Origin of the sequence: Agrobacterium vitis (assembly GCF_013426735.1) — a bacterium.
Taxonomy (GTDB): Bacteria; Pseudomonadota; Alphaproteobacteria; order Rhizobiales; family Rhizobiaceae; genus Allorhizobium; species Allorhizobium vitis_D.
In genome coordinates, this window is sequence record NZ_AP023272.1 from 1,653,444 (window position 1) to 2,106,327 (window position 452,884).

At 57.4% G+C, this 452,884-nt stretch carries 429 protein-coding genes, 4 tRNA genes, 2 other RNA genes, 5 pseudogenes and 1 riboswitch (2 of these 441 only partly in view); of the genes and pseudogenes, 282 read left to right on the plus strand and 158 right to left on the minus strand.

Annotated features, from left to right (window positions below):
- Both H1Y61_RS07515 and lgt read right to left on the minus strand, forming a co-directional pair.
- Positions 1–152, minus strand: partial view of a class I SAM-dependent methyltransferase gene (locus tag H1Y61_RS07515; protein WP_174111868.1) — the start only. The gene continues 961 nt to the left of window position 1, outside the view; 152 of the gene's 1,113 nt are visible here — the first part of the coding sequence; it begins with the start codon at positions 150–152; its stop codon lies off the left edge, out of view.
- 17 nt (positions 153–169) lie between these two features.
- On the minus strand, positions 170–1,033 hold the full coding sequence (gene lgt, locus H1Y61_RS07520) for a prolipoprotein diacylglyceryl transferase (protein ID WP_174111378.1): 864 nt from the start codon (positions 1,031–1,033) through the stop codon (positions 170–172).
- A 264-nt stretch (positions 1,034–1,297) separates the two neighbouring features.
- Here lgt and H1Y61_RS07525 point away from each other — a divergent pair, with 264 nt between their 5' ends.
- From H1Y61_RS07525 to H1Y61_RS07540, 4 genes are all read left to right on the plus strand, one after another.
- A complete protein-coding gene (locus H1Y61_RS07525; RefSeq protein ID WP_071204546.1) occupies positions 1,298–1,573 on the plus strand; it encodes an accessory factor UbiK family protein in 276 nt (91 codons plus the stop codon).
- Positions 1,574–2,057: 484 nt separating this feature from the next.
- On the plus strand, positions 2,058–2,558 hold the full coding sequence (locus H1Y61_RS07530; protein WP_180574212.1) for a type III secretion system chaperone family protein: 501 nt from the start codon (positions 2,058–2,060) through the stop codon (positions 2,556–2,558).
- A 2-nt stretch (positions 2,559–2,560) separates the two neighbouring features.
- The gene (proC, locus tag H1Y61_RS07535; RefSeq protein ID WP_180574213.1) at positions 2,561–3,367 is read left to right on the plus strand and encodes a pyrroline-5-carboxylate reductase; all 807 of its coding nucleotides are present in this window, start codon (positions 2,561–2,563) and stop codon (positions 3,365–3,367) included.
- Positions 3,364–3,723 (plus strand): tRNA-binding protein, encoded by a 360-nt coding sequence (locus H1Y61_RS07540; protein ID WP_180574214.1) that lies wholly within the window; start codon positions 3,364–3,366, stop codon positions 3,721–3,723. Before proC ends, H1Y61_RS07540 begins: the two co-directional genes overlap by 4 nt.
- A 39-nt stretch (positions 3,724–3,762) precedes the next feature.
- Here the strand turns inward: H1Y61_RS07540 and H1Y61_RS07545 are convergent, their stop codons facing one another.
- From H1Y61_RS07545 to H1Y61_RS07555, 3 genes are all read right to left on the minus strand, one after another.
- On the minus strand, positions 3,763–5,142 hold the full coding sequence (locus H1Y61_RS07545) for a sensor histidine kinase (protein WP_180574215.1): 1,380 nt from the start codon (positions 5,140–5,142) through the stop codon (positions 3,763–3,765).
- A gap of 128 nt (positions 5,143–5,270) precedes the next feature.
- A complete protein-coding gene (locus H1Y61_RS07550; protein ID WP_180574216.1) occupies positions 5,271–5,969 on the minus strand; it encodes a response regulator in 699 nt (232 codons plus the stop codon).
- Positions 5,970–5,974: 5 nt separating this feature from the next.
- On the minus strand, positions 5,975–6,439 hold the full coding sequence (locus tag H1Y61_RS07555) for a MarR family winged helix-turn-helix transcriptional regulator (RefSeq protein WP_015916684.1): 465 nt from the start codon (positions 6,437–6,439) through the stop codon (positions 5,975–5,977).
- Positions 6,440–6,812: 373 nt separating this feature from the next.
- Between H1Y61_RS07555 and H1Y61_RS07560 the strand changes: the two genes are divergently transcribed.
- The gene (locus H1Y61_RS07560; RefSeq protein ID WP_180574217.1) at positions 6,813–7,010 is read left to right on the plus strand and encodes a hypothetical protein; all 198 of its coding nucleotides are present in this window, start codon (positions 6,813–6,815) and stop codon (positions 7,008–7,010) included.
- Between the two features lie 172 nt (positions 7,011–7,182).
- Positions 7,183–7,830: an MBL fold metallo-hydrolase gene (locus H1Y61_RS07565; protein ID WP_180574218.1), complete on the plus strand. Its 648-nt coding sequence runs from the start codon at positions 7,183–7,185 to the stop codon at positions 7,828–7,830.
- A gap of 78 nt (positions 7,831–7,908) precedes the next feature.
- Here the strand turns inward: H1Y61_RS07565 and H1Y61_RS07570 are convergent, their stop codons facing one another.
- The 3 genes from H1Y61_RS07570 to H1Y61_RS07580 all read right to left on the minus strand — a co-directional run bounded on the left by H1Y61_RS07570 (position 7,909) and on the right by H1Y61_RS07580 (position 10,063).
- Positions 7,909–8,124: a cold-shock protein gene (locus tag H1Y61_RS07570; RefSeq protein ID WP_015916682.1), complete on the minus strand. Its 216-nt coding sequence runs from the start codon at positions 8,122–8,124 to the stop codon at positions 7,909–7,911.
- Between the two features lie 459 nt (positions 8,125–8,583).
- On the minus strand, positions 8,584–9,474 hold the full coding sequence (locus tag H1Y61_RS07575) for a DMT family transporter (protein WP_180574219.1): 891 nt from the start codon (positions 9,472–9,474) through the stop codon (positions 8,584–8,586).
- Between the two features lie 166 nt (positions 9,475–9,640).
- The gene (locus tag H1Y61_RS07580; RefSeq protein WP_174111373.1) at positions 9,641–10,063 is read right to left on the minus strand and encodes a hypothetical protein; all 423 of its coding nucleotides are present in this window, start codon (positions 10,061–10,063) and stop codon (positions 9,641–9,643) included.
- 329 nt (positions 10,064–10,392) lie between these two features.
- Here H1Y61_RS07580 and H1Y61_RS07585 point away from each other — a divergent pair, with 329 nt between their 5' ends.
- On the plus strand, positions 10,393–11,595 hold the full coding sequence (locus H1Y61_RS07585; protein WP_070164268.1) for a pyridoxal phosphate-dependent aminotransferase: 1,203 nt from the start codon (positions 10,393–10,395) through the stop codon (positions 11,593–11,595).
- Between the two features lie 89 nt (positions 11,596–11,684).
- On the opposite strand, the gene H1Y61_RS07590 is transcribed toward H1Y61_RS07585, so the two are convergent.
- Both H1Y61_RS07590 and H1Y61_RS07595 read right to left on the minus strand, forming a co-directional pair.
- Positions 11,685–12,911, minus strand: a complete 1,227-nt coding sequence (locus tag H1Y61_RS07590) for an OpgC family protein (protein WP_234903359.1) — start codon at positions 12,909–12,911, stop codon at positions 11,685–11,687.
- A 171-nt stretch (positions 12,912–13,082) separates the two neighbouring features.
- Entirely contained in the window at positions 13,083–14,231 is a 1,149-nt protein-coding gene (locus H1Y61_RS07595) for a calcium:cation antiporter (RefSeq protein ID WP_409363975.1), read from the minus strand.
- Between the two features lie 371 nt (positions 14,232–14,602).
- Here H1Y61_RS07595 and H1Y61_RS07600 point away from each other — a divergent pair, with 371 nt between their 5' ends.
- Positions 14,603–14,866: a DUF2188 domain-containing protein gene (locus H1Y61_RS07600; protein ID WP_180574221.1), complete on the plus strand. Its 264-nt coding sequence runs from the start codon at positions 14,603–14,605 to the stop codon at positions 14,864–14,866.
- 98 nt (positions 14,867–14,964) lie between these two features.
- Here the strand turns inward: H1Y61_RS07600 and H1Y61_RS07605 are convergent, their stop codons facing one another.
- Positions 14,965–15,867 (minus strand): LysR family transcriptional regulator, encoded by a 903-nt coding sequence (locus H1Y61_RS07605; RefSeq protein ID WP_180574222.1) that lies wholly within the window; start codon positions 15,865–15,867, stop codon positions 14,965–14,967.
- A gap of 98 nt (positions 15,868–15,965) precedes the next feature.
- Here H1Y61_RS07605 and H1Y61_RS07610 point away from each other — a divergent pair, with 98 nt between their 5' ends.
- A complete protein-coding gene (locus tag H1Y61_RS07610) occupies positions 15,966–17,039 on the plus strand; it encodes an NAD-dependent epimerase/dehydratase family protein (protein ID WP_180574223.1) in 1,074 nt (357 codons plus the stop codon).
- A 50-nt stretch (positions 17,040–17,089) separates the two neighbouring features.
- Here H1Y61_RS07610 and H1Y61_RS07615 read toward each other — a convergent pair whose 3' ends face one another.
- From H1Y61_RS07615 to trxB, 4 genes are all read right to left on the minus strand, one after another.
- Positions 17,090–18,205 (minus strand): alkene reductase, encoded by a 1,116-nt coding sequence (locus H1Y61_RS07615; protein WP_180574224.1) that lies wholly within the window; start codon positions 18,203–18,205, stop codon positions 17,090–17,092.
- A 45-nt stretch (positions 18,206–18,250) separates the two neighbouring features.
- Positions 18,251–18,586 carry an ArsR/SmtB family transcription factor gene (locus tag H1Y61_RS07620; protein ID WP_156534585.1) on the minus strand — a complete coding sequence of 112 codons (336 nt, stop codon included), beginning with the start codon at positions 18,584–18,586 and terminating at the stop codon, positions 18,251–18,253.
- A 551-nt stretch (positions 18,587–19,137) separates the two neighbouring features.
- Positions 19,138–20,034 (minus strand): LysR family transcriptional regulator VtlR, encoded by an 897-nt coding sequence (locus H1Y61_RS07625; protein ID WP_041698126.1) that lies wholly within the window; start codon positions 20,032–20,034, stop codon positions 19,138–19,140.
- A 25-nt stretch (positions 20,035–20,059) separates the two neighbouring features.
- Complete coding sequence (gene trxB / locus H1Y61_RS07630; protein WP_060719812.1) at positions 20,060–21,034, minus strand: thioredoxin-disulfide reductase; 975 nt, start codon at positions 21,032–21,034, stop codon at positions 20,060–20,062.
- A gap of 232 nt (positions 21,035–21,266) precedes the next feature.
- Between trxB and H1Y61_RS07635 the strand changes: the two genes are divergently transcribed.
- A complete protein-coding gene (locus tag H1Y61_RS07635; protein WP_174111368.1) occupies positions 21,267–21,734 on the plus strand; it encodes an Lrp/AsnC family transcriptional regulator in 468 nt (155 codons plus the stop codon).
- A 58-nt stretch (positions 21,735–21,792) separates the two neighbouring features.
- On the opposite strand, the gene H1Y61_RS07640 is transcribed toward H1Y61_RS07635, so the two are convergent.
- Positions 21,793–22,803 carry a hypothetical protein gene (locus H1Y61_RS07640; protein ID WP_180574225.1) on the minus strand — a complete coding sequence of 337 codons (1,011 nt, stop codon included), beginning with the start codon at positions 22,801–22,803 and terminating at the stop codon, positions 21,793–21,795.
- Between the two features lie 252 nt (positions 22,804–23,055).
- Positions 23,056–23,670, minus strand: coding sequence for a sulfotransferase family 2 domain-containing protein (locus H1Y61_RS07645; protein WP_174111366.1), 615 nt, complete (start codon positions 23,668–23,670; stop codon positions 23,056–23,058).
- Between the two features lie 477 nt (positions 23,671–24,147).
- On the opposite strand from H1Y61_RS07645, the gene H1Y61_RS07650 reads away from it, so the two are divergent.
- Positions 24,148–24,507, plus strand: coding sequence for a hypothetical protein (locus H1Y61_RS07650; protein ID WP_180574226.1), 360 nt, complete (start codon positions 24,148–24,150; stop codon positions 24,505–24,507).
- A gap of 33 nt (positions 24,508–24,540) precedes the next feature.
- Complete coding sequence (locus H1Y61_RS07655) at positions 24,541–25,293, plus strand: hypothetical protein (protein ID WP_197971647.1); 753 nt, start codon at positions 24,541–24,543, stop codon at positions 25,291–25,293.
- Here H1Y61_RS07655 and H1Y61_RS07660 read toward each other — a convergent pair.
- The 5 genes from H1Y61_RS07660 to carB all read right to left on the minus strand — a co-directional run bounded on the left by H1Y61_RS07660 (position 25,247) and on the right by carB (position 33,109).
- On the minus strand, positions 25,247–26,074 hold the full coding sequence (locus H1Y61_RS07660) for a glycosyltransferase family 25 protein (RefSeq protein WP_180574227.1): 828 nt from the start codon (positions 26,072–26,074) through the stop codon (positions 25,247–25,249). The genes H1Y61_RS07655 and H1Y61_RS07660 overlap by 47 nt on opposite strands.
- Before the next feature lie 10 nt (positions 26,075–26,084).
- A complete protein-coding gene (locus H1Y61_RS07665) occupies positions 26,085–27,188 on the minus strand; it encodes a glycosyltransferase family 4 protein (RefSeq protein ID WP_180574228.1) in 1,104 nt (367 codons plus the stop codon).
- Between the two features lie 80 nt (positions 27,189–27,268).
- On the minus strand, positions 27,269–27,745 hold the full coding sequence (gene greA, locus H1Y61_RS07670) for a transcription elongation factor GreA (RefSeq protein WP_174111362.1): 477 nt from the start codon (positions 27,743–27,745) through the stop codon (positions 27,269–27,271).
- A 447-nt stretch (positions 27,746–28,192) separates the two neighbouring features.
- Positions 28,193–29,458 carry a DUF2235 domain-containing protein gene (locus H1Y61_RS07675; RefSeq protein WP_180574229.1) on the minus strand — a complete coding sequence of 422 codons (1,266 nt, stop codon included), beginning with the start codon at positions 29,456–29,458 and terminating at the stop codon, positions 28,193–28,195.
- A 168-nt stretch (positions 29,459–29,626) separates the two neighbouring features.
- Positions 29,627–33,109, minus strand: a complete 3,483-nt coding sequence (carB, locus tag H1Y61_RS07680) for a carbamoyl-phosphate synthase large subunit (protein WP_156555216.1) — start codon at positions 33,107–33,109, stop codon at positions 29,627–29,629.
- A gap of 280 nt (positions 33,110–33,389) precedes the next feature.
- On the opposite strand from carB, the gene H1Y61_RS07685 reads away from it, so the two are divergent.
- Complete coding sequence (locus H1Y61_RS07685) at positions 33,390–34,124, plus strand: DUF1868 domain-containing protein (RefSeq protein ID WP_180574230.1); 735 nt, start codon at positions 33,390–33,392, stop codon at positions 34,122–34,124.
- Between the two features lie 213 nt (positions 34,125–34,337).
- Here the strand turns inward: H1Y61_RS07685 and H1Y61_RS07690 are convergent, their stop codons facing one another.
- Positions 34,338–34,490 (minus strand): ACT domain-containing protein, encoded by a 153-nt coding sequence (locus H1Y61_RS07690; protein WP_180574231.1) that lies wholly within the window; start codon positions 34,488–34,490, stop codon positions 34,338–34,340.
- 185 nt (positions 34,491–34,675) lie between these two features.
- Between H1Y61_RS07690 and H1Y61_RS07695 the strand changes: the two genes are divergently transcribed.
- Positions 34,676–35,359: a glutathione S-transferase family protein gene (locus H1Y61_RS07695; protein ID WP_180574232.1), complete on the plus strand. Its 684-nt coding sequence runs from the start codon at positions 34,676–34,678 to the stop codon at positions 35,357–35,359.
- A gap of 162 nt (positions 35,360–35,521) precedes the next feature.
- Positions 35,522–36,421, plus strand: a complete 900-nt coding sequence (gene ypfJ / locus H1Y61_RS07700; protein WP_180574446.1) for a KPN_02809 family neutral zinc metallopeptidase — start codon at positions 35,522–35,524, stop codon at positions 36,419–36,421.
- 6 nt (positions 36,422–36,427) lie between these two features.
- On the opposite strand, the gene H1Y61_RS07705 is transcribed toward ypfJ, so the two are convergent.
- On the minus strand, positions 36,428–37,417 hold the full coding sequence (locus H1Y61_RS07705; RefSeq protein ID WP_180574233.1) for an aldo/keto reductase: 990 nt from the start codon (positions 37,415–37,417) through the stop codon (positions 36,428–36,430).
- Positions 37,418–37,520: 103 nt separating this feature from the next.
- Here H1Y61_RS07705 and H1Y61_RS07710 point away from each other — a divergent pair, with 103 nt between their 5' ends.
- Together H1Y61_RS07710 and H1Y61_RS07715 are read left to right on the plus strand one after the other, a co-directional pair.
- A complete protein-coding gene (locus tag H1Y61_RS07710; RefSeq protein ID WP_180574234.1) occupies positions 37,521–38,423 on the plus strand; it encodes a LysR family transcriptional regulator in 903 nt (300 codons plus the stop codon).
- Positions 38,424–38,681: 258 nt separating this feature from the next.
- Positions 38,682–40,079: an MATE family efflux transporter gene (locus tag H1Y61_RS07715; protein WP_180574235.1), complete on the plus strand. Its 1,398-nt coding sequence runs from the start codon at positions 38,682–38,684 to the stop codon at positions 40,077–40,079.
- Positions 40,080–40,444: 365 nt separating this feature from the next.
- On the opposite strand, the gene carA is transcribed toward H1Y61_RS07715, so the two are convergent.
- Positions 40,445–41,665, minus strand: a complete 1,221-nt coding sequence (carA, locus tag H1Y61_RS07720; protein WP_180574236.1) for a glutamine-hydrolyzing carbamoyl-phosphate synthase small subunit — start codon at positions 41,663–41,665, stop codon at positions 40,445–40,447.
- Between the two features lie 337 nt (positions 41,666–42,002).
- Here carA and H1Y61_RS07725 point away from each other — a divergent pair, with 337 nt between their 5' ends.
- Positions 42,003–42,458, plus strand: coding sequence for a GatB/YqeY domain-containing protein (locus H1Y61_RS07725; protein ID WP_180574237.1), 456 nt, complete (start codon positions 42,003–42,005; stop codon positions 42,456–42,458).
- A 35-nt stretch (positions 42,459–42,493) separates the two neighbouring features.
- On the opposite strand, the gene H1Y61_RS07730 is transcribed toward H1Y61_RS07725, so the two are convergent.
- Together H1Y61_RS07730 and H1Y61_RS07735 are read right to left on the minus strand one after the other, a co-directional pair.
- On the minus strand, positions 42,494–42,829 hold the full coding sequence (locus H1Y61_RS07730) for a BrnA antitoxin family protein (RefSeq protein WP_180574238.1): 336 nt from the start codon (positions 42,827–42,829) through the stop codon (positions 42,494–42,496).
- Entirely contained in the window at positions 42,795–43,082 is a 288-nt protein-coding gene (locus H1Y61_RS07735) for a BrnT family toxin (protein ID WP_180574239.1), read from the minus strand. Before H1Y61_RS07735 ends, H1Y61_RS07730 begins: the two co-directional genes overlap by 35 nt.
- Positions 43,083–43,272: 190 nt before the next feature.
- Here H1Y61_RS07735 and dnaG point away from each other — a divergent pair, with 190 nt between their 5' ends.
- A complete protein-coding gene (gene dnaG, locus H1Y61_RS07740; RefSeq protein WP_180574240.1) occupies positions 43,273–45,297 on the plus strand; it encodes a DNA primase in 2,025 nt (674 codons plus the stop codon).
- A 686-nt stretch (positions 45,298–45,983) separates the two neighbouring features.
- On the plus strand, positions 45,984–48,029 hold the full coding sequence (rpoD, locus tag H1Y61_RS07745; protein ID WP_015916648.1) for an RNA polymerase sigma factor RpoD: 2,046 nt from the start codon (positions 45,984–45,986) through the stop codon (positions 48,027–48,029).
- 568 nt (positions 48,030–48,597) lie between these two features.
- On the opposite strand, the gene H1Y61_RS07750 is transcribed toward rpoD, so the two are convergent.
- On the minus strand, positions 48,598–48,765 hold the full coding sequence (locus H1Y61_RS07750) for a hypothetical protein (RefSeq protein WP_156534551.1): 168 nt from the start codon (positions 48,763–48,765) through the stop codon (positions 48,598–48,600).
- 642 nt (positions 48,766–49,407) lie between these two features.
- On the opposite strand from H1Y61_RS07750, the gene H1Y61_RS07755 reads away from it, so the two are divergent.
- Entirely contained in the window at positions 49,408–49,725 is a 318-nt protein-coding gene (locus H1Y61_RS07755) for a hypothetical protein (RefSeq protein ID WP_180574241.1), read from the plus strand.
- 285 nt (positions 49,726–50,010) lie between these two features.
- Here H1Y61_RS07755 and H1Y61_RS07760 read toward each other — a convergent pair whose 3' ends face one another.
- Positions 50,011–51,150 carry an amidohydrolase gene (locus tag H1Y61_RS07760; protein ID WP_180574242.1) on the minus strand — a complete coding sequence of 380 codons (1,140 nt, stop codon included), beginning with the start codon at positions 51,148–51,150 and terminating at the stop codon, positions 50,011–50,013.
- Between the two features lie 142 nt (positions 51,151–51,292).
- Between H1Y61_RS07760 and H1Y61_RS07765 the strand changes: the two genes are divergently transcribed.
- Complete coding sequence (locus H1Y61_RS07765; RefSeq protein WP_180574243.1) at positions 51,293–52,396, plus strand: DUF930 domain-containing protein; 1,104 nt, start codon at positions 51,293–51,295, stop codon at positions 52,394–52,396.
- Between the two features lie 3 nt (positions 52,397–52,399).
- On the opposite strand, the gene H1Y61_RS07770 is transcribed toward H1Y61_RS07765, so the two are convergent.
- Positions 52,400–53,005 (minus strand): LysE/ArgO family amino acid transporter, encoded by a 606-nt coding sequence (locus tag H1Y61_RS07770; RefSeq protein ID WP_180574244.1) that lies wholly within the window; start codon positions 53,003–53,005, stop codon positions 52,400–52,402.
- 86 nt (positions 53,006–53,091) lie between these two features.
- Between H1Y61_RS07770 and H1Y61_RS07775 the strand changes: the two genes are divergently transcribed.
- From H1Y61_RS07775 to H1Y61_RS07800, 6 genes are all read left to right on the plus strand, one after another.
- Positions 53,092–53,997, plus strand: coding sequence for a LysR family transcriptional regulator ArgP (locus H1Y61_RS07775; RefSeq protein WP_180574245.1), 906 nt, complete (start codon positions 53,092–53,094; stop codon positions 53,995–53,997).
- A 119-nt stretch (positions 53,998–54,116) separates the two neighbouring features.
- Positions 54,117–54,668 carry a heme NO-binding domain-containing protein gene (locus tag H1Y61_RS07780; protein ID WP_174111345.1) on the plus strand — a complete coding sequence of 184 codons (552 nt, stop codon included), beginning with the start codon at positions 54,117–54,119 and terminating at the stop codon, positions 54,666–54,668.
- On the plus strand, positions 54,668–56,203 hold the full coding sequence (locus H1Y61_RS07785; protein ID WP_180574447.1) for a putative bifunctional diguanylate cyclase/phosphodiesterase: 1,536 nt from the start codon (positions 54,668–54,670) through the stop codon (positions 56,201–56,203). Before H1Y61_RS07780 ends, H1Y61_RS07785 begins: the two co-directional genes overlap by 1 nt.
- A gap of 54 nt (positions 56,204–56,257) precedes the next feature.
- The gene (locus tag H1Y61_RS07790; RefSeq protein WP_180574246.1) at positions 56,258–56,680 is read left to right on the plus strand and encodes a secondary thiamine-phosphate synthase enzyme YjbQ; all 423 of its coding nucleotides are present in this window, start codon (positions 56,258–56,260) and stop codon (positions 56,678–56,680) included.
- Positions 56,681–56,921: 241 nt separating this feature from the next.
- Positions 56,922–57,365 carry a hypothetical protein gene (locus tag H1Y61_RS07795; RefSeq protein ID WP_180574247.1) on the plus strand — a complete coding sequence of 148 codons (444 nt, stop codon included), beginning with the start codon at positions 56,922–56,924 and terminating at the stop codon, positions 57,363–57,365.
- Between the two features lie 540 nt (positions 57,366–57,905).
- Positions 57,906–59,144, plus strand: coding sequence for a membrane dipeptidase (locus tag H1Y61_RS07800; protein ID WP_180574248.1), 1,239 nt, complete (start codon positions 57,906–57,908; stop codon positions 59,142–59,144).
- A 149-nt stretch (positions 59,145–59,293) separates the two neighbouring features.
- On the opposite strand, the gene H1Y61_RS07805 is transcribed toward H1Y61_RS07800, so the two are convergent.
- Both H1Y61_RS07805 and H1Y61_RS07810 read right to left on the minus strand, forming a co-directional pair.
- Entirely contained in the window at positions 59,294–61,336 is a 2,043-nt protein-coding gene (locus tag H1Y61_RS07805; protein WP_180574249.1) for an O-linked N-acetylglucosamine transferase, SPINDLY family protein, read from the minus strand.
- A 304-nt stretch (positions 61,337–61,640) separates the two neighbouring features.
- Entirely contained in the window at positions 61,641–63,200 is a 1,560-nt protein-coding gene (locus H1Y61_RS07810; protein WP_174111339.1) for a hypothetical protein, read from the minus strand.
- A 581-nt stretch (positions 63,201–63,781) separates the two neighbouring features.
- Here H1Y61_RS07810 and glf point away from each other — a divergent pair.
- From glf to H1Y61_RS07830, 4 genes and pseudogenes are all read left to right on the plus strand, one after another.
- The gene (gene glf, locus H1Y61_RS07815; RefSeq protein ID WP_174111338.1) at positions 63,782–64,885 is read left to right on the plus strand and encodes a UDP-galactopyranose mutase; all 1,104 of its coding nucleotides are present in this window, start codon (positions 63,782–63,784) and stop codon (positions 64,883–64,885) included.
- Positions 64,886–65,016: 131 nt separating this feature from the next.
- Positions 65,017–65,166 carry a hypothetical protein gene (locus H1Y61_RS07820; RefSeq protein WP_174111337.1) on the plus strand — a complete coding sequence of 50 codons (150 nt, stop codon included), beginning with the start codon at positions 65,017–65,019 and terminating at the stop codon, positions 65,164–65,166.
- Between the two features lie 70 nt (positions 65,167–65,236).
- Positions 65,237–65,440 carry a cold-shock protein gene (locus tag H1Y61_RS07825; RefSeq protein ID WP_015916634.1) on the plus strand — a complete coding sequence of 68 codons (204 nt, stop codon included), beginning with the start codon at positions 65,237–65,239 and terminating at the stop codon, positions 65,438–65,440.
- A gap of 367 nt (positions 65,441–65,807) precedes the next feature.
- A pseudogene (locus H1Y61_RS07830) lies at positions 65,808–66,380 on the plus strand (DNA adenine methylase); the annotation flags it as partial.
- A 153-nt stretch (positions 66,381–66,533) separates the two neighbouring features.
- On the opposite strand, the gene H1Y61_RS07835 reads toward H1Y61_RS07830, so the two are convergent.
- Complete coding sequence (locus H1Y61_RS07835) at positions 66,534–67,061, minus strand: GrpB family protein (protein ID WP_180574251.1); 528 nt, start codon at positions 67,059–67,061, stop codon at positions 66,534–66,536.
- A 222-nt stretch (positions 67,062–67,283) separates the two neighbouring features.
- On the opposite strand from H1Y61_RS07835, the gene H1Y61_RS07840 reads away from it, so the two are divergent.
- On the plus strand, positions 67,284–68,150 hold the full coding sequence (locus tag H1Y61_RS07840) for a dienelactone hydrolase family protein (protein ID WP_180574252.1): 867 nt from the start codon (positions 67,284–67,286) through the stop codon (positions 68,148–68,150).
- Between the two features lie 1,009 nt (positions 68,151–69,159).
- Here the strand turns inward: H1Y61_RS07840 and H1Y61_RS07845 are convergent.
- A complete protein-coding gene (locus H1Y61_RS07845; protein ID WP_235680857.1) occupies positions 69,160–69,738 on the minus strand; it encodes an Imm26 family immunity protein in 579 nt (192 codons plus the stop codon).
- 9 nt (positions 69,739–69,747) lie between these two features.
- Positions 69,748–69,888 (minus strand): hypothetical protein, encoded by a 141-nt coding sequence (locus H1Y61_RS07850; RefSeq protein WP_180574253.1) that lies wholly within the window; start codon positions 69,886–69,888, stop codon positions 69,748–69,750.
- Between the two features lie 430 nt (positions 69,889–70,318).
- Between H1Y61_RS07850 and H1Y61_RS07855 the strand changes: the two genes are divergently transcribed.
- A complete protein-coding gene (locus tag H1Y61_RS07855) occupies positions 70,319–72,334 on the plus strand; it encodes an ATP-binding protein (RefSeq protein ID WP_235680858.1) in 2,016 nt (671 codons plus the stop codon).
- 590 nt (positions 72,335–72,924) lie between these two features.
- Here H1Y61_RS07855 and H1Y61_RS07865 read toward each other — a convergent pair.
- Positions 72,925–73,992 (minus strand): hypothetical protein, encoded by a 1,068-nt coding sequence (locus H1Y61_RS07865; RefSeq protein WP_180574254.1) that lies wholly within the window; start codon positions 73,990–73,992, stop codon positions 72,925–72,927.
- Between the two features lie 265 nt (positions 73,993–74,257).
- Positions 74,258–74,953, minus strand: a complete 696-nt coding sequence (locus tag H1Y61_RS07870; protein WP_180574255.1) for an XRE family transcriptional regulator — start codon at positions 74,951–74,953, stop codon at positions 74,258–74,260.
- A gap of 127 nt (positions 74,954–75,080) precedes the next feature.
- On the opposite strand from H1Y61_RS07870, the gene H1Y61_RS07875 reads away from it, so the two are divergent.
- The 48 genes and pseudogenes from H1Y61_RS07875 (at position 75,081) to H1Y61_RS08110 (ending at position 112,559) form a co-directional block, all read left to right on the plus strand.
- Positions 75,081–75,419 carry a helix-turn-helix domain-containing protein gene (locus H1Y61_RS07875; RefSeq protein WP_015916627.1) on the plus strand — a complete coding sequence of 113 codons (339 nt, stop codon included), beginning with the start codon at positions 75,081–75,083 and terminating at the stop codon, positions 75,417–75,419.
- Between the two features lie 153 nt (positions 75,420–75,572).
- The gene (locus tag H1Y61_RS07880; protein ID WP_156637253.1) at positions 75,573–75,809 is read left to right on the plus strand and encodes a hypothetical protein; all 237 of its coding nucleotides are present in this window, start codon (positions 75,573–75,575) and stop codon (positions 75,807–75,809) included.
- A 213-nt stretch (positions 75,810–76,022) separates the two neighbouring features.
- On the plus strand, positions 76,023–76,373 hold the full coding sequence (locus tag H1Y61_RS07885) for a hypothetical protein (protein WP_070148838.1): 351 nt from the start codon (positions 76,023–76,025) through the stop codon (positions 76,371–76,373).
- On the plus strand, positions 76,373–77,230 hold the full coding sequence (locus tag H1Y61_RS07890) for a ParB/RepB/Spo0J family partition protein (protein ID WP_180574256.1): 858 nt from the start codon (positions 76,373–76,375) through the stop codon (positions 77,228–77,230). The genes H1Y61_RS07885 and H1Y61_RS07890 overlap by 1 nt, the downstream gene beginning before the upstream one ends.
- Complete coding sequence (locus tag H1Y61_RS07895; RefSeq protein WP_071203634.1) at positions 77,227–77,691, plus strand: hypothetical protein; 465 nt, start codon at positions 77,227–77,229, stop codon at positions 77,689–77,691. Before H1Y61_RS07890 ends, H1Y61_RS07895 begins: the two co-directional genes overlap by 4 nt.
- Positions 77,688–79,754, plus strand: a complete 2,067-nt coding sequence (locus H1Y61_RS07900) for a transposase domain-containing protein (protein ID WP_180574257.1) — start codon at positions 77,688–77,690, stop codon at positions 79,752–79,754. Before H1Y61_RS07895 ends, H1Y61_RS07900 begins: the two co-directional genes overlap by 4 nt.
- 37 nt (positions 79,755–79,791) lie before the next feature.
- Entirely contained in the window at positions 79,792–80,835 is a 1,044-nt protein-coding gene (locus tag H1Y61_RS07905) for an AAA family ATPase (protein WP_180574258.1), read from the plus strand.
- Positions 80,832–81,116, plus strand: a complete 285-nt coding sequence (locus tag H1Y61_RS07910) for a hypothetical protein (RefSeq protein WP_156541096.1) — start codon at positions 80,832–80,834, stop codon at positions 81,114–81,116. The genes H1Y61_RS07905 and H1Y61_RS07910 overlap by 4 nt, the downstream gene beginning before the upstream one ends.
- A complete protein-coding gene (locus H1Y61_RS07915; RefSeq protein ID WP_180574259.1) occupies positions 81,113–81,442 on the plus strand; it encodes a hypothetical protein in 330 nt (109 codons plus the stop codon). Before H1Y61_RS07910 ends, H1Y61_RS07915 begins: the two co-directional genes overlap by 4 nt.
- Entirely contained in the window at positions 81,439–81,720 is a 282-nt protein-coding gene (locus H1Y61_RS07920) for a hypothetical protein (protein ID WP_041696875.1), read from the plus strand. The genes H1Y61_RS07915 and H1Y61_RS07920 overlap by 4 nt, the downstream gene beginning before the upstream one ends.
- Positions 81,721–81,724: 4 nt before the next feature.
- Complete coding sequence (locus H1Y61_RS07925) at positions 81,725–82,378, plus strand: DUF3164 family protein (RefSeq protein WP_071203644.1); 654 nt, start codon at positions 81,725–81,727, stop codon at positions 82,376–82,378.
- Positions 82,379–82,389: 11 nt separating this feature from the next.
- A complete protein-coding gene (locus H1Y61_RS07930) occupies positions 82,390–82,626 on the plus strand; it encodes a hypothetical protein (RefSeq protein ID WP_041696873.1) in 237 nt (78 codons plus the stop codon).
- Positions 82,623–83,276, plus strand: coding sequence for a regulatory protein GemA (locus H1Y61_RS07935; protein ID WP_180574260.1), 654 nt, complete (start codon positions 82,623–82,625; stop codon positions 83,274–83,276). Before H1Y61_RS07930 ends, H1Y61_RS07935 begins: the two co-directional genes overlap by 4 nt.
- Positions 83,269–83,628, plus strand: a complete 360-nt coding sequence (locus H1Y61_RS07940) for a hypothetical protein (RefSeq protein WP_235680859.1) — start codon at positions 83,269–83,271, stop codon at positions 83,626–83,628. Before H1Y61_RS07935 ends, H1Y61_RS07940 begins: the two co-directional genes overlap by 8 nt.
- A gap of 100 nt (positions 83,629–83,728) precedes the next feature.
- Positions 83,729–84,235: a M15 family metallopeptidase gene (locus H1Y61_RS07945; protein WP_180574262.1), complete on the plus strand. Its 507-nt coding sequence runs from the start codon at positions 83,729–83,731 to the stop codon at positions 84,233–84,235.
- Positions 84,232–84,408: a hypothetical protein gene (locus H1Y61_RS07950; protein ID WP_180574263.1), complete on the plus strand. Its 177-nt coding sequence runs from the start codon at positions 84,232–84,234 to the stop codon at positions 84,406–84,408. Before H1Y61_RS07945 ends, H1Y61_RS07950 begins: the two co-directional genes overlap by 4 nt.
- Complete coding sequence (locus H1Y61_RS07955; RefSeq protein ID WP_180574264.1) at positions 84,408–84,680, plus strand: NAD(P)+ transhydrogenase beta chain; 273 nt, start codon at positions 84,408–84,410, stop codon at positions 84,678–84,680. Before H1Y61_RS07950 ends, H1Y61_RS07955 begins: the two co-directional genes overlap by 1 nt.
- On the plus strand, positions 84,677–85,030 hold the full coding sequence (locus H1Y61_RS07960) for a hypothetical protein (protein ID WP_180574265.1): 354 nt from the start codon (positions 84,677–84,679) through the stop codon (positions 85,028–85,030). Before H1Y61_RS07955 ends, H1Y61_RS07960 begins: the two co-directional genes overlap by 4 nt.
- A gap of 194 nt (positions 85,031–85,224) precedes the next feature.
- Complete coding sequence (locus H1Y61_RS07965) at positions 85,225–85,443, plus strand: TraR/DksA C4-type zinc finger protein (protein WP_180574266.1); 219 nt, start codon at positions 85,225–85,227, stop codon at positions 85,441–85,443.
- A complete protein-coding gene (locus tag H1Y61_RS07970) occupies positions 85,440–85,823 on the plus strand; it encodes a DUF2730 family protein (protein WP_015916614.1) in 384 nt (127 codons plus the stop codon). The genes H1Y61_RS07965 and H1Y61_RS07970 overlap by 4 nt, the downstream gene beginning before the upstream one ends.
- Positions 85,804–86,121 carry a hypothetical protein gene (locus tag H1Y61_RS07975; protein WP_180574267.1) on the plus strand — a complete coding sequence of 106 codons (318 nt, stop codon included), beginning with the start codon at positions 85,804–85,806 and terminating at the stop codon, positions 86,119–86,121. Before H1Y61_RS07970 ends, H1Y61_RS07975 begins: the two co-directional genes overlap by 20 nt.
- 2 nt (positions 86,122–86,123) lie before the next feature.
- Positions 86,124–86,714: a DUF3486 family protein gene (locus H1Y61_RS07980; protein ID WP_180574268.1), complete on the plus strand. Its 591-nt coding sequence runs from the start codon at positions 86,124–86,126 to the stop codon at positions 86,712–86,714.
- Positions 86,711–88,345 carry a terminase large subunit domain-containing protein gene (locus H1Y61_RS07985; RefSeq protein WP_180574269.1) on the plus strand — a complete coding sequence of 545 codons (1,635 nt, stop codon included), beginning with the start codon at positions 86,711–86,713 and terminating at the stop codon, positions 88,343–88,345. The genes H1Y61_RS07980 and H1Y61_RS07985 overlap by 4 nt, the downstream gene beginning before the upstream one ends.
- Position 88,346: 1 nt before the next feature.
- Positions 88,347–89,822 (plus strand): DUF935 domain-containing protein, encoded by a 1,476-nt coding sequence (locus H1Y61_RS07990; RefSeq protein WP_180574270.1) that lies wholly within the window; start codon positions 88,347–88,349, stop codon positions 89,820–89,822.
- Complete coding sequence (locus H1Y61_RS07995) at positions 89,815–91,050, plus strand: PBECR2 nuclease fold domain-containing protein (RefSeq protein ID WP_180574271.1); 1,236 nt, start codon at positions 89,815–89,817, stop codon at positions 91,048–91,050. Before H1Y61_RS07990 ends, H1Y61_RS07995 begins: the two co-directional genes overlap by 8 nt.
- A gap of 119 nt (positions 91,051–91,169) precedes the next feature.
- Positions 91,170–91,679, plus strand: a complete 510-nt coding sequence (locus tag H1Y61_RS08000) for a phage virion morphogenesis protein (RefSeq protein ID WP_180574272.1) — start codon at positions 91,170–91,172, stop codon at positions 91,677–91,679.
- A 218-nt stretch (positions 91,680–91,897) separates the two neighbouring features.
- Positions 91,898–93,010 carry a peptidase gene (locus H1Y61_RS08005; RefSeq protein ID WP_180574273.1) on the plus strand — a complete coding sequence of 371 codons (1,113 nt, stop codon included), beginning with the start codon at positions 91,898–91,900 and terminating at the stop codon, positions 93,008–93,010.
- 18 nt (positions 93,011–93,028) lie between these two features.
- Positions 93,029–93,400, plus strand: coding sequence for a hypothetical protein (locus H1Y61_RS08010; protein ID WP_180574274.1), 372 nt, complete (start codon positions 93,029–93,031; stop codon positions 93,398–93,400).
- Between the two features lie 27 nt (positions 93,401–93,427).
- On the plus strand, positions 93,428–94,360 hold the full coding sequence (locus tag H1Y61_RS08015) for a major capsid protein (protein ID WP_180574275.1): 933 nt from the start codon (positions 93,428–93,430) through the stop codon (positions 94,358–94,360).
- A gap of 108 nt (positions 94,361–94,468) precedes the next feature.
- Positions 94,469–94,678: a DUF7210 family protein gene (locus H1Y61_RS08020; RefSeq protein ID WP_180574276.1), complete on the plus strand. Its 210-nt coding sequence runs from the start codon at positions 94,469–94,471 to the stop codon at positions 94,676–94,678.
- A complete protein-coding gene (locus H1Y61_RS08025; RefSeq protein WP_180574277.1) occupies positions 94,675–95,088 on the plus strand; it encodes a gp436 family protein in 414 nt (137 codons plus the stop codon). Before H1Y61_RS08020 ends, H1Y61_RS08025 begins: the two co-directional genes overlap by 4 nt.
- Positions 95,085–95,504 carry a phage tail terminator protein gene (locus tag H1Y61_RS08030; RefSeq protein WP_180574278.1) on the plus strand — a complete coding sequence of 140 codons (420 nt, stop codon included), beginning with the start codon at positions 95,085–95,087 and terminating at the stop codon, positions 95,502–95,504. The genes H1Y61_RS08025 and H1Y61_RS08030 overlap by 4 nt, the downstream gene beginning before the upstream one ends.
- Positions 95,501–95,671: a hypothetical protein gene (locus H1Y61_RS08035; protein ID WP_180574279.1), complete on the plus strand. Its 171-nt coding sequence runs from the start codon at positions 95,501–95,503 to the stop codon at positions 95,669–95,671. The genes H1Y61_RS08030 and H1Y61_RS08035 overlap by 4 nt, the downstream gene beginning before the upstream one ends.
- Before the next feature lie 3 nt (positions 95,672–95,674).
- Complete coding sequence (locus H1Y61_RS08040; protein ID WP_180574280.1) at positions 95,675–96,601, plus strand: phage tail tube protein; 927 nt, start codon at positions 95,675–95,677, stop codon at positions 96,599–96,601.
- A gap of 32 nt (positions 96,602–96,633) precedes the next feature.
- Positions 96,634–97,080: a hypothetical protein gene (locus H1Y61_RS08045; RefSeq protein ID WP_180574281.1), complete on the plus strand. Its 447-nt coding sequence runs from the start codon at positions 96,634–96,636 to the stop codon at positions 97,078–97,080.
- Positions 97,081–97,136: 56 nt separating this feature from the next.
- Positions 97,137–97,439 (plus strand): DUF1799 domain-containing protein, encoded by a 303-nt coding sequence (locus tag H1Y61_RS26650; protein WP_197971648.1) that lies wholly within the window; start codon positions 97,137–97,139, stop codon positions 97,437–97,439.
- Positions 97,436–101,116, plus strand: a complete 3,681-nt coding sequence (locus H1Y61_RS08055) for a phage tail length tape measure family protein (protein WP_180574282.1) — start codon at positions 97,436–97,438, stop codon at positions 101,114–101,116. Before H1Y61_RS26650 ends, H1Y61_RS08055 begins: the two co-directional genes overlap by 4 nt.
- The gene (locus tag H1Y61_RS08060) at positions 101,116–101,754 is read left to right on the plus strand and encodes a hypothetical protein (protein ID WP_180574283.1); all 639 of its coding nucleotides are present in this window, start codon (positions 101,116–101,118) and stop codon (positions 101,752–101,754) included. Before H1Y61_RS08055 ends, H1Y61_RS08060 begins: the two co-directional genes overlap by 1 nt.
- Positions 101,754–102,383, plus strand: a complete 630-nt coding sequence (locus H1Y61_RS08065) for a hypothetical protein (RefSeq protein ID WP_180574284.1) — start codon at positions 101,754–101,756, stop codon at positions 102,381–102,383. Before H1Y61_RS08060 ends, H1Y61_RS08065 begins: the two co-directional genes overlap by 1 nt.
- A 206-nt stretch (positions 102,384–102,589) precedes the next feature.
- Positions 102,590–103,018 carry a DUF6950 family protein gene (locus tag H1Y61_RS08070; RefSeq protein ID WP_235680860.1) on the plus strand — a complete coding sequence of 143 codons (429 nt, stop codon included), beginning with the start codon at positions 102,590–102,592 and terminating at the stop codon, positions 103,016–103,018.
- A complete protein-coding gene (locus H1Y61_RS08075; RefSeq protein WP_180574285.1) occupies positions 103,019–107,572 on the plus strand; it encodes a phage tail protein in 4,554 nt (1,517 codons plus the stop codon).
- Positions 107,573–107,589: 17 nt separating this feature from the next.
- Complete coding sequence (locus H1Y61_RS08080; RefSeq protein ID WP_180574286.1) at positions 107,590–108,069, plus strand: hypothetical protein; 480 nt, start codon at positions 107,590–107,592, stop codon at positions 108,067–108,069.
- Positions 108,066–108,578, plus strand: a complete 513-nt coding sequence (locus H1Y61_RS08085) for a hypothetical protein (protein ID WP_180574287.1) — start codon at positions 108,066–108,068, stop codon at positions 108,576–108,578. The genes H1Y61_RS08080 and H1Y61_RS08085 overlap by 4 nt, the downstream gene beginning before the upstream one ends.
- Positions 108,578–108,940, plus strand: a complete 363-nt coding sequence (locus tag H1Y61_RS08090; RefSeq protein ID WP_180574288.1) for a hypothetical protein — start codon at positions 108,578–108,580, stop codon at positions 108,938–108,940. Before H1Y61_RS08085 ends, H1Y61_RS08090 begins: the two co-directional genes overlap by 1 nt.
- A 16-nt stretch (positions 108,941–108,956) precedes the next feature.
- Positions 108,957–109,562: a hypothetical protein gene (locus H1Y61_RS08095; RefSeq protein WP_180574289.1), complete on the plus strand. Its 606-nt coding sequence runs from the start codon at positions 108,957–108,959 to the stop codon at positions 109,560–109,562.
- Positions 109,563–109,565: 3 nt separating this feature from the next.
- Positions 109,566–109,790 (plus strand): hypothetical protein, encoded by a 225-nt coding sequence (locus H1Y61_RS08100; protein WP_180574290.1) that lies wholly within the window; start codon positions 109,566–109,568, stop codon positions 109,788–109,790.
- A gap of 176 nt (positions 109,791–109,966) precedes the next feature.
- Positions 109,967–110,772 (plus strand): annotated as a pseudogene (locus H1Y61_RS08105) (DNA adenine methylase).
- An 83-nt stretch (positions 110,773–110,855) separates the two neighbouring features.
- On the plus strand, positions 110,856–112,559 hold the full coding sequence (locus tag H1Y61_RS08110) for a site-specific DNA-methyltransferase (RefSeq protein ID WP_180574291.1): 1,704 nt from the start codon (positions 110,856–110,858) through the stop codon (positions 112,557–112,559).
- Positions 112,560–112,719: 160 nt separating this feature from the next.
- Here the strand turns inward: H1Y61_RS08110 and H1Y61_RS08115 are convergent.
- A tRNA-Ile gene (locus H1Y61_RS08115) sits at positions 112,720–112,795 on the minus strand.
- A gap of 161 nt (positions 112,796–112,956) precedes the next feature.
- On the opposite strand from H1Y61_RS08115, the gene H1Y61_RS08120 reads away from it, so the two are divergent.
- Positions 112,957–113,703: an SIMPL domain-containing protein gene (locus H1Y61_RS08120; RefSeq protein ID WP_180574292.1), complete on the plus strand. Its 747-nt coding sequence runs from the start codon at positions 112,957–112,959 to the stop codon at positions 113,701–113,703.
- A gap of 59 nt (positions 113,704–113,762) precedes the next feature.
- On the opposite strand, the gene H1Y61_RS08125 is transcribed toward H1Y61_RS08120, so the two are convergent.
- The gene (locus H1Y61_RS08125; protein ID WP_174111325.1) at positions 113,763–114,401 is read right to left on the minus strand and encodes an outer membrane protein; all 639 of its coding nucleotides are present in this window, start codon (positions 114,399–114,401) and stop codon (positions 113,763–113,765) included.
- Between the two features lie 298 nt (positions 114,402–114,699).
- A complete protein-coding gene (locus tag H1Y61_RS08130) occupies positions 114,700–115,563 on the minus strand; it encodes a DMT family transporter (protein WP_180574293.1) in 864 nt (287 codons plus the stop codon).
- 107 nt (positions 115,564–115,670) lie between these two features.
- Between H1Y61_RS08130 and H1Y61_RS08135 the strand changes: the two genes are divergently transcribed.
- The 5 genes from H1Y61_RS08135 (at position 115,671) to H1Y61_RS08155 (ending at position 119,824) form a co-directional block, all read left to right on the plus strand.
- On the plus strand, positions 115,671–117,074 hold the full coding sequence (locus H1Y61_RS08135; protein ID WP_180574294.1) for an aminotransferase-like domain-containing protein: 1,404 nt from the start codon (positions 115,671–115,673) through the stop codon (positions 117,072–117,074).
- Positions 117,075–117,154: 80 nt separating this feature from the next.
- On the plus strand, positions 117,155–117,586 hold the full coding sequence (locus H1Y61_RS08140) for a plastocyanin/azurin family copper-binding protein (protein ID WP_180574295.1): 432 nt from the start codon (positions 117,155–117,157) through the stop codon (positions 117,584–117,586).
- Between the two features lie 185 nt (positions 117,587–117,771).
- Positions 117,772–118,593: a thermonuclease family protein gene (locus H1Y61_RS08145; protein ID WP_180574296.1), complete on the plus strand. Its 822-nt coding sequence runs from the start codon at positions 117,772–117,774 to the stop codon at positions 118,591–118,593.
- Between the two features lie 381 nt (positions 118,594–118,974).
- The gene (locus H1Y61_RS08150; RefSeq protein WP_141748632.1) at positions 118,975–119,199 is read left to right on the plus strand and encodes a hypothetical protein; all 225 of its coding nucleotides are present in this window, start codon (positions 118,975–118,977) and stop codon (positions 119,197–119,199) included.
- 145 nt (positions 119,200–119,344) lie between these two features.
- A complete protein-coding gene (locus tag H1Y61_RS08155; protein WP_174111321.1) occupies positions 119,345–119,824 on the plus strand; it encodes a hypothetical protein in 480 nt (159 codons plus the stop codon).
- Positions 119,825–119,937: 113 nt separating this feature from the next.
- Here H1Y61_RS08155 and H1Y61_RS08160 read toward each other — a convergent pair whose 3' ends face one another.
- Positions 119,938–121,194 (minus strand): AGE family epimerase/isomerase, encoded by a 1,257-nt coding sequence (locus H1Y61_RS08160; protein WP_180574297.1) that lies wholly within the window; start codon positions 121,192–121,194, stop codon positions 119,938–119,940.
- 257 nt (positions 121,195–121,451) lie between these two features.
- Here H1Y61_RS08160 and metH point away from each other — a divergent pair, with 257 nt between their 5' ends.
- Genes metH through H1Y61_RS27165 form a run of 3 tightly spaced genes read left to right on the plus strand, consistent with a single transcriptional unit; the run spans position 121,452 to position 125,719 of the window.
- Positions 121,452–125,225 carry a methionine synthase gene (gene metH / locus H1Y61_RS08165; protein WP_180574298.1) on the plus strand — a complete coding sequence of 1,258 codons (3,774 nt, stop codon included), beginning with the start codon at positions 121,452–121,454 and terminating at the stop codon, positions 125,223–125,225.
- 60 nt (positions 125,226–125,285) lie between these two features.
- Complete coding sequence (locus tag H1Y61_RS27160; RefSeq protein ID WP_457915825.1) at positions 125,286–125,507, plus strand: hypothetical protein; 222 nt, start codon at positions 125,286–125,288, stop codon at positions 125,505–125,507.
- Complete coding sequence (locus H1Y61_RS27165; protein ID WP_457915827.1) at positions 125,489–125,719, plus strand: N-acetyltransferase family protein; 231 nt, start codon at positions 125,489–125,491, stop codon at positions 125,717–125,719. Before H1Y61_RS27160 ends, H1Y61_RS27165 begins: the two co-directional genes overlap by 19 nt.
- Positions 125,720–125,751: 32 nt before the next feature.
- On the opposite strand, the gene H1Y61_RS08175 is transcribed toward H1Y61_RS27165, so the two are convergent.
- From H1Y61_RS08175 to H1Y61_RS08185, 3 genes are all read right to left on the minus strand, one after another.
- Positions 125,752–126,915: an acyltransferase family protein gene (locus tag H1Y61_RS08175; protein ID WP_180574299.1), complete on the minus strand. Its 1,164-nt coding sequence runs from the start codon at positions 126,913–126,915 to the stop codon at positions 125,752–125,754.
- A gap of 340 nt (positions 126,916–127,255) precedes the next feature.
- Complete coding sequence (locus H1Y61_RS08180; protein ID WP_174111313.1) at positions 127,256–127,660, minus strand: helix-turn-helix domain-containing protein; 405 nt, start codon at positions 127,658–127,660, stop codon at positions 127,256–127,258.
- Positions 127,661–127,971: 311 nt separating this feature from the next.
- A complete protein-coding gene (locus H1Y61_RS08185) occupies positions 127,972–128,715 on the minus strand; it encodes a helix-turn-helix transcriptional regulator (RefSeq protein WP_180574300.1) in 744 nt (247 codons plus the stop codon).
- Between the two features lie 311 nt (positions 128,716–129,026).
- Here H1Y61_RS08185 and hisC point away from each other — a divergent pair, with 311 nt between their 5' ends.
- On the plus strand, positions 129,027–130,085 hold the full coding sequence (gene hisC, locus H1Y61_RS08190; RefSeq protein ID WP_180574301.1) for a histidinol-phosphate transaminase: 1,059 nt from the start codon (positions 129,027–129,029) through the stop codon (positions 130,083–130,085).
- Between the two features lie 2 nt (positions 130,086–130,087).
- Here the strand turns inward: hisC and H1Y61_RS08195 are convergent, their stop codons facing one another.
- The 6 genes from H1Y61_RS08195 to H1Y61_RS08220 all read right to left on the minus strand — a co-directional run bounded on the left by H1Y61_RS08195 (position 130,088) and on the right by H1Y61_RS08220 (position 136,861).
- A complete protein-coding gene (locus tag H1Y61_RS08195) occupies positions 130,088–130,981 on the minus strand; it encodes a protein phosphatase 2C domain-containing protein (protein WP_180574302.1) in 894 nt (297 codons plus the stop codon).
- 156 nt (positions 130,982–131,137) lie between these two features.
- Entirely contained in the window at positions 131,138–132,865 is a 1,728-nt protein-coding gene (locus H1Y61_RS08200; RefSeq protein ID WP_180574303.1) for a methyl-accepting chemotaxis protein, read from the minus strand.
- A gap of 139 nt (positions 132,866–133,004) precedes the next feature.
- Positions 133,005–134,063: an ABC transporter ATP-binding protein gene (locus H1Y61_RS08205; protein ID WP_180574304.1), complete on the minus strand. Its 1,059-nt coding sequence runs from the start codon at positions 134,061–134,063 to the stop codon at positions 133,005–133,007.
- Positions 134,064–134,073: 10 nt separating this feature from the next.
- Positions 134,074–134,862 carry an ABC transporter permease gene (locus H1Y61_RS08210; protein ID WP_180574305.1) on the minus strand — a complete coding sequence of 263 codons (789 nt, stop codon included), beginning with the start codon at positions 134,860–134,862 and terminating at the stop codon, positions 134,074–134,076.
- Positions 134,859–135,728 carry an ABC transporter permease gene (locus H1Y61_RS08215; RefSeq protein WP_180574306.1) on the minus strand — a complete coding sequence of 290 codons (870 nt, stop codon included), beginning with the start codon at positions 135,726–135,728 and terminating at the stop codon, positions 134,859–134,861. The genes H1Y61_RS08210 and H1Y61_RS08215 overlap by 4 nt, the downstream gene beginning before the upstream one ends.
- A gap of 68 nt (positions 135,729–135,796) precedes the next feature.
- Positions 135,797–136,861 (minus strand): ABC transporter substrate-binding protein, encoded by a 1,065-nt coding sequence (locus H1Y61_RS08220; protein ID WP_180574451.1) that lies wholly within the window; start codon positions 136,859–136,861, stop codon positions 135,797–135,799.
- A gap of 913 nt (positions 136,862–137,774) precedes the next feature.
- Between H1Y61_RS08220 and H1Y61_RS08225 the strand changes: the two genes are divergently transcribed.
- From H1Y61_RS08225 to H1Y61_RS08235, 3 genes are all read left to right on the plus strand, one after another.
- Positions 137,775–139,346 (plus strand): amino acid permease, encoded by a 1,572-nt coding sequence (locus H1Y61_RS08225; RefSeq protein ID WP_180574307.1) that lies wholly within the window; start codon positions 137,775–137,777, stop codon positions 139,344–139,346.
- A gap of 316 nt (positions 139,347–139,662) precedes the next feature.
- Entirely contained in the window at positions 139,663–140,808 is a 1,146-nt protein-coding gene (locus tag H1Y61_RS08230; protein ID WP_180574308.1) for an iron-containing alcohol dehydrogenase, read from the plus strand.
- Positions 140,809–140,984: 176 nt separating this feature from the next.
- Positions 140,985–141,701 (plus strand): ParA family protein, encoded by a 717-nt coding sequence (locus H1Y61_RS08235; protein ID WP_180574309.1) that lies wholly within the window; start codon positions 140,985–140,987, stop codon positions 141,699–141,701.
- An 85-nt stretch (positions 141,702–141,786) separates the two neighbouring features.
- Here H1Y61_RS08235 and H1Y61_RS08240 read toward each other — a convergent pair whose 3' ends face one another.
- Positions 141,787–143,124, minus strand: coding sequence for a L,D-transpeptidase family protein (locus H1Y61_RS08240; RefSeq protein ID WP_180574310.1), 1,338 nt, complete (start codon positions 143,122–143,124; stop codon positions 141,787–141,789).
- Between the two features lie 393 nt (positions 143,125–143,517).
- Here H1Y61_RS08240 and H1Y61_RS08245 point away from each other — a divergent pair, with 393 nt between their 5' ends.
- From H1Y61_RS08245 to H1Y61_RS08255, 3 genes are all read left to right on the plus strand, one after another.
- On the plus strand, positions 143,518–144,351 hold the full coding sequence (locus tag H1Y61_RS08245; protein ID WP_180574452.1) for an aldose 1-epimerase family protein: 834 nt from the start codon (positions 143,518–143,520) through the stop codon (positions 144,349–144,351).
- A 103-nt stretch (positions 144,352–144,454) separates the two neighbouring features.
- Positions 144,455–144,790, plus strand: a complete 336-nt coding sequence (locus H1Y61_RS08250) for a protein tyrosine phosphatase family protein (protein WP_180574311.1) — start codon at positions 144,455–144,457, stop codon at positions 144,788–144,790.
- A 75-nt stretch (positions 144,791–144,865) separates the two neighbouring features.
- Positions 144,866–145,207 (plus strand): RidA family protein, encoded by a 342-nt coding sequence (locus H1Y61_RS08255; protein ID WP_071204851.1) that lies wholly within the window; start codon positions 144,866–144,868, stop codon positions 145,205–145,207.
- Positions 145,208–145,281: 74 nt separating this feature from the next.
- Here H1Y61_RS08255 and H1Y61_RS08260 read toward each other — a convergent pair whose 3' ends face one another.
- The 3 genes from H1Y61_RS08260 to H1Y61_RS08270 all read right to left on the minus strand — a co-directional run bounded on the left by H1Y61_RS08260 (position 145,282) and on the right by H1Y61_RS08270 (position 148,982).
- Positions 145,282–146,934, minus strand: a complete 1,653-nt coding sequence (locus H1Y61_RS08260; protein WP_180574312.1) for a thiamine pyrophosphate-binding protein — start codon at positions 146,932–146,934, stop codon at positions 145,282–145,284.
- A gap of 46 nt (positions 146,935–146,980) precedes the next feature.
- The gene (locus tag H1Y61_RS08265; RefSeq protein WP_180574313.1) at positions 146,981–147,952 is read right to left on the minus strand and encodes a DMT family transporter; all 972 of its coding nucleotides are present in this window, start codon (positions 147,950–147,952) and stop codon (positions 146,981–146,983) included.
- Between the two features lie 76 nt (positions 147,953–148,028).
- Entirely contained in the window at positions 148,029–148,982 is a 954-nt protein-coding gene (locus tag H1Y61_RS08270) for an alpha/beta hydrolase (RefSeq protein ID WP_180574314.1), read from the minus strand.
- Between the two features lie 187 nt (positions 148,983–149,169).
- Between H1Y61_RS08270 and H1Y61_RS08275 the strand changes: the two genes are divergently transcribed.
- The 6 genes from H1Y61_RS08275 (at position 149,170) to metF (ending at position 158,823) form a co-directional block, all read left to right on the plus strand.
- Complete coding sequence (locus tag H1Y61_RS08275; protein WP_180574315.1) at positions 149,170–149,892, plus strand: ribonuclease T2 family protein; 723 nt, start codon at positions 149,170–149,172, stop codon at positions 149,890–149,892.
- A 146-nt stretch (positions 149,893–150,038) separates the two neighbouring features.
- Positions 150,039–151,688: an energy-dependent translational throttle protein EttA gene (ettA, locus tag H1Y61_RS08280; RefSeq protein ID WP_180574316.1), complete on the plus strand. Its 1,650-nt coding sequence runs from the start codon at positions 150,039–150,041 to the stop codon at positions 151,686–151,688.
- Between the two features lie 130 nt (positions 151,689–151,818).
- Positions 151,819–154,182 (plus strand): methyl-accepting chemotaxis protein, encoded by a 2,364-nt coding sequence (locus H1Y61_RS08285; RefSeq protein ID WP_235680861.1) that lies wholly within the window; start codon positions 151,819–151,821, stop codon positions 154,180–154,182.
- Between the two features lie 304 nt (positions 154,183–154,486).
- A complete protein-coding gene (locus tag H1Y61_RS08290) occupies positions 154,487–156,679 on the plus strand; it encodes a methyl-accepting chemotaxis protein (RefSeq protein ID WP_180574317.1) in 2,193 nt (730 codons plus the stop codon).
- A 225-nt stretch (positions 156,680–156,904) separates the two neighbouring features.
- Positions 156,905–157,906 (plus strand): metalloregulator ArsR/SmtB family transcription factor, encoded by a 1,002-nt coding sequence (locus H1Y61_RS08295; protein ID WP_156637320.1) that lies wholly within the window; start codon positions 156,905–156,907, stop codon positions 157,904–157,906.
- Positions 157,906–158,823 (plus strand): methylenetetrahydrofolate reductase [NAD(P)H], encoded by a 918-nt coding sequence (gene metF, locus H1Y61_RS08300; protein ID WP_180574318.1) that lies wholly within the window; start codon positions 157,906–157,908, stop codon positions 158,821–158,823. The genes H1Y61_RS08295 and metF overlap by 1 nt, the downstream gene beginning before the upstream one ends.
- Positions 158,824–159,407: 584 nt before the next feature.
- On the opposite strand, the gene H1Y61_RS08305 is transcribed toward metF, so the two are convergent.
- From H1Y61_RS08305 to H1Y61_RS08330, 6 genes are all read right to left on the minus strand, one after another.
- Complete coding sequence (locus H1Y61_RS08305) at positions 159,408–160,409, minus strand: GlxA family transcriptional regulator (RefSeq protein ID WP_180574319.1); 1,002 nt, start codon at positions 160,407–160,409, stop codon at positions 159,408–159,410.
- 5 nt (positions 160,410–160,414) lie between these two features.
- The gene (locus tag H1Y61_RS08310) at positions 160,415–160,981 is read right to left on the minus strand and encodes an isochorismatase family protein (protein WP_180574320.1); all 567 of its coding nucleotides are present in this window, start codon (positions 160,979–160,981) and stop codon (positions 160,415–160,417) included.
- Positions 160,982–161,182: 201 nt separating this feature from the next.
- Positions 161,183–162,373 carry a lytic murein transglycosylase gene (locus tag H1Y61_RS08315; protein ID WP_156590325.1) on the minus strand — a complete coding sequence of 397 codons (1,191 nt, stop codon included), beginning with the start codon at positions 162,371–162,373 and terminating at the stop codon, positions 161,183–161,185.
- 116 nt (positions 162,374–162,489) lie between these two features.
- A complete protein-coding gene (locus tag H1Y61_RS08320; protein ID WP_015916525.1) occupies positions 162,490–163,293 on the minus strand; it encodes a glycoside hydrolase family 25 protein in 804 nt (267 codons plus the stop codon).
- A 216-nt stretch (positions 163,294–163,509) separates the two neighbouring features.
- Entirely contained in the window at positions 163,510–164,196 is a 687-nt protein-coding gene (locus tag H1Y61_RS08325; protein ID WP_180574321.1) for a class I SAM-dependent methyltransferase, read from the minus strand.
- Positions 164,193–165,440: a BtaA family protein gene (locus tag H1Y61_RS08330; protein ID WP_087728699.1), complete on the minus strand. Its 1,248-nt coding sequence runs from the start codon at positions 165,438–165,440 to the stop codon at positions 164,193–164,195. Before H1Y61_RS08330 ends, H1Y61_RS08325 begins: the two co-directional genes overlap by 4 nt.
- A gap of 292 nt (positions 165,441–165,732) precedes the next feature.
- On the opposite strand from H1Y61_RS08330, the gene H1Y61_RS08335 reads away from it, so the two are divergent.
- On the plus strand, positions 165,733–167,106 hold the full coding sequence (locus H1Y61_RS08335; protein ID WP_180574322.1) for a serine hydrolase domain-containing protein: 1,374 nt from the start codon (positions 165,733–165,735) through the stop codon (positions 167,104–167,106).
- A 52-nt stretch (positions 167,107–167,158) separates the two neighbouring features.
- On the opposite strand, the gene H1Y61_RS08340 is transcribed toward H1Y61_RS08335, so the two are convergent.
- From H1Y61_RS08340 to H1Y61_RS08350, 3 genes are all read right to left on the minus strand, one after another.
- Complete coding sequence (locus tag H1Y61_RS08340) at positions 167,159–168,250, minus strand: lytic transglycosylase domain-containing protein (RefSeq protein WP_235680862.1); 1,092 nt, start codon at positions 168,248–168,250, stop codon at positions 167,159–167,161.
- A 218-nt stretch (positions 168,251–168,468) separates the two neighbouring features.
- On the minus strand, positions 168,469–169,104 hold the full coding sequence (locus H1Y61_RS08345) for a LysE family translocator (protein WP_174111289.1): 636 nt from the start codon (positions 169,102–169,104) through the stop codon (positions 168,469–168,471).
- A gap of 239 nt (positions 169,105–169,343) precedes the next feature.
- Positions 169,344–170,558, minus strand: coding sequence for a pyrophosphate--fructose-6-phosphate 1-phosphotransferase (locus H1Y61_RS08350; protein ID WP_015916519.1), 1,215 nt, complete (start codon positions 170,556–170,558; stop codon positions 169,344–169,346).
- A gap of 320 nt (positions 170,559–170,878) precedes the next feature.
- Here H1Y61_RS08350 and H1Y61_RS08355 point away from each other — a divergent pair, with 320 nt between their 5' ends.
- The 17 genes from H1Y61_RS08355 (at position 170,879) to murB (ending at position 189,570) form a co-directional block, all read left to right on the plus strand.
- Positions 170,879–171,616 carry a J domain-containing protein gene (locus tag H1Y61_RS08355; RefSeq protein WP_015916518.1) on the plus strand — a complete coding sequence of 246 codons (738 nt, stop codon included), beginning with the start codon at positions 170,879–170,881 and terminating at the stop codon, positions 171,614–171,616.
- Positions 171,613–172,371: an N-acetylmuramoyl-L-alanine amidase gene (locus H1Y61_RS08360; protein WP_180574323.1), complete on the plus strand. Its 759-nt coding sequence runs from the start codon at positions 171,613–171,615 to the stop codon at positions 172,369–172,371. The genes H1Y61_RS08355 and H1Y61_RS08360 overlap by 4 nt, the downstream gene beginning before the upstream one ends.
- Before the next feature lie 295 nt (positions 172,372–172,666).
- Positions 172,667–173,260 carry a lytic transglycosylase domain-containing protein gene (locus tag H1Y61_RS08365; protein ID WP_180574324.1) on the plus strand — a complete coding sequence of 198 codons (594 nt, stop codon included), beginning with the start codon at positions 172,667–172,669 and terminating at the stop codon, positions 173,258–173,260.
- Between the two features lie 161 nt (positions 173,261–173,421).
- On the plus strand, positions 173,422–174,615 hold the full coding sequence (locus tag H1Y61_RS08370; protein ID WP_180574325.1) for an NAD(P)/FAD-dependent oxidoreductase: 1,194 nt from the start codon (positions 173,422–173,424) through the stop codon (positions 174,613–174,615).
- Positions 174,616–174,665: 50 nt separating this feature from the next.
- An RNA gene (gene rnpB / locus H1Y61_RS08375) (RNase P RNA component class A) lies at positions 174,666–175,065 on the plus strand.
- Positions 175,066–175,495: 430 nt separating this feature from the next.
- A complete protein-coding gene (gene mraZ / locus H1Y61_RS08380; RefSeq protein ID WP_180574326.1) occupies positions 175,496–175,936 on the plus strand; it encodes a division/cell wall cluster transcriptional repressor MraZ in 441 nt (146 codons plus the stop codon).
- Positions 175,937–176,052: 116 nt separating this feature from the next.
- Positions 176,053–177,078, plus strand: a complete 1,026-nt coding sequence (rsmH, locus tag H1Y61_RS08385) for a 16S rRNA (cytosine(1402)-N(4))-methyltransferase RsmH (protein WP_180574327.1) — start codon at positions 176,053–176,055, stop codon at positions 177,076–177,078.
- A gap of 3 nt (positions 177,079–177,081) precedes the next feature.
- Positions 177,082–177,501 carry a cell division protein FtsL gene (gene ftsL / locus H1Y61_RS08390; protein ID WP_015916512.1) on the plus strand — a complete coding sequence of 140 codons (420 nt, stop codon included), beginning with the start codon at positions 177,082–177,084 and terminating at the stop codon, positions 177,499–177,501.
- Complete coding sequence (locus H1Y61_RS08395) at positions 177,501–179,246, plus strand: peptidoglycan D,D-transpeptidase FtsI family protein (protein WP_180574328.1); 1,746 nt, start codon at positions 177,501–177,503, stop codon at positions 179,244–179,246. Before ftsL ends, H1Y61_RS08395 begins: the two co-directional genes overlap by 1 nt.
- A 64-nt stretch (positions 179,247–179,310) precedes the next feature.
- A complete protein-coding gene (locus tag H1Y61_RS08400) occupies positions 179,311–180,771 on the plus strand; it encodes a UDP-N-acetylmuramoyl-L-alanyl-D-glutamate--2,6-diaminopimelate ligase (protein WP_180574329.1) in 1,461 nt (486 codons plus the stop codon).
- Positions 180,768–182,201 (plus strand): UDP-N-acetylmuramoylalanyl-D-glutamyl-2,6-diaminopimelate--D-alanyl-D-alanine ligase, encoded by a 1,434-nt coding sequence (locus H1Y61_RS08405; RefSeq protein WP_180574330.1) that lies wholly within the window; start codon positions 180,768–180,770, stop codon positions 182,199–182,201. The genes H1Y61_RS08400 and H1Y61_RS08405 overlap by 4 nt, the downstream gene beginning before the upstream one ends.
- A 52-nt stretch (positions 182,202–182,253) precedes the next feature.
- Positions 182,254–183,354, plus strand: coding sequence for a phospho-N-acetylmuramoyl-pentapeptide-transferase (mraY, locus tag H1Y61_RS08410; protein WP_060717637.1), 1,101 nt, complete (start codon positions 182,254–182,256; stop codon positions 183,352–183,354).
- A 7-nt stretch (positions 183,355–183,361) separates the two neighbouring features.
- The gene (gene murD, locus H1Y61_RS08415; RefSeq protein WP_180574331.1) at positions 183,362–184,777 is read left to right on the plus strand and encodes a UDP-N-acetylmuramoyl-L-alanine--D-glutamate ligase; all 1,416 of its coding nucleotides are present in this window, start codon (positions 183,362–183,364) and stop codon (positions 184,775–184,777) included.
- 1 nt (position 184,778) lies between these two features.
- Complete coding sequence (gene ftsW / locus H1Y61_RS08420; RefSeq protein ID WP_015916506.1) at positions 184,779–185,933, plus strand: putative lipid II flippase FtsW; 1,155 nt, start codon at positions 184,779–184,781, stop codon at positions 185,931–185,933.
- Between the two features lie 18 nt (positions 185,934–185,951).
- Complete coding sequence (gene murG / locus H1Y61_RS08425; RefSeq protein WP_180574332.1) at positions 185,952–187,073, plus strand: undecaprenyldiphospho-muramoylpentapeptide beta-N-acetylglucosaminyltransferase; 1,122 nt, start codon at positions 185,952–185,954, stop codon at positions 187,071–187,073.
- Positions 187,070–188,515 (plus strand): UDP-N-acetylmuramate--L-alanine ligase, encoded by a 1,446-nt coding sequence (gene murC / locus H1Y61_RS08430; protein WP_180574333.1) that lies wholly within the window; start codon positions 187,070–187,072, stop codon positions 188,513–188,515. The genes murG and murC overlap by 4 nt, the downstream gene beginning before the upstream one ends.
- A gap of 80 nt (positions 188,516–188,595) precedes the next feature.
- Positions 188,596–189,570, plus strand: coding sequence for a UDP-N-acetylmuramate dehydrogenase (murB, locus tag H1Y61_RS08435; RefSeq protein ID WP_180574334.1), 975 nt, complete (start codon positions 188,596–188,598; stop codon positions 189,568–189,570).
- 91 nt (positions 189,571–189,661) lie between these two features.
- On the opposite strand, the gene H1Y61_RS08440 is transcribed toward murB, so the two are convergent.
- Positions 189,662–190,966 carry an MFS transporter gene (locus H1Y61_RS08440; protein ID WP_180574335.1) on the minus strand — a complete coding sequence of 435 codons (1,305 nt, stop codon included), beginning with the start codon at positions 190,964–190,966 and terminating at the stop codon, positions 189,662–189,664.
- Positions 190,967–192,096: 1,130 nt separating this feature from the next.
- Here H1Y61_RS08440 and H1Y61_RS08445 point away from each other — a divergent pair.
- The 11 genes from H1Y61_RS08445 to H1Y61_RS08495 all read left to right on the plus strand — a co-directional run bounded on the left by H1Y61_RS08445 (position 192,097) and on the right by H1Y61_RS08495 (position 206,870).
- On the plus strand, positions 192,097–193,023 hold the full coding sequence (locus H1Y61_RS08445) for a D-alanine--D-alanine ligase (RefSeq protein WP_180574336.1): 927 nt from the start codon (positions 192,097–192,099) through the stop codon (positions 193,021–193,023).
- Complete coding sequence (locus H1Y61_RS08450; protein WP_180574337.1) at positions 193,011–193,949, plus strand: cell division protein FtsQ/DivIB; 939 nt, start codon at positions 193,011–193,013, stop codon at positions 193,947–193,949. The genes H1Y61_RS08445 and H1Y61_RS08450 overlap by 13 nt, the downstream gene beginning before the upstream one ends.
- A complete protein-coding gene (ftsA, locus tag H1Y61_RS08455) occupies positions 193,946–195,271 on the plus strand; it encodes a cell division protein FtsA (protein WP_015916499.1) in 1,326 nt (441 codons plus the stop codon). Before H1Y61_RS08450 ends, ftsA begins: the two co-directional genes overlap by 4 nt.
- Before the next feature lie 102 nt (positions 195,272–195,373).
- Complete coding sequence (gene ftsZ, locus H1Y61_RS08460; RefSeq protein WP_180574338.1) at positions 195,374–197,191, plus strand: cell division protein FtsZ; 1,818 nt, start codon at positions 195,374–195,376, stop codon at positions 197,189–197,191.
- Positions 197,192–197,666: 475 nt separating this feature from the next.
- Positions 197,667–198,623, plus strand: a complete 957-nt coding sequence (gene lpxC, locus H1Y61_RS08465; RefSeq protein WP_174111274.1) for a UDP-3-O-acyl-N-acetylglucosamine deacetylase — start codon at positions 197,667–197,669, stop codon at positions 198,621–198,623.
- 379 nt (positions 198,624–199,002) lie between these two features.
- Positions 199,003–199,872, plus strand: coding sequence for an outer membrane protein assembly factor BamD (locus H1Y61_RS08470; protein ID WP_015916496.1), 870 nt, complete (start codon positions 199,003–199,005; stop codon positions 199,870–199,872).
- 46 nt (positions 199,873–199,918) lie between these two features.
- Entirely contained in the window at positions 199,919–201,592 is a 1,674-nt protein-coding gene (gene recN / locus H1Y61_RS08475) for a DNA repair protein RecN (RefSeq protein WP_180574339.1), read from the plus strand.
- Positions 201,593–201,742: 150 nt separating this feature from the next.
- Complete coding sequence (locus H1Y61_RS08480; protein WP_180574340.1) at positions 201,743–203,191, plus strand: phospholipase D-like domain-containing protein; 1,449 nt, start codon at positions 201,743–201,745, stop codon at positions 203,189–203,191.
- A 44-nt stretch (positions 203,192–203,235) separates the two neighbouring features.
- Positions 203,236–204,063, plus strand: coding sequence for an endonuclease/exonuclease/phosphatase family protein (locus tag H1Y61_RS08485; RefSeq protein WP_180574341.1), 828 nt, complete (start codon positions 203,236–203,238; stop codon positions 204,061–204,063).
- Between the two features lie 61 nt (positions 204,064–204,124).
- A complete protein-coding gene (ligA, locus tag H1Y61_RS08490) occupies positions 204,125–206,284 on the plus strand; it encodes an NAD-dependent DNA ligase LigA (RefSeq protein ID WP_180574342.1) in 2,160 nt (719 codons plus the stop codon).
- A 247-nt stretch (positions 206,285–206,531) separates the two neighbouring features.
- Entirely contained in the window at positions 206,532–206,870 is a 339-nt protein-coding gene (locus H1Y61_RS08495) for a hypothetical protein (protein ID WP_180574343.1), read from the plus strand.
- Positions 206,871–207,041: 171 nt separating this feature from the next.
- Here H1Y61_RS08495 and H1Y61_RS08500 read toward each other — a convergent pair whose 3' ends face one another.
- Positions 207,042–207,983, minus strand: coding sequence for a bifunctional helix-turn-helix transcriptional regulator/GNAT family N-acetyltransferase (locus H1Y61_RS08500; RefSeq protein WP_180574344.1), 942 nt, complete (start codon positions 207,981–207,983; stop codon positions 207,042–207,044).
- A gap of 160 nt (positions 207,984–208,143) precedes the next feature.
- Here H1Y61_RS08500 and H1Y61_RS08505 point away from each other — a divergent pair, with 160 nt between their 5' ends.
- Both H1Y61_RS08505 and H1Y61_RS08510 read left to right on the plus strand, forming a co-directional pair.
- A complete protein-coding gene (locus tag H1Y61_RS08505) occupies positions 208,144–208,644 on the plus strand; it encodes a type VI secretion system amidase effector protein Tae4 (protein ID WP_180574345.1) in 501 nt (166 codons plus the stop codon).
- Positions 208,641–209,096 (plus strand): type VI secretion system amidase immunity protein Tai4, encoded by a 456-nt coding sequence (locus tag H1Y61_RS08510; protein WP_180574346.1) that lies wholly within the window; start codon positions 208,641–208,643, stop codon positions 209,094–209,096. Before H1Y61_RS08505 ends, H1Y61_RS08510 begins: the two co-directional genes overlap by 4 nt.
- Positions 209,097–209,141: 45 nt before the next feature.
- Here the strand turns inward: H1Y61_RS08510 and H1Y61_RS08515 are convergent, their stop codons facing one another.
- From H1Y61_RS08515 to H1Y61_RS08525, 3 genes are all read right to left on the minus strand, one after another.
- Positions 209,142–210,992, minus strand: coding sequence for a flavin monoamine oxidase family protein (locus H1Y61_RS08515; RefSeq protein ID WP_235680863.1), 1,851 nt, complete (start codon positions 210,990–210,992; stop codon positions 209,142–209,144).
- Positions 210,993–211,353: 361 nt separating this feature from the next.
- Positions 211,354–213,408, minus strand: a complete 2,055-nt coding sequence (locus H1Y61_RS08520; RefSeq protein WP_180574348.1) for a DEAD/DEAH box helicase — start codon at positions 213,406–213,408, stop codon at positions 211,354–211,356.
- Between the two features lie 176 nt (positions 213,409–213,584).
- Complete coding sequence (locus tag H1Y61_RS08525) at positions 213,585–214,067, minus strand: GNAT family N-acetyltransferase (protein WP_180574455.1); 483 nt, start codon at positions 214,065–214,067, stop codon at positions 213,585–213,587.
- Between the two features lie 485 nt (positions 214,068–214,552).
- On the opposite strand from H1Y61_RS08525, the gene H1Y61_RS08530 reads away from it, so the two are divergent.
- Entirely contained in the window at positions 214,553–216,382 is a 1,830-nt protein-coding gene (locus tag H1Y61_RS08530; RefSeq protein WP_180574349.1) for a methyl-accepting chemotaxis protein, read from the plus strand.
- Positions 216,383–216,437: 55 nt separating this feature from the next.
- Here H1Y61_RS08530 and H1Y61_RS08535 read toward each other — a convergent pair whose 3' ends face one another.
- Positions 216,438–217,079: an alpha/beta hydrolase gene (locus tag H1Y61_RS08535; RefSeq protein WP_180574350.1), complete on the minus strand. Its 642-nt coding sequence runs from the start codon at positions 217,077–217,079 to the stop codon at positions 216,438–216,440.
- A gap of 52 nt (positions 217,080–217,131) precedes the next feature.
- Here H1Y61_RS08535 and H1Y61_RS08540 point away from each other — a divergent pair, with 52 nt between their 5' ends.
- Both H1Y61_RS08540 and H1Y61_RS08545 read left to right on the plus strand, forming a co-directional pair.
- The gene (locus H1Y61_RS08540; protein WP_180574351.1) at positions 217,132–217,755 is read left to right on the plus strand and encodes a 3'-5' exonuclease; all 624 of its coding nucleotides are present in this window, start codon (positions 217,132–217,134) and stop codon (positions 217,753–217,755) included.
- A gap of 82 nt (positions 217,756–217,837) precedes the next feature.
- Entirely contained in the window at positions 217,838–218,326 is a 489-nt protein-coding gene (locus H1Y61_RS08545) for a CreA family protein (protein WP_087728670.1), read from the plus strand.
- Positions 218,327–218,833: 507 nt separating this feature from the next.
- Here H1Y61_RS08545 and H1Y61_RS08550 read toward each other — a convergent pair.
- The 3 genes from H1Y61_RS08550 to H1Y61_RS08560 form a co-directional block, all read right to left on the minus strand.
- Positions 218,834–219,178, minus strand: coding sequence for a hypothetical protein (locus tag H1Y61_RS08550; protein WP_180574352.1), 345 nt, complete (start codon positions 219,176–219,178; stop codon positions 218,834–218,836).
- Positions 219,179–219,488: 310 nt separating this feature from the next.
- Positions 219,489–219,953 (minus strand): chemotaxis protein CheW, encoded by a 465-nt coding sequence (locus H1Y61_RS08555; protein WP_015916481.1) that lies wholly within the window; start codon positions 219,951–219,953, stop codon positions 219,489–219,491.
- A 3-nt stretch (positions 219,954–219,956) separates the two neighbouring features.
- The gene (locus H1Y61_RS08560) at positions 219,957–221,963 is read right to left on the minus strand and encodes a methyl-accepting chemotaxis protein (protein ID WP_180574353.1); all 2,007 of its coding nucleotides are present in this window, start codon (positions 221,961–221,963) and stop codon (positions 219,957–219,959) included.
- 492 nt (positions 221,964–222,455) lie between these two features.
- On the opposite strand from H1Y61_RS08560, the gene H1Y61_RS08565 reads away from it, so the two are divergent.
- Together H1Y61_RS08565 and H1Y61_RS08570 are read left to right on the plus strand one after the other, a co-directional pair.
- Positions 222,456–223,055, plus strand: a complete 600-nt coding sequence (locus H1Y61_RS08565; protein ID WP_180574354.1) for an SCO family protein — start codon at positions 222,456–222,458, stop codon at positions 223,053–223,055.
- Positions 223,056–223,182: 127 nt separating this feature from the next.
- On the plus strand, positions 223,183–224,055 hold the full coding sequence (locus tag H1Y61_RS08570; protein WP_087728666.1) for a 50S ribosomal protein L11 methyltransferase: 873 nt from the start codon (positions 223,183–223,185) through the stop codon (positions 224,053–224,055).
- 333 nt (positions 224,056–224,388) lie between these two features.
- Here the strand turns inward: H1Y61_RS08570 and H1Y61_RS08575 are convergent, their stop codons facing one another.
- A complete protein-coding gene (locus H1Y61_RS08575) occupies positions 224,389–224,553 on the minus strand; it encodes a hypothetical protein (protein ID WP_156540976.1) in 165 nt (54 codons plus the stop codon).
- A gap of 270 nt (positions 224,554–224,823) precedes the next feature.
- On the opposite strand from H1Y61_RS08575, the gene H1Y61_RS08580 reads away from it, so the two are divergent.
- Positions 224,824–226,671: an aminopeptidase P family protein gene (locus tag H1Y61_RS08580; RefSeq protein ID WP_180574355.1), complete on the plus strand. Its 1,848-nt coding sequence runs from the start codon at positions 224,824–224,826 to the stop codon at positions 226,669–226,671.
- Positions 226,672–226,849: 178 nt separating this feature from the next.
- Here the strand turns inward: H1Y61_RS08580 and H1Y61_RS08585 are convergent, their stop codons facing one another.
- The 3 genes from H1Y61_RS08585 to H1Y61_RS08595 all read right to left on the minus strand — a co-directional run bounded on the left by H1Y61_RS08585 (position 226,850) and on the right by H1Y61_RS08595 (position 228,299).
- Positions 226,850–227,050: a hypothetical protein gene (locus tag H1Y61_RS08585; RefSeq protein WP_041696788.1), complete on the minus strand. Its 201-nt coding sequence runs from the start codon at positions 227,048–227,050 to the stop codon at positions 226,850–226,852.
- Between the two features lie 233 nt (positions 227,051–227,283).
- Entirely contained in the window at positions 227,284–227,589 is a 306-nt protein-coding gene (locus H1Y61_RS08590; RefSeq protein WP_409363976.1) for an AzlD family protein, read from the minus strand.
- Positions 227,589–228,299: an AzlC family ABC transporter permease gene (locus H1Y61_RS08595; RefSeq protein ID WP_180574357.1), complete on the minus strand. Its 711-nt coding sequence runs from the start codon at positions 228,297–228,299 to the stop codon at positions 227,589–227,591. Before H1Y61_RS08595 ends, H1Y61_RS08590 begins: the two co-directional genes overlap by 1 nt.
- Positions 228,300–228,607: 308 nt before the next feature.
- On the opposite strand from H1Y61_RS08595, the gene H1Y61_RS08600 reads away from it, so the two are divergent.
- The 3 genes from H1Y61_RS08600 (at position 228,608) to H1Y61_RS08610 (ending at position 231,430) form a co-directional block, all read left to right on the plus strand.
- Positions 228,608–228,871 carry a DUF2164 domain-containing protein gene (locus tag H1Y61_RS08600; protein ID WP_174111256.1) on the plus strand — a complete coding sequence of 88 codons (264 nt, stop codon included), beginning with the start codon at positions 228,608–228,610 and terminating at the stop codon, positions 228,869–228,871.
- Between the two features lie 205 nt (positions 228,872–229,076).
- Positions 229,077–230,684 carry an L-aspartate oxidase gene (gene nadB / locus H1Y61_RS08605; protein WP_180574358.1) on the plus strand — a complete coding sequence of 536 codons (1,608 nt, stop codon included), beginning with the start codon at positions 229,077–229,079 and terminating at the stop codon, positions 230,682–230,684.
- An 11-nt stretch (positions 230,685–230,695) separates the two neighbouring features.
- Positions 230,696–231,430: a sulfite exporter TauE/SafE family protein gene (locus tag H1Y61_RS08610; protein ID WP_180574359.1), complete on the plus strand. Its 735-nt coding sequence runs from the start codon at positions 230,696–230,698 to the stop codon at positions 231,428–231,430.
- Positions 231,431–231,483: 53 nt separating this feature from the next.
- Here H1Y61_RS08610 and panB read toward each other — a convergent pair whose 3' ends face one another.
- From panB to pncA, 3 genes are read right to left on the minus strand one after another with little or no spacing between them, the layout of a single operon-like run.
- Positions 231,484–232,308 (minus strand): 3-methyl-2-oxobutanoate hydroxymethyltransferase, encoded by an 825-nt coding sequence (gene panB / locus H1Y61_RS08615; protein WP_180572329.1) that lies wholly within the window; start codon positions 232,306–232,308, stop codon positions 231,484–231,486.
- Entirely contained in the window at positions 232,305–233,174 is an 870-nt protein-coding gene (gene panC / locus H1Y61_RS08620; RefSeq protein WP_180572330.1) for a pantoate--beta-alanine ligase, read from the minus strand. Before panC ends, panB begins: the two co-directional genes overlap by 4 nt.
- A gap of 44 nt (positions 233,175–233,218) precedes the next feature.
- Positions 233,219–233,845: a bifunctional nicotinamidase/pyrazinamidase gene (gene pncA / locus H1Y61_RS08625; RefSeq protein ID WP_180572331.1), complete on the minus strand. Its 627-nt coding sequence runs from the start codon at positions 233,843–233,845 to the stop codon at positions 233,219–233,221.
- Positions 233,846–234,047: 202 nt separating this feature from the next.
- On the opposite strand from pncA, the gene H1Y61_RS08630 reads away from it, so the two are divergent.
- Together H1Y61_RS08630 and H1Y61_RS08635 are read left to right on the plus strand one after the other, a co-directional pair.
- Complete coding sequence (locus H1Y61_RS08630; protein ID WP_180572332.1) at positions 234,048–236,381, plus strand: glucose/quinate/shikimate family membrane-bound PQQ-dependent dehydrogenase; 2,334 nt, start codon at positions 234,048–234,050, stop codon at positions 236,379–236,381.
- A gap of 406 nt (positions 236,382–236,787) precedes the next feature.
- Complete coding sequence (locus H1Y61_RS08635) at positions 236,788–237,069, plus strand: DUF6074 family protein (protein ID WP_156597219.1); 282 nt, start codon at positions 236,788–236,790, stop codon at positions 237,067–237,069.
- 175 nt (positions 237,070–237,244) lie between these two features.
- Here the strand turns inward: H1Y61_RS08635 and H1Y61_RS08640 are convergent, their stop codons facing one another.
- Both H1Y61_RS08640 and H1Y61_RS08645 read right to left on the minus strand, forming a co-directional pair.
- Complete coding sequence (locus H1Y61_RS08640; RefSeq protein ID WP_180572333.1) at positions 237,245–237,997, minus strand: alpha/beta fold hydrolase; 753 nt, start codon at positions 237,995–237,997, stop codon at positions 237,245–237,247.
- A 3-nt stretch (positions 237,998–238,000) separates the two neighbouring features.
- Positions 238,001–240,523, minus strand: coding sequence for an ATP-dependent helicase (locus H1Y61_RS08645; RefSeq protein ID WP_180572334.1), 2,523 nt, complete (start codon positions 240,521–240,523; stop codon positions 238,001–238,003).
- Between the two features lie 324 nt (positions 240,524–240,847).
- Between H1Y61_RS08645 and pstS the strand changes: the two genes are divergently transcribed.
- The 6 genes from pstS (at position 240,848) to H1Y61_RS08675 (ending at position 250,142) form a co-directional block, all read left to right on the plus strand.
- The gene (pstS, locus tag H1Y61_RS08650; RefSeq protein WP_180572335.1) at positions 240,848–241,897 is read left to right on the plus strand and encodes a phosphate ABC transporter substrate-binding protein PstS; all 1,050 of its coding nucleotides are present in this window, start codon (positions 240,848–240,850) and stop codon (positions 241,895–241,897) included.
- A 295-nt stretch (positions 241,898–242,192) separates the two neighbouring features.
- Complete coding sequence (gene pstC / locus H1Y61_RS08655; RefSeq protein WP_180572336.1) at positions 242,193–243,167, plus strand: phosphate ABC transporter permease subunit PstC; 975 nt, start codon at positions 242,193–242,195, stop codon at positions 243,165–243,167.
- A 9-nt stretch (positions 243,168–243,176) separates the two neighbouring features.
- A complete protein-coding gene (gene pstA, locus H1Y61_RS08660; protein WP_180572337.1) occupies positions 243,177–244,028 on the plus strand; it encodes a phosphate ABC transporter permease PstA in 852 nt (283 codons plus the stop codon).
- A gap of 36 nt (positions 244,029–244,064) precedes the next feature.
- Complete coding sequence (gene pstB, locus H1Y61_RS08665; RefSeq protein WP_180574456.1) at positions 244,065–244,865, plus strand: phosphate ABC transporter ATP-binding protein PstB; 801 nt, start codon at positions 244,065–244,067, stop codon at positions 244,863–244,865.
- Positions 244,866–244,987: 122 nt separating this feature from the next.
- A complete protein-coding gene (locus H1Y61_RS08670; protein WP_180572338.1) occupies positions 244,988–246,397 on the plus strand; it encodes an FAD-binding oxidoreductase in 1,410 nt (469 codons plus the stop codon).
- Positions 246,398–246,452: 55 nt separating this feature from the next.
- On the plus strand, positions 246,453–250,142 hold the full coding sequence (locus H1Y61_RS08675) for an AsmA family protein (protein ID WP_180572339.1): 3,690 nt from the start codon (positions 246,453–246,455) through the stop codon (positions 250,140–250,142).
- 141 nt (positions 250,143–250,283) lie between these two features.
- On the opposite strand, the gene H1Y61_RS08680 is transcribed toward H1Y61_RS08675, so the two are convergent.
- The 5 genes from H1Y61_RS08680 to ssrA form a co-directional block, all read right to left on the minus strand.
- Positions 250,284–250,562, minus strand: coding sequence for a hypothetical protein (locus H1Y61_RS08680; protein ID WP_015916457.1), 279 nt, complete (start codon positions 250,560–250,562; stop codon positions 250,284–250,286).
- 333 nt (positions 250,563–250,895) lie between these two features.
- Positions 250,896–251,120: a ribbon-helix-helix domain-containing protein gene (locus H1Y61_RS08685; RefSeq protein WP_174111850.1), complete on the minus strand. Its 225-nt coding sequence runs from the start codon at positions 251,118–251,120 to the stop codon at positions 250,896–250,898.
- Positions 251,121–251,245: 125 nt separating this feature from the next.
- Positions 251,246–251,458, minus strand: coding sequence for a DUF4169 family protein (locus H1Y61_RS08690; protein WP_070165091.1), 213 nt, complete (start codon positions 251,456–251,458; stop codon positions 251,246–251,248).
- Between the two features lie 26 nt (positions 251,459–251,484).
- Positions 251,485–251,994 carry an SspB family protein gene (locus H1Y61_RS08695; RefSeq protein ID WP_015916454.1) on the minus strand — a complete coding sequence of 170 codons (510 nt, stop codon included), beginning with the start codon at positions 251,992–251,994 and terminating at the stop codon, positions 251,485–251,487.
- 280 nt (positions 251,995–252,274) lie between these two features.
- Positions 252,275–252,642: a transfer-messenger RNA gene (gene ssrA / locus H1Y61_RS08700) on the minus strand.
- 151 nt (positions 252,643–252,793) lie between these two features.
- On the opposite strand from ssrA, the gene H1Y61_RS08705 reads away from it, so the two are divergent.
- The 6 genes from H1Y61_RS08705 (at position 252,794) to H1Y61_RS08730 (ending at position 258,978) form a co-directional block, all read left to right on the plus strand.
- Positions 252,794–253,588 carry a thymidylate synthase gene (locus H1Y61_RS08705; RefSeq protein WP_180574457.1) on the plus strand — a complete coding sequence of 265 codons (795 nt, stop codon included), beginning with the start codon at positions 252,794–252,796 and terminating at the stop codon, positions 253,586–253,588.
- Between the two features lie 236 nt (positions 253,589–253,824).
- Positions 253,825–254,217, plus strand: coding sequence for a DoxX family protein (locus H1Y61_RS08710; protein ID WP_015916452.1), 393 nt, complete (start codon positions 253,825–253,827; stop codon positions 254,215–254,217).
- A gap of 113 nt (positions 254,218–254,330) precedes the next feature.
- Positions 254,331–254,852 carry a dihydrofolate reductase gene (locus H1Y61_RS08715; RefSeq protein WP_180572340.1) on the plus strand — a complete coding sequence of 174 codons (522 nt, stop codon included), beginning with the start codon at positions 254,331–254,333 and terminating at the stop codon, positions 254,850–254,852.
- A 248-nt stretch (positions 254,853–255,100) separates the two neighbouring features.
- Entirely contained in the window at positions 255,101–256,210 is a 1,110-nt protein-coding gene (hflK, locus tag H1Y61_RS08720; protein ID WP_180572341.1) for an FtsH protease activity modulator HflK, read from the plus strand.
- Position 256,211: 1 nt separating this feature from the next.
- Positions 256,212–257,129: a protease modulator HflC gene (gene hflC / locus H1Y61_RS08725; protein WP_071203574.1), complete on the plus strand. Its 918-nt coding sequence runs from the start codon at positions 256,212–256,214 to the stop codon at positions 257,127–257,129.
- Positions 257,130–257,472: 343 nt separating this feature from the next.
- A complete protein-coding gene (locus tag H1Y61_RS08730) occupies positions 257,473–258,978 on the plus strand; it encodes a Do family serine endopeptidase (protein ID WP_235680887.1) in 1,506 nt (501 codons plus the stop codon).
- Positions 258,979–259,038: 60 nt separating this feature from the next.
- Here H1Y61_RS08730 and H1Y61_RS08735 read toward each other — a convergent pair whose 3' ends face one another.
- Together H1Y61_RS08735 and serB are read right to left on the minus strand one after the other, a co-directional pair.
- The gene (locus tag H1Y61_RS08735) at positions 259,039–259,605 is read right to left on the minus strand and encodes a GNAT family N-acetyltransferase (RefSeq protein ID WP_180572343.1); all 567 of its coding nucleotides are present in this window, start codon (positions 259,603–259,605) and stop codon (positions 259,039–259,041) included.
- Positions 259,606–259,614: 9 nt separating this feature from the next.
- The gene (gene serB, locus H1Y61_RS08740) at positions 259,615–260,505 is read right to left on the minus strand and encodes a phosphoserine phosphatase SerB (protein WP_180572344.1); all 891 of its coding nucleotides are present in this window, start codon (positions 260,503–260,505) and stop codon (positions 259,615–259,617) included.
- Here serB and miaA point away from each other — a divergent pair.
- Positions 260,504–261,418: a tRNA (adenosine(37)-N6)-dimethylallyltransferase MiaA gene (gene miaA / locus H1Y61_RS08745; protein WP_180572345.1), complete on the plus strand. Its 915-nt coding sequence runs from the start codon at positions 260,504–260,506 to the stop codon at positions 261,416–261,418. The two genes, serB and miaA, sit on opposite strands and share 2 nt — an antisense overlap.
- 85 nt (positions 261,419–261,503) lie before the next feature.
- Entirely contained in the window at positions 261,504–261,758 is a 255-nt protein-coding gene (locus H1Y61_RS08750) for a hypothetical protein (RefSeq protein ID WP_156630452.1), read from the plus strand.
- A 66-nt stretch (positions 261,759–261,824) separates the two neighbouring features.
- Here H1Y61_RS08750 and H1Y61_RS08755 read toward each other — a convergent pair whose 3' ends face one another.
- Together H1Y61_RS08755 and H1Y61_RS08760 are read right to left on the minus strand one after the other, a co-directional pair.
- On the minus strand, positions 261,825–263,012 hold the full coding sequence (locus tag H1Y61_RS08755; protein ID WP_180572346.1) for an MFS transporter: 1,188 nt from the start codon (positions 263,010–263,012) through the stop codon (positions 261,825–261,827).
- A 183-nt stretch (positions 263,013–263,195) separates the two neighbouring features.
- The gene (locus H1Y61_RS08760) at positions 263,196–265,202 is read right to left on the minus strand and encodes an ATP-binding protein (RefSeq protein WP_180572347.1); all 2,007 of its coding nucleotides are present in this window, start codon (positions 265,200–265,202) and stop codon (positions 263,196–263,198) included.
- A 431-nt stretch (positions 265,203–265,633) separates the two neighbouring features.
- On the opposite strand from H1Y61_RS08760, the gene H1Y61_RS08765 reads away from it, so the two are divergent.
- The 3 genes from H1Y61_RS08765 to H1Y61_RS08775 all read left to right on the plus strand — a co-directional run bounded on the left by H1Y61_RS08765 (position 265,634) and on the right by H1Y61_RS08775 (position 268,522).
- On the plus strand, positions 265,634–267,412 hold the full coding sequence (locus tag H1Y61_RS08765) for an acetolactate synthase 3 large subunit (protein ID WP_081355388.1): 1,779 nt from the start codon (positions 265,634–265,636) through the stop codon (positions 267,410–267,412).
- 21 nt (positions 267,413–267,433) lie between these two features.
- Positions 267,434–268,006 carry an acetolactate synthase small subunit gene (ilvN, locus tag H1Y61_RS08770; RefSeq protein WP_015916441.1) on the plus strand — a complete coding sequence of 191 codons (573 nt, stop codon included), beginning with the start codon at positions 267,434–267,436 and terminating at the stop codon, positions 268,004–268,006.
- 336 nt (positions 268,007–268,342) lie between these two features.
- Positions 268,343–268,522 carry a hypothetical protein gene (locus tag H1Y61_RS08775; RefSeq protein ID WP_180572348.1) on the plus strand — a complete coding sequence of 60 codons (180 nt, stop codon included), beginning with the start codon at positions 268,343–268,345 and terminating at the stop codon, positions 268,520–268,522.
- A gap of 147 nt (positions 268,523–268,669) precedes the next feature.
- Here H1Y61_RS08775 and H1Y61_RS08780 read toward each other — a convergent pair whose 3' ends face one another.
- Positions 268,670–269,515: an aldo/keto reductase gene (locus H1Y61_RS08780; RefSeq protein WP_180572349.1), complete on the minus strand. Its 846-nt coding sequence runs from the start codon at positions 269,513–269,515 to the stop codon at positions 268,670–268,672.
- Between the two features lie 149 nt (positions 269,516–269,664).
- On the opposite strand from H1Y61_RS08780, the gene H1Y61_RS08785 reads away from it, so the two are divergent.
- Together H1Y61_RS08785 and H1Y61_RS08790 are read left to right on the plus strand one after the other, a co-directional pair.
- Positions 269,665–270,258: a LysE family translocator gene (locus H1Y61_RS08785; RefSeq protein WP_180572350.1), complete on the plus strand. Its 594-nt coding sequence runs from the start codon at positions 269,665–269,667 to the stop codon at positions 270,256–270,258.
- Between the two features lie 48 nt (positions 270,259–270,306).
- On the plus strand, positions 270,307–271,437 hold the full coding sequence (locus H1Y61_RS08790) for an ATP-dependent DNA helicase (protein ID WP_070150986.1): 1,131 nt from the start codon (positions 270,307–270,309) through the stop codon (positions 271,435–271,437).
- Between the two features lie 31 nt (positions 271,438–271,468).
- Here the strand turns inward: H1Y61_RS08790 and H1Y61_RS08795 are convergent, their stop codons facing one another.
- Entirely contained in the window at positions 271,469–272,161 is a 693-nt protein-coding gene (locus H1Y61_RS08795; RefSeq protein ID WP_174111221.1) for a MerR family transcriptional regulator, read from the minus strand.
- Between the two features lie 564 nt (positions 272,162–272,725).
- On the opposite strand from H1Y61_RS08795, the gene H1Y61_RS08800 reads away from it, so the two are divergent.
- Positions 272,726–273,478: a pyridoxine 5'-phosphate synthase gene (locus H1Y61_RS08800; RefSeq protein ID WP_180574458.1), complete on the plus strand. Its 753-nt coding sequence runs from the start codon at positions 272,726–272,728 to the stop codon at positions 273,476–273,478.
- Between the two features lie 132 nt (positions 273,479–273,610).
- On the opposite strand, the gene H1Y61_RS08805 is transcribed toward H1Y61_RS08800, so the two are convergent.
- Positions 273,611–274,486: an SDR family oxidoreductase gene (locus tag H1Y61_RS08805; protein ID WP_180572351.1), complete on the minus strand. Its 876-nt coding sequence runs from the start codon at positions 274,484–274,486 to the stop codon at positions 273,611–273,613.
- A 273-nt stretch (positions 274,487–274,759) separates the two neighbouring features.
- Between H1Y61_RS08805 and H1Y61_RS08810 the strand changes: the two genes are divergently transcribed.
- Both H1Y61_RS08810 and H1Y61_RS08815 read left to right on the plus strand, forming a co-directional pair.
- The gene (locus H1Y61_RS08810) at positions 274,760–275,134 is read left to right on the plus strand and encodes a winged helix-turn-helix transcriptional regulator (protein WP_174082366.1); all 375 of its coding nucleotides are present in this window, start codon (positions 274,760–274,762) and stop codon (positions 275,132–275,134) included.
- A 559-nt stretch (positions 275,135–275,693) separates the two neighbouring features.
- The gene (locus H1Y61_RS08815; RefSeq protein ID WP_180574459.1) at positions 275,694–277,469 is read left to right on the plus strand and encodes a methyl-accepting chemotaxis protein; all 1,776 of its coding nucleotides are present in this window, start codon (positions 275,694–275,696) and stop codon (positions 277,467–277,469) included.
- A 78-nt stretch (positions 277,470–277,547) separates the two neighbouring features.
- Here the strand turns inward: H1Y61_RS08815 and H1Y61_RS08820 are convergent, their stop codons facing one another.
- The 3 genes from H1Y61_RS08820 to H1Y61_RS08830 form a co-directional block, all read right to left on the minus strand.
- Positions 277,548–278,762: an MFS transporter gene (locus H1Y61_RS08820; protein ID WP_180572353.1), complete on the minus strand. Its 1,215-nt coding sequence runs from the start codon at positions 278,760–278,762 to the stop codon at positions 277,548–277,550.
- 174 nt (positions 278,763–278,936) lie between these two features.
- Positions 278,937–279,548, minus strand: coding sequence for a TetR/AcrR family transcriptional regulator (locus H1Y61_RS08825; RefSeq protein ID WP_409363933.1), 612 nt, complete (start codon positions 279,546–279,548; stop codon positions 278,937–278,939).
- 79 nt (positions 279,549–279,627) lie between these two features.
- Entirely contained in the window at positions 279,628–280,341 is a 714-nt protein-coding gene (locus H1Y61_RS08830; protein ID WP_180572355.1) for an aspartate/glutamate racemase family protein, read from the minus strand.
- A 174-nt stretch (positions 280,342–280,515) separates the two neighbouring features.
- On the opposite strand from H1Y61_RS08830, the gene H1Y61_RS08835 reads away from it, so the two are divergent.
- The gene (locus tag H1Y61_RS08835) at positions 280,516–280,980 is read left to right on the plus strand and encodes an Lrp/AsnC family transcriptional regulator (protein ID WP_070150458.1); all 465 of its coding nucleotides are present in this window, start codon (positions 280,516–280,518) and stop codon (positions 280,978–280,980) included.
- A 69-nt stretch (positions 280,981–281,049) separates the two neighbouring features.
- Here the strand turns inward: H1Y61_RS08835 and H1Y61_RS08840 are convergent, their stop codons facing one another.
- Positions 281,050–281,277, minus strand: coding sequence for a hypothetical protein (locus tag H1Y61_RS08840; protein WP_180572356.1), 228 nt, complete (start codon positions 281,275–281,277; stop codon positions 281,050–281,052).
- Positions 281,278–281,721: 444 nt separating this feature from the next.
- On the opposite strand from H1Y61_RS08840, the gene H1Y61_RS08845 reads away from it, so the two are divergent.
- The 4 genes from H1Y61_RS08845 to ilvC all read left to right on the plus strand — a co-directional run bounded on the left by H1Y61_RS08845 (position 281,722) and on the right by ilvC (position 285,357).
- Complete coding sequence (locus tag H1Y61_RS08845; protein ID WP_015916427.1) at positions 281,722–282,018, plus strand: PRC-barrel domain-containing protein; 297 nt, start codon at positions 281,722–281,724, stop codon at positions 282,016–282,018.
- A gap of 814 nt (positions 282,019–282,832) precedes the next feature.
- A complete protein-coding gene (gene msrA / locus H1Y61_RS08850) occupies positions 282,833–283,342 on the plus strand; it encodes a peptide-methionine (S)-S-oxide reductase MsrA (RefSeq protein WP_180572357.1) in 510 nt (169 codons plus the stop codon).
- A 314-nt stretch (positions 283,343–283,656) separates the two neighbouring features.
- The gene (locus tag H1Y61_RS08855) at positions 283,657–284,280 is read left to right on the plus strand and encodes a TetR/AcrR family transcriptional regulator C-terminal domain-containing protein (RefSeq protein ID WP_041698078.1); all 624 of its coding nucleotides are present in this window, start codon (positions 283,657–283,659) and stop codon (positions 284,278–284,280) included.
- Positions 284,281–284,337: 57 nt separating this feature from the next.
- Complete coding sequence (gene ilvC / locus H1Y61_RS08860) at positions 284,338–285,357, plus strand: ketol-acid reductoisomerase (RefSeq protein WP_015916424.1); 1,020 nt, start codon at positions 284,338–284,340, stop codon at positions 285,355–285,357.
- A gap of 37 nt (positions 285,358–285,394) precedes the next feature.
- Here ilvC and H1Y61_RS08865 read toward each other — a convergent pair whose 3' ends face one another.
- Both H1Y61_RS08865 and H1Y61_RS08870 read right to left on the minus strand, forming a co-directional pair.
- A complete protein-coding gene (locus H1Y61_RS08865) occupies positions 285,395–285,955 on the minus strand; it encodes a hypothetical protein (RefSeq protein ID WP_180572358.1) in 561 nt (186 codons plus the stop codon).
- A gap of 30 nt (positions 285,956–285,985) precedes the next feature.
- A complete protein-coding gene (locus H1Y61_RS08870) occupies positions 285,986–287,089 on the minus strand; it encodes a MerR family transcriptional regulator (protein WP_180572359.1) in 1,104 nt (367 codons plus the stop codon).
- Between the two features lie 179 nt (positions 287,090–287,268).
- Between H1Y61_RS08870 and H1Y61_RS08875 the strand changes: the two genes are divergently transcribed.
- The 6 genes from H1Y61_RS08875 to H1Y61_RS08900 all read left to right on the plus strand — a co-directional run bounded on the left by H1Y61_RS08875 (position 287,269) and on the right by H1Y61_RS08900 (position 291,931).
- A complete protein-coding gene (locus tag H1Y61_RS08875; protein WP_180572360.1) occupies positions 287,269–288,945 on the plus strand; it encodes a methyl-accepting chemotaxis protein in 1,677 nt (558 codons plus the stop codon).
- 255 nt (positions 288,946–289,200) lie between these two features.
- On the plus strand, positions 289,201–289,956 hold the full coding sequence (locus H1Y61_RS08880; protein WP_180572361.1) for an NUDIX hydrolase: 756 nt from the start codon (positions 289,201–289,203) through the stop codon (positions 289,954–289,956).
- Between the two features lie 74 nt (positions 289,957–290,030).
- Positions 290,031–290,948 (plus strand): PhzF family phenazine biosynthesis protein, encoded by a 918-nt coding sequence (locus H1Y61_RS08885; RefSeq protein WP_180572362.1) that lies wholly within the window; start codon positions 290,031–290,033, stop codon positions 290,946–290,948.
- A 138-nt stretch (positions 290,949–291,086) separates the two neighbouring features.
- Positions 291,087–291,162: transfer RNA gene (locus tag H1Y61_RS08890), tRNA-Lys, on the plus strand.
- 171 nt (positions 291,163–291,333) lie between these two features.
- Positions 291,334–291,612, plus strand: coding sequence for a hypothetical protein (locus H1Y61_RS08895; RefSeq protein ID WP_156597246.1), 279 nt, complete (start codon positions 291,334–291,336; stop codon positions 291,610–291,612).
- Positions 291,613–291,628: 16 nt separating this feature from the next.
- Positions 291,629–291,931, plus strand: coding sequence for a DUF6804 family protein (locus H1Y61_RS08900; protein ID WP_180572363.1), 303 nt, complete (start codon positions 291,629–291,631; stop codon positions 291,929–291,931).
- A gap of 12 nt (positions 291,932–291,943) precedes the next feature.
- Here H1Y61_RS08900 and H1Y61_RS08905 read toward each other — a convergent pair whose 3' ends face one another.
- The 13 genes from H1Y61_RS08905 to H1Y61_RS08960 form a co-directional block, all read right to left on the minus strand.
- Positions 291,944–292,273 (minus strand): hypothetical protein, encoded by a 330-nt coding sequence (locus H1Y61_RS08905; protein WP_180572364.1) that lies wholly within the window; start codon positions 292,271–292,273, stop codon positions 291,944–291,946.
- The gene (locus H1Y61_RS08910) at positions 292,270–292,494 is read right to left on the minus strand and encodes a hypothetical protein (RefSeq protein WP_180572365.1); all 225 of its coding nucleotides are present in this window, start codon (positions 292,492–292,494) and stop codon (positions 292,270–292,272) included. The genes H1Y61_RS08905 and H1Y61_RS08910 overlap by 4 nt, the downstream gene beginning before the upstream one ends.
- The gene (locus tag H1Y61_RS08915) at positions 292,491–293,678 is read right to left on the minus strand and encodes a tyrosine-type recombinase/integrase (RefSeq protein ID WP_180572366.1); all 1,188 of its coding nucleotides are present in this window, start codon (positions 293,676–293,678) and stop codon (positions 292,491–292,493) included. Before H1Y61_RS08915 ends, H1Y61_RS08910 begins: the two co-directional genes overlap by 4 nt.
- 2 nt (positions 293,679–293,680) lie before the next feature.
- Positions 293,681–294,187, minus strand: a complete 507-nt coding sequence (locus H1Y61_RS08920; RefSeq protein ID WP_180572367.1) for a hypothetical protein — start codon at positions 294,185–294,187, stop codon at positions 293,681–293,683.
- Positions 294,188–294,197: 10 nt separating this feature from the next.
- Positions 294,198–294,365: a hypothetical protein gene (locus H1Y61_RS08925; protein WP_180572368.1), complete on the minus strand. Its 168-nt coding sequence runs from the start codon at positions 294,363–294,365 to the stop codon at positions 294,198–294,200.
- Positions 294,362–294,616, minus strand: coding sequence for a hypothetical protein (locus tag H1Y61_RS08930; protein ID WP_180572369.1), 255 nt, complete (start codon positions 294,614–294,616; stop codon positions 294,362–294,364). Before H1Y61_RS08930 ends, H1Y61_RS08925 begins: the two co-directional genes overlap by 4 nt.
- A complete protein-coding gene (locus tag H1Y61_RS08935) occupies positions 294,613–295,050 on the minus strand; it encodes a hypothetical protein (protein ID WP_180572370.1) in 438 nt (145 codons plus the stop codon). The genes H1Y61_RS08930 and H1Y61_RS08935 overlap by 4 nt, the downstream gene beginning before the upstream one ends.
- A 290-nt stretch (positions 295,051–295,340) precedes the next feature.
- A complete protein-coding gene (locus H1Y61_RS26945) occupies positions 295,341–295,469 on the minus strand; it encodes a hypothetical protein (protein ID WP_267966849.1) in 129 nt (42 codons plus the stop codon).
- The gene (locus H1Y61_RS08940) at positions 295,469–295,750 is read right to left on the minus strand and encodes a hypothetical protein (RefSeq protein WP_180572371.1); all 282 of its coding nucleotides are present in this window, start codon (positions 295,748–295,750) and stop codon (positions 295,469–295,471) included. The genes H1Y61_RS26945 and H1Y61_RS08940 overlap by 1 nt, the downstream gene beginning before the upstream one ends.
- Positions 295,747–296,016, minus strand: a complete 270-nt coding sequence (locus H1Y61_RS08945; protein WP_180572372.1) for a hypothetical protein — start codon at positions 296,014–296,016, stop codon at positions 295,747–295,749. Before H1Y61_RS08945 ends, H1Y61_RS08940 begins: the two co-directional genes overlap by 4 nt.
- On the minus strand, positions 296,013–296,216 hold the full coding sequence (locus tag H1Y61_RS08950) for a hypothetical protein (RefSeq protein ID WP_180572373.1): 204 nt from the start codon (positions 296,214–296,216) through the stop codon (positions 296,013–296,015). The genes H1Y61_RS08945 and H1Y61_RS08950 overlap by 4 nt, the downstream gene beginning before the upstream one ends.
- Complete coding sequence (locus tag H1Y61_RS08955; RefSeq protein WP_180572374.1) at positions 296,213–296,494, minus strand: hypothetical protein; 282 nt, start codon at positions 296,492–296,494, stop codon at positions 296,213–296,215. The genes H1Y61_RS08950 and H1Y61_RS08955 overlap by 4 nt, the downstream gene beginning before the upstream one ends.
- A gap of 393 nt (positions 296,495–296,887) precedes the next feature.
- Positions 296,888–297,610 (minus strand): hypothetical protein, encoded by a 723-nt coding sequence (locus H1Y61_RS08960; RefSeq protein WP_180572375.1) that lies wholly within the window; start codon positions 297,608–297,610, stop codon positions 296,888–296,890.
- Between H1Y61_RS08960 and H1Y61_RS08965 the strand changes: the two genes are divergently transcribed.
- The 11 genes from H1Y61_RS08965 to H1Y61_RS09015 all read left to right on the plus strand — a co-directional run bounded on the left by H1Y61_RS08965 (position 297,609) and on the right by H1Y61_RS09015 (position 303,796).
- On the plus strand, positions 297,609–297,824 hold the full coding sequence (locus H1Y61_RS08965) for a helix-turn-helix domain-containing protein (protein WP_174089227.1): 216 nt from the start codon (positions 297,609–297,611) through the stop codon (positions 297,822–297,824). The genes H1Y61_RS08960 and H1Y61_RS08965 overlap by 2 nt on opposite strands.
- Entirely contained in the window at positions 297,821–298,156 is a 336-nt protein-coding gene (locus H1Y61_RS08970) for a hypothetical protein (protein ID WP_180572376.1), read from the plus strand. Before H1Y61_RS08965 ends, H1Y61_RS08970 begins: the two co-directional genes overlap by 4 nt.
- Positions 298,153–298,422 carry a hypothetical protein gene (locus H1Y61_RS08975; RefSeq protein WP_180572377.1) on the plus strand — a complete coding sequence of 90 codons (270 nt, stop codon included), beginning with the start codon at positions 298,153–298,155 and terminating at the stop codon, positions 298,420–298,422. The genes H1Y61_RS08970 and H1Y61_RS08975 overlap by 4 nt, the downstream gene beginning before the upstream one ends.
- A complete protein-coding gene (locus H1Y61_RS08980; RefSeq protein ID WP_180572378.1) occupies positions 298,422–298,628 on the plus strand; it encodes a hypothetical protein in 207 nt (68 codons plus the stop codon). Before H1Y61_RS08975 ends, H1Y61_RS08980 begins: the two co-directional genes overlap by 1 nt.
- Positions 298,629–298,714: 86 nt before the next feature.
- Positions 298,715–299,257: a hypothetical protein gene (locus tag H1Y61_RS08985; protein WP_156597276.1), complete on the plus strand. Its 543-nt coding sequence runs from the start codon at positions 298,715–298,717 to the stop codon at positions 299,255–299,257.
- Positions 299,257–299,436: a hypothetical protein gene (locus tag H1Y61_RS08990; protein WP_180572379.1), complete on the plus strand. Its 180-nt coding sequence runs from the start codon at positions 299,257–299,259 to the stop codon at positions 299,434–299,436. Before H1Y61_RS08985 ends, H1Y61_RS08990 begins: the two co-directional genes overlap by 1 nt.
- Positions 299,433–300,554 (plus strand): DUF7146 domain-containing protein, encoded by a 1,122-nt coding sequence (locus H1Y61_RS08995; protein ID WP_180572380.1) that lies wholly within the window; start codon positions 299,433–299,435, stop codon positions 300,552–300,554. Before H1Y61_RS08990 ends, H1Y61_RS08995 begins: the two co-directional genes overlap by 4 nt.
- The gene (locus H1Y61_RS09000; protein ID WP_180572381.1) at positions 300,554–300,820 is read left to right on the plus strand and encodes a DUF3850 domain-containing protein; all 267 of its coding nucleotides are present in this window, start codon (positions 300,554–300,556) and stop codon (positions 300,818–300,820) included. Before H1Y61_RS08995 ends, H1Y61_RS09000 begins: the two co-directional genes overlap by 1 nt.
- On the plus strand, positions 300,817–301,110 hold the full coding sequence (locus H1Y61_RS09005) for a DUF2312 domain-containing protein (protein WP_180572382.1): 294 nt from the start codon (positions 300,817–300,819) through the stop codon (positions 301,108–301,110). Before H1Y61_RS09000 ends, H1Y61_RS09005 begins: the two co-directional genes overlap by 4 nt.
- Before the next feature lie 18 nt (positions 301,111–301,128).
- Positions 301,129–301,845: a hypothetical protein gene (locus tag H1Y61_RS09010; RefSeq protein WP_180572383.1), complete on the plus strand. Its 717-nt coding sequence runs from the start codon at positions 301,129–301,131 to the stop codon at positions 301,843–301,845.
- 70 nt (positions 301,846–301,915) lie between these two features.
- Complete coding sequence (locus tag H1Y61_RS09015) at positions 301,916–303,796, plus strand: hypothetical protein (RefSeq protein WP_156597287.1); 1,881 nt, start codon at positions 301,916–301,918, stop codon at positions 303,794–303,796.
- Positions 303,797–303,884: 88 nt separating this feature from the next.
- Here H1Y61_RS09015 and H1Y61_RS09020 read toward each other — a convergent pair whose 3' ends face one another.
- Complete coding sequence (locus tag H1Y61_RS09020; protein WP_180572384.1) at positions 303,885–304,124, minus strand: hypothetical protein; 240 nt, start codon at positions 304,122–304,124, stop codon at positions 303,885–303,887.
- A 364-nt stretch (positions 304,125–304,488) separates the two neighbouring features.
- Entirely contained in the window at positions 304,489–304,800 is a 312-nt protein-coding gene (locus H1Y61_RS09025; protein ID WP_180572385.1) for a helix-turn-helix transcriptional regulator, read from the minus strand.
- A 680-nt stretch (positions 304,801–305,480) separates the two neighbouring features.
- Between H1Y61_RS09025 and H1Y61_RS09030 the strand changes: the two genes are divergently transcribed.
- The 13 genes from H1Y61_RS09030 to H1Y61_RS09090 all read left to right on the plus strand — a co-directional run bounded on the left by H1Y61_RS09030 (position 305,481) and on the right by H1Y61_RS09090 (position 322,680).
- A complete protein-coding gene (locus H1Y61_RS09030; protein ID WP_180572386.1) occupies positions 305,481–306,161 on the plus strand; it encodes a hypothetical protein in 681 nt (226 codons plus the stop codon).
- A 365-nt stretch (positions 306,162–306,526) separates the two neighbouring features.
- Positions 306,527–308,134 carry a hypothetical protein gene (locus H1Y61_RS09035; RefSeq protein WP_180572387.1) on the plus strand — a complete coding sequence of 536 codons (1,608 nt, stop codon included), beginning with the start codon at positions 306,527–306,529 and terminating at the stop codon, positions 308,132–308,134.
- A gap of 375 nt (positions 308,135–308,509) precedes the next feature.
- Positions 308,510–308,716: a hypothetical protein gene (locus tag H1Y61_RS09040; RefSeq protein ID WP_071201793.1), complete on the plus strand. Its 207-nt coding sequence runs from the start codon at positions 308,510–308,512 to the stop codon at positions 308,714–308,716.
- Positions 308,716–310,317, plus strand: coding sequence for a portal protein (locus H1Y61_RS09045; RefSeq protein WP_180572388.1), 1,602 nt, complete (start codon positions 308,716–308,718; stop codon positions 310,315–310,317). The genes H1Y61_RS09040 and H1Y61_RS09045 overlap by 1 nt, the downstream gene beginning before the upstream one ends.
- Positions 310,314–310,697 (plus strand): hypothetical protein, encoded by a 384-nt coding sequence (locus H1Y61_RS09050; RefSeq protein WP_180572389.1) that lies wholly within the window; start codon positions 310,314–310,316, stop codon positions 310,695–310,697. Before H1Y61_RS09045 ends, H1Y61_RS09050 begins: the two co-directional genes overlap by 4 nt.
- Positions 310,694–311,647: a hypothetical protein gene (locus H1Y61_RS09055; protein WP_180572390.1), complete on the plus strand. Its 954-nt coding sequence runs from the start codon at positions 310,694–310,696 to the stop codon at positions 311,645–311,647. Before H1Y61_RS09050 ends, H1Y61_RS09055 begins: the two co-directional genes overlap by 4 nt.
- Positions 311,648–311,803: 156 nt before the next feature.
- The gene (locus tag H1Y61_RS09060; RefSeq protein ID WP_180572391.1) at positions 311,804–312,748 is read left to right on the plus strand and encodes a phage capsid protein; all 945 of its coding nucleotides are present in this window, start codon (positions 311,804–311,806) and stop codon (positions 312,746–312,748) included.
- Between the two features lie 66 nt (positions 312,749–312,814).
- Positions 312,815–313,099, plus strand: a complete 285-nt coding sequence (locus tag H1Y61_RS09065) for a hypothetical protein (RefSeq protein WP_180572392.1) — start codon at positions 312,815–312,817, stop codon at positions 313,097–313,099.
- Positions 313,100–313,185: 86 nt separating this feature from the next.
- Positions 313,186–313,842, plus strand: coding sequence for a hypothetical protein (locus H1Y61_RS09070; protein ID WP_180572393.1), 657 nt, complete (start codon positions 313,186–313,188; stop codon positions 313,840–313,842).
- Positions 313,843–315,960 carry a phage tail protein gene (locus H1Y61_RS09075; protein WP_180572394.1) on the plus strand — a complete coding sequence of 706 codons (2,118 nt, stop codon included), beginning with the start codon at positions 313,843–313,845 and terminating at the stop codon, positions 315,958–315,960.
- Positions 315,960–316,547, plus strand: a complete 588-nt coding sequence (locus H1Y61_RS09080) for a hypothetical protein (protein ID WP_180572395.1) — start codon at positions 315,960–315,962, stop codon at positions 316,545–316,547. The genes H1Y61_RS09075 and H1Y61_RS09080 overlap by 1 nt, the downstream gene beginning before the upstream one ends.
- A 2-nt stretch (positions 316,548–316,549) precedes the next feature.
- Positions 316,550–319,573, plus strand: coding sequence for a transglycosylase SLT domain-containing protein (locus H1Y61_RS27010; RefSeq protein WP_322790766.1), 3,024 nt, complete (start codon positions 316,550–316,552; stop codon positions 319,571–319,573).
- Positions 319,573–322,680, plus strand: coding sequence for a hypothetical protein (locus tag H1Y61_RS09090; RefSeq protein ID WP_180572396.1), 3,108 nt, complete (start codon positions 319,573–319,575; stop codon positions 322,678–322,680). The genes H1Y61_RS27010 and H1Y61_RS09090 overlap by 1 nt, the downstream gene beginning before the upstream one ends.
- A gap of 23 nt (positions 322,681–322,703) precedes the next feature.
- Here H1Y61_RS09090 and H1Y61_RS09095 read toward each other — a convergent pair whose 3' ends face one another.
- Genes H1Y61_RS09095 through H1Y61_RS09105 form a run of 3 tightly spaced genes read right to left on the minus strand, consistent with a single transcriptional unit; the run spans position 322,704 to position 324,075 of the window.
- Entirely contained in the window at positions 322,704–323,558 is an 855-nt protein-coding gene (locus H1Y61_RS09095; RefSeq protein ID WP_180572397.1) for a BRO-N domain-containing protein, read from the minus strand.
- A complete protein-coding gene (locus H1Y61_RS09100) occupies positions 323,555–323,806 on the minus strand; it encodes a hypothetical protein (RefSeq protein ID WP_180572398.1) in 252 nt (83 codons plus the stop codon). The genes H1Y61_RS09095 and H1Y61_RS09100 overlap by 4 nt, the downstream gene beginning before the upstream one ends.
- Positions 323,803–324,075 carry a hypothetical protein gene (locus tag H1Y61_RS09105; protein ID WP_180572399.1) on the minus strand — a complete coding sequence of 91 codons (273 nt, stop codon included), beginning with the start codon at positions 324,073–324,075 and terminating at the stop codon, positions 323,803–323,805. Before H1Y61_RS09105 ends, H1Y61_RS09100 begins: the two co-directional genes overlap by 4 nt.
- Before the next feature lie 361 nt (positions 324,076–324,436).
- Here H1Y61_RS09105 and H1Y61_RS09110 point away from each other — a divergent pair, with 361 nt between their 5' ends.
- From H1Y61_RS09110 to H1Y61_RS09145, 8 genes are all read left to right on the plus strand, one after another.
- A complete protein-coding gene (locus H1Y61_RS09110; RefSeq protein WP_180572400.1) occupies positions 324,437–324,670 on the plus strand; it encodes a hypothetical protein in 234 nt (77 codons plus the stop codon).
- 86 nt (positions 324,671–324,756) lie between these two features.
- Positions 324,757–327,129, plus strand: coding sequence for a C1q-like domain-containing protein (locus H1Y61_RS09115; RefSeq protein ID WP_180572401.1), 2,373 nt, complete (start codon positions 324,757–324,759; stop codon positions 327,127–327,129).
- 72 nt (positions 327,130–327,201) lie between these two features.
- Entirely contained in the window at positions 327,202–327,963 is a 762-nt protein-coding gene (locus tag H1Y61_RS09120; RefSeq protein WP_180572402.1) for a hypothetical protein, read from the plus strand.
- Between the two features lie 96 nt (positions 327,964–328,059).
- Complete coding sequence (locus tag H1Y61_RS09125) at positions 328,060–328,887, plus strand: glycoside hydrolase family 108 protein (protein WP_180572403.1); 828 nt, start codon at positions 328,060–328,062, stop codon at positions 328,885–328,887.
- Positions 328,884–329,159: a hypothetical protein gene (locus tag H1Y61_RS09130; RefSeq protein WP_180572404.1), complete on the plus strand. Its 276-nt coding sequence runs from the start codon at positions 328,884–328,886 to the stop codon at positions 329,157–329,159. Before H1Y61_RS09125 ends, H1Y61_RS09130 begins: the two co-directional genes overlap by 4 nt.
- Positions 329,152–329,298, plus strand: coding sequence for a hypothetical protein (locus H1Y61_RS09135; RefSeq protein WP_235680672.1), 147 nt, complete (start codon positions 329,152–329,154; stop codon positions 329,296–329,298). The genes H1Y61_RS09130 and H1Y61_RS09135 overlap by 8 nt, the downstream gene beginning before the upstream one ends.
- Before the next feature lies 1 nt (position 329,299).
- Positions 329,300–329,614: a hypothetical protein gene (locus H1Y61_RS09140; protein ID WP_156597326.1), complete on the plus strand. Its 315-nt coding sequence runs from the start codon at positions 329,300–329,302 to the stop codon at positions 329,612–329,614.
- Positions 329,615–329,617: 3 nt separating this feature from the next.
- Complete coding sequence (locus H1Y61_RS09145; protein ID WP_180572406.1) at positions 329,618–329,965, plus strand: hypothetical protein; 348 nt, start codon at positions 329,618–329,620, stop codon at positions 329,963–329,965.
- 174 nt (positions 329,966–330,139) lie between these two features.
- On the opposite strand, the gene H1Y61_RS09150 is transcribed toward H1Y61_RS09145, so the two are convergent.
- Positions 330,140–330,889, minus strand: coding sequence for a tyrosine-type recombinase/integrase (locus H1Y61_RS09150; protein ID WP_235680673.1), 750 nt, complete (start codon positions 330,887–330,889; stop codon positions 330,140–330,142).
- Positions 330,890–331,042: 153 nt separating this feature from the next.
- Between H1Y61_RS09150 and H1Y61_RS09155 the strand changes: the two genes are divergently transcribed.
- Together H1Y61_RS09155 and H1Y61_RS09160 are read left to right on the plus strand one after the other, a co-directional pair.
- A protein-coding gene (locus H1Y61_RS09155) for an IS3 family transposase (protein WP_235680674.1) occupies positions 331,043–332,217 on the plus strand; the annotation gives its coding sequence in 2 pieces (ribosomal slippage) (positions 331,043–331,319 and positions 331,319–332,217; 1,176 coding nt in all).
- 53 nt (positions 332,218–332,270) lie between these two features.
- The gene (locus tag H1Y61_RS09160; RefSeq protein WP_180572324.1) at positions 332,271–332,693 is read left to right on the plus strand and encodes a hypothetical protein; all 423 of its coding nucleotides are present in this window, start codon (positions 332,271–332,273) and stop codon (positions 332,691–332,693) included.
- Here the strand turns inward: H1Y61_RS09160 and H1Y61_RS09165 are convergent.
- The 19 genes and pseudogenes from H1Y61_RS09165 to H1Y61_RS09255 form a co-directional block, all read right to left on the minus strand.
- A pseudogene (locus tag H1Y61_RS09165) lies at positions 332,606–333,709 on the minus strand (IS630 family transposase). The gene H1Y61_RS09160 and the pseudogene H1Y61_RS09165 sit on opposite strands and share 88 nt — an antisense overlap.
- Before the next feature lie 675 nt (positions 333,710–334,384).
- Complete coding sequence (locus H1Y61_RS09170; RefSeq protein WP_180572407.1) at positions 334,385–334,933, minus strand: Rossmann-fold NAD(P)-binding domain-containing protein; 549 nt, start codon at positions 334,931–334,933, stop codon at positions 334,385–334,387.
- 17 nt (positions 334,934–334,950) lie between these two features.
- Positions 334,951–335,919 (minus strand): NAD-dependent epimerase/dehydratase family protein, encoded by a 969-nt coding sequence (locus H1Y61_RS09175; RefSeq protein ID WP_180572408.1) that lies wholly within the window; start codon positions 335,917–335,919, stop codon positions 334,951–334,953.
- Positions 335,920–335,922: 3 nt separating this feature from the next.
- On the minus strand, positions 335,923–337,149 hold the full coding sequence (locus H1Y61_RS09180) for an MFS transporter (RefSeq protein ID WP_180572409.1): 1,227 nt from the start codon (positions 337,147–337,149) through the stop codon (positions 335,923–335,925).
- A gap of 10 nt (positions 337,150–337,159) precedes the next feature.
- Entirely contained in the window at positions 337,160–338,488 is a 1,329-nt protein-coding gene (locus H1Y61_RS09185) for a pyridoxal phosphate-dependent decarboxylase family protein (protein ID WP_180572410.1), read from the minus strand.
- Positions 338,489–338,498: 10 nt separating this feature from the next.
- Positions 338,499–339,746: an ATP-grasp domain-containing protein gene (locus H1Y61_RS09190; protein ID WP_180572411.1), complete on the minus strand. Its 1,248-nt coding sequence runs from the start codon at positions 339,744–339,746 to the stop codon at positions 338,499–338,501.
- Between the two features lie 12 nt (positions 339,747–339,758).
- Positions 339,759–341,504 carry a gamma-glutamyltransferase family protein gene (locus H1Y61_RS09195; protein WP_180572412.1) on the minus strand — a complete coding sequence of 582 codons (1,746 nt, stop codon included), beginning with the start codon at positions 341,502–341,504 and terminating at the stop codon, positions 339,759–339,761.
- Positions 341,477–342,595, minus strand: a complete 1,119-nt coding sequence (locus H1Y61_RS09200) for a pyridoxal phosphate-dependent aminotransferase (RefSeq protein ID WP_180572413.1) — start codon at positions 342,593–342,595, stop codon at positions 341,477–341,479. The genes H1Y61_RS09195 and H1Y61_RS09200 overlap by 28 nt, the downstream gene beginning before the upstream one ends.
- Entirely contained in the window at positions 342,592–343,275 is a 684-nt protein-coding gene (locus tag H1Y61_RS09205) for an O-methyltransferase (RefSeq protein WP_180572414.1), read from the minus strand. The genes H1Y61_RS09200 and H1Y61_RS09205 overlap by 4 nt, the downstream gene beginning before the upstream one ends.
- Positions 343,272–343,865 carry an NADPH-dependent FMN reductase gene (locus tag H1Y61_RS09210; RefSeq protein ID WP_180572415.1) on the minus strand — a complete coding sequence of 198 codons (594 nt, stop codon included), beginning with the start codon at positions 343,863–343,865 and terminating at the stop codon, positions 343,272–343,274. Before H1Y61_RS09210 ends, H1Y61_RS09205 begins: the two co-directional genes overlap by 4 nt.
- Positions 343,866–343,877: 12 nt before the next feature.
- Positions 343,878–345,548, minus strand: a complete 1,671-nt coding sequence (locus tag H1Y61_RS09215) for a hypothetical protein (RefSeq protein WP_180572416.1) — start codon at positions 345,546–345,548, stop codon at positions 343,878–343,880.
- Positions 345,549–345,642: 94 nt separating this feature from the next.
- Positions 345,643–345,786 (minus strand): hypothetical protein, encoded by a 144-nt coding sequence (locus H1Y61_RS09220; RefSeq protein ID WP_180572417.1) that lies wholly within the window; start codon positions 345,784–345,786, stop codon positions 345,643–345,645.
- Between the two features lie 217 nt (positions 345,787–346,003).
- The gene (locus tag H1Y61_RS09225; protein ID WP_180572418.1) at positions 346,004–346,567 is read right to left on the minus strand and encodes an NADPH-dependent FMN reductase; all 564 of its coding nucleotides are present in this window, start codon (positions 346,565–346,567) and stop codon (positions 346,004–346,006) included.
- 26 nt (positions 346,568–346,593) lie between these two features.
- On the minus strand, positions 346,594–348,087 hold the full coding sequence (locus H1Y61_RS09230; protein ID WP_180572419.1) for an AMP-binding protein: 1,494 nt from the start codon (positions 348,085–348,087) through the stop codon (positions 346,594–346,596).
- A 787-nt stretch (positions 348,088–348,874) separates the two neighbouring features.
- Complete coding sequence (locus H1Y61_RS09235; RefSeq protein ID WP_180572420.1) at positions 348,875–350,830, minus strand: alkaline phosphatase family protein; 1,956 nt, start codon at positions 350,828–350,830, stop codon at positions 348,875–348,877.
- A 61-nt stretch (positions 350,831–350,891) separates the two neighbouring features.
- Positions 350,892–352,331: a PI-PLC domain-containing protein gene (locus H1Y61_RS09240; protein ID WP_180572421.1), complete on the minus strand. Its 1,440-nt coding sequence runs from the start codon at positions 352,329–352,331 to the stop codon at positions 350,892–350,894.
- 775 nt (positions 352,332–353,106) lie between these two features.
- Positions 353,107–353,895 (minus strand): heme ABC transporter ATP-binding protein, encoded by a 789-nt coding sequence (locus H1Y61_RS09245; protein WP_180572422.1) that lies wholly within the window; start codon positions 353,893–353,895, stop codon positions 353,107–353,109.
- 29 nt (positions 353,896–353,924) lie between these two features.
- On the minus strand, positions 353,925–354,944 hold the full coding sequence (locus H1Y61_RS09250; RefSeq protein ID WP_235680888.1) for an iron ABC transporter permease: 1,020 nt from the start codon (positions 354,942–354,944) through the stop codon (positions 353,925–353,927).
- Between the two features lie 50 nt (positions 354,945–354,994).
- Positions 354,995–355,891: a heme/hemin ABC transporter substrate-binding protein gene (locus H1Y61_RS09255; RefSeq protein ID WP_234894519.1), complete on the minus strand. Its 897-nt coding sequence runs from the start codon at positions 355,889–355,891 to the stop codon at positions 354,995–354,997.
- Positions 355,892–356,221: 330 nt separating this feature from the next.
- Between H1Y61_RS09255 and H1Y61_RS09260 the strand changes: the two genes are divergently transcribed.
- The 3 genes from H1Y61_RS09260 to H1Y61_RS09270 all read left to right on the plus strand — a co-directional run bounded on the left by H1Y61_RS09260 (position 356,222) and on the right by H1Y61_RS09270 (position 360,005).
- Positions 356,222–356,563 (plus strand): antibiotic biosynthesis monooxygenase family protein, encoded by a 342-nt coding sequence (locus H1Y61_RS09260; protein WP_180572424.1) that lies wholly within the window; start codon positions 356,222–356,224, stop codon positions 356,561–356,563.
- A gap of 7 nt (positions 356,564–356,570) precedes the next feature.
- Positions 356,571–357,104 (plus strand): heme utilization cystosolic carrier protein HutX, encoded by a 534-nt coding sequence (gene hutX, locus H1Y61_RS09265; RefSeq protein ID WP_180572425.1) that lies wholly within the window; start codon positions 356,571–356,573, stop codon positions 357,102–357,104.
- Between the two features lie 471 nt (positions 357,105–357,575).
- Positions 357,576–360,005 (plus strand): mechanosensitive ion channel domain-containing protein, encoded by a 2,430-nt coding sequence (locus tag H1Y61_RS09270; RefSeq protein ID WP_235680675.1) that lies wholly within the window; start codon positions 357,576–357,578, stop codon positions 360,003–360,005.
- Positions 360,006–360,053: 48 nt separating this feature from the next.
- On the opposite strand, the gene H1Y61_RS09275 is transcribed toward H1Y61_RS09270, so the two are convergent.
- The gene (locus tag H1Y61_RS09275) at positions 360,054–360,848 is read right to left on the minus strand and encodes a class I SAM-dependent methyltransferase (protein ID WP_180572427.1); all 795 of its coding nucleotides are present in this window, start codon (positions 360,846–360,848) and stop codon (positions 360,054–360,056) included.
- Between the two features lie 334 nt (positions 360,849–361,182).
- Between H1Y61_RS09275 and H1Y61_RS09280 the strand changes: the two genes are divergently transcribed.
- From H1Y61_RS09280 to H1Y61_RS09305, 6 genes are all read left to right on the plus strand, one after another.
- Positions 361,183–361,953 (plus strand): helix-turn-helix transcriptional regulator, encoded by a 771-nt coding sequence (locus tag H1Y61_RS09280; protein ID WP_180572428.1) that lies wholly within the window; start codon positions 361,183–361,185, stop codon positions 361,951–361,953.
- Positions 361,954–362,188: 235 nt separating this feature from the next.
- Positions 362,189–364,702, plus strand: coding sequence for an FAD-dependent oxidoreductase (locus H1Y61_RS09285; protein WP_180574461.1), 2,514 nt, complete (start codon positions 362,189–362,191; stop codon positions 364,700–364,702).
- Positions 364,703–364,958: 256 nt separating this feature from the next.
- Positions 364,959–365,792 (plus strand): response regulator, encoded by an 834-nt coding sequence (locus H1Y61_RS09290; RefSeq protein WP_174111070.1) that lies wholly within the window; start codon positions 364,959–364,961, stop codon positions 365,790–365,792.
- Between the two features lie 200 nt (positions 365,793–365,992).
- Positions 365,993–366,187 (plus strand): hypothetical protein, encoded by a 195-nt coding sequence (locus tag H1Y61_RS09295; RefSeq protein ID WP_180572429.1) that lies wholly within the window; start codon positions 365,993–365,995, stop codon positions 366,185–366,187.
- A gap of 152 nt (positions 366,188–366,339) precedes the next feature.
- Positions 366,340–367,266: an ABC transporter ATP-binding protein gene (locus tag H1Y61_RS09300; RefSeq protein WP_071205751.1), complete on the plus strand. Its 927-nt coding sequence runs from the start codon at positions 366,340–366,342 to the stop codon at positions 367,264–367,266.
- Positions 367,263–368,024 (plus strand): ABC transporter permease, encoded by a 762-nt coding sequence (locus tag H1Y61_RS09305; protein ID WP_174111067.1) that lies wholly within the window; start codon positions 367,263–367,265, stop codon positions 368,022–368,024. The genes H1Y61_RS09300 and H1Y61_RS09305 overlap by 4 nt, the downstream gene beginning before the upstream one ends.
- A gap of 114 nt (positions 368,025–368,138) precedes the next feature.
- Here H1Y61_RS09305 and H1Y61_RS09310 read toward each other — a convergent pair whose 3' ends face one another.
- Positions 368,139–368,399: a hypothetical protein gene (locus H1Y61_RS09310; RefSeq protein ID WP_235680676.1), complete on the minus strand. Its 261-nt coding sequence runs from the start codon at positions 368,397–368,399 to the stop codon at positions 368,139–368,141.
- A gap of 287 nt (positions 368,400–368,686) precedes the next feature.
- Between H1Y61_RS09310 and H1Y61_RS09315 the strand changes: the two genes are divergently transcribed.
- Positions 368,687–368,760 (plus strand) — tRNA-Cys (locus H1Y61_RS09315).
- Between the two features lie 1,238 nt (positions 368,761–369,998).
- Here H1Y61_RS09315 and H1Y61_RS09320 read toward each other — a convergent pair.
- The 4 genes from H1Y61_RS09320 to H1Y61_RS09335 all read right to left on the minus strand — a co-directional run bounded on the left by H1Y61_RS09320 (position 369,999) and on the right by H1Y61_RS09335 (position 371,811).
- Positions 369,999–370,259, minus strand: a complete 261-nt coding sequence (locus H1Y61_RS09320) for an ERF family protein (protein WP_180572430.1) — start codon at positions 370,257–370,259, stop codon at positions 369,999–370,001.
- A gap of 119 nt (positions 370,260–370,378) precedes the next feature.
- The gene (locus H1Y61_RS09325; protein WP_180572431.1) at positions 370,379–370,651 is read right to left on the minus strand and encodes a hypothetical protein; all 273 of its coding nucleotides are present in this window, start codon (positions 370,649–370,651) and stop codon (positions 370,379–370,381) included.
- Positions 370,639–370,824 (minus strand): hypothetical protein, encoded by a 186-nt coding sequence (locus H1Y61_RS09330; RefSeq protein WP_180572432.1) that lies wholly within the window; start codon positions 370,822–370,824, stop codon positions 370,639–370,641. The genes H1Y61_RS09325 and H1Y61_RS09330 overlap by 13 nt, the downstream gene beginning before the upstream one ends.
- 303 nt (positions 370,825–371,127) lie before the next feature.
- Entirely contained in the window at positions 371,128–371,811 is a 684-nt protein-coding gene (locus H1Y61_RS09335; protein WP_180572433.1) for a DJ-1/PfpI family protein, read from the minus strand.
- Positions 371,812–371,898: 87 nt separating this feature from the next.
- Between H1Y61_RS09335 and H1Y61_RS09340 the strand changes: the two genes are divergently transcribed.
- The 10 genes and pseudogenes from H1Y61_RS09340 (at position 371,899) to H1Y61_RS09385 (ending at position 381,168) form a co-directional block, all read left to right on the plus strand.
- Complete coding sequence (locus H1Y61_RS09340) at positions 371,899–372,882, plus strand: GlxA family transcriptional regulator (protein ID WP_180572434.1); 984 nt, start codon at positions 371,899–371,901, stop codon at positions 372,880–372,882.
- A 5-nt stretch (positions 372,883–372,887) separates the two neighbouring features.
- A pseudogene (locus tag H1Y61_RS09345) lies at positions 372,888–373,016 on the plus strand (IS3-like element IS426 family transposase); the annotation flags it as partial.
- Between the two features lie 266 nt (positions 373,017–373,282).
- On the plus strand, positions 373,283–374,095 hold the full coding sequence (locus tag H1Y61_RS09350; RefSeq protein ID WP_162292196.1) for a DeoR/GlpR family DNA-binding transcription regulator: 813 nt from the start codon (positions 373,283–373,285) through the stop codon (positions 374,093–374,095).
- A gap of 48 nt (positions 374,096–374,143) precedes the next feature.
- Positions 374,144–375,709: an ABC transporter substrate-binding protein gene (locus tag H1Y61_RS09355; RefSeq protein WP_180572435.1), complete on the plus strand. Its 1,566-nt coding sequence runs from the start codon at positions 374,144–374,146 to the stop codon at positions 375,707–375,709.
- A gap of 55 nt (positions 375,710–375,764) precedes the next feature.
- The gene (locus H1Y61_RS09360; protein WP_180572436.1) at positions 375,765–376,712 is read left to right on the plus strand and encodes an ABC transporter ATP-binding protein; all 948 of its coding nucleotides are present in this window, start codon (positions 375,765–375,767) and stop codon (positions 376,710–376,712) included.
- Entirely contained in the window at positions 376,709–377,758 is a 1,050-nt protein-coding gene (locus H1Y61_RS09365; RefSeq protein ID WP_180572437.1) for an oligopeptide/dipeptide ABC transporter ATP-binding protein, read from the plus strand. The genes H1Y61_RS09360 and H1Y61_RS09365 overlap by 4 nt, the downstream gene beginning before the upstream one ends.
- The gene (locus H1Y61_RS09370; RefSeq protein WP_071205558.1) at positions 377,755–378,672 is read left to right on the plus strand and encodes an ABC transporter permease; all 918 of its coding nucleotides are present in this window, start codon (positions 377,755–377,757) and stop codon (positions 378,670–378,672) included. Before H1Y61_RS09365 ends, H1Y61_RS09370 begins: the two co-directional genes overlap by 4 nt.
- A gap of 1 nt (position 378,673) precedes the next feature.
- Positions 378,674–379,540, plus strand: a complete 867-nt coding sequence (locus H1Y61_RS09375) for an ABC transporter permease (RefSeq protein WP_180572438.1) — start codon at positions 378,674–378,676, stop codon at positions 379,538–379,540.
- Positions 379,541–379,556: 16 nt separating this feature from the next.
- Positions 379,557–380,357 (plus strand): glycerophosphodiester phosphodiesterase, encoded by an 801-nt coding sequence (locus tag H1Y61_RS09380; RefSeq protein WP_087728549.1) that lies wholly within the window; start codon positions 379,557–379,559, stop codon positions 380,355–380,357.
- 1 nt (position 380,358) lies between these two features.
- Positions 380,359–381,168 (plus strand): inositol monophosphatase family protein, encoded by an 810-nt coding sequence (locus H1Y61_RS09385; protein ID WP_180574462.1) that lies wholly within the window; start codon positions 380,359–380,361, stop codon positions 381,166–381,168.
- A gap of 338 nt (positions 381,169–381,506) precedes the next feature.
- Here H1Y61_RS09385 and H1Y61_RS09390 read toward each other — a convergent pair whose 3' ends face one another.
- Both H1Y61_RS09390 and H1Y61_RS09395 read right to left on the minus strand, forming a co-directional pair.
- Positions 381,507–382,010 (minus strand): hypothetical protein, encoded by a 504-nt coding sequence (locus H1Y61_RS09390; protein WP_180572439.1) that lies wholly within the window; start codon positions 382,008–382,010, stop codon positions 381,507–381,509.
- Between the two features lie 655 nt (positions 382,011–382,665).
- Positions 382,666–383,103: a hypothetical protein gene (locus tag H1Y61_RS09395; RefSeq protein ID WP_180572440.1), complete on the minus strand. Its 438-nt coding sequence runs from the start codon at positions 383,101–383,103 to the stop codon at positions 382,666–382,668.
- Between the two features lie 644 nt (positions 383,104–383,747).
- Here H1Y61_RS09395 and H1Y61_RS09400 point away from each other — a divergent pair.
- The 6 genes from H1Y61_RS09400 to exoR all read left to right on the plus strand — a co-directional run bounded on the left by H1Y61_RS09400 (position 383,748) and on the right by exoR (position 393,957).
- A complete protein-coding gene (locus tag H1Y61_RS09400) occupies positions 383,748–384,401 on the plus strand; it encodes a protein-L-isoaspartate O-methyltransferase family protein (protein ID WP_180572441.1) in 654 nt (217 codons plus the stop codon).
- A gap of 626 nt (positions 384,402–385,027) precedes the next feature.
- Positions 385,028–386,431 carry a TolC family outer membrane protein gene (locus H1Y61_RS09405; RefSeq protein ID WP_409068169.1) on the plus strand — a complete coding sequence of 468 codons (1,404 nt, stop codon included), beginning with the start codon at positions 385,028–385,030 and terminating at the stop codon, positions 386,429–386,431.
- Positions 386,432–386,735: 304 nt separating this feature from the next.
- On the plus strand, positions 386,736–387,659 hold the full coding sequence (locus H1Y61_RS09410; protein ID WP_180572442.1) for a PopZ family protein: 924 nt from the start codon (positions 386,736–386,738) through the stop codon (positions 387,657–387,659).
- A 213-nt stretch (positions 387,660–387,872) separates the two neighbouring features.
- Positions 387,873–390,716, plus strand: a complete 2,844-nt coding sequence (locus H1Y61_RS09415; RefSeq protein WP_180574463.1) for a valine--tRNA ligase — start codon at positions 387,873–387,875, stop codon at positions 390,714–390,716.
- Positions 390,717–391,262: 546 nt separating this feature from the next.
- A complete protein-coding gene (locus H1Y61_RS09420; protein ID WP_156536793.1) occupies positions 391,263–392,420 on the plus strand; it encodes an OmpP1/FadL family transporter in 1,158 nt (385 codons plus the stop codon).
- Between the two features lie 721 nt (positions 392,421–393,141).
- On the plus strand, positions 393,142–393,957 hold the full coding sequence (gene exoR, locus H1Y61_RS09425) for an exopolysaccharide production regulator ExoR (RefSeq protein WP_015916349.1): 816 nt from the start codon (positions 393,142–393,144) through the stop codon (positions 393,955–393,957).
- 23 nt (positions 393,958–393,980) lie between these two features.
- Here the strand turns inward: exoR and xth are convergent, their stop codons facing one another.
- Positions 393,981–394,775, minus strand: a complete 795-nt coding sequence (gene xth / locus H1Y61_RS09430) for an exodeoxyribonuclease III (protein ID WP_180572443.1) — start codon at positions 394,773–394,775, stop codon at positions 393,981–393,983.
- Between the two features lie 86 nt (positions 394,776–394,861).
- Complete coding sequence (erpA, locus tag H1Y61_RS09435; RefSeq protein WP_071205583.1) at positions 394,862–395,194, minus strand: iron-sulfur cluster insertion protein ErpA; 333 nt, start codon at positions 395,192–395,194, stop codon at positions 394,862–394,864.
- 194 nt (positions 395,195–395,388) lie between these two features.
- Between erpA and H1Y61_RS09440 the strand changes: the two genes are divergently transcribed.
- The 13 genes and pseudogenes from H1Y61_RS09440 to H1Y61_RS09500 all read left to right on the plus strand — a co-directional run bounded on the left by H1Y61_RS09440 (position 395,389) and on the right by H1Y61_RS09500 (position 410,875).
- Positions 395,389–396,606: a deoxyguanosinetriphosphate triphosphohydrolase gene (locus tag H1Y61_RS09440; protein ID WP_180572444.1), complete on the plus strand. Its 1,218-nt coding sequence runs from the start codon at positions 395,389–395,391 to the stop codon at positions 396,604–396,606.
- Between the two features lie 62 nt (positions 396,607–396,668).
- Positions 396,669–398,426, plus strand: coding sequence for an arginine--tRNA ligase (gene argS / locus H1Y61_RS09445; protein WP_180572445.1), 1,758 nt, complete (start codon positions 396,669–396,671; stop codon positions 398,424–398,426).
- Positions 398,427–398,494: 68 nt separating this feature from the next.
- The gene (locus tag H1Y61_RS09450) at positions 398,495–401,218 is read left to right on the plus strand and encodes an SPOR domain-containing protein (RefSeq protein WP_180572446.1); all 2,724 of its coding nucleotides are present in this window, start codon (positions 398,495–398,497) and stop codon (positions 401,216–401,218) included.
- A gap of 163 nt (positions 401,219–401,381) precedes the next feature.
- Positions 401,382–402,398, plus strand: a complete 1,017-nt coding sequence (gene nagZ / locus H1Y61_RS09455) for a beta-N-acetylhexosaminidase (protein ID WP_180572447.1) — start codon at positions 401,382–401,384, stop codon at positions 402,396–402,398.
- Entirely contained in the window at positions 402,398–403,279 is an 882-nt protein-coding gene (locus H1Y61_RS09460; RefSeq protein ID WP_180572448.1) for a segregation and condensation protein A, read from the plus strand. The genes nagZ and H1Y61_RS09460 overlap by 1 nt, the downstream gene beginning before the upstream one ends.
- 5 nt (positions 403,280–403,284) lie before the next feature.
- Positions 403,285–404,001 carry an SMC-Scp complex subunit ScpB gene (gene scpB, locus H1Y61_RS09465; protein WP_174111135.1) on the plus strand — a complete coding sequence of 239 codons (717 nt, stop codon included), beginning with the start codon at positions 403,285–403,287 and terminating at the stop codon, positions 403,999–404,001.
- A 178-nt stretch (positions 404,002–404,179) separates the two neighbouring features.
- Positions 404,180–404,395: a twin-arginine translocase TatA/TatE family subunit gene (locus tag H1Y61_RS09470; protein ID WP_015916340.1), complete on the plus strand. Its 216-nt coding sequence runs from the start codon at positions 404,180–404,182 to the stop codon at positions 404,393–404,395.
- Positions 404,396–404,489: 94 nt separating this feature from the next.
- A pseudogene (gene tatB / locus H1Y61_RS26680) lies at positions 404,490–405,146 on the plus strand (Sec-independent protein translocase protein TatB); the annotation flags it as partial.
- A gap of 275 nt (positions 405,147–405,421) precedes the next feature.
- A complete protein-coding gene (gene tatC, locus H1Y61_RS09480; protein WP_180572450.1) occupies positions 405,422–406,234 on the plus strand; it encodes a twin-arginine translocase subunit TatC in 813 nt (270 codons plus the stop codon).
- Positions 406,235–406,275: 41 nt separating this feature from the next.
- Positions 406,276–407,559: a serine--tRNA ligase gene (serS, locus tag H1Y61_RS09485; RefSeq protein WP_180572451.1), complete on the plus strand. Its 1,284-nt coding sequence runs from the start codon at positions 406,276–406,278 to the stop codon at positions 407,557–407,559.
- A gap of 33 nt (positions 407,560–407,592) precedes the next feature.
- Positions 407,593–408,363 carry a 5'/3'-nucleotidase SurE gene (gene surE, locus H1Y61_RS09490; protein ID WP_180572452.1) on the plus strand — a complete coding sequence of 257 codons (771 nt, stop codon included), beginning with the start codon at positions 407,593–407,595 and terminating at the stop codon, positions 408,361–408,363.
- The gene (locus H1Y61_RS09495; RefSeq protein WP_156637072.1) at positions 408,360–409,013 is read left to right on the plus strand and encodes a protein-L-isoaspartate(D-aspartate) O-methyltransferase; all 654 of its coding nucleotides are present in this window, start codon (positions 408,360–408,362) and stop codon (positions 409,011–409,013) included. The genes surE and H1Y61_RS09495 overlap by 4 nt, the downstream gene beginning before the upstream one ends.
- A 224-nt stretch (positions 409,014–409,237) precedes the next feature.
- Complete coding sequence (locus H1Y61_RS09500) at positions 409,238–410,875, plus strand: peptidoglycan DD-metalloendopeptidase family protein (RefSeq protein ID WP_174111018.1); 1,638 nt, start codon at positions 409,238–409,240, stop codon at positions 410,873–410,875.
- 115 nt (positions 410,876–410,990) lie between these two features.
- On the opposite strand, the gene H1Y61_RS09505 is transcribed toward H1Y61_RS09500, so the two are convergent.
- A complete protein-coding gene (locus H1Y61_RS09505; RefSeq protein ID WP_174111015.1) occupies positions 410,991–411,857 on the minus strand; it encodes an ATP-binding protein in 867 nt (288 codons plus the stop codon).
- Positions 411,858–412,066: 209 nt separating this feature from the next.
- Between H1Y61_RS09505 and yajC the strand changes: the two genes are divergently transcribed.
- The 5 genes from yajC to H1Y61_RS09530 all read left to right on the plus strand — a co-directional run bounded on the left by yajC (position 412,067) and on the right by H1Y61_RS09530 (position 417,184).
- Positions 412,067–412,438: a preprotein translocase subunit YajC gene (gene yajC, locus H1Y61_RS09510; protein WP_015916332.1), complete on the plus strand. Its 372-nt coding sequence runs from the start codon at positions 412,067–412,069 to the stop codon at positions 412,436–412,438.
- A gap of 209 nt (positions 412,439–412,647) precedes the next feature.
- Positions 412,648–415,218, plus strand: coding sequence for a protein translocase subunit SecDF (gene secDF / locus H1Y61_RS09515; protein ID WP_174111013.1), 2,571 nt, complete (start codon positions 412,648–412,650; stop codon positions 415,216–415,218).
- A 3-nt stretch (positions 415,219–415,221) separates the two neighbouring features.
- Positions 415,222–415,608: an Mth938-like domain-containing protein gene (locus H1Y61_RS09520; protein WP_174111011.1), complete on the plus strand. Its 387-nt coding sequence runs from the start codon at positions 415,222–415,224 to the stop codon at positions 415,606–415,608.
- Positions 415,609–415,612: 4 nt separating this feature from the next.
- Positions 415,613–416,476 (plus strand): phytoene/squalene synthase family protein, encoded by an 864-nt coding sequence (locus H1Y61_RS09525; RefSeq protein ID WP_174111009.1) that lies wholly within the window; start codon positions 415,613–415,615, stop codon positions 416,474–416,476.
- A 243-nt stretch (positions 416,477–416,719) separates the two neighbouring features.
- Positions 416,720–417,184, plus strand: a complete 465-nt coding sequence (locus tag H1Y61_RS09530; RefSeq protein ID WP_174111007.1) for a hypothetical protein — start codon at positions 416,720–416,722, stop codon at positions 417,182–417,184.
- A gap of 44 nt (positions 417,185–417,228) precedes the next feature.
- Here H1Y61_RS09530 and trmFO read toward each other — a convergent pair whose 3' ends face one another.
- The gene (gene trmFO, locus H1Y61_RS09535; RefSeq protein ID WP_180572453.1) at positions 417,229–418,686 is read right to left on the minus strand and encodes a methylenetetrahydrofolate--tRNA-(uracil(54)-C(5))-methyltransferase (FADH(2)-oxidizing) TrmFO; all 1,458 of its coding nucleotides are present in this window, start codon (positions 418,684–418,686) and stop codon (positions 417,229–417,231) included.
- 153 nt (positions 418,687–418,839) lie between these two features.
- On the minus strand, positions 418,840–418,983 hold the full coding sequence (locus tag H1Y61_RS27080) for a DUF1127 domain-containing protein (protein WP_015916326.1): 144 nt from the start codon (positions 418,981–418,983) through the stop codon (positions 418,840–418,842).
- Positions 418,984–419,433: 450 nt separating this feature from the next.
- On the opposite strand from H1Y61_RS27080, the gene H1Y61_RS09545 reads away from it, so the two are divergent.
- The 6 genes from H1Y61_RS09545 to cobO all read left to right on the plus strand — a co-directional run bounded on the left by H1Y61_RS09545 (position 419,434) and on the right by cobO (position 426,805).
- Entirely contained in the window at positions 419,434–419,898 is a 465-nt protein-coding gene (locus tag H1Y61_RS09545; RefSeq protein ID WP_180572454.1) for a hypothetical protein, read from the plus strand.
- A gap of 46 nt (positions 419,899–419,944) precedes the next feature.
- A riboswitch (cobalamin riboswitch) is annotated at positions 419,945–420,326 on the plus strand.
- A gap of 140 nt (positions 420,327–420,466) precedes the next feature.
- On the plus strand, positions 420,467–420,769 hold the full coding sequence (locus H1Y61_RS09550; RefSeq protein ID WP_180572455.1) for a hypothetical protein: 303 nt from the start codon (positions 420,467–420,469) through the stop codon (positions 420,767–420,769).
- A 4-nt stretch (positions 420,770–420,773) separates the two neighbouring features.
- Positions 420,774–421,301, plus strand: coding sequence for a bifunctional adenosylcobinamide kinase/adenosylcobinamide-phosphate guanylyltransferase (cobU, locus tag H1Y61_RS09555; protein WP_174110999.1), 528 nt, complete (start codon positions 420,774–420,776; stop codon positions 421,299–421,301).
- 3 nt (positions 421,302–421,304) lie between these two features.
- Entirely contained in the window at positions 421,305–422,378 is a 1,074-nt protein-coding gene (cobW, locus tag H1Y61_RS09560; RefSeq protein ID WP_180572456.1) for a cobalamin biosynthesis protein CobW, read from the plus strand.
- 3 nt (positions 422,379–422,381) lie between these two features.
- Positions 422,382–426,164, plus strand: coding sequence for a cobaltochelatase subunit CobN (gene cobN / locus H1Y61_RS09565; RefSeq protein ID WP_180572457.1), 3,783 nt, complete (start codon positions 422,382–422,384; stop codon positions 426,162–426,164).
- Positions 426,161–426,805 carry a cob(I)yrinic acid a,c-diamide adenosyltransferase gene (cobO, locus tag H1Y61_RS09570; protein WP_180572458.1) on the plus strand — a complete coding sequence of 215 codons (645 nt, stop codon included), beginning with the start codon at positions 426,161–426,163 and terminating at the stop codon, positions 426,803–426,805. Before cobN ends, cobO begins: the two co-directional genes overlap by 4 nt.
- A gap of 68 nt (positions 426,806–426,873) precedes the next feature.
- Here cobO and H1Y61_RS09575 read toward each other — a convergent pair whose 3' ends face one another.
- The 3 genes from H1Y61_RS09575 to H1Y61_RS09585 all read right to left on the minus strand — a co-directional run bounded on the left by H1Y61_RS09575 (position 426,874) and on the right by H1Y61_RS09585 (position 428,265).
- Positions 426,874–427,170, minus strand: a complete 297-nt coding sequence (locus H1Y61_RS09575; RefSeq protein ID WP_180572459.1) for a type II toxin-antitoxin system RelE/ParE family toxin — start codon at positions 427,168–427,170, stop codon at positions 426,874–426,876.
- The gene (locus H1Y61_RS09580; protein WP_180572460.1) at positions 427,170–427,415 is read right to left on the minus strand and encodes a type II toxin-antitoxin system ParD family antitoxin; all 246 of its coding nucleotides are present in this window, start codon (positions 427,413–427,415) and stop codon (positions 427,170–427,172) included. The genes H1Y61_RS09575 and H1Y61_RS09580 overlap by 1 nt, the downstream gene beginning before the upstream one ends.
- Positions 427,416–427,479: 64 nt before the next feature.
- Entirely contained in the window at positions 427,480–428,265 is a 786-nt protein-coding gene (locus H1Y61_RS09585; protein WP_180572461.1) for a TSUP family transporter, read from the minus strand.
- 336 nt (positions 428,266–428,601) lie between these two features.
- On the opposite strand from H1Y61_RS09585, the gene H1Y61_RS09590 reads away from it, so the two are divergent.
- The 8 genes from H1Y61_RS09590 to H1Y61_RS09625 all read left to right on the plus strand — a co-directional run bounded on the left by H1Y61_RS09590 (position 428,602) and on the right by H1Y61_RS09625 (position 438,148).
- Entirely contained in the window at positions 428,602–429,933 is a 1,332-nt protein-coding gene (locus H1Y61_RS09590; protein WP_180572462.1) for a sirohydrochlorin chelatase, read from the plus strand.
- A 971-nt stretch (positions 429,934–430,904) separates the two neighbouring features.
- Positions 430,905–431,552: a precorrin-8X methylmutase gene (locus tag H1Y61_RS09595; RefSeq protein ID WP_180574464.1), complete on the plus strand. Its 648-nt coding sequence runs from the start codon at positions 430,905–430,907 to the stop codon at positions 431,550–431,552.
- On the plus strand, positions 431,545–432,771 hold the full coding sequence (cbiE, locus tag H1Y61_RS09600; RefSeq protein WP_180572463.1) for a precorrin-6y C5,15-methyltransferase (decarboxylating) subunit CbiE: 1,227 nt from the start codon (positions 431,545–431,547) through the stop codon (positions 432,769–432,771). Before H1Y61_RS09595 ends, cbiE begins: the two co-directional genes overlap by 8 nt.
- A complete protein-coding gene (cobI, locus tag H1Y61_RS09605; protein ID WP_180572464.1) occupies positions 432,768–433,502 on the plus strand; it encodes a precorrin-2 C(20)-methyltransferase in 735 nt (244 codons plus the stop codon). Before cbiE ends, cobI begins: the two co-directional genes overlap by 4 nt.
- 80 nt (positions 433,503–433,582) lie before the next feature.
- Positions 433,583–435,370 carry a precorrin-3B C(17)-methyltransferase gene (cobJ, locus tag H1Y61_RS09610; RefSeq protein WP_180574465.1) on the plus strand — a complete coding sequence of 596 codons (1,788 nt, stop codon included), beginning with the start codon at positions 433,583–433,585 and terminating at the stop codon, positions 435,368–435,370.
- A gap of 1 nt (position 435,371) precedes the next feature.
- Positions 435,372–436,163 carry a precorrin-4 C(11)-methyltransferase gene (cobM, locus tag H1Y61_RS09615; protein WP_180572465.1) on the plus strand — a complete coding sequence of 264 codons (792 nt, stop codon included), beginning with the start codon at positions 435,372–435,374 and terminating at the stop codon, positions 436,161–436,163.
- Positions 436,164–436,251: 88 nt separating this feature from the next.
- Positions 436,252–437,211 (plus strand): nucleoside hydrolase, encoded by a 960-nt coding sequence (locus H1Y61_RS09620; protein ID WP_180572466.1) that lies wholly within the window; start codon positions 436,252–436,254, stop codon positions 437,209–437,211.
- Between the two features lie 403 nt (positions 437,212–437,614).
- Positions 437,615–438,148 carry a chemotaxis protein CheD gene (locus H1Y61_RS09625; protein ID WP_235680678.1) on the plus strand — a complete coding sequence of 178 codons (534 nt, stop codon included), beginning with the start codon at positions 437,615–437,617 and terminating at the stop codon, positions 438,146–438,148.
- A 57-nt stretch (positions 438,149–438,205) separates the two neighbouring features.
- Here the strand turns inward: H1Y61_RS09625 and H1Y61_RS09630 are convergent, their stop codons facing one another.
- On the minus strand, positions 438,206–438,898 hold the full coding sequence (locus H1Y61_RS09630) for a cobalt-precorrin-6A reductase (protein ID WP_180572468.1): 693 nt from the start codon (positions 438,896–438,898) through the stop codon (positions 438,206–438,208).
- Positions 438,882–440,009, minus strand: a complete 1,128-nt coding sequence (locus H1Y61_RS09635; RefSeq protein WP_180572469.1) for a cobalt-precorrin-5B (C(1))-methyltransferase — start codon at positions 440,007–440,009, stop codon at positions 438,882–438,884. The genes H1Y61_RS09630 and H1Y61_RS09635 overlap by 17 nt, the downstream gene beginning before the upstream one ends.
- A gap of 142 nt (positions 440,010–440,151) precedes the next feature.
- Here H1Y61_RS09635 and cobA point away from each other — a divergent pair, with 142 nt between their 5' ends.
- The 6 genes from cobA to H1Y61_RS09665 all read left to right on the plus strand — a co-directional run bounded on the left by cobA (position 440,152) and on the right by H1Y61_RS09665 (position 446,348).
- Positions 440,152–440,994 (plus strand): uroporphyrinogen-III C-methyltransferase, encoded by an 843-nt coding sequence (cobA, locus tag H1Y61_RS09640; protein WP_180572470.1) that lies wholly within the window; start codon positions 440,152–440,154, stop codon positions 440,992–440,994.
- Positions 440,991–442,301: a cobyrinate a,c-diamide synthase gene (locus tag H1Y61_RS09645; RefSeq protein ID WP_180572471.1), complete on the plus strand. Its 1,311-nt coding sequence runs from the start codon at positions 440,991–440,993 to the stop codon at positions 442,299–442,301. Before cobA ends, H1Y61_RS09645 begins: the two co-directional genes overlap by 4 nt.
- Positions 442,298–443,311 (plus strand): threonine-phosphate decarboxylase CobD, encoded by a 1,014-nt coding sequence (cobD, locus tag H1Y61_RS09650; protein ID WP_180572472.1) that lies wholly within the window; start codon positions 442,298–442,300, stop codon positions 443,309–443,311. The genes H1Y61_RS09645 and cobD overlap by 4 nt, the downstream gene beginning before the upstream one ends.
- Positions 443,308–444,279 (plus strand): adenosylcobinamide-phosphate synthase CbiB, encoded by a 972-nt coding sequence (gene cbiB / locus H1Y61_RS09655; protein WP_180572473.1) that lies wholly within the window; start codon positions 443,308–443,310, stop codon positions 444,277–444,279. The genes cobD and cbiB overlap by 4 nt, the downstream gene beginning before the upstream one ends.
- A 121-nt stretch (positions 444,280–444,400) precedes the next feature.
- The gene (gene mgtE / locus H1Y61_RS09660) at positions 444,401–445,816 is read left to right on the plus strand and encodes a magnesium transporter (protein WP_180572474.1); all 1,416 of its coding nucleotides are present in this window, start codon (positions 444,401–444,403) and stop codon (positions 445,814–445,816) included.
- Positions 445,817–445,961: 145 nt separating this feature from the next.
- On the plus strand, positions 445,962–446,348 hold the full coding sequence (locus H1Y61_RS09665; RefSeq protein ID WP_060716796.1) for a MerR family transcriptional regulator: 387 nt from the start codon (positions 445,962–445,964) through the stop codon (positions 446,346–446,348).
- A 47-nt stretch (positions 446,349–446,395) separates the two neighbouring features.
- Here H1Y61_RS09665 and H1Y61_RS09670 read toward each other — a convergent pair whose 3' ends face one another.
- The 3 genes from H1Y61_RS09670 to H1Y61_RS09680 form a co-directional block, all read right to left on the minus strand.
- Positions 446,396–446,872 (minus strand): methyltransferase family protein, encoded by a 477-nt coding sequence (locus H1Y61_RS09670; protein WP_180572475.1) that lies wholly within the window; start codon positions 446,870–446,872, stop codon positions 446,396–446,398.
- Between the two features lie 11 nt (positions 446,873–446,883).
- Complete coding sequence (locus H1Y61_RS09675; RefSeq protein ID WP_180572476.1) at positions 446,884–447,867, minus strand: DUF1624 domain-containing protein; 984 nt, start codon at positions 447,865–447,867, stop codon at positions 446,884–446,886.
- A 126-nt stretch (positions 447,868–447,993) separates the two neighbouring features.
- Positions 447,994–448,767, minus strand: coding sequence for a DUF599 domain-containing protein (locus H1Y61_RS09680; RefSeq protein ID WP_174110975.1), 774 nt, complete (start codon positions 448,765–448,767; stop codon positions 447,994–447,996).
- A 486-nt stretch (positions 448,768–449,253) separates the two neighbouring features.
- On the opposite strand from H1Y61_RS09680, the gene H1Y61_RS09685 reads away from it, so the two are divergent.
- The 5 genes from H1Y61_RS09685 to H1Y61_RS09705 all read left to right on the plus strand — a co-directional run.
- The gene (locus H1Y61_RS09685) at positions 449,254–450,657 is read left to right on the plus strand and encodes an L-serine ammonia-lyase (RefSeq protein ID WP_180572477.1); all 1,404 of its coding nucleotides are present in this window, start codon (positions 449,254–449,256) and stop codon (positions 450,655–450,657) included.
- Between the two features lie 45 nt (positions 450,658–450,702).
- The gene (locus H1Y61_RS09690) at positions 450,703–451,140 is read left to right on the plus strand and encodes a DUF1489 family protein (protein ID WP_180574466.1); all 438 of its coding nucleotides are present in this window, start codon (positions 450,703–450,705) and stop codon (positions 451,138–451,140) included.
- Between the two features lie 514 nt (positions 451,141–451,654).
- Positions 451,655–452,128 carry a chemotaxis protein CheW gene (locus H1Y61_RS09695; RefSeq protein ID WP_015916294.1) on the plus strand — a complete coding sequence of 158 codons (474 nt, stop codon included), beginning with the start codon at positions 451,655–451,657 and terminating at the stop codon, positions 452,126–452,128.
- Positions 452,129–452,346: 218 nt separating this feature from the next.
- Positions 452,347–452,431: transfer RNA gene (locus H1Y61_RS09700), tRNA-Leu, on the plus strand.
- Positions 452,432–452,716: 285 nt separating this feature from the next.
- Positions 452,717–452,884: the start of a methyl-accepting chemotaxis protein gene (locus H1Y61_RS09705; protein ID WP_180572478.1), read on the plus strand. 1,800 nt of this gene lie beyond the right edge of the window; only the first 168 of its 1,968 coding nucleotides appear in the window; it begins with the start codon at positions 452,717–452,719; its stop codon lies off the right edge, out of view.

Sequence of the window (452,884 nt, forward strand, 5' to 3'; positions counted from 1 at the left end):
GTGATGAAATCGCCCGAGGTGCCGAATGGCTCACGGGTTTTGTAATAGCCGAATTCCGGATCGGCCAGGCAGAGAGCAAAGTAATCCGTGACGCTCAACGGACCGTTCAACCGGATGAGCGCCTTGATCTTATCACCAAGCGTGGTGGTCATGGTCAGCGTTTCCCGATTCATCCCTTTAGTCCTGACGGCTCTTGGCTGCGCCCGGCACGTCTTGCCCGCCAGATAGCCCACAGCCCCAGCGCCAGCATCGGCAGCGAGAGTACCATGCCCATCGTTAACCAACCACCTGCCAGATAGCCAAGCTGCTCATCTGGTTCCCGGAAAAATTCAACAAAGATGCGCGCCAGCGCATAGCCGCAGATAAACACGCCGCTGATGACGCCAGAGGTTTTCAGCGCCTGGAACTGGCGGACGAGCACTTGCAGCAGCACAAACAACACCAGGCCTTCCAGTGCCGCTTCATAAAGCTGGCTCGGATGGCGCGTGAAGGGACCGCCGGTCGGGAACTGCATGGCCCAGGCCACGTCGCTGATCCGGCCCCACAATTCGCCATTGATGAAATTGGCGATCCGACCGAAGAAAAGACCGATGGGGGCGACACAGGCCACGAGGTCGAACAGCATCCACACGGGCAGGCCGTTGCGCCGGGCAAAGACGATCATCGCCAGTGTCGCGCCGGTCAGGCCGCCATGGAAGGACATGCCGCCGCGCCAGATTTCCAGCGCCACGACCGGATTGTCCAGCACCGGTTGCAGGTCATAGAACAGGATATAGCCGATCCGCCCGCCCAGGACGATGCCGATCGCCGCCCAGACCAGAAAGTCATCCAGATGCTTTTCGGTGATCGGTGTGGCGTTACCGGGCCAGAGCGACAGATTGGCGATCATCCGGCGCGCCAGCCACCAGCCGATGAGAATGCCCGTCACATAGGCCAGCCCATACCAGCGAATGGCAACGGGGCCGATGCTGAGGGCAATCGGGTCGATCTGCGGATAGGGCAGAATAGCGAAAAGGCTGGCTACTGTGTTCAAGGATATGCTTTCATTCGATTTGTCCGAAAAATGGCGGGCAGGCTTGCGCTGGTCAAGGTGAATCTACCGGCCCGCCTTGATCCGCTCCGATTAAGGTGAAAATTGCACCGAGAGCTTAAAAAAAGACATGAGATCCGGAATGTTCTGTGCAAAGACCGATCATCCCCAGGGCGTTTTCTCTTGCATAGCCTGCCCCGAATCCCTACCTCCAGAGAATGCCGCGCCCCAGTGGGCGCCTTGTGGTGGAGCGTAAGGAACACGATCATGAGCACCGGAACAAGCCGTATCATGGATGAATTCGCCAAGTTGATGACCGATGCCGCGGGTGCTGCCCAGGGTGTGCGCAAGGAAGCGGAAACCGCCTTGCATGCCCAGGCCGAACGCTGGCTAAACAGCCTGGACGTGGTGCGCCGCGAGGAATTCGACGTGGTGCGCGAAATGGCCTTGAAGGCATTGGAAGAAAACGAAGCCCTCAAGGCCCGTATCGAAGCGCTGGAAGCGCAAGCCAGTGCGACTGCGATCCCTGATTCGACTCACTGATCACATATACGGAACAATCAGGATTCGGCCTGTTTGCCCGTAGATAGGCTTGCAAATCATCAATCACGCTATCCGGCGGTTGCGCTCACGCGCAGCCGTTTTTTATTGCGCGTCTGGGGCCAATCCAGCCTTGGCGGGGCGTTGTGGTTAATGATTGCTTACTATTTTTTTCCACATGTGGATTGTTTCAAAAAAGGCAATTCCATGAGTCAGTTAAGCCCTTGGACCTGGGTGTTGATACACGCGCTGTCCACAGTGACGCTCGTGAAATCGGCGGGGAGGGGCTGGTTTGGGGCAGTGCCCGCTATACACTGATTTTAAATGATGATTCGAAACGAACCCGACCAGTTTCGGGCAGGGTGCCGCAAGCATTCTGGGGCTATCGGGTGTCATTCGAAGCGTATTTCCGGTCAGTGCGTTGTGGTGTGTCGATGGTGTCAGCGTGTCGTCGTCACAAGGGCATTCCCGGTTTAGAAGGTGCGGCATGAGCCTAATGGAATTTCAATTTGAACGTCAGTCCAACCCGGTCGATACGATCGAGTATGTGGCCTCCAATAATGACTGGTCTTTCGAGCGGTCCGGCGAAGATGAAATCGCCATGACCGTGGATGGCCGCTGGGCTGCCTATCACGTCTCCTTCTCCTGGATGGAGGAATGCGAGGCGCTGCATCTGGCCTGCGCCTTCGATATCAGGGTGCCGGAACCCAGGGTCAACGAGATCATCCGGCTTCTGTCGCATATCAATGGTCAGGTGCTGATGGGCCATTTCGATCTGTGGCGACAGGAAGACGTGGTGATCTTCCGCCAGTCGCTCATTCTGGCTGGCGGTGCCGAGCCGACCAACCAGCAGGTTGAAGTGCTTTTGTCCAGCGCGGTCGAGGCCTGCGAGACCTATTTCCAGGCGTTCCAGTTCGTCGTCTGGTCGGGGATCGATGCCAAGTCTGCTATGGATGCGGCGCTGTTCACCACGGTTGGTGAGGCCTGACAATGACAAGCCTTATCGTTCTTGTCGGTGCTGGCAATATGGGCGGTGCGATGTTGTCGGGCTGGCTGAAGAATGGCGTTGATCCGGCCTCGGTGATCGTTATTGATCCCGGCGCAAGTGATGCCGCCAAGGCCCGGTTTGCCCAGGCTGGCGTGCGCCATGTCACGCAGGCGCCGGGCGATATCGTGGCTGGTCTGTTGTTTCTGGCAGTCAAGCCGCAAGTGATGGAAGCGGTGCTTGCGCCGCTCAAGCCTTTGGTCGATGCCGACACGGTTGTGGTGTCGGTTGCGGCTGGTAAGACCTTGGCTTTCATGGAAACCCATTTGGGGGTTGCGGCCATGGTCCGCGCCATGCCCAATACGCCTGCGATGGTTGGGCGCGGTATCACCGGCGCTTATGCCAATAGCGAGGTCAGTGAAGATCAGCGGGCGCGGGTGACGGCGCTTTTGGCTGTTTCCGGTCCAGTGGAGTGGGTGGCGAGCGAAAGCGATATCGACGCCGTGACCGCCGTTTCCGGCAGCGGTCCGGCCTATGTGTTTTATCTCGTCGAGTGCATGGCTGAGGCAGGCCGTAAAGCCGGTCTGCCAGCGGACCTCGCCATGCATCTCGCACGGGAAACTGTCGCCGGGGCTGGTGAAATGTTGCACCAGTCCCCGGACGATGCCGCCACGCTGCGCAAGAATGTTACCTCGCCGGGCGGCACCACCGCCGCAGCCCTTGCAGTGTTGATGGCTGACCAGGGCATGCAGCCGCTGTTCGACACGGCGATAGCCGCCGCGAAACGCCGGGCCGAGGAGCTTGCCTCTTGAGCGGGACGGAAAAAACCTCCGACGAGATCACTTACAGCGATTTCGAAAAAGTCGATATCCGGGTCGGGACGATCATTGAGGCGGAGCCTTTTCCTGAGGCCCGCAAGCCAGCCTACAAGCTGCGGATTGATTTCGGGCCTGAGATCGGCATCAAGCGATCATCGGCGCAGATCACCGTACATTATACGCCGGAAAGCCTTGTTGGCCGCCAAGTGCTCGGCGTAGTGAATTTTCCGCCGCGCCAGATCGGGCCTGTGCGGTCTGAGGTTCTCACTCTCGGTTTTGAGGATGAGGCCGGAGCCATCGTGCTGGCGTCGGTGGAGCGCGGCGTGCCGAATGGGCGCAAAATGATGTAGTTTGCCGCGCTCGGGCGTTCCGTAAACCGGCCTACGGTGTTAAACCGGAATGCGGATCGTGGCGCGCAGGCCTCCGAGCGGGCTGTCGCCAAGTGTGACATTGCCGCCATGGCTGCGGGCGATGTCGCGGGCAATGGCGAGGCCAAGCCCGGTGCCTGACGCATCCTGGTTGCGAGCCTCATCCAGCCGGAAAAACGGCTTGAACACATCGTCGCGGGATTGGGCGGGAATGCCGGGACCATCATCATCGAAGACGATGGTCAGCCATTTGGTTCCGTGGCGGGCTTCGACATGCATGGTATTGGCATAGCGGCGGCCATTGGCGGCAAGATTGCCCACCAGCCGCCAGAAGGCATTGGGGCGCACCCGGATCTGCTCGTCACCCTCGATCACATAGCTGAAGGTCTTGCCGTGCAGCCGGTAATCGGCGCTGATTTTCTCCAGCATGTCCTTCAGGCTGAAGGGTCCGAAATTTTCCTCGGCCTCGCCCTTGGCAAAGGCCATATAACCTTCCAGCATCGTTTGCATGGCCTCGACATCTTCATTCAACGGTTCAAGATCGGGATTGTCGCCTGCTAGCGCCAATTGCAACTTGAACCGGGTGAGGATGGTGCGAAGATCGTGGCTGACGCCGGTCAGCATGGCGGTGCGCTGTTCCATCTGCCGCTCGATGCGCTCGCGCATCAGGATGAAGGCGAGACCTGCCCGGCGGATTTCATCAGCTCCGCGCGGGCTGAAGTCCTTGGCCGGCTTCTGGCCCTTGCCAAAGCTTTCGGCAGCCTCGGCCAGCGACAGGATTGGGCGGATCTGGCCGCGTAGGAACAGTGCGGCGATAACGATCAGCACCAGCGACGTGCCGAACATCCACAACAGGAAGATATGAGTATTTGAGGCATAGGCTTGGTTGCGCCGGGCGAAAATCCGCAGCACCTCGCCATTCAATTGGATACGGATTTCGATCAGCGGCGAATCGCCGACGGTATCGATCCAGAAGGGCCGCTTGATCTGGTTGCGCAATTCATCGCTGAGCAATTGATCGAGAATCGAAAAGAATGGCTTGGGGCGAGGGGCCGGCAATTCGCCGTTCTTTTCCAGCGAGGCGACCAGACCCAGCTTGGAATTGGCAATTTTCAGCGTGTTGGCTGCGTCCTGGGGATAGGTTTCAAGCAAGACGATCACCGTGGCAATGTCACGGGTGACGGCGGCGGACAGGCGTTGCGTCACCATCTGCCAATGGCGCTCCATGAACACGAACAGCAAGACGGTCTGGAGGATCAGCATCGGCAGGATGATGATCAGCAGGGCACGGGCAAACAGGCCGGTCGGAAACTGGCGGCGCAGCCAGCGGCTGAACCAGCGCAGGTCGATCCACGAAATGCGCCGGTATTTCAATCGGCTGAAGGCTTGCCTGAACGTCATGGTCGTTTCCGTTATGGTTGACCGCTGCTGGTCGGATGCAGCCTTTAGAGCATCAGAACGATGCTCTAAATTTTTGTTTGCGCATCGGATTCATCCGAAAACCGGTTCCCACTTTTCGGTCCGATGCTTTAATCCCGGCTGAGGCGATAGCCGATGCCGCGCACGGTTTGCAGCCAGACCGGATTGGCCGGATCGTCCTCGATCTTGCGGCGCAGGCGGTTGATCTGCACGTCGATGGTGCGTTCGCCGACATCGGTATCCTCGCCCACCAGTTCGTGACGCGGAATGGTATCACCCGCCCGGTTGGCAAACAGCAGCATGATATCCTGCTCGCGGTCGGTCAGGTGAATGACCTCTGGTCCCTTTTTCAGCTCCTTGCGCAGGATGGAGAATGTATAGGGGCCGAACATCACTTGTTCGATTTTCGGCGTATCGGCGCTGGTGTTGCGCCGCAGGATATTGTTGATGCGCAGCACCAGTTCGCGCGGGTCAAAGGGTTTTGCCAGATAGTCGTCGGCCCCTGCCTCCAGCCCGGCAATGCGCGAATCGGCTTCCGTGCGGGCCGTCAGAAGAATGATCGGCGCAGTGATCTCGCCGCTCAGCGATTTGGTCAGCGACAAGCCGTTTTCGCCCGGCATCATCACATCGACGATCAGCAGGTCATAGGCCAAGCCCGCCAGCTTGCGGCGGGCTTCCTGCGCTTCAGCAGCGACGGTGACGCGAAAGCCCTGTTCGGTCAGATAGCGATGCAAGAGATCGCGGATTCGTGTATCATCATCGACAACAAGGAGGTGCGGGGCATCGTCGGTCAGGTCAATACGCTTCATACTGCTCAAGGCTCCTGATCTAGCGGGGGTGCCGCGCCATTCTCACTGCGCATGGCAGCCAGAAAAGTACGAACCGCCTGTCTCTGTTCGCCGGAAAACCCTTCGAAGGCACGGGCAATCCGGCGCGATTGCGGATCCGACAGCGCCAGCGCCAGTTCGCGTCCGGCCAGTGTCGGGTAGAGGCGGCGCTGACGCCGGTCGGCTGGGCCGGTCATTTGTCGAATATAGCCCTCGTCGATCAATTCCTTCAGAACCCGGGCGAGGCTCTGCTTGGTGATGCGAAGCAACCCCAGAAGATCGGCCACCGTCATGCCCGGCTGGCGGTTGACGAAATGCACCGCCCGGTGATGGGCGCGGCCATAACCCAGCTTGGCCAAAATCTCGTCCGGATCGGAAATGAAATCACGATAGGCGAAGAAAAAGGCTTCGATCGTTTCGAAATCGATGCTTTTATCGTCGATATGCGGCATGTCCGGCAGCTGTTTTTTCGCCGTTCTTACCGATGACGTTTTCTGCACGTGTTTCAATTCCTTGTTCTACCGGTCATGGCACCGCGGCGGTGCTTCGGTGTGGTCCATGCACTTGAAATTCGGTGCAAAACTATGACGAGTGCGATCAAAACGCTATTAAAAAAGCCGGTTTTCCAAAGATGCCGTCAACAGAAGCCATTCCTGCCTGGGAAATATTTTCAAGGCCATGCAACCAAAGCTCCGCTCAAGGCTTTATGAGGACAATAGATGGGGAACGGGGTGGCGATTGTCGATGGAGACAGTCGCGATCCCTTCAAGGCGATGAGGATGCTTTGGCGTTTTCATGCACTGGTAGAACAAGAGGCTGACTGCAATGTCATCAAATCTCGCGTCGGAGACCGTACCGGAATTCTCGTCCGACACTCCTGTCGCACAGGCTGTCGAAAACACCCTGAAGCCGGTGATGATCCTGGTTTTCACCTTAAAAATCGCTGTGGCAGCGCTTCTGGTCGGCAATGTAATGATGCCGAACCTTCATTCGGCCGAAGCCGAAATGGTCGCCGTACCCTGATCCTCTTCGATGGTGTGAGACGCCTTGTCTCCTTCGCTCGATGCGAGACTTGTAGCCTTTTGTCGCTATAGGATTTTCCGCGAGACCGTTGTCCACTTTTCAGCCCGATGCTGTATATGGTCTGTAAAAGGTCGCCATTGGTTCGTGGCATGCCGATAGTCAGAGGTTTATTATGGGACAGCTTCAGGCGGGGATTATTCCCGTGACGCCATTTCAGCAGAATTGCACAGTGTTCTTCGATAGCGAGACCAAGGAAGGCGTGGTGGTCGATCCGGGTGGCGATGTCGAGGACATCCTGCGCATGGTGCAGGAAAACGGCATTACCCTGAAGGAGATCTGGCTGACCCACGGCCATCTCGATCATGCTGGTGGCGCCGAAGACCTCAAGGACGCGCTCGGCATCCAGATTATTGGCCCGCATCGCGATGACAAGGTGCTGCTGGATGCGCTGGAGGGGCAGAGCGCCCGCTTCAATCTTCCCATCAAGCTACGCAATGTGACGCCCGATCGCTTTCTGGAAGAGGGCGATGTCGTTGGCTTTTCCGGTCATGAATTCGAGGTGCTGCATTGCCCCGGCCATGCACCGGGTCATGTGGTGTTTTTCAATCGCGTCCAGAATTTCGCCCATCTGGGCGATGTGCTGTTCAACGGTTCCATTGGCCGCACAGATCTGCCGGGCGGCAATCATCAGCAATTGCTGGCATCGATCCGCGACAAGGTCTTGCCATTGGGCGACGATGTCGGCTTCATTTGCGGTCATGGCCCCGGCAGCCGGATCGGCGACGAGCGCCGCAGCAATCCGTTTCTGAAAGGCCTTTGAAAAGGTCTTTGAAGGGTAGAAAAAACCCGGCAAAACTTGCCGGGCCGCTGGGCGAAATGAAATGTGTGAACGAGGGTCTCAGCCTGCGATTTGCAGATTGACGGCCTTTGGTCCCTTGCCGCGGCGGTCCGGTTCCGTATCGAAGCTTACTTTTTGATTTTCACTCAATCCGTTCAGACCGGAAGCCTGAACGGCGGAGATGTGGACGAAAATATCCGCACCGCCATTGTCCGGCTTGATAAAGCCGAAGCCTTTGTCGTTGTTGAAGAATTTTACAATGCCAGTTTCGGCCATGCGTCAGGTCCTTTTGTCTCTGTCCGGGATCGGCGGACAGCATTGCTCAATCCTGCCCAGGGTCGAGGCAGGGGTCTAGGCGAGCAAGTTTAAATTGTGAGGAAAGGTCCCTGTTACCGCAGCCACAAGCTGTGAACGACGCCAGTCGTATCCCCTTATGGATGCCCGGAACTTCTGCGTCTCCGGTGCCAGTCGAAATTTAGATCTTTCCGCGCCTTTAAATTGCCCGAACCCTTCAAGAGTGCTTGGTTTGTGGGAAATTGGCAAGCAAAAGTTTTTTTACCAATCTATGATCTGGCATGGTTCAAGCCGGAGCAATTCGTGCCTTTCCGGGCCAAATCTGTGCTGATTTCGCCGAAAATTGCGGAAACTGCATCGTGGACGATGTAATTCATCCTCAATATGCCGGTTGCAGCGGTAAAGTTTTTCAAAGTTGTAAAATAAGGCGTGACTTAAAATTTATTGCCTGACAGCGCGCTGTTTGCCCCATTCAGGCACGATTTCTACCGCCAGCATGGCGAGAAACATCAGGGCACAGCCGAGATAACCGATTGGCGCCAAGGATTCATGCAGGATGACAGCGCCCAGGAGCGCACCGAATAGCGCCTCCGACGACATGAAAATCGCCGCTTGCGAAGAGGATGTGTAGCGCTGGCCAATGATTTGCAGGCTGAAGGCCAGTCCGCTCGACAGCAGGCCGCCATAAAGGATCTGGGTCATCGAATTCTCGATATCGGCAAAGCTGATCGGCTCCAGCGTGAGGGCGGCGAGCGTGCAGAGGAGGGCGGTAACGGCAAACTGGATGGCGGCAAGCGCCAAGGGCCGTGACAGGGTCTGGATAATCCGGCCCGTCAGCAGGATCTGCAACGCGAAAAACCCGGCGCACAGGATGGTCAGGCCGTCGCCTGTACTCAGGGCTGACAGGCTGCCGCCGCTGAGCAGCAGGATGCCGAGCAGGGCGGCAAGTGCGGAGGGCCAGATGATCCAATGAGGACGGTGTCGAAGAAACACGACTGCCATGACCGGCACGATCACTACATAGAGGCCGGTGAGGAAGCTGGCATTGGTGACGGTGGTGGTTTTCAGGCCAAATTGTTGGGCGGTCTGGGCGGCAAACAGCAGGACGCCGATAATGACGAACATCCTCACGTCACCCACCGACAATCTGTCTCGGGCACGCCGGCTTTCGAGCATGGCAAAAGGCAGCAGGACAATTGTTGCAATGCCAAATCGCAGGGCGTTGAACCAGTTGGCGCCCAGATGATCCATGGCGGTGGATTGCGCCACGAACCCACCGCCCCAGATGGCGGCAGCCAGAAGAAGAAGGAGATTGGCCTGAATGCGGGTCACTGAACCATCCTGATCCTGCCCTGCGGCTAGTATTTTGGCTACGCGGGCAATGCGATGGCTCTATCAGGCGTCATCAATGGCCGCAAGAACAGCAATGTCTGTTTTGGACAATCCCAGGGTTGTTTCAAGTGTTTCAGAAAATACCAAACGTCCCTGCGGAAATGCTCTAAAGATCCTGATTGTTTTTTGGCGGTGCCCTGTTGAGCCAGACGACCAGCAAGCCGAACAGGCTGAGCAGGGCAAGAACGCGTCGGTCGGCCAATACCGAGAGATAGCCCGGGACATGAACGGAGGAAACGGTGCCAGCGACGGCTCGGTCGACGCCGTTGTTGCGGGCAAGTGTATTGGTCAGCAGATCTTTCTGGGCGATCGGCAGGGCAATGCTGCCGGTTTCCATCGTATCGACCGGTGTTTGATCGGTCATTGTGCTTGTCGCCACTGAGGGGGCCTGTTGTCCACTTGCGGGGGCCGCCGAAACCCATGCGGTCGGAAGGGTCAAAGCCGCCAGCGCAATCCAGGCCGCGAACATGGTTTTCCGGCTAAAATCCCAGGGTTTCGAGGGGGTATTTTCCGTCCTGTTCCGTCTCATCTTGCCGCGTCCTTCTGCCCAACCACAGGATGATAAAAGCCGGTCGAAATCGTCGGCAAAGGGACCGAATTGCGGCACTGCACTGCAAAAATTGAGGCGATATTGTGGCGCGTTAACATTTGGCCATTCCGACCGGTTAACGGCGCTTTCCGTCGTCCTGGCCAGCATCCTTGGCGGTGGTTTTTGTGCGGTCCTGTCACGGTGACAAGAAAAGCATCGGCACTGGCCGTTTCCGCTTGATCCGGGCAGGCAGAATTGTCATACAGCTGTAACCTGAAGCCTTGGGCAAACCAAGGTTTGCAATCGATCAACAGCTTCAGGATAATTTCATGGCTTTTCTTGCCGACGCCCTTTCCCGTGTTAAGCCTTCCGCCACCATTGCCGTGTCGCAGAAAGCTCGTGAACTGAAAGCGAAAGGCCGTGACGTGATCGGCCTTGGCGCGGGCGAACCTGACTTCGATACGCCCGACAACATCAAGCAGGCCGCCATCGACGCCATCCATCGCGGCGAGACCAAATACACGCCGATCTCAGGCATTCCAGAACTGCGCAAGGCGATTGCCGACAAGTACAAGCGCGAGAACAATCTGGACTACAAGCCGGAGCAGACGATTGTCGGCACCGGCGGCAAGCAGATTCTGTTCAACGCCTTCATGGCGACGCTGAACGCCGGCGATGAAGTGATCATTCCGACGCCTTACTGGGTCTCCTATCCGGAAATGGTGGCGCTGTGCGGCGGCACGCCTGTCTTCGTTGCCACCACACAAGAGAATAACTTCAAGCTGACGGCTGAAGATCTCGAAAAGGCGATCACGCCGAAGACCAAGTGGTTTCTGTTCAACTCACCGTCTAACCCGTCGGGTGCGGCGTATACCGAGGCCGAGCTGAAGGCACTGACCGATGTACTGCTGCGCCACGAGCAGGTCTGGGTGCTGACCGATGACATGTACGAGCACCTGGTCTATGGTGACTTCAAATTCACCACGCCAGCAGAAGTCGAGCCGAAGCTCTATGACCGCACGCTGACCATGAACGGCGTGTCCAAGGCCTATGCGATGACCGGCTGGCGGATCGGCTATGCCGCAGGCCCGCTGCCGCTGATCAAGGCGATGGACATGATCCAGGGCCAGCAGACCTCGGGCGCTTGCTCAATCGCTCAGTGGGCGGCTGTGGAAGCGTTGAACGGCACCCAGGACTTCATTCCGGAAAACAAGAAGATCTTCGAGGGTCGCCGCGATCTGGTGGTCTCGATGCTCAACCAGGCCAAGGGTATCGTATGCCCGTCGCCGGAAGGGGCTTTCTATGTCTATCCGTCCTGCGCAGGCCTGATGGGCAAGACCGCGCCGTCGGGCAAGGTTCTGGAAAGCGATGAGGATTTCGTCACCGAACTGCTGGAAACCGAAGGCGTAGCCGTGGTGCATGGTAGCGCCTTCGGCCTTGGCCCGAACTTCCGCATTTCCTACGCGACCTCGGAAGCCCTGCTGGAAGAAGCCTGCAAGCGCATTCAGCGCTTCTGCGCCGCCTGCAAGTAAGCTATAGCAAGACAGCACATAAAAGGGCGGGATGGTTATGCCATCCCGCCCTTTTTCTATTCTTGCATAACGAGCGCAGATGAATTCGCTCAGGCGTTCTGCATCTGCTTTCCTGCCGGGGCGGGGGCCGGAACCGGTTTTGGTTGCGGGGCCGGGGCAAAATGGATGTCGCGTTCGCGGTAGAGCGCGGGCAGAGCCAGAAGCGACACGCAGAACACGGCAATCGCGGTTTTCGACAGTTCCGAGAACGGTCCGATCCGGCCATCGATATAGCGCACCGCAAACACCACCAGCACATGCCAGAGATAGACATGCAGGGAGTGACGGCCCAGCAATTGCAGGAAGCTGAGGCTGAAGACACTGTTGACCACGCTTGCAGTCTTGCGGACGATAGCGCTGTCAGTTTTCGGACCGGCAATCAGCAACCAAGCAACCAGGCTGGCCATGGCGGCGAAATTCAGCAGATAGACCGGGCCGAAATCGGCGCGCACTTCCATCGTGCCGAACTTTTGCAGCACGACGTCAGGCATCAGCCCATGGGCGGTCATGATCCTGAGCGGTAGGAAGAAGATGAGAATGGCAAGGGCCGTCTTGGGAATCAGCGTCCGCTCCGGGCTGAACACCTTGCTCCACTCGATATTGCGGGTCGCCGTCAGGCTTCCGGCAATCAGGCCACCGAAAAACACGATCTGCCAGCCCAGCAGATTGAAGCTGGCGCGAATGCCTTCCTTCTCGGCAGCACCCAGCCAGGCATCGAGCGGATAGGTGATCAGGCGGTGCAGACCAAGCTGGCCTGCCATCCAGACGACCAATGAGCCGATGGCGACGCTGGCCCAGCGACCGGTAATGCAGAGCCAGATCAACACAGGCGCAAACACCATGTAGATGATATATTGCGGCAGGATATCCATATAGGTCGGCTGGAACAGGAATGTGGCGATTGAGGCGAGGCGAAGTGGATCGCTGAGCGATACCTCGCCCAGCCAGTCGTGCCAGATCCCTACGGCACCCGGCAGCACGAATCGGGCCACGAGGACCAGCAGAATAATGCCCATGGCATAGCGATAAAGCTCCAGCGCTCGCGCCCAGATCCGCTCGCGTCCCGCTTCATAGCCGCTTTTCAGCATCTTGCGGCCATAGACCATGCCGACCAGCAGTCCGGACATGAACACGAAGCCCTGCGCATCCTCGACAAATGTCAGGTTGCGGTGATTGACCTCGACCAGCAGATAGCCGCCCGTGAAGATCAGGTGGTTCAACATCATGAAGACGAGGAAATATCCCCGCATTCCGTCTAGGACATCTAATCTTTTCAAGGTCCCGGCTCCCGGTTCGCGTCCTGCCCAGCAGGTCGGTTTTTGCCCTTCATCGTGGTGACAATGCGGCGGACCGGGTAACGACCCGATCACATAACCGCAACGAGTGTTTGCAAGAAAGGTTCCGGCATCAAAATCTTGTGACTGGATTTTGACCGGCACCCCCTGAGATCAAAGGCCCAGAGCAGACAGCATGATGAAGGTGGCAAACAGGATGAAATGGGTCATGCCCTCGATGGCATTGGTCTCGCCATCGTTGAGGTTGATGGCCGCCGCAACAAGGGTGATCAGCACCATCACCGTCTGCACCGGGGTCATCGCCATGATGAAGGGCTGACCGGTGTAAAGGGCGATGGCCTCCATGACCGGCACTGTCAGGATAACGGTTGACAGCGATGCCCCCATGGCGATGTTGACGGTGGCTTGCATACGGTTGCGCAAAGCAGCCTTCAAGGCGGTCATGATTTCGGGGGCCGCGGAGATGGTGGCAACGACGATGGCCATGATGGTCGGCGGCGCGCCGGTATCGCGCAGACCCTCGGTCATCAGGGCGGACATGAATTCGGCAAGAATGCCGATCAGCACCACGCCAAACAGGATGACGGCGATGGAGGATGCAATGCTGCCTTCTTCCTCGTCATGGGCTTCGCTCTCATGCGGAGCCTGCTGTGGTTCTGCGGCGTTTGTGGTTGTGTCGATGCCAGCGGATGGGACCTTCGTGGTTTTGGGCGCGGCGCGCCCTGTATAGCTGTAGCTGAAGAAATAGCTGTGCTGCCCGACCTGCATGCGCAGGAACAGCCCGTAAAGCGCCAGCATGGCAAAGATGGTGAAGGTTGAATAATAGGTCCATTTATCGACGGGAATGAATTCCGGCACGATCATCGAGATGCCCATGGCCGTCAGGATCATCACGCCATAGGTCTTGCCGCTATCGTCATTATAGGGCTGTTCGCCGTGTTTCAGCCCGCCCAGCAGGGCGGCAAGGCCCAGAATGCCGTTGATATCCAGCATCACCGCCGAATAGATCGTGTCGCGCACCAGGGTGGGCGAGCTTTCGCCCTGCATCATGATGGCAAGGATCAGCACTTCCACGGCCACGGCGGACAGGGTGAGGATCATCGTGCCATAGGGATCGCCAACCCGGCGAGCCAGGATTTCCGCGTGATGCGCGACTCGGATCGAGGCCACCAATATGCCGCCGATCAGCACCGCCGCCGCAATGAGGCTGATGGTTGGTCCGGCCTCAATCAGGGAATGTTCGAGGAAGAACACGGCGATCGCCAAGGCGATGGGGATCAGCAGGGACTTTTCCCGGAGCAAAACTGTCACGTCTCTTCATCCTTTGAAACCGCAGGCGCGGCATTATTTGTCATTCAAACAGGGTAGTCGGGCAAGCAAGAGCCATTCAGGGGGTAAGCATGGGATTTCTGTAAAGCGATTCGCCGTTGCGGTGCGTCCATTCTCTTTCGCACCTGCAACGTGCCGAGGCAATTTGCAGTTCCCTCGTCAAGATGCGATAGTTACACCTACGGCCATTGAAAATGGCCGTAGGTGTTCCTTTTTCGAATATCTCAAGCCTTTGACGCATTTGAGATATTCGAAACACCTTCAAGGTGAGGATGCGGTAGCATCTTCGAGCCTTGATATTACGGGACAGGGAGCTCATTCATTGCACAGGGAGAAGATACATCATGGTCAAGGTTACCTATGAAATCGTTCCGCATGATGAAGGCTGGGCCTATCGGCTGAACGGTGCCTATTCCGAACGTTTCGATACGCATGACCAGGCATTGGAAGCGGCGCGGATCGTCATGCAGGAAATCGCCCAGGCCGATGAGCCGGTGCGGATCGTCTATCAGGATGAGAGCGGCAAGTGGCGTGCGGAAATGAGCAATGGCGATGATCGGCCCGAGGTGGAAATCCTTGACCACCACGACCAATCCCGCACGGCCTGAACGACCGGCATTGCCTGAACGGCCCGCGCTGGCTTAACAGGTTGCGCAATCCAGGTTCGCTTGCGGACCAGGACAGCATTGCGCGTTCGCGGTCAACGTCATTCGCGCAGATAGGCCAATAATCCCTCGACCACGGCGTCGAACACCGTCCTGCAGCGGCGGCTTAGTTTCAGGTCCTCATGCATGACCACGAATGTGTCGAGCGCGATATCGAGGGTTCCGGGCAGGACTTCGATGAGATCCGCATGGCGGCGGGCCAGGCCGGGCTGACACATGCCGATCCCCAATCCGGCGCGGATGGCTGCAAATTGTGCCAGATTGCTGTCGCTGCGGAACTGAAAATGCAGGGCATCCAGATCCGGACGGGTTCTCAGCAGATCCCTGATATAGGCCAATTGCCGGTCGAAACCGATGAGGCGATGATCGGCAAGCTGCGCCAGACTTGATGGCGTGCCGTGACGCTCGAGATAGCGCCGATGGGCATAAAAGCCGATGCCAATCGCCCCGATATGGCGGCTGATCAGAGCAAGCTGGGTCGGCGCCACCATACGCACGGCAATATCCACTTCCCGGTGGAGCAGATCCTCCATCTGGTCGGTAGCCGATAGCTCGATTTCCAACCCGGGAAACTGTTCCTGTAAGCGGGTGAACATTGGGGGAAGCACTTCCACGGCGATCATTTCGCTGGCGCTGATCCGCACCGGTCCGCGCAATTCTCCTGCCTCTCCCTGCTCCCCGGCTGCGATGCGCGCCAGCGATGTGCTGGTGGCGGCCATCAGGGCAGCGTGGCCCCGCATGGCAAGGGCGGTTTCCGTTGGCAGCAAGCCGCGCTGGCTGCGCAGGAACAAGGGCGTGCCAAAAGCTTGTTCCAACATTTCGATATGACGACCGACTGTCGGCTGGGTCAGGCCGAGCTGACGCGCTGCGGCAGACAGCGAACCCTCCGTGATTACGGCGAGAAGACTGCGGTAGAGATCCCAACTCAGTTGATCTGCATTCATGCATTTTTGTATAGCATGGATAAGAAAATATACAATTTCGAATACTTCAATAGTGAGGGATGATCGGCAATCGAAACAGCACAAGCCTGGAGATTGCTATGACAAAGATCGACGATATCACGGGTTCCATTCCGCAGCCCGGCCCGATTGCTCTCGTGCTTGGTGCAACGGGAGGTGTCGGTGGCGCTGTCGCAAGGGCGCTGGCCGGTCGAGGATACCATGTGCGGGCTTTGCACCGCGATGCGGCCCGAATGGCTGCAAAGCAGAAGGAACGGCAGCCAGCACTGGAGCCAGTACTGGAATGGGTGCAGGGTGATGCGATGAACCGCGACGATGTTATCTACGCGGCCAAAGACGCCTCGGTTATCCTGCATGGCGTCAATCCGCCCGGCTATCGCAACTGGGGGACACTGGTGCTGCCGATGATAGACAACACTATTGCCGCCGCCCGTGCCAGCGGTGCCTGTATCCTGATGCCGGGTACGATCTATAACTACGGCCCGGATGCCTTCCCGCTGCTCAATGAGGAGAGCCCGCAACATCCGCGGACGGTCAAGGGCGAGATCCGGGTAGAGTTGGAGCGGCGGCTGGAACAGGCGGCATGCGAGGGGGTGCGGGTCATTCTTGTCCGGGCTGGTGATTTCTTCGGGCCTGAGGCGGGAAACAACTGGTTTGCTCAAGGGCTGATTACCCCCGGCAAGCCCGTGACCCGGGTTAACCTGCCGGGCAGGCCGGGCGTCAGCCATAGCTGGGCCTATCTGCCTGATGTCGCGGAAACCTTTATCCGGCTACTGGAACGCGTGCCTGATATGCCAGCCTTCGCCCGTTTTCACATGCAGGGCCATGTCGATACGGACGGATATGCAATGGCACAGGCGATCCGGCGAGCAAGCGGCAGCGATTCTGTCCGGTTCAAGCGCTTTGCCTGGTGGATGGTGCCGCTGTTGTCACCCATCCTGCCGGTGTTCAGGGAATTGCTGGAAATGCGCTACCTGTGGCGCGAACCCATTGCGCTGGATAACCGACGTCTTGTCGAGTTGCTTGGGGAAGAGCCAAGGACGAGGCTGGACTTGGCGGTTGCCACGACCTTGAAGAGCCTGAAGTGCTTGCAAACCTCTGCGGTTCACCCTGACGGAAGCCGTTCGATGGCATCTGAAACCGCGCCGCAATAATGCAAAAAGACCCCGCCGGATGGCGGCGGGGTCTGTATTGAGGTCTACGATCAGTCGTCGAGCGTCGGATAGTCGATATAGCCCTTTTCGCCGCCGCCGTAGAATGTGCTCTGGTCGGCTTCGTTCAATGGTGCGTCTTCCTTCAGGCGACGCACCAGATCCGGGTTGGCGATGAAGGGCTTGCCGAAGGCAACCATGTCCACCTTGCCTGACGCAATGGCGTCCATGGCCATCTGCCGATCATAGCCGTTATTGGCGACCCAGACAGCCTTGCCGCCCGCATTGCTGTAGGCGCCCTTGAAGGCATCCCAGTCGAAGGGCTTGTCGCCCTGGCTGAAATCACGCGGGCCGCCGGTCGCACCCTCGATCACGTGAATGTAGGCCAGATCGAAAGCCGCCAGCTTTTCGACCAGCGCGGTATAGACCGATTGCGGATCGGGATCTGAAACGTCATTGGCGGGCGTGACTGGCGACAGGCGGATGCCGGTGCGGCCGCTGCCGATTTCTCGAGTCACGGCCTGGACAACCTCAATCGTCAGGCGGATACGGTTTTCAATCGAACCACCATAGGCATCGCTACGCTGATTGCTGCTCAGCCGCATGAACTGCTCCAGCAGATAACCATTGGCGGCATGGATTTCGACGCCGTCAAAACCGGCATCGATGGCGGCGCGCGCCGCCTTGCGGTAATCCTCGATCAGGTCGGGGATTTCCGAGAGTTCCAGGGCGCGGGGCTCGGAAGTATCGACAAACGCGCCGCTGCCATCCGGGTTGATCACATAGGTCTTGCCCTTGGCGGTGATCGCCGAAGGTGCAACCGGCTTGCCGCCATTTGGCTGAAGCGACGTATGGGAAATGCGCCCGACATGCCAGAGCTGGGTGACGATCTTGCCGCCCGCTTCATGCACCGCCTTGGTGACGGCCTTCCAGCCTTCAAGGGCTTCAGGCGTATAGAGACCCGGAACATCGGCATAACCCTGCCCCTGATGAGAAATAGCCGTGGCTTCGGTGATCAGCAGACCGGCGGTAGCGCGCTGCTGGTAATAGGTGGCGGTGATTGGCTTTGGAACGGCATTGGGGGAGCGGTTGCGCGTCAGCGGCGCCATGGCGATGCGGTTTGCAACGGCGATATCGCCAACTTGCAAGGGGTCGAAAAGAGTGGCCATTGAAATGTCCTTCTGAGGGTCATGATGAGAGTGTGATGGGGGAGGTCAGAGTTCCAACGACAGCCGGGATAGAAAAGCAGCAATGGCTGCCTCGTCCCGCTTGTAGAAAATCCATTGTCCGACCTTGTGTGAGGTGATCAGTCCGGCCTTGTGAAGGCTCGCGAGATGGGCCGATACGGTGGATTGCGACAGGCCGCAGCGCTCGAACTGCCCCGCGCAAATGCCCATTTCCAGCGGATGAGCCTGATCGCTGAAATGCTTTTCCGGTTCGCGCAGCCATTGCAAGATCTCACGCCGAACGGGATGCGAGAGCGCTTTCAGCGCGTCATCCATGTCCGGCTTGCCAAGGTCTTCCAGCGTGTCAGAATTCGTATCGTCCATGAACGATATATGGATCGTAAAAATCCGATATCAAGAGAGGTGACCTCTGTTTTTGGAGCGGCCAAAAAAAAGCACCCGCGAACGGATGCTTCAAGTGTGAAGGTCGTCAAACCTCCAGAGGGGAACAGCTACAAAAAACTACCAATGATAGTTTCTCCGCAACTATGCAATTATATAGATCAATCCTTAGAGTTTTCAAGGGTGCGTGCAAAAGTTTGCTCCCCGTAAAAACGAGGACCCAAAAAGAAAAAAGCAAAAAAAAGGGGCCACCGGATTACTCCAGGGCCCTTAAAGTGTGAAGGTTAAAAACCTCCAGAGGGGAACAGCTGGTGCGGTGGGAACTGGGAGGAAGCCACCGTGTGCATCAGCTATGAGCGATATGGTGGTTTTTTGTGCAGTGAACAATGCTTTTTTGTGCATAGGAGGCATGCAAATGTCGCATGTCTGCTATTTGCGTCGCAATTGAAAAACGATTTGACGATGATCAGCGACCTTGTCGCTACTGCATTGCAAGGCCTATGCATAGATGCGCATAAGACGATCTGACGGATTCAGAAGTTCCAGTTGCGCGCCTTGCTGACGATGAAGTCGCGGAAAACTTTTAGCTTGGCCGCATTTTTCATCTCGTCCGGATAGCAGAAATAGGTATCGAAGGACGGAACTTCGGCATTGATCGGCAACTGAATCAGTCCCGGATCGCGTCCGACAATGTAATCGGGCATGCAGGCGACCCCGATTCCAAGCAGGCAGGCGCGCTTGATCGAGGTTTGGCTGTTGATTTGCAGATGAGGGATGCGGCGATTGTCGGAGGAGCGCCCGGCCACTTCCAGCCAGTTAACGTCAAGCAGGTAATTGGGGGCCGGTTCGCCAAAGCTGATGATCCGATGGTTGTCGAGATCCTCGATGGTCTGCGGCTCCCCATAGCGATTGATATAGGAGGGCGCGGCATAGACATGCATATGCACGGTAAACAGCTTGCGCTGGATCAGGTCTGATTGCTGCGGCTGGCGCAACCGGATGGCGCAATCGGCGTGGCGCATGTTGACGTCCAGTTCCTCGTTGTCGAGGATCAGCTGGATCGACATGTCGGGGTAAAGTTGCAGGAATTCCTGCACCTTGTCGGTCAACCAGCCCTGGCCAAGCCCGACCGTTGTGGTCACGCGCAGCTTGCCGCTCGGCTTCTCGGTGGTCTCGGTCAGCTGCATTTTCACTGTTTCCAGCTTCAGCAGCACGTCATGGGCGGTGCGATAGAGCAATTCGCCCTGTTCGGTCAGAATCAGGCCACGGGCGTGGCGGTGAAACAGCTTCACCCCCACATCCTGCTCCAGCGCGCTCACCTGCCGGCTGATTGCCGATTGCGAGAGATGCAGCTTATCTGCCGCATGGGTAAAGGACCCGGCTTCGGCTGCGGCGTGGAAAATCCGCAATTTGTCCCAATCCAGCGGTATATTGCTGCTGCCTCGCATCATGCCCTCACTCCGCGGCCTGCGCCGGGATAATCTCCGCGGCAAGATAACGTTCTGCCTCAAGGGCGGCCATACAGCCCATGCCGGCAGCAGTAATAGCCTGGCGGTAGATATCATCAGTGACGTCGCCGGCGGCAAAAATGCCCGGCACGTCGGTCGCGGTCGAATCCGGTGCGGTCCACAGATAGCCGTTTGGCTTCAGTTTCAGCTTGCCAGTGAACAGTTCCACGGCGGGCGCATGGCCGATGGCGACGAAGACGCCGTCGATTGGGGTATCGGTGACGATGCCGCTGTCGAGGTTCTTCAGCCGCACGCCGGTCACCGAGGGCGGCATCGGCGGCTTGGCCGGGATGCCGGTGACTTCATCAATAACGGTGTTCCAGAGGACCTTGACATTATCCTTGGCAAACAGCCGCTCCTGCAAAATCTTCTCGGAGCGGAAACTGTCGCGGCGATGCACGACGGTCACGGTCTTGGCGATATGCGACAGGTAGAGCGATTCCTCGACCGCCGAATTGCCGCCGCCGACCACGATTACATCCTTGTTGCGATAGAAAAACCCATCGCAGGTGGCGCAGGCCGAAACCCCGAAACCCTGGAAATGCTGCTCGCTTTCGATCCCCAGCCATTTCGCCTTGGCGCCGGTGCAGATGATCAGCGTATCGGCGGTCCAGACGGTGCCGGAATCGGTCTTGACGGTGAAGGGGCGGCGGGTGGTTTCCACCTCGGTCACCAGGTCATTGACGATTTCCGTGCCGACATGGGTGGCCTGTTTCAGCATTTCGCCCATCAGCCAGGGGCCCTGGATCGGATCGGCAAAGCCGGGATAATTTTCCACATCGGTGGTGATCATCAGCTGGCCGCCCTGTTCCATACCGGCGATCAACACCGGTTTCAGCATGGCGCGGGCTGCATAGATGGCGGCGGTATAACCGGCGGGACCAGAGCCGATAATCAGCACTTTGGTATGGCGGGCGGACATGGTCTTTCCTTTCCATGGCGAGGGACGTGTGGTGTGCGGCATATAGGATGCCTGCCTCGCCTTTTCTTCATTTCATTTATGAAGGCTCCATGCATTTATTCAAGGGCAGCTCTGCGTTTATAACAGGGCAATTCCATCCACCGTAATTTTACTGCGGCAAACGGACATTTTCTTGCGTTGGAACCCGGTCAGGGTCATAAGCGCGCATGGAGTTTGATAAAAGGGTGACCGCGTGTTTCGCGCCGAATTGGATGCCATCGACATCAAAATTCTAAGAGAGTTGCAACGCGACGGTCGGATGACCAATGTCGAACTGTCGGAGCGCGTCGGTATTTCCGCACCGCCCTGCTTGCGCCGGGTGCGCAAGCTGGAAGAGACGGGCTTTATTCAAGGCTATCATGCGGCTTTAAGCGGCCCCAAACTGGGCTTCGATCTGGTCGCCTTCTGCATGGTGGGCCTGAAACACCAGTCGGAAGCCAATCTGAAGAGCTTCGCCGCCGCCACCGAACAATGGCCGCTGGTGCGCCAGGCCTGGATGGTCAATGGCGAAAGCGATTTCCTGCTGCACTGCGTTGCCGATAACCTCACCAGTTTCCAGGATTTCGTTATCGAGACTCTGACGGCCAATAGCCATGTCGATACGGTGAAAACCCTGTTGACGATCCGGCAGATCAAGCGGCTGGACTCGATTCCTCTCTAATGCCGACTGCATGATGCCTTAAATCGGCATCGATTTAAGGAGAAATTATGCAGCAGATTTAAAGTGTGGCAGCGTCTTTTGTGCGTTTTATAAAACGCACGGCGCTGGAGGTGTCGAGCAGGCTATTGACCCTGTCGATCAGGGCCTCGACCGAATAAAGCGCCAGCACTTCGGGGGAAGTTGGCTGAAAGGGCGCCCGGAAGAAATCTTCTATTCCGTCGAGATTTACCGTGCTGTCGAGCAGGAAGACGTTGGACGGATGATAAAAGTCCGCCGCGCGCACTGAGCCATTATTGGTCAAAAGCTTGCGACCGTAGAGGGTGGCTTCGAGCGGGCGCAGCGTCAGGCCCTGCTGTCCGTCCTGGACAATGTCGATAATGCAGCGGGCCGCCAGATTTTCGGCGAGATAGACCGGGTAAGGGCTGTTTCCGGTGTGCCTGGCGAAGCGGTCGGCCAGGGTTTTTCGCGGCTTCTTCAATTCCGTAAACCGGATTGAGGTGGTGAAGCCGCGGTGCCGCAAATCGCTGCTTAGCGCTTCGATCATCGATTTGCGGCCCTTGTCCTTGCCGAGAAAGGCAAAGTCCACGACGGCCTGCACAGTTTTGACACTGTCGACGCCGGCGATATATTGCCGGTAATGTTCAAATCCGTAGCGCTGGCAATCGGCCTTGTCGAAGGACAATACTGGATAGCCATCGGCATGTAGGTCTTGCAGCAGAGGCACGATACCGTTCTTGGTGACAATCGGATTGCGCACAACGATGGCGATCTTGGCGCGCGGGCGGGCCCGGTGCAGATATTCAATGATTTCCTCGCGCTCGTTCACAAGGAAAAGTGCATTGGGTTGACTGGCGATCTGCTGGGCGATGATCCGATTATAGAGATATTTACGACCGAAGCGCGGTATGACCTTGAAGATAGGCCGGTGACGGGCCGCATCTTTCACATTCAGGACCCGGACGTCGAATCGGTTTGGATCGGCCGTTGTCCAGAAATAGTCTTCATAATCGGCCCAGAAACCAATGCAGGCAACTTGCTGGCGCTGCTGCGCCAAGGGGGTAGACGTCACGTTGGGCTCCTGCGCAAGCGACGTCTCCTCAACGTGGACGCCATGATTTTCACCAGAAACAGATTTCGCTGTATAGTTCGTTAAATCTGAGCTGATTAAGGTGAAAATTCGGCGGCTGGACCAAGCAGCCCAGCGTTATATTGCATCCCTTCTTGGCCGCAAAACCATGGGTATGCTCAGTGTTTCCGAATGCACGCGGCATCGTCTTTCGACCCGGATGAGTGAAGGCCCACGCCGCATCGGTTATAGCTGTCAATCTGAGAACTTATAATTGAACAACTCGATTTCTTCCTGGAAATGCGTCTGGACGAAGGCTTTTGTCTCCTCATCGAAATAGCGGGTATAATCGCCGCGCTTCGACTGGTTTTTCTTCGGAACAGGATTGCTCAGCCGCAGTCTTTCCAGGAGGGTGGGCTTCATACCGATTTTTTTGCGGATATGACGGAAGTCGGAATCAATATTTTCCATCATGCCGATATAGTCGCAGCCGGACAGCCAGAACATTTGCGAGCGGCGCTGAAGCGGCGGCAAGGCCTCGTCTGGCCAATGTTCATCATGTCTCGAATAATAAGCGTCTTCGAGCAACCAAGCCTTGAAGCCGATGTCGCGGATATGCTCTTGGTAGATCGGGCACTCATAGCTCTGCAGTCGCTTCTGGCAAAGAAACGAATAAAGCGACACCATACGGTCCCAAGGATTGCGCACGAAGCCGAATGAGTAGCGCCCATCAATGCCGAATTGGGAAAGCTTCCTGTGCGGAACATGTGTCGGCACACCATTCGTTTCGCCGCCCAGCACTCTGGTAATAGATCTGCCGGCGGATTTCGGAACATGTACGAAGACAAAATTGGGCGCAACGACCGTCATGGTCCCTCCTGTGAGTGAATGCCGCGTCCAAAGCGTTGGACCTCGGTAGGGCGCAGGTGCCCGTTTCAATGTTTCCCGCAAAGCACATGAGCCCCGATACCGGCTTCCGGGTTCGGAACTCCACAACTATGCGCGGACATTCGGATCAAGTTCATTTTGATCCAGTCGCTGATATCATCTTTATTTGCGCCGGTGGCGGCGCATTTGGGATAAACCCATGTTATTGTAGTAACCAATAAGTTACTGATTCGCGCCAGTGCTTTTTCTAAAATCCCCGTGCTTTTTTAAAAATCATCCGACAGCAGCCTCGTCGGCACTATGGACGAGGGATATGCAGTGCCAAGAGGCTGTCGCCTTGGAAATGTGGCAGTCTATCCAAGAATAGCCGCCGACGAATTGGTGCGGGCGCATTGCACCATCTGCTATTCCTCGTCGTTTTGACTGGATTTGCTACAGGCCGGCGTGTGGGTGATCACCTTGTCACGCTTCAAAATTGCCGCGCCGATCTGTTCCAGACGGATCGAGGATGTGGCCGAACCGCCTTTGCCCGAGCGTGAACAATTGCTTTACAATATTGCCTATGCCCATTGGACGCCGGAGGAGATCCGCGGCGGTGAAATCTGGGTGAGATCGCTCCCATTCTTGCCATGGGTTGTATCGGGGGCAGCCGTCCGTCCGCAATGGCGCTGCCAGTTCTCTGCTGCCGGGGCTCCAGTTGCAGGGGCTGTGACCGTCTTCGTTTTCTGTCGTCGCTGTAAGGGCTGGAATGGGCTGGATCGGTCCCCTTCATATGGGATAGAGGTAGGTGAGTTGAAGCAGGAAGCTGCAATGTCGTGAGGATTTCGCAGCTATTCCGTGACAGGATAACGCATGTTCGGGAAGAAAAACGGGCCACGCAAGAAAAGCCGGATTGAGCGTTTCTTTTCTCTCAATCAGCATCGCAAGCGCTGGGGCGCGGCGCGTCATGCGATGGGGGATCTGGATTATCAGGCGCTCAAACATCAGATCGTCGAGGGTGATGCTGCGCAGCAGACGCGCGGTTCGGAAAAATCGCTTGATCTGCATCTGGAAAACCTGCGCCGCGAATTTGCGGGCCAGCCGGAATTGCTATGGCATCATGCCCGGCTGATCGTGCTGTTGCGCCGCGAATTCCAGGTGGAACAGACATTCGCAAAATTGCAGGCACTGTGGGAGGCGGAGGCTGATTTCCTCTGTGAAAACCTCAATCTGCGCTGGCTGGTTTCGGCTGCTGACAGTTTTGTCGATCATCACCCGGATGCCGGGGAGCGAGCAAGAGCCATGCTGGTGTCGCTGCTGGTCAATACGGTGAAAATCTATGAGACCGAGCGGGTGCTGGCGACGGCTCCGGCACCGGCCGACGCGCAAAAGCTGGAGCGGTTGCAATCCGAGCTGATTCCGCTGTTTTCCGGCCTGTCCTGCTTTACCATCGGCACCGACGATACCCTGCGCAACATGCGCTGGCGGCTGGACGGATTGATGGCGCAAGGCCCTGTTGGACTGATGCTGAAAACCGTTTTCGACCGGTTGCAGGTGGAAGATACCGCCTTTGCCCGCCTCAAGGCCCAGCATCACCGGGGGCGGACGGGCTGGTGGTCTGAGTGACCGCCAAGGTCTTCAGATAGTCGAAATCCTCGCGCCGGACTGGCACCTGACGCCGCTGCGCATCATTGCTGTGGCAAAGCTGACGCAGGCCCATTCGCAGCTGGGCCTTGATCCGCCTGAGCCGAAAGGCGAGGGCAGGGCGCTGCTTTTCTGATTGAGCGGGCGAAATCGAAGACTGGGTCGCAATCGGTTCGGGCAGGCCATAGGGCACGCAGCGGTCCAGTTGCACGGCCAGAGCCGGATCGGCCTGGAAAGAGGCAAGCTCATAGGCCGCGCAGATCACCGCATCGGCAATGGCGCCGTGGCGTGCACTGCGCTGGAGAAGTTTGGCAGCTCCCGTTGGCCAGAGAATATACGCCGCCGCCCCCGAACGATCCTGATAGAGTCGGCGCAGCGGCAGATTGGAGAGGCTGGCGCGCGCGACAAGTTTTTTGCGGCTGCGGGTTTCCAGCGTCACATGGTCGAGATCGCTACGATGGCGCAGCGCTTCTAGAAGGGCAGGCACCTTATCGGACAGAACCGCGTCGTCTTCCAGCACCAGCACGGGGTTTGCGCCTGAGGCAACCGCCTCCCAGATCTGGCGATGGCTGAGTAGGCAGGCTCGTTCGGCTGGCCGAATCGGTCTTTCCCAGCCGTTCCAATAGGCCTCGCCCAGATCGGGAAGATGATCGGCATCCAAGGCTGCTATACGGGTAAACGAGAGGCCAAGAGCGCGCATCTGCGCTTGCTGGAAAGCCAGACGCTCACGGGCGCGGTCGAGATTGATGATCAGCACCTGCATGGCTTTGGCTTTATGGTTGGGGCGCGGGCGGCGCGATGACCGGCCTGCCGAGCAACCGGCTATAGACCGCCTCCAGCCCTGCCGCTTCTCTGGCAAGCGCAAAATTTTCCCGCACATGGGCAACGGCAGCCTTGCCATGCAGGCATGCGCGACCGGGATCGGCCAGATAAGGCTCGATTGCATCACGCAGCGGCGCATAGGCATCGGCGGTAACCACGGCACCGGTTGCCCCTTCGGCAATCAGTTCCGCATAGGCCCCGGCATCCGAGGCGACCACAACGGTTTCAGATGCCATGGCTTCCAGCGGCGTTAGTCCAAAACCTTCATTGCGCGAGGGCGCGACATAGAGCGTCAGCCGCCGATACCATGGCTTGATATCTTCGACCTCGCCCAGAAAAACGATCCGCTCCGTCAGACCGGCAGCGGCAATCTGCGCCTTCAGCCCCTCGGCAAAGCCTTTATGTTCCGGGGTGACGCGGCCGGAGACCACGGCTGTCCAGCCGGTATAGCGGGGCAGCAGCTCGATCATTGCCTTGACGAACAGATCGGTGCCCTTTTGATGGCGCACCCGACCAAAGCAGCCGATCAGATAATCGCCCGGCAGGTTGGTGGCTGCGATCCTGTCCTCGGCACCTTGCGGCGGATGAAACAGCTCGGTGTCGATACCGTGGCGGATAATGCTATGCGGAACCTGCAAAAACGAGCCGGAGCGGGCGCTGGTGGCGACCACGGCATCCATTTTCGAGATCAGCCAACGGGTATAGCGGCTGTGATGACGCTGGGCCGCCGAGGTAAACAGCAGTTTCAGCGGCATGCGCAACACATCGCGCAACACCACGCCTGCCAGCATTTCCAGATTGCGCCGGGCATGCCAGACGCGATGGGAAGCGCCGCGCGGCTTTTTCCACAAGGCTGGCATTTGTGCGAAGGTGAGGGCGGGCATGGTCTCCGGCAGGCCGGGACCAAGTGTGGCAATGGCCAGCCCACGGCGGCGCTGCTGCGGGATCAATTGCACCACGGTGGAGGTTACGCCCGAAAGCCGCCGCTTGAAATGAGGAGCCACCACAAGGATTGAAGCAGGATCAAGCACGCACAGGGTACCTTTCGCCATCATGGCTACATTTGATGTTACGCACTCACAGAAAAAAGACGCACCTGCAAGGCGCGCCTTTTTTCAATAGCAGAGGCTGGAGATCAACCCCAGTTGACCGCGATAATTTCGTAGGCCTTGGAGCCGCCGGGAGCCACGACTTCGATACTGTCGCCGGCTTCCTTGCCAATCATGGCACGGGCAATCGGCGAGGAAATCGAGATACGCCCAGCCTTCACATCGGCTTCCTGATCGCCGACGATCTGGTAGATTTTTTCCTCGTCGGTATCTTCATCGATCAGCTTGACGGTAGCGCCGAACTTGATTTTCGAGCCGGACATTTTCGACAGATCGATGACTTCCGCGCGCGCAGTCAGATCTTCGAGTTCGGAGACCCGGCCTTCATTATGGCTCTGGGCTTCCTTGGCGGCATGATATTCGGCATTTTCCGAAAGGTCGCCATGGGCGCGCGCTTCGGCAATGGCCTCAATGATCCGAGGACGTTCTTCTTGTTGACGCCAGCGCAGTTCCTCCTGAAGCTTGAAGAAGCCGTTCTGCGTCATCGGTACCTTATCAACCATGTCCTCTTCCTTCACCTTTCATGCCCGCATGGCGTGGCCATGAAAATAAAACAGGTTCCGAAGCAAAGCTACGGAACCAGCCACATATCCAACTCGTGACATTATAGCAGACTGTAACAGTCAATTTCCAGAGATTTCGAATGGACGTATTTTCAATCTGTCCATCCGGCACAACTGCCCAGGCGCAACCGTGTCACTGCGCTGATATAAGCTTCCAGATGTCGTTAACAAGGGCAATGGCGACAAGCCACATCGCAATTGAAATCGCAAAGACCAGAAGCAGGTATTTCATCCTTGGGGTCATTATCTCTGCCGTCTATCGCCGGTTCTACGCTCAACTCTATGCGATGATTCGGCCTGCGTGGATGTTAACCTTCGATCAAGGATGATTTTTTGTAAATGCGAAGGCGGGGCTGTCTCGTTTTGGTTCATGGAGCGCTCTGCCGGTCAATCTTCAATCGGCTTGGTAGACCAAGGCTCGATTGAGTAATCGCCGGGCGGCGGCATATTGGGTGGCCTGTAGGGGGTCGTCCTCGATGGGTGGTCCAGCCGGTCGATGACGGATTGATGGATGACGCTGCCTTTTTCGATAGAGCGAGGGTCGCAGAGCGGCAGATACCAGCCCTTGGGAGGCCGGCAGCGCCAGGAGGAAAAGGGTACGCGACGCGGCACGATCTCGAACGGCAGCCAGGACCAGGTCATGGAATCATGGATCGGGGCCAGGGGATCGAGCTTCACATGGTCGTTGTCGTCATCTTCGCCATAGACGATGTCATGGACGGTGTCTTCGTCGTAGTGCAGCCCGAATGGCCTGCTTTCGGCGATCATCCAGGCCAGCGGAATCTTGGCCGTCGCGCTCTGCGCCTCGCTATAGCCGCCGCCGACATCGCCATGCGAACCGGCAAACCAGACCTGTTTGAAATCCTGAGGCTTGATTATATGCGGGTCCTCCGGCTTGAACGGGCTGCCCCAGAATGGCTGGCCGGACTTCCAATAGACCGGTCGAAACATCGTGCGCCGCTCATCAATGGCCAGGGCCTGGCGGACAGCGGCCACGCTTGGATTGCGGGTCGTGAAGGGAAAGGTCTGGAAGGTGAGACCTCTCTGTGTCTGGTTGATCACCGTCGATACGGTGTCGAACAGGCCGAGAAAGGCAATCGCCGGACGGTAGCCGCGCAATGTCCGCTCATAAAGACGCATGGCGGCAAAGGCGGAGGGTGCCGAGTGGCTGACGATGTCAGCCGTTTCGCCATACCGCTCGCTTATGGGAATGGTTTTATAGGTCCGGTAGGCGTAGTCCACAAGATTGAGAAAATTCGGCGCAATAATGCCCAGGCTGTTGATGAAGCCGGCCAGAACCCTGGCGCTATAGGCGCCGCGGCTGAAACCGAGGATGTAGATCCTGTCGTCCTCGCCAATTGTGTTGCCGGCGTCGTCCCTCGGTGCGGCCCGATAGTTCTCAACAAGAAACCGGTAGGCGCGCTTGACATTGCGGTCGAGACCCCAGCCCGTTGCCAGGCCCCAGACTTCGGCGGATTGGCGTGCAAGTCGCAACCAGTTGTCGTCTGCACCGAACGTGCCGACGTCCGGCTCATAATAGACCAATTGCTGGTCGCTGCGGGTCAGGCAGCCAAGCAGTCTGACGATATTGGTTCGGCTGGCTGAAATTTCATTCGACGTGCCGTCAAACAGAATGACGATGTTTTTGCCCACGCTGTCCCCTTGCCAGATCAAGGGGTTTTCATAGCATTATCAGCGTGGTGCAGCATCCCTGGCTTTTGAAGGGTCAGGCGGAAAGCCTCACCCTTCGGTCGCATTCGCTCACAGTCTGTTCAAGAACGGCCATGTGCTGACGGACAGCGTCGATTATTGGGCGGGCTGTCAGAAATAGCTTTGCAGCGGACGAACTTCCAACTGGCCCTTTTTCAGCGCCTCGATGGCTTCGGCAGCGGCAAGCGCACCGGCCATCGTGGTGTAATAAGGCACTTTCTGCATCAGGGCCGCGCGGCGCAGCGATTTGGAGTCCGAGATCGCCTTGTTGCTATCGGTGGTGTTGATCACCAGCTGGACCTGCCGGTTGCGGATGGCGTCCTCGATATGCGGACGGCCTTCCAGAACCTTGTTGATCTTGACCGCCTCGATGCCCTGTTCGGCGAGGAAGCGTTGCGTGCCACCGGTGGCCAGAACCTTGAAGCCGATGGAGGTCAACAGCTTGATGGCGGGCAGAATGCGGACCTTGTCCTCATCACGCACCGACACGAACACCGCGCCGTCGCGGGGAAGCTCGACGCTGGCGCCGAGCTGGCTCTTGGCGAAGGCCAGCGCAAAGCTGGTATCAAGGCCGATCACTTCGCCGGTCGAGCGCATTTCCGGGCCAAGCAGCGTATCGACGCCGGGGAAGCGGGCAAACGGGAACACCGCTTCCTTGACGGCAATGTGCTTCAAATTGCGCGGATCGGGCTTGGCACCGTAAGCGGCAATCGCCGCATCCAGCTTTTCACCGGCCATGATCCGGGCAGCGATCTTGGCAATCGGCGCGCCGATGGTCTTGGCCACGAACGGCACGGTGCGCGAGGCGCGCGGATTGACTTCGAGAACGTAGATAACCCCATCCTTGATGGCATATTGCACATTCATCAACCCGCCAACATGCAGCGCCTTGGCCATGGCGGCTGTCTGGCGCTCCAGCTCGTCAAGGACTTCGGTGCTCAGCGAGCGTGATGGCAGCGAGCAGGCGCTGTCGCCGGAATGGATACCAGCCTCTTCGATATGCTCCATGATACCGGAGACGAAGACGCTTTCGCCATCGCACAGCGCATCGACATCCACCTCAATGGCGTTGGTGAGGTAGCTATCGAACAGCAGCGGGTTCTTGCTGAGAAGGGTGTTGATCTGGCCCGTCTTGTCATTTGGATACCGCTGCTTGATGGCTTCCGGCACCAGGCCCGGCACGGTATCCAGCAGGTAGCTCTGCAACATGCTCTCACTATGGATGATCTGCATGGCCCGGCCACCCAGCACGTAGGACGGGCGCACCACCAGCGGGAAGCCGATTTCAGACGCGACAAGGCGTGCCTGCTCGACCGAATAGGCAATGCCATTGTTGGGCTGGTTGAGGTCCAGCTTCATCAACAGCTTTTGGAACCGGTCGCGGTCTTCGGCCAGATCGATCATGTCAGGCGCGGTGCCGAGGATCGGGATGCCGTTCTTTTCCAGGGCCTCGGCCAGTTTCAGCGGGGTCTGGCCGCCAAACTGCACGATAACGCCAACCACTTCGCCTTTTTCCTGTTCGGCGCGCAGGATTTCGATGACGTCTTCCGCCGTCAGGGGCTCGAAATACAGGCGGTCGGAGGTGTCATAGTCGGTGGAGACGGTTTCCGGGTTGCAGTTGATCATGATCGCTTCAAAACCTGCATCCTTCAGGGCGAAGGCGGCATGGCAGCAGCAATAGTCAAATTCGATACCCTGGCCGATGCGGTTCGGGCCACCGCCGAGGATGACGATTTTCTTGCGATCCGACACGTGCGCTTCCGAGCGCAGTGCGCCGACGAACGGCGTCTCATAGGTCGAATACATGTAAGCCGTCGGTGACGCGAATTCGGCAGCGCAGGTATCGATGCGCTTGAAGACCGGGCGGACATTGAGGCCGTTGCGCAGCTCGGCCACTTCCTTTGGACGCTTGCCCGACAGGCTGGCAAGGCGGGCATCGGAAAAGCCCTTGGCTTTCAGCATCCGCAGATTTTCAGCGTCTTCGGGCAGGCCATGTTCGCGGATGCGGGCTTCCAGATCGGTGATTGCCTTCAACTGAGCGATGAACCACGGATCGATCTTGCAGCCTTCATGCACTTCAGCTTCCGACATGCCGAGCCGCAATGCCTGGGCAACCATGCGCAGGCGGTCCGGGGTCGGCGTGCCGATGGCGGCGCGGATGGCGTTCTTGTCGTCGCCCTGGCCAAGGCCGGGGATCTCAATTTCGTCCAGACCGGTCAGGCCAGTTTCCAGGCCACGCAGCGCCTTTTGCAAGGATTCGGCGAAGGTGCGGCCAATCGCCATGACTTCGCCGACCGATTTCATCGCAGTGGTCAGCGTCGGTTCGGCACCAGGGAATTTCTCGAAGGCAAAGCGCGGGATTTTGGTGACGACGTAATCAATCGATGGTTCGAAGGAGGCAGGCGTCGCGCCGCCGGTGATGTCGTTGTCCAACTCGTCCAGCGTATAGCCAACCGCAAGCTTGGCGGCGATCTTGGCAATCGGGAAGCCGGTCGCCTTGGAGGCCAGCGCCGACGAGCGCGACACACGCGGGTTCATCTCGATGACGACGAGGCGGCCATCCTTGGGGTTGACCGCGAACTGTACGTTGGAGCCGCCGGTCTCAACACCAATTTCGCGCAATACCGCAATCGAGGCGTTGCGCATCATCTGGTATTCCTTGTCCGTCAGCGTCAGGGCCGGGGCAACGGTGATGCTGTCGCCGGTATGGACGCCCATCGGATCGATATTTTCGATGGAGCAGATGATGATGCAATTGTCCGCCTTGTCGCGGACCACTTCCATTTCATATTCTTTCCAGCCCAGCACCGATTCCTCGATCAGCACTTCGGTGGTTGGCGAGGCATCAAGGCCGGAGCCGATGATCTCGAAGAATTCCGAGCGGTTATAGGCAATGCCGCCGCCGGTGCCGCCCATGGTAAAGGACGGGCGGATAATGGTGGGCAGGCCAACAACGTCAAGCGCCTGAGCTGCAACCGCCATGGCATGGTTCATATAGCGCTGCTTGCGGTCGGTTTCGCCGAGGTTCCACTGGTTTTCCAGCTCATCCAGCGCCTTGTCGAGCGCGTCGCCGGAAAGCCGTGACTTTACCTCATTACGAGCAATCTCATGGGTCTTGCGGTCGGCATCCTTGATCTCGGTGGCATTGGCCAGCATGGATTTCGGCGTCTCAAGGCCGATGCGGGCCATGGCTTCCCGAAACAGGGCGCGGTCCTCGGCCATGTCGATGGCGGCAGGCTTGGCGCCGATCATTTCGACATTATAGCGGTCCAGCACGCCCATGCGCTTCAGGGAGAGGGCGGTGTTCAGTGCCGTCTGCCCGCCCATGGTCGGCAGCAGCGCATCCGGGCGTTCCTTGGCGATGATCTTGGCGACCACTTCCGGGGTGATCGGCTCGACATAGGTTGCGTCGGCCAGGCCCGGATCGGTCATGATGGTCGCCGGGTTGGAATTGACCAGGATGACCCGGTAGCCTTCTTCCTTCAGCGCCTTGCAGGCCTGGGTGCCGGAATAATCGAATTCGCATGCCTGGCCGATGACAATCGGTCCAGCGCCGATGATGAGGATGGATTTAATGTCTTGGCGCTTTGGCATGTCTCTATCCGATCTCTTCACCTGCGCGAAAAACCGGCCAGGGTGAGGGGCATCACCGGTCGGGCGCAGATCCATGGTATTTCAGGCTAGAAGCGGCTTATAGGGAATTGTGGCGATCAGCGGAACCCCCGTTTTCGCTTTTTCTACGGATAAGTGAAGGGCAGGCGAGGCGGGGATGTGGTCCGGCAATTTCCCCTGGGACATTACCCTGAGAAATGGACTGGTTTGTCACATGCCATTTGCGCAGGCGCTGTAGAAAACCTGTTCGGTTTCAAAGGAGATGGCCCTCATGCCGCAGACGCAACTGTCGTGCGACCTCATTCATTTCTCTGCGGCTGGCCGCTTCGGGCCATCGAAACGTCTCGGCACCCGTTTCGATGCGGAAGGTAATTTCTTACCCGAACCGGGCAACACCATTGTCTGCCATCTTCGCCCGGGAAGTGAAAGCCAGAAGGCGATTGTCGCCTTGCAGGAGCGCTATAAGCAAATGCCGGAGGCTGATCATCTGGCCGTTACCCCTGCCTCCAGCCTGCATATGACCCTGTTTCAAGGCATTATCGAACATCGCCGCACCGCCGGTTTCTGGCCAAAGGATCTGCCGCTGGATGCGCCAATCGATGACATGACGGAAATCCTCGCGCAGCGGCTGACACATTTTGCGCCCGGGCCAGATTTTCGCATGAAGATTGCCCGGATGCTGCCGACGGGGCTTCGGTTGGAGCCAGTGGGCGAGGCGGATCGCCGGGCATCGGCCCAGTGGCGCGACAGGTTGGCGGATCTGTTCGGCTATCGCCATCCAGACCATGAGACTTACGAATTTCATATCACCTTTGCCTATGTCATCAGGCCATTTTCCGAGGCGGCCCTTTTTCAGTGGCAGGCCATGTTGGAGACGGCGCGAGAAGAATTCCTGGAGCAATTTGAGGATATCGCCCTTAATCCTCCGGCTTTTTGTGCCTTTAACGACATGAAACATTTCGAAGAACTGATCGTATTGCAGGATAATATCGACTAAAAAAACGACTGTTAAGCAATACGATATTGTATCGTTTTCGCGTCGCAGGTATCTAAAACCCGTTGGCTTTCCCAGATCGATGCCATGGGGTTTTTATGCTTTTCGCAAACAGAGTCTGCCGCTGTTTTGCGACATCCAAATGCTTCTTTGTTATCGGATTTTTTTAGAAATTCTCACCGAGACGACGGTTTAACTATTTGATCCCACGGGAATTTATGGGAAACGGACGCCGTCCTCGACCATTTCCCCTAGCTGCCCCTTTTTAGTGGCGCCTTCAAGGCGAATGGCATTTTTAAATGCACTGTCAGGGTTGCAAAATTGGATATCGACTTGCAGCGGCAAGGCGTGCAGCCTGATTTTCGTCATGTCCCGTGCCTGTTCTGGCAAATGCCAGGGGCATGACAGCAGATTTTAAAAATCCAAGGTATTTTCATGAGACATTTTTTTAATCATCACCTTTGCGGACGTAAAACCGTTTCACACTTATCCTGGAAATGCTCTGGCTGCGGCCTATCTGCCCAGGCAACCGATATAAGCCAGGAGACCTGCCGATGATTACCGTCCATTATCTGGAGCATTCCAGGGCGCACCGCATTCTCTGGCTGCTGGAAGAGCTGGGATTGTCTTATGAGGTAAAAACCTACAAGCGCGGTGCTGATATGCATGCACCGGCGGCATTGAAGGCCGTGCATCCGCTGGGAAAATCACCTGTCATCGAAGACGAGGACCGGATCTTCGCCGAAAGCGGTGCCATTATCGAATATCTGATCGACACTTATGGCGCTGATACCAATGGCAAGACGGTTTTGCGTCCGGCACCGGGCAGTGATGCTTTCCTGCGCTACCGTTACTGGCTGCATTATGCCGAAGGCTCGGCCATGCCCCTTCTGATCTTGAAACTGGTATTCTCCCGGTTGTCCAAGCAGATGCCGTTTTTGTTGCGCGGTGTGGCCCAGCGGATCTCGGATGGCGTTTGCGGCAAGATGATCGATCCGCAGATCGGCGAACATCTGGCCTTCTGGCAGACGGAATTGTGCAAGGACGGCTATTTTGCCGGGCCGGACTTTACCGCCGCCGATATCGCCATGAGCTTCCCGGTGGAATCGGTGCTGTCGATTTCCGGCGATACGGGCGATGTTACAGTCCTTCGTTCCTATCTTTCCACAATCCGTGCCAGGCCGGCCTATCAGCGCGCCCTGGAACGCGGCGGTGCCTATATGTTCGCCAAGACCTGACCGCCTTTTTCTTCAAACCCAGTGTTTGGAACACTGTTGAGCTTAAGAGTGTTTGGAACACTGTTGGCCCCAAGCCGTTACCAGCCTGCCGCCGTTGCTGTTGCACGGCGGCAGTTTTTGCTGAACATGGACGTTCTGCATATGCGGCTGGGGAGAGAACCGATGGAACTGGATGGGCGTCGTCAGTCCGAAAATCTCGAGGATGTCAGGGGTGCATCAGGCGGCGGCGGCTTTGGCCGGCGCGGCATCCGGCTTCCGATTGGCAGCAGTGGACGTGGTTTGAGTTTTTCAACCATCATCGTTCTGGTGCTGATTTACTTCGGTCTTCGCCTGATGGGCATAGATATGTTGCAATTGCTGGAGGAGGGCGGTAGCTCCGCCCCGTCTTCCTATCAGCAGCAATCCGAGCAAACGACACCGGCTCAGGAAGAGATGAAAGTCTTCGTCAGCCGCGTGCTGGCCTCCACCGAGGACGTCTGGACCGCGGCGTTTCAGGAGCGCGGCGCGACCTATGAGATGCCCAAGCTGCGGCTTTTTTCCGGTCAATATCCCTCTGCCTGTGGCGCAGCCTCTGCTGCGACTGGGCCGTTCTACTGCCCTGGAGATCGCCGTATCTATCTCGATACCGCGTTTTTCACCGAGCTTTCCAAACGGTTCCAGGCATCCGGCGATTTTGCTCAGGCCTATGTGATTGCCCATGAAGTCGGCCATCATGTGCAGAACCTCACCGGCATCCTGCCGAAATTCAACGAGATGCGCGCCTCGATGAGCGCTGCCGACGCCAACCAGATGTCGGTTCGGGTGGAATTGCAGGCCGATTGTTTCGCCGGGATCTGGGGTCGGAAGGCCGATCAGCAGGGATTGCTCTCGGCAGGCGATCTGCAGGAGGCATTGAACGCCGCCCGGCAGATTGGCGACGATACGATTCAGAAGCGGTCCCAGGGCTATGTCGTGCCTGAGAGCTTCAACCATGGCTCCGCCGCACAGCGGATGGCGTGGTTCAAGAAGGGATACGACCAGGGCCGGATGGATGCCTGCGACACGTTTTCCGGCCCGATTTGAGGGCGGCTACTTCTCGCTGTCCAGATGCGCCATCTGCGCCTCTGCATAGCGGGAACCGGCGGCGCTGCCCTTGGGGACTGCCGCCTCGAGGGCGGCGATATCCTCCTGTGACAGGGTAAAGTCGAGTGCGCCAAGCGATTCCTTCAACCGGTCGCGGCGGCGAGCACCAATCAAAGGGACGATATCCTCGCCTTTGGCCAGCACCCACGCAATGGCGGCTTGCGCTGTGGTCATGCCTTTTGACGACGCAACCTGCGTCAGGGCTTCGACGAGCGCCAGATTGTGGTTGGCATTTTCGCCCTGGAAGCGCGGGGAATGGGCGCGGAAATCCGTTGATGCCGTTGGTGCGGTCCAGTGGCCGCTGATCAGTCCGCGTGACAGAACGCCATAAGCGGTAATGCCGATGCCGAGTTCCTGGCAGGTTGGCAGGATCTGATCTTCGATACCACGGGATATCAGCGAATATTCGATTTGCAGGTCAACAATCGGATGGACGGCTGCTGCCCGACGGATGGTATCTGCGCCGACTTCCGACAGGCCAATATGCCTGACATAGCCGGCCTGGACCATCTCTGCGATGGCGCCGATGGTTTCCTCGATCGGTACATTGGGATCGAGCCGGGCCGGGCGGTAAATGTCGATATGGTCGGTGCCCAGCCGTTGCAGCGTGTAGGCCAGCGCCGTCTTCACCGCTGATGGGCGTGCGTCGTACCCGATCCAGCCGCCCGCCGGGTCGCGCTGAGCGCCGAATTTGACGCTGATCTGCACTTTGTCGCGCAGGCCGCCCTTCAACCCTTCTCCAATCAACATTTCATTGTGGCCCATGCCGTAGAAATCGCCGGTATCGATCAGCGTTACCCCAGCATCAACGGCGGCGTGCAGGGTGGCGAGGCTTTCCGTGCGGTCGGAAGGCCCATACATGCCTGACATGCCCATGCATCCTAATCCAAGGCGCGAGGTTGGAGGGCCGGATTTTCCAAGTTTTACCGTTTGCATATCCAGTTTCCTTTTCTGCTTTTTGTCTGAAAACAGGTTTACGCTGTTTGGCTTTGTGCGATAATCCTGTTTATTCCGTATGCGTTGTTTGGAATTATGCACAATGAACGACCTGCCGCTCGCCGATCTCGATGCCTTCGCCACCATTGCCCGGTTGAGAAACTTCCGGGCAGCCGGAAAGTTGCGCGGTGTTTCGGCCTCGTCGTTGAGCGAGGCGATGCGGCGGCTGGAGGCGCGGGTTGGCGTGCGGCTGCTGAACCGCACCACCCGCAGCGTGACCCTGACCGATGCCGGAGCGCGGCTGTTGGAACGGTTGTCGCCGACGCTGGCCGATATCGAACTGGCACTTGACGATATCAACCAGTTTCGCGAGCGACCCTTCGGACGGTTGCGGCTTAACGTGCCGGGTATCGTCGCCCGCTGTGTGCTGCCACCTGTTGTCACCGGCTTTCTGGCCGCCTATCCAGACATTTTGCTGGAGGTGACGGTCAACGATGCTTTGATCGACGTGTTGGCTGAAGGCTGCGATGCTGGCATCCGCTATGAAGAGGCGCTGCATCAGGACATGATCGCGGTTCCCATCGGCCCGCGCCGCCAGCGCTATGTTTGCGTGGCAGCACCGTCTTATCTTGAGCAGTACGGCAGACCGGAACATCCGCGCGACCTGGTCCATCACCGCTCCATTCTGCATCGTTTCAACAGCGGTCGGGTGAATGAATGGCATTTCGAACGCGATGGCGAGGCGATCAATGTCTCCCCGCCACCCCGGTTAATCGCTGAGACGGTCGATCTGGAACTGGCCGCAGTGCGGGCTGGACTTGGCATGATGGGGACATTCGAGGACTTCGTGATCGAGGATTTGAATGCCGGACGGCTGGAGAGGGTGCTGACCGATTGGGAAGACGAGTTTTCCGGTCCCTTCCTCTATTATCACAGCCGTCGCCACATGCCCGTACCCTTGCGGGTCTTCGTCGATTATATCCGCCAGCATGGCGATCCCGGTTGATCGCCCATCAACAACCTTGATGGAACGACGAGTTTTTCTGAAGCATCTGCTTGTGTCTTGAAAACGTCACGGCTTTGACGTACCGAGGCAATTGCATATTATTTCCTCACGCCGCCGTTGGTTGAGCAGAAAAAAGTCGGTTGAGAAGAACATATGCATTGCAGCTGACCTGTATGCGCCATGTCCGGTATACGATGCTGAAATCCCGCCGCTCGTCCAGCCCGACTGGAAGCGGCTTTTTTCGTTTTGGAAGTTCTCATGACTTATGCCTCGTCCCAGCGCCTTGGCGCGCCCATTGAAAGTTGGCTTAGCCATGTTCGCGCCACGCTGGCGCTGGGCATTCCCCTTGTAGGCGCGCAACTGGCGCAGCTGGCAATTCACACGACCGATGTGGTGATTGTCGGCCGTCTGGGAGCCGAATCTCTGGCGGCTTTGGTGCTGGCCGGGCAATTTTTCTTCACGGTGTTTATTTTCGGTTCGGGCTTTTCCATCGCGGTCATGCCGATGGTGGCCAATGCCTATGGCAAGGGCGATGTGCGGCTGGCACGCCGTTCCATTCGCATGGGCTTGTGGGTGTCGCTGGCCTATAGCGTGGTGACCTGGCCGCTCTTTCATTACTCGCGTGATGTGCTGCTGGCCCTGGGGCAGGTGCCGCAGGTGGTCGAGCTTGCCTCAAGCTATATTCGCATCATGTGGCTGAGCCTGCCTGTGGCACTGATGTTTGCGGTGATGCGGGCCTTGGTCAGCGCCATCGGGCGGGCGCAGATCGTCCTCTATATCACCATCGCCACCTTGCTGCTGAATGCCGCCCTGGCTTACTGCATTGTGCTGGGCCATTTCGGCTTTCCGGCTTTTGGCATTCTGGGCGCTGCCTGGGTGGCGGTTTCGGTCAATGTCTTCGCCATGATCGCCATGGGTCTCTATCTGCATTTCAACAGTGTCACCAGGAAATACGAATTGTTCGTGCGCTTCTGGCGGCCCGATTGGGATGCGTTGCGCGATGTGATCAAGCTCGGCCTGCCGATTGGCGTGACTGTTCTGGCTGAAGTCAGCCTGTTTACGGCGGCTTCCCTGTTGATGGGCAGCATTGGCACGATTGAACTCGCCGCGCATGGCATTGCCCTGCAATTGGCTTCCATCGCCTTCATGATCCCGCTGGGGCTGGCGCAGGCCGCCACCGTGCGGATCGGCGTTGCCCATGGGCGCGGCGATTTTACCGATGTAGTGCGGGCGTCCATCACGGTTGTCTGCATGGCAGCCCTGATCTCGGTGATCGGCGGGTTGCTGTTCTTCTTTTTCTCCAATGAATTGAGCGGAATGTTCCTCGATCGTGGCCGTGGCGACGCGGCGGCGGTGCTGGATTATGCGGCGCCGCTGGTGGTGGTTGCCGGTATTTTCCAGCTTGTGGATGGCATGCAGGCGGTTGCCACTGGACTGCTGCGCGGCCTGAAGGATGCCAGCGTGCCGATGGTTCTGGCGTTGATTTCCTATTGGCCAATTGGTTTGGGGCTGGCCTGGTTCATGGCGTTTCCCCTGGGGATGGGCGGTCTTGGCGTCTGGTTCGGTTTCCTGATCGGGCTTTCCAGCGCCGCCGTCATGATGGGGCTGCGGTTCTGGCTGCGGCTTCGCCACGAGATGCGGATGATGAACCGGTAAAGCCCGTTCTACCCGTATCATAAGGCTCTGCACGAAAATCACAGTACACGAGGCAAACGTCTTGATGTGCTGCTTACCCCCCTCTGCCTTGCCAGGCATCTCCCCCTCAAGGGGGGAGATGCCTGGCAAGGGGTTGGCTTGTCATGTCACTTTTACGCTTCGAAGATATCGGAAATCGCAACTTTATCCGTTGAAACGGGCGGTTACGTCTGTCCTATCTCCCTCCCTGAGGGGGAGATGTCCGGCAGGACAGAGGGGGGTATGCGGCACACGAAAACGCTCGTGTCGTATGTTCTGCATGAGAATCAAATAAGCCGACCAAGTGATTGGTCGGCTTATGTTTTTCGTCGGCTATCGTTTTTGTCTCAGCGCTCGGCCAAAGCCGGTTCGCCCTTCTTCTCGCGCACCATGTTGATGAAGCGGCGGAACAGGTAGTGGCTGTCTTGCGGGCCGGGCGATGCTTCCGGGTGGTGCTGAACGGAAAACACCGGCTTGCCGGTCAGGCGCAGGCCGCAATTTGTGTTGTCGAACAGCGAAATATGAGTCTCTTCAACGCCTTCCGGCAGGGACTTCGAATCCACCGCGAAGCCGTGGTTCATCGAGACGATCTCCACCTTGCCGGTGGTGAAATCCTTAACCGGATGGTTGGCGCCGTGATGGCCCTGATGCATCTTCTCAGTCTTGGCGCCCAGCGCCAGACCCAGCATCTGATGGCCAAGGCAAATACCGAACAACGGGATATCGGTCTCGATCAGTTCCTTGATCACGGGCACGGCATATTCCCCTGTTGCCGCCGGATCACCAGGGCCATTGGAGAGGAAAATGCCATCCGGCGACAAGGCCAGGATATCTTCGGCGCTGGTATTGGCGGGCACAACGGTGACCTTGCATTTCAGGCCGGTGAACAGCCGCAGGATATTGCGCTTCACGCCGAAATCCACGCAGACGACGTGATAATCGGCATCCTTGTCAGCCAGTTCGGAAAAGCCTTCGTTCCAGACCCAGGGCTTTTCACCCCAGGTCGAAGACTGGCCGGAGGAGGCGACCTTTGCAAGATCAAGACCTTCCAGCCCGCTCCAGGCCTTGGCCTTGGCCTTCAGCGCCTCAATATCGAAATTGCCGTTCGGGTCATGGGCGATGACGGCGTTCGGCGCACCGTTTTCGCGAATCCAGGCGGTCAGCGCCCGCGTATCGACGCCGGACAGGCCGATCATGCCGCGTGCCTTTAGCCAGGCATCGAGGTGCTTGGTGGCGCGGTAATTGGATGGCTCGGTGATATCGGCCTTGAAGATCACCCCGACCGCGCCGTGGCGGGCGGCAGGCGTCAGGTCTTCAATGTCTTCCTCATTGGTGCCGACATTGCCGATATGGGGAAAGGTGAAGGTAACGATCTGGCCGAGATAGGAGGGATCTGTGAGGATTTCCTCATAGCCGGTCAGCGCGGTGTTGAAGCACACCTCGGCCTGAACATCGCCGGTGGCGCCGACGCCCTGACCTTCGATGACGGTGCCATCGGCCAGAACCAGAAGTGCTGTCGGCTTGGATGTCGTCCAGGCTGCGGTGGGCAATGGCGATGTTGCGGTCATATCCGTTCCTTTTCCAGCCGCTTGCCCCGGCCGATGCAAACCGGCGGCGCGTGGCTATCTGTGTGTGCCAGTATCTAAGTGTGCCAAGGCTCCTCGCGCAGCAAAAGATGCGCGTGCGGGAACCTGATGTCGATGTCTGTGCAGGCGATGGTACATAGACGAGAAGCGTGGGCCGGGTCAATTGTTCCTCTGGCAAAAGAGGTGTTTTCCCTTGAAGTCTTGAAAGAGCCCCGCATTGCGCGGAGCCGCCGGGAGGGGTATCACCACGCCTGAAGCGAGCCACGGTTCCATTTGAACGGTGGCCAGGGGCTCCACAGTCACCCAAGGAGATGAAGACATGCTACGCGAGGATCTGACGACTGCGCTGAAGGAAGCGATGAAAGCCAAGGATAGCCGCCGGCTTTCCACCATCCGCCTGGTGCAATCGGCCATCAAGGACCGCGATATCGCCAATCGCGGCGAAGGCAAGGCTGAGGCCAGCGACGACGACATCCTCCAGCTGATGGCCAAGCTGGTAAAGCAGCGTGAAGAATCGGCGAAGATCTACGAAGACAATGCCCGCCCCGAGCTTGCCGCCCAGGAGCGCGACGAAGTGGCGATCATCAAAGGCTTCATGCCCGAACAGATGGATGATGCCAAAGTCCGCGAAGCTATTTCCGGCATTATCACCGAAATCAGCGCCGAAGGCGTGCGCGACATGGGCAAGGTAATGGCCGCCTTGAAAGAACGCTACGCTGGTCAGATGGATTTCGCCAAGGCGTCTGGCGTGGTCAAGGAATTGCTGACGAAGTAAGCTTGCCGGTAAAGCGCCGCCCCATGGGTGACGCTTTACCGTTTTGCCTTATGGGCATTTTGCTCGTTGATGAAATGTCGCAGCACGGCATTGATCCGTGTCTGGTAGCCTTTGCCGGAGGCCTGGAAATACTCCACGACATCCTCGTCAAGACGAATGGAAATGGCTTTCTTCTTCTGCGGAATGACCAGCTCTGCCTTTGACCAATCAACGTCAAGGAAATCCTGCCAGTCAGGATCGTCGCGCATATCGCGTTCGATGTCCTCATCGGTCTTGGCATCGACGAGAGCCCAGTTGGTCTTGCTCTCGCCGCGGGCAATTTTCGCGGCAATTTCTTCAGCTGTAAATCTGACGATATGCTCTTTGCTCATTTTTCCGTGCAGCCCTTGCTGATATGATCCGGCAGGTTTTTTCACGCATCGTGTACACCACGGCGATCAGTCTCAACGTATCTGGACAAATCGCCAGTGTCCGGCATTCTCCGTCTCGATCCGAGGCCGTTTTTAGATGTGGCTTTTGAAGCGCCGCAGCGGCGCGGACGAAATCTATGCCGTGTTTCTCGATGTTTATCTTGTTTTTAGTCTCATCCCATTCAAACGAATGGAATTCGCTTTCGAGGCCCATTAGCTTTTTCCCGATGATTGCGTCAGCGGATTATTTTAAAGCCTGAACCTTTCTCCAATCTCATTTCATAGTTACTGTATATACACTTGTATTTTTGTCAACCGCTGTGAATAGCGGGTACATCCCACGAAAGCCGTAGCGCTTCTCTCGCACAGCCCCTATATGAAAAGATCATCCTCAAGGTTGCCCGATGCGCTTTTCAAACGACTTTCTCGACGAGATCCGCGACCGCGTGCCGATTTCGGCCGTGATTGGCGCGCGCGTGCCGTGGGATCGCAAGAAAACCAACGTGTCGCGCGGAGATTACTGGGCCTGCTGCCCGTTTCATGGTGAAAAAAGCCCGAGCTTTCACTGCGAGGATCGCAAGGGCCGTTACCATTGCTTCGGCTGCGGTGTGTCCGGCGATCATTTTCGCTTTCTGACCGATCTGGAAGGCCTGAACTTTCCAGAGGCCGTCGAGCGGATTGCCGACATGGCCGGTATCGCCATGCCCAAGGTGGATGTGCGTGACATAGAGCGTGACCGTGAGCGCACTGGCCTTCAGGACGTCATGGAAATGGCCACACTGTTCTTCCAGGATCAGTTACAGGCAGCCCAGGGTGCCAAGGCCCGGGCTTATCTGCGGGAGCGTGGCCTGTCGGGCCGCACCATCGAGACCTTTCGTCTGGGCTATGCGCCGGAAAGCCGCAATGCGCTGAAGGAACATCTGGCCGGAAAAGGCGTGCCGAAGGAGCAGATCGAGGCCTGCGGGCTGGTGGTGCATGGGCCGGATATTCCGGTTTCCTATGACCGTTTCCGTGACCGGATCATGTTTCCGATTCTGTCGTCCCGCGACAAGGTGATTGCGTTTGGCGGACGGGCGATGTCGCCGGATGCGCCAGCCAAATATCTCAATTCCAACGAGACGGAACTGTTTCACAAGGGCAATGTGCTCTATAATTTCTCCCGCGCCCGGCGGACGCTTCAGGGCGCCGATGGGGCAGAGACGATCATTGCCGTCGAAGGCTATATGGATGTGATCGCGCTCTATCAGGCGGGTGTGGAAAACGCTGTGGCGCCACTTGGCACGGCGCTGACTGAAAACCAGCTGGAACTGATGTGGAAAATGACGCCGCAGCCGGTCCTGTGTTTCGATGGCGACGGTGCCGGGCAGCGGGCGGCGTTTCGCGCCGTTGATCTCGCACTGCCGCATCTGAAGCCGGGAAAAAGCGTCCGCTTCGCCATGCTGCCGGATGGCAAGGACCCTGACGACCTGGTCAAGCAGGATGGCCGCGCCCCCTTTGACCGGGTCTTGGCCGAGGCCCGCTCTCTGGACGAAATGGTCTGGCTGCGCGAAACCGGCCAGGGCCGCTTTGACACGCCGGAGCAGCGCGCCGAGCTTGAGGCGCGGTTAAAGCAGATCGTCAATATCATTGCCGATGAGAATGTGCGCCGCCATTATCAGCAGAATGTCAGGGACCGGCTCTATGGTTTCTTCCAGGGGCAGGGCGCTGGCCGTGCCGGGCGCGGCAATTTCGAGCGCGGTGGTGGTGGCTTTACCGGCAACCGGCCCGGCAATGGCCGTTTTCAAAACAATGCGGGTGGACGCGGCGCGCCCGGTGGCCAGCGTCCCGGCAGCACGGTTGCTTCCGACCGGCTGACGCGGTCGGGCATGGTCAGCCGCAGCCATGACCAGCCCAGCCTGCGCGAAAGCGTGCTGGCGCTGACCATCGTCAACCATCCGCAATTGTTGCAGGAGGATTATGACGAGATTTCCTGCATCGATTTCGACAGCCGTGATCTGCAACGGCTTTGGCCTGCGGTGCTGACCGCTGTCGCGCAAACCGGTGCGCAACTGACCCGCGAGGATCTATATGAGCGGTTGATGGCTGCTGGTTTCGATACGCTGTTGAAGGCGCTGGACCAGCAGATCCGCAATGCCAGGCTGTGGACGGCAACCACGGTGGCGGCGCTGGAAGATGCCCGCGAGGGATATACCCAGGCACTGTCCCTGCATAAGCGCGCCAAGGCGCTGCGCCGCCAGCGCATCGAGTTGGAACGCGAGATTGCCGAGGCGACCGAAGCTGATGATGCCGGGCGGATCGATGGGCTGATGTCGGTTTTGCAGGAAGTGCAGCTGGAAATCGTTCGGATGGAGAACCAGGAAGCGATCATCGATGGCTTCGGCGTAATGTCGGGCCGCGTCAAGGGACCGGCTTATGGTCACAATTCATAACGGTTTTGCAAGCTTTGTTATGGCAGATACCAACCGCGCCCCTTGTATCGGCGGCGTGAGTGCCTAGATTTCAGTTCAAACCGGGTGAAGTTCCTGAGATCGAGGCCGTGCCTGTCCCGAAAGGATGTTCCAAAAGGACAGGTTAATGACGTGACGATTAAATGGCTCCCTGCCACTTGTGGCGCGTGTGGAGGCGTTTGGATAAGGAGCGTAGAGCGAGATGAATGGTTTTTTCGCGATATCAACAGGCACAATCGCTTTAAAAGGCTTGACGTATCGATAAATTGTGGGAATCACGGTCAAACGAAAAAACAAGGTGACGCAGGTTGCGCCGGGTCTATGCTGGCGGGCTTCGTCGCCTGTTTGTGTAGTTATACCGCAATCTACGGGAACCGTGGTGGTCAACCGGGAATTAGACATTGCTTGGTCAACGTGCCATTTCCTTCAGGAAAGCACCAAGGCTGACGGAATGTTTCGCATCTAAGGCATGGTTTTTCTTCAGCCTCATCTGGTTTGAGAAGTTGTGCTGCACATTTAAGGTTTTACAGCGTGTTTCGTGCGTATGGTCCGCGCATGGCGCTGTAGGTCATAACCAGTGATTCGTAGTGGTCGGTGCAAGGCTATGCCCCATCTGGCGCGTGACAGCACTGCGGAAAATTGAAGCGTCAGGGAAAGCGACGAGATACATGGCAACCAAGGTCAAGGAAAACGAAGAAGCCGAGAACGAGCGCGATGGCGCGACCGACGGTCCGCTTCTCGATCTTTCGGATGACGCGGTCAAGAAAATGATCAAGGCCGCCAAGAAGCGCGGCTACGTCACTATGGATGAGTTGAATTCGGTTCTGCCGTCTGAGGAAGTGACCTCGGAGCAGATCGAAGACACCATGGCGATGCTTTCCGACATGGGCATCAACGTCGTCGAGGACGAGGACGCCGAAGATCCGGCAGCCGAAGAAAGCGATAACGACGAAGAAGCCGAAAGCGAAGGCGGCGAACTGGCGCCTGCTGGCAATACCGCTGTTGCCACAGCCAAGAAGAAAGAGCCGACCGACCGCACGGACGACCCGGTGCGCATGTATCTGCGCGAAATGGGCTCGGTGGAGCTGCTGTCGCGCGAAGGCGAAATCGCCATTGCCAAGCGCATCGAGGCTGGCCGCGAAACGATGATCGCCGGTCTCTGTGAGAGCCCGCTGACCTTCCAGGCGCTGATTATCTGGCGCGACGAGCTAAACGAAGGCACGACTCTGCTGCGCGAGATCATCGATCTCGAGACCACCTATTCCGGTCCCGAGGCCAAGGCCGCACCGCAATTCCAGAGCCCGGAAAAAATCGAGGCGGACCGTAAGGCTGCCGAGGAAAAGGAAAAGACCCGCCGGGTCCGCTCCAGCGAAGACGACATCACCAATGTCGGCGGCGACATGCAGATGCCGGAAGAAGAGGAAGAGGACGAAGACGAGTCCAATCTTTCGCTGGCCGCCATGGAAGCCGAGTTGCGGCCCCAGGTCATGGAAACCCTCGACCTGATCGCCGATACCTATAAGAAACTGCGCAAGTTGCAGGACCAGCAGGTGGAAGCGCGCTTGGCCTGTGCCGGCACGCTGTCATCAGGCCAGGAGCGGCGCTACAAGGAGCTGAAGGATCAGCTGATCACGGCAGTCAAATCGCTGTCGCTGAACCAGAACCGTATCGACAGCCTTGTCGAGCAGCTCTACGACATTTCCAAGCGCCTGATGCAGAACGAAGGCCGCCTGTTGCGGCTGGCCGAAAGCTACGGCGTCAAGCGCGACAGCTTCCTGGAGCAATATCAGGGCGCGGAACTTGATCCCAACTGGATGAAGTCGGTCGGCAATCTTGCAGCCCGCGGCTGGAAGGATTTCGCCCGCGAGGAAAACAACACAATCCGGGAAATCCGTCAGGAAATCCAGAATCTGGCGACCGAAACCGGCATTTCGATCGCCGAATTCCGCCGTATCGTCTCCATGGTGCAGAAGGGCGAACGCGAAGCCCGGATCGCCAAGAAGGAAATGGTCGAGGCCAATCTGCGTCTGGTTATTTCGATTGCCAAGAAATACACCAATCGCGGCCTGCAATTCCTTGACCTGATTCAGGAAGGCAATATCGGCCTGATGAAGGCGGTTGATAAGTTCGAATACCGGCGCGGCTACAAGTTCTCCACCTATGCGACGTGGTGGATCCGGCAGGCAATCACCCGTTCGATTGCCGACCAGGCCCGCACGATCCGTATTCCGGTGCATATGATCGAAACGATCAACAAAATCGTTCGCACATCGCGCCAGATGCTGCACGAAATTGGCCGCGAACCGACGCCTGAAGAACTGGCTGAAAAGCTGGCCATGCCGCTCGAAAAAGTCCGCAAAGTGCTGAAAATCGCCAAGGAGCCGATCTCGCTCGAAACCCCCGTGGGCGACGAGGAAGATTCGCATCTCGGCGACTTCATCGAGGACAAGAACGCGCTGCTGCCCATCGATGCCGCCATCCAGGCCAACCTGCGCGAAACCACCACCCGCGTGCTCGCCTCGCTGACGCCACGCGAAGAGCGCGTGCTGCGCATGCGCTTCGGCATCGGCATGAACACTGACCACACGCTGGAAGAAGTCGGCCAACAGTTCTCGGTCACCCGCGAACGTATCCGCCAGATCGAAGCCAAGGCCCTGCGCAAGCTGAAACACCCCAGCCGAAGCCGCAAACTGCGCAGCTTCCTGGACAGCTAAGCTTAGCCAAGAGACAAAAGTTGAAAACCCGGCGGAAACGCCGGGTTTTTGCGTTTAAGGGTGGGGAAGGGAGGTTGGCAGAGCAGAGGGGCGATCTTGCTCTGCCAGAGCCGTGCCTGGGCAAGCCAACACGTCAAACCCGGCTTGATGTCCAGGCTTTACGGCGATGACACTATTACGGGCCACGAGGAGATATGATTCCCTTGCAAGCTATCGCGGGTGCTTAAGAATTTGTCTGGTTCAATATAACGGTACACGACGCAAAGTTTTCGGGGCTTCGCCATCCCCTCATCCGGCTGCCGCCACCTTCTCCCCGCTGGGGAGAAGAGACCACGCTGATAGCTCTGAACCTCAAACGACTGCATAATTGCAGCGGATTTAAAGTGTTACAGCGCTGTGCGTTTTATAAAACGTACGGCGCTGTCATGTTGAAAGAGCAAAACGTTGCCTCATACATCTTCTCCCCAGCGGGGAGAAGGTCCCGGCAGTGGGATGAGGGGGCAAACGGCATATCAAAACGTCTGCGCCGTGTCCTGTGGTTCAACATGAACCTGCAAACTCTCGCTGCTCACGTATCGCGGACGGATAGGGCGGCAATGGTAGAGGGAATGCTGGCGGCAGACGAGGTGGCCACAGTCGGTTTTGCAATGGGCGGCGCGGGGTTTGCGGCAATCAAATATCCCGTCCGCGAGGGTGCTGGTGGGATGCTGGCAGCTATGGCGGATGCAGATGTCATTTTGTTCTCCTGACCGGCCTTTTCCGTATCATTTGGCGTCGTCCGGTTGGCAGCGAGGCCGTCATCGCCCCGCCAGAATAACCGGGCTTGCCCGGCGCGCGCCAATATCCTGTACACCCGTGAGAAAATTCTGATTTGAAAAAGGATAATTTTATCGATTGTGCATAATGCAGTGCAAAAAATGCTGTTGTGGGAAAAAAACTCGCTGTGTGGGTATGTTTTACCAAAAAATATCTGCGGCGGATCCGTGCGGTAAGGGTCTGATCTTGCTGCATCAACACCCTCATCCCTGCCCAATAAAATCCCGTCTGCCCCACTTCCAATTACCACCCTTTATGCGCTAAACATCGGGTGAGATCGGTTGTAACGCGCCGATCTTGGGGCGTGGAAACCCCTTACACAACGGCCTGTGTCGGTCGTTATAAAGACACCCCTCAGCCATAGGTTTGTGGCTGAGGCGGTGGACTGTGTCTATACGGTTTGCTCTCTACCATTCTCTATGGTCGGGGAGGCCTCGGCGTATGTCCAGAGCTTCGGCTTAAAGGTCGGGGCGGTCGTCTTGTGTACGGCTTTCCAACTCCCCGATCACCAGAGGGCAAGACCCTCCGGTGATCGCTCGTGTTGTTCACAGGGAGCGCCGCAATGGAGACTTACGATATCTGGGCTGACCTTCTCGCCACCTTCCGCGCCTCACCGGATGCGATCAAGGCCCTCTGGCTGCTGATACCGCCGGGCATGTTTCTGGCCGTCCTGGCGCTGCTGCTCCGCTACCGCCTGCGACGCAGAGAAACAGATAAAAACACCGAACTGACCTACACCGTCATCCGCCAGGACGACCAGACCGTACAAATCTACAGCCACGGCACCGGCAACCCCCACAGCGACCCAATCTTCCTGCTTGTAACCAGAGCCGACAGTGGCAAATTGCTGGAATATTGGGAACGGTCTGAGCGTTCCTAGAGTTTGTCAGGGAAAATTGGAATCTGACAGACTCTAGTGGTGCAGTGCGTGCTGTTTCGATCATCGTTCCCATGCTTCTCAATCTTGAGACAGGCCAATGGCGTGGCTGAAGGTTTGGCCAAAGAGAATAAAAATGAACCTAATCCCAAATCATCCTGATGAGAAAATGGGTGAACGCCCTACACTCCACCACCTCCAGGGCTTCCTCAAAGGCAAAACCAACGGTCGCGTTCTCTCCATTGAAGAGATCAACGAAGCCATCATCGACGGTTGCCTCGCCGCCAATCACCCCCGCACCACCCGCATAAACACCCTCGCTCCAATCTCAATCAACACATCTGGAAAGTCATAATCCGGGTTGTGCAACGCCGGGTGTGTCTCGCCTGCGCCGAGGAAGAACATGGCGGTGGGGCATATGGTGCGGAAGCGGCCGAAGTCTTCGGAGGCGCGCATCGGCAGGGCGCGGGCGTCGTGGGTTATGCCTTCGGCATCGAGGGCGGTGGTGAGGGCGGTGACGGCTTGCGGGGCGTTTTCGCAGTGTAGGAAGATGTCGTGATAGGTGAGGGTCAGGCCAAGGCCGTGTTGTGCTGCGGTTGTGCGGGCGAGGGCTTCGGCTTGGCTGCAAAGCCCGTCCATGCCCTGATCGGTCAGGGTTCTCAGCGTCACCCAGATCTCGCCGTCGCCGGGCGCGATGCCGAAGGCGGGTTCGCCTGCTTTTGCGTGGGTCACGGTGGCGAGGCGGAAGTCGGGGGCGGGTGGGGCGCTGTGGGAGAGGGCGGTCAGGGCTGGCATCAGGCTGCTGATGGCAAGCATTGGCGACAGGCCGGTTTCGGGCTGCGAGGCATGGGCGGTTTTGCCGGTCAGCGTGATTTTCAGCCCGCGTGAGGCGCAGTTGACCGGGCCTGCCTTCAGCGCCACATGGCCGAACGGAATGCCCGGCAGATTGTGCAGGGAAAAGGCCAGATCCGGCGCAATCTCAGCAAAGCGCGGATCGGCCAGCACAGCGGCGGCACCAGCCCCATTTTCCTCGGCAGGCTGAAACAGCAGCACGACGCGGCCTGTGGCAGGCGGCTGGCGCGACAGGCCAAGTGCCAGCGCCAGTAGAATGGTGGAATGGCCGTCATGGCCGCAGAGATGGCCTTTCCCCGGAATTGTCGATCCATAGGGCAGGCCGGTTTTTTCCGTAATCGGCAGGGCGTCGAGTTCTGAGCGAAACAGCAGGGTCGGGCCTGCTGCCGCACCCGCAAACACCGCCGCCACACCATGTCCGCCAAGCCCGGTCAAGATGCGATCCGGGTTGAGCGGCGTCAGTGCCTCGACGATCCGCCGGGCTGTCTCCTGTTCCTCACCGGATATTTCCGGATAGCGATGAAGCTCCTGCCGGATGGCGGTGAGACTGTGCAAATCGTCGGGGCTGAGGAACATGGTGGGTCCGCAATGGCGTGGCTGACATGTGTCTGTTAGCACGCCATTGTGTCTGCCTGGAAGTGGCGAAGTGGACCTTGCGGGTTTGCGGCGGGCGTCAGCGCCGTGTATGGATCGGGCAATGCAGGAAAAGCCGCAACCGATGCATAAGCGCTTTGTCTGGGGCATCACCGCCTCGGTGCTGCTGCATGGGCTTCTGGTTCTGGCATTCCTGGCCCATTGGCCTTCCCCGGCGCCTGATGCGCCGAAGGAAGAGGTCGTGTCGGTTTCCATTGAGCCGCCGCCAGAGGAAAAGCCTCAACCTGAAAAGCCAAAACCGGAAAAGCAATTACAGCTGGAGTTGAAGCCGGAGGCCAAGCCAAAGGAAGCCCCGGCACCTGCCGCCGCTGCGCCCAAGCCAGAAGAGAAGAAGCCAGAAGAAAAGCAGGAAGCCAAACCGCCTGCACCTGCGCCACAGCAGGAGCCGCCAAAGCCTGCCGAGGAAAAGCCGCAAGCTCTGGAATCAGCCCCGAAGGACGAGGAGGCCCCGAAGGAGGATGCGCCGCCCGTGCCACCGCCTGCCGAGGAACCGGCTGCACAAACCCAGTCACCGCCCCCCGATGCCCCGAAAGCCGGGCCGGACAAGTCCGCCGCAGGTGATCCGCAAAAGACTGAGCCGCCGCAACCGCCCGCCTTGCCTAAGGATGTGACGCCGCCGGATGCCGGGCTGGCCGGGCAATTGCCGACGCCGGACAAGGTGGAAAAGCCGGGCGGCGGGCTGGTGACGGAGCAACGCTTTGCGCTGGATGAGGAGAGCGCCGCGCAGCCGCAGCAAAAGCGCGAGGCCTCGCCTTCGCCTGCATCGGCGGACAAGAAAGCCGCGCCTGTTGCCGCGTTGAAGCCTGCCAAGCGGATCTATTCGAAGGCAACGCTGTCTGATCCGCGTGTGCGCCAAGCCCTCGGCACGCTGCCTCCTGAGCGCCGGATCGTGCAGATTTGCAGCATTGAAATGCTCGAACAGATCCGTCGCGCCGTGCCCGGCGCGGTTCCGGATGTGATTGCGGGATCTCCGACGACGCGACAGACCGTTACCGCTCGGTTGATGGATGTGTCCGGCGCTGCCTTCCGCAGCCGGGGACAATGGTATGATATCGGCTATCATTGCGAAACGGATGCCAAGACCCTTGCAATCACTAGTTTCAGCTATTCGCTCGGTGCCGCTGTGCCGAAAAGCCAGTGGCAGGCGCGGCGCTTTCCGGTGAATTGACGCTTACGAATGCCGAATCAGCCCGATGGCGATCCAGGCCATGACCACGGCGATGATTGCATCCAGAATGCGCCAGGAGATGGGCCGCGCAAATACCGGCACCAATAGCCGTGCGCCATAGCCGAGCAAGAAGAAAAACAGGAAGGAAGCCGAAACAGCGCCAAGGCCGAAGGCTGTCTTGTGATCCGCAAAACGGCTGGAAATCGAGCCGATCAGCAGCACCGTATCTAGATAGACATGCGGGTTGAGAAAGGTGAGGGCAAGGCAGGTGGCAAGGCTGGCGGTGAGCGTGCTGGGCTTGGCTTCGCCGGGTGTCAAGCCGTTCTCGGGTTTCAGTGCGGCGAGCGCGTGCCGGGCGCTGTAGGCCAGAAGAAACGCCGCGCCGCCATAGCGCAGCACCGGCTCAAAAGCGGGCAGAAGTGCGGTTACTGTCGCCAGCGCGGAAATGCCAAGCACGATCAGCAAGGCATCAGAGGCGGCGCAGGTCAGGCAGAGGATAAAGACATGCTCGCGCCGCAAGCCCTGGCGCAGCAGGAAGGCGTTTTGCGCCCCAATGGCGACAATCAGGCTCAGGCCAAGAAACAGGCCGGAAAAATAGGCGGTTTGCATAGGCGGCTCCAGGTTGGGAGCCTTTGACTAATGCAAATGAATTCATTAGAAAAATTAACAAATATAACCAGGCATAAGAATTTCTAATGGCATTTGATGGTGAGCATTTATCAGCGCTGGTGGCTGTGCTGCGCAGCGGCAGTTTTGAAAAAGCCGCCCGTCAGTTGGGGGTAACGCAATCGGCGATCTCGCAGCGGATCAAGCTGCTGGAGGAGCGATCCGGCACGGCGCTGATCATTCGTGGCCAACCTTGCTTGCCGACCTCGGCGGGGGCGCGGCTGTGCCGCCATGCCGAGGAAGTGGCCTTGCTGGAGCGCGAGGTGATCGGTGATCTCGGTCTTGCGCAGGCGGCCCAGGTAACGGTGCGACTGGCAATCAATGCCGATAGTCTCGCGACATGGTTCGTGCCAGCCATGGCTGCGGTGGAGGGCCTGTTGTTCGATCTGGTGCTTGACGATCAGGACCACAGCGCCGATTGGCTGCGGCGCGGTGAGGTGCGGGCGGCGGTGACCTCGCTTGCCGCGCCCGTTCAGGGCTGCGATTGCCGACCGCTTGGTTTGCTGACATACCGCGCCACGGCCAGCCCGGATTTCGCGGCGCTATGGTTTCCCCAGGGCATCACCGCTGAGGCTCTGGCTGTCGCCCCTTGCCTTACTTTCAACGCTAAGGATGGATTGCAAACCGCCTGGATGGAGCAGGTGGCCGGATGTCCATTGTCACCCCCTTGCCATTGGTTGCCCTCCAGCCAGGCTTTTATCGACGCGTCGCGTCTGGGGCTGGGCTGGGGCATGAACCCGGCGGTTTCGGTGGCGCCTTTGATCGCCGAGGGCGTTCTGGTGGATCTGGCGCCGGATCAACCGCTTGCCGTGCCGCTTTATTGGCACTGGAGCAGGGCGCTGGGCCGGGCGCTCGATCCGCTAACGGCCAGCGTCCTTGCCGCAGCCCGACAGTGCTTGCTGCCCATGGCGCATAAACCTCCATCAATGCGGTAAGACTGCATTCACCACAAAGTATATTTGGGGCGTAGAGCTGGGTGGTACAACGCTTTGTTGTTAAGTTTTCCCTCATATTCTTGCCTCGCGTCGATAGCTGGGAGGCATTGGGATAGACTATGAAAGGGATGGTTTTTACGGAAATGCTCGAATTCGTCGCCGCGACCTGGAATGAAGACATGGCCGACGACATTATCGAAGCCTCTTTGCTGACCAATGGGCTTGCCAGTGGCGGAGCCTATACCAGCGTCGGCACCTATGACCATCGTGAAATGATGGCGCTGCTGGCTGCGCTGTCGCAACGCTCCGGCCTTGGTGTCGATGCATTGATGCAGGCGTTCGGACTGCATCTTGCGGGACGTTTCGCCGTGTTGTTTCCAGGCTTTTTCGACCTCAGCGGCGGTCTCTTCGGCTTTCTCGCCAGCATTGATGCCCATATTCATGTCGAGGTGAAAAAGCTTTATCCCGACGCGGAATTGCCTTCCTTCGAAATTCTCAGCCAGGACGGTACGTCCCTGTCCATGCTCTATCGGTCCGGGCGGAAAATGGAGGCGCTGGCGGAAGGCTTGATCCAGGGTGCTGCCCGGCATTTTGGTCGCACTGTTACGGTCGAACGCAGCGCGCGCGACGATGGGGCAACTCTGTTTGTGATCGCCGAGAGCGCATCGTGATGGTAAACCAGCCACTAGAGGTTTCCGAGCCTGACCGGATCGACCGGCTGACTCGCCGTCTGGAGCGCGAGCGCGCGGCCCGCCGCCAAGCCGAGACATTGCTGGAAGCGCGTGCGCGTGAACTTTACATGGCCAATTGCCAATTGGCACGACAGGCGGAAGATCTCGAACAGCGGGTCATGCAGCGCACGGAGGAGCTGGTTCAGGAGCGCGAACGTGCCATTGCGCTGGCCCAGCAGGACCAATTGACCGGGCTTGCCAATCGCCGCAGCTTTACCGCGGTTTTGACCGACGCTTGCCAGAAAAGCCGCCTTCGAGGCGACCGTGTTACGGTTGTTCTTGTTGATATGGATAGGTTCAAGGCGATCAACGACGCTTATGGTCATGAGACGGGGGATGCGGTGCTGCGGGAATTTGCCCGCCGGTTGATGGTTGCGGCTGGACCTGGAACGGTGGCACGGCTGGGTGGTGACGAATTTGCATTGATTCTCGACCATCTGCCGGATGTGACGGCCGATCATGCCTTTGTCTCGAGTTTTCGCGCCAGTTTGCAGGAGCCGGTTCTCTTCAACGGCAAGCGCCTGGAGGTCTCGGCGTCCATCGGATATGCGAGCCTGCCGGATCATGCCGCATCGTCCACCGAATTGCTGCGGCATGCCGATATGGCGCTTTACGTTTCCAAGAAAGCTGGGCTGTCGCTGGCGACCGCTTTTGACGACGACCTTTGGGCCGAGGCCAACGAGCGACGCTTGCTGGAACTGGAACTGGTGCTGGCCATGGACCGCCATGAAATCATGCCCTGGTACCAGCCGATCGTGGATGGAGCCAGCAAGCGGATACTGGGGGTGGAAGTGCTGGCACGCTGGCATCATCCCTATCGCGGTCTGGTGCTGCCGGGTGTATTTCTGCCACTGGCGGAAGAGCGCAACCTTCTGGATCGGTTGTTTGCGCAGGTCGCTCGCGCGGCCTGTGCGCAAACAGCGCCGCTGGTCAAGGCTGGCAAGCTCAACTACGTGTCGGTCAATATTTCTCCAAGCCAGTTCAAGTCCGGTAATCTGGCGATGGTCATCGCGTCCATCCTGGAACAGACCGGTTTTCCAGCCACGGCATTGGTGGTGGAGATTACCGAGGACCTGATCATGTCGGACCTGCTGCGGGCCGGGCGTGAGCTTTCCGAACTTTCGCGGCTCGGCGTTCGGGTTGCGCTCGATGATTTCGGCACCGGCTATTCGAATATTTCCTCTCTCAGCAGCCTGCCGATCCAGTGGTTGAAGCTGGACCGTAGCCTGATCAGCCGGGTTGGGGACGACCGGGTTGGGCAGGTTATCGTTCAGGCCGTGCTGCAAATGGCCCAGGCGCTCGGCATCGATGTTGTCGCGGAAGGTATCGAAACGGAGGTGCAGGCACGCTGGCTTGTGGAAGCCGGATGCCGCAAACATCAGGGTTTTCTCTATGGCCGCCCGGCACCTCTGGAAGACTTGCTGTGTTTCTCCCAGCCGGAACGTCTAAGCTTTGCAGCTGGAAAGAGCCCTTGACGCAGGCGTTCTATGGGCCATTTCCTTGACGGAGCGCAATTCGAGGACCATGCCATGCCGCAAACCAGCCTGTCGATGTCCACACGTGGCCAGGGTCTGTACGAATTTACCGATCAGGCCGATGATTTTGTCAGGCATGCGGGCGCCCAGGAAGGACTATTGACTGTTTTCGTGCGCCATACGTCCTGCTCGCTGATCATCCAGGAAAATGCCGATCCGGATGTGAAGCGCGATCTCAAAGTGTTTTTTCAACGCCTCGTCCCGCCGTGTAACGATCCTTCCATGGCATGGATCACCCATCGCCAGGAAGGGCCCGATGACATGCCGGCCCATATAAAATCAGCCCTGACGCAGGTGTCGATTTGTATTCCGGTGGCCAATGGACGGCTTTTGCTTGGAACCTGGCAGGGTATTTACCTGTTCGAACATCGCGACCAACCCCATACGCGCCAGGTAGTAATGCATCTAAGCTCCTGAACCACAAGCTGAAACTAATGAACCGAGACTGAATGCGCGCTTCTGATGGCGTTCAGTATTGCGGCGTTAATCTCTCAATCAATCGCTTACGGAAACGGGCTGTCCGATGCGAGATCTTGGTTGGTTTTTCTGCGTCTGTGTTCTGCGCAGATCAATCAAACCCATGATTAGATAAGGGTTTTCGGGGCGGTGAGCCGGTTTTTCAAAGAGAAACCCATGCCGTCCTTCGAGGAGAAAAACAATGCGAAGCATTTTTGCGAAAACAACTCTGGCTGGACTGGCCTTGATCGGCGCGGTGGTTGCTACGGTTGGCCCGGCCGCGGCCCAGCCGGATGTGCGCCTGGGCGTCTATATCGGCGGCGACGCGCCGCAACTGGTACAAGCCTGGGGCGATGACGGTTATCGCCGTCCACCGCCACCGCCGCCGTGGGGTGGTCCGCCGCCTCCGCCTCCGCCATGGGGTGGCCCACCGCCACCGCCGCCACGGCGTTGGGATGGTCCCGATCGGCGTTACGGTGGCGTTTGCTCGCCCGGTGATGCGATCCGTCAGGCCCGCCGCGACGGCTTGCGCCGGCCGAATATCGAACGGGTCACGCCGCGCCGCGTGATTGTCGGTGGTATCCGCTACGGCGAATACGATCGGGTCGTTCTCGCAAACCGCCCCGGTTGCCCCTTCGCGGATTGACAGTCTGTTCAAGAATTGCTGCTGGCCTGGCGAAAATGGTGATTTCGAGAACCGGAACGGAGCGTACTTAACGTACGTGAGGACAAGCATTCCAGGAAAAGTGCGAAGCGGTTTTCCGTTTGGAAATGCGAATGAAGCAGTCAAGCGCAGAAATTTTCATTTGCAGACGGCCAGCGGCGATTATTGGATAGACTGTGAAGCCGGTCTTGAATTGAAGAGTGATGTTAAATGATTGGCGGCGCGCGTCCCGACAGGACGCGCGCCGCCTTTACGTTTGTCTGGTGATCGCACATTTGTAAACGCGCTGGACTTATTGTTTTATTCGTCTGACTATGGGTACGGATCAGATCAAAAGGCGCTGTCGTATCGATACGAGAGACAATGGCGACGTCATAGAGTGTGTCGCTTGGTCTGATCGAAGCATTTCAGAGCCTACTGCATCATTTGTGTTTTTATAAACCGGACACAGGATGCGAGTAACATTCACATTAATATTTATATTTAGTCATTTTTAAAATTCGTTGCTGGAGACATGTCTCAATGGACAGGCTTTCTTCTGAAAACACCACAGATTCCATTTCTGAAATAACCGATATGACTGTCAGCGCGCTTCACGCGCTTGCCTATCCAATCGATACCCATCTGGATTCGCTGTTTCTATCGCGACTGGCCGGATATGATTTCTGGAAGGGGGACTGGAAGGCGCATCGGCGCTCCCTTGTGGTCTGGCTGATTCGCAAAACCTCACCCAGAGGGCGCAACAGGCCATTGTCCGAACATGTCAGCGGGCCTGATTTTCTGGAAGGCGGTTATGGTGGGGCCTGTTTCAGCGCCCACGCCTTGTGGGAAAATCTTATTCCGCCCCCCTTCCTCGACCCCTGGAAAAACTGGGTGGATCATCATCGCTATGTGGAAGAGGTTATCAGGCAGAGCCAGGGCCGGATGCGGCTGGCGCGCAACGCCAACGAGGTCCGCGCCGCCAAGGGGGAGGGTGCGCGATGCGCGATCCTGTCCATGGAAGGCGCCCATATGCTGGGGCCGGGCGGGGCGAAAAGCCAGCCACTGCGGCTGGACAGGTTGGGAGAGATTGCCAAGGCCGGTGCCGCTTATCTGACCCTCAACCATTTCAGCCATACCGATATCTCCGAGGCCGGTTATGCGCCGGTCAATCCGTGGCGCAAGATCGAGGGTGGCGGGTTGTCTGCCTTCGGCAGGCAGGTGGTGGAGCGCTGCGTCGATGTCGGTCTGTTGGTGGATGTCACCCACACATCCACGCAGGGCATTCTCGATGCTTGTGAGATTTGTGTTCGCCGCAACGTTCCGGTCTTTGCCTCGCATGGCGCATCGCGCACGGTGACACGGCGCGGGGAGGAGAGACCTTCACGTCATCTCGATCGGGCCTTCAGCGATGAAGCCATCCGCGCCATTGTCCGGACCGGCGGCTGTATCAGCGTTATCCTAGCACCGTATTTCCTTCAGAACCGCTATCTTGCGGATGGCAAGCCGGACATGGATGCCGACATTGCCTTCGTGATCGCCTATTATGAAGCATTCGCGCAGCTTATCGCCAGTATGGACATTGTCGAGGATCCCTGGAAGCACCTGTCCTTTGGCAGCGATTTCGATGGTGGCATTTCCAGCCTGCCGACAGGCATGCAGAGCGGCGCCGATCTTCCAAAATTGACCGAAGCCATGATCGCCGCCGGTTGGCCGGCGCAACGGATCATCGATGTCTATAGCGGCAATTTCCTGCGTGTCTGGGAACAGGTTAGGCCCTGAGGCCGCCAATTTTCTCTTCGGCAGAAAATAGAGCAGCACCGTCCGCCAGATTTGGCGGGCGGCGCTGTAGCGCTTTATATATGCCGCATAATTTTCTTCTTAAATCGATGCCGGTTTAAGAAATTATGCAGTGTCTTCGAGCCGTGGTGTCAGTCTTCGATGCCGGTCCACAGCCGCTTGTCGGGAAGCAAAGGTGTGTGCCTGTTCCACTTGGCAAGCTTTTCCCGGTAGCGCTGCCGATAGGTTTGATCGTCCTCGAAATCGATATTCTCCAGGGCGAATTCGACACCGATCTCGTAATAGGCCTCCATATTGAGCAGCTCAGGCTTGGGTGTTTCCCCCCGCTCGCATTCGCCTTGCATCTGCCAGAACAATTCTTCAAGCCGGCGGGCGAGGCCTGGCATGTCACGCAGGGCGCTGGTTTCGAATTGTCGGTTCAGGCTTTCCTTGACGGCCATAAGGCTCTGGCGATCCTGGGCAAAGGCGATGGCGCGTTGCACATAATCCTCTGGAGATTGGCAGATCAGCTCTGGCGCTCCCGCCGATGCCACGACGCTGGCGCAGAAACGCGATGCGAAGCTTTTGCCGGGAAAGGTCAGGACCGGCAAGCCCATGTTGATGGCGTCGGCGGCAGTGGAATGCGCACCGTAGGGGAAAGTGTCGAGAAAAAGATCGGCAACAGCGATGCGGGCAAGATGCTGCGCATTGCCGGCCTTGGCCGCAAACAGCAGCCGAGCCGGATCAACGCCGCACCGGGTTGCCATATCGCGCAGACGCTGATTGACCTCTTCGTTGCCGGACAGCAACCAGAGCACGCTGCCGGGTGTCGCTTGAAGGATGGTCATCCAGCGGGTAAAGCCGCTTTGCGTAATCTTCTGCATGCCATTGAAGCAGGCAAAGACGAAGGCGTCTTCGGGTAGGCCCACTTCGGCGCGTGTCGGGCGCGGCGCCACCTTCCGCTTGCGATCGACCGGTTGGTTGCAGGCGATCCGCAATACTTTTTCCGAATAATAGATCTCGTGTTCAGGCGGAACAATATGATTGTCCGCAATCATATATTGATGGAAGGGGCTCGCCATCGAGCCGGGATAGCCGCAGAAATTGACGATAACCGGTGCGGGCCGATAGGCAAAAATCCGGGTGCGTGCATGTTTCGTATAGCCGTTAACATCGATCAGCACGTCGATTTCATCGGCTGCGATCAGCCGGGCTGCATCGACATCACTCAGCGCAAAAATATCGCGCCAGCCATCGACCGCCTGTTTGATACGTTGCTGGGTTTCGTCGAGTGCTATCGGTTCGCCACAATAATAGGCGAACACTTCGATACTGGTCTTGTCATGTAACTCCAGAACTTCGCGCAGCGCAAAGCCGACCGCATGGTCGCGAAGGTCGGATGACAGATAACCGACACGTAACCGCTGGCCGGTTCCGGTCTTCTGGCGTGGCGCCTGGCGTGGTACGGCGCTGAGATCCGGACGGCCGATCATTGTTTTGTTGCAGCGATAGGCCTTGGCCAGATGAAACAGCGGGTCGTCTGAGTAGCAAGAGATCGTCAAGGGGGACACTGCATCCAGCAACTGGCGCATTGTGACATGGGGAGATTCTTGAAGGACCGGCCATTTGCACTGACGCAACCGTATGGCGGACCAATGCTGACCGGCCTCAGTCTTGTCGGGCCGCAGCTCGATTGCTTTCCACAGGGAGGCTTCAGCCTCTTCCATCAGACCGGCATTTTCCAGCACGCGACCAATATGCTCCAGCACCATGATGCGATTGGCAAGCCGGTCAGGCGAAATATCCGTGGTCATTTCGGCATAGATGCGCCATTGTTGCAGCGCATCGTTGAGCAGTCCGCTGTCTTCCAGAGACCGGCCCAGATTGATATGGGCGGCGCCGAATTGCGGATCAATCTTCAGGCAGGCGCGCAGGGCATTGATCGCCCCAGCCATATCGCCAAGCTGCCTTAAGGTGACGGAATAGTTGAAATAGACCATGTGCACCAGCGGATGGGCGCTGTTATAGGCAATCCAGGCCTTGTAAAGTTCCATGGCCTGATCGACCCGACCTGCTCTGGCGCATTGCTCGGCGACTTCGAACAACTTTGTCAGGGAGAGCTGTTGAGTGCGTGCCTGCTCCACGAAGTCGGCAGCAGGTGTCGCGATAGTCGATGTTACAATGCCAGTGTCCATATCCACCCCAGGAACAGTCGGCCGCAAGGCCGGGTAACGACAGCAGGCCTATGCCGATGGGCATGAGGCATGACGCATAACACTTTTCCTCGGTAAACTGGATCGCAATGTCATGCCTGGCCTTGGTAGCTGCATTAGCTTGCATCGGGCTTGACGAAGGGTTGCCAGCAAAAAACACGGGCAAAACATTGCATTTGGGCGGAATGGAGCCTGTAAAAGCAAATGCGACGCCTGGATGAGGCGCCGCATCTGGTCTTTGTATCAAAGGTTTTGCAAGCGCGGCCTAAGCCGCGCCCGTCAGCAGTTAGATGCTTTGATATGCGAGGATGATGGCTTCAACCTGCGACGAGTTGAAGGCCTGGACCTGAGAAGTGGTGAGAGACTGCAACTGGTCGCTGCTCAGGGCGCCGATACCATCCGTGGACAGGCCGGTAATTGACTTGGCGCTGATCGCGGCAATATCGTTGGTGGAGAAGGTAGCGAGATCGGCGGTTTCGAGCGCGGAGATCTGCTTGGAGCTGAGGTTGGCCACTTGGGTGGTTGTCAGAGCTTCCGCTTGAGCGGTCGTCAGAGCCGCAACCTGGCTAGTGGACAATCCGCCGATTGACTTGGTGGAAATCGACGCGACCTGGTCCGTTGACAAGCCAGCCACGGCATCGGTGGTCAGAACCCCAACCTGGGCTGAAGACAGGGTTGCCACCTGGGTTGTTGACAAGGCCGAGACCTGGTCGGAAGACAGGGCCTTGACTTGTGTGGTGGACAATGCGGCGATCTGTGCCGTTGTCAGGGCGGCTCCATCCGCGGTTTCCAGCGCAGCCACCTGGCTTGTGGTCAGGCCGCTGATGGATTTGGCGCTGATTGCAGCAACCTGGGTGCTGGAAAGGGCAGCAATAGCGTCGGTGCTGAGGGCAGCGATTTGCTTTGCGCCGAGGGTAGCGACCTGGCCGGACGACAGCGCGCTGATCTGGTCGGTGGACAAGGACGCGATCTGTGTGGTCGTCAGGCCAACAATGGTCTTGGTGCTGATGGCAGCGAGATCGGCGCTGTCGAGTGTTGCCACATCAGCGGTGTCGAGGCTGCCGAGCTGAGCCGAAGAGAAGCCGGAAATCTGCGTGGACGACAAGGCAGAAACCTGGTCGGAAGACAGGGCCTTGACCTGTGCAGTGGACAATGCGGCGATCTGTGTCGATGTCAGGGCGGCTTCATCGGCGGTCTCCAGCGCAGCTATCTGGCTTGTGCTCAGGCCGCTGATGGACTTGGCGCTGATTGCGCCAACCTGGGTGCTGGAAAGGGAGGCAATTCCGTCAGTGGTCAGGCCTGCGAGCTGCTTGGCGCTGAGAGTAGAGACCTGAGCGGTTGACAGCTGAGTGACCTGGTCCGTGGACAGGGCGCCAACCTGAGCAGAGGTCAGTCCGGTGACCGCTTTGGTGCTGATTGCCTGGATCTGGTCGGAGGACATCACGGCAATGTCATCGGTGCCAAGTGCAGCGACTTGTGTCGCGGACAGGACTGAAACTTGCGACGACAATAGATTGGCTGTTTGCGTCGTGCCAAAATTGCCGATCTGGGTGGCCGTCAATGCGGCCACAGCCTTGGTGCTCAAGGCGGCTTCCTGACCCGAGCTCAACGCGGTCAGCTGGCTGAGCGTCAGACCGACAACGCCAGTAGCGGAAATAGCGCCCATCTGGTTGGTGTCCAGCACAGCCAGGTCTACCGTTTCGATCGCGGCGATCTGCTTGGAAGACAATGCCGCAACCTGAGTGGTCGACAGTGCAGCTGCGTCTTCCGTATTCAGTGATGCGATCGCTGTGGTGGACAGTGCCTTGATTTGCGTAATGGATAACGACGAAACAATAGAAGTCATTGAGATGTGCCCCTTGGGTTAACGGAATGCCAACATCACCCTCCCACCATGGATCCTATCGGGTCACGACATGTCGCACCGTCGAATCAAATCGCATCAGAAGAGAAAATGCTACTCAGGACATGGCTCGGATGAGCCGGCACGTTAGGAGCGCATCATGCATAAGAGCTCACAGAAGCTCTGATCCTACGTCAACTGGCGATAACGTGTTGCAAAGGTGCATGTCGTTTCGCCAAAATTTGCCTTTAACATAGTCCACCTCCGTTCTGCACGAGAGATCGACTTATGCGATCATATGTACCCGAGGAATTACTAATTTTCATTTAATGGGCGACGGTAGAGCGATGGTGCAACTTCTGTTGTTAGAAACGTTATTTGATCCCTGATGTCTCTCTTGGCGCAATTCTCAAAAACATTGCATTTGCTGAATGTGTTGCTCTGGAAATAGATTATTGACAATAGCAAATTCCAGAGATCGGCGTTATCTGGTGGAGATGTAGATCTCTTGTTGATCTTGGCCTTCTTATCGCAAACACAATGATTTACCATTCGTGTTGAACAGCAATGGGGAATCGGGGTTGATGAAAGAAATTGCAATTGTCGGCGCAGGACTTTCAGGAGCGGTCATCGCGCGCGAACTCGCCGCAGCGGGGCACAAGGTCTCGGTGTTCGAGGCGCGCGATCATATTGCTGGCAATTGTCACACGGCGCGCGACCCTGAAACGGGCGTTATGGTGCATGTCTACGGGCCGCATATCTTTCACACTGATAACGAGACCGTCTGGAACTACATTACTGGGTTCGACACGTTTCAACCCTATACCAACCGGGTGAAGGCGATAACGGAAGGGCGGGTTTTTTCGCTGCCAATCAACCTTCACACGATCAACCAGTATTTCGGTGAGACCTTCAACCCGACTGAGGCCCGCGCCTTTATCGAATCGAAGGGCTTGAAAATGGATCAGGAGCCGCAATCCTTTGAAGAGCAGGCGCTGAAATTTATCGGCAAGGAGCTCTATGAAGCATTCTTCAAGGGTTACACGATCAAGCAGTGGGGTGTGCAACCGGACCAGTTGCCGGCCAGTATTTTGAAACGGCTTCCAGTCCGGTTCAATTACGACGATAACTACTTCAATCATCGTTTCCAGGGCATGCCCAAGCACGGTTATACTCAGATCGTTGAGCGGATATTGGATATCGACGGCGTTGAGGTTCACCTGAACAGGCCCTTTTCTCCGGCAGAAAAGGATGATTTCGACCACGTTTTCTATAGCGGTCCGCTGGATGCCTGGTTCGACTATCGCGAAGGCAGGCTTCCTTATCGCACGCTGGACTTCGAAATCCTGCGGGGGGAGGGCGATTTTCAGGGAAATGCAGTGGTGAATTATTGCGGCTCTGACGTGCCCTATACCCGGATTACTGAACATAAGCATTTCTCGCCCTGGGAAACGCATGAGAAAACCATCTGCTACAAGGAATATAGCCGCTCCTGCACGGAGAAGGACATTCCCTATTACCCGGTACACCTGACCGGTCTGTCGGATAACCTCACCCGGTACCAGGAACTGGCTGCAGCTGAGAAAAATGTAACCTTCGTCGGCCGGCTCGGCACTTTCCGATATCTCGACATGGATGTCTCCATCGCCGAAGCGCTTGATTGCGCAAAGAAATTTGTGTCTGGTTGAGAAAAGGTAAACTCAGAGGGGAGGTAGAACTCTTGAGTTCATTGGGGTCTTTCAGGTCCCTATAGCTGCGGTGGGAGAAGGACAATGCCAAGCTGACGCAGATCGACCCCGATCTGTGTTTGGATAAGGCGATGTTGCAGGCCAGTTCTGTCGGCTATGACGAGTGCCGCGTTAATTTTTGCAACGTCACTCAGGTCGAAGCGGTGTTGAAGGCCTATTTTAAAACCGGAAGAAGCAATCAATTCTGCCAATTAGCTTTCTATCTCTGTGTTGGTGGTTGATCGACAGGGGATCACGCTATAAAAGTCTGGCGCGGAGTCAAACGGCTACGGGAATTCAAGAGGAAATGTCATGCCTACTGGTACTGTGAAATTTTTTAACGACGACAAGGGTTTTGGTTTTATCACGCCCGAGAATGGTGGAACGGATGTATTCGTTCACGTGTCTTCCCTGCAGCGCGGTGACTCGCTCAGAGAAGGTGACAAGGTCAGCTTCGAAATCGGGCAGGACCGTAAGACCGGGAAGTCGAAGGCTGAAAACGTCAGCGTGCTTTAACGACGGACTCGCGTTCACTGCACAGCGATGCGCACAAACGTATTGCGTGGTTTGAACTCGAAGTTGTCGATATGCTTGAGTAGAAGGCGAAAAGATATTCTGATCGCCTATCCTACCTCGATCTTTTCCTAAAGCATCGAACCGAAAAGTGGTAACCACTTTTCGGTTCGATCGTTTAGTCAGCGCGAGCAGGGATGGCTCGTGTTTTCCCGGTCGTTAAGCGCACGGCCTTTCTTCCCATACATCTGGATCGACGACAAATGCCATCTGTCCGCAGCGAGGCAATTGCTTTGTCGTGTGTTGCGTCTGGTTTTAGAGTCTGTCAGCACCAACAACTGGTCGTGCCGTCTTCGGCCTTGAGTTTCTATATCCGCAGTTTATCGACATCCTGAAGTTCCAGATCACCAGCTGCCGCAAATTCGAGCGTCTGAAGGCCTGCCTCCCGGCAATGCTCACCGATCTGGAGCGGGCGGCGCGTTTCATCTATCTCCAGAAGCTCGCCTTCGGAGGCAAGGTCGCAGGCCAGACCTTCGGCGTTCAGCACGAGGGCAGCGCCAGGTTCAATCTAACCCGGCTTGCTCCGCTCCTGGAAGATGTCCACGAGCGTCTCGCTGGCGTTGTCATCGAGAACCTGGACTGGCTGGCCTTGATCAACCGTTATGATCGGCCGGGTGTGCTGTTCTATCTCGATCCGCCATACTTCGGCTGTGAGGATGATTACGGTAAAGCTCTATTTGGTCCCGAACAGTTTGAGGTTCTTGCCGACCGTTTGAAGGGCCTTCAAGGCGGCTTCATACTGTCGATAAATGATCGTCCGGAGATCCGGGAGATTTTCGCAGCGTTTTCGGTTGAGGGGGTGGAGTTGCCCTACTCGGTGGCGGGCGAGAAGGGGACGGAGGCGCGGGAGTTGATGTTTTGTGGTGGGGATGGGCGATGTTGAGAGCAAATGCTTAGAGCAGCTTTGCGCCAGAAGGGGAAATGCGCCTAGGCGTTGATCAGGGTCGCTTTCGACCCGATTTGAGTCAATGGCGGTAACGTTCTTAAATCCTAGAGGCCGCCGATCGCTCGCGTAGCTTTGGGCGTGCTCCGTCCGCTACGGTTCGTTGGCGAGTGCAGCTTTCGCCTCATCAATGAACCTTCGCTTCAGCTCATTGTATTCGGCCCGACCGGTTGGGGCAGCTGCAATCGCTGCCTCTTTCGCAGCAACGTAGGCCTGACGGAGATGCATATCCCGCCTTAGAGCGTCCCGCAGTTGCAGGTTCGAGGTCCAAGACTCTCCCTCGAATTCAACGATATGAAGCAAGTGCGTGCGTTCGCTTCTGTCTCGTCCTCGTCCAAAAATGAAATGGCCTGGGATACCCGCGTGCTCTGCATAGTCGTATCCCAAGCCTTCTAATCGCTCGACGCACTCTCGCCAACGCTCCAGCGGACGAACACCAACCAGAATGTCGAGTATCGGCTTTGCTTTCATACCCTCAATGGACGTTGATCCGTAATGCTCAACACCTTTTGCAAGAATCCCAAGTGCGGTTTTGATCCGGCCACGTTCGGTCTCAAATTCCAGCTTCCAGGCCGGTTGGTAATCCACCAAGTAATTCACACCGTGCTTCAGTCCCAGCATTTGCACCTGCCTATTTCTCCTGCCGCCTATAACTCCTCGTCAGATTACAGGATTATTGGCTAGAACCAGACAGTTCCCTTTCTACTCCATGACAATTATGACTAGACCGATCCCTTAATAGCCGCATCGGGCCAAAGGCCGCCATGGCCGGTTCGCGCCAATACCGGTCATTGTCGACTTAGATTTCTCTGATAGCATGCGATTGCGTCGGAGGAGAACGTGATGCCCTTTAAGACATTCGCGGCCCAGTTCACCGTCATTGCCGCCTTCACAGCAAGTCTCGTCTCAGCGTCGGCCAACGAAGAAGTGCGATTCACCAGTGAGGCCGTCAAACTCAGCCCGTTCCGAGAGAAGCTTGCTAAGCAAAGGGGCGAAGCCTTCCCGCCGCCGCAGGGTACTCCTTTGATCGGCTTCCTTAGTCGTCCCGAAGGCGACGGGCCATTTCCGGCAATAGTTGTTATGCATGGATGCGGAGGCTTGGGATCGCGGCTGAAAAATGATGTCGCGGGACGGTTTGCGTCTCAGGGTTACGTGGTGCTCGTTGTCGATAGCTTCCAAACGCGGCAAATGAAATCGACCTGCCAGAACACTCAGCGCGACGGGCTTTTTACGATGTCCGACCGCGTCTATGATGCTTACGGCGCACTTGATTTCTTGTCGGCGAAACCATTCGTCGACGTACGCCGAGTTGCGCTGATGGGATTTTCCTCTGGGGGAGTTACCGCCCTAGAGGCAACCAAAGTCGAAGGCGATGAGCAGCTAATGAACCGAAAGTTCAAAGCCGCCGTAGCCTACTATCCGACCTGTTCCCCAAGTGAAGGGGACGCCACCGTTCCAACGCTCATAATGGTGGGCGAACTAGACGACTGGGGACCACCGGCTAAATGTCAGGAGAGGTTGACCCACTTGAGCGGCAAAGGCCCTGAGATACGGCTTGTAGTTTATCCAGGTGCCTTTCATGACTTCGATGTCCCTACAGCAAAGCCTGGCACTGTCTACTTCGGTCATCCGCTACAATATAGCGCCTCTGCGACGGCGCAAGCGGCCAAGGATGTCGATGGCTTCCTGCGGGAGGAGCTTCAAAACTAGCCTGCTTGGCTTCGCTATGGCCGCAATGGGCCAAAAGCCGCCATGGCCGGTTCGCGCCAGAAGAAGACGTGTTCCCTTTCGCAACGCTTGACCTTGAGGCTAAGCAAGCAAATTATTCTCGGCCTGAGTAGTCGGATAAACTACTGATGTTGGAGGGTCACGAGGTGACTATCGTATTCGTTGTTTTTCTTGTCTTGGCTTGCGGTGTCGTCGGTGCGACGATGCCGCATCGTAGATTGGGGTCTGGGTTCAGCAAGCTCGATTACTCCCAAGCGTATGAAAACCTCCAGAAGCCGATTTCTCGTAAAACGGCATTCTGGATGAAAATGCGGCTTCTTCTTTTGCTTGTTGCGTTGGCTGGAATGATCGGAGTCCTCTGTATAATTCTGTAGGGCTTTGTCCCGATTGTTGTCAGTCAGGCAGATGTGGAATTGGCGGGAATTTGCGAAATTTCATGGGAACAGGTGGGAGTGGTTGTTTCAAAAAGATATTTTGCCAATCGAACTGCGTCATTGCCTGGGTAAAATAAGCGGGATGGGCGTGTGATCTGGGCGTAAGCGTAGTTTATGACCAAACTTAACGTGTGCCTTCAAAAACCCTTCAGAGCAGGGGTGACGTTTTTCAACGGATTGATATTGCCGGAACATTGCACCAGCGTAGGCTCGCTACGCCTCGCCACATTTGCCGTTAAACTCAGACAGTAAAAATTTCGCGCCGGAATTATCCTCTGCGAGCCAAAAATGCATGGAAATGAATGACTTGTTCGATGCTGGCCATTGGAAGAAAATTTCACGGCGGGCCTTCGGCGCCAGGCTGTAGTGAAGCGCCGCTTAGGTTCCATATTTGATCCTTATCTGATTTTGGCGCCGATTTAGATCGCGTTCAATATCTGAATATTATCTGATAACCGCCCCCGAGTTTCCTCGGCCGCTTGGTCCAAAAGTCGCGTCATTTCTGGATGAAGTCGTCTGCTCTGCGCAATCGGGGACATTCTCGCTTTATCCCCGTGCTATTTCATGGGTCGCATTGATGCCCACCATTTATTTGGAATGCCGTTGAGATGATCTCGAAGTCGGTCTTCGACATGCTCGGCATCCCAAACCGCCGCGCATTCCAGGTGGCCTGCCTCTTCGAAGCTGATCGGGGTCTCGATATTCGCGATTGGATCATACGCTGTTATCCGGCCTGAAATCTGATCCTGCTTGAAGAATATAGTTCTGTCCAAGGCGGCCACTGTGTTTGGATTTACCTTGCCTATCACGGGCCAGCGCCCGGATCTGACAGCGTTGTCCATCACCGCCAGCTTGAATATGACCGGTTGATCTTCTGTAATTGCAGGCGGTTGATCCGTGTCAATTATGTCATCGAAAAATGCGAATAGTGGATTTGTTAGCGCGACGGCATAGAAATGAATTCCAGCATCTACGTCGATCCGAATCAGATCGCCCCGTTTCTGCTTCCGCCGTCGAACCATATCAGCCCCGCCTAATTCGGTGAATAGCCTAGCAACATCCGCAATGTCCGCATAGGGCCGATATTGTTGATTTAGTCGGAGCGACGGCGGTTTGATCGGCGCTGGCGAGGTCAAGGCCGGGGATCAGTGCCAGAAAATCAGTAAGCCAATGCCGATGACAATAGGCACAATCCATCCGTAATTCTGGATGCGTTTTCCGATCTTGGTTTTTGCAGGCGGCGCGCCGAACAGGCTGCCGATGATCATTTCAATGAGTGTACCCATGCTGAGCAATCTAGCAGCGACGCATGCTTGATCAAGGGAGGGGGATTTTGAGACGTGTTCAAAAGGAAGACTAAATGACCACAAATGACGTTGTGTCGGTATGCCGGTTCAAATTTCAACCTTATCTGATGTTGGAGCCGATTTAGAAAGCGTTCCATATTAGACTATTATCTGTTTTTGACGTCGATTTGGACGGCGTTCTATATTTGAACGGGTATTAGCCGTCACCAGTAAACGGCGGTTATACGTGTATTTTGCGCAGCCGGCCGATCACCTTCATGGTAATTCACGGAACGCTGATTCTTTAATTATTCAGATATAGAGATCGCGCGAATTCTAGACGTAAAAACCAGCAAATCTTTCATTAAATGATTCGACTTTGGGTGGAGTTTTGTCTTAATACACTCGCATTTAATTGGGGGGGGAAGAGATGGAAGTTAAGCACTATCAAGTTGCTGTTGAGCGGGATCATCTTAAAAAGCTATCAGCGTCACGGCCAATTCCAGCCATTGCGGAGATCATTTGGAATGCCCTTGATGCTGATGCCACGCGTGTCGATGTTGAATACGATAAGGATAGCATTGGAAGACGATCCATCACGATAAAAGATAACGGTACCGGAATGACGCCTCAGGACGTTGAGAGAAGCTTCAGCAAGCTCGGAGGCTCGTGGAAAGCGCATGGGCAAAAATCCCGGCAAAGAGGCAGGATCCTCCACGGGAAAGAAGGGAAGGGGCGCTTCAAAGCCTTAGCATTGGGGAGGGTCGCGAAATGGACTAGCATCTACCGAGATGGAGATCAGACGTACCGATTCACTGCTACGATTTCGAGTGACGATATTCGAGATGTTCGCGTTACAGAACCCGATGTCGTATCTAACATGCGAACTGGCGTAGAAGTCTTCATATCTGAACTTGAGAGAGACTTTAGATCGCTAGATCACGAGCAATCTATTCCCGCACTGGCTGAAATTTTTGCTATTTATCTAACTGATTATCGGGACGCGGCCATTTACGTCGAGAACCAAAAGGTTGATCCAAGAGAGTATATTAAATCCCAAGTATCTCTCGATTTGCCGGACATTGAGACGGACGATCTTAGTCATAAATGTAAACTTAATGTGATTGAATGGAAGTCTGCCTCCGAAAGGTGGCTTTTTCTTTGCGGCGAGGAGGGCTTTCCGCTCCATAGGATCACTCCGCGCTTTCATAGCCCTGGGCATCAATTTTCGGCTTATCTGAAATCTTCTTATGTAATTACACTTCAGGAGCAAGGGTTGCTTGAGCTAGCGGAGATGAATCCGCCGCTGATCAAGGCCTTGGAATCTACGGCAGAAGCAATAAAAGCCTACTTTCGCGACCGAGATATCGAGGCAATCAGTTCCGAAATTGATCAGTGGAAAGCTCAAGAAATTTATCCTTATGAGCGTGACCCAGAAACTGCTGTAGAGAAGGCTGAGCGCAAGGTTTTTGATATTGTTGCCTTGAACGTCAAGAAGCATTTAGGTGGCTTCCAGGATCTTAGCAAGAAAACGAAAGCTTTCCAGCTTCGCATGTTGCGCCAAGGCATTGAGCGCGGGCCAGAAGAGCTACAGCATATTTTAACTGAAGTCCTTGAATTACCAGAAAACACACGAAAAGAACTATCAAAGCTCCTTAAAGACGCCGCTCTGCCTAACATAATAGCAGCATCGAGAATGGTCACAGACCGTTTGAAGTTTGTGCACGGATTGGAGCATGTGCTTTTTCACCCGGAAATTAGAGCGGTACTGAAGGAACGCAGTCAGCTTCACCGGATGATCGCTGACAATAATACTTGGATTTTCGGAGAAGAGTTCAATCTGACGGTGAGCGATCAATCTCTTACAGCTGTTCTTAAGAAACACAAAAGCCTTTTGGGTGATGAGATCGTAATAGACGGTCCAGTTAAGAGGATCGATGGTAAGGTTTGTATCGTTGATTTAATGCTTTCTCGTTCAGTTCCTCAAAATCATAAAGATGAGTTAGAGCATCTCGTTGTCGAATTAAAACGACCGTCGGTGAAGATAGGCTCAGACGAAATTACACAGATCAAGAGATATGCTTTTACGGTTGCTGATGATGAACGGTTTCAATCACTTAAGACGCGATGGAGCTTTTGGGTAGTTTCGAGCGACATGGATTCTTATGCCAAAGCTGAGATCAAGCAAAAAAATAAGCCAAGGGGAATGATCTACCAATCAGATGAAGGGCATATCGAAATATGGGTGAAGACCTGGTCAGAAATCATAGCTGACTGCAAAGCTAGAATGAACTTCGTTCAGAAACACTTGGATGCCAACGTAGATACTGAACGCTCCTTCAAGTATCTTCAGACCACCTACGCACGATATCTTGGCGATCTTTCATTTGTTTCCGAAGAGGAATCGGAACTAAATGGTGCTGAGGTCGTGGAGGTAGCAGAGTAACCAAGGTTGCTGTCGCCGCCGATTGAAATATTAGATGTAATGAATGCACGGAAGGCCTGGCGAGTTGGTCGGTTCTATGGGCGCGCTAGTATTAAGTGAGGTTGATGGGGGATAGGGGATGTTTAGTGGATTTCTCGGTGTCTTCCTCGTCGTAGCTGCCGCGATTGCAAGCGCGTTATTTTCGTTTTAAAGTTGAAGCGGGCGGACCACCAAAAGATTGCTGAGGTGCGGATTGATTGGAGTGAGCAGTATAGGGAACTTGCGGTGGAACTGTATGGCTTGCTTGTTGAATTGGAATGGCTCATGGCTCCCGGAAAGCGGCGGTCGATACGGCGCAAAGCGGCTTCAGCTTGAGGCCCGTCGTGTCGCGGCAAAGTTACTAATGATGGTTAATTCTGATAGCAGCAATCCAGCCGCATCCGACGAGCACTCGGTCAAAGTTAATATTGGGTCACGGTTAGCCAAAGTTGAGTCTGGCTCGATATGGACTACGTAAGAAGCCATAGGAACGTTCTAAAACATAAATGGTACCAAATAAAAACCGAGTTCTGAGTGTCTAACTTATAGAAAGTCGTCGTCACTTGTATAGATCATGATCGCTTGCGTGGCGTGAATGCACGCAGGATTTTGGCATCCTTGTAGCTATCCCCGACTTTCCGCGCAGAAATCTTTACCACAACGGCAGCTCTCTTCCATTCAGCCTGCTGGATAGCCTTATGATGCCTCGCGCTCAAAAGGGGGTCGTCTAAAGTGGCAACGATGATCTCTCCTGTGCTGACACGTTGCAAACGAACGACAAAACTGTAATCGTCCTCGGATACCACTCCTACGACTTGGAACTCGTCCTGTATGGTGACATCCTGCGAGCTTGAGCGTTGCGAACGGGTTATCTCACGGATGAGGTTCTGTTGAAGGGTAACCCCTTGGATCGTAATCTCATCAGCCTTAGAACTGTTACGGATGATCTCACCCACGGCCTCCCTGTTCAGTTCTCCTACGTGTTTTGCTGCAGCCGATTCTTTATATGCTTGCTCAAGCAGGTCGGTCTTTCTCTTATTTTCCTGCACCAAGTCCTTGATAACTTGGAGAGTGTCACGGCGCTCCGTACTTGCGATTTCTTGTCTCTTTGTTTCCGCCTCTATGCGTGCGGTCTCTTCTTTGAAAGCAGTTTCGATACGCGTCTTTTCAACGTCGTTATTAAGATAGTTTGCAACTTGCGGACTGCCAAAAAATAGTAGCGCAACGACGAGAGCCGTCGCAAAAACTTGTTTGCTGCCCATTTTATCAACACACTTTCCCAAAACGCCTTTTAGTTGTTCCGCTGCATCAGCGTTGAGTTCGGAACTTCCTTCTTCGACTTTGAAAATAAGTTCAAGATCGTCTTTTTCCTGATCGGTAAGCCTGTTGACGCGAGCATCATCTTTAATAAGCAGCGCGGCGGTTCGATAGAATGCGGCTTGATACTCCACAATTCCACGCATCATTGAGGCCGTGACGGTCTGGTGGAAAATGTCACCCTTGAAATTTAGGTGGACCTTCGCCCAGGCGGCGTCACCGAAATCTAGTTCCACATCTTCGGCATCGATTTTGTCGTTTAGGATGTCGCTCAGCACGCGCCATGCATCATCCTCACTCGAAATAGTTATTATTGTTGTCATTGAACCCCACCCAAAAACCGAGTCGAGGAATATCATGGAACAACAAGAAGTTGAATAGCGTCGACATAGTGTCCTGGGCAGAACACTGCAAAACCCAAATAATGACGGGTTGGTCCGCTGCCTCCGACGCCGAAGTTTTCGGTCGCATGAGAATGGTTGGATCACCGTGCGGCAGAATGTGCAGATATTGAAGCCTAGATCCCGCGTAGGAAGTGCTTCTTTTGAAACGCTTCACTCCTAAACGGCTTTACTCCGTCGGGTGCGATCACGGCGGATGCCCCACGAAGATCACACGACCCACGACCGCCAGATCCTCCACTCGGTTCGCGTCAAACGTCTCCACCGGGTACTTCCCTGCAATGTTGTCTGAGATCAGCTCCAGCCGTCCGTCCATACGCCAGTTTGCCCGTTTGACCAGGACGGCGTTGCCGACGCTGAAGACGTAGATGCGGCCGTGGTCGACGGTGGTTTGGCTGGCGTCGACGATGAGGAGGGCGTTGTCGGGGATTGAGGGCAGCATGCTGTCGCCGGTGGACCACATGAGGAAGCAGTGGTCGGGGGCGCCGCCGAGATCTCGTAGGAATTTTCGCTCGAATGCTGTTTCGCTGGTTGGCATCTGGTTGACGGGGAGGAGGCCGGTTCCGGCTGAAGCACAGACATCGTATTGGGGCATCATGACGAAGTCGGGTTTAACGACCTCGGGCAGTTCGATTTGTGAGGTGTTGGCAAACATCTCGCCATTGCCGGTGATCAGCCAGCTCAGATTGACCCCAAACAGGCCGTTGTAAGCGCTTAAGAGCGTCATATTGGGTTCGCTCACGCCGCGCTCGTAAGTTCCCAATGTATCGGCAGGAATCCCAAGAAGCTCCGCGAAGCTCTTCCTATTGTCATGCCCTATCGCTTTCCGGACATCCGTAAGCCTTTGGCCGAGCGGTGTTTTTATGTTTTCTGGACGCGCCATGCCATTAAACGAAGAAATATCGTTTGCAAAACGATGAAACTTCGTTATCCTCTCTATAAATACAGATCCAATCACCCATGAAAAAGGAGGCCAGTCAGGGCCTCCCCGTTCACAACGAGGAACTATTATGCACCGTGCCCGTATTGCGGACAAGGCAGCGAAACTGCGCCTTGATGAGATAAATCGCATAAAAGCCAGGCTCAATGTGGCCGGTCTCACGCTGCTGGCGATCGACCGGGAATATGGCTTGCCGCGCGGCACGGCCGGCAACACGTTGCAGCAGGCCAATCTGGCCGGCGAACGGGCGATTGCCGCTGCCTTGAAGACCCGCCCGCATCTGTTGTGGCGCAGCCGATACCATCCTGATGGCCAACGGCGTGCACCGCAGCCGCCTGAAAACTATCAGCGCCCGCCCAACATGGAAAAGCGCCGCCTTGAAAGCTCCGGCACCCGCGAGGCTGCCTGAGGTGGTGCGGATCGCTTGCTGTTCTAGCCTTTGGCATCCGGGTTTTCACCGGCAGAACAAAAGCACTCCCACACAGAAGCTCCTTCGTTCCGGCTGTCCAGTCCAGCGATCCGCGCCACACGCAAACATTCCCCCAGAACATCGAGACGAACAATGACAAATCGACACGCTCAAATTGTCACCGAAAACCCCTCCATCGCGGAGGGTGCCGCCGATGCCGTCCTTCGGAAGCTGATTGATGCAGCCGGTGAAGATGAAACCGCCGCCCGGCTTGTTGAGCTTGCCCTTGAAGCATTGCGCTACAAGCAGGATGAGGCCATCGCCGCGCAGCTTCTTTCCTCAATCCTTCTTCACGACAATCTCGCGGAGGCGCTCAATGGCCGCCTCTGAAATTTCCCGTCGCAACAAGGCGGAGGCATTGTTTTCCGTGACCTCCAGATGCGCGATCAGGCTTTCGATCGTCTCCTCGTGTCGTCTCTGCGGGGTGATGACAGGTCTCGGAGCCGAGTTGTGGCGGCTCCGAGACCGCTATGCTCCTCTGATTCGTGCCGACGAAAACGGCCGCAAGGGCTTGTGGATGTGTCGCCGAGTAGGGGGCATCCCATGCTGAACCTCCACTCCCAGGCGTCGCTGCATGACGGGGCGTTTCATGCCTGTGTGATGGCAGTGCATGACGGTTTTCCGCATCTGACTGTCCAGGCGATCATCGATCCGCCGCATGAATGGTTCGATGCGGCATTGGCCCGGCAGGTCGTCATTCACCTGATGGTTCGGGTGTTTCTGATCCCCAAACGGCGGGTGGTGGAGCATCAGGAGCGCTCCCGTGAGGCCGTCAACCGGGCGCTTCGAACGATCGACCGCCGCCTGCAGACCCCACGATTTGAACAGCATTATTGCAGGATGGCGGCTGCGGCCCGCGCCTCGCTGACTGCCCGCATGGAGGACGCTGCCTGATGGCCGAGTTCAAAACCATTCCCATTGACCAGATCGTGGTTCCAGAGCGCCTGCGGGCGGTCGAGGAAGACCACGCCCTGGCAATTGCCCAGAGCATTGTCGAACATGGGCTGCTCAACCCGATCACGGTGCGTAGCACCCGGGCTGCCAAGGGCGGAAACTATGCGCTTGTCGCCGGCGCTCATCGCCTGCGGGCCATGGTGCTGAATGACGAAAGCGAAATCGAGGCCATGGTGGTCGAGGCCGACAAGGCCGAGGCGCAGTTGCTTGAGATTACCGAGAACCTGTTTCGCAACGAGCTTTCGGTGATTGACCGGGCGATTTTTGTGCAGAGCTACCGCGATGTGTGGGAGCAGAAGTATGGGAAGATTGACCCCGCGAACAACCTCAAGCAATCGAAGGGCCAAGTTGGCCCTTCGGTAGGACACCGAGCAAATTTGGTGCAATTGCTTGAGGACGAAGCCGAGCGTGGATTTTCTGCGCACGTTGCCCAACGTATGGGGCTTTCGAAGCGGTCCGTAAAGCGGCTAAACCAAATCGCACAAAGCCTTTCCCCCGCACTTCGTACCGCGCTTCGCGGCACCCCTGCCGCCGACAACCAATCGCTACTGCTCAAGCTCGCCAAAGCTGGTCCGAGCAAGCAGGCCGGGATTGTTGCCGGGCTGGAGAAGGAACCGGATATCAAAAAGGTTCTGGCCTGGGCCAAAGATCCAGCACCACCGATCTCGGATGCCGACAAGCAGGCGATCGTTCTTCATCAGCTGAAGACGGCCTGGAAGGGAGCAGATGAGGCAACACGCCAGCGCTTCCTGCAGTCCATCGGTCTGGTGGATGATGTTCAAGAGGCTGCCCAATGAGCAAGCCGGATCCTTCCCAGCTCGACTTTTTCGCCCAGCCGGTTTTCCCGGTGCGCGATGGGGCAAAGCAGGTCGATATCGATCGCTACCGCGCCAAGATCAAACGGGCGATGGCCCGCGCCATTCGTGAATGCGACTATGACCGGCCGACCATCGCCGCCCGCATGGCGCATTATCTCGGCCTGCCGAATGTCAGCAAAGCCACGCTGGACGCCTATACCGCCGAAAGCCGCAATGGTCACGATGTGACGCTGATCCGCTTCACGGCCTTTGTTCATGCCACGGGCGCGCTCTGGCTTTGGGATGAGGTTGCCTCTGTTCAGGGCGTGACTGTGCTGATCGGTGACGAGGCACGACTGGCCGAGATCTCCAGGCTGCGGCAGGAGCGCAAGCGCATCGAGGCGGAAATCCGCCGCCAAAGTGCGCGCCCGGTGACGCTGGTTTCCAGGGGGCGGTCATGAAGGAGTGGTTTTCGCTGGCCGAGCTTGCGGAGCTGAAGCTGCCGGATCTGCCGCACAATGTTGCGAGCCTGCATAGGCTTGCGACCAGCCAATATTGGAGGGGCCATGACGGCGTGGCGCGGCAGGTCGCAGGCACAACCAAAAAGGTCTGGGAATATCATGTCTCCCTCCTGCCGCATGCTGCGCAGACACGGCTGACGATTGCTGAGGGATCGCAAACGCCCGAGAAATGGCAGGCGATCATGGCTCGTAAAAATCGGATTTGGGCGCGGTTTGAACGGCTTTCAAACGAGCATCGAGAGATCTGCAAAAACCGTCTGGATGTGCTTTGCCGGGTGGAAGCGCTGGCCGCCCAGCCGGGCGTCACCCGCGCCGCTGCGATTGCCATTGCCACGGCTGATGCCGGTGTCCAAAAGTCGGCCTATTATGCCTGGAGGGCTCTGACAAAGGATCTTAGCCGCGAAGACTGGCTGGCGGCTTTGGCTCCGTCTCTTTCGCCCAGCTTCGAGATCATGCCTGAAATGGCTGACATCCATCCTGAAGCCTGGGTGTTCCTGAAATCCGACTATCTGCGGCCGGAAAAGCCTGCTTTTGCGGCCTGCTATCGCCGAATGATGAAGGTCGCCAAGCGCGAACATTGGTCACCGATCCCCTCCGAGCGGTCGCTGCGCCGCCGTTTCGATCGCGAAGTCGGCAAGGCCGTGACGTTGTTGAAGCGCGAGGGCAGGGACAAGGCGAAGGGACTCTATCCGGCCCAGCGTCGCAGCCGCGCGCATCTGCATGCGATGCAGATGGTCAATATGGATGGCCACAAGGTCGACGTATTCGTTTCGGTTCCCTGGTCGAAAAAGCCGGTGCGCTTCTTCATCATCGGTATTCAGGATCTCTTCTCCGGCAAGATCGTCGCATGGCGGCTGTCTGAGTCCGAAACTTGGGAAGCAGTGCGGCTGGTGATCGGCGACATGGTCGAGACCTTCGGTATCCCTGAGGACATCTACATCGATAACGGCAGGGCCTTTGCCAGCAAGTGGATCACCGGCGGCACGGTCAAGCGTTTCCGTTTCAAGGTGAAGCCGGAGGATCCGCGCGGACTGCTGACCACGCTCGGGGTTGAGGTGCATTGGACCCGGCCTTATTCCGGCCAGTCCAAACCAATCGAGCGCGCCTGGCGGGATCTGGCAGAAAACATTTCCAAGCATCCTTTCTGTTCCGGGGCATATAGCGGCAACAAGCCGGACGCGAAGCCGGAAAACTATATGGAGCGGGCCATTCCGCTCGATGATTTCCGCGCGCACGTGGCGGCGCAGATTGTCGAGCATAATGCGCAAGAGGGACGCCGGGCCGAGAACTGCAAGGGGCGCAGTTTTGATGAGACCTTTGCGGCTTCCATGGCGACGCCGACGACGATTGTTCGGGTGCCTTCAAAGGCGCAGTCCTCGCTTTGGCTGCTGGCATCGGAAGCGATCAAGACCCGTAAGGGCAGCGGCGAAGTCCATTTCCAGGGTAACAGATACTGGAACCGGTCGCTGAACGAATGGGCGGGAAAGCAAGTCGTTATTCGGTTTGATCCGGACGCCCTTCACAAGCCGATCAGGGTTTATGACCTGAAGAACCGGCTGATCTGCGAGGCGGAGTGCCTGGATGATACGGGCTTCAGCAATATCGATGATGCTCGTCTGCACTCCCGTCTTGCCAACACCCACAAGAAGGCGGTGCGCCTTAAGGCCGATGCGGAAGCAGCCCTCAGCGCCCAGCAGCTTGGCGAAATCTATTACAAGGGATCCAAGCCCAAGCCGGTGGACACACCAGAGCCGATCCGGCCAGCCGTGACGCGGTTAATCACCCGCAGCCAGCAGGTGGAAGCGCCGGTCGAGGCGATTTCCGATCAGCATTTCGAAGACAGTTTTTCCCGCGCACTGGGCCTGGTTCAGGGCGGTGGGGTCATTGAATTCCCGCGAGGGAATAGCCCGGTGTCGCGTGTTTCGGACGCCGGGAACAACGAGCCGAAGAGTAATGCGTACGGTTCCGGAAAAAAGAAGGGCAGTCCTAGGACTGCCCGATAACAGGCCCGAATGGGCTATTTGACGGAGCTATAGTTAGATGAACAAACATGTTTTCACAAGCCCCCCGACCGGCCAGTTGAATGGCGGATCGTGGGAGCGGCCATTGCAGGCCCCGGAAGTCTCGGCCAACAAGAGCGAGGCCGATATCGAAAAATGGTGGGAGCTGGTCGACCGGGTGATTGCCGTTGCCCGCCAGTTCCGCTGGACAAAGGCCGAGGTCACTCGCCGTTCAGGCATGAAGGACGCAACGTTCAGCCAGTGGTTTTCCGGGCGTTATGAAGGGCGGCTGGATAACCACAATGCCATAATCGAACAATGGCTGGATGCCCTGCAGGCCGCTGCCAGTGTGGCCGCGATGATCCCGCAGGCGCCCTCATTCATGCAATTGCGCGGCTCTGCCGAAGTGCTGGAAACCCTGACCTGGGCGCAGATCTGCCCCGATCTGGTGATGATCACGCTGGGTGCAGGCATGGGCAAGACGGCGGCCTGCGAATATTTCACCAACACGCGCCCGCATGTCTATCACGCCACCGTCTCGGAAAGCACCAAGACGGTGCATGGCATGTTGACCGAGCTGGCCGAGCAATTGGGCGTTCAGGAGAATAACCCCGCCCGGCTGGCCCGTGCCATCGGCGGCAAGCTGAAGCGCACCGGCGACGGCACTTTGCTGATTGTCGATGAGGGCCAGCATCTGAATGATGAAGCGCTCAACCAGCTGCGCCATTTCGTTGACGTCTACAGGTGCGGGGTGGCGGTTGTCGGCAATTCCGAGGTTTACAGCCGCTTTACCCGAGGCAGGCAAGGGCCATCCTATGCCCAGCTGAAAAGCCGGATCGGCAAGCGCCTGCAACGGGTGCAGCCATATCCCGAAGATCTGCAAACCTATATTGCCGCCTGGAGCGTAACCGATCCGGCCTGCATCAAGTTTCTGATGGGCATTGGTATGAAGGGCGGGGCATTCCGCCAGATCGAAAAGACCATGCGCATGGCCCGCATGGTGGCAACGGGCGAGGGGACTGAGGTCAGCCTCAAGTTCATCCAGGCCGCCTGGAAGAACCGTGATGTGGAGGACATGGCATGATCAGCCTCCACAAAGAACTACACGCTGCAGCCGGTCGCATTCGCCGTCTGGCAGACCGGCCGACGATCCAGACCACCGAACTGCTGCTGGAAGCGGATTTTCTCGATGGCCTGACCAGGCTTGCCCGAAACATGGAGCAGGAACTTGCCGTCCACCGGCTGACGGAGGCGGGCAAAGCAGGGCGACAGATCGTCGACGAACTGGCCAGCGAACAGTTTGCCGGTTTGGCAAAGGATGCCGATGCCAAGATCATCCGGCCGGATTTCGGAGGCCGCTCATGAATTGCGCTCCACTCCCTTCGGATATGATCCACTCGATCTGCCAGCGCTTGCGCGAATTCGAGCAGACCGGTCTTCAACTGGCACCTGATCATGTCACCAAACTCCTGACCAATCTCAAGACAGTTCGGGAACTGTCGCGCGATATGGAAGAGGAAATGCGCATTCTCGAGCATCGCCTTCAGACGGCCGGCGAGGGAGGATCGGATCGGCGCAAGCCCGGCCCGATGATCGATATCGCTGCCGGTAACGTGGTGCGCTTTCCAACCCGGGTTCGTGTCATCGATCCCTGCGGCAGCGGGCCATATGACGGTGGAGACGCCGCATGAAAAAGCTCGTCGTTCCCGTGGAGATCCCTGTCGATCAGCTGGCCGATGCCGTCGGTCCGTTGGTGATCAAGGCCCTGCGGGCGGCAGAGCGCGAGGACGAGGCGGCCGTTCTGCGCCGCCCTCCTATCCAGGCATTGATCCAGGCGGGCCGCACACTCTGGCACGCTCTTAACCGGTACGAAGCCAGCGAAGGCACACGCGATGAAAGACGCGCGCTGAACGCCCTCCTGGCGGCCTCAAAGGGCGTTCGAAACGCCGTCAAAACCATCAGGGATTAGCAACATGGAAGCGATTATTCTCGAAGAAACCAGCGATGACGGGATCACCATCATCAACGGCCGGCCGTTCATGGAAGATGCCAAGGGCAATCTTCTGCCGACCGCCAATATCAAGCCGGAAGACAAATTGCAGGACGAGACCGTCCGCAAGATCATGAAATATGCCATCGAGCTTTCAGCCCGGATTGCACGGTTTCGCGGGCATACGGTGGCCGACCTCGGCGCGTTCGATGCGCTGCTGGCCCAGGAATACGGGGCGAAGATTGGTGGGCAGAAGGGCAATCGGACCTACCAGACAGTCGATGGCAAGATGAAAGTCGTGGTGCAGGTATCTGACCAGATCAGCTTCGGCCCGCAGCTTCAGATCGCCAAGGGCTTGATCGACGAATGCCTGACGGAATGGTCGGCCGAAAGCCGGCCGGAAATCCAGGCTATTGTGACGCGCGCCTTCAATACCGACAAGGAAGGCCAAATCAACAAATCGGAGCTGTTCATGCTTCTGCGCCTCGACATTGAAGATCAGCGCTGGAAGCGGGCGATGGAGGCGATCCGCAACTCGATCACGGTGACCGGGTCCAAGGAATATGTGCGGTTCTACACGCGCCAGAGTGCGGCCGATGGCTGGCAGGCGGTGACGATCGATCTGGCGAAGGTGTGAGGAGAATAGCGATGATGGCTCTTTATACAAAGCTGAAGGGTGAAAAGACTTGCCCGGTCTGCGGTCAGCCCGCCATGCCCGTTACCGAACAGCAGGAACGTATGCTGTTGGTGCGCTATGAATGCGGGGCGACCTTCGGGGTGAGCGGCATCCTCAATGTCATCAACGCTAACGAGCCATGCCCGACGCCGTCGCAGGTCGCGGCGGCCCATTTGATGGTGGAAGCGGATTTAGCGGGGGCGGCATGACCTCCTCCATCGCCGCCATTCACGTCGCCAAGAAGCAGCTCGGCCTGGATGAGGACACCTACCGGGCCAAGCTCAAAAACATCACCGGCAAGCCATCCGCCAAAGACATGACCGAGGCCGAGCGCCAGAAGGTGCTGAAGGTGTTCCGGGGTGAAGGGTTTGCTCCGGCTCCGGCCGCAGCAGGCAGGCGCAAGCCGCTCGCCGGCCGGTATGCAAAGAAGCTCCAGGCGTTGTGGATCGCCGCCTGGAACCTCGGTATCGTCGAGAACAGGGACGATAAAGCCCTGATCGCCTTCGTGACCCGGCAGACCGGATTGGATCATGTCCGGTTTCTGCACCATGCCGACGATGCGAAATCCGCCATCGAGGGTCTGAAACGTTGGCTCTCTCGCGAGGCCGGCGTCGGTTTCGGAAATACCAATGGGTATGATTGGCTGGCCAGCGACGGGGCAAAGATCGCCTGGGCGCAGTGGAAGATCCTGCATCCCAGCTGCAGCCTCATGGTTCGCCAGGGCTTTGATGCCGAGGTTATCGCCATTGCCGGTGAACAGGTGAGCTGGATCGGCGATCTCAAGGCAAGCCACTGGCAGATGGTGATGAATGCACTGGGCCAGCGCATCCGGCATCGAGGAGACCAGGTCTGTGGCTGAGATCTGCGTCCCCGCCCATATCCAGCCCTATGTGACGGCGATCGGTATCGAGAAGACCGTCCAGTTCCTGTTGGCCTTTGGCGGCTCCTACGTCTATCTCTCGGAAAACCCGCAGGATCGTTCGCCGGTGGCGCGGGCGATCGGCAAGGTAGCGGCAATTGAACTTGCCCGACATGTCGGCCCCGGTGGGTTCCGCTGCCCGACTGGAAAGCCCTTTATTGCCGCCCATTTAAAGTATAATAAGGGCTTCACCACCAACGACATCGCCCGGGAACTTCACACCACCGATGTCACCATTCGCAACTGGCTTAAAGCCGGCGAAAGCTCTCAACTCGACCTTTTCGGCCTCTGACCCGCAAACCCTTGCGGCTGTTTTGATGCGCCCATAACGATCAGAATCGTCCTCAGCAAAGCCGGTCTTGCCCGGCTGTTTTCTTATGCTGGGAACGATCATGACCAATTGGCCTCAACAGTCTGCCGCTGCCGATTTCTACGGCAAGAACCTCAAAATCTCCAAAGGCGTTGCCGGACCTGATCCGGCTTGGGAAAGGGCAAGCCTGGTCCTTGTTCCAATCCCGTGGAAGGCCGTAGCGGCCTGGGACAAAACCATCCCGCTTAAATCGTTCCGCGTCCACACCAAGGTCGCTGGCAGCCTCGGCCGCGTCCTCGGCAATATCTGGGATGTGTTCGGCAAGTCCCAGAAGACCATTGAAGCCAAGAACCTGCATCTGATCGGTGGTGGCTATAACTGGCGGCTGATGCGAGGCAAGGCCGCTTTGTCCATGCATGCCTATGGCTGCGCGGTTGATGTGGACCCGACACACAATGCGCTTGGCGATCCGACACCGGACATGGACCCGCGTGTTGTCGAAGCCTTTGAAGCAGAGGACTGGATCTGGGGCGGCCGCTGGTCGCCGCAGCGCCGCGACGGCATGCATTTTCAGGCGGCGATCGTATGAAGATCAGCCTCAAACGCAAGATCGGGATGTCAGTGCTGTTTGTCGCCGTCTACCTGCTTGTTTCCGTCGCCTCAGGTTGGATCATTGGTCCCGGCTTTTTGCACGCGGTTGCCTGCGGTTTGCTGGCCATCCCCTTCGCCTGGATGGTCAGCCAGACATGGAGTGACGACTGATGCAAAAGCCGTCCTACACCACGTCCAAGCAATGGCTCTGGTGTTCCGGTGCCTTGGCCTGGACTGTCATCCTGGCACTGACCGTCGCCGCTTGCCTTGGCTCTGACCAGGCCGTGGCGTTCGGCAATGTCACCGTGCCAAGCATGGTCGGCCTGATTGTTGCGCTGCTGGGTGTGCATCGCGCCTTCGGCTCTCTCGACATGCGGGCAATGACGCGGGGACCAAAACAGGATCCGCCTTGTCTTGAGCCTCCCGCCGGAGGTCCGTCATGAGCCGTTACGTTATCGCCGGTCTGGCTGCCCTTGCGGTTCTTGCCGCCATCATCTGGGGCGGGGTGGCCGCGATCGGCAAGATCGACGGGATGATCGACAAGGCCGCCAGCACGGCCCGCAGCGAGCGCGATGCTTACTGGAAAGGCGAGATCGAGACATTGAACGCCCAGGCCCAGGCCAAGATTGCCGAGACCCTCAAGCAAACCATGGCAGCGCAGGACGCCGCCCGTGATCAGATCGAGGCCGCCAATCAGCGCGCCGATGCACTGGAGAAACAGAATGCGTCTCTGCCGGATGATGGCACTGGTGGCATTGGCCGCGACCGCGTCCGGCTGCTCAACCAACGCTGAAACCCCGCCCGTGGTTAAGACCGTTTATGTCGAGCGTGACGTTCCCGCCGCCGCCAAGTTGCCGTGCGATCCTCCGGTTCCACTGCCAGATCGAAGGCTGAGCGAGCCGGAAAGCGCATCCTATTGGGGCACGGACAGGACGGCTCTCAGGGCCTGCGAAGCGCGCCGGGCTGCCGCTGTTTCGGGGGGAACCCATGCTCAGTAACCTTCATTTCGAACTGGCCGAGGAGCGGGTTGAACAGGAGCGTGACGCCAAGGTGGCAGCGGCCCGCGCCGACCTGAAGAAGGCAGGGGCAGCGGAATGCCTGGATTGCGGGCATGCCATTCCGCAGGCGCGCCGATTTGCCTATCCATCCGCCATCCGGTGCTTCGACTGCCAGGTATCGATAGAGCGCGAGGTCTATTGCCGATGATCCTCGATATGACAGCCATCGGCGTTCTGATCTCGTTGGCGCTCAACAGCATCAACCTGCTCACGCAGTTTCGCACCATGATGTCGACCGGTGAGAAGAAGCTCGAAGAACGCATGGTGAAAGCGGAAGCCAAGCTGGTTGAATACGACCGGCGTATCCAGTCGCTTGAGAGCGAGCTGAAGCACCTTCCCGATCGCGGCACGACCCATCGCCTCGAACTGTCGATGGCGGAAATCGCCGGGCGTCTCAACACGATCGAAGTCGCACAAGCGGGCCGATTTTCGGCCATGGAGCAAAAACTAGCCCCCATCCAGGCGATGGGCGAGCGGCTGAACGAAGTCCTTTTGGAGCAAGCAAAGAATGAACAGCATCGCGGTTGACTATGAAAAGCTGACCAGGGAGAAAGCCCGTTTGGTCATTCTCCAGGAGCTGGCAAAGCAGCAAAGCGAAAGCCTTTCGTCTGCTTTGCTGGCTCCGGCATTGCGCCTGAATGCGATCTATCAGGATCGGCCCTGGCTCAACCAGCAGATCGAATATCTGCGGAACCTGGGGGCGCTGACCGTCATCGATATCGATGACGAGATCAAGCTCGCCACCCTGTCCGACCATGGCAAGCGGCACCTGGATCGTGAAATCACCATCGAGGGCGTTGCGCGCCCGCGTCGGCCGGGGATCTGATCATGGGGCGCGGACGCTTAAGTGGCATCGAACTGTTGCCGGAAGAATGCGGACCGATCGTTGCCTGGGCATCCGACGCCCTGCAGGACCGCGACCGAACGCAGACTGACCTTTATAAGGAGTTCGTCTCCAAGCTTCAGGCGCTCGATCGGGAATATCGCGGCGAGCTGGAGATCTGTATCCCGTCCTTCAGCTCTTTCAATCGGTACTCCGTGCGCCTGGCATCGATGACCCGACGGCTGGATGAGACCCGCGAGATCGCCACGGCAATTGCCGGCAAGTTCGACGCGCAGTCCAGCGACGATCTGACCTTGATCGCGGCCGAAGCCATCAAGACGCTGATCTTCGAACTGCTCACCAGCAAGGGCGAAAGCGGTATCGATCCGAAGGGCGCGATGGCTCTGGCCAATGCGCTTCGCGCCTCCACCCAGGCGCAAACCGTGTCTTCGGATCGCCGGCGCAAGGTCGAAGCTGATTTCGCCGAAAAGGCGAAAGCCGCCGTTGCAAATGTCGCCAAGGCAAGGGGGCTGACCTCCGACACGACGGACGCGATCCTGGCGCAGATCCTGGGCGTTGAAAAGGATCGGCCATGAGCGGTCCGATTACCAAGGAGGAGTGGGCGAATGCCCGTCGCCTTTCCACCGACGAAATGCAGAACGTTATTTCATCAGTCGGATTGCCGAAGGCGCTCCTTGGATACCAGCAGCGCGTGGTCTCGCTGCTGGAAAGCGCTGGCGTCGAGGTTCTGTTTGTCGAAAAGTCTCGCCGTATTGGCCTGACATGGGGCTTTGCCGCCTATGCCGTGCTGCGGGCCGCTCGCGAGAAAAAAGCGGGCGGCATGGATGTCATGTACATCTCCTACGCCCAGGATATGACCCGCGAGTTTATCGACGCCTGCGCTATGTGGGCTCGGGCCTTTTCGCATGCGGCCATGGAGGTGGAAGAAACCTTCTTTGAAGACAAATCGCCTGACGGTGACAAGTCAATCCAGGCTTTCCGGATCCGCTTTGCTTCCGGCTTCGAGATCATGGCGCTGTCTTCCGCGCCACGCACCCTTCGCGGCAAGCAGGGCGTGGTGATGATCGACGAGGCCGCCTTTGTCGATAAACTTGCCGAGCTGCTGAAGGCGGCGATGGCCTTCCTGATGTGGGGCGGCCAGGTCGTCGTCTGCTCGACCCACAATGGGTTTGAAAACGAGTTCAACACCCAGATCCAGGATATCCATGCGGGCAAGCTGCCCTATGAGCATATCAAGATCGATCTCGATACGGCGCTGAAGGAAGGGCTTTACGAGCGCATCTGCTTTGTCACTCGCAAGACCTGGTCGCCGGAGACCGAGGCTGAGTGGCGCGAAAAGATCATCAAGTTCTATGCGGCCGGCGCTGACGAGGAATTGTTCTGCATTCCCTCGCAGTCAGCCGGTGCCTATCTGTCGCGTGCGCTGATCGAGGCTCGGATGAACCCGGCAGTGCCGATTATCCGCTGGATGCCTCCGAAGGGCTTTGTCGATTGGCCGGAGCATGTCCGCAAAGCTGAGGCGCTGGCCTTCTGCCAGGAACACCTGAAACCCGTTCTGGATCAGGTCGAACGCTCTTTTCGTTCCTGCCTGGGCCAGGACTTCGCACGAAACGGCGACCTGTCCGTCGTGCATCCGATGCTGGTGACCACCAACCTGCAACGCCTGACACCGTTTATTCTGGAAATGCGGGATGTGCCTTTCGAGACCCAGAAGGAGATCCTGTTCTTCATCATTGACGGATTGCCTCGGTTTTTCCATGCCGCGCTCGATGCGGGCGGCAATGGTGCCTATCTGGCGGAAGCCGCGCGCCAGAAGCTCGGTCCGTCCTTGGTGTCGGAAATTAAGTTCAGTCTGGATTGGTACATGCTGAACATGCCCAAGCTGAAGGACGCTTTCGAGAACGGCTATATCGAGTTGCCACGCGACGATGACACGATGGGCGATTATCGCCTGATCCAGATGACGCGCGGCGTGGCGAAGGTTCCCGACAATGTCCACACGGTCGGCTCGGATGGCCATAAGCGCCACGGCGACAGCGCGATTGCAGGCGCTCTCGCCTATTTCGCATCCAACCAGGACACCGGGCCGATCGGTGGCGAGGCGGTTGGCGGCAACAAAGACAGTACCCACCAATTGGCTGACTTCGTCAAAGCAATGACCGGGGCCTCCCTGGGTGAGAGCCTGACCAATTTTTTGAGGATGTGAGATGGCCAAGCCTGACGTCGCGGAAATCGCAACCATACAGTCGGATCCGTTCGTTCCGATCTATCAGACGACCATGCAGCCGACCGACGAAGTGCTTGTCTCGCGCGGCGGTGCATCGGCCTACAAGGTCTATGATGAAATCCGGCGTGACCCGCATGCCTTCGCCGTTCTGCAGAAGCGGAAGCTGGAAGTCGTCAGCCGGGAGTGGGACGTGTTTCCGGCCTCGGAGCGGCGCATCGACAAGAAGATCGCGGACGAGGTCAAGCAGTGGTCGAAGGCGATCAACTTTGACCGACTGACCAAGGGGCTTATGGGCGCAGTGCTGAAAGGCTTTGCAGTCGGCGAAACGATCTGGACGAACGATGGGGGGCGGTGGACGCCAGCCGCGATCAAGATCAAGAAACAGCGCCGGTTCCGGTTCGACATGGACAGTCAGTTGCGGATGTTGACCCGCTCGGCTCCGGCCGATGGCGTTGAGGTGCCTGACCGCAAGTTCATCGTCCACAGGCATTCTGTCGATGACGACGATGACGATCCCTATGGCATCGGCATCGGGTCCGTGCTGTTCTGGCCTGCCTGGTTCAAGCGGCAGGTGCTCGCCAACTGGCTCCAGGCGACCCGTAAACATGCCGCGCCGACCACACTCGGGCAGTATCAGGGAGCTTTCGACAAGACCAAACAAGACCAGCTTGCGGCCGTCTTTGCTGCCATGCAAGGATCCGACAGCCTGGTCTTTCCCGAGAATGTGAAAGTGGAGCTGCTTGAGGCAAAAAGCACCGGCGACCCGTTCAGCAGCATTGCCCGCTATCTGGACGAGTTGATGAGCGAGGCCGTGCTTGGCGAGACACTCAGCACCAATTCTGGCGAGCGCGGCGCTCGTTCACTCGGGGATATTCACAACGAAGTCCGGGTTGCGATCGCCAAGGCTGACGCTGATCTTGTGTGCCAGACCTACAGGGATAGTGCGGTTTCCTGGTATGTTGCGATCAACTATCCCGGTGAAGCCGTACCGGATATCTGGCGCGATTTTTCAGAAGCTGAGGATCTGAACGACAAGGTCAGCCGGGACAAGTCGATTTATGACATGGGCTATAAGCCGGCGTCCGTCGATTACATCAATGAGACCTATGGCGGCGAGTGGGTTGAGCGGCAAGTGCAGTCGGCCGATCCGAACAAGCCGGAGCCAAAGCCCGGGGCAACGGCAGGGCTGGCATTCATCGATCCGGTACGGCCGCAAACGCAGACAGAACAGACAGTCGGTGCCCTGTCGCAGCAGATGGGCGAGCTTGGCCGACCGGTCATCGAGGCAATGATCGAGGATGTCAGGGCGGCCTTCGCCGAGGCGGTGTCTTACGACGATCTCATGGAGCGGCTGGCGCGACTGTCCGGCGATCTTTCGGTGGACGAGCTGGCGCAACTGATGGCCCAGGGAAACCTGCTTGCCAATCTCGAAGGGCGGGCCAGCGCTGATGGCTGACCAGCTCCCGTTCCAGGAGGCGATCGACTTCCTGAAAGGCAAGGTCAATCTGCCGACCAGGCGCTATGACGATGTGATGCGTCAGGGGCAGGTTCGAGGCTTTACCGTCGCCGGCGTGACGCGCGACGACATGCTGTCGGACTTCATGGCGGCAGTGCTGAAGGCGAGATCGCAAGGCACGGGCTTCAACGAATTTCGCAAGGATTTTGACGCCATCGTCGATCGCACCGGCTGGGCGTTCAACGCCAAGGGCGCAACGGAGGAAGAGCGGCGCGATTGGCGTGCGCGGATCATTTACACGACCAATATGCGCACCTCCTATATGGCCGGGCGCTGGGCGCAGCTCACAGATCCGGACGTTTTGAAATACCGGCCCTATCTGCAATATGTGCATTCCGGCGCCTTGCATCCGCGTCGCCAGCATCTGGCTTGGGATGGGTTGGTGTTGGCCACGGACGACCCGGCCTGGAAGATCATGTATCCCCCGAATGGCTGGGGCTGCGGCTGTGACGTAAAGGCCCTTTCAAAGCGCGATTTAAGCCGCCTTGGAAAGGATGGTCCGGACCCGGCTCCCGATCTCAATCCCTATGAGAGCGTGGATCCGCGCACGGGCGCTCCAGAGGTGCGTTATCCCGGCATCGATCGTGGCTGGGATTACAACGTCGGTGAGGAATGGCAGACCGGCATAGTCCCGACGGCACTGCGCAAACCACTGCCGGCCGTTGGCGCGACGATCCATGAGACCTTGCCTCCCTTGCCAGCACCGGCACGGGCAAAGCCTGAAGACATCCTTCCCGCCGATCTGGAACCGCAGGCTTACGTCGAAGCGTTTCTCACGCGGTTTGGGCTACAGGGGGACGAGGCAGGTTACTACCGCGACGCTTCGGGTGGCCTTATCGTGATCGACAAGGCGATGTTCGAGCAGCGCATGCCTGATGGTTCGGTTGTCGGTCTGAAGAGCGGCAAGCGCGGACGCGGCCAATATGCCGGCCTGCTGGCCGATGCCATCCAGTCGCCGGATGAAATCTGGGTAGATTGGGCCGCTGTCAAATCCGGCATCGTGCTGCGGCGCGCCTATCTGAAGCGCGTCTTGCTGCCAGACGGCAAGAGCCTGTTCGTTCGGTTCGAATGGACCAAGATGGGGTGGACGGCGATCACCGGTTTCGATTCGACCGATGCTTATATCGAGGGCTATCGCCGGGGTGCTTTGCTCTACCGGAAAAAGTAAAGGCGCGCATTCCGGTGCGCGCCTTGGCAGGTCGGCCGATCTACGGAGGGGTCCGGAAACCCTCGATCAGCCGAAGCTGATAATACCACGCAGGAGCGGCCAAAACAACGGAGAGCCAGATGGTTGCCACGACGATCACGATCGATGCCACGCAAGTCGAGGACGCGCTTGAACGCTTTCTGGCCGCTGCGGCCGATCTGGCCCCGGTGTTCAAGAATATCGGCGAATACGAGGTGCAAGCGACCAAGCAGCGGTTCCGGGATGAGAAAGACCCCGATGGCAATGCATGGGCGGCTCTCAATCCGCTTTACAAAGAGACCAAAAAAGGGCCGAGGATCCTGACGGGCCAAACCGGCGACCTGTCGCGGGTCATCTGGCAATTGGCATCCTCGACCTCTGTCGATATCGGATCTGACATGATCTATGCCCGCATCCATAACGAGGGCGGAACCATTGTTCCCAAGAGCGCAGCGGCACTGATGTTTTCGATGGGCGGCAAGAGCTTCGTGGTCAAAAGCGTGAAAATGCCGAAGCGGCAATTTCTTGGGATCAACGATGAGGATCGGGTGCGGATCGAGGAAATCATCGAAGACCATTTTCTCGACGCTATCGAACAAGCAGGCGCTTAAAATTAAAGCTCAGGGAGCGCCTTCAGACCCCAAAGACGATCAGTTGTCGCAGCGGGCGCGCAAAACGCGCCTAAGGCCTTCAAATCGGGTTTGAATTCGATGCCTTGTCCTTGTGGTCGGCTGTGATATGTAATTCAGGTGCCGATCAGACCTATCGGCCATCTCCCACAAACCGTTGCGGCTGTTTTGGGAGCCTGCTTTGAGCGATTCTGCTCGGCATGAAACCGATCAATATTTTCCGTTCTGGCACCCATACCGACAGCCGAGGCAGGCAGTTTGCTTTCTCGGATGCCGATCTGCAGGCTGTTGCCTCCCAATATGATCCGGCGCTGCACCATGCGCCGATCGTCGTCGGTCATCCCAGAGATGATCATCCGGCCTATGGCTGGGTCAAGTCGATCTCGTTCCAGGACGGCCAGCTGGTTGCCGAGCCTGAGGATATCGAGCCTCAGTTTGCCGAACTGGTCAAAGCGCGCCGGTATCGCAAGGTCTCCGCGAGCTTCTATTCGCCTGACCATCCCAACAATCCGGTTCCCGGCAAATATTATCTGCGCCATGTCGGTTTTCTCGGGGCAGCCGCGCCGGCCGTCAAAGGCTTGAAGGCGGTCGAATTTGCCGACGACGAGGATGTGATCGCATTCGATGATGTCGTTGCACCGATGCGGACAACTTCAGGCTTCGACATGGTCTTGAAGGCCATTCGAGGCATGCGGGATTTCATCGTCGCCGAAAAGGGCGCCGATTTTGCCGATGGTCTGATCCAGTCCTTGCAGATCGATTCCATCACCGAGACGGCCGACCCATTGCGCATTGCGGATGATATCGCGCCTGCGCCTGACGCCACCAACTACTCAGCCAAAAAAGAGGACGACATGGACAAGGAACAGGAAGCCGCCCTGAAGGCGCGCGAAGAGGCGCTGGCCAAACAGGAGGCGGACTTTGCCGAAAAGGTAAAGACGGATGTCGAAGAACGGCGCAAAACGCGCGCGGTGGAAGATGCCGCCTTCGTTGAGCAGCTGTCTGCCGCCGGAAGACTGCCGGTTGGCCTCAAGTCGCTGGCCACGGCACTGTTTGCTGACCTGAGCGATGGCACGATTTCGTTTTCCGACGGCGGAACGGAAAAGTCGATTTCTCCGCGCCAGGGCCTGCGGGATCTGTTGAGCAAGCTGCCTTTGCCGGTCGCAACTGGTGAACTGGCCACCGGCGACGGCCCGGACTTCTCCGATCCGCTTCACGTCAAGGACGCCATCAATGTCGAAATCGCGGCGGCAAAGGAGCGTGGCGAACACTTGTCGGCCGCAGAAGCCGCCATGCGTCTCACCAAGCGCTGAGGCCGGAAAGGGTCAACCATGAACAAGCTTATCAAGTCCTTCATCGCCTCAACGGCGATCGGTCATCAAGTGCAGGTCAAGGCTGGAGCCAATGATGGCGAAGTGGCCCTGGCGACGGCATCCACAGACAACATCATCGGCGTGACCGATTACCCGGGTGGAGCCGTCATCGGTGAGCGGATCGACGTGGTCCTGCTTGGTGAAACCGAAATCCAGGTCGGCGGCACAATCACGTTCGGTGCGTTTTTCACAGCCGACGCCAACGGCAAGGCCGTTGCGGCCGCACCCGCTGCCGGCGTCAATGCCCGAACCGGAGGCATTCTCACGGTCAGTGCCGTCCTGGGCGACATCGCCCGCGTCCTCGTTACCCCGAACCGGATCCAGGGCTGATCGCCCTAAAGCCCAAGGAGAGCCCCTATGAGCGGCACGCCGTTCCCTATTGATCCGGTCCTGACCGGCATTATCATCGCCTACAAGAATAACACGCTGATCGCCGATCAGGTCTTGCCGCGCCTGACGCCAAACCTTCCCAAGAAGAAGTTCACCTGGTGGCAGTTCGACTTCGGCCAGTTCATCACCGTGCCTGACACGAAGGTCGGCCGCAAATCCTCGCCGAACGAGGTTGAGTTCCAGGCTGAAGAGGTCGAGGACAAGACCGAAGACTACGGTCTGGATGACGTGATCCCGCTCGATGACATCAACAATGCACCGGCCGGCTATGATCCGCGTGCCTTCTCGGCGCAAAAGCTGATCGACCTCGTGCTGCTCGACCGGGAGGTCCGTGTCGCCAGCAAGGTCTTCAACAGTGCGACCTATGACGCGGCAAACAAGGAAACCCTGACTGGAACGGATAAATGGTCCAATGCCGCCAGCGATCCGATCGCACAGTTTTCCCAGGCCGCCGACAACATGATCATTCGCCCGAACAACTTGGTTATCGGCCGGGTCGAATGGACGGCGCTGCGCACCAACGCGAACGTGCTCAAGGCCCTGAACATCTCCGGATCTGACAAGGGCATGGCGCGAAAGGAAGCGGTCGCGGATCTGTTGGAGCTGGATGACATCATCATCGGCGAAGGCTGGATCAACCGGGCAAAGAAGGGCCAACCCGTGACCCGCCAACGGGCCTGGGGCGATAAGGCGCTGTTGATCCATAAGGCACCGCTCGCCAGCTCCATCGACGCAACGCCGACATTCGGCTGGACCGCCCAGCATGGCGACCGCATCGCCGGTTCGATCGACGAGCCGAAGATCGGTCTGAAGGGTTCGGTGCGCGTCCGCTCCGGCGAAAGCGTCAAGGAAGTCATCTCTTCCAGGCAGCTCGGCTACCTATTCGAAGGCGTTATCTGACGGTCCTCGATGTGATGACGGCGTCCAGCGGTATCCGTGCCGCTGGAGGTTCTTTTCTCAAGCATCGCCAGGCGTCGTCGTTTTGGCAAACACCCTCAGGAGACCATCATGGCTACGAAGAATACTGAAGCGACCGGCTCGGCCGAACCGAAAACCGAAGTCGTGCTGATCAAGCCGGCGCGCATCGACGGCATCAAGTGCATGCCGGGCAAGACGGTCTCCGTCGACGCGACTGTGCTTGAGCAACTCCGCGATAATGGTGCGGTCGGCAACCCGGACGAGGACGCTCATGCAAAGCCGACCGAGAACGCCGAATGACCATCTATGCAACGCTGTCTGATATCGTTGAGCGGGCCGGGGAGGACGAGATCCTTCAGGTTGCCGATCGCGACCGCGACGGTGTTGCAGATCCAGATGTGATCGCGGCGGCGCTCGCAACGGCAGGCAGCGAGATCGACGGCTATGTCAGCGTTCGCTATCGCCTGCCGTTGCCCGCCGTGCCGAATCTCATCAAGACATGGGCGGTGTCGATCGCACGCTACCACCTGCATATCAACGGCGCGCCGGATCATGTCGTGCGCGATTGGAAAGCGGCGATGGATGGCCTCAGGGACGTGGCGCGTTCGGTCATCAATCTCCCGGTCGATGAGGCCGGAAGCCAGCCGGTCGATGGTGCCGGCCGCGTCATCCTTGTGAGGCCGACGAAGGATTTCGGAGGCTTTCTATGATCGGCGAAATCATCGTGCGGCTGAAGGCCAAGACCTCGATCACCGACATTCGACCGGCCGAGGATCTGGAAGCCCTTTCCAATGGCGTCTTGCCGCCCAATCGCACAGTCTTTGTTTTGCCGTTTCGAGAAGCAGGAAACCCGAACCAGTTTGCGACGGGCGGGTTTCGCCAGTCGGTCGATGTCTGGATCATCGTCGCGTTTTTCATCCGGCGATATGACGACGCCAAGGGCGGCGGCCGGATGACGGAATTCGAGCAAATCCGACAGGAGATCGAAACTGCGCTCGCCGGCTGGGCGTGGGATGAGCACGAGGACTTGTTCGAGCTGGTCTCCAGTCAGGCCAGCGCATTTGGCAAAGGCACGACGATCTTTGCCCAGACCTGGAAAACCACCAGAACCCTGGAGGCATCATGACGAACCCGCAGACGGGCGGCAGCTATCGCCGCAATCCGGACGGCAGCCTGACCCTGATCGACGCCGACGCGCCAGCCTCCATCGATCAGGAAATGCCTGCCGCCGAGCCAAGAACCGAAACCCAAGACAACACGGACGAGACCAGCGGCAAGAAGGGAAAGGCCTGAGCCATGACGAAATACGCACGCAACAAGGCCCTGCTGGTCAAGATCGAAGGCGCCTATGGCACCGATTCCGCACCGACCGGGGCCGCCAATGCCATCCAGGCCAGCAATTTCAATTTTGAGCCGCTGTTGGGAACCGATGTCAGCCGCGATCTGATCCTTCCCTATATGGGCCACCAGGGCGTGATCCTGACCGGCAACTATGCGCGGGTCGGCTTCGATGTCGAGGTTGCCGGCTCCGGAGCGGCCGGGACTGCTCCGGCCTGGGGCGTGCCAATGCGTGCCTGCGGCATGGCCGAGGTGATCACGGCGGGAGCGGACGTCAAATATACGCCGATCTCCAACGGGTTCGAATCCGCCTCGATCTATTTCGTGCAAGATGGCACCAAGCATGTCCTGCTTGGCGCGCGCGGCACCTGGAAGCTGACTATGCAGCCGAGCCAGATTGCCCGTTACAGCTACACGCTGACTGGCTTGCTCGGCACGATCACCGATGCTGCCAATCCAGTCATTGACCTGACCAAGTTCATCAAACCGGTCCCGGTCTCCAAAGCCAATACGACATTTTCCCTGCTCGGCTATGCCGGCGCCTGCGAGGCGTTTTCGTTCGATCTGGGCGGTGACATTCAAACACGCCTGCTGATCAACGCTGAGAGCGTCGAATTTACCGATCGGCAGATGACGGGTGAAGCCACGATGTCGGCGACGACGCTTGCGACCATCAACTGGTTTGCCAAAGCCCAGGCGCACGAGACCGGCGTGATGGCCGCCCAGCACGGCACGGTCGCCGGCAACATTGTCCAGTTCGATGCCGCCCGTGTGCAGATCGGCCGCACGACCTACGAGGAAAACCAGAAGATCCTCAACAACAAGATGCCGCTGATGGTCCTGCCGACCATTGGCAACGACGAATTCACCATCACCGTCAAGTAAGCCCCACGGGCGTTTCAAAGAGGCTTTGAAGCATGTTCAAACTCGTTCCAACCCTGACTGCCTGGTGGCCGGTTTCCGTGCTGGAACCGGACAATGACCATCCTGGCACGCTGAAGGAAAGCACGTTCGACGTCGAACTGGTAATCCGGGGCAAGGACGAACTGAAGCCCTATGACGACAAACGGGCCGAGCTGGTCAAGCAGCTGCCGACCGCCGAAGCGTTCGCAGCCGATTACAAGGCCGCATCGGCAAAGGCGGAGGAGATCCGCAAGCAGATCGAGGCACATGACCAGAGCATGTTTCATCTGATGGTCAGCAATTGGCGGGGTGTGATTGATGCCAACGATCAGCCGCTGCCGTTCTCGTCCGACAATCTGGATATGGCACTCGGCTTGGACCGGATCCGCGTCGGTCTTAACCGGGCCTATGAGGAAGCCGTTTCCAACGACAAGGCCCGCCTGGGAAACTCGAAAAGCTAGCCCTGAGCTGGGCGCGGCATCGCACAGGCAAGATTGACCGGACCAAGCCGCAGCCGATGACGCAAGAGGTCCGGAATGAGTTTGCCGAGTTCGGCGTCGTGGTTGGTGTGAATGAGGCGAGCGGCGAGGACATCGACCCGGTCGCGGCCTGCAATTGGGACAGCCTGATGGCGTTCCTGGCGTGCGATACGCAATGGCGTGTCGTGGGTGTCGGCCTCGGCGGGATGATCTGGATCGGCTTCGATTATACCGCCTGCGATGTGGTGTTTCGCAGGGGCAGATATGCCGACCCGGTCTGGGTTGATTTGCGGGTGATGGAGGAAGCGGCACTGCCTGTCCTCAACAGTGGAGACGAATGATGGCCACCCCTTTGAAGCTTGCGGCGACCGTCACACTCGATGCCAGCCAGGTGCCGGCCGGCGCACAGGCCACCAAGCAGGCGATTGCCGGTATCGGCACTGAGGCCTCGGCCAGCACCACCAAACTCCAGCAGATGATTGCCGCACAGACCGGTTTGGGATCTCCTGCCGCCAATCAGAATGTCCGCGAGTGGACCGGCGCCTTGGCAATGCAGGGGCGTTCGCTTGACGAGTTGCGGGCCAAATACAATCCGTTGTTTGCGACCGTTAATCAGTACAAGGCGTCGCTGACCGAGATCCGCACCCTTCATGCTCAAGGCGTACTGTCCACCGACGAAATGACGGCGGCGATCTCGCGCAATCGGCAAGCGACGCTTGCTTCGATCAATGCGATCAAGGGCCGCAATGCGGCGATGAATGGCGACAGGGAGGGCCAGTTCCGCCGCCAGAACCTCATGTATCAAGTATTCGACACTGGACAATCGGCGGCACTTGGCATGCCGCTCGCCATGGTGGCCATGCAACAGGGGCCGCAGGTTATCCAGATGTATGCCGGCCAGGGCGGGGTCAATGCGGCGCTTAAGGATCTCGGCACGATTGCGTCTGGGGCAGGGCGGTTGATCACGCCGCTCACGGTTTCAATCGGTGGGCTTGCTGCCGCTGCAATGGTCGGTGCCAGCGCCTGGAACGGCTATCTCACATCCACCAAAGAGGTTTCGACGGCAGCCAATGGCCTGGGCCGCGCCGTTGCCGGTACGGCCACGCAGATGGAAGCGGCGGCCCAAGCCGGAGCGGCCAGCGCTGGCGTCTCGGTCAAGTCGGCGCGCTCGATGGAAGCGGCCTTCTTGCGTACCGGACGGATCGGCAATGAGAATTTCGAAGGCTTGATTTCGATCAGCAAGGATTTTGCCGCAACGATCGGCACGGATGCCGCCTCGGCCGGCCAGGCGCTGGCTGATCTGTTTGCCGATCCGGCTAAGGCTGCTCAGGTTCTCTACCAGCAATATGGGCTGATCGATGCGGCCACGGCCAAGCAGGCGACCAATCTGGCAGCGCAGAACCGGCAGTCTGAGGCGCAAGCCGTGTTGCTGAAAGCGCTACCCCCGCAGCTGGCATCGGCAGCCGAAGCGACGACCGCCCTGGGTCGGGCTTGGGAAGGGGTGAGCACGGCTTCCAGCAATGCCTTCGATTGGATCGGAAAGGCAATCGATAAGGGAGCAGGTATCAAGACCCTGGCAGAACGGATTGCCGGGCTTCGAAACCAGCTCTCTGTCGGTGGACCGACCGGGCGCGGCGCGCGCGGGGCTGATAAAATCCAGGCTGAACTCGACGCCTTGTTGGCGCAGCAGGCCAGTGAACAGGCGGCCGAGGCTGAACGCCAGCGCAAGGCCGTCGAGATCCGCAAGAGCCAAGCCGCCTTGACTGCGGCCGACGCTGTGCCTGCCAATGCAGATGCCGCCAAGCGCCAAAGCTTGACCAACAGCATTGCGGCCATGCAATCGGGCCTGACCATCCAGTCACTCAGCCCGGAGGATCGTGCCAAGCTGACCGTCGGTATCGAGGCGCAGACGCGGGCGCTCGATGCGCTCAACAATCGCCAGGCCCGCGCAGCGGAAATGGACCGGCTGGATATCCAGATCCAGAACGAGCGCAATCCTTTGGTTCGTGCCGATCTGGAAGCACGCCGGACCCGGCTGCAAATGGCTGACCAGGAATTGAGCGCCGAGCAGGTCTCGGCCGAGGCCGCTCGCGCCCGCAATCGGGTTATTCAGGAGACGATTGCATCCTCGCAGGCGCAGGCGGCGGATATGCAAACGGAAACGGCGATCCGGGAAAAACTCAATGCCCAGGTTGCGGCTGGCACGCTGACCAGCGAGCAGGCACAGACCCATCTCGAAACGGAATTGCAACTGCGCCCGCTGATCGCGGCGGCGGCTCTGGCTGAAGGGGAGGCAAAGACCAAGCTGCTCGACACCATCAATCAGTTACGAGTCGGTTATGAGGGTCTTGCCGCCTCGCAGCGCGATGCCAGTGCGGCATCCTATCTCCAAAGCCAGACCGCCACGGTGGATCGGCTGCGCTACCAGACTTCGATTGCAACGCGGCCTACCTCCGATCAGTCTGCCTTGCTGGGGCAATATGATGCCGAGGTTAAAATCCGCGAGTTAGGCACAGACCCGACATCGAAGCGGGCTGATGATATCCGCCGCGTCGCCCGCGAAACCGCCGCCTGGAATACCCAGCTCGCCAAAACCACGGAAGCCTGGAATTCGGTTCAGCAATCGGCCGGCAACACGATCGACAGCATTGTCGATGGCCTGTCGTCCGGCAATATCAAGGATGCGGCCAAAAGCATCGTCAGTGACATCAATAAGACCTTCCTGGAATTGGCGATCAAGAACCCGTTGAAGAACGCATTGCTCGGTACGAGTTCCGGCACCTTGAGCGATGTCGGCGGGATCAGCGGGATCCTGTCACGGCTGTTTGGCAGTGGATCGGATACGGCGTCGATTGCCAGCAAGGCGTTGGGACAATCGGTCGGCTCGATGCAGGTGACGGCGGGAACCGTCATGCTGAATGGCGGGCTATCTGGCGGATTGAGCAATTTGCTTGGCGGTTCGCAATCGGCCGCCAACAGCAATTCGAACGTTATGGACTTGTCGGCGTATCGCAAAGCCATCAGCTCGATTGAAAGCGGCGGCAATTACTCGGCGCTTGGTCCGGTGACGGCCTCTGGTGATCGTGCTTACGGTGCGTATCAGGTGATGGGGTCTAATATTCCCTCCTGGACCAAGTCAGCGCTTGGCACGTCGATGACGCCGAACGAATATCTGGGCAACTCGCAGGCGCAGGACGCGGTCTTTAACAAGTATTTTGGCGCGTCGGTTTCTAAATACGGCAATGCCCAGGACGCTGCCTCTGTCTGGTTTTCCGGAAAGCCGATGGCCAGCGCCGGCAATGCCACCGATGTTTTGGGGACCACCAGCACCGCCTATGTCGATAAATTCAACTCGGCCCTGGGTAATGTCACAGGTTCCACCAATAGCGCGGCTTCCGGACTTGGCGGCTTGAACAGCGCAACCGGCGTTGCCGCCAAAGGCCTCGACGGCCTCGGCTCCGGCATGGGCAAGTTCGGCCAGGTGCTGGCCCAGGCGCAGGCATCGGGCAATGGCGGACTTGCCTCCTTGCTTGGCGGCCTGACCTCTTACGGCCAGTCGGTCTTTAACTCATCAAGCCAGTTCCAGTCGGCGATCCTGAGCGGCGGTATCGGTCTTTATTCGGGCGGTGGCTATACCGGCGCTGGTGGCGTCTATGAACCGGCCGGCGTGGTCCATAAGGGCGAGATCGTCTGGAGCCAGTCTGATATTGCCCGTGCTGGCGGCCCGCACACGGTTGAAGCCATGCGGTTGGGAAAACGCGGTTATGCCGATGGCGGCATGGTAGACAGCTATCCGACGCCAAAGCGGCTCTGGTCTGCCGCCAACGGCAATGACCAGCCGGGGGCAGGAGCATCGGCGCCCCGCAGTGCCACCATCACCCTCAACATGGCCGGAGCCTATGGGAAGGACGAGATGCGGGCCGAAGCCTATGCCGGAATGCAGCAGGCGCTCGATGAATATGACCGGGCGATGCCGGACCGCATGCAGACGATCAGCGCGCATCCAAGGTGGCGATAATGGCGGCTCTTGCCCTATCCGAGGTCTTTGACCTGTTACCAATCTCGTCGGTGACCTGGAGCATCCAGCGCAATGACGAATTCGACAGCCTCGGTTCTGGCGATGTCTGGCAGGCAGAGCTTGCCGCGCCGCTTTGGACAGCCGAGGTTACACTCGCCACATCCCGAAACGATCAACTGACACAAGTTGCCGCCGTAATCCGCAGCCTGGATGGTGTTCGCACTGCCTTCCTGGTTTGCGACCTGATCCGTCAATATCCGCTGCTCGATCCCAACGGCACAGCGATTGCGGGCCGCAACATTACCGTTCGGGAAATCGGCACTGACCGCGTGACAGCGAGGATGACCGGGTTTCCGGCAGGCTATCAGCTGTCGCCGGGCGATAAGCTGCAAATCACCTACGGCGACCAGATTGCTTTTGCCGAGGTATCGCGTCCAGCAACGGCTGATGCGAATGGCAATCTCGATGCGCCGATTTTCCCGCGCCTGCCTTTGGCCGTTGCGAGCGGCATGGCGGTCATATTGATCCGCCCGGCCTGTCCGGTGGTCATCGTTCCCGAAAGCCATAATCCCGGCGAAGCCAAAAGGACGGTCACGTCGGGAGCGGGTTTCAAAGTCATTCAAAAGCGGAGGGTCTGATGCGAGACATTGATAGCGCCACGTTGGCCGCGCTGGAGCGCGCACCGATCGGCAGCTTTGCCCCGAGAACGCTTGCCTGGTTCACCGCCAAGGAAAGATCAACCGGCCATACCGTAGGACGCGGTTTCTGGTCTGGCGACGAGGATCTCAGCCTCACGGTCTTCAGCGGCCTGGACGGATCGCTGGTTAGCCGTTCCTATATCGCCGCTGGCAATTTGTTGAAGGTCAGCGATATTCCGCAGACCTCCGACTTTACCGTTCAGACGATCACCATCGACATTTCCCAGATTGCCGATGCTGCCCGTCAGCTCGTGCGCGAATATGATCTGCGGCTCGGCAAGGTCGAAATCCACGAGCTGCTGATCGACCCGAAAACCGGAGAGCAGATTGCCCCGGGGTCAATCATCTTCATGGGCGAGATCGACGGCGCACCGATCAAGACGCCGCGCACAGGCGGCACGGGATCCGCTTCGATCAAGGCTGTCTCGGACGTCATGTCGATGCTCACCCGCTCCAACCCCGTAAAAAGCTCTTATGAGGGGCAGAAGGCCCGCAGCAATGATCAATGGGGCAAGGACACGGCCGTCATTGCCACCTGGAAGATCGCCTGGGGCCAGAAATCCACCTGATCGGCGTAACCGGCAATCTTGCTCCCTCGCCATTGTGTGCTATGTCTTCGAAGGGTGTTTGAGGCGGGTTTGAAAGCCCGCCAACGCCGCCCCACAAGCCCTTGCGGCTGTTTTGACGGGCTGCCTTGAGCCACTTTGCTCGGCATGAACCAGAGCCCAAAAGACCGCCTTTTCCTGCCGTTCAGCGATCCCGCGAGGTCGCGCTGATGCAGACGCTCGTGCGCTTGAAAGACTGGCGGTCGCGGTTCGAGATAGCGATCGATGAGATCAAAGCCCGACCTTTCGAATGGTATGTGCATGATTGCGGACCAGGCCTTGCCGGCCGGCTCGTCCAGGCGCTGACCGGCGTCGATCTGGCGGCTGGCATGATCGCCAACCCCTACCTTGACGAGGAGAGCGCTGCCGCCATTATTCGCGCGGCCGGGTTCGAGACGCTTGGTGCGCTGGTCGCATCCCTGTTGCCGGAAATCCATCCCAGCCAGGCGCAAATCGGTGATATCGCCGCGATCGCTTACGACGGCCCGATCGGTCATGCACTCGGCGTGGTGAACGGTGAGCGGATCTTTGTGTTGCGACCGCAGGGCCTGGGGACCGTCAGCCTGCTGCATGCCACCATGGCCTTCAGGGTGGGTTAAATGGCGTTCAAAGCCCTCTCCATCCTGCTTTACCTGTTGCTCTCGGCCGATGCGGCTCATGCCGGACCGGTGGCTGGTGCGGTTGCCGCTATTGGCTCGTTTTTTGCGACCGGCATTGGCAGTGTCGTCGCGCGCGTTGCGGTCGGCTTTGGCTTTTCCCTGCTGCAAAAGGCTCTGACCGGCAAAACCAAGACGGCGGCTTCCGGCCAGGTGCTGGAAATCAAGATGGGCGAAGACCAGCCGATGAGCTTTATCATCGGCTCGCGGGCCGTCGGTGGCCGGCGCAAATATATCGGCACCTGGGGCAGCGACGGCAGCACGCCCAATGCTTATCTGACCGACGTCATCGAGCTTGCCAACCTGCCGTCCTATGCCGGCTCTCAGGGGCTGAACAGCATCTGGATCGATGACAAGAAATGCACGGTCGACTGGTCAAAGCCGCATGCGGATGGGCGTGGTTATCCTGTCACCGAGTTTCGCAAAAGCGGCAAGGATTACCTCTGGATCAAATATTACGACGGCACCCAGACCGCAGCCGACAGCTTCCTGGTGGCGAAGTTTGGCGGCAATGCCGATCGGCCTTATGGATCGGACCGCATCGGGCGTGGCACCCAATATATCATTCTGACGGCCCGCTATAATTCCGATCTGTTTTCCGGGATGCCAACCGGTATCTATGAGCCGAAACCGACGCCGTTCTACGATCCGCGCAAGGACAGCACCAATGGCGGCAGCGGTGCGCATCGCTGGAATGATCCCGCGACCTATGAAGCCACGCTCAATCCGATCACCGCCGCCTATAACATCGCCCGTGGTATCTACTACGGTGGCGACTGGTTTTACGGCGGCCAGAATGTTTCCGCGCACCGCCTGCCGAATGCATCATGGTTTGCCGCCGCCAATGAATGCGACCGGACCATCAATGATGCGCCGCAGTTCCGTTGCGGCCTGGAAGTCACGCTCGATACCGAGCCGCTGGACGTGCTTGAGGATCTGCGAATTGCCTGCGCCGGGCGCTTTGCCGAGGTCGGCGGTTTCATCAAGCCGCTGGTCGGCGCGCCTGGCTCTGCCGTTTATTCCTTTGACGATGACGGCATCGTCATCACCAAGGATCAGGATTTCGAGCCGTTCCCGTCCCTGAAATCGACCCATAACCGCGTGACCGGCACCTATCCGGAGCCAGCGGAAAAATGGGCGACGAAAGATGCCCCGGAGAACCGGAACCTGACGCTGGAAGCCGAAGACGGCAATCGTTCGCTGCCGGTTTCCGTTTCCTTTGCCGCCGTTCCCTATTCGGCGCAGGTGCAATCGCTGATCGAAACCATGGTGAAGGAGCAGCGCCGGTTTCGAACCCATGTCGTCACCTTGCCACCTTTGGCAGCGGCCCTGGAGCCGAATGACGTTGTCGCCTGGACCTCGGTGCGCAATGCCTATTCGAACAAGAAGTTTCTGGTGACGGGAAATACCGGTCAGTCCGGCATGTTGCGGCAGGTGGCGCTGACGGAGATCGATCCGTCCGATTACGATCCTCCGGAGACCATCGTGGCACCGGTGATCGGCTGGACAGGGCCGGTCGCGGCTCCGGTGCAAGCGATGACCGGCTTCCAGGTTTCGGCGGGTTCGGTCACCGATAGCGCCAGCCAGCAGCGCCGTCCCGCCATTGTAATCTCCTGTGCAAGTGACCTGGATGACGTTGCCCGTGTCTGGGTCAAGGTCCGCGTCAAGGCAACCGGTGTGATCGTCCTGGATAGCGATGCCAATCCCTATGGCGCGCCCGCCAGTTGGACGCTTTCGGGGAGTTGGTGCCTGGCGCTGACGGAATATGAGGTGCAGGGCAAATTGGTGCCGGTCAGCGCCCGTCAAACGGAGGCATCCGCGTGGATCGCGGTGACCACGCTGAACCTGTCGGAATCGACTGACGTTCTCGACGGTTCGATTGTGTCGTCGAAGATCGCCGATGCGGCGGTGACGGCGTCCAAGATCATGGACGAGGCTGTCACCAATCTGAAGCTCGCGGATGCGGCGGTCGGCACGTCCAAGCTCCAGGTCGAGGCGGTGACGCAAGAGATCCTGGCGGCTAAGTCTGTCATCGCCGACAAGCTTGCCGATGCGGCGGTGACGGGTGCAAAGCTTGCGGCCCAGGCGGTTGACGCGACCAAGTTTGCCGCCAGCATTGAGCCAGTGCGCGTTGTCACCGCGCTGCCGACCAGTCGTGTGTCTGCCTATGTCACGTTTAATGGCGAGGCTTATCGCTGGAATGGTGCTGCCTATGTCAAGACGGTGGCGACGGCTGAACTGACCGGGCAGTTGATCGGCTCGCAGATCGCGGATCTGGCCATTGTCGCCTCCAAGATCGCTGATGGCATTATCACCGGGACCAAGCTTGCCGCCGACACCATCGGTGCGAATAACCTGGCTGCGAACTCCGTCACCGCCAAACAGCTGGTGCTGACCGATTTTACCAATCTTGTACCTGATAACCAGATGCAGAACCCCGGCAGCTCTTGGGTCGGGTCGGGCTGGTCGTCCTGGACGGACCCGTATCTTGGCGGCATGGCTTCCCGGTCGCAGATGAAGTTCGCCTATGTGGCAGGAATGACCGGCTACGGCAACGAGCTGCTCGGCAAGGCGTTTCCGGTCCAAGCGGGTGCGCAATACCGTGTGACCGGATCAGCCTATTCGAACGGCAATCAATCGCCGCTCTTGCGGATAAAATGGCTGGATCGAACCGGCGCCCTGATTAACTACATCGACTTCCTCGTCGGGGATCGCGGGGCCGGGCCGGTCACGGCAACGGTCAATCTGACGGCTCCGACTGGTGCGACGCAGGCGGTGATGGCTGCCTATGTTTGGCGAACGACCACCAACAGCGATGTCTATGTCGGTGGCTTTATCGTGCAGAAGCGCAATGCCGCCGAGCTGATCATTGACGGCACGATCCTTGCCAACATGCTGTCGGCAGGCTCCGTGACCACGGATAAGCTGGCAGCCAATTCGGTCATTGCCGGCAAGATCGCAACGGGCGCTGTCAATACCGACCAGCTGGTTGCCGGTGCAGTGACGACAGCAAAGGTCGCGGCTGGCGCCATCACCACCACTCTGCTGGCGGTCGGGCAGGGCGCGAACTTCATCAAGAACTCCGACTTCTCGGCCGGCATGACCGGCTGGGGTGTGGAATATGCCAACGCCGATCTCGGCAATTGGACCATGACCCTTCGGACCGACACCTTTGCTCCTGTACCCGGCGCCCTGGAAATCCGGCAGGTCAATGGAACGCAAGGGCTTGAGATCGGCGCCACCTACAAAAAGGACGGCTCCAACTACGACTATATCTCTGTGGAGGGCGGCAAATGGTACGAGCTATCGACCTATTACCTTGGTCATCGCTGCAACGGCATCCAGCCTTACATTGCCTTTGCCAATGCGGCAGGCAATGTCCTGGCCTTTGCCAATGCTGGCGTGTTTCCCGCAAACCAGAACATCGATCCGGGCAAACAGCTGTCCAGTTATCAGCGCGCCTGGTTCAAAGCCCAGGCACCGGCTGGCTCGGTCTATGCCTGGATTTTCTTCCGTCACAAGGGAACGGTCAACGGGCAGAACGATAGCTATCTCTGGATCCACAAGCCGTTCTTCGGGGAGGCGACCGCCAATCAGAGCGAACCGACGCCGTGGTCTGCGGCCGGCGTCACTCTGATCCAGAATGGCAATATTGTTGCGGGATCGGTGACGGCTGATAGCCTGGCGGTCAATTCCGTCGTTGCCTCCAAGATCTCGGCGGGTGCGATCACCACCCCTGCCATTGCAGCCGGTGCTGTCGTTGGCACCAGCATTGCTGCATTGACGATCACCGGGACGAACATTGCAGCCGACACCATCGGTACAGACAAGCTTGCGGCCAACTCCGTGACAGCCAAACAGCTGGTGCTGACCGATTTTTCCAATCTGGTGCCGGACAATCAAATGCAGGACTTCGGAAACTCCTGGTCGGGCGCTGGCTGGTATCCTTGGACGGACCCATATGTTGGCGGAATGGCGTCCCGCTCACAGGCCAGATACCCCTATGTTGCAGGTGCGACCGGCTATAGCGCCGAATTGGCGGGGAAGCTTTTCCCCGTGCAAGGCAGCACGCAATACCGGGTGACGGGAACAGCTCTTGGCATCGCCAATCAGTCTCCGCTGTTGCGGATCATTTGGTACGACGCAGCCGGAAACCTCATCTCCTTTATCGACTACCTCGCCGGGGATGTGGGGCCAGGGTTTCGCACGGCGACCGTCAATGTCACATCGCCCGCAAACGCCCGGCTGGCCCGGATGACGGCTTATGTCATGCGGACTACAACAACCGGGGACGTCTATGTCGGCGGCTTCGTCGTCAACAAACGTAACGCCGCCGAACTGATCGTCGACGGCGCGATCACCGCCAACCAGCTCTCGGTCAACAGCCTCTCCGCCATCACCGCAAACCTTGGCACCGTGACAGCCGGTGAGATCCGCAGCTCGAACGGCAAGATGATCATTTCCCTCAACGCAGGCACGATCCTGATCACCGACTAAACGGACTGGAGATTTCCATGAGCAACAGACTGTCCATCACACCGGGTCGGATGATCGTCACCAAGGAAGGCTATGACGCTGCCGATCTTTCCGTCGCCGATCAAAACAAGGTCTTTGACAGCAATTGGGGCTTTACCGGCCTGATCATCGCGCGGGGGCAGATCACCGATCCCGCGCCAAGGTATAGTAGTGCTGACGGCGATCAGTACGTCACGGCTACAAATACCTCACTAACGATCACATTCCCGACCGTGGGTTATGCCCCTGCCGCGTATGTTTTTCACGAGTACACGCCTCGTTCCAATAGCTTCCAATCGCAAGGCATTGGCGAGATCCGATGCACGGCACCTTTGGGTGGGAACCTTGGTGGCAGGGGCGGCGTACCAGCCACCATAGAAGACGGCATCATCACGATATTTCGCGGCCCTGCTGTCAACGGCGTATACGCACGTTGGCCTGGCATTATCCGATACATCGTATTTGCGATCTCCCAATGACCAACAGAATTCATATTGGCAGCCTGAACGGCGAAGTCGGCATCTTCATCAGCCAGCCGGGCGATGATGTCTATGCACCAACGAAAAGCAGATTGATGGATACGCGATTTGAGACGCTGGACCTGCACGTCAAGGGCAGCGTCAATATGCAGAACATCTATTACAATTCATCGACGCTGACAGCGACGATCTACTATTCCGAGATCAGTTTCCCGGATCTCGGCTACACGCCGATCTTCCATGCGTCCTTCTACAATCGCCTGAGCGGACTTTCCGATCTGCCGGTCGGCAGTTGCTTTTACCCCACCATGTGGGGGCAGAACGACCTTGGCAGCTCGATGGTCAATGCCAAAAGCGCCAGCGACGGTCAAAGCTCAATCCTGCGCTACACCGGTGCTTGGTTGCTCAACAACACCACGCTGCGGGCGAAGGTGGTGATCCTCGACACGTCGAAGGACACCAACAGATTTCAGTTCTGCTATATGATTTTCAAGAACAGGGCTGCGTGATGACCAACAGGATCTTCATCGGCCAGAACGGCAACAGCTATCAGATCCGGGTGTCGAAAGCGGGCTATGATGTCACCACCGTCACCGACCCCACGCAGCTCGCGTTCTATGAGACGCTTTCCGGCCTCGTACCCTTTGAGCAAGGGCTGGTCACTGTCGGATCGGGTGCGACAGTCACCGTCACGCTGACCGGCACCTATACCTATTACCCGTTCATCGTGCTGCGCAACAACCTCAATCAGGTGCCGGGCAATTGGTATTACGCGCGCCTCACGCTCTCCAACAAAACCCTCACCTTCAAGAACAATTACAGCGCCAGCATGGTGATCAAATACTGCGTGTTCCGCGAACTCGACTGGTAACGAAAGGACAACCAACATGTACAATATCAGCAGCATGTATGAGGCCATGGTGGATGGCGTCATCGTGGAAGTAACTGCCAACCGCTCCAGCCGATGGGCAGCCATGGCCGCCTGGTGGCTTGGTCGCCAGCAGATCCTCAATGCCCGCACGTTTTGGTATGGGGTCGCGGCTCACATGACTAATGGCCTGACCTCTGAAGAACAACAGGCCATCCAGGACCAACTGCTGAGCGACGAGCGGGCCTATCTCTCTGCCGTCACCGAACTGCCTGCCATCCCGGACTTCGTTGCCAGCACGGTGGACGGCTGGGTCAATGTGCCGATCTCCGACGAGACGCTGAAGGCTCGCTATCAGCTGGCCATCCAGCAGTTTATGAACGCCAAGGCGCGCGAGCGCGGCTATGACAGCCTGACCACCGCCGTCACCTACGTGGGCGACAAGCACGCGACCTTCGCGGCCGAGGCCGCAGCGCTTAAAGACTGGCGGTCCGATGTCTGGGTCTATTCCTTGGCAGAGCTGGAGAAGGTGATCGCCAAACAGCGGCCGATCCCGACAGTCGCGGATTTCCTGACCGAGCTTCCAGCCTTCTCCTGGCCCGATGCCCAAAGCGGGGAGGCTTGAGCCATGAGCATTCTCGAAACGGCGCTGCGTGAGCGCAACAAGATGCTGGAACAGCAGGCCGATCAATATGCGGGTGCCGTCGATAGCTTGTCGAACCGGTTGGCAGAAGCATTGCGGCGGCTGGCTCCGCAAGATCCTGATTATGTCAGGGGTGAAGCGCCGGACTTGGTGCCAGCCGAGGTTTTCACTCCAATGCCTTCGTCCGAGGACCATTCGGAAGCGTCCTAAAACGCGATCCGGCTGGGGCCTTGGAAGGTAGCAGCCGGGTGGCCGGGGTGTTGCAACGCACCCCAACGACGGGCCTAAGATTGGCGTCCAAACCCGTCCGACAGCAGAAAACGATAACTGTCGCACCCGTACCCTGCAGGGCGGGGACTGTGTGACTGAGTCGTGAGATTTTTGAAATGGTGAATCATGAAGCCTTCCGGCCCGTCCCCAATACTCAGCCGCCGGCCGCCTGGATCGGCGGCAAGTGCAGCCTGGCACCGCGCCTGGTCAAGATGATCGAGGCAATACCACACCAGACCTATGCCGAGCCATTTGTCGGCATGGGTGGTGTGTTCTTTCGGCGCGGAATGCGCCCAGGACCGAGGTAATCAACGACCGCAGTGGCGAGGTCGTGAACCTCTTCCGCATTCTTCAACGGCACTATCCGCAGTTCATGGATACGCTCAAATTCCAGATCACCAGTCGTCGTGAGTTCGAGCGGCTGAAGGCATGCGATCCGGCAACGCTGACCGATCTCGAGCGGGCCGCCCGGTTCATCTATCTCCAGAAGCTCGCCTTTGGTGGCAAGGTCTCGGGCCAGACCTTCGGCGTCCAGCACGAGGGCAGCGCCCGGTTCAATCTAACCCGGCTGGCTCCACTCCTGGAAGATGTCCACGAGCGCCTCTCTGGTGTCGTCATCGAGAACCTGGACTGGTTGGCCTTCATCAACCGTTATGACCGGCCCGGCGTGCTGTTCTATCTCGATCCGCCTTATTACGGCTGCGAGGATGATTACGGCAAAGCGCTGTTTGGCCGGGATCAGTTCGAGGTTCTTGCAGACCGTTTGAAGGGCCTTCAAGGCGGCTTCATACTGTCCATAAATGATCGGCCGGAGATTCGTGAGATCTTCGCGGGGTTTCAGGTTGAGGGTGCGGAGTTGTCTTACTCGGTGGCAGGTGGGAAGGGGACTGAGGCGCGGGAGTTGATTTTCAAATCGGAGTAACGGTGCATAGCTCTCGATCTGCAACTTTAGAATTTCATTAACTGTAATCGTGCACTCTTTGTTGAGGTAAATGGGGCGGACAAATGAATCAACTTTGGTTTGGGGATAATCTGACGATTCTTCGGGAAGAAATCGCCACGGAAAGTGTAGATCTTGTTTATCTTGATCCGCCATTTAACAGCAGTGCCAACTACAATGTCTTGTTCAAGACGCCGACCGATGATGCTGCAAGCGCGCAAGTTGAAGCTTTTCGAGACACCTGGACCTGGGGTAACGAAGCGCAATGGGCGCTCGATGAAATCATGCATTCAGGCGGTTCTATTGCCACGATCATCCACGCCTTGCATACGGCGCTAGTTGAAAGCGATATGATGGCTTACTTGGTTATGATGGCGCAGCGCATTTCCGAGCTGCGGCGCGTACTCAAGCCCACCGGATCAATCTATCTTCATTGTGATCCTACAGCTTCACATTATCTAAAGATAATATTGGATGCGGCATTTGGGCCAAAAAATTTCCGAAACGAAATTAGTTGGCGTCGCCAATCAGCCCATAACGATGCGAAGCAAGGTCGAAAGCAATTTGGTAATGTTCGCGACGTGATCCTATTCTATACAAAAAGCAACGTGTGGAAGTGGAATACCCAGTACACGCCATACGACGAAAAATACGTCAAGGATTTCTACAAATACCGAGAGCCCGAAACGGGGCGGCTATTTAGGCTGAGTGACCTCACGGGTCCTGGTGGTGCTGCAAAGGGCAACCCGTTCTATGAGGTTATGGGAGTGGGCCGCTATTGGCGCTTCAGCAAAGAAAAAATGGAAAAATTAATAGAAGACGGCAGAGTCGTGCAATTGAAGGAAGGGGCCGTTCCTGCCCAAAAGCGCTATCTAGATGAAATGCCGGGTGTCGCTTTGCAAAATGAATGGTCTGATATTAAGCCTGCTTCAGGTCGTGAGTCGTTAGGATATCCAACTCAAAAGCCAATCTCTCTGCTGAAGCGTATTGTTGGAGCATCAACTGATCCGGGAGACGTTGTTCTCGATCCATTTTGCGGCTGTGGAACCACGGTTGCGGCCGCTCAGGTATTGGATCGAGAATGGATTGGAATTGATGTTGCGTTCCATGCGATCAAGGTGATTGAGGAACGGATTTTGGAGCAATCACCAAACGCAAAGTTTAGCGTGGGAGGAATACCTAGGGATTTCGAAAGTGCTCAACGTCTAGCACTAAAAGACAAATTTCAATTTCAATGGTGGGCGAATTATCTGGTTGGTGTGCAGGCGCTCAAGGAAGTCAAGAAGGGGCCAGATCGCGGAATTGATGGTCAAATGTACTTCATGAACGGACCTAGAGGCTGGGGAAGAGTTCTGACCTCAGTAAAGGGCGGGCAGCACGTCGGCGCAAAGGATGTTAGGGAATTCAAAGCAGTTGTTGATCGTGAAAAGGCTGAGATGGGCCTATTCATTTGCCTTAACGAGGCTACACGAGAAATGAATGCCGAGGCTGCTTCGTTTGGCTTCGTTGATACCGCACATGGGCATTTGCCTCGGCTGCAGATTGTTACCATCATCGAATGGTTCAAGGGAAAGCGACCAACTTTGCCGTCTCTTGGTCACGTATCTCGGGAATTTTTTGAGCCGGAGAAGAATCGTAAGCCAGTAAAGATAAAACGCCCGGATCCGAATGCTCCAGAGTTTCGTTTCACGTTCCCCGGTACGAAGACGGACGAAAACGTGGTCGTACATTTCAATCCAAGCGCGGTTACCAAAAAAGAGCCGGCTTAAACTCTCCGTTCGCTGCTGAATCAGTAGTTTCCTAGAGACGCCTTAAAAAGCGCTTTCGATCGAGGTTTTTGAAAATTTCATTTTTCCGGTTCTTGGTGTCAAAATTCCGGAAGTGCGCGGCGAGCTACATCCGCGGCGAGCTACATACAATAAAAAAAAATGGTGGGCCTGGAGAGACTCGAACTCCCAACCAAGCGGTTATGAGCCGCCGGCTCTAACCATTGAGCTACAGGCCCGGCAGGCGCTGGGGCCGGCGGTGGGGTTGGCAATGGTTCCAACGTCCATGGTGACGCTCTAGCGGAAAACGTTGGGTGCGACAAGTGTTTGCCGCAATGGTTTTGCAATAGGGTGTTTAGAGTGAGGTTGAGCTATCAGAAAGCGGAGCTTGGGAGACGAGATGGTGAATTTGGGTGCGGTTTTTGGCCTGGGGCGGTTTGGTTTTATGTTGGCGTCTCTGGTTTTTGTTGCTCCGGCCATGGCGCAGGAGCCGTCGCGTCCGGAGGCGGTCATCAATGTGTCGGGTGAAGGAGAAGTCAGTCTGGCGCCGGATATGGCTTTGATGCAATTGGGTGTCGTGACTGAGGCTGCCGAGGCTGCCCAGGCGTTGAAGGACAATAACGAGGCTTTGGCCAAGGTGTTGAAATCTCTTAAGGACAAGGGATTGGCGGATCGCGATTTGCAAACATCTGGCTTTCAGATTACGCCGCGCTATCGGCAGGAGCCGGAAGACAAGGCCGATAGCCGCCCGCCGGTGATTGAGGGCTATTCCGTCAGCAATGGGCTGACGATCCGGGTGCGTGATCTGTCCAAGCTGGGCGGGGTAATCGATACGTCTGTCGGGCTTGGCGTCAACCAGGGTGGAGAGATCCGCTTCACCAATGACAAGCCGGAAACGGCCATTGATGAGGCGCGCAAATCCGCCATGGCGGATGCCTTGGCCAAGGCGAAAGTGCTGACGCAAGCGGCTGGCGTTAAGCTTGGCCGAATCATTTCCATCAATGAAAATTCAGCGCGGCCCTTCGAGCAGGGCATGATGATGAAAGCCAGCATGGCCCGGGATATGGCGCCCGCCCCAACGCCGATGGCGGCGGGTGAGAATACCTATCGCGTCACTGTGAATGTCAGCTTTGCATTGGAGCAATAGTCAGCAATCACAAAAAAAGCCCCGGTCGTTAAACCGGGGCTGATGTCGGAGGCAGTCTATCAGAATTTGATACCGATGCCGAGATTGACGACATTCTGCTTGCTGTCGAAATCGATGCCGCTGATGTTCTTGGTGCCGTAATCGTTGTAGCGATATTCGAGGCGGGTAAAGATGCGGTTGGTAATCGCATAATCGACACCAGCGCCGATGGTCCAGCCGTTCAGGGTCTTGTCGAAATCGCCAGCCGAAGACTTGATATAGGTTCTGTCTGCCGTCCAGCCGCCAGCCACAAACAGCAGGGCGCGGTCAATGGCGTAACCGGCGCGGGCGCGGGCAGAGCCGGAGACATCCATGCCCACCTTGACGCCGGAATAGTTGTTTTCGTTCCAGTCGTAGTTCACATCGGCTTCTACGCCGAGAATCACGTTGTGGCCGACATCGAAATTCCAGCCGCCAAAGCCGCCAATGCGGCCGCCATCGAAATTATCCGAGAGCGATGCGCCGCCCTGCGACAGTGTGGCATCCAGCCAGCCGTAACCACCGTAAACGCCGATATAGCCGCCTGCCCATGAAAACGCCGCAGGGGTTTCAACAGCAGCAGGAGCTGTCGGAACCTGGTCGACTGCATCGGCGGCCATGGCAATGCCTGCTGATACGAAGAGGGTTGCAGCGGTTGCAAGGAGGGTCAGTTTGTTCATAGTCGTCTCCACTCGTTTAATGAGTGAGTGAGATATAATCTATTCATTTGCGTGTATGTAGCAAAAATATCACGGTTTATGCAATTATGAGCTTTAAATTCCGCAAATTAGGCCAGTACGCAGCTTATTCGTGTGTTTTCCTGTCAAATTTTCCGGGTTTTTGCTGTTTCTTTCCCTTCGATAGGGCGGGGAAAAGCCTGTGCATTTTGCTTTTGTGATGAATTTTTAGTTATTGGGGGCAGGGAATGCCAAGGGCGCTGAGCGCCTTGGTGTTCTTTTGGCGGGTTTTTGGTGAAGGCTACAGTGTAGCCCGTCTGGCACCAGTAACGCAGGCTACGACGGCAAGGGTGGTGACCAGCATGGAGGCGCTGACGGTTTCGTGGAGAAGGGCGGCGGCGAGCGCCAGGCCGAAAAACGGTTGCAGCAATTGCAATTGACCGATGGCGGCTATGCCACCCTGGGCAAGGCCGCGATACCAGAAGATGAAGCCGATCAACATGCTGAACAACGAGACATAGCCGAGGCCGAGCCAGGCACTGGCGGTGACGCCACTGAGCGTTGGTGGCAGGGTGAAAGCGGCCGCCACGACGCTGATAGGCAAGGCCAACGTCAGCGCCCAGCAGATCACCTGCCAACCGCCCAGCCGCCGCGATAGTCTCGCGCCTTCAGCATAGCCAAGGCCGCAGATCAGGATGGCGAGGATCATCAGCATGTCGCCGTAGGATGCTGTGGCGGTCCCTTGAGACAGGGCAAAGCCGACAACCAGCGCACTGCCGAGGCTGGAAAACAGCCAGAAGATCGGCCGCGGACGCTCACCGCCGCGCAGAACGGCAAACAGAGCGGTGGAAAGCGGCAACAACGCGATGAAAACCAGCGAACGGGCCGAGGGTATATGTTGCAAGGCGTAGGCCGTCAGCAAGGGAAAGCCAATCACCACGCAGAGCGAGACCATGGCGAGCGCTGCGATCTCCGCGAGGTTGGGTTTTGCCGGGCGAAACATCAGAAGCAGGCCGCAGCCGAGCAAGCCGGCGATGCTGGCGCGGGCGACAGTTAGAAAAACCGGGTCGAAACTGCCGATCGCAGCCCGGGTTGCCGGGAGCGAGCCGCTAAAAATCAGCATGCCCAGAAAACCATTGATCAGCCCGCTCGTCGTCTTGTTCATGTGATGCTCCTGTTTTTGTTGTTCTTGCGCCGAGGTGATGGTTATGCCAGAGACGGTGCAATACAATTTTGCCAAACTGTTATGGGTGTTTGAGCAATACAGAGGCGATGGTGAGCGATTTGGACGCGCAGGGAACAAGCCGGATCGAGACGGTAATGGCAGCTATTCGGACGCGCATTTCCTCCCGAAGTCTGGCGACGGGGGCGCGACTGCCCTCTGTGCGCGGCTTTGCCAAAACCATGCAGGTTTCGGTATCCACAGTGGTCGAGGCTTACGAACGGTTGGCGGCGGAAGGGCTGATCCGCTCGCGGCCGGGTTCCGGGTTTTTCGTGGCAGCCCCCTTGGCACCGCTGTCCTTGACCAATCTTGGGCCTCGGCTGGAGCGGGAGATCGATCCGTTCTGGGTCTCTCGTCAATCGTTAGAGGCCGGTGGCGATCTGCTGAAACCGGGATGCGGCTGGCTGCCGCCTGATTGGTTGCCGCAGGCAGCCCTTCGCCGCGCAATCCGCATGCTTGGCCGCACCGATGGTGCTGTGCTGACGGATTATGGTTCTCCGTTGGGTCTGCCAGGGCTTCGGCAATTGCTATCGCGGCGGATGGCCGATCATGGGCTGACGGTTGCGGCGGATGCAATCATGCTGACGGAATCGGGGACCCATGCCATTGATCTGGTCTGCCGGTTTTTTCTGGAGCCGGGCGATTGCGTTCTGGTCGATGATCCCTGTTATTTCAACTTTCATGCCCTGCTGCGGGCGCACCGTGCCACTATCGTCAGCGTGCCCTATCTGGCGGATGGCCCGGATCTGGAGGCCTTCGCCGCCATTGTCGAGGCGCATAGGCCGCGGCTTTATATTACCAATTCGGGCGTGCATAATCCCACCGGAGCAAGCCTTTCGGCTGTGAATGCCCATCGGCTGCTGACCCTTGCCGACCGGGCTGACCTGACCATCGTCGAGGATGATATTTTTGCCGATTTTGAAGATGTCGCTTCGGCGCGGCTGTCTGCCTTTGACGGATTGAACCGGGTGGTGCAGATCGGCAGTTTTTCCAAAACGTTATCGGCCTCGGTGCGCTGCGGGTATATCGCCGCCCGGCGCGACTGGATCGAGGGACTGACCGACTTGAAGATCGCCACGAGTTTTGGCGGTGGGCGGCTTTCCGCCGAACTGGTGTTGGCCGTGTTGACGGATGGCGGCTATCGCAAACATCTTGAAGGGTTGAAAACCCGGCTGGCCGGAGCGCGTAGCTCTGTGGCGGCGGAGTTGACGTCGCTTGGCTTCACGCCCTGGCTCCAGCCGAAGGCAGGACTTTTTCTGTGGTGTCGAATGCCGAATGGGATCGAATCAGGCGCTCTGGCCCGCCATTGCCTTGATGATGGTGTCATCCTGGCACCCGGCAATGTCTTCAGCCTGTCGCAGAATGCGGGCCGGTTCATGCGTTTCAACGTGGCGCAAACCATGGATGCGAGGGTTTTTGGCTCATTAAAGGCCGGTTTGCAGCAATTGCGTTGAAGGGTACGGCGCGTTCAGAGCGCTGTCAGCAATGATCATCATAGGTGGTGTCAGAAGAAACCCAATCAGGAGTTTACGTCATGATGTTTAAGACCGGTCTTTACGCAGCCCTTATTGCAACGAGCCTTACGGCATCTGTCGCTTTCGCGGCGGACACTCAGATCAAGGTCACCGAAACGGGTGAGGGCGGGGGTGCCATGGGGCTGAAGATGGAGCCTGCAACGGTTGCCGCTGGTCCGGCGGTGTTCCACGTTCATAACGATGCCATGTCGGAAGACCATGAGATGATCGTGGTAAAGCTGGCGACGCCGGATGCCAAGATCCCGCTCGATACGGCCAAGCACCGCGTTGACGAAAAGAAGTTGAAGAGCCTTGGCGAAGTGTCGGATTTGAAGCCCGGCGCCGATGGCAAGCTTAAGGTGACGCTGAAGCCAGGCAGCTATCTGGTGTTTTGCAATATCAAGGGCCATTATGAGGCCGGTATGCAGGGCACCCTGACCGTTACGCCCTGATCGGCATCCGATAATTTGATTGCCTCTTAATGATAAGCCCGCAGCGCTGCGGGCTTTTTCATGTCTGCGTCCTGGGTCGGTGCAGGGGCATGCTGTTTCATTTTGGAAGAGCTTTTCCCTTGAAGGCGCCAACCTTTTAGAAACTCTTAACGACGATAATGCCGCCATTCGACAAGGAGTAAAACATGGCGGCTAGAAAAGCAGCGGGAGGGGCAAGGCGCGGGGGCGCAAACAAACGCCGGTCATCCGGTGGGACGAGAGCAAAACGGACCGGGTCGGGCGGCAGCCTTTGGCCATGGTTTGGGGCGCTTGTCGTGGTGGTGGCCGGTGTTTCGGCCTATGACCACCGCAAGGAATTGCCGGGACTGATCGACAAGACGTTCGGGACCGGCGGCAAATATATCGCGCAATTGCAGGGCCACGCACCCCACGAGACCAGTAGCCGCAGCGAGACTGGCCCGGTTCCGCCCGCAAGCGTTCCAACGCCGATGGCCCGCAGGCTCGATCCGACGCCACTGCCACCTGCCACGACGATGATACCGACCGCATCGATGATGCCGCGTTCAAGAGATGACAGTCCCTTGCCGCCCGCCACCACGCTGGTACCGGGACAGGTCGTTGCCTCCCTACAGCCGCGTGGGGTCGATAAGCAGCGGGTTTCCGGTAAATTCTATTATTGCGGCACGAGCGGGCTCGACAATTGCGTTGTCGATGGCGACACCTTCTGGGTCAACAAGACCAAGATCCGGGTTGCCGATATCGATGCGCCGGAAACCGAACAGGCAAAATGCAAATCCGAGCGCGACCGGGGCTTTGCCGCCAAGGTCCGGTTACGTGATCTGCTCAGCGCTGGCAGTTTCGATCTTTCTCCCTTTGGCATGCGGGATGAAGACCAATATGGCCGGAAATTGCGCGTGGTGAGCCGCAATGGTCGTTCACTCGGTGCGATGATGGTCGATGAGGGATTGGTCAGGCCCTGGACCGGCCATCGCCAGCCCTGGTGCTGAGAGAGTTTGCCTTAGGAAAAGTGGAACCCGGTTTTCCCGAAAAGACCAACGAAAGAAGCGAGAGTGTGTCTGGTTCAATCTGAACCTGGCACACTCCGGCTGTTTTTTCTGTGCCGTCTTGAGGGGTGCACGCCTATGTTGTGCCGTTTCGTGCCACACGCCTCCAAAACTTGCCAGTCTTGCCACTTTTGCGCCATCTGCACGACATCAGATCGTAACACCTTGGCTTTATGCTTTCCTCCATAAGCAGAGAATAAAAAATTTTTGGAACTCATGGAGCAAAATCCGGTTTGCGGCGTTCCTAATTGTTTGCTGACTTCAAAGAAGCCTAAGGCAAAGATTGCGCGGCACGCACAGCACGGACAAAGGGAGAAAAGACCAGTGACCTACGATATGACTGACCTGACCATGTCCGAAGTTCTCAAGGACCCAATGATCCGTCAGCTCTTGCGGGCCGACGGAGTCTCTCTCAGCGCTTTTGCCGTCCTGCTGGACGATGCAGCCCGCCAGCGTAATCTGGCCTTGCGTTGCCGCAAAGCCGGCGTTCCCGCAGCCCATGTGATCGACAGTCTTTCCCATGTGCAGGGACCAGCCGACTGCCTGTAACGTTTGACGTAATCTGTGCCAGCAGCTCCATTTTCAATGGCCCCTGTTATTCTGCCGCGATGACCACGCAAGGCTCGCGGCAGTTTCGTCTTCTACCACGATTCATGGTCCGAAGTTGAGGCGAGCGTAAGGGTTGGCAATGAAGATGGCTCGGTTATTTTTGGCGCTGTCCGTGGCTGCTATTGGTTCTGCGACAGTTGTCCATGCCGCAGGCGCCAAGGAAGCGGCCCAGCCGCAGTTTGCGTCGGTCAAGGGGCGATGCCTGCGGGTTTCCATTGGCGATCAGGATCTGACCAAGGCCTGCTCTTCTGAAATTGGCCGCAGCCTGCATAGCGATGGCCGTTCCGGCCTCTATTTCTTCATGGGTACCACGCATATCATTACCTTTACCGGCATCCCCTCCAAGGAAAAGCTGCGCGACAAGGGCCAGATTGAGACGCTCAAGCTGGACGAAGTCATCCTCAATGATGGAAGCACCAAGAGCGGGTTGCAGCGGATCGCTGCAAATGGCGCCTGCAATACCAGCCAGATCAATAATGATCGTTTCTTGGTGGCCTGCACCGGCACGCTGCAAAAAGGCACGAAATTCGCGGCCAGTTTTGAAATCGACAAATCGCTGAAATAGAGCATTTCCAGGAAAAGTGTGAAGCGGTTTTCCGTTCGGAAATGCAGTAACGGCCTCGATAACCCGCCTTCGGACAGAAGGCGGGCTTACAATAGGTGATGGTCGCTATAGAATTACACGTCCAGCGGATAGTCCTGGATGACCTTGGTCAGGCTGCCTTCGGCTGGAAACAGCGGAATAAGGCAGGCTTGAAGGGCGTGATAGATGTCGCCCTTGCCGGGGAACAGGCTGTTTGACGGCACAAGGTCTTCCGTCATCTCTTCGTGCCAGCCGCCGAATTGCTTGTCGATCGTGTGGTTGGCAATGAAATTCCAGATCTTGCGGTAGTTTTCCTCGTTCAGGTCGCGGCCCTGGTGCTGGTTGAGGTAATGGGCAGCACCTGCGGCCTCGCAAAGCGGCCACCACAGCTTGAAGGTCTTGGCGGGGACATTGTCCCAATCCAGCGTGTAGTAAAAGCCGCCTTTCTTGCGGTCCCAGCCCAGCAGCATCGATTGGTAGAACAAGCCGCTTGCCGCTTCGGGCATCCAGTCATGCTGCTTGCCTGTCAGCACCCAGAGCTGCAACACCAGGCGCGCCCATTCCAGCCAATGGCCGGGTGTGGTGCCGGCGGGGCGGAACATTTCATTGGGGTGATAGTAATTGCGGTCCACCACCCATTCCTCATCGAAATGTTCGGCAACGCGGAAGGCTTCTTCGCGGGCGCGGCGATTGATGATCAGATCGGCGATCCGGGTGGCTTTATCGAGATAATGCTGCTCGCCGGTCGCCTCGAAGGCGGCCATCAGCGCTTCGGTGAGATGCATGTTGGAATTCTGGCCGCGATAGCCGGCGACCGGCTGCCAATCCTGGGAGAATTCCTCGGCAATGGCGCCGTGGCGCTCCTCCCAGAATTTGGTCTCCAGCACTTCGGTAATGTCTTCCAGCATCCGGTCAGCCAGCGGATGGCCGACGGTTTTGGCCGAAGAGGCGGCCAGCAGCACGAAAGCATGGCCATAGCCCTGCTTGGAACCATCGGCGACGCCATCGTCGTTCAATTGCCAGACATAGCCGCCGTTCTTTTCGTCACGATGCTTGCGCCACAGATAACGCATGCCGTGGTCCACCACATCGGCAGCCCCGGGACGACCCAGCAGGTCGCCGATCGCATAGCAATGCACCATGCGGGCGCTTGCATGGATGCCGCGCACCGGATTGTCTGTCGTCAATGGTGTACCGTCGCGGGCAAGATCATAGAAGCCGCCCTTGGGGTTGATCGCTGCCGTCTGGAAAAAATCAAACAGGCCATCGGCCTGATCCAGCAGCCATTTGCGATGGTAAGGCCGTCCGCTCCATTGGTCAGCCAGCGATTTTCCTTGATTGACGTTCGACATATCATCCTCCACGCGGTACAAAATCGCCCGTGTCTATACTGCATAATCGACGAAATCGAAATCGATTTAAGGAGAAAATTATCAAGCAGCCATAGAGTGTTACCGCTCCGTTCACCCTTTATGATAGACTGTGCCGCAATGCGTTTAGGCGTGTGGTGCCGGTGAAGCGGCGTGATCAAATAACATGGCCGTATATTGACATAAACATATCTTTATGTGATTGGGTACGTAACCCTGGGAACGGAAGGAAGTCGCTCATGCTCGATCAATTGTTTGGACGTGAAGGGGCGAACCGCGACGGCGCAGAGATCCTCAAAGCTCTGCAACAGGCGGCGCGTGAGCGTATTCTGATCCTCGACGGTGCCATGGGCACGGAAATTCAGGGTCTTGGCCTTGATGAGGATGACTTTCGCGGCGAGCGCTTCATTGGCTGCGCCTGCCACCAGAAGGGCAATAATGACCTTCTGATTCTGACCCAGCCGGAAGCCATTGAAGACATCCATTTTCGCTACGCCATGGCGGGGGCGGATATTGTTGAGACCAACACTTTTTCCTCCACCCGCATCGCCCAGGCGGATTACGAGATGGAAGGCGCTGTCTACGACCTCAATAAATACGGCGCACAGGTCGTGCGCCGCGCGCTTCTTCGTGCCGAGCGCGAAGATGGCAAGCGCCGCTTTGTGGCCGGTGCGATTGGCCCGACCAACCGCACGGCGTCCATTTCGCCCGACGTCAACAATCCCGGCTACCGCGCCGTTTCCTTCGATGATCTTCGCCGCGCCTATGGCGAGCAGATCGATGGTTTGATCGATGGCGGTGCCGATCTCATCCTGATCGAAACCATCTTCGACACGTTGAACGCCAAGGCGGCAATTTTTGCCTGCGAGGAGCGTTTTCTTGCCAAGGGCATTCGCCTGCCAGTGATGATTTCCGGCACGATCACCGACCTTTCCGGCCGTACCTTGTCCGGCCAGACGCCGTCGGCGTTCTGGAACTCCGTGCGCCATGCACGTCCCTTTACCGTTGGCCTGAACTGCGCTTTGGGTGCCGATGCCATGCGTCCGCATTTGCAGGAACTGTCGGGCATTGCCGATACGTTCGTCTCGGCTTACCCCAATGCTGGCCTGCCCAATGAATTTGGTCAGTATGACCAAAGCCCGGAATATATGGCGAAATTGGTGGAAGGCTTTGCCGAGGAAGGCATCGTCAACGTGGTTGGCGGCTGCTGTGGCTCCACGCCTGCGCATATTGCGGCCATTGCCGATGCGGTGAAGGGTAAGGCTCCACGCCAGCCCGCAGAGCATCGCCCGTTCATGTCGCTCTCTGGCCTTGAGCCGTTTGAGCTGACCAAGGAAATTCCCTTCGTCAACGTGGGTGAGCGCACCAACGTCACGGGTTCTGCCAAGTTCCGCAAGCTGATCACCGCTGGTGATTACAATGCCGCCCTCGTTGTGGCCCGCGATCAGGTGGAAAACGGCGCGCAGATCATCGACATCAATATGGATGAAGGCCTGATCGATTCGGAAAAGGCCATGGTTGAATTCCTCAACCTGATTGCCGCCGAACCCGATATTGCCCGCGTTCCGGTGATGATTGACTCGTCCAAGTTCCAGATCATCGAATCTGGCCTGAAATGCGTGCAGGGCAAGCCCATCGTCAACTCCATCTCGCTGAAGGAAGGCGAGGAGAGTTTTGTGGCCCATGCTAAATTGATCCGCAATTACGGTGCCGCTGTTGTTGTCATGGCCTTTGACGAGCAGGGGCAGGCGGATACCTATGAGCGCAAGGTGGAAATCTGTTCCCGCGCTTACAAAATCCTCACCGAAGAAGCCGGTTTTGCGCCAGAAGACATTATCTTCGACCCCAATGTGTTTGCCGTCGCCACCGGCATTGAAGAGCACAACAATTACGGTGTTGATTTCATCGAGGCCACCCGCACCATCCGCCAGCGCATGCCGCTGGTGCATATTTCCGGCGGTGTTTCCAACCTGTCCTTCTCGTTCCGTGGCAATGAGCCTGTGCGCGAGGCGATGCATGCCGTGTTTCTCTACCACGCCATTCAGGCGGGAATGGATATGGGCATTGTCAACGCTGGCCAGCTGGCGGTGTATGAAAGCATTGATGCGGAACTGCGCGAAGCCTGCGAAGATGTGGTGCTGAACCGCCGCCCTGATGGCACAGAACGTCTGCTGGAGATTGCCGAGCGCTATCGCGGCACAGGCGAGGCGAAAGCCCGTGTGCAGGATATGTCCTGGCGCGAACTGCCGGTGGAAAAGCGGCTGGAGCATGCGCTGGTCAACGGCATTACCGAATTTATCGATGCTGATACTGAGGAAGCGCGGCAGAATGCGGCGCGGCCTCTGCACGTCATCGAAGGTCCGCTGATGGCGGGCATGAATGTGGTGGGCGATCTGTTTGGCGCGGGCAAAATGTTCCTGCCGCAGGTGGTAAAATCCGCCCGCGTGATGAAGCAGGCCGTGGCTGTGCTTCTGCCTTACATGGAAGAAGAAAAGCGCGCCAATGGCGGCACGGGCGAGCGTGAAGCGGCTGGCAAAATCCTGATGGCCACCGTGAAGGGTGACGTGCACGACATTGGCAAAAACATTGTCGGTGTGGTTTTGGCCTGCAACAATTACGAGATCATCGACCTTGGCGTGATGGTGCCTGCGGCGAAGATTCTGGAAGTGGCGATCAAGGAAAAGGTCGATATTATCGGCCTTTCCGGCCTTATCACCCCATCGCTGGATGAAATGGTGCATGTGGCAGCCGAGATGCAGCGCCAAGGCTTTAACGTGCCGCTGTTGATTGGTGGGGCCACCACCAGCCGTGTGCATACGGCGGTGAAAATCCATCCGCAATATCAGAAGGGCCAAGCGGTCTACGTGCTGGATGCCAGCCGCGCCGTGGGCGTTGTCTCGTCCTTGCTGTCGCCCGATACCCGCGACACCACCATTGAAACCTTGCGCACTGAGTATGCCAAGGTGGCAGATGCCCACGCCCGTGCCGAGCTGGAAAAGCAACGTCTGCCCATTGCCCGTGCCCGCGCCAACGCCGCCAAGGTGGATTGGACCAATTATAAGCCGAAAAAGCCAAGCTTCACCGGCATCAAGGTGTTTGAAGATTACGATCTCAAGGAATTGGCCGAGTACATCGACTGGACACCTTTCTTCCAGACATGGGAGCTGAAAGGTCGCTATCCGGCTATTCTGGAGGACGAAAAGCAGGGCGAAGCCGCCCGCGCGCTCTATGCTGATGCGCAAGCCATGCTGACCAAGATTATTGACGAAACATGGTTCCGCCCCCGCGCCGTCATCGGCTTCTGGCCAGCCAACAGCGTTGGTGATGATATCCGGCTGTTCAAGGACGATAGCCGGAAAGAAGACCTCGCAACCTTCTTCACCTTGCGCCAGCAACTTTCCAAGCGCGATGGCCGCCCGAATGTGGCGCTTAGCGATTTCGTCGCTCCCGTTGATAGCGGCGTGGAAGATTACGTCGGCGGCTTTGTGGTGACGGCAGGTATCGAAGAAGTGGCGATTGCCGAACGGTTCGAGCGCGCCAACGACGATTACTCTTCCATCATGGTCAAGGCATTGGCCGACCGCTTCGCCGAAGCCTTTGCCGAACGCATGCATGAGCGCGTGCGCAAGGAATTCTGGGGCTACGGCGCAGACGAAACCTTTACGCCAGAAGAGCTGATCTCGGAGTCCTACGCCGGTATCCGCCCAGCCCCCGGCTATCCAGCCCAGCCCGACCACACCGAAAAGGTCACGCTGTTCAACCTGCTGGATGCCACGGCCACGACAGGCGTAACGCTGACGGAAAGCTACGCCATGTGGCCCGGCTCCTCCGTGTCGGGCCTCTACATCGGTCATCCGGACAGCTACTATTTCGGCGTGGCCAAGGTTGAGCGCGATCAGGTGGAAGATTATGCCGCCCGCAAAGGCATGGAGGTGCGCGAGATTGAGCGTTGGCTGGGGCCTGTGCTGAACTACGTGCCGAAGGCGGCAGTGGATGAGGATGCTGCGGCGTAATCGTCTGAAGGTCGAGGGAACATGCAGATAAGACCGGCAAACTCCCTTGATGCCCAAGGGATGAGCAATGCTCTCGACGAGATATTTGCTGCTGGCTTACGCAAGAATGCGGGTGATCCTGATTGGGTGCTTGCGCATTATATCGACCACAGGAACCGCATTGAGTGCTCGGTTGCGCAAGACGAGGATGGCCGTATTCTTGGGTTTCAGTCCTTGCGATATGCGACAGCAGATAACCCCTATGGCACCCTGAGGGCTGGGGTATTGCCGGCACTCACGTAAGCCCACTTGCCGCAAGGCGAGGGGTTGGTTCTGCTCTCTTTCGTGAGACTTTGCGGGCCGCGGAAGCATTTCCGGTTCAGAATATCGAAGCGGCCATTGATGCCGATAACGATATGGGGCTTGCCTATTATGAGGCGATGGGATTTCGAACCTATCGCACGTCAGAGGGATTGGTCTGCAAAGTTTACCGCATCGAGACTGGGGAAAAATAGAAATTCTCTGGAATTCTGCTCTCGAAAAGACATCACTTCATGACCGCCTCCGCACGCGGCAAGACCTCTCTGGCACTGCCTTTCTGGGCCGTAAAGCTGAATTTCTTCCTTAGCCGCAGGATTGGCTTTTCGATGAAATGCCAGGAACCCATGGCAATTACGGTTGCGATGGGAAGGGATATGGCAAAGTGCAGCCATGGCGACGTTAATTTCGGAAACAGGCTGACGAGGGCCTGCTGAAAGGGATATCCATAGAGATAGATTCCGTAGGAATAGTCTCCCCGATGGTAAATCGGGATGGGTGGAATGCGCAGCATTCCGACATAGACGGTGAGATAGACCAGCATCGGCGCAAAAATGGTGCAGAGCGTGCTGCCGCTGACGTCAGGAAGCGCGAAAGAGGTGGCAATCGGAACGATGCAGGAGATAACTGCCAGCAGCCAGTGCTTCGGAATGAAGCGTCGGAACAGGAAGAACACCGATCCCAGCATGAAATTGACATAGAGCATCAGGCCGCGCAGGCCGATAAAGTGGTTAAGCAGGGTGTAGCCGGAGCTTTCGGGTGCAAAAAGACCGCCCATGCTCGATGGGCTGATGTTTTCGACCTTCAGCGCGATGATGATCACGGCGACACATGCCGTCGCCACCAGTGCCATCATAGGGCGCTTTAGAAAGCCAAAAATGATCAGCGCTGACATGATGGCATAGCAACCGATCTCATAGGGAACGGTCCACAAAGATCCATTCACGGTCGATGAAAACGGATTGTGCTCGAAGACGCCCGGTAGGACATAATGGATAACGCCGAATATATTGGCGAAATAAGCCCAGAATTCATAGGACTGAAAATAGGTCGGCAGGCTGACTGTGGTAAACAGTGGACCAAGGATCAGCGCCGCAAAGACAATATCAACCGCAAGCGCTGGCACGATCCTGATGCCGCGATTGAGCAGGAAGTCCTTCAGGCGAAGGCGAATGGCGCTGCCAGTAATCAGAAAGCCGCTGAGCGCAAAAAACATTGGCAGAATAGCAGCCTGCAGGACCGTGATTCCGGGCTGCGAAAACTGATATTTTTCACCTTCGGCAATCAGGAACGAATGGTCGAGTAAAACCATGACCGCCAGGAAAATTCGCAGGAAATCAAATCCCGGACCGATGCCTCGATGCTCATCCAAGACAGAACCAATCGACTTCATCTGAAATACCTCGATTACAAAAGACTAGAATTAGTTATATTGTAAAACCGATATGAACTAATTCGTTATTTGATCAATTAGTTTCCATTTTCAGGAAAATACTGTTCAAATTTTGATCGATGTATTTGGTTGAAATTTTTGATACTGCAATTTCGTGGGAAGAGATCTGCTTTGCCCAAGCGATGGACCAGAAAATGGACGGTGCTCAGGCCTCGGCACCGCCATCAAAATTCAGGCCTGTGATCGCAGGTGATGGGGATTATGGAGAGGTCAGGCCTGGTATTTTACCGGCTTAAGGAGCTTGGAGGTGCGCGGACGTTGCCGCCTTGTCGGACTAGCTCTAACGAGCAGATGCAATCTGCTCGATAATGGAAATAATGATTTTGCGTGTATTGGAGTTTTTAATTCTGGCGAAACATGTGTTGAGTTCAAGCGCGTCTGAACGCGATGTCGCTTTCACCAGATCTGTCAGCTCGCTTGAGGTATCCTTGGGCGATGCCACGGCACTATCGGCTGCATAGAAAAAATCGGGGTCCATTCCCAAGAGAGTGGCTGCAGCGGCAAGTCTGCTGGCGCTCATGCCGTTGATGCCTTTTTCGTATTTATGCAGCTGTTGGAAGGTCACACCCAGTTCTCTTGCAACGTCGGCTTGGCTCATCCCTTTATTCTTGCGGGCGCTTTTCAAACGTTCACCCGCCAGAATGTTATAATCGTGCACGTCCGGTGTTTTTTTGAGCAATGTCATCGGCTATCTCAATACACTACAGCGGAAATTATCTCATATTTCGGTCTGTGTTTTACAATATGATCAACGGTCAAAAAATAAGAGAAGATTGTCGGCTGCCCGTCCTATTTTAAGACGTAATACTATAAATTGTGTTTATTTTGGGAATTTTATAATCAATTATCGGGATTTCTTGAAAGACTTAAGTAAACATATTTTTAATCAGCGCTTTAGTCATCTGAGCGGTGGATTCTGGTCTAAGTATTGAAAATTTTAAATGTTACAAAAAACTTTAAATCCGCGTAGTAGAGGAAAAGCCACCTTGACAGATTTCAGCATATCAATTTTTGCCGGAAGGCTTCTGCAATGGCGTGTGATCTGCTGACGGTGCAGAGTTTCATCATGATATTGCCAACATGCTTGGTCACGGCCTTTTCTGAGACTCCGAAAATCACGCTGATTTCCCAATCCGTCTTGCCATTTGCAATCCAGCCGATGACTTCCCTTTCCCTCGGGGTCAGTCGAGTGGTCTGTTTCTGGTTTGCGCCATATAGTTCCAGCGTGCGTGCGAAGATGAGGCTTGCGATCAGCGCCATGCCGGTTCTTGCCTGGGGTGAATCATCGATGTCGCTGCCGGCGAATGTGACGCCAGCGCGGCGTCCGTCCAGGGATACGATGGGCAGGGTGAAGCCATTGCTGACGAAAAACTCCTTGGCCTGATCCAGCAGCCATTTTTCGTCACGGCTTATGGGTAATGTTTTGGAGAAATCCGACCAGACAAAGGAGGGTTCCGATTTGAGGATGTGTCGGATGGCAGGGTCTTGAAATGCCAGGTTGTCGCGGAAATAGAGATGCGACCATTCGTCAGGCCAGTCTGCAAGTAAAATACCCTGCATTTGCTGTTTGGGTAGCATTCCGATTTCTGGTGGAAATCCTAGAACGATATTTTTAACACCGTACCGGCTTGTCGCATGTTTTGTTAAATCTACAAGATTTTCAAATGTGTTCGTTTGCTTTATTTGAGATAGAAAAGACAGGGATTGATCGAAGTTTTGCGATATCACGTCTATTGCCATCGCTATCCCCATTTTTTAAAGGGTTTTATATTACTTATTTGATATGAAAATTATATAAGACATACTATCAAAAAAATCAAACTCAACAAGAGCAGGACCATCTTGCTTTAAGCTTCCCCGATATGGTTCCAGGCACCATTGAAAATGATGAATAGTGTTCCTCTTGCTGCGTTCGAAACGGCGGCAATGCCGAAAGGGTAATGACGGGTGAGTATCTCCTGTGCCTTGGCATCACCCTCTGCGTGCGATATCAAAAATGAAAATTGAGTGCCGACCCTCTCAATGCCGCCTCCAATCCGTGGAGAATTGACATGAGCCGCTTCTGGAGCCCGATCGTTCAATCCCTGATGCCTTATGTGGCGGGCGAACAACCCGCCATCAACGATCTGGTCAAGCTGAACACCAATGAAAGCCCTTACGGTCCTTCGCCGCATGCAATTGCCGCGATACGACAGGCGGTGGATGAGGCCCTTCGCCTTTACCCCGACCCAACCGGCCTACCGCTGCGCCATGCGATTGCCAAAAGCCACAATCTCGACCCGGGCGAGGTGTTTGTCGGCAATGGTTCAGATGAGGTCTTGGCGCACACGTTTCAGGCCCTGTTGAATCACGATAAGCCGCTACTGTTTCCGGATGTGAGCTATAGTTTCTACCCAACCTATTGTCGGCTCTATGGCATTGATTTCCGGGAGGTTGCCTTGGATGATGCCATGCGAGTGCGGATTGAGGATTACCGGCAGCCGTGTGGGGCGATCATCCTGCCCAATCCCAATGCACCGACGGGTATTGCCCTGTCGCTTTCGGAGATTGAAACTCTCGTGCGTGACCATCCCGATCAGGTGGTGGTGATTGATGAGGCCTATGTGGATTTCGGTGCGGACAGCGCCATTCCACTGGTCAAAACCTATCCGAACCTGCTGGTGGTTCAGACTTTTTCGAAATCACGCGGCCTTGCCGGATTGCGGGTTGGCTTTGCTGTTGGACAACGGGCGCTGATCGAGGCCTTGGAGCGGGTCAAGGACAGTTTCAATTCCTACCCGCTCGATCGGCTGGCGCTTGCTGGGGCCGTTGCCTCCTGGGAAGACCGGGAATGGTTCGAGCGTCACCGCGATCTGGTTGTCGCCAGCCGGGAGCGTCTTGCGCTTGGCCTTCTGGATTTGGGCTTCGAGGTCCTGCCATCCTCTGCCAATTTTGTATTTGCGCGACATTCGGAGCGGACCGGTGCGGATCTCACATTGGCGCTGCGGCAAAAATCCGTGCTGGTGCGCAATTTTCAAAAGCCTCGGATCGATGATTTTTTGCGCATCAGCATCGGCACGGATGCCGAATGTGACCGGCTGCTGGCGGCTCTGAGAGAGATATTAGGCTAAGCTTAACGATCGATCCGGCAGAGGATCGCCGTCGTGTCGTCGCTTTGCTTGAAACGTGGAAATTGTAGCCCGTCTGGATCGACCTCGCGTTCCAGATGCCGCAATTCGGTGACCAGGGCTTTCAATCCGGCGGTAGCGGCGCGTTTGACCAGACCGGCAGGATCATAGGCCCGGTAGAGGCTGACGAGATCGGCCAGCCCATCCGAGCAGATCAGGGCGGTGGCGCCGGTCTCGATGGTCAGGGCTGTACGAACCAGATGATCGGCGGTATCTGGTATGAGTCCCAGAGACCAGACACTGCCGCCGGGCGTGTTTTGCTTTTCGCGTTTGCTGCGTAAATTTTCCAATGTTTCGGTGTCGCTTGTGTGGGCCATGCCGCTTGCACCGATGCCGCCCGCCCGCTCCACATGGGCGCGGGCGGCTTGCTGTTCGTGCTCAAATGCTTCAGGCAGGGCCATATGCGTTTCCACCCGGCCATCATCATGCAGAAGATAAAGCACGCTATCGCCAAGGCCAATGAATTCTGCGCCATCTGGCGTTACACGCAAGGCGGCAAGGGCCGCCAGCGGCCAGGCATAGCGGGGCTGGTCACCTGCGGCTGCGGTAAAAAGCTCGTGGGCGTCGAAAGCGATGGCGCGGATCACCTCGGTGACATTGGTGTCGCTGGTCAGTTCCATGGTCAGCCGTTTTGCCGCAAACTGGGCGATCCATGCGGCATCGGAACCGTAACCCTCCATGAACTGGACCTCGCCCAACCCGGTTGCGCCATCGAGAACGAAAGCGGCCTGCTCATTATAGCCCAGTCTGTCCTCGTTGCTGCGGTCGCTTTTTCCCGGATCGCTGATCGTGTCGATGATGGCCAGGGCAGGGGTGGTCAAGGCTGACTTGGCAGACATAGGCACTCTTTCGTTAAGCCGTAGCTTTGAAGATGCTCGAAAATTGGCCTATCGCCTCACGGACCGCAAAATAAAAATGCCAAAAGTGAAACCCACCGCCGATGTTTTCGTCAATGTGTTGCTTAAAGGCGGGGGGCTGTTTGAAATATTTTCCGGTCAGGCTGCGGAGCGGTTGCTGCCGCGCCTGGTGGCGCCGCGTATAGCAGCGGAGCTTCCTGGCTCTCGGATCGCAGATCGCCTGTTGAGCTGGAAGCGGTTGGCCAGTTCTGTCAGCTTGGCAGCGCCGTTGGAAAGTGCTTCGCTGATGGTGTTGATCGTATTGACCATACCCGCATTCTTTTGCGTCATCTGATCCAGCGCATTCACGGCGGAGCTGATTTCGCCAAGGCTGGTGGATTGCTTTATTGCGGCTGTGGCAATGGCTTCGATATTGTCATCGATGGATTGAACGAAGGATTCGATCCGGTTCAGAGCACTGCCTGTTTCCCCGACCAAACGCACACCGTCTTTTACTTCATTGCTGGATTTGCAGATCAGCTCTGAGATTTCCTTGGCGGCCTTGGCGGAACGCTGGGCCAGTTCGCGCACTTCTTGTGCCACAACAGCAAAGCCCTTGCCGCTTTCGCCAGCGCGGGCGGCCTCTACGCCTGCGTTCAAGGCCAGAAGATTGGTCTGGAAGGCGATTTCATCGATGACGCTGATGATGTTGCTGATTTCCTTCGAAGCACCCTCGATGCGGCTCATCGCGTCCACCGTCGAGTTGACGACCTTCACGGATTCGGTTGCTGCCTGGCGCGCATCACGCACCAGATCTCTGGTGTTCTTGGTGCTCGTACTGGACTGATTAACGACGGTGGTAATGTCCTCCAATGCGGCTGAGGTTTGTTCAAGTGCGGCGGCCTGTTGTTCAGAGCGTTGGGCGAGACTGGTGGAGCTTTCCTGGACTTCCCGGCTGTTGGCGGCCACGGATGCCGTTTCCGTCAACACCTGTGCCAGCGTTTCCTGAAACTTGCCGATCGACATGTTGAAGTTTGTGCGCAGGTGTTCGAAGGTCGGAATGAACGGCTCGTCAATCGTCATGCGGATATTGCAGTTTGAAAGGCGCTCCAGACCGGCAGCGATGGCGTCGATGGCTTTGACACGGCCAGTCACATCGGTTGCGAATTTCACAACCTTGACGACTTGTCCCCTTTCGTCGAAAATTGGATTGTAGGTCGCTTGAATATGAACGTGTTTTCCACCTTTGCCGATGCGCAGAAACTCATTGCTCTGATATTCGGCCGCGGCTAGCTTGCGCCAGAATTGCTTGTATTCAGGCGAGGCAGCATAGGCGGGTTCGCAGAACATCGAATGATGCTTGCCGACGATTTCGCTTAAGCTATAGCCCAATGTTTTGCAGAAATTGTCGTTGGCTGTGAGAATCTGGCCGGTTGGCGTGAATTCGATAACGGCTTGAGAGCGCATCAGCGCATCGATCTTGCCGTCACTGTCCATGGTCTTGGTCTTCGCAGCCGTTATGTCGGTGGCGATTTTCACGACCTTATAGGGCTTATTGCCCCGAAAGACGGGATTGTAGCAGGCTTCGATCCAGATCGCTTCACCGGACTTGGTCAATCGTTTGTATTGCCCCTGATCGAACTGACCGGACCCGAGTTTTGCCCAGAAGTTTGCATAAGCTGGGGTCTTGACGTCTTCAGGGTCAACAAAAATCCTATGGTGCTTGCCGACGATTTCCGACTTCTGATAGCCGATCGCTTTGCAAAAATTATCGTTCGCATCAAGGATATTGCCATTAAGGTCGAATTCAATGATGGCCTGAGACCGATTAATGGCTTCCAAAACGCCTTTATTGTCTGCACCGAAGCCAAACGACAACAGTCCCATTTAAGATGCCTCCTACGTGATGAGGCTTTATATTTGATTTCTATTGATAATGCGTAAATACATGAATTAGCATGTTTAAATTCAATTCATGGGTGGATTTTTGCGCTCTGTCAATTCTGGGTATGGTGCGAAAATATCATCAATCCGCCACCACCATCAGGTCGTCACCTGCAAATTTCAGCGTTACAGTTTCGCCAATCACTGCCGGCGTAACGCCCGGATCGTTGAACATGTCGAAGGACAGCGTGGCGCCGCCGACATCCAGCCGGGTACGGATGACCGAGCCGAGAAAATGGCTTGAGGTAACTTTGCCGCTGATCCGAACATTCCCCTTGGCGCCTTCGGCAGGCGATCCGGCTTCCGGGCGCAGCGCCACGGTGACGGTTTCGCCATTGGCTTTGCCCAGCGGCTTTTTCAGGCTGATCTGCTGGTCGCCGATCAGGATCGTATTGCTGGATGTATCCGTCACTTTGGCGTCGATCAGGTTGAGTGTACCGACGAAGGAGGCGACGAAACGGGTCTGGGGATGATTGTAGATCTCCGAGGGTGTGCCGATCTGGTCGGCGCGCCCGCCATTCATCACCACGATCCGGTCCGAAATCGACAGAGCCTCTTCCTGGTCATGGGTCACGAACACGGTTGTGATGCCGAGCTGGCGCTGGATCTGGCGGATCTCCTCGCGCAGCGAGACGCGGATCTTGGCATCCAGCGCCGAAAGCGGCTCATCCAGCAGCAAAACCTGTGGCTTTGGCGCCAGCGCCCGGGCGAGCGCGACGCGCTGCTGCTGGCCGCCGGACATCTGGTAGGGATAGCGCTCGGCCAGATGATCGAGATGGATCAGCTTCAGCATTTCCATCACCCGGCTGTGAATTTCCACCTTGGGCTTTTTAGCGATCTTCAGGCCGAAGGCGACGTTATCGAACACATTCATGTTGGGAAACAGCGCATAGGCCTGGAAGACCATGCCGATATTGCGCCGGTTTGGCTTCAGATCCGTCTGGTTTTTTTCGGCAATCGAGATCACTCCATCGGTGACAGTTTCGAAACCGGCGATCATCCTAAGAATGGTGGTCTTGCCGCAGCCGGACGGTCCGAGAAAGGAGATGAATTCGCCCTTTTCGATCGACATGTTGAAGTCATGCACGACCTGGACGGGGCCGAAGCTCTTCTTGATATGGGTCAGGGTCAGAAAGGACATTGTTCTGTTCTCATGCCTTGGCTGGCAAGGGCTTGGTAAAAAGGGCAATGATATTGAGAAGTGCGATGCTGAGCCATGTCATGGCGAAAGCGATGATCGCCAGCGCCGGTGGCTCATAGGCGCGGTTGGCACCGATCAATTGCAGATAGGGCCCGAAGGCAGGCCTGTTTAATAGCGAGGGAATGGTGAACTCGCCGATGACGATGGCGAAAGTGATAAAGGCACCCGACAGTATGCCGCTCAGCACATTGGGAAAAATACACCGAAACAGGATCAGCCACCAGCCAGCGCCAAGGCTCTGGGCAGCCTCCGTCAAGGTGCGCACATCTATGGCGCGCATGGCGGCGTCCACCGAACGATAGGTATAGGGGAGTGACAGGGTCATCAATCCGAACAGGAAGAGGAGGTCCGTACCCGTGGTGGTGGCTGTCAATGGCAGGAAAGATGAGGAATTATAGAGCCTCAGATAACCGAAAATCACCACAATGGCGGGAATGACCAGCGGCATCATTGTAATGAACTCGATGACAGGCCGCATTTGCGGCAGACGCAACCGCACCCAATAAGCGGTTGGCACGACCAAAAGGGTGATCAGAGCAATGGTGAAAACAGCCATGAACACCGAATAACCGAAGGAGGCCTGAAAATTGCCATCTGAAAATACTGTGCGATATGCATCGAACGAATATTCACCGCGCCGCATGCGCAGGGAAAATTCGAAGGTGGCGATCAGCGGCACGATGAAATAAAAACTGCCTAGCGCGATGGCCAACCAAGCGAAAAACTTCTGCGGTTTCATTTCTGCCACCGTTCCGCGCGTATGCGCAGCGTAATATAGAGGATATTGGAAAGCCCGGTCACCACGATCATCCCGAAGGCCAGCGCATAGCCGAGATTGGCATTGTGCAGCACGTCGCCGCGGATCTGGGCATAAAGCTGGATCGGTACGATATTGAGCGAACTGCCTGTCAGCGAAAAAGCTGTGGCAATAGCGCCGAAGGAATTGGCAAACAGTAGCATGAAGGCACCGGCGATGGATGGAAACAGAATCGGCAGAGCAACCTTTGTCCAATATTGAAAATGGCTGGCGCCCAGGCTTTCCGCCGCCTCGCGCCACTCGCGCTTCATGCCTTCCAGCGCCGGTATGATGATCAATACCATCAGCGGGATCTGGAAATACATGTAGGTTAGCGTCAACCCGGTAAAACTAAGTAGATTGAAGCCGCTGGCATAGAGGTTGAAACCGAACCAGTCGCGCAACAGCATGGTGATCAGGCCGAGCCGGCCAAGTGTCGCCAGAAAGGCGAAGGCAAGAGGCACGCCGGCGAAATTGGACGCGACGCCGCAGAAGGTCATCACTACCGAGCGCACGAAAGGTGGTAACCCTCCCAGAACGAGAGCCCAAGCGATGTAGAAGCCCAGGAGAATACCGCCGATCGCCGATGCGATGCTGATGCGAATGCTGATGGAGAATGAGGAGATGATTTTGTCGGTGAACAGCCCGGCAATATTGCCTAGTGTGAAATGCCCCTCGGCGTCCTGAAAGGCCCCCGTAATGAGGTAGAGCGTCGGTATGATGAGAAACATCAGGGCGAACAGCATGAATGGGGCTATGCCCAGCCAGTCGAATATAATCCGGTTGCGTTCCGCCTTGGTGGCTTGCATGAAATAATCTCCGTCACGGATAGGCAAGTTTCCCCGCCAGCAGGCGGGGAAACCGATGAGGTCGAAGATTACTTGACGGCGGCGCCGACAACCTTGTCCCAGCCTTCGGTAATAGTCTTCTTGTAGCCATCCTGCTGGTCGAGCGTCGGGAAGATAGCCTTTTCATAGGCCTTCGGGTCAGGCAGCTTTGCCAGGACATCCGCCGGAATTTTGACGTTCTTGGCCAGATCGTTGAACCGGATTGGATGGCAGTAGCCCTTCAGCCAACCAATCTGGCCTTCGTCGGAATAGAGATATTCCATCCAGAGCTTGGCGGCGTTCGGATGCGGTGCGTAGGCGGAAATTGCCTGGACATAAACGCCGGCGACCACACCGGAGGCGGGCACGATGACGTCCACCGGCGGGTTTCCCTTCAACGAATCGCGGCCAGCCAGCGCGTTATAGTCCCAGCGCAGCATGATCGGCGTGGTACCTTGGGCGAGGGTGGCCGGCTTGCCGACGACGGGAACGAAATTATTCTTTTCATTCAGTGATTTGAAGAATTTCAGGCCTTCTTCACCAGCCTTGGCGGCGTCGCCGTTAGATGCGGAAAGACCAGCGGCGAAAACGGCGGAAATCGCCTGGTTCGCAGTGCGCGGATCGCCAGCCAGGGCCACCATATTGGCATATTCTGGCTTAAGCAGATCGGCCCAGTCCTTCGGCGGGTTGGAAACGAGATCCTTGTTTACCTCGAAGGCCATGACCCCATAATAGTCGCCATACCAGTAGCCGTCGGCGTCCTTCGCTTCTGCCGGAATGCTGTTCCAGGTTGAGACCTTGTAGGGCTGAATCAGCTTGTCGGCCTTGGCAGTTGGGCCGAATGACAGGCCTACGTCGATCACGTCGGGAGCCTGGTCGCCGGTATTGCCCTTATTGGCCTTGATGGCTTCGATTTCATCACCGGAGCCTGCGTCGGGGTTTAGCTCGTTGACCTTGATTTCAGGGTATTTCTTCTTGAAGCCGGCGATCACGTCGCCATAGCCGCACCAGTCATGGGGCAGGGCGATGGTGGTCAGCATGCCTTCTTTTTTGGCAGCTGCGATCAGCTCGGCGCTTGGCTCGGCGCTCGCATAGGTGGCCGATGCGACGACCATGGCGGTCGAGAGGGAAAGAATGCGGTGCAAACGGATGTTCACGGGTGTCCTCCTTGTGGATCTGCAAATCTTCGATCTGCAAAATTGTCTGCGGTAAGCCGAGCGACTGCATAGGGGGCGCAGATGATAGTTATGTGACGGATAGGGTGGGTGAGCACTGCTATAACGGGCATACCTTCAAGTATTTCTGCGACGGTATTCTTGGAGACAATCTGCGGTATCGCTGATAGCACGGATGACCCGGCCGAGCAGGTAAAAGCCATGACCCTGGATTTTGCGCGCGCTGCTGCTGAGATGACAGGTATCTGCAAGCGTCGATTGTTCCCCTCCGGTCTTTGCCGGTTTATTGCGCAAAGATAAGACGACAGAGGGTCATCGAGTCAATCTGCCCCAACCGGAAAAAATGACTTTTCCCTGTTCAGCCTAAGGGGATGTCGGGGAATTGGCGCTTAGTTCCTTGATTTGAAAAAGAAAATAAGTTCTTTGTCTCGAAGATTCAGTCCTATGGCTTTGTCGTGCAAGCATGCCCGTGGGGTGCACGTCATCATCCGCGCCTCTGTGCCTGTGCAAATAGCGGGGTTTCATGAGGCGCTTTTCCAGCATTCCCTGTTGTTACGACGGTTGCAGGCTGGGGAATGGCGCGAACAGGCATGTGAATTGCATGGGCATTTGAAAAGCTGACGATTGATTTTTTTTTCGACTGAAATTGATTTTAGACAAACACTGAAAACAGGGGCCTGTATCACAGGATCGTGACGGGTCTCCCAAGCCATCCGGCCATGCCGGTCCGGCTTACGATAACAAGATCCAAAGGGAGCAGCGAAGACTGCGTGCGGTTTGTAACGGTAACAACCGGCAAACCGAAAGGCAGAGGCTGCCGAGGTGTTTTGCCTCGGCTTAACTGGGGGTCATCATGACCGGTTATAGCGACGTTGATAAGCAGGAAGACCTGCATATCCTCCATTCCATGGGCTATGCGCAGGAGCTGGAGCGGCGCATGAGTTCGTTTTCGAACTTTGCGATTTCCTTCTCGATCATTTGCATTCTGTCCGGCGGCATCAATTCGCTGGCCCAGGCGACATCCGGGGCCGGTGGGGCGGCCATCGGCATCGGCTGGCCATTGGGCTGCCTGATTTCCGGCGTTTTCGCGCTCGGCATGGCACAGATTGCCTCGGCCTATCCCACGGCGGGCGGGCTTTACCATTGGGGTTCGATTCTTGGTAATCGGTTCACCGGCTGGGTTACGGCCTGGTTTAACCTGATCGGCCTGGTCACTGTGCTCGGTGCCATCAATGTCGGCACCTGGGGCTTTTTCGCCGGATCGATTGCCGGCTGGTTCGGCGTCAATGTCGATACGACGACGGCAGGCGGCTTTGCCAATCAGATCCTGTTCGTGGCCGCAATTACGGCGGCGCAGGCGCTGATCAACCATCTCGGCATCAAGCTGACCGCCAAGCTGACGGATCTCTCGGGTTATCTGATCTTCATCACCGCCATCGCCTTGACAATCGTCTGCCTGATCGGCGTGAAAACCTGGGATTTCTCTCGCATCTGGACCTTTACCAATTATTCCGGCACACCAGCGGGCGATGCGCCAGTCTGGCCGCAAACCGGCAGTGTCTGGTATATTTTTGCTCTCAGCCTGCTTTTGCCGATCTATACGATCACCGGTTACGATGCCTCCGCCCATACCTCGGAGGAAACCATCAAGGCTTCGGAATCGGTGCCGAAGGGGATTATTTCCTCGGTCTTCTGGGCATCGCTGTTCGGCTACATCATGTTGCTGGCCTTTCTCCTGGCTATTCCCGATATGAATGAAGCCGCAGCCCAGGGCTGGAACGTGTTCTTCTGGACGTTGAACAGCGTCACCCACCCGGTTGTCGCCAATATCCTGTATCTGGCAATTTTCGTTGCGCAGTTCATCTGCGGTCTGGCAACCGTCACCTCGGTTTCGCGGATGATCTATGCCTTTTCGCGCGATGGCGGCCTGCCTGCCTCCAAGGCGCTTTCCAGCGTTAGCCCGAGGTTCCGCACTCCGGCCACGGCCATCTGGGTCGGGGCAGTGCTGTCGGTGCTGTTTGTCTGGGGTGCCTCGCTTGTCACCATTGCCGGTGCCTCGGCTTATACGATTGTCGTGTCCTGCACGGTGATTTTCCTGTTCCTGTCCTTCGCCATTCCGATCGTGCTCGGTATGAAGGTGATCGGTACGGCGAAATGGCCGAAAATGGGACCGTGGAATATGGGGATCGGCGCTTACCGGTTTGTCGGTCTGCTGGTCATCCTGGCCATGGTTGCCATCTTCATCATCGGGGTGCAGCCACCCAACCAGTGGGCGCTGTATATCACTGTCGGTTTTCTGGCGCTGACGGCGCTGATCTGGGTTCTGTTCGAGCAGCGTCGCTTCAAGGGCCCGCCGATTGGCGATGAAGTGGCAAAGCGTCAGGCGGAAATTGCCGCTGCGGAAAAAGCTGTCGGCCAAGCCTGAATAGCCTGACTTGATACGAAGAGGGGTCGCCCGGATCGGCGGCCTCTGTTTATCTAAATGAAAGCGTGAGACTGTTTTCTTTTAAAATTTGAAGTTGCTGTGGCGAAGCCACCGATTTTCCCTTTTTGATTAGTAGTTATTTATATTAGATACTCTACCATGGCCATTGTGGGTGAGGAGGAAAGCCCGCATTCGGGAGGTTCAAATTCTCTGAGGTTTGCACTGGTCAGACGCAAGCAGCGGCATGACCCTCGCTAATCCTTTTTGCCTTTTCCGATCCCCTCTTCGATCCTCCGGTGGAAGGAGTGATGCGATCATGAAAATCTTTGCGAATTGGAGTTATCCGACCGACATCAGGGTCGGGCGCGGTCGGATAGAAGAGCTGGGTGAGGCCTGCAAATCCTTGGGCATGCGCAATCCTTTGCTGGTCACTGACCGTGGGCTGGCAGCGCTGGCGATTACCAGGGTGGCGCAGGAAACGTTGAGTGATGCAGGGCTGGACCACGCGCTGTTTGCCGATGTCGATCCCAACCCGACGGAGCTTAATCTGGAAGCCGGGCTTGCGGTCTTCCGAGACGGCGGTCATGACGGTGTCGTTGCCTTTGGCGGTGGTTCCGGCATTGATCTTGGCAAATGCGTGGCCTTCATGGCGGGGCAGACCCGCCCGGTCTGGGATTTCGCTGCGGGCACTGAGGGCTGGCGTGATGCCAACGAGGCGGCAATCCTGCCGGTGGTGACCGTGCCGACCACCGCGGGAACCGGTGCCGAAGTGGGACGCACCTGCGTGATCACCAATACAGTCACCCACGTCAAGACCGCGATCTTTCATCCGAAAATGCTTCCGGCAATCGTCATTTGCGACCCGGAACTCACAGTCGGCATGCCGAAATCCATCACCGCTGGCACAGGCATGGATGCCTTCGCCCATTGCCTGGAAGCCTATTGTTCGCCGGTCTACCATCCGCTCGGCCAGGGTATTGCGATCGAGGGGATGCGGTTGGTCAAGGAATTTCTGCCCAAAGCCTATCGTGATCCGGTGGATCTGGAAGCCCGGCTCAACATGATGTCGGCGGCGGTCATGGGGTCGATTGCCCTGCAAAAGGGGCTGGGGGCCATTCATGCTTTGTCGCACCCGATCGGCGCGGTCTATAATACCCATCATGGCACAACCAATGCGGTGTTGATGCCGATGGTGGTGTCTTTCAACCGCAAGGCCATAGAGCGCAAGATAGAGAAACTGGCGGGCTATCTGGAAATCCAGGGCGGCTTCGATGGTTTCCATGATTTTCTGATGGTGTTTCGTGAGGATCTCGCCATTCCGCATAATCTGAGTGAGCTTGGCGTGCCGGGTGATCGGCTGGACGATCTGGCTGCCATGGCTATCCGCGATGCAAGTGCCGCAAGCAATCCTGTCAAGATGACTTTGGAAAATACCACCGCATTGCTGGCGGAATGTTTTTGAAAATCTGGCTCCAGCTTACGGCAAGCAAGGTAACCTAGAATTTCATTCACAAGAACTGATATATGTCATTTGCTATTTATTAACCATTTTTAGCAAGGATGTATTAACCGGGCGCCATGAATAGCCGGGTGCCTGTTAGAGCGATGAGTGGCTCAATCATAGCATCGAGGACACCAATGCCAGTCATCTCATTTGCCAATGCCAAGGGCGGCGCAGGTAAAACCACAGCGGCGCTGCTGCTTGCCACAGAACTTGCCCATCAGGGCTACCGGATCTGTATTCTCGATGCCGATCCGCAACGCTGGATTACCCAATGGTCGGAAGCCGCCGGGTTGCAGCACAATATCGAAGTCATTTCCGAAGTCAGCGTTGGGTCGTTGCAGGGCCATATCCGGGAAGGCCGCAAAACTGCCGATTACGTTATCATCGATCTGGCCGGTGCGCGTGACGCCATCGTCACCATGGCCATCGGACTTTCCGACCATGTGATGATCCCTGTTCAGGGCTGTGCCATGGACGCCAAGGGAGCCGCCCAGATCCTCGACCTGATCGAACAGATGCGGATCGCCGGAAATCTTGTCATCCCGCATTCGGTGGTTCTGACACGGGTTGCCTCGATGGTGACGACACGGGCGCTTCTCGCCATCAAGGGCCTGTTGGCGGCGCGTGGGGTGAATGTCATCAATACTCCGATTGCCGAGCGCAACGCCTTCCGCGACATTTTCGAGACCGGTGGTACTGTCTATTCGATGGACCCGGCCAAGGTCAGCAATTTGGATAAGGCGCAGGAGAATTCACGCGCCTTTGCTGCTGAGGTCGTGCATCTGCTTCCGGTAAAAGTGGTGCGCAGCCTACGCCCGCGCCTTTTGCGGCTGATCGGCGATGCCGCCTGAGATTTGTACATTGGTATAAGCTAAAAAATGCCCCGCTACGACAACAGTCGGCGGGGCGTTTTTATGTGCTTAAGATTGACCGCACTCAGTCAACGAATTCTACGGTGACGCCCGGCTGTACCATCTTGGCCAGTTCCGTTGCATCCCAATTGGTCAGACGAATACAACCATGGCTTTGGGTGCGACCGATCTTCGAGGGTTCCGGCGTACCGTGGATGCCGTAGGTGGGCTTGGACAAGGCAATCCAAACGGTACCAACAGGACCATTCGGGCCTGGCGGAATATTCAGAACCTTGTCATTGGCGCCCTGCTGGAAATTGACCTTCGGATTATAGGTGTAGCCGGGATCGAAGGCGACGCGCTGCACCTGCACGGTGCCGGATGGCGATGGCGTGTCATTAGAGCCGATGCTGGCTGGGTAGGCAGTGATGAGCTGACCATCCTCGCCGTAAGCCAGAACCTGTTTGCGGCCCTTGTCGGCCACGATGCGTGTAACCCGGCCACTATGGGGCTGGCCGATGCTGACCACTTTGACCGTGCTGCCGGGAACAGTGAAATCGACACCGGGATTGAGCGCCTTCAGATAGCCCTCATCCATGTGGAATTTCTCAGCCAGCATTTCCGTTGTGGATGTATAGCCAAGCGACGGCATCGCAGCCTTCTGGCTGTAATCCTCAGGAATTTCCGCCACATAAGGACCAGCGGCATCGGCGGCGGTCAGCGTATAGCTGGTGAAGGGCAGGCCGCCATTCATCCGCAGCCGCTCCATGATGGCGTCGGTGTCGTTAGGGTTCAGCGTCTCGCCGGTCTTTTGCTGCCAGGCTTCCAGCGCCTTTTGAACATTCATCCCCATATGGCCGTCGATAGCCCCCGGCGAAAATCCTTCGCGGGCGAGAAACACCTGAAGCGCGGTGATTTCCGGCTTGGCCTTGCCGCTGCTGCCAAGCGTCGGCGGCGCTGCGGTCGAAGGAGAGGCAGGCCGCGCCAGGGCATCGTCGCTCACCGAAGGATCATGGTTGACGTTTTGTGGGTAGCCCTGGTCGAGGGATTGGCGCTCAACGGGTTGGTCCCCGGGAATGCCGCCAGTCGCCATATCCTCGTCGTCATAGCCGCCGCCAGAAGGAGCTGGTGGATAATAATCATTGGGATAGCGGTTACGGTCGGCACGGCCATACACCATGTCGGCAGGCATTTCCGTGGCGATCAGATTGCCGGAGCGGTCAATCAAAACCGTGCGGCCCATGCGGTCGCGGCTGATCATCACCGAGCCCTGTGCGGGTACGAAATCCAGAACCTCTCCTGAGGGCGTAATCAGCACTGTATTCGCGTTCTGCCCCGTATAGGGGCTGCGCGCCAGCGCGGGCTGCGACACCGTTGAGAGAAGCGCGACGACGATGAGACCAGTTTTCCAAAGCGGCTGCACGGGTGATCTTTCCGGTTGGTTTCTTGCATAACGCCCCAAACCCTATCCGGTTCAGGGGAAATCGAGGCGCTCGCGCCAAAGCATGGACAATTGCTTATCATGCGCTGAAACACCGTAATTTTGACGCTAATATGGAAAAATGAAAACGAAGTGAAGAAACTGTTAAACCCGTGCGCATCGCTCCAGATAGACGCTCCAGCCAAGCTTGGAAAAATCGGTGCATAAACAACGTGCTAGCGAACGATAAGGTGAACGACGTGAATACATCAGTCCATCAAAATTAACAGAGTTTTACACGGGAAAATCATAGGCTACCGCGTTTTTACACGGTTTAGGACATGGCATACGCCGCTATCAGCGCGGTAATGCTGAGCGGATTGTAGGAGGAGACGAATCATGAAGCTACAGGCAGCCAAGGGTCCAATCGTTGAACTGGACCCGACATCGGTTCTGGATATTCGCACATTGATCATCGATGGGGTCGATCTGTCGCCGCATCGGGCCATTCCTGATGATGGCGATCCGCGCATTGACCATTCCCTGGAAGGCTTTCTTTTCACCTGCGGCCCTGACCATATCCGTCACCCTGAACCGATTGGCGATGGCAGCGGTCGTCGCTATCCGCTGCATGGTTCGTTTTCATCGCATCCGGCAACCATTCTTCATCAAAGCGACAGTGAGTGCCGGGCTGAAATTCCGGTGCGCCATGCCGATGGTGGCCAGTCGCTTCTGGAGCGCCATTGGCGCATCGATGCGCAAACCGGTGCTGTCGCGCTCCGCGACCGGATTACCAATACTGGCCACGCGCCGTTTCCCGCCATGTTGATGTATCACATGAATATCTCCGCTAAACTGTTCGATGATGCAGTGCGGATGGAAGGGGCAATGCTGGACGAAGGCGGTTTCGGCTGGCGTTTCGGCGCGGAGCCGGGCGGGGTGTTCTGCGTCGCCGCCAACAGCGACAAGATCATAGCGGATGGCTGGGCAGAGTTTCGGCTCGGCCCAATTGCCTCGGTTGGCGGTCTGACGTTGGTGGTGCGTTTTGACACGGCAAGCCTGCCCTTCCTGCAAATCTGGCGCAACCAGCAAGCTCCTGCCAATGTCGTGGGTATCGAGCCGGTCTCGCATCGCTGGGTCGGACGGGAAGATCTCGCCAAGGGCGGCGAACTCGACATGCTGGCGCCCGGCGAGAGCCGTGAATTCGGACTGGATTTCTTCTTCATGTGAAATCTGGCGCGTCTGGAATCCGCTTGCAGCGTTGACGCCCCAGTATCCACATCGTAAATGTTTGGCCGGTTTCGATTAAGCCGGTTTTGAAAAGGATGCGACGATGAATATCAGGCCGATCAACGAGGAATATTCCGTCAGCGGTCAGATCAGTCTCGATGATCTGGATGATATCAAGGCGCTGGGCTTCAAATCCATCGTTTGCCATCGCCCGGATGGCGAAGAGCCCGGCCAGCCGGATTTTGCCGCCATTGCCACGCGGGCCGAGGAGCTTGGGCTTGCCATCCGCCATATTCCGGTCGGCCCGATGGGAGTCACGCCGGATGCCGTCGCCGCCATGGTTGACGCGTTGGATGATCTGGAGCGCCCGATGCTTGGCTATTGCCGCTCCGGCGCCCGCTCTACGGCGACCTACGAACACAGCCTGCGCCAGCGCTAAACGTTCAAAAAACCTGCCCACGCTGCGGCAAAGTCCGCAGCGTTTTCGTGTTTCATAACCTCAAGGAGATAGTCCATGTCCATCAAGCGTATCGAGCCCGGCAAGCGTATGAGCGGTGCTGTCGTTCACGGCAATACCGTCTATCTGGCTGGCCAGGTCGGCGAAGGCACTGGTGTCACCGAACAGTCCAAATCGGCGCTGGCCGAAGTGGATCGCCTGCTGGCCGCTGCCGGTTCCGACAAGTCGAAGATCCTGCAAACCATCATCTACCTCTCCGACATGTCCACCTTCGCCGAAATGAATGCTGTCTGGGAAAGCTGGATCGACCCTGCCAACCCACCAGCCCGCGCCACCAGCGAAGCTGCTTTGGCAACCCCGGATTACAAGGTTGAGTTTATCGTGACGGCTGCGATTTAATCGCACTTCACATCTTGGATGAAGAAAAGGCCGGGATTGTCTCCGGCCTTTTTGTTTTTCCTTTGAAAAGCTTGTCAGCTTTTCTCGCGAATTTGAGTCAAGGTGCGGGTCGGCGTAATCGCTTCTGCATCTAGCTTGATTTCGATGATCGATGGTTTGCCAGAGGCTCGTGCGCGCTCAAACGCCGCCGCGAAATCCTCAGTCTTTTCCACCAGTTCGCCATGGCCGCCATAGGCCTGCGCAAAGGCCTTGAAATCCGGGTTCACCAGATCGGTGGCGCTGACGCGGCCCGGATATTCGCGCTCCTGATGCATGCGGATGGTGCCATAGGTGCTGTTGTTAATCAGCAAAACGATGATCGGCAGATTGTAGCGCACGGCAGTGATGAATTCCTGGCCATGCATCATGAAGCAGCCGTCACCGGCAAAGCAGATCACTTCACGTTCGGGAAATTGCGCCTTGGCGGCCACGGCGGCGGGCAGGCCATAGCCCATGGAGCCGGAGGTGGGGGCGGCCTGCGTGTTATAGCCCTGAAAACGATGAAAACGGTGCAGCCATGTGGCGTAATTGCCCGCGCCATTGGTGAAGACGACATCTTTGGCGGTATTGGCTTCGATCCACTCCATGAGCGGTCCCATCTGCACCGTGCCGGGGCCGGTTTTGGGTGGGGTGGACCAGTTCAGATATTGAGCGTGCATGGTTTGCGTCCGCTCGGTCCAGACGGGTAAGGCCGGTGCTTTCAAATCAGCCAAAGCCGCAACGAAATCCTTGGGGCTGGCGCAGATGGCGAGATCAGGGCGGTAGACCCGGCCAAGCTCCGACGGATCGGGATAGACATGCACCAGTTTTTGCTTGGGGTAGGGGATGTCCATCAGCGTGTAGGATGACGATGGCATTTCGGAAAAACGACCGCCCAGCAACAGGATCAGATCGGCGTCCTTCACCTCTTTCGCAAGCGCCGGATTGATGCCAATGCCGACATCGCCGGCGTAATTGGGGTGCAGATGGTCAAACAGCATCTGGCGGCGGAAGGAGCAGCCGACCGGCAGTTTCCACTGCGCGGCAAAATCTTCAAACGCTTTCACTGAGGCCTCATCCCAGCGGGTGCCGCCGAGGATGACCAGCGGGCGCTCTGCCTTTTCCAGCATCGCGCCAAGCGCGGCAATCTGGCTAGGGCCGGGATGCGCTTCCACCGGCATATAGGGGCGGGCTTCTGGTGCATCCGCCTCTTCCACCAGCACATCTTCCGGCAGGGTCAGCACCACAGGACCGGGACGGCCCGATGTGGCGACGGCAAAGGCGCGGCTGATAAATTCCGGGATGCGGGCGACGTCATCGATCTCGCCGACCCATTTGGCAAATTCGGTAAAGGCGCGCCGATATTCGACTTCCTGAAAGGCTTCGCGTTCGCGCATGTCGCGGGCGACCTGGCCAATGAACAGGATCATCGGCACCGAATCCTGCCGGGCAATATGCAGACCCGCCGAGGCATTGGTGGCACCCGGACCGCGTGTCACCATGCAAATGCCGGGCTCGCCGGTCAGGCGGCCCCAGCAATCGGCCATCATTGCCGCGCCGCCTTCCTGACGGCAGACGACGGTTTCGATCTGGCTGTCAACCAGCGCGTCCAGCACCGCCAGATAGCTTTCGCCGGGCACGCAGGCAACGCGCTTCACGCCATTGGCCTTCAGGGCTTCAACGATCAATTGTCCGCCGGTTCTTTTCATCGCGTAATCCTTGGATGTGGTTTGGGCCAGTAGGTGTGAGACAAATTTAAGGTTGTGGCGGCCCGCTGCTGTCGGAAATAGGCCTGGATGCGTGTTTGCGCTCCCGCCAGATGATGGTGAGGCCGGAGCCTATGATGATGGCGATGCCCAGCCATTTCAGCGCATCCGGCAGGTCATGGAAGACCAGCCAGCCAAACAGGGTGGCGGTGACGATTTCCAGATATTGCAGCGGTGCCAGCATTGAGGGTGGTGCTGCGCGATAGGCAAACACACCGAGCACACCGCCGACGGCGGCAGTGGCCCCAGTGCAGATAAGCCAGATGGTGCCGGTTAGGTCCGGCTGGACCAGGTCGAACATGGCGAGGTCCATCGTCTGGCCTATGGCGATCATGATGGTGCAAAACACCATGGCCCAGCAGCCGGTTTCCACCTGCATGACGAACGGGTCCTGATGGCGTGACAATAGCCGCGTCAGAATTGCAAAAATGGCGATGCAAAAGGCGGCAATGATCGGCAGGAAGGCGACAGCTCCGACTTCCTGGAAACTGGGCTGCACCACCAACATGGCGCCGATAAACCCGGTGCCACAGGCGAGGTAGCGTTGCCAGCCGATTTTTTCTTTGAGGATGATGCCGCTCAAGATGGTCAGGATGATCGGCTCGACGAAAAAGATTGCCACGGCATCCGCCACTTCCATGGTGCGCAACGCGGTAACAAAGGTCAGCATCGACAGGCAGAGCACCCCGCCACGCACCATATGCAGGCGGGTGTTGGACCAGGATAGTTTCGGCCAGGTGCGTCTTATTATCAGCACGGGAAGCATGAAAAGGATCTGAAAGAAAAACCGGGCAAGGCTGATTTCGGCAGCAGGCATGGTTTGCGTTGCCAGTTTGGAAAACACATCCACCAGCGGAGTGATCAGCACCGACAGTACCATCATGCCAAGTCCGAACGTGACGCCGGAGAAAAACGGCGCTTGGCTGGATGTGCCTGACGTGGCACGGGGTGGAGTGGACATGCGGGATTGTCTCGCTTTTGATCGTCTGTCTATAGCGTCCGCCATGCAAGACGGCACGTGACTTTCTGTTATAGGGTCATTCCAAACCGGAATGAACTGCCGTTAGGCCCAGCGCTTTTCGCGCCCAATCCCGAAACGCCGCCATGGCCTCGTCACGACCAATTTCGTTCAGCGTTTCATGCCGCATGGCGGGATAAAGGGTCAGCGTGACATCGGTCAGACCGGATTGCCGCAGGCGATGATCCAACGCGCGGGTGGCATCGCCGCCTTTGGTGGCCGGGTCCTGCCCGCCGCCGACCAGATGAATGGGCAGGTCGGTTCGCAGCCGGGCAAGGCGGGGCAGGGTTGCGGTCTGAGCCGTCAGGTCAAGCACGTCCATCCACAGCGAATTGCTGGCCTGAAACCGGCAGAGCGGGTCATTGGCGTAGAGATCGACTTCGGCGGCATCATGGCTCAACCAATCGAACAAAGTGCGCCTTCCCGACACCGCCTTGCCCCAGGCCTCGAAGGTCGCCTTGGCCATCAGCAGGCTTGGCACGTCAGAGCCTTTCAAGGCCCGCTCGATCTTCAGAACCAGCCGGGCTAACCGGGTCTCGATGCCGTTGTTGAAATTGGAATTCCACACCGCCAGCGCCTGAAAACTTTCTGGAAATTCCATTGCGGTGCGCAGGGCGATCAGCCCGCCCATGGAATGACCAAACAGCAGAACCGGCAGGCCGGGATGGTTGGCAATCGCCAGATCGCGGATCGCCCTGGCATCTTCGATCACTAGCGAAACGCCATTCTTTCGCGCAAAGCGACCAAGCGGTGCATCCGGGGCCTGGGTTTCTCCGTGTCCACGGTGGTCATGGGCGTAAACGTGAAAGCCCGATGCGGCCATGAAGACGGCAAAGCGGCGATAGCGGCGTGAATGTTCGATCAGCCCATGATTGATCAGGAGAATGGCTTTGCCGTCATTTTCTGCCTGATGATGATGGTAGGCGATCCGGGCACCATCCGGCCTTTGCAGGTAAAGCGTTTCGTCAAACATGCCGTCCTCCCGATAGTGCCGAACGCGAATGGTATATCGCGAGTCTCAACCCGTTCCGCCCCGAAAAATGACGTGATTTTGCAGCTAAGTGCAATTGCTGAAAGGCAGGTTCATGCCGTTATTCAAGGTTGCAAGCCTGTTTCAACCGTTCCATGAAGACCTTAAGCGATTCGGTGGAGAGAACATCATGAAGCATTTTTACTATCTGGGTCTGGCTGCGGCGGTCTTTCTGACCTGTCTTCCGTCTTTCGCAGCGGAAAAAGGCAGGACCACCAGCATTCTGGCCGTCAGTTGGCAGCCGGGTTTTTGCGAGACCAAGCCGGACAAGCCGGAATGCAAGAGCCAGACGGCGGATCGCTATGATGCCAGCCATTTTACCCTGCATGGTCTTTGGCCGATGCGCCAGAACTATTGCGGCGTCGCGCAGGCCGATATCGATACCGACAAGAAAAGCCGCTGGACCGATCTGCCGGAAGTGACCCTGTCTGCCGAGACCCGACAGGCGCTGGACCGGGTCATGCCCGGCACGCAGTCATCATTGGAACGGCATGAATGGATCAAGCATGGCACCTGCACCGGTCTTAATCAACAAGACTATTTTGCCGAGGCGATCGCGCTGATTGAGACCCTGAACGGTTCGGCGGTCAATGGGCTGTTTGCTGCCAACGTGGGCAAGGCGGTGACCCAGGAAGATGTGCAGACGGCGTTTGATGCCAGCTTTGGTCCGGGCGCTGGGCGGCGGGTGAAAATGAGCTGCGAACAAGACGGCAACAGACGGATTGTGACGGAATTGACCATAGGTCTTGGGGATGGCGAGGTCGGGACGCCGCTGCAAGAGCGCATCCAGGCGGCAGGCTCAACCAAGTTTGATTGCAACCAGGGTATTGTCGATCCGGTTGGGCTGCAATGAGCCTGCTTTGAGAGCGAATAGTGCGCGCGCATTCTATTCCGTAAACAGGGCAAGACCCGAAGGAATTGCGCGGGCGGCATTGCCCCGGCTTGCGGTTTCGCCTACATAGCGGGCAATTCCATTTACCCGTGCGGAGCATTTTACCGATGGCACGTCAGTTCATCTACCACATGTCCGGGCTTAACAAGTCCTATGGCGCCAAGAAGATCCTTGAGAACGTCAACCTGTCCTTCTATCCCGATGCCAAGATCGGTATTCTCGGCCCGAACGGTGCCGGTAAATCGACGGTTCTGCGCATCATCGCTGGTCTCGACAAGGAATATACCGGGGAAGCCTGGCTCGCCGAAGGCGCGACCATGGGCTATCTGGAGCAGGAACCCAAGCTGAACCCGGACAAGACCGTATTCGAAAACGTCATGGAAGGCGTTGCCTCCAAGACCGCCATCCTCGACCGCTATAACGAGTTGATGATGAATTACTCGGACGAGACGGCGGATGAAGGCGCCAAGCTTCAGGACATGATTGACAGCCAGAACCTTTGGGATCTGGAAAATCAGGTCGAAATGGCCATGGACGCCCTGCGTTGCCCGCCCGGTGACAGCGACGTAACCAGCCTGTCCGGTGGTGAACGCCGCCGCGTGGCGCTGTGCAAGCTGCTGCTGTCTCAGCCCGACCTGCTGCTGCTTGACGAACCAACCAACCACTTGGACGCTGAAACCATCGGCTGGCTGGAAAACCACCTGCGGGAATATCCCGGCTCCGTGCTGATGATTACCCACGATCGCTACTTCCTCGACAATGTCACCGGTTGGATTCTTGAACTCGACCGTGGCCGTGGCATTCCTTACGAAGGCAATTACTCGGCCTATCTGCAAGCCAAGGCCAAGCGTCTGATGCAGGAAAGCCGCGAAGACGCGTCACGCCAGAAGGCGCTGTCGCGCGAGCAGGAATGGATCGCTTCCAGCCCCAAGGCCCGTCAGGCCAAGTCCAAGGCCCGTATTAAGTCCTATGAGCAACTGGTGGAAGCGGCTGAAAAGCAGCGTCCCGGCGATGCGCAGATCATCATTCCCGTCAGCGAGCGACTGGGCCAGGTGGTCATCGAGCTGGATGGCATCTCCAAGTCCTATGGCGACCGTCTGCTGATCGACAATCTGAGCCTGAAACTACCGCCGGGCGGCATTGTTGGCGTGATCGGCCCGAACGGTGCGGGTAAGACGACGCTGTTTCGGATGATCACGGGCCAGGAAACGCCGGATTCCGGCACGGTCAAAGTCGGCGATAGCGTGCAGCTTGGTTATGTTGATCAGAGCCGCGATACTTTGGCCGCCGACAAGACGGTCTGGGAAGAAATTTCCGGTGGGGCCGAAATCATCAAGCTCGGCAAGTTTGACATGAACTCCCGCGCCTATTGCGGTGCCTTCAACTTCAAGGGCGGCGACCAGCAACAGAAGGTTGGCAATCTCTCTGGCGGTCAGCGCAACCGCGTGCATCTGGCCAAGATGCTGAAGGCTGGCGGCAATGTTCTGCTGCTCGACGAACCGACCAACGACCTCGATACCGAAACGCTCGGCGCGCTGGAAAATGCGCTGGAAAGCTTTGCCGGCTGTGCGATCATCATTTCGCATGACCGCATGTTCCTCGACCGTCTGGCCACCCATATTCTCGCCTTCGAAGGCGATAGCCACGTGGAATGGTTCGAAGGCAATTTCGAGGACTATGAAAAGGACAAGATCCGCCGGTTGGGTGCCGAAAGCGTCAACCCGAAGCGGGTCAGCTACAAGCGCCTGACCCGGTAATCTTGATTATTGGCAACCCTGAGGTGTTCTTTCCGTCTCAGGGTTGTTTATCGGATATCGTAATTTTAACATTATATTAGTTGTTTACGTGATGAAATTCATCCAAGGGTTTAATGCCTTTGGGGGGATTATGTTTTCTATACGGAACGTTCTGGTTTCAGTTTTTCTTATTATCAGCATTGCCTTGGGCGCCATGGTGTCGCGATCGCTTTATGTCGCTTACAACCAGTTCGGTGTGTTCCGCGATGTCGCAAAACTGACGGCGGTTAATAAGGCGCTGTTTGATTTTCTGTTGAATTACCGCCTGGAACGCGGCCATACCAACACCGTCTTTATGACAAGCCCGGAAAAGGCTGGAACGACTGCGAAGGATGTTCCTGTCGATCGCCAGAAGGTTGACGTGGCAATGAAGGATTTTACCGCAGCGGTCACCGTTGTCGGTACGCCAGAATTTGCGGCGATGTTGAACAAGATCAAAGGACATTACGACACGATCGTCTCGATGCGCCAACCGCTTGACGCGCAGTTTTCCCTTCCTCTGGAAAGCCGCAATAAGGAGCTGAATGCAAAGCAGCTTTCGTATGGCGATAGCGTGCTTGATGATCTCGAAAAAAGCTCGGTTTTCACCGAATCCACCATTCGTTCGCTGGATAACAGCCTGACAGATCTTTTGCAGGTCAGGACCAATGCATGGGTAACCCGCTCAGCGGCCGGAGCGGAAAACATCCTGCTCAACAAGGCTATCGCTCTACAGACACCTCTCGCTATGCCTGATATTCTTGAGGTTGCGAACCAGCATTCAAAAATCATCACCGGCTGGCTTCAGGTTCGCGCACTCGTCAATCATTCAACGATGCCCGAAGAATTGAAGCAGGCCCTCAACAATGCCGAGACGGGGTATTTTGACGGCTCATTCGCGGAAATGCGTGACACTCTCTACAAAAAAGTTGTCGCACGCGAGCCGCCTGATTTGACCCTGGATAAATGGTTGTCGCCAAGTTCCAAAGCTCAAGCCAGCATAGCCGATGTCGTGGTTACGGCGATGAAGGTTGTGAATGATAAAGCGAATTCGTTGGCTAGCGCCGCATTCTCCTTGGTCATTTTGTATAGCGCCTTGCTGGTTGGCTCAATCCTCCTGACCATTGCAGGCATGGCGATTGTCGTGAGACGCGTTGTTGCTCCCATCGGCACTCTCACACAGTCCATGCGAGCCCTTGCCGATGGCGATACGCAGAAAAATATCCCCTTCACCATCCGTCAGGATGAAGTGGGAGCCATGGCCCGCTCGGTTGAGATTTTCCGGGAAGCGGCCATTCGTAACAAGCAGCTTGAAGCTGAAACCGAAGAGATGCGGCGTCGCGGTGAGCTTGAACGCATTGAAGTTCAGCGCGTTGCGGAAGCGGAGGCCGAGGAGCGTCTGAACCGCGCGACGGGTTCGCTTGCAGCCGGGTTGAAGCGTTTGGCGTCAGGGGATATGCTCTGTGAAATCCGCGAGGAATTCGCTCCCCGGTTTGAAGCGCTTCGCCATGATTTCAACCGCTCTGTCGAGCAATTGCGAACTGCTTTGTTGGATGTCGGCAGTGCCGCGCATGCGGTGCGCAATGGCAGCGGTGAAATCTCCCAGGCGTCCGACAATCTGTCAAAGCGGACGGAACAGCAGGCGGCCTCCCTGGAGCAAACCGCCGCCGCACTTGAGCAGATTACCGTCAATGTCAGGGCAACGTCGCAACGCACCGGCGATGCGCGAGATCTGGTGCGCAATACGCGCACACGCGCCGAACACTCCGGGGCGGTGGTAGGCAATGCGGTCACGGCCATGGGGCGTATCGAAGAGGCCTCCTCTAAGATTACCCAGATCATCAGCGTCATCGATGAGATCGCGTTCCAGACCAATCTCCTGGCGCTCAACGCGGGCGTCGAGGCAGCGCGCGCCGGGGAGGCCGGTAAGGGTTTTGCCGTCGTTGCCCAGGAAGTACGCGAGCTTGCGCAGCGTTCCGCCAATGCGGCCAAGGAAATCAAGGCGCTGATTGCCAATTCGGAAGTGGCAGTCGGCGATGGCGTTAGGCTTGTGAACGATACCGGCAAGGGCCTGAGCGAAATCGCCGAACTCGTGCAGGCCATCAATGCGCATATGGATGCCATCGCGACGGCGGCCCAGGAACAGTCGGTTGGTCTTAGCGAAGTCAATACCGCCGTCAATCACATGGACCATGCCACCCAACAGAACGCGGCCATGGTAGAGGAAATGAGCGCGGCGGGGGCGGGCCTTGCCAGTGAAGCAACCAGGCTTGCCGACCTGTTGGCAAATTTCGAGACGGGCGGGCAAAAGGCTGATTTGTCTCTCGCCTCGACAGGTGGCGTGCAGCGATCCGCCCGACCGGCTGCGGCAGTCCCGGCCCGTACGGAGCGGCAGCCAGCCAGCCGACCGGTAGCAATTCAGAGCCGAGGTAACGCCGCTGTTGCCGTTTCAAAGGATGCCTGGGAAGAATTCTAACCCCCTCTCCAACCCAGAAAAGCCTGCACCGCCCAGGTGGGGGCTTTTTTGGTCAAGGTGAGGACTGGCCCGATGCCTCGCCCGCCGCTTGAGAGAATTATGCTCGAAAATTTCAAGGGCATTTTTCGATCTATATGAAGAAATGCTTATTATCATTGCGATTAGCAAAGAAAAAAAACATCTTAAAGTTGATTCCGTTTGTTGTAATTTACTTACGGAAAAATAACAAATTTCTCGCAAATTGACAATCACTATGAGTTTTTGTCGCTCTGTGCGGCGAATTCTGTGATTTTTGGGGGGATTTATGCGAATTATTTCGGCTTTGCCGTTTAAGGTGCTTTTGACGAGCCTTGGGATCGTGCCTTTATTGGCAGCGATCGTGCTGGGTGCAATCCTGAGCTGGGAGGCCTGGGAAAACTATACGAATACGTCCAAGGCCGTGACTCTGGAGCAACTGGCACGGGCCGGAGGCAATCTGTTGTTGGTCATGCCCCTGGAGGGCGCGGCGCCGCCGGCAGCCAGGACCGAGGCGCGGGCAACATCGGATGCGGCCTATGCGAAGGTGGTGAGCGCCTATGACGACGCCATCTCCGCTGGCTATGATGATGCAATCCTGAACGGCCTGAAGAACCGGCTTGTTGATTCTTTCGCCAAGATCGGCGAATTCCGGTCCGCTGTCGATGCCGATCGCGTTGACCCGATCATGCCCCTGAAATATCTCCAGCCTATTTCTGCCATGGGAATGGAATTAGCCGGCCGCGCTGCCAATCTCGTTGATGATCGCCTCCTGTCACAAGGCATCCAGGGCTATTATTCCTTGTTGCAGGTCAACGATTCCTATCTGATCATCAACCGGATCGGCCAAGTTTATACCCAAAAAGGCTCGCTTTCTCCAGAAGAGTCGGCCCGTTTCCATGCTGGTTTCAATAAGGCCATGATCTACTTGAAGCCGATGCAGCAATTCCTGCCTAAGCCATTGAACGATCAGTACGACCAGTTCTGGCGAGGAAGCGATGTCGCGGCTGTCCAGAACGCCGTAGATGCGATGGCCGTGGGTCGTACCTATACCCCCGCCACAGGCGATCTCGACACCTGGAACACGATCATGGCCAAGCGGCGGGATTTTGTTGCCGACCTGATCAAATCCACGTCGCAAGATCTGGGCGCATTTGCCGATGTGCAGCTGTCGGACGCGCGTAACTCCCTCTATTTTATGGTGACGGCCCTCGGCATCCTGGTTTTGGTCACCGCACTGTTCAGCATTTCGGTCCTGCGGATTCTTTCGAATGCCATTCGCCGGATCTCCGGCCGGATGACCGGCCTGGCCGAGGGAGACAAGGCCAGCGCTATTCCCTATCTTGACCGCAAAGATGAGATCGGCGACATCGCCCACTCCGTCGAGGTGTTCCGCCAGGCAGCACTTCGCAACGATGAATTGGAACGGTCGGCCCAGGAAAACCGCCGTCGTGCCGAGATCGAGCGCGAGGAAATGCAGGCCAAGGCCGAGGCGGAGGCAAATGAGCGTCTCGCCCGCGCCACCGGTGCCCTGGCCTCAGGGCTGCGCCAGCTGGCAGCGGGTGATTTGCTCTGCGAAATCCAGGAGCAGTTTGCACCGCAATTCGAGGCATTGAGGCATGACTTCAATACATCGGTCAACCAGCTGCGGTCCGTTCTGATTTCCGTCGGCATATCCGCGACTGGCGTGCGCAACGGCAGCGGTGAAATTTCCGATGCGTCCAATGATCTTTCCAAGCGGACCGAAACCCAGGCGGCCTCACTGGAGCAGACAGCGGCGGCTCTTGAGGAAATCACCGCCAATGTGAAGGCGACCTCGCTGCGAACCGGCCAGGCCCGTGATCTCGTTCGGGATGCTCGCGGCCGTGCCGACAAGTCCAGCAACGTGGTCGGCAATGCGGTGACCGCGATGGGCCGGATCGAGAATGCGTCTCGGCAGATTGTTCAGATCATCGGCGTGATCGATGAAATCGCGTTCCAGACCAACCTCCTGGCGCTCAATGCCGGTGTTGAGGCAGCGCGCGCCGGAGAGGCGGGCAAGGGCTTTGCGGTCGTTGCCCAGGAAGTGCGCGAGCTTGCCCAGCGTTCCGCCAATGCGGCAAAGGAAATCAAACAGCTGATCGGAAATTCTGAAGTTGCGGTTTCCGAGGGAGTCAAGCTGGTCCACGATACCGGTGAGGGCCTGGGTGCCATCGCGCAGGTGGTCGAGGAGATCAATGCACATATGGATGCCATCGCAACAGCCGCCCAGGAGCAATCGGTGGGGCTTGGCGAAGTCAATGTCGCCGTCAACCATATGGATCAGGCCACGCAACAGAATGCCGCAATGGTCGAAGAGATGAATGCTGCCGGGGCAGGGCTTGCCGATGAAGCAGCCAGGCTCTCGGAACTGCTGGCGAATTTCAAGACGGGTCACCAGAACTCCGGTCGTGCTACGACCTCCGCTGGACGGGCGGATTTCGCGCGCCAGCGGGTCGCCTAGAGTTTGTCAGGGAAAATCCAACCGATTTTTCCGAAAAGGCAAACGATGCCGAGCCTGTTTGGTTCAGCACGCAAGCTTTCTATACCGCCGGTGGCACTCGTCACCGGCGGATTTTTGTTGATTCACGGTGCCGCAAGGATGGTCAACGGCAATTTGGGGCTTGCGAAAACTCCGCGCATCACATAAAGATATGTTTATATCTTGATTGATGGAAGCGGCATGAGCATGTCTTTTACATTGGACGGTCTGGTCGATCTTCTCAAGGCGGCAGGTGAACCAACCCGCCTGCGGCTGTTGGCGCTTCTGGCGGCGGGAGATCTGACTGTATCTGACCTGACCGACATTCTCGGTCAATCCCAGCCGCGTATCTCGCGCCATCTCAAGCTTCTGGCTGAGGCGGAATTGGTGGATCGTTACCAGGAAGGTGCCTGGGCCTATTTTCGTTTGAAGCAGGAGGGGGCGGCGGGCGATCTCGCACGTCATCTGCTGGCGGTTGCCTCCACGTCCGATCCTGTTTTGGCGCGTGACGGCGAGCGGCTTGGAGCAGTCAAACGGGCGCGGGCGGAAAAGGCGCAGGCCTATTTCAGTCGCAACGCCGCTGAATGGGATGAGTTGCGCCGGCTGCATATCAATGACCGCGAGGTCGAAGATGCACTGGTGAAACTGATCGGCGAAGACACAGTCGAGGCTTTACTGGATCTTGGCACCGGGACCGGGCGTATCCTGCAATTGCTGGAAAGCCGCTATCACCGGGCGGTGGGTATCGATGCCAGCCGCGACATGCTGGCGGTTGCCCGGGTCAATCTCGACAAGGCTGGTGTGGCCAAGGCTGCCGTACGCCAAGGGGATATTCTCAATCTGCCGCTGGATGGTGGCGAGTTCGATGTGGTGATCATTCATCAGGTGCTGCATTTCCTGGTGGAGCCCGAACTGGCGCTGAACGAGGCGGCGCGTATGCTGAAGCCGGGCGGTCGGCTGGTGATCATCGATCTCGCACCGCATAAGCTGGAGCATTTGCGAGAAGATCATGCGCATGTGCGGTTGGGCTTTTCCCATCAGTTAATGGCGGGCTGGCTCGTCAAGACAGGTTTTGACGTCACAAACGCAATCGATATTGCGCCGAACCATAGGGATGGGGAGGCGCTTACAGCAACAATCTGGCTGGCGACCTATGGTCAAGCCGCAGCATCCGTGGCGCAACAGGCCGCGCGGGCGGGAGTTTACTGATGGCACACACATCGTCCAAAAGAAATCAGGCGCGGCCCTTCAAGCTGTCCTTTGAATTCTTTCCGCCGAAATCCGAGGAGATGGAAGCTCAGCTCTGGGCAACGGTCGATGAGCTGACCGGCTGGGCGCCGGAATTTGTCTCCGTTACCTACGGTGCTGGTGGCACCACCAAGGCACCGACCCTGGCCGCTGTGCGCCGCTTGCTGGCGGAAACGCCACTCGCCACCGCATCGCATCTCACCTGCGTCGGTGCGACACGCGAGGAAATCGCCCAGGTGGTCGAAGACTTTCGGGCGGTTGGTGTCAAGCATTTCGTGGCGCTGCGCGGCGATCCACCGACCGGTGTCGGTTCGGTTTATCAACCGCATCCGGGTGGGTTTGAAAACGCGGCAGCGTTGGTGAAGGGCCTGAAAGAGCTTGGCGATTTCGAGATTTCGGTTTCCGCCTATCCGGAAAAGCACCCGGAAAGCGCCGATCTCGCCATGGATCTAGACATGTTGAAACGCAAGGTCGATAATGGCGCGACCCGGGCGCTCACCCAATTTTTCTTCGATAACGATATTTTCGAACGCTATCTCGACAAGGTCCGGGCCGCCGGAATCAATATTCCTATCGTGCCGGGCATCATGCCGATCCTCAACCTCACCCAGTTGAAGCGCTTTGCTGGAATGTGCGGCACATCCGTTCCCGCCATGCTGGACCAGCGTTTCGAAGGGCTGGACGACAAGCCCACTGAGCGGGCCAGTGTCGCCGCGGCACTGGCTGCCGAGCAGATCGCCGACCTGCAGGGGCGCGGTATCGACGAGTTCCATATCTATACGATGAATCGTGCGCCGCTGGTCAATGCCACACTGGCACGGCTGGGATTGCATCGCTCTGATACCGCAGCCGCCGACCGGGCAGGGGTTGTGGCGTAAAGCGTGCAACAATTTTGCGATAACGATAGCGATAAAGCAAAACCTTAAAGCGCGAGACGCTTCCCTGATCGCGACATGCTTGATAGCGGAGACGAGGGCGGTTTTCTGCTCGTTCTCCGCAATTGTGGAGCCATTTGGTGGCTCATCAATCTCGCTCAATAAAAACCGCCGTGCGCCATCGAGGGCGCACGGCGTTTTTAGCATCGTTGATGATGAAAAGTGTCATGGCGGTCCATGCCGCCGCCGCATACGGTGTTGGAGTTGTTGTCGTCCTCAGATGAAAAGCATCGCTGCGACAAAAAGAAACGCTACTCCGACTGCCAGGATGTTGAAAGAACGTGTCAGTCCCATCTCGGTCTCCCTTGCGTTAACAGTTAAAGAATATGACCGTTTCGTGTCATTTGAAAAGCGAAATTTGTGCTGCGATGCAGCAGCCTGCCTGTATAAACCATTGGAAGAAAAGGTAACGCACGGAAACATATTGTTAAAATCGCGTGATAACGAAATATTTCATCGTTAATGGCGGCAATGTCATCGGCTTGAATCTGCATCGTTCCAGGACGGACGACTCGGTTTTGGTGAGGTCAGGGACTGCGCAATGCTGTTGGCGTTCCGCCGTGCAACTTTTTCCAGGCGCGGCGCATGTGTCGGGTGGATGCAAAACCAGAGCGTTGCGCAACGGTTTCCATATCCAACCGCGAAGCGGTGACCAGCTGATGGGCCAACGCGACCCGAAGGCGGTTGACATAATCGGTTACGCTCATGCCGGTTTGCTCGTTAAACAAGCGCGAGAGGCTACGGGCGCTGGTGGCCGCAATGGCTGCCATGCTGGCAACCGTCCAGTTGCCGGCAGGGTCAGCCGAAACCGCATCCTGGACCTTGTGAATGACAGGATGGATATGGTTACGCCCCTCAAGCCATGGGGAGAGTTGCGGATCGTTCCCCGCCCGGCGCAGATAAACAACCAGGTAACGGGCAACGTTGAGTGCGATCGTGTGTCCTGCCTCTTCTGCCACCAAGGCCAGCATCATGTCGATACCGGCGGTGATGCCTGCCGTGCTCAACCTGTCCCGGTCCTGGATATAGAGGCGATTTTCCGCCACCTTTGCGGTGGGTGCCAACTGCCGCAACTCAGCAATCTCGGTGTGGTGAGTGGTACAGGTATAACCTTCCAATAGTCCGGCGCGGGCCGCCAACAAGGCGCCAGAGCAAATGGTGACGAGCTTTACGCCTGGCCGGACAGCGGACCGCAACCAGGTGACGATAGCGGCCTCATGGAGAAGATCGTCCGGCTCCGGATTCGCATCGACTGCACCGAGCGGCTGTGCGGCATTGCCCAGGACGATAATCATCGCGCCGTCGGCTACGGCATCCGGCAGCGGCTCAATCCCGGCAAGCGCCAGGCCGACCGAGCTGTTGACGTGGGGAGAGGGACCGACATATCGAACCGTGAACCGCACACTGTCCTGCTCAAGATTAGCCTTGCGCAGGACTTCCATCGGCCCGGCCAGATCCAGCAGCAGCAGGCGTGGCGGCACGACGACGATCATTTCGATACGGCGCTGCGGCGGGATCAGTCCTGTCATCAAGTCTATGCCGCGAGTGTTGTGGGTGGGAGTGACAATGCCTGCTCGACCGTGGCAATGCGCGCGAAGCGACCGGCCAAAACCAGTTCGGTGCGAGCGCGGATCTCCGCCGCGCTCCATTCACGGCCCTGATCGTCGGTCATCGGAAAGGTGAGGGTGGCTTCACCAACAAAATCCACGCTATAACCCAGGTCCGAAGCATGACGTGCCGTGGTTTCGCAACATTGCTCCGTACGGATACCTGATACGATCACATGGCGGATATTGTTTCGGGTCAGCCAGACATCAAGCCCCGTACCGACCAGCGCGCTATGCCGATGCTTGCGGAAAACCGCATCTGGTTCAATCGTCAAAGGGGACAGTGTGGAGACGAATCCGGAGGCCTCGCTAAAAGGGCCAGTGTCGTTCAAATGGAAAATCTGCACGGTGGCAATGCCCGCCTTGCGGGCGCCATCGATCAACGCCTGCTGACGCTGCAGATAGGCGGGCAACTCTTCCTCGCGGAAATAGGAACTGTGGCGGAAGGATTGCTGTGCATCGATGACCAGCAGGGCGGTGTCGGAATGTGTCATGGCCATTGCCTCCAAGGGAGCTTTTATCGTGAAGATGATGTCAGTCTAACGATGAAATCCGTCGGCGAAATACCGCTTTCTGACGAGGATGGGACAAATCACGCCAATCTTTATTGACGATGGGGTCTGCTCTGTCGAGCATGAAAAAGCCGCGCATTCATGAGAATGCGCGGCTAAAACAATCGGAATTTTTGATGAGGCTTAAAGTGCGGCCAACAATGCTGGCGTTGGCCAGCCATCGGCGGGGATATTCCGCTTCAGCTGTTCCTTCTGCACGGCGTCGCGGGTGCCGCCGCCCAGAATGCCGTCGATCTCGCCGACATCATAGCCGAGGCCCTTCAGCTTGGTCTGCAATTCCTTCATCTGCACATCGGTCAATCCCTGTTCCGGGTTGCCCTTCAGATAGGCCTCGGCACCTTCGAGACGGGTGGCGAAATAGGCGGCAGAGGTCGTGTAGATAAACGACTTGTTCCATTCCAGATAAATGCCGAAATTGGGATAGGTGATGAAGGCCGGTCCCTTGCGGCCCTGCGGCAGTACCAGTTCGCCCTCCAGATCGGCAAATTTGGTATTGCCATCGCGCGGCTTGACGCCGAGCTTGAACCAGTCGCCTGCCTTCATGCCGCTGTCGAAGCCGCTCTTTTCCCAGGGCAGGGTGTCCGGCACGGTGACTTCCTGAATCCACGGCTCACCGCGTTTGAAGCCGAGGTGCTGGATGAATTTCGCCGCCGTCATGATTGCATCGGGTGAGCTGGATTTCAGCGCCACATGGCCATCGCCGTCGCCATCGACGCCGAAGGCAACGATATCCTTGGGCAGCATCTGCACCTGGCCAACTTCACCGGCCCAGGCACCGGTATTGGTGGCGGGGTCGAGATCGCCATGCTGAACCATGGTGATCAGCGCCAGCAATTGTGGGCGGAACAGTTCCGGGCGGCGGCAATCATGCGCCAGCGTCACCAGCGCGTTGCGGGTGTTAAAATCGCCCTGGACGGCGCCGAAATCGGTTTCCATCGCCCAGAAAGCGGCGATCACGCCGGGGGCAACGCCGTATTCTTTTTCGGCCCGGTCAAAGACCGCGCTATATTGCTGCAATTTCTGCTTTCCCTGATCCAACCGGCCTTTTGAGACGGTGCGGGAGGAAAATTCGGTAAAGGTCTGTTTGAACACGCCCTGGGCGCGGTCGCGGCCCAGCACTTTCTGGTCGATTTGCGCACCGGCCAGTGCCTTGTCGGCAGCCTCGGCCGACGCGCCATTGGCAACAGCTTCCGCCTTGACGCCAGCCAGAAAAGCGCTGAGGTCACCGCCGCATTGCGGTGCCTGGGCAAAGGCCGTGCCGGCCATAAGGCCGCTCAACACGGCTGCGAGCGTGAAGCGAGACAGGATATGCATGGATAAAGCCCCCGGATATGAAAAGAACATGCTCCGCTCTGCCCAAGCTTTGTGACAGAAGCATGGAGAGGAGCCGGGTTTTGCCCGGCATGACGCAAAACTCCGGTCTGGAATGGTCAGTTTGCTGCGGTCTGCTGGGTCGGCAATGAGACGGCCTGCACCCATTTGCGCCAGTTCTGCTGGGTACCCGCAAAGACGTTTATGTCGGTATCGCCCTTGATGCCGGGGATGACGCCGGTCGAGGTATATTGCCAGAAGGCCCAGCGGCGGTCCGGATAGATTTCCGAGGGGTGCTTGGCGACGGCGCGGACCCAGAAATAATGATCCTGGAACGCGCCTTGCAAATTGTCCTTATGGAAATCGACGGATGTGTAAATGATGGGGCGCTTGCCGTAATAGGCTTCGAGCCGGTCCATGAAGCGCTTCATTTCGCTGCGCACCACATCGGCGGGCGGGCGCTTGGTGCAGGTCTTGGACGTGTGGTTCCACTCGACATCGAGAACCGGTGGCATGTCCATCGAGGCTTTCGGCACATTGGCGATGAACCAGTCGGCCTGCTCGTCGGCGCTGGAGCAGAAATAATAGAAATGATAGGGCGCATGTGGCAGGCCAGCGGCATTGGCCTGCTGCCAGTAATCCGCAAATTTCGGATCGATCACATCCTTGCCTTCTGTGGCCTTGATGAAGGCGAAGGAGACGCCGGACTGGCGGACCTGCATCCAGTTGATATTACCGTTCCATTTCGACACGTCGATGCCGTGGACCTGATGACGATGCGGGGAATTGATGCCGAAGTCCTGCGGGTCCTTGTCCTGGAATTTTGGCTGGATCGAGCCGGTTTCCATGAAATCGTAGCTCGTCGAAGTGCAGGACGCCATTGCCAAACAAATCGGAATAAGTGCCAGGACCAGCGACCGCATCGAAAACCCATTCATTCAACTGTTATGCCAAGGCAGCGCATGCCCATGGCAAGATCAAAAGACGCGGAAAATCAGGAGATCACCGATCCGATGAAGCCGGACTGGAAACCTCCAGCCTGACTTTGCTTCATCATCGTTAAAATGTGGTTATTTTCAACCGCTCATATCGATAGATCGAAAATACCGGCCTATTGGGCCGGAAAGAGTGGCGAACTCTCAGGCCGCTGGGCGGCGGATAATGGCATGCCACGCATAGCCACGATAGAGCGGTGAAAAGCTCAGCACTGCGCCTGCGGCCTCGGCCTGGGCGGCCAGTTCTTCGCGCAGGTTGGCGCGTGGCGTGACGTGAAATCGGGCGAGCCAGGCATGCAGGCCTGTTCTGAACCAACCTGGCAGATGTTCCTGCTGGCCAAAATCGACGATATGCAGCGAGCCGCCGGGGTTTAAGGCGGCAAGCGAACAGGCAATCGCCTTTTGCCAGTCGGGGATCATCGACAGGGCATAGGAAATCAGCACGCGGTCGAAACCGGTCATGGTAAAATCGGCGGCGGTGAATGCCGAAGCGTCGGCGATGCGCAGATCGGGCTGGCGCGGGCGACCGCGAAAATTACGCCTTGCCTGCACCAGCATTTCGCTGGAAATGTCCAGGCCGTAAAGATGCGACATCGGATAGAGCCGTTCCGTGCAGATCAGGTTGCGGCCCGTGCCGCAGGCCACTTCCAAAAGGCTGCCATCCTTTGGCAAATCCAGCCCGACAATGGCGGTGTCACGCCCGAGCAGGTAATATTTGCGGGTCAGGTCATAGATGTGACGCTGGCTGCGATAGACCTGATCCATCTTGCTGGCATGCTGCCGGTCCACGTTCGGGCTGGAGTGGTCCTGACCGATACGGGCATCGCTCATGCCGTCTTCTCATAGATATGGAAGCCACCGTAAATCGCTGAGCGGTCGAGCGCGTTGAAATGGACGGACAGGTCTTTCAGATAGGACCATTGCTCTGCGAGCGCCGGGGAAATCCGACCTTCGATCACGCTTTTTTCGGCAGCGGTCCGGAAGATCACCCGCGCATCCTTGGAGGCCGTGCGGGTAATTTCGGTCCAAAGATCGTTCAATTGCTCGTCGGTCATCCAGTCCTGGGCATCGAGCAGGATGAAGCGGTCTACGCTGCCTGCGGGCTTGGTGGACAGCAATTCGGTATAGCTGGCATGGTGGACATTGACGCGGTCAACGCTGGTGCGGATCGTGCGGTAATAATCGGCCCGCAGATAATCCGGCAATGCGCCCTCATGAGACTTCGGATAGCGGCGGGCGAAAGCCTGCCAGGCAAAATAATTATCCCGCAGCGAGAAGTGACAGGCGAGTTTTTCCAGCCGGCCTTTCAGCACCGGGGCGATTGTGCCGGTTTCCGAAACGCTGGCCAGTTCGTCATATTGCTGCGGCGGAATGCCGAGGCCGAACAGTGAGCTTTTGCGATTGGTCAGCCAGCGGATAACAGGCTTTTCAAACAGCGGCGCGATGCGGGTCTCGAAAAACTGCCGCTGTTCGCGCGGGGTCCGGCATTGGGTGATTTCTTCCAGCTTGACGCCGTGCAGGCGGGCCAGAAGATGTGTGGCGGTGATGAAGCGGCCCAGCAGGCCGGTGCGGTAGAAATTTCCGTTAAACACCCGGATGCGGCGGCGTCCGGTCAACGTGCGGCGGCTCCAGTAGCGCCGCGTGGTGGCGTCCAGATGCGGTGCCACATATTGCTCGACCATGGAGGCATTGCTGCGGGCATTGTCGGTGCCCAACAGTCGCACCACGGCGGTGTGGTCGGGCAGATGCCGGAAGGCGGCCAGTTTCAGCTTGTTGAGGGCGATGTGATGCGGATTGAGATCGACGACATCGATGCTGTCAGGTTCCCGTGACAGATAGGCCAGCATGTTGCAGCCGCCAGAGCCGATGGTGACGACGCGGTGGCCAGCGGCAAGCTGCATGGCCTGCATATCGACATCCGGGTCTTCCCAGATCTGCGGATAGACCAGGCCGGAAAACAGCAGGCCGAACAACCGCTCCGACAGGCCCTTACGTGACAGCGCATTGTGTTGAAGCAGCGCCGATTTCAGCTTCTGGTTTTTGCGGAATCCGGCATCTGGAACAAGTTCTGTCATGTGAAGGGTGCCCCGTTCTGAAGTTTTTATCGGAATAGTGGCTGTCCACTACAGTTTGATGACGGGGGCTGTTGACCAGTGGCTGGGCTGTGCGCCCAGGGAAAATCCCATGGTTTTTCAACCGTCATACCCTTTCATGCCCGCTGTAATCATGCTTGCATGCAGACCTCGTGTGGCGGGTTGTGAAACAGAATCACTTTTCCGCTCCAGGTTATTGTTTAAGCATCGGATTTTCCGGACATCGGTTCCCAGTTCCCGATCCGCGACACCATCCGGCGCGGGAGGAAATCGTATGCGTTTGCTGATCAGGTTTGTCCAAGGACTGCTGCTTGCTGTCCTGGTGGTTATCGTCGGGGCTGCCACGTGGCTTTGGCTGGCTCCGCCGGAATTACTGCGAGTCGGGACAGGCTACGCCGCCAAAATTGTCTGCTCCAACGTGTTTATCGCCAAGCGTGATCCGATGGATGTTTTGTCTGAGGATGTACAGGCGCCAGGCCATCCGCTGTTGCGTTTCCTGCGGCTGGATGTGGATCGGGATGCAGGCATGGTCACGGCCTATATGTTTGGGGCTTTTGCCCCCAGCACAGCCATTGCCCGGCCGGGTCTGGGCTGCGCCAACGTTCCCGATGGAAAAATCGATGCGGCTCGCAAGGTGCATCTGCCGCAGCCGCTTGCGGCTTCGTCAGCCCCGAACCCGAACCCAGCCCCCTGGCCGGAAGGAACGGGCGCACCGCACACCGACCCGGTGCTGGCGGGCATTCTTGCTGATCCAGCCCTGACCGGGCCATCGATGCGGGCCACATTGGTGATTCGGGATGGGGAGTTGCTTGGTGAGGCCTATGGTCCGGGATTTGGGCCCGATACGCCGCTGATCGGCTGGTCGATGACCAAGACGGTCATGGCCATGCTGATCGGCCAGCGGATGGGGGAGGGCGGGCTTGATCTCGACAAGGACCATCTGTTGCCGCAATGGACCGACGGGCGTGCGGCAATCACCCTGCGCCAATTGATGGGCATGGAAAGCGGCCTGCGGTTCAATGAGGATTATGGCGATGTCAGTGATGCAACGCGCATGCTGTTTCTGGAGCCGGATCAGGCGGCATTCGTCGCCTCTCAGCCGCTGGACGCGACACCCGGTACGCTGTTTCACTATTCGACCGGCACCAGCGTACTGCTGGCGCGCCTCCTGATGAACAGTTTGCCGCCGGAACAGGCACTGTCTTATCCCCAAACATCCTTGTTCAAGCCGCTCGGCATGACCAGTGCAGTGCTGGAGGCCGACGAAACGGGCACTTTGGCAGGTGGGTCCTATCTCTATGCCAATGCCCGCGATTGGGCCAAGCTTGCCCAATGCCTGTTGCAGGATGGGGTGTGGCAGGGGCGGCGGCTGTTGCCGGAAGGCTATGTAAAGACCATGGGGACCCCGACAAAGGCATCAGGCGGCACCTATGGACAGGGGCAAATCTGGCGGAGCGGGCCGGGCCGGGAACCGGATTCCACCTTCGGCATTAACGAAGAAACCCTCTGGTTTCAGGGCCATGACGGACAAACAATTGCGATTGTCCCGTCACGCAAGCTGATTGTGCTGCGGATGGGGTTGACGCCTGCCTGGGATAATTACAGGCCACAGAAATTGTTGAAGGCGGTTCTAGACGCAATGCCTTAAAGAAACAGCGACCGCAGGGAACAATGGTCCGTGTCGGGATGGACGAAGTGGTTTACTGCACTTCGTCCAGCAGGCCTTTGCGCTTGGCATCAAAATAATAGCCACGGGCATAGAGGCGAACGGCGTTGTCATTGTTGTTTTCAGCCACCATCCACGCGCCGCGCAGATATTTGATCGCGTATTTCAGGTTGGTTTCCGGGTCGAAAAGACCCTCTGCCGGACCTTCATAGCCGAGCGAACGGGCCGTATTATAGCGGATCTGCATCAGCCCATAATTGCCGCGGCTATAGGCCGACGGATTATAACGGCTTTCGCGGTGAATGACCCGGTGGATCAGCGCGGATGGCATTCCGTATAGGGCGGCATATTTGTTGACGAGCCCATTGATGACCGTCGGGCCGCGGCTTGCCGTTTCGCTTGTGCCAGACGCGGTGCTTTTGGAGGCTTCCGGCGTGGCACTTGGCACGGGGCCGGGGGCGCTGGTGTCGAATTGTGCATCAAGCAGCGCGAAGGATTTGACGACCGGCTTTGCCGGTGAAGCATAGGCGACGGATGATGAGGCAACAGAGCCCGGGCGCGGCGTGGGAACGGCGGAATGCATGGCCATGACATCCGGCTGCAACGCCTCGTTTTCAAGGCCGATCGGTTCGTTGTCAGAAATCCGGGCTGGTGCATTGGCGGAAGAAGGCACGGTGCTGACCGTTGGTCCGAGCGAGGCGACTTCAGTCAAACCGGGCTTCTGGATCGGATAGGGGCCTTGGCCTGTCGCCAGGTTAACCGTCTGGCCCGTGCCCGAGGCGCCATTTATGGCGGCCAGCGCATTATTTCCCGAAGCGGTATTGGCAAGCGCGGTGACAGCAGATTGGGATGATGGCGCCATAGCCTGCGTGCCAGGAACAACTGTCGTCATCGTGCCATTTGCGGCAGCTACCGTTGTCGAGGCGCCTGTTACGACGCTGCCATTTGCCGATGCTGCGGTACTGGTACCCGGCTGCGCTGCGGCCGCAACGGCTTGATGAGCCGATGCGGGTTTTGGCGCTATATCGGCTTTGGAATTGTCATTGACATTGGTGCAACTGGAAAGGGCTGCGACGATGACAGCAGTGATGCTGATGGCAATCGTGCGGTCCGTTTTCGCTGTCATGCAGATGTCCGTCGGCTATTGAAACGAGCGCTGCCCATAGGCAACGCACGAACTATTAACATCGGATTCACAAATTTGACAGCCCCCTTGAAGTCTAATGCTAACGATCATTGAAAATGACCGTTGGTATTCCCTTTGCAATGCTCTCAAGGCGAGGATGCGCGAGCATCTTCTATGCCTTGGTCTAAAAGGGGGGATAACCTGTCAAACAATCCTGTTCAGGCAGCAATCCGGCGATAACCGGCGCTGACGGAACGGGCGGAAATCAGCATGGATTTGCCCTTTGGCTGCACCATACGGCGTGCCGAACGGCGGCGAATCATCCGGTCGAAAGCATGTGCATAAATTGCCTGAAGCCCACAGGCTAAGGCCGCGAGTGCCATGAAAGCCAGTTCCATGGTCAGAAAATCGCCGCTGAACGGCGAAAAGCCCGATGTGATCTGCGTGGTGATCGCCAACAGAAAGACCAGTGTGCGCGCATCCAGAGCCGAACCGATCACGGCCTGCGACACAATGACCATGGCGCGCCGATCGGCCAGATTGTCGTTATCGGCCACCGGGCCAATATGCAAAGGTGCCCGCCAGAGCCTGAGTGCCAGAACCATCAACACGGCCATGCCCGGCCAGCGCAGGGCAGAGAGTGCCGTGGCGTTGATATTGCTGAGCGCCTGGGCCATGCCGAATACTAGGCAGGCGGCAATGCCATAGCCTGTCATGCTGCCGAGCACGCAGAGTGTCGCAGCCCGACCGCCGCCCGCTTGCCGGCAGGCGATGATCCGCTTGGTATTGCGTCCAGGCACAACGAGGAAGGCAGCACTTGCTGCTGAAAACAACAGCCAATCCTGAAATGTCATGGGCCTGCCTCCGTGTTCGGTCAGCCTGTGGCGGGATATCATCAACCTCATCCCGGCCCGGGCACTCCCGATATAAACATAGCAGCGCCGCATGCCCTTGGAAGCGGCGCTGTCACAATAAATAGTCTGTCATTTCCGTTTCAAAACCCTAAGCGGGTCCGAACAGTCATGCAGGCATGCTTCGGGCAATTACGCCGTCAGCATCGCCTGCAAACAGAAGCCACCATTCGCCGTCAAGGTCAATGTGCCGGACGGAATTTCTGGCCCAGATGGTCCATCACATCTTTGAACCATGGTGTTGAGAGGTCGAATGCCTTGCCGCCCTTGATGCGGGGGAATTCGATGGCGCGCAATTTGCCGCCCTGGTCCTCGTCATGACCGGTGACGCCGGAAACGCCGTTCAATCCGCTTTCAACGGCCAGATCCACCATGCTCTGGATCAGCCGCAAGTCCTCGTAATTGGCCGGGGCCGAACGGGCGTAATAGCCTGACTTCTGCACCATCGAGCGTTCGGCATCGAGCAATTTGGCGAAATGCTTCTGGAACCAGCCGCCGACATTGATCGTATCGAGCTTGACATGGCCGAAAGCATCGCGCTTGATCTCTTCGCCTGCCTTTTCCCGGTCGGCGATGATTTCGTCCATGCAGGCGCCTTCCGAGACGAACAGCGTGACGAAACCGGTGCGGTCCATCAACTCCTTCAGCCGCTCGGCCTCGGCTTCCATATCGAAATGGGTCTCGGGCAGATAAAGACCGTCGATGGTCTTCAGTTCTTCATTCATCATGAAGCCCTCGACATATTCATTATGCTGGATGCGCTGGATATAGGCGCGGGCGGTCGCCGCTGTCAGCCAGCCGCAATGACGGCCCATGACTTCGTGAATGACAAGCGTGCGTGGCGCTGCACTCTGTTCGTTGGAGACGTGGTCGAAGAAGCGGGCACCGACCTCTGCCGCCGTCCAGGCGCCGAGCGACTGGCGGATCGGCACGACATCATTGTCCACGGTTTTAGGCAGGCCGACGACGGTCAGGTCATAGCCATTGGCGCCGAGATAGGCGGCGAGATCAGCCGCCGTCGTATTGGTGTCGTCGCCACCGATCGTGTGCAAAATGGTGATGCCATCGGCGGCCAGGCGCTCGGCGGCCACCTGCAACGGGTTCTGGCCTTCCTTCACCAGCCCGCGCTTGACGCAATCAGCGACATTGGTGAGCTTGACGCGGCTATTGCCGATGGGCGAGCCGCCATAGCGATGCAGGACATGGGCCTGTTCACGCATATGCTGGTTGATCTCGATCTTGTAGTCCATCAACAGGCCGCGATAGCCGGACTTATAGGCGACGATCTCGGCATCGGGCGCGATGTCGCTATAGCGCTCGATCAACCCGCCCACTGCCGATGAAAGACAGGGCGCAAGGCCCCCGGCGGTCAGCAACGCGACTTTGGTCTTGGCCATCAAATCCTCCTTCTTGCGGACAAAGTGCCGCAGACGTTTACGAAATGGTGCCAATGGATGCGACAGAGGCCGGATGCTGTAAAGCGAAAAATTGAACAAAATCCGCAGTTTCGTGGAAATGTCATCAGCGGCGGAAATATAATCGTTTCAAATGGAAAGCGGTGAGCGCGAGGCATGTGGAAAAGCTGGTATGCCGGAGAAGACATGAAGCATCCGCTGATTCCGCACTGCGGTAAAACCTGGAAAGTGAACAAAGTTTAACCCGAAACAATGGGGTGCTTCCCTTGCATTTCAAGTGATAATTTGGTCAATCTGTCAAAATGATTTTCGATTTTGCCTGCCAACAATTATCGTCCCTCTGGGAGCGGCTGCTCGGCGCGGTCAGCGACGCGGCTGGCAATGCCTTGTCGTCGATTGTCGAAGCGATCCGCACCGTCTTTGAGGGCGATCCGGAAACGCGCAGGCGCGTGTCTTTTTCGGTGGCGATCATCGCGCTTTCGGCCAAGATGGCCAAGGCGGATGGCGTTGTGTCGCAAGCCGAGGTCAATGCGTTTCGCAGCATTTTCGATTTCCCGCCGGAAGAAGCCCGCAACGTCGCGCGCCTTTATAATCTCGCCAAGCAGGATATCGCCGGTTACGAAGCCTATGCCGAAAAGCTCGCCAATCTCTGCGGCTCGCGCACCAGAGGGTGCCCGGTGCTCGAAGAGATTGTTGACGCCCTGTTTCACATCGCCACGGCGGACGGGCTGATCCACGAGAAGGAACTGGCTTTTCTCTCCCGCATCGCCGAAATTTTCGAGATCGGCGAGGATCGCTTCGAACAGATTTCTGCCCGTCATCTCGCCCCCGACCAGGACCCCTACGGCATTCTCGGCGTGTCGCGCAGTGACGATTTTGGCACGATTCGCAAACGCTACCGGGCGCTGGCCTCCGAGCATCACCCTGACCGGCTGCATGCGCGTGGCCTGCCGGTGGAAATGCATGCCGCCGCCCATCAACGGATGGCAAGTTTCAACGCCGCCTATGCCGCGATTGAAAAGGAACGCCGGGCCGCATGACCCTTTTTACTGCCGATTATCCAGACGCCGTGGTGGTGCCATCCCCCAACCACGGTGAGCGCATCGAATGCGCGGCCCCTGACACCATCATTCTGCATTATACCGGCATGCCCAGCGAAGAGGCAGCACTCTCCTGGCTCTGCACTGTCGAAAGCCAGGTTTCCAGCCATTATCTGGTGCGTGAAAACGGTGATGTCGTGCAGATGGTGCCGGAAAGCCGCCGGGCCTGGCATGCCGGTAAGAGTTTCTGGGCGGGCGCGACCGATATCAATTCCCGCTCGATTGGCATCGAGATTGCCAATGCCGGACATCCGTCTCTGCCGGATTATCCCGAAAAACAGGTGGATGCCGTCGCGCAATTGTGTCTGGATTGTGCAAGTCGCTGGTCCATACCCCCGGAGCGGGTGCTGGCCCATTCCGATATTGCCCCGGTTCGCAAGGTCGATCCGGGCGAACATTTCCCCTGGAACCGGCTGCACGCCCTGGGCGTAGGGCATTGGGTGGAACCAACCGCGATCACCGGGGGGCGGTTCTTCCAAAGAGGGGATAACGGCCAGCCGGTCGAGGCATTGCAATCCATGTTGTCTCTCTATGGATACCCTGTTGAAATCAATGGGGATTTCGATGCAGTGACCGAGGGTGTCGTCAGAAGTTTTCAACTGCATTTCCGCCCCTCCAAGGTCGATGGCGTGGCTGATTATTCGACCATCGACACCCTGCACCGTCTGCTGGCGGCGCTGCCGCGGTTCAGCTGAGGATTGCGGGCTGTTGTCGTCCGTAGACGGCTTTCGGCAGGGTCGAAAATCACCTCTTTTTACCATGCCATAGGATTTCCTTATTGAGTCTGTCTAACAGCAGCCGTCGCAGCCATGGTATTCCTCGGCAGCGGTTGAGATGAACAGCGAATGTGATTTCCGAAATGGAAGTCTTTCGCAAATATCAACGATGAGGGCGATGAACATCGCTGTCCTTTGCTGGACAGTGAACGGGTAAATAGTGCGCTTTGCTGACATCCGTGTCCGCCCCTTTGTCTGGAGACTGACCTTTTTCATGAAAACCTCGCTTTTCGCTGCCGCGGCATGCATCGCCGTTTCTATGTCTGCTGTTTCCCAAGCCGAGGCGGCTGATGCCGGCAAGGGCTTGACCCTGATGGACATGTTGCGTGCCAATAAACAGCAAGCCGACCTCGCCAAGCCCCTGGAAAAAACCAGGCTCTCGAATAAAACCGGGACTGATGATCGGAAGGCCGATATGCAGGGGGCTTCTGGCAAGGCGCCCTATCATGCCCTGATCTCCTCCTATGCCAAGCAATATGGCGTGCCGGTGGAACTGGCCAGCGCCGTGGTGAAAATCGAAAGCGGTTTCAACACGAAAGCGCGCGGCACGCATGGCGAAGTCGGCCTGATGCAGATCAAGCCCGCCACCGCCCGCGCCATGGGCTATACCGGCACCGTTGCCGGGCTTTACGATCCTTCCACCAATCTCAAATACGGGATGAAATATCTCGCCATGGCCCACCAGCTCGGCGGCGGCGATACCTGCGGCGCCATCCTGCGCTATAACGCCGGCCACGGCGCGACACGCATGAACCCGGTTTCCAAGCAATATTGCGGTCAGGTGGAAGCTGCACTGGAAAACAGCTGAAAACCTGACAGCGCCCCTTCCGCTAATCTTGTGGGGTGAGGCGACGAGGTGATCACGCAAGAACCGTCGTTTCTGCCGGTTCTTGCGTCAGATCAATCAAACTATGTGGCAAGTCTGATCGATAATGCTATCCAGTTGGGAAATCATTCTGGACGAGCGGCATGACGGGTCAGGTCTTTAAATATCTCATTATCGGACGCGGTATGATGGGTGCGGCGGCGGCCCGGCATCTGGCGTTGCAATCAGATGGCGTGGCACTGGTCGGGCCGGATGAGCCCGCTGACAAACAAAGCCACGAAGGCGTCTTTGCCAGCCATTACGACGAAGCGCGAATCACCCGCACCATCGATAGCGATCCTGTCTGGGCCAAGCTCGCGCATGAGTCGATTGCCCGCTACAGTGAAATCGAACAGCAGAGCGGCATCCGGTTTTACCACGAAGCCGGTTGCCTGATCGTCGGAACGAGCCCGGACGGACATTCCGACTATGTCGCCAAGGCGGCGCGCGCTGCCGAAGGGCTTGGCGTTTCAACGCAGTCCTTCGACCATGTCGGTCTTGCCGAGCGTTTCAGTTATTTCCGTTTCGAGCCTGTTTCCGTTGGGATTTATGAGTCGCATCACGCCGGCTACGTCAATCCGCGCCGTTTGGTGGAGGCCCAGTCGGAGCTGGCTGCTCGGGCGGGGGCAACTCTGATCAACGATGTGGTCATCGGCATTCGCGACGAGGGCGGCCATGCGGTGGTCACGACCGCAGGCGGTAAGGTGTTGAAAGCCGAAAAACTGCTGGTTGCCACGGGCGGATTTTCCATTGCCGACACGCTGTTGCCGCGCCGGATTGATCTGTCGGTTTATGCTCGAACTGTTACCTTTTTCGAAATCGCCGATCAGGATCTGCCCACCTATCAAGGCATGCCGTCGCTCATTCACGAGCCTTCCAATCCACGCGATCATATCTATCTGCTGCCACCCGTGCGCTACCCTGATGGTAAAACCTATCTCAAGATCGGCGGCGATCCCGATGATGTCAGGCTGAAGACGGAACCCGAAATCCGCGCCTGGTTCAGGGGTGGCGGACGGGAAAGCGCACGCGATCATCTGGCGCGCATTTGCAGATCGCTGGTGCCAGGGATTGCGGATGCGCCGATGTCGATGGCGCCCTGCGTGACCTCCTTTACGGGCAGTGGCTATCCGGCCATCGGGTTTAGCGACAGCCCACGCATCGCGGTGCTGACCGGCGGCTGCGGGGCGGCGGCGAAAAGCTCGGACGAAATTGGCCGGCTGGGAGCCGAGTTGATCCTGCGCGGCACGATTGTCCATGAGGAGTATGATGCAGATTTCACGCCTGTTTTCGTTTGAGTGGATGATTTCGGTGGCTTTCTCCAGATGTCTCCGTTAATCACGCCGAACCAGTCGGCCGGGCAGCCGCGCTTTACCAATGCCGAAAGGCGGTAGGGTGAGGAAAGTCCGGGCTCCACGGAAACACGGTGCCGGATAACGTCCGGCGAGGGCGACCTCAGGGAAAGTGCCACAGAAAGCAGACCGCCCCGTTTATCGGGGTAAGGGTGAAAGGGTGGGGTAAGAGCCCACCGCGTCGCTGGTGACAGGGACGGCATGGTAAACCCCACCGGGAGCAAGACCGAATAGGGATGACGCGGGTGCAACGCAAGTTGCGCTACAGCCGGTTTTCGGGCCAGTCATCCGGGTGGGTTGCGAGAGGCGGTGCGCAAGTATCGTCCCAGATGAATGGCTGCCACGTTCCGGGAAACCGGGGCCATACAGAACCCGGCTTACAGGCCGACTGGTATTTCCTATCTCGGCCGTGCAAAGGCCCTGCTTCCGATTGAAAAAGCACAGGCGCTTTTGCGTCCCTTTTTGCCCCCTTTTGCTAATTTTCGTTTATTTTCATATTATTAGAAAGCGTACTTGCGGATATGGGTGGATTGCTTCCATCAAGCCATAATAACCATTCATTAATCTTAACGGGTTATAAATTTCCGATGAAGTAGACTGGTTTGCCAACCCTAATCCCATTGACGCCCATGGTGTCCCATGTTATCCCATAAGTGCACTGCCGAGGGGCGAATAACGGCCCCGACATGCGAAACTGCGAAGCAGGTCCAGAAGGGCTATATTTCCTGTTTCGACCTTGCGGCAAAGGGCATGCCTGCTCGGGTGTATCAATGGAAATGCGGATGTGTGGGCCGCGTAGATGGGAAAAGGGCGGCGGTAGCGCGTAATGAACCGCTTCTTGTCCAATGCGACGAACCGGATCGATGCGAAGGGGCGGGTTTCCGTTCCGGCGGCGTTCCGCGCTGTTCTGGTGGAGCGGAATATTCAGGAGCTTTATTGCTTCCAGGATTTCACCTTTCCGGCGATCAGTATCGGTGGTCCGGATCTGCTGGAGCGCTACGAACGGCAGATTATCGGCGAGGATCCGTTTTCGCCGGTTGCCAACGAAATGTCGCTTCTCGTACACGGAGGCGGCGTTTTCATGCGTCTCGACAGCGAGGGACGTCTGATGGTCACGGATTTTATCCGCGACTTTACGGGGATTGCGTCCGAAGTGACCTTTGTCGGTCGCTCGGATCATTTTCAACTGTGGCAGCCGCAGGCGTTTCACGAGGCGCAGGCGGCGGCAAGAAAGGGACTCGGTCTGAAGAGGGCGGGTTCCAGTTAGGGCATTTCCAGGAAAAGTGGAAACCGGTTTTCCGTCCGGAAATGCGCAAATGCAATGATGTGGACTATCCCCATTTTTCAAAGAAAAAGGGAGATAGTCTAAGGCGGAGAAGCGGAATGGTGACGGATCTTGGCGGAGGGTATGCTGAAGCCGAAGGCGGACCGGTCCGTCACATTCCGGTTCTTCTCGAGCCTGTCATAGAAGCCCTGGAGCCCTCTGCCGGTAAGGTTATCCTGGATGGCACGTTTGGGGCGGGCGGTTATACCTCAGCCATTCTCGATGCTGGCGCCGATGTCATCGCGCTTGACCGTGATCCGAATGCGATTGCTGGCGGGCAAGCTATGGTTGCCGCTCGCGCCGGTCATCTCACGCTTCATCATGCCCGGTTTTCCACGCTGGATAATTTTGCCCCCGAAGGCGGGCTGGATGGCATCGTTCTCGATATCGGCGTCTCCTCCATGCAGATCGATGAGGCCGAGCGTGGGTTTTCCTTCCAGCGCAACGGGCCGCTTGATATGCGGATGTCCGGCACGGGTGTGTCTGCCGCCGATGTCGTCAACCGAGCCAAGGTTGGCGACCTCATCAGGATTTTCGGCTTTCTGGGCGAGGAAAAGCAATCCGGCCGCATTGCCCGCGCTATCGAAAAGCGCCGGGTCAATCATCCTTTCCAGACCACGCGCGATCTGGCGGGCATGATTGAGATCGTCACCCCACGCAAGGCGAAGGACAAGATCCATCCGGCGACGCGGGTGTTTCAGGCCCTGCGGGTTTTCGTCAATGACGAGCTTGGCGAATTGGCCGAGGCGCTGTTTGCCGCCGAGCGGGCCTTGAAGCCGGGCGGACGGCTGGTTGTCGTCACCTTTCATTCGCTTGAAGACCGTATCGTTAAGAAATTCTTCTCAGACCGTTCCGGCAAGGCCGCCGGTTCGCGGCATATGCCCATGGCGTTCGAACGCCCGGCAACCTTCGAGCCGGTCGGTAAGGGAATGGTGACAGCCACCGAAGAGGAGGCCGAGATCAATCCTCGTGCCCGTTCTGCAAAACTACGCGCGGGCATCCGTACCGCGCATCCAGCCATGAAGGCCGATTTTTCCATTTTCGATTTGCCGGATCTCGCGGAAATCGAGCGATTGGGGGCCTGAGCCATGCTGCGAACCTTTGACATCGTGATGATCGGCGCCATGGCGGCAGCGGCAGCCGTGACTTACCAGATCAAGCACAATACCGATGAGAAAGTGCAGGATCTGAAGCGCATCGAAGCCGAGATCAAGCTGGAGAAGGATACGATCGAGCTTCTCCAGGCCGACTGGGCCTTGTTGACCCAGCCGAACCGCCTCGAAAAACTGGCCAATACTTTCGGTCAGGAGTTGAAGCTCCAGCAAACCGATCCCAACCAGTTGGCGCGGGCCAATGAATTGCCGATGTTGAAATCCCAGGTGCCTGTGGTACAGGCCCCGGCGGCAAAGACAGGCGGTCCCAAGATCGCCGATGGTATTAAGATTGTGAATGGTAAGCCGGTCCCAGTGCCGATGGATAAGGTCATAACCGGATCGGTGAAACGCTGATGACTTTTCTTTCCCGTATGATGCTCCTGAAAAGCCGGGCCCATTTCTCCACTGATGTGCGCCGTGGCGCCGTGCGCGGCAAGGGCCGCGCGTTCGAAGGCGCTGGCAAGCGCAAGGCCGATATGGCCAAGCGCCGCGTCGGCCTGTTGATCCTCGGTTTCACGCTGGTCTATGGCGTGATTGGCGGTCGGCTGGTGCAATACGGCTATGCCCATCCGGAAAGCACCTCCAGCATCATGCCACCGGATCGGTTGATGGCGGCGCGTCCCGATATTCTCGATCGCAATGGCCAGGTTCTGGCCACCGATATCAGGACCGTGTCGCTGTTTGCCGAGCCGCACAAGATTGTCGATGTGGATGAAGCCGTTGAAAAGCTGCAAACGGTGCTGGCTGATCTCGATAGCCGCGACACCTATAAGAAACTGTCGTCGAAGTCACATTTCCAGTGGCTTCGTCGCCAGCTGACACCCAAGCAGCAGAGCCAGATCCTGGCGTTGGGCATTCCCGGCATCGGTTTCCGGCCGGAAATTCGCCGGTTCTATCCGGGCGGTTCCACCGCGGCCCATATTGTCGGCTTCGTCAATATCGACAATCGCGGCATGGCCGGGATGGAAAAATATATCGACAATCAGGGCCTGGCAGATCTGGCCGATCTCGGCATGACCAGCAATGCGCCGCTGGAGCCGGTCAAACTGTCTATCGATCTGCGTGTGCAGAACATCGTGCATGACGTGGTGGCGGCTGCCAAGGTGAATTTCAAGGCCAAATCGGCTGGTGCCGTGGTGCTGGATGTCGAGACCGGCGAAGTGCTGGGCATGGCGTCATATCCCGATTTCGACCCCAACAAGCCCGAGGAAGGTGCCAAGGAAGGCTGGTTGAACCGGATGTCGAACGGCACGTTCGAAATGGGCTCGACCTTCAAGTCCTTCACGTTGGCCATGGGGCTCGATTCGGGTAGAGTAAAGATCGGCGATAGTTTCGACGCGCGCTATCCTCTGCGGATCGGTGGCTTTACCATTCACGACCTTCACGGTCAGGCACGCTTCCTTACCGTAGCGGATATCTTCAAATATTCGTCGAATATTGGAACGGCAAAGATTGCTCAGATGGTCAGCATTCCTGACCACAAGGCATTTTTGACCCGGCTGGGTCTGTTGACCAAGATGAAGACCGAATTGCCGGAAGTGAAAATGCCTTCCCAGCCAAGGGAGTGGAAGACAATCAATCAGATTACCATTGCCTTTGGTCATGGGGTTGCTACGACACCGCTTCAGACGGCGGTTGCGGGTGCGGCCTTGGTCAACGGTGGCAGGTTGATGGAGCCTACCTTCTTGCCGCGCACCGCAGAACAGGCCAATGAAGTGGCTGAAGTTGTCATTAAGTCGCAGACCAGCGCGGATATGCGGTATCTTTTTGAATATAATGGGGTCTTCGGCTCGGGTCGTAACGCACGCGTGCCGGGCCTTGATGTGGGTGGCAAGACCGGTACGGCTGACAAGGTGGTCAATGGTCGGTATGACCATCGCCTCAACTTCAATGCGTTTGTAGCTGCATTTCCGATGAGCAAGCCTCGCTATGTGGTCTTGAGTTTTATTGACGAACCGCTGACAGGTGAAGGCGGTGGAACGCTTGCGGCCTATACCGCGACGCCGATCGTGCGCGACATTATTCGCAGAAGCGCCCCAATTCTCGGTGTAGAACCCAATTACGGACAGGTGGGCAATGATATGCTCGTCTCATATTGAGGACGATTGATTCGCCGTTGCCGCAGGGCTCTGCTCCTGCTGCGCGGCAGGGGACAGGTAGACGATGAAATTGCGAGATCTCGCCAGCGGCGATTTTGGGGATCTGACCGGACCATTGGATGGGCCGGTCGGCGACGTTGAGATCACCGGAATAACCGCCGACAGCCGCAAGGTTGAACCCGGCATGCTGTTCGTGGCTTTGCAGGGCGTTAAGGCTGATGGTGCGGGTTTCGTTGCCGATGCGGTAGTGCGGGGCGCTGCTGCCGTGCTCTCCGGTTCTCATCTGGATATTGCCGTTCCGGCTCTGGTCACCGACCAGCCCCGTCATGCGCTGGCGCGGCTTGCTGCCCGCTTCTATTCCGGCCAGCCGGAAACCACGGTGGCGGTGACCGGCACGGCTGGGAAAACATCGGTTGCCTCCTTCACCCGCCAGATCTGGGCTTATGCCGGGCTTGCCAGTGCGCAGATCGGCACGACCGGGGTGATTTCCCCAACCCGCAGCGATTACGGTTCGCTGACCACGCCCGATCCGGTCGCCCTGCACCAATTGCTGGCAGATCTTGCGCAAGAGGGCGTGACCCACGCCGCCATGGAAGCCTCCAGCCATGGTCTCGACCAGAGCCGGTTGGACGGCGTGCGTCTTGCCGCTGCCGCCTTTACCAATCTTGGCCGCGACCACATGGATTATCACCCGACCGTTGCCGATTACATGGCCGCCAAGATGCGGCTGTTCGACACCCTGCTGCCCAAAGGGTCTCCGGCGGTTATCTTTGCCGATGATGAATGGTCGGCGGAAGCAATCCGGGTGGCAAGGCAGGCGGGTCATGATGTCCGCACCGTTGGCCGGGCCGGGGATTTCCTCAGCCTGAAACGGGTCGAGCATTTCCGCCACAAGCAGATTGCTGAAATCCATCATCACGGTGCGATTTACGAAGTCGATCTGCCGCTGGCAGGGGATTTCCAGATTGCCAATGCGCTGGTGTCCGCCGGTCTTGCCATTTCGACCGGCGTCGAGGCTTCGGTCGCCCTGAAAGCACTGGAAAAGCTGCAAGGCGCTTCGGGCCGACTGGAGCTGGTAGGGCAGGCGAAAAGCGGCGCGCTCGCCTATGTCGATTATGCCCACAAGCCGGATGCCCTGGAAAAGGTGCTGACGGCGGTCAGGCCTTTTACCAGCGGCAGAATTATTGTGGTGTTTGGCTGCGGCGGCGACCGCGACAAGGGCAAGCGGCCGATCATGGGCGAAATTGCCAACCGGCTGGCCGATATCGTTATCGTCACCGATGATAATCCACGCTCGGAAGTGGCCGCCACCATTCGCGGTGAGGTAATGGCGGCGACCCCGAAAGGCATCGAGATCGGTGATCGCGCCCAGGCAATTCGCGCCGGTGTGGCAATGCTGGCGACTGGCGATACGCTGATTGTTGCAGGCAAAGGCCATGAAGAGGGCCAGATTGTAGGCGCGCAGACGCTGCCGTTTTCCGATCACGCCGAAATCCGCAAAGCCATGGAGGAGTTTCACCCTTGACCTTGCTCTGGACCATCGAAGATCTGGTTGCGGCCATGACCGGACGCCCGGTTGGCACTATGCCACCGGGCATTACCGGCATTTCCATTGATAGCCGCAGCATCCAGCCCGGAGAAGCCTTCTTCGCCATCAAGGGCGACCGGGTAGACGGGCATGATTATGCCAGCATTGCGGTTGCCAATGGTGCGGCGCTGATGGTGGTCAATGAGGCCAAACTGCCCGCGCTTGGCCGGTTGACCGTACCGATGATCGTTGTTGACGATGTGCTACAGGCGTTGGGAAGGCTGGCCATTGCCGCCCGCGCCCGCTCGCGCGCCAGGATCGTTGCCGTGACCGGCTCTGTCGGCAAGACGACGACCAAGGAAATGCTGCGTCAGGTGCTGGCGCCGTCTGGCGAAGTGCATGCGGCTGTCGCCTCCTTCAACAACCACTGGGGCGTGCCGCTGACGCTGGCGCGGATGCCCGCCACTGCGCAATTCGGTGTGTTCGAGATCGGCATGAATCATTCCGGCGAAATCACCCCGCTGGTGCAGATGGTGCGCCCGCATCTGGCAATCATCACCACCATTGCGCCTGCCCATCTCGGCAATTTCACCAGTGTCGATGAGATCGCCGATGCCAAGGCGGAAATCTTTTCCGGTGTCGCGGCCAATGGCGGCGTGCTTTTGAACCACGACAATCCCTATTTCGAATATCTGGAACACAAGGCGCAGGAAGCGGGCATTACCCATATCCATTCCTTTGGCCAGCATGCCAAGGCGGAGTTCCGGCTGGCGGAATTTGATGGTGCTGCCGAAAGCTCGACCGCCTGGGCGATCATCGACGGTGAGACCCGTGAAGTGGTGATTGCCGCGCCGGGCCGCCATATCGCAGAAAACGCCATGGCGGCGCTGGGTGCGGCCCGGCTTCTGGGTGCCGATCTGGATGGTGCGGTCGATGCATTGAGCAGACTGTCACCGGTCAAGGGCCGGGGTGAGCGCCATCGGCTGCGCTGTGCTTCCGGTCTCTTCACCCTGATTGATGAAAGCTATAACGCCAATCCGGCTTCCATGCGCGCCGCCATTGCGGTGCTGGCCGCAGCCCAGCCGCGCGGCGAGGGCCGACGCATCGCTGTGCTCGGTGACATGCTGGAAATGGGCGAGTTTTCCGAGGAATTGCACGCCGATCTGGCTGGGCCGCTGCTGGCCGCCGGGATAGAGCATGTCTGGTTGGCAGGACCGGCCATGGCGGCACTGCGGGCGCAATTGCCGGAGACCGTTTCGGTTGCGTCTTTCAATACCGCTGAAGATCTGGCCGCTTTTGCGGTTGCGTCGGTTCACGGTGGCGATGTGGTGATGGTCAAGTCGTCGCTGGGCATCGGTTTTGGCAAGATTGTCGCGGCTTTGCTTGACAACTATCCCCCATTGGACGACACCCGCCGCCCAGAATAGGCTAATGCCAGACCCGCGTCGCGGGCTGGATAGATGTTAGAAAGTGCCTTTGATGCTGATTTGGCTTGTCGAACTCGCAAACCATGTACAATTTTTCAACCTGTTCCGGTACATCACCTTCCGGACCGGGGCGGCGATGTTCACGGCAGCCTTGATCGTCTTCCTGTTCGGGCCGAAAATCATCGCCTCTCTCAAAGTGCGCCAGGGCAAGGGCCAGCCGATCCGCGCCGATGGGCCGCAGACCCATTTCAAGAAGTCCGGTACGCCAACCATGGGCGGGCTGATGATTCTAGCCGGTATTGTCGGCTCCTCACTGCTTTGGGCTGATCTCTCCAATGTCTATGTGGTGGCGACGCTGCTGGTGACGCTGGGTTTTGGTGCCATCGGCTTTTACGACGATTACCTGAAAGTCACCAAACAGTCGGACAAGGGGTTTTCCGGCAAGGCGCGGCTGGCCATCGAGTTTCTGATTGCCGGGATCGCGGTGTTCTTCATGATGGAGGCGGCAAAGATTTCCGCGCCGCAAGGCCCGCATCTGGCGACCTCCATCGCGTTTCCGTTCTTCAAGGATGCGCTGCTCAATGTCGGCTATTTCTTCATCGTCTTTGGCGGTTTCGTCATCGTTTCCGCTGGTAACGCCGTCAACCTGACCGACGGGCTGGACGGGCTGGCCATCGTGCCTGTGATGATCGCTTCGGCAGCATTCGGGCTGATTGCTTATCTCGCCGGTAATGCGGTGTTCTCAGGATATTTGCAGATCAATTTCGTGCCGGGCACCGGCGAACTGGCCGTCATCCTCGGCGCGGTCATTGGGGCTGGGCTTGGCTTCCTGTGGTTCAATGCACCGCCAGCGGCCATTTTTATGGGCGATACCGGTTCGCTGGCTTTGGGTGGGTTGATCGGCACGGTAGCGGTGGCCACCAAGCACGAGATCGTCATGGTGATCATCGGCGGGCTGTTCGTCATGGAAACCCTGTCGGTGATCATTCAGGTGTTTTGGTACAAGCGCACCAAGAAGCGGGTGTTCCTGATGGCGCCGATCCATCACCATTTCGAAAAGAAGGGCTGGACGGAAAGCCAGGTCGTCATCCGGTTCTGGATCATTGCTGTCGGTCTCGCCATGCTCGGCCTTGCCACACTGAAGCTGCGGTGAGGGCGCGATGATCCCGGTTACCAGCTTTTCCGATCGCAGCGTCGCCCTGTTCGGGCTTGGCGGCTCCGGCCTTGCCACGGCGCGCGCCCTGGTGGCCGGGGGTGCGTCGGTGACGGTCTGGGATGACAATCCCGACAGTGTAGAGAAGGCGCGCGCAGAAGGGCTGGAGGCGCGGGATCTGCGCCAGATCGACTGGAGCGGGCTTTCCGCCTTTGTCTTGTCGCCGGGGGTGCCTCTGACCCATCCCAAGCCACATTGGACGATGGAACTGGCAAAGGCAGCAGGCGTCGAGATCATCGGCGATATCGAGCTTTTCGTGCGCGAGAGGCGGGCGAAAGCCCCGGATTGCCCGTTCATCGCCATTACCGGCACCAATGGCAAATCGACCACCACGGCGCTGATTGGCCATATTCTGCGCCACAACGGCTATGATGTGCAGATCGGCGGAAATATCGGCACGGCAGTGCTGACCCTGGAGCCGCCCGCGCCTGATCGTTATTATGTAGTGGAATGCTCATCCTACCAGATTGATCTTGCCCCCGGCATCGACCCGACGGCTGGCATTCTTCTCAACCTCACCCCCGACCACCTCGACCGCCACGGCAGCATGGAGAATTATGCGGCAGTGAAGGAGCGGCTGGTCTCAGGCAGCGGTGTGGCGATCATCGGCGTCGATGACGACTATTGCCTTGAGATCGCCAAGCGTTTGGAAGAGGCGGGCAAAGAGGTCGTGCGGATTTCCAAGGGCCAGCCTTTGACCGACGGCCTTTACAATGACGGCCAGCGGATTGTGCGTGGCTCTGGTGGAGCCGCCGAGGTGATTGCCGACCTGAACGGCATCGCCACGCTGCGTGGCAGCCACAATGCCCAGAACGCGGCAGCCGCCATTGCCGCTTGCCTGACGGTCGGTTTATCGAAAGAGCAGATCCAGGCCGGATTGTCCTCCTTTGCAGGGTTGAAGCACCGGATGCAGCCGGTTGGGCGGCGGGGACATGTGATCTTTGTCAATGATAGCAAGGCAACCAATGCCGAGGCGTCTGCACCGGCCTTGTCCAGTTATGAGCGGATCTACTGGATTGCTGGTGGTCTGCCAAAGCAGGGTGGCATTACCAGCCTTTCGCCGCTGTTTCCGCGCATTGCCAAGGCCTATCTGATCGGCGAGGCGGCGTCCGGCTTTGCCGCCACGCTTGGCAATGCCGTTGCTTACGAGATTTCCGGTACGCTGGACCGGGCGCTTGCCCATGCCAGCGCCGATGCGCAAAACGATGGGAATGGCGGCGAGGTTGCCGTGATGCTTTCCCCGGCTTGCGCAAGCTTCGACCAGTACAAGAATTTTGAAGTCAGGGGCGAAGCCTTCGTTTCGCTGGTAGCCGGGCTTGACGATGTGACGATGCTGATCCAACAGGCTTCAGGAGAGACATGACATGGTAAGCCGTGCAGAACGTGGAGCTTTGGCGGATTGGTTCTGGACCATCGACCGGCTCTTTCTGGTAACATTCATCGTGCTTCTCGGCATCGGCTTCATGCTGTCCTTTGCCGCGTCACCAGCGGTGGCCGAGCGCATCGGGCTGGACAGCTTCCACTTCGTGCGCCGTCAGGCGGCCTTTACCATTCCTTGCCTTGCGACCATGGTGGGCCTGTCCTTCCTGTCGCCCCGGCAGGTGCGCCGCGCCGCCGTCCTCATCCTGCTTGCCTCGATTGCCCTGATGATCCTGGCGCTGTTCTTCGGGCCGGAGGTCAAGGGCGCGCATCGCTGGATCAATTTCGGCAGCCTGTCGATCCAGCCTTCGGAATTCATGAAGCCCGCCTTCGTGGTGGTTTGTGCCTGGCTGTTTGCCGAACATGCCCGCCAGCCTGATATTCCCGGCAATTTCTTCGCCATCCTGCTGTTCATGGTCGTCGTGGCGCTGTTGATGGTCCAGCCGGATTTCGGCCAGACCATTCTGACCTCTGTCGTGTGGAGCGGCATGTTCTTCATGGCGGGCGTGCCGTGGATCTTCATCATCGTGCTGGCGCTTGTCGGGGGGGCCGGTTCGACAATTGCCTATTATACTATGCCGCACGTGGCTGGCCGTATCGACCGCTTCCTGACCGGCGAGGGCGATACGTTCCAGGTGGATACGGCGCGCGAGGCGATCATTCGCGGCAACTGGTTCGGGGTCGGGCCGGGTGAAGGCATCGTCAAACGGATCATTCCCGATGCCCATACCGACTTCATCTTTTCGGTCGCCGCCGAGGAATTCGGCATCATTTTTTGCCTGCTGCTGGTGTCGATCTTTGCCTTTCTGGTTATTCGCGGCCTTGGTCATGCCTTTCGTGAGCGTAACGACTTCAACCGTTTTGCGGTGGCCGGGTTGATCCTGCAAATCGGTGTGCAGTCGATGATCAATATCGGCGTTAATCTGGAACTTCTGCCCGCCAAGGGCATGACGCTGCCCTTGATCTCCTATGGTGGTTCTTCCATGGTGGCGATTGGCGTCACGGCTGGCTTCATCCTGGCATTGACACGCCACCGGCCCGAAAAACGTTCGCAGGAACGGCGGTTGTTCAGGTCGGTCCAGGGTGTTCCAGCAGAATAGGGGCCAGCGGAGTAAGTCATGACCAAAGGTCTCATTCTTCTTGCCGCCGGGGGAACCGGCGGCCATTTGTTTCCGGCCGAAGCGCTGGCTCATGAGCTGAGAGCCAGAGGCTATAGCGTGCATCTGGTGACGGATAGCCGTGCCGAACGCTATGCGGGCAAGTTTCCAGCCGATGCCATCCATGTCGTGCCTTCAGCCACCATAGGCTCGAAAAATCCTGTTGCCGTCGCGAAAGCGCTGCTGACGTTATGGCGCGGTTATCGTGCCGCTCGAACCCTGATCGCAGGCTTGAAGCCTCAAGTGGTGATCGGGTTTGGCGGCTATCCGACCATTCCGCCCCTGCTGGCGGCCCGCGCACTTGGCGTCGCCACTGTTATCCATGAGCAGAACGCTGTGATGGGCCGGGCCAACCGGTTTCTCGCCCCAAGAGTCAAGGCCATTGCCGGTGGCTTCTTGCCAGCGGGCGGTGCCTATGCCGACAAAACTGTGGTGACTGGCAATCCCGTGCGGCCTGCCGTGTTGGCGGCCTCCGAGACGGATTATCAGCCGTCCGGCGATGGCGATCCATTTGAGCTTGTGGTGTTTGGCGGCAGCCAGGGCGCCCAGCATTTTTCCAATGCTGTGCCAAGCGCCATCTGCATTCTGGACGACGTGTTGCGCGCGCGCCTGCGGATAACGCAGCAGGCACGGCCTGAAGATGCCGACCGGGTGAAGGCGCTCTACGACAAGCTGAAGATTCCCGCGTCGGTCTCGCCGTTCTTCGGCGATATGGCCGAGCGGATCGCCACGTCGCAAATGGTGATTTCCCGCTCCGGCGCATCTACCGTGTCGGAGCTTGGCGTGATTGGCCGCCCTGCGGTGCTGGTGCCCTATCCCTATGCGCTGGATCACGATCAGGCCGCCAATGCGGCAGCGATTGCCGGTCAGGGGGGTGCGGTTGTCGTGCCGCAATCAGATCTGACGCCAGAAAAGCTGTCGGCACTGTTGAAGGACTGGATGACCAGCCCGGCCAAATTGGCCCATATGGCGGCCTCGGCGCGAAGTGCGGGACAACCGGAAGCAGCAGGCTTGCTTGCTGATCTGGTTCAGACTATTGCCGAAGGTAAGAACCTAAAGACTTTAAAGGACGTTAAAGCATGAAAATGCCGAAGAGCATCGGTCTGGTGCATTTCATCGGGATCGGCGGGATCGGTATGAGCGGCATTGCCGAAGTGCTGCACAATCTCGGCCATCGGGTACAGGGATCGGACCAGGCTGAAAGCGCCAATGTGCAGCGCCTGCGCGCCAAGGGCATCGAGGTGTTTGTCGGCCACAAGCCGGAGAACCTGGGCGATGCCGAGGTTGTTGTCGTTTCCACCGCCATCAAGAAAAGCAATCCCGAGCTGGTGGCTGCGCGTGAAAAGCTGCTGCCCGTGGTTCGCCGGGCCGAAATGCTGGCCGAGTTGATGCGGTTTCGCAATGCCATCGCCATCGGCGGCACCCATGGCAAGACGACGACCACGTCAATGGTGGCGGCGCTGCTTGAGGCAGGCCAGCTCGACCCGACTGTGATCAATGGCGGTATCATCAATGCCTATGGTACCAATGCCCGCATGGGCGAAGGTGAGTGGATGGTGGTCGAGGCCGACGAATCGGACGGCACCTTCCTGAAACTGCCCGCCGATGTGGCTGTCGTCACCAATATTGATCCGGAACATCTGGACCATTACGGCAATTTTGACGCCGTGCGGGCCGCGTTTCGTCAGTTCGTCGAGAATGTGCCGTTCTACGGTTTTGGGGTCATGTGCCTCGATCACCCTGAAGTGCAGGCGCTGGTTGGCCGGATCGAAGACCGCAAGGTTGTCACCTATGGCGAAAATCCGCAGGCGGATGTGCGTTTTTTCAATGTGCGCAACGAAGGCACCAAGTCGATTTTCGATGTGGAAATCCGTCGTCGCCGCACGGGCCGGGTTTTCAGCTTTAAAGACCTGACCCTGCCGATGCCAGGCCGCCACAATATTTCCAATGCCTGCGCGGCCATTGCGGTGGCCAACCGGCTGGATATTTCCGAGGAAGCAATCCGCAAGGGCCTCTCTACCTTCGGTGGCGTCAAGCGGCGGTTCACCCTGACCGGCACCTGGAATGGCGTGCAGGTGTTTGACGATTACGGCCATCATCCGGTGGAAATCAAGGCCGTGTTAAAGGCAGCGCGTGAGAGCTGCAAGGGACGGATCATCGCTGTGCATCAGCCGCATCGTTTCTCGCGATTGTCGAGTCTATTCGAGGATTTCGCCAATTGCTTCAACGATGCCGATAGTATTCTGTTGTCGCCGGTTTATGCTGCGGGAGAAGATCCCATTGAGGGCATCGATTCTGAGGCGCTGGTATCGCGCATTCGGTCGGGCGGTCATCGGGATGTGCGCTATCTGGCCGCGCCGGATCAGCTGGCCGGGATCATTTCGGCCATTGCACAGCCGGGTGATTTTGTGGTCCTGTTGGGGGCTGGAAATATTACGCAATGGGCAGCGGCGCTGCCCGGAGAATTGACGGCAGCGGTGCTGCCAAGTGAGTTGGAAAGGGCGGCCTCGTCGCCACAGGAATGAAGGATGGCAGCCGCGCTGCCGAAACAATAGACAGGCAGGCAGTCTGCCATGAATTGTAAGCGCATTCGGGAAGAATCGGAATGAAACAGGTGGATGGGGAAAAGCTGCTGGCCCGCTTGGGGCCGGGTGTGGATGCGCTGCGGGGACGGCTGACGCCGGACGCGCCGATGGACCGCGTGACGTGGTTCCAGGCGGGCGGTTTGGCGGAACTGATGTTCCAGCCGCATGACAGGGACGATCTGGTCACCTTCCTGAAACTGCTACCCGATGATGTGCCGCTGACCGTGGTCGGCGTCGGTTCCAACCTGCTGGTGCGCGATGGTGGCATTCCCGGCGTGGTGATCCGTCTGTCGGCCAAGGGGTTTGGCGGCCTTGAGCTGGAAGGCGAAAACCGCATCCGCGCTGGTGCCATCTGCCCGGACAAGCATATCGCCGCCATGGCGATGGACAATAATATCGGCGGGTTCGCGTTCTACTACGGCATTCCCGGCTCGATCGGCGGCGCGCTCAGGATGAATGCCGGTGCCAATGGCGGCGAGACGGCGGAGCGGGTGGTTGAGGTCGAGGCCGTGGATCGCCAGGGCAATCTGCATTTGCTGTCCAAGGCTGATATGGGCTATGGCTACCGGCATTCCTCGGCGCCGGAAGGTTTGATCTTCATTAGCGGGTTGTTTGAAGGTTTCTCCCAGGAGAAATCGGCGATCCGGGCTGAAATGGACGCCGTGCGCCAGCACCGCGAAACCGTGCAGCCGGTCAAGGAAAAGACTGGTGGCTCGACCTTCAAGAATCCGGAAGGCCATTCCGCCTGGGAATTGATCGATGAAGTTGGCGGACGCGGTCTGATGATAGGCGGCGCACAAATGTCGTCGCTGCATTGCAATTTCATGATCAATGTCGGCCATGCCACGGCCTATGATCTTGAATATCTGGGCGAGACAATCCGTGGTCAGGTATTCGAACAGTCCGGCATCAAGCTCCAATGGGAAATCAAGCGTCTCGGCCTGTTCATGCCCGGCAGCGAAGTGAAGCCGTTCATGGGCGTGACAAGCGAATAAACGAAACGGCTAATTCATAAAAAACGCCGCCAGGTGAACCACTTGGCGGCGTTTTTTATTGTTCAGAATCTGATTCAACTTGGCCAGATTGTTAAACTTCACCTTTACGCGATGCGAGAATGCAGACCAGCGTGATCACGGCGGCAAGGCCGAGATAGTAGCCGACATAGGCCATGCCGTAATTGGCCTGGAGCCAGGTGGCCGCATAGGGTGCCAGAGACGCACCGACGATGCCTGCGAAGTTGAAGGTCAGCGAAGCGCCGGTATAGCGAACATTGGTCGGGAAGGGGGCAGACAGGGCAGCCCCGATCAGCGCGTAGGTCATGCCCATCAAGGCCATGGAGCCTGCGGCGAAGATTGCCACGCCTGTCTCACCTGCGGTCAGCAGAACCGGCAGCAGGAAGGAGAAACCGGCGATCATCACGGTGATGCCGATCAGTGTCTTGCGGCGACCGATCTTGTCACCGACCTTGGCTGTCAGCGGAATGAAGATGCCGAACACCACCGAACTCATGATCTGGATTTCCAGAGCGTCGAGGAAGGGGATCTGCAAGACCTTGATATTGTAGGACAGCAGCCAGGCCGTACCGATGTAGAACAGCACGAACGTCACCAGCGCTACGAAAGTGCCAAGGAACAGGCTGCGCTTGTACTTCCCAAAGATCTCTGCAACCGGCACGGCTACCCTCTCATGGGCGTCCATGGCTTTCTGAAAGGCTGGTGTTTCGGAAATCGAGAAGCGCACCCAGAGACCGATGACGATCAGCAGGGTGGAGGCCAGGAACGGAACACGCCAGCCCCAGGCCATGAGGTCGTCCTTGGAAATCACATGCAGCAGCAGCCAGAAAATGCCCGAGGACAGGAATAAGCCAACCGGCGCGCCAAGCTGCGGGAACATCGCATACCAGTTGCGCTTGCCTTCCGGGGCGTTTTCGGTGGCCAGCAATACGGCTCCACCCCATTCACCGCCAAGGCCAAAGCCCTGGCCGAACCGGCACAGCGCCAGCAGCAACGGCGCAAACACGCCGATCTGTCCGTAAGTCGGCAGAAGGCCGATCACCACAGTGGAAATGCCCATGGTCAGCAGAGCTGCCACCAGCGTCGTCTTGCGACCGATACGGTCACCGAAATGGCCGAACACCACAGCGCCCAGCGGACGGGCGAAAAACGCGATGGAGAAGGTTGCAAACGAGGCCAGGAGAGCCGTCATCGGATCGCTGTTGGGGAAAAACAGCGCCGGGAAAACCAGCACGGCCGCCGTTGCATAGACGTAGAAATCAAAGAATTCGATTGTGGTGCCGACCAGGCTTGCCGTCAGGACTCGTGCAGGGGAATTCAATGCAACAGGTGCCAGCGGCTCGGCGGACGGCGATACGGTGCGTATCGCATCAGTCATGATGATGGGGTCCAATTTGAGTTCAATGGTGGTTTTTCGCAATCGTGCCGTACGTTCAAAGAGTATGCGGCACGTGTCGTTAGCGGTTGGCTTTACGCATTTGCATGGGCAATTTCAACTGGTTCTGCTTATTTCGACGCTATAAGCGGTGTTTTCCTGGTCAAGCCTCATGCGAGGAACATCTCTTGAAAATCATCGGAAACCATCAGGATGAGCGCACGGCTCATCTCTGTGTGCCTTTAGACGAACGAAGTTTAGATTGACTTTTATCATTGTTGTTGTTTATAAAATATTTATATAATTGCGATGTTGACAAGTGCAACCTGTGGGATTTGTTGACTTAATCGCTCCGATATTTTCCCATCATTAATGACAGGATTTATTCGGCGCGGCTTTCGGAGGGGCTTTATGAGACGTTTTCTGTTTGTCTGTTCTATGGTGCTGATGGCGGGACAAGCCATTGCGCAAATGCCGCCGCCGCCGCCAGGCCCAGGTCCTGTGCCACCGGGTCCGGGCGCAATGCCGCCACCGCCATCCTGTGTCGCGCCGCCGCCTCGCCGCGGTATGCCGCCCTTGGTTTGCCCAGTCCGTAGGCCGTTGCCACCCGGCGCACCATGCAGCTGCCGGCTTCCCGATGGACGGCGCGTTCCAGGCGTTGTGGAACCCTGATGCGGATGTGCTGCCTCGGATTGAAACGTATTAAGTTGCGTTTCGATATTCGGGGGCTCGCTTGCTTCCAAGCCTTGAATAAGCGTTGAACCTCTTCGGGGTGACGTGATCGATGAATTCGAAGCCGTGCTGTATGGGATCTTATCTTCCCTTGGCGCGGCTTTTTGTTATTCCGGCCATCGTGTCGCTGCCGGCAACCAGTGGGCAGTCTCTGTTTTGGCTCATCGGTATGGCCTGCTTCAATGTAGGCCCGCGCCTTGCGTCTTGGGGCGGAACCCTTCGGGCGCCCTTCGATAACTCCCAGAAAAACAAAAGTAATTTCTGCCCGTTAACACCTGTAAACGGTTCGTTAACCTTAATGGCGTTTTATCATGTCAGGTGCATGAACCGGCGCGATTCGCGCCGCAAGTCGGGCGCAAAGGTAAGGCGGAAAACCGCGATTGTTTTGTTTGGGTGCGTGAATGGCTAAGAAGCATGTTGCCGTATTGCTGGGTGGATTTTCGTCGGAGCGGCCTGTCAGCCTGGCCTCTGGCACCCCTTGCGCATCGGCGCTTGAGGAGCACGGCTACCGCGTGACACGGGTCGATGTCACCCGTGATATCGCCAGCGTGCTTCAGGACTTGAAGCCCGATGTGGTCTTCAATGCTTTGCATGGTCCTTTCGGTGAAGACGGCACCATTCAGGGTATCCTTGAATACCTCTCCATTCCCTATACGCATTCCGGTGTGCTGGCCTCGGCGCTGGCGATGGACAAAGTGCAAGCAAAGATTGTCGCCGCTGCCGCCGGTATTCCGGTGGCTTTTGCCCGCCAGATGTCGCGCTTTGAGATCGGCAATGTTCATCCGATCGAGCCGCCTTACGTCGTCAAGCCGGTGCGCGAAGGTTCCAGCTTCGGCGTGGTGATCGTCAAGGAGGATCAGTCGCATCCACCGCAGATCCTTGGCTCTTCGGAGTGGCGCTATGGCGATACCGTCATGGTTGAATCCTACGTGGCTGGTCGCGAACTGACCTGTGGTGTCATGGATGGCAAGCCGCTGGCTGTGACCGAGGTGATCGCCAAGGCCAATACATTCTACGATTACGACTCCAAATACGCTGCAGGGGGCTCGACTCACGTCATTCCGGCGCAACTTTCACCGAAAATTTACCAAAAAATACAAGACTTGTCTGTCAGGGCCCATAACGCGATCGGGTGCCGTGGCGTCAGTCGGTCCGACTTCCGTTACGACGACCGTTTTTCTGAAGATGGCGAGTTGATCTGGCTGGAAGTGAATACCCAGCCGGGCATGACGCCAACCTCGCTTGTGCCTGAAATGGCTGCGCAGGCGGGCATTTCCTTTGGTGAATTCGTCAGCTGGATGGTGGAGGACGCGTCGTGTTCACGGTGAGCGGCAAAAAATCTGCAAAGGGCAGCAAGGTTGCACCTTATCGCGCCCCGAGCCTGGCGGATGATGGCTTGATGGCCTTGCCACGTCCGGTTCGCCGGCTGATGCGGTTCGTCGTCGCACTTTGCTCGGGCAGGGTGGCTGTGCCGGAACATCTCGGGAAGGTTTCCTTCGCGGCCTATATCCTTGCTGTCGGTGGTTACGGTATCGTCAAGGGTGGCCACTGGCCGGACTTTGCCGAGGCGATGACTTCGACGGCAGGTTTTGCGGTTGAAGACGTCAAGCTGTCGGGCAATGTTCACACATCCGAAATCGATGTGCTGCAATCGCTGGGTCTGGATGGCGCGACCTCCCTGGTGGCTATCGACGCCGACGACGCGCGCCGCAAGGTGGCGGAGTTGCCGTGGGTAGAGCAAGTCGAAGTCCGCAAGATCTATCCGCGCACCATCGAGGTGAATATCAAGGAACGTGAGGCCTACGGTATCTGGCAGCATGGCACGGACCTGTCGCTGATCGAAAAGAGCGGCAGCATCATTGCGCCGCTGCGTGACAATAAATTTGCCACTCTGCCGCTGTTCGTTGGCCGTGATGCCGAAGTGGCAGCTCAGGACATCGCCGGGGAATTCGCGACCTGGCCGCAGATTACCGGTCGCGTCAAAGCCTATGTGCGCGTCGCCAGCCGTCGCTGGGATCTCTATCTCGACAATGGCGTCGTGGTGAAGCTGCCGGAAGACGATGTCGATGGCGCCATGGCGCGTCTGGCCAAGATGGAAGCGGATCACCAATTGCTGGACCGCGACATCGCCGCCGTTGACCTTCGCCTTTCAGATCGCATGACCGTCCAATTGACGCCCGAGGCGCTGGTGCGCCGTCAGGCTGCGGTGACGGCTCGCGCCAAGGCCCTCGCCAAGGCGGAGAAAGAGACATGAGCGTCTTCGGTTCCTCTTTCGGATTGCCCCGTATGAAACCTCTCTCGCATAAGCGCAGCCATGTCGTTTCGGTTCTCGATATCGGCTCTACCAAAGTGGTCTGCATGATCGGCCGGTTGACGCCGCGCAAGGAAAGCGATGTCCTTCCAGGTCGAACCCATCATGTCGAAGTGATCGGCATCGGCCATCAGCGTTCGCGTGGCATGAAGTCCGGTGTGATCTCCGATATCGAATCGGTGGAAAGCGTCGTGCGGCTGGCAGTCGATGCCGCCGAGCGCATGGCGGGCCTGACCGTCGATAGCCTGATCGTCAATGTTTCGGCTGGCCGGATCGGTTCGGACGTTTATACCGCCACCATCGATCTCGGCGGCCAGGAAGTGGAAAGCGCCGATTTGAAGCGCGTCCTGTCTGCTGCCAGCCACCAGTCGCAACGCCGTGACCGGGTGCTGCTGCATTCACTGGCGACCGGCTTTTCGCTGGATGGCGAGCGCGGTATTCGCGATCCACTCGGCATGTTTGGTGATACGCTGGGTGTCGACATGCATGTGGTGACGGCGGAACGTCCGGCGCTGAAAAATCTCGAACTTTGCATCAACCGCGCCCATCTGACGGTCGAGGGCTTGGTGGCGACACCTTACGCCAGCGGCCTTGCTGCTCTGGTGGACGACGAAGTCGAGCTGGGTTGCGCCGCCATCGACATGGGCGGCGGCACCACGACAATCTCGGTGTTTGCCGAGGGCAAGCTGATCCATACCGATGCCATCGCCATTGGCGGGCATCATGTCACCACCGATCTGGCGCGTGGTCTTTCGACCCGCATTGAGGATGCGGAGCGGTTGAAGGTCGTGCATGGTTCGGCCTTTGCCAATGGCTCGGAAGAGCGCGATGTTGTTGCAATTCCGCCAATCGGCGAAGACGATCGCGATTTACCGATCCAAGTTCCACGTTCTTTGCTGACGCGAATCATTCAAGCGCGTATTGAAGAGACTCTGGAGATGATTCGCGACCGAATCCACGCATCGGGCTTTAGCCCCGTGGTCGGCAAGCGTTTGGTTCTGACCGGTGGCGCAAGCCAGTTGACCGGTCTTCCGGAAGTTGCGCGGCGGATGCTCGCCCGCAATGTCCGGATTGGCCGCCCGATGGGGGTCTCTGGCCTGCCTGTGGCGGCCAAGGGACCGGCTTTCTCCACTGCGGTAGGTCTGATGATCTATCCGCAGGTGGCCGATCAGGAGATCGCCGTGGGGCAGGGAGGCTTGTTCTCCTCTGGCTCCGGCAACAGCCGCATGATGCGCGTGGGACAATGGTTGAAAGAGAGTTTTTGAGGACCTGCGCCTTGCGGGTGAAAAATCGATTCGGGGCGCGCGATCAAGAGACAAGACATGGCTAGCGTGGCGATGCGGCCAGGGAAAGAAGGAACGGGTAACATGACCATCAATCTGAACAAGCCGGATATTACCGAACTCAAGCCGCGCATCACCGTGTTCGGCGTCGGCGGCGGCGGCGGCAATGCCGTCAATAACATGATCACCGCTGGTCTTCAGGGGGTGGATTTCGTTGTTGCCAACACCGATGCCCAGGCCCTGACCATGACCAAGGCAGAGCGGATCATCCAGCTCGGCGCCAATGTCACCGAGGGTCTCGGCGCCGGTTCGCAGCCGGAAGTCGGCCGCGCTGCTGCCGAAGAATGCATTGATGAGATCATCGATCACCTGAACGGCACCCATATGTGCTTTGTGACCGCTGGCATGGGCGGCGGCACTGGCACCGGTGCGGCTCCCGTCGTTGCCCAGGCTGCCCGCAATAAAGGCATCCTGACGGTCGGCGTGGTCACCAAGCCCTTCCATTTTGAAGGCGCGCGCCGCATGCGTCTGGCTGAAGCCGGTATCGATGCGCTGCAGAAGTCGGTCGATACGCTGATCGTTATCCCGAACCAGAACCTGTTCCGCATTGCCAACGACCGGACGACCTTTGCCGATGCCTTCGCGATGGCCGACCAGGTTCTCTATTCCGGCGTTGCCTGCATCACCGACCTGATGGTCAAGGAAGGCCTGATCAATCTCGACTTCGCCGACGTTCGCTCGGTGATGCGTGAGATGGGTCGTGCGATGATGGGCACCGGCGAGGCTTCCGGCCCAGGTCGTGCGCTTCAGGCTGCCGAAGCCGCCATTGCCAACCCGCTGCTCGACGAAACCTCGATGAAGGGCGCCCAGGGCTTGCTGATCTCCATCACCGGTGGTCGCGACCTGACGTTGTTCGAAGTCGATGAAGCCGCAACCCGTATCCGCGAAGAAGTCGATGCCGACGCCAACATCATCCTCGGCGCCACCTTCGACGAAGCGTTGGAAGGCCTGATCCGCGTGTCGGTTGTTGCCACCGGCATCGACCGCGCCGCCAATGCGCTGGAAGCACGCGGTGCTGAAATGCGCACGATCTCTGCCAAGCCAGCGATTCGTCCGTCCGCTGCCTTTACGCCTGCTCCTGCCGCTCCTGCGCCTCAGCCAGCACCTGTTGCTGCTGCTCCGACACAAGCTCCGGTTGCTGCGGCTCCGTCGATCTTTGCAACGCGCCCACTCGATCCGGTCGCCGAGCAGATCCGCAATGCTGAAGCTGAAATGGAACGCGAACTGGAAATCGCTGTCGCCCGTCAGGCCGCCATGCATGCCCAGCCTGAGGTGCAGCAGCCTGCCGCTGCCCAGCCTGCTGACGATTTCCGTCCGCAGAGCAAGCTGTTTTCCTCGTTTGCCGCTCCGGAACAGCCAGTAGCCCGCGCGCCGCAGCCAGCGCCTGCCATGCAGCCTGCTGCTGCTGCACCACAGCCAGCCTTCCGCCAGGAGCCGGTTGCTCCTGTGATGCGCCAGGAACCTGCCGCGCCGGTCATGCGCCAGCCAGAACAGTCCCGCATGCCGAAGGTCGAGGATTTCTCGCCGGTCGTGCAGGCGGAGCTGGACCATCGCAACCAGCCTGCCGCCCAGCAGGCATCCGAGGATCGTGGTCCGATGGGGCTGCTGCGCCGCATCACCAACTCGCTCGGTCGTCAGGAAGACAATGTCGCCTCCGATATGACCGCACCTGCACCGGCTGCTGCCTCCCAGCAGCGCCGTCCGCTATCGCCGGAAGCGAGCCTTTATGCACCGCGTCGTGGTAATCTGGACGATCAGGGCCGTCAGGTGCCGCAGCAGCGTGCGGCCCATGATGACGACCAGCTGGAAATTCCGGCCTTCCTGCGCCGCCAGTCGAACTAAAGTTTGGTCAAGCTAAGATTTGTCAGGGAAAAGTGGAGCCCGATTTTCCCGAAAAGACAGACGACAGCAAAAAATCAGGAGGATGGGTGGTTCAATGTGAACCTGCCAGACTCTGAGTCTCTCGCCAGAGATGCGTTTTCGAAACCCGGATCGAAAGATCCGGGTTTCTGCTTGCATGCACCCGATTTCAGGTGCTGATTTCTTGTTGAGGCAGTGCTGTTAATCCACAGTTTTCCAAGGTTTTTTCAAGGATTCGGTTTCGTAACAATCGGAAAGAAACATTGATTTGGATTGTTGCGTTTCCAAACGTATATCCCTGATAACGAAGAGTGCCAGGCAGACCGATGAGCGGTTGGGTGGCGCTTCAGAAGCGACGAGGCCCGGCGGTGACGCAAGGGCATGGACGGGCAAATGACTAGCCGGTCCAGCCTTCACGGCCTCGGATCGGATTTGAAGACTTGAAAGGTGAATGTGAATGGCAATCGGTTTGTTGAGCTTCCAAACGACTATCGCTCAACCGGTCACCCTGAAGGGGATCGGCGTGCATTCCGGTCAGCCTGTTACCATGAGCTTTCTGCCTGCCGAAGCCGGAACTGGCATCGTGTTCCACCGCCAGCATGCCAATGGTTCCGTTACCGAGCTGAAGGCTGTCGCCTCGCAGGTCGGTAATACCGATCTCAGCACCGTTCTGGGCTCTTCGCCAACCCATTGGGTCGCCACCGTCGAGCATGTGATGGCGGCCATTTATTCGCTCGGTCTCGACAATCTGGTGGTTGAGGTCGATGGACCGGAAACCCCCGTCATGGACGGTAGTTCCGCCGTCTATATCGATGCCATCGAGCAGGCTGGCATTGTCAGCCTCGGTGTCAAGCGCCGCTATATCAGGGTGATGAAGCCGGTTCGGGTCGATAATGGCGCGTCCTGGGCTGAGTTTCGCCCCTATGAAGGGACGCGCTTTGAAGTGGAAATCGATTTCGATTGCCCGCTGATTGGCCGGCAGTCCTGGCAGGGCGACCTGACACCGCAGAGCTTCAAGCAGGAATTGTCGCGCGCCCGTACCTTCGGTTTCATGCGCGATGTCGAGCGCCTGTGGGCCGCTGGCCTGGCGCTTGGGTCTTCGCTTGAAAATTCCGTGGTGATTTCCGATGACGACAAGGTCGTCAATATCGAGGGTCTTCGCTATCCCGACGAATTCGCCCGTCACAAGACGCTGGATGCTGTTGGTGATCTGGCTCTGGCCGGTGCACAATTCATTGGCTGCTACCGCTCCTATCGCGGCGGTCACAAGATGAATTCGTTGGCGTTGAAAGCGCTGCTGTCTGATGCTTCGGCCTATGAAGTGGTGGAAGCGCCCGGCGCACGCGGCGGCAAGGCGAGGGTACGGGAATTCGTGGCAGTCAATGCGCCGGGTTTTGCGCCCTGGACGGCTTGACGATTCGCTGCATCATGTCGCTCGGATTTGCGCTTGGCGAAATGGTCCATAGAATCAGTTGAATTAAAACGGCGCCGGTAGGCGCCGTTTTCGTGCGTTCGATTTCGGGCATTTCACCTGATGCTGTAGCATCGGAGCGAAAGTTAAGGACCGGTTTTCGGGTAAATCCGATACGAAAGCAAAAAGCTTACGCATCGTGCTGATTCCTGTTTTCTGCTCGATGCTATATTGTCCAAAATAAAACAGCAGATTGTGGCGTTACGCCATAAAAATGCGTTAAAACATCACCATTGCGTTGCCCTATCGTTATCTTTATGGCTAAAACGCCTAGCGGAAGCGATGGCTTTATAGAAGCACCGCTGCAATCGGGATCTGTCGTATGAGTGAAGTGAAGTCTTCCATGATCAACAAATCAGCGCGGATGCTTGCCGTTTGCCTGTCTATCGCTGGCGTTGCGCCGCTGCTCAGCGCCTGCAATACGGACAAGGATATCGATATTACCAAGCTCGGCGCTGAGACCGATCCGCCGGAGACGCTCTATAATCAGGGTCTGGCCAACATCAAGGCCGGTAATCTTGCGGAAGCGTCGCGTAAATTCGATGCCGTTGACAAGCAGAACCCGTTCTCGGATTGGTCGCAGAAGGCGCTTGTCATGAGTACCTTCGTAAAATATCGCCAAGGCAAATATACCGAGGCGATTTCCACCGGCACGCGCTACATGACGCTGTATCCGTCCACCAAGGATTCGGCCTATGTGCAATATCTGATCGGCCTGTCCAACTGGCGTCAGATCCCCAACGTCACCCAGGACCAGAAATTCTCGTCCAGGACGCTTGAGGCGATGGATAAGGTGGTCAAGAACTATCCGACGTCTGAATATGTGTCCGATGCCCAGGAAAAGATGCGCTTTGCCCGCGACCAGTTGGCTGGCAAGGAAATGCAGATCGGCCGTTATTATCTTGAGCGCAAGGAATATCTGGCGTCGATCCAGCGGTTCCGCAATGTGGTTGAGCAATATCCGACGACCAACCAGATCGAAGAAGCGCTGGCGCGTCTCGTTGAAGCCTATTATGCCATGGGCGTGGTGCAGGAAGCGCAGACGGCAGCCGCCGTGCTCGGTCACAACTATCCTGATAGCAAATGGTACAAGGATAGTTTCGAACTGCTGAAAACCGGTGGTCTTGAGCCGCGAGAAGCCCAGGAGAGCTGGATTTCCAGAGCCGGCAAAAAGATTCTGGGCTCATCCTGATTTTCCAGACGGTTTAGCCGTCGCCTTCGGAGAGATGTGAACACTCATGCTCGTCCAGCTTTCGATCCGCGACATCGTCTTGATCGAGCGGCTCGACCTTGACTTTTCGGCCGGTCTGTCTGTGCTGACCGGCGAAACGGGGGCGGGGAAATCCATTCTGCTCGACAGTCTGTCGCTGGCCCTTGGCGGGCGCGGCGATGGCTCGCTTGTGCGTCATGGTGAAGACAAGGGCCAGGTGACGGCGGTATTCGATGTCGCCCTCAGCCATGCGGCCCGCATCATGCTGCGCGAAAACGGCATCGATGACGATGGCGACCTGATTTTCCGCCGGGTGCAATCCGCCGATGGCCGCACCCGTGCCTATGTCAACGACCAGCCGATCAGTGTGCAACTGATGCGCCAGGCCGGGCAATATCTGGTCGAAATCCATGGACAGCACGATGATCGGGCGCTGGTGGATACCGCTGCCCATCGTCTGCTGCTGGACGCCTTTGCGGGGCTGACCGAAGAAGCGCAGGCGCTGGGCGACAGCTATCGCCGTTGGCGTGAGGCCGAGCGCGCCTTCAAGATCCACAAGGCCAAGGTCGAGGCCGCGGCCCGAGAGGCGGACTACCTGCGTGCCTCGGTCGAGGAACTGGAAGGCCTCAGCCCGCAGGATGGCGAGGAAGAGGATCTGGCCGAGCGCCGCTCCCGGATGCAGAAATCCGAGCGGATCGCTGGCGATATCGCCGAGGCCAGTGAATTTCTGAATGGCAATGCTTCGCCCGTGCCGATGATCGCCTCGCTGATGCGGCGCCTGGAGCGCAAGAGCGGCGAAGCCCCCGGCTTGCTGGAGGACACGGTCAGTCTGTTGGGTACGGCGCTGGACACCTTGTCGAGCGCGCAGATGGAGGTCGAATCGGCGCTACGCCGCACGGAGTTCGATCCACGCGAACTGGAGCGGGTAGAGGAACGGCTGTTTGCGCTGCGGGCCGCTGGCCGCAAATATTCGGTCGCGGTTGCCGATCTTCCGGCCCTTGCCGAAAAGATGATCACCGATCTCGCCGATCTCGATGCCGGTGAGGAAAAGCTCGGCATGTTGGAAAAGGCCGTGGCCGAAACCAAGACTGTTTATTTCGCCAATGCTCAATCCCTATCGCAGAAGCGCCGGAATGCAGCCTCTTCGCTGGCCGACGCCGTTATGGATGAATTACCGGCCCTGAAACTGGAGCGCGCCCGTTTCATGGTCGAGGTTACTGCGGATGCTGATAATGCCACCGCCGACGGTATCGATTTGGTTGAGTTTCATGTGCAGACCAATCCCGGCACGCGGCCCGGGCCGATCATGAAAGTCGCCTCTGGCGGCGAGCTATCGCGGTTTCTGCTGGCGTTGAAAGTGGCGCTGGCCGATCGCGGCTCCGCCCCGACACTTGTGTTCGATGAAATCGATACTGGCGTCGGCGGTGCTGTGGCCGATGCGATCGGCCAGCGGCTGAAACGGCTGTCGGAGCGCGTCCAGGTCCTGTCGGTGACCCATGCGCCACAGGTCGCTGCCCGCGCCGCTACACATCTGTTGATCTCCAAGGGGCCAGCCAGCGGCAACGCAGAAAAGATCGCCACACAAGTTGCGATGATCGGCCCCGACCACCGCCGCGAGGAAATCGCCCGGATGCTGGCAGGCGCTTCGGTGACGGATGAGGCAAGAGCAGCGGCGGCCAAGCTTCTGGCCGGAGACCATTGACGCTGACGGATTGCCGATCGATCTTGTGATCCTGTCGTTATGCCGAGGTGTAAGGGAGGAACAAATCCTCACGTCAGACGTTTGCGCCAATCTTCGTTTTGCCGCATGCTGCGTGTCCGCTCGGCTTTATCCTCTTCATACTGGTAAGTGATGCTCGACCTTATTTCCCATTATTGGCCGCATCTTCTTGCCGTGATTTCCACTGTGATGGGTACGGTGGCTGCCGTGCATGCGGCGATGACCAAGCGTGATGTGCGTTCGGCGCTCTCCTGGGTCGGGGTTATCATCCTGTCGCCGATTATCGGTACGCTGATCTATGCGATGGCGGGGATCAACCGTGTGCGCCGTGCCTCCTATATGGCGCGCCGGGCATTGCGCCGTAGCCAGATGGAAGGCGTTCTGGCCCATTACGCCGTGCCCGAAGGCGAGGTAAAGGCAAAATTCGGCGGGCGCCTGGAGGCGCTGCGGCATCTGGGGGAGCGTGTCACCCGCCATCCGCTGACATCCGGCAATCGCCTGACACCGCTTGCCACCGGCGATGAGGCCTATGATGCGATGTGCGCGGCTATCGATGCGGCAAGCCATAGTATCCTGCTGGAAACCTATATTTTCGACAGGGACAGCGTGGGCTTGCGCATTGCCGATTGCCTGATTGCGGCGCGCAAGCGGGGCGTCGAGGTGCGGGTGCTGATTGATGCGGTGGGCGCACGCTACAGCGTGCCGAGCATTGTCGGGTATCTCGCCGATGGCGACATCACGGTCGCGTCCTTCAACGGCAAGGTCATTGTCGGCTTGAGACTGCCCTATGCCAATCTGCGCACCCATCGCAAGATCCTGGTGGTGGATGGCGCGGTTGGTTTTTTCGGCGGCATGAATATCCGCGAGGCCTTTGTGGGTCCGAATGCGGCCCGTGACACGCATTTTCACGTCACCGGGCCTGTCGTGGCCGAATTGTTTTCGGTGGCTGCCGATGACTGGCATTTCGAGACCGACGAGGCCCTGAACGGCGAAGCCTGGCAATTGCATCTTGCTGCCGGTGAGGCCGGCGAGACGCCTTACGCCCGCGCCGTGGTATCCGGGCCGGATGCGCATCTGGAAAGCAATCACCGGGTGCTCACAGGAGCATTTTCCGTCGCCGAGCGCTCCATCCGTATCCTGTCGCCTTATTTTCTGCCGGACAATATTTTTCTGTCGGCACTGGCGACGGCGGCCCGGCGCGGGGTGGCGGTGGAAATCATCGTTCCCTCGAAAAACAATCTGGCTGTTGTCAGCCATGCGATGACCGCGCAATTCGAACAGATCATTCGCGATGGCTGCCGGATCTTTCGCTCAACCGGGCCGTTCGATCATTCGAAACTGCTGGTCATCGATGATAAATGGGCCTTTGTCGGTTCATCCAATCTCGACGCCCGGTCGCTCAGGCTGAATTTCGAAATCGACCTGGAAGTCTATGACGATGATTTCGCCGCCTTCGTGGCGCGACGCATGGATGAAAGCCGGGAAGGGGCCGAGGAAGTGACACTGGAAAGCTTGCATGCCCGCCCGTTCCTGTTGAAATTGATGCAAAGAGTGCTTTGGCTGGGCTCTCTGGCTTTGTAATGCGGGTGGACATTGGCGTTCCGTCTCCTATTTTCTGAGTGAGCATGAAAAAGCAAACCCATACTCTGCGCGCGCAAATGCTGACCTCGCTGCGCAATCGCCGCAGCCGTCCTGCCTCGCCCATCAACGGGGAGCGGCCCGTTGACTCGCCGGGGCTGCTTGTCGCCTCCTATAATGTCCATAAATGTGTGGGCGTCGATGGCCGGTTCGATCCGGAACGGGTGCTGCATGTGATCCGCGAGATTGGCCCTGATGTGATCGCCCTTCAGGAAGCCGATCAGCGGTTCGGCGACCGCACCGGGCTGCTTGATCTCGCCCGCTTGCAGGGCGAGGCTGGCCTGACCCGTGTGCCGGTGGCGGGCCTGCCGAAAAGCCATGGCTGGCGCGGCAATGTCCTGCTGTTTCGCGAAGGTGTGGTGCGCAATGTCCATCCTTTCGTGCTGCCTGGGCTGGAGCCACGCGGCGCGGTGGTGGCGGAAATCGATCTCGATGGCGGGCGTGAACTCAGGATCATCGCCGCCCATCTCGGCCTGTTGCGCTGGGCGCGCCGCCAGCAGGCGGATTTCATTCTGAAGCTGATGCGCGAGCGGGCCGATTGTCCGACCGTGCTGATGGGAGATTTCAACGAGTGGCGGGTCGGGCCAGGCTCGGCGCTCACCCGTTTTGAGCCGCTGTTTGGCCCGCTGCCACCGCCTGTCCCCAGCTTTCCGGCCCGGCTGCCGGTTCTGGCGCTGGACCGGATCATGACCAACCGCGCCGGCCTGATTGCTGACATGCAGGTGCATGACAGTCCGCTGGCGCGGCTCGCCTCCGACCATCTGCCGCTGAAAGCGTGGATCGATCTGGACAAGACGGTAGAAGCTGTCGGATGAGAGTTTTTAATCCGGAAATTTTCATTTAAGACCGGATAAAGACTATAGTCAGGAGACAGTCATGGCGGATGCATTGATCCCGGTCGAAGACCTCAGCGAAGAGCAGGCTGGGCAGGAGTTGACCAGGCTGGCCGCTGCCATCGCTCATCATGATGCGCTTTACCATGGCAAGGACCAGCCGGAAATTTCCGATGCTGATTATGATGCCTTGAAGCGGCGCAACGATGCCATCGAGGCCCGGTTTCCGACGTTGGTGCGCAGCGATAGTCCGTCGCAGCGGGTGGGTGCGGCACCTGCCGGGATTTTCTCGCAGATCACCCATGCAAGGCCGATGCTGTCGCTGGACAACACGTTTTCCGATGAGGACGTGGCGGATTTCGTGGCCTCGGTCTATCGTTTTTTGGGCGTGATGCCGGATAATTCCATCGCCTTTACCGCCGAACCGAAGATCGATGGCCTGTCGATGTCGATCCGCTATGAGAACCGCAAACTCAAGACGGCGGCGACGCGCGGTGATGGCACGACGGGCGAAAATGTCACCGCCAATATCCTGACCATCAAGGAAATCCCGACCGAATTGCCCGCTGATGCCCCCGATCTGGTGGAAGTGCGTGGCGAGGTCTATATGGCGAAAAGCGACTTTCTGGCGCTGAACGCCCAGATGGAGGCCGAGGGCCGCCAGACCTATGTCAACCCGCGCAATACGGCTGCCGGGTCGCTGCGTCAGCTCGATGCAAAAGTCACCGCCAGTCGCAAGCTGAAATTCTTCGCCTATGCCTGGGGCGAGATGAGCACCATGCCTGCCGAAACCCAATCGGGCATGGTCGAGGCCTTTAAGCGCTGGGGCTTCCCAGTCAATCCGCTCACTCGTCGTTTGACATCGCTTGAGGAGATCATTGCCCATTACCGCGAGATCGGCCTTCAGAGAGCCGATCTGGATTACGATATCGATGGTGTGGTCTATAAGGTTGATCGGCTGGATTTGCAGGCCCGGCTCGGTTTTCGGTCCCGTTCGCCGCGCTGGGCGACAGCCCATAAATTTCCAGCGGAACAGGCCTTTACCACAGTGGAGGCCATCGACATCCAGGTGGGCCGCACCGGCGCGCTGACGCCGGTGGCGCGGCTGGAGCCGATTACCGTCGGTGGCGTGGTCGTGACCAATGCGACCCTGCATAATGCCGATTATATCGAGGGTATCGGCAATGGCGGCGAGCGTATCCGAGAGGAAGGCCATGACATTCGCATCGGCGATACTGTCATCGTCCAGCGGGCCGGTGACGTCATTCCGCAGGTGCTGGATGTGGTGCTGGAAAAGCGGCCTGAGACCTCAGTGAAATACGAATTTCCGAAAATCTGCCCGGTTTGCGGTAGCCATGCGGTGCGCGAGAAAAACGAGAAGACCGGTAAGCTGGATTCCGTGACCCGCTGCACGGGCGGCTTCGTCTGCTCGGCGCAGGCCAAGGAGCACATCAAGCATTTCGTCTCCCGCAATGCCTTCGACATTGAAGGGCTGGGCACAAAACAGGTGGATTTCTTCTTCGAGAGTGAAGACCCAGCTTTGATGATCCGCACTGCGCCGGATATTTTCACCCTCAAACAGCGGCAGGAAGCCTCTTCGCTGACCCGACTTGAAAATATCGACGGTTTTGGCCGGGTCAGCGTGCGCAAACTGTTCGACGCCATCGATGCGCGCCGCGAGATTGCCCTCAACCGCTTCATCTTCGCGCTTGGCATCCGCCATGTCGGCGAAACCACTGCCAAGCTGCTGGCCCGCTCCTATGGCTCCTACGCGGCATTTGCTGATGCCATGCAGGATGCCGGCCCCAAATTTGGTGAGGCCTGGAACGAGTTGAACAGCATCGATGGCATCGGCGAAGTCGTCGCCGCCTCCATCGTCGAATTCTTTAAGGAGCCCCGCAATCTTGAAGTTGTCTCTCGCCTGTTGAAGGAAGTGACTCCACGGGATGCAGAGGCCGTTACGGCAAGCGATAGCCCGGTGGCCGGGAAAACCGTGGTCTTCACCGGCTCACTGGAGCGCTTTACCCGCGATGAAGCCAAGGCCAGGGCCGAAAGCCTCGGTGCCAAGGTGGCTGGATCGGTCTCGAAAAAGACCGATTATCTGGTTGCTGGACCGGGCGCTGGTTCCAAGCTGGACAAGGCCCGTGAGGTGGGCGTGACTGTGATGACCGAGGACGAGTGGCTGGCGCTGATCGGCGGTTAAATCTGATCCTTCCAGCCTGTTGGGATAGGGTGTTTACCCTGTTGCAACAGGCTGAAAAAATGCTTGATCGGGCCTGTTGCAATGTCCCTTGTCCGGGTGCATGTCTCTCAATGCACACAGAAAAGCTGTGCCAGGGCTGCTCCCGCCGAGGGGTATCGGGAAGGGGCGCCTTGAGGTTTTGATCTTTTATGCCGACTTGTAACGCCGCCCGACGGTGTTGCGACGGCATTTTTATCGTGGGGACATTATGCGTTTATTGACAGGTTTGGTGTTTGGCGTGGCTGCTATTGCTATGGCCTCGACTGTTTCTGCGGCTTCCGGCAGCCACCGTTTTCTGTTCGTCAACAAAACCCAGTCGGCGATTGTCCGATTGACCTTCCGTTCTCTGGACGGCAAGGGCGGCAAGGTGGAGGTGTTGAACGGCCACAGCGTTGGCAAGGGCCAGAGCCGCGTTGTCTCTGTTCCTAACGATGGTACCTGCAAATATGGTGTGCTGGGCGAGATGGAGCAGGATTCCGGCTATTACGATCTGATGAGCAGGGCTGATCTTTGCAGACTTGGCCAGTTTGTGCTCAGCGCCAAGTAAGCTGAGGAGCCATCTATCTCATTGATGGTACCAGATCCGGACGCAAAGCCGGTTTTTGCTCTGCCAGAACACAGGGTCTGTCAGGTTCAATCTGAACCGGGCAGACTCTCGTTTTTTGTTTTTCGTTTGTCTTTTCGGGAAAGCCGGGGTCCACTTTTCCTAAGGCAAACTCTAGGAAGGCCGGGGCCTGACAAATCTCTGTTCCAGCACTTCGCTTCCCCACTGATTGCCAGTGCGTTCCTCGACGCAAACACAACCGTGGCTTTCGTAAAGATGTCGCGCCGCCGTCAGGCCGCTGAACGTCCAAAGATGCGTTTCTTCAAAGCCTTTCTCATCCGCAAAGGCGAGGGCGGCGGAGAGCAATTGACGCCCGACGCCTCCGCCGCGCATGCCATCATCAATGATGAACCATCGTAGATGAGCTGTTTTGGCTCCCAGGTCCTCGCCATCGATTGCGATGGAGCCGACGATTTCACCCGATTGCATGGCCAGCCAGATGGAATTTTTTGGATTGTCCAGACGATTGCAAAAATCCGCGAGGCCGCTTGCGACAAGACATTCGAAATGCAGCCCGAAGCCTGCCGTTCGCGCATAATAGAGCGCATGCATTTGCGTGATACGGGCAATGAGGCCGGGCCTATAGCCTTCGACAATCTCAGCTTTGGGTGCTGCTGCATCACTACCATTGGACAGGGCCTGAACATATAGGCGCAGTCCTTGAAGGATCGTCCGATTTTCCTCGTGCCCCAACCGCTTGAGCGCGCTTGAAACCTGATGACGCGCAAACTCATGAATGGTTTTGGTGCGCTTCTGCCCGCTCTCGCTCAAGCGCAACCGCTTGATTCGGTAGTCGTCCTTATCCGTCTCTTCCAAAACATCACCGGACATAACCAGCCTGCGGAGCATCCGGCTGACGCTTGATTTCTCAAGGCGAAGACGATGGCCGAGGTCGCGGCCGGTGATGTCAGGACACGCATCGATCTCTATCAAGGCATGCACCGCCGAGGGCGGAAGATCCGTTCCGGCAAAATCTCCCCCCATAAAGCCGAGTTCACGGACCAACTGACGTGATGAGGCGCGAATAGCTTCGACTTGTGAATGGTCTTGCATCATACCAGTTCCATATTGGTTGCATGATGCAACTTTATTGCCGTGCGCTGTTCGCCGCAAGCGTTTTTGTTTTGGAAAACTTATTTCCAGAATAGACGATTGCCCTTAGGATTTTGTCGCTTTATCCTGATTGCGACATTGCTTTAAATTTTTGAGGTTAGATATGGGACGGCCAAATTTTAATATTGCGTGGGCAGCTTCAATGCGGATTTACGATCCGCAAGCGTCAGGAGCCAAGGTTTCTGAAGTCATTGGGGGAAATGTCGCAAAAAATGTCAATAATCCCAATCCGGTTGCGCGCTGGAGCAACACTTGCGCAGTCAGAATGAGCTATATTTTGAACTATTCCGGCATGCACCTCCAGCATGTCGCTGCCCAAACGGTTTCTGGCGCAGACCAGAAATGGTATTTTTTTCGCGTGAAAAACCTGATTGATTATCTTGAAAAAACCTGGGGTAAGCCAGAGGTGGTTCAGTACCCTCCGTCTAATGGAGGTACGCTAGCGGGAAAAAAGGGTGTTATTCTGTTTGAAGTATCAGGTTGGAGCGATGCACAGGGCCATGCCACGCTTTTTAATGGAACAGTTTGCTACGATCATTGCTATTTTAATGAGCCGGGAGTGACTTACAAAACAGACAAGGCAAATTTCTGGAGTTTGCAATGATGTACCGTTTGCTTCTTCTCGGCTTGGTCGGTCTTTGTGTTAACTCCCAAATCGCTGCCGCCAACGACTTGGCTGTCGGCAACGGTCCTCAAGCTGCTGGTCGCACCTATCTTCAGAATTACAAGGATATGGTTTTGGCCACCTGCATTTCCAACGCTTATAAGGACGACAAGGGCGCATCTGCCGATGCAGGTAGCAGTGTGAGTGCGCTCAGGGACTGGACATATTACGATATGGACAAAAGCCCTGACGCCATGAATGCTTTGATCGAAAAATTCCTGATGAAAAATTATAGCAACCCGCTTGCTGAATCGGAAGTCAAAGGTGTGAAATTCGATTTTTTGAAGTGCCTCGATCTGTATCACAGCAAGGAATTGAACGATCAGGCGAAAAAATATGTTGTGAAGCCCAGCCATACCTATCGGCAGGATAATCAATCAAAAGGTGATTGAGCGAATGAAAGGCCGCCGGGAACACAGGTCCCGGCGGCGACCGGTTCATTGGAAGCAGGCGCAGTCGCTGTATTTGGCCGGGTCCATGGTCCGGGCGATCGCGTTGACCGCGCAATAGGCAGAGGTGACGGAGCCTTCCTGCCAGCCGGGCAGGTAGCTCCAGGTATCGCCCGCGCAGAAGAAGCGCCCGTTCTTCTCGAAGGTGGTGATCTGCTGATAGGCTTTTTCGTCTGTCGTCGCCGTATCCGAAGCCCAGCCGCCGACCTGGTGTGGCATATATTGCCAGGCAATGGAGACGCCGCGATAGACCTGGTCGGTCTTTCCCGGATGCAGCAGGCCAAGCCCCTGGCGGGCGGTTTCGACGCGCTGGGTATTGTTCAGCTTGGCATAGTCTACTGCTGTCAGTCCACGATTATAGGCGCCGGTCAGAATGCCTGTATGGGCCGTGAAATCCTCGGAGGGATACCAGATCTGACCGATCATATCGGTTGTCCAGGAAATGCCGCCATAGATCTCACTATCGGTTTCCCAGAAGCGGTCCTTGCCCTGCCAGCCGACCTTGATGGCGGGGGTCCAGAGATTGGGGGTCTTGTCATTCCAGATGCCGGTCTTGGAGAAGGCTTCGAGACCCTTGCGGAAGTCGGCTGGTACCGGGTAATCGCCAATGATGCGGTTGAGCAACGAGGGCGCCATGGTGGAAATGCAGAAGTCAAACTGGGCCTGTTCGGCTTTCCGGCCCGCCGTTTCATAGGTAACGACTACTTTTTCCCCAGCGGAGGCGATTTTCGACGCTTTGGTCTTCAGCAGAACCAGATGGCCGACTTTGGGATGTCGAGGCTTGCTGCCCTTTTTCCATAGAGCGGTTGCTGGCACATCCTGAAGCAGCAGTTGTTGCCAGATCCGGTCCATGCCGCCAACCGGCTGCATCAATGTTGGCTGCCAGTCCGTGTTGAAATTGTTGAACAGGAAAGAACCGGGTGACAGCTCCGGATTGGCTGTGGGATCACCGATGAATTTCGAATCGAGGATTTCCCCCAGCCCGACAGCGTCCCGTGTCTTTGGCGCATCGCGCCAACCGCCGGGCAGATGGCTGAAGCCGAGCCGGGTCGTTGTCTGGATCTCGCCGGTGCCTGTCAGGTCGCCGAAAACACGGTAGAGATCCTTGAGCTTCTCGCGGGTCACGGCATTGGTATCGCCCTGCAAAAGCACGCCTTCTTTCGTCACCTTGTACATCATCGCCGCCATTTCACTATAGAGGCTGAATGTGACCTGGGCGAAGGATACCGGCGCACCGTTGTTGAACTCTTTGCTTTGCATCAGGTTGGACATCGACTGGAAGAAATAAGGCTCCAGCGACACGCCGATTTCCTGGCATAACGCGATGAGATTGACATGATTGGAGGGGATACGGCCCGGCCCGGCATTCAGGTAGAGCTCGACAGGGTTCCCAGCATATTTCTTCGCGGCCCAGGCGTCGTCCATGAATTGGCAAATTTGCAGGTCAGGTGCCGGGCTGTCCGCTGTCTCCTGATAGCGGTCCACATACATCTCGGAAAATTCCTGGGTGCCGGGATAATTCTTGAACCACCAGCTCTTGTAGTGGTCATTCGTCGGACGAATCGTCAGGCTGCGGCCGCCATAGCGGTTGTCTGCCTCGAAGACCTGAACGGAAAAGCCGCTGCGGGCCAGCGTCAAGGCAGCCGTCAGCCCGGCGACGCCGGCGCCGAGGATGGCGACGCTTTTGCCTTTGCCAAACCCTGTTGGCAGGTTGGGTTTGCTGGTCCGGTAGGCCGCCTGGGCACTGCCAAATCCGGTGATGAGAGACGGAGCCGCAAAAGAACCGGCCAGGGCTGTCATGCCGCGCAGCAGCGTGCGGCGGGAAATCGAGTAAGACATCGCAATCCTGTCATTGAAGAGAGGGTGGCGAGCGGCCGGGAACATCATGATCAAGGTCGGCTCGATCGGAAAAAGAGCCCCTTCCTTCATGGAAAGGAGAATGAGATTTTCTGTGAAATTTCGAGGGTTCTCCTGCGCTCTGCGTCAAGCAGACAGCACAAATTTGCAACCTTCGGGAGTAATCATGAAGTTTCTAAAATTCCTCGTCAACTCTTGATGGATGGAAAGGACGAACTATTTTTGGTTGTAATGTCTGATCTCGCACTTGGTCGCGGTTTTCGAAAAAACAAGCCTTCAACGCAGCAGCCCGGAAATCAGGTGTGATTTCCGGGCTGCTGATCTATCAAAATGGCGGGTATAATCAGCCTTTCGGCTTGAAGCTTTTCTTGGCGCCGCCAGCCGGGCCTTCGAACTTGCCCTTTGGCTTTCCTGCATAAGCGGGCTTGTCGCCCTTGCCTGCATAAGCGGGCTTATCGCTCTTGCCCGCATAAGCTGGCTTGTCACCTCTGGGCTTGCCCGACCAATCGGCCTTGGGCTTGTCCCAGCTGCGGGCGTCACCAGCCGCATTGGATTTTTTCTTGAAGGAAGACGCAGGCTTGGGGTTGCCCCAGACATCGTCATCGGCCTTGGCGAGGTCGTCCTTGTAGGGGCGGCGCTCGGTGGCTTCGGCCTTGGCGGCATAGGGCTTCTTGTCGCCTTGGGGCGCGCGGGGCTTGCGTTCGGCAAAGTCGCTATCGTCGCGTGGCGGACGGGCTGCGCGCTCCTTTGGCGGCGCGTTGAAGTCGGGCATGCCAGGCAATTGCTTGACGATAATGCCGCGTTCCAGCGTCTTGTTGGGGCCAAGTGCCGTCAGGAACTGCTCGAGATTGGCCTGGGCGATCTCCACGAAGGTCTCTTCCGGCTGCATCTTGATCGCGCCGATTTCGTTCTTGGTGATATTGCCGTTGCGGCACAGCATCGGAATCAGCCAACGCGGCTCCGCACTTTGGCGGCGGCCAACGGACAGCGAGAACCAGACGCTGGGGCCAAACTCGCTGCGCGGACGCGGCGGGGTGTTCGGCTCATAGGTGTCATTCTCGCGGCGCGGACGCTCTGCCTGAATCTTGACCTCCATCAGGTCTTCCGGGGCAGACCGGGTGCTGCGATAGGCGCGCAGATAGGCGGCCGCGATCTTGTCGGCACCGTGGGCTTCCAGCAACCGGGCAATGGTGGCGGCTTCTTCCTCGCTGATGGCTTCGCTGAACACCGGATCGGCCAGCAGGCGCTCATCGTCGCGGGCTATCACTTCATCGGCGGAAGGCGGCTTGACCCAGGCGGCCTGGACATTGGCGCCGCCCAAAATACGTTCGGCCTTGCGGCGCTGGCTCATCGGCACGATCAGCGCCGAAACGCCCTTGTTACCGGCGCGGCCTGTGCGGCCTGAGCGGTGCAGCAGGGTTTCGGAATTGGTGGGCAGGTCGGCGTGGATGACGAGTTCCAGGCCCGGCAGGTCGATGCCGCGGGCTGCAACGTCTGTCGCGACGCACACACGGGCGCGGCCATCGCGCATGGCTTGCAGCGCATGGGTGCGCTCGCTCTGCGAAAGTTCGCCTGACAGGGCCACGACGGAAAAGCCGCGATTGTGCAGGCGGGCGGTCAGATGGTTGACATTGGCGCGGGTGGAACAGAACACGATGGCGTTGCGGGCTTCATAAAAGCGCAGCGCGTTGATGATCGCGTTTTCCTTATCGGCAGGCACGGTCAGCATGGCGCGATATTCGATATCGATATGCTGCTTCTGTTCAGAAACAGTCTCGATCCGCTTGGCATCGCGCTGATAGCTGCGGGCCAGATCGGCGATGGAGCGCGGCACGGTGGCCGAGAACATCAGGGTGCGGCGCTCGTCCGGCGATTCCTTCAGGATGAATTCCAGATCCTCGCGGAAGCCGAGATCCAGCATTTCATCGGCCTCGTCCATCACCACAGCGCGCAGGCCGGAGAGGTCAAGGGCGCGGCGGGTAATGTGGTCGCGCAACCGGCCCGGCGTGCCGACGATAATATGCGCGCCACGCTCCAGCGCCCGGCGCTCATTGCGGATGTCCATGCCGCCAACACAGGTAGCGAAAATCGCGCCGGTGTTTTCATAGAGCCATTCCAGCTCGCGCTGCACCTGCAAGGCCAGCTCGCGGGTAGGGGCAATGCACAGGGCCAAAGGCTTGACGGCCCGGCCAAAACGGTTCTCACCGCCCAGCAGAGTAGGCGCCAGCGCCAAGCCGAAAGCCACTGTCTTGCCGGAGCCTGTCTGGGCCGAAACCAGCGCATCCCTGCCTTCAAGATCGGTATCGATCATTGCTTGCTGAACGGGGGTGAGGGTGGCGTAGCCACGTTTGCGCAAGGCCTCGGCAATCGCCGGGACGATGCCGTCATAATCGGTCATGGGGGTCATCTCTCGAAATGTCTGTCTTCAGGTCGCGCCAAAAAGCACGACGCCCGCCGATTGCGGGCATGTTTGGGCTGTTCCTACCCTCCAAACCACGGAAAGTACAGGGGGACGGTGGAAAAAGGGGTGAAATGGTGAAGAGGGGTGGGTGCGGCCCCCCGTCACCTGCTCGTTTAAACCCGCACCCGCGCCATGGCATAGGCATCGACAAAGGCGCCGGAGCGGAAGGCAAAGGCGCGGTGTGTGCCTTCACGGATGAAGCCGAGGCGTTCGTAAAGGGCGATGGCGGCGGCGTTGTCGGTAAACACCGTCAGCTCCAGGCGACGAATGTTCAGCCAGTCCTCGGCAATCGTCACCAACTCGCTCACCAGCGCCCGGCCAATGCCGCGCCCCTGATAGGCATCGTGAACGCCGATGCCGAGACTGGCTGTGTGGCTGCGGCGACCGATGCCCTGCATGAAGCCTGCATTGCCAACCACGATATCATCCATCACCGCGACCAGCGATATACCGTTCGCCTGACGGTTTTCGATATATTTGCGGACATCCTGTTCCGCCGGATAGGGCAGGCGCAGCGTACCGGCGCGGACGCCGGGCAGGCTTTGCAGGGCGGCAATGCCAGCGGCATCATCAGGGGATTGGGCGCGAATAAGCAGCCCATCCGGCCAGCTTGCATTTATGGCGACGGGGGAATTTGCTTCAACGGGCGAGGCGGATAGTGCAAGAGAGGACTTGTCTGGCACGGCTGGTCTCCAGGTGAGGCGAGGGAGCAGCGGTGCTTTCAAAACCCTGCTCTACTCGGCAGGGTTTGTGGGATGATCGCTTTTACATCGTGACGATGTGACGACGGCCCCACGTTCCCTGCGGAACGGTGGTGAGGACGGTCATCAGATGGGTCGAGCGATTTGCGATCATGTGATGAAGTGTCCCGCACGACATGACGCATGTCAAGACATCCGGAGGTATTGATACAAAAAGGCGGCCTTCTCTTCGATCTACAATTTAAACTGCATATTTATTAGCGATATTTAAATAACTATCCTCGAAAACTGACGGGTGTATTAGCGTTCGCATTCGCTCAATCATCTCGATTGCACAGATGGCAAATGTCCTCGCTTGGCTATTGACGGAGTAAGACAGCATGGCACGATTGAGCCTTTCCCGCAGCCTTGCGCTTTTCGGAGCCAGCCTGTTTCTCGGGCTTTTACTGTCCAGTGGCATTATGTTTTATGCTTTGGTGACACTGAAGGTGAATGGGCCGGTCTATGAGCGGATTGTGTATGCGAAGGACGTGATTGCCGATATCCTGCCGCCGCCGCTTTTCGTCATCGAGGCCTATGTGGCGGCAGTGGATGCGGGCGCCGAGCCGCAAAGGCTTCAGACCAATGCCGAGGAACTCGCGCGGCTGCGGGTAAGCTTTGACACGCGTATTGCGTTCTGGCACGGCGTGACGCTGCCGAAGAAACTGGACACTCTGCTGCGCAATGAGGTGGAACCCGCGAGCGCCATCTTTTGGCGGGAAGTGGAAACCGTTCTGCTCCCGGCCTTGAAAGCGGATCGCGCTGCCGATGCCGGGCAAAGTCTGGTGAAGCTACGTACGCTGTTTCTGGCGCAAAAGGCCGCGGTAGAAAAGCTGGTGCGGGCCTCCAATGAAGATCTGCAGACCGTGGAACACGATGCAGCGTCGAAATCCATGACCTGGCAGGTGCTTGCCGGCACGGCGACGGCGGTTTCCATCCTCGTTCTCTGCGTCGGCCTCTATGCTTTCCGCCGCTCCGCCATCGGGCCGATGCAGGACTTCCAGCGGTTCATGACAGTGCTTGCGGAGGGGAACTTCGATCTGACCGTGCCGTTCCTGAACCGGCATGACGAAGTCGGAAAAATGGCGAGAGCCGGTGCCGTGCTGCGCGAAGCCGCCATTGAGCGGCGGCGGATGCGCGAAGCCGAACGTATGCGCGCCGAAGCCGACTTGCAGCAAGGGACGGAGCGATTGGCAGAGCAGGCTGTGCAGGCTAAGGCGCTCAAGCACGTCGTCGATGATCTCGGCGCGGCTTTGGAGCGGCTGGCGCAATTCGATCTGCGCATGACGCTCGATCATCCTTTTGCCGATGATTTCGAACCGCTCCGGGTCAATCTCAACAAGTCTCTCGGACTGTTCCAGGCGACCGTCGCGGATATCCTGGGCAAGGTGGAACATGTAAAAGCCAACTCCGCTGATCTCTACAACCAGGTGACCTCGATTGCCGAGAGAACGGAAAGCCAGTCTGTGGCCCTGAAGCAAGCCGCTTCGGCGATCAGCCAGATCAGCGGCAATGTTGATATCAATTCGTCGCGGAGTGCCGAAACGAAGGGCCAGACGATTGAGGTGCGTGGTGCCGTGGAACGTTCGGCCACCGTGGTGCAGCAGGCGGTGGCGGCTATGTCTCGAATCGAGGATGCCTCAGGCAAGATTGCCTCAATCACCGGCGTTATCGATGAAATTGCCTTCCAGACCAATTTGCTGGCGTTGAATGCGGGCGTGGAGGCAGCCCGGGCCGGAGAAGCGGGCAAGGGCTTTGCCGTCGTGGCGCAAGAGGTCCGCGATCTGGCGCAGCGCTCTGCCAATGCCGCCAAGGAAATTGACGCCTTGATATCGACTTCCAGCGCGGAGGTTACGCAGGGTGTCGAACTGGTTCGGCGGACCGGGCAATCCTTAAGCGAAATCCAGAACCGGATTACGGGGATCGCCGTCGGCATTGAGGCGATCGCCGACAGCTCCGCGTCACAATCCGCCAGCCTCAAGGACATGACCGATATGGTCCGGCAAATGGACCAGATGACCCATGAAAATGCAGATCTGGCCAATGCCTGTAGCGGCACAGCTCACACGATGAGTGACAGTGCCGAAGGGTTGAAAAAGCTTGTCGATCGCTTTCTTCTGGCTGACAGGCAAGGCGGGGTCACGACGGGGCGGCGTGATCGGGCGGCTTGATGGGCGCTCCGCTCGCTCGGTTGTCCTGTCCTTGTCTCTTGCGTGTCAGCTCGGATCAGGTACCGGACACAGCGCGTCTCGCAACATGTCGTAACCATTCCTCCATCAAGGCCAGATCCCGTTCCTGCGGGTCCCAGCCGTGGCCGCAGGGCAGAAGATGATAAGAAGTTGGTGCCCCGGCCGCCACGAGTTGCGACGCGAGGATCGCGCCGTCCTGAGGGGTACGGCGACTGTCGGCTTCCCCTGATATAACCAGCACTGGACAGGTCACGGACCAAGGAAAGGGTGACGCCGGAGCCGGTGATAAGCCCCGCAGAAGGATGGCGCCGTCGATCAAGTCCTGAAAATCGCGAAGAACGGCTGCGGAGAGAATTGCGCCGTTCGAATATCCGATCAGGATCGGCTTTCGCTCGGCGAACCGTTGCGTCAGGCTTTCGAGCAGCAAGCTGATTTCGCTGGCGGAGCGCGCCAGGTCGGCCAGATCCAGCGTCCTGTCCGGATTGCGCCGGAAAAATGCGTATTTGCCTTCCCAGATGATATTGCCGCGCACACGGACGATGGGCGAGCCGGGGCCGATGCGTGCCGGAATGTCTCCCCAGCATGTTTCATCCTGGCCGCTGCCATGCAGCATGACTATTGGGCTGCCGGTTTCATCCGGTCGGTCTATTTCGCAGTGGAACCCCGAGATTTTCGACATGCCCGTCCCTCCTCACATTGCTCGAATCGCTCTCGCACCATAAAGGGGATCGATGTCAACGCCATTGCAGCCCAAAATCATCGCAATCGATTTCGAGACCGCCAATGAAGAGCGGGGCAGCGCCTGTTCGGTCGGGCTGGCCTTTGTCGAGAACGGGCAGGTGGTGCGGGTGGAGGAGCGGCTGATCCGGCCAAAAACCATGCGGTTTTCATCCTTCAACATCGCCATCCACGGGATTCGGCCTGATCATGTCGAGGATGCGGGCGAGTTTCCCGAGGTAATGGACGAATTCGCCGATGATTTCTCGGGCGCGATGGTGGTGGCGCATAATGCCGCCTTCGACCTGTCGGTGTGGCGGGCTAGTTGCGATCTCTATCGCCAGCCCTATCCAAACCTGTCTTACGTGTGCAGCGTCAAGCTGGCGCAGAAGGTCTGGCCGCAATTGCCCTCCCATCGGCTGAATGTGCTGGCGGCACATCTGCAACTGTCCTTCCGGCATCACAATGCAGCCGAAGATGCGTCGGTTTGCGCGCAAACGGTGATCGCGATGATGGAGCGCCGGGGCGCGCAGGACCTGGGCGAGCTTGCTGGCATGATGGGGATTTCCATCGGACGGCTGTTTCCAGGCGGGTATCAGTCCTGCTCGGTGCGCAAGCCAGCGCGGGTTTCGGCTTGACGGTTTTGACATGGGGTGGCGGCGCATCTTGTAACGTGATGGCGAAAGCATATCTCTGCCTGAGTATTTCTCGGAGGCTGTTATGTTCAAATCACCGAAGCTGCTGCTGGCTGCCGCTTTTGCCGGACTTCTTGGTACGCCTGCCATGGCTGATGTGGTCGGCAAGGTCGGTGTCGATTGGGTGGGCAACGATATCGTGGTTGAGGCGGTGGCAGATCCGCAGGTGAAAGGCATTACCTGCCATGTCACCTATTTCGACCGTTCACTGATCGACCGGCTGCATAAGGGCAATTGGTTTGAGGACCCATCCAACAATTCCATCGCCTGCCGCCAGACCGGGCCTATTGAAATCGGCGACATCAATCTTTCCAAAGGCGGCGAAGAAGTGTTTCGCCAGGGCCGGTCGCTGATCTGGAAGACGCTGGTCGTCAACCGGATCTATGACAAGGACAATGACACGCTGGTCTATCTCATCCACTCCCGGCAGGTGGTGGACGGGTCCGCCAAAATGGCGATTTCGACCGTGCCGCTGTTCAATCAGAGCGTAACCTGGAAGAATGGCAAGCCCTGATTGTATGGCTTGCTTTGACGAATGCCCTGGAAAATACCAAAAAAGGTCAGAATTCGTATCGGATCGGCCGCGAATTCCGCCGTATCGCGGCTTTATCGGCGGGCCCATATGATGCAGATTGCCGCCGCGCGGGGGTGCTGGGGAGTTGCAGCGCCATGGACCTGCTGTAACGCTTTTTGTCTGCTTATCGTCTGTTCCTTAAACCGTCGCTGGCTTGAGGAATTTTCCGGTAATGTCAGGGTTGTTACGCCAAGCTCGTGGTCCACCGCTTGTCTGCCAAGGCCGTTGATCCTTCTCCTGGGATCACAGGCCTGGAGATGTTGAAAGTCGCCTCCATGCCACCGGGGCTGACTTCTATATTCGAGAGTCTGTCCGGCTCAGATTAAACCGGACAGACTCTCGATTGTTTTGTTTCCGTTGTCTTTTCGGGAAACGTCGGTTCCACGTTCTAAAGCAAACTCCAAGCTTGTCCGCGTGGCATCTAGCTATGATCCCACACTTTTTGAATTATCTAACGTAGACGATCTTGCCGCCATTGGCGGCGGTCTGCACCCAGATGACGTTTTTCACCAAAATGCCCCGAACCTTCATGGCCTCGCGCAACACGGGGCTGCCACTGACTTCGGCCTGCGATGTCTCGATCATTTGGCGCGAGGGATAACGGACCAGAAGCGGCAGGTCATTGCCGTGGCCGGGCGGATGCTGATAGACACGCTCCACCGACACGCCGTCATTATAGCGCTTGCCGAACAGGATATCGGGGAGGGTAAGCTCTCCCGCCATTGCCGGCAATGTAAAGCTTATCGCCAGGCTTGCTGCGATTAGAAGTGCTGAAATCTGTTTTTTCATCATCATATTCTCCTTACAGGCATGTCGCGCAAAAGTGTGCAGCGGTTTTGCGATCACGATATGCCCAAACAAGCCATGTCGCGCAAAACTCCTAGGCCGTTTTGCGGCGGAACCCCACGTTTCATGACTGCGACCAACGTGCAGATCTCTTAAGACATATAGAGAGCCGATAGCGGCAATTTCAGCCCTGTCACCATCATAATTTTAAACGCACGAAACCACCGGTTCGGTGCCATCACGTCCGAACCGGCGGTTTCTTGTTTTTTCGACTTTTCAACCGAGCTTACGCTCGACCGACCAGACACCTTGCCGATCAGGCGGCGTTGGCCAACTCGTCGGCGATAACCGTGTCGAGGTTGAGGAAGCAGACCATGGATTTTTCCAGCGCCACGATGCCGCGGCAGAAGGCACGCTGCATTTCCGGGATGATTTCCGGAGCGGGCTGCAAGTCTTCACCGCGAATGGTCATCATGTCGGAGACCTGTTCGACCAACAGGCCAACCAGCTTGCCGGCGATGTCGGTGACGATGATGGCCGAGCGCTCGGACGGTTCTGTCATGCTCATGCCCAGCCGGCAGGCCATGTCGATGACCGGGATGACGGCGCCGCGCAGGTTGATCAGGCCCAGTACGTATGGGGGGGTATGTGGCATCGGGGTGACCGGTGCCCAACCGCGAATTTCACGGATCGCCATGATGTCGATACAGAATTCCTGATCGCCAAGATGGAAGGAGACGATTTCAAGATAGGCGCCGGACTGCTTGATGGCATTGGACATGGTTTAGAACTCTTCCCAGTGGTCGGTTGATGGGGCGGCTGCCGTTGCACGGGCTGGCGTGGAGCCGCTGCCTTTGGTGAAAGCCCCCGCAACCTTGCTCATGAGCTGCTTTGCGGGAGACTGCGTCGGTGCTGAGGTCGGTCTTGCCGGCTCAGGTCTGCTTGATGTCGGTCGCGCCGGGTGTGATCCTGGCCGCGTCTCACCCGCGCCGCCGATCTTGAATTGCCCAACGAGCTGTCCAAGATTGTCTGCATCGCTGGCAAGCGTATGACTTGCCGCATTGGTCTCTTCGACCATGGCGGCATTTTGCTGCGTCACCTGGTCCATCTGTCCGACGGCGGAATTGATTTCACTCAGGCCAACTGATTGTTCGCGCGCCGAGGTTACAATCGACTTAACGTGATCGTTAATTCGCAGCACATCTTCGCCTATTTTATGCAAAGCCTCACCGGTGGCGGTCACAAGCTCGACCCCGGTGCGCACTTCGTCGTTGGATTTCGTCACCAGATCCTTGATGGTGCGGGCGGCGTCGGCGGCCCGGCCTGCCAGGGCACGAACTTCCTGGGCGACGACAGCAAATCCCTTGCCGGCCTCGCCAGCGCGGGCGGCTTCGACGCCTGCATTCAGCGCCAGAAGGTTGGTCTGGAAGGCGATCTCGTCAACGACGTTGATGATCTTACCGATTTCGCCAGTGGCACTTTCAATCCGCTCCATGGCCGCCATGGCATCGGAGACGACGGCACCGGACTGTTCGGCATAGGTCTTGGCATTATCGACCATGTGGCTGGCATCTTCTGCACGTTGCGTGCTGGTGCGGACCGTTTCGGTAATCTCGGCCAGTGCCGCCGATGTTTCTTCCAGCGATGCGGCCTGCTGTTCGGTGCGGCGCGCCAGATCGTCGGCTGCGGAGCGCATCTGATTGGCATTGGCCTGGATGGAGCTGGAATTGATGGAAATTTCGCCCATGACATTGCGCAGATGGGTGGTGACAAGATTGAAATCTGTGCGCAGGCGTTCGACTTCCTGCGGGAACGCTTCATCGACCGCTGCCTGCAAATCGCCCTCGGCCAGTCGGTTCAGGCCCTTGCCCAGGGCATCGACGGCGGCTTTCATCCGGTCGCGCTCGGCGGCCGCTGCGGCCTCGCTCTCGCGCATCTCGGTTTCGCGGCTCTTTCGGTTGGTTTCAGCCTCGGCCTCCAGCGTGCGTTTGTCGATGACGGCCTGACGGAAAATATCAGCCGATCGGGCAATGTCGCCGATTTCATCACCCCGCGCCAGGCCGAGGATCTCGCGGTCGTAATTACCCTCGATGATATCCTTGAGGCTGGTGCGGACATTGCGGATGCCGTTGACGACCGAACGAGCATGGATGATCTGCAATCCGAGAACCAGGAAAAATGCAATCAATCCGATGGTGATCTGCATGGTGATGGCGCTTCTGGAAGCGCTCGTCGCGTCTGCCACACGGCTCTCGACAAGTTTGCCAGCGGCGGAGGAAAGATTGGCCAGCGTGTCGCTCAGCTTGCCGCCCGCGCCATCGATGACATCGTCAATCCGGGCGTAATTCTCTTCCGGAGCCTGGGTTTCCACCAGCTTCTTCAGTTCCACGGTGACTTCCTGGCGGATTTTCTGAACATCGCTGTCATAGCTTGCAACGTTTGCCGATAGGCCAACATCAGCAGCCACCTCTTTTACGATGGCAGATCCATTGGCAAGTGCCAGGCCAGCCTTGTCGAAAATGCTCTGGCGGTCCGGCTGTACCTTGCCTTCGTCACGGTCGATGATCGTATCCATGGCAGCAAGGGTAATTTCGCCATTGGCGAGCCGAAGTTCGTTGATCGTTTCCAGCTTGTTCTTGAGTTCTATCGCCCGATGCAACGAGTGATCCAATTGGCTGCTCTTATAATAGCCGACGGCCAGCATGGCCGCGATGGCGCAGATGGCAGCACCGCCCAAGGTCATCAGGCGCTGGCCGACGGAAAGGCTTCGGCCGGAAATTGCGTTGCTCATGAATATCCCCGCATGGCTCAGTTGACGTGACCGGGTCGGTCCTATGGAACATGCTGTGCGGAGTTTAGAAAGACTGCGCTCTCCGTTACAGAGTGCGGCTGTCATTGCTGAAACCGCCGCATCTTTCACGTCCAGCCCTCTTGCTGGCGAGCGATTTTTCAGCAATCCTCCAAGGACGTCATGTCCTGACGGCGTAAGGCCGACATGCAGGTTGACTGTCTCTCAAGACTATTAAGCTTATACTAATACTATTCTCGATTGATGATTTAATTCTATCGGGCGCTCCAAGCAGCCTGTGATGCGGTTTTCCGCCAGCCCGTATGACGGTTGCGGGCGACGATATGTCTCGGGGTCGAGGTATTTGATTTTCACGTTTTGCGGTTTGTTTGATTTGCCTTGCCTATCTCCGGGCTTGTATGGAAGAGCATGGACCCTGCTGGCACCGGCGATTGTCAATCCTGCCGCCGGGCTAAGGACATATTGAGTGAAGCGATGAAGAGACTGCGGATCGGGCTTTGGATATTGGTGGCGGCCTCGGCAGCTTTGCTGGGCTATCTGACGCTTGAAATTGGCCAATCGAGCCGCACGGTGGGCGAGGCGGCCTATGGCGTGCCATTCCAACTGGTGGACCAGCGGGGGCAGCCGGTGAGCGAGCAAGTGCTGCGCGGCAAGCCGAGCGCGCTGTTCTTCGGCTTCACCCATTGCCCTGAAGTCTGCCCGACCACCCTGTTTGAATTGGATGGCTGGCTGAAGCAGGTCGATCCGCAGGGCGGTCATCTGAATGCCTATTTCGTTTCCGTCGATCCGGAACGCGATACGACCGAGATCCTGAACACCTATGTTTCGAATGTTTCCGACCGGATCATCGGCATCACCGGCGCGCCCGACAAGGTGATGGAGATGGTCAAGGGCTTCCGTGTCTATGCCAAGAAAGTGCCGGTCGATGAGGCCAATCCGAACGGCGATTACACCATGGACCATACAGCCTCTGTATTTCTGCTGGATGCGCAGGGCCGGTTCAAAGGCACGATTGCCTATGGCGAAAACCCCGAAACCGCCGTCCAGAAGCTGCAAAAGCTGATGAAGGGCTGAGCGCTTGGCGATGCTCGGAGAGGCGATGCCTGTCCCGCTTTGATGTTGCAACAGCGCGTCAGGCATTGTACCGGAAGCGACAGGAACGTGGGCGTTCAATCAGCCCACCCCATAGGGAATATCGACCGTGAGCGAACTTCGTTTTTTCACCAGCACCACTGAAGTGCAGGCCAATCACATTCTCGACCTGTTGAGCCTGGAGTTCGGTGAAGAAGATTACGCAATTGCCACCACGGAAGTCGATGAAAAACGGGATATCTGGGAAACATCGATCTACCTGATGTTCGATGAGGAAGACGATATACTGGCGCGGGTGAAGACGGCGCTGGTCGCGGAATTTCCGGACCTGCCGGTCGAGCGTGAAGTGATCCCCGATATCGACTGGATCGCCAAATCGCTTGAAGGCCTGACGCCTGTCAGAGCAGGGCGGTTCCTGGTGCATGGGTCCCATGACCGCGACAAGGTGCGTCCCCATGATCTGGCCATCGAGATCGATGCCGGTCAGGCTTTCGGCACCGGCCACCATGGCACGACGGCTGGCTGCCTGGAAATGATCGACAGCGTGGTGCGCGCCCGCAGGCCCCGCAACGCGCTGGATCTGGGCACCGGCAGCGGCGTTCTGGCCATCGCTGTGCGCAAGCTGGTCAACGTACCGGTACTGGCCACCGATATCGATCCGATCGCGGTGCGGGTGGCCAAAGAAAACGGCACGCGCAACGGCGTCCCCAACGGTATCGAATGGCGTACCGCGCCGGGTTTTCATTCAACGGCTTTTGGTGAATTCGGGCCTTTCGACCTGATCATCGCCAATATTCTTGCTCGCCCACTGATGAAGATGGCACCGCAGCTCGTCACTCATCTGGCTCCGGGCGGTTCCGTCATCCTCTCCGGCATTCTGGCATCGCAGCGCTGGAAAGTGATCGCCGCCTATAATGGCGCGGGGGTGAAGCATGTGCGCACCATCTGGCGCAATGGCTGGGTCACTATTCACCTGCAATAGTCGGACCTTTAAGTGGTTTTCGGCTTGCGATGATTGTGTGCGGTGCAGCAGTGAATAGCGCGCATGGCTTGTGCGGGCCAAATCCCGTCAGACTTATGCCGTTAGACTTACGCTGGCAGACTGGCGTTTTCAGAAATGTCGCTTTTCACAAAAAACAAAAAAGGCGGCACCGCCATGCCGCCTTTTTCTCGATCAGGTTTCCCTGATCAACCCGCGAACCTTGGGAGGAGAGGCTCAAGCGGGTCCCGTAGCCGGGACTGTGTTCGATAGGTAAAATGGCCGCTCGACATGCCTCCACAGCGGTGGCGTCGCATAGGCCATTTCAGGATGGTATTAGATTGCAGCGCGAACCGAGCCGTTGCGGACGGTGCCAGTGCGGGTTTCGCCGGCCAGAATGTCACGCGACAGGGAGGAGGCGCCGGTCAGACCGTTGCGGCCAATCTGACGGCCGAGCGGCATGGCGCGGGTCGGAGCAGAGGTGCGGATCGGGCTGGTCATCGGAGGTCTCTTCGGTTTTGTTTAGCATGTTGCGTTGCGGTGCTTCTAATCGGTTTAGCTGATTTGCGACAGCGTTTTGCTGGCATGGGAGCCATGCGCTCAGCGCATCGATTATGATGCTGTCAGGCTTTTTGTGGTCAAAAAACCGTCACAATCTGCCTTTGACGGGCCGGGTAAGGCGAAAAGCGGGGCAAAGGTGATGGAAAGGGTGTCATTTCAGCGCCGCTGTTATAGGTTGGCAGCAGTTTTTGACAGTGTCGGACAGGTCTCATGTTCCAAAGTTTTGACGTTACCTCCACTCCTCAATTCGGTCGCGACCGTGTCGCGGCGCTGCGCGACCGGTTTTCGGGGCTGGGTATCGATGGGTTTATGATCCCGCGGGCCGATGAATATCAGGGCGAATATGTCCCAGCCTCAGCCGAACGCCTGTCCTGGCTGACCGGCTTTACCGGCTCGGCGGGCGAAGTTCTGGTAACGCAGAGCCAGGCCGTGGTCTTTGTCGATGGCCGCTATGTCACGCAAGTGCGCCAGCAGGTGGATCTCGACGTGTTTACGCCGGGCGACCTGATCGATGAGCCTCCGGCCAAATGGATCCCGGCCCATGCACCGAAGGGCTTCCGGCTGGGCATCGATCCATGGATGCATACGGTGGTGCAGGTGTCGCGGCTGGAAAAGGCGCTGAAAGAGATCGGCGGAACGTTGGTGCTGGTCGATGAAAATCCGCTCGATGCGGTCTGGACCGACCGTCCTGCCGAGCCGTTGGGCGCAGTATCGATCCAGCCGATCTCGGCCGCCGGGGTCGAGGCAGGTGAGAAGATTGCCAAAATCGCCGATGGCCTTGCGGCAAAAGACGTAGCGGCGGTGGTGATCACCGATCCATCGTCTGTGGCCTGGATCTTCAATCTTCGCGGTCAAGATGTGCCTCACACGCCGCATCCGCTGTCGCGCGCAATCGTCCATGCTGATGGCAAGGCCGAGCTGTTTCTGGACCGGCGCAAGACGAATCTCGAGGTCGAGACCTATCTCGATGGTCTTGCCACCCGGCTTGATCCGCAGAATTTCGTTTCGCAATTGGCAATGCTGGCGCAGACCGGCGCCCGTATTCTGATGGACCCGGATCTCTCGCCAGCGGCACTGGCACGTCTGGTGGCCAGCCGGGGCGGCAAGGTCGTGGACGGTGCCGATCCGGCCAAGCTTGGCCGGGCGGTGAAAAACCTGGTTGAGCTGAATGGCTCGGCTGTCGCCCATGTACAGGATGGTGTGGCCGTTGTTGAATTCCTCAGCTGGCTCGACCGGCAACCGGCGGGCAGCGCGACGGAAATCAGTGCAACGCGGGCGTTGGAAACCATCCGCGCCAAAGTGGGTGAGCGTATGCAGAACCCGCTGAAGGATATTTCCTTCGATACGATTGCCGGGGCAGGCGAACATGCCGCCATCATGCATTACCGGGTGACGACGGAAAGCGACCGGCCGATCCGGGCAGGCGAAATGTTCCTGGTCGATTCGGGCGCGCAATATGTCAACGGCACCACAGATATTACCCGCACGCTTGCCGTCGGCGCGGTGCCGGACGATCAGAAACGGTTCTTCACACTGGTGTTGAAGGGTATGATCGCCATCAGCACGGCGCGGTTTCCCAAGGGCACGCGCGGCTGCGACCTCGATCCGCTGGCGCGCATCAACCTGTGGAAGGCCGGGGCGGATTTCGCCCACGGCACCGGCCACGGTGTCGGCTCGTTTCTGTCGGTCCATGAGGGACCGCAGCGGATTTCCCGGCTTTCCACCCAGGAATTGCTGCCAGGCATGATTCTCTCCAATGAGCCTGGCTACTACCGGCCCGGTCATTTCGGCATCAGGATCGAAAACCTGATCTATGTGCGTGATCTGGAGCCGGTGAACGGCGGCGACCTTGATATGATGAGTTTCGAGACGCTCACCTTCGCGCCCATCGACCGATACCTGATCGTTGAGGACATGCTGACCCGTGAGGAGTTGCGCTGGCTGGACGATTACCACGCCCGCACACGAGAGCAGCTTTTGCCGCTGGTGGAGGGAGACGATGCCCGAAGCTGGTTGATCCGGGCAACCGAGCCAATGGCGCGGTCCGCTACTACATAATTCTTTAAACCGAAATCGGTTTAAAGAGAAAACTATGCAGCAGATATAAAGAGCGACAGCGAACCTTTCTGCGCCAGATATGGCGCACGGCGCTGTATGTAAAAAAGCGAGGATGCAGAGGCATCTTCGCTTTGGGCATGTTCGCTTTGAAAAAACGATAGAGGTGGAAGAAGGGTGATTAGCGCCCTCTTTCTTCGCTTTCGCGGATGGCCTCATCCAGTGCCACTTCCAGCAGATAGCTCAACATCTCGCAGCGGGCGGCGTCTGACGCCTTGATCAGCTTTTGCAGGTCCTCGGCAATTTGATGGATGGAATGGGCGTTCGCTGCCGGTTCCTTGCCGCCAGCAATCAGTTCCAGTCGATGACGTTGATGACCCATTTAAAAACCCCTCTCACTGCATTCCGCCTTTTGCCGCAGGACGCCGTCCATCAAGACTGCCCACACCTGACGGCGTGACGAATCAACAAGCGGAACGGTTGCGACGACAGGATTCTACCATAGGTTATTTATATTAAATATAGCTGAATAAGAGATACGAACTGTAAAACAAGCCTCACCCCAATTTCAGCGGTTTTGGAGAGGTGATTGCCGTAAGGTGGAGCGGATAGGGATCAGGTCATGAACTGGCGGATCAGCACGGCGGCACCCCAACCGGTGAGCAGCATGGGGATAAGCGAAAAGCGCAGGCCAACGACGAGACCAAGCAGCATGGCGAATTTCACCTCCATCCCACCGGCGTAAAAGGCCGGGGCGACCAGCGTGGTCAACACGGCGGCAGGAACGGCGTTCAACGCTGCATCGACCCTGGGCGGCAAAGTCTTGAAACGGCTGATCACCAGATAGCCGCCAGCGCGGGTGAGGTAGGTGGCAAGGGCGGCAGCCAGAATGATCGCCACCATAGAGGGGTCAAGATCCATCATTGCCTCACCTCCGGTCGATCATCAAGGGCCGCCTGCGCCTTCGGCGGCAGCAGGGCTGCGGTAACAATGCCCGCCAGTGCGCCAAGGCTGACATGCCAGGGTGAGCCAACGGCATGCATGGCAAACACCGCGGCCACGGCACTGACCGCAACCACGATCAGGAAGTTCGGACGCTTGCGAAAGCCAAGCACGCTGCCCATGAAATAGACGGGCAGCAGCACGTCGAGGCCAACCGCTTTCGGATCGCCGATCAGGCTGCTGAACACTGCGCCAATCGCCGAAAATCCGACCCAGGGAATATAGATGGCTAGCGCAAAGCCCATATACCAGCCGAAGGAAACGGACTTGCCACCTTCGGCATGTTTGACGGTTTCGGCAAATTGCGGATCGGTCATGAAGAAGAAGGCGACGGCTTTTTGCAGTCCGCTCAGCCGTTGGAAATAAGGGCCAATGGCCGCCGAATAGAGGATATGGCGGAAATTGACGGCAAACACCGAGAGCACGATCAGCCAGGCCGGAACGTTATTGCCGAACAGATCGATGCCGACCAATTGACTGGCGCCTGCAAAAACCGTCGCACTCATCAGCGTCGCCTCAGCCACCGATTGGCCATGGGCGGCAGCGACGGCACCAAACAAGGCGGCGAAGGGCAATGTGGAAAGGGTGATGGGAGCGCTTTGGCGCGCGCCATCGGTAAAGTCTGACATCGTCTTTTCCTAGAGCATTTCCAGCAAAAGTGCGGTGCGGTTTTGCATCCGGAAATGTGTTGAAACAAACAGTTAGAGTATTTATGCGTTTCTATGAAACGCGGAAATGCTCTAAATGGGCATATGTCTTGGGGTGGGCTGTTTTCAGGTGGGATCTTCTTTTCCCTCCCAAGAATGAGGGGTGGATTAGAACATCATTGCGAAACGAGCAAATCAATAGGAGTGATCCTGCGTTGATTTCCATTGATGCGTGCTCATAGTCATGCCCTATTCCAGCCGACCATTCTTGTCGAAAAGGAACATCGTGAATGCCGAAGCCCGATGATGTGAAAGCGGATTTTTCAAAAGACGAACTGGCCCTGCTGGTTTCACGGCTGCAAAAACACCTGGCGAGTGAACATGAGGTCGAGCTTGGACGGTTCGAGGTCGAAAGTCTGATCGATTTTCTGGCCGGAACGGTCGGTGTGCATTTCTACAACAGAGGTCTTGCCGACGCCCAAACCCTGCTGGCCGAGCAGATCGACCGCTTCAATGACGGGATCTATCAATTGGAGCGGACGATGGCGTCTTGAGGTTTGCGCCATGCTGGACCGTCGTTTTTCCTGATGAATTCATTTGATTGAAAAGTGGGCATAATGCAATTAAAAAGGGCATTTTCAATTGACTTGATGCTATCCCGAATTTAAAGCGCACCCTGTGGTGAAGCAACCATTGCGAGTATTCGGCCTACACAAATTATTGAAGCGCCGGATCCGCTTTTTGCCGGGGGAGTGCAATATGATGTTTTCAGACGGGATTGAGGATTATTACGACGTCCTGGTGATTGGCGCCGGATTGGCGGGGCAGACGCTGGCATTATCTGTGGCGCGGGAGAAGCGGGTTCTCATCGTCTGCAAATCCGATCTCGGGTCTGCCGCATCGAATTATGCCCAGGGTGGCATCTCTGCGGTCTATGCGGCAGACGATACGCATGACAAGCATGTCAGCGATACGCTGATTGCCGGATGTCATCTGAATGACATCGACAATACGCGCTATATCGTTGAGAATGGCCGTAAGGCCGTCGAGTGGCTGATCGAGCAGGGTGTGCCATTCACCAAACAGGATGGCGACTATCACCTGACCCGCGAAGGCGGCCATGGTGAACGGCGCATTTTGCATGTCGATGACATGACCGGTCGCGGAATTCAGACCAACCTGACCTCCCACCTTCTATCTCATCCCAACATCACCGTGCTTGAGAATTGCGCAGTCACGGATCTCATCCGGGGCGACGCCGAGAAAAACACCTGCATTGGCGCGGTGTTGATCGACCCGAAGGGTGTCGAGCGCCGCATCGCATCCAGTTTCACGGTTTTGGCCACAGGCGGCGTCGGCCCGATTTTCTCGCATACGACATCGCCAGCTCAATCGATCGGTGACGGTATTCCTCTGGCCTGGAGAATGGGTTGCCGTGTCGCCAACCTGGAATTCATGCAGTTCCATCCAACCTGCATGTACTATCCCGGAGGTGACGCTTTTCTGATCACGGAGGCCGTTCGGGGCGAGGGCGGCATTCTGACGCTTCCCGATGGCTACCGCTTCATGGCCGATTATGATGAGCGTGCAGAGCTTGCGCCGAGAGATGTGGTTTCCAGAGCCATTTACAGCGAGATGAAAAAAAATGGCATCCCATCCGTCAATCTCGACATCAGCCATAAGCCAGCGGAATTCATCAAGGGTCATTTCCCGAACATCTACCAGAAATGTCTGGAGCGGGGGATCGACATGACGAAGGAACCGATCCCGGTGACGCCCGCTTCGCATTATACCTGCGGCGGTGTCTATGCGGATATAAACGGACGAACCGATGTCGATCGCCTATATTGCCTCGGTGAGGCGGCCTATACCGGCTTGCATGGCGCCAACCGGCTGGCATCCAACTCCCTGCTGGAATGTGTGGTCATGGCACGGGCCGCGTCACTGGATATCTTGAGCGGCAGCGACCTGCCGAATGTCTCGCTGGCACCGGCCAAGCAGCACCCGCATATCATGGCGGCGGACGGAATGAAGCGTGATGCCATGGTTCTGATCAAGCAGGAAATCAGAACGGTGATGTGGAATTATGTGGGCATCGTTCGCAGTCAGGACTCGCTTCATGCGGCCCGCAGAAGGATTGACCTGCTTCATTCGGAAGTCGAGGCGATGTTGACATCGCATCCCCACTCTTTCGACCTTAGCGACTTGCACAACATGGTGGTGACGGCGCGGATTGTCATCGACAGCGCCTTGTCGCGGTCTGAAAGTCGCGGCTGTCATTACAACCGCGACTTTCCAAATTCTCGTCAGGAGTCCGGCCCGACCGTCCTCTGCTTGGCAGACCAACACGCCAGCGTCGCGGCATAGGATTAAACACGATGTTGATGAGTGTCATAGGCGTTCCCTTCGGCGCGTTGCTCGGGACGGCGGGAGGCTTCCTGGGAACCGGAGGCGGAACATTTGCAATCCCTCTCCTGGTTTTATTTGCGGCCTATGACCAGAAGCTGGCCCAAGGGACAGCTTTGGTCATGGTTGTCACCAATGTTCTCTATGCCCTGGTGAAATACCGCAACAAGGGCAGCTTCGATCTCAAGACGGCCCTTGTGCTGGCCGCCAGTGGCAGCGTCACGTCGGCGATCAGCTCTCTCTGGGCCTTATCGCTGTCGAGCGAGACATTGAAGCTCTGGTATGGCGTGTTTTTGATGTTGCTTGCGGCGTTTGTCGCCATCACGCGAAACATAAAATTCGTCTCACATGGCCTTGATTATCGCTGGGCCTTCTTGCCAGGCGCGATTGGCGGCATATCGCTCGGCCTGTTCGGGGTGGGGGGCGCCATGCTGGCTGTTCCCCTGTTGGTGATGTTTTACGGGCACTCCCAGGTTCGGGCGCAAGGCCTGGGACTGGCGCTGGCACTGCCGGGATGTAGCATCAGCCTGATGCAATACGGCTATTATGGCCATGTCGATTGGACCCTCGGCCTTATGCTGGCCATCGGCGGCCTTTTAGGCGTGCCAGCAGGCGTTCATTTGGCCCATAAGGTGGATGAACGCACCCTGGTTCTGTCGTTTTGCACATTGCTGATTGCCGCGGGGATGCTTGTCATCGTCAAATAGCAGTAGCGCCTCGCGCCCGATGAAGGCGCGAGGCGCTACCGTCTCTTTAGCGGTTACGATTTTCGCGGCTGAAAAGTATGCTCCGGTCCGGGAAATTGCCGTGCCTTGACCTCGGTCGCATAGTCTTCCACGGCCTTTGAAATCACCCCGGCCAGCTCGGCATAATGCTTGACGAAGCGCGGCTTGAAATCATTAAACAGGCCCAGCATGTCGTCGGAGACCAGGATCTGGCCATCGCAGGCAGGCGAGGCGCCGATGCCGATGGTGGGGATGGCAAGGGTCTGGGTTATGTCCCGTGCCAAAGGCTCCACGGTGCCTTCAATGACCAGCGCAAAAGCGCCTGCCTTGGCTATGGCGGTGGCGTCGGCCCGGATCTTGTCGGCTTCCGCTTCATCATGACCCTTGGAACGGTAGCCGCCTGATGTGTTGACCTGCTGCGGCATCAGCCCGACATGGCCCAGCACCGGAATGCCGCGTTCCACCAGAAAGGCGACGGTCTCGGCCATTTCCGTGCCGCCTTCCAGCTTGATGCCATCGCAGCCGGTTTCTTTCATAATCCGTGCCGCATTGCGGAAGGCCTGTTCTTTTGATTCCTGATAGGAACCGAACGGCATATCAACGATCACGCAGGCGTGATTGACTCCGCGTAACACGGCTTGCCCATGGGCAATCATCATCTCCAGGGTGACGCCAACCGTGGTGTCCAGTCCATAGAGCACCATGCCAAGGCTGTCGCCGACCAGCAGCAGATCGCAAGGCGCATCCATCAGCCGCGCCATCGGCGTGGTATAGGCGGTGAGCGACACAATTGGGCGCTGATTTTTCAGCGCAGCAATGGTGGTGGGCGTCAGGCGTTTCTGGCGGGGCGGGGCGCTCACTCGGCGGCTTCCTTTTTACTTTTGATGTCGATGACCCGGTTATCCAGCAGCTTGGTCGTGCCGATCTTTACGTAAAGCAGCACCAGAAACGGCTGGTCAAGATGGGGCAGGGTGGCCAGCGTATCGGGGTGACGCACGGCGACCACATCGGGCTTTGCCAACGGCTCCCGGGCAATGAAGGTGGCAAGGGCTGCTTCCATCTCACCCGTATCGCGCATACCGGCGTGGTAGAGCCGTTCCGCCTCATCCAGCGCCTTTGGCACGATGACGGCGGCAGCGCGCTGCTCCTTGGTCAGATAGACATTGCGCGATGAGCAGGCCAGCCCATCGGCCTCGCGCACGGTTGCCACCGGCACGACGCGCACCGGCATGGCGAGATCGTCCACCATGCGACGGATGATTGCCACCTGCTGATAATCCTTCTCGCCAAAATAGGCGGCATCCGGCTGGACGATGTTGAAAAGTTTGGTGACGACGGTTGCCACGCCTGCGAAATGACCTGGCCGGGCCTTGCCTTCCAGCTCGCCGCCCAACCCCGGCAGATCAACGACTGTCTCCATCGGGCGCGGATACATGTCGGCCACGCCAGGCGCGAACAGAAAATCGACGCCCGCCGCCTCCAGCATTTCACTGTCGCGGGCGAGATCGCGAGGGTATTTCTCCAAATCCTCGCCCTTGCCAAATTGCAGCGGGTTGACGAAGATCGACACCACGGTCACGGCATTTTCGGCCTTGGCCTGTTCGACCAGCGTCAGGTGACCCTTATGCAGATAGCCCATGGTCGGCACGAAACCGATGGATTTTCCAGCCTTGCGGCAGGCATCGAGCCTGTGGCGCAGGGCTGCAATCGCGTTGATAATCTCCATGGCGGCCCTCCCGAACCCATTCTTTTTGCAGCGGCTGATGCTTTTTAGGCGAGGACATCCGCGCTGGTGATCAACCGTGCGCCATGGGCCTGCATATCGGCAATCGCTGCCTCCACCGTTTGCGGATCAATGCCCCGGCTGGCATCGACAATCAAGCGCACGGTAACGCCCGGCAGCATGTCGAGCGCATCCAGCACGGAAAACCTGACGCAGTAATCGGTGGCAAGACCCATAACATCCAGTTCGGTGACGCCCTTGTCGATCAGCCAGGTGCTAAGGCCGGTCAGTGCCGTTTGATCGTTGTCGCGGAAGGCCGAATAGCTATCCACCAAGGGGTTCAGGCCTTTTTTCTGCACATGATCGATCCGGGAGAGGTCGAGACCGGGGTGAAACTCGGCATCCACGGTCCCCTGCACGCAATGGTCCGGCCACATCATCTGCGGCTTGCCGGAAAGCTCGCCCAGTTCAAAAACCTTGGCGCCGGGATGCTGGGAGGCGAAGCTGCCGTGATTGGCCGGGTGCCAGTCCTGCGAGGCGACGATCAGGTCGTAGGACCCGCTGGCCATCAGGGCATTGGCGATGGGAACGATCTGATCGCCCTCTGCCACGGGCAGATTGCCGCCTGGGCAAAAGCCGTTCTGGATATCGATGAGAAGCAGCGCCTTGGTCATGATCCCTCCTGCTGATTTTGCGCCAGACCATGGCAAGGCCGATCGATGCGCGCAAGAGTATGGGTAAGAGTATTTGGTCTCAAAATTTGATTTACCCGTAAGATCGGTAGGAACCTAACGGTCGCTCCCGCGTTTGCAGTTTACCTATGCGCAAATTTTTGACGCACCCCCGCTTATTTTCAACATGCATCGGATTTGTCCCATGATCCTTATCGTTACAGCGGTCGTCTTCGCCGTCATCGGGCTCGCGCTCGGCGGCGGGGGCGGCTATCTCCTGTCGCTCGGCGGTAGCCCGTTTTACCTCATCGCCGGTCTTGCCTTCATTCTCGTTGCGCTGCTGCTGGTGATGCGCAAGGCGGCGGCACTTTGGATCTACGGGCTGTTCATTCTCGGCTGCCTGGGTTGGGCGGTATGGGAGGTCGGCTTTGACTGGTGGCAGCTTGGTACGCGCGGCGGGCTGGTCATCGTGCTTGGCTTCGTGCTGCTTCTGCCTGCCATCCGCCGCAGGCTCGGACCGCTGCATCGCCGCGAAGGCGGTATTGCCGCCAGCGCCTGGCCGGTGGCCCTGCCGGTGCTGGTCGCGCTTGTTGTCGCTGGTTATTCGATGACGCAGGACCCCTATGACAAGCCCGGTACCCTGCCGATGGATGTGGCCAGCGCCACGCCTTCCTATGGCGGCGACATGGCCGATGGTGAATGGCATCAATATGGCCGCACACCCTATGGCCAGCGCTATTCGCCGCTCAGCCAGATCACCACCGACAATGTCAAGACACTGAAGACCGCCTGGACTTACCAGACCGGCGATGTGAAACAGCCCGGCGATGTCGGCGAAACCACCTATCAGGTAACGCCGCTGAAAGTGGGCGATACTCTTTATCTCTGCACCCCGCACAATTGGGCTATCGCTGTGGACGCGGCGACCGGCAAGCAGAAATGGAAATATGATCCCAATGTCGGCCTGAATCCGGATCGCCAGCACCAGACCTGCCGTGGCGTCACCTATTATGCCGACCCCGCCGCTACATCCGGTGCGCCCTGCGCCACCCGTGTTTATCTGCCGACCTCGGATGCGCGGCTGATCGCGCTCGATGCCGCCAATGGCAAGATCTGCGAAAGCTTTGCCGACAAGGGTACGCTGCATCTGGACCAGGGCATGCCCTACAATCCGGCTGGATATTACTATTCAACCTCGCCGCCGGTGATTGCCGCGGGCAAGATCATCATTGGTGGGGCGGTCAACGACAACTATTCCACCAAAGAGCAATCCGGCGTGATCCGCGCCTTCGACGTCCAGACCGGCGCGCTGGTCTGGAACTGGGACAGCGGCAATCCGGGCCAGACCCAACCGCTCCCGGAAGGCCAGACTTACACCGCCAATTCGCCGAATAGCTGGTCGGTATTCTCGGTCGATGAACAGCTGGGCCTCGTTTATATCCCGCTCGGCAATCAGGTGCCGGACCAGTTGGGCATGAACCGCAGCGCCAATGTGGAGAAATATTCTTCCTCCGTCGTGGCGCTGGACCTCAACACCGGTGCCGATCGCTGGGTGCAGCAATTCGTCCATCACGATCTCTGGGACATGGATGTTCCCGCCCAGCCTGTGCTGCTCGATATCAACAGCGCTGGCACCACTGTTCCGGCGCTCGTTGCCTCCACCAAGCAGGGCGATATCTATGTGCTGGACCGGCGCACCGGCCAGCCGATCATTCCGATCAAGGAGCTTCCTGCCCCCGGCGGCACCATCCCGGAAGACCATGCCTCGCCAACCCAGCCGATTTCGGTCTTAAGCTTCCGCCCGCCGAAGCTGGAAGAGCGTAATATGTGGGGCGTGACGCTGCTCGATCAGCTGGCCTGCCGCATCAAGTTCCATCAGTTGCGCTATGACGGCCAATATACCCCGCCGTCGCTGCAAGGCTCGATCATCTATCCCGGCAATTTCGGCACGTTCAACTGGGGTTCGGTGGCTGTCGATCCGGAAAAACAGGTGATGTTTGGCATGCCGACCTATCTGGCCTTCACCTCGCAGCTTGTGCCGCGTGATCAGGTTCCGGCCAAGGGGCAGGACGAAAAAGGCTCGGAACAGGGCCTGAACCGCAATGACGGTGCACCCTATGCTGTCAAGATGGGTCCGTTCCTGTCGCCCATCGGCATTCCCTGCCAGGCACCGCCATGGGGTACGGTTGCCGCTGTCGATCTGAAGACCGGAAAGATCGCCTATCAGCATCGCAATGGCACGGTGCATGACATGACGCCGCTGCCGCTGCCCTTCAAGGTCGGCGTACCCGGCATCGGCGGGCCGATGATTACCAAGGGCGGGGTCGCTTTCCTCGGTGCTGCCGTCGATAATTATCTTCGCGCCTATGACCTCGCCACCGGCAAGGTTCTCTGGGAAGGCCGGCTTCCGGCTGGCGGCCAGGCGACGCCGATGAGCTACGACCTGAACGGCAAGCAATATGTTGTGATGGTCGCAGGCGGTCATGGCTCAATTGGCACCAAGCCGGGTGATTATGTGATCGCCTATACGCTGCCGTAAGTCATGGAAGTTACAACATAATCCCTTGACTTCAAATGAGTTCAGGGGGGCGCTTATTGAGTGCCAGGTTTGGCTTCGCCCCCCTCATCCGCCTGCTGGCACCTTCTCCCCGCTGGGGAGAAGAGGGCAGGAGCCGCAACGCTTGTTGCCTCCTCTCCCCAGCGGGGGTCCGAAGGACGGGCAGAGACCCGTGGCTCTGCCCCGGTCAGTCCGCTGAGCGAAGCGGAAGCGGGGTGAGTGGGCGGCACGCACTGACTTAAACCGTTCTCCAGCAATCCAGCCCCTTCCGGTTTTCACCGGGAGGGGTCTTCTTTTGGAACAATTGATTCAAATGTCCTTCCGCTACGGCAACCAAACCTTAACCATGAAGCCGTAAAACGAATCATCAGTATAAAGGATGGTTCGTATGCCCAACACTGCCGCCAAGCTTGAGCCCGTCGCCTCGACGCTGGCCTTCTTCCCGCTGGCCAGCCGCCGTGACATGGTGCGCGGTGCCGCCGTGACACTGGACCGCCTGCAAGGCAACGACGCCACCATCTACTGGCGCGCCACCTGCCGCCAGCTCGGTGCCGAACTCCTCGACCTCGGCTGCCCCGAAGACGTGATGCGCGGCGAGATCATGAATTTCCAGGACGCGGTGCAAATGGAATTGATGTGGCTGCATCGGAATGAAGAAGCGCGGGGGTGAGCTTACACTGGTGGCGGCGGTTTTAAGTTGATGCCTGCCATGGGTTGATAGGGATTACGCCCAGTCCAAAAATTCTAACTTCTGGTTCAAGAAAAATCGACATCACGGGTCGTAAGCTCGATCAGTCCAAAGGCGATGAAAAGCCAATCAGATGCTTTGCCGCACATCGGATCACTTAGCTTGTCTTTAAAAAGAAATCGCGCAAGGCGGCAACGAAGGCTGCGTGATTGTCGAGCATCATATTATGGCCAGCCTCTGGAATTGTAACGACCGGCAGGCTGGCGGCGTGGATTTGGTCCTGGCAATGCGGATTGGGTGTTTTGGCACCGACGATAATCAGCCGTGGCATGGTCAGCCCAAGCAGCCGCTCGCAAAGGTCATCCGGCATGTTCTTTCCAAGCGAATGCTCGCTGCGGTACATGGCAACCGGGTCGGCGTTCCGCATCGTGGCTGGCCATACATCGCCAACGGAGGTCAAAACAATGGCGAAGCCCTGTTCGATAAAGGCGCGTTCGGTATAAGCCTCGACACGGAGCCGGGGAGTGGGCTTCAGGCTTGGCTCGCATAGAACCAGAGAACCGACAAGATCCGGCCTTAACGACGCGAGCGCAACGGCAATCGAGCCGCCCATGCTGTGGGCGACGATGTCAACGTTCGACAAGCCAAGCTCGTCGAGCAATCGTGCCAGGCTTTGTGCCTGACGATCAATGGTATAGTCGTAATCTTGGGGCCGGTCGCTGATGCCGAAGCCGAGCAGATCGATGAGCAGGCTTCTTTGGCCGACGAGCAACGGATCTGCCGCGATAGCCGTGAAATAGGCGAGCGACGAGCTTCCAAGGCCATGGATGAAGAGCCGCACCGGCTCTCGTCCTGCCAGTTCGACATAGCCGATCCGCGCACCGGTATCCGTAACGGCAGCATGCTTCATGGCTCAAGCCCGCTCCACAAACCCGTCCAGCACCCGCTTCTGCCCAGCCCGATCAAAATCAATCGTCAGCTTGTTCCCCTCGACGACAGACACATTGCCATTGCCGAACTTGATATGAAACACCCGGTCGCCGACGGTGAACTTTGATGGTTCATTGCTGGTGGATTTGGCGACTAACTGGCCGTCGATGGTTTGGCCGCGGGGGCCGCTTTCGCCGTAGCCGATGCGTTCTACCGCGTGGCCGGAGCGGCTGCCCCAGTTTTCGCGGGTGGCGTCGGTTTTGTTGGCCTGGGCGCGTTTCCAGCCGGGGGTGGAGTAGGAATTGGCAAATGGCTCCTGCTTGTCGAAGCGGGACTGGCCGTAGCCGCCGCGTCCATAGCCGCCATAGCTGGTTTCCACCTCCGCCACTTCCACATGGGCGGGCGGCAGTTCATCGAGGAAGCGCGACGGCATGGTCGATTGCCAGAGGCCATGGATGCGCCGGTTGGAAACGAACCACAGGTGACAGCGGCACTTGGCGCGTGTCAGGCCGACATAGGCCAGCCGCCGTTCTTCCTCCAGCGCGGCGCGTCCGCCTTCGTCCAGCGCGCGCTGATGCGGAAATAGGCCTTCTTCCCAGCCGGGCAGGAACACGGTCTCAAATTCCAGCCCCTTGGCGGAATGCAGCGTCATGATCGATACGGCGTCGAGATTTTCGTTGGTCTCGGCATCCATCACCAGCGACACATGCTCCATGAAGCTGCGCATGCTCTCGAAGGCTTCCATCGAGCGGATCAATTCCTTCAGGTTTTCCAACCGCCCCGGCGCTTCCGCCGATTTGTCGTTCTGCCACATGGCGGTATAGCCGCTCTCATCAAGGATCTGCTCGGCCAGTTCGGTATGCGGCGTGTTTTCCAGCAGATCCTGCCAGCGGCGGAAATCCGTCACCACGTCAAACAGCGCCTTGCGCGCTTTCGGCTTCAGCTCATCGGTCTCGATGATGTCGGACGCCGCTGCCAGCATCGGAATATCTCGTTTACGGGCATAGTCATGCAGGGTGCGCACCGTGGTGTCACCCAGACCGCGCTTCGGCGTGTTGACAATCCGCTCGAAGGCCAGGTCGTCGGCGGGCTGGCAGACCATGCGGAAATAGGCCATGGCATCGCGGATTTCCAATCGCTCGTAAAAGCGCGGGCCGCCGATAACCCGATAGTTCAGCCCAAGCGTCACGAACCGGTCTTCAAACTCGCGCATCTGGAATGAGGCGCGCACCAGAATGGCCATATCGTTGAGCTTATGCTGGTTGCGTTGCAGCTGCTCGATTTCCTCGCCAACCGCGCGGGCTTCCTCTTCCGAATCCCAGGCGGCATGCACCACGACTTTTTCGTCGTTCGGATCGACCCGGTCGGTAAACAGCGTCTTACCCAGACGCCCCTCGTTATGGGCAATCAGGAAACCGGCAGCGCCAAGAATATGCTCTGTCGAGCGGTAATTCCGCTCCAGTTTGATGACTTTCGCGCCCGGAAAATCCTTCTCGAAACGCAGGATATTGTCCACTTCGGCCCCACGCCAGCCATAGATCGACTGATCGTCGTCGCCAACGCAGCAAATATTCACTGTGCCATTTGTGACTTTGCCGTCAGCGGTTCTGCTGCTCGGTCGCTGCGCTAACAGCCGCAGCCACATATATTGCGCCGTGTTGGTGTCCTGATATTCATCGACCAGGATAAAACGGAAGCGCTGGTGATAGTCCTTCAGCACATCCGGATTGGCGCGGAACATGCGGATCGGGTGGAGCAGAAGATCGCCGAAATCGCAGGCATTCAGGCTTTTCAGCCGGGCCTGATAGGCGGCGTAAAGCTCGCGGCCCTTGCCATTGCCAAAGGCGCGAGCGTCGCCCTCGGGGATCTGCGCCGGGTCGAGGCCTTTGTTTTTCCAGCCGTCGATCATTCCGGCAAACATCTTGGCGGGCCAGCGCTTGTCGTCCAGCCCTTCGGCCTGGATGATCTGCTTGATCAGCCGCACCACGTCATCGGTATCGAGAATAGTGAAATCCGAGGTCAGGCCGACCAGTTCGGCATGGCGGCGCAAAAGCTTGACGCCGATGGAGTGGAACGTGCCGAGCCACGGCATGCCCTCGACAGCACCGCCAACCAGAACGCCGACGCGCTCTTTCATCTCGCGGGCCGCCTTGTTGGTGAAGGTGACGGAGAGGATCTGGCTGGGGAAAGCGCGGCCGGTGGCCAGAATATGGGCGATACGGGTGGTCAACACCCGTGTCTTGCCGGTTCCGGCACCCGCCAGCACCAGAACCGGGCCATCCAGTGTTTCGACCGCTTCGCGCTGTTCCGGGTTGAGGCCGGAAAGATAATCGGGATTGCGATTCTGGTCGCGCGCGGCCATGGCACGCGCTGCAATGCCTAATCCGCCGCCCGCAGGCGTCGTGGTTTCCTTTTCCTGCGTAGCTTTGACCTTTCCTCCCGCTGGGGAGGTCCGGGGTGCAGGCTCTTCGTCGAAGAAGGGAATATCGTCAAAACCGTTGCTCATGCCCTTCAATGTAGTGATTCTACCTCGAAAGGCCAGTGAAAACGTTCTTGTTTCATTCCAATCCCGGCAAAGCGCAATCCAAATTCTGGAAAATCGGGCATGAAAAGCCGGTGAAGATCCATCCCTCAAAAGCCAGGGGGAATAACCCGGAGCAAAGGGCGGACGTCTGAAGCCGACATCTTTCAATCACAGGCGCGTGAGGAGCGCTGCTGCTGATATCCCTGTCACGAAAGCTTCATGGAAGAGACTTACGCCAATTCCAGTGTCGCTCGAAAAGCCGCTGGGGCTTTGAGAGATTGCTCGACGAACACGGGGATTATTCCGATGACTTTCATGAAAAAGATCGCCACGGGTGCGGCGCTTGCCGCCTTTTCGGTCGCCTTTACCGGTGCGGCTTTTGCTGCCGACATTTCCGGTGCCGGTTCCAGCTTCATCTACCCTGTGTTTTCCAAATGGGGTGAAGCCTACAAAGCCAAGACCGGCATCAGCCTGAATTACCAGTCCATCGGTTCGGGCGGCGGCATCAAGCAGGTTGAAGCCAAAACCGTGACCTTCGGCGCTACCGACAAGCCGCTGAGCGATGAAGAACTCACCAAGAACGGTCTGACCCAGTTTCCGATGGTAATGGGCGGCATTGTGCCGATGTACAATATCGAAGGCGTCAAGCCGGGCGAACTGGTGCTGGATGGCAAGGCGCTCGAAGCCATTTACATGGGTACGATCACCAAGTGGAACGACCCGGCGATTGTAGCCCTCAACAAGGGTGTCAAACTGCCCGACCAGGCCATCGTTGTCGTGCATCGCGCCGATGGTTCCGGCACGACCTTCAACTTCACCGATTACCTCAGCAAGGTTTCCGCCGATTGGAAGAGCAAGATCGGCTCCGACACCGCTGTCGAATGGCCTGTTGGCATCGGCGCCAAGGGGTCTGAAGGCGTTGCCAATACGGTCAAGCAGACCGCTGGCGCCATCGGCTATAATGAATATGCCTATGTGATCCAGAACAAGCTTGGCTATGCCAAGATGAAGAATGACGCGGGCAAGGTGGTTGAACCTTCGCTGGACAGCTTTGCCGCTGCTGCGGCCAATGCCGATTGGGCCGGTGCCAAGAATTTCAACGTCGTCATCACCAATCAGCCCGGCGAAAAGAGCTGGCCGATTGCTGCCTCCACCTGGGTGCTGATCCATAAGGACCCGGTGGACAAGGACGCGACCGAAGCCGCGCTGAAATTCTTCGCCTGGGCCTACAAGGATGGCACCGGTGAAGCCAAGGCGCTGGAATATGTGGCTATTCCGAAGCCGGTGGTGAAGCTGATCGAAAACTCCTGGGACAGCATCCAGGAGGACGGCAAGCCGGTCTTTAAGGCGATGTAAGTTCGGGCATTCCGAAATTTTGAAAGAAGACAGCGGACGGTTCCACCGCCCGCTCAGTCTTTTGCCAAACGTCGATCTCGGCATTTCGTCACCCTCGGGCCTGTCCCGAGGGTCTGCCGTGGATGAATAAGTCATTGACGTTGTTGGATTAAATTAACGTGCTTAGATGCTCGGCACAAGGCCGAGCATGACGTCGAGGATAAATGCGGACTTTGTCAGCAGTCTGAGCGGACGGTTCCTCCGCCCGCTATTTGTGTCTTGGCCTGCCATAAAGCTCCTGCGAGAAAGTTTCTGCATGACCGCCATCCATCAACCGACCATCAGCGAGGACGATGCAAGAACCGCTGCCGCCAAGCGGGTGCGCTTTGCCGATGCAGTGTTCATCCGCGCCACCTGGCTTTGCGCCATGCTGGTTATGGTCGCATTGCTCGGGGTGTTTCTGTCACTGCTGATCGAATCCCTGCCGACCTGGCGGGAACTCGGCATATCCTTTCTGTGGAACGAACGTTGGAGCCCGGCCAAGGACATTTACGGGGCAGCCGCTCCGATTTACGGCACGTTGATTACCTCGGTCATCGGGCTTGTTATTGGCGTTCCCGTCAGCTTCGGCATCGCCATCTTTCTCACCGAAATGTGTCCGCCGCTGCTGCAACGGCCCATCGGCACGGCCATCGAGCTTCTGGCGGGTATTCCCAGCATCATCTACGGGCTATGGGGCTTCTTCGTGCTGGCACCGATCATGCAATCCGTGGTGCAGCCCGCTTTGATTGCCACATTCGGAAATGTGCCTGTTGTCGGTCTGCTGTTCAGTGGCGCACCCTATGGCATCGGTCTTCTGACGGCGGGGATCGTGCTGGCGATTATGGTCATTCCGTTCATCACGTCTGTCACCCGCGACGTGTTCGGCACGGTGCCGGTGCTGCTCAGGGAATCGGCCTATGGCATGGGCATGACCACCTGGGAAGTCGTCTTCCACATCATCATTCCCTATACGCGGCGCGGCTTGATCGGCGGCGTCATGCTGGGCCTTGGCCGGGCGCTGGGCGAAACCATGGCGGTCACCTTCGTGATCGGCAATTCACACCGGATCGCCACCTCACTGCTGTCGCCCGCCACGACGATTTCGGCTTCGATTGCCAATGAGTTTTCCGAGGCGACGTCGGATCTCTATACGTCCAGTCTGGTGGCGCTCGGTCTCATCCTGTTCTTCATTACCTTTGCAGTGCTGGCGCTTGCCAAGTGGCTGATCGGGCGCAGCGAAAGTTTTTGAGGCCAGCCGATGTCGATTGTTTCCCGCCGCTATCTCGTCAACCGTATCGCCCTTGGCCTGTCGCTGGCCTCGGCCATTCTGGGTCTTGCCGTATTGGCGGCAATCCTGTGGACGCTGTTCAGCAACGGTCTGCAAGCGATCACGCTTGACCTCTTCACCAAGATGACGCCGCCGCCGGGCTCCGATGGCGGTCTTGCCAATGCCATCTACGGCTCCTTTATGATGACGCTGCTGGCAACCGTGGTGGCAACGCCAATCGGTATCCTGGCCGGCACCTATCTTGCTGAATACGGGCGCGGCACGAAGCTTGGCATGGTGGCGATCTTCGTCAACGATATCCTGCTGGCCGCACCGTCCATCGTCATCGGCCTGTTTGTCTATACGCTGCTGGTCGTGCCGTTCCGGCATTTCTCCGGCTATGCCGGGACCGCCTCGCTGGCGTTGATTGCCATTCCGGTCATCAACCGCACCACCCAGGACATGCTGGCGCTGGTGCCGGATGCGATGCGCGAGGCGGCGGCAGCACTTGGCGCGCCGCGCTGGAAAATCATGACCTCGGTAATCTGGCGCAGCGCCCGCTCCGGCATGTTGACTGGCGTGCTGCTGGCTGTTGCCCGTGTCAGCGGCGAGACCGCGCCTTTGCTGTTTACCGCCCTCAACAATCAATACTGGACCGCCGATCTCAGTCAGCCGATTGCCAATCTGCCGGTGGTGATCTTCCAGTTTGCCATGAGCCCCTATGAGGATTGGCAGCGGCTGGCCTGGGGCGGGGCGCTGTTGATCACGGTGACGATCCTGTTTTTGAATATTGTCGCACGAAGCCTGTCGGCGGGGTTGTTGTTCGGAAAGAAGGAAAGATAGATGCAAATGTCTGACACGGGTACAAGGTCGCCCCTGATGCGCGCACCTTTGCAAGCCTTCAATCCGTCCGATATCGGCCGCCCTATCAAGGTTGAGGCCAAGCAACTGTCATTTTATTACCAGAACGGCTATCAGGCGATCAAAAATGTCGATCTCGGCCTGCGTGACCGCACGGTCACCGCCTTTATCGGCCCGTCCGGCTGTGGGAAATCGACCCTGCTGCGGATTTTTAACCGGATGTACGATCTCTATCCGGGTCAGAAGGTGACGGGCGAGATTTTGCTCGACGGACGCGATATTCTCAACCCATCCGAAGACCTGAACCGGCTGCGCGCCAAGATCGGCATGGTTTTCCAAAAGCCGACGCCGTTTCCAATGTCGATCTATGAGAATATCGCCTTCGGCATCCGCCTTTATGAAAAGCTTTCCAAGCCGGATATGGATCATCGCGTTGAAGCAGCACTTCAGGAAGCAGCGCTTTGGGGTGAGGTGAAGGACAAGCTGCACCAGAGCGGCCTTGGTCTTTCCGGTGGCCAGCAGCAGCGCCTGTGCATTGCCCGCGCCATTGCCGTCAAGCCGTCCGTGCTGCTGCTGGACGAGCCAGCCTCGGCGCTTGATCCGATCTCGACCAGCAAGCTGGAAGAATTGATCGAAACCCTGCGGTCCACCTATTGCATCGCCATCGTCACCCACAATCTGCATCAGGCGGCGCGCATCTCGCAATATACCGCCTTCATGTATCTGGGCGAACTGGTGGAATTCGACCGCACCGAGGTGATTTTCAGCGCCCCTGGTGACCAGCGTACCAGCGACTATGTCACCGGGCGGTTCGGCTGATCGTTCGGAAATGACTCAGTCAGGATATCGGCAATTCCTGTCGCAATGACTGGACAAGCCTGTCTGGTCTGGCCATACCTGCAACCAATTGACAAAATGGTTCGAGATGCAGGGAGACGGGCATGAGCAGGAAGGATGTCGTGGCGGGAATGCGCAACGAGGAAGGGATTGCAACCGTTCTAGGCCTGCTCAAGCAGTCCTTCGGCGAGCGGTTCCAGACCGGCCAGTCCTTTCGGGAGCAACATGCCCACACCACCACCTATCTGCCGGCGCAATTGCCCGATGGGGTGGTTTTCGTCGAAAGCGCCGAGGACGTGAAGACCGTGGTGCGGACCTGCGCCCAGCATAAGGTGCCGATGGTGCCGTTCGGGGTTGGCTCTTCGCTGGAGGGGCAGGTCAATGCGGCGCATGGCGGTATTTCCATCGATTTCACCCGGATGGACACGGTTCTCGAGGTCAATGCCGAGGATCTCGACTGCACCGTCCAGCCGGGCGTGACGCGCGAGGCGTTGAACACTTATCTGCGCGATACCGGTCTGTTTTTCCCCATCGATCCCGGTGCCAATGCTTCCATCGGCGGCATGGCCTCCACCCGTGCTTCCGGCACCAATGCGGTGCGCTATGGCACGATGAAGGACAATGTCATGGCGCTGACGGTGGTGACCGCCAATGGCGAAGAGATCCGCACCGCCCACCGCGCCCGTAAGTCCTCCGCAGGCTATGACCTGACACGGCTGTTTGTCGGTGCCGAAGGTACGCTGGGGGTGATCACCTCGATCACCCTCAAACTCCAGGGCATCCCGGAAAAGATCGGTGGCGGGGTCTGCGCCTTTGCCGATGTCAAATCGGCCTGCGACGCTGTCATCATGACCATTCAGATGGGCATTCCCGTGGCGCGGATCGAGCTGCTCGACGCCATGCAGGTCCGAGCCTGCAACGCCTATTCCAACCTCAGCCTGCCAGAAAGGCCGACGCTGTTTCTGGAATTTCACGGCACGGAGCAGACAGTGGCCTTGCAGGCGGAGCAATTCGCCGCCATTGCCGAGGAATATGGCGCCGAAGACCTGCGCTTCACTTCCGATCCGCAGGAGCGCGCCCAGCTTTGGAAAGCGCGCCACAACGCCTATTGGGCGGGCAGGGCGCTTGCCCCGGAACTGGCGGGCTTGTCCACCGATGTCTGCGTACCGATCTCCAGGCTGGCGGAATGCGTGGCTGAAACCCAGGCCGATATTGCCGAGACCGGGCTATTGGCGCCGATTGTCGGCCATGTCGGCGATGGCAATTTCCACCTGCTGATCCTGTTTGACGACAAGGATGCCGAGAATGTCGATAAGGTCGAGGCGTTCATGGCGCGGCTGAACGAGCGGGCGCTGGCCATGGATGGCACCTGCACCGGCGAACATGGGGTTGGCCAGGGCAAGATGTCCTATCTGGAAGCAGAGCTTGGCGGGGCATTGGATGTGATGCGCCAGGTAAAGCGTGGACTGGACCCTGACAATCTGTTTAATCCGGGCAAGATCTTCCGGCTTTGATCCGCAGGCTTAAAGCCGTTACGATAAACAGCATGAAACAACACAGGGAGTCGCAGTGCTAGGCAGACTGTTCATCGCGTTTGGCGGATTGGTCGTGGTGGCGCTGTTTGCCGCCCTTCTGGCGCCGCTTTTCGTCAACTGGACGGATTTCCGCAAGGATTTCGAGGATCAGGCCAGCCGTCTTCTTGGTAAAAAGGTGGTGGTCCACGGCGCTGTCGAGGCGCGTATCCTGCCGTTTCCGTCGATCACGATGAATGACGTCACGGTCGGGCCGGGTACTGACGGCAAGACGCTGGCGCATGTGGCGCGGTTTTCCATGGATGCCGAGCTTGCGCCGTTTCTGTCCGGCGAAGCGCGGATTTTCGCCATGCGGATCGAGCAGCCGAATGTGCGGCTGAGACTGTTGCCGGACGGTTCGCTGGACTGGTTGCAGGGCAGCCAGCCAAGCCTGCCGGGCCGCAATGTCGTGTTGGAAAAGGTGACGGTTGTCGATGGTGCCGTGACCCTGGTCGATCAGCAGACAGGTCGCACCCGTGAGATCGGCGGTCTCAATGCCGATATGACAGCCCGGTCCCTGGCCGGCCCGTGGACGGTGTCGGGGCAGGGGGTGCTGGATGGGCAAGCGGGCCGTTTCTCGCTGTCCAGCCTTCAGCCGGACCCGGCCAAGGGGGCCGTGCCGGTGAAAATCCATATCGCCCCGGATGCAACGCCCGTCGATATCGACCTATCCGGCGATCTCGCGCTTGTCGATAAGCGTCCGACATTGCAAGGCAGTTTCCTGGCGGCTCTGCGCGCCAATGCTGAGGACGGTCAGGTCAGCGCACCGATGGGCAACCCGGTGCTGCCGCCGCGCATCAAGGGGAAGTTCGAGCTGGCCAATGATCGGGTGCGGATTCCGGAATACCGGATGGAAATTGGCGCCAGCGACCAGCCCTATATCATCACCGGCGAGGCGACGCTGGACAGCGGCAAGGCGCCGGAATTCCTTCTGACAGCCGAGGGCCAGCAGATCGACGTCGATAAGCTGACGCCCAGCCTGCCCAAGGGCAAGACCGGTCGGCAGATGCAGAATTCCGCCCGCCAGCGTATCCAGTCGCTGATAGCGCTGGCAGACCGGATACCCATTCCCGACATGCCGGGTCGCGCCAGCCTGAAACTGCCGGCGATTGTTGCTGGCGATACCGTTATCAGAGACATCACCCTGGATCTGCGGCCAGCCGGAACCGGTTGGCAGGTGGACAAGGCGGTTGCCACTCTTCCGGGCCGCACCCAGGCGGAAGCCGCGGGACGGCTGCAACTGAAAGGTCAGGCCTCCTTCAACGGTTCGCTGCTGGTTGCCTCCAGCCAACCGTCCGGGCTGGCCTCCTGGCTATCGGGCGATGTCGATCCGGCCATCCGGCAATTGCGCACGGCGGGCTTTTCCGCCAATGTCAACCTGACCTCCGACCTGCAACGGTTCGGCAAGCTGGAATTGGCGATCGGGCCAGCCAGCCTGCATGGGCGTCTCGAGCGGCAATCTGCCGATGGCGTTATGCCCAGCCTGTCCTTTGATCTCTCAGGCAATGCCTTCGACTTCGATGCAACGAAAGCGCTGGCGTCGCTGGTGTCCGGCGATGCCAGCGACGATGCGCTGCTGAGCCACCAGATCGCCGGTAACATCAAGGTCGATGCGTTTTCGGCCTTCGGCATTACGGCGCGCGATGTGGACGGGCTGTTTACCTACAAGGATGGCGGGTTTTCGGTGCGCAAGCTGGATATCGGCAATCTTGCTGGCGCCAGTATCAAGGCGACGGGCGAAGCCACCGGTTCGCTTGCCGATTATAGTGGCAAGGCGCAGGTCATGCTGCATGCAGGCGACATGAGCGGATTTCTGTCGATGTTGCATCAGCAATTGCCGCAGCATCCGCTGCTGGCCCGGCTTGCTTCCAGCGGCCAATGGTATTCCGATGCCGATATCGTGGTGAATGCCCGTTTCGGAGATGCCCAATATGGCGGCTTGCAGGTCGATCTACAGGGCAAGGCCAATGGCACGGCGGTCGATGCCGCCTATCGGCAGGACAGCCTGTTCGATGTATTTGATGACTCTGAGAAGAGCTTTTCGCTGACCGCTGCCAATGGAGAGCCTTCGGCGTTGTTGGGTCAACTCGGCCTCGATCCGCTACCGGTGCCGATGGATGGCGGTGCGAAACTGAGCCTGCAACTGAAACAGCAGGGGACTGCGCCAGCGGATGGCCAGATGTCGCTGACATCTGGGGCGACCCGGCTTGGGATGAGCGGTACGGTCAATCTCGGCGCGGACCTGTTCTTGCAGGGCAAGGGCAAGATGGAACTGGCCAGCGACGATATTGCCCCGTTGCTGATCATGAATGCAATCAGTCTTCCCGGTATTGACACCGGTCTGCCGATGACCCTGACAAGCGACATCGAGCGGCAGGGCGACAAGACACAATTGCACGATATCAAAGGCTCGGTTGCGGGCGACGGTTTGTCCGGCACGCTGACGCTTGAGCCGACCGCTTCCGCAGTCAAAATCGGCGGTGCGGTTGTGCTGGAGACGATTGATCTTGAGTGGCTGGCATCGACTGTTATAGGCCCCGTCAAAGACCCCGCATCCGAGGGGTTGACGGCGGCGAAGGTGCAGACGCCTGTCTGGGGCGACATGCAGATGGACATCGGTCTTAAGGCTGGCACGCTCGGTCTTGGCCCGCTGCCCGCCGCCCGCGATGTTGCTGCACGCCTGACGCTGGTAGATGGCGGCATGGCGCTGGAGGATTTATCCGGCACGCTGTTCGGTGGCACGCTGTCCGGGCGCATGTCGCTTGCCAATAACCAAGGGACGGCTTTCCTGCGCAGTAGAGTGTCCCTTGCCAATGCCGATTTGGGCCAGATCTGGCCTGACAGCGGCCTGTCCGGTCAAGCCAGGCTGCAAGTGATGGCGGAAGGCAGCGGCGGTAGCGCCCAAGCCCTGCTTGGATCGGTCAACGGCTCCGGCCAGGTCGATCTTTCTGCCCTGGTTGTCCCCGACCTGGACCTCTCCAGCTTTCCGGCGCTCTCGGCGGCTTTTGGGGCTGCGACCAGTGAGGTGACGCCGGAACAGGTCTCCACAGCCCTCACACCGCTTTTGGCCCGCGCACCAGCTCGACTGGGCGACGTGACCATGCCATTTACGCTGAGTGACGGTAAAGCCCGGATGCAGGCCGTTAAAGTGCCAGCCAAGGATGCGGCTATCGAGACGCAGGCCGTGGTGACGGTTGCCTCTGGTGACGTCGATGCAGATGTCCAGATCGCCTTCGATCCGGCTACGGCGGTCTCTACGCCTGGGGAGGCTATCGCAGCGCAGACAGGTTCTGGGCAGGGAACGGCTGGAGATGCCGCGCCGACCGTCCACCTGCTGTTGAATGGTCCGCTTGCTGCGCCCAAGCGACAGCTGGATGTCCGTGAAATGGCAAGCTACCTGTCGCTCCAGGCTTTTGAGCGTGAGCGCCGCCGAGTGGAAACATTGCAAGCGGCTGTGTTGGAAAAGCAAAGGCTGCGCCGCGAAGTGGCCTATTATACCGCACTTGCCGCAGAGCGTGCGGCGGCGCAGGCCAAGGCTGCGGCAGCGGCCGATGCCGCGGCACGGGCTGCGGAGGCAGCGGCGAGAGCGGCGGATCGTGGTGCTGGCAATGCTGCGCCATCAACACCGCGCGATGGGCCGAATAGTGGTTTTAAACTGGAGTTGCAGGATTTGCCCGGCGTGCAATAACGGCGGCTTGCTGCCTGATGAGCTTGCTGCGCGCACCCTTGCGGCCTTATGAACTTGCGGCCTGGCGAAAAGACAAAAAAGTACCGCTATGCCATCATGGCAGAGCGGTGCTGCGTCTCGATAGAGATCGATCAGAAAATTTCAGAGAAAGGCTTCGCGCTGGCCAAACGGAGGCATGGCGCCGCCACCCATATTGCCGCCACCGAAATTCGGGAACTTGCCTTCAAAGCCTTCGAAACCCTCTGGTGCGGAACCTTCGGCGGACGACGATGTCTCGGAAGAAGTGCTGGCGGAGGCTGTGGTGGTCGTGCTGGTCGATGCTGTTGCATCTGTGGTGGTCTGCTCTTCGCTTGGCTTCTGCATGCGGCCCATTGGCGGCATCATCGGCATGGACATCTGGGAAGAAACTGCGCTTGTCATATTTGAAATCCTTTTCAAATGAAGTTGGCGCTGTTTGAGGGGGCGTGTCGGGGGGAGAAATTATGCATCATTCCCGGGCGTCCTGCAGCTTTCAGCGCAGCCCGACCATAGTAGTCGTTTCCTAATGAAACGTTATTCAGCATAACCTTTGCCCGGCGATGTCGGTTGGATTAACATAACTTTACTTCATGCGCCCCTGAAACGGATCTGCTTGGCTAAGCAGGCAGTAAACTGGAATACGACAGGCCTCTTGGTGGGGCATATAAAATGCCCAAATTGTCGAGTTGGCGAATCGATTGCCGAATCACTGGCCCATTTACGGGCAAGCGCATTTCAATGCGGATCGGAACCCGACTGTTTGAGCCATTCCAGCACATAGAGCCGCAGCGCTGAGGAGAGATTGCAATCAGCCGGGCGTTTGCTGTCAATATCGGCAATCAATGCAGCAATCGCAACATTGCGGCTTTCTGCAATCGCCCGAATTTCCTGCCAGAAGGCATCTTCCAGAGAAAAGCTGGTGCGATGGCCATGCAGGGAAATAGAATGCTTGCGGATCAGCGGCATAGACTGCGCCATTCAGGGGACATAAAAAGACAAGCGACTGGTTTGGCACGTCCGCATCCTCGCTTGGGCAATGCTGGCTTGGACAGTGCTGGCAGGAGCAATAGAAACAAACGTCGCTTTCAGCCCTGTTCGTCGGGCGCAGGACTGGTCGGTTTCGGTTCCAGCTTTGAATTGTCGAGAGCAGCGCGGGCCTTGTCGTTCAGTGCGCTGGTCAGGTTTTTCTCAGCCTTGCTTCGCCCGAAACTCACGCGGTTCTGATCCGCGATCTTTTCTTTTTCGGTGCGCGCTTTGGCTTTCCTGACCTGACGCAGATTAACGACTTCGCCCGACATGCGCTGCTTTCCTTGGCTGCCCCGCCTTATTGCTTCTTTCGAAACGCATCCAGGGAGACGACAGAGCCTTCCTTCTTTTCGCCTTCCGGCTTGTCGGCAGCGCCATCCTCGGATTTTTCCGATTCGGCGGCCAGCGGATAGGCGGTGATTTCGGCAGAGTTTTCGTCTTCTTCCACCTGCGGCACATCGAATTCCAGCTCGAAATTCACCGAAGGATCGTAGAAGCCGCGAATGGCGTTGAAAGGAATGACCAGTTTTTCCGGCGTGTCGGAGAAGGACAGGCCCACTTCGAACAGGCTATCGGTGACCTTCAGGTCCCAGAACTGGTGCTGGATGACAATGGTCATCTGCTCGGCATATTTGGCCTTGAGGTGCTGGGAGATGCGCACACCCGGAGCGCCCGTCAGGAAGGTGATGAAAAAATGATGTTCGCCCGGCAGCCGGCCCGTTGCGGCGACTTCGGTCAGCACCTTGCGGATAACGCCGCGCAATGCGTCCTGAGCCAGAATATCGTAACGGATGTGGTCCTGCCCCATATGGTCCTGTCTTTCTTCTGCGTCCGGTCATGTGCATCACGGATGATGCGCGTGTCTGTTGTTTATAAGCCATGCAAGGCGTTGGCGCAAAGCCCGATTCCGCTTCTATCTATATCACTATAAATCAAACTCAAGGGCGAGGGTAGGGCCACGAGAGGACACAGCGGTGGCTGGATGCGCAAGGAGCCATCAGATGGCAAGCCATCCAGCATACAGGCACGGCATCTGATTGTGGCCAAACAAAAAATATTGAAGGGCGAGGGATATAAAAGGAAGGGAAAGTGGAGGTTTCTGTTGCCAGGTACCTCCGAACCCCGCCTTACGGTGCTACCCGTAAGGACTTAGTTTGGGTTTCTGGCACCGCGATTAAGCAGCGACAGCGTAACCCTGAGCGTTGTTGTCATTTGCAACTACACTTGTGACCCGATGACGGTGGTATCATGCCGAGCAAAAGTTCGATCTTTACGCCCTTGTCGATCCTATTTCGCCCCCATCAAAAGCCGGTCACAACGACCGACCGGTTTTTGGTGGAGGCGCCGGGTACCGCCCCCGGGTCCAATAGGTTTATTTCACCGACCGTTTATTGCCATAGCCGATGCAAGCACCGGCAAGGGGGATATAGGTGTTTTCCGCACGGATGAAAAGACTGGCATCACCTGAATTTAACGGGTTCGTGACAAATGCGGATAATACCCTTGGAAATGCTGGGATATGACGATGTTTGATGCTGTTTCGACTTCCGTTGGCACGGGTTTCGGAGGTAAAGCTTGTTTCAAACGACAAACGGCAGGCACCGACCATGAAGCAATATCTCGATCTCCTGCAGCATGTGATGGAAAACGGCTCCGACCGCGGCGATCGCACTGGCACCGGTACACGCTCGGTCTTTGGGTATCAGATGCGGTTTGACCTCGCGCAGGGCTTTCCGGCCCTGACCACCAAGAAGCTGCATCTGCGCTCGATCATCCATGAACTCCTGTGGTTTTTGAAGGGCGATACCAATATTGCCTATCTGAAGGAAAATGGCGTTTCCATCTGGGACGAGTGGGCCGATGAAAACGGCGATCTCGGACCGGTCTATGGTGCGCAGTGGCGCTCCTGGCCAAAGCCCGGCGGTGGCCATATCGACCAGATCGCCAATCTCGTTGAGAGCATCAAGACCAGCCCCAATTCCCGTCGCCATATCGTCTCGGCCTGGAATCCTGCCGAGGTGGACGAAATGGCGCTGCCGCCCTGCCATTGCCTGTTCCAGTTTTATGTGGCCGATGGCAAGCTCTCGTGCCAACTCTACCAGCGCTCCGCTGATATTTTCCTCGGCGTCCCGTTCAATATCACTTCCTATGCGCTGCTGACCATGATGGTGGCGCAGGTGACGGGGCTGAAACCCGGCGATTTCATTCATACGTTGGGGGATGCGCACCTCTACGCCAATCACTTCGAGCAGGCCCGGCTGCAATTGAGCCGGCAGCCGAAACCCTTGCCGGTGATGCGGATCAATCCAGACGTGAAGGATGTTTTCGGCTTTGCCTTCGAGGACTTCAGCCTGGAAAATTATAGTGCCGATCCCGTCATCAAGGCGCCGATTGCCGTGTGATACCAAGTCTCTGACATGCTCACGCATCCTCGCCTGGAAGGCATTGCAAATATCTCAAATGCTTGCACCGCTTGAGATGTTTGCAAAGGGAATACCAAGGGTCATTTTCAATGACCCTTGGCACGATACAATTTTTCGATGGTGGTCACGACAACGTTATGAAGAATTTCAGTGACAGAATGCCGCAGCTGTGGTTTCGGTCTCACATCGTTTCTTCCTAAAAAGGTTTAGGTTTCATGATCTTCACTCGACTGAGCCCTTGGGCTCCGACCGTCCTCAGCATTCTGCGTATTATTGCGGGCCTGCTGTTTCTTGAACATGGCATGAGCAAGCTTCTGGGCTTCCCACCGTCGGATATGAACCCGGCTGTGATGTCTCTGCCCTGGATTGCCGGTTGCATCGAACTGGTTGGCGGCGCACTGATCACCATCGGCCTGTTTACCCGCCCAGCCGCCTTCATCGCTTCGGGCATGTGCGCCTTTGCCTATTTCCTCGTGCATGCTCAAATGGGCTTCTACCCAATGAACAATCACGGCGAGCCAGCGATCCTGTTCTGCTTCGTGTTTTTCTACATCGTCTTTGCCGGCCCCGGCCCGCTTAGCGTCGATGCGGCGATGCGCAAGGAATAGTTTGCCTGCAAGGGATGGATTTCGGGCCGCCGTCGTGTTGACGGCGGCCTTTTTCATGGACGTTTACGGTGGCTTGTGACACCACTCCGCCCGGTAAATATAGAGAGCAGATCATGCCGAAAATCTCCATTGTTGTTGCCGTCTCGAACAACGGCGTGATCGGTCGCGATGGCGACATGCCCTGGAAGCTGAGTACCGATCTCAAGCGGTTCAAGGCACTGACGCTTGGCAAGCCGCTGGTAATGGGCCGCAAGACCTTCGAGAGTTTCGGCTCCCGGCCGCTTCCCGGTCGCCCGCATGTGATCGTCAGCCATCATGCCGATATCGCCATGCCCTTGGTGGAAACCGTGCGCAGCCTTGAGGCGGGGCTGGAGCGGGCAGAGCAGATTGCCGGGGATTTGGGGGTCGAGGAGATCTGCGTGATCGGCGGTGGCGAAATTTACCGGCAGGCTTTGCCGCTGGCTGATGTCCTGCATGTGACCCATGTGGAAACGCAGATTGCCGATGGCGATACGGTTTTTCCAGCAATCGATCCGTCACAGTTTGAAAAACTGCATGAAGAGGCTGTGCCGGCGGGCGAACACGACAGTTTCGCCACGCGCTACGCGATCTATCGGCGAAAAGCGGCTTTATAACCGTTTATTTCCATAGAAATCGAAGAAGTTAGGGCCTTTTCGTTGAAAGGCGTCGCCGCGATCCCTATAACGGGATTAATCCGGGTGGATGCCTTTTTGACGGCGCCGTTGCGGGCCTTTGCACAACAGTTACGGACTGAAATAGTCTTTAGCGCGGATTGTGCAGGAGACTAGAGGTTTTGCAGCGTCGTGCCGGGTTTACGAGCTCCATGGCGCTGTTGGGAGCATTCTCAGAAAAAGAGGTTTTGATGCCTTGGAGTAATCAGAACGGCGGCGGCCCGTGGGGCGGCGGTGGTAATAATAACAATGGAGGACCGTGGGGGCAGGGACCGAACCGGCCTCGCGGCAATGGCGGTGGCGGCGGTGGCAAACAGCCGCCGGATCTGGAAGACATTATCAAGCGCGGGCAGGATCAGTTCAAGAACCTGGTTCCCGGTGGTCTGGGCGGAGGCATGGGCCTGATCGTTGTGCTGGCTGTGGCCGGTCTCTGGTTGACCCAGGCGGTCTATACCGTGCAGCCGGATGAGCGCGGCGTGGAAATGCGTTTTGGCAAGCCGAAAGACGAAATTTCCGCCCCCGGTCTGCATTTCCATCTCTGGCCGTTTGAAACGGTGGAGAAGGTCAAGGTGACCGAGCAGCAACAGAATATCGGTGCCAAGGTGGCATCCAATTCCACGGCTGGCCTGATGCTGACCGGCGACCAGAATATCGTCAACGTGCAGTTTTCCGTGTTGTACACGGTCAGCGATCCGAAGGCCTATCTGTTCAATCTCGAAAGCCCGCCGCAGACTTTGCAGCAGGTGGCGGAGAGCGCCATGCGCGAAGTCGTCGGACGTCGCCCGGCCCAGGAAATTTTCCGTGATGCCCGTCAGTCTATCTCTGTTGACGTGCGCAACATCATCCAGGGCACGATGGACAATTACGGTTCCGGCATTTCCATAAATTCTGTCGCTATCGAGGATGCGGCGCCGCCGCGCGAAGTCGCTGATGCATTCGATGAAGTGCAGCGTGCCGAGCAGGACGAAGACCGGTTCGTAGAGGAAGCCAACCAATATTCCAACCAGAAGCTTGGTCAGGCCCGTGGCCAGTCCGCGCAGATGCGGGAAGAGGCTGCTGCCTACAAGGATCGCGTCGTGAAGGAAGCCGAGGGTGAGGCACAGCGCTTCATCTCGATCTACGACCAGTATACCAAGGCGCCGGACGTGACCCGTACGCGGCTTTACATTGAAACCATGGAGCAGGTCCTGAAGAAATCCAACAAGGTGATCGTCGATGAGCAGGGCCAGGGTGTCGTTCCCTATCTGCCGTTGAACGAAATCGGCCGCATGGGCACCCAGCCAGCACAGGGAGGCAAGTAAGATGACAAATCGTCTTCCTGCCGTGCTGATCGGCTTAGCCATCGTTCTTCTGCTGGTCTATTCGTCGGTTTTCGTCATCAACCAGCGCCAGCAGGCCGTTGTCGTGCGCTTCGGCCAGATCAAGGCGGTCTATAGCGAGCCTGGCCTTTACTTCAAAATGCCCTTCGCCTTTGCCGGCGCCGACAAGGTGCAGATCATTTCGGATCAGTCCCTGCGGTTTGATCTCGACAATATCCGCGTCCAGGTTTCCGGCGGCAAGTTCTATGAGGTCGATGCCTTCCTGATCTACAAGATCACCGATGCCCGCCGCTTTATCGGGATCGTTTCGGGTGGTGACCGCGATCTGGCGGAAGCGCGGCTTCGCACCCGTCTCGATGCATCCTTGCGTCGGGTCTACGGTCTGCGCGGCTTCGAGGCTGCCCTGTCGGATGCCCGTTCGCAGATGATGCAGGAGGTTGCCGACGATCTGAAATCGGATGCGGAAAACCTTGGTATCACCATTGAGGACGTGCGCATTCGCCGCACCGACTTGACCCAGGAGATTTCGCAACAGACCTATGCCCGGATGCGTTCCGAGCGTCTGGCCGAAGCCGAACTGATCCGGGCTCGTGGTAATGAAGAGGGCCAGCGTCGCCGGGCCATCGCCGACCGTCAGGTTGTCGAGTTGCAGGCCGATGCGCAGCGCGATTCGGAAATCCTGCGCGGTCAGGGTGATGCGGAACGCAACCGGGTGTTTGCGGATGCCTATCAGCGCGATCCATCCTTCTTCGAATTCTACCGTTCGATGGCAGCCTATGAGGCATCGCTGGGTACCAATGGCACGTCTATGGTGCTGTCGCCGAATTCGGAATTCTTCAAGTTCTTCCGTTCGCAGGCTGGCACTGGGGCGGCAGCGCCCGCAGCACCCGCCGCCAATTGATCGGCATATCTTCAAAGCCAAAAGGGGCCGGGTCATTCCGGCCCCTTTTTTTCGTAGTCCGTTTTCAAAAATCTCAGGCGTTTGCTGCATTTGAGATTGCCGAAATCCTTCGAAACGACGATGTCTGCGCATTTTGGGGGACGGGTATAAACGGCACTCCGCGCCATGACGCCGCCCTATACTCAAGATAGCGTGAACAAACCCGGCAAGGCGGTTTCGGTTTGTAGCCATGCGTCCTATGATCGGTTGGATGCGAGCAGGAATGAAACTCACGATGAGGAAGCTTATGATCAAGTGTTGCGGACCGGCCACCCGCCTTCTGACCTCCGTTGTTGTCGGGGGCATGGTCAGCTTTGGGCCTGCGGCCACGAGCACGGCTGCCTTCGCGCAGGTCAAGACCGCAGCCCCGGTTCCCCCGCCGCCGCCAGCCTCTGGCGCGTCCGCAACGCCTGGACCCGCGCAGGGTGGCCCCGCACCCGTCGCTGATCTCGCCGAGGGACTTCTCGGTGCGGTGGTCAACATCGCGACGTCGCAGAATGTCGATGATGACGATGCAGCGCCGCTGCCACAGGTGCCGAAAGGGTCGCCCTTTGAGGATCTGTTTGAAGATTTCTACAAGAATCGTGAGGGCAAAGGCAGCAACCATAAGGTCAATTCGCTCGGCTCCGGCTTTGTTATCGATCCCGCTGGTTACATCGTCACCAACAACCATGTCATCGAGAATGCCGATGACATTGAAGTGATTTTCTCCGATGGTTCAAAATTGCAGGCCAAGCTGATCGGCACCGACACCAAGACCGATCTTTCGCTATTGAAGGTTGAACCAACGGAACCGCTGACAGCGGTAAAATTCGGCGATTCGAAAGTGATGCGGATCGGCGACTGGGTAATGGCAATCGGCAATCCCTTCGGGCTGGGCGGTTCGGTAACGCTCGGCATCGTTTCGGCCCGGGGCCGTAATATCAATGCCGGACCCTATGACAATTTCATCCAGACCGATGCGGCGATCAACAAAGGCAATTCCGGTGGCCCGTTGTTCAACATGCGAGGCGAGGTGATTGGTATCAATACCGCGATCATTTCGCCGAGTGGCGGCTCCATTGGTATTGGCTTTGCCGTGCCGTCGGAACTGGCCGAAAATGTCATCAAGCAACTCCGCGACTTTGGCGAGACGCGGCGCGGCTGGCTGGGCGTGCGCATTCAGCCGGTGCCGGATGATCTCGCCAAGTCGGCAGGGATCAAATTGGGCCGGGGTGCGCTGGTCAGCAGCATTATTGAAGACGGTCCAGTGGCCAAGGGGCCGCTTAAAACCGGAGACGTGATCATTTCCTTCGGCGGCAAGGATATTGCCGAAAGCCGCGATCTGGTTCGCACGGTGGCCGAAAGCCCGATCAATCAAGATATCGATGTCGTGGTGTTTCGTGACGGCAAGCGGGAAACACTGAAAGTGAAGCTGGCGCAATTGCCTGACGACAAGGCGACGGAAGCCAAGGACAGCGAACAGGCCGATCCAAAAGCCAGCGACAGCGAGGACACGGATGAGGCGGCCAGCGGCATGGTGCTTGGCATGAGTGTCGAGGCGCTGGACGATGAGAAGCGGGCCGCCAATTCGATTGCCAAGAGCGTCGAGGGCTTGCTGATAACAGATGTGCAGCAGGGCTCCGCCGCTGACCAGAAGGGCTTGAAAACCGGTGAAGTGATCGTGGAAGTGGCGCAGGAATTCGTCGCCACGCCAGAAGCCTTGGCGGAGAAAATCGACAAGCTGAAATCCGATGGCCGCCGTGCCATTCACCTGATGGTGGCAACCCCGCAGGGCGACCTGCGTTTCGTGGCCGTGCCGCTGGAATAGGGTATTTGAGAGTCGATTCAGAGGTCTATGGGGGCGGGTTCAGAGTTTGAATCCGCTACTTCAAGTGATGTGTTGGGACGCCCAAAGCTGTTTTGTCATCCGGTAAAGCACATGTGGTTTCAGGTGCGGATGGGTGTCGGGTACACGCGGGTGGTCGAAATCGCCGTTCAGGTCACGGATCATGCCGAGCCGCTGCATGACAGCGGTGGAGCGGTGATTGGTGGCGACCGCAAAAGAGACGATTTCGTTCAAGCCTTTGGCCTCGAAACCGTAACCGAGAAGACCGCGTGCCGCTTCCGTCGCATAGCCATGGCCCCAGAAGCGGGTGGCGAGCCGCCAGCCGATTTCTATCGTGCCTTCCGTCAGGATGTCCGGCATCATCGCGTCCGACAATCCGCAAAAGCCGATGGGCTCTTCGGTTTCCTTCAGTTCGACCGCATAAAAGTACAGGCCGGTCTCATCGATCAGCCTGTTGACGCGGTCCATCATCAGGTCCGCTTCTTCATAGGTGCGGCGAAAAGGGAAGAACTGCATGACCTTCGGGTCGGCATTGATTTCCCGAAACAGATTGCGGTCGCTATCCTTCCATCGGCGCAATAGCAGCCGGTCGGTTTCGAGAATAATCATCGGCTCAACTCATGGAGTCACGAAATCGGTCTTGCGGTAGCCCTGAAGATAAAGCAATGCCGTCAAATCACCATGGTCAATGCGAATTTTCGCCTGAGCCGCGACCATGGGCTTGGCATGCAGCGCCACCCCTGAGCCGGCGACACCGAGCATGCCGAGATCATTGGCGCCGTCGCCGACGGCTATTGTGTCGTCGGGCGAAATCCCGAGACAGTTCGCGATATCCAGCAACGCATCCACCTTGGCTTGTTTGCCGAGGATTGGCTCAGCCACTTCGCCGGTCAGCAGGCCGTCTTGTTCCAGGAGGATATTGGCGCGGTTTTCGTCAAAGCCCAGCGTCGTGCCGATTTTCGAGGTGAAGACGGTAAAGCCGCCGGAGACCAGCGCCGTATAATAGCCCTTGGCCTTCATGGTGGCGATCAGCTCCAGTCCGCCGGGGGTCAGTGTGATCCGCTTGGCGATCACTTCGTCCACGACGGTGATGGGCAGGCCTTTCAGGAGAGCGACACGCTCGCGCAGCGCCGGTTCAAAGGCGATTTCGCCATTCATGGCACGGGCGGTGATCAGCGAGACCTGGTCTTTCAAGCCGACTTCGGCGGCCAGTTCATCAATGCATTCCTGGCCGATCATGGTCGAATCCATATCGGCGATCAGGAAGGCCTTGCGGCGCGTGTCGGCCTGTTGAATGGCGAGATCAATGGGTTGACCTTCTATCACCTTGCGTAAAGTCTGTTCCGTAACGTCAAGATCGCTGCCATCCTTCAGCGCGATATCGCAGGCAATCCCATCCGCCAACCAGTAGAGGCCGGAGGCCGAAACCGCCGCGGCGGCTTGCTCGGCAAGGGCCGGGGTCAGAACAGGATTTGACGGATTGGCAATAAGCGTGGCAACGAAAGCCATGATGAACAACCTTGATGACAATTTTGATGCCATCCTGATAACCGGACCGACCGCCAGCGGCAAGTCCGCGTTGGCGCTGACTCTTGCGGCAGAGGCGGGCGGCGTGGTGATCAATGCCGACAGCATGCAGGTCTATGACACGCTGCGTGTGGTGACTGCGCGCCCCAGTAAAGAGGATATGCAGGGCGTGCCGCATTCCCTCTACGGCCATGTTGCGGCGGGTGCTGCCTATTCGACCGGCGACTGGCTGCGCGACGTGACTGTGTTGCTCCAAGATCTGCGGGCGCAAAACCGGTTGCCGGTGATCGTTGGCGGCACGGGGCTGTATTTCAAGGCGCTGACCGGTGGCCTGTCCGACATGCCTGTTATACCCGAGGCGGTGCGCGCAGCCCTGCGCCAGCGTGAAAGACTGGAAGGGGCGGAAAGCCTGCATCGCGACCTGACTCTGCGTGATCCTGCCGTTGCGGCAAGGCTCGACCCCCGCGACGGCCAGCGGATCATCCGGGCGCTGGAGGTGCTTGAGGTCACCGGCCAGTCGATTTCCGTGTTTCAAACCCGCTCCGGCCCAATGATCGTTGATCCGAGCCGGGCGAAGAAACTGGTCGTTCTGCCGGATCGCAAGCTGCTGCACGACCGCATAAACCGCCGCTTTGCAATGATGATGGACGAGGGGGCGGTGGAAGAGGTCGAGGCGCTCCTGGCGCAGAACCTCTCCCCGGACATGCCCGCCATGAAAGCCATCGGCGTCTCCCAGATTGCTGCGATGTTGAAGGGTGAGATCAGCCGGGAGGATGTTATCGAAAAATCCAGTGCAGCTACCCGGCAATATGCCAAGCGCCAGATGACCTGGTTTCGCAACCAGATGGATGAGACTTGGGAAAGGGTCGATCCTGCTGCCAGCCGTTCAGGCTGAGGTGATCTGCGGTCACATCCGAATCTTGTTCGGTGTGTTGAACCGTGGTTTCATTGTTGCGAAACAATCGATCATCGGAGCTCCCATGAACCACTTTCTCGCCAGAACCCTGTCGGCCCTCAACATCCTGTTTGCCCTGCTGATCATCACCATAGCGACCGCATCCGGTGCCACGCGCGGCATCTATTATACCGGTGAGCTTTCCATTCCCGGCGCGGTGATTGGCGGTTTGGGTGGCATTCTGGTGGCCGCCCTGGTCTGCGGCACGATTGCCTTCCTGACGCTGATCGAGCGACACTTGAGCGTGCTGGCCGATGCAGCGAAGCGGGGCGGCGTCTAACGATAAAACTCCTCTGCCCCGACAAATGGTATAGCCTGCGCGGGACAGAGGATTTCTGGTGATGGGTCAGACCTGCGCGGTCTTCTTTTGGCTGATCAACACAAGCGCGATGAAGAGGCCCATGGCGGCGGCGAGTGCGCCGATCAGGAAGACACTACGATAGCCAGCATGATCGGCAAGAATGCCGGTCAGCGGTGCGGTCAGGCCATAGGCGAGATCCTGAAAGGCGGAAAATCCGCCGAGTGCGGTGCCGCGCAGATGCGGCTCCACCAGACGCACGACATCCCGCCCCATCGCGGGGAAAATCATTGAGCAGCCCAGCCCGGTCAGGAACGCACCGGCGAGCGCCAGCAGCGGGTCCGGCGCGGACCAGATCAATAGCTGTCCGACCGTTTCGACGAGCAGCGACACTATGGCGACGGGCAGACCTCCGACGCGATCGGGCAGGTGGCCGAAGAAAATGCGAACGAGCACGAACCCACCTCCAAAGGCCGAGAGACCTAGCCCAGCATAGGCCCAGGACTGCTCACGGAAATGCAGGGCAAAAAATGCGCCGATAGCGGCAAAACCTATCCCCTGCAAGCAAACGATTGAGCCATGCGCCGATATCCGGCCGAGCAGTTTCAGGAATGACGGGCGTGTTGCACCTGGATGGGCAGCAATACCTGCAAGCGGAGTGATTGCTACAATGCCGAGGCATGGCAATACAGCGCTGATTGCCATTGTTCCGGCAAAGCCGAGATACTCGAAAAGAGCAAGGCCGATTGGACCGCCGATGGCAAGCGCGCCGTAAATAGCCGCACCGACCAGGGATAAAACCCGTCCAGAGCGGGCGGGGCCGATCGTTCCTATGCCCCAGGCAATAATGCCGACGGCAACCAGGCTTTCGCCCAGTCCCAGCACGATGCGCCCGGCAATCAGGATGGCGAATGACCAAAGCGACATGGACGATAGCAAGCCGGACAGTAACGATATCATCGCTCCGGCGATATAGAAGGTGAGTCCGTGCCTGACAGCGCGCTTTGCACCGCGCATATCGGAAAACCTGCCCGCGAAACTCCGGCTGACAATGGTGGAGAGGAAGGTGATGCCAACCGCAAGACCGGCCCAGAAATTGCCGAGGCCCAACTGGCCGGTCACATAAATAGAAATAATTGGCAGCGATATTCCCACGCAGAGATAGGAAATGAAGAGGACGCTTGTCAGTATGAAAAGGCGGCCCTGCGCAGGGTCGCGTGTCTTTTGGAAAGCCATGACTTTCTCCTGGCTATCCTCGGTCGCTCGGGCACAAAAAAACGCACTCCGATCACCGAGGATCGATAGTGCGTTGCTTCACGTTATACGCTTACGGTCAGAGCGTCTGACACGGGATTGATAATTTCGAACATGGTGTCTGTCAATACCTGTGTGGTGGCATCGCTGGGTCGGCGATCACACTCAATCCTTCAACCCACCCAGCGGCTTCTTCAGGATACTCTCGCGCAAACTCATGCTCGTGTCACGCCTTGGCGGGACGGCGGGTGAAGGGGCCGCGGCAAAGAGGGTGTTGGCATCCGGCTTGCGCAGGCCCGCATAGGCGCTGGCAGGGCGAAAGCCGGAGGCGGGTTCGGGGCGGGGTGCAGCGGGTGAGGTGCCAAGCTCGGTGCCGGGTAGCATGTCGGGCCGGTAGGGCTCGATGGGCGGGCTGGGCAGGATCGGGCGCGGTGCATCTGGCGGCTCGAAGGTTTGGGCGCGGAATGGGTCGGCAAGTGAGGTGGTGATGGTCGGCTCAGGATTGGGCGCGGGCGGCCTGTAGGCTTCTGGCTCCGGTACCCGATAGCTCTGTTGGAAGCCTGAAATATTCGGCTCAGCACTGGCGCGCATCCGTGAGATGACTTCGCTGAGGTCGATATTATCGGGCATGTCTTCGGAGGGTGCCAACGTGCTGCCGCTGGCTTTGGGGAGGTGGCGTTGCTCCACCCGGTCAAACCGCATGCGCATCGGCACGGCAATCGCTTCGCCAAAGGCAATCGCCTCGCCATTGCCAATCGAGGAAATGAAGCTGGTGGCGGAGATTGAGCTATCGGGCAGGGCCTTGCGGATGATGGCCTGATCGCTGTCGTTGGAAAGCCGCATGGCAAAAACAGTCGAACATTGCGACAGGATCGTCTGGTCCAGCTCCCCCGGTCTTTGGGTGATGATGCCGAGCGAGACGCCGTATTTGCGGCCTTCCTTGGCAATCCGCGCAATGGCCTGCCGGGTCGGAAAAAAGCCAAGGCTGGGGTCTGCCGGCACATAACGATGCGCTTCCTCGCAGACCACCAGCATATGGATCGCGCCATTCGACCAGAGCGCCAGCTCAAAAGCCATGCGGCAGAGCACCGACGCGACGGAATTGACGATCTCCGATGGAATGCCCGCCAGCTGGAACGTGGAAATCGGCTTGCCATGGCCCGGCACGCGAAAGATATGCGCGACGGTTTCCATGATCGTATCGCTGATCGTGTTGCTGGAGAACATGAAGCGATAGCGCGGGTCGTTGACCGCCGACATGATTCGCATTTTCAGCGAGCGAAGGGCTGGCTTTTCGTCGCGGCCCTCCAGCCTGCCGATCCGCTCGTCAATGGCGGCCAGCAGGTCCGACAATCGATAGGGAACTGGTGTATCGGCGGTAAAACCAGCCCGCTCGCTGCGGCGCGTCAGGCCAGATTCAGAGCCTTTAAAGGCGCGTTTGGCCTCCGGAATCAGGTCGCGCAAAACATCCAGTTCTTCGACGACGGCAGGCCTGCCCCGATAGAGCACTTCGGTCAGTTCATCGAGACGCATCAGCCAGAAGGGCAGGTCCAGCGTGTCGGTGTCGATCACCACGGCCTGATTGCCAAAGGCTGCGGCAAATTCATTATGGGGATCGAGGATCAGTACCCGCAGCTTGGGGTCGGCGGCAATCGCCTTGTGCAGCAACAAGGAGACGGCGGTGGATTTTCCGACGCCGGTGGAGCCGACCACGGCGAAATGCTTGGAGAGCATTGACGGAATATGGATGGTGGCGTCGATGGAATCGTCCTGGCTCAAGCGCCCGATCTTGCAGCTGCCGCCTTCTTTCGAATCGTAGATCCGCTTCAGATCGGCGACGCGAATGCGGTGGGCAACGGCGCCAAGATAGGGATATTGGGTAATGCCTGAGGTGAAGACTTCGCTGCCCTCCGGCCCTCGGCTGACCTCGCCCATCAACTCGACATCGACAATGAAGCCGTTATCCCGATCCTCGTTCCACAGGCCGGTTTCGGTGCGCATGGCATAGACCAGCGCGACGACACGGTTTTCCCCGACGGTAATGGAAATCAGTCGTCCGACAGACCACAGCGACGTCAGGTCGGTGCCGCCTTCCTGGGCGGTGGCGGCAATCGTGGCGCGTGCGCCATTGCAGGCAACGACACGGCCCAGAAAGCGATTGCCTGGAGCCATCTGGTCACGGCGATCCTGCCCGGCGGATGCGCTGGAAAGGGAGGAGTCTGAAGGTGGAAGATCAGGGTTTTGCAAAAGGCGCTCATCTGTGATGGACCGGGGTCCGGCGAGGAACCGGCAGGCGATGGTAGCCGCCTGCTGTTAAGATCCGGTATATCATCTTGACGGCAACACCGGCGCAGATGCTTCGAAAATGTGCGCCTCCTGCCGCATTTGCAGGCTTTTTGCCGTTGACGCTTGCGGTCAGACTGGCTATCACTTTGCCCATGATCAATTTTAACATTCTTCTCGTGGTGGGTACGCGCATGGGCATGACGGTGTGACCGTCAGGCAATAGCCTCCCATGCGCGACAGACAGGCTCCTTCCAGGGGCCTTTTTTTATGGCCAAAATCACGATAACAGCAGCATTCGGGAAATAGCGGGAGCAGACATGACTGGCACAGACAACAGGATGACCGGCGCAGAAATTGTTTTGAGGGCGCTGAAGGATAATGGGGTCGAACATATATTCGGCTATCCGGGCGGCTCAGTACTGCCAATCTATGATGAAATCTTCCAGCAGGACGAGATCCAGCATATCCTCGTGCGTCATGAACAGGGTGCCGGCCATGCTGCTGAAGGGTATGCCCGCTCGACCGGCAAGGTCGGGGTCATGCTCGTCACATCAGGTCCTGGCGTCACCAACGCGATTACGCCGCTGCAGGATGCCTTGATGGACAGCATTCCGCTGGTTTGCCTGTCCGGCCAGGTGCCGACCACGCTGATCGGCTCGGATGCGTTCCAGGAATGCGATACGGTTGGCATTACCCGCCCCTGCACCAAGCACAATTGGCTGGTCAAGGATGTCAACGATCTGGCCCGCATTATCCACGAAGCCTTTCGTATTGCCAAAACCGGACGTCCCGGCCCTGTCGTCGTCGATATTCCGAAGGATGTGCAATTTGCCACCGGCACCTATACACCGCCGGAAAACCACACGATCCAGCGCAGCTATCAGCCGAAAATGCAGGGTGACTCCAGGGCGATCCAGGCGGCTGTCGAGTTGATGGCCAGCGCCCGGCGTCCGGTGATCTATTCGGGTGGTGGTGTTGTCAATTCCGGGCCGGAAGCCTCCAAGCTGCTGCGCGAATTGGTGAGCCTCACCGATTTTCCGATCACCTCGACCCTGATGGGTCTGGGCAGCTATCCGGCATCGGGCAAGAACTGGCTGGGCATGCTGGGCATGCACGGCTCCTACGAGGCCAATATGGCCATGCATGATTGCGACGTGATGGTCTGTATCGGCGCGCGGTTCGATGACCGCATCACCGGTCGTCTCAATGCGTTTTCGCCCAATTCCAAGAAAATCCATATCGATATCGATCCGTCCTCGATCAACAAGACCGTGCGCGTCGATATTCCCATCACCGGCGACATCGCCCATGTTCTGGAAGACATGGTGCGTCAATGGCGGGCGCTGGCGAAAAAGCCGGATGCGGCCCAGACGGCGGAATGGAAGGCCAGTGTTGCCGGTTGGAAGGCGCGCAAGTCCTTCTCCTATACGCCGTCCAAGGATGTGATCATGCCGCAATACGCCATCGAGCGGTTGTCGGCGCTGAGCCTTGGCCATGACACCTACATCACCACGGAAGTCGGCCAGCACCAGATGTGGGCTGCCCAGTTTTTCGGCTTTGAACAGCCGAACCACTGGATGACGTCCGGCGGTCTCGGCACGATGGGCTATGGTTTCCCGGCGGCGATTGGCGTGCAGATCGCTCATCCGGAAAGCCTGGTCATCGACATCGCCGGCGATGCTTCGATCCAGATGTGCATCCAGGAAATGTCCTGCGCCGTGCAATATAACGCTCCGGTGAAGATCTTCATTCTCAACAACCAGTATATGGGCATGGTGCGCCAGTGGCAGCAGCTGCTGCATGGCAACCGGCTGTCCAACTCCTATACCGAGGCCATGCCTGACTTCGTCAAGCTGGCCGAAGCTTACGGCGCGGTCGGCATCCGTTGCGAAAAGCCCGATCAACTGGATGATGCGATCCTGGAGATGATCAACGTCAAGAAGCCTGTGATCTTCGACTGCCGTGTGGCCAACCTCGCCAATTGTTTCCCGATGATCCCATCGGGCAAGGCGCATAACGAAATGCTGTTGCCGGACGAGGCGACGGACGATGCGGTGGCAACGGCCATCGATGCCAAGGGCCGTCAGCTCGTTTAACACCAGGAGGAGCCAAGAGTTATGAACGCACATCTACAACCGACCGGTTCGGCCTACTTTATCTCCCCGGAAACGGCGGCCGTCGAAAGTCATACCCTGTCCGTGCTGGTCGATAACGAGCCGGGCGTTCTCGCCCGTGTCATCGGCCTGTTTTCCGGGCGTGGCTACAATATTGAAAGCCTGACCGTCTCGGAAACCGAGCATGAGGCGCATCTGTCGCGCATCACTATCGTCACCCGTGGCACGCCACTGGTGCTGGAACAGATCAAGGCGCAGTTGGAGCGGATCGTGCCGGTCCATCGGGTGCTGGATTTGACCGTGCGCGCCCGTCAGCTTGGCCAGGAGCGGCCAATCGAGCGGGAAGTGGCGCTGGTCAAGGTGGTGTCCACTGGCGAAATGCGGGCCGAAACGCTGCGGCTGGCCGACGCCTTCCACGCCAAGGTGGTGGATGCGACGGTGGATCACTTCATTTTCGAGCTGACCGGCAAGTCCTCGAAGATCGACCAGTTTGTGTCGATCATGAAGCCGCTGGGGCTGAACGAAGTCTGCCGCACCGGAATCGCCGCCATGAACCGTGGCTCGCAGGGTATGTGATCGCTACCCTGTTGCTGCTGAACTATTTGAGGGCGTATCCGGCTTCAATCCGGATGCGTCTTTTGTTTTCCCCGGAGTTGTTGGTTCATTCCTCTTGACAAGTATGTTGCACTACACGGACTTGTGATTTTCGCTTTACGCCCCGGTTTGAACAAAAGTGCTAATGGCGCGTTAACGGCTTACCAAACACGGGAGCCTGCCATGAAAGCAGCAACAGTCGTAATACTTATCGCATCCTTGTCTCTTCCGGCTGGTCTTGCGGCAAAGGGACTTGTTGAACGCCAAATACCTTCGGCGTCTTTTGCCAGCGCGTCACCAAGGATGGATTCTTCCTTTATGGCGGTCAAGCTGTCCAAGACCTCGCGTCTTCCCCTGGAGCATCAGTCATCGCATGACGAGCAAAGCGCGCTTGGCGACGATGCTTCGAGTGAATGGGCGCTGGATTGTTACGATGCCTATGGTTCAGATGGTGAGGCTGCTAGTCAGGCAAGCTTACAGGCCTGCTTGAAGGGCTGATACAAACAATCATTGAAAATGACTCTTTGTAGTATTTCATTTGAAAATATCTCAAAACTTTGATGCATTTGAGATATTTTCAATTTCTCCAGGTCTGGGCTGCGTCAGCATGTTCGAGACTTGGTATGATATGAAAAAATACGTCAGTCACAGCATTTCCAGCGGCTGCTTTTGCTGAGGTGGTGGAAATGCTGCATCAAGCCGCGCGAGATCCTCATTCGTCAGGTCGAGATCGACCGATCCACGGTTTTCTTCCAGCCGGGATAGGCTCGTGGTCTTCGGGATCGACAACACGTTATCGCGCTCAAGCAGAAAAGCGAGCGCCACCTGCGCAGGGGTTGCCTGGTTGGCCTTTGCCACATGGATCAGCTCTGGGTTCTGAAGAAGTCGTCCCTGTTGGATGGGCGAATAGGCCATAACGGCAACGCCGTGTTGTTGGCACCAGGGCAGAAGATCATATTCCACACCACGGCGGCTCAAATTGTAGAGTATCTGGTTGACTTGGCAGTTGGCGCCGTTTTCGACGGCAAACAATTCCTCCATATCATCGACATCAAAGTTCGAGACGCCCCAGGCTTTGATCTTGCCTTGGCGTTTCAGTGTCTCAAACGCATCGACCGTGTCTGTCAACGGGTGTTCGCCGCGCCAGTGGAGCAGGTAGAGATCGAGACAGTCGGTGCCGAGCCGTTTGAGGCTGGATTCACAGGCGCTGATCGTGCCGTCGCGGCTGGCATTCCACGGCGCGACTTTCGAGACAAGATAAGCTTCGTCACGGCGGGTTTTCAAGGCTTGGCCGATAAGGCGTTCGGTACTGCCGTCTCCATATTTTTCCGCGGTGTCGATCACTGTCATGCCGAGATCAAGCGCATGGTTCACGGCGGCAATTTCATCTTTCGCCGCACTCGCATCCTCACCCATCATCCAGGTGCCGAGGCCAAGAGCCGGCACGGTTAGGCCGCAGGGCAGGGTAACCGTGGGAATGATATCGTTCATAATCTTGCTCCCGAAGTTGGCGGTCAGGATAACAGGGTGGTTGGAACGGGCAAGACGAAAACAGTCAATCATGTCACCAAGACAATCTGATGGTAGAGACAAGTGATAGGTCAGCTATATTGACTTAAAATCAATTGGAACCATCTTTTATGGCTGCTGAGACGCTTGTCGCCTTGATCCTCTTTGCCTTCACCACGTCGATTACGCCGGGACCAAACAACATGATGCTGTTTGCGTCAGGGGTAAATTTTGGCTTTCTGCGCACCCTGCCGCATATGTTGGGTATCGGTGTTGGCTTTTTCACGCTGTTGATCGGCGTTGGCCTGGGGCTGGGCGCCTTGCTTGCGGCAGTACCCGTGCTTTACCATGGGCTGAAAATTGCCGGTGGCCTCTATTTGCTTTGGATTGCCTGGAAAATCGGCTCATCACGCAGTTTGGGGGAAGGCAAGGCGCAGGCAGCGCCAATGTCTTTTCTGGCGGCAGCGGGATTTCAATGGATCAACCCCAAGGCCTGGGTGATGGCCGTTACGGCAATGGCGACCTATACCAATCCGCAATTCTATTGGTTCACGGTGTTTCTGGTCGGCCTGGTGTTTGCGCTGGTGAATGTGCCTGTCGTCTCGACCTGGGCTGGTTTCGGTTCGGTGCTGCGGGAATGGCTGTCCAATCCGGTGCGGTTGAAGTGGTTCAATATCACCATGGCCACGCTGTTGGTCGCAAGCCTGTGGCCTATGCTGGCATAAAGCGCTTTGTCCTTGCTTTTGCCCCGCGAATCCGCGCATTTCCTCGCTATGGAATTTGCACCTCAACAGGATGAAGCTCTCAAGGCCGTTGCCAAATGGCTGAAGGAGGGAAAGACCCCGGTTTTCCGTCTGTTCGGCTATGCCGGAACCGGCAAGACCACGCTTGCCCGGCACTTTGCCGAGAATGTCGATGGCGATGTGTTGTTTGCGGCCTTTACCGGCAAGGCGGCGCAAGTGTTGCGGTCGCGTGGGGCAACGACAGCGCGCACCATTCATTCGCTGATCTATCGTCCGCGTGGCGAAGAGGAAGTGTCGGACGAGGAAACCGGCAAGACCTCGATGACGCCGATGTTTTCCGTCAATCGTCAAAGCCCGGTGGCCAAGGCCGCCCTGATCGTCATCGACGAGTGCTCAATGGTCGATGAGCAGCTTGGCCGCGACCTGATGAGCTTTGGCACGCCCATTCTGGTTCTGGGTGATCCCGGCCAGTTGCCGCCGGTGACGGGCGGTGGTTTTTTTACCGAACAGGCGCCGGATTATCTGCTGACGGATATTCATCGCCAGGCCCGTGACAATCCGATCATCCAACTGGCCATGCAGATTCGCGAAGGCAAGGAAATCATGCATGGCGATTACGGCAGCACGGCGCGGGTGATTTCCAAGAATGAGGTGACGCAGGATCTGGTGCTGAATTGCGATCAGGTTCTGGTCGGCACCAACAAGACCCGGCGACGCTACAACAAGCGGCTGCGCGAATTGAAGGGCTTTACCGCTGATTACCCGCAATCCGGTGATAAGCTGGTCTGCCTGCGCAATGATCAGGTCAAGGGTCTGCTGAACGGCTCGCTTTGGCAGGTGATGACCTCTTCACGAGAGACGGTGAAACCCGGCATGAACCTGCTGATCAAGCCGGAAGATGACGACATGGATCGAGGTGCTGCCAAGATCAAGCTGCTGAAAGCGGCCTTCGAAGACGTCGAGACTGAAATTCCTTGGACGACGCGCAAGCGATACGACGAGTTTGATTACGGCTATGCGCTGACGGTGCATAAGGCCCAGGGCTCGCAGTGGAACAATGTTGTGCTGTTCGATGAAAGCTGGGCGTTTCGTGATACGCGCGAGCGCTGGCTCTACACCGCCGTGACCCGTGCGGCAGAGACGCTGACCATCGTCCGGTAAGGGGCGTCCGGTAACGGGACTGGTCGGCTTTCTAATTGGCGACGATGCCCAGCAGCACCGCTTTTGCCACAGCCTGGAACCGGTTTGTCGCCTGGACCTTGCGCATAATGCTGGCTTCCAGAGCAATCACGGCTTCGAAGGTCATTTGCATGGTTCGCGCTACCCGCACCTGGGTATAGCCTTCCGCCATCAGCGACAGGCAGTGATGCTCCAGTTCGGTCAGATCTATGCCATGGCGCAGTGTCGGCATCTCTGTTTCACCCTGATCATCTTCGCGGGTGAGAAGGCTGTTGATCTGTTCGATCTGGCGAAACATCATGGATTGCGATGCAATCAATTCCCGTTTCCGGGCCTCCAGCGCCGTGTTGAGAAGCTCATTGGCTTGTGCCTGCGTGATGGTGCCGCTCAGTTCGGCAAACAGATCTTGAATGGCGGCAATCGGCATGCCGATCTCCCGGCAGGTGTTGATCAGCGCCATGCGGATAATGTCTCGATGATAATAGACCCGCATCAACCCCATGCGGCTTGAAGAGAGGAGGTTCTTTTCCTCATAGAAATGCAGGGTTCTGTGGGTGACGCCAAACAGATTGGCCATTTCGGAAATTGCCACCGGCTCCGGTGGTAGGTCTTCGGGCAAAGGCAGATCCGGCATCATGGCAAGACCTGCTTTCAGGATGGGAGTGATGGATTCGGTAACGTCAAGAAAGTCGGGCTGGCCTGCCATGCGATAAGTCCCCCTTGTCCCGATAATGTCGGGAAATATTCTCATTTCGTTCCAATATCGTTCTCGGTTGATCTCTCCATTGGTTGCGGTGTTCTATGTTGCTACCCTGGAGATGTGGTTGCGTGATGCTCGAAACCTGGAAATACTTGAACCTCCCGCCGAAGAATTTCCAAAACGTGATGATGTCCGATCTAAAGATGCTCGATCTAAACTCTTGTTTGTAAATATATCATCAGTTTTACTAAAATTCAAACCCATGGTTTTTAGGGCTTCGGATTTTTTCTTCGAGGTAATTTTTCGGACATAAAGATTCGAACACGCTTTCACGCTTGCCAGTGCTGTTCACCCTGGATGGATTTGCGGTTCGGTTGGCCCAAAAGAGGCGTCAGCAAAGCAAGTCCCCATTCTGTCCGACAATTTCTGGCGACCGATCATCAATTTGCATCGATTTATTGCATAATCTCGTTGGTCTTTTCAGCGTCAAGGTTTTACAGAAGTGGATGGACGGCGATGACCGTCTGGGTGCGGACTTTGAGCGCCGCAGCAAGAAAACGGGTTTCGCCAATGCCAGCAAAATTATCCGTCAATCTGAATGCCATCGCCATGCTGCGTAATCGGCGCGATCTTCCCTGGCCGGATGTCCGGCATTTCGGTCGCCTGGCGCTTCAGGCGGGCGCTCAAGGCCTGACTGTTCATCCCCGGCCCGACCAGCGGCATGTCCGGTTCAGCGACCTGCCGCTGCTGCGTGCGTTGATCGATGACGAGTTTCCAAAGGCCGAGTTCAATATCGAGGGTTATCCCAGCGAAGATTTTCTGCGGCTTTGCGAAGAGGCGCAGCCGGAGCAGGTGACGTTGGTCCCCGATGACCCGTCTCAGGCTACCTCTGATCATGGCTGGGATTTCGCCGCGCATCAAGTGTTTTTGACAGATGTCGTTGCGCGATTGAAGGCGGCAGGCATGCGGGTTTCCCTGTTTGCCGATGGCGATGGGAATGCGCAGGCGGTTGCCACGGCCAAGGCGACCGGCGCCGACCGGATCGAGCTTTACACGGGGCCATATGGCAGCTGTTATGACGCGCGAGAAAAAGCGGCCAGTGAGCTTGCGCTTCTGGGGGCAACCGCTGATGCCGCGCATGCGTTGGGCCTGGGCGTTAATGGCGGCCATGATCTGACGGTCGCCAATCTTCCGGCGCTGGCGGAGCGGATTCCCTTCCTGGCCGAGGTCTCTATCGGTCACGCGCTGACGGCGGACGCGCTGGAATTCGGCATGGCCGAAACCGTTCGGCGTTTTCGCCGGGCCTGCGGCGAGCTGGCCTGAGGTCCCCGCGCCACTTAGCCAGATCTACATATTTCAAGATGTGCCATCCAGAATGACGCCATGCTGAGCAGAGATTGCTTGGCGTCATTCTGAGGTCACGGGAGCCTATGCCGGTTGGTCGATATGGATCGATCAACCGATAACGGAGGCCTTGTTTGCTTCGATGAAGGCCTCTAGCGGCAGCAGTGGATGGCCCGACAAGCTTTGCGCATCATCGGTTATCACATCCAGGTCACCGGCGCGGATGGCCGTATCGATTGAAGCGAACACTGGCGCTACGGGTTTGGGAATGCCGGCAGCGACCATGCCGTCTTCCAACTGCTGGTCGGTGATGTCGACCACGGCAAGCGGCTTGCCCGTGGCTTTTTCGGCCAGGGCGGCAATCTCTCTGTTGGTATAGGCGCGGCTGCCGCTGAGCGTATAGATGATGTTTTCGGCCACAGGCTTGGCCAGAGCGCTGGCAATGGCGCGGGCAATGTCTTCTTGGGCGATATAGGCGGTCTTGCCCTCTCCGGCGGATGTGTGCCACTGGCCGCTGGCCAGCGCTGATGGCAGCGTCATGAACAGATTTTCCATGTACCAGTTGTTGCGCAAAATCGTATAGGCAAGGCCGGAAGCCTTGATGGCCTGTTCGGTTTGCGCATGTTCGGGAGCAAACAGGATCCTGGATGTCTCCGGATTTGGCATGGACGTGTAGAAAATCCGGCCGACCTTGCCATTGGCGGCGGCGGCAACCGCTGCCTTGTGCTGCTCGACGCGCGAACCGATGGCATCGGTGGAAATGATCAGCAGCCGGTCAATGCCGGAAAAGGCCTGGTTTAGCGATGCCGGATCGGTGAAGTCGGCCTGACGTGTTTCGATGCCTTTTGCGGCAAGATCCGCCAGACCAGACGGGTTGCGGCTGGCAGCGATGATATCAGCAGCGGCAACATGCTGGCTTTCCAGCAAATGGTTGATGACAAGTCTTCCAAGCTTTCCGGATGCTCCGGTAATCAGTATTTTGGTCATATTTCTCTATCCCAGCTCCTGCATAATTCCTTGAACCGGAATTGGTTGAAGGGAAATTATCCAGTGGATATAGAGTGTTACAGAGTTGTCTCCGCGTTTTATAAAACGCACGGCCTGTAAAACTCGATACCCTATTATCTTGTTGCTCTCAATTTGAGACCAGCACTATAATCAGCCTTTTGGAACTGCTGTAAAGAAGGCAGTTTTAGCACCTTTGGTTACAGAAAGGGTACCATCATGAACGATGCCACGCAGCGGGCTGCCTCGGAGGCAATGACGAGGGGGGTAAGCAAAAGCAAGCGGGCGGAAGACAATTGCCCGGTGCGCTCGGTGATTTCCCATGTCGGCGACAAATGGTCGACGCTCATTCTAGGTTCGCTTGCCGAGAAACCCTATCGCTTTGGTGAGCTTCGACGCCTGGTGCCGGACATTTCCCAGCGTATGCTGACCCAGACCCTGAGAGACCTGCAACGCGATGGTTATGTCCACCGGCAGGTTTTCCCCACCAAACCGCCCAGCGTTGAATATGGTCTGACGGAGATGGGCGAACAGCTGGTATTTTCACTCAAATATCTCGTGGAATTTGCCATCGACAATCATGCTCGCGTGGTCGAGGCCCGAGCTCGGTTCGATAGGCAGAATGTTTGAGGCTGAACGCCTGCATAATTTCCTAAATCGGCGTGGATTTAAACAGACGATTATACAGCAGGATATAAAGAACTATAGCGCCGTGCGCCATATATTGAGCACGGCGCTATTGCACTGACGCATTCACTTCGTTCATGCTTTCGTGCACTCATTTTTTGTTTATGCATCGATTTTTCCAAACTCGGCTGAAGCCTCCGTTTGGATCGATGCACTATGGGTGCCAAGACCCCGCTGAATTGGCTTCTCGGTAAAGCTGGTTTCTGGCGGCTGCCAGACTGATGTTGGACTAAAAAACCACCCGTCGTCCGTGGTCGAATGTCACAATATCCTGCGTCTTCTCAAGAAAAATAATATATAAGTCTCTAATTTTATTGTATAATCTCAGCGGAATTTTCATATTCCACATATTTCGCGCTAGCTAATTTATTAATAGATTATAGGGAGATTTCGCCTAAACTTCATGCTGGCAGTATCATTTGGGTTGGTATCCGTGACGCTCTCGACAGAGCAGAGCCTGTTCTCGCGCCTTCCTCAGTTCGTCGGAAAGGGACTACACGTAATGTTTGGAATTTCTAGTGTCGCTCGGATGCAGACCCAATCTTTGAAACTGATTACAGCGAATATTATGATCTCGGATGTTGATCTGAACATTCGTTATATGAACGAATCCGTCATGGAACTACTTAAAGAGGCTGAATCTGACCTCAAGAAGGAACTTCCCCGCTTCGATTTTAACAAACTCATTGGCAGCAATATCGATATTTTTCATAAAAACCCATCCCATCAGCGCAATATGCTGGCTGCTCTCAAAACGCAGCACCGGGCGACGATCTGGGTTGGTCACCGCGCGTTCGATCTCATCGTCACGCCGTTGCGGGAAAGTGGAAAAACCACTGGCTTTGTTGTCGAATGGGCCAATGCCAAGGAGCGATTGCAGAACCTGGATTACCAGGGGCAGATGATGGCGATTAGCCGTTCTCAAGGTATTATCGAGTTTACTATGGAAGGTGAGATCGTTACCGCCAACGAAAACTTCCTCAAAGCCATTGATTATAAGCTGGACGACATAAAGGGTCGTCACCACAGCATGCTGGTTGACCCCGAATACGCAAAATCAGCCGACTACAAAGAGTTCTGGGCTGGCTTGCGCCGCGGAGAAGTTCAATCGGCAGAGTTTGTTCGCTACGGCAGGAACGGAAAGAAGGTGGTTATAAACGCTGCCTATAACCCAATCCTGGACTCCAAGGGCAAGGTTACAAAAGTCGTCAAGTTTGCCACGGACGTGACCGAAAGAGTGAATGCGGTCAATGCGATTGGCACTGCCCTGACGCGGCTGGCGCAAGGTGATCTGAGCTTCACTCTGGATACCCCGTTTGCGCCGGATTTTGAAGAATTGCGCCGCACGATGAATGATGCATTGCTTCAGATGCGCAACACGCTTGGCGCGGTGTCGCATTCAACCAGCCAGATCGACAATGGCACACGCGAAATTAGCCAGAGTGCAGAAGATCTGTCCAAGCGAACCGAGCAGCAGGCCGCCTCCCTGGAAGAGACCGCTGCGGCGCTTGATGAAATTACTGTCAACGTGACGAATGCCTCCAAGCGCGCAGAAGAAGCCCGCCATTCCGCATCGACAGCCAGCGACAATGCGGTACGCTCTGCTAAGGTTGTCGAAGATGCTGTTGGCGCGATGTCGCGCATTGAAAATTCGTCCAACCAGATCTCCAATATCATTGGGGTGATCGACGAAATCGCCTTTCAGACCAATCTGCTGGCGCTGAATGCCGGTGTCGAGGCGGCTCGTGCCGGTGAAGCGGGCAAGGGCTTTGCCGTGGTCGCGCAAGAGGTTCGCGAACTGGCGCAGCGCTCTGCTCAGGCAGCCAAGGAAATCAAGGAACTGATCCGCAATTCTTCAAACGAGGTAAGCACCGGGGTAAGATTGGTGAGCGAAACGGGCGAGGCGCTTCGAACAATCCAGCAGAATATTATTGCGGTCAATGAACATATGGAAGCCATTACCAGTTCGGCGCGTGAGCAGGCCACCGGCCTTTCCGAAGTCAATGCGGCCGTCAACCAGATGGATCAGGTGACGCAGCAAAATGCGGCGATGGTAGAAGAGACGAATGCTGCCGGTGCATCGCTTGCCCAGGAAACGGCGCGTCTGCGTGAGTTGATTGAAAAGTTCCAGCTGGGTGGTACCGGCATGAGGCCTTCGTCACGCCAGCTTGGCGCGGCGACGTCAGCGCATCGGCCCACGACTTCGCCCGCACGGGAGTTGATGTCGAAGGTGGCGGGTTCCGTCGCATCTCAATCCGGCGGCTGGAGCGAGTTTTAAAAAACTAATTAGATTTAAACCGTTTAGCGCCGTGCGTTTTATAAAACGCACGGCGTTTTCTATCCAATCCTTTAGATTCTACTCCGTTTGCCGCCGTTCCGTCAGCAGCAATACGAGCGAGGCGGCCGGAAAGCAGAGGCCGATCCAGGCGGTTAGCGACCATCCGCCGGTGGCGTAGGCCCAGCCGCCGATGGCTGAGCCAAGCGCTCCGCCAAGAAAGAATGTCGCCATATAGATGCCGTTGAGCCGGCTGCGGTGGGCGGCTGTCATCGAATAGATGATGCGCTGGCCGCTGATCAGATTGGCCTGTACGCCAAAATCCAGGGTGATGGCCGCAAGTGTCAGGCAGATCACGCCGGTGATCGGGGAGGTTTCAATCGCATAACGGCTAAGCAGGAACGCAGCGATGCCCAGCACCATGGCGCCGATGGAAATCTCCCGGGTCAGGCCGCGATCAGCCATTCGTCCGGCAATGGGTGAGGCGATGGCACCGGATGCTCCAGCGAGCGCAAACAGCGCGATGCCGTTTTGGCTCAGGCCAAAATGCGGGCCTGACAGCAGCAGCGGCGTCGTGGTCCAGAACAGGCTGAAGGCACCAAACATACCGGCCTGATACAGCGCCCGGCGCTGGAGCACGCGGTTGGTCAGCGCCATATGGGCCATGGAGGACAAAAGGGCGCCGTAGCCGATCTGCGCATGCGGCTGGCGGCGGGGCAGGGTCATGCCGAGCACAACCATCAATCCGATCATGGCGACCGCCGAAAGGACGTAGATGACATGCCAGGACGAGGCCTCGGCGATGAAGCTGGCAATGGGCCGGGCCAGCATGATGCCGCAGAGCAGCCCGCTCATGACATTGCCGACAACCCGCCCGCGTGAGGCATCCGGCGCCATGCTGGCGGCAAAGGGCACCAGAACCTGGGCGGCTGCGGAGGCAAGGCCAATACCAAGGCAGGCCAGCAGGAAAAGGCCCGGCGAGGTCGAAAGCGCGCCGCCCAGCAGGGCCAGCGCGGCAAGACCAATCAGGATGAGCACCAGCTTGCGGTTTTCGATCAGATCACCCAGCGGCACCAGCAGCAGCAGGCCGAGACAGTAACCGAGCTGGGTAAGGGTAACGATCAGGCCGGTCGCCTGGGGTGAGAACCCCAAATCCGCACTGATCGGTCCAGCCAGCGGCTGGCCGTAATAGAGATTGGCGGCGATAAGCCCGCAGGCCAGGGCGAAGATAAAGGTCAGGGCTGGCGACAGGGCGTGTTCGGAATCGTGCCGCAAGAGCGGGCTGGAAAGGGTCATGGTGGTTGCTTCTCGGCTTGGGGCGCCATGGTCTTGGGAGGATGCCATGGGACAATAGTGAGTGGGGATTGGTGTGAGTGAGTGCCTGTTGAATGATTCAGCGAATAGCAAAGTGTTACGGCGAAGCTCAGCGCGTCGTGCTGCTGCACGGTGCTGTAAGGGATGAAATCCTGGTCAGTCCAAAAGCCGCAGCGCCGCTTGCGCCACGGCCTGCATCTCGTCTTCTGTCCGGCCTGTCTTGCCGACCACGCGCATGCCCATCGTCAGGCAGAGCAGGGCGCTGGAGATGACATCGGCATTGAGATCGGCTCGGATCGAGCCATCGGCCTGTCCGGTGACAATCTGATCCTTCAGGCGCTGCTGGTTGGCGGTAAAAGCAAGACCCACCCGAGAGGAGGCTTCCGCATCCAGCAGTGACAGATCATTGGCGCCGCCGACCACGAGGCAGCCTCGCCGGCCTGCCGCACCATGGGCGTGTTCGGCGTAATGCTGCAAAAGGGCAAACAGCTTTTCCCGCCCGGTCTTAAGCGGTGCCATGCGCTTCAGGATCATCGCATGACGCACCGACCAGTAGCGATCGAAGGCGGCCAGAAACACACCGCGCTTGTCGCCGAACGCCTTGTAGATACTGCCTGCCGTTAATCCCATGGCTTCGGCAAGTTCACTGACCGAGGCGGCCTGGTAGCCCCGTTCGGAAAACACCACCAAGGCGGCGTCCAGCGCCACGTCCGTGTCGAATTCCCGAGGGCGGCCCGCTGGTCTGCCGGATTTTGTTTGCTGGTTCATCATGGCTCTACAATAGGAAATGATCGTTTCCAAATCAAGCAAAAAATTGACTGCGATCAACAAACCGCAGTCAATGCGTTCAGGCTATCTTCTTAACCTGTTGCGGAGTGAGCGAAAATTCCACCGCAGACCCACAATGAATAGCAGTGGAATCAAAGCCCGGCAGGCAAAGATCATTTGGATTGAGCAGAAGGCAAATCTCGGTGCAGCCGAGAATGACGCAGTCGGCACCGTCTGCCTTGGCCTTTTCAATGATCGCCAGATAGGCAGCCCGCGACTGTGCTTCGACGCGACCCGCGCAGAGTTCGTCGAAAATCACATCATGGACGATGCCGCGATCCTCTGCGCTTGGCACCATGGGCAGCAGGCCGAGGGCGCGCATGCGATCGGTGTAAAAGCCATGCTCCATCGTGTAGCGGGTGGCCAGCAGCAGGGGCCGCTTGAAGCCGGCGTCTTTGATGGCCTGGGCCGTTGCATCGACAATATGGATAAGCGGCACGGAAACACGGGCCGCCACGGCATCGGCAATCAGATGCATGGTGTTGGTGCAGATCAACACGCATTCGGCACCGGCGCGCTCCAGGGCAGCAGCGGCATCGCCCAGCACTTTTTCCGCCAGATCCCAACGGCCTGCCTTCTGGTAGCCGACGATCTGCGAAAAATCGACCGAGCGCATGACGATTTCAGCTGACGCCAAACCGCCCAACTGATGGCGAACTGCCTCATTGATGAGCCGATAGTAAACCGCCGAGCTTTCAAAGCTCATTCCGCCAATCAAGCCGATCATTCGCATTGTCGTGTTCCCCTAGTGTCTTTGGTGGTGATGAACAAAACTATGCCAGTGGATTGAAGCGGTTGATTTGCAAACTTCTCGAAAATCACCATAAGTTCCGCACAAAAATTGCGAGAAAAATGTGAAATGCGCGTATGCTTTGCGTGTTCATCCTGGAAGGCGGAGGATTAAGGCGTGATTGACGAAAGAGACAGGAAAATTCTGGACCTGCTGCAACGGGATGCCGCTATTGCGGTGAGTGATCTGGCCGACAAGGTTGCCCTATCGGTTTCGGCCTGTTCGCGCCGTATCCTGAAACTGGAAGAGGGGGGCTATATCGAGCGACGGATCGCCGTGCTCAATCGCGACAAGGTGGGCGTGCCGACCACTGTCTACGCGCTGGTCAAAACCGCGCATCATACCGATGAATGGACGGAGGAGTTTCGCCGGGCGATCACCGATATCGCCGAAATCGTCGAGGCGCATCGCCTGACCGGCCATCATGATTATATCTTGAAGATCGTTCTGCCACGGGTCGAGCATTACGACGTGGTTTATCGGCGGCTGGTGCGGCGTATCGAGCTTTTCGATGTGTCCGCCTCGATCTCGATGGAGACGATGAAAAGCGGGTCCGCTGTGCCGGTGGATTATGCGGTATGAGAGCAGGCGAAACGCCGCAGGCCGGCGTTTCGTATCAATGACGCATCCCTATCGAGATGGTCGCGGCAATCAGCCGTTATATTCGTTGCGGTGATGCGGCTTCTTCGTGGGGGCCTTGAACTGCCATTCGCTGCTGGACGACTGCTGGTTTCTGTCATCCGTGTTCAGTTGCGCCGCCGTTTGCGTTGACGCAGTGGACTGGGCAGGCTGGGTGGTGGTCTTTGTCGTGGTTGCCGCAAACGATGCGGATGCACCGATCAGGCTTGCGAGCACGGCTGTTGCGATAAAGGTTTTCATGGATATCTCCAACTTTGCAAGTGGATAAAATTAAGTCGAACTATTCGGTTCGATGCCTGGAATCTGGGCGTTTTTGGTGTGCTTTGCAACGGCGCGCGCCTGTCAGAAAAGGCATTGCAGGCATGCGTTGGCGTCTCTTGTCGAATTGACGTTATAAAAGCCCAGCATAATCAGCTTATTACTTGTGCTGCCTTAAGGGATTTTCGCCTTGGATGGTCTTCTCTCGACGGTCTCACTTCCTTTTGATGCGTTATGGCGTTCAAAGGACATGGATGTGATGGAAAATTGTGCAGTCGTAGCGTTATCAATGGTTCTGCCGATATGGTGCGAGTAAGCGCCGGGGATGTCGATCCTTATTCTCTGCACATGCTTTGGTTTGTCACCCAGGGAACAAACCTCTGCCCCGTTGGTTACCTCTACAGTACAAACAAGGAGGATAACCCAATGAATCATACCAATCACGTTCGTCTCACCACTGCTGAACTCACCCCTGCCGTGCTCGAAGGTGCAACCATTTATGGTGCTGACGACCATAAGGTCGGCAAGCTGGATCATGTTCATGGTCTGGGTGCCAGCGGCACAGCGATCATCGATGTCGGCGGCTTCCTGGGTATCGGTGCAAAGCCGGTCGGCGTTCCGCTTTCGGATCTGCAATTCATGCGGGATGAAGATGGCGACGTCCATGCTGTTACCACATGGACAAAGGATCAGCTGAAGGACATGCCTGCGCATAAGGACTAATTGTCCCAGGCATGACAGTCAGAAGATTTCCATGACTTAGGTTATGTGAAAGTTCGCTTAAATACTATATTATGGCCATCCTGGGGATCAGGGTGGCCATTTTCATGGGATATAGAGTTGGTTTGGGCTGGGGAAGGGGCGTCGTCTGCGGGGCGACCCGAATTCTGTCTGCGGATGTTTTGTATCGCTGCTCCGCTTACAAAGGTTTTTTCGATCGAACGACCGGACGAGCCTTTTCATGAGGTTCGCGACTATCGACACGTTCGTTAATGACGTCCTAAAGGCATGCTCCGCATTGCGAGGAAATTTCCGGATAACGACCGTGGCCTTGACGGTTTTTTCGGCGGTCGTTTGTGTGATGCCAACCCTTTTACACGCTGAAAATCTCCCCTGTAGTGGTCGTAAAGCGGGCATCGCAATGTGTCGCGGCGATCTTTTTGTCTGCAATGATGGCTCAATCAGCGCCAGCAAGAAGTCATGCTCGAGATTTATGGGGGGAACGGGAGGTCGGCCGGATGGTCCCGCGTTCAACCTGACACCGCCCATGGCTCCATCCTTGGCCCCATCTTCGGAAGGATCTTGCTCATGCCGTTCTGGCAGCTTTTGCGTTGGTCCCCGGGGTGGACGGTTCTGCCTTACCGACAGCGGTACAAAAAGCTACTTGAGGAGATGACTTTCCACCTTTTGTCGGGCAGGGGCGGGTGGATTATTCCGCCGCCATGGGCATCAGGGCCGTTACTATGCCGATTGGCCGCTGGAAACAGGGTGCGATAGTTCCTACATAGATTGCATTCCAACCATAGGAGTTACGTCCATGACGAGTGAACGCGCAGTGTTGGCAGGCGGTTGCTTCTGGGGCATGCAGGACCTGATCCGCAAGCTTCCCGGGGTCATCGCTACCCGAGTGGGATATTCCGGCGGCGATGTCGCGAACGCGACCTATCGCAATCATGGAACACATGCCGAGGCGATTGAAATTATCTTCGATCCATCAAAGACAAGCTTTCGCGATCTCTTGGAGTTTTTCTTCCAGATTCATGATCCAAGCACGCCTAATCGGCAAGGAAACGATGTCGGCGTCAGCTATCGTTCCGCGATCTTCTACACGAGTGAAGAGCAAAAGAAGGTTGCCGAGAACACCATTGCCGACGTGGATGCTTCCGGCATCTGGCCTGGCAAGGTCGTAACCGAACTGGCGCCTGTGGGTGATTTCTGGCAGGCCGAGCCGGAGCATCAGGACTATCTTGAGCGCATTCCAAACGGATATACCTGCCATTTTCCGCGACCGCACTGGAAACTTCCGAAACGTCAGGCTGTGGCATAACAGTCCTCCAAAGACGTTCCGCCTTTTGACGGCGGCAGATTCTCGACTTCCCTTCTCAGTCTCTCGCTTGAGATCATTGAGCATTTCCGCTTTTCAGTGAACCGCGGAAATGCTCTCTCTCCCCTTTTTCAAAGTCTTCCCCCCGCCAAAACCGCTTGGCGCTTTCGCCTGAAATTTCCCCTTCTTCCTATCATCACTGCATTCTTCAGCCTTATCAGTCACTCAGGCGCTTGACGAGCATTGCGAAGCGCGTTAACAAGAACCGTACCGTACGGTACTTAGATTGAAGGGCGTTCACTGTGTCTACCAATGCCATGCCAACAGCAGAGTTTTCTGCACGCCAGAGCGCGGTTCTGGCGGAGGCCCTGCGCCTTTTGGTCGAAGGCGGCGACAAGGCATTGACCACTGCCGGTTTGGCGCGGGCAGCCAATTGCTCCAAGGAAAGCCTTTATAAATGGTTTGGCGATCGCGACGGTCTGCTGTCAGCGATGATTTCCTATCAGGCCAGCAAGGTGCGCACCTTCGAGCGCGCCGGCGAGCGCCTGACGCCGCAGATGCTGGCGGATCATTTGCAGGTTTTCGCCCGCGATTTGCTGGATGTCCTGTCCGGCGAAATCTCGCTGGCGCTGAACCGTCTTGCCATTGGCCAGACCAGTCGCGACGGCTCGAAACTGGGGCAAATGCTTCTGGAACGTGGCCGCCGCCAGATCGACCGCCGGGCGAGGGCGCTGCTGGATGCCGGACGGCGCGATGGCCTGTTGCGGTTCGAGGACGGCGAGGATGCCTATCGGACGCTTTACGGCCTGATCGTTTCCGATCTTCACGTTCGCCTGCTGCTGGGTGAAAAACCCGAGCCACGAAAATTCGACGCCCGCGCACACAAGGCGGTGTCCGCCTTTCTTGTGTTGCACGGCACGGACAAAACATCGTCAGCGTAAATCCTGGCGAAGGATAAAATACTCAACATCAGACATAGCATAGGGAAGGATAACACAATGCGCGTCTATTATGATCGTGATGCCGATTTGAACCTCATCAAGGCGAAGAAAGTCGCCATCATTGGCTACGGCTCCCAGGGCCGCGCTCACGCGCTGAACCTCAAGGATTCGGGCGCACAGAACGTCGTGATCGCTCTCAAGGCTGGCTCGGCCACCATTGCCAAGGCTGAAGCCGATGGCTTCAAGGTCATGACCGTTGCCGAAGCGGCTGCCTGGGCTGACCTGATGATGATGGCAACCCCTGACGAATTGCAGGCTGACATCTACAAGGCTGACATCGCTGGCAACATCCGTGATGGCGCAGCCATTGCTTTCGCCCACGGTCTCAATGTTCACTTCGGCCTGATTGAGCCAAAGAACACCGTTGACGTTGTGATGATCGCACCGAAGGGTCCTGGCCACACGGTTCGTGGCGAATACCAGAAGGGCGGCGGCGTGCCTTGCCTCGTTGCTATTCATCAGAATGCGTCCGGCAACGCCCTTGAAGTGGCTCTGTCCTACGCTTGTGGCGTTGGTGGTGGCCGTTCGGGCATTATCGAAACCACCTTCCAGGAAGAATGCGAAACCGACCTGTTCGGCGAGCAGGTCGTTCTGTGCGGCGGTCTGGTTGAGCTGATCCGCGCTGGCTTTGAAACGCTGGTTGAAGGCGGCTATGCGCCTGAAATGGCCTATTTCGAGTGCCTGCACGAAGTGAAGCTGATCGTTGACCTGATCTATGAAGGCGGTATCGCCAATATGAACTACTCGATCTCCAACACTGCTGAATGGGGCGAATACGTCACCGGTCCGCGCATTATCACTGCTGAAACCAAGGCTGAAATGAAGCGCGTGTTGCACGACATTCAGACCGGCAAGTTCACATCGGACTGGATGCAGGAATACCGCGCAGGTGCTGCTCGCTTCAAGGGCATTCGCCGCATGAACGACAAGCACCAGATCGAAGAAGTCGGTGCCAAGCTGCGCGGCATGATGCCTTGGATCGCCAAGAACCAGCTGGTTGACAAGGCTCGCAACTAATCGTTTAGATGGCAATAGGGTCGGGATTTTTCCGGCCCTATTCGAATCCGCTTCCTAAATATATTCCGTGCTCTGACATTTTATCGTTTGCTTCGTCAGTGTATGTATTGATGTGCGAAATGAAATCGTTCAGCTTAAATGCTCTTCGAGGGAATTTATCTGATTTTATAATTACTGCGGCGTCGATTTCTTCTTTGCTTCTGGAGGCCTTTAAAGGGTCAGAGTGAGCATATAAAGCCATACCAATATTTTTGACTACGTCGATTTCAACGCCATGGATTATATTTCCGATCAAGTCCCATACTGAAATTGACGATATATTATTTTTTTCTTGTTCCGGTTTCATGCATTGTATTGATTTTTCTTTTAATTTTGATGTCGTTTCTGTTATTTCTGCAAGTTTTCTGACTGATATAGATAGTATTAGAAGATCTTTTTTGCATATATCTTCAGATATATTATAATACTCTCCGTGACCAATTGCTTTTAGGCTTCGAGAGGTCGAGTATGCTGCAAGTCGCGCTGTGGATACGACTGTATCATCAAAAGCATGCCTGCAAAGTGCTCGGTCGAGTGATTTTTTTGAACTTAAAGTCATTTATAACTCGTATGGCTGACTATTTTATAACTAAGAGGAACGCGTTGCAATTTCTATAACGGCCTCTTCGAACCGTTCCATGTGTTGAAAATAGGATACCCCCTTGATCGGGGGCAGATCCATAAAGGCCGGACCACCCAGCCAGAGCGGGACATCTGCCGGTAACGCCTGTCGGATCTCATTGATCTCTAGCGCAAAATTGCGGATACGCTTGAATGTGCCGCTGATGCATACGACCGTCGAGCCGGATTGCCTTGCCATTGCAGCGAAGTCCTTGGCCGGAAGCTGGGCGCCGAGATACGTGATGTGGATGCCATGGCTGCGGGCGATCAGCGCCGCCACTAGCCCGCCAATATCATGCAATTCGCCTTCAAGCGTGGTGAAGACTATTCTGTGTGAACCGCGCGGCGATGCCAGGAGTTTGAACGCGCCGTTCAACAGCACCCTGACCGAAGACGAGGCGAGATGTTCTGACGCGATGGACAGGTGGCCTTCCGCCCAGCGCCGGCCGATCTCCGCCATGAATGGCAGGACGACGTATTTTGAAAAATCAATAGGCCCCAGCGCAATGAAGCGGGTGCTCAGCAGCCGGTCCAATGTCTCTCCATCAAGGGTTTCCACGGCCTTAAAAACAGGCTCCAGGTCGTCCAAACGCTCCTGGTTCATCACGGATCGTTTCAGCTCTTCGTTCGATAAATGGATAATGGAGCCGATCCTTTGCCCATTATCGACGCAGGCCTTCAGCAGTTGCAACCGGATAAGATCCTCATGCCGGTAGATGCGGCGACCAGTCTCGGTGCGTTTGGGTACGATTGCTGCATAACGACGCTCCCAGGCATGCAGGACCAGCTTCGTCAGGCCGGTCTCGTTCACGACTTCACGAAGCGAATAAGTCTCCTTCATAGCCCGTCGCCTTATTTTATATTGTAGCTTCAAATAATATACGAAATGGCCGATGATAGTGCAAATCGACTTTCTGTCTATGTTTGGATAATCGGCGGAGCTCCCTCCCCAGCGCGGAGACGACAATTTTGTCGATGGCAGAGGGGCTGAATGCCCTGTGCCGGACGGACCGTTTTTCTTCTGTGCGGTGATTTTTTCTGTTTTTTTAAAATCACTTAGTGATTTTACCATTAAAAATTAGGGGTATTTAAGTGTCCAGAATAACCCGATATTTACTTGGTTTGCATAATATACAATTTTTAGAGATTGCTTCTAATTTAGAGGTTGATTGTATATATTTCTGTGTGACACTGATGTCATCAAAGTCGCAGTACGACGCGCTTGCAGATCAAAGGTCGAAGGATTCAGGCATGACTATTTTTGGACTGGGTGCTGATGCCAGATCGGAAGTTTCGGCTCTTCGCAAGTCGCAGGCCGTCATAGAATTCAGCTTGGATGGCACCATTTTGGACGCCAATGACAATTTCTGCCGGGCGCTCGGCTACAGTCTGGCTGAAATCAAAGGCAAGCACCACCGCATGTTCGTCGATGCCAGCGAGGTTGAGACCAGCGATTACCGGAATTTTTGGGAAGGCTTGCGGCAGGGTAAATTCCAGCGCGCCCAATATCGTCGTGTTGCCAAGGACGGTCGAGATGTGTGGATCGAAGCCTCATACAATCCGATAATGAAGGGTGATAGGCCCTATAAGGTGGTCAAATATGCCACGGATATCACCGCAGTAAAATTGCAGGCGATGGAGGATGATGCCAAGCTGAAGGCGATTTCGACCTCGATGGCGGTCATCGAGTTTACCCCTGATGGCAAGATCATCACCGCCAATGAAAACTTCTGCAAGGCGATGGGCTATAGTCTGACGGAACTTGTCGGGCGCCATCACAGTCTGTTTTGTGACAAGGCCTATACGTCTTCCACAGACTACACATCTTTCTGGCGCGATCTTGCGGCTGGACGGACCTTGGCCAATGAGTTCCGGCGCATCGCCAAGGATGGCCACGATGTCTGGATACAGGCCTCCTACAATCCGGTCTTCGACACACGGGGGAAAGTTTACAAGGTAGTGAAGTTTGCAACCGATGTGTCGAGCAGGATGGATGCTATTTCCCATCTGGGTGCCGCACTGAAGGCGCTGGCGGGCGGCGATCTGACCGGTACGCTGAACAACATGTTCGTGCCAACCATGGAAAAACTGCGCGTCGATTTCAACGAAGCCCTCAGCCATTTGCGCAAGACAATGGATGGCGTTGCCCTCAGCGCGCGGTCCATCGCATCGAGCACCAATGAAATCAAGGAGGCCGCCAACGACCTGTCGCGCCGTACCGAAGCACAGGCCGCCTCTGTGGAGGAATCGGCGGCGTCTCTGGAAGAAGTCACGACGACGGTTGCCGACTCCGCCAAGCGTGCCGAGGAGGTTGGCCGATTGATGGAGCAGACCCGGCTGCATACGGAGCAATCCAGTGTTATCGTCAGGGATGCCGTGGTTGCCATGAACGAGATCGAGCAGTCGTCCGGGCGCATTTCGAGCATTCTGGGCGTTATCGATGAAATCGCCTTCCAGACCAATCTTCTGGCGCTGAATGCCGGTGTCGAAGCGGCCCGCGCCGGTGAAGCAGGCAAGGGTTTTGCGGTCGTCGCCCAGGAGGTCCGCGAGCTGGCTCAGCGCTCGGCTTCATCCGCCAAGGAAATCCGGCAGTTGATCAGCACGTCCGGCAAGCAAGTTGACCATGGCGTGGACCTTGTTGCCCAGACCGGCTCGGCTCTGGAGAATATCCTCAATCAGATCCGTGCCATCGATACAAATGTCACGGCAATTGTTCACGGCACCAAGGAACAGACCACCGCGCTGCGGGAAATCAACAGTTCCGTCAATGCCATCGACCAGTCCACGCAAAAGAATGCAGCGATGGTTGAGGAAACGACGGCGGCGGCATTCTCGCTTTCCAAGGATGCCGATGATTTGTTCCAGATGGTTGCTCAGTTCAAGACCTCTCCGTCTGGCTCTTCGTCATCCTATTCTCGCGCCGCCTGACCCCACAATCCGTCTATTGTGTTTAGTAAGGCGCCGTGCGCTCCAAGCGCGCGGCGTTTTGTTTTTTGCTATCCATGGATGTATGGGGCGGTATGAAACATGGGCAAAACGTGAGGACGTGACGAGACCGTCATCTTTTTGCGCTGCGATGCCTTTACAAAGTCACTCGATCGCAGCGAATAAAGAATGATCTGGTGTCTTTTCAGATCTGTGAGGTCCGTGAATTGCCAGAGACTGGAAAAGAAAGTTTCATCCATGCTGTCTCACGCAAAAGCCATTCTGCCGCAAGCCGCTGACGATCATGTGTCCTGGCCTGCGGATGGAGAAATATTCGATGTGAACCGGCTGGAATTGCGGGTCAAGCCTGGAGATCATCCGTTTCATAGTGCGCATCGCGATGCCATTCACCGAAATTGGCAGGCCGAGTCGGCGGCCAATCCGGCTCTTTTCGATGGCGCCATGGTGTTGTTTGACGAATTGCAGATCGGGCAGGGAGCGGTGACTGGCGCGGGACACCTTATCCCTTATTCGACCTTTTTGTTTTGGCGTCGTCAGGCTGAGCCACAGAGCGGCTATCACCTGTTTGGTTTTCCTGTACTGATTTCGGCCGATGGTGCCTTGATCGCGGTGGAAATGGCCGCTCACACCGCCAATGCAGGCCGGGTCTATTGTCCGGCGGGCTCGCTCGATGCTTCGGATATCATCGATGCTATGGTCGATGTCGATGCCAATATGCGCCGCGAAGTGCAGGAAGAAACCGGACTGTCGGTGGATGATGCGGTGATCGATCCGCAATTGCGGGGCTATCGTCGAGGCCGCCGGGTCACGCTGTTTCGGGTGTTTCGTCTGGCCTTGCCCACTGAGGCGATTTTCGAGCGAATCGCCGCTCATATGGCTGTCGATGAAGAACAGGAAATTGCCCGCGCCGTAGCCATTCGCTCGGCGGATCGCAATGCGCATGATTACACGCCAGACATGTATCCCCTGCTGGATTGGATTTTTCCCGGCTAAGTGGCTGGTTCGCCTTGCATGGCTGGCGCTGCTCGTGCAGTTTGCTGGCATTGTAACGGCGACTGGAGGCTTGTTTGGCTCGACACTATTGCATTTACGACGTCTTCACCGACAAAAAGCTGTGCGGCAACCCTTTGGCAATCGTGTTCGATTGCGAGGATCTCGATGACGATGCGTTGCAGGCGATAGCGCGGGAATTCAATCTCTCGGAAACTGTTTTTGTCTTTCCGTCCGTCAATGTCGCGCATGTGGCGCGTATCCGGATTTTCACCCCCGGGCGCGAGCTTCCCTTTGCCGGTCATCCCACGGTTGGCACGGCGATCGGCCTGGCTGAAAAGGCTCATCAGGATCGTGAGGGGCCGCTCGATCTGGTGTCGGTGATCGATGAAAAGATTGGTCCGGTGCGCTGTGCCGTCAGCCTGAGGCCGGGTGAGGCGAGCTTTGCCGAATTCGATCTGCCGAAAACCTCCACCCAAATTCAACTGCCGCTCGACCGTCAGGGAATCGCAGATGCACTTGGCCTGAAGCCGAACCAATTGCTTTTCGAAAACCATCTGCCGTCGATCTGGTCGGCTGGCGTGCCTTTCCTGCTCATTCCGGTCAGCAGTCTGGGAGATGTCGAAAGCATCGAGTTCGATCCGCAACTCTGGGAGCGGGCCGCTCCTTTCTGTGACGGCGCGCTGACCTCGGCTTATGTCTATTGCCGTGGTGGTGTTCACCACGCGGCGGACTTTCACGCCCGGATGTTTTCCCCCGATATGGGCATAGCCGAGGACCCGGCCACAGGTTCAGCGGTGGCGGCGCTTTCCGGCGCTATCCAGCATTTCGACGCGCTGCCAGACGGCCACCATCCGCTGCTGATCGAGCAGGGCGTGGAGATGGGGCGCCCCTCCTTCATCCATCTGCATATCGATACCAAGGAAGGCAAAGTTTTCCGTGCCCGCATCGGCGGCACCGCCATCCGCATTGCTTCCGGCATGCTCGATATTTGATTTTCCTTGGTTTTTTCGGGTTTTGATTTTTTTTTCCGTTTCATGTCATTTTTTTCGAAACGGCGCTGGACAAGGCGAGGCAACCCCTTTATATCCCCGCTCACGGCAGCGATGAAGCACAAACCAAGCGCTGCGGGCGGGTGATTAGCTCAGTTGGTAGAGCAGCTGACTCTTAATCAGCGGGTCGTAGGTTCGAACCCTACATCACCCACCAAAAATCAATAAGTTAGCAGATTTTTGCGACCAATTTGCGCCGGTTATGCGACCGTGCGACTTGGTCGCTTTGTCGTACGGTCGCACGGGTTTTTTCACCCATTTTCTCCCATTGCCTGCTTTAGCAAGAACTGTAGGATAGCGCGATCTTGGATTGCGCTGTGGGGGTATAATGCTGGGCGTTCGAACGTTTGTCTTGGGTATGGTGATTGTTGGTCTGGCGGGGTGCGTTACCGCGCCCAAGGGCCTTTTCCATCGTGTGAGCGATGGCCAGCGGGTGGATGCCAATCCGCAGCTTCTGGCGGAGTTTCAGCAGGCGCGGGTGATATGTGATGGGGAAGCGTCGAAAGCCGCGCTCACGTCCACCGAGCGGGACCGCGCCATACATTCCTTGAATGTGAATTTGGTGTTTGACGCCTGCCTTGCGCAGAAGGGCTATGTCAGGCGGTAAAGGATTGGGGGCAATCATGACGCCACGAGATTATGCAAAATTTGGGACCGGTATCGCTGCGCTACTGCTGTTCGCGGCGTTGGCTCCGTGGTCCTACGGGTTTTATTCTCTGCTTCGCCTGGTGGTGTGTGCGGCGGCGCTGTACGCGGGCATTCAGCTGCTCGAGCGGGATAGGAATATCTCTATCGGCCTTTTCGTGGTGGCCTTTATATTCAATCCGTTGCTGCCGCTGCATCTGACCAGGGAGATATGGTCGGTTCTCAATGTAGCGGCAGGCGTGTTTATGGGGTACGTGACGGTCAAGCTTGCTCGGCAATGATGTGTTGGTTGCTCATTCGGGGTCTTTGCCGCTATCGCCCGGTTTCGGGATATTGATCTGGAGTGGTTTTATGAGCGCCATAAGGCGGCTGTGTTCAAGCGCGATCAGTTCGTCTGCCGTCCAGCCATTTTGATCTCTTGGTGGTAGGCCGATCTGCCGGCGGCATTCGTCGGTGATAAGCTCGGCTCCCATTGCTTCTAGAATATTATTGATGGTGTAATACGCCTCGCTCTGTATTTTGGGTGCAATGAAGACCAGCAACTCACGCATGAAGAGAGCTGTGATCTCGTTGGCGCGGCGCTTGCGGATGTTGATTTCGGTCGCGGTGATGCCGTTTTTCATTTGGTTTCCTTCTCGTTCTGAGGATTGTTTGCCCATGTCGCGAGCATTTCGGCGTGCGCTCTGGAGGCGAACACGGCGCCATTGCTGCTAATCCCAGTCATTTCCTCGGCAATTTCCCCTGTGACGTTGACGCCGCCGCACTGCCGATCGGCAACAAACCAGAAAGGCCAATTCTCGGCTTTATCGCTGGCGGACCGGGCGAAGTATCTCGGCAATTTCACTTGCTCTCTCCCTCATGCCAGCGAACCATTTTCGCCATGGCGCTGTCGGCCAGTTCTTCATTCAGGGCCAGATAGTGTTTCATCACCTCGTTGGCGGTCTGGAAGCTGTGGCCGGTGATGGCGCAGATTTCCGGGATGGTGCAGCCAGCCATGGCAAGCCATGTCACGGCGGTGTCGCGCAGATCCTGATCGCGGAGCGTTTTCAGGCTGGGCATGGTCTTGGCGGCTTCGCTGCGCAGGTCTTCGAAGCAGTGGCGGTAGTAGTCCGCCTTGAATGGTTGCCAACGTCTTTCGTCCAGAATGACATTGGGCGAGATCACGCCCGCTTCCTTGCGGCGCTGCATGGCGGCGTCGATCCGCACGCGGAAGGTCTCGGCCTTGGGAATGGAGACCAGCGCGCCGGTCTTGCCCTGGCGCAGCTTGATGCGGCCGTTTTCGTGGCCGGTGTGGATGAAGGCCAGCCGGTCATTCTGCCGCTGGCCCGACCAGACCGCGAAAATCACCATGTCGCCCATTTCCGGGCGGCCGCCAGCGTCGGCTACCTTCACCAGATGGTCGATTTCCTTGATAGTGGCAAAGCGGATACGCGGCGGCGGCGTTTTCATTTTCAGCTTATGGGCCGGATTGATCAGCATGGAAGGTAGGTGGCCGCGATCCATGCCCCATTGCAGGGCGATGCCCAGCACACGCAGCACGGCATGGGCGGTGTGCAGCCCGCATTCTGTGCGCAGCTTGTCATAGAGGCCAAGGCAGATCTGTTTGCTCAATGCCTCGGCTGCCGAATACCAGATATCTTGCGCGCGCTTTTCGATGACGCCGATCTTCTGGCGGTAGTCCCTGATGGTATTGGGCTGGCGGTCGGCCATGTCGGGGTTTCTGGCGGTGTTCAGCCAGTTTTCCAGTAGGTTTTCCAGCGTGAGACCGCGCCGCGCTGGAGCGGCTTCTGTGGCGGCGCGCGGACGGCCCGGCTTTTTGCGGCGGTTCTGGCGGGCTTCTTCCTCCAGCTGGCGCGCGAAGCTCTGCGACCAGGCGCGGCACTCGGCCTCCTTTAGCCAGTTGCCTGCCTCGTCTTTCAGATCCTGCCCGGCATGGCCGCGCGCCCGCAACGTCTCCGATGGATTGAAACGCGGACGGCCATTGCGCCAAGCGACATAGCGGATTTTCGGGGTGGATGGTTTTGCCATGACTAGATCCGAAAGATTTCGTGGTTGATGCTGTAGACCGATCCGGGCGCGATGCTGCTGCCACCGGTCGAGACGATCCAGCCGTGCTCCCAATGGGAGAAGATGAAGCTTGCTTCCTTCGCGCCACATTCGGCCTTGTTGGCGCGGAGGCGGTCGCCGGGTTTCAGGATGGGGCGCAAGGCCTGGTCGGCCAAGTAACTGCGCAGCCGGTTTGTTGCTGCCTTTTGGCCGAATGTGGGGAAGCTATCCCATCTTGCATCCAGTTCGCGGCTGGTCTCCGGCTTATGGAGGGCGGCGAAGGCCAGCCACTCCATGGCGATGCCTCTTTCGGCCTGCTCGCGCGTGGCATTATGGCAAAGCAGCTTGCCATTGATGATGCTCTGTACCGTAAACAGGCCGCTGTCTTCGCGGATCTCGTGGCCTGTGTTCCAGATTTTGGGTTCGAGAATGTTGGCCACGAAGCGGCCCGTTCTGGTGAGTTCGAGTTCGGCTTTGATGATGGTCGTCATTTCGCGGCCCTCAACCGAATATTTGCAGGCAGGCTGCAAGGGTGAAGAAGATCAGGGATAGGACCGCAAAAACCCGGGCCTCTTCCTTTTTCTTTTTCAGGTCCGAAAGCAGATCCCCCATGACGGCTGCGAAAAAGGCAGCTATAAAATAGAGAATGATCGATATGGCTGTGATCATTTCGTGGCCCTCACGATTGCCCGGCTTTCCTGTTCGATCAGGCTTTGCCGTTTCAGGTTGGTTTCCAGCAGCAGCGCGCCACCGAGGAAGAGGGTGAGGCCCATGGCGGCCAGCGCCAGGCCGTCGCGTAGGGACGGCATGTAGAGCGGCACGGGCTTCATATGGGTGCCGATGTCATAGGCGCGCTGTTGCTGGCATTGGTCGGGCTGGCAGGCGCATTCTCGGTGGGTGCGGAAATCACAGCGGGTCATTGCGCGCTACCGGCCAACGGCTTCAAAAAATCGAATAGCTTTTCCGGCTTTGCGTATCTCCGGTCTGAATTAAATCCGGATGCGCCTTTAATGCGGAACTCGTGCGTGACCTCGCCGTAAAATCGATCAAGGCCAATATATTCGACAAAGCCGAAATTGTGGCTCTCGTAGAGCCTGCCCGGTTCCAGTTTGAGGGTAGAAGGCGGAACTGGCGTTGCGTTCGGAACACAAACCGGCGGAGCCTCGCCGCCGCATTCCACAGCGATGAAGGCGCGTCGGTTCCATGCTATCTCGGCGTTTTCAGTTGAGCCTTGGTCTTCTGCGCCTTCGGCATCCGGCCCCATTGCATGGCACTTCGTGCATTCTATGAGGTTGGTGAAGGTTTCCAGTTCGGTGCTGCCGCAAAACGGGCAGGGCAAAAATGTCTCGGTCATTTCCTATCTCCGGACAAAAAAAGCCCGGCGGCGTACACGATACAGATCGCCGCCGGGCAGGTGGTGCGCTGGCCGGGCAAACGGACAGCGCCTGGGGGTATGGTGAAGGGATGCAGCGGGCCGGTGGTCCGCCACCAATCCCCAGATCGTGGATGATCGATGGGGATGAACCGGCCCGCTGCTTTCACGACCGCGCGCGGGAGGTCGCGTGGCCGAAACTTGTGCCGTCTCTCCGGCTGTCACCCCAGTTTAGGAGCCGAGTTACCCTCGGTTGAGGTCCACCAACCCGGTCAATAGATCGTGTCGTTCTCGTCGATCTTGTGAACCCAGAAGGCCAGGATGAGGCCGACGATGATCGCGGCAAACACGCAGGCGATGATGCCGAGCGTCATGCCAAGGGAAAAGGACAGCCAATCCATCACTGCACCATGCGAAGCGAGGCGCGACGATTGCGGAAGAGCTGGCGCGTGTTGCTGCCGGTTTCCTGTTCGCCGCGGATCATTGCGGCGGTGACGACGAAATTGACGCTTTCGGCGCGGGCGTCATGCGCGCTGGATTTGAGGGTTGCCTGATCTTCCTCATCCAGAGGGCCAGCCAAGGACAGGGCGGCAATCAACTGGTCGGACAGGTATTTCTGGCGGGCGGACAGATTGTCCAGTTCCATGATGATCTCGCGGATCGGCTGCTTGCGCTGGGTCATTGGTTTTCGCCTGTGAGTTTGTCGATCACCAGTTTCCCCGCAACGGTGAGGGTAAGGCTGTTGCCGCTGATCTGAAGCAGGTTGAAGCCCACCAGCGCCATGATGGAGCTGTGTTTGAAAGACTTCTTGCCTGCCAGCCAATAGCCAGACTTGAAACGGACGATCTTGTAGAAGTTGATGGTGCAAAGCGCGTCCTGCTGATAGCTTGTCAGCGCCTTGCGTGGATTGTTGATGGCCGGATTGTCGGCCAGAGGCATGGCGATCATGGCCGCACCTCCCGGCCCATGCAGCGCTCATAGGCGCTGGCTGTAACCACGGCTGGCAGTGTTGCTTCCTGCCCGACCGGAATGCCGCCGCAGGTGCCGCAGGCGTGGGCTTCCATCCAGAAGGACATTTTCTGTACGCAAGACAAACGCTTGTATCGGTCTTGGTCGATCGATACGGAACCGCAGCGGCAGCCGGTCATGCCCGTGCCCCCGCGTAAGCCTCATGCAGCGCCAGGCGCTGGGCGGCGATGGTGGGTGGCAGCGTGGTCTGTGCCGGTGTGGCGGTGGTGGCAGCGCCGTAGCTTTTCAGCCATTGCTCGATAGCGGGGCGCGACCAGCGTTTGCGACCGGGCAGGCGCTGGGGCATGCCGTGGCGGTCTGTAAGGGTGGTGACGAGACGCAGAAAATAACTCGACGTGTACCCCAAAGCGGCGGCGATCTCTGCCGCGTCTATTGTCTGCTGATGCAGGGGGATCATTTGCAAAGCTCCCGTTTGCTAAAATGCTTACGGTGCTTAGAGGTAAGCGAAATTGCTTATTATGGCAAGCAATATTTGCAATGATGCTGATTTCGTATCAGCGCATGTTTTGAGGGCGTGCCTCGTGGCTGCTGCAATATGTGCAGCCTGACCGCTTTTTGCACGTGCAGAAATTCAGCGAACGCCTAAGTGTTCACACGTGCAAAATGTCATTCGTTCTGTGGATAAGTTTTCAGCGGCTTGGAACGGAGCCTGAATTTTACACGTGCAAAAAGATTTGCCGCGACGGCAAAACATCACGTGCAAAATGTCATCAAACCTGTGGATAAGTTTAGGGAGCGGCGGTTGGATTTCCGCACGTGCAAAAATTCAGTGCGGCACGTCGCTTTTGGGCTAGTGCGTATTTCGCAGGCTGCCGACGACAACGCCGACAATCGAAACGCGATCATCGTCGACCTGCTCGGGCCTTTGCGGGCCAAGCCGCATGCTGTGCGTGGTGATGAAGGGGGCCTGATAGAGGCGCACCACCGTATCGGCGGTGCCTAGAGAGTGGTCTATCAGCTGGGCAAGAACGATATCCCCAGTTTTTGCGCGCTTGTTCTGGTCCACCAGGAGAACGTCGCCTGGAAAAATGCCGAGTGCATCCAGTGCCGCACCCTTCATAGACCATGCTTCCACGCCGTTGCGGCCCGCCTTGGCGGCTTCGACGGCGGACATGATCCAAGTTGGCTTTTGATCGGTGTCGTGAATAAGCGGAAGCGCGTCCGGTTCGGCCATGCCACGCAGGTGTCCCGGCATTTGATTGGGCCGGAAGCCGGAATAATGGGAGATCTTCTCAAGGCTGGCCTGAGTGATGCCCACCGTGTTGGTGGTGTCATTGATGAACCGCGTCAACGTGGACGCGGCCATGCCGGAATTGAGGGCAAGCTGGCTCAATGACAGGTTCATATGCCTGGCAATCGCCTTAAGCCAATCTTTTGTTTCGCGCTGATCATGGGCCATGCGCGCAAAACTAATCTGTGCAAGTGCTAACGCTGTCACTAAAATACACCTTGCAGAATAAGCAATTTTGCTTATTACACTAAGCAGTGAGATGAACAAGGTGATTTGCAGCATGTTCGAGCAGATCGAAGAACGTCGTAAACGTGCCGGCATTCCGCAGGGCGATCTTTGCCAGCGCGCCGGGGTGCATCAGACAACCTATGCCCGCCGCAAAAGCGGACGCGGCCATATGCGCGAGGAAACCCTGTCCTGCCTGTCTACCGCGCTCGATGCGCTGGTGGATGAACGGCGACGGGAACTGAATTCCATGCAGGAGGAAGGGCGATGAACTGGGCAGATTACCAGCCGGGGCGGCGCGTGGTGTGTGTGGATGATCTGGATCGCCTAAAGCGGTTCTACACCCGCGTTCCCCAAAAGGGCAAAGTCTATACGATCCGCAGTGCGGAGATCGGTGAGGGGCTTACTGGCGAAATGTTTTCTCTGACTTTCACGGAGTTGGCCTCTTACGGCATACCAGGCCGACGTTTCCAACCAAGTGGGGTTGAGTGGATGTTTGATGCCAAAAGTTTCAAGCCGCTCGACGAACGTCGCCTTGACCAGTTCCGGCATATGCTGACGAAAAAGCCTGCGCATTTGAGTGATGCAGGAGTTGGCGAATGACCGGCGCTTATCTCGTCGCCTATGGCGGCAAGGCTCCGCTGGATATCGCGGAAAACCGGGTGTTTCACCAAAGCTTGCTCGATGATCTGACCCGCGAAGTGTTGCGGCAGGGCTGGGCGGGTGCGGATTTCTCTCATTATGGCCGTGCCGATAACCGGGTTGCGATTGAAATCGTACCGGGAACGGAAGCGTTGACGCTGGAACGGCTGGCAGCATTTCGAGAACAGCAGCGCCGGGCGCGCGAAGCAGAAAGGCAGGTGGCGTGATGATTGCGACCGAAGATGTCATCGCCATTCAGGTCCTTGTTTCCCAAGACGAAGATCCGTTCAAAAGCGCCTGTCGCGTTGTAGGCGCCATGGCCGCCGTTATTGAGCATCTCGGCGGCAATGAGAATGCCGCCCGGATATTCCAGGGCATTGCGGATGCTATTCGCAATGCCCCGTTGCAGACGGTCGAGCCGACCTCACACTAAAATTCCCCGCCGATTTGTATTGCGTACGGCTCTCGCTTTCGAGGTTTGAAATGCGGATGCCTGATGACTGTATTCGAGATATTTCCATGCGTATTCAACGTCTTGGCGTCAAGGAAAGTGTCGTGTTGAGGCATGCTGCAATGTGCCCGCGTTATCTCTACCGTGTGCGCGCTGGAAAATGCTCATTGACTGAAAAGGCCCATGTGCGGTTGAGCGCGGCGATTGTCGATTTGCAGAAGGCTAAAGGCGCGCATGACAGGGCCGCCACTGGCCGCGCCCTGGCGGCAGTGGTTGGAAAATCCCATGCTCGGCATGATCCTTTGACGGCGCAATACCGGCTGCTGCTGTGGTTGGTCTGCACCATTGCCGGTGTGCCACCCGGCCCGGTGCTGGCTGCCGATCCGGCCAAGCGGGCCACGGCGGATGCGGAATGGATGCGGGCCGCGCATCTGCGGCGCGTGGCTATCTACATCGCCAATGTGCAGCTGGGCATCAAGCAGGCCGATCTGGCCCGGGCTGCCGGTCTGTCCCGCGCCGCCGTCTGCGGCATGCTGAAAGACATGGAGGATCTGCGCGGCGATGCGCAGGTGCAGACGATGATCGGCGCGGTTGAGGAGGTGTTTTTGTGATGCTGGATGCTCCTTTTCGGCTCTACTTCATCGCGTTTCTGACCGGATCGCTCTGTCAGATCATCAAGATTTCTACTTTCGGTTTTTGGCCTGGATTGGTGATGCTTCTCTTTGTGGCGACGGTTGGTCCCCTGATTTTCTACCGCATGCTGAGAAGATATTGGGACAAAAAGCCATGAACCCCCGCGCCAAGGAAACCGAGCAAATCAAGGAAGGGCTGAAAGCCCGGATTATCGGCATTTGTGAGACGCTGTTGCCGGATGGTAAGCGGCTGGGTCGGCTTTGGGTGGCGCATAATCCGATCACGGGCGACTATTCCCAGAGCCGGGAATTCAAGGTGGCGTTGACGCGGGATGTTGGCGCGTGGGTGGATTATCGCAGCGGCGAACGGGGCGATGTGATCGGCATGATTGCCTATCTGAACGCCACGGATTTTCGTGGGGCGATGGACTGGGCGCGCGATTTCCTCGGGCTGCGGCAGATGAGCCGGGAAGAGCGTGACCGCTTTGCCCGCGATACGCAAAAGGCCATGGCGGATGCGGCGCGGATCTCGGAGGACAAGCGTCTCCAGCGGATCAAATGGGCCAATGATGTGTTCATGAGCGGCGATGCCTATGGCAGCGGCACGGCGGCGGAAGCCCATGCGCTGGCCTATTTCGCGGGCCGGAAAATTCCGCTCGACGACATTCCCAATCTGGCCGCCGATACCTTCCGGTTTCATCCGAGCCTCGAATTCTGGTCGCGGGCGACCTATCGCAATGAGAATGGCCGCTCGGTGAAGGTGCAGGCCGGGCCGCGCTTTCCCTGCATTCTTTCGGCCATGCGCACGCCAACCGGACAGGTGACGGGCGTGCATTACACCTTTCTCGATCCGGTGCGGCCGGAAAAGCTGACGGTGAGTAAGGACGAAAACGCCAAGATGATGCGGTTTGAATGCGCTGGCGCGATGATCTGGGTAAGCCATGGCCCGGAAAACCTGCCGGTCTGGCAGGCCCGCGAGCCGCATCCGGCGATCTTTGGCGAGGGGATCGAAGATGCCCTTTCCCAAGCCCGCGCCAATGGCGACATGGCCCGCGTTGCCGCCGCCGGAAGCCTCTCCATGCTGGCCGGTGCGCCGTTGAAGCTGCCCTGCATCGAATGGGCGCTGGTGTGCCAGGACAATGACTGGGCCAAGCCCCAGGCGCAAAAGCAATTTGCCGACGTGATGGCTAAGCTGGAAGGCTTTGGCAAACCCGTCGTGGCGAAGAAAAGCCATATCGGCAAGGATTTCAACGATTTGATGAAAGGTGAAGAGTGATGTATCACTACCTCAAATGCGATGGCTCTTATTACGATGCCATTCAAGACGGGCGCAAAAACTTCGAAGTTAGATTGAACGACCGTGGATTTCAGGCTGGTGACATTATCACGCTGACACGGACTGGTGAGCCATCTACGGCTGATCGCGCCCCATTCCTGAGCCGTGAAATTACCTACGTGTTCCAAGGCGGGCAATTTGGTTTAGAGCCGCAATATTGCGTGCTTGGTCTCGCAGCTGTTGCCTCAAGGGGTGACAAGCCGTGACCGGGCCTGGCCACAACAGTTTCGCGCAGGACGTTGCTCATGGCATTGCCCGCGACCAGTTGCGCGCCTTCGTCGAGCGGATCGAACGGCTCAACGAAGAAAACAAGGCCATCAACGACGACAAGAGAGATGTTTATGGCGAGGCCGCATCCATGGGCTTCGACAAGAAAGTTCTTAAGCGCGTGGTGGCCGCGCGGGCCAAAGATCCACAAGCCCTTATGGAAGAGGATTTGATTTTTGACACTTACATGGCCGCGCTCGGCCATGGCGAGAACCCTTCGGAAGACTGATTTCACAGGAGAAAGACCATGGCGAAGGAAAAGACACCGGAAGAGCTGGCCGCATTGGCGGGGGCGATTGGAAAGGATGATGGCAATGGAACACCCGAACAAGGGAACACTATTTCTAACCCCGAGGCGGATGGGGAAGACGGAGGCTTGGAGAGCATTTCGGAAAGCACTGGCAAGGAGCGAAATAAAGATAGTGGAACCGCAGCCGCTGCAAAAAACGATGGAAGCTCGATCACCGACATTGGGGGATGCGCTGGCGCTATCGATCCAGACGACCTTGCGGCGCAGATGAGCTACAGCGAATTCGCGGCGCTGGAACCGGAGGCCATGCCGATGATTGCCGCAGCGGGGGCCTATCAGGCGCTGATTGCTGTCGGCGAGGCGGTTGCCGCAAAGCTTGCCGGGGCTGAGCTGACATGCGGCCCGCATCCCGCCAGTACCTCAATGGCGCGGGAAATGGCGGGTTTCGTGCGTAAGATCGGCCGCCGCGCCACTGCCGATGTGCTGGCCCAGCATCTGAAAATCCGCAAGCTGCGCGACAGTGCCGAGATTTCCACGCCCGAACGGATCGCGCTCACGGCCTATATCCAGACCTTGCTTGATCTGGACGCCTTCATTGCCGCCGAGCGGGAAGCGCAGGCCAAGGCGCAGGAAGAGCGGCAAACGCCCGCGCCGACCCCGATTGAAGATACGATTTTCGAACCGGCGGACGATTTTTTCACGCCGACATACTGACGATCCATGCCCGGCGCGCTGGAGATCCGGCGCGCCGTTTTTTATCTCATGACGGTGCGCGGCGGGGCAGATGACCAAAAAACCAAAAATGCAGGGCGGTATTGCCGGTGCGCGGGCGCATTTTCTCGATGCCTTGGAAGAGGTGGGGGAAAGCCGGGATGTTATCGACCCTGACAAAAACCTTGCTCGTGAGGGCATTCGTCCCGGCCAGTGGCCCGGCGCGCCGCATGATGCCATGCCGCCGAATTGTCCGGTGACAGTGCTGGGCATGAAAGGTGAGGTGGTCTATTGCGTAGGTGCCACCGGTGGCCTGCACGAAATCAGCCGGTTTGATTATCCGACGCTGTTGAAGCTTTTCAGCCCCTATATCAATTATCTGCACTGGGCATGGCCTGCCTTTGGCAAGCCGGAAACAGACCCGGCAACCGGCGAGGCATTGCCGCCCAAGGTCAAGCGCGTGGAACGAGACAAGGCGTGGGAGGCGATTATCACCGAGGCGGGCCGTCGCGGGATTTTCGATCCGCAGGATAATGTGCGCGGTCGCGGCGGCTGGAAGGATCTGGATCAATTTATCTGGCATTCCGGGCGGCATATCTGGACAGTGCAAACCAAGCAAAAGGACGGCAAGGCCACCGACTGGAATTTGCAGCGTGCGCCGACTGGCGAGTATGGCGGGATGTATTATCGTCAGGACAGCGATATTTTGCAGCCATGGAAAAGCCCGATCAGCTGGCGCGATAGCCCGGCGCATCAACTGTTGCAGGATTTTGGAACATGGAACTGGCATCGACCAAGCCTCGATCCGCTGTTTCTGTTGGGCTGGATTGGCTCGTCGCTGATGGGCGCGGCGCTGAAAACCCGACCGATCATTTTTATCACCGGCGGGCGCGGCACGGGTAAATCCACCCTGCACGATATCATCAAGGCCATATTCGGCCAGACGCTCTATGCCACGGCCAATACCACGGCAGCCGGTATCTATCAAAACCTCGGCCAGGACAGCCGCCCTGTAGCGATCGACGAATTCGAGGCCAAGGCCAGCGGGTTTAAAGAGCAAGCGATTATCGAACTGGCGCGTCAGGCCTATTCCGGTGCAAAGCTCTATCGCGGTGGCGCCAACCATGAGGGGGTTGAATTCGAGCTTCGCTCGGCCTTCATGTTCTCGGCCATCATGCATCCGCCGCTTGCCGTGCAGGACAAGAGCCGCATGGCAATATTGCAGCTCAAGACGCTTGAGAATGACGGCAAAGGCGAACCTGTCGTCTCCGATGTGGCCGGGCGGATGCTGCTGCGCCAGATCATGGACGGCTGGCATGATTTTGACATGCATGTGCTGCCACGCTGGCGTCGTCTGTTGCATGAAGCTGGTTTCGATGCCCGCCAGATCGATACATACGGCACGCTGCTGGCGACGGCCGAACTGCTGGTGGGTGAGCAAGGCATGATCGATATTGGCTTTCCGGCCGACGATCCAGAACACGCCATCGACCTGCTGAAACAGGCGACGGCCATCGAGCGATCCGAACAAACGGAAAAGTGGCAGGACGTGGTTTCCCGCGTGCTGGAGCATATGCCCGAGGTTTGGAAGCGCGGGGAAAAGCAGTCCATCCACGATATCATCATGTCGGTTAAGGCCGGTGGTGAGCTGATGACGCTCGATGATGCGCGCCAGGCGCTGGGCAATGCCGGTGTGGGGTTGACACAACCCGGCAAGCTCTTTGCAGGCTATGGCCTTGCCGTGCCTGTCAATGACACCCGTGTGGCGCGGATCTTTGAGGGGACGGATTACCAGAGCGGCGGATGGAACCAGGCGCTAAAGCAAGCGCCTGACTATATCGTCACCAAGACCACGCCGCTGGTAAAGATCAGCCGCGAACCGAAACGCTGCATCGTGGTGGATTTCGACGCCTACGAGACGGCCATTGTCGGCGGTGCTGACGTGCTGGAATGATTTCCCCCGCCCTCGGGCTGGACGGCTACAGGAACCCGCTGGAGCGATCCGGCGGGTTTTGTTTTTGAATGGGTAAGGAGTGATCGCTCTATGCAGGGCATGTAACCGGCGTTGCGGAACGGCTGTAGTCAGCGCGATACAGTTGGTTTGTGCCGCTCTCGGCCGCCTCGATCTTCTCCAGCATGATATAGAACAGAGTGATCAGATCATGCGCTAGTGTCGGAAGATCGGCGGGCAGGGCTGTTTCATGCAGGCGCAGGCAAAGCGTGATCATTGCCCGCAAGTCTATCAACGCCCCTTCTAGTTGGTGCAAAGGTTGTTCTGTCATGATTGGCCCCCAATTTACGCAATAAAAACAAAGTCAAGCGCTCTCGAAAGTAGTAAAGCAACCATTGCATTAGCTGTCAAAGCGTTTGATTGGGTGGTTCTTTTGCAGGATTTTCTAACTTAAAGTTTCAGCGGCCATTTTCCCCGCAATTTCTGGGGGTGAATGCTTGTCTAAGGCTTAACAAACTTGAAATTTTTTTACCGTGAATGCTCATCATTAATACATTCATCTGATCTAATATTAGATTAAGTGGATGGAGTGAGCATGATTACCCGCAAGAGAGTTTCGACGGTTCTGGACAAGCTATCCAGCAATGAGCTGCGGGCGGCCGAGTTGCTGACAGGCTGCTATGAGTGCCGACGCTTTAACGAGTGCGAGAACGGCCACCGATTTTTTCAAAAGCCGCGATCAGTGGCGGAATTTCTTGACAGTCATTCGCCGCAATCCGAGCAATCGCAACCATGATACGGCCCGTGCGCGCCACGTCTTCAATGACATCCGGCGGCATTTTGGGATTGCGAGGAGGGCGCTTTGACAGCTCTTCCAGAGTTATGCCTAGCGCCGCTGCTATTGCCTGCATGGTTGCCAGGCGCGCGCGGCCGCCGTTCTCGATAGCCGATATGGCCTGTGGCGACTTGCCCGCCCTGGCGGCCAGATCAACCTGCTTCATGCGCATTGCGCGCCGCCATTCCCTGATCTTGTAAGGCTCACTCATTGGTGAGGATATAAGGCCATTCAGAGGGCCACCGCTAGCGAGCGCAAATTGCATTCCGCCAGCCCACGCCCTATCGTGATTGCGCCACGAATACCCCAAAAATTGCCGCCGCACTTAACATACACCCCCGCCCCAAGGCGATAAAAAGCGGAGCCTGCGCCGCCTTGGCGTTTCGAGACCGGCGACAGGCGACATGAAATCATCAATGCCGTGGCCGGTCTCCCCATCCTGCGCCATCGCGGATCAATCCTTGCGCTTCATCGCCCACGCTCTGCCCGCGTGGCGCATAGCGTTGGCGATAAGAAGGGCGCAGGCAACTAACGCAGCCAAGGGCGTGGCACGGTGCGATATGGCGGAGCAATCCGCTTCCTTCCGGGGACGGGAGAGGGCCGGTAACAAGCCGGTAACAACACGGTAACAGCCAAATGTTACCGAGAACATCAAGGAAATCATGCGGTTAGTGGTCGGTAACACGGTAACAAGGAAATGTATCCCCATACGCGCGCGCGTATGCGTATGAAGATTTGTTATGTTACCCTGTTACTTCTGTTACTGAATTGAATTCATTAATGATCTCGGTAACAACGCGGTAACATTGCGGTAACAGGCCACCAACCGAATAAACAAATCGGGTGATAGTGATGGATGACGGAAAAGGCGAGAATTCGGGGCTTTTTGGGGCACACACGCCGGGCGAAAATCCTGCGGCGGCCAAGGTTGGTGCGGTCAAGGCGGCGGTTGCCGATGCGATGGGCGATCTCGCGGCGCGGCTGACCGGGCAGGAAGACGAGGCCGAGCAACCATCGTTGATGCTTGATGAGATGGACGAGCAGATGGCGCTGTTCTCCGGGCCGGTGCGCCATGTGGCGAAACAAATTGATATCGCCAGACGCGGGAGAGGGAGGCCGCCCGGTAGCCAGAACAAGTCCAGTCGTGAATTTGCCGATGTGTTGCAGCGCATGGGCTACAGGCATCCCGGCCTCAACCTTGCGGCGATGGCGAATGCGGAGCCAGCAGCACTGGCGCTAGAGCTTGGGCTGTTGCCGGATGTGCCGGACGGATGGGACGCAACCGAATGGCTGCGTGAGTTGGTGCGCGATACGCGCTTGAGCCTGGACGAGGCGCGATCCCTGTTGAGCCAAGCCTATGCAATCATCGGCAAAGCCAATATCGAGCTGTTGCCCTATTTCGAGAGCAAGGCCCCGACGAAGCTGAATGTTGACAAGAAGTCGGTCATGGGGATCATGGTGATCGGTGACATGGAAGCGCCGAAGGCGGATAAGAGCGATATCCTCGACCTGACCAAATTCGAAAAGCCGTGATAATGAATTCAAGGCGTTAGCCGTGCGACATTGGCGTTGTCATGTCGCACGGTTGTTAAGTCACTGATATCATTCGATATCGCAATAATCATAAATCATTAGGGCAGTTTCGACCGGCGGGCTTTTCCCCGCCGTGCGGCCGCTGCGTGGTCGCGCCTAGCGGGCACCCCCTCGCGTGCGCGTGCAGGCGCGGGCGGCGGCGCTTCAAAAATCCGCGCGCGCCACCCCACCCCGGGCCTCTCGGCTCACACACACCGGGTCGCCCCGGCCTTTGCCAGTGAACCCATTTGGAGCCGACCTAATCTCTATTTCGACAGAGCGGGCGCGGGCGCACGGGTTCTTGTGGCTTATGGAGGGCTACGGGTATGGGTTTAGATTTTCAGAGATACAGGCCTCCGGGGCCGGTTGGTGCTGCCTTTATCCAGTCTCGCGGGCCAATCGATATCATCATGGGTCCGGCGGGTTCGGGAAAAACCGTGTGTTCCGTCATCAAGGGACCGATGCTGGCTGCCAGTTACATGCCGGTGTGTCGGGATGGTTGGGTGCGGTTCAAGTTGGCCGTGGTGCGCGACACCTATCGCGATTTCGCCCGTACCTATCTGGCCTCCTGGCATGAAATGTTTCCCGCTGATCATCCGTGGACGATCTCCTATGAGGGCGGGCAGGACCGCCCCATTCGCCACCGGATGCAGTGGATTGCGGAGCGCGGTAAAGACAAGATCAAGGTGGATTTCCAGCTGGAAACCGGCGCGATCGGTGACCACAATGTGGAACAGTATATCAAGGGTTACGAGCTGTCAGCGGCATCCGGTAACGAGTGCGATTTGCTGGATGCGCGTGTGCCTGGTCTGTTGTTCCAGCGTACCGGACGCTATCCGCCGGTCCAGGAGATTTCTCCAGCCGAACTTGACCGGGTATCCAAGGATGGCCGAAAGGCCATGCAGTTGATGGGCCTGACGGTCGATGACGGTGAAGTGGTCCTGCCTCGGGTGTTCTGGGGCGATATGAACCCGCCGGATGTGGATCATCCTATCCTTGTCGAGTGTGGTTATGGCGAACATGCCGACAAGAAAAACCCAGCCTACCGGATGTTTCACCAGCCCGGCGGACTGGATGCGGATGCTGAAAACCGGGTCGGTAAGCCGCGCTCTTCCTACGAAATGGAAGCGGCCACCCAGCCGGATCATATCGTGCGGCGCATGGTGCATGGATTGCCGGGCTATGTGCAGGATGGAAAGCCGGTTTACCCGGAGTTCAACCAACGCATTCACGTGGCCGATCAACCGCTTACACCCCGCCAAGGTGTGCCTCTGTCCACCGGAAAGGACGCGGGCGGATCGCCTGCCGGTATCATCACGCAATTCCTGCCCAACGGCCAGATGCTTGTGCTGGCTGAACTCTGCACCGAGCCTGGAACCGGTCCTGCCCGCTACTCCCAAATGTTTTACGATCTGCTGATGGATCAGTTTCCCGGCTTCGGCTTTCGCGAAGCGTGGGGCGATCCGGCGGCGTTCTACGGGGCGGACACGCAAAATGGCGAACTGGCGTGGATGCAGACGGTGGGCAAAGCCCTGTCGATGCATATCCTGCCGACGGAAACTAACGAACCGGCGATCCGGCAAGAGGCGGTGCGCTGGTATCTCTCCGGCATGATCGACGGTCAGACGCCGCGCATGCTGATCGACCCGCGCTGCAAGGTGCTGATCGGTGGGTTTGCGGCCCACTACAAGCTGACGAAACAGGCGACGGCGGGCGGAACCGACAAGCTGGCCGTGGTGAAAAACAAATATTCCCACATCCACGATGCGTTTCAATACGTCTGCCTCGGCCATCGGGGCTTGCCGGGTGTCATGGCCGATGCGGCGCGGCTAGGTCGGGCTGGCAATGTCATGACCATGGAAGAGGCGCGGGCGCAACGGGAAAACCGGCGCTCCTCCGGCCCGAAACGGGATTTCTCGGTATGGGATGTCTGAGGTTCGAAAGTCCGGCGCTGCTGACGGATTGCCTTGATATGGCGGGGCCGTGGTCTGTGACGCGGAAGGTGTTTCTTTGGCAGCATCAGAACGGCGATAGCATTTCGATTTTCGATGATGACGGGTTGCTGGCGATGGCCTTCCTCGTGAGCCGTGGGGACGGCACTTGGGAATTCGCGCTGGCCTTACGTGCACGCGCACGCGAGAGGATGCTGGAACTCTGCCGCTTCGCCCACTTAACGCTCGCCCGGCTGGCCGACACTGGGGCCGTGATCATCTGCCATGTGATGGACGGCAACAAGACCGGTTCGCGCATGGCGCGCCTTGCGGGCTTTACGCCCGCTGGCGGGACGCTGTGGAAGTGGAGCGGGAAGCATGACAAACGCGGTGAAGGGTCTGTTCGGGGGCAAGCAGGACGATACGGCGAAGAAGAGCCAGCAGCTCCAGCAGGTGGCGAACGACCGGCAATTGCAATCGTTGAACACCAGTGACAGCAAGATCCTAGCGACCCGGCGCACGCCGCGTGGCCGCAGGCTGTTCGAAGATGGCGGCTCGACCGGAACCACGGCGGTTCTGTCCTGATGGCGGCCTTTGATCTGAAATCCGTTATCCGGCGCAAGGATAAGATCTGGGGCCAGCGGGCGCCCTGGACGTCGATTTATCAGGAAGCCTATGATTTTGCCGTGCCGATGCGCCGCCCTGGTGGCGCTGGGAAGCTGAAATACGCTGATAAATTGTTCGATATGACCGCGCCGATGTCGGCCATGTACTTTGCTGGCAACCTACAGCGCAGCTTGTTCCCGGCGGGTCAGCCTGCCTTTGTGCTCGAAACCGGGCCACTGGCGGCCATGAAGCTTTCCGCGCCGGATCGTAAGCAGCTTGACCGCATCCTTTACGAGACCTCGACCCTGATCCATCCGTTTTTTCTGGCGGGTGACTGGGATACGGCGGTCCATGAAATGTGCGTCGATCTCTCGGTGGGAACCGGTGCCATTTTGCCGGTGAAGGGAACGCCCGACAAGCCGGTGATGTTCTGCGCCATTCCGTTCGATCAGCTGGCGATTGGTGTCGATGCCTTTGGCCGGGTGAACTACGTGAGCTGGAAACAGCAGATCGAATACGAGCAGCTGGTGGGCGCGTTCCCGGATGGGGATTTCCCTGACGATGTGAAGGAAAAGGCGAAATCCCAGGCTTCCGATGAGACGACGCTCTATCAGGATTTCTATGCTGATAGCCTGCCCGGGGGCGGCTGGCATTTCGTCGCCTATGTCGACAAGAGCGCCGTGCCGATCCGGCATGAACGCTATCGGACCCAGCCGATTGCCGTGCCACGCTATTATCGTGTGCCGGGCGAAGCCTATGGACGGGGCGTGATCTTAACGGCGCTGCCGACCATCAAAACCCTGAACAAAGTGCAGGAACTGGCGCTGAAAACAGCGGCGATTTCGATGCTGGGTATCTGGGCTTATCGTTCGGGTGGAACGTTCAATCCCAACAATGTGCGCATGGGGCCTGGTGAATTCTGGGCGATGCAATCGACCGGCGGCATGATGGGACCGGATGTGTCGCGGCTGGATACGCCCGGCAACATGAATGTGGCGAATGTGCTGGTTGGCGATCTGCAAAGCCAGATCAAGCAGGCCACGTTTGACAACCGCCTGCCGGAATATCAGGGCACGCCGCGTTCTGCCTCGGAAATGACCGGGCGGATGCAGCAGGGGGCAAACATCCATATCGGTGCCTTCGGGCGGCTGGTGAATGAGATCATGCCTGTGATCGTGCCGCGCGTGGCGGAAATCCTCTCCGGGTTCGGCATTCTGCCGATGGTTGCCAATGTGGACGATCTGCTGATTGCGATCTCGGTGCGCTCGCCCATGAAGGCGGCCCTGAATGCTGACCGGCTGAATGCTATCGCCAATTACCATGATCTCGTGGCGAATTTCGTCGGGCCGGAACGGGCTCGGCTCTATGAGAACATGGACAAAATCATGGAGCGGATCGGTGAAGGATTGCAGATCGACAAGGATTTGATCCCCGATGAAGACCAGAAACAGCAGATCATGGCTGAAATCGAAAACGAACGGCAACAGCAAATGGCTGCAATGTTTGCGCAGGAAGCCGCCAAGCAAGTTCCGAAAGTGGTTGGTGATGCGGCGGCGCAAGATATGAGGGCGGCGGCATGACGGGACCATTTATCGCGGGCCGTGAGGCGCAGCCGCTCGATTTGCTGGAACAAGGCGTGGCTGGAAACGGCTGGGAGGGGCTGGAAAGCCTGTTCAACGTCGCCAGCCCCTCGGATGAATTGAAGCCGGAAGCCGAACTGGCGGAATTCATGTGGGGGCTGTCCCAGACCGTGCATGGCCGAAAGATGTTCGAATGGATGATGGATATTTCCATCCGCCAGCCCCTGCGCATTACCGGCGCGACCATTGAGCAAAGCGCCCTGATGGGGGCCACGCGCCAAGGCATCAACGGATTTGCCGAGGTGATCCTGAAGGCGATTGCCGAGGGAAGCCAGATCAATTCCACCCGTAAACAATCCCAGAATGGAGCTGGATCATGAAGCATCTTTTGCGTGGCATGCCACAGATTTTCTTTGACGCGGAGGGCGCTGGTGCCGGGGGCGGTTCCGCTCCGGCTGGCGGTGCAGCCGCAACACCTTCGGCGGGTTCTTCCTCCTCCCAGAACGCTGCCGATGCAACGCTGGGCGCGCCTCCATCGCCACCCGGCGCAGCAGAAGGGGCGGCGGCGGACGGGTCACCTGCCGCCGCTCCTTCGATCTATCGCCCCGAGGGCCTGCCTGATCATATGCTTGGTGCCAACGATCAGCAGACAATCGACAACATGAAAAAGGCGCTCGACGGTTATCGCACGCGGGATGCGGATGCGAAAATTCCGGACGATCCGAAAGCGTATAGCGAGTTTTCCGGGGAAGTGCCTGAGACGATCAAGGTGCATCTGGAGACGTTGAAGGGTGATCCGCTGTTTGAGCGGATGAGTGCCAAGGCATTGGAACACAAGATGTCGGTCCCGGCCTATCAGGCGATGGTGCAGGACTTCCTTTCCGTTTCGGCGGAAATGGGGTTGCTGGAACCGCCAATCGACACGGCGGCGGAAAAGGCTGCCCTGGTGCCAGAGTATGCCAAGCACCTGCCGGAAGCGCAGCAGACGGTGGCGCGTGAAAAGCGGATGAATGAAAATTTTGCCTATGTCGACCAGATGGTGGCCATGGGCAAGGAAAAGGGCGGGCTTTCCAAGGAAGCGGGTGACTTCGCCAAGGCGATGCTGGGCGATAGCGCGCGCGGGCATGAATTCATCGAATTCCTGCGGGCGCAAGGGTCTGGCGGTCACAAGGGGCCTGCTATGGGTCTTCCGGGTGCTGGCGGCGGTAATGATGCGCGGGCGGAACTGTCACGCCGTTCGGCATTGCCGGAAAATACGCCCGGTAGCCCGAAATTCGACAAGGCCAGCCATGACGCGCTGCAAGCGGATTATCAGCGCCTGATCGGCTGACGCACTGAACGGTTCCCGCCCGGTGGCAACATGCAATTGCTACCGGACGGGAGCGACCTGGACGACGCGGCGGCTATCCTTTACCGGACCCGCCGCAAGCTCCGGCTAATCGGCCCTCACGGTGATTTCGTCCATCACAAACATTGAGGGTTTCTCATGTCTTCTGCACCGAATTGGTTTGTAGAAAAAATCCGCGACATGGTGCGCGTGCGCTATATGGCGCTTGGCGGCTATCTCGACGATACGATGATCCGGGGCGACGGCGGCGCGGGTGTCGTTAAATTCCCAGTTCTCGGCGGCCGCATTCCCATGTACCTGATTTCCCGCGCCTTGCAGGATATCGACCCCAGCGAAGTGAACATGGACACCATCACGCTGTCCCTGTCCGACTATGAAGCGGCGGCGACGTGGTTCCAGCAGGATCTGCGCAAGATGGGGCCAAGCCAGCAGGACGGCATTTCCAAGCTGTTGACCCAGGCCGTGCGCATGAAGCGCGACACCATCAAGCTGACGGCGCTCAACAATTTCGCCAATGCCACGTCTACCTTGGCCGATACGCCGTCCACCGTGGAAACCATCGGTGACGGTACGGCGAAAATCGATGTGGAATTTGCGGCCTATATTGGTGACAGCATCGCCGGTACCGGATCGGATGAGGAAGCCTTCTGCGCCATTCCGCAGGTCTGGATGACGCAATTGTGCTTCAACAAGCATTTCTCCAATGCCGATTACACCGGCCCTGCTGACCTGCCTTTTGCCAAGGCCAGCAAGATGAAGAAGAAGACATTCCAAGGCACGCATTTCGTGACGTTGCCAAACGAATATTTCAGCTTCGGCACGGGTGCTTTCGGATCTGGCTCCAATGGTCTGCCCTTCAACGGCACGGGTTATCTCGATGCCTTTGCCTGGACCAAGGATAGCATGGGCTGCGAAGTGGAATGGGATCAGGAGAATATGACCATTGATCAGGTTCCGACCCTGAAGGGTTCGCCCTGGTTGGGCAAGGTCCAGCTTTCGGCGGCGGCGGTGGGCATTCTGCCGGAAGGCGTGAAGCGCATTCGCATGCTGGCCATCAACAAGGCCGTGAAGATCAACGAATAAGCGCTAATCCTGGCTGGTTTGTCCGGCCCGGATTGCTTCTCTTCTCCATTCAACAGGAACAGGACCATGGCTCATATCAAGTATGACCTCGTCTCGGCAGGCCGCCCGGTGATGCTGAGCAATACGCGGATCATCAAGTTTTTCAACTATGCGACCGACCACACCAAGGCGGAGATGTTGACGGCTGGTTTCTTCAATGCCAGCCGGGATGACCTGACGCCGCATTCGATCATCAACGCGGTGGCCGATTGCGACGGCACACCGGAATATGTGCGGATCAAGGTGGCGACTGTGCCGGCAACCGGCAATGTCACCGTGACGGATGTGACCGGCGACACCACGGCGGACTGATCCGCCGAGCTGGCGGGGCAGATGCACTGAACAAGGGGCCGTGGCGGCTAATCTGCCACGGTCCCTTTCTGTTTCAGGTGGTTGCCATGACAATCGACAAACCGACAATCATCAATATGACGTTGGCCGATATCGGTGTTGGCCCGGTGTTTTCGGTCGATGATGGCTCAGAGTTGTCGGAAAATGTTGCTTTGGTCTGGCAACGGACCGTCGACCAAATTTTCGGTCTGCATGACTGGAGCTTTGCGCTCAAGACCTTCAAAAACCGGTTGCGGGAGGAAGAGCCTGAAAACGGCTGGCGATATGCCTTTGACTTGCCGGGCGTTCGGATCGGTAATCCGCTGAAAAACATGGAACAGGCGGGAGCCAGTCCGCGCCCGTTGCGGCAATTCACCATTGAAGAAGGCCTGCTTTATGCCAATTGCCGCGAAACGTGGTCGCTGTGCAAATTTCTGGTCTCTCCCGATATCTGGCCGCCGGATTTTCGGTCTGCCTTCGTAGTGGCGTTTGGCGGCTATCTTGCCGTGCCAATCTGGCAGGATGAGAATTTGCGCGCTGATCGATTGCAGGAGGCCTTCGGCTCGCCTTCGCAACAGGGCGGTGGCGGGTTGTTTGGCCGGTTGATGGCGCAGGACAAGACCTCCCGCCCGGTGGGTGAGCCGATGGAAGGTGACAGCCCTTTGATCAATGTGCGGCCACAAGGCGCGGGCGACGGTGGCGACACTTGGCATGGGAGGTGGTAAATGGCAGCGATCAGCGGTCCATTCAAAAGCTCGGCCAATGCCGGGCAGCTTTCCGAGGATCTGGCCGGTAAGGTCAATCTGAAACAATATTATTCCGGCGCGCTGGTCATGAAGGGGTTCGAACCCATTCCGCAATCCGGCTTTGCCAATCTGCCCGGTAGCTTTGACATTGCCGCCCTGCGCTCGGATATCCTGAAAGCCGGGGTGCTCAAGGTGCAGGTGGGCTTGTCCTACACGCTGGTGTTTACGCCCGGCTATGTCGATATCTGGCGTTATGACCGGGTGAAGGTGGCGGAAATTGCCATTGCGGCGATTACCAGCGCCATGGTGCCGGATCTCGAATTTTTCGGGGAGGCCAACACATTCGGGATTTTCCATCAGGACTTGAATAATGGCCGGGGCTATCGCCTGCTGCGCAACAGCGCCGACGATACCATTTGGACGCTGAGCGATTGGCCTTGGGAATATATCCCGGATGTGGATCTGGGTGGAACCTATGCAAAGACGGATGACGCGTGGCAGATCATGTTGCGTTGGGTGGACGATGTGACGGCGCTGACGTTGTCCATCAAGGTCGATGGACAGACGACCGGCTCGGTTTCGTTGACCAATAGTTCGGGTGCTGTTGCGGACCCTGATAGTGATACGGCTGACTGGGTTGGATTTGCCACCCGTATCCGTGATGCTATCGCGTCGCTGAGCGGGTTTGAAAGCGGCGTCACGGTTTCGGCGGATGCGAAGCAAGGCCGGTTTGCCGTCTACACAGTGGTATTCGGTGGCGTGCTTTCCGGTTCGGAATACGATTTCAGCGTGTCGGTGGTCAATACGTCCTCGGCCTCGGCCTTGCCTGTGCATACGCAGATTGGCGATACGGCGGGCGAACCGCTGATTTCGGCCTCGCGCGGCGGCTTTCGCGGCATGGGCATCTATCAGGATCGCGCCATCTACATCGCCGCCAAGGCCAAGCAGGCCTCGGTGGCAATGAGCGAGACCGGGGAATATTTCAATCTCAACATTGAGAATACGGCCGATACCGGGGCGCGGCTGGAAGCACTTCGCACCTCCAGTTCCGAAACCATCCTGCATATGCTTGACAATACCTATCTGGTGATTTTCACCGATCAGGCGGAATGGTTTGCTTCCAACCGCACGGTGGAACGCAATTCAGCGATGAACTGGGTTCGCGCTTCCGAAATCGGTTCCAAGAAGAACTGTAAGCCTGTTTCGATTGACGGAATGGTGTTTTTCGTTTCCGCGGACGGCGGTGCGCTTTACTCGGTCTCCTATGACGCTGTTTCGGAAAGCTACAATCCGACCCGGCAAAACGATCTGAGCAAGGATCTGGTCCGCAATATTGCCAACCAGACGGTGCAGCGCAAGATTGCCGGTTCGACCTCCAGCCGGATCTGGCATCGGCGCGACGATGGCCGGATGGCCTGCATCATCGTCAACAAGATGCTGGCTGACGAACAGACGATGATCGCCGCGGCGGAATGGGGCGTGCATGCCGGTGGAACGATCCTCGGCCATTGCGTTGATGGCAGCGAACAGGTTTGGGTGATGGTGAAGCGCGGGAGCGCTACCCGCCTGGAAGTGCTGGCGGAAGCCGCCGATACGGTGTTTCAGGCGACTTTGACCGTTTCGACGAATGCCAGTGGCGTGGCCTCCGGCCTCGGCGTGCTGGAAGGCAAGACCGTGTGGATTGAGGCCAATCGCAATTTCGACGGGCCTTTCACCGTCATCGGCGGGCAGATCACCACGGATTTTCCCAGCACCTCTTTGAAAGTTGGCCTTTGGGAGCCGCCGGTTTGCGAGAGCATGCCTTATGTGCGCGTCAATCAAGATGATACGGTTGTGCGGCGGCCCGGCCAGGTGAAGGCGGCTGATTTCTATGTGATCGACACCGATAGCATTGCCATCGGCGCGAATGGGAGGCCCGCCCGAAACATCCCGCTGAGCCGGATGACGGATGATCTGACCGCGCCCTGGAGTGGTTACACCGGCCATCTGATCATTGCCGGACTGAACGGGGTAAAAACTGGCCCAACATTGACCATCACACAAACGCGGCCGGGGCGGCTGCGGCTCCGCGATTATGTTCCGAAGGTCAAACTCTGATGGTGACAGCAGCACTTTCCGCATTGGGCGGGCTTTTTGGTAGTGGGACGGCGGCGGCTGGAACGGCTGGTGCTGTTGGCGGGGCGGTCGGCACTGCTGGCACTGTTGGCACTGTTGGCGGTGCGGCTGCCGGTGGGCTTTCCATCAGCTCCATTTTGCAGGGGACGGCGGGTGTGCTGAGTGCCGTCTCTGCCGTTTCCGCCGGGAATGCGCAGGCGGAAGGCTATGAGCAGGCGGCCACGGAAGCACAGTCAAACCAGCGGCTCACGACGCTGGAAGGGATATCGCGCCGAAGTTCGATCAAGCAGGCGATGGTTGATCAAGTGGGAAAACAGGATGTGGCCTATGCCGCATCGGGAACCGATCTTTCTTTCGGCACGCCAACGCAGGCGCGCAAGGAAGCCTTCCGGGAGGCGGACCTTGGCACGGCCACCCAAGTGGGAACCGAACAGACCACGCAAGCGCAGCTTTCCGACCGTGAGAGAAATTACCGGAAGATGGCCGGTAAAGCCCGGCTTGGCGGCTGGGTCAGCGCCGCCACCAGCCTGTTCAGCACCGGTTCCAGCATCAAAGCCCGAGGATATTGACCATGGCGAACAGATTGCCCCAGCCGGTCGGATACCGGCCTTTTCGTGTGCAGCCGATTTTGCAGGAAGGGGTGCTTCCCAGTCCGCGCGATGATGGCGAGCTGGAGCGTAAAGTGGCGGCTGGCCTTGCCCGGGTCGCCGATGAATTTGGGCAACAGGCTGACCGGCAAGCTGTGGCCGCTGGGCAAAAGGCGGGTGAAGCGGATGCCATGGCCGGAGCGCCGGGGGCATCGACGGTAACGGGTGATGCTGTTGCGCCAGCGCAATCCGGAACCCGTATTGCCGTTGCACCGGAAAATATTCGCGGAGTGATATCGGAAGCGGCCACCCGGCATGGTATCGATCCGAACGCATTGATGCAGATCGCATCTGTTGAAAGCGGCTTTGATCCGAATGCGAAAAACCCCAACTCTTCAGCGGGCGGCCTGTTTCAATTTATCGATGGGACGGCCAAGCAATACGGCCTTGCCGATCGGTTTGATCCGGCGCAAGCCGCCGATGCGGCGGCCCGGCTGGCGAAGGACAATTCCGCCGCGCTGAAATCGGCGCTTGGCCGCGACCCAACGTCTGGAGAGCTTTACCTTGCACACCAGCAAGGTGCGCAAGGGGCGATCAAGCTACTTTCCAATCCCGGCGCCCGTGCCGCCGATGTGGTGGGTGGCGAGGCTGTTTCCCTGAATGGCGGGGCGGACGGCATGACGGCTGGTGAATTTGCGGCCAAGTGGACTAGCAAGTTCGGATCGGGCTCCTACAAGTCCATCCCCTCCGCTTCGTCCGTTGCGCCTGTTTCCGTGACGCCTGCCGCACCGGTGAAGATTGAGCCGGGCAAAGCGGGAGCGTTTCGCCCGAAAGAGGGGGATACGCTCTATGCGCGGGCCTATAATGTTGCCGGGGAGAAGACGTATCTTCAGGAACTCAAGTTCACGATGCTGCAAGATCAGGACGCCGTGTATGACAAATACAAGGATGATCCTGCCATGCTGCAAAAGGCGATGGGGGAACTGTATCAGGCGCATGTAAACGAACATGTCTTCCCGGAAATCGAGAGCGAGTATCGCGGCTGGTTTCAGGCTGGCGCATATGAGTTGCAAAGAAAAGCGCAGGATGCGCAGCAGATCAGAGTGAAGCAACAGGACCTGGTTGATTTTCAGGGCCGCGTGCAGGATCTCGAAAACAACAAGTCCCGTGTCCTGGCGGGTATGACGTTCAATGATGATACCGGCTCGACCCAGCTTGCCGGTTTGCAGGCGCAGATCGACGATCATTATAATGCCGCTGTTGCCAAGGGGATGATGACCCCGCAACAGGCAAAGCAGGCGCGGGAGCAAAGCCATGCGGAAATGCAGGTTGGCTATTATTCCCGTCAGGCCGATGGCAAGTCCGCCGATGAAATCGCCTCCCTTCGCCAGACGATGCAGAAGGACTACAGCGATAACAAGCTGCAAGGCGTTTCTGCTGACGAATGGGAGCTGATCAACAAAAGCCTTTCGGCGCGGGAACGTGAGCAACGGTCTCAGGACCATCTTGCTGTCACGGCCCTATCGAAGCGAGGCAATGATATCGCTGCCCGTGTCATGCGTGGCCTGCCGGTCGATCCGGCGGAATATGCCAAATTTCAGATGGATGCGGGTTCCACGCCGGAAGGCGAGCAGATTTATCGTTCCACCGAACTGAAAATGCGAGTGGCCGATGCTCTGCGAAAACAGCCGATTGGCGAGGTTGAAAGCAATCTCTGGCCGCTGATGACCGCAGGTGGCCGCGCGCCAACCCCTGACGATTATGATGCGGCCACGAAAATGGTCAACTCCCAGAAGGCCGAACTGAAACAGGACCCGCTTGGCGTTGCCGAGCGGTTCGGTATCGTGCCGCAAGGATCGCAATTGCCAGACCCTGCAACGGCAAGCCCGGATGAAATGGCGGAAGCGCTGAACACCCGGATGGTCTATGCTGATGTGGCTGCCCAGCATTTTGGCGTCCAGCCTAAATATTTCCGGCCTGAGGAAGAGGCGGTGATCAAAAGCGCGATTACCTCGACGGACCCGAACCGCAACAGTTCGGCAATGAAGCAGCTCGATGTGTTTGCGGCGCGCACTGGTTTGCTGGAAACCGAAAAGACTTTCGGCAAGGATGCCACGGATCGGCTTCAGGACTGGCAGGCCCGTGTGCGGTACGCCACGCCGGAAGAGGCGCAAAAATGGCTGACAGAGCGCAATGATCCAAAATGGCAGGAACGTGTCAAGCCGCTGGTAACGAAAGGCGAGGCAGAGGCCCGCAAACTTCAGCCGGATGATGTGGTGAAGCTGTTGAATGAAAATGGGACCCTTAGCCTTTCTGTCGGCGGTCCTGTTGATCAGGCGACGCAACGGGCGATGATGAACGATTTCACCACGCTGATGGGTGAACGCTATGCGGCCTCCGGCGATGCAGACACGGCCAAAAAACAGGCCGTCGAGCGCATGCAGAAAGTGTGGGGAACGACGGCGGTGTATGGGAACACGCGTGGCCGCTTGATGCTGTACCCGCCGGAAGAGCATTATCCCACTGTTGCCGGATCTGGAAATTGGATGCGGGACGAACTGACGCAAGTTGCGCAAGAGCGCGGGTTCAAGCCGGAAAACATGGCGTTGGTTTCCGATGGAAAAACCAAAGCGGCAATAGAGCGGAATGAGCCTCCGGGCTATCTCCTGTCGAAGGTCAACCCGGATACGGGCTTGGAAGAGCTGATAACAGATGAGAAGGGCAGGCCGCTGCGGCATTTCTTCGATGTGGACGCTGCCCGGAAAAAGGCGCTGACACAAGCGGAAGAGGCGCGGCGCACGCGAAACGATCCATGGCTTGTGTTTGGAAATGGCACGGCGATTGGTCCGCTCTATCCCGGCGGTGCTGATCCGGCCGATCTGGCGGACCGCCAGCGCCGTATCCAGCAAATCCCGGCAGAACAGAAACAGCGGCTCGATACTTATGAAAAGACCCGGCAGGAATTGCCGTGGGCCGGTATCGACACTGATATCCCAGGAGGTCAATAATGCCGTCTATTCCTGATGAGTTCGTGCCGATCCGCGCCACCTCGCCGCAGGACGCACCGGCGCAGGACGATCCCGGGTTTCTCGACACGCTGAAAGCGGCGGGTGTCGAAGCGAACTGGCCGTATCGCGCTTATCGTTATCTGGAGAACCGGGCCGATGTGCAGGCGGAGCCGGACTATAATCCGTTTCCTGCCATTAAGGGTACGAAATTTGAAAATGACCCGGAGCGTTTCGCCTTTGCCCGCAATGAGGCGGAAACCCGTGCAATCATGAGCGAATGGGATGAAGATGAGAATGCTCGTGCTGTGCTGGGAAAATCCGGCTGGAGCGGCACGGTTGCCATGGTTGGCATGGGCATGCTCGATCCAACCATCATGTTGCCGATCGCCAAGGTGTTTTCCGGTGTTGCGGAAGGGGCGAATGCCTTACGGCTTGGGGCGGATGTTGCTTTGACGGGTGCGGCGTCTTCCGCCGTAGGTGAGGGCGTCATGATGGCAACCAAGCCGGATTACACTATTGGCGATGCTGCCTTGGGTGTCGGCACGGCCACTGTGCTTTCCGGCCTGCTCGGGGCAGGTGCTGGCGCGCTGCTTTCGCGGGGTGAGCGCAAGGTGCTCGAAGACAGCCTTCATGCGGACCGGGAAGCATGGGGCGCTGATATTGCCAATCCGCCATCTGTCGTTGCCCGCTCTCCCGGTGCGCAGTCCGTTGGTGCCGCCGCCGCCGATACGCGGACGTTGGAAATGGATACGCCCGGTTTCCTGAAAAAACTGCCGGATGTGACTGCCAAGGTCTCGCCGCCCCGGCGCGTGCTAAATTCTGATTTCGAGACCGCCCGCCGCGCTGTGGTCGATCTGGTTGAAACGCCTTACATCTTCAAGGAAAACAACCAGGGTATCGCTACCACGCAAGGCCCGGCGCTGGATCGGCTCGTCAAGCTCGAAACCGGGAAGACGAGGGTGGGCGTAGCGCAGAATTTCGACCGGCTTTATACTGATTATCGGTTTGGCGAGGAGGGAGCTGGTAAAATCCAGAAAGCGCTCACCGGCGCGCGCGATATGCTGGGCCGGTCAGAAGACGGAAAACTGACGTTCGCCGACTGGAAGACGGAAGTGGACCGCGCCTTGCGCAATGGCGATACTCACGACATTCCGCAGGTGGCGGAAGCGGCGCAGTATATCCGTCAGAATGTTCTGGACCCATGGCGCGACCGGGCGATTGCCGCCAAGCTGTTGCCCGAAGATATCGATGTCAAAACCGCCGATAGCTACATGATGCGCATGTGGAACAAGGAAAAGCTGATCGCCCGGCGGCCCGAGGCCAAGAAAATTTTCGCTGACTGGATTGCCGAGCGGGAAGCGAAGTCTCTTTCGGACGGTGATGATATTGTACCTCGGACGCGACAAGAGCTGGAAAGCCTTGCGGATGACATTGTAGACCGGATCGTCGGAAACCCGGATGGCCGTTTGCCTTATGATGCTGCGCGCGGTGCGCCAGCCAATGGCGTTGGTGGCACGGCGCGCGGGCCTCTGGCAGGGCGCGTGTTCATGATCCCGGATAATATGGTTGCTGATTTCATTGAAACGGATGTGCAGCATACGGTGGAAGCCTATCTGCGCACCATGGTGCCGGACGTGTTGTTGACCGAGAAATTCGGCGACGTGGATATGACTGAGACCTTTAAGAAGATCAAGGACGAGGCGGCGGCAAAACAGTCAGCGGCGATAACGGAAGGCGCGCGCACCAAGATTAAGAAGGACTATGATGCAGTTGTCACCGATCTCGCGGCGATGCGTGACCGGGTTCGTCACACCTATGGATATTCCGCCGATCCGCGCATGCGGATGATGGGCCGGGTTGCAGCAACGGCGGCGCGGTATGACATGATTACCAATCTGGGCGGCGCTGCTTTGTCCTCGCTTTCCGATCTGGCCGGGTTACAATGGCGACATGGTTTTGCCACCACCTTCAAGGATGCCTGGCGGCCAATGTTGAAAAGCCTAGCCGATCCAGAACTGCGGGCGCAGCTCGGAAAATATCGCCAGCAAATGCAGACGCTTGGTGTGGCGGCGGAAACCTATCTGGCAACCCGCACCAGCGGCATGCACGATATTCTCGATGTCTACAAACCGACGTCCCGTTTCGAGCGGGCCACATCGGTCATGGCCGATAAGTTCGGTCTTGCATCCATGCTGACGCCGTGGACGGATTTCGGCAAGTTCGCCGCTGGCATGGTGTCGGGGGCGGAGCTGTCAAAGGCGGCGGATGCCATTGCAGCCGGGGGAGGCACGGCGCGGCAAATTCGCAATCTGGCGGAAGCGGGCATTGATAATGTGATGGCGGATCGGATCGCCAAGCAACTGGCGCTCGATGGCGGTTCAGACATGGTGGACAATTTGCGGCTGCCAAATACGGCGAACTGGACGGATATCGGTGCGCGGGACGCATTCGAGGGCGCGCTTGCCCGTGATGTTGATTTGATGATCTTGACGCCCGGCGCTGAAAAGCCGCTGGTGATGAGCAACCCGGTGGCCTCGCTGGTGCTGCAATACAAAACCTTCGTGGTGGCCGCCAATGAGCGGTTGCTGGTGCGCAGCCTTCAGGCTCGTGATGCTCAGGTTTTGCAAGGGGCGGCCTCGGCCATCGTGCTGGGTATCATTGCCGAATATGCCTATTCGATCGCGGCAAACCGCGATGCGCCGAATAGCCCTTCGGATTGGATCAAGGCCGGTATCAACCGCTCCGGCATTCTCGGCTGGTATTCAGAAGGCAATTCCATTCTGGCGAAATGGACTGGCGGGGCGGCGGATGCCTACCGGCTGATCGGTGCCAATATGCCGGACGCCCGCTATATCAGCCGTTCGCCCGGCGGGGCGCTGCTGGGGCCGGTGTTCGGCAAGGCGGAAGCAACGGTGAAATCCATGTCCACCCTGCTCAATAAGGCCTTGGGCGGCGATGCGGAATGGAAGGCGTCTGACACGACGAATATGCGGCGGTTGGTGGCCGGGCAGAATTTGTTTCTGATCCGGCGCTTGCTGGTGGATAATGTCGAAGACGAGGTTGACGAATGGTTGGGTATCGAGCCGCCGCAACGTGGGACACGTTAGGGGTACCTGTAAAGCAGGTACCCCTACGCTTCCTCAAATAGTTCGACAGGAATGAAGATGCTGGCGCTGTTGGCGTTTTTCTGAAACTTGATGTGGCGGAAGCTGGTGACGCCGGGCAGGCTGCGCAGGGCGCTTGTGTGGCGGCCCTTGTCCCAGCGGGTATCCCGGAAGAGCCCGCCGGTCAAAGTCGGGTTTGTGGTCATGGCAATGCCCGGTTCGCCCTCGGTGATCGGGCGGATGCCCAGTTCGCGCAACCGCGTATCCAGCACCTCGCCCGTGTCCATCGCTTGTGCGATCAGCTCGGCCACGCATTCACCGGTCTCGATCCGATAGGCCAGAAGGTGGGCAAGGCATTCCGCCCCCGCGGCGTGGTTGGTATTCTGCAAAACCGGGATTTCCGGCACTCTTGGCAGCATGGGCAGGCTTTCCCAGAGACGGGCGGCGCGCTGCTTGCCGTGGATCAACCGGGCTTCCCGCACCATGTCGAGCGCCAGGCGCATATCCATCTGTTGGGGTGTCATGGCGGTGGTGTCGTTCGCGGGGCGGTAGCTGCCGGTTTTTCGGATCTGAGGCAGGACTTCACCTGTGACCCATCGGCGGAACCTATGTGGGAGGCTTCCCGGTGTCGTTGCCAGCCTTGACCGAACGATAATGGTATAAAGACCTCCTTCGGAAATGATAATCATCTCTTGTTCGCCGCCAAGGGTGTAAGTTGAACTTACCCCCTTTTCATCGCTATCGAGTGGTTTGATTGCCATTTTGTGATTGGTTAAGCCCAAACAATCGCAGACATCTTTGGCGACGAACCATGGTTCGCCATTTTTATCGACGACGCGGACGAGTTTTTCCTCAAAAGCGAAATTGATCATGGCATTCATTCGGCATTTTCCTGATTAAGATTACGCGCAACTTCAACCGCCAAGTCCCGCATGATCGTGATCGCGGTGTATATGCCTACGAGGTCTTCTTTTTTAATGATGGGCGTGCTGTTTACCTCGTCGCGGGTTAGTGGCATCGTGATAGCAACGTAACCGTTTACGAGTTTTCCGAGCCCATCAATTCTATGCAATTTAGCAATGGACGTATTTTTGCATTTTTGTGTCGTCGCTTTCTGTTTCTTGCTCATTGCATGGCCCTCGCATCGGCGGCGGCATAGTCGGCGCGGAACATGGCGGCGTTGGTGGTGGCGCAGGCATCCACCTTGTCCTGCAACAGATAAAACAGGGTGTTCAACTCACCAAGCAATTTGCCCAACGTCTGCTGGTCAACATGCTCCGTCAATGTCAGCCCCAGCCGGATCATGGCGCGTAGATCGACAAGCTTGTCTTCCATCGTGTGCAGCCCATTGGTCATTTGCGCGGCGCTGGCGGTTTGTTTATAGGTAGCGGCAGCCATATCGATCTCCTGGTGATCGGTTTCGGTTAGACCGCGTTTGAGGTTCCAGCCTCTTGCGCGGTCGCTTTGTTTGTGACATTAAAAACCTATAACTTTAAAAATCAGGTTGTCAATGTTAAAAACTCAAAAACCTAACCGAGGTGGTCGGCCTCCTTCGGATACAGAGGCGCTGACGCTGCGCTTGGCCGTCGATCTCCTGGCAAAGTTGGATGATTTCCGGCGAGAACAGCCGGATTTGCCTAATCGGCAGGATGCGATCCGCCGGATTTTGACCGAATATCTTTTATCCGAAAAATAGGACTCGACTCTCGGCCGTAACTTTGTGATTTTACTCGTGTTTGTCTGGGAGGGCGACGCGAGAATGAAGGATCATTTTCAACAGCAAATATATCGTCCGAAAGATCGGAGTAAATTTCCGTTTATCGGTGTCTCCATGTTGGGGAAACACGTTATTGTTCGCCATGCGTGGACGGAAAAAGAAATTGAAAGAGTGATGCGGCAATCTGAAATGGATGATCGCACCGAGATCGATATCAGAATTCAACGGGAAAGACTGCACGAGAGTGTTTCACGCCCCTTATCGGACGGCAAATGAGACTGAGAAGCGCCCTCCAAACCCACTGAACATGCCCTGCCATCCATTAGCCTTGCCTGAGATTGATTTTCAGGCGGGGCTTTTCCATGGCGCAACCTTATCCGATTTCGCGTGAGACGCGGGAAGAAGCGATTTTCTTTGGGGATGGCGGTTCGAGCTATGGGCCGTTCGGGCTGAAGATCTTCGATAGCGCCGATGTGTTGATCTACACCAAGGCCACGGGCGCAACCGTCTGGACAGAACAGGCGGTGACGATCACCAAGGCTAGCGATGAGCCTTTCGACGAATTTTCCATCGCCTTTGCCGGAGCTATTCCCAACACCACGAAAATCAAGGTGATCTCCGCGCGCGTGCATGAGCGCACGGCGGGCCTGACGCAAGGCGTGCAACTGAACCCGGATGCCCTGGAAAAGGAACTGAGTAAAGTCGGCACGATTTTGCAGGAGCTGGCGCGTGACCGTGACAGGTCGATCAAGATGGATTTCGATGCTGGTGCCGGTCTGACTGTATCCAGTGGCCTTGACGACGGCGACACGCTGATGAAAAGCGGCAACCAGCTGGTCAAGGGCGCAAATGCTGCGGACATTGCCAACGCACAAGAGAACGCAGCAATAGCAGCAGCAGCAGCGGTAGCCGCCGCGGCGTCTGCGTCTTCGATTACCGATGGCCTCGACAAGCGTGTGCGTTTCGATGCAGCGCAGAGCTTGACTGACGCGCAGTCAGCGCAAGCGAGAAGTAACATAGGCGCCGCGTTATGGGTTGGCGCACGAACTGTTTTTGATTACATGACATCGTTGCAAATCTTGGACGCTGCGGCAATGACCGGGTTGCAGGACCACACCGTTGCGGTAAATGCCGCACTTGCGGCTGGGGTCACGCGCTTTCCTGCTGGACGCTATAACTTCAGCGGCGATGTAACGTTCCCGGAAACGTCCACCGGGACAATTATCGGCGCCGGCCCCGGTGCAACGCTGTTTGTCTTTTCCTCCGGTGGCCTGAAACTCCCCTGCAAGGGGCGGCCTCCCGCCGGCTACCATTCGAAAGCGCTCCAAGGTGTGACCGTAGCTACCAAAGGCGCGGCTACGGATACAGGCGTCAAGATCTACCGGACAGACGCCGGGGTGATAGACACGTGGCTAGAGTTGACCGATGTCGTTATCATCGGCTTCGACGGTATATATGGGAGCGGATCAACTGGACCTTCGCAATTTTGGCAAACTGCTTTGGATATTCAGTCGTGCCGTTTTGTAAAGTTTAAGAACGTCATGCTTCAGGGCGGCGGCCCCGGTAAATCAACATACGGACTTCGCATTCGGGCGAATGACACGAGCGATGACGCGCAATTTGGATTTGACGCGGAAGGCTTGCGGGTAAATGGCTTCACCAAAGGCGCGTCGATCACGGGTTGGATTGAGGGAGTTTATTGGACGAACTTTGAAATCTGGGGGTGCCGTGACGCGTTTGAAGGATCGCACACGGGGACAACAGTCGGAACGTGGAAATTCCAAAACGGGCATATGAATGCGTCTCGGAATACGTTCAAGACTGATAATGTGTGCGCTATTGCGCTCGGCCTTATGTCAGTGGATCGCGGGTTTATCGAACCCGGTTACAACACCGCGTACCAAGAGGTGGGTGTAATTGGTGATGCGACAAACGGCTACCATTACGCCGGGCAATCGATCACCATATCTAACGCCAGTGCCGATGGCCAAATCCAGATCGACGCAATCACCACCTTCACAGCTTTTGCGGATACGACCAATCACGTCGAGCTAAACAACGTTACGAGGTTTACGGTCGATAACCTCATTTGTAACGGACCTGCCGTAACCGCTGCCTTGCGCCTGTCCGGGACAACAAACAAGGGGGCTTGGTCGAACCTCGTTGTGGACAAGCAAGGCGGTTCGATTGGGGCAGCGGTCAATATTGATGGCACTTGCTCTGATATCGCGGAGGGATCAGTCGTCAGCAATGCGACTACGCGCATCTATGATCCAAGCGACGTGTTGGGGAAATATAGAACCGCGTTCATTGCCTATGCCAGCACTACAATCCCTAGCGTCACCGGCGACGGGACTTTCTACACGCTACTTTTAAACACAACACAGATTAATACCGGAAGCGGGTATAACACAGCAACAGGAAAATTTGTCGCTCAAGTAACCGGACCGCATCAATTTAACCTATGCATAAAAATGACTGGCGTAACATCAGCGCATGTAGATGGAAGCCTGCTTTTAGTCACACCGGCAGGAAACCGAACATTTGAGACCAATCCATACGCGCAAGCAGCGGGCGGGGCCATGAGCTTAAATCTGTCTTGCGGCGTATATCTTATCGCGGGGGAGGAAGTTTACCCTCGGATAACTGTGAATGGCGGCACCACGAAGGTTATCAGCATGGTTGGCGGATTTGGTGCCACGATGTTTGACGGTCACCTTGTTCGTGCTTTTTAAGGTCACAGTGTGTGTGGCCAAGAGGAGCCATAGACAGCCCTACTGGGGATGCTCTTTCCTAATGGTGGAATCATGTTAATTTATTCTCCCTATGGGGGTATTTTAATGTGGAACGATCTGGAAAATTATCTTCGTGAGCTAACCCGCCTTTCGGTTTCTGCGGACGGAAAACTTCAATTCTTACTGACTGTGATTTTGCCACCGTTCGGGTTTGCTACGCTAGCGGGCTTAAGCACTGATGTTCTCAATTGGTGGCAGGCTTACGCTATCTATGTGCCAGCTTTTTTCTTTGGAGGTAACATGCTCATAAGTTCACCTTTTCGACTTTATCGTCAGCAAAAAGCTCGAATTGAACGGCTAAAATATCCGATTTCGATCAGTTTCGAGAATGATGATGAACATGTGTCAAGGAACCGGCCTGGTTACGAAAACGATCGTATAGCGCTGAAGCTGACCGTTTCGCGTCCTATGACGAACGTATCCTGCACAGTCAAATCGATCCGACGTAAAAATGATGATGGATGGGGGCGACCGCTAAACGACATTACCCAATTCACTTTGGGCTGGCCGCACGGGATAAGGTCATGGGAACGGCGAGATGTCGCCGACCAAGACTGGATTATTGTTTTCCATCACACTGCTGGAAATCTGAAAACGTTTACCAACGTTGATTTCGTCGAGTTTGAAAGCTGGAAAGATGCGTTACCAGTTGGCGAATACCAAATTGAGTTGGTGCTAGCGGCCTCAAATCTTGAGGTTGCCATTCGCAAAAATCTTTATGTGAAATGGTCGGGTAAGATAGACGACCTGGTTATCTCGATATCCGATCCTTGACGGGCGTTATTCAAGCCCCTGTTTAAAACGAACCGCATTTGACGCCATCCGCCCGGCCCTAAACTGGCTCCAGCAAATCAGGCTGGAGCTTTTTTTATGGCGGACGATTTCAAACGCAGCGTTGCGCAGGTGCTTGGTTCCGAGGGCGGATATAGCAACCGCCCGAAAAAGGATGATCCGGGCGGCGCAACCAATATGGGTGTGACGCAAGCCGTCTATGATGTTTATCGGCGGTCGATCGGTGCTGCACCGCAATCCGTCAAGTTCATTGTGCGGGCCGAAGCGGAGAGTATTTACCGTGGCCGCTACTGGGCCTTGGTGAAGGGTGATCAGTTGCCTTCTGGTGTTTCCTATGTCGTGTTAGACGGCGCGGTGAACTCCGGTGTGGCGCAAAGTGCCAAATGGTTGCAGCGGGCGCTTGGTGTGCCTGACGATGGTGTGGTTGGCCCAGCTACGATTGCCGCTGCCAAGGCGCATATCAACCATGATGCGCTGGTGGCCGAAATCATCCGCCTGCGCTTTGCCTTCATGAAAAGCTTGAAGAACTGGGAAGCCAATAAGAACGGCTGGGTGAAACGCCTCAAGCACGTGCTCGATGTCGGCCAGGCATGGGCCAGCGGCGATGTCGGCCCGGCTCCAGTCTATCATGAAAACGGTGATGCCAAAGCCCTCGTTTCCGCCGTCAAGGCCGCGCCGTCTTCTGCACCCGGTGAAGCCGCCACGGCGGTGGGCGGTGCCAGCGCCGTGCTGGCTCAGACCACCCAGCAGCTTGCGCCATTCTCCAGCATCGAACTGGTCGGCAAGATCATCGCTTTTCTGACCGTTGCCGGGGCCTTGGTGGCAATCGGCGGCATTGTCTACAGCATCTATGCCAAGCGCAAGGCCAAGGCCGTTGACGTGGCGGTGAACGGGGTGGCGGTGTGATTACCGAGGCGCTGGCCGTGCTGGCCTTCATCAAGAAGCATTGGCGGGCCGCCGCGCTCGGCGCTCTGACGGGCCTCGTCTTACTCGCCATTCTCTTTGCCTATGTCAAAGGCCGGATGGATGGCAAGGCGCTGGCGGCCGATGCGGCGAAACAAGAGCTGATCGAGCAGCTGAACGAGCGAGGAACGATCGATGGCGTTATTGAGCAGATGGATGGTGCTGGCCTGTGCCGCGCTCTCGGCCGGATGTGGAACAACGGGAAGTGTGAATGATGGCGCTGGCTATGCCGCGCTGACGCCCGCGCCGGAAACGGCCGCCTGGATCGTCAACCACGATGAACGCTTTGCCCGCCAGGTGGTGGCGCACAACATGCAGTGCGCCAAAGACGAACTTTGCAGGAAAGGGAAGTGAGATGCCTATCAAAAGATTGCAAGCCAATGCGGTGTGGAACACTGGCGTCTCCGGCCGCATTGATGCGGGATACCGGATGCTGAAATATTCGGGAAGCCTCGGCGGCGGCACACTGTCCGTGTCTTCGAAGTCTCTCGATCTTTCGCCGGTGGATAGCTTGCCGATTGAAACACCCGTGCCAAACGCCAAGCTGACCGTTTCCAAGGTGGACGGCAACAACGACGTGGTGAAGCAGCTCGTGCTTCAAACCTCGGGTGAGATTGTCGTGACGCTGGCCGGGGCAACGAACCCCGATGTGTTTCTGATCCTGGAGTAAGTCATGGACACTTCCGCCCTCATCCTGCGTGAGCTTGCGCAGATCAATCGCCGCATCGACGATGTTTCGAAGGAAGGCTCCGAGCGCGGCCGCCGGACATGGGAAAAGCTGAATGAGCAGGATGTGGCTCTGGCGCTGATCAATGTCCGTGTGGGTGCGGTGGAAGTGTCCATAACCGGCCACACCATGACCCTGCAACAATATCAGGAGCTGAAGGCCAAAGCCGCCGGAGCGGGTTGGCTCGGGCAAAAATTGCTGTGGGTTGGCGGCGGTGTTTTGGCGGCTGCCGGTTGGCTATATTCGGTCTCTGAAACGATTATTGGCGCTTTGAAATGGTTTATCGGGAAATAGACGGATAGGAACATTCCGTCGCATGTTGACACCCGCAAGCCATTGTATTAGGTCATTTCCGAAATAACTCTTAATCAGCGGGTCGTAGGTTCGAACCCTACATCACCCACCATTTCAATAACTTAGCCGGGAGTTTCTTGCGTCGTTTTACAGGTCATCTAGAGTTTTACAGTTTCATTCACGGGACGTTCCTCGCCCAATAGCGTCGATAACCTCTTGGCCGGCGAGATAATGCTTGCGGATGATCGATTCGGCGTCTTCGCGCGAGTGGCCGGATATTTCGGAAATGAGTTTTATCTTTTCGTCATGCGGCCGGTCGAGGTGCGCATAGGCGAAGGTGATCGCGGTTCCGCGCAGATCGTGAAACGTGACGCCCCTTATACCGAGCCTCGCCATTTCCTTGCGCCAAGACGCCCGAAAGCCGCTTGAAGTCCAGTTTTGCCCGAACGAGTTGACCAAAACTCTTTGGCGCTGTGCCTCTATAGCTTTACGCAGCATAGGCATCAGATCCGGCGCTGCTATCACCCGGACGCGCGCGCCAGTCTTCCCCTGCTTGATTGATAGCCGCTCGCCGTCGAAGGCGAGCGTCGGCATCGTGAGGATGTCTGCCTGTCTCTGCATCGTCCAAAGCGCCACCTTGGCCACGTCGCGGATGTGCGGCGATGCCTCGGCGAGAAGTTTGTCGATCTGGTTGGAACTCCAGATGATGTCTTTCCGGTTACCTTCGTGCAGTCGCTCCACGCGCTCGAGCGGGTTACGCATGATGTATTCGCTGTCCTTAGCCCAGACGAACAGGCGGCTGAGCAGGGCGATGTGCATATCGGCAGAGCGAGGCGAATCTTTCATCTTGTCGCGCCACGACAGAAAGCCACGGCGGCTGCCACGAGCTTCGACGGCTGCAAGCGGACAATCTCCGTACTCCAAGCGAATGACTCCGAAGATCCTCTCATAATCGCGCCTAGTTGATGGCGAGAGCGCCTTATAGCGGGCCGTTTGACGATATTCATCAATCAGCGAACTGGACTTGCCCGGAAGAAGTGGAGAGCGAATCCCTAACCTTTGATAGGATTTCGCCCTATGACGAACACGAAGAAGAATTCACCCGGCCGCCACGCCAAGTTCACAGATGCTTTCAAAGCTGAGGCTGTCCGACTTGCGCGCACCAGCGGCAGGCCGTTGCGTGCAATATCCGATGATCTTGGCGTTGGGCTCTCGACGCTTGGGAAATGGGTGAGCGCCCACAAGGAAGCCGACCTGCTTTCTGGACCACACGAAGATACTGCCAAGGAACTGGCGCGTCTTCGCAAGGAAAATGAAATTCTGCGTCAGGAGCGCGATTTATTAAAAAAAGCAGCCGCCTTCTTTGCAAAGGAAACCATGAAATGAAATTCAAGGTCATTGCGGCAGAGAAGGCCAATGTTCCTGTTCAGCGTGCCTGCACGCTTCTGGGTGTCAGTGAAAGCGGATATTACGCTTGGGACATACGCAAACCAAGCCTGCGGCAAAGGACGGACATGGTTCTTTTGGCTCATATCCGGGCTCAGTTCACCACCTCACATGAAACCTATGGAAGCCCACGCATGACGGTGGAACTGAAGGAAGACGGGGTTTGCGTCGGTCGCCACAGGGTTGCTCGCATCATGCATGACAATGGTTTGAAGGCATTGCAGAAACGCCGATTCAAGAGAACAACTGACAGCGATCACAAAGGGCCTGTTGCCCCCAATATTCTGGATCAGGACTTTGCCGCCACAGGTCCAAATCAGAAGTGGGGTGTTGACATCACCTACGTTTGGACGACGCAAGGCTGGCTCTATCTGGCCATTGTTGTCGATCTCTATTCTCGACGTATTATCGGCTGGGCCACCAGTGATCGAATGAAGCAGGACCTGGCATTGACGGCATTACGACGGGCCATAGCCATCCGCAGACCGCCGAAGGATGTCATTCACCACTCCGACCGTGGTAGTCAATATTGCGCGACCGACTACCAAAAGCTTCTGAAAGCTCACGGGTTCATCCTGTCGATGAGCGGCAAGGGCAATTGCTATGACAATTCCATGGTGGAAACCGTGTTCAAGACAATCAAGTCAGAACTGGTTTGGCGAACTGTATTCAAAACAAGGACCCAAGCTGAAATCGCCATTGGACAATACATCGACGCCTTCTATAATCCAAAAAGAAGACATTCCTCCTTGGGCTACAAAAGCCCAATTCAGTTCGAGAGCATCCCTCTCAAGCTGACACCCTGAAGAAGCCTTCGCTCTCCACTTTTTTCGGGCAAGTCCAGACCGAAGAACTTGAGTTGGATGAGCCGTGGCGAGATTTCCTTGCTGGGATTGTGAAGGTTCATCGGCTGCGGGAGGTAACTTGCTTATATGGCTTTACCCGCCTTGAACCACCTCCAACAGCTGCAGAGAGCGAGCTGGATGAAATTCAGCTCGCAGTCGACGGCGCTGATCTTGCCCGCAACGTCGAGTGGCTTCCGGCGACAGAACAGTTTGGTGAGGGCATCTTTCTCCATGTCAACCCTGAGTTTATAAGCCGCTGGCGCGGACATGCGGAAGCGGGTGATCGGGCAGTGATATTGAAGGAGGGAGAAAAGCTTGATGCGGACCGATTTATACGCCGTCTCATTGATCAAAACCCATTTGCCCACTCTCTGCGTCCGATGGACATGATGCGGCACGGCTGGCTTTCGAGCTTTCGCCAGGCATCGCAGCAGTGAGCGACGATGTCGTCGTAAGATTTGAAGATCCTGTTTGAGAGCCAGTTTTCGCGCATGAAATGCCAAAGGTTTTCGACGGGATTGAGCTCCGGCGACTTCGGCGGCAACGGCAGGATGGTGATGTTGTCGGGCACGACGAGCGTGTTGGACATGTGCCAGCCAGCCTGATCCATGATCTGGATGGCGTGCGCGCCGTCATCGACATGACGGGCGATTTCAGCCAGATGCTGGGTCATTGCGTAGGTGTCACACCATGGCATGACCAGCGCGGAGGCCTTGCCGAGCTTCGGGCAGATGGCACCGAAGATATAGGCCGATCTCGTGCGTTGATCATGCGGCGCGGACGGTCGCGTTCCGCGCTTGGCCCAACGGCGCGTGATCTTCGTTCGTCGGGCAAATGATTCACTGGATCATTTGCTTTTCCGCCTCACTCTGCCCGATCCGGGCCTCGTCCTGGAACCAAATCTCTATTCGTTTTCCTTGGGCTGCTCCGGCAACAATTTCTGCCACTGCGGCTGGGAAACTTTTTTAAAATCGTCAATGGCCTGAGGGTCCTGCGCGTGATGTTTGGGCCGGGCAGCCAGCTTGCGATAGCCCATGGCTCGTACTTCACGGCTCAGCGTTTGCTCGCTCACAGAAACGCGAAACTCTTCCCAGAGCCATTGCGCCAAATCGCACAGACGCCAGCGAACGACGCCGTCGAGATAGGGCGTCGGACCACGCTCGATGGCCTGCGCCAGCGCCACACGCTGCTGATCGTTCATCCGCGACTGCTGACCGGGAGCCTTGCCATTGATCAGGCCCTGGGGGCCGCGTTCGTTAAAGCGCAGGACCCAGTCCCGGATAATCTGGAGCGTGACATTGCCGAGGCGGGCGGCATCTGACCGCGTGCCGCCGTCATAGATCGACGCGAGCGCCAACAAGCGTCTTACCTGGGCCGCGTCCTTCGTCTGCCGCGCCAGCCGCCGGAGATGGTCTCCATCAAAATCTTCACGCAACGAAATCCCTGATCGCATCGTAAACCTCCGGTTTGCCCCAGAGATTCAGATTCACCGCGATTTGGGAAGCCCAAAGAGTCAACATCAGCAAGGCGACGTATTAGTCGACCGCCATCTCATTTAGGAATAGCCTACTGGGCTCTCCATTCGCTTTCCCATGCGCTGATGTCTGAACTTTCGCTAGAATGCGGCTACCCGCTTTCCTCTTTGAAAGAGCGGGTCTATTCGAGCGTTGCTGGACAAGCAGACCGATACGGACTGCTAATTTACACATCGGCGGCCGTAGCCAAGGCACACTTGGCGGACTCAGTGGCATGGCGCATCGTGTGGGCGAGTTGCTAAGCCGTGCGATTAAGCGCTTGGAGTTATGCTCGAACGATCCAATCTGTGCCGAGCACTCTCCAGATGGCGATCATGACGATCGACATCTTCATGGTGCAGCATGCCATGCGTGCCTGCTTATCCCGGAGACATCGTGTGAGGCCCGTAATACGCGGCTAGATCGTCGGCTTTTAGTGCCAACTGTTGTCGGTTCGCGATATGCATGTTTCGAGGTTTGTACGCATCAGACTGTTGAGGGGGGCGGATAAAAAATTGGCCCCGAAGTTTACGGAAGTGAGTAGCCCCTAAATTTGTAGAGGCCTTCTTTCCTAAAATTGAGGCAAGAAGAGTATTGAGCCGGAACCGATCCCTTTAAGGTCGCTGAGACCAGGGTGAAACCCGACCGACAATTACCAAGTCCTCTTTCGCTAATAGAGCGGAATTAACGCCCCTGGAAATCTCCCCATGCGTTAGCCATCGAGTGCCGCCGATTTTAGAATCAGTGAAGCCTAAAACCGCAATGCGATAACGTACATCCGGCCGTGTTAGAGTAAATCGCTCTTGCAAGTCAGCGATGATATCAGGTGTTGAGGGATCGAAAGAAGAACTACCTAGTACATGCAGAAATTCTTGCCGCACAAATTCACTAATTATGAATGGTGCATTGGGCGCGTTTTCCATGTGTATCCAGCAAACGCATCGGTCAAAAGGGCGGACCGCCTCCAAGGCCGTTCGTAAATCGGTTTCATTGCGATAATCAACTTGCAAATGGTAAAGGCGTTCTTTGCCTGAATTACTCGACAATTTCTCAACGGCAGCGGCATTCCGCGATAGCACCGTTATATCGTTCCCCGATCTTGCGAGATCGCCCGAAAGCTGGGCGAGCATTCCTGAACCGCCGACGATTAAATAGCGAGACATAGTATCATTTCTCTCCGTTACAATGCAGCCAGTTTGTCTCGCATCGCCCGGAGGCCCTCATAGAGGGATACTTTCGGCTCATATTGCAGTTCTCTTCTGGCTAGTGAAATATCGAGCGGATAGAGACGGCGCTTGAATAATGGCAGGTCAGCTGATCGGAAATCTAGGCTTGGACAATGAGGAAAAAGCTGTCTCAATGCCAAAATAACCTCCGCACTCGTGGAGATAGTCCCGGCTCCAACGTTGCAGCGGAGGTGTTGTCGCTTTTCGAGCGCGGTAATAGTTATGTTTGCGGCATCATCAACATACAAGTATTCATTGTCTCCCAATGCTGCCATTTGTCTAATGGAAACTGATTCTTCACAACCTGCCATAAGATCCTTGACTGTATCTTGAAGGATTTTCCCCATCCACGCTTCGCCGCGAAACTCTCCCCATCCATAAATCCCTGCAAACCGTAGCGAGATGCCAGTGGCGCCAATGCGGCGAGCGTATCGTTCAATCCAATCCTCAACGTATAATTTGGCAAAACCATATTCGGAGTCGACTGTCTTGGACGATGTCTCGGTCAACCTCAAATCCGAATTGGAGAAGTCGTATACAGCCAGACTAGACGCATGCACCACATGCGGTACACCGGCATCGAATGCGGCTTTGATAAACGATGCTGAGCCAGCGATGTTAATCTCCAAAGCTGCCTGAAGTTCATTGTCGAAATAATTCTCCATGACGCCCGCACTATGAAAGACTGCGTTTGGCTTTATACGCTGAATTAGATCAAGAACTGCAGCCTGATCTCTAACGTCGGCAGCAACGAATGGAACATGTGTACCGGAGACCTCGCAGAGGTAGTCACGTGCGTCTGGTGCTTTGTCGAGGACGGTGACGTCATCACCTCGGTGCACCAAAATCGCAGCAACATGGCTACCAAGCATACCAGCGCCTGAAATCAAGTATCTTCGGCTTTCACGAGATGACTCAACCATCTTCTAACCAATCTCGTTGGCGACCTTGCGATCGATACCAGATGAGTGAACCTTATAAATAAAGGTCGCTGTACATACAAAAATAGAGAATCCGCTGAGTGTCAAAGAAAGACTGAGCCCTAGGCATTGAAACATCGAGCCAATAGTAACAGCGCCAAGTGCAGGCGCCCCTCGAACTGCCATACCGTAAAGGCTCATGGCCCGACCTCTGAACGGGGGTTCCACATTCATTTGAAAGATAGTTTCTGAGGCAATGCCATTAGCAGCGAGAGACGCGCCAAGCGTAAACAAGACAGGAACGGCAAGCAAAATATTTCCTCCGCCAGCAAAAACGAGAAGGGTGACCGCGCTGAGAAATCCTGCTACGGCAAGCATTTTGTAGTGCGATATCTCATTCCGTATGCGAGATATAGCTAACCCGCCGACAAAAGCACCTGAAGCAATGGAGCCAGACAATAATGAGAGGGTTGAAGGATACCCATCGAAGAGGAGTCCAACGAGGCTAGGCATCATCTCCATAAGGCATCGGGCGGAAAACGAAACGGCAATCAGCAGAAAAAAAACAGGTCCCAGCGCGCGCGACTTTATTGTGTACATGAACCCACTTGAGATCTGCCGAAACCAATTATCTTTGATCGGGGCTTTTGGGCTCTGGGCGCTTTGAATAACGGTTAGCGTGGCAAGGAAGGTGAGGGTTGCGAACGCATTCAATGCAAATGGGACCCATGCAGGCCCTGTTCCGAGCAGAAAGCCAGCTGTGACAGGCCCGACAAAAACCGCGGTATTGAGAATTAAAGAGTTGTAAGCTGCCGCGCGCGTCATTTGATTTTTTTCAACCAAAGAAGCGATGAATGAAAAACGTGCCGGTCCCTGGAAGCCGTTGAGAATTCCAACAAGAATCGATCCCGCTACCCAAATGAACAGCGGCGGCGGTGCCAGTGAAACCACAATCGAGAGGATAGCCGAATATGCGACGGCTATGGCGGTTACGGTTTTAAGGATGGCCCTTTCGCCCAATCGGTCGGCAACTGCACCGGCAATCGGTGCGGCCAGAGTAGATGTTCCAAGCTCTGATAGACTGAGTACTCCAACCCATGTAGGAGAACCAGTCATCTGCCACACCAGCCAAGCTGCGGACACTCGCTGGAGCCAACTTCCGATGAGCGAGGTTCCGTAGGTGATGACGAACACCCAATAGCGAGAAGGTAGCGTTATGGTGTTTAACGACATTTTGGCCTCTCTATAAACAGGCTTGCGACAAGTCGTTCGTAAACTCCGCCACGGATTTCTCTGTTACATCCGGCATTACATACAGCGGAAAAACCCGTAGGGAAGCAGAAGGCCTGTTTGACGTAGAAAGGATGTCCGAAAATATACCGCACCCTTCCAAGAAATCGGCTATACGGCTACCTTCTTTAGTTTGGTCGTCAATCGCAATTGGGACAACATTAAGACCCCCATCTGGTAATAGACTGACAGCTGTGTTGCTGCAGAGTCTTGAACGGAGGTCCGCGACAAGTTCGCGCGCGCGTCCGACGTCATGCCTTAAACCATTCAAGCCCTTGGACTGCAACACGGCGAATGCCGCCGCCGCCATTGCTCCTGATCGGGAGCCCAGTATAGTCGCGTCAAGCCCTGAGGTGGTGTAACCAGCTGACCTCTCTACACTCTTCAACGTATCACCTAGGCACAGGAATGCACCGCAACCATATGGCGTGATGCCAAATTTGTGAAGATCCAGCGTCAGACTTTGAACGTGGCTCCACTCTCTCCATTTTGCAGGAAATGGAGAATCGGGAAGAAAAGGAAACAGAACTCCACCTAATGCAGCATCAACATGTATTACTATCGAAACTCTATGCAAATTTTCGATTTCACGCGAAAGTAGAGAAATGGCAGGCAAGTCGTCAATCGCGCCTGCTACTGTAGTGCCAAGTGTTGCGACGATAATAATCGCCGAAATTCCTTCGTCTATTAGGGAGAGAACTGCGTTTCGAAGTTCGGCTATCGACAACCTGAATTCATTGTCAGCACGAATAGTGATATGCTTGTTCCTTGGGGCACTAGTGCTCTGCTCCCCGTTCTCAAAGGCTAGGATATCGCACGCCTTCCTAATAGAAAAATGGGCATTTTCGCAGGATATAACTGCGATCCGTTTTCCCGTTCCTTGCTTGGCGATAATAGAATTTCTGGCGAGCCAAAGCCCCATTAAATTGCCTTCGCTCGCACCACTGGTAACGTAGCCGTCTATTTGTGCGGTATCCGCCGCGTAATATTCCGCCACAAAGTTAATGAGTTCCGCTTCACACTGCCGGAAGGTCTCCCATGGGCTTTTGCGTGATCCAGCATGCCGTGCTTTCCAGTTTTTGCTATGGACCCCTCCATTGTTCGGATTCAATTTACTGACCGCGGACCAAACAGCAATAGCGATCGGGTCGGGCGGCATGTCCGGCTTACCCCGAATTTTGCCCTGGGACTTGCTGATCATGTCCCGGAGCTGGTCTTCTGAAAAGAACGTTCCTTCCTCTGACGAAGATGTCGCTGTTTCACAATCAAGACGGGTCTCCAAAATAAACTCCCTAAATTGGATCGCTCGTTATAACTGGGGTTAAAATGGCGACGGCTTTTTCTATTGCCTCTTCGGCGTGGTCAGCCGTCGGGCCGACCGCAATAACATGGGCCAGCCTGCTATTGTTATCGGTACCGCCATGAACATATGCGCCAGTTTCTTTGTGCTGTAGAACCTCAACAACGCCTGGGATTGCGGTCGCCTGGTCAATGCCGCAGAGACGCTGGAAGATGCCAGAGGAGGCCGGATAAACAAATCTAATAGCGGCGGCTTGCTGGGGAGATGTGGCTGGCAGATCAATGGGATAATTCAGCATCGCCATTATATGAAGTTTGTACAGGTCGATGCCGGAAGCTAGAGGCAGCAGTCGTGTCGCAATGAAATCTCCCCCGGGTCTGGCGTTCGTTTCGATTATTCGAATTCGATCACCATCAAATTTTACCTCCACATGCATCGGACCTTGCGTCAATCCTATAGCTTTTACCGCCTGAAAACTAACAGAAACCAATCTTGACGAAAGTTCTAAGCTAATATTGGCCGGTAAAATATGTCCAATTTCGTCGCAATATGGAGGACTACTCGTTCGCTTGGCGGTGATGTAATTAAAAACCAGCTCTCCATTTAGAAGAAACAATTCAACGCTATATTCGGCGCCTCCGATATACTCTTCAAATATAAATTTTTTCTGATGCCGATACCCGAACTGGTTTTTTGACTGCAAGGTCTCACCGAAGTAGGAGATGAGTTCATCGACCGAACGACAAATTTTCACTCCTTGGCTCGACCAGGAATCAACCGGTTTAATGACACCTGGAAACCCAACATAAGAGGTGATACGGCCAACTTCGTCCACATCTAATAGATCTACATAGCGCAGAGAGGGTATCCCCGCACCTAAATACAACTCCCGCGCTAGATATTTATCCAAACTTGCTTTGTAAGAATCTTCCGAGTTTGTTTTAAATCCGAAATGGGACGAAACTCGCGCACAAGTTTCTAGTAAAAATTCATTTCCAGCGATTATCGCATTAATACTATCGAAGCATGGCGCATTCCTTACTGCCTCAATCAAATATAAAGGTTCAATTGTATCTTTCTCTTCGACAATGAAATCAACGAGGTGTCGATAGTTGAACTCATCTAGGAGGTCTATATTACTTACAATGGCGACAACTTGCAGGCCGAGATCTTTTGCAGCCACTACATAGCCACGCCCGTAATAAGCTGGTTCGACGATAGCAACGGCGGCCCTATTCATCTTATTTCTCCCTCAACGACCAACCGCATAGACCATCATTCGGCGAGGGCAAGCTGCAGCTCGAATGAGACTGCCAGTTCGTGAGATTGCGCTTACAGAACCCAGCCTCCAATCATGATCCGCATTACGAACCATGTGGCCTTTTTCTTTTAGACCCTCAATTATCTCCGTCCCAATTCGCGGTTCAACCGTCACTAGTAGAGGGCGCAATTCGAATGGTGGAAAAGAACTCTTCAAGTGCTCCGTTTGGACAGTCGGAGCATCAAGAGCCTCTTGCATGTCAAACCCGCGATATAGATGGCGAAGGAAAAACAACATTTGCCATTGTTCTTGTTGGTCAGCACCAGGTGTTGCAATTGCAATCGATGGGTTGAGTTCACTAAGCAATAACGTTGGCGACAGTGTCGTTCGAGGTCTTTTCCGCGGTGCAAGCGAATTTGGATGGCCTTTAACGAGCGAAAACCCGCATCCCCGGACACTTAGTGCAATGCCCAATGAATCGATTATAGGTGACTCAAGCACCGTCCCGCCGCTCTGGGTTGCGGCCACAATATTCCCAAACTTGTCGCTCGCAATGATGCTTGTAGTGTTCGTCGCTTTGGGATCCGCTCCCAGCGGATCATGCTGCAAAGAGCGTATGTGTTCCTCAATTGGTGAAACTGGTCCGTATGATGAGTTTTGATCTTCAATGGCGTGTTTGCCAATAAGCGCGGCTCGTCTATTTGAGTTTTCGGTTGATAAAAGATCTGTGAGCCGAACGTCGCAAAAATTCGGGTCGCCATAATAGGCGTCTCGATCAGCAAAAGCCAACTTAGTTGTTTCTAAGAAAACATGCAAAAAGGAAACCTCGTCCAATCTCCGAAGATCATTTCCGCAGGAATTTAGCAACGCGAGTTGCTGTAGAAAAACTGGGCCTTGAGTCCAGGGCCCTGGCTTAAAAGCGTTGTAGTCACCAAAGCTATAGCTGCAGGGGTCCTCGTAGGTGGCTTCCCATTCAACAAAATCATTTATAGATAGCAATGCGCGAAATTTATCGCCGCCGAGCGTGTGGGCCACCGGCGAGGCAAGGACTTTTTCGAATTCCTCTGCGACAAATCCTTGGCGAAACGTCCACCGAGCGCGTTCAATTTGAGCTTCCCGCTTAGACCCAACGGATTCGGCCTCTTGAATAATAAGCTCTAAAGTTTGCGCCAAGCGCAGATTTCTGTTGCCGAGTCCTTGGGAGTCCGGCTGGAGTTCACTGATGAGGCCAAAATTTGCCGGCCATTCGCGCTCAAAAAAAGACGAAAGTCGTTTGATTTCCCGTTTGATGAACACCGTCTGTGAACAGCCCGATTTTGCGTAAAATATTGCCGATTCAAGAGCTTCACGAACTGAAATGGTGCCATAGTCGCGTAGGAGAAGCATCCAAGAATCAAAACAGCCCGGCGTTACGGCTGCTAACAGGCCGCGGGCTGGCATCTCGCTTATTCCTAGTGATTTCACAGCTGTAATTGACGCAGCCGCACCTGATACGCCTTGACCGCATAGTACGCGAACTTCGCTCTCTTTAGGCTTGAAAATTGTTACACACTCACCGGCAATTCCGTTGAATTCTGGCAAGACTGCTTGTAGCACGAACGCACCAGCCGCTGCTGCGTCAAAGGCGTTGCCGCCTTGCTCGAGAATTTTCATTCCCACGGCGGATGCCAAATAGTGCGTTGAAGACACTGCGCCAAAATGCGCCATAATCACGGGTCGGGTCGAGAACGCTGCCATTTATGTTCAGCTCCCTTCAAGCGTGCGTTTTTTTTTAAAGCCTCGAGGACTATATCCAGCGAGTCGCGGAGAGCGTCCGCCACTTCTGGTGCTCGGCCGGATGTCATGGCGAAATTCACCCTGAAGCGAAGTGCATCACGTTGGCTTGCGTCGAAAGGCTGTCCATCTGCGATCAACATGTTATGGCGGATGGAAACCAATTTTACGAAATCAGCGCTCTTCACCCCTACTTTTCCCATGTCGAACCAAAGGAAGTAAGCGCCAGCCGGAGGATTAATTTGTAGGTCGGCCCGTTTAAGAGCCGCTACTGTGGCGTCTCGGTCGTCTTTGCACCGTTGCACCAACTGCCGCTTCCATGAGTGCATTTCGGACCATTCGTGATACGCTAGAGCGAGAACCTGGGCCGGTGTCGAGGCGGACATAGCGAGAGCGTAATGCACACGATCTACTCGCGAGCTCATTGCGGTCGGAGAAATCAGATAACCAATCCTCCAACCAGTAATACCTAACATCTTCGAAAAACTACAGATTCTGAAGCAGTCGACATCATGGGAGGGTTCGGGGTTATGGCCCTCATAAACAAAGTCTCGATAAACCTCATCATACAATAACGTTGCGTTGTAGGAGCGGCAAAGCTCCTCGACATACAAGAGCTGATCGGGCTTGATCACATGCCCGGCAGGGTTACTGGGTGAGTTCACGAGTACGAAGCGTGGTCGCTCTCGCGAGAACAGCGCCCCCAGGTCGTCCCATCCCGAATAAAGGACGGTCCTCATTCCTAGAAACTGCACTGTATTTCTAGTGCCTGGAAAGCAAATCTGCGGCAGGGCAATCAGATCGCCCGCGCCGCCGGCCGAGAGAAGGGCCACAGTGAGGGCCATAGATGCGCCGCCGGTAATGCTGATTTGGCTCGGCGAAATGGGCTGTCCTAGAACCGCGGTTGAAGCGATCGCCTCCCGCAATTCGGGCATGCCACCTGGTGGTAGATAATTCATAGGGCGACCTAAGAGACAACCCAGGACTTTATCCTGGATCGGCTGTGGAATCGTCGTTCGGAGTTCACCTATAGATAGATCCAGTGCCTCTTTCATTCCGCCCTCCGAACGATATCAAGGCCAAATTGGTCAATAGCAACAGTTTTCTTTCCAGTGAACCTTGTGATATCGTAGGTCAGTTTTTTATATTGAACCAAGTCGTTCTGGAACTTTGGCCAGCAGACATCATGCGCCAGTAACGTTCCGCCCGGCGTCAGTACGGGCCACACCGCGTCAACGAGACTTGAATAATTTTCTTTCCCACGCTCGGGATCGTCGGCATCGAGTAGAACCAAGTCTACGGTATCGGAAATGAAATTCTGTATGTCATGACCGTCGCCCAAGACCACGTCAATATTGTTCAACCCGAATCGGGCAAAATTCCCACGCGCGATTTCGTTAGCCTTTTGGTCTGGATCAATGCCGATCACTTTGGCATGCGGACCCGCGCCAGCGGCGAGCCAGATCGTCGAGTTACCCTGGTATGATCCGATTGTGACTATTAATTTGGGACCGATTGAGCGGCCAATAGCATACAGAAGCCGTGCCATGCGCGTCGTAATAGCAGTTACGTCGACATTAAACGTTTGGTTAACTTTTTTTGAAACGGAGCCGAATTCACTCAAAGGGCAATTATGGAAAGGCAAGAAGCCGCTAGCTTGCAAATGTCGAACTGCATGAAGCACTATCAAATCGTTGCGATGCTCTTCATCGGGGCTTTCTTTCCCCACTCTCATCTGGCCCCCCCATTGAATTCGAGATGACAGAAAGCTGCATAGTCCCACGCCGTACGGATAAGTGTTTCAGGATCTTCAGTGCGTGGATTGTCGCAAAGGAAGCTTCGTGAGACTACTTCCCCGCCCATGAGCCGCACTGTGACACGCAACTGAGCATCCGCTCTTTTTGCGTCGTCTGCCGCCGCCCCGATTACGACCAAGGCGACAAGGCAGTTTTCTAGGGGCAGGGCTCGTTCGTGAGATTGATCTAGGGGATTATCGTACAGCGCGCCGCCCAGAACATCTAGAAGGTTCTTCGCAATCCCACTTGGTCCGCCCCAGTAAGCTGGCACAGACAGCACCAGACGCTGACATCTTCGTAGTTTTTCGACCAAATCATCTAGATCTGGCCTTTGGTAGGCCGACAGAGGCAAACCTTCAAAAAGGGGAATACCAAGAGTTTTGAGATCAAAACTGTGAACAGCATTTCCGGCTCGGCGAAGTCCACCTTCGACGATCGACAAAACTTGCCGACTAGCAGATCTCTTTTCTTGGGTGAGACCGGCACCTTTGAGGCTTGAACAGATTGTAACGATAGCGGGTTCTCGCATAGCTCTTACGCACTACTGCGCTCCTACCAGAGACTTGTTCAGATCGACATCCGGCAAAGGCAGCATATCGACCAGCGGATTGTAAGACGGTAATTTTGACGGAAGTCGAGGTGTCCTCTTCCCAACTGGAAAAAAACCCGCATCCTCAAGTGATTGAAAACGTATCCGAAAATCTCTTGAGTCTGTAAGATTTCGGTAGAATGCTGCTAGCACTCCTATTTCTTGCAATAAACTCGTATCGCGTTGGCGTTGAGACATTGTTTGACATTCAATGAACCAAGGCTCAGCATCATTAGTGTTTCCGACACTGAACTCCAGGGTGGCAAGTGCAAGCGCTATTCGAGAACGTGAGTAGTGAAGCATCGAATTCGTTGCGGCGGCAAACGACTCCATGAATTTTTCGCGCGCAAATGATATATCGCCAGACCGGAATGCTATGCTGCCGATTCGATAGAAATAGCTCATCAAAAATTCGTCATTGTTCGTGTTCCTGATATATTTTCCGAATACTTCGTCAAAATGACGACGAGCTTCCAAATATTTTCCTTGAATCTCTAAGAGCAACACACAGTTTGCTACTAAATTGAATTTTAGATATTCCACATCGGCACCGGATAATCGAGCGATGCGTCGTAATGCAAGCAATTCCCTCCTCATTGCAGAGTCTAGGAGACGAATTTTATTGGCAGGCGATGCCGCCCTAGCCGCCATACTATCTAGCAGGGCCAATCCATTATCTTGCCACGAAAGCTCCAGTGCTGCTGCTGCCGGATCCAACACAGCGCCGTTTGCCTCAATTTCGTTCTTGCCACGTTCGAAGTAACTTTGAGCCGCAGACATATCATAACGCCTCTTGGCCAAAATCAGCCCATTAAGGTAGAGTACTTGTGACCGTAAGATCCGGTCCTCCGTGAGCGTCAAGGCCTGTTCCAAAGCACTGATGGCATCATCGATGTTCCCAAGGTTGCAATCGACTGTGGCTCGAAGGCGCAAGGCTTTGGCTGCTTGGAAATCATCTAATGGGCCTAGCAAAACGCTGCGGTTGAGTTGATATGCTCGGTCATAGGTCAGAAACGACAGGCAATCTGCAAAATCCTGCTCGTATTGGCCGAAGTCCGAACGCTGCATGTCGACGTCGCTGAAAATACCATTAGTGCTGGCCTCTGAAAAAGACGATAAGAACCGGACATTCGGGTCACGTTCTGCTATCGCTGTGTATAACAGTCGCCTGGCAAGAAGAATTTCAGACTCCATTGATCTGTCTCGCCCCCGTCGATCAAGGACATCGAGTTCAAAAACTACTGGAATATCTAAAAAACAATTGCAGCGTGCCAACACCCTTAAAGATGCGCTATCAACTCCGTCTGCCTGTTGTATGCGGATCCGCGCAACTTTGTGTTGAGACAATGCATAAGCCAGCTGTTCCGCCTGTTGCTCGATCAAAGCTGAAATCCGAATTGTTTCACGGCTAATTCGCCGAGTGACGGCTTGCACAGCCGATCGCCCTGTCGAACCGATTTCTCCGTTTCCGCTGTTGGGGCTTAGCAAGCGGAAAGCTTCTTCGCCAAACGACGTGCAAAGTTGAGTTTTGAGTGATTTCAAGAACGAAAAATGGTGAAAGTTTGCCTCGGCCCGGACGCAAAAAAAACCTGTTTCAGCCCCACTAAATAAAGCCTGATTCATTACGGAAACCCTTCATGGACTTACGTGGCGAAAGACAGGGAAAACGGATAAAGTGATAAAGGGAGGCTGCGCTTTACCACAGCCTCCCAGCTTTTTACCAAGCGATCGCTTTGACGGCGGTGGCTAGGCGCTCTTCATCACCTTCTTCAGGGAGAAGGTTGGCTTCGGCGAGAATATCCGCCAGGGTCAGTTCTTCCTGATTGATTGCTTCATGCGAGACTTCAGCTTGGGTATCCATTTGATTGCTCCATTGCTTGAATTCACGATTACTGCATTTACAACGTCAAAATTTTCACCGAAATGTACAACTGTCAAGCGAGCGGTAGCGGTATTTGCTTCCGATGCTCAGGCCGCTCACTAGGTAAGTTGCGACACTTACGTACAAATTTGCGCATTTCACATTTTTGTGATTACAGGCAATTTCCGCCCAATCTTTTCGCTTTTCGGTCAAATGCTCAAAAAACAAGCGCTTTTAGTGGCGGTACGAGAGCAATCATCTCTAATGCCAATCGCTCAACTCTCCTCAAAATTTCAGGAGAAATGAGGTGAGGTTGCCCACCAACCAATTCATAGTCTGTTTTTGTTGTGGCGACGTGCGTTTGGAGCGGATGGCCGTAAAGAGTTCGAATAATCGTTTGCAGATGCTCACAAGGCTGAGCGCACAATCTTATTGAACTACCGTGGCTCAATAGTCCAACCGGCTTGTTGCGAAATGCATCGTACCACAGATGATCGAGTGCGTTCTTTAGAACTCCTGAGTACGAGCCATGATACAGAGGCGAGCCTATCGCCAATCCGTCTGCTCGCCGCACACTGTCATAAAACCGCTGCACAGCACCATCTGGATTTTGTTCGGGAGCCCAATGGAATTCAGGTTGTGCAATTGGTAGTTGTGATGTTTGAAAATCCCAAATGTCAACTTCGTGCTCAAGAGAGGTCAGGTTTTGAGCGAGAGAGTTCATTAGCTCCCTCGTATGGGAGGAGCTTGATATCGATCCTGAAATCAACATAAAACGCATGAAAGCCCCCTGATTGAGAAAAGATGTTAGATATCAACCAATTTAAAAAAGCCGATGCGCTGAAGCTTTCCGGTTGGGCCTTTTGGCAGCTCTTTAAGAAAAATTATCTTCTTTGGAACCTTGAAGTCGGCGAGGCGCGCAGAAGCGAAGGCACGTATTGAACTTTCTGTTTCTATCGCCCCTTCACTTAGAACTATCGCCACACCAACTTCCTCGCCAAGCGTATCGTGAGGATATGCAAACGTACAGACCTGTTCAATCGCCGGATGTTCGATCAAAATGTCATCAACCTCCCTTGGGGAGATCTTTTCGCCGCCTCGATTTATTATTTCTTTGATGCGGCCCGTAAGGTGTAGATAGCCGTCGGCGTCTAAAAAACCTTCGTCGCCTGTTTTAAACCAGCCATCTATGAATGCGGCACTATTGATAGCTTCCGAGGCGTCGTATCTATCGAGCACCGTTGCGCCCTTGATGCAGACTTCACCGATGGTTCCTGGTTCTAACGAGACACCTGACAGTGAAAGTATACCAACATGTACAGCTGCTGAAAGGCCGACCGAGCTGGCTTTCCTAGTCGCCGGTGGTAATGGATTTGATGAAATTTGGTGGGCCGCCTCGGTCATTCCGTATGCTTCAATTAATGGACATCCGAACTTCCTCTCAACCGCTTGCATAACTCGGGGAGGCATAGGAGAAGATGAAGAACGTATAAATCTCAATTTCTTACCGATATCTCGCGCATCGTTGTCTCCCACGCGCGCAACAATTGCTTGATGCATCGTGGGGACTGCGGTGAACCAGGTCGGGGTATTCTCCCTAGCCCATTGCGTGAACTTGAAAACGTTGAAGCCGGGCGTACACGAGATCGAACCGCCGCTTTGGAGCGATGATAAAAGCGCACCGACAAGGCCGTGTATATGAAAAAGAGGCATGATATTGAGACAGCAGTCTTCGTCGCTTAATCTCAACGAGCTTGCAATGTTTTTCGCGGAAAGCAATAATTTTTCTTTGGAAAGAGGAACCATCTTTGGCCGAGATGTAGTTCCCGACGTGTGCAGGATTAGAGAAATGTCCGCTGGTACGGCGTCGCTTTTGGTACGTTCATTGATTTGAGGTTGGCCATGTATATCGAAGGTACCCGCAGCGTCCCGGCGGGGCTGTAAGTGAATCATTGGAATTCGCAGTTCAGCGGCGGCGGCTTCGGCAGCTGCGTTACTAAATTCGTGAACTAGAAGCGCTGTTGCACCAAGATCGCTGAGATAAAACTTGAATTCTTCCTTTCTGTAGGCCGGGTTTAAAGGTGCGGCGATGGCAAAATTGGCAACGGAGAGAAAAGCAGTAGCCATTTCAGGCCCGTTTGGTAGTACTATCGCAATGCGATCCGTACCGCTGTATCCTAGGGAGCGAAAACGATCATTTTGAGAAATGATGTGGTTTCGTAGAGCGCCATAGGTCAGGCTATTTCTGCCTGGCGCTTTAATTGCAGTCGCATTTGGACTGCCAACCAGCACTTCTAGCATGCAGTGTCCCTCAATCAGGTGATACATACAACACGCAAAGTAGGTTGAATCCTTTTGCTGTGCAATAAACTTTATTGCTTTTGCGCTTACCAACGAGATGGGGCTCGTCGTTTGGCTAATGATGATCAGGAAGTAGAACTACAGAATTGCGTGATCCGCTGCCTTTTTTCAAAGGCAATGCGGTGATGCCTGGGGCCATAAGCCCCGGTGGGGGAGTTCAATGTTCAGAATTGGGAAAACTAGTCCCGGCGCTCAAGCAGCAGCTCTCTGAACGGTTCTGATATGACTGGGGACTGTGAGGAATTTCGCGTACGGGGATGCATAATGGTATGAAGGAGACCCTTCATGGCATGACGGAAAGAAGCGATTATCCCGGACGCGATAGTTGATTTAATTGCTCGGCGGGGCTGACGCCAAGACCGTTTTTGAGGGCGGTGCTAGCTTTTGCGCGCGGGCCGTGTTGTATCCTGTGGTACAGCCGAGTGAACTCGTGCTCACCGCTTAGGGAAACATATCAACGAGATAACTCAAGAGACACTGCAGGTCACCGGGTCGCTTCCTTTCAAGGCGGGCCACTTCTGCTGCTGTCTCTAGTCCTAGAGCTATGCGTCGCCTTCCGTGGCCAGTTTCAACGAGCGCCTCAGCTATAACGTGTATTTGGCATCGAGGCTGGTCGAGAAATGCTTCAGAAATGCGGTGGCTTAGAGAATGTGGCCGCACCTTACGTCCAAAAGTAGCGCTGCGGCCGAAGCTTTTTCTATAGAAGGAAAATGGCTATGTCTGTCGATTAATGCCGTCCGCGCCTGATTATGCGTCGCTGCGCTTGGGCGGCGTCAAGTTTTGCCAGAACCTCGGCCGCATAAGCTTCCGCGTCACCACGTGTCCGGATGGTGGCTGCCTTCGCCTGAATAGCTGCTATAGCAGTGGGTGACTGGTCGGAAAGTTCGGCGTCGGCTTTACGCAAAGTGGCAACTGCACCCGCGAGGTTGCCACGTTCGGGAAGGTTTTGCCCCAATGTAATCGCTCTTTCTGCGACGGTCCGCACCTGCCCGATGGAACTGGCTGAGGGGATCGGGGCTGGAGGCGCCTGCAAAGTTCGCGCGGAAGTCAAACTGATGTTTCCGAGCGGGGAGTTTGCTGCTGCATCACGATTTGTAAGCGGCGCAAGGCCCCAAAGATCTTCCAATAGCTTAGGCACGGAAGAATGATCGTAGGTGTTATGATCGACCGTGCCCTGCGGGATGAGCGGTGAGACTAGTACCGCGGGCACACGTACTCCCAGTGTCGTAAAATCGAATCCATGGGTGTTGTAGCCGTAGTTTGGATTATCACCGGGCGCAGTCGCGGTTCCATTCTCAGGGCTGACGGAGTCGTAGTATCCGCCATGTTCGTCGTAGATGACGACCAACAAGCTGGTGTCCCAATAGGGCGAGTTTCGGATTGCCGAATATACGGCGGCGAGTAGATGCTCGCCGCCGTATGGATCATCCATCGGATGTTGCGAGGAGCCGCCTTGATAGGTCCCGCCTGTGATATCTCCATAGTGGGGTTCGATGAACGTATAGGGATAAGGATAAGGCCCCTGCAGATCAGCTGCAAAATTCTGCAAGGAGTTAAAATCCCCCAACGTCACGCCGGATAGCGATGATACTTGCGGGACTGAGCCTAGAATGGAGCCGGCTGCGGGATCGTCGCTGTAGAGGCTAAGATGTGACGAATTGGCGTCTCTGTAGAAACGATAGGGGATCCCTTGCGATGCCAAGCGTTGGTAGATGGATCCGTTGGGGTACTTAAACCCGAGACCAGGGAGTTCCCAACCCGCCATTTGAGCGGAACCGGGGCTATCGTCGAAGCCGGAGGACGAAGCGCCGTGGAGAAAGAAACGGTTCGGCCACGTGGGTCCGGGTAGCGACGAATACCAGTGATCGCAAACGCCAAACTGTGACGCCAGCCACCCCAAAACTGGGAGCTGCGTCGGCGTGTCGAAAGCGTTCATGATATATTGAATCTGGTTCGCTGCCGGAGGTATATGGGGATCTTCGGTAGTTGATGTGGCATAGCTTGCGGCGAAACCGGAATTATCGATCGCAGGATAGGCCTGGCCGCTCTCGAAGGTCGCACCGGGACCCGCCAGTTGCGTGACGACATCATCGAATTCATGCCCCGGATCGGTCGGCATGCTCAGCGGTGCGCCCGACTGAACGTGATAAGTCGTCCCGTTATATTCATTGTAATTAGCCGCGGTTGCGGCGGTAATACCCGGAATGCCCGACATCGCGAGCATATTATCGAAGGAATGGTTTTCCAGCATTACTACGAACACATGGCTGATGGGCTTGGCCACAGCGGGGGTGAGGCGCGTCATGCCATTTGTGCAGCCGCTGGACTTGAGCGCCACGTTGAACGTCGATGTGTCGACTGAAAGGGTGATCGACTGGCTCGCGTCGGCATGCTGGAGTTGGCATTCCTTCCAGTATGGATCGGTCACGGAGCCGCTGCTGACATAGAGTCCGGCTTGGGGACCTGACCGTACGAATAACATAACTGACCAGTAATCCAATATTCCTTGGGTACCGAGGCCGGTTTCGAAAAGGACCTTGAGCGGGCCGGCCGTTGCTCCAACGCCGACCGCCCAGCTCCCACGTTGGATCCCGTTGCTACTGTTCTGATGGAATAGCACGATATCGGCGTCTTGCCCGGTATTATTCGTGATACTGATGTTCGCATATTGCTGTGTGGTCATGTCTATTACTCCCTATATGCTCGTCGGCGATGATCATCGCACCGAGCAATTGAACCGTGTTTCAATTCGAGGATTGACTGGCTGCACAGCGTTGAGCCGTCAGTACACTGGCGACGCAACCCGATAGTGCATTGTCGACAAAATCGTTGAGCAACACGAGGAGGTTGGCATCGGACAAGGCAGTGACATTCTCGAGTAGCCAAGGATAAGTGTTCGAATCCATCATCGGCTTGGTGGACATGAGTGGGTTGTAAGCATTGCTCATCGAATCTGCCAAAGCGATGACGTTTTTGACGACGTTTTGGCCCGTCGCGGTAGCCTGAAGTTGCAGTACGGTGTAATCACTTGTTTGCCCGGACTTTGTCATCGCCTTCAAGGCGTCCATAATTACCTGCGGATCTGTGGTCTCATACGCGTCGCTATAGGAATCGTATTTTGTCGCCGGGTACCAATTCAATGACGGTTGATTGAGGAAGAACAATCGTTTGTTGGCCTGAATCAGATCTGCGTAACGGGTTGCGAGATCTCCAGCCGAACCGACTTGAATGGATTCTGCATTGGTGCTTTGTTGCGCAGCGGCAAATCTGGTCTGAAGCGTTGCTGCACTCGGATCCATGGTCGTGTGGTCGTTGAATCCCGCTGTTCCAAGGCTGATTACAACGATTTCCGAGGGATTTGCGACGAGCCAGGCCAGCACGTCCTTGAAGAACGAATCCAACTGTTGACCGGGTATCACGTTATGGATGTGATAGATGTCGTCCAGGATAGGTCTGATTTGCGAAGGCGCGTAACCCGGTCTGAAATCGAAATAACGGCATCCCAGGTTGAGCATGGTCTGGATGTTGTCTTTCTGGGTGACCGCTTCGCCAATAATGACTCCTTTTAATTGGACTGCTGCAAGACCTGATAGAATGGTGGCACCTGGAATCCATCCTAGAAAGGCCGCAACCAGAGCCGCAACGCCGGTCGCCGAATTGCATAGTGTGTTCACCTGGGTCAGGTCGAACATGCCTGCATCATGTGCTCCAGGAAGAACGAAGCTTGCAAACGGAGCGTTTTTTACGGCGGGATTGGTGGAAGCTAGTGTTCCCATCCAACTTTGCTGCGATCCGGTGAGGTAGGCGTAAATTTGGTCCTGGTTGGTCAGGCCGGTCCTACTGCCTGTTCCAGCATCGAACATGCCGTATGAGAAGGCGAAGTCCGGGCCAATAATCGACGGTGTGTTCATCATGTTGTCGAGCGGACCACTGGTATTACCCGTCACAGCATTAATGCTTTCCTCGAATGATTGAGCCGGGTCCGTTGTCGTTGAGAATAAGAACGAACCGTAGGGGCTAAGACCAAAGTTCAAAGTGATCTGGCAATTGCCTTTGGTTATCATCGGCGAGCTGCCGACAGCGATTGGCGCAAGCGCCCAACTTCCGTTGGTGTTCTTGGCCTCCGCATGAAGGCTCGAGGTAGAGGAGTTCACGAGGTAATAGTCGACACCCTTGCTTGTCATAGGCTCTCCCATTTACAGCAAAATTACCACACTACTTACCTACACGAGAATTATAATAAATAATATACCATGAATTGAAATAAATTAGTGAATTTCAGCCAAAAACACGAATCTAGAGGCCTATTGCCTTCATGACTTGAGAAGGGCCGATCGCAAATTTCCCGCTTAGCGGCGCTGTTTAGTTCCGCTTCGAAATGATCCATGGTTCCACTTGGTCTGATCCAGTCCGCTCCTAAACATGCTTGAATGAGCTTGTTGAAAGAGGTGGGACTGGCTCTTTATGTCTGGCTCTATTATTCGGGCGATGAAGTCTCGAGAGGAGATATCAGTGTTTCCACAGCGGACCATTTCTGTGGAAATCATTTTACAATTCAGACTTGACACCCTTGGAACCATTAGGCAATTTGGCGCAGTATTTTACAGGGGATTGTTGGCTATTTAGATGTTTTAAATAGCTATACGACCGGCCTCTTAATCAGCGGGTCGTAGGTTCGAACCCTACATCACCCACCATTCTCTTTTATTAAAGTTCAGTTGTGAACTCATTAGCCTCGGACGTGAGGCAATGCTCTTGGTGTTGATTTCGTCAAACGATATCTGACGGACGCAGACAAGCTCATACAAACGATTTTTCTGAAACGAATCTGTGATCCGCTTATGTTCTCATGTAGCGATTGTTTTTCTCGTTTTGTTCACATTTATTCCTTGTATTCATCCAAAAATGGCTGTGGATTCCTGTGGATAACTTTTATCGGGAATGTCTGATTCCGGCTGGTTAAGCCGGGATGTTCAGCCTGGATTGCGGCAGAACGAAAGGAAGATGGGTCGGCGCGCGGCTGACCGTTCCACTCAGTCCATAGACGGAGGCGATGATGTCGTCGCGGATGACCGTTTGCGGCGGACCCTCGGCAATCAACTGACCACCATCCAGCACGATCAGACTGTCGGCGAATTCTGCTGCGAGGTTGAGGTCGTGCAGAACCGCAAGCACCATGCCGCCCTCAGCGGCAAAGGTGCGGGCGATTTCCAGAACGGAAATTTGGTGAGTCAGGTCCAGGCTTGAGGTTGGTTCATCGAGAAACAGAGCGTGTGGGCCGGTTTCATCGACCGCTGTTGGCAGTTGCGCCAGGACGCGGGCAAATTGTACCCTTTGTTGTTCGCCGCCAGACAAGGCCTGATAGGGGCGCGCTTCAAAGGTTGAGAGGCCCACCCGTGCCAGCGCCTGTCTTGCAGCCTGCATCGGTCGGGCGGTGCCTGAAGCCATGGCACCCATCCGCACAACTTCCAGGGCTGTAAACGGAAACGAAAGGCTGGTGCTTTGCGGCAGGACGCCACGCCTGCGTGCTAGATATTGAGGTTTCAGGCTGGTGATATCCTGACCGTCATAGGCAATCTTGCCGCTGTCGGCCCTCAGGTCGCCGCAGAGCAGTTTCAGCAAGGTTGACTTGCCCGCGCCGTTTGGACCGATAATGACGGTGAAGCGACCCGGTACAAGGCGCAGGCTGATCCTGTCCAGCAACAAACGCCCGTGCCGGTGCAATGTCAGATTTTCTGCGGTTATCATGGTGTGCTCGCTTTGCCTTTTTGGATGCTCTAATTTTCCATCATGCCGCGTCCACTTTTACCGAGCAGCAAGAGCAGAAACACCGGCGCGCCGATCAGTGCTGTGACGATGCCGATCGGCAGTTCCGCCGGTGCAACAATGGTGCGGGCAAGGCTGTCTGCTATCAGCAGCAGGCTTGCGCCACCCAGTGCGGAGGCTGGCAGGAGGAAGCGGTGCGATGGTCCAATGGCCATGCGCAGCAGATGCGGGACGACGATGCCGATAAAGGCAATCGAACCAGCCACGGCCACAGCGGCTCCACAAGCTGCGGCAACGATCAGCACGCTGACGCGTTTCAAGCGCTCTACTGGAATTCCCATGTGAAAAGCAGCGGCATCACCCAGCACGAGCGCGTCCAGTCCACGCGCAATGAAGGATACGCTGGCAAGCGCACCTAGAATGAAGGGTGCGATTGACGCGGCCTTGGCATAGGTCGCCCCGCCCAGCGATCCCAGGTTCCAGAAGGTGATGTCGCGCAAGGCCCGGTCGTCGGCCATGAAGATCAGCAGGCCCGTTGCGGCCATGCTGAGGGCGCCGATGGCAATGCCTGATAGTACCAGTGCGATGGTCGAGGTTTGGCCGCCACGGGTGGCGATGGCATAGAGCAGGGCGGTGTTGAGCAGGGCGCCGCAAAACGCCATGATCGGCAGGAATTCATCTCCAAGGGCCGTTTGCAGCGGTAAAAGCAGGCCGGGGCCAAGCACGATGGCCGCCACTGCGGCAAGGCTGGCCCCGGAGGTGATGCCGACAATGCCAGGGTCGGCCAACGGGTTGCGAAACAGTCCCTGCATCATCGCCCCGGAAAGTCCGAGACCCGCGCCCACCAGGACACCCATCAAGGTGCGGGGCAGGCGGACCGCCTCCAGCACAATACGATCCTGCTGCGCCAGCGCGCCATGCCCGGAGAGATATGTAATCAGATCGCTCAAGCCAACCCCGGTCGGCCCGCTGATCAGCGAGACGAAGCAGGCCGTTGTAAGCAGTGCCGCCAGTAGAAGCACGGCTGTCATGCCACGGCGCGAGCGGTCACCCGTCGATGCTGGTAGGGTCACAGCAATCGTCACTGAATGGTCGCCTCTGGGTACAGCTTGGACGCCAGTTCTCGGGCTGCGTCGGCGGTGCGCGGTCCAAAGCCGAGCAAGTAAAGCCCATCCATGCTGAGAAAGGCGCGGGCCTGGGCTGCCGGACTGGTGGCAAGGGCTGGTAAAGCGAAGATTTCCTTGGCGGATAGCGGGGCTGCACCATGATCCATGGTGAGAATAATGTCGGGGGCTGCGGCAATCACGGCTTCATCGCTGAGTGGTTTGTAGCCTGTGCTGTCGCCCACCGCATTGGCGGCGCCGGCAAGCCGGATCATCGCGTCGGCGGCCGTGTCCTTGCCGGCGGCCATGATCCGCCCATTGGCAATAGAAAGAACGAACAGAACCCGCTTCTTCTGGGCTGGAAGATGGGTGAGGTTGGCCTTTAACTTATCCAATTGTGTCTCGAACTGGCTTGCCAATGCCTCTGCCTGCGGCCCCTTGCCGATGGCCGCGCCGACGGCACGGATACGGGGAGCGACGGTCTCCGCCGAAGGCTGTTGAGGGATGTTCACCAGCGCGACACCGCTTTGCGCCAGCACAGCCAAGGCATCGGGCGGCCCGGAGCCCGCCTCGGTCAGGATGAGATCGGGCTTCTGGGCCAATATGCCTTCGGCGGAAAGGCGGCGCATATAGCCGACATTGGGCTTTGATGATGCTTCAGGAGGATAGAGGCTGGTGGAATCAACCGCAACGATGCGCTCCCCGGCACCCAGGTCATAGAGAATTTCGGTGACCGTCCCGCCAATCGAGACGATGCGGCTGGCCTGGGGAAAGCTATCCGCTGCGAAGGCTGGCGTCATGGTCCAAGGGAGGGGAGGCGGGAGGGTAACAAGACCGAAAAGTGCAAGCGAGGTCAGAAGAGAAGAAGGTCTCATCAAGGTATCGTCCTGAAGGTTGCCCAGGCAACGCCATTTCATGCGTTTTCAGAGCTGGATTGTGTATAGTGATCGAGCCCCTTCGCGGGCGTCGGGTCCGGTCTTCACGTGACGAATGACGACGAACAACAGCGGGCTGGATTTTAACTTGACTATAATGCACAAGTTTTCATAATGACGCAACAGGACAGGTGCATGACAGCGCCGTGTGTTTTGTCAAATACACAAAAGACGCTGTAACGCTTTATATCTGCTGCATAATTCCTCAAGCCAATTCCGGTTTGAGGAATTATGCAGCATCGCATTTCCAGCCAACGTGTGGAGCAGACTATGTATATTGCAATGAACCGTTTTCGCGTCGTTCCGGGTTTCGAGGACGTGTTTGAAGCTCAGTGGCGTGATCGTCAGGGCCGGTTGGCGGAAGTGCCGGGCTATGTCGAATTTCATATGTTGAAAGGCCCCAAGGGCGAGGACTACTCGCTTTATGTGTCCCATACGGTCTGGGAAAGCCATGAAACCTTCGTTGCCTGGACGAAGTCCGAGCAGTTCCGTGCGGCCCATGCCAATGCCGGGCAGAGCAAGGTTCAATATCTTGGCGGTCCGCATTTCGAAGGATTTGAAGTGATCCTTCATGAAGACAGCACGGGTACGCGCAGCTCCAAGGCGGCCTGAGACGATCATGGCCGCTGTTGATACTGCCCGCCTTTCACCGCTTGAGGTTGCCAAAGCGGCTCTCGCCGAAAAACCTGACGGCGTGGTGGAAACCATTGCAACGGAGGCAGGGGTAACGCCCGCCGAGATTCTGGCCATTTTACCGCCAGATTGTGTGACCATCGCGCCGTCAGAGGCTTTCGAACCGATCTGGACCCATTTGTCAGGTTGTGGCGATGTGCTGACCATCGTCCACACCAAAGATGTCGTTCTGGAAGTGGTCGGCGCTCTTCCGCCGGGGTCCATTGGCCATGGCTGGTTCAACATTCACGGCGACAGTCCGGTCGGCGGCCATATCCGTATCGACCATTGCCGTTCCGTCGCCTTTGTTGACCGGATGTTTCATGGCCGACGGTCCCTGTCGGTGTGGTTCATGAATGGCGAGGGCGCTGCAATGTTGAAGGTCTTTGTGCGCAGGGATGCGCAAAAGACTTTGATTGCCGAGCAAGTCGCTCTGTTCGAGCAGTTGCGCTCCCAGTATCGGGGTTCGGTGTCGGGATAGGGCTGGTTATTGCCAATCTGGTGACCTTAAAACTCCTAGAGCTTTGCTTAGCCGCCGGAAACCTTCCCGGCGGCTTTTTGCTTTTGCTGTTTGTTTTGAAAGTGCGGGGAATCGAGTATTGAACGCATGCATGGCGCCAATTGAGGGCTGCCGTCCTGCTTGGATGTGGTGCTGTTTTGTACATAAGGCGGTTTGGTCATCGATTGGCCTGAAATATGCTGCAGGCCAGCATGACGTCGTCTGGAGTGTGTCAGGGAAATAAGCGGAAGCCGGTTTTCCTGAAAAGACAAACAAAAACAAAAAAACGATGGTCTGTTTAGGTCAATATAAAGCTGACAGACTGTCCTGCATTATTTCTGATACCGGATGCGGTTTAAGTGATTATGCAGCAGTTTTAGGGTGCTACAGCAGGTTTCGTGCAGCATGTCATATGCGCGGCGCTGTAATCGATGCGGACAAAGGGACAGTGATTTGCACAGCCTGAAGAAGTTTCTAGCGCTATTTCCGATCATCCTGCTGATTGCTGTTGGGGTGAGTTCTTTCGGGCTTCATGGTTTTGTCGGGACGGCACTGGCGCAGGATAGTAATTTTGCCGATGACGATCCGGTTGCCAAAGCACCTGCGACGCTTGACCAGTTACAAAAGAAAATCGACTCGCTTGCCAGCATTCCGCAAAAGGCTGGAAACAACGACCGCGAGTTGATGGAGGCCAAATCCAGCCTGGACGACATTGTCGGACAATTGCAGGGCATGAAACTGCTGATTTCGCCGCGTCAGGATGATATTGCCGCTCGCTTGAAAGAACTCGGCGATCCGCCGAAGGACGGTCAGCCTGCTGAAGCGGCTGACGTGACCCAGCAGCGCAACAAACTCAATGCCCAGAAAGCACAGATTGCTTCTGTCCTGAACCGGATCGACGAAGTCAGCAAGTCTGCGAGTGATTTGTCCATCAAGGTCACTGCTGTGCGGCGGGAATTGTTCACGCGGCAATTGCTGGCTCATACGGACATTTCCGTGGACAGTATGTCGGATGCCGCCTTGTCCTATGGCACGGAAGCGAGCCGATTTACCGATATGCTCGAGGGGTGGGCGGGCTTCGCCTGGCGCTTCAAGAAAATTTCGCTGGTCTCGGCCATGGTTCTGTCGCTCGCCATGGCGTTGGGATTACGGCTCGTTCTTCAGCGGATTCTCGGGCCAATCATCGAGCGGGGCAAGCTGGAGGAAAACCCCTCCTATATGAGCCGGTTTTCAGTGGCCTTCTGGGCGACGATCATGCCGTCATTTGCCTTCAGCTTCTTCCTGATTTCCAGTTATTTCTTTCTCGACACCTTCAGCGTCATGCGGCCGGACATCGAGCCGATCATCGCGTCGTTTTTCGGCGTGTTCTGGCTGGTGTTTTTCTCGTCGCGGCTTGCAATCGCCGTGTTTAACCCATGGGCGCCGAAATGGCGGCTCGTGCATGTGTCCGACCGGGGCAGCCGACAATTGGTCACGGCCTTCGTGGCTATGACGGTGATCAACGGTCTCGATTATGGCCTGTCCAGTATTGCGCAGACATTGGGATCGCCAGTCGAACTCTCGGTGTTGAAGGGTGTGGTGTCGTCAAGCCTGGTCGGTCTCATCCTGCTTTGGGTTTCCTTCATTCGTCCGCTTCTGCCGAAATCCGAGGATGAAGCCGCCACGGGTGGCCGTCCATGGTCGAAGCGGACAGCCATCGCTCTTCGGGTCTGCGGCGTCTGGCTGATCTTCACCAGCCTGATCGGCTATATTGGCCTGGCCCGGTTCGTTGCCAGCCAGCTTATCCTGACGGGGGGCGTGGCGGCCACTATGTATATCGGCATTCGTTCAGGCCGGGCTGTGTCCGAGCGTGACCGGTTTGCCGAGACGATTGTTGGCCGCTTCCTGCAGCGTCGCTTCAATTTCGGACCAGTCGCGCTCGACCAGTTTGGTATTGCCGCCGGATTGCTGATCTACTGCTTCGTTTTCGTGATCGGCGTTCCCCTGATCATGATGTCCTGGGGATTCCAGCCGCCGGATATCCAGACCTGGTTCTATAACCTGTTCATCCAGATCAATGTTGGTGGCATCAGCATTTCCATTGTCGGCATCTTCAGCGGGATCGCCATTTTCCTGATTGGTGTCGTGCTGACCCGCTGGTTCGAGAAATGGCTTGACGGTAATGTCATGGCGCGCTCGCAGGTCGATCCGGGCGTGCGCAACTCGGTCAAAACCTCCGTCGGCTATTTCGGCGCAATTGTTGCCGGTTTCATGGGCCTGTCGGCGGCGGGTATCAACCTGTCCAGCCTGGCGCTGGTTGCCGGTGCCTTGTCGGTCGGTATCGGTTTTGGTTTGCAGAATATCATTTCCAACTTTGTTTCAGGCCTGATCCTGCTCTTCGAGCGGCCTTTCAAGGTCGGCGACTGGGTGGCGACGGGTACGAGTGAAGGTTTTGTGCGGCGTATTTCGGTGCGCGCCACGGAAATCGAAACCTTTCAGCGTCAGTCGATCATTGTGCCGAATTCACAGCTGATCAACGCCTCGGTCGGCAACTGGACCCATCGCAACAAGCTCGGTCGAATCGATATGGAGATTGCCGCCAAGGCGGTCAATGATCCACGCCATGTGATGGGCATGCTGAGAGAGGTGGCAAGCGATGTGCCCGGTGTGTTGCGCACCCCGGAACCGGTTGTCGTCTTCAAGAAATTTGATGGAGCGGATCTTGAATTTGAAGTCCGGGTGTTTGTCGGCGATGTCTTGAACGGTCTTGCGGTGCGCAACGAGTTGAGACTGGGGATTTTCGAGAGGTTCAAAGCCGAAGGCGTGATTCTGAAGGAAGAAGCCGCTGATGCGGAAGATGTCGTGGCAGCAGCGGCACCGCTGCCGCCATCGCCTGCTTCTTGATAGGCAACTGCTCGTCGCAGGCAAATCACCTTGCGACGAGCCGGCTCCTCATATCCTGTGGGTTTCAAACAGCGCGACATCGAGCATGAAGGAGCCGTCGGGTTCGATTTCGAAATGCGCTTTTGTCTCGGCAGCGGCATCCTGTTGCAACAGGCGGATGGCGGTGCGCATTGCATCCGGTGTGTTCATGCGGTCCGTCCAAACCTTGAAATCCATCCGCAGCCGGCTGGTCTGACAGGTTTTTATCGCAAACCCAGCCTGTCCCAGCATCTGCGTCCATTCGCTCAGCATGTAGTTCCTGACATGCGAGGTGTCGCGCAGCAGTTCGACTGCTTGCAGATGCGTGTTTAGCAATGGCGATTGCGGCGAGACCACATCGATGAAGATTGCTGGGGCGCCCGGCTTCAACACGCGCTGGGCCTGCCGCAAGCCGGCATGGACGTCGTGCCAATGGTGGGCGGAAAAGCGGCAGGCGAGAAAATCGAACAGACCATCGTCACAGGGCAATTGCTCGGCTGACGCCCTGATTGTCGCAATATTCGTTAAACCGCGCTCAGTTGCGGTTTGAGAGACTGCGGCCAGCATATCGGCGGAAAGATCGATGGCGGTCACGGTTGTCATATGCGGTGCAATTGCATAGGCGACATGGCCGCCGCCACATCCCAGGTCAACGCCATGGTTGGCCTTGGCGGTGCGGGCGATATCGCCCAGGCGAACCAGATCGGCGCCGGAAGCGTGGACGGCACTTTCCACATAGGCGCTCGCCCTTGGGCCGAAATTCTGCTGCACGTGGTGGTCGTGATTTTCGTTCACTGTATTTTTCTCGCTGGTTGCTGTTGGCATGTAACTGTTCCTGTTAAGCTGGTTTATCCCGGTTCAGATCATGAAACGCTTGAAATTCAGCGTTGCAACTCCATGTCTGGAGTGTAGCGCATCCTTCTTTTGTTCGTGGCAATCCGCTCAGGTCCCGCTGCATGAACTGTCCGTATCGTATCAAGGCATCGAAGATGGGAGGCATCCTCGGTGGGTGGAATTGTGACTCTCTCGAAGAGGCCAAAGGCTTGAGATCGTCGCCATAAGAAGGCCAAGGGGCATGGTGATGTCGCCTGGTGTAAACAGCATGACGCCAACAATATGCTGTTACAAGAGGAGCAGTTATCCTGTTATAAATGCTGCCATGCTGGATGTAGAACAGAGACGTTTGCTGGGTGAGTTCGTGCGCACTCATCGTGAAAAATTGGTGCCGGACCGGATCGGACGGCGGCGCACGCCGGGCCTGAGGCGCGAGGAACTGGCCGAACGAGCGGGCATCAGCGCCACATGGTGTGCCTGGATAGAGCAGGGGCGCCAGGTGCAGGCCTCGCCGCAGGCCTTGGCGAGGCTGGCGCGGGCCCTGGAATTGACCCGGGCCGAACGCGCTTATCTCTTTGAACTGGCATCCCGGCGCGACCCCGACGAGGAAGACGGAGACGCCATTGACGACGTGCCGGCGTCCCTGGTGACGGCTGTCAGCATGGTCCAGCATCCAGCCTATGCGCTAGACCGCAACTGGAATGCCTGCTGTTTCAATTCCGCAGCCGCATCCCTGTTTCCTGATTGGCTTGGCGAGCACAGCAAGGATAGAAACCTGCTGCGCTATGTATTTCTCAATCCCGGCGCCCGCGAGATCATTGTCGATTGGGAAATGCGCGCGCTACGGCTGCTGGCCGAATTTCGCGCCGATTACAGTCATGCATTGCGCGATGCGACGGTCCGTGCGCTGATTGAACAGCTACAGCGCGACAGTCCGCTGTTTGCGCAGGGTTGGCGGGAGCAGACGGTGCTGGACCGCGAAGGCGGAGAGCGTGAACTGGTTTCACCTGATCGAGGCAGGTTGCGATTTCGCCAGTTCAACTACCGGCCCTGCGACCGTCCGGATTGCAAGCTGGTCTTCCTGATCCCGCAATAAAGCATGTCTATGATAGGGCTTATGACGAGGGCTTGCTCTGCGTTTGGCGATTTGCGATTGATCAAGGATCGTTACATCAGCAGTTTTTATCCGCAGGTCGCGCCAGCCCATGCCCATGTCGCAAACGGGCGGCACAGGGAAGCGGGTCTTTATCATAGTCGCGGGATCAATCTTGCGGCGTCATCCGGTCGTTTGCGCCTTGCGCTCGCAGCAGAACAGGGGAAATTCCATGTCGATCAAATCTCATGCACGGGCCGTGGTGATCGGTGGCGGCGTCGTCGGCGTTTCCACGCTCTATCACTTGGCCAGGAAGGGCTGGAGCGATAGCGTGCTGATCGAGCGCAAGGAACTGACCTCAGGCTCGACATGGCATGCCGCCGGTCTGCTGCCGCTGTTCAACATGAGCTATTCGGTCGGCCAGATCCATAAATACTCGGTGAAGTTCTATCAGGAACTCCAGGAAGAGACCGGCATGAATGTCGGTTTCAGCAAGGTTTCCAATATTCGTCTCGCCCGCAGCAAGGATCGTTGGGACGAGTTCATGTATTATGCCGGGATTGCCGAAACCATTGGCGTCAAGGTCAACATCCTGACACCTGAACAGGTCAAGGAAATCTGGCCGCTGTGTGAAACGGAAGGCCTGCTCGGCGCGATACAACATCCCGACGACGGCTACATCCAGCCCGCCGACCTGACCCAGGCGCTGGCCAAGGGTGCCCGCGACCGTGGGGCCACAATCTACCGCAACACGACCGTAACGGCCATCGAGTGTCAGCCGGATGGCTTGTGGAAGATCACCACCGACAAGGGTGAGATCACCGCCGAACACGTAATCTCCTGTACCGGCAATTTTGCCCGCAAGACCGGCGAAATGGTGGGCATCAACATTCCGGTCATTCCGGTCGAGCACCAGTATATCGTCACCGAGCCGCATCCGGCCATTGTTGAACGCAAGGCCAAGGGCCTGCCGGAAATGGGCGTCCTGCGCGAGGCCGATAGCGCCTGGTACATGCGCGAGGAAAATGGTGGCCTGTTGCTTGGGCCTTACGAAGTGGGCGCGCCGGTCTGTTATGTCGATGGTCCGTCCGATGAGAGTGAATACGAGCTTTTCCAGGAAGAACTCGACCGGCTGATGCCGCATATCGAGACGGCCATGGTACGTGTGCCGGCCTTTGGCGAAGTCGGCATCAAGAAAGTCTATAACGGCGCCATCGCCTATACGCCGGACGGTAATCCGATTGTCGGTCCGGCACCGGGTTTGAAGAATTTCTGGCTGAACGAGGGCCATTCCTTTGGCATCACCGCCGCTGGCGGTGCCGGCTGGCAATTGGCGGAATGGATCGTCGATGGCGAATCCACCCTCGACATGATGGGTGCCGATCCGCGCCGTTTCGGCCCTTATGCGACGGAAGGCTATCTGATCGCCAAGAACGAAGAAGCCTATGCCAATGTCTTCACCATGCATTACCCGGACGAGGAGCGCGCTGCCGCCCGTCCGCTGAAAACCACGCCAGTCTATGACCGGCTAAAGAAAATGGGCGCTGTCTTCGGCTCTGTCTATGGCTGGGAGCGCGCCAACTGGTTTGCGCCCGAAGGCTATGAAGTGCCCCAGAACGAGCTTGGCGTTGGTGTCGATGTCATCACCAACCACAATTATGCGGCCCCGACCGAGGATGGCCGGGTGGTGGAGAAATGGTCGTTCCGCCGCTCGAACTATTTCGAGCATGTTGGCAATGAGGTGAAGCATGTCAACGAGCATGTCGGCGTGCTCGACATGTCGGCCTTCGCCAAGATGGAAGTGTCCGGTCCCGGCGCACGGGCCTGGCTGGACAGCCTGTTTGCCAATGCCATCCCGAAGAAGCGTGGCCGCATCGCGCTGTGCCACATGCTGACCCAGCATGGCGGGGTTCGCGCCGAATTCACGGTCTATGAATGGGCTCCGAACCGCTTCTATCTGGTGTCGGCTGGCGCTTACGAGGCCCATGACCATGATTATCTGCGCAAGCTGGCTCCGACCGATGGGTCGGTCAAGCTTCAGCAGATTACCCAGAAGCTCGGCGTGCTGGTTCTGGCCGGGCCAAAGTCGCGGCAGGTGCTGCAAAAGCTGACGCGCACCAGCCTGGAGAACAAGGATTTCCCCTGGCTGACCGGCAAGGAAATCTCGGTTGGCGTGGCGAGTGCCCATGCGCTGCGCGTCAATTTTGTCGGGGAACTGGGCTGGGAATTGCATCACCCCATCGAGATGCAGGCCTATATTTTCGACAGGCTTATGGAGGCCGGTGCCGAATTCGACATCAAGCCTTTCGGCATCCGCGCCATGCTGTCGATGTCCGTCGAGAAATCCTACCGCCTGATCCCGAGGGAAATGTCGATCGAATACAATGCCTACGAATCGGCGCTCGACCGTTTCATCAAGCTCGATAAGGACTTTATCGGCAAGGAGGCTCTGGTTGCCTATAAGGAAAAGGGTCTGAAATGGAATTTCGCCACCCTGGTTGTCGAAGGCGTGGCGGATGTCGATGCTCGCGGCTCGGAAGCGATCTACAATGAAACGGGCGATCTGGTCGGGCGTGCAACCAATGGCACCTATGGATGGCGCATCGGCAAATCCATCGCGCTTGCCATGCTGCAACCCGGCTATGCAACTGAAGGCACCAAGCTGAAGATCAAGATCCTGGGCGATCTCTATGACGCGGTGGTTGTGGGCGAAAGCCCGTTCGATCCTGATAATGCCGCTCTCAGGGCTTGAGAGTGGTAAAATGGAACCAGATATTGCTTGAAGTGGCGTTTGGAAATAGTTGCTGTTTTCTGAACACAGGACGGATGGCAATGTTTGAAACCTGCCGTCGATAGACGACGCGCTGAATCTATCCAAAAAGGCGGCCACCTCTGGGCCGCCTTTTTGTTCTTATTAAGCATAGAAGGTATAACGCCCCGTTTCGATTAATATTTCAGCAATCGGTCATGTCTATATTGCGGCAAGATCTCTTGTTCAAAGGCGTGTCATGACCTATCTTGGCGTTTCAGGAATGCAATATTCCGGCGAAAAATTTCCGGACGCACGTATTATCGTCGCAGAAGACTCCAATGTCTTTACATCCATGATCACGCAACGTTTGAAAGAGATTTTCAATATTGATGCGGAAATCTGCCGTACCTATGAAGATTTGATGGCCGCAAACGAGCTTTCCGACGAGCCTGTTACATTGGCAATCTCCAATATCAATCTGCCGGGCGCCGAAAATGGCGAGGCTTTGGAATATCTGACCGATCTGAACATTCCAACTGTTGTCTTTACCAGCACGTTTCACGAGAAAACCCGTGAAAAGCTATTGGCCAAGGATATTGTCGACTATATCCTCAAGGACAATATCTTCGCGGTTGAAATGTTGATCGAGTCCGTTTGCCGCTTTCTTACCAATCACCATCACCATGTGCTGATCGTCGATGATAGCCCGACGGCGCGCGCTTTGCTGTCGAGCCGCTTGAAGCGCTACAATTTCCGGGTCAGCACGGCGGATAACGGTGCCACGGCCCTGCAACTGCTGAAGAGCAATGCCGATATCGGTCTGGTCGTGACCGACTATAACATGCCTGACATCGATGGATTTGAACTGACGCGGCGCATCCGGGCTGTGCGCGGCTCGCATGAACTGCGGATCATCGGCGTGTCGTCCTCGTCGGACCGTTTGCTGTCGGCGCGTTTCCTGAAGGTTGGCGGCAATGATTTCATGCTGCGCCCGTTCATCGACGAAGAATTCTACTGCCGGGTCAATCAGAACCTCGATACGCTGGTGCAGATCCGCGCCGGGCGCAAGAGAAACCAAGCCGCAGCCTGATCTTCCTGCCTAATATCAAGGTGAACGGACATCATAAACTTCATCTTGATATTACAGACCAGCGTTTTCTTATAGGCGGCGCTACAACGCTTTCTATATTCTGTGTCATTCCTTAAATCTATTCGGATTTAAGGAATGACGGATATAATCGCTTGATAGCCTGTGACAGATTTCATCTCGATCTCTCACATAGACAGGTGTTGCTGAACAGTGGTCATGTGACGGTCACGGTTTCCATCGGGGTGACGGAAGTGGGTGGGCGTGTGGTCTTCGACAATGACCTGCATGCGGTCGATCAATATCTCTACCTGGCCAAGCAGGCCGACGAAACCGTGTCTATTGCGACCATTTGCATATGTGTGGATGTGTTCTTTTACAAAAGATTTTTCCTATAGCGGTGGCCGGTTCAAGGAGCCGTGCTATATAGGCGCCTCTGTTGCACATAGTCCGTTTCCGGGAGTGGAGACCGGTGGGGCGCATGGCAAGGTCCGTGTTGTCGCATTGTCTCGACAGTCAAGGAGGCGGACGTTCAGGATTGTCTGCACGAATGGCGTCTATCGTATCGATCAAGTCCCTCACCAAGACCTATTCCACCGGTTTTTCGGCATTGAAGGATGTGTCGCTGGAGATCGAGGAGGGCGAGATCCTCGCTCTGCTCGGCCCCAATGGCGCGGGCAAGACCACGCTGATTTCTATCATATGCGGCATCGTCAATCCCACATCCGGAACGGTTGTTGTCGATGGTTACGATGTCGTTCAGGATTTTCGCCAGACCCGGGCGCTGATTGGCCTTGTACCGCAGGAATTGACTACGGATCAGTTCGAGACCGTGTGGAATACCGTGGCGTTTTCGCGCGGGTTGCATGGGCGCAAGGCCGATCCAGCCTATCTTGAGGGAATATTGAAATCCCTGTCGCTCTGGGAAAAGCGCGATGCGGTGCTGCGGGAGCTTTCCGGCGGCATGAAGCGCAGGGTGCTGATCGCCAAGGCGCTGTCCCATGAACCGCGCGTGCTGTTTCTGGATGAACCGACGGCGGGGGTCGATGTGGCGCTCCGCCGCGATATGTGGAACCTGGTGCGCGATCTGCGCAGCCGGGGCGTCACCATCATTCTCACCACCCATTATATCGAGGAGGCAGAGGAGATTGCCGACCGGATCGGCATCATCAACCAGGGCGAGGTGCTGCTGGTGGAGGACAAGGTGGCGCTGATGCGCAAGCTTGGCCGCAAGCAGATGATCCTGGACCTGGCCGAGCCGCTGAAAAGCCTGCCGGGGCGGCTGGACGAATGGCGCCTCAGCCTCGCTGGCGAAGGTCGCCAGATCGTTTACGATTATGAGCCGCAGGCAACGCCCGGCGCCTTGATGGCGCTTTTGACGGCGTTGGAAACCTCCAGCATCGCTGTGGTTGACATCTCCACCAGGCAAACCTCGCTCGAGGATATTTTTGTTTCGCTGACCGGGGGGAAATCATGAATTATACCGCAGTCTGGGCCATCTACCGGGCCGAAATGCAACGGATGCGCCGCACCCTGATGCAGAGCCTGATTTCTCCTGTCGTGTCTACCGCACTTTATTTCATCGTGTTCGGTGCGGCGATTGGCACGAAAATGCAAACCGGGACTGCGGTGGGATATGGCGGGTTCATTACGCCGGGACTGATCATGCTGACGCTGATTTCGCAATGCATATCCAATGGCGCCACTGGCATCTATTTTCCCAAATTCACCGGTACAATCTATGAAATTCTCTCGGCGCCGATTGCGCTGGGTGAGGTTCTGCTGGGCTATGTCGGGGCGGCGACCACCAAGGGGATGATCGTCGGCCTGATCATTCTGGCCACATCGACGCTGTTCGTTGATATCCGGGTGGATCATCCGGTGTTGATGCTGGTCTTTATGGCTTTAACGGCGATGTCCTTCAGTATGGCGGGTTTCATCATCGGCATATGGGCGAAGAATTTCGAACAATTGAGCATGGTGCCGATGCTGGTCATCCCGCCGTTGACCTTTCTGGGTGGGACATTTTACTCGATCAACGCTCTGCCGCCCGTCTGGCAGATGATCAGCCACTTAAACCCGGTCTTCTACCTGGTGAGCGGTTTCCGTTGGAGCTTCTTCGGGGAGGCGGATATCAATCCATTGATCAGTCTGGCGATGATCGGCCTGTTCCTGACCGTCTGCCTCGCGGTGCTGACCTGGATGTTCCGTACCGGCTACAAGCTTAAGGCCTAGAATTTGTTTTGGGAAAAGCGGAGTTTCTGCTTCCCCGAAAGGACAAACACACAGACGATGCTGTAACGCTCTATATTGGTTGCGTAATTTCTTAACCGTCACCGGCTTGAGGAATTATGCAGTCGCTTCATGATCTGTCATGGCGCTGGGTGGTATGGTGCCGCCGATGATATCCTTCATGCAGTTCACCTCATCGACGGGTACCCATCCTCTGGTATAGCCGAGACTGATTGCATTTGACGCAATTGCCAATTGCTGACGCAAATGATGCACATCATCCAAGAGCGTGGCGATGGCGGCTCTTGCATCGCCGTCGTGCCATTCAATAAGATGAGCAATCCGGTCGGCTTCTGGGGAACCAGACTTTGAGCACATATCGAAGATCTCCTGTGAAAGCAGGCTGTCAGCGTATCGATACGCTATATTGTTCTTGTTATGTTCCTACCAATGAAGAGTCAAGGATGATGTGTGGCTCCATCGTTTCTGCACAGGGCATGCCGAACTGGAGGCGATTTTTTTGACTTTCCGTCTCGTCATGCCTGCGGAACCCGGCTCGGATATAGTTTCAAAAATTTTAGAACGGGGTTTTTCGGAAATTCCTCTTGCGCTTCTTTTCGATCCGTTCTAAATGCCCGTCACCACACGCTTTTAAGTTATGGAATGGCCTCGTGGCGGAGTGGTTACGCAGAGGACTGCAAATCCTTGCACCCCGGTTCGATTCCGGGCGAGGCCTCCATTCCCTTCTTCCCAAATATATAAATCTCTGATTTTTCGCCGCTATTTTTAGCGTGTGGCAGCTTTTTCGCTTGCTGCTCTGTCCAGCGATTTTGAGCGTGTGGCACATTTAGTTCCCAAGTGAATAGTCGATTGTTTCTCAGTAGTTTCAATCAATCGCTCAAAAGGCTTGGTGTCGATTACGATTCCGACTGCTGCGCGTTGGAGTGCCTGAAAAGGCTCGTTGGTAGTACGAGCGCCTCTTTGGGATTCAAAGAAATGACGCCGCCTCCAGGATAGATTAGGCGCATTTGCAGGACGAGAACACAGACTTCACCAGTTCGCTCTCCGCAGATCAAGTATATTTTTCGTTTAAAGATATGATTTATCAGCCCAATTGAGGCGTCTTGTCAGGATTGATTTGTTAAGTTTTGTAAAAGCTATGTAATTAAAAATTGAATTAAAATAGTAATTCAATTTTTAATTGAATTACTCGAGCATATCTCGTCAAGAGGGTCAAAATGAAAAATGCAGTAAATTCATTATTTAAATTTGAGAAGAGATATTTTGACTTTCAAAAAATGATCTATGCACCTCGTGCCTTTTTTATAATGTTTTTATTAATAATTTCGTTCGCCGTCTACACATTTTTGTTGTCGCAATTCACTTTCGAAAATTTTTTAAAAGTCATATTCTTTTCGCTATTTGTTCAATTTTTTTATTTTACGCTAATTGTCTGTGCTGTGATGCAGAAAATGAAAGACTCGCGTCCAAAGGATGGCGTGAAGTTTAAAGCGCGAAGGATTCTTGATCAGAAAACCGATAACGGTTTGTCATAGGCAATGAAGTTGATTGAATGGAAGATGCTTCTGGGTGAGGCGGCTGCAGAAGAGAGAACCTCTAAGTCCCGCCCGTCGTTCCTCGCAGCGTAAAATTGAAAAGCCCACCACACGATGAAACGGCTTTGACCGCTGACGTCACTGCATTCGCCCTCCAGCATGGCCAGTATGGCTATCGTCACATTCCGGCGATGCTGCATAGGGCGATTTGGATCGTGAACATCAAACGGCTGTCAACGCGCAATCGAATTTCGCAAGACCTGTGGATTGGTGGTGTTCCTGTGCTGTAACAAACCATCAATCCGCGTCAGAGAAAGCCGAATCCGCAATATCGGGAAGTCTGACAAGTGGGCGCACAGGTTGGCGGTGGTAATATCGCTTTGTCCCATGTCATGATGTGTTCACATAGAGATATATGAATTTAATATCGATCATTGCCCGATGTCATCAAAGGAGCCAGACCGGCTTTCAGCGTGTAGCGCTGCAGATATGTGATTGTCGATTCGATGGCCCGAATGCTGTTTTTGTTGCTGTTGTCATCCAGCCCGGCCATGAGGGTGTTTTCCTCACTATGGCCCATGCGGTGCGAAATGATGCAGGTGACGGAAATCGGCTGGTTCGGCTCCGCCTCGGGGCGGTAGCGGACGGAAAGCCCATTGGCGGATAAAACCGGCCCGATCATGGTTCATGATCGACGCCAAATCCTTATACCGGTAATTCGTGCGGCCCTTCTGCGTGGTGAAGTCCACCTTCCTCGTCTTGACGATTGCCGGCAAATTGGCCTTGGTCATCGCCATGGTTTCATTGAGGGCGCTTGCGCGCCTGGTTGGCTTCGCAGTGCCATGGGTTGGATGAGGATTTCGACCCCGGCGCCAGAGTAGACCGCTCGGTCGAGCATTTCCATGGAGTGATGGTACGCGCCACCTGTGCGGCTGCGATCTGTTGCGGCGTATGAACCTGAATTGCGTTTTCCATTTTTTTCGACTCCATGGCATGTTTCGTCTGTTCCAGAACCCGGGCGGCGGTCTGGCTGATATGTTCCGCGGTTCCAACAGGATCGATCACCTTGCCCATGACGCCACCTGTTCGTGGTGGATGAGATCGAGCCGCTTGTGTTGCTGATCGGCATGATGAAGGATTGTCAGAAGCCCGCAGAATGCGATCCGCAGCTTGTAAGAGAGGATGCCCAGAAACTGCCGGTGCCTGGCCTTTTGAGCAACGGATACCTTGGCGTCGATATCAGGCATCGGAAACTTCCTCGTCTCTGATGCTGCCCGTATGGAGACCTCTCGGTTTCATCGGAAAAACCTTGTGGTTGTGGATTCCGCTCAGCCTGACGCTGTACGTGCGGTAATTTTTATTTGTGATTCCTGGCCTAATCAGCGCGATTAAGGGCTGTGAGGCAAACCTTGGATATCCGAGCGCCCAACGACAACTGCAATTCAGGCGATTGAATCGTTCGCTCTGCAGCGTCTTGGTCGGGGAGGGGCCAAAGAAATTCCCATGCGTGTTTGTCTCGGGCGCCATGGCGAAGGAAAAGTTTGTCCTAGCTACTTTTGGTTTGCCTTGAAGCAAGGCGAAATCAGCGCCTCTCGCTCTTGCCTGGACCGAACCATGCGTTGGCGGGCCGCCGCAAGAATTTCCGGGCGCGCCCGCGTCGGCAATCCGGCATCAAAGGGCGGAGCCGGGGCGTATTCTAGCGAGAGCTGGATCGTCTCCGCCTCATCCTGTCCCATGAATTCCGCGATGACCGACAGGCCGAAATCGATCCCGGATGTGACGCCGCCGGCGGTGATCAGATTGCCGTCGCGAACAACGCGCGCCTCGACTGCTGTCGCCCCAAACCGTGGGAGAAAATCCATCGCGTTCCAATGCGTCGCCGCGCGCTTTCCAGCGAGCAGTCCGGCTTGGCCCAGGACCAGCGCTCCGGTGCAGACGGAGGTGACGAAGCGCGCGGTCTTCGCTTGCGCCCGCACGAAGTCGAGCGTTTCTTCGTCTTTCAGAAGCGGGTTCACGCCGCCACCGCCCGGCACGCAGATGACATCGAACGCAGGTGCCTCTTCAAAGGTCAGGTCGGGCGTGAGCCACAGGCCCGTCGAAGCCCGAACAGGCGCCGTGTTTTTCCAGACCAGATCGACCCGCACATCGCGTGCAGAGCCGAAAACCTCGTAGGGGCCAGTCAGATCGAGTTGCTGAACATTGGGAAAGCAAAGAATACCGAAGCGGATGGACACTATTTTTTCTCCTGTCTTGACCCCGAGACCATGACAGGAAATGATTTGGCGTGATTGCCAATTATCCCTCGTTTCATGCCAAACGCCATGCTGATGCCAACCACGATTTTGCGTCGGATTGAAATCCTTGTCTTCCCGGATGCCCAGGTGCTCGACGTGACGGGTCCTGCACAGGTCTTCGCGTCGGCCAATGAGATTGCGCGCAGAAGCGCCCACTCCGAAAAGGGACCCCTCTACGATATCGCCTTGGTCGCGGAAATGGTGGAGGTGACCTGCAATTCCGGGATTGCGCTGCGGTGTGCTCTCCTTTCGGAAGACCGGCCGGCGCCCGACACCGCCATCGCTGTTGGCGGCAGCGGGGTCAATGTCGCATGCAGCCGTCCGGTCTTGATCGACTGGGTTCGTAACCGGGCGATCCATGCACGGCGTATGGCGTCGGTTTGCAGCGGTGCGTTTCTGCTGGCGGAGGCAGGCTTGCTGGATGGCCGCCGCGCCGTAACGCATTGGCATCGCTATGACGAATTCGCTGGGCGGTTTCCGCAGGTTCGCCTCGAACGCGACCCAATCTTTTTGCGAGATGGTAAGATCTGGACCTCGGCGGGCGTGACGGCCGGGATAGACCTCGCTTTGGCGATGGTTGAAGAGGATCACGGTCGCGCACTTGCGCTCGCCGTCGCCCGCGAATTGGTGGTTTTTCTTAAGCGGCCCGGCGGCCAGTCGCAATTCAGCGCGCCGCTGAGACTCCAGACCGCGGACGATAGGTTCGCCGATCTTCACGCTTGGATCTCGGCCAATCTGACCCATTCGCTGACGCTACATACGTTGGCGGATCGGGCGGGAATGAGCCTTCGATCTTTCGCCCGCCATTACCGGCAACGGACGGGCCGCACACCCGCCGACGCGGTTGAGATCATCCGGCTTGAACGGGCGCAAGGGCTACTGGAGACCGGATTTTCGGTTGAAGCCGCCGCTCGCAAATGCGGTTTCGGCTCCCCGGAGACCATGCGGCGGGTGTTTCTGCGCAGGTTAGGCGTCGGGCCCAAGGACTGGCAGGAGCGGTTTCACGAGTGAGGATACTCACGGCGATATCGGACGCCGACACCGCGCTCCGGCATATCGATGGATGGATCGAAGACCACAACGAAAGCCCTCCCCATTCCTCGCTTAAGATGGCTTCCCCACGGCAGTTCATCAGGGCTAAATCGAGCTGGCCGACTGTCCGGCGAAACGGGGCGCATTCCAGGGTTACTGTTATTGAAGGCTGTTCCCTTGCTGAATAATTCGGACCTTGCTGCGGGCAGCTGTTTATCTTCATGGTTTTGAGCGACCGGCTTTCCTCGAAAGGCCTTTATGAACGAATGATCGTTTTCGATCATTTTCTCCCTAGTATTAAATGTTTCTGCCGAAACACGGTTAGTTACCCAGATTTGTCATAGGAACGTCACCCATTGACGATAGATATCGCTCATCAATGATCGATATGCATCAAATTGATGACAAGGGGCGGCCGGTGTTGACACAAGCGGAAGATCGTCAAGCGAAGATTGTCGAGTTGCTGCGCGAACAGAATTTCGTCGACATCCGTACGCTGACAGAGCGCTTTGATATTTCGGTGGCGACCGTTCGCCGCGACCTTGGTGAGCTTGAGGAAGCGGGGCTCATTCGGCGCACCCATGGCGGTGCCGTCAATGTCAATCAGGTCGCGCAGGATGCAACGAACGCTGCGCGGCTTGTCTTGAAGCAGGCGGAAAAGGCCGTCATCGCTGATGTCGCCGCGCGCATGGTGACCGATGGCGACACCGTGTTGCTAGATGCCGGCACCACCGCGCTGGAAGTGGCCAAGAAGCTGACCGGGCGAAGCAGCCTTACTTTCATCTCGAACGGGCTCGACATTATTGCTGAACTGACCCGTTTCGATGGGCAGAACATTTATTCCGTCGGCGGTGAGTATACGGAGACAAATCGGTCCTTCCGTGGCCCCTTGGCGGAGCAATTCATTCGCCAGTTCAATGCCGATAAACTCATTCTCAATGCGGCCTCGATCGATATTGATCGTGGTCTGATCTGCACGGGGTCGCCACTGAACGCAAGCGTGGCCCGCGCCATGATCGAGGTGTCGAGGCGGGTGATCGTTGTGGCGGATCATTCAAAGTTCACAAAATTCAGCCTTTCGGTCGTCGCGAAGATCGAGGACGTCGGCGTCATAGTGACCGACTCCGGCACGAAATCCATCATCGATGCCGCGCCTGAGAGGCTGCGGAAGAAGTTCGTCATCGCGAACTAGGCAAATCGACATTTCCATCAACAGCATCTTCCAACCAGGAGACAACAGATGCTTAAGGCCAACCGTAGAAAATTCATGATCGGCGCAAGCGTCGCGGCGCTTGCCTCGACCGCAAGTGCCAGATTCGCCTTCTCTGCCGAGCGCCGCGCGTTGAAGATCGGCGTCAACGGCATTCCGGTTACGTTGGAGCCGATCAACGCCATCAGCAATGTCGGTCCCCGCATCGTCAACCAGATTTTCGATACGCTTGTCGTGCGCGATTTCTTCAGCAATGGCGCGCCGGGCAACGGCATCAATCTGATGCCCTCGCTGGCCGAGAGCTGGGAACGGATCGACGACAAATCGGTGCGCTTCAAGCTGCGCCAGAAGGTGATGTTTCACGATGGTGTCGAAATGACCGCAGACGACGTCGCCTACACCTTCTCTTCGGAACGTCTCTGGGGGCCAGACGCGATCAAGGTGATCCCGCTCGGCGGTTCTTACGCGCTTGATTTCGACGAACCGGTTGTCGAGGACAAGTACACTGTGGTCATCCGCACAAAGACCCCGACGCCCCTGACCGAGTCCTACATGGCATCCTGGATGGGTCGCATCGTTCCCAAGGCATATTACAAGACGCTTGGAACGGCCGCTTTTGGTAGCAAACCGGTTGGAACGGGTCCTTACAAGTTTGTCGAGTTCGTTGCCAATGACCGCGTTGTCATCGAAGCCAACGACGCCTATTGGGGTCTGAAGCCGACAGCATCTAAAATCACGTACCAACTTGTTGCCGAACCCGCAACGCGCGTCGCCGGCCTGATCAGCGGCGAATACGATATCGTCACGACGTTGACGCCGGACGATATGGCGTTGATCAACAGCTATCCCGACCTGGAGACGCGTGGGAATATCGTCGAAAACTTCCACATGTTCACCTTCAACATGAACCAGCCCGTCTTCCAGTCGAAACCGCTTCGCCGCGCCCTGGCGCTTGCGGTCAATCGTCCGCTGATCGTTCAATCACTCTGGACGAACAAGGCGACGATTCCGAATGGCTTCAACTTCCCGAACTACGGCAAGACCTTCGATCCGAACCGTCACGCCATGGAATACAATATCGAGGAGGCCAAGCGCCTAGTGAAGGAAAGCGGTTACGACGGTACGCCGATCACCTACCATACGATGGGCAACTATTATGCAAACGCCGTTCCCGCCTTGATGATGATGATCGAGATGTGGAAGCAGATCGGCGTGACCGTGGTGCCGAAGGTGTATGCACCGGGCGGCGCACCGAAGGATCAGGACAGCTATATGCGCAACTGGTCCAACGGCCAGTGGATGACGGATGCCTGGGCGACGATGATCTGCGAATTCGGACCCAAGGGCCAGGTTCAGAAGCGTTGGGGCTGGAAGGCGCCCGCGGAGTTCAACGATTTGTGCACGAAGGTATCGCAAATACCGGATGGTAAGGAGCGTTTCGACGCCTTCAACCGCCTCCGTGACATCTTCGAAGAGGAAGCGCCGGCCGTGATCCTCTACCAGCCCTTCGATGTCTATGCCGCACGCAAGGACGTTCACTGGAGGCCAATCAGCTTTGAGATGATGGAATTCCGCAACAACCTTGCTTTCGGCTGAGCAACCTGTCGAACCGGCGGTGCGCATGCATGCGCGCCGCACACGGAGATCCGCCATGTCCGACCTATTGACCGTTCGCGACCTCGTCGTCCGGATTCCCGCGCGCAACATAACGATCCTGGACGGCGTCAGTTTCTCTCTGGAGGCAGGTCAGACGCTCGGCCTTGTTGGCGAATCCGGCTGCGGCAAGAGCATCACCTGTTATGCGATCGCCAATGCGCTGCCGCGCGGCATTGTGCTCAGCGGCGGCAGCGTGGCCTTCGAGCCCGGCGGATCCGGTATCTCCAGGCCGGCTATCCCGAAGATCGCGATGATCTTTCAAGACCCGACCAGCAGCCTGAATCCTGTTCATACGATCGGGTATTATCTGGAGACGGCGCTTCACCGCCATCAGGGTCTCAAGGGCAAGGATGCTCGGATGGAGGCCATGCGACTTCTGGAACGCGTCGGCATCGACCGCGCCGCGAGCCGGCTGCGGGCCTATCCGCACCAGTTTTCCGGCGGCATGAACCAGCGCGTGATGATCGCGCATGCGCTTGCGGCCAAGCCCAAGTTGCTGATTGCCGACGAGCCGACGACGGCGCTCGACGTGACCATGCAGGCCCAGATCCTGCATCTGCTGGAAGAGCTGAAGGCGGAAACCGGCATGGCACTGATGATCGTATCGCACGATCTCGGCATCATTGCCCGGCTCGCGGACAGGGCGGCCGTGATGTATTGCGGCAAGATCGTCGAGACGGCACCCGTCGCTGAACTGCTCGAACGACCGGCGCATCCTTACGCACGCGCGCTGATCGACTGCATGCCCAGCATCGATCCTGATGATCTTGCACCGCCGGTCCCAATCCCTGGATCCGTCCCGCTGCTCGATAGCCTTCCGGTGGGATGCCATTTCCACCCACGCTGCTTGCGTGCGAGCGGCGAATGTTCCACCCGCTTTCCGGCGCCCATCACTATCGGTCTCGCCCACGAGGCCTCCTGTTACCATCCGGTGGCAGCATGAGCGCTCCTCTTCTTCAAGCCAGCGGTCTGACCAAGGCATTCCGCCACAAGACCGGCCTCTTCGCCCGGCCGACCACCCAGCTTGCGGTGGACTCGATTGGCTTTGAACTTGCGATCCGCGAGCGCCTCGGTGTCGTTGGCGAATCCGGAAGCGGCAAATCGACACTCGGACGGCTTCTGCTCGGATTGACGGAGCCCACACGGGGCGATGTTTGGTTCGAAGGCATCAACCACAAGCAGCGTCACACACGGGACTGGAAGGAGTTTCGGACTCGCACCTCTTTGGTGCAACAGAACCCGCTCTCGGCTCTCAACCCGCAGATGACCATTGGACAGCAGGTAGCCGAGGGACTGCTGATCCATTATATTGCCAGCCGGGCAGACGCTTATCAACGCGTTGCCACCATGCTCGAGCGCGTCGGCCTGTCGAGCACGATGATGAGCCGCTATCCGCACCAGATGTCGGGCGGCCAGCGACAGCGTGTCGTGATTGCCCGCGCCCTGATCCTCGATCCGAAACTGGTTGTTTTCGATGAGGCGGTGTCCGCTCTCGATGTATCGGTTCAGGCCCAGGTGGTCGCGCTTTTACGGTCGCTCTGGCAGGAGCGTGATCTTGCCTATGTCTTCATCACCCACGACCTGCGTATCGTCCGCCATCTCGTCGATCGCATCGCAGTCATGTATCTGGGCCGCGTCGTCGAGACTGGCGACATTCGAACCATCTATGCGTGGCCGCGCCATCCCTATACGCGGGCGCTTCTCGCATCTGTCCCGACCATGGATCCAAGGGTTCGCAATATCGAACCGCCCATCAAGGGCGAGCTGGATGCGTCGAAAGTGTTGCAGGGTTGTTCTTTCCGGTCGCGCTGTCCCTTCGCGCTCGACAGATGCGCCGTTGAAACACCCGAACTCCGGCTCATTTCGGCGCATGGCGTCAGCCAGCACACTGCCTGTCATCGTGCGGAGGAATTACCGCGATCGATCGCGCCGCAAATGGACATGATGACAGACAGGCAACCAGTCTCACAGAAGGAGACGGCGCTGTGACGGCCTTTATCCTTGCCCGTCTGGTTCGAGCGATCGCGGTGCTCATCTTCACCGTCACGCTCGTCTTTATCGTTCTGCGCCTGAGCGGAGATCCAGCCCAGCAGATGCTCGGCGACGATGTCGGTCCTGCGGCGGTTGCCGCGTTCAATGCCAAATGGGGTCTGGATCGGTCGCTTCCAGAACAATATGCCTATTATGTCGCAAACGCCGCGCGCGGTGATTTCGGCATCTCCTTTGGCGATGGACGGCAGGTCTTCGACATTGTTGCGGAACGGATACCAAAGACGTTGATGCTAACGGTGCCAGCCTTGCTGCTCAGCATGCTGATCGGCATTCCCGCCGGCATTCTGGCCGCGATCAGGCGCGAATCCGCGCTCGACAAGGGCGTCATGGCAGGTGCCGTCCTGGGCTACAGCGTTCCCAACTTCCTGCTTGGCCTTGTCTTCATCTTTGTCTTTGCCGTCTGGCTGCGTGTGCTGCCAAGTTCGGGCAGTTCGACATTAAACCATGCGATCCTGCCGATCGCGACCTTTGCATTGTTCAACGCTGCGGCCGTTGCGCGTTTCATGCGCTCGACGCTGCTCGACGTGCTGGGGCAGCCCTATATCGCGGCTGCGCGTGCCGACGGGGCGCCTGACTGGGAGATTATCTTGCGGCACGCGCTGCCGAATGCGGCGATCCCCATGGTCACCACGCTGGGCTTTATCGCGGGTGGCATGATGGGAGGGGCGGCACTGATCGAACCCGTCTTTGCATGGCCAGGACTCGGCATCGGCTTTGTCAGGGCCACGGCCACCGGCGATCTGCCGGTGGTCCAGGCGATGATCATTCTGTTCACGGTCTTCATGGTGTCGATCAATCTGACTGTTGACATTCTCTATGGCCTGCTCAACCCCAAGATCAGGAAGCCGTGACATGCGATCATCGACCACAGCGACGCCCGCAGCGCGTGGAATGAAAACTCCGTTTCGGGGGATGCCGGCCAGCATCGGTGTTTGCTGCGTTTGGATAGCGCTTGTAGTCGTCGTTGCGCTGACGGCGCAATGGATCGCTCCGCATGATCCGCTGAACCAGAACCCGCTCCTCCGGCTGATGCGGCCGCTCGTCTCGGTGGCCTTTCCCTTCGGAACCGATTATCTGGGACGCGACATCCTCAGCAATCTCCTGGTTGCTACGCAGATGACCCTTATGATCGCGCTGGTAGGCTCGATCATCTGCGCCCTTGTCGGCGCCAGTCTCGGGCTCGCGGCTGCGCATTTCGGCGGCTTTGTCGACAATCTCATCATGGGTTTTGCCGATGCCATGGCCTCGATACCCTTCATCGTCATCGCACTCGGGGTGCTTGCTCTCTTCGGCTCAAGCCCGTTGCTCTTTGTCTTTCTCGTCGGATTTGCCAGCTGGGAGCGCTATGCGCGATTGACGCGTGGCCTGGTGATCAGCGCCAGGGAAGAGGGCTATGCGGAAGCGGCCCGCATTGTCGGCGTGCCGTCGATGCGCATCTACCTTCGTCATATGCTGCCAAACATCGCCGGCCCGCTGATCGTGCAGTTCACCGTCAACTTCCCGGAAATCATCCTGCTGGAAAGCGGCCTGAGTTTTCTTGGGCTCGGCATTCAGCCGCCGGAAACGAGCCTTGGATTGATGGTGGCCGACGGTCAAAACTATCTGGCGATCGCCTGGTGGCTCGCCGCCTTTCCCGGCACGGTCATCGTCCTAACGACCCTCTCCATCAGTCTGCTCGGCGACTACCTGCGCGATCGTCTCGATGCACGGCTGCGCTAAACAAAAGGAAGATAAGGTGAATCCGCTCAGAATGACCATTGAGACGATGCGCCTTGGCGGCCATCGCGGACATAGCGCCGGAGCGCCGGAAAACACACTTGCCGCGTTTCGAAAGGCTTTCGAATATGCTGGCCCTCTTGTCACTTGCGAGACTGATCTCAGTATCACCAGTGATGGCGAACTGGTGCTGATGCACGACAAGACGGTCGATCGGACCACCAACGGCCGTGGCATCATCCAGAAGATGACTTATTCGGAAGTCTCCAGGCTGGACGCCGGAAGCTGGTTCGGCGCGGAATTTGCCGGAGAACAGGTTCCGCGTCTCAGAGATGCGCTGCAGCTCGCCCGCGAACTCGGTATCATCTATCAGCTCGAACTGAAGATCTACGACCGCAATGACGTCTTGTTTCCGAAGCTGAAGACTCTGATCGATGAATTGGCCTGCGCAGACCTTCTGCAGTTTTCCTCGTTCGACTACGTTCAGCTGAAAGCGGTGAAAGAGGCAATCCCTGATGTGCCGACCGTCGGTCTGATGCATTCCCGACTGATCGATCCCGCCGCGATTGCCCGTCAGGCCAATCTCGATGCGATGAACATCGAGATGTATCATTTCGCCAGCGGCGAGGCACACCAGCTCCACGAAGAGGGTTTTGCCGTCTTCACTTACCTGCCGGCTCAGTATCACGAAAAGCTGATACAGTACGGCACCGATATTGAAGCCCAGATCGTCAAATGGGTTCGCGAAGGCCAGCTGGATCAGCTTCTCGGCGACGACGTGGCACAGGTGACAAGGCTGAGGGATATGGCCCGTGGCTGACATGCATGCTTCTACCTCGGCCACCAGTGCGGTCGAGGCTGTCGTCGAAGACATTGCGAAGGAAGCCGGAAAATTGGCCCTGACCTATTTTCAGTCTCTGGCGAGCCTTCCGGTCGAAAAGAAGGGTCACCTCGATCTTGTGACCGAGGCCGATAGGCAGGTTGAGACCCTCCTGATAGCGAGCCTGCAGAAAGCCTTTCCCGATGACGGCATCTTCGGCGAAGAGGGTGGAGAGATCACGGGAACCTCGGGCCGCATCTGGGTTGTCGATCCGATCGATGGGACGTTCAACTTCGTTCGGGGCAACCAGAACTGGGCAGTTTCCATCGGTCTTTACGCAAGCCGTCGGCCGGTCTTTGGGGTCATCCACGCACCTGCCCGGGACCTGACCTTCGTCGGAGGCAGGTCGGTGCCGACAAGACTCAACGGCAAGCCGATCAAGTCGCTTCCCGTCCTCGACATGTCACGGGCCGTAACGGGGTTGAGCTTCCATCCCTCGGTATCGACGGCTGACAGACTTGAGGTCATACGCTGTCTCTCGGACGACCTTGGCATCAGCTTTCGCGTCGGAGGGGCGGCGACGATTTCCCTGGTCGAGGTGGCGATGGGCGAAACGGACGGCTATCTGTCGCTTGGGGATTCGACTTGGGATGTGATGGCTGCGCTGCCGATACTCGACAACCTCGGTGCCTCCCATACGATCGACTGGGGCAAGATTGACCTGTCATCGAAGCTTCGTTTCGCATGTGGCAGCCCTGAGTTCCTAAACAAGCTTCGCCCACTGCTCAAGCGCATTCCGCTGCCAGCATAATCGCCTGAGCTATGGAACAAAGGCAGCTAAGGGGCGCTATACCACTTTCACCTAACCCGGATGGCCGCGGTGAGGGGGGATGCTGCGATCGCAATTCAGACGTTCGAGGTTGAGATACGGTCGGCGTCGGCTAAAGGACTGCGCTTTTGAGCTCCCAATATCCTCCATGCGTGGTTTGGCGACCGTCGATTGGCTGCGGCTTTCAATCTCGCGTTCATCCTTTGCCAGGAGAGAGCACATGGTTTCGATGCGTCCACGAATGGCGATGTCGTCGGCGATTTTGCTCTGTTCTGCGTCTGTAGGCTCGCACTTTGCGTCTACCCACGTTCTTCCGATCATTATTTAACGCCCATGGTGAAACCGGACGATGATCCTACTTTTGTGAAATAGATTTCCGCCCCGGGCCGTTGCCAGTATGCGGTGTCGGATATCTCGTTGTGATCTTCATTTTCAGGCTTGCCGAGTTCAACCTTTAGGTCGGCGAGCAGGCTGTCATTGTTGGTCAAACTGTAGCTGCATGCCCGACCCGGATTTACCCCTGTCGCGACCCAGAATGACAAACGGCTCCCGGCCTCTTCATCCCACCATCCAACGACGTCGACCGTCATCTTGTTATAGCTCTCGTAAGATGATTTCCAATTCTTGTCTTCCGGCATCCGGGGCCATCCGAGCTGGTCTCCCCTTTGCCTTGCCTCCTCGACACTTGTGGATCGACAAACAGCAAGAGCTTGTGCGACCATAATGCTATTTGCGAGAGATACGCTGACCGGACCAAGGCAAACAATTGCCGCGGCAATCAGCGATGGCGCAAAGCGATGTTGGCTGAAGTCCGAAACGTTCAATAGCGGCTCTCCGCAAATTCATTGGATCATCCAAATAGGATGGCGCGTGGCGGCTTCTTTTCAAGTCAATGGAGGTCTGAGCTTGAAAAGTCGAAAACCCACATCCGAAGCCCGTTCTGGCAATTGACCCAATATCAGCAAGGGTGGTGATAATCGGTTTTTCAAGCTGATCTTAGCCGTCAACGCGCAGTCGGATTTCGCAAGACCTGTGGATTGGTGGTCTCCATGTGCTGTAACAAACCATCGAACCGCGTGTCGGTTGGGACCTGCGACTGTTCAAATCAGCGTCGGCATGTAACAATGGCGTATGACGCACGGTGATCTCCACTATATCTTGCAGACGCTTTACGATGCCGGAGGCCGGGACGTGAATGCGAAGGATTTGCCTTGGTCGACTGGGATGACGCCTGCGATCCTGCAAGCATTGAACATGCTCTATATGACGCGCTCGGAGCGGGGAGAGGATAAGCTGTTTTCGCTGACGAGGTCAGGCTATGGAGCTATAGGGCAGGAACCGCCGGTTCTATTTCCATTTTTGCGAAAATTATTTCGATAATGCGATTTATACTATCATATGTCGCGTTCAACTGGGATCAATATCAACGATAACATCCATGCGCAAAACACGGGCCGCCATTTTTAATGACTCTCCGTCTTAAATCTCGGCATCCTGGTGTTCGAATTGCCAGGTCAGCACGTGTGATCCGTGGCGCAGCGTCATGATGGCCGGGTATGCTGTTGCTTCGTCAGGAGCGCCGATCAACAGCGGCCAGCGGCGCAGGAAGCGGATGAGTATGCCTTCGTCGCAATCGTTGACAGACAGGATTACGTCACCGACATATCTCTCTTTCGGCTCATCACCAAAGATTGCGGCAAGAGAAGCCGTCAGCCGATAGTGATTGGAAAAAGTTATATGCATGTACTGTGCGCAGAAGGCCAATTCCTTGATTGAACTTCCAACGATGTCTCTCGGTTTTATCATGGTCGCGCCGTGTGCACCGTTTATTTCATTTGATATGGGAGTGGGATGCTTAATTCCTAGCAAATACGGTATGGTGAATTTCGCGCAGGATGTATCCGTAGCAATCGACATCAAATTTGATGTTGTCATGCCGTCGTAATACGTTTCACCTGCTGCCTGATCACGGTATTGCTTTGATTAAGGTTCCACGATTTGACTCGTAATCTAGAATGCAGAAAAAATACACTGAATTACTAGGGGTGTTTTGACCAATATTGGGTTGATTCGTGCTTAATGCAATTTCATTGTGACGAACTTCCTGTCTCCATGCGCAACGCTTTCCGGCCTTGAACGCTTCAGATCCAGGTTGAAAAAGCGACTGCATAGTCCCTTAAGTCGGAATCGCTTTGAGGAGAAAATTATGCAGCAAATTTAAAGTGTTAAAGCGTCCTTTGTGCGTTTTATGAAACGCACGGCGCTGTAAGGGCTTTGCGGGGCTTGATCCATTGCAGGCAGAGATTTTAGAGGCTCTTGCCCGACATGGCTTGAAAGCTGCGTTGCCGCCGATTAAACACGCTATAGCAAATGGTGTGATCCCTTTGGGGATGGCGCCTTTGGCAGTGGCAGCTTTCAGGTTCTACGGCGTTGTTTTCGGTCATCGGAGACGCGGCGAGCGGTGATATGGAGCCGCTTCGGAACATGTCGGGGCGGCGGCTTTGGATTGTTTGCCAGCGGTGTTCCGCGGCAGACGCAACCGGTGTAAAATGGGCAACGATATGATCGATTTTGAAGCAGCGCGGGCGAAAATGGTGGACGGCCAAATTCGAACGACGGATGTAACCTCTCATTCCGTGCTTTCGGCTTTTCTGTCCGTACCGCGGGAAGCCTTTGTGCCGGAAAATCTGAAAGCCCTGGCTTATATCGATGAAGATATTCAGGTCGCACCCGGTCGCTATCTGATGGATCCGTCGCCGCTTGCCAAGCTTTTGCAACTGGCGGAAATTGGCCGCAGTGAACTGGTCCTGGAAATCGGAGCGGGCACCGGTTATGTCTCGGCTTTGCTCGGACGGCTGGCCGGTGCGGTTTTCGCCGTTGAAAGCGATGAGCAGCTGGCTAGTGCTGCAAAGTCCAATCTTGAAAAGCTGGGTGCCGCGAATGTCACGGTCGTTCAATGTCCGCTGGAGGCTGGCTATTCCAAAGAAGCTCCTTACGATCTGATTTTCCTGAGTGGGTCGGTCGAGGAAGTGCCTCCGGCACTGTTTGATCAATTGCGTGACGGTGGTCGTTTGGTTGGCGTGGTCGGTAGCGGCCGTGCCGTCCGTGCTCATGTCTTCGTCAAGGCCGGTGGTTCGGTTTCGACAAGCTCGCTTTTCAATGCTTCGATCAAGCCGCTTCCCGGTTTTGAAAAAGCGCGTGAATTCGTATTCTGATCATCGCGGCGGAAGGTTTGCGAACGGTCATTGTGAGTGATCGTTCGTATCCATTTTGAATGTCTCACGTCATTGAAGCATTTGAGATGTTCAAAATGTCTTCAAGGCGAGGATGTGGTTCACACCTCTAAGCCTTGGTCATAATTGGCATGGCTTCTGTCATTGCACCGGACCGGTCTTGCATCCATTCTCATAAAATGGTTGTATTTTTTATTTATATCCATTTTGGTTGTGGATGATCGGGTGGCTGTTTCTTGTTTTAAAGTTATTTTCGTTCAATTTTTAACATTATTGATTTTTTGGGCGGCATGAAATGCAAGCTGTCAGGCTCTTGTCAAACTCCTGTAAACCTGCGGGCTCAGCCTATGAATTCTCCTAGGATGATTTGTGGTCAGCTTCACGCAATCTAGGCCCTTAGAATAAGGGCTGTCGTCGTTTGATGGTGAGTCTATCGCCATCTTGTCAGTATCGCCGGGGATGAGTGAGAGCCATCTCCAATGTTGGTGACAAGTTGGAGAGAATCGGCTTCACATGAGAATGCTGGTAAAAAACTCAGGCGGTCCTCCGGGGCCGGCCCTTCCATGATGGATCGGGCCTTGGCTTAATTAAAGTTGGGAGATGTATCCTTGTCGAGCCTTCGTAACGTGGCCTATGCCGCAGCATTTCTTCCGCTGTTTTTTCAACCTGCCGTGCTGCATGCCGAAACCATCTTCGGCGCCATGGAAAAGGCTTATAAGAACAATCCTGATCTGAACTCGGTGCGTGCCGCTCTGAGGGCAACGGATGAGAGCGTGACGATTGCCAAGGCCGGATACAGGCCGCAACTGGGCTTTTCCGTCTCCGGTACTCAGTCTTCCTTTGCCAATTTCAATGGCACCGCCATCGGCAATCTACCAGCGGATAAATATTCGGCGGATTATTATAAATCCGACGTGCAGCTGACATTGACCCAGCAGATTTTCGATGGCTTCCAGACACTGAACAACGTGCGCTCCTCAGAAGCGGGCGTGCTTTCCAATCGGGAGAGCATGAAAGCGGACGAGATCCAGATCCTGCTCGGCGCAGCCCAGGCCTATGCCGATGTGGCGCGGGACCAACAGCTTGTCAGTATCCGCCGCCAGAACCTGAGCTTCCTCAAGGAACAGCTGAAAGCCGCCAACGCGCGCCTGGAGGTGGGCGAAGGTACCAAAACCGATGTCAGTCAGGCAGAGGCGCAGTTGGCAGGTGCCGACAGTCTGCTGGCCTCTGCTATCGCTCAGTTGAGACAGAGTGAAGCATCCTATGTGCAGGTGGTTGGCGAGATGCCGAAGGATGTGCGCCAGCCCGTACGCGCCACCAAGGCGATGCCGACCAATCTCGACAAGGCCGTTGCTTTGGGTATCAGAGAGCATCCCAGCGTGCTTGCCGCGCTGCATGCGGTAACCTCGGCGCAATACCAGGTGAAGTCGGCTGAAGGCAGCCTGCTTCCGGGCGTCAGCATTCAGGGCAGCCTTGATCGGCATAATACGGATAATCCCAGCGAGTCGACCGACCGCGATTATTCTGCGGCCTCTATTACAGCGCAGGTAAAAATTCCGCTCTACCAGGGCGGTTCGGAATATGGTCAGATCCGCAAAGCCAAGGAAACCGTTGGTGCGCAGGAACTGAAAGTCGATTACGCCCGATTGAGCGTGCGAAAGCAGATCATGACCGCTTTTGCCCAGATGCAAGCCGCAACGGCGGCCATCACCTCGGGCCGCAAGCAGGTTGCTGCCGCAAAGCTCGCCTTGCAGGGCGTTATCGAGGAACGCAATGTCGGCCAGAAGATCACTCTAGACGTTTTGAACTCGCAACAGACCGCACTCGACGCGCAGGAAAGCCTGGTGAACGCGCAGCGCAATGAAGTGGTCGCCAGCTATTCATTGCTGGCGGCAACCGGCACCTTGACGGTCAGGAGCCAAGGATTGCAGGTTGCGGAATATAACGCGGAAGAGCATTATGATGCCGTCAAGGACAAGTGGTTCGGATTGCGGGCCGCCAACGGCAAATAAGCCATGGGTTATTGAAAATCGCAGTTGATATTGCCTTTGCAGATATCTCAAGCGTCGGATGCATTTGAGATATTTGCAAAGCGTTCAAGCCGGGGATGTGTCAGCATGCCCTCGTCTTGGTATTATGCCCTTCATCCCGGATAATTCGGCCCGGCTGGCGAAACAATCCTCGATTGAACTCATAAAACTGTGTATTTTGGGCTTTAAGCTTTTGAAGGCGATTTCCTCGAGCAAAGGGGTATCCTAAGGTCAAGCGAATCACATGGCAAAAGCCGATGGGGTTTGAAGCCAAATGGGGAATGTAATGGCCCAGCCGAATGTATCGCGTGAACCGTCCATGGAAGAGATCCTGGCCTCCATTCGCCGGATTATCGAAAGCAATGAGCCGGCACCCGCCCGGTCTTTCGATGATGCCTATGGTTATGACAGTGAAGTGGACGAACTGGATATTGCAGGCAATGCGTTTTCCGTTGAGGCTGTGCCCATGGATTTACCGGTTGCGGCCAACCAGCCAGGCCCGGTTCAGCTGGCGGCATCTGCTACAAACCGTTTCTCTGAGGGGGCAGGCGATCAGGGGGCTGGCGGACAGCAGATAGCAGATGGCGCAAGAGCAGATAGTCAAAGACATGCCGCAAAGCCGGTTTCGCTTGCCGATCTTGCGGCGCGGGTGCGCGCCACGTCCGAGCGGCGCGAAGAGCCTGGCACTGCCGAGTTCCCTTCTGAATTTTCCTCCGCTTTTTCCAAGCAAGAGCCACAATCTCGCGATGGTCGTGGGGCCTCTTCCTACATGTCTGACACTATTGGTGGTTTTCGCGAGATTCCTACGGAGCAAGCGGCGCCTCTGGGGCAGATCCGGCCCATGGCACAGGCGCGAATCGCCGAACCGGAAGCCATGAGCGCCAGCCAGCGCCATATCGAAGCTCTATTGCAATCGGAACTTGTGAATCAGGCTGCGGTCGCCCCTCAGGGACAGGCCGAAGAGGCGGATACGCAGGGCGATACTCGACAAGGTGCGCTTTTGTCCATGCAGGCCGGTGCGCAGGTGGCCAAGTCCTTTGAGGAACTGGCAGCTGTCGTCGATGGTCAGCAGCGTAGGTCGCTGGATGAAATCGCCCAGGATATGTTGCGGCCGATGTTGCAGGACTGGCTTGACGACAATCTGCCGACGCTGGTTGAGCGTCTGGTGCGCGAAGAAATCGAACGAATTGCACGTGGTCCGCGCCGCTAAGAGGGCGGTACCGCAGGCTGCTCCCGGCAAGCGTGCGTTCGAAAACATAGAACCGGAACAATCGGAAGCCGCCTTGTGAATGGGCGGCTTTTTGCTTTCCTTTCTTGACACTGCGCGACCTGTCCGCTTTACCACATGGTTGACGAAAATAATGAAATCCAACGTCCGCCCGCGTTCCTGTGAACCGGTAGGGCCTTAATGTCTGGTCAGAACATGCTCGATAAGACCTATGATTCCGCAAGCGTAGAACCGAAAATCGCCAAGGCCTGGGATGAGGCGGAGGCATTCCGCGCCGGTGTCAATGCCAAGCCGGGTGCGGAAAGCTTCACCATCGTCATCCCGCCGCCGAACGTGACCGGGTCGCTGCATATGGGCCACGCGCTCAACAATACCTTGCAGGACATCATGATCCGTTTCGAGCGCATGCGCGGCAAGGATGTGCTGTGGCAGCCGGGTATGGACCATGCCGGCATTGCCACGCAGATGGTTGTCGAGCGGCAGTTGATGGAAAAGCAGCTTCCGGGCCGCCGCGAGATGGGCCGTGATGCCTTTATCGACAAGGTCTGGGAGTGGAAAGACGAATCGGGCGGGTTGATCTTCAATCAGTTGAAGCGGCTTGGCGCATCCTGCGACTGGTCGCGCGAGCGTTTCACCATGGACGAGGGCCTGTCCGAAGCGGTTCTGGAAGTCTTTGTCACACTCTACAAGCAGGGGCTGATCTACAAGGACAAGCGCCTCGTCAATTGGGACCCCAAGCTGTTGACGGCGATTTCAGATCTTGAAGTCGAACAGCATGAGGTCAATGGCAATCTCTGGCATCTGCGCTATCCGCTGGAAGAGGGCGTGACCTACCAGCACCCCGTGGCCTTCGATGAAGACGGCAAGGCGACGGAATGGGAGACCCGCGACTACCTGGTGGTCGCCACGACCCGCCCGGAAACCATGCTGGGTGATACCGGCATTGCCGTTCATCCCGATGATGAGCGCTATCAGTCAATCATCGGCAAGCATGTGATCCTGCCGATCGTTGGCCGCAGAATTCCTATTGTCGGTGACGAATATCCCGATCCGACGGCCGGTACGGGTGCTGTGAAAATGACACCCGCCCATGACTTCAACGACTTTGATGTCGGTAAACGCGCGGGCCTGAGGATGATCAACATCCTCAATATCGATGCGACGGTGACCATTGTCGAGAATGACGATTTCCTGGAGGGTCTGACCCCAAGCCGTGAACAGCAGATGGTCTGGGCCGAGCTGGAAGGCCAGGACCGGTTCTTTGTTCGCAAGAAGATCGTCGAGATCCTGGAGGCCGAAGGCCTGCTCGACAAGATTGTGCCGCATAAGCACATGGTGCCGCATGGCGACCGTGGCGGCGTGCCGATTGAGCCGCGCCTGACTGAGCAATGGTATGTTGACGCCAAGACGCTGGCCAAGCCCGCCATCGACAGCGTGCGCGAAGGCCGCACGAAATTCGTGCCGAAAAACTGGGACAAGACCTATTACGAATGGATGGAGAATATCCAGCCCTGGTGCGTGTCTCGCCAGCTCTGGTGGGGACACCAGATCCCGGCCTGGTATGGGCCGGATGGTCAGGTCTTCGTTGAAAAGGACGAGGAAACGGCGCTTCACGCTGCCATTCAACATTATCTGTCGCATGAAGGGCCGATGAAGGCTTTCGTGGAGGACAAGATAGAGAACTTTAAACCGGGCGAAATCCTGACCCGCGACGAAGACGTGCTCGATACCTGGTTTTCCTCGGCGCTCTGGCCGTTCTCCACCCTCGGCTGGCCGGAAAAAACACCGGAAGTGGCGCGCTACTATCCGACCAATGTGCTGGTCACCGGCTTTGACATCATCTTCTTCTGGGTTGCCCGGATGATGATGATGAGCCTGCATTTCATGAAGGATGAAGCAGGCAACCCGGTTGAGCCATTTGAAACCGTGTATGTCCACGCCCTGGTGCGTGACAAGAACGGTCAGAAAATGTCGAAATCCAAGGGCAATGTCATCAACCCGCTGGAGCTGATCGATGAATATGGCGCCGATGCGCTGCGCTTCACGCTGACCATCATGGCCGCCCAGGGCCGCGACGTGAAGCTGGATACGGCGCGCGTCGCGGGCTATCGCAATTTCGGCACCAAGCTGTGGAACGCCACCCGTTTTGCCGAGATGAACGGTGTGAAGTCCGATCCATCCTTCCTGCCCGAGGCCGCGACATTGGCCATCCACCGCTGGATCCTGACGGAGCTGACGCGGGCTGAACGCGAGGTGACGGAGGCCATCGCGCATTTCCGGTTCAATGATGCGGCCAGCGCGCTTTATCGCTTCGTCTGGAACCAGTTCTGCGACTGGTATCTGGAATTGCTGAAGCCGGTCTTTGCCGGTGAAGACGAGGTTGCCAAGACGGAAGCCCAGGCCTGTGCGGCCTATGTGCTGGAGCAGACCTACAAGCTGCTGCACCCCTTCATGCCGTTCATGACGGAAGAATTGTGGGCGCATACCGCAGGTGAGGGTGTCGAGCGCGAAACACTGCTGTGCCATGCCGATTGGCCGGTTCTGACCTTCAGCGATGAGCAGGCGGCGGCCGATATCAACTGGCTGGTGGATCTGGTCAGCGGCATTCGTTCGGCCCGCGCGGAAATGAATGTGCCGCCTTCCGCCGTCGCACCACTCACAGTCGTGGGTGCCAACGGCGTGACCCGCTCCAGGCTGGAGCACCATGAAGCCGCCATCAAGCGTCTGGCGCGGGTGGGTGACATCAGCCATGCCCCGGAAGCACCGAAGGGGTCGGCTCAGGTGATCGTCGGCGAGGCCACGGCCTGCCTGCCGCTCGGCAGTCTGATCGATCTTGGTGCTGAGCGAGCCCGTCTAGAAAAATCCATCGGCAAGGTTGACCAGGATATTGAGAAGGGGCGCAAGAAGCTCGGCAATGAGAAGTTTGTCGCCAATGCCGATCCGGAAGTCGTCGCCGCTGAGCGTCAACGGCTTGCCGAACTGGAAGAGCAGCGCGGCGTACTGGCTGTGGCCCTGCAGCGAGTCAACGAGGCCGGTTGACCTCCTGGAGTTTGTCTTGGGAAACGTGGGTTCCACTTTTCTCAGCAAAACAAACGATAATAGGAAAAATGAAAACCTGTCTGGTTCAATCAAAACCAGACAGTTTTTCTGTGGCCGTGTGTGATCTAAACCCCACGAGGGATGCCGTAGCCATCCGAAATCACTTCCATTGTGATTGTACCCGAAGGTGGAAACGCCCTCGGTTTTTTTGATCGTGAAACAGCTTGCGCCAGTGACTTAATCGTCCAGCGGAATGCTGCTTTTGCACTGCAAAAAATGGCGTTGGAAAATCAAGAATAACGAATAAGGACTGCGTTGCAGTTTCGCAACGGTTGTGAAGAAATGTAAAATATTATTCCGCAAACTCGGGGATAATCCTAGTTTGACGCAAATGGTTCCTTTCAATTTGTCAATTTTACGGCGTTAATAAGACCTTACGTAAAACGATCCATTCATATGGTGCGCTGCAATCGTGTTTCGTGAAGTTGTCATTTAGTTTTAATAGGTTAGGCTTCATTCAACAAAATTCCTATGTTTGGAGGGGACATGTCAAAAAAACAAATTACGCTGAGCGTTTTGGCTTTGGTCGCGGCGGCGCTTTCCAGCACGGCGGCTCTGGCGGGCGGCTTTTCCCGAGGTGAAGCCGATACCGACATTCTTTACGAGGATGGTAAAGTCAAGGCTCGCGCTGGCGCTGTCTTCGTCTCACCGGAGCGTAAATACGACACGGTGGGAGGATCGAAATCATCTGACGGTAGTTTTAGTGACAGTTACTGGATTCCCAGTGTTGCCGCCAAGGTCCAGATTTCCGATGCATTGGGCTGTGCCTTTACCTATACCCAGCCCTTCGGCGCATCCTCTACCTATGGAACGGATACACGTCGTGCTGACCAGTTGGCCGGGGCTGCGTCAGGCAATTTCAACTATTACACCAAGAAGCATTTCATCACCAATGAATATGGCGGCACGTGCGCCGTGCGTTTCGATGTTGGTCCTGGCAAGCTCTATGTGTTGGGTGGCGGTTTCTTCCAGGATTTCGATTACACGGCCGATTCCTATTATGGAACGCTGCACCTGAAGGATAATTCGTCTGTCGGATATCGCTTGGGTGTGGGCTATGACATTCCCGAATATGCGATGCGTGCCCAGTTGATGTATCGTTCGCAGATCAAGGAAGAGGCCGATGGTGACTTCACGCCGCGTGCCCTGTCGGCGCTATTGGGCACTGGTGCCGTTTCTGCCGATGGTTATGGCACCTTGCCTCAATCACTCAAGCTAAGCTTGCAAAGCGGTATCGCACCCGGTTGGCTTGCCTACGGCTCTGTCAAGTGGACGGACTGGAGCGTTTTGCAAACGCTCAACTACAATATTACTGGCCTCGGCGCCCAGAGGGACGATTTTTTCTGGAAAGATGGCTGGACCATCCAGGCGGGCATTGGCCACAAGTTTAACGATCGCGTTTCCGGTACCGTCAATATCACCTGGGACAAGGGTGTAGGCAATGGCGCCGATATCATGACCGATACCTGGACGTTGGGTGTGGGAACCGAGATCAAGCTTGGCCCAGGCGATCTGCGTGTTGGGGCAGGGGTCAGTTATCTCACCGCCGGGAGCCAGAGCTATTCCAAGGGTGCATCCTATGATGCGACCGCTAATGGAGACTGGGCCTATGCCTTCGGTAGCTCCTACCAGATCAAGTTCTGATATCAGTTCATGACTCTATGAAATGGCACGGTTGCTCTCAAATGAGCGATCGTGCCATTTCTTTAATGGAGCCTCGAAATGGAGCCTCGACGGAGCCGACCCAGGCTTTTCAGCGTGTCTTACGCCTCGTCCCCTCGTTATGCCGGACGTCGCCCTTGAGAGCTTCGTAGCGATAGTGAACATGTGTCCGCTAAATATGGCACATGACCCTGTAGAGAAGGTCTCGACAGGTGGATGTCGTTGCCCTGCCTATAGCTGATTTTGCTGTGCTCTGGTTTGTCCATTCTGTGCTTTCTTTGCAACATATTTTATATCCTCTCGGTCGTAATCCTCTCAGTGCTAAAATGTCTATTTCCCGCCACAAAGAGAGCGCAGCACAAGATCGTTGCGAAGTTCCGGGTGTGCAATCCCTGCGCTTGCTTGATCGAAAGAATATGGGTTCGGATGAAAAACCTCGGTTTTTCAGGAGGCTCCGACTTATTCGACACAGTAAAAGGCGTGGAGCAGTATACCGGCCGCAGTTTCAGGTCTCAGGCCGCTTTCTCGCCCGAAAGGCACTTTATGTTGGGGAAAATAGAGAGGACGCAAAGAATAATTTACCAGATTTCAATCTGGTTGCGTTCTTTATGGGATTTGGATCTGTACCCGGCTGCGGACGTTGTTGGCTCTGGCGCTGTCGTAAATCCTTCGCTTGTGCGTAGAAGGGCCTTTGGTCGTGGAAATGTTTAAGGTTTACGGTAATCAGGGGCGGACAATCGGACAGTCTTCAGCCTTTCTGCTGCTGTCATTGGCGCTCGGTAATCTGTTTTATACGGGCTGTGCCCATGCATTCGACTTCAAGGCCGGTGTCTCCAAGGAGTCCGGTCCCTTCGATCTGTTCAAGTTCGGTTTCAACGCTCAAAAGAGCGGTAAGACGCAGGATGCCGTTGAAGCCTATCGTTATGCTGCCGAAAAAGGTCACACCGGATCGCGCTGGGCGCTGGCCAATATGTATGCCGATGGCGATGGCGTCGTCAAAAACGATTATGAGGCTTTCAAGATCTATTCTGAAATTGCCAACCAGGGCGTCGAGCCGGGCTCGGAAGACACGGTCTATTTCGTCAATGCCCTGATCTCGCTTGCCAGCTACTATCAGCAGGGCATTGCCGGCAGCCCGGTTAAGTCCGATCTGGTCCAGGCCCGTCAGCTTTATTTCCAGGCGGCGTCCGCTTTTGGTTTCCCGGAGGCCCAGTTCGAACTGGCGAAAATGCTGCTAGCGGGCGAGGGCGGCAAACGCAACGTCCAGCAGGCCAAGAAATGGCTTAACCTTGCTCGGAAGAACGGCCATGCCGGTGCCATGGCGCTATTTGGCGATGTCATTTTCGAAGAAGGACAGGCGGCCCGTGGGCTCGCCTTCCTGACGGCAGCGCTCGATAAATGCGCGCCGAAGGATTGTCCCTGGATCGAGGATCTCCAGGAGCGCGCCTTCTCGCTTGCCGATGAAAAGGATCGTCGGGTGGCCGTGGCGCTTGTGCCGCAGGTGCAGGAACAGCCCTGAACAGCTACGCTGCTAGAAACCTTTTATGCTGCGACGAAATTGAAATGCCCGATCACCGGCACATGGTCGGATGGCTTTTCCCAGCTACGCACATGCTTTTCGATCTCTGTCGAGACAAGCCGATCGGTGGCCTCCGCCGAGAGCAGAAGGTGATCGATGCGAATGCCGTTGTTCTTCTGCCAGGCACCAGCCTGATAATCCCAGAACGAGTAAAGCTTTGTCGCATCCGTCGTGGCGCGGACGGCATCGGTCAGGCCAAGATTTTCCAACGCATGATAGGCGGCGCGGGTTTGTGGCAGGAAAAGCGCGTCATTGGCCCAGACCGCCGGGTCGAAGCAATCATGCGGATGCGGAATGACATTGTAGTCACCTGCCAGAATCAGCGGCTCTTCCAGCGCAAGCCGATCCGCTGCAAAGCGTTGCAGCCGCGCCATCCAGGCCAGCTTGTAGGGGTATTTCACCGGATCGTCTGAGGGATTGCCGTTGGGCAGGTAAAGCGAGCAGACCCGCAACACGCCATCGGCCACCGAAAACACGCCCTCGATAAAGCGCGCCTGCTCATCGGCCTCGTCGCCGGGCAGGTCACGATTGACCTCATCGGGCCTGATTTTTGAGAGAAGCGCGACGCCGTTGAACCCCTTCTGGCCATGGGTTTCCACATGATACCCCAAAGCCTCGATCTCGGCGCGTGGAAAGCCTTCATCGACGGATTTGATTTCCTGGAGACAGACGATATCCGGCGATGAGCTTTCCAGCCATTGGCAGAGATTGGCAAGGCGGGCTTTCACGCCATTGATGTTCCAGGTGGCAATTTTCATCGGCAGGCTTTCCTTGGTTCAGGCCCCGGTTCTAACGGAAAGCCTGCCGTTTGCCACGGAGAATTATACCGAACCCACAAAAGCCTCTACATGGCAAAGCTGGTGCCACAACCGCAGCTGGCAACGGCATTGGGATTGGTGATCTGGAAGGACTGGCCCATCAGGTTATCAACAAAATCGATTTCCGACCCGGCCATGTAGACCAATGATACCGGATCGATCAGCAGCGTGGCGCCATCTCGCTCAATCACCAGATCGCCGTCCTGCGGGCCTTGATCCAGGTCGAATTTATAGGAAAAGCCAGAACAGCCGCCACCTTCGACAGAGACGCGCAGAGCGTGCTTGTCATTTTCGCTGGAGACGATTTTGGCGATACGCTTGGCTGCATTTTCCGAAACGGTGACTGTCTGTGTGGTCATTTTTGCCTCCTGACGGGTTCAAGGCCCGTAGAAACCTGGGGTTTGTCTATTTTTTCCTGTCAACTTCGCGGCGAAGTAGCAAAAATTGGCAGGAAGTTAGGTCATTATAAAGAGGAAGCCGGTGCCTTGCACGGGATTTTCCTATAGGTATGAACCATAGGCGAAAGCGTCAATGGGCAGGATGAAGAGCAGGCATGACAATCGATAGAAATGCATTGGGATTCGGTGTTGGAGAACGGGCGATTTTTGCCGCCGACCCCTGGAACTCGCGTGGGCGCCTCTATCCGGAAGGCGGCAGCCTGACCCGGTCCGATTTCCAGCGCGACCGCGACCGCATCGTTCATACGACAGCTTTTCGCCGCCTCAAGCATAAGACGCAGGTTTTCATCGGCCCCGACAGCGACCATTACCGCACCCGGTTGACCCACACGATCGAGGTGGCGCAAATTGCCCGGGCGCTGGCCCGCGCCTTCCGCATCGATGAGGATCTGGCCGAGGGCGTGGCACTGGTGCATGATTTCGGCCACACACCGTTTGGCCATACCGGCGAGGATGCGCTGCACGAATTGCTGGAGCCCTATGGCGGCTTCGATCACAATGCCCAGTCGTTGCGGATCGTCACCAAGCTGGAGCGCCGCTACGCCGAATTCGATGGCCTCAACCTGACCTGGGAAACGCTGGAAGGCCTCGTCAAGCACAATGGGCCGCTGATGACTGCGGACGGCGAGGGGACGCGCGGACCGGTGCCTTTGCCGATAATAGAATATTGCCAGATGCAGGATCTCGATATTGCCAGCCATGCCAGCCTGGAGGCGCAGGCTGCCGCAGTCGCCGACGATATCGCCTATAACACCCATGACATCGACGATGGTTTGCGCTCCGGCTATCTGACGTTTGATATGCTGGAGGATGTGCCGTTTCTGGCTGGTCTGATGCGCGATGTGCGCGACCGCTATCCCAATCTGGAGGCTGACCGGTTTACGCATGAGATCATGCGCCGCCAGATCACCCGGATGGTGGAGGATGTGATTGCGGTGGCCCAGGAGCGGTTGACGCGCATCCGCCCGATGTCGGCTGACGATATTCGCCAGGCAGGTGAAACCGTGATTACCTTTTCACAAGACATGGCCGAGACCGACCGGCAGATCAAGAAACTGCTGTTTTCGAAAATCTACCGCCATCCCGATATCATGCGTATTCGCGCTGGCGCGGCCCAGATTGTTACGGATCTGTTCAAGGCCTATATGGCCGATCCGACCCTGATGCGCAGCGACTATTGGGTGGAGCATACGGCAGGGCTGGAAACGCCTGCCAAAGCCCGCCATGTCGGCGATTTTCTGGCCGGGATGACCGACACTTATGCGGTGCGTGTTCACCGGCAGCTGTTTGACCATACACCCGATTTGCGCTAGGCAGCGGGCGAAACGCCGCCTGTTGGGCTGGCTTCGACCTGCATCTGTCTGGATTGATCCTCATGAACCTGTTCGCCGATTTCGAAAATCGAATCAAAACTGCGCTGGAAACCCTTGATCTTGTAAAGGAAAAGCGAAGCGAACTGTCGTTCGACCGGATCGTCGTCGAGCCGCCACGTGATGCGAGCCATGGCGATGCCGCAACCAATGCGGCGATGGTTCTGGCCAAGCCGCTGGGCGTCAGCCCCAGGGTTCTGGCCGATTTGATCGGCGAAAAACTCAAGGAAGATGCGGATATTGCCGAGGTTTCCGTGGCCGGTCCCGGCTTCCTGAATATCCGCCTGTCCGTTGCCTATTGGCAGCGGCTGCTGGCCAATGTGATTGCGGAAGGCACGGATTTCGGTCGCTCGAAAACCGGTGCCGGCCGCAAGGTCAATGTTGAATATGTCTCGGCCAATCCGACCGGGCCGATGCATGTCGGCCATTGCCGGGGAGCCGTGGTCGGCGATGCGCTGGCCAATCTGCTGGCCTTTGCTGGTTATGGCGTCACCAAGGAATATTATATCAACGATGCCGGCTCGCAGATCGACGTGCTGGCCCGCTCGGTTTTCCTGCGCTATCGGGAGGCGCTGGGTGAGGCCGTCGGCGAGATCCCGGCTGGGCTTTATCCCGGTGATTATCTGATACCGGTCGGTGAGGCGCTGGCCCAGGAATACGGCGTGCGTCTGCACAATATGCCGGAAGAGCAGTGGATGGAGATCGTCAAAGATCGCGCCATCGATGCAATGATGGTGATGATCCGTGAGGATCTCGCCGCACTCAACGTGCATCACGACCTGTTTTACTCCGAGCGGCAATTGCATGCCAATGGGGCCGCCGCGATCCGCACCGCGATCAACGATCTGACCTTCAAGGGCCATGTCTATCGCGGCACGCTGCCGCCGCCGAAGGGACAATTGCCTGAGGATTGGGAAGATCGGGAGCAGACGCTGTTTCGCTCCACCGAAGTCGGCGACGATATCGATCGTCCACTGATCAAGTCCGATGGCAGCTATACTTATTTTGCCGCCGACGTCGCCTATTTCAAGGATAAGTATGATCGCGGTTTCGACCGGATGATCTATGTTTTGGGTGCCGACCATGGTGGCTATGTGAAGCGGCTGGAGGCGGTTGCCAAGGCTGTTTCCGAGGGCAAGGCCAAGCTGACCGTGTTGCTTTGCCAGCTCGTCAAGCTTTATCGCGATGGCGAGCCGGTCAAGATGTCAAAGCGGTCGGGTGATTTCGTGACGTTGCGCGACGTGGTCGAGGAAGTCGGCCGCGATTCGGTGCGCTTTATGATGCTTTACCGCAAGAGCAGCGAGCCATTGGATTTCGATTTTGCCAAGGTGACGGAGCAGTCCAAGGACAATCCGGTCTTCTACGTGCAATATGCCCATGCCCGTTGCATGTCGATCTTCCGGCAGGCGCGCGAAGCTTTCGGCGATATCGACCTTTCGCCGGATGTTCTGGGGGCAGCCGTGACCGGTATTACCGAGCCGAGCGAAGTCCAATTGATTGCCAAGCTTGCGGAATACCCGCGAATCATTGAAGCTTCGGCCCAGTCAATGGAGCCGCATCGCATCGCATTTTATCTTTACGATCTGGCTAGTTCGTTCCATGCTCACTGGAATAAGGGCAAGGATCAGCCGGAATTACGATTTGTTAACGATAAAAACCGACAATCAAGTCTTGCCAGACTTGGGCTGGTGCATGCTGTCGCTTCTGTGTTGCAGTCCGGACTGGCCATTACCGGCACGGATGCTCCGCAAGAGATGCGATAGTATCGTCACCAATTCCCCACATTGCGCTGGCAAGCCGATGGTCGCGTAGCGAGTGGAAGTGTAGGGTTATGGTGCAAAAACAGGCTGCATATAGCAGGGGTCCAGCAGACAATGCGTTTGCGGACGACGATCCGTTGGCAGAGCTGGCCCGTCTCGTTGGCTACGATGCGCCGGTGGCGCGTCGTGACCCTCCCATGACCCAGCATATGACTCCGCCTGCGGCGCCAGAGCCGCACCGGCATTCGCCCGCGCATGATCAGGTCAATTTGCAGGACGAGCTGCTTCAGGGCCTCGATGGTTACGTCGATGCGCCTGGCGTGTCCCAGCCGTCAGCCGGGTATTCCCATGAAGCGGTATCGGCGCGAGAGCCAGTGTCATTTGGTGGTGCTGAGGCACCTGCGCCTGCCGGGTCTTCTGCTTCGGACATATCCCTTGCCGATGAACTTGAGTGGTCAGTTGGCGATGTGGTGGTAGAACCGCCATCGGCGCGTTCCGGCGGAGCTGATCCAACAGAAGGCTATGGGCGTCATCGTCTGCCGCTTGCCAATTTCAATCCGGTCAGTGCTGGCGCCTCGCGTTCCAGTGCGGCTCGCCATGAAGAGCAGACCCGCCAGCGGCAAGAGCCGGTGATGGAGCCTGCTCCGGTTGAGGCAGCCTCTCCTGTAGTCCACCCGGAGCCTGATGTGCCAGAATTGGATCAGGATTTCGATTTTGGGTTCAGCCCTGAAGAACCACGAGCACCAGCATCAGCATCAGCATCGGCAACTGCTACGCAGGATGTTTTCGCCCAGCGCCGCGAACCGCCGCTTTTCCAGCCTGCTGCTCATCCGGTTTTCGCAGGTGCGCCGCTTGCCCCGCCATCGCGGGAGGTTCCGAGCTTTTTCGAGGCCCTGGCGCGCAATGAAGAGGTGGAAGCTCAACCCGTCGCGGCTTCTGCCTATTCGGTGCAAGAGCCTCGATTCGAACCTCAGGCGGCGTCCCCAAGCCTTGACCATCAGCGCCCTGACCATCAGCGCAATGACCATCAGCCCGAGTTCCAGGACGAAACATCTCTCGCCCAGCAGGAGGCTGATCCTTTCGGTGGCGATTTTGATTTCGATCTGGAAGATATCGAACTCGATCTTTCCGAGCTGGAGGCTGAGGCCGCGCCACCGGTGACAGAGCAGCGGCCGCCGCAGCCCGTGGCAGCCGCCGTTGCTGGTCCTGCCGCGCATCAGCCGTCCCGTCCGGCAGAGGCCGCACCTGTTCAGGCGGCAGCGCCCATTGCTGAGCAGGCGCCGCAGCATGTGAGTGAACCCGTTCCGCTGCCGTTTGATGCTGCCGAAATTTCCGATCAAGACGAACATCTGGAAGCGGTCGCGCATCTGGACGTTCCCGATTTGCCACCGGTGGAAGATGCCGCGCCTGCCACCTATCGGCAGGATTACGATTTCGATATCGATTCCGAACTGGCGACTTTGCTGGATCAGACGGTGGAGCCGCGCTCGGCATCTGCGCCATCAAAGCCCGTGCAAGCCGCAGCGGCTGTTGCTGCTGCTCCGGTGGCGCCCATGCCGCCCTTGGCCGAGCAGGTCAAAAATATGCCCAGCGATGATTTCGACGTGTTCGAAAAGGCGCTGGAGGAAGATTTCCGCAAGAGCCTCGACGGTCCCCATAGTTTCGGTGCCAAGCCCGGCGGGCCTGTGCCGATGCCGTTGGAAGCAGAGGACTATGACGATTACGAAGAGCCGCGCGGTTCGCGCCGCTGGGTGGCGATGGCTGCCGCAGCGGTGGTCGTGCTGGTTGGCGGTGGCGGCGTCTATGCCTGGATGAAGACCAGTGGCGGCGAAACGTTCAGCTCCAGCGAACCGAAAGTGGTGATGGCTGACAAGGGGCCGGTCAAAGTCGTGCCTGCCGATCCCGGTGGCAAATCCGTTCCGAACCAGAATAAGGCCGTCTATGACCGCGTGTCTGGTTCCGCTCCTGATCAGCCCCAGCAAAAGAGCCTGATCTCTTCACAGGAAGAGCCGGTTGATGTTGCCCAGCGCACGCTGGAACCTGACAATCTGCCACTGGAACAGGAATCAGAGGCTGACAATGCCGGGATGAACGGGGCTGGGATGAGCGGCGATGCGCCACAGGCGGGCCAGAATGGCCAGCCGGGCGATGCCGCCAAGCAAGGCGATCAGCAGAGCCTTTCGCCGCGCAAGGTGAAAACCATGATTGTGCGGCCAGATGGCTCGCTGGTGGCGCAGGAAGCTCCGGCCCAGCCGCCTGCGACTTCCCAGCCATCGACCGCGCAAGGTAGCGCTCCTCAGCCAGCGGCGGCCCAGCCGGGCTCTGCGGCTCCGCAAAGCGTGGAACAGGCCATGGCTTCTGCGGATACAGCAGCGGCTGCACCGGATGCCGCCCAGGATACTGGTGGCGTTCCGGCTCCCAATATGCCGGTTCCGCGCAACAGGCCGGCGGCCGCGCCAGTGCAGACGGCGGCGGCGGCTCCCAAGAGCCCAACGCCTGCTGCTACGCCTGTTTCCGCATCTCCTACGCCAACCAGCACGGCCTCTGGCTCCGGTGGTTATCTGGTGCAGATATCTTCGCTGCCAAGCGAAGCCGATGCCCAGAAAAGCTACAAGAACCTGTCGGCTAAATTCGGTAGCGTGATCGGTGGCCGGGGCGTTGATATCAAGGCCGCTGATATTCCAGGCAAGGGCACCTACTACCGTGTTCGTATCCCGGCTGGCAGCAAGGATGAAGCGGTGTCGCTCTGCGAACGTTATCGCGGCGCTGGCGGAAATTGCATGGTGGTGCGCTAAAGGCTTAGGGGAGCCTTTTGCGGCTCCCTTGGATTGAATGTGACTTGGTTTCAGGGCGCTTTTCTCTAAGAATAGCGCCCTTTCTGCTGCTTTTTCCGTGGATTCCTGTGCATGATCGGCGGTTTTCCCTCGGCTTTTCGCAAAGCTGGACTATTGTCTGGCCATGACCCACGCAAAAGCAATGATTTTGGGCTGTTCCGGCCCGGTTCTAACCCCTGATGAGCAAGCGTTCTTTAGGGAGCATCAGCCCTGGGGCTTCATTCTGTTCGGGCGCAATTGCCTTGACGCTGCGCAGATCAGTGATCTGGTTGCGCAGATGCGCGATACGGTTGGCGGGCGCAACGCGCCAGTGCTGATCGATCAGGAGGGCGGGCGCGTTCAGCGTATCCGCGAGCCGATGTGTCCGCGCTATCCATCGGGTGCCGAGATCGGTGCGCTTTACCGTCAGGACAAGGAGAAAGGGCTGCGCGCCGCTTGGCTGATGTCGCGGCTGCATGCCTTTGACCTTTTGCGCTACGGTATCAATGTCGATTGCCTGCCGGTGGTGGACGTGCCGGTCGAAGGGGCCAGCAATGTGATTGGCAATCGCGCCTATGGTTTCGATCCGGAAACGGTCGGGGCATTGGGTGAGGCGGCGGCGGCTGGATTGAAGGCGGGCGGTGTGCTGCCGACGGTCAAGCATATTCCCGGCCATGGTCGTGGCATGGCCGATTCCCATCATGAATTGCCAGTGGTAACCGCCTCGCGGGCCGAGCTGGAAGCGCATGATTTTCCGCCCTTCCGGCGTCTCAACGGTGAATTGATGGCGATGACCGCGCATGTGGTCTATTCTGCCTATGATCCCGATTATACAGCCTCGACCTCATCCATTGTCGTGGATGAGGTGATCCGCGGACTGATCGGGTTCCAGGGACTGTTGATGAATGACGATCTCTCCATGAATGCCCTGAAGGGGACGATTTCCGAGCGGGCAGCGGCGGTGGTTGCTGCTGGCAATGACGTGCTGCTGCATTGCCACGGCATTATGGAGGAAATGGTGCAGGTTGCGGAGCGCGCTCCTTGGCTTTCCGGGGCAGCGCTTGCGCGGGTAAAGGCCGTTGAGGCGGCTTTCGGCGGTAACGACGGCGCCGATGAACAAGCGATCCGTGAGGAATTTGCCTCTCTGATGGCGGTGGCGTGATGGCAGAGCCTGTCGCACCCGCCCCGGCCTCCGGCGTGAAGGCTGGCACCGCCACGCCGATGGAAAAGCTGTGGCAGGGGGACGTGGCGGGCGAGCGGGCCAGCGACGATCCGTCTCTGGTGATCGATGTTGCTGGCTTCGAAGGCCCTCTGGATCTGCTGCTGTTTCTGGCCCGCAATCAGAAGGTCGATCTGTCGCGGATTTCGGTTCTGGCGTTGGCCGAACAATATCTGCTGTTCGTCGAAGAGGCCCGCAGCATCCGCATTGAGCTTGCCGCCGATTATCTTGTCATGGCGGCATGGCTCGCCTATCTGAAGTCGCGGCTGCTGATCCCCCAACAGGCCAAGGACGACGAGCCGTCCGGTGAGGAAATGGCCGCAGCGCTGGCCTTCCGGCTGAAGCGGCTGGAAGCGATGCGCGATGCGGCTGGAAAGCTCGTCAATCGCAATCGGCTGGGCCGCGACATCTTTCAGCGCGGCGCACCTGAACATGTGCCGGATCGGGTGAATTCGGCCTTTGAGGCCAGTCTCTACGACCTTCTATCTGCCTATGCCAATCTGCGCCAGCGTCAGGCCTATACGCAGGTGACAATCGAGCGGCGCACGGTCTGGTCGCTCGTTGACGCCCGCACGCTGCTCAACCGGATGATTGGCGAGATCAACGACTGGACGGCGCTGGACAGCTATTTGCTGCAATATCTGGCCGATCCCAGTGAGCGGATCACGGCGATTGCCAGCGCCTTTGCCGCCTCGCTGGAACTGGTGCGGGAAGGCAAGCTGGAAATTCGCCAGGCTGGCGCTTTCGAGCCGATCTATATGCGGGGCGGCAAGGGCCTGGATGCGGGGGGCATGTTGGTGCCGCATGCCGATGGTGGCGTGTGATGGCAATGACGGGCGACAATCAACCAGATGAAGCCGATGCCAAGGGTGGGGCAGGCGGGCTTGCCGCTATTCGTGAGCGCGAGGCCTTGCGGATCGTCGAGGCGCTGGTCTTTGCCTCGGCAGAGCCAGTCTCGGAAAGTTTTCTGGCTGAACGTCTGGCGCGCGGCACCGATATTGGCGGGCTGATGAAGGCGCTTCAGGCCGATTATGCGCCGCGTGGCGTCAATCTGGTGCGGGTTGATGGACATTGGGCATTTCGCACCGCCGCTGACCTGGCCTTTGCTATTCGCCGCGAAGACAACGAGGTGCGCAAACTGTCGCGGGCGGCGCTGGAAGTGCTGGCGATCATTGCCTATCACCAGCCGGTCACACGGGCCGAAATCGAGGATATCAGAGGTGTGCAGACCTCCAAAGGCACGATCGATGTCCTGCTGGAGGCTGGCTGGGTGCGGTTTCGCGGTCGCCGCCGCACGCCGGGCCGACCTGTGACGTTCGGCACGACGCGCGATTTTCTCGATCATTTCGGGCTGGAGGAGTTGCGCGATCTGCCGGGCATGGAGGAATTGAAGGGGGCAGGGCTGCTGACCGGTCGCATCCCGGCGAATTTCCATGTGCCGATGCCAATGGATGGTGATGCGCTTGGTGAGGACGAAGACCCGATCACCCAGCTTGATCTGGAGGAACTGGGCCTGCTGGCACCCGCCGATGCCCGTGATGCGTAATCTGTTGTTGAGCTTGGACTGTAGAAATGCCCATAAAATCTGCGGGACTGTTGATGGGGCGGCGGCGGTGTCTTGCCTCCCGTCATTTCCCATGCCAATCAGGTAAAAGATTTTGTAATTTGAAAAAGATGCACAAACATCTTACATCGGTAATACCGATCAATAAGGAGTGGGGACCATGGGTTCTTTCAGTATGTGGCATTGGCTGATCGTTCTGGCGATTGTGCTGTTGTTGTTTGGCCGCGGCAAGATCCCGGAACTGATGGGTGACGTTGCCAAGGGCATCAAGAGCTTCAAGAAGGGCATGTCGGATGACGATACGGCCCCTGACGGGACACCTAAGCCCGCTGATCAGTCGAAGACCGTGGACCACCGGGCCGACGATCACAAATAACCATGCGTGCAATTGAATGAGGCCGGTGCCCGATGGCGCCGGTCTGTTTCTGGAATGGGTCGCCGCTTGGCCGACGGCTTCAGGAGACTGAAGAATGCTTGACATTGGCTGGAGCGAATTGCTGGTCATCGCGGTCGTGCTGATCGTTGTGGTTGGTCCGAAAGACTTGCCGCCCATGTTGCGGGCCTTTGGCAAGATGACGACGCGGTTGCGCAAGACGGCGGGCGAATTTCGCGCCCAGTTCGACGAAGCCCTGCGCGAAGCCGACATGGACGATGTGCGCCGCACGATCGATGACGCCCAGCGGCTAAACCCCGCCAATGCGTTGCGTGAGGCGATCAATCCGTTGCGGCAGATGGGGGCTGATATCAGATCGGATCTCCAGCGTTCGACGCAGGTGGATCATTTTCCTGAAGATGACAGCAGCCGCCTTCCACTGGCGGATGAACCGGCCCGGCCGATGACGGCGGAAGATCTTCCACCACTGGCACCGCTGGGCGACACCCTCGCAAAGCCGCAATTACCGGGTTCGGCTGCTGCGGCACCTGTGACAGCACCGGTCGTCAAGGCAACCGAAACTGTCACCCCAGTGGAAAAAGCACCGGTGAAACGGGTGCGAAAGCCGAAGTCGGACGCCACGGCGCCTGAAGTGCTGACGTCTGAAGTGTCGGCGCCTAAGGTAGCAAAGACGGCAAAAGCCACGAAAGCCAAGGCTGTTTCCAAGCCAGTCAAAAATCTAAAGCCAGCGGCCGTCACCGCGCCGATCACGCAGGCGTCTGTTGATGCGGATATTGCTGTTTCGGATTCGTCGCCGAAGACGACGACGCGCGCCAAGCGACCAGCAACGACAAAGGGTCTGCCGGAGACGGTTGCCGCGCCAGCAGCGAAAAACAAAACCGTGTCCAGGAAGAAGACTGTCCCTGACGAGACGACGGCCAGCCAGCCTGAGTCGCGTGCGCCAGACACTGGTAAGCAAGACACCAGCAAACAAGACACTGGCAAACAAGACACCAGTAAGGGTGAAGCATGAGTGACGACATTGAGGACAAGCCGCAGCCGCTGATCGAGCATCTGATAGAGCTGAGGACGCGGCTGATCTGGTCTTTGGGTGCGTTTTTCCTGGCCTTCATCGTCTGCTTTTTCTTCGCCAAGCATTTGTTCAATCTTCTGGTCATTCCCTATAAATGGGCGGTGATCTGGGCGCATCTGGATGTCAGCAAAGCAGAGCTGATCTATACGGCACCGCAGGAGTTTTTCTTCACCCAGGTCAAGGTGGCGATGTTTTCTGCCATGGTCATCGCTTTTCCGGTGATTGCTGCGCAGATCTACAAGTTCGTGGCACCGGGCCTTTATAAAAACGAGCGCCAGGCCTTCCTGCCGTTCCTGGTCGCCTCTCCGATCCTGTTCCTGATGGGGGCGGCGCTGGTCTATTTCTTCTTTACCCCGATGGTGATGTGGTTCTTCCTGGCCATGCAACAGGCGCCGGGGGAGGGTGATGTGGCGATTTCGCTGATGCCGAAAGTTTCGGAATATCTCAGCCTGATTATGTCGCTGGTCTTTGCCTTCGGACTCGTGTTCCAATTGCCCGTTGTCACCACGCTTCTGGCCCGGGTCGGGATTATCGACAGCAAGTGGCTGGCCGAAAAGCGCAAATATTTCATCGTCATCGCCTTCATCGTCGCGGCTGTCCTGACGCCGCCCGATCCGATGTCCCAGATCGGTCTTGCACTGCCCACCATCCTTCTCTACGAAGTCTCGATCTATGCGGCAAAGCTGGTGGAACGGGAACGGTCGAAGAAAGCTGCGGCAGAGGCCAGTACTTCCACCGAGGTGAAATAGCCTGCGTCAGAATTTGGCCCGCTTACATATTTGGAACGACGATGCTTGATATAAAATGGATTCGTGAAAACCCTGAGCTTCTCGATCAGGCGCTGGCAAAGCGCGGAGCAGAGCCGCTGTCGCAGAGCCTGATTGCGCTTGATGAACAGCGCCGGGCGGTCGTCCAGTCCATGCAGGACATGCAATCGCGTCGTAATTCCGCGTCCAAGGAAATCGGCGTGGCCATGGCGCAGAAGGATATGGCGCTGGCCGAAAAGCTGAAGGCCGAAGTTGCCTCGCTGAAGGACACCCTGCCGGCTGCCGAAGAAGACGAACGTCGCCTGAGTGCGGAACTGAACGATGCCCTGTCGCGCATTCCCAATATTCCGCTGGATGATGTGCCTGTTGGCGCGGATGAACACGACAATGTCGTGGCGCGTGTTGTGGGCCAGAAGCCGGGCTGGAACCACAAGGCTATCGAGCATCCGGAAATCGGCGAAGCGCTGGGCTATATGGATTTCGACCGGGCTGCCAAGCTTTCCGGCGCACGGTTTACCGTCCTGACCGGGCCGTTGGCGCGGCTGGAGCGGGCGCTTGGCCAGTTCATGATCGACCTTCATACCAGCGAGCATGGCTATACCGAAGTTTCCTCGCCGCTGATGGTGCGTGATGAGGCGATGTATGGCACTGGCCAATTGCCGAAATTTTCTGAGGACCTGTTCAAGACCACCGATGGCCGCTGGCTGATCCCGACGGCCGAGGTGACGCTGACCAATCTGGTCTCCGGCGAAATTCTCGATCAGGAAAAACTGCCGCTGCGCTTTACCGCTTTGACGCCGTCCTTCCGCTCGGAAGCGGGATCGGCCGGGCGTGATACGCGCGGCATGCTGCGCCAGCATCAGTTCTGGAAATGCGAACTGGTGTCGATCACCGATGCGCAGAGCGCCTTGGCGGAACATGAGCGGATGACGGCTTGCGCCGAAGAAGTGCTGAAGCGCCTTGGCCTGCATTTCCGCACCATGACGCTTTGCACCGGGGATATGGGTTTCGGTGCGGCCAAGACCTACGATCTGGAAGTCTGGCTGCCGGGACAGAACACGTTTCGTGAAATCTCCTCCTGCTCGGTTTGCGGCGATTTCCAGGGACGGCGGATGAATGCCCGCTACCGCAACAAGGATGGCAAGGGCACGACATTCGTCCACACGCTGAATGGTTCAGGTACGGCGGTTGGCCGGTGCCTGATTGCCGTGATGGAGAACTATCTTAACGAAGATGGCTCGATCACTGTGCCAGACGTATTGTTGCCCTATATGGGCGGTCTGACGAGAATCGAAAAAGCCAGCTAAAACCAGGCTTCAGAAACGTCTTGACGAGGACCAATGCGGATTCTGCTGACCAATGACGATGGCATTCATGCAGACGGTCTGGCCGTTCTGGAAAGAATCGCCCGGACGCTGTCCGACGATGTGTGGATTGTTGCGCCGGAAACCGACCAGAGCGGGCTTGCCCATTCGCTGACCTTGTCGGAGCCGTTGCGACTGCGGCAGCTTGGTGAGAAGCGCTATGCCCTGCGGGGAACGCCGACCGATTGCGTGATCATGGCCATCCGCAAACTGCTGCCCGGCAAGCCGGATCTGGTGCTATCGGGCGTCAATGCCGGGGCGAACCTTGCTGATGATGTCACCTATTCCGGCACGGTGGCTGGGGCCATTGAAGGCACGGTGCATGGGGTGCGCTCGTTTGCGCTTAGCCAGGCCTATAGCTACGTGGCTGGCCATTCCATTCCCTGGGATGTGGCTGAAACGCATGCGCCAGCGCTGATTGCCAAGCTGATGCGCATCGACCTGCCGCCCGGCACATTCCTCAACCTGAATTTCCCCAATTGCGAGCCGGGCGAGGTTGCGGGCGTCGATGTGACCTCACAGGGCAAACTCGACTTTGGGCTCAGCGTCGAAGAGCGGACGGATGGACGTGGGCTGCCCTATTTCTGGCTGCGATTCGGCGACCGTAAGGGCAATTTCCGCCCCGGAACCGATATTGGCACATTGCGTGACAACCGTATTTCGGTCACGCCGCTGAAGCTGGACCTGACCGATTACGCGGTTCAGGATATCATCGCCGCCGCGCTGAACCCGGAGGTGGGGTCTTGAAATCCGCAATGCTTGAAAAAGAAGGCTTTGCCGCCCTGGTGCTGCGGCTGCGCTCCGAGGGAATTTCCGACATCAACCTGCTGACGGCAGTGGAACAGACGCCCCGCTCGCGATTCGTCGCCCATCATCTGGCCGAGCACGCCTATTCCCGCCAGACGATCCCGCTTGAATGCGGTGCCTTCATGGAAGGGGCCGATCTTGCCGTCCGGCTGATCGAGCGCCTGCGGGTCAAGCCCGGCCAACGGGTGATGGAGGTCGGCACCGGTAGCGGGTTCATGACCGCTGTTCTGGCGCGGCTTTGCGAACGTGTCGTCTCGGTGGAACGCTACAAGACGCTGGTCAACGATGCGCAGGCCCGTCTGGAGCAATTATCGGTCCGCAATGCGATTATTCGTCATGGCGATGGCAGCCTGGGCTTGCCGGGCGAAGGGACATTCGACCGAATCATCGCGACCGCCGCCTTCCCATCGATGCCGAAAGTCTTTACCGAGCAACTGGTCCATAACGGGGTGCTGCTGGCTCCGTTGATTTTGGACGAAAATCGATGCGTCATGGTGCGGCTCACCCGTACCGGTAGCCGGTTTGAGCGGGAAGACCTGTTCGAGGTTCCCTATCTGCCCCTAACGCCGAATGTTGCTGCCTTCCTCTGATTGGAAGCTTCGACCTCTCTAAATTTACCAGAATGGGAGGGTTTTGAGGTGGCTAGTTCAGCGCCCTTAATTTTTATGGTTAATGGCTTTTTTGTAAAACCCCGGCACAGCAGGGTTTCCAGAGACACAGCCCCCGGTTTTCCTGCGATTTTTTGCGGAATGTTGATAAGGATTCCACGCGGTTAACCGCCCGGTAACACTAACGCGCTTTAATAAACTCACAAATGGTTGCGTCGTCAGTGGGTTGTATCATGCGTCAGAGTCAGTCTTATAAATCCGGCATGCCTGTTGCCCAGATTCTCTGGGTGGGCCTGATGGCAAGCGTCGCAACTGGTTGCAGTTCCGATTCGAGCCGCTTTTCCGGCCTGTTTTCCAAAACCGATTCGATGACGACCGCCTCGACCGGCGGCCAGATCACTGGAATGGCTAATGCACCGGTGCCCCAGACGGATGTCGATGGCGGCGGCTCTTATGCTCCAGTGGCGTCCGGCGGATCGATGGGTGGCGGTGGTTATGGCAATCGCCAGCAGGCGATGACGCAGCCCTATCCGGCCCAGCAGACCTATTCGCCAGCTCGGCGTGCCTCCTCGGCTGTGTCCGTTCAAAAGGCCGAACTTGCGCCGCCGTCCGGTTCCACCGCATCGACAGGCCCGATCTCTTCGCGCCGCCAGACGGCCTCGGCCCAGCCATTCCCCGCGGCCACACACCAGTCGGCTGCACTGGAAGATGGTGATGGTCTGTCCACCAACACCCTGCCGCAGCCGGCAAAGCCCGGCCCAGCGAATGGTCAAGGCGCCAATGGCCAAGGTGCCAATGGATGGAGCACGGTCAATGCACCCCGGGTCGTGCTGAAGCCGGGCGAAAGCCTGGCAACCCTGTCACAGCGTTACGGCGTGCCGGAAAAGGAAATCGTCAAGGCCAATGGACTTTCGACGGCAGGGGCTGCGCGTCCCGGTCAGTCCATCCTCATTCCGACCTTCGGTTCGCGCAATACGCCGACCAGGGCGGCGGCTGCCGAAGGCACGCTGTTGCCCCCAGGTCAGTCCCCCGGACCAACGCCGCGCCAGGAAGAAAAGGTCGCGGTATTGCCGACCAATCCGAAGCTGCGCGATAAGGTCAAGACCGATATTGCCGCAAACAACACGACCAATGCCGCGGGCACCGGCAAGACGCCGCCAGCCGCTGGCACCTATGTGGTCAAGTCAGGCGACTCGATTGCCAAGATTGCCCGCGAAAACGGTGTTTCCGTTGCAGCCTTGAAGCAGGCGAACCATCTCGGCACCCAGGGTGTCCGGGTTGGCCAGACGCTGGAACTGCCGCAGGCCGATCAAAAGCTGGCCGCGACACCTGTCAGCACGGCGCCTGCCAATACTAAGCCGGAAGCGCCGAAGGTGACTGCTGCGGCTCCGGCACCTGCTGCGCCGACCAAGTCGGTCACCGATGTTGCGTCCGCTGATCCAGGCGACAAGGCTCCGGATGCGACTGGCATCGGCAAATATCGCTGGCCTGTGCGTGGTGCGGTGGTGGCTCCGTTTGGCGCCAATGTCGCTGGTAAGCGCAATGACGGTATCGATATTTCCGTGCCGACCGGTACGCCGATCAAGGCCGCTGAAAACGGCGTGGTCATCTACGCTGGCAATGGTCTGAAAGAACTCGGCAACACCGTGCTTGTGCGCCATGACGACGGCACTGTGACTGTTTACGGCCATGCCGATGCCATTTCCGTTCAGCGTGGCCAGAAGGTGCAGCGCGGCCAGCAGGTGGCGACGTCAGGCATGAGCGGCAATGCCAGCCAGCCGACCCTGCATTTCGAAGTGCGCAAGGATGCGACCCCGGTCAACCCGATGGGTTTCCTGGAATAGGCGTCGCTTCGCGAGAGTTTTTCTTGAATAAGGTAGTGCGTTTCAGGAAAGTTGAGAAAGGCCCGGAGCAATCCGGGCCTTTCTTCATAAGGGGCTTTCGATTGGGCTGCAAAACCTAGCGTCCCAGATCGACCCGCAACCGCCCGGCCAGATCCTGGATATACTGCCAGGCGACTCGCCCGGAGCGCGCACCTCGCGTGGTGGCCCATTCCAGTGCCTCGGCGTGCAATTGCTCAGGCGGCAGCGGCAGCTTGAAATGTGCGGCATAGCCGTCAATCATCGCCAGGTAGTCGTCCTGGCTGCATTTATGAAAGCCGAGCCAAAGGCCGAACCGGTCGGAGAGCGAGACTTTTTCTTCGACAGCTTCCGACGGGTTGATGGCGGTCGATTGCTCATTTTCCATCATATGCCGGGGCAGGAGGTGGCGGCGGTTGGAGGTGGCGTAGAACAGCACATTGTCCGGACGGCCCTCGATACCGCCATCCAATGCCGCCTTCAGCGATTTATAGGCGGTATCGTCATGGTCGAAGGAAAGATCGTCGCAAAACAGCAGCACTCGCTCGTCGCTGTTTTTCAGCAGGTCCATCAGCGTAGGCAGGGAGGCGATGTCCTCGCGGTGTACTTCCACCAGTTTCAGCCGCACGCCTGTGGCCGTTACAATATCGGCATGCACCGCCTTGACCAGCGAGGATTTGCCCATGCCGCGCGCGCCCCAGAGCAGGACATTGTTGGCGGCAAAGCCGAGCGCGAACCGTTCGGTGTTTTCATGCAGGATGTCGCGCACCCTGTCGACACCCCTGATCAGGCCAAGTGCGACGCGGTTGGGCCTTGGCACCGGTTGCAGATGCTGGTTTGCCGGGTGCCAGACGAAGCAGTCGGCGCCGCTCCAATCGTTGAGCGCAGGGGCGGGACCGGCCAGCCGCTCCATGGCATCGGCGAGACGGGTCACTTCCCGCAACAGATCAGCCAGCATATCGGTCATGTTTTGCCTCCGTTCATGGGTGAAAAGTGGTTCAAGACCGCCTGTGATCGTTGCGCTACCATGGTCATACAGGGTTCGAAAGTGTATTGACCGGGGATTCGGTACGCAAAGCCGCTGTTTCTGTTGCATTCCCTTGGGGTATTCCTATATTCCGGCGGCAAAACAGGGGGGACAGGATCTTTGCTGCCCCGGTTCCGAAGGAGTTTCTCATGTTCATAACACAGGCATTCGCTCAGGATGCAGCACCTGCCGCTGGCGGGATGGGGTCCGGGTTTGAAATGCTGCTGCTTTTCGCACCCTTGATGGTGATCTGGTATTTCCTGCTGATCCGCCCGCAGCGCAACCAGCTCAAAAAGCGGGAAGCAACGCTGTCGGCTATTCGCCGTGGTGACCAGGTGGTGCTGGGTGGCGGCCTGATCGGCAAGGTGACCAAGGTCACTGATGACAAGGAACTGGAAGTCGAAATTGCTGATGGCGTCAAGGTTAAGGCACTTCGCAGCCTGATCGCCGAAGTGCGTGTCAAGGGCGAACCGGTCAAGGCCGAGATTGCCAAAGCCGACGGTTCCAAGACCGACGCTTGACCCAAGTTTGAACACCGGGCCGCCCAACAGGGCGGCCTGACTTTTTTCTGCTGTCTGCTGGAGAAAAGCCGCTTCCGTCGTCTGAAATGGCCGCTTTGTATGTTGAGCGCTGGTTTGCCCTGCGGTAAATTTTGCTCGGCGTATCAAGCCGCCATTTCCGTTTGACGATCCCGGTCTATTTGCCCCAGACCTTACCCTTCGAGATGTCGATGCTGCATTTCTCCCGCTGGAAAACCATTCTCCTCTGGCTTGCCGTCGTGGCGAGCGTCCTGATCGCGCTGCCCGACCTGTTCAGCAAGGATCAACTGGCCCGTCTTCCGTCTTGGTTCCCGAGCAAGCAGATGACGCTCGGCCTCGATTTGCAGGGCGGCTCGCATATCATGCTGAAGATCGAGCGCAACGATATCGTCAAGGAGCGGCTCGAAGCCGTGGTTGGCGATATCCGCAGCAGTCTTCGCGATGCGGGTGTTCGCTATACCGGGCTGAATGGCGTTGGCCAGGCGGTCCAGGTCCGCATTACCGATCCGGCTCAGCTTGATGCGGCGCGCAAGGCCTTGCAGACGCTGACTGCGCCTGTTAGCACCGGCGGTTTCGGGTCGAGCAGCGTCCAGGAAGCGACACTGGACGATAGCGGCGATGGGCTGTTGAAATTCAACCTCACTGATGCCGGTATCGATTACCGCATGTCTTCGGCACTCACACAGTCCATCGAAGTCGTGCGCCGCCGCGTCGATGAGCTTGGCAATACCGAGCCGTTGATCCAGCGTCAGGGCTCCGACCGGATCATCGTGCAGGTGCCGGGTCTGGATGATCCACAGCGTTTGAAGAATCTTCTGAACCAGACCGCGAAACTAAGCTTCCGCATGGTCGATACCAGCATGTCGGCCACCGAAGCGATCAGCGGCCGCCCACCTGCGACATCCGAAGTGCTCTACAGCCAGGATGAGGCTGCGGTGCCTTATCTGGTCGAAAAGCGGGTTTTGGTGTCCGGCGAGGATCTCGTCGATGCGCAGGCAAGCTTCAACCAGCAGAATAACGAACCCGTTGTCAGCTTCCGCTTCGATAGCCGAGGTGCGCAGCGTTTTGCCCAGGCGACCCAACAGAATGTCGGGCGGCCCTTTGCCATCGTGCTCGACAATCAGGTGATTTCCGCGCCTGTGATCCGTGAACCGATTGTCGGTGGCTCCGGCCAGATTTCCGGTAATTTCACGGTGCAGGGTGCCAATGACCTGGCCGTCCTGCTGCGCGCTGGCGCACTGCCGGCAACCCTGACCGTGGTCGAAGAGCGCACCGTCGGCCCAAGCCTTGGCGCCGATTCGATCCGGGCCGGGGTTTCTGCTGGCTTCATCGGCGCGGGGCTGGTCGTGGTGCTGATGATCGGGCTTTACGGCTTCTTCGGGGTGCTGGCCGTTCTGGCGCTGTTTGCCAATATTGTCATGATTATTGCGATCCTGACGCTGCTTGGATCGACGCTGACGCTGCCGGGTATCGCCGGTATTGTCTTGACCATCGGTATGGCTGTTGATTCCAACGTGCTGATCTACGAGCGTATCCGCGAGGAATATAAAAGCGGGCGTTCCCTGATCCAGTCGATCGATATCGGCTTCAACAAGGCCTTGGCGACGATTGTCGATGCCAATGTTACGACGCTGATTGCTGCTGGCGTGCTGTTCTTCCTTGGCTCCGGTCCTGTACGCGGCTTTTCGGTAACGCTGGCCATCGGTATCATCACCACCGTGTTTACCGCCTTTGGCTTGACCCGTTGGATGTTTACCGTCTGGGTCAACACGCGCCGTCCCAAGGCTCTTCCGAAGGGGGTTCGGACTGGAATTTTCGATGGCACGAACATCCCGTTCATGGGTGTCCGCCGTTACACGTTCCTGCTGTCAGCGGCCTTGTCTATAGCCGCTCTCGTTGGTTTCGGCACGGTTGGTATGAAACTCGGCATCGATTTTACCGGCGGTTCGATCATCGAGTTGAAGGCGCGTCAGGGCAATGCTGATCCTGCTGCGATTCGTGAACAGTTGAGCAGTCTCAACCTCGGCGATGTCCAAGTCCAGGGTTTTGGCGATCCGAGCAGCGTGCTGGTCCGCTTGCAGGCCCAGGATGAGGGTGAAAACGGCGAACAATCGGCTGTGGCCAAGGTGCGGGGCGCATTGGAACAGGCCTATGAGTTCCGCCGTACCGAAGTCGTCGGCCCGTCCGTGTCGGGTGAGTTGACGAAATCGGCGACCATTGGCGTGTTGATTTCGCTGATGGCGATCCTGGTCTATATCTGGATCCGGTTTGAGTGGCAGTTTGCGGCAGGCGCGATCATCGCAACCCTGCATGACGTCATCCTGACGCTTGGCCTCTACGTGGTCACTGGGGTGGAATTCGACCTCAGCAGTATTGCGGCCATCCTGACGATTGTCGGCTATTCGCTGAACGATACCGTGGTCGTCTATGACCGGATGCGCGAGAACCTGCGCCGGTACAAGAAAATGCCGCTGGATGTGTTGATCGATACCTCGATCAACCAGACCCTGTCGCGGACCATCCTGACATCGGTCACCACGCTTCTGGCCCTTCTGGCATTGTTCCTGTTCGGTGGCGAAGTTATCCGCTCCTTCACCTTTGCCATGCTGTTCGGGGTTCTTGTCGGTACATTCTCCTCTATCTATATGGCGGCACCGGTGCTGATCGCCTTCCGTCTGCGCCCCGAGGGCCAGGGCGAGCCGGATAAGGCTGAAAAAGCGAAGCCGGAAAAGAACGGCGCAGCGGGCAAGGCGGGAGCATAGGCATTGGCAAAGGGCATTATCATCCGCGAGGCGCATTTTCCGGGCCGGTCCCCCATTGATGCCTATGGCAATGGCGGGTTCCGGTTCGCGGATATGTCGCATCGCGGCTCCCTTTTGCTTTTACCCTCAGGCATTTATGGCTGGGATATGCGCGAAGGCGACGACCTGACGGTCGCCGCCCTCCAGCGCCTGCTGGACGAGGCGGATAAGGTCGAGTTCCTGTTGCTCGGCACGGGCGCTGAACTGCGCCGTATCCCCAGTGACGTTAAAGCCGCTCTGACCGCCGCTGGCATCGGTTCTGACCCGATGAGCACCGGAGCTGCGGTGCGGACCTATAATGTGATGCTGGCGGAAGAACGGCCCGTCGCCGCCGCATTGATTGCAGTCTGATCCCATGGCGGAAAGTGCAAAACCATCGCCATTGGTCCCGGATGTCTGCCTGGCAATGCTGCGGGAGATCGACCGTGACCGGTATTTGGCCTGCCTTCTCTCCCCGCCGGAAAAACAGCCTGCCTTGGCAGCACTCTATGCCTTCAATGCCGAGCTTGCCCGGGTGCGTGATTTGGTGCGGGAGCCCTTGCCAGGCGAAATCCGGCTGCAATATTGGCGCGACCTGCTTTCGGGCAAGGGGCATGGCGACACCACGGCCAATCCGCTGGCGGCAGGGCTTTTGGCAGCGGTGGAATCCTATCGTTTACCGGTTCAGCCTTTGCTCGACATGATCGATGCGCGGATTGCCGATCTTTATGATGATCCGATCGGGCCAAGATCGGCGCTGGAAGGCTATGCGGGAGAGACCGCCTCGGCGCTGATCCAGTTGGCGAGCCTGGTGCTGAATACCGAGGCCGCACTGACTTGCGCAACCATTGCAGGCCATGCCGGGGTTGCTCAGGCCATTGCCGGCCTGCTGGCGCTGATGCCGCAGCATCGGGCGCGGGGACAACTCTACATTCCCGACGAAATTCTGACCGCGACTGGCCTTGACCGCGAGGCCTTCCTGTCGGGCAAGGACGAGATGAGAATCGATGGTGCCATCGAAGCCTTCGCCGGTCTGGGGCTTGATCATCTTGCCAAGGCGCGCGCAGGCGGCAAGCTTCCTGCGTCTCTGGTTCCTGCCTATCTGCCCGTAGCGCTCGCCGGTCCTATTCTGCGGGATGCTCGCCGGCGCGGCGCCGATATTCTGCAAACACCGATCCGCCGAGCCCAGTGGCGCCGCCAGATGACACTGCTGCGCGCCAGCATGACGGGTCGATTTTAGGGCGGTCAGGTTCCTCCTGAACCAGCCCCTCGGGAAAACCCGGATTCCACTTTTCCTGGCAAACGACGCACAGGTTTGCACTCCGGCTCCAAACTCACGCAAGGCTCATCCGTTAAATCTTGCCAACTGCAAAATCCGCAAGTTGGAATCGTATCAAAGGATTATGCAGCAGATATAAAGTGTTGCCGCAATTGCGCGATCCTCGATCGGCAGTGCTGCTCTCGCATCATCCGGAGGTTGCCAGTGGGCGTTGGGATCGGTATTTTTGTGTTTTTGGGCATTATCGCCTTCGCGTGGTACGTTTCGCGCATGGCGGAGCGCAATGACGGCGAAACCCTAAGCGATGTCGGACTTGCCATCCTGGAATTCGGCCGGGCCTTTCCTGGCGAAGCCATCCGCAGCCTGCATGCCACAGCCGATGGCAAGGCAGTTTTCGTCAGGCTTCATGACAACCGCGCGGGTTTCATGCGCAATCTTCGCAATCATTATGCCTGCCATCTGATCGAGCCGGGGCATGTGCAGGTCCGACCACTGGAGAGCGTTCACGGTTTTCACGTCACGTTTCTCGATGCCGCCCAGCATAACGGCGACTATATTTTCGCCAAACCCGCCGAGGCAGCAGAAGTGTCGCTATGGCTGCTCGGCAACTATATCGCGCCGAACGATTTGGAACCGGCGGAAGACAGGTTTGACAAGACGTCCTTGTGAGTAGGATGGTCCATCAGGTCCATTGAGATTGTCGAGCCTTGGAATTACAGGCCCGCCTCTTCCAGTTGCTCAACCGGCTGTGGGATGCGCGGCGGCAGGCCCAACCATTCCCGGCAATGGGCCAAGGCGCGGATGGCGATCAACTGACGCTTCATGACAGTCTTGTCCTTGCCCCGGAATCGCTTCACGCCCTCGGGCTTGACGATGGAGCCCGGCTCCAGATCCGGAAACAGGCCGAAATTGATGTTCATCGGCTGGAAGGACTTTTTGCCGGGCTCGTCGTCGGACACGATATGGCCACCGGTAATATGGTTGAGCAGCGCACCAAGCGCCGTTGTTGCAGGCGGCGGGCTAAAGGCTTCGCCCTTGCGCTCGGCAGCAGCAAAGCGACCGGCCAGAAGGCCGATGGAGGCGCTCTCGACATAGCCTTCGCAGCCGGTGATCTGCCCGGCAAAGCGCAGGCCGGGTCTGCTCTTTAGCGACAGGGACTGATCCAGCAGCACTGGTGAATGGATATAGGTATTGCGGTGCAGGCCACCCAGCCGGGCGAATTCGGCGTTTTCCAGACCGGGGATCATCCGGAAAATCTCGGCTTGGGCACCGTAGCGCAGCTTGGTCTGGAAGCCGACCATATTATAGAGCGTACCCAGCGCATTATCCTGGCGCAGCTGCACGACAGCATAGGCTTTCACGGTCGGATTATGGGAATTTGTCAGCCCCATCGGCTTCATCGGCCCGTGGCGCAGGGTTTCACGCCCGCGTTCCGCCATGACTTCGATGGGCAGGCAGCCGTCGAAATAGGGCGTGCCTTCCCATTCCTTGAAGCCGACCGCGTCACCGGCAATCAATGCATCGACAAATGCGTTATACTGGGCCTCGTCCAGCGGGCAGTTGATGTAATCCTTGCCCGTGCCACCTGGCCCCACCTTGTCATAGCGCGATTGATACCAGCAGATATCCATATTGATGCTGTCGCGGTGGACGATGGGGGCGATGGCGTCGAAAAAGGCCAGCGCGTCCTCGCCGGTTTCCGAGCGGATGGCCTCGGCCAGCGCCGGTGATGTCAGCGGACCGCTGGCGATAATGCTAAGATCCCAATCGCGTGGCGGCAGGCCGGTGATTTCCTCGCGCACCACGGTTACCAGCGGGTGGGCTTGCAGCGCCTGCGTCACAGCTTCGGCAAAGGCATCTCTGTCAACGGCAAGCGCGCCGCCCGCCGGTACCTGATGACGGTCGGCGCAGGCCATGATCAACGAGCCGGCCAGCCGCATTTCCGCATGGATAACCCCGACCGCATTGGCGGTGGCATCGTCGGAGCGGAAGGAATTGGAGCAGACAAGCTCGGCCAGGCTATCGGTCTTATGGGCGTCGGTACCGCGAAGGCCGCGCATCTCATGAAGAATGACCGGCACGCCCGCCTCAGCGATCTGCCATGCGGCTTCGGAGCCAGCCAGCCCGCCGCCAATGATGTGAATAGGGGAATAGGAGTTGTTGTCTGTCATGGCGGCTGCTTATCACGCCTTGCCGCCGCTTCCAATCTTGAACAGAGCAAATTGCACTTTGGAGATGCAAGCTTGGTTTGGAGATCCAGAAATAGAAAACGGCGCCAAAAGCGCCGTTCGAACATTCAATTCAAGTTTTAAAACCGGATCCGATTAACGGAACGAACGGTTGGCAATGTGACGGATGTCGTAACGGGTGATGCCGATGTCGGACAGGGTCTGGTTGGACAGGCCGCCCAGCTCGGACAGAGTGCGGCGATAGCTAATCCAGTTTTTTGCAATGCGGATCGGGTTCATGACGTTTCCTCGAGATCTTGTCTGCTGATCCGGCGGTCTCTCCCGCCTCAGCTGTTGACATGCTTATACATCGGGGAAGGTCTTTGTGGCAGTGCAATAAATGGGCGACTGCTATGCGTTTGTGCAGATTCATGGCTATTAATTGTGCTTCGGCTAAGATTTGAGCGTGATCCTGGGGCGCTCAAAGCAGGCCTTTTCCGAGTGAAATTCTCACCGGTGCGAGGGTTTGGAATCGCCGACCTTCAGACACAAGACGGTCCCATAATGGCTTTGTTTAACAAGAATCCAGCGGAGATTTTCTTTTGCGCAACATTCTCTGCTTTGTGGTCAGCAAAAGGCGGCATAATTCGTCAAAACGCCTTCATCACGTCTATCTCCGTTGCGGATTTATAGCGTAAGCTTGCTGCAAGCTCTGGCTTTGATGGTCCGTGCCATATCTTTGTGCGGAGTATGACCTTGCTGCGGTATTTGCGCGTTCTTGCCTTTCTATCGATCTGCATGGCGCTTGCCGGGTGCATGGCCGGGCTGTTTCAATCAGATCAGAAGAAGTTCTATTATGATATTCGCGCGGTCACCGTGCTGGCGGGTCCGAAAGTGCCGTTGGCTCTGGTTCAGGGGGTGGAGCGGCGTTTGTCGGCTGCCGTCGCTGCCACGGTGCGCAGCGAGGTTCTGCCACGGGTGATTCTGACGGTCAGGGTCGAGGCGATGGCGAGTGGGCTTGGGCTGGACAAGCAGCATAACGAGGCCGAGGTCAAAGTCGGCGCTGCCTCGGTTGAAACCGGTGATGTGGTCGCTCAGGGCGCGTTCAAGGTGCTGACCATTACCAATGACCAGATGCTCGGCCCTGAAAGCCTTGCGGAAGAAATTTCGGCCCGGATACGCTCACTGTTTTCCCTGACCGCGCCAAAGCTATAGCGTGTGCTGGCTCATGGCTTGCAGATTGACTTCAAGCTTCATTCTGCTAACCCTAAAGGTGGATGGTTTTCGGCCTGAAGAGATTGAGGCTGGAAAGCAAAAGGGAATGCGAAGGCGTGGACCCAGACAGGGCATGCCAAACGCAGCCGACCCCGCGACTGTAGAACAGCGAGGGTTTTCCATCCGGTTTTGACGATCCTTGCATGGCGGGCCGCGTGGTGTGGCCGGTGCGGTGAGCGGATAAGCCGGAAAAGCCACTGGAGTGGCAAAGCGATCTGCCGGGGTTGGACGCCTCTTTATCTACGAATCGTCCGCCTTTTCGCTTTGCCATGACCTCCGGGAAGGTGAGGAAAATCTGCGAACGGGTGCCGTTATGGTGCCGGTTTGACGCTGTGAGCCAGGAGACCTGCCGTCCGTGACGGGCTTAACGCCCAATTGGGGGAGAGATCCCCGACGCCAGCACGGAGGTTGTCGTGGCGCAACAGATTGATCGCGGGCCTTCCAGGCTCCGCTCCACGGTCTTTTGGCCGTTTTGCAGTATGACGCCTGCGCCTAAAGGAGGCAGGTCATGATGACGCTCGTGTCATCACGCAGCATAGGTGCCGCCTTAGCTCTGCTTGTGCTGGCGGCGCTGGTTTTTGCGCTGCTGCCGTTTTCCCGTCATACGCCTTCTGGCCCTTCCGAGCGGCCTGCGGAGCAGCAATTGCGCGCACCGTCCGGTTCCAATTCCACCTTTGGCGGGGCGCTATCGCAGCCAAGGCCGGATGTGCGGTCTTCTGCGCCATCCGCTGCCGATGCAGCCCCATCCGCATGGCCGGGCTTTGTGCCGCGCTCCAGCGGGCTCTACACGCCGCCTGCCGGTGGAAACTGACGCCATGGCTGAGACAGTTTCGAAACGTGTCTTCGTTCTCGGAGGCGCGCGGTCCGGCAAGTCGCATTTTGCCGAACAGCTTTGTGCCGAGACCGGCCTAGAGCGTCATTACCTCGCGACCGGACGGGCCTGGGACGAGGAAATGCGCGCCCGAATCGACCAGCATCAGCAGGATCGCGGCGGCCTTTGGGTGACGCACGAGGAGCCGCTCGCGCTGGTGGACAGGCTTAAGCTTATCGATGCGCCGGGCCGGGTCATCTTGGTCGATTGCCTGACGCTCTGGGTGACCAATCTGATGATGGAAGAGGGGCGCGACATCGCCGCTGAGGCGCAAGCCCTTGCGGATCTGCTGCCCCGGCTTTCCGCCTCCATCATGCTTGTTTCCAATGAAGTCGGCCTTGGCATCGTGCCGGAAAACCGCATGGCGCGCCATTTCCGCGACCATGCCGGGCGGCTTCATCAATTGATCGCGGCAAGCGCTGACGAGGTTTATTTCGTCGCGGCTGGCCTGCCCCTGAAAATGAAAGGCTGAACAATGTTGCAAAAGAAAATTCCCGTCACGGTTATCACCGGATTTCTCGGCGCGGGCAAGACGACGATCATCCGCAATATGCTGATGAATGCCGGTGGCAAGAAAATCGCGTTGATCATTAACGAATTCGGCGATCTAGGGGTCGATGGCGAGGTGCTGAAAGGCTGCGGCGCCGAGACCTGCACCGAGGACGACATTATCGAACTGACCAATGGCTGTATCTGCTGCACTGTTGCCGATGATTTCGTGCCGACCATGCAAAAGCTGCTGGCACGGGATGTGTTGCCCGACCATATCGTCATCGAGACCTCCGGCCTTGCTTTGCCGCAGCCGCTGGTGGCTGCCTTCAACTGGCCTGACATCCGCACTCGTGTGACCGTTGATGGTGTTGTGACGGTGGTCGATAGCGCTGCTGTCGCCGCTGGCCGGTTTGCTGACGACCATGACCGGATCGATGCCCAGCGCGCAGCTGATGACAGTCTTGATCACGAAAGCCCGATCGAGGAGCTGTTCGAGGACCAGTTGACCTGCGCCGATCTGATCGTGCTCAACAAGACCGATCTGCTAGATGCCGATGGTCTTGCCAAAGTGCGAACCGACGTGACCACCCGGATGAGCCGCAAACCGACATTGATCGAGGCGAAGAATGGCGATGTACCTGTCATGGTGCTGCTTGGTATCGGTGCGGGTTCGGAAGCCGATATCGACAATCGCAAGTCCCATCACGAACTGGAGCATGAGGCGCTGCATGCGAGCGGTGAGGACCATGACCATCATCACGACCACGACGAATTCGACAGTTTTGTTGTCGATCTGCCGCAGGTGCGCGAGCTGGACCGTTTTGTCGATGGCTTGAAGACCGTGATCGAAGCGCATGACGTGCTGCGGCTGAAAGGCTTCGTCGATGTGCCGGGCAAGCCGATGCGGCTGGTGGTGCAGGCGGTCGGCAGCCGCATTGACCAATATTATGACCGGCCCTGGGCCTCTGGCGAGCAGCGGGCGACGCGGCTGGTGGTAATCGGCCTGCATGATCTGGACCAATTGGCGATTGCCGATGCCATCCGGGCGGCGGCATAAGCCATGCATCTTCTGCTTGCCCAGCAAGGCTCGATCAGCGACGGGGATGACGCGATAGACCTTGGCCAGACGCCGGGGGATATCCTGTTTCTGTCCGCCGCTGATACCGAGCTATCCGCCATTGCGGTGGCGCTGGCGCGGCAATCCGAGACCGCAACATGGCGGCTGGCCAGCCTGATGGCGCTGAAACATCCGATGTCGGTCGATACCTATATCGAGCGTACCGCCCGCCATGCAAAACTGATCGTTGTCAGGGCGCTGGGTGGGGCCAGCTATTTTCATTATGCGCTGGAAGCGCTGCACGCCTGCGCCCGCCGCCATGGGATAAAAATTGCCGTCCTGCCCGGCGACGACAAGCCGGATGCCGGGCTGGAGGCTTTTTCAAACCTGGATGCCTCGGATCTATCGGCGCTTTGGGCCTATCTGATTGAGGGCGGCGATAGCAATGCCAGCCATTTCGTGTCCTATGCGCAGGCGCTGCTGACCAATGCACCAAAACCGCAAGAGGCTTTGCCGTTGCTGAAAGCCGGGCTGTGGTGGCCGGGGCGAGGGGTGATCGACGTTCCGGCGTGGCAGATGCTTGCAGGCGAGGGGCCGATTGCCGCCCTCTGTTTTTACCGCGCCCTCGTCCAGAGCGGCGAGACCGCGCCGGTTGAGGCGATGATTGAGGCGCTGCAAGCGCAGGGCCTGCGGGTCTTGCCGGTGTTTGTTGCCAGTCTGAAAGATGCCGTCTGCGTTGAGACGCTGCGGATGATTTTTAAGCAGGCCGCACCGGATGTGGTGATCAACACGACAGGTTTTGCCGTCTCCGTTCCGGGTGCCGACGCGCCCTCGACCGTGCTGGACGAACAGGGTGCCGTGGTGTTGCAGGCGCTGTTTTCCTCGTCGCCACGCTCCGTCTGGGAAACATCGATGCAGGGGTTGAGCGCCCGCGACCTCGCCATGAATGTTGCGCTGCCGGAAGTGGACGGACGGGTGCTGACCCGGGCCGTCTCCTTCAAATCCGCTGCCCGCTACGATGCGCGGGTGGAAACCACCTTGGTCAGCCATGCGCCGGACCAGGGCCGCATGGCCTTCGTCGCCAGCCTGGCTGCCAATTGGGCGCGGCTGAGGAACACACCTGCGCCAGAACGGCAGGTCGCCCTGATCATGGCCAACTATCCCAACCGCGATGGACGGCTGGGCAATGGTGTCGGGCTGGATACGCCTGCCGCCAGCCTTGAAGTGTTGAAGGCCCTGAAAGCCGAGGGTTATGACACCGGCATGCTGCCCGCCAATTCTGATGCGCTGATGACGACACTGATGGCCGGTGTCACCAATGCGGCGGTGAAGGGCAGGGTGATCCGCGAGACCCTGCCACTTGCCGATTACCAGCGGTTTTTCGGGAGCCTGCCTGACAAGATCAGGCGGGAGATTAGCGACAGATGGGGGGAGCCGCAGGCCGATCCGTTTTTTGCCGGGGATGGTTTCGCGCTGCCGCTGCTGCGGTTTGGCAAGGTGATGCTCGGCATCCAACCAGCGCGGGGCTATAATATCGATCCGAAGGACAGCTATCATTCGCCGGATCTGGTGCCGCCGCATGGCTATTTCGCCTTCTACGCATTCTTGCGCCAGACATTTGGCGTTCACGCCATCATCCATATGGGCAAGCACGGCAATCTGGAATGGTTGCCGGGCAAGGCACTGGCGCTGAGCGAGAGCTGTTATCCCGAAGCGGTGCTGGGTCCGATGCCACACCTCTATCCCTTTATCGTGAACGATCCCGGTGAGGGCACGCAGGCCAAGCGCCGGGCGAGTGCCGTCATTATCGATCACCTGACGCCGCCTCTGACCAGGGCGGAAAGCTATGGTCCGCTGAAGGATCTTGAAGCGCTGGTCGATGAATATTACCAGGCGATGGGCGGCGATCCACGCCGGGTTACCTTGTTGAAAACCCAGATCCTTGATCTGGTCGCCGATATCGGTTTGGATGAGGATGCGGGCATTGCCGGGGGCGAGGCGGAGGAGGTCAAGCTGATCAAGCTCGATGCCTATCTCTGCGACCTCAAGGAAATGCAGATCCGCGACGGCCTGCATATTTTTGGGCAGGCACCGCAAGGCCGGTTGCTGACCGATCTGGTCGTGGCCTTGGCGCGGGTGCCGCGTGGTCAAGGGCAGAGGCAAGGGGGCCAGGGTGGCGATGCCAGTCTGCACCGGGCGATTGCTGTGGATGCGCTGTCCGGGTGGGCCGATTTCGACCCTCTGGACTGTGTGTTTTCCGATAGCTGGGACGGACCGCAACCCGACCTTCTGAGAAACCTGACGCAAGCCCCCTGGCGCACCAAGGGCGATACGGTCGAGCGGATCGAATTGCTTGCCGCAGACATGGTATCAGGCAGGCTTGCCTGTCCCGAAGACTGGCAAAACACAAGCGCTGTTCTGGGTGAGGTTGAAGCCCGGCTGAAACCGAGCGTGATCAAATCCGGCCCAGCGGAAATCGCCGGACTGCTCAAAGGATTGTCTGGCCGCTTCGTCGCCCCCGGCCCGTCCGGTGCGCCGACACGCGGGCGGCCGGATGTGCTGCCGACCGGGCGTAATTTCTACTCCGTCGATAGCCGCGCCGTGCCGACACCCGCCGCTTACCAACTCGGCCAGAAATCCGCCGAACTGCTGGTTGCCCGCTATGTGCAGGATCATGGCGAATGGCCGGTATCGTTTGGCATTACCGCCTGGGGTACCAGCAATATGCGCACGGGCGGCGATGATATTGCCCAGGCGCTGGCGCTGATCGGCGTCAAGCCGCTCTGGGACAGCGCCTCGCGCCGGGTGACCGGCTATGAGATCATTCCCCAGGCAATTTTGGGTCGCCCGCGTGTCGATGTAACGCTGCGGATATCAGGGTTTTTCCGCGATGCCTTTCCTGAGCAGATCGCCCTGTTCGACAAGGCGGTGCGGGCGGTTGGCGCCTTGGACGAGGATGCGGCGGATAACCCGATTGCAGCGCGCATCAAGGCCGAAACAGTCTTGTTCCAGCAACAGGGGCTGGACGAAAAGACCGCCAGCCGCCGGGCGGGCTACCGGGTATTCGGGTCGAAACCCGGCGCTTACGGTGCGGGCCTGCAAGCCTTGATCGACGAAAAGGGCTGGGAGCGCCGGGCCGATCTGGCCGAGGCCTATCTGGTCTGGGGCGCTTACGCTTACGGCGCGGGCGAAGAAGGCAGGGCCGAGCGCGGCCTGTTCGAAGAGCGCTTGCAGGGCATGCAGGCAGTGGTGCAGAACCAGGACAATCGCGAGCATGATCTGCTGGATAGCGACGATTACTATCAATTCGAGGGTGGCATGACGGCGGCGGTCGAGCAGCTCTCGGGTCGCAGGCCAACCGTCTATCACAACGACCATTCCCGACCGGAAAAGCCTGTGATCCGCACCCTGGAGGAAGAGATTGGTCGGGTGGTGCGCGCCCGCGTCGTCAATCCGAAATGGATCGAGGGCGTGATGCGTCATGGCTATAAGGGCGCGTTCGAAATTGCCGCATCCGTGGACTATCTGTTCGCCTTTGCCGCCACCACCGGTGCCGTGCGCCAGCCGCATTTCGAAGCCGTTTACCGGGCTTTTATCGGTGATGACCGGGTGCGGGCTTTCATGGCCGATAAAAACCCGGCTGCCTTGAAGGACATGTCGCAGCGGTTGTTGGAAGCCATCGAGCGTGGCCTCTGGACGCCGCGCAGCAATTCGGCGAGATATCATTTGTCCCAACTTTCCCATGCCGAGCTTTTACAGACGATTGAATTGGAGAATGCCCTATGAACGAAACCGTCGATAGCGGAGCCGTTGCAGTAGCATCGGACGATCTTACCCGCCACGCCGAGAAAATGGCGAAGAAAAAAGCGGCGCGCGACAAGATCATGGCGACCAAGACCGGCGAAAAAGGCCTGATCATCGTCCATACCGGCAAGGGCAAGGGCAAGTCCTCGGCAGCCTTCGGGATGATTTTCCGCCATATCGCCCATGGCAAAAAATGTGCGGTGGTGCAATTCATCAAGGGGGCGATGTCAACCGGAGAGCGCGATCTGATCCTGCGGCATTTTTCCGACCTCTGCGCTTTCCACACCATGGGCGAAGGCTTTACCTGGGAGACCCAGGACAAGGCCCGCGACATGGCCATGGCCAGAGCCGCCTGGGACAAGGCCAAGGAACTGATCCGCGATCCCGCCAACAGCATGGTGCTGCTTGACGAAATCAATATCGCCATCCGCTACGACTACATCGATCTGGCCGAAGTCGTCGCCTTCCTTTCGGAAGAAAAGCCGCCCATGACCCATGTCGTTTTGACGGGACGCAATGCCAAGGACGAGCTGATCGAGATTGCCGATCTGGTTACGGAAATGGAGCTGGTCAAGCACCCGTTCCGCTCCGGCATCAAGGCGCAGCTGGGTGTGGAGTTCTGATGGCGCAGAACTGGGTGTTCTGGGGGTGTACCAGCGGGCTTTGTCGCGCTGTTATTTGATCGGGTCTGTTACAGTCGTCCTTCCAGACTCATGCGCTGGTGAAGGACACGGAGGATGTCGATCCCATTGGCATTGATCCGGTAAAAGATCACATGCGCGCCCTCGGAAAAACCGAAAAGGCCTTCCCTGATGTGGTCATGCTTTTGTCCAGAATAGGGAAATTCAGCGAGAAACTCGAACCTGCTGAACAAGGCTCGCAGATAATCGTTTCGCTGACGCTTGCCCCAGGTTTTGTTGGTGTAACGTCCAATATCTTCGACATTGAGACCCGCTATTTCAGTGAGCCGATGATCTTTGCCGCTCATTATTCGCGGTCGAGCTTTTCATTGAGGGACTGGAGCGACCAATCCTCTGCAAACTCTCCACGATCTGCTTGTTGCCAACCCGTGTCGATCTGATGGCGCAAAATTTTCAGCTTTTCTTCCCGCTCCTCCAACTCGCGGAGCGCGTCGCGCACCACTTCGCTCGCAGAGGCATAGCGGCCACTGTTTATCTGCTGCTTGATGAAGCCTTCCCAATGCGGGCCAAGTGTCAGGCTGGTTGTTGCCATGGGTAAACCTCTATCCTGTATTCAAAATGAATATAGTGGATGGTTGTAAACATAGCAACGTGGTTCAGATCCCCATCCAGACCCGCACCGGATTGGTCGGGTCCAGCAGCAGCTTTATCGCCAGTCCGATGCAGGTGACGATCAGCAGTGGCTTGATGATTTTGGCGCCGCTTTTCATTGCCAGTTTCGAGCCGGTCTGGGCGCCCAGGAACTGACCGATGCCCATGACAATGCCGATTTTCCACAAAACCACGCCATTGAACACGAAGACCAGGAAGGCACCGACATTGGAGCCGAAATTCAGCAGTTTTGTGTGGGCGGTGGCTTTTAACATGCCGAAACCGGCGAGCGAAACGAAGGCCAGCATCAGGAAGGAGCCGGTGCCGGGGCCGAAAACGCCGTCATAAATGGCGATCAGCGGGGCAAGCGTCAGGCCGAACAAGAAAGGCGTCATCCGCTGGTGGCTATCGACGTCGGAAATATTCGGCTTCATGGCGAAATAGGCGGCAATCGCCACCAGCAGAAACGGCATCAGCGCTTTCAACACATCGCCCGGCACATAGGTTGCGATAACAGCGCCAATCGCGCCGCCCAGCACCGACATGACGGCCATCGGCAATTGTTTCTTCAGGTTGACATGGCCCTTGCGGCCATAGGCGATGGTGGCCGAGGCCGAGCCGAACATGCCCTGCAATTTGTTGGTTCCCAGCGTTTCCAGTGGGGGAATACCGGCAATCAGCATGGCGGGAATGGTGATCAAACCACCGCCGCCGGCAATCGAATCGACAAAACCTGCGATGAAGGCGGCAAAAAACAGGAAGATCAGGGCTTGGAGGGCAATGTCGGTCATTGGGAAATCCGAGGAAGAGGGGCGTATCAAGCCTCTTACTGCATTCCCTGCGAAACGGTAATCGGTTTGAGAGGAAAATTTTCCGTGAGAAGGGTTTTGGTGGTGGCCGGATCGTCTTCGGCTGAAATTGCGGTTTGACCCGGCTCGGGCGCTTCGCTATTCCTGCCCGCCAAGATGTGCGACGGCGCCTGTTCGACAGGCTGGAATCGTCCGGTGCGGCTGACCCAATCAGGGGGCCAATTCCGGAGCTGTCCCAAAGGCCATAGGAGATGTCGGCAAAACCGGCGGCTCCGGCGCTTCGTACATAAAACGAAACGAAGCAGGGAGCCTTTTGTCATGGCAGAAAAACTCGGAATCATGGTCTGTGGACATGGCAGCCGCAACCAGAATGCGGCGCGCGAATTCGCTGTCATCGCTGAAGGGCTGAAGGCACGCAATCCCGACCTGCCGGTCGAGTATGGCTATCTGGAATTCTGCAATCCGGTGATCTCGGCAGGCCTCGACAGCTTGCGGGAAAAGGGCGTCACCCGCGTCTTAGCCGTGCCGGGCATGCTGTTTGCTGCGGGCCATGCCAAGAACGATATTCCCTCCGTGCTGAATACCTATCAGGCGCAGAACCCCGGCATGGTGATCAACTATGGGCGCGAGCTAGGTATTGACCTGAAGATGATCCGCGCTGCCGGTGATCGCATCCAGGCTGCCGTGGACGAGGCGAATGCGCAACTGGGTGTCATCGATAAGCATGACACGCTGCTGATGGTGGTCGGGCGCGGCTCTTCCGATCCCGATGCCAATTCCAACGCCACCAAGGTGATGCGGATGCTGTGGGAAGGCATGGGCTTTGGCTGGGGAGAAACCTGTTATTCCGGCGTGACCTTTCCGCTCGTGGAGCCGGGCCTGACCCATGCCGCCAAGCTGGGTTACAAACGCATTATCGTCTTCCCCTATTTCCTGTTTACCGGCGTGCTGGTGAAGCGGATCTACAGCTATACCGATGAGGTGGCAGCTCGCCATCCGGATATCCAGTTCGTCAAGGCCAGCTATCTCAACGATCATCCGCTGGTGCTGGATGCCTTTCAGGATCGGGTGCGCGAAATCCTTGAAGGGGCTGCGGTGATGAACTGCCAGATGTGCAAATATCGCGAGCAGGTTCTAGGCTTCGAGGCCGATATCGGCCAGCCGCAGGAAAGCCACCACCACCATGTCGAGGGCATTGGCGGCGGGCTGGAAGACTGTCCGTGCAAGGGCGATTGCGACGCCTCCTGCCGCGATCAAGAGTTCTGTCTTCAGCATGGCCTGCCTTGGACGCCGGTGCATAGCCATGCCGATCCGGCACCGCTGCAACCGGCTTTCGACTATGGCGCTTCGACAACGCTTGGCGGCAAATACGGGCATTTGCTGAATGCCAGCCCAGATGCGGGACTGGAAGCGGTGATGAATGCGCCGTCCAGCGGTAAGGCGCATGTCCACGAACACGGGCCGGATTGCGGCTGTGGTCATGACCATAGCCACGACCATCACGGACATGAGCACCATGACCACACACATGACCACGGGGATCACTCACACGGTCATAACCACCATCATGACCACGGGCATAGCCATACCCACGCGCCTTACCCCCATGCGGACCATCCGCTGGGTCCGAAATCCATGAAGAAGACCTGATGGCCTTATTCGACCGCATCTTGATCGTGGACTGGTCCGGCGCAGCCAAGCCGGTGACGGGCAAGAACTCCATCTGGGCCTGCCTTGTCGATTGCGGTGAGGCAGGGGCAGAGATCGTCTGGCTGGAAAACTTCCCCACCCGTGCCGCCTTCATGGCGCGGTTTGAGGCTGTGGTCAGCGATGCGCTGGCGGCAGGCAAGCGCCTGCTGGCCGGTTTTGATTTCGCCTTCGGTTATCCCACGGGTACAGCAAAGCGGGTGACGGGTGATGCGAATTGGCAAGGCCTGTGGCGCGCCATTGCCCGTGAAATTGAAGACGGTCCTGATAACGCCAATAACCGGTTCGCGCTGGCTGCCCGTTGGAATCGGGACTATTTTGTGCAGGAGCCGCGCTTCTGGGGCAGGCCACAGGCGCTGGATCTGGATGGTCTGCCAGCAACAAAGCCCGCTGCACCCACCAGCGCGCCTTTTACCATGCGGCTTTCGGAGAGCCACGCCCGAGGCGCAAAATCGGTCTGGCAATTGGCCTATGCCGGATCGGTCGGCAGCCAGAGCCTCCTGGGCATTGCCCGATTGAGTGCCTTTCTCGACGGGCATCCGAACCGTGACAAGATTGCGGTCTGGCCGTTTGAGACTGGCTTTACGGCGGGACATGAGGAACAGCCTCCCTCTTTCAACGACGGCCACAGTGTGGTTTTGGCGGAAATTTATCCCTCGCTGTTTTCGCTTGGGGATCACGAGATTGAAGTGAAGGATGCAGCCCAGGTACGCCGGGTGGCTGTAGCCTTTGCGGGGTTCGATGCGGACGGGATGTTGGGGAGGTTGTTTGAGCGGCCCCGCATGCTCTCGGATGAGGAGATTGACGTGACGACGCAGGAAGAGGGCTGGGTGCTGGGCATCGGCCATGAGGATCTGGCCATCACAGGTGCAGAGCTTTCGTTAGGTGAGTTGGATGACGATACGGAAGACGTCATGCAAACCCCGGCACTCGACTATATCCGCCAACCTGCCGAGATCTACCGCCAGTCCTTCGAGATGATCCGGCGCGAGGCCAATCTCGACCGGTTTCCTGCTGTCATGCAGCCGCTGGTGATCCGCTTGATCCATGCCTGCGGCATGATTGATCTGGCTGATGACATCGTGTTTTCGCAAGGCGCGTTCGAGGCAGGTGCTGCGGCACTTGCCGCCGGTGCGCCCATTCTCTGCGATGCGGAAATGGTTCGGCACGGCATTATCCGCAGTCTTCTGCCAGCGGAAAATGAGGTGATCTGCCTGATCAATGATGTCAGGGTGCGGCCGCTGGCCGCCTGGGCAGGCAATACCCGCTCGGCGGCGCAGGTCAATCTTTGGGCTGGTCAGTTGGAAGGCGCTGTCGTGGCCATCGGCAATGCGCCGACGGCGCTGTTTCGCCTTCTGGAACTGCTGGATCAGGGGGCACCGAAACCGGCATTGATCCTCGGTCTGCCGGTCGGCTTTGTCGGGGCGGCCGAAAGCAAGGCGGAACTTGCCGCCAACAGCCGGGGTGTGCCGTTCATTGCCGTTCAAGGCCGGCGAGGCGGTTCTGCCATGGCATCGGCTGCGGTCAACGCGCTGGCGGGAGGACTTGGCGCCAATGACTGAGGCTTCCAGCGATCCGTGGCTGACTATTATCGGCATTGGTGATGGCGGTCTTGCCAGCCTGACACAGCAGCAGCTTGCCCATCTCAGCGAAGCCCAGGTGCTGGTGCTGGGCGAGCGGCTGGAACATGCGGTGGCCGATGCCATCCCCAATGTGCGGCGCATCCTCACCTGGGGTGCTGGTTTTCGGGAAACACTGGATCAGCTTCTGGCACTGCGCGGCACGCCGGTCGTGGTGGTGGCGACCGGCGATCCCATGCATTTCGGCATAGGTGCGACGCTGCGGCGCTATCTGGCGCCAGAGGAGATGCGGGTCCTGCCTAGCCCCTCGGCCTTTTCGCTGGCGGCTGCCCGGCTTGGCTGGCCGCTGCAAAACGTGGCGCAGATTTCCCTGCATGGCCGCCCGCTGTCCTACCTTAACCGGCATGTGCTGCCGGGTGCGCGCATCCTCGCCCTGACCTCGAATGCCGAAACGGTTTTTGAGGCTGCCGACCTGCTGGTGCGGCGCGGCTTTGGGGCCTCCATGCTGCATGTACTGGAACATATGGGCGGTGCGCTGGAGCGCATCCTGCATGTCAGCGCGCAAGATCTGCTGGCGCAGCTGCCGGGAATTGCGGATTTCAACACGCTTGCCGTCGATTGCGCCGGTGCCGGAGTGCTGCTGTCGCCGGTGCCGGGCCTGCCCGACGATGCCTTCCGCCACGATGGACAATTGACCAAACGTGAGGTGAGGGCGGCAACACTTGCGCATCTGGCACCGTTTCCCAATGCTTTGCTCTGGGATGTCGGTGCCGGTTGCGGCTCCATTGCCATTGAGTGGCTGCGGACTGGAATGGGCACCCGCGCTATCGCAATCGAGCCGAAGCCGGAGCGGCTGGCGATGATGCGCGACAATGCCGAGGTGCTTGGCGTGCCGGATCTGGAGATTGTCGAGGCCGAAGCCCCGGCGGGGCTGCTGACGCTTGATCCGCCGGATGTGATTTTCATCGGCGGCGGCATCACCACCGAAGGTCTGTTTGAGGCCTGCTGGCAGGCATTGAAGCCCGGCGGGCGGCTGGTCGCCAATGCTGTGACGCTGGAAGGCGAGGCGCAGCTTGTGGCTTTGCGCGGCCTGCATGGTGGTGAGCTGAGCCGGATTTCCGTGGCGCGCGCAGCACCTGTCGGTCGGTTCTGCGGCTGGAAATCACTGATGCCGGTGACAACATGGAGTGTTTCCAAATGACAGGTAAGCTGTATGGCCTTGGTCTCGGCCCCGGCGATCCGGAACTGCTGACCCTGAAGGCGCATCGCATCCTGACCTCCGTTTCGGTGATTGCCTATCCGGCACCCGATACCGGTCCAAGCTTTGCCCGCCAGATTGCCGCGCCCTATCTGCGGGCCGACCAGCTGGAAGTGCCTATGATCGTGCCGATGCGGGTGGAGCGTTATCCGGCCCAGGAAATTTATGACGCTGCCGTTGTGACCCTGTCGCATCATCTGGATGCGGGTTCGGATGTGGCGGTGCTGTGCGAGGGCGATCCGTTTTTCTACGGCTCGTTCATGTATCTGTTCGAGCGGCTGGCGCATCGCTATCCGACCGAGGTCGTTCCCGGTGTCTCGTCGATGATGGCTGCCGCCGCTGCCTATGGCCGACCGCTGGCAGCGCGCAACGATGTGCTGACCGTGCTGCCAGGCCCGTTGGAGAATGATGAGTTGCGCGCCCGGATCGAAAGCGCCTCTGCCGTCGCCATCATCAAATTGGGGCGGCATTTCCCCCGCATCCGGGCGCTGATCGACACCATGGGCCTGACCGCCAATGCCGGTTATGTCGAGCGCGTGTCGCTACAAAATGAACGCCTTTTGCCGCTGGGTGATGTCGCAGAAGATGTTGCCCCGTATTTCTCGATGATCCTGATTTACAAGGGGGCTGAGGGCTGGGCGCTTGGCGCGGCTCCGCAAACGGAAAGACTTTGATGACGACGCCTCAAAAAAACGGCCCTGAAAAAACTGGCTCTGAAAAAAACGACAATACAAAACCCGCTATTGTCATTCTGATGCCAACGGCGCTGGCCTTGGCGCGGCGTATTGCCGATGCCGTTTGCGGTGAGGTTCACGCCGCCGCATCCCGTGTGGACGGGGCCGATCAGAGCTTTGACGATGTGAAAAGCCATGTCCGGGCGTTGTTTTCTGCTGGCCGTCCGATCATCGCAATCATGGCATCGGGCGCGTTGATCCGGCTGCTGGCACCATTGCTTGCCGATAAGCAGTCCGAACCGCCGGTGCTGTGCGTCTCCGAGGATGGCGCTTCTGTCGTGCCACTGCTGGGCGGCCACCACGGCGCTAATGACATGGCGCGGGCGGTGGCTGAGGCTCTCAATGCCCATGCTGCGATTACCACGGCAGGCGATCTGCGGTTCGGTGTGGCTTTGGATGCGCCACCGGAGGGCTATGCGCTGGCCAACCCTGAACAGGCCAAGACGGTCATGGCCGAACTGGTGGCCGGGGCAAGCGTCCGCCTAGTTGGCGATACGGATTGGTTAGCGGCTTCGCGCCTTGCCTTTCACGACGAGGGCAAGGTGACCCTGACCGTCACCGATCAGCGCCGAACGGCGGGGCCGCTGGAATTGGTCTACCACCCGAAAACCCTGGTGCTGGGCATGGGCTGCGAGCGCCATGCCTCCGTTGAAGAGGCGATTGCGCTGGCGCAGCAGGCATTGGATATATCAGGTCTTGCCGCCCAAAGCCTTGGTGCTGTGGCCTCTATCGACGTCAAGGCCGATGAGGCGGCAATCCATGCGGTGGCCAAGCATTTCGGCGTAGCCGCCCGGTTCTTTTCCGCCGAGCGGCTGGAACAGGAACGGCCCCGGCTGCAAAACCCTTCGGAGGTGGTGTTTGCCGAGGTCGGCTGCCACGGCGTGGCGGAGGGCGCGGCGCTGGCGGTGGCCGGTTCGGATGGGGTGCTGGTTCTGCCCAAGATTAAATCGAAAGGTGTGACCGTTGCACTGGGCCGCAGCGCCCAGCCCATCAAGGAAACAAGCCTTGGCCGCGCCCGTGGGACATTGTTCGTCGTCGGCATCGGGCCGGGGTCGGAAGGCTGGCGCTCGCCGGAAGTCTCCCGCATGGTGGCGGCTTCAACCGATCTCGTTGGCTATTCGCTTTATCTCGACCTGCTGGGATCGCTTGCCGAGGGCAAGACCCGGCATGATTTCGACCTTGGCAAGGAAGAAGCTCGCGTGGTTCATGCGATGGAACTGGCGGGCGAGGGCAAGACGGTGGCGCTGGTCTGTTCCGGCGATGCCGGTATTTATGCCATGGCGACGTTGGTGTTCGAGCTGTTGGACAAGGGCGGAATTTCTGCGGGCGCGCAGCGGATCGAGGTGCAGGTTTCGCCGGGCATTTCCGCGCTTCAGGCTGCCGCCGCCCGGATTGGTGCGCCGCTCGGCCATGATTTCTGCACCATTTCGCTGTCGGACCTGTTGACACCCTGGGAGCATATCCAGCGCCGGGTGAAGGCGGCGGGCGAGGGCGATTTCGTCATCGCCTTCTACAATCCGGTGTCGATGAAGCGGCGTACGCAGCTGGCCTATGCCCGCGACCAGCTGCTGACCTATCGCCCGGCTGACACACCGGTCATTCTCGCCACCAATCTTGGACGCCCCGGCGAGACGGTGCGGGTCGTGCCACTGGCTGGCTTGAATGTCGATGATGTCGATATGCTGACGGTGGTCATCGTTGGTTCGTCGGAAAGCCGCACCGTCAAAACCGGTGACGGCAAGACCTGGGTTTACACGCCGCGCGGCTATTCCGGCAAGGCGGATACGGCAATGCTAAAGGACGCATGACATGACGGTTTATTTCATTGGTGCCGGTCCCGGCGCGCCAGATCTGATCACCGTGCGGGGCTTAAGGCTGATTGAGCGCTGCCCGGTCTGCCTCTATGCCGGATCGCTGGTGCCGGAGGAAATCGTCAAGGCCGCGCCTGCTGATGCGCTGGTCAAGGACACAGCGCCCATGCATCTGGACGAGATCATCCAGGAAATCCAGGCGGCCCATGCACGAGGCCAGGATGTGGCGCGGGTGCATTCCGGCGATCCTGCCATCTATGGGGCGATTGCCGAACAGATGCGCAGGCTGGACGCGCTGGATATTCCCTATGACGTGGTGCCGGGCGTACCCGCCTTTGCGGCGGCTGCCGCAAGGCTGAAGACCGAACTGACCCTGCCGGAAGTGGCCCAGACGGTCATCATTACCCGCACCGAGATGAAGGCGTCGTCGATGCCGGAATTCGAGACGCTTGATATCCTCGGCAAATCCCGCGCCACGCTGGCCATTCATCTGTCGATCCGCAATCTCGGTCATATCCGCGAGACACTGACCCCTTATTATGGCGAGGATTGCCCGGTGGTGATCGCCTACCGCGCCACATGGCCGGACGAATTGTTCATCCGCACCACGTTGAAGGATATGGCGGAGGAGGTGCGCAAGGCGAAGATTACCCGAACGGCGCTGGTCATGGTCGGCAAAGTGTTCGGCGATGTCGCCTTCCGCGATAGCGATCTCTACAATTCCGGTTTTTCCCATGTGCTGCGCAATGTGGGCAAGAAGGGTGTATCCAAGAAAAACCAGGCCGTCTGACGCCAACAGTGGTTGCGGGATAGCGCAAGGCCGCTATTGTCCCGTCAAAGGATATATAAAGGCCAAATGACCCAAAAAGGACAGGGCGATGCATAAGGTGATTTTCGATACGGACCCCGGCGTTGACGATGCCATGGCACTGCTGTTTCTGCATCACCATGCGGATATCGATCTGCTGGGCATTACTACGGTGTTCGGCAATGCCACCATTGAGACCACGACGCGCAATGCTCTCTATCTGAAGCAGGAATGGAATATCGACGCGCCGGTTGCCAAGGGTGCTGGCGAAACCTTCATTCCGCATCGCGTTACCCATGAGCCGCCGAAATTCATTCATGGCGATGATGGACTTGGCAATATCGGTGTGCCGGATGCCGTGGATATTCCGCTCGATCCGCGCCCGGCGCATCGCTTCATCGTCGAGACCATCCGCGCCAATCCGGGCGAAGTGCGGATCGTTGCGGTTGGCAGAATGACCAACCTTGCCAATGCTTTGAAGGAAGATCCTGAGATCGTTTCTCTGGTCAAGGACGTGGTCATCATGGGCGGTGCCTTCGATGTCAATGGCAATGTGACGCCCGCCGCCGAGGCCAATATCCACGGCGACCCGGAAGCGGCCGATATTGTCTTCACCGCCGGCTGGCCGGTGGTTGTGGTTGGTTTGGATGTCACGACGAAAACCGTGATGACCCGCCAGGCGCTGTCCGACATCCGCGATGCGGCAGGCATGCGGGCGCAATTGCTGTTCGACCTGTCGCAGTTCTACATCAAGTTCTACGAGAGCCGGGTGCCTGATGGCATGGTGGTGCATGACAGCTGCGCCTGCGCCTACGTTGTGGCACCGGAGCTATTCACCACCCGCAGCGGTTCGATCCGGGTGGTCTGCGGCGGTATTGCCGATGGCCAGACCATCCAGAAGCCTGACAGCATGGGCTTCGGCCCCAGCGATTGGGACGACCTGCCAAGCCAGACGATCTGCACCGATATCGAGGCCGGTGCCGTGCTGAAGCTGATCCACGACACGATCGTGTCAGTCCAGGAAGCGTGACTTCGTCCGCTGCATTCCTTGACCGATGAAGAGTAGACAATAAATCAATATATTCATGGTTTATTAGCTAGGAAGCCAGAATGCCCGCCTTATCGGAGAGTTGGCACCATTAAATTGGGTGGTGTCTGCGTTGTGTCCGATGAGTGAGCATGTTGCGATAATGTCTGGTGTAATTTCTTATCCAAAGCCTAAGGCATGATTTCTTAAACAGGTTGTCGTTTAAGGAGAACATTATGCAGAAAATATAAAGTGTTACAGCGTTCTTTGTGCGGGTTTCCAAAACGCACGGGCTGTGGCGCGGCGTGCGGACAGAAATGATCAATAGGTTTTTATCTCAATCTATGCTTTCATTAGTATGTAATGTTAGGGGTCGGATTGAATGTCTTTCGTTTGGAATGCTCCAGTGGCTTCACGAATCGATCTGCCCAAGGGTCGGGTGACCATTTCGCAGGGACAATTTGCCGTCAGCGACGATCCTGATTCGGTGATGACGACGGTGCTTGGCTCCTGCGTCGCGGCCTGTATTCGCGATCCCGTGCTGGGTCTCGGCGGTATGAATCATTTCGTCTTGCCGGGGCCGGTTACCAAGGTCATGAGCAAGAGCGAGGCGGCGCGATATGGCTGCCAGCTGATGGAGCTTCTTGTTGACGGGTTGCTGGCGCGTGGTGCAAATGTCTGGCGGCTGGAGGCAAAGATTTTTGGTGGCGCCAGTCCCGGAAACTCCTTCTATAATGTGGGGGCGCGCAATTTCGATTTCGCGCGGCAGTTTCTGGCAACGAACGGTATTGCGGTCATTGAGGAAAATGTCGGCGGCCCTTATGGCTGCAAGCTCGAATATTGGCCCTATTCGGGCAAGACCAATTGCGTGCCGCTTGGCGGACGTATGGGTGTGAAGCCCAAGGTTACGACAATTCGGTCGCCAGCTCAGAAGGTGTGAGGATATCGCCTTCACCGTGGCGAAACAAAATCAATATCAATGTGACAACGCAATCGTTCAGCACGCGACCGGGCGGGCGATCATCACCACGGGCAATCCCAATTTTCGGGCCGCGATAATCTTGCCGTAGCTTGCCTCGCCGCCTGAATTGCGGGTCACGAGATGGGTGATGGCATGGCTTTCCAGCAGGGCTTTTTCTGATTCCCAATCCGCTGACGCTTTGCCGACAACGATGTCGGCATGGGTAAAGGGCAGCGGCGTTGAAGGCGCATCCACCATGCGGATCACAAAGTGGCAATCCGTTCGCCGCGCAAATATGTCGATATATTGCCGCCCCAGCGCCAGGAAGACCCTGGCTCCCTCCGGCAATGTATGGGCCGCCGCTTCCAGCGTTTCGACCATGATCCAGCGGTCCCCGTCTTGTTCCAGCCATTGCGGGCGCAGATGCACGGTCAGCGGGATCTTTGCTTTCCGGCAGGCTTTGACGGCATGGGCGGATATCTGCTGGGCAAACGGATGGGTGGCGTCGATCACCCTGGTAATGCCTTCACTCCTCAGATAGGCCACCAGCCCATCGACACCGCCGAAGCCACCGATGCGGACGTCTCCAGCCAGACTGGCCGGATATTCGGTGCGTCCGGCAAGCGCGGTAATGACGAAAGCCTCACCTTGCTCCACCAGCTCTGCGGCAAGCTTTGCCGCCTCTGCTGTGCCGCCGAGAATGAGGATGCGTTCAGGAGGCGATGGCAAGGATCGCTCCCGCTCGGTCGGTGACGATCACATCGACCGCGATATCGGCACCGCGCAGGACTGACAGGGCTGTCTGTCTTGCCCTTTGCGCAATCGGGGTCGCCATGTCCAGATTGTTTTGCCGGGTGATGTCGAGGATTTCCAGTGCGGTGTTGGCAGACCTGATCCTCTCCTTGATGTCTTGCGAGAGAGGATGATCGGAGATCAATGTTTCCATGAAGGAATTGTCGATCTGGCTGCGGGCGGAATGTAGATCCAGTGCGCCTTGCGCCAGCTTGCTCAACTTGGCAAATCCACCCGCAATCGTCAGCCGGGGCACGGGATGCTGGCGCAGATATTTGAGCAGGCCGCCGGCAAAATCACCCATGTCCAGCAGCGCTTCCTGCGGCAGGCCATAAAGCTGCTGGGCGGCGCGTTCGGAAGTCGAGCCGGTGGCGCCAAGCACATGCGGAAGGCCCATGGCACGTGCGACATCGATGCCGCGATGGATGGAGTGAATCCAGGCGGCACAGGAAAATGGATTGACGATGCCGGTGGTGCCGAGCACCGAAAGCCCGCCGATAATGCCCAGGCGCGGGTTCCATGTCTTTTCCGCCAGCGCCTGCCCGCCAGGAATGGAAACGGTGATTTCCACATCGGGCGCCACTCCATGCTGTTTGGCCAGCGCCTCCACCTCGGCCACCATCATCGCGCGCGGGACGGGGTTGATGGCTGGTTCACCGATGGCCAGCGGCAGGCCGGGCCGAGTCACCGTGCCGACGCCGTCGCCCGCCACGAAGCGGATGCCAGAACCGGCGGCGATACGCCGCACAATGGCGATCACGGTCGCGCCATGGGTCACATCAGGGTCGTCGCCCGCGTCCTTGATGATTCCCGCCGAGGCTTGGCCACCCGCGATCTGTTCATAGGCGAGCGCAAAGGCTGGTTCCTGGCCGCCCGGCAGGCGGATCGACACCGGATCGGGAAATTCACCGGTCAAAAGCGCCGTCAGCGCTGCCTTGGTCGCGGCTGTCGCGCAGGCGCCTGTGGTCCACCCCTTGCGCAGCGGTCCATTCGGCTTGCGCGAAGCAGCGGCATTGGGTGTTTCGGTTGGCGGCGCGGCTTCGGTCATGGCTCTTTATAGGCAAGGCTTGCGGCGGGGGGAAGATGGAGGCGTCTTTTGCCATTCATTCGGGCAAACCACTTTTATGGCAGTAATATTTTCCCCGCCAGCCGATTTCGGTTTGGGAAATTATGCAGTAGATCTTCTCGCCATGATGCAAGATGTTTTCAAGCCTTTGCCCCTATTGCAGCCGGGCCATGTCTGGCTGGCGGGGGCAGGGCCGGGTGATCCAGGTTTGTTGACGCTGTTGGCGGTGCGTGGCCTGTCCATGGCGGATGTGATTGTTCATGACGCGCTGGTGGATGAGGCTTGCCTTGCCTACGCCAATCCAGGTGCCGTGCTGGAATATGCTGGCAAGCGTGGCGGCAAGCCCTCGGCACGGCAGCGCGATATTTCCCTACGGCTGGTGGAACTGGCGAAATCCGGCAAGCGGGTGCTGCGGCTGAAAGGCGGCGACCCCTTCGTCTTTGGGCGCGGCGGTGAGGAAGCGCTGACATTGGTCGAGCATGGCGTGCCGTTTCGCATCGTGCCGGGCATTACGGCAGGCATTGGCGGGCTGGCCTATGCGGGCATTCCCGTCACCCACCGCGAGGTCAACCATGCCGTCACCTTCCTGACCGGTCACGATTCATCCGGCGCCATGCCTGACGGAATTGATTGGCAGGCGGTGGCCAAAGGTTCCCGCGTAATTGTCATGTATATGGCGATGAAGCATATGGGCCATATCGCCGCGCAATTGATGGCGGCAGGACGCCAGCCCGAAGAGCCGCTGGCCTTTGTCTGCGACGCAGCAACGGACCGGCAACGGGTGCTGGAAACCACGCTGGGCGAAGCGGATGTCGCCATGCAGGCAGCAGGCATTCTGCCTCCCGCTATCGTGGTGCTGGGCGAGGTGGTGCGTCTTCGCCCCTCGCTGGATTGGCTGGGAGCCTTGTCGGGCCGGGGTTTGCAACCGGACCCCTTTGCCAATCGAAGCTTAAAGGATACGGCATGAGTGGCCTTCTGATTGCCGCGCCTGCCTCCGGGTCAGGTAAGACCACCGTCACGCTTGGCCTATTGCGCGCCTTGAGCGAGGCCGGTCATAAGCTGGCGCCGGGCAAGGCCGGGCCGGATTATATCGATCCGGCCTTTCATGCGGCGGCAAGCGGTGAGACCTGCCTGAATTTCGACCCCTGGGCGATGCGACCGGAATTGATTGCCGCCAATGCCGCCCTGCACCGTCAGGGTGGCCGAACCTTGGTGGTTGAGGCGATGATGGGGCTTTACGACGGGGCGGCGGATGGTACCGGTTCGGCGGCGGATCTTGCCCTGATGCTCGGCCTGTCGGTGGTGCTGGTGGTCGATTGCGCCCGCACCTCGCATTCCGTCGCCGCTTTGGTAAAGGGCTTTGCCGATTTCAGGCCTGGTCTGCTGATGGTCGGCGTTATCATCAACCGGGTCGCCAGCGACCGGCATGAGGCGATGCTGCGCCAGGCGTTGGAGACAATCCGCATGCCGGTGCTGGGCGTGATCCGCAGCGATACGGGGCTTTCACTGCCGGAGCGGCATCTGGGACTGGTGCAGGCGGCGGAGCAGGCTGATCTTGAAGGCTTCATCAGCCATGCCGCGCAGGTGGTAGCAAAAGGCTGTGATCTCGACGCCATTATCAGGGCTGCCGCTCGCTGCCCTGATCCGGTCTCGGAGGCCAATATTTCCCGGCTTGTGCCGCTGGGGCATCACATCGCCGTGGCGCGGGACGAAGCGTTTGCCTTTTGCTATGAGCATATGCTGCTGGGCTGGCGACGCCGCGGCGCGCAGATCAGCTTCTTTTCGCCCCTGAAGGATGAGGCTCCGGCAGGTGATGCCGATGCGGTCTATTTGCCTGGCGGTTATCCCGAACTTCATGCCGGAAGGATTGCCAATGCCTACCGGTTCCGGGCGGGAATGCTGGCGGCGGCGGCAAGGCCGGTGAAAATTTACGGGGAATGCGGTGGCTATATGGTGCTGGGTGAAGGGTTGACCGACGCGGATGGAACCGACCATGCGATGCTGGGGCTTTTACCGCTGAAAACCAGCTTTGCCGCGCGTAAGCGCCATCTGGGTTACCGGCTTTTGCGACCATTGGCGGGAGATTTCTTTCCCCATGCCATGACCGGCCATGAGTTTCATTATTCGACCGTGATCGAGGAAGGCGAGGGCGACCGGCTGTTTGCCGCCGAGGATGCCCTGGGCGTATCGCTGGGGCAGGTCGGGTTGCGGCGCGCCAATGTGGCTGGCTCCTATATGCATCTGATCGACCGTGCGGGCGAGAACAGGTCATGACCTTACAGACCGGCCAGATCATTGCCCATGGCGGCGGCCTTGCTGCGGCAGCGCGCCTTTATGGCGGGAGCGTTGAAGACTGGCTGGACCTGTCCACCGGCATCAATCCCTGTCCACCGGATCTGCCCGCTATCGATGCCCGCGCCTGGCACCGCCTGCCGGACCGCGAACGCGAGGATGCAACGCGGCTTGCAGCGCGGGATTTTTATCGCAGCGGAACCGTTCTGCCGCTGCCGGTTCCCGGCACGCAATCGGTCATCCAGCTTTTGCCGAAGTTGATGGATGCGGGCAGGCGCGCCGCCATTTTGAGCCCCACCTATGGGGAATATGCCCGCAGCCTCACGCTGGCTGGTATCGGCGTCGATGCGGTGGATGGGCTTGAGACCATCACGTCAGTCCATGGGCTGGCGGTGGTGGTGAACCCCAACAATCCGACCGGGCTGCAGATCGGAAGAGCGGAACTGGTCGCGGTTGCGCAGCGCATGGCGGTCCATGGCGGTCTTTTGCTGGTGGATGAAGCCTTCGCCGATGCGCAGCCGGAGCACTCTCTGGCGTCGCTGGTGGCGGATCATCCCAATCTCGTGCTGTTTCGTTCCTTCGGCAAATTCTTCGGTTTGGCGGGTTTGAGGCTGGGCTTTGTGATTGCCGAACAGGTGCTGTTGGACCGGTTTGCCTGTTGGCTCGGCCCGTGGGCGGTTTCCGGCCCGGCTCTGTCGGTGGCGACCCAATTGTTCAGCGCCGATCACCATGCGCTTCGCACTCGGATCTTTGCGCGCAAGGCGGCGCTTGATGCGGTTTTGGCGCAAGCAGGTTTGACGGTGATCGGTGGTACGCCGCTGTTTTCACTGGTGGAGCATACGGATGCGGCGAAGATCCATGCTCATCTGGCGCGGGTGCATATCCTAACGCGGATTTTTGAGTATGCGCCGGGCTGGTTGCGGATCGGTCTGACGCCCGACGAAGAGGCCGATGCCCGGCTTCTGGCTGCCTTGCAGGCCTTCCAGTCATGATGGAAGCACATCTGCTTATTTTAGCTCTGGCGCTGGTGCTTGACCGCGTGGTTGGCGATCCGCCCTGGCTATGGTCGCGCCTGCCGCATCCGGTCGTGGTGTTTGGCACATGTATTTCGGCCTTCGACCGGCTGCTGAACCGGCCGATTCTAGCCGATCCGCTGCGCAAGGCGGGCGGGGTGCTGACGATTGCGCTTCTGCTGATGGCAAGCCTTGGCGTTGGATATGGGCTGCATCTTCTGTTTACGGCGCTCGGATTTCTCGGGGTGCTGCTGGAAATTGCCGTCACGGCGGTGTTCCTGGCGCAGAAAAGTCTGCTGGACCACGTGAAGGCCGTCGCCGATGGCTTACTGTATGAGGGCCTTGCCGGTGGTCGCCGGGCTGTGTCGATGATTGTCGGGCGTGATCCCGATGTGCTTGATGAGGCCGGTGTGGCGCGTGCCGCGCTGGAAAGCCTGTCGGAAAACTTTGCCGATGGGGTGGTGGCGCCCGCCTTCTGGTATGGCCTGCTCGGCCTGCCGGGTCTGTTTGCCTATAAAATGCTGAACACTGCCGATTCGATGATCGGTCACAAATCCGAGCGCTATATGCAATTCGGCTGGGCTTCTGCCCGGCTGGATGATCTGGCCAATTGGCCTGCTGCCCGGCTGGCGGGATTGTTGATCGTCTGTGCTGCCGGCACTGGTGAGGGTATAGCGACGGCTAAAAGGTGCTTTACGGTGATGATGGCTGATCACGGACTGCATCGCTCGCCCAATTCCGGCTGGCCGGAAGCGGCGGCGGCGGGCGCGCTGGATGTGGCGCTGGCGGGGCCGCGTATCTATGCCGGAGACTTGGTCTACGAGCCAATGATGAATGCTGCGGGGCAACGCACCATCGGTGGTGAGGATATCCGGCGCGGTCTTGTGCTGATTGACGATGCCTGGCGTATCGGTGTTGGCATTTTGGTACTGCTGGTCCTGTTGTGACGGATAACCTGCTGTTTTTTGTGGCATGTATCGTCACTGTCATGCACTTATGGTGAAGCTGATCCGGTGAAATACAGGATTCGTTTGCGGCAGGCCGCCGTGAACCGAACGGGGCGCGAGTATGAGTGATATTGAAGAACAGCTACGCCCGCGTCATTCCCGTGACGATGAAAAGGCCGATATCTACGACGAGGATGGCTCGATCCGCAGCGATTTTCGCGCTCTGGTCGGTGCTGCCATCGCTGATCGCGATGTGCTGTTCCTGCGCAAGGAAGTCGCGCATCTGCACGAATCGGAAATGGGCGACCTGATCGAGGCGATCCAGCCGGATCAGCGACTGGCGCTGATTACCCTTCTGGGTGACGATTTCGACATGACGGCGTTGACCGAGGTGGATGACGCCATCCGCCTTCAGATTGTCGACCAGATGCCGAACGAGCAGATTGCCGCTGCCATCGGCGATCTCGATTCGGACGATGCCGTCTACATTCTCGAAGACCTCGACGAGGAAGACCGCGACGAAATCCTCGCGCAATTGCCGTTTACCGAGCGGGTGCGGCTGCGGCGCGCGCTGGATTACCCGGAAAGCTCTGCCGGACGGCGTATGCAGTCGGAATTCGTGGCCGTGCCACCCTTCTGGGCGGTGGGCCAGACCATTGACTATATGCGCGAAGAAGAAGGTCTGCCCGAGAGCTTCACTCAGATTTTCGTCATTGATCCCACCTTCAAGCTGCTGGGTGTGGTCGATCTCGACCGTATCCTGCGCACCAAGCGGCAGGTGAAGATCGAAACCATTATGCGCGAGACCAACCACCCTATCCCGGCTGAAATGGACCAGGAAGAGGCGGCGCAACTGTTCGAGCAATACGATCTTCTCTCTGCCGCCGTGGTCGATGAAGGCGGGCGCCTGGTCGGCGTGCTGACCATCGATGACGTGGTTGACGTGATCCAGGAAGAGGCCGAGGAAGACTTGATGCGCCTGGGCGGCGTCGGCGATGAAGAATTGTCGGACAGCATTCCAGAGACATCCCGCTCGCGCGTTCCGTGGCTGCTGGTCAATCTGTTGACCGCTTTCCTTGCCGCTTCGGTGATCTCGCTGTTTGAGGCAACCATTGAGCAGATCGTTGCGCTGGCCGTGTTGATGCCGATTGTGGCGGGCATGGGCGGCAATGCCGGGTCGCAGACCATGACGGTGACGGTCCGGGCGCTCGCCACCCGCAATCTCGACATTCACAATGCTTGGCGAGTAGTGCGGCGCGAAGCGGGTGTCGGGTTGTTGAACGGGTTGATCTTCGGCGTGTTGATCGGCGTCATTGCCGGGTTCTGGTTTCATGACCCCAATATCGGCGGCATCATTGCCTCGGCCATGCTGATCAACATGATGGCCGCTGCCATTGCCGGCATTCTCATTCCGCTATTGTTGGACAAGATCGGTGCCGACCCGGCGGTCTCCTCTGCGGTTTTCGTGACCACTGTCACCGATATTACCGGTTTCTTTTCGTTTCTGGGGCTGGCCACCTGGTGGTTTGCGATCTAGGCGCTTTGAGCGCACCATCTGCAATTGGCAAAATCGGTCAAAGCAGCGAGATGTTTCCCGCCTGAGGCAGCGAGGTGAACAAAAATTGACTTTTACGTCAAAGTTAATATGATTATCGTCTTGAGCGATACGGAACACCATGGCCTTGAAAAAATCTTACAGCATCACCGAGTTGACCCGGGAATTCGGCGTTTCGACCCGCACTCTTCGTTTCTACGAGGATGAAGGGTTGATTCAGCCGGAACGCAAGGGCCGTACCCGTGTCTACCGGGGTGCCGACCGCCATCTTCTCAAAGAAATTCTGCGCGCTCGTCGCATCGGCTTTACGGTAGCAGATATTCGCGAAATCATCCATGTCTATAAACAGCCGCCAGGCGAGGTCGGCCAATTGAAGCTGATGATGAAGCGTATCGATGAAAAGCGTGATGATTTGCGCCAGAAGCGCAAGGATATCGAGGAGACCCTGGCTGAGCTGGATCAGGCCGAAGAGGCCTGCCTGACCCGTCTGGTGGAAATTGGTGTCGGTTCATAGAGCGAGCCGACACCCTTTTTGCTAATCTCATCGCTTCCGGTATTCCGTCAAAGCCAGCGCCGTGTGTGCTGGCAATAACGTTCGAAATCGACGCCGAACCGCACCAATAGATGCATTTCCTCACAGCGGATGGCGACCATGGTCGTCAACATGGCGGTAAGCGGCGCTGCCAGGACCAGCCAGACATTGCCGAGGATCATTCCCGCCGCGATCATCAGCAGCGTGTACCCGAGATAGATCGGGTTGCGGGAATAGCGGTAAGGCCCCTCTGTCACCAGCCGCCGGGCGCGCTGGTGCTGGCTAAGGGGTGTATAGTTGGACATCAGGGTCTTGATGGCCCAGAAATCAATCGCGATTGCACCGGTGGCGATCATTGCGCCGGTCATCCACATGAGGGGCTCCTGGTCTTCGAAAGGACTGACAGGGGCAACATAGGCATTGAGAAAAAAAGCAATGACACAGGCGCCGACATAAAGAAGCGGCGGCCATGGGTATTTCAGCGGCTTCATGCGATAGGCGTTCATGTTAGGACCCTTTATTGGCTGGCGATCGTGCATTCCCGCGCCAGTTTCAGGACCCTTTCATCTTGCGCCGCTATGATTGCCCCAGACTGGAGCGGTTCGAGTATATTTCCGGTCTGCAACTTCTCCAATGTACAGCCGCAGAACCGTTGGCAAAAGCCGGCATCGTTATTGCCTGCCGTGCAGGATTGCTGGCAACTGCGGTCATAGGCCGCCGCTCTGTCGGGTGGGGGCGGGGCAACGACCAGCGTCGCCAGATAGACCAGAGCGATCAGCACAGGTTGATGCACCAGGTAGAAGACCAGGCTATGGCGGCCCGCAAGCGAGAGCAATTTTGGGCCGGATGGCCAGGCTGCCAGCTTTTGCCACAGACCGAACCGTAGGGCGAGGCGGGCGCAGGCAATGCCAAACAATACGGCGGCAAACCATGGAAACACCGGCACGTAGTCATTTGAGCGCGGAATTGTCTCGGACAGGCCAAGCCACCAGAAATAGGGTGCGTCGAACATAGCCGATCGCACATAAAACGGCAGGATCAGCGTGGCAATTGCCGCGCCCAGCGTGACAGCCACCGGCAGGCGAATGAAGGCCAGGCCGAGCAGGCTCATCAGCGCGATGGCATGCAGAATGCCGAAGAAGATCCAGCCTGCCCCCATGGCCAGATAGGTGGCAACGGATATGGCAAAGGCGCTTGCGGCAATCTGCGCAAATCGCTTGCCAAAGGACGTCCAGCGGATGCCATTTCGATGCGCCAGCACCAGGCCGATGCCGACAAGAAACAGAAAGGTCGAGGCGATGCAGCGGGCATAGATCTTCAGAACGCCGGTTTCTGCCGTACCCGGTGGTAGATAGCCGAAGAATTCCAGATCCCAGCTGAAGTGATAGGAAGCCATAGCCAGCAGCGCCAGCCCGCGCATTGCATCGAGCAGGCCGATGCGGGTGTTGGATTTGGCGGGGGGGGATTTGGCGGGAAGGGGAGATTCGGTTTGAAAAGCCACGCGATGTCCTGAAACAGCTATCTACAGCGACCGGACATGCTGGAGGCAGAGGTCGCTGGGGCAAGGTCATGCCCTTGGTTCGAGTTATGCCAAGGTCATTTTAATGACACCTGGGATCACGGTTCTTTACGACATTCCAGATGAGCTGTCGCCATCGGTTGCAGGATGGGGGCTGGTTTGTGGGCTTGCTGTCATGTGTCCTGGCACGGAGATCGGATTTTTCAGCATGGCGGCCAGCCGGGCATTCGAGAAGAACTGGCGGTGCACCAGCACGAAGAAAATCAGCACCGTTGTTGCCATGAACATGTAGGCGTTCAGGAACCAGCCGAGATAGCCCATCGACATGAAGATTGCCCGCAGGCCCGAATTGAAGTTCTGCGCGGCGATGACATTCATGGCAATCACAGTTTCGGCCGCGTCTTCGGCTGCGACCGGGTCCTGGCGAACTTCCGCATGCATTGGCAGGCCGCCGAACAGGATGGTGCAATAGTTGAACAGGCGATAGGACCAGCCGAACTTGAAAAAAGCATAGCCGAAAATCGCGATCAGTCCGCAGACTTTCAACTCGAATGCGGCCCGCCCGCCCGCCCCGAATAAAGGCAGGTCCCGCAGCACCAGATCGACCTTTTCGGTGGCGCCCAGCATGGCGAAACAGCCGCCGATGGCGATGATCGAGGTCGAGGCAAAAAAGGCAGTGCCGTTTTGCAGACCGGCGAGGATCTGCGTGTCGATCATCCGCAGGTCTCGTTTCAGCGCATTAAAGATCCAGGCGCGTCGGCGCTCCGCCATGATCCGGCTGAGGCTGAGGCGGGATTTGATTAGGCGGCCATTGGTTAAAAAAGCCAGGCCGAACCAGCCGCAGAAAAACAGCAGCAGAGCAAGCCAATCCAGAAGGGTCATGTCCGACATTGTCTTTCAAATCTTGGGGTAACGACAGGTGATGACTGTTGCGAATCTGCAATTTTCATCCTGTTTTATCATGCTGGGCTGATTTTATCATGATAGGCCGAGGCCAATTCACAAAGCGCCAATATCCATTGTCACTGTCGATGATGGAGGTGAAGCGCTCATGCCAAGGTGCTTGCGGCGTCATTTAAGAAATATGCGGCTCTGACCGTTGTCAGCGATTGAGCAAGGCCACCAAATCGTCTATCCATGCTGTGCTCGGGGGTTTTCGGGGGATTGGCCTCGTGCCTGCCGCTTTGTTGCGGTAGAAAACCGCTTTACGGCGGGGGACGACAGCGCGGCTGGAGACGAGCCGCGCTGTTTTTGTTTCGCGGCCTTGTCGCTACAGTTTCACTGAATGTCGATCCTTCATCAGGAATTTGTTGGCCATACGGCTAAAGTTTCAGGTATTGGCTACGGCTTCACTGGTAGGGTCCTTGCATGTTTCTTTCCGTCTTCGACGTTTTCAAGATCGGCATCGGGCCATCCAGCTCGCACACGATGGGGCCGATGTCGGCAGCAAGCCGGTTTCTTGACCTGATCCTTTCCAATGACTGGCCGCGCCCGGCTGGCGCCGAGGTCGCAGCACTGAAGGTCAGCCTGCACGGTTCGCTGGCCTATACAGGCGTTGGCCATGGCACCGACCGCGCCGTTATCATCGGCCTGACCGGCGAGATGCCCGACAGGGTCGATCCGGACCGGATGGCGGAGCTTGTCGCGGAGGTGCAGCGCAGCGGCAAGGTCTGTCCCGCCGGGCATCCGGCCTATCAGTTCAATCCGGCCACCGATCTGGTGCTGGACAAGAAGACGCCGCTTTCGGGTCACGCCAATGGCATGCGATTTTCGGCCTTTGACAAACAGGGTCGCCTGCTGCTGACGACTGTCTATTATTCCATCGGTGGCGGTTTCGTGGTGACTGATATCGAGCTTGCTGCCGTGCAGAAGACCAAGAAGACAGAAACCCACGCCGTCAAAGTGCCTTATCCTTTCGCCTCCGCCCGGCAGATGCTGGCCATGGCGGCGTCATCCGGGCTGACGATTGCCCAGATGAAGCGCGCCAATGAGGAAGTCTCCCTGAGCCGTCAGGCGCTGGACGAAGGCCTCGATCGGCTGTGGACGGCGATGAGCGGCTGTATCGATCGCGGTTTGCGGGGTGAGGGCGAACTGCCCGGCGGGTTGAAAGTCAAGCGCCGCGCCCGTTACATCCATGACAAGCTCCAGGAGGAATGGCGATCCAACCGGCAAAACCCGCTGCTGGCCAATGACTGGCTCTCGGTCTATGCCATGGCCGTCAACGAAGAAAATGCCGCTGGCGGCAGGGTGGTGACGGCGCCGACCAATGGGGCAGCAGGCGTCGTGCCTGCAACGATCCGCTATTACCTGCATTTTCATCCCGATGCCGATCAGGAAGGCGTGCGCGATTATCTGCTGACGGCTGCGGCCATTGGCGGCATCATCAAGCACAATGCCTCGATTTCCGGTGCCGAAGTCGGCTGCCAGGGCGAGGTGGGTTCGGCAGCGGCCATGGCTGCGGCAGGATTGGCGGCGGTGATGGGCGGTAGCCCCGAGCAGATCGAAAATGCCGCCGAGATTGCGCTGGAACATCATCTCGGCATGACCTGCGATCCGGTGGCGGGTCTGGTGCAAGTGCCTTGCATTGAGCGCAATGCGTTGGGTGCCGTCAAGGCGGTGACGGCGGCCTCGTTGGCCATCAAGGGTGATGGCAGCCATTTCGTACCGCTGGATGCCTGTATCGAGACGATGCGCCAGACCGGCAACGACATGAGCGAGAAATATAAAGAGACCTCGCTCGGTGGCCTGGCCGTCAATGTGGTGGAATGTTAACGGTACTGCTTGACCTGCGGCATGAAAGGTCTATCTGCAAAACCCATGGCGCTCAATCTCATCAAACTCTGTGTCGGGGCCGATAGCATCGACGATCTCAAGCACTGGGTGGCGGAACGCGCCCTGGTGGCGATATCGGCTGGCTTGGCGCCGCAAAGTTCGCATGTCACCCGGATGATGCCCAAACGGGTTGAGGAATTGCTGGACGGCGGCTCGCTTTATTGGATCATCAAGGGTCAGGTTGCAGCCCGCCAGCCTCTACTGGACATTTTCAGCGTCACCGGCGCGGACGGTATCAACCGCTGCGAACTGGTGCTTGGCCCTGAGGTCATTGAAACCACGCCAGCGCCACGCCGCCCGTTTCAGGGCTGGCGCTATCTTGACCCGAAAGATGCCCCGCGTGATCTTTCCGCTGGCGGTGCTGGCCTGGATGACATGCCCGACGATTTGAAGCGAGAACTGGCCGAGCTCGGATTGCTGTAGGCCTTATCCGAACAGCCATTGAAAACGATTCGGCTTATTCCATTTCCGAATGTCTTAAGCCATTGATGTGTTTAAGATTTCGCTGAGGCGTGGACGGGTCCCCTATTTCGAGCCTTTGTATTTTCCAGCGCGATGCACTGGCATATGGATCATTTTTTGAATGGATAATTTTTTCATCCGAAATCGATTTTTGAAATAGATAAGGCCGTTCAATCGGTTAGGTTGCATTTCTCTGTTTTGATTGCGGTATGCTGTACGGTCCTTTCAGAATTTATATTTGAATTCACTAACGGTTAAGACGCATCAACTATGTTTCTGATCAAGGAATCCAAAGTGGCCACGTGTGGCTAGCAGAGGCACATTCGAAGGCTGGCAGGATTACGGCATAGATTGCACGTCGGGCGGTTCACGGTGCAGAGGCTTGCATTGCACGTGTTTGTCTGGATCGGCAGCGATTTAAGGACGTATATGCTAAAATACTGTCCCAAACCTATGAAAGCTGGGAGAAAATTTGATGACCACATCGCATCTGGTGCAAGCGGGCTCTCTGGAGATCATTGCTTTCCGGCTTCATGCGCAGGAATTTTGCGTTAAAACCACGTCCATTCGTGAAATTCGCGGTTGGGCCACTGTGACCCCGCTCCCCCATGCGCCTTACGAAGTGCTGGGCGTGATGAACCTGCGCGGCACGGTCATTCCGATCGTCGATCTGGCCGTCAAGCTTGGCATGGCCAATTCCGAGGTCAACCAGCGCAGCGCCGTGGTCGTCGCTGATGTCAATGGCGTGACCGTCGGTCTGCTGGTGGATGGCGTTTCCGACATCCTGACCATCCCTGCCGATCGCTTGCAGCCCTTGCCACAGGCAGCCGGACCAAGCGCTGCCTTTTCCGACGGCATCATTGCCCAGGGTGAAAGCATGATTTGCTTCCTCAACCTTGAGCGCATGTTTGGTGTTAATGACGCAGACGACTGGGGCATGGCGGTTTAATATCTGACGTTCTTACGAACGTTGGTATTTGACTTTAGACCTTGATGCATTTCAATAATTACCCTGGACCGGTTTCGGTCTGGGGTTTTTTGTGTGACCGAGCGGACACGAACAGTCTGCTAGAGTATGTCAGGTTCGGATTGAACCAGACAGACTCTAGGGAATATCTGAAACACCCTCTTGCAATTGCGCCTCAGGTCGTTGAAAACGCTGCTTACGCGGACGTGGCGAAACTGGTAGACGCAAGGGACTTAAAATCCCTCGGAGCAATCTGTACGGGTTCGACCCCCGTCGTCCGCACCAACCACAATGGACTGTGTCCTTTACCCCCGGTGCTGTTTTTGTCGCTGTTTTCCGCGGATCGCTGCTCGTGTGCCATCGCGGCCTTAATCTTAAGTATAAGAAAATTAGAATTCACTAAAAATTAGATTTTACCCGCTAGTTTCTACGGGTGCCGCCGGATCAGCCGACCGTTGCAGACCGATCATTCTGTGCGGTTTGGCGAGGACTGGAGCCGGTTCGGCGCGCCAAAAATTTACCCCCACATGTACTCGAAGGTCGAGCCACCTTGAGTTACGAGGCAATGAGATGAAAAACCTATCAATCATCGGGAAATTTCTATCGATCATGGCGTTGTTCGGTCTGTTTACCATCGGCATTGCGGCCTATTCTGGAGCGAAGCTGAAATCGATCGACGCCGCCTATAGCGACCTTCTGGATCAGGAATCCACTGCTTCGCTTTATCTGGCGCGCGCC

What these genes read in the sequence shown, in the direction of transcription:
- H1Y61_RS08580 (WP_180574355.1), top strand. Translation starts at nt 224,824, where the DNA reads ATGTTCCAAAGTTTTGACGTTACCTCCACTCCTCAATTCGGTCGCGAC.
- H1Y61_RS08545 (WP_087728670.1), top strand. Translation starts at nt 217,838, where the DNA reads ATGTTCAAATCACCGAAGCTGCTGCTGGCTGCCGCTTTTGCCGGACTT.
- H1Y61_RS08210 (WP_180574305.1), bottom strand. Translation starts at nt 134,862, where the DNA reads ATGAAACCGCAGAAGTTTTTCGCTTGGTTGGCCATCGCGCTAGGCAGT.
- H1Y61_RS08710 (WP_015916452.1), top strand. Translation starts at nt 253,825, where the DNA reads ATGATCTTCACTCGACTGAGCCCTTGGGCTCCGACCGTCCTCAGCATT.
- H1Y61_RS08500 (WP_180574344.1), bottom strand. Translation starts at nt 207,983, where the DNA reads ATGATGCAAGACCATTCACAAGTCGAAGCTATTCGCGCCTCATCACGT.
- H1Y61_RS07820 (WP_174111337.1), top strand. Translation starts at nt 65,017, where the DNA reads ATGTTGCAGGCCAGTTCTGTCGGCTATGACGAGTGCCGCGTTAATTTT.
- H1Y61_RS09305 (WP_174111067.1), top strand. Translation starts at nt 367,263, where the DNA reads ATGAATTATACCGCAGTCTGGGCCATCTACCGGGCCGAAATGCAACGG.
- cobA (WP_180572470.1), top strand. Translation starts at nt 440,152, where the DNA reads ATGATGCAAGATGTTTTCAAGCCTTTGCCCCTATTGCAGCCGGGCCAT.
- H1Y61_RS08690 (WP_070165091.1), bottom strand. Translation starts at nt 251,458, where the DNA reads ATGTCGGGCGAAGTCGTTAATCTGCGTCAGGTCAGGAAAGCCAAAGCG.
- pstC (WP_180572336.1), top strand. Translation starts at nt 242,193, where the DNA reads ATGACCGCCATCCATCAACCGACCATCAGCGAGGACGATGCAAGAACC.
- H1Y61_RS09230 (WP_180572419.1), bottom strand. Translation starts at nt 348,087, where the DNA reads ATGCTAGAAGTGCTGGTTGGCAGTCCAAATGCGACTGCAATTAAAGCG.
- mraZ (WP_180574326.1), top strand. Translation starts at nt 175,496, where the DNA reads ATGAACCGCTTCTTGTCCAATGCGACGAACCGGATCGATGCGAAGGGG.
- H1Y61_RS07760 (WP_180574242.1), bottom strand. Translation starts at nt 51,150, where the DNA reads ATGTTCCTCAGCCCCGACGATTTGCACAGTCTCACCGCCATCCGGCAG.
- H1Y61_RS27160 (WP_457915825.1), top strand. Translation starts at nt 125,286, where the DNA reads ATGAGCAATGCTCTCGACGAGATATTTGCTGCTGGCTTACGCAAGAAT.
- H1Y61_RS09460 (WP_180572448.1), top strand. Translation starts at nt 402,398, where the DNA reads ATGGCAGAGCCTGTCGCACCCGCCCCGGCCTCCGGCGTGAAGGCTGGC.
- H1Y61_RS26650 (WP_197971648.1), top strand. Translation starts at nt 97,137, where the DNA reads ATGACGCAAGAGGTCCGGAATGAGTTTGCCGAGTTCGGCGTCGTGGTT.
- H1Y61_RS09635 (WP_180572469.1), bottom strand. Translation starts at nt 440,009, where the DNA reads ATGACCGAAGCCGCGCCGCCAACCGAAACACCCAATGCCGCTGCTTCG.
- H1Y61_RS07990 (WP_180574270.1), top strand. Translation starts at nt 88,347, where the DNA reads ATGGCCAAGCCTGACGTCGCGGAAATCGCAACCATACAGTCGGATCCG.
- H1Y61_RS08590 (WP_409363976.1), bottom strand. Translation starts at nt 227,589, where the DNA reads ATGGATCTTGACCCCTCTATGGTGGCGATCATTCTGGCTGCCGCCCTT.
- H1Y61_RS08985 (WP_156597276.1), top strand. Translation starts at nt 298,715, where the DNA reads ATGCGTATTCAACGTCTTGGCGTCAAGGAAAGTGTCGTGTTGAGGCAT.
- H1Y61_RS09100 (WP_180572398.1), bottom strand. Translation starts at nt 323,806, where the DNA reads ATGAGCAAGAAACAGAAAGCGACGACACAAAAATGCAAAAATACGTCC.
- H1Y61_RS08160 (WP_180574297.1), bottom strand. Translation starts at nt 121,194, where the DNA reads ATGTCGAACGTCAATCAAGGAAAATCGCTGGCTGACCAATGGAGCGGA.
- H1Y61_RS08180 (WP_174111313.1), bottom strand. Translation starts at nt 127,660, where the DNA reads ATGACATTGCTCAAAAAAACACCGGACGTGCACGATTATAACATTCTG.
- H1Y61_RS09015 (WP_156597287.1), top strand. Translation starts at nt 301,916, where the DNA reads ATGACCAAAAAACCAAAAATGCAGGGCGGTATTGCCGGTGCGCGGGCG.
- H1Y61_RS08265 (WP_180574313.1), bottom strand. Translation starts at nt 147,952, where the DNA reads ATGTCCACTCCACCCCGTGCCACGTCAGGCACATCCAGCCAAGCGCCG.
- H1Y61_RS09045 (WP_180572388.1), top strand. Translation starts at nt 308,716, where the DNA reads ATGGCGGCCTTTGATCTGAAATCCGTTATCCGGCGCAAGGATAAGATC.
- hisC (WP_180574301.1), top strand. Translation starts at nt 129,027, where the DNA reads ATGAGCCGCTTCTGGAGCCCGATCGTTCAATCCCTGATGCCTTATGTG.
- H1Y61_RS08195 (WP_180574302.1), bottom strand. Translation starts at nt 130,981, where the DNA reads ATGTCTGCCAAGTCAGCCTTGACCACCCCTGCCCTGGCCATCATCGAC.
- H1Y61_RS09110 (WP_180572400.1), top strand. Translation starts at nt 324,437, where the DNA reads ATGAAGGATCATTTTCAACAGCAAATATATCGTCCGAAAGATCGGAGT.
- H1Y61_RS08640 (WP_180572333.1), bottom strand. Translation starts at nt 237,997, where the DNA reads ATGAAGCATGCTGCCGTTACGGATACCGGTGCGCGGATCGGCTATGTC.
- H1Y61_RS08400 (WP_180574329.1), top strand. Translation starts at nt 179,311, where the DNA reads ATGAAATTGCGAGATCTCGCCAGCGGCGATTTTGGGGATCTGACCGGA.
- H1Y61_RS08950 (WP_180572373.1), bottom strand. Translation starts at nt 296,216, where the DNA reads ATGACCGGCTGCCGCTGCGGTTCCGTATCGATCGACCAAGACCGATAC.
- pncA (WP_180572331.1), bottom strand. Translation starts at nt 233,845, where the DNA reads ATGACCAAGGCGCTGCTTCTCATCGATATCCAGAACGGCTTTTGCCCA.
- H1Y61_RS08370 (WP_180574325.1), top strand. Translation starts at nt 173,422, where the DNA reads ATGACGGGTCAGGTCTTTAAATATCTCATTATCGGACGCGGTATGATG.
- pstB (WP_180574456.1), top strand. Translation starts at nt 244,065, where the DNA reads ATGCGCGCACCTTTGCAAGCCTTCAATCCGTCCGATATCGGCCGCCCT.
- H1Y61_RS08940 (WP_180572371.1), bottom strand. Translation starts at nt 295,750, where the DNA reads ATGACCCAGCGCAAGCAGCCGATCCGCGAGATCATCATGGAACTGGAC.
- H1Y61_RS09420 (WP_156536793.1), top strand. Translation starts at nt 391,263, where the DNA reads ATGTCAAAAAAACAAATTACGCTGAGCGTTTTGGCTTTGGTCGCGGCG.
- H1Y61_RS08095 (WP_180574289.1), top strand. Translation starts at nt 108,957, where the DNA reads ATGTACAATATCAGCAGCATGTATGAGGCCATGGTGGATGGCGTCATC.
- H1Y61_RS07725 (WP_180574237.1), top strand. Translation starts at nt 42,003, where the DNA reads ATGCTACGCGAGGATCTGACGACTGCGCTGAAGGAAGCGATGAAAGCC.
- H1Y61_RS07555 (WP_015916684.1), bottom strand. Translation starts at nt 6,439, where the DNA reads ATGCCGCATATCGACGATAAAAGCATCGATTTCGAAACGATCGAAGCC.
- H1Y61_RS07960 (WP_180574265.1), top strand. Translation starts at nt 84,677, where the DNA reads ATGAGCCGTTACGTTATCGCCGGTCTGGCTGCCCTTGCGGTTCTTGCC.
- H1Y61_RS09195 (WP_180572412.1), bottom strand. Translation starts at nt 341,504, where the DNA reads ATGGCAGCGTTCTCGACCCGACCCGTGATTATGGCGCATTTTGGCGCA.
- H1Y61_RS09065 (WP_180572392.1), top strand. Translation starts at nt 312,815, where the DNA reads ATGGCTCATATCAAGTATGACCTCGTCTCGGCAGGCCGCCCGGTGATG.
- H1Y61_RS09070 (WP_180572393.1), top strand. Translation starts at nt 313,186, where the DNA reads ATGACAATCGACAAACCGACAATCATCAATATGACGTTGGCCGATATC.
- H1Y61_RS09575 (WP_180572459.1), bottom strand. Translation starts at nt 427,170, where the DNA reads ATGAGCGGCAAAGATCATCGGCTCACTGAAATAGCGGGTCTCAATGTC.
- H1Y61_RS07890 (WP_180574256.1), top strand. Translation starts at nt 76,373, where the DNA reads ATGGCCGAGTTCAAAACCATTCCCATTGACCAGATCGTGGTTCCAGAG.
- H1Y61_RS08225 (WP_180574307.1), top strand. Translation starts at nt 137,775, where the DNA reads ATGACCGGTTATAGCGACGTTGATAAGCAGGAAGACCTGCATATCCTC.
- H1Y61_RS07655 (WP_197971647.1), top strand. Translation starts at nt 24,541, where the DNA reads ATGTTCGGGAAGAAAAACGGGCCACGCAAGAAAAGCCGGATTGAGCGT.
- H1Y61_RS08925 (WP_180572368.1), bottom strand. Translation starts at nt 294,365, where the DNA reads ATGATCACAGCCATATCGATCATTCTCTATTTTATAGCTGCCTTTTTC.
- H1Y61_RS07875 (WP_015916627.1), top strand. Translation starts at nt 75,081, where the DNA reads ATGCACCGTGCCCGTATTGCGGACAAGGCAGCGAAACTGCGCCTTGAT.
- H1Y61_RS08825 (WP_409363933.1), bottom strand. Translation starts at nt 279,548, where the DNA reads ATGAACCAGCAAACAAAATCCGGCAGACCAGCGGGCCGCCCTCGGGAA.
- H1Y61_RS08290 (WP_180574317.1), top strand. Translation starts at nt 154,487, where the DNA reads ATGCGAATTATTTCGGCTTTGCCGTTTAAGGTGCTTTTGACGAGCCTT.
- H1Y61_RS09355 (WP_180572435.1), top strand. Translation starts at nt 374,144, where the DNA reads ATGCTTAAGGCCAACCGTAGAAAATTCATGATCGGCGCAAGCGTCGCG.
- H1Y61_RS07930 (WP_041696873.1), top strand. Translation starts at nt 82,390, where the DNA reads ATGATGGCTCTTTATACAAAGCTGAAGGGTGAAAAGACTTGCCCGGTC.
- H1Y61_RS08030 (WP_180574278.1), top strand. Translation starts at nt 95,085, where the DNA reads ATGATCGGCGAAATCATCGTGCGGCTGAAGGCCAAGACCTCGATCACC.
- argS (WP_180572445.1), top strand. Translation starts at nt 396,669, where the DNA reads ATGAACCTGTTCGCCGATTTCGAAAATCGAATCAAAACTGCGCTGGAA.
- H1Y61_RS08915 (WP_180572366.1), bottom strand. Translation starts at nt 293,678, where the DNA reads ATGGCAAAACCATCCACCCCGAAAATCCGCTATGTCGCTTGGCGCAAT.
- metF (WP_180574318.1), top strand. Translation starts at nt 157,906, where the DNA reads ATGGCACACACATCGTCCAAAAGAAATCAGGCGCGGCCCTTCAAGCTG.
- H1Y61_RS09330 (WP_180572432.1), bottom strand. Translation starts at nt 370,824, where the DNA reads ATGCCTGATATCGACGCCAAGGTATCCGTTGCTCAAAAGGCCAGGCAC.
- H1Y61_RS07880 (WP_156637253.1), top strand. Translation starts at nt 75,573, where the DNA reads ATGACAAATCGACACGCTCAAATTGTCACCGAAAACCCCTCCATCGCG.
- tatC (WP_180572450.1), top strand. Translation starts at nt 405,422, where the DNA reads ATGAGTGACGACATTGAGGACAAGCCGCAGCCGCTGATCGAGCATCTG.
- H1Y61_RS09205 (WP_180572414.1), bottom strand. Translation starts at nt 343,275, where the DNA reads ATGAGAGTGGGGAAAGAAAGCCCCGATGAAGAGCATCGCAACGATTTG.
- H1Y61_RS09000 (WP_180572381.1), top strand. Translation starts at nt 300,554, where the DNA reads ATGTATCACTACCTCAAATGCGATGGCTCTTATTACGATGCCATTCAA.
- H1Y61_RS08305 (WP_180574319.1), bottom strand. Translation starts at nt 160,409, where the DNA reads ATGACAGGACTGATCCCGCCGCAGCGCCGTATCGAAATGATCGTCGTC.
- H1Y61_RS09695 (WP_015916294.1), top strand. Translation starts at nt 451,655, where the DNA reads ATGACCACATCGCATCTGGTGCAAGCGGGCTCTCTGGAGATCATTGCT.
- H1Y61_RS08055 (WP_180574282.1), top strand. Translation starts at nt 97,436, where the DNA reads ATGATGGCCACCCCTTTGAAGCTTGCGGCGACCGTCACACTCGATGCC.
- H1Y61_RS07805 (WP_180574249.1), bottom strand. Translation starts at nt 61,336, where the DNA reads ATGGACACTGGCATTGTAACATCGACTATCGCGACACCTGCTGCCGAC.
- carA (WP_180574236.1), bottom strand. Translation starts at nt 41,665, where the DNA reads ATGACCGCAACATCGCCATTGCCCACCGCAGCCTGGACGACATCCAAG.
- H1Y61_RS07705 (WP_180574233.1), bottom strand. Translation starts at nt 37,417, where the DNA reads ATGCAAACGGTAAAACTTGGAAAATCCGGCCCTCCAACCTCGCGCCTT.
- H1Y61_RS09505 (WP_174111015.1), bottom strand. Translation starts at nt 411,857, where the DNA reads ATGACCGATATGCTGGCTGATCTGTTGCGGGAAGTGACCCGTCTCGCC.
- H1Y61_RS09590 (WP_180572462.1), top strand. Translation starts at nt 428,602, where the DNA reads ATGGCAGAAAAACTCGGAATCATGGTCTGTGGACATGGCAGCCGCAAC.
- serB (WP_180572344.1), bottom strand. Translation starts at nt 260,505, where the DNA reads ATGGCTTTCGTTGCCACGCTTATTGCCAATCCGTCAAATCCTGTTCTG.
- H1Y61_RS08010 (WP_180574274.1), top strand. Translation starts at nt 93,029, where the DNA reads ATGAACAAGCTTATCAAGTCCTTCATCGCCTCAACGGCGATCGGTCAT.
- H1Y61_RS07610 (WP_180574223.1), top strand. Translation starts at nt 15,966, where the DNA reads ATGACAAAGATCGACGATATCACGGGTTCCATTCCGCAGCCCGGCCCG.
- H1Y61_RS09175 (WP_180572408.1), bottom strand. Translation starts at nt 335,919, where the DNA reads ATGGTTGAGTCATCTCGTGAAAGCCGAAGATACTTGATTTCAGGCGCT.
- H1Y61_RS09120 (WP_180572402.1), top strand. Translation starts at nt 327,202, where the DNA reads ATGTTAATTTATTCTCCCTATGGGGGTATTTTAATGTGGAACGATCTG.
- H1Y61_RS09645 (WP_180572471.1), top strand. Translation starts at nt 440,991, where the DNA reads ATGAGTGGCCTTCTGATTGCCGCGCCTGCCTCCGGGTCAGGTAAGACC.
- H1Y61_RS08355 (WP_015916518.1), top strand. Translation starts at nt 170,879, where the DNA reads ATGATTTTCGATTTTGCCTGCCAACAATTATCGTCCCTCTGGGAGCGG.
- H1Y61_RS09620 (WP_180572466.1), top strand. Translation starts at nt 436,252, where the DNA reads ATGCATAAGGTGATTTTCGATACGGACCCCGGCGTTGACGATGCCATG.
- H1Y61_RS07935 (WP_180574260.1), top strand. Translation starts at nt 82,623, where the DNA reads ATGACCTCCTCCATCGCCGCCATTCACGTCGCCAAGAAGCAGCTCGGC.
- scpB (WP_174111135.1), top strand. Translation starts at nt 403,285, where the DNA reads ATGACGGGCGACAATCAACCAGATGAAGCCGATGCCAAGGGTGGGGCA.
- H1Y61_RS07545 (WP_180574215.1), bottom strand. Translation starts at nt 5,142, where the DNA reads ATGACGTTCAGGCAAGCCTTCAGCCGATTGAAATACCGGCGCATTTCG.
- H1Y61_RS09320 (WP_180572430.1), bottom strand. Translation starts at nt 370,259, where the DNA reads ATGATCGGGCCGGTTTTATCCGCCAATGGGCTTTCCGTCCGCTACCGC.
- H1Y61_RS09680 (WP_174110975.1), bottom strand. Translation starts at nt 448,767, where the DNA reads ATGACCCTTCTGGATTGGCTTGCTCTGCTGCTGTTTTTCTGCGGCTGG.
- H1Y61_RS08715 (WP_180572340.1), top strand. Translation starts at nt 254,331, where the DNA reads ATGCCGAAAATCTCCATTGTTGTTGCCGTCTCGAACAACGGCGTGATC.
- mraY (WP_060717637.1), top strand. Translation starts at nt 182,254, where the DNA reads ATGCTGATTTGGCTTGTCGAACTCGCAAACCATGTACAATTTTTCAAC.
- H1Y61_RS07840 (WP_180574252.1), top strand. Translation starts at nt 67,284, where the DNA reads ATGCCCTTTAAGACATTCGCGGCCCAGTTCACCGTCATTGCCGCCTTC.
- H1Y61_RS08360 (WP_180574323.1), top strand. Translation starts at nt 171,613, where the DNA reads ATGACCCTTTTTACTGCCGATTATCCAGACGCCGTGGTGGTGCCATCC.
- H1Y61_RS08530 (WP_180574349.1), top strand. Translation starts at nt 214,553, where the DNA reads ATGGCACGATTGAGCCTTTCCCGCAGCCTTGCGCTTTTCGGAGCCAGC.
- H1Y61_RS07995 (WP_180574271.1), top strand. Translation starts at nt 89,815, where the DNA reads ATGGCTGACCAGCTCCCGTTCCAGGAGGCGATCGACTTCCTGAAAGGC.
- cobM (WP_180572465.1), top strand. Translation starts at nt 435,372, where the DNA reads ATGACGGTTTATTTCATTGGTGCCGGTCCCGGCGCGCCAGATCTGATC.
- H1Y61_RS08965 (WP_174089227.1), top strand. Translation starts at nt 297,609, where the DNA reads ATGTTCGAGCAGATCGAAGAACGTCGTAAACGTGCCGGCATTCCGCAG.
- H1Y61_RS07835 (WP_180574251.1), bottom strand. Translation starts at nt 67,061, where the DNA reads ATGCTGGGACTGAAGCACGGTGTGAATTACTTGGTGGATTACCAACCG.
- H1Y61_RS07570 (WP_015916682.1), bottom strand. Translation starts at nt 8,124, where the DNA reads ATGGCCGAAACTGGCATTGTAAAATTCTTCAACAACGACAAAGGCTTC.
- H1Y61_RS07615 (WP_180574224.1), bottom strand. Translation starts at nt 18,205, where the DNA reads ATGGCCACTCTTTTCGACCCCTTGCAAGTTGGCGATATCGCCGTTGCA.
- H1Y61_RS07785 (WP_180574447.1), top strand. Translation starts at nt 54,668, where the DNA reads ATGGTAAACCAGCCACTAGAGGTTTCCGAGCCTGACCGGATCGACCGG.
- cobU (WP_174110999.1), top strand. Translation starts at nt 420,774, where the DNA reads ATGGCTGAGACAGTTTCGAAACGTGTCTTCGTTCTCGGAGGCGCGCGG.
- H1Y61_RS08080 (WP_180574286.1), top strand. Translation starts at nt 107,590, where the DNA reads ATGAGCAACAGACTGTCCATCACACCGGGTCGGATGATCGTCACCAAG.
- H1Y61_RS08800 (WP_180574458.1), top strand. Translation starts at nt 272,726, where the DNA reads ATGCCAGCAAAATTATCCGTCAATCTGAATGCCATCGCCATGCTGCGT.
- H1Y61_RS07920 (WP_041696875.1), top strand. Translation starts at nt 81,439, where the DNA reads ATGAAAAAGCTCGTCGTTCCCGTGGAGATCCCTGTCGATCAGCTGGCC.
- H1Y61_RS07895 (WP_071203634.1), top strand. Translation starts at nt 77,227, where the DNA reads ATGAGCAAGCCGGATCCTTCCCAGCTCGACTTTTTCGCCCAGCCGGTT.
- H1Y61_RS09550 (WP_180572455.1), top strand. Translation starts at nt 420,467, where the DNA reads ATGATGACGCTCGTGTCATCACGCAGCATAGGTGCCGCCTTAGCTCTG.
- H1Y61_RS08040 (WP_180574280.1), top strand. Translation starts at nt 95,675, where the DNA reads ATGACGAAATACGCACGCAACAAGGCCCTGCTGGTCAAGATCGAAGGC.
- H1Y61_RS08765 (WP_081355388.1), top strand. Translation starts at nt 265,634, where the DNA reads ATGACTGGCACAGACAACAGGATGACCGGCGCAGAAATTGTTTTGAGG.
- H1Y61_RS07905 (WP_180574258.1), top strand. Translation starts at nt 79,792, where the DNA reads ATGAACAAACATGTTTTCACAAGCCCCCCGACCGGCCAGTTGAATGGC.
- H1Y61_RS08975 (WP_180572377.1), top strand. Translation starts at nt 298,153, where the DNA reads ATGACCGGCGCTTATCTCGTCGCCTATGGCGGCAAGGCTCCGCTGGAT.
- H1Y61_RS08270 (WP_180574314.1), bottom strand. Translation starts at nt 148,982, where the DNA reads ATGTTTGACGAAACGCTTTACCTGCAAAGGCCGGATGGTGCCCGGATC.
- H1Y61_RS07620 (WP_156534585.1), bottom strand. Translation starts at nt 18,586, where the DNA reads ATGGACGATACGAATTCTGACACGCTGGAAGACCTTGGCAAGCCGGAC.
- nadB (WP_180574358.1), top strand. Translation starts at nt 229,077, where the DNA reads ATGATGTTTTCAGACGGGATTGAGGATTATTACGACGTCCTGGTGATT.
- H1Y61_RS08845 (WP_015916427.1), top strand. Translation starts at nt 281,722, where the DNA reads ATGAATCATACCAATCACGTTCGTCTCACCACTGCTGAACTCACCCCT.
- H1Y61_RS09415 (WP_180574463.1), top strand. Translation starts at nt 387,873, where the DNA reads ATGCTCGATAAGACCTATGATTCCGCAAGCGTAGAACCGAAAATCGCC.
- H1Y61_RS07925 (WP_071203644.1), top strand. Translation starts at nt 81,725, where the DNA reads ATGGAAGCGATTATTCTCGAAGAAACCAGCGATGACGGGATCACCATC.
- H1Y61_RS09115 (WP_180572401.1), top strand. Translation starts at nt 324,757, where the DNA reads ATGGCGCAACCTTATCCGATTTCGCGTGAGACGCGGGAAGAAGCGATT.
- H1Y61_RS09375 (WP_180572438.1), top strand. Translation starts at nt 378,674, where the DNA reads ATGCGATCATCGACCACAGCGACGCCCGCAGCGCGTGGAATGAAAACT.
- H1Y61_RS09180 (WP_180572409.1), bottom strand. Translation starts at nt 337,149, where the DNA reads ATGTCGTTAAACACCATAACGCTACCTTCTCGCTATTGGGTGTTCGTC.
- H1Y61_RS09080 (WP_180572395.1), top strand. Translation starts at nt 315,960, where the DNA reads ATGGTGACAGCAGCACTTTCCGCATTGGGCGGGCTTTTTGGTAGTGGG.
- surE (WP_180572452.1), top strand. Translation starts at nt 407,593, where the DNA reads ATGCGGATTCTGCTGACCAATGACGATGGCATTCATGCAGACGGTCTG.
- H1Y61_RS09365 (WP_180572437.1), top strand. Translation starts at nt 376,709, where the DNA reads ATGAGCGCTCCTCTTCTTCAAGCCAGCGGTCTGACCAAGGCATTCCGC.
- H1Y61_RS07660 (WP_180574227.1), bottom strand. Translation starts at nt 26,074, where the DNA reads ATGCAGGTGCTGATCATCAATCTCGACCGCGCCCGTGAGCGTCTGGCT.
- H1Y61_RS08320 (WP_015916525.1), bottom strand. Translation starts at nt 163,293, where the DNA reads ATGCGGTCGCTGGTCCTGGCACTTATTCCGATTTGTTTGGCAATGGCG.
- H1Y61_RS09125 (WP_180572403.1), top strand. Translation starts at nt 328,060, where the DNA reads ATGGCGGACGATTTCAAACGCAGCGTTGCGCAGGTGCTTGGTTCCGAG.
- H1Y61_RS07645 (WP_174111366.1), bottom strand. Translation starts at nt 23,670, where the DNA reads ATGACGGTCGTTGCGCCCAATTTTGTCTTCGTACATGTTCCGAAATCC.
- H1Y61_RS08120 (WP_180574292.1), top strand. Translation starts at nt 112,957, where the DNA reads ATGGTGAATTTGGGTGCGGTTTTTGGCCTGGGGCGGTTTGGTTTTATG.
- H1Y61_RS09360 (WP_180572436.1), top strand. Translation starts at nt 375,765, where the DNA reads ATGTCCGACCTATTGACCGTTCGCGACCTCGTCGTCCGGATTCCCGCG.
- murD (WP_180574331.1), top strand. Translation starts at nt 183,362, where the DNA reads ATGATCCCGGTTACCAGCTTTTCCGATCGCAGCGTCGCCCTGTTCGGG.
- H1Y61_RS09225 (WP_180572418.1), bottom strand. Translation starts at nt 346,567, where the DNA reads ATGCGTTTTATGTTGATTTCAGGATCGATATCAAGCTCCTCCCATACG.
- H1Y61_RS08970 (WP_180572376.1), top strand. Translation starts at nt 297,821, where the DNA reads ATGAACTGGGCAGATTACCAGCCGGGGCGGCGCGTGGTGTGTGTGGAT.
- H1Y61_RS08900 (WP_180572363.1), top strand. Translation starts at nt 291,629, where the DNA reads ATGACGCCACGAGATTATGCAAAATTTGGGACCGGTATCGCTGCGCTA.
- H1Y61_RS08000 (WP_180574272.1), top strand. Translation starts at nt 91,170, where the DNA reads ATGGTTGCCACGACGATCACGATCGATGCCACGCAAGTCGAGGACGCG.
- H1Y61_RS08920 (WP_180572367.1), bottom strand. Translation starts at nt 294,187, where the DNA reads ATGACGACCATCATCAAAGCCGAACTCGAACTCACCAGAACGGGCCGC.
- H1Y61_RS08220 (WP_180574451.1), bottom strand. Translation starts at nt 136,861, where the DNA reads ATGGTCGTCGCATCGGCCACCTATGCGAGCGCCGAGCCAAGCGCCGAG.
- H1Y61_RS09025 (WP_180572385.1), bottom strand. Translation starts at nt 304,800, where the DNA reads ATGCGCATGAAGCAGGTTGATCTGGCCGCCAGGGCGGGCAAGTCGCCA.
- H1Y61_RS08035 (WP_180574279.1), top strand. Translation starts at nt 95,501, where the DNA reads ATGACGAACCCGCAGACGGGCGGCAGCTATCGCCGCAATCCGGACGGC.
- H1Y61_RS09275 (WP_180572427.1), bottom strand. Translation starts at nt 360,848, where the DNA reads ATGCCAACAGCAACCAGCGAGAAAAATACAGTGAACGAAAATCACGAC.
- murG (WP_180574332.1), top strand. Translation starts at nt 185,952, where the DNA reads ATGACCAAAGGTCTCATTCTTCTTGCCGCCGGGGGAACCGGCGGCCAT.
- H1Y61_RS07855 (WP_235680858.1), top strand. Translation starts at nt 70,319, where the DNA reads ATGGAAGTTAAGCACTATCAAGTTGCTGTTGAGCGGGATCATCTTAAA.
- H1Y61_RS09260 (WP_180572424.1), top strand. Translation starts at nt 356,222, where the DNA reads ATGTATATTGCAATGAACCGTTTTCGCGTCGTTCCGGGTTTCGAGGAC.
- H1Y61_RS09220 (WP_180572417.1), bottom strand. Translation starts at nt 345,786, where the DNA reads ATGGATACCCAAGCTGAAGTCTCGCATGAAGCAATCAATCAGGAAGAA.
- H1Y61_RS08445 (WP_180574336.1), top strand. Translation starts at nt 192,097, where the DNA reads ATGGCTAAGAAGCATGTTGCCGTATTGCTGGGTGGATTTTCGTCGGAG.
- metH (WP_180574298.1), top strand. Translation starts at nt 121,452, where the DNA reads ATGCTCGATCAATTGTTTGGACGTGAAGGGGCGAACCGCGACGGCGCA.
- H1Y61_RS08870 (WP_180572359.1), bottom strand. Translation starts at nt 287,089, where the DNA reads ATGGTAAAATCACTAAGTGATTTTAAAAAAACAGAAAAAATCACCGCA.
- H1Y61_RS09140 (WP_156597326.1), top strand. Translation starts at nt 329,300, where the DNA reads ATGCCTATCAAAAGATTGCAAGCCAATGCGGTGTGGAACACTGGCGTC.
- H1Y61_RS08480 (WP_180574340.1), top strand. Translation starts at nt 201,743, where the DNA reads ATGCTCGACCTTATTTCCCATTATTGGCCGCATCTTCTTGCCGTGATT.
- H1Y61_RS09040 (WP_071201793.1), top strand. Translation starts at nt 308,510, where the DNA reads ATGACAAACGCGGTGAAGGGTCTGTTCGGGGGCAAGCAGGACGATACG.
- H1Y61_RS08820 (WP_180572353.1), bottom strand. Translation starts at nt 278,762, where the DNA reads ATGACCCTTTCCAGCCCGCTCTTGCGGCACGATTCCGAACACGCCCTG.
- H1Y61_RS07950 (WP_180574263.1), top strand. Translation starts at nt 84,232, where the DNA reads ATGAAGATCAGCCTCAAACGCAAGATCGGGATGTCAGTGCTGTTTGTC.
- H1Y61_RS09050 (WP_180572389.1), top strand. Translation starts at nt 310,314, where the DNA reads ATGACGGGACCATTTATCGCGGGCCGTGAGGCGCAGCCGCTCGATTTG.
- cbiB (WP_180572473.1), top strand. Translation starts at nt 443,308, where the DNA reads ATGATGGAAGCACATCTGCTTATTTTAGCTCTGGCGCTGGTGCTTGAC.
- H1Y61_RS09250 (WP_235680888.1), bottom strand. Translation starts at nt 354,944, where the DNA reads ATGACAGCCGTGCTTCTACTGGCGGCACTGCTTACAACGGCCTGCTTC.
- mgtE (WP_180572474.1), top strand. Translation starts at nt 444,401, where the DNA reads ATGAGTGATATTGAAGAACAGCTACGCCCGCGTCATTCCCGTGACGAT.
- H1Y61_RS08670 (WP_180572338.1), top strand. Translation starts at nt 244,988, where the DNA reads ATGAGCAGGAAGGATGTCGTGGCGGGAATGCGCAACGAGGAAGGGATT.
- H1Y61_RS07710 (WP_180574234.1), top strand. Translation starts at nt 37,521, where the DNA reads ATGAACGACCTGCCGCTCGCCGATCTCGATGCCTTCGCCACCATTGCC.
- H1Y61_RS07565 (WP_180574218.1), top strand. Translation starts at nt 7,183, where the DNA reads ATGGGACAGCTTCAGGCGGGGATTATTCCCGTGACGCCATTTCAGCAG.
- H1Y61_RS09580 (WP_180572460.1), bottom strand. Translation starts at nt 427,415, where the DNA reads ATGGCAACAACCAGCCTGACACTTGGCCCGCATTGGGAAGGCTTCATC.
- H1Y61_RS07735 (WP_180574239.1), bottom strand. Translation starts at nt 43,082, where the DNA reads ATGGGCCTCGAAAGCGAATTCCATTCGTTTGAATGGGATGAGACTAAA.
- H1Y61_RS08960 (WP_180572375.1), bottom strand. Translation starts at nt 297,610, where the DNA reads ATGCTGCAAATCACCTTGTTCATCTCACTGCTTAGTGTAATAAGCAAA.
- H1Y61_RS08235 (WP_180574309.1), top strand. Translation starts at nt 140,985, where the DNA reads ATGCCAGTCATCTCATTTGCCAATGCCAAGGGCGGCGCAGGTAAAACC.
- H1Y61_RS08075 (WP_180574285.1), top strand. Translation starts at nt 103,019, where the DNA reads ATGGCGTTCAAAGCCCTCTCCATCCTGCTTTACCTGTTGCTCTCGGCC.
- H1Y61_RS09350 (WP_162292196.1), top strand. Translation starts at nt 373,283, where the DNA reads ATGATCGATATGCATCAAATTGATGACAAGGGGCGGCCGGTGTTGACA.
- H1Y61_RS09200 (WP_180572413.1), bottom strand. Translation starts at nt 342,595, where the DNA reads ATGAAAGAGGCACTGGATCTATCTATAGGTGAACTCCGAACGACGATT.
- H1Y61_RS08025 (WP_180574277.1), top strand. Translation starts at nt 94,675, where the DNA reads ATGACCATCTATGCAACGCTGTCTGATATCGTTGAGCGGGCCGGGGAG.
- H1Y61_RS09235 (WP_180572420.1), bottom strand. Translation starts at nt 350,830, where the DNA reads ATGACCACACAGCAATATGCGAACATCAGTATCACGAATAATACCGGG.
- ftsZ (WP_180574338.1), top strand. Translation starts at nt 195,374, where the DNA reads ATGACCATCAATCTGAACAAGCCGGATATTACCGAACTCAAGCCGCGC.
- H1Y61_RS08020 (WP_180574276.1), top strand. Translation starts at nt 94,469, where the DNA reads ATGGCTACGAAGAATACTGAAGCGACCGGCTCGGCCGAACCGAAAACC.
- H1Y61_RS09395 (WP_180572440.1), bottom strand. Translation starts at nt 383,103, where the DNA reads ATGTCGATTGCTACGGATACATCCTGCGCGAAATTCACCATACCGTAT.
- H1Y61_RS07980 (WP_180574268.1), top strand. Translation starts at nt 86,124, where the DNA reads ATGGGGCGCGGACGCTTAAGTGGCATCGAACTGTTGCCGGAAGAATGC.
- H1Y61_RS08005 (WP_180574273.1), top strand. Translation starts at nt 91,898, where the DNA reads ATGAAACCGATCAATATTTTCCGTTCTGGCACCCATACCGACAGCCGA.
- H1Y61_RS09105 (WP_180572399.1), bottom strand. Translation starts at nt 324,075, where the DNA reads ATGGCTGCCGCTACCTATAAACAAACCGCCAGCGCCGCGCAAATGACC.
- carB (WP_156555216.1), bottom strand. Translation starts at nt 33,109, where the DNA reads ATGCCAAAGCGCCAAGACATTAAATCCATCCTCATCATCGGCGCTGGA.
- H1Y61_RS27010 (WP_322790766.1), top strand. Translation starts at nt 316,550, where the DNA reads ATGGCGAACAGATTGCCCCAGCCGGTCGGATACCGGCCTTTTCGTGTG.
- H1Y61_RS07970 (WP_015916614.1), top strand. Translation starts at nt 85,440, where the DNA reads ATGATCCTCGATATGACAGCCATCGGCGTTCTGATCTCGTTGGCGCTC.
- H1Y61_RS07780 (WP_174111345.1), top strand. Translation starts at nt 54,117, where the DNA reads ATGAAAGGGATGGTTTTTACGGAAATGCTCGAATTCGTCGCCGCGACC.
- H1Y61_RS08610 (WP_180574359.1), top strand. Translation starts at nt 230,696, where the DNA reads ATGTTGATGAGTGTCATAGGCGTTCCCTTCGGCGCGTTGCTCGGGACG.
- H1Y61_RS07695 (WP_180574232.1), top strand. Translation starts at nt 34,676, where the DNA reads ATGATTACCGTCCATTATCTGGAGCATTCCAGGGCGCACCGCATTCTC.
- H1Y61_RS08550 (WP_180574352.1), bottom strand. Translation starts at nt 219,178, where the DNA reads ATGATGAAAAAACAGATTTCAGCACTTCTAATCGCAGCAAGCCTGGCG.
- H1Y61_RS08815 (WP_180574459.1), top strand. Translation starts at nt 275,694, where the DNA reads ATGTTTGGAATTTCTAGTGTCGCTCGGATGCAGACCCAATCTTTGAAA.
- H1Y61_RS09470 (WP_015916340.1), top strand. Translation starts at nt 404,180, where the DNA reads ATGGGTTCTTTCAGTATGTGGCATTGGCTGATCGTTCTGGCGATTGTG.
- ftsA (WP_015916499.1), top strand. Translation starts at nt 193,946, where the DNA reads ATGAGCGTCTTCGGTTCCTCTTTCGGATTGCCCCGTATGAAACCTCTC.
- H1Y61_RS08345 (WP_174111289.1), bottom strand. Translation starts at nt 169,104, where the DNA reads ATGACATTTCAGGATTGGCTGTTGTTTTCAGCAGCAAGTGCTGCCTTC.
- H1Y61_RS07910 (WP_156541096.1), top strand. Translation starts at nt 80,832, where the DNA reads ATGATCAGCCTCCACAAAGAACTACACGCTGCAGCCGGTCGCATTCGC.
- H1Y61_RS07965 (WP_180574266.1), top strand. Translation starts at nt 85,225, where the DNA reads ATGCTCAGTAACCTTCATTTCGAACTGGCCGAGGAGCGGGTTGAACAG.
- H1Y61_RS08805 (WP_180572351.1), bottom strand. Translation starts at nt 274,486, where the DNA reads ATGACCAAAATACTGATTACCGGAGCATCCGGAAAGCTTGGAAGACTT.
- msrA (WP_180572357.1), top strand. Translation starts at nt 282,833, where the DNA reads ATGACGAGTGAACGCGCAGTGTTGGCAGGCGGTTGCTTCTGGGGCATG.
- exoR (WP_015916349.1), top strand. Translation starts at nt 393,142, where the DNA reads ATGTTTAAGGTTTACGGTAATCAGGGGCGGACAATCGGACAGTCTTCA.
- H1Y61_RS08855 (WP_041698078.1), top strand. Translation starts at nt 283,657, where the DNA reads ATGCCAACAGCAGAGTTTTCTGCACGCCAGAGCGCGGTTCTGGCGGAG.
- H1Y61_RS09170 (WP_180572407.1), bottom strand. Translation starts at nt 334,933, where the DNA reads ATGTCTCGCTATTTAATCGTCGGCGGTTCAGGAATGCTCGCCCAGCTT.
- H1Y61_RS08795 (WP_174111221.1), bottom strand. Translation starts at nt 272,161, where the DNA reads ATGGCAGGCCAGCCCGACTTTCTTGACGTTACCGAATCCATCACTCCC.
- H1Y61_RS07870 (WP_180574255.1), bottom strand. Translation starts at nt 74,953, where the DNA reads ATGGCGCGTCCAGAAAACATAAAAACACCGCTCGGCCAAAGGCTTACG.
- H1Y61_RS07770 (WP_180574244.1), bottom strand. Translation starts at nt 53,005, where the DNA reads ATGCAAACCGCCTATTTTTCCGGCCTGTTTCTTGGCCTGAGCCTGATT.
- pstA (WP_180572337.1), top strand. Translation starts at nt 243,177, where the DNA reads ATGTCGATTGTTTCCCGCCGCTATCTCGTCAACCGTATCGCCCTTGGC.
- H1Y61_RS07975 (WP_180574267.1), top strand. Translation starts at nt 85,804, where the DNA reads ATGAACAGCATCGCGGTTGACTATGAAAAGCTGACCAGGGAGAAAGCC.
- H1Y61_RS08110 (WP_180574291.1), top strand. Translation starts at nt 110,856, where the DNA reads ATGAATCAACTTTGGTTTGGGGATAATCTGACGATTCTTCGGGAAGAA.
- greA (WP_174111362.1), bottom strand. Translation starts at nt 27,745, where the DNA reads ATGGTTGATAAGGTACCGATGACGCAGAACGGCTTCTTCAAGCTTCAG.
- H1Y61_RS08830 (WP_180572355.1), bottom strand. Translation starts at nt 280,341, where the DNA reads ATGCGAATGATCGGCTTGATTGGCGGAATGAGCTTTGAAAGCTCGGCG.
- H1Y61_RS08865 (WP_180572358.1), bottom strand. Translation starts at nt 285,955, where the DNA reads ATGACTTTAAGTTCAAAAAAATCACTCGACCGAGCACTTTGCAGGCAT.
- dnaG (WP_180574240.1), top strand. Translation starts at nt 43,273, where the DNA reads ATGCGCTTTTCAAACGACTTTCTCGACGAGATCCGCGACCGCGTGCCG.
- cobW (WP_180572456.1), top strand. Translation starts at nt 421,305, where the DNA reads ATGTTGCAAAAGAAAATTCCCGTCACGGTTATCACCGGATTTCTCGGC.
- H1Y61_RS07755 (WP_180574241.1), top strand. Translation starts at nt 49,408, where the DNA reads ATGGAGACTTACGATATCTGGGCTGACCTTCTCGCCACCTTCCGCGCC.
- rsmH (WP_180574327.1), top strand. Translation starts at nt 176,053, where the DNA reads ATGGTGACGGATCTTGGCGGAGGGTATGCTGAAGCCGAAGGCGGACCG.
- H1Y61_RS08895 (WP_156597246.1), top strand. Translation starts at nt 291,334, where the DNA reads ATGCTGGGCGTTCGAACGTTTGTCTTGGGTATGGTGATTGTTGGTCTG.
- H1Y61_RS07690 (WP_180574231.1), bottom strand. Translation starts at nt 34,490, where the DNA reads ATGACGAAAATCAGGCTGCACGCCTTGCCGCTGCAAGTCGATATCCAA.
- H1Y61_RS08130 (WP_180574293.1), bottom strand. Translation starts at nt 115,563, where the DNA reads ATGAACAAGACGACGAGCGGGCTGATCAATGGTTTTCTGGGCATGCTG.
- H1Y61_RS08015 (WP_180574275.1), top strand. Translation starts at nt 93,428, where the DNA reads ATGAGCGGCACGCCGTTCCCTATTGATCCGGTCCTGACCGGCATTATC.
- H1Y61_RS09280 (WP_180572428.1), top strand. Translation starts at nt 361,183, where the DNA reads ATGCTGGATGTAGAACAGAGACGTTTGCTGGGTGAGTTCGTGCGCACT.
- H1Y61_RS08730 (WP_235680887.1), top strand. Translation starts at nt 257,473, where the DNA reads ATGGTCAGCTTTGGGCCTGCGGCCACGAGCACGGCTGCCTTCGCGCAG.
- H1Y61_RS08275 (WP_180574315.1), top strand. Translation starts at nt 149,170, where the DNA reads ATGAAGCATTTTTACTATCTGGGTCTGGCTGCGGCGGTCTTTCTGACC.
- H1Y61_RS08540 (WP_180574351.1), top strand. Translation starts at nt 217,132, where the DNA reads ATGTCAACGCCATTGCAGCCCAAAATCATCGCAATCGATTTCGAGACC.
- ftsL (WP_015916512.1), top strand. Translation starts at nt 177,082, where the DNA reads ATGCTGCGAACCTTTGACATCGTGATGATCGGCGCCATGGCGGCAGCG.
- ftsW (WP_015916506.1), top strand. Translation starts at nt 184,779, where the DNA reads ATGGTAAGCCGTGCAGAACGTGGAGCTTTGGCGGATTGGTTCTGGACC.
- H1Y61_RS08295 (WP_156637320.1), top strand. Translation starts at nt 156,905, where the DNA reads ATGTCTTTTACATTGGACGGTCTGGTCGATCTTCTCAAGGCGGCAGGT.
- nagZ (WP_180572447.1), top strand. Translation starts at nt 401,382, where the DNA reads ATGACCCACGCAAAAGCAATGATTTTGGGCTGTTCCGGCCCGGTTCTA.
- H1Y61_RS07525 (WP_071204546.1), top strand. Translation starts at nt 1,298, where the DNA reads ATGAGCACCGGAACAAGCCGTATCATGGATGAATTCGCCAAGTTGATG.
- H1Y61_RS08555 (WP_015916481.1), bottom strand. Translation starts at nt 219,953, where the DNA reads ATGTCCAATGCCATCAAGCAGTCCGGCGCCTATCTTGAAATCGTCTCC.
- xth (WP_180572443.1), bottom strand. Translation starts at nt 394,775, where the DNA reads ATGAAAATTGCCACCTGGAACATCAATGGCGTGAAAGCCCGCCTTGCC.
- ilvN (WP_015916441.1), top strand. Translation starts at nt 267,434, where the DNA reads ATGAACGCACATCTACAACCGACCGGTTCGGCCTACTTTATCTCCCCG.
- H1Y61_RS08140 (WP_180574295.1), top strand. Translation starts at nt 117,155, where the DNA reads ATGATGTTTAAGACCGGTCTTTACGCAGCCCTTATTGCAACGAGCCTT.
- H1Y61_RS09075 (WP_180572394.1), top strand. Translation starts at nt 313,843, where the DNA reads ATGGCAGCGATCAGCGGTCCATTCAAAAGCTCGGCCAATGCCGGGCAG.
- H1Y61_RS08630 (WP_180572332.1), top strand. Translation starts at nt 234,048, where the DNA reads ATGATCCTTATCGTTACAGCGGTCGTCTTCGCCGTCATCGGGCTCGCG.
- H1Y61_RS08695 (WP_015916454.1), bottom strand. Translation starts at nt 251,994, where the DNA reads ATGGGGCAGGACCACATCCGTTACGATATTCTGGCTCAGGACGCATTG.
- H1Y61_RS08335 (WP_180574322.1), top strand. Translation starts at nt 165,733, where the DNA reads ATGCGTTTGCTGATCAGGTTTGTCCAAGGACTGCTGCTTGCTGTCCTG.
- H1Y61_RS08495 (WP_180574343.1), top strand. Translation starts at nt 206,532, where the DNA reads ATGCGTTTATTGACAGGTTTGGTGTTTGGCGTGGCTGCTATTGCTATG.
- H1Y61_RS09340 (WP_180572434.1), top strand. Translation starts at nt 371,899, where the DNA reads ATGCTGATGCCAACCACGATTTTGCGTCGGATTGAAATCCTTGTCTTC.
- H1Y61_RS09145 (WP_180572406.1), top strand. Translation starts at nt 329,618, where the DNA reads ATGGACACTTCCGCCCTCATCCTGCGTGAGCTTGCGCAGATCAATCGC.
- H1Y61_RS08310 (WP_180574320.1), bottom strand. Translation starts at nt 160,981, where the DNA reads ATGACACATTCCGACACCGCCCTGCTGGTCATCGATGCACAGCAATCC.
- H1Y61_RS09290 (WP_174111070.1), top strand. Translation starts at nt 364,959, where the DNA reads ATGACCTATCTTGGCGTTTCAGGAATGCAATATTCCGGCGAAAAATTT.
- trmFO (WP_180572453.1), bottom strand. Translation starts at nt 418,686, where the DNA reads ATGACAGACAACAACTCCTATTCCCCTATTCACATCATTGGCGGCGGG.
- H1Y61_RS08905 (WP_180572364.1), bottom strand. Translation starts at nt 292,273, where the DNA reads ATGAAAAACGGCATCACCGCGACCGAAATCAACATCCGCAAGCGCCGC.
- H1Y61_RS07800 (WP_180574248.1), top strand. Translation starts at nt 57,906, where the DNA reads ATGGACAGGCTTTCTTCTGAAAACACCACAGATTCCATTTCTGAAATA.
- H1Y61_RS09525 (WP_174111009.1), top strand. Translation starts at nt 415,613, where the DNA reads ATGGCGGAAAGTGCAAAACCATCGCCATTGGTCCCGGATGTCTGCCTG.
- H1Y61_RS08200 (WP_180574303.1), bottom strand. Translation starts at nt 132,865, where the DNA reads ATGGGACTGTTGTCGTTTGGCTTCGGTGCAGACAATAAAGGCGTTTTG.
- H1Y61_RS07955 (WP_180574264.1), top strand. Translation starts at nt 84,408, where the DNA reads ATGCAAAAGCCGTCCTACACCACGTCCAAGCAATGGCTCTGGTGTTCC.
- H1Y61_RS09060 (WP_180572391.1), top strand. Translation starts at nt 311,804, where the DNA reads ATGTCTTCTGCACCGAATTGGTTTGTAGAAAAAATCCGCGACATGGTG.
- H1Y61_RS08315 (WP_156590325.1), bottom strand. Translation starts at nt 162,373, where the DNA reads ATGCATATCCTGTCTCGCTTCACGCTCGCAGCCGTGTTGAGCGGCCTT.
- H1Y61_RS07605 (WP_180574222.1), bottom strand. Translation starts at nt 15,867, where the DNA reads ATGAATGCAGATCAACTGAGTTGGGATCTCTACCGCAGTCTTCTCGCC.
- H1Y61_RS08325 (WP_180574321.1), bottom strand. Translation starts at nt 164,196, where the DNA reads ATGAGCGATGCCCGTATCGGTCAGGACCACTCCAGCCCGAACGTGGAC.
- H1Y61_RS08775 (WP_180572348.1), top strand. Translation starts at nt 268,343, where the DNA reads ATGGCGGTCAAGCTGTCCAAGACCTCGCGTCTTCCCCTGGAGCATCAG.
- H1Y61_RS08145 (WP_180574296.1), top strand. Translation starts at nt 117,772, where the DNA reads ATGGCGGCTAGAAAAGCAGCGGGAGGGGCAAGGCGCGGGGGCGCAAAC.
- H1Y61_RS08535 (WP_180574350.1), bottom strand. Translation starts at nt 217,079, where the DNA reads ATGTCGAAAATCTCGGGGTTCCACTGCGAAATAGACCGACCGGATGAA.
- H1Y61_RS07810 (WP_174111339.1), bottom strand. Translation starts at nt 63,200, where the DNA reads ATGACTTCTATTGTTTCGTCGTTATCCATTACGCAAATCAAGGCACTG.
- H1Y61_RS09095 (WP_180572397.1), bottom strand. Translation starts at nt 323,558, where the DNA reads ATGAATGCCATGATCAATTTCGCTTTTGAGGAAAAACTCGTCCGCGTC.
- H1Y61_RS08810 (WP_174082366.1), top strand. Translation starts at nt 274,760, where the DNA reads ATGACGAGGGGGGTAAGCAAAAGCAAGCGGGCGGAAGACAATTGCCCG.
- trxB (WP_060719812.1), bottom strand. Translation starts at nt 21,034, where the DNA reads ATGTCCGCCCGCCATACCAAAGTGCTGATTATCGGCTCTGGTCCCGCC.
- H1Y61_RS08365 (WP_180574324.1), top strand. Translation starts at nt 172,667, where the DNA reads ATGAAAACCTCGCTTTTCGCTGCCGCGGCATGCATCGCCGTTTCTATG.
- H1Y61_RS07885 (WP_070148838.1), top strand. Translation starts at nt 76,023, where the DNA reads ATGCTGAACCTCCACTCCCAGGCGTCGCTGCATGACGGGGCGTTTCAT.
- H1Y61_RS26945 (WP_267966849.1), bottom strand. Translation starts at nt 295,469, where the DNA reads ATGGATTGGCTGTCCTTTTCCCTTGGCATGACGCTCGGCATCATCGCC.
- H1Y61_RS08645 (WP_180572334.1), bottom strand. Translation starts at nt 240,523, where the DNA reads ATGAGCAACGGTTTTGACGATATTCCCTTCTTCGACGAAGAGCCTGCA.
- H1Y61_RS08395 (WP_180574328.1), top strand. Translation starts at nt 177,501, where the DNA reads ATGACTTTTCTTTCCCGTATGATGCTCCTGAAAAGCCGGGCCCATTTC.
- H1Y61_RS07900 (WP_180574257.1), top strand. Translation starts at nt 77,688, where the DNA reads ATGAAGGAGTGGTTTTCGCTGGCCGAGCTTGCGGAGCTGAAGCTGCCG.
- H1Y61_RS08285 (WP_235680861.1), top strand. Translation starts at nt 151,819, where the DNA reads ATGTTTTCTATACGGAACGTTCTGGTTTCAGTTTTTCTTATTATCAGC.
- H1Y61_RS09020 (WP_180572384.1), bottom strand. Translation starts at nt 304,124, where the DNA reads ATGACAGAACAACCTTTGCACCAACTAGAAGGGGCGTTGATAGACTTG.
- cobN (WP_180572457.1), top strand. Translation starts at nt 422,382, where the DNA reads ATGCATCTTCTGCTTGCCCAGCAAGGCTCGATCAGCGACGGGGATGAC.
- cobJ (WP_180574465.1), top strand. Translation starts at nt 433,583, where the DNA reads ATGCCAACGGCGCTGGCCTTGGCGCGGCGTATTGCCGATGCCGTTTGC.
- H1Y61_RS08155 (WP_174111321.1), top strand. Translation starts at nt 119,345, where the DNA reads ATGGCTCGGTTATTTTTGGCGCTGTCCGTGGCTGCTATTGGTTCTGCG.
- H1Y61_RS09500 (WP_174111018.1), top strand. Translation starts at nt 409,238, where the DNA reads ATGGTTGCGTCGTCAGTGGGTTGTATCATGCGTCAGAGTCAGTCTTAT.
- H1Y61_RS07945 (WP_180574262.1), top strand. Translation starts at nt 83,729, where the DNA reads ATGACCAATTGGCCTCAACAGTCTGCCGCTGCCGATTTCTACGGCAAG.
- H1Y61_RS08935 (WP_180572370.1), bottom strand. Translation starts at nt 295,050, where the DNA reads ATGACCGAGACATTTTTGCCCTGCCCGTTTTGCGGCAGCACCGAACTG.
- pstS (WP_180572335.1), top strand. Translation starts at nt 240,848, where the DNA reads ATGACTTTCATGAAAAAGATCGCCACGGGTGCGGCGCTTGCCGCCTTT.
- H1Y61_RS09190 (WP_180572411.1), bottom strand. Translation starts at nt 339,746, where the DNA reads ATGAATAGGGCCGCCGTTGCTATCGTCGAACCAGCTTATTACGGGCGT.
- H1Y61_RS09255 (WP_234894519.1), bottom strand. Translation starts at nt 355,891, where the DNA reads ATGAGACCTTCTTCTCTTCTGACCTCGCTTGCACTTTTCGGTCTTGTT.
- H1Y61_RS08705 (WP_180574457.1), top strand. Translation starts at nt 252,794, where the DNA reads ATGAAGCAATATCTCGATCTCCTGCAGCATGTGATGGAAAACGGCTCC.
- H1Y61_RS08485 (WP_180574341.1), top strand. Translation starts at nt 203,236, where the DNA reads ATGAAAAAGCAAACCCATACTCTGCGCGCGCAAATGCTGACCTCGCTG.
- H1Y61_RS09385 (WP_180574462.1), top strand. Translation starts at nt 380,359, where the DNA reads ATGCATGCTTCTACCTCGGCCACCAGTGCGGTCGAGGCTGTCGTCGAA.
- H1Y61_RS08505 (WP_180574345.1), top strand. Translation starts at nt 208,144, where the DNA reads ATGGGACGGCCAAATTTTAATATTGCGTGGGCAGCTTCAATGCGGATT.
- yajC (WP_015916332.1), top strand. Translation starts at nt 412,067, where the DNA reads ATGTTCATAACACAGGCATTCGCTCAGGATGCAGCACCTGCCGCTGGC.
- cbiE (WP_180572463.1), top strand. Translation starts at nt 431,545, where the DNA reads ATGACTGAGGCTTCCAGCGATCCGTGGCTGACTATTATCGGCATTGGT.
- H1Y61_RS07560 (WP_180574217.1), top strand. Translation starts at nt 6,813, where the DNA reads ATGTCATCAAATCTCGCGTCGGAGACCGTACCGGAATTCTCGTCCGAC.
- H1Y61_RS09325 (WP_180572431.1), bottom strand. Translation starts at nt 370,651, where the DNA reads ATGGGCAAGGTGATCGATCCTGTTGGAACCGCGGAACATATCAGCCAG.
- H1Y61_RS09210 (WP_180572415.1), bottom strand. Translation starts at nt 343,865, where the DNA reads ATGCGAGAACCCGCTATCGTTACAATCTGTTCAAGCCTCAAAGGTGCC.
- H1Y61_RS08135 (WP_180574294.1), top strand. Translation starts at nt 115,671, where the DNA reads ATGGTGAGCGATTTGGACGCGCAGGGAACAAGCCGGATCGAGACGGTA.
- H1Y61_RS08735 (WP_180572343.1), bottom strand. Translation starts at nt 259,605, where the DNA reads ATGATTATTCTCGAAACCGACCGGCTGCTATTGCGCCGATGGAAGGAT.
- H1Y61_RS09300 (WP_071205751.1), top strand. Translation starts at nt 366,340, where the DNA reads ATGGCGTCTATCGTATCGATCAAGTCCCTCACCAAGACCTATTCCACC.
- H1Y61_RS08980 (WP_180572378.1), top strand. Translation starts at nt 298,422, where the DNA reads ATGATTGCGACCGAAGATGTCATCGCCATTCAGGTCCTTGTTTCCCAA.
- H1Y61_RS08070 (WP_235680860.1), top strand. Translation starts at nt 102,590, where the DNA reads ATGCAGACGCTCGTGCGCTTGAAAGACTGGCGGTCGCGGTTCGAGATA.
- H1Y61_RS07750 (WP_156534551.1), bottom strand. Translation starts at nt 48,765, where the DNA reads ATGACATCTGCATCCGCCATAGCTGCCAGCATCCCACCAGCACCCTCG.
- H1Y61_RS07775 (WP_180574245.1), top strand. Translation starts at nt 53,092, where the DNA reads ATGGCATTTGATGGTGAGCATTTATCAGCGCTGGTGGCTGTGCTGCGC.
- H1Y61_RS08990 (WP_180572379.1), top strand. Translation starts at nt 299,257, where the DNA reads ATGCTGGATGCTCCTTTTCGGCTCTACTTCATCGCGTTTCTGACCGGA.
- H1Y61_RS07585 (WP_070164268.1), top strand. Translation starts at nt 10,393, where the DNA reads ATGGCTTTTCTTGCCGACGCCCTTTCCCGTGTTAAGCCTTCCGCCACC.
- H1Y61_RS09010 (WP_180572383.1), top strand. Translation starts at nt 301,129, where the DNA reads ATGGCGAAGGAAAAGACACCGGAAGAGCTGGCCGCATTGGCGGGGGCG.
- secDF (WP_174111013.1), top strand. Translation starts at nt 412,648, where the DNA reads ATGCTGCATTTCTCCCGCTGGAAAACCATTCTCCTCTGGCTTGCCGTC.
- H1Y61_RS08955 (WP_180572374.1), bottom strand. Translation starts at nt 296,494, where the DNA reads ATGATCCCCCTGCATCAGCAGACAATAGACGCGGCAGAGATCGCCGCC.
- H1Y61_RS08215 (WP_180574306.1), bottom strand. Translation starts at nt 135,728, where the DNA reads ATGCAAGCCACCAAGGCGGAACGCAACCGGATTATATTCGACTGGCTG.
- H1Y61_RS07825 (WP_015916634.1), top strand. Translation starts at nt 65,237, where the DNA reads ATGCCTACTGGTACTGTGAAATTTTTTAACGACGACAAGGGTTTTGGT.
- rpoD (WP_015916648.1), top strand. Translation starts at nt 45,984, where the DNA reads ATGGCAACCAAGGTCAAGGAAAACGAAGAAGCCGAGAACGAGCGCGAT.
- H1Y61_RS08875 (WP_180572360.1), top strand. Translation starts at nt 287,269, where the DNA reads ATGACTATTTTTGGACTGGGTGCTGATGCCAGATCGGAAGTTTCGGCT.
- H1Y61_RS07600 (WP_180574221.1), top strand. Translation starts at nt 14,603, where the DNA reads ATGGTCAAGGTTACCTATGAAATCGTTCCGCATGATGAAGGCTGGGCC.
- H1Y61_RS08350 (WP_015916519.1), bottom strand. Translation starts at nt 170,558, where the DNA reads ATGGCCAAGACCAAAGTCGCGTTGCTGACCGCCGGGGGCCTTGCGCCC.
- H1Y61_RS08585 (WP_041696788.1), bottom strand. Translation starts at nt 227,050, where the DNA reads ATGGGTCATCAACGTCATCGACTGGAACTGATTGCTGGCGGCAAGGAA.
- H1Y61_RS09585 (WP_180572461.1), bottom strand. Translation starts at nt 428,265, where the DNA reads ATGACCGACATTGCCCTCCAAGCCCTGATCTTCCTGTTTTTTGCCGCC.
- lpxC (WP_174111274.1), top strand. Translation starts at nt 197,667, where the DNA reads ATGGCAATCGGTTTGTTGAGCTTCCAAACGACTATCGCTCAACCGGTC.
- H1Y61_RS09595 (WP_180574464.1), top strand. Translation starts at nt 430,905, where the DNA reads ATGCAAACCCCGGCACTCGACTATATCCGCCAACCTGCCGAGATCTAC.
- H1Y61_RS07550 (WP_180574216.1), bottom strand. Translation starts at nt 5,969, where the DNA reads ATGAAGCGTATTGACCTGACCGACGATGCCCCGCACCTCCTTGTTGTC.
- H1Y61_RS08065 (WP_180574284.1), top strand. Translation starts at nt 101,754, where the DNA reads ATGCGAGACATTGATAGCGCCACGTTGGCCGCGCTGGAGCGCGCACCG.
- H1Y61_RS08565 (WP_180574354.1), top strand. Translation starts at nt 222,456, where the DNA reads ATGAAGAGACTGCGGATCGGGCTTTGGATATTGGTGGCGGCCTCGGCA.
- H1Y61_RS08780 (WP_180572349.1), bottom strand. Translation starts at nt 269,515, where the DNA reads ATGAACGATATCATTCCCACGGTTACCCTGCCCTGCGGCCTAACCGTG.
- ettA (WP_180574316.1), top strand. Translation starts at nt 150,039, where the DNA reads ATGGCACGTCAGTTCATCTACCACATGTCCGGGCTTAACAAGTCCTAT.
- cobO (WP_180572458.1), top strand. Translation starts at nt 426,161, where the DNA reads ATGAACGAAACCGTCGATAGCGGAGCCGTTGCAGTAGCATCGGACGAT.
- hutX (WP_180572425.1), top strand. Translation starts at nt 356,571, where the DNA reads ATGGCCGCTGTTGATACTGCCCGCCTTTCACCGCTTGAGGTTGCCAAA.
- ilvC (WP_015916424.1), top strand. Translation starts at nt 284,338, where the DNA reads ATGCGCGTCTATTATGATCGTGATGCCGATTTGAACCTCATCAAGGCG.
- H1Y61_RS07530 (WP_180574212.1), top strand. Translation starts at nt 2,058, where the DNA reads ATGAGCCTAATGGAATTTCAATTTGAACGTCAGTCCAACCCGGTCGAT.
- miaA (WP_180572345.1), top strand. Translation starts at nt 260,504, where the DNA reads ATGATGAACAACCTTGATGACAATTTTGATGCCATCCTGATAACCGGA.
- H1Y61_RS08785 (WP_180572350.1), top strand. Translation starts at nt 269,665, where the DNA reads ATGGCTGCTGAGACGCTTGTCGCCTTGATCCTCTTTGCCTTCACCACG.
- recN (WP_180574339.1), top strand. Translation starts at nt 199,919, where the DNA reads ATGCTCGTCCAGCTTTCGATCCGCGACATCGTCTTGATCGAGCGGCTC.
- murB (WP_180574334.1), top strand. Translation starts at nt 188,596, where the DNA reads ATGAAACAGGTGGATGGGGAAAAGCTGCTGGCCCGCTTGGGGCCGGGT.
- H1Y61_RS09685 (WP_180572477.1), top strand. Translation starts at nt 449,254, where the DNA reads ATGTTTCTTTCCGTCTTCGACGTTTTCAAGATCGGCATCGGGCCATCC.
- H1Y61_RS07790 (WP_180574246.1), top strand. Translation starts at nt 56,258, where the DNA reads ATGCCGCAAACCAGCCTGTCGATGTCCACACGTGGCCAGGGTCTGTAC.
- H1Y61_RS27080 (WP_015916326.1), bottom strand. Translation starts at nt 418,983, where the DNA reads ATGAACCCGATCCGCATTGCAAAAAACTGGATTAGCTATCGCCGCACT.
- H1Y61_RS08045 (WP_180574281.1), top strand. Translation starts at nt 96,634, where the DNA reads ATGTTCAAACTCGTTCCAACCCTGACTGCCTGGTGGCCGGTTTCCGTG.
- H1Y61_RS08930 (WP_180572369.1), bottom strand. Translation starts at nt 294,616, where the DNA reads ATGACCCGCTGTGATTTCCGCACCCACCGAGAATGCGCCTGCCAGCCC.
- H1Y61_RS09690 (WP_180574466.1), top strand. Translation starts at nt 450,703, where the DNA reads ATGGCGCTCAATCTCATCAAACTCTGTGTCGGGGCCGATAGCATCGAC.
- H1Y61_RS08250 (WP_180574311.1), top strand. Translation starts at nt 144,455, where the DNA reads ATGAATATCAGGCCGATCAACGAGGAATATTCCGTCAGCGGTCAGATC.
- hflC (WP_071203574.1), top strand. Translation starts at nt 256,212, where the DNA reads ATGACAAATCGTCTTCCTGCCGTGCTGATCGGCTTAGCCATCGTTCTT.
- H1Y61_RS07850 (WP_180574253.1), bottom strand. Translation starts at nt 69,888, where the DNA reads ATGGGTACACTCATTGAAATGATCATCGGCAGCCTGTTCGGCGCGCCG.
- cobI (WP_180572464.1), top strand. Translation starts at nt 432,768, where the DNA reads ATGACAGGTAAGCTGTATGGCCTTGGTCTCGGCCCCGGCGATCCGGAA.
- H1Y61_RS09410 (WP_180572442.1), top strand. Translation starts at nt 386,736, where the DNA reads ATGGCCCAGCCGAATGTATCGCGTGAACCGTCCATGGAAGAGATCCTG.
- H1Y61_RS08090 (WP_180574288.1), top strand. Translation starts at nt 108,578, where the DNA reads ATGACCAACAGGATCTTCATCGGCCAGAACGGCAACAGCTATCAGATC.
- H1Y61_RS09090 (WP_180572396.1), top strand. Translation starts at nt 319,573, where the DNA reads ATGCCGTCTATTCCTGATGAGTTCGTGCCGATCCGCGCCACCTCGCCG.
- H1Y61_RS08575 (WP_156540976.1), bottom strand. Translation starts at nt 224,553, where the DNA reads ATGACCAGCCCGATCCGCACCTCTGCTCCGACCCGCGCCATGCCGCTC.
- H1Y61_RS09035 (WP_180572387.1), top strand. Translation starts at nt 306,527, where the DNA reads ATGGGTTTAGATTTTCAGAGATACAGGCCTCCGGGGCCGGTTGGTGCT.
- H1Y61_RS09055 (WP_180572390.1), top strand. Translation starts at nt 310,694, where the DNA reads ATGAAGCATCTTTTGCGTGGCATGCCACAGATTTTCTTTGACGCGGAG.
- H1Y61_RS09450 (WP_180572446.1), top strand. Translation starts at nt 398,495, where the DNA reads ATGGTGCAAAAACAGGCTGCATATAGCAGGGGTCCAGCAGACAATGCG.
- H1Y61_RS08945 (WP_180572372.1), bottom strand. Translation starts at nt 296,016, where the DNA reads ATGATCGCCATGCCTCTGGCCGACAATCCGGCCATCAACAATCCACGC.
- H1Y61_RS09310 (WP_235680676.1), bottom strand. Translation starts at nt 368,399, where the DNA reads ATGTGCTCAAAGTCTGGTTCCCCAGAAGCCGACCGGATTGCTCATCTT.
- proC (WP_180574213.1), top strand. Translation starts at nt 2,561, where the DNA reads ATGACAAGCCTTATCGTTCTTGTCGGTGCTGGCAATATGGGCGGTGCG.
- H1Y61_RS08515 (WP_235680863.1), bottom strand. Translation starts at nt 210,992, where the DNA reads ATGTCTTACTCGATTTCCCGCCGCACGCTGCTGCGCGGCATGACAGCC.
- murC (WP_180574333.1), top strand. Translation starts at nt 187,070, where the DNA reads ATGAAAATGCCGAAGAGCATCGGTCTGGTGCATTTCATCGGGATCGGC.
- H1Y61_RS07665 (WP_180574228.1), bottom strand. Translation starts at nt 27,188, where the DNA reads ATGATGGCGAAAGGTACCCTGTGCGTGCTTGATCCTGCTTCAATCCTT.
- H1Y61_RS09440 (WP_180572444.1), top strand. Translation starts at nt 395,389, where the DNA reads ATGACAATCGATAGAAATGCATTGGGATTCGGTGTTGGAGAACGGGCG.
- H1Y61_RS09240 (WP_180572421.1), bottom strand. Translation starts at nt 352,331, where the DNA reads ATGACAAGCAAGGGTGTCGACTATTACCTCGTGAACTCCTCTACCTCG.
- H1Y61_RS09030 (WP_180572386.1), top strand. Translation starts at nt 305,481, where the DNA reads ATGGATGACGGAAAAGGCGAGAATTCGGGGCTTTTTGGGGCACACACG.
- serS (WP_180572451.1), top strand. Translation starts at nt 406,276, where the DNA reads ATGCTTGATATAAAATGGATTCGTGAAAACCCTGAGCTTCTCGATCAG.
- H1Y61_RS08185 (WP_180574300.1), bottom strand. Translation starts at nt 128,715, where the DNA reads ATGGCAATAGACGTGATATCGCAAAACTTCGATCAATCCCTGTCTTTT.
- H1Y61_RS08760 (WP_180572347.1), bottom strand. Translation starts at nt 265,202, where the DNA reads ATGGCTCCAGGCAATCGCTTTCTGGGCCGTGTCGTTGCCTGCAATGGC.
- H1Y61_RS08255 (WP_071204851.1), top strand. Translation starts at nt 144,866, where the DNA reads ATGTCCATCAAGCGTATCGAGCCCGGCAAGCGTATGAGCGGTGCTGTC.
- H1Y61_RS09215 (WP_180572416.1), bottom strand. Translation starts at nt 345,548, where the DNA reads ATGAATCAGGCTTTATTTAGTGGGGCTGAAACAGGTTTTTTTTGCGTC.
- H1Y61_RS07795 (WP_180574247.1), top strand. Translation starts at nt 56,922, where the DNA reads ATGCGAAGCATTTTTGCGAAAACAACTCTGGCTGGACTGGCCTTGATC.
- glf (WP_174111338.1), top strand. Translation starts at nt 63,782, where the DNA reads ATGAAAGAAATTGCAATTGTCGGCGCAGGACTTTCAGGAGCGGTCATC.
- hflK (WP_180572341.1), top strand. Translation starts at nt 255,101, where the DNA reads ATGCCTTGGAGTAATCAGAACGGCGGCGGCCCGTGGGGCGGCGGTGGT.
- ypfJ (WP_180574446.1), top strand. Translation starts at nt 35,522, where the DNA reads ATGGAACTGGATGGGCGTCGTCAGTCCGAAAATCTCGAGGATGTCAGG.
- H1Y61_RS09400 (WP_180572441.1), top strand. Translation starts at nt 383,748, where the DNA reads ATGATCGATTTTGAAGCAGCGCGGGCGAAAATGGTGGACGGCCAAATT.
- H1Y61_RS08125 (WP_174111325.1), bottom strand. Translation starts at nt 114,401, where the DNA reads ATGAACAAACTGACCCTCCTTGCAACCGCTGCAACCCTCTTCGTATCA.
- H1Y61_RS09670 (WP_180572475.1), bottom strand. Translation starts at nt 446,872, where the DNA reads ATGAACGCCTATCGCATGAAGCCGCTGAAATACCCATGGCCGCCGCTT.
- panC (WP_180572330.1), bottom strand. Translation starts at nt 233,174, where the DNA reads ATGGAGATTATCAACGCGATTGCAGCCCTGCGCCACAGGCTCGATGCC.
- H1Y61_RS08340 (WP_235680862.1), bottom strand. Translation starts at nt 168,250, where the DNA reads ATGACAGCGAAAACGGACCGCACGATTGCCATCAGCATCACTGCTGTC.
- H1Y61_RS08085 (WP_180574287.1), top strand. Translation starts at nt 108,066, where the DNA reads ATGACCAACAGAATTCATATTGGCAGCCTGAACGGCGAAGTCGGCATC.
- H1Y61_RS08470 (WP_015916496.1), top strand. Translation starts at nt 199,003, where the DNA reads ATGAGTGAAGTGAAGTCTTCCATGATCAACAAATCAGCGCGGATGCTT.
- H1Y61_RS08100 (WP_180574290.1), top strand. Translation starts at nt 109,566, where the DNA reads ATGAGCATTCTCGAAACGGCGCTGCGTGAGCGCAACAAGATGCTGGAA.
- H1Y61_RS08755 (WP_180572346.1), bottom strand. Translation starts at nt 263,012, where the DNA reads ATGGCTTTCCAAAAGACACGCGACCCTGCGCAGGGCCGCCTTTTCATA.
- H1Y61_RS07865 (WP_180574254.1), bottom strand. Translation starts at nt 73,992, where the DNA reads ATGACAACAATAATAACTATTTCGAGTGAGGATGATGCATGGCGCGTG.
- H1Y61_RS07985 (WP_180574269.1), top strand. Translation starts at nt 86,711, where the DNA reads ATGAGCGGTCCGATTACCAAGGAGGAGTGGGCGAATGCCCGTCGCCTT.
- H1Y61_RS08790 (WP_070150986.1), top strand. Translation starts at nt 270,307, where the DNA reads ATGGAATTTGCACCTCAACAGGATGAAGCTCTCAAGGCCGTTGCCAAA.
- H1Y61_RS08680 (WP_015916457.1), bottom strand. Translation starts at nt 250,562, where the DNA reads ATGACAAGCGCAGTTTCTTCCCAGATGTCCATGCCGATGATGCCGCCA.
- H1Y61_RS08260 (WP_180574312.1), bottom strand. Translation starts at nt 146,934, where the DNA reads ATGAAAAGAACCGGCGGACAATTGATCGTTGAAGCCCTGAAGGCCAAT.
- H1Y61_RS08880 (WP_180572361.1), top strand. Translation starts at nt 289,201, where the DNA reads ATGCTGTCTCACGCAAAAGCCATTCTGCCGCAAGCCGCTGACGATCAT.
- H1Y61_RS08230 (WP_180574308.1), top strand. Translation starts at nt 139,663, where the DNA reads ATGAAAATCTTTGCGAATTGGAGTTATCCGACCGACATCAGGGTCGGG.
- H1Y61_RS07765 (WP_180574243.1), top strand. Translation starts at nt 51,293, where the DNA reads ATGCATAAGCGCTTTGTCTGGGGCATCACCGCCTCGGTGCTGCTGCAT.
- H1Y61_RS07685 (WP_180574230.1), top strand. Translation starts at nt 33,390, where the DNA reads ATGGCCCTCATGCCGCAGACGCAACTGTCGTGCGACCTCATTCATTTC.
- H1Y61_RS08330 (WP_087728699.1), bottom strand. Translation starts at nt 165,440, where the DNA reads ATGACAGAACTTGTTCCAGATGCCGGATTCCGCAAAAACCAGAAGCTG.
- H1Y61_RS08750 (WP_156630452.1), top strand. Translation starts at nt 261,504, where the DNA reads ATGAACCACTTTCTCGCCAGAACCCTGTCGGCCCTCAACATCCTGTTT.
- H1Y61_RS08440 (WP_180574335.1), bottom strand. Translation starts at nt 190,966, where the DNA reads ATGACTGATGCGATACGCACCGTATCGCCGTCCGCCGAGCCGCTGGCA.
- H1Y61_RS08595 (WP_180574357.1), bottom strand. Translation starts at nt 228,299, where the DNA reads ATGTCAGACTTTACCGATGGCGCGCGCCAAAGCGCTCCCATCACCCTT.
- H1Y61_RS09545 (WP_180572454.1), top strand. Translation starts at nt 419,434, where the DNA reads ATGACCTTGCTGCGGTATTTGCGCGTTCTTGCCTTTCTATCGATCTGC.
- H1Y61_RS07915 (WP_180574259.1), top strand. Translation starts at nt 81,113, where the DNA reads ATGAATTGCGCTCCACTCCCTTCGGATATGATCCACTCGATCTGCCAG.
- H1Y61_RS08995 (WP_180572380.1), top strand. Translation starts at nt 299,433, where the DNA reads ATGAACCCCCGCGCCAAGGAAACCGAGCAAATCAAGGAAGGGCTGAAA.
- H1Y61_RS08635 (WP_156597219.1), top strand. Translation starts at nt 236,788, where the DNA reads ATGCCCAACACTGCCGCCAAGCTTGAGCCCGTCGCCTCGACGCTGGCC.
- H1Y61_RS08060 (WP_180574283.1), top strand. Translation starts at nt 101,116, where the DNA reads ATGGCGGCTCTTGCCCTATCCGAGGTCTTTGACCTGTTACCAATCTCG.
- H1Y61_RS08600 (WP_174111256.1), top strand. Translation starts at nt 228,608, where the DNA reads ATGCCGAAGCCCGATGATGTGAAAGCGGATTTTTCAAAAGACGAACTG.
- H1Y61_RS08520 (WP_180574348.1), bottom strand. Translation starts at nt 213,408, where the DNA reads ATGACCGATTATGACGGCATCGTCCCGGCGATTGCCGAGGCCTTGCGC.
- H1Y61_RS07730 (WP_180574238.1), bottom strand. Translation starts at nt 42,829, where the DNA reads ATGAGCAAAGAGCATATCGTCAGATTTACAGCTGAAGAAATTGCCGCG.
- H1Y61_RS08840 (WP_180572356.1), bottom strand. Translation starts at nt 281,277, where the DNA reads ATGAAAACCTTTATCGCAACAGCCGTGCTCGCAAGCCTGATCGGTGCA.
- H1Y61_RS08560 (WP_180574353.1), bottom strand. Translation starts at nt 221,963, where the DNA reads ATGAGCAACGCAATTTCCGGCCGAAGCCTTTCCGTCGGCCAGCGCCTG.
- H1Y61_RS07715 (WP_180574235.1), top strand. Translation starts at nt 38,682, where the DNA reads ATGACTTATGCCTCGTCCCAGCGCCTTGGCGCGCCCATTGAAAGTTGG.
- H1Y61_RS07580 (WP_174111373.1), bottom strand. Translation starts at nt 10,063, where the DNA reads ATGAGACGGAACAGGACGGAAAATACCCCCTCGAAACCCTGGGATTTT.
- H1Y61_RS08510 (WP_180574346.1), top strand. Translation starts at nt 208,641, where the DNA reads ATGATGTACCGTTTGCTTCTTCTCGGCTTGGTCGGTCTTTGTGTTAAC.
- H1Y61_RS08175 (WP_180574299.1), bottom strand. Translation starts at nt 126,915, where the DNA reads ATGAAGTCGATTGGTTCTGTCTTGGATGAGCATCGAGGCATCGGTCCG.
- H1Y61_RS08205 (WP_180574304.1), bottom strand. Translation starts at nt 134,063, where the DNA reads ATGTCCTTTCTGACCCTGACCCATATCAAGAAGAGCTTCGGCCCCGTC.
- H1Y61_RS09245 (WP_180572422.1), bottom strand. Translation starts at nt 353,895, where the DNA reads ATGATAACCGCAGAAAATCTGACATTGCACCGGCACGGGCGTTTGTTG.
- cobD (WP_180572472.1), top strand. Translation starts at nt 442,298, where the DNA reads ATGACCTTACAGACCGGCCAGATCATTGCCCATGGCGGCGGCCTTGCT.
- erpA (WP_071205583.1), bottom strand. Translation starts at nt 395,194, where the DNA reads ATGACCACACAGACAGTCACCGTTTCGGAAAATGCAGCCAAGCGTATC.
- ligA (WP_180574342.1), top strand. Translation starts at nt 204,125, where the DNA reads ATGGCGGATGCATTGATCCCGGTCGAAGACCTCAGCGAAGAGCAGGCT.